Origin of the sequence: Rhodanobacter sp. IGA1.0, from assembly GCF_040208325.1 — a bacterium.
In the GTDB taxonomy this organism is placed as follows: domain Bacteria; phylum Pseudomonadota; class Gammaproteobacteria; order Xanthomonadales; family Rhodanobacteraceae; genus Rhodanobacter; species Rhodanobacter spathiphylli.
Window position 1 is genome coordinate 1,811,040 of sequence record NZ_CP157948.1, and the last position, 459,028, is coordinate 2,270,067.

Consider the following 459,028-nt stretch of genomic DNA (forward strand, 5'->3'; position numbering starts at 1 on the left):
AGCCGGTGACGATCACCAGCAAGGCCAGCAGCAGGCTGCGCAGCAGGGCTTTCAGTTTCATCGGGCGGTTCTCCTCTCAGAGTTTGTGAAGAAAACCACGGTCCTGTGGTTTTCTTCTATCGCAAGTCCGGTACACGCCCGGACTCCCTCACGCGAATCAGTCACTTGCGTGACCGATCCGCGCCCGCCCCTCCGTGGCCGGGCTTCGAGGTTGAAAAGCACAACCTCTCAGCGGTGAAAGGTGAAACGCCGTGAACGGGGAAACGGGGTCAAACCGGTTGCGGCGCGGTAGCATGGCGCCCCTGCGCGACATCCACCGGACCGACATGATCAACAACGACGTACTGCGTTCCATCCGCTACATGCTCGACCTCAGCGACGGCAAGGTGGTCGAGCTGATCCACCTGGCCGATGCCGATGCCCCGGTCACGAAGGAAGATGTGCAGGGCTTCCTGAAGAAGGACAACGAGCCGGGTTACCTGGAGTGCAGCAACCAGACCCTGGCACTGTTCCTGGACGGCCTGGTGTTCCATCGCCGCGGCAAGGACGACAGCCGCCCGGCTCGTCCGCCGGAAAAGCGCGTCACCAACAACGTGGTGCTGAAGAAACTGCGCGTGGCCTTCGAGCTGAAGGACGTCGACATGCACGACATCCTTGAGGCCGCCGGCCTGCCGATCTCCAAGCCCGAGCTCAGCGCGCTGTTCCGCCAGAGCGACCACAAGAACTTCAAGCTGTGCGGCGACCAGCTGCTGCGGAACTTCCTGAAGGGGCTGACCATGCGGGTGCGCGGGAACGGCTGAGCGGGAAATCAGCCGGTGTCGACCTCGCCGTTACAGCGACACCGCCGGATAGTGTTCGACATAGGACTCGCCGTTGCAGCCGTAATAGGTCACCTGACGTTCGAGCAGGTCGACCTCATAGCGCACCACGCCGGCGTTCCAACTGGCCAGCAGGAAGTCCGCAAAGCTGCTTTCCCCGGCCTGGTCGGTGCGCAGCGCGCGGATCAGCGCGGGCTGATCGAAGCCAGGCACATCAGCCATGCCGGACACCAGCGGTGTGCCTTGCTGCAGCACCGCGCCGCGCTCGGTCAGGTACAGACTCTGGCAGGCGGGCAGTTGCCACACATTCCGTGTCACGCCCGCGCGCCTCAGCGTTTCGGCGAGGTACGGAAAACCGCCCACGCGGGGACGAACGGCCATGGCTTGCGCTTGCGCGGCTTGAAGGTGGGCCATCGCCTCACTCATGGGGTTTCTCCTGGTTCGTGCATGGAAGGTTGAGGTCAGGGTGTCGACGCGTGCTGCCTAATCGACAGGTGCCGCGCTGAAGGGGTGGGCATCGGCAAGTTTCTGCAGAAGTCTGCGCAGCTCGCTCCGCTCGCTGGCGGCCAGGACGGAGAAGAAGCGGTTGTCGTTGCCGTTGGCGATGTCGGTGAGCGCGGGCAGCAGGCGCTTTCCTGATCGGGTCAGTGCCAGCAACTGCGCGCGGCTGTCCTGCGGGCTCGGGGTGCGCAGCAACAGGTTCTTGGTCAGCAGCTTGTCCAGCACCTTGGAAACGGCGCCGCGGGTCATGCCCATCGCGTCGGCGAGCGATGCGGCGGTGATGTCGGGATGCATTTCGACATGGTTGAGTGCGACCCATTCGGCGACGGAGAGCTGCCGTTCCTGCAGGGCGCTGGCGAAAGAGCCGGACACCTGGTTGGAGACCAGCCGCAGCCAGTAACCCAGGTGTGCATGCAGCGGATTGGGCGGGACTTTTTCCTTCGATGCGTTCGGCACGTCCGGTTCACCAGAAAGGTTCCATGGAACGCATATTGTTTCCATGGAACCTGTATGTCAAGTGCCGCGCACGAGCGCCGGTTGCCTCAGGACGCCATCGTCTCGTCGGTTGTCACCGTGGCCTTGCGCTCCTGCTTGCCCCAGCCCACCGACGGGCCCTTGATGGCCGTCCAGACGGAACGCACCACCACGTAGTACATCAGCTGGCGATAGCCGAACCGTTGCAGCACCAGCCACCACAGCAGGCTCCACTTCTCCTTCCTTTCCATCGCGAAGGCCAGCGCGCAGGCGGCCAGGTCGATGGCCATGAAGGCCGCGTAGAACACCAGCATGCGGATCAGGTTGGTGTCGTCGAACTGGCCGCGGTGCTGCAGGTAATCCAGCGCGGTGCTGACGATCTGCCAGACCAACACCAGGTCGACCAGCGGCGAGACCACCGAGAACAGGATCTGGAACAGCCACACCTGCGGCAGCGCGATGGTGCCCAGTGAACCGTAGCGGGGATTGAAGGTGGCGTTGCGGTGCTTCCACAGGCATTGCAAGGTGCCGTAGGCCCAGCGGAAACGCTGGCGAGCGAGGCCGCGGGCGCTGTCGGGCGCCTCGGTCCAGGCAACCGCCTCGGCATCGAACAGGGTCTTGAAGCCGGCCTTCTGCACGGCGATGGTCAGGTCCTGGTCTTCGGCCAGCGTATCGGCGGGGAAGCCGCCGAGCTGTTCCAGGGCTTCGCGGCGCCATGCGCCCACCGCGCCGGGCACCACGGTGATCGCGCCCAGCGCGGCCAGCGCGCGGCGCTCGAGATTTTGCGCGGTGATGTATTCCAGCGCCTGCCACAAGGTGATCAGGTTGATCCGGTTGCCGACCTTGGCGTTGCCGGCGACGGCGCCGACCTTGGGGTCGGCGAACCAGCGCACCAGTCGCGGGATGGTGTCCGGCTCGAACTGGGTGTCGGCGTCCAGCGCCACCACCACCGCGCCACGGGCTTCGTGCAAGGCGGTGTTGACGGCATGCGCCTTGCCGCCGTTGGGGATGGTGAGCAGGCGTACCCGCGGCTCGTCGGCGTAGTGCTGGCGCACCACGGCCGAGGTGGCATCGACCGAACCGTCGTCGACCACGATCACTTCGAGGTTCGCGTAGCGGCTCTTGAGGATCTGGCGGATCGAGCTGGCAATCACCTTTTCCTCGTTGTAGGCGGGAATCAGCACCGAGACCAGGGGCGGCTGTTCGCCCAGCGCGGGCGCCACGCGCCGCTTCTCGCGGGCGCGGTTGAGCAGGGCCAGGCCACCCAGCAGGATCAGTCGCGCCACGCCCAGCGCAATCGCCGTGGTCAGCAGCCAGCGGATGAAGTGGCCGAAGAAGCCCAGCGCCAGGAACACCACGCGGTCGGTCCATTGCGACAGCGAGCCGGGCGCGATCGGCGGCATGGTCTGCGCGCGGGTAAGCCCGGCCAGCTCCGACACGGTGACGAACTGGTAGCCCTGCGCGCGCAGGCTGTCGATGATCCGCGGCAACGCGGCGATCGTCTGCGAGCGTTCGCCACCGCCGTCGTGCAGCAGCACCACCTGGCCCTTGCGCTCCACGTTTTTGGTGTTGATGGCGTTCAGCACGTTGGCGACGATGGCGTCGACGCCGGGACGCTGCCAGTCTTCGGCGTCCACGTGCAGGCCGACCGACAGGTAGCCCATCTTCTGCGCGATCTCGATCGGCACCAGCTCGTCGGCGGTGGTCGGTTCGGCGTCGCCGAAATAGGGGGCGCGGAACAGCCGCATCGAGTGGCCGGTCAGCGCCTCGAACAGTCGCTGGGTCGCGTTGAGTTCCAGCGAGACGATGCCTGGCGGACTGTCGCCCAGGTTGGGATGGGTGAAGGTGTGGTTGCCCACGTCATGGCCTTCGGCGACTTCGCGCTGCACCAGCTTCGGCGACATCTCCGCGTTTTCGCCGATGATGAAGAAGGTGGCCGGCACGTGCCTCGCCTTGAGGATATCGAGGATCTGCGGCGTCCACTCGGGGTCGGGGCCGTCGTCGAAGGTCAGCGCGATCTTGTGCGGCAGGGTGCCCGCGCGCTGGATCACGTAGGAACTGGGCAGGGCGGTGTAGCTTTCGTCATCGATGCTGCCATCGTCCTTGTCCACCTCGATGCTGCGTGCGCCGGCGGAAGGCTGGGAGGCGATTTCCAGCACCTCGCCCTGGCCTTCGATGTCGATGTCCTCGCCGGCGCCGATGGTGCGCAACGGGTCGGGCGCGGACGCGCCGTAGGGACGGCCAAACACCGACCACACCGAGGGATCTTCCGAGCCCAGCCGCCACAGGGCGTAGCCGTACGGCTTGTACTCGTCGGCGGCGTGGATCTGGTTGTACGCGGTGACGCCATCGAGGAACCAGACCTGGTGGGTGCTGCCGTCGTCCTCGTCGTAGGAGAAGTGCGGGTTCTGCGTGTCAGGGTCGAAGGCGATGTCGGCCTGGGCGTCGCTGGCGCGATCCATCGCGTCCTGGAAGGTCAGCGCCTCGGCATTGTTGCCGTGCGACCAGTCGTAGCCGTAGCTGCCGATGGCCACGATGGTCTGGTCCGGGTCCAGCTCCTTCATGCGCTTCTCGAGCGTCTGCTCGAACCATTGCTGGCCGGCGATGCTGCCCGGCGTCTTGCCGGCCCAGTGTTCGTCGTAGGCCATCAGTACCACGAAGTCGACGATGTCGGCGTAGCCGGCATAGTCCCAGCTGGCATCGTCGAACGGCACCGACAGCACGATGCCCCAGCCGTGCGGGTCGAACGCGTCGTTGAGTTCGCCGAGGAAGGTTTTCAGGTCCGGCTGCGCGGATTCGGGCAGGTCCTCGAAATCGATCGTCACGCCCTGGAAGTGGTTGGCCGCCACGAACGCCACGATCTCCCCGATGCGCGCCTGCCGCCGCGACGGATCGGCCAGCAGGCGGGCCAGCCCCGGGCCATCCCAGTTCGCGTCCACCGCGTTCTGCAGCAGTGGCAGGATCGGGGTGGACGGCTTCTGCTTGCGGATCAGGTCGATCGCCTTCGCATCGACGCTGGTGTGCAGCGCCATGTCCTTGCCGCTCAGGCTCATCCACGACGGAATCACCCAGTCCAGCTGGGGCAGGCTGCGCTTCAGCGAGGAATAGCTGCTGTCGTCCCAGTTGACGTAGAAGCCGATCGCCAGCGGCCGGTCGGCGGGCTTGTCCAGCGAAGGCGGCGGCACGTGGCTGGCCGCCGCCTTGCTCGCATGTGTTTTCGGGGCATGCAACAGCTTCTGCCGCGCACGCACTTCGGCGGCCAGCTTCGCGGCGGGCTTCAGCAGTTCCGGGGCAGCCGCCTTCACGGTGGCCAGGGCATGTCGCGTGCGGGCGTGTTCGCCGATGTGCAGGCCGTCCATGGTCGGGCCCACGAACAGGCTGATCGCGCAGGCGACCACGAACAGGGTGCTGACCACCCCGGCCAACAGGGCCAGCCGCGACACATGGCTGGCGCGTCGGCCGGAGGGGTCGAAGAAGATCGGTTTCTTTTGCATGCCAGGGCCGGGTCGACAAATACCGCAAGGCGCCAATCCGGTCGGGCCCCGATACGGATCGGGAGCGCGGATGTCGCGAGTGCGCAGTATCGCCGATCCGTCGTGCGCCGCATCGCACCGTGGCCCGCGTCAGTCAGCCGCTGTTGCCCTCGCGCCGGCGGCCATGGACGCGGTCGTCGCCGTGCGCTCAGGTGATCACGGCGCCGGGCACCGGCCGGCGGAAGTCTTCCGGACGCCGATCCCGGGTCAGCCGGAACACGCCTTCGCGCACCTTGCGCGGCAGCACCACGTCGAGCACGGTGGTCTGGTGCGGCCCGAGGATGGCGAGCAGGTCGTCGCGCCCGTCGCTTTGCGCCAGCGCGTGATGGACCAGGCCGACCAGGTCCACCGGCTGCACGCTGGCGCCGTACGGACGATGGCTGGCCACGGCGGGGCGCAGGGTCTTGCGGCTGTTGCGCGGGTCGGCCACGCGGGCGTCGCCGGCGAGCAGGCTGTAGTCGAGGAACAGCGAGATCGTGGTGCGCTGTTTCGAATTGGCCTGGCGATCGAGCAGGAATCCTTCCGGCAAGAGGTCGGCACTGGCCGGCACCCCGGCGGTGAGCAGGAAGCCGGCGCCGGTCAGCGGTTCGCCGGCCTCGTCGGTGAGCCGCACGATCAGCAGGCTGCGCGGGTCGTGGATGTGCACGCGCGGCGCGAACGGGCCGGCCGGTTCCAGCTCCACCTTGTCGGCGTCGCGGGCGGCGTTCTCGCGATCGAACGCGTCGCACAGCATTTGGTAGTCCTCCGCGCTGCGCACCTGCAGGCAGCGCAGGATCGCCGCCACGGTATCGGGCGCCGCGGCGGCCATGATGCCCAGTCGGTCGCCGGAGTGCGCGGCGCCGGCGATCAGCTTGAACGCGCAGCGCGGGCCGCGGCTGAGGTTGAGCGCCAGCGTGTCGATGTCGCCATCGCGGCCGCCTTGCGGCGACAGCACCGCATGGTGGGCGTTGAGGTTGGCCGCGGCGATGCGTACCACGCCGTCGGAGCCGTCTTCACCGGTGTAGCTGTTGAGGTGGTCGTACAGCGTGCGGTCGGGGCGGTCGCCGGTCAGCACGAACGGGAACTGGCCGCGTTTCACTGGATCGTCGCTGTGGATGTAGTCGAGGTTGAGCGACAGCGACTGCGCGCTGCCCAGCTCGAGCCAGTCGAGTATCCGTTGGCCCGGCTCCACGCCATCGAACCACGACTTGAGCCGGCCCAGCAGACCCTTGCCCAGTTGCGCCAGAGCGGAACCGAAGTTCGCCGGCGCCAGCATCACCAGGTGGCTGAGCCGGATCGTGCTGTGCGTGGCGGGCCGGTCGCGCTGGGCGCGCAGCCACTCGCGCACCACCGGGCCACCGGTCGAGTGGGTGATGCAGGCGAAGCTGGCGTCGCGCAGATGCAGGTCGCGCAAGGCGTGATCGAAGCCGCGCACCAGGTCGGCCACGGTCACCGCGTCGTCGAAACTCACGTACTCGGAAAGCCAGATGTCGGCGAAGGTCAGCGCGACGCCGGCCGCCGCCGCGTGCTGCTGCAACTGCTGCGGCAACTGGCCATAGGTGGAGGTGTCGGTGACGCTCCAGCCGTGCACGAAGACGAGGGTGGTCATGCGCAGACTCCGATGCGTTGATCCATGCCGGGCAGGCTCCCCGTCGCCATGCCTCCGGCATGGCCTGCGATCGCGTTGGCGCGGGGCACCGGCATAATGACATCAGCACCCGTCATCATCCACCGACCTGTCCGGAATCACCGATCCATGACCATGAACGCGTTGCTGATCCTGATCGTGCTGGCCAGCGCACTGGCGTGGCTGCGCTGGCGCCGCAGCAGTCGGGTGCTGTTCGGCCTGGCCGTGCTGCTGTTGCTGGCGACCGGTTGTGGACCGCTGCCGAGCTGGCTGCTGGCGCACCTGCAAGCGGAAGTCGCGACCGACGTGCCGATCGTCTGGGGCCAGCGCAACGCCATCGTCTTGCTGGGCGCCGGCACGGTGCGCGCGGGTGATGCGGGAGCGGTCGAGGCCAGCCTGTTCGCCTATGGACGAATCAGCAAGGCGGCGATGTTGTACCGCGCCTGCCGGCAGGCGCCACGCGATTGCAAGATCGAGGTCAGCGGCGGTGATGCGCGGGGACTGGGCCAGTCGGAGGCGGCGATCTATGCGCTGGACCTGCAACGGCTTGGCGTCGATCCCGCCGACGTGCTGCTGGAGCCGCGCAGCATGAACACCTGGCAGAACGCGCAATTCAGCGGCCCGTTGCTGAAGGCGTATGGCGCCGATCGCGTGCTGCTGGTTTCGTCCGGTTTCCACCTGCGTCGGGGCATGCTGTACTTCAGCCACTTCGGCATCCACGCCACGCCGGTGCGCGCCGACTACGTCAGCGGCGTCGCGTCATGGAAGCCCTTGTCGTACAACTTCGCGATGGCCGACATGGCGCTGCACGAATACGCCGGCATCGCACGTTACCGCTGGTACAACGCGATGGGCTGGAACGTGGAGGCGACCAGGCCCGGCGCGTTGTAGGAGCGCGCTGCTACGCGGACTCGCGCATGACCATCAGGCGGAGCTCGGTCATGTCCTCGATCGCGTAGCGGATGCCTTCGCGGCCCAGGCCGGAAAGCTTGATGCCGCCATACGGCATGTTGTCCACCCGGAAGCTGGGGATGTCGTTGACCACCACGCCGCCTTGCTCCAGCTCGTTCCACGCCCGCATCGCGTGCTCCAGGCTGTCGGTGAAGATGCCGGCCTGCAGGCCGTAGTCGGAGTCGTTGACCATCGCGATCGCCTCGTCGAACTTCCGGTACGGGGCGAGCAGGGCGAACGGGCCGAACGCTTCCTGCCGACTGGCCTTGGCATCTTTCGGAACGCCTTCCATCAGGGTGGCATCGAGCATGTTGCCGTTGCGCTTGCCGCCGCAAAGGACCTTGCCGCCGGCTTTCTTCGCTTCGAGAATCCAGCCGTGCAGGCGCTCGGCGGCGGCCTCGTCGATCATGGGGCCGAGGAAAACGTTCTTGTCCTTCGGGTCGCCGGCCTTGAGTTTCCTGGTGGCAGCGACCAGCTTGCGCTTCAGCGCATCGTAGATGTCGGCGTGGGCGTAGATGCGCTGCACGCCGATGCAGCTCTGGCCGGACTGGTAGAACGCGCCGAACACCAGGCGCTCGACCACCTTGTCCAGCTTCGGGCCCTGGTCGGCGTCGACGATGCACGCGGCATTGCCGCCCAGTTCCAGCACCACCTTCTTGCGCCCGGCGCGGGCCTTGAGGTCCCAGCCGATCTGGCCACCGGTGAACGAGAGCAGCTTGAAGCGTTCGTCCTCGACCAGCGGCGTGGCGTGCGCGCCATCCAGGGTGAGGATCGAGAACGCGCCCTTCGGCAGGTCGGTCTCGGCCAGCACTTCGCCGATGATCAGCGCGCCGATCGGGGTCTTCTCCGCCGGCTTGAGCACGAACGGACAGCCGGCGGCGATCGCCGGCGCCACCTTGTGCGCCACCAGGTTCAGCGGAAAGTTGAACGGCGTGATGAACGACACCGGCCCCAGCGGCACCCGCCTGGTGTAACCGTGATAGCCGTCCAGACGGCTGGCCAGTTCCAGGTTGATGGTCTCGCCATTGATCCGCACGGCTTCCTCGGCGGCGATGCGGAACGTCTCGATCAGCCGGGTGACTTCGCCGGCGGCATCCCTGATCGGCTTGCCCGCCTCGATGCACAAGGCCTCGGCCAGTTCGTCGCGGCGTTCGCTGAAACGCGCGACGCAGTGCTGCAACACCGCCTGCCGCGCCCACGGCTTGAACTCGCGCATCGGCCTGGCCGCCGTCACTGCGGCGGCGATCGCCTTCCCGGTGGCCTTCGCATCCGGCACGGCGACGCGGGTGGCCAGCTTGCCGCTGTACTTGTCGCGCACGTCCAGCATCGTCTTCGATGTCTGCGGCCGGTTGGCGAGGTAGTAGGGGTAGGTCTTGTTCAACATGGCGTTGGCCTGCGCTGGCGATCCGTCAAGCATAGGACGTCGCGGTGTTCAGAGGCTGTGAGGCGGCCTGCGTGGATGCGCCATGTCGCGGCATCGGCAGCATCATGTCCGTGGCCGGATGCTATGCTCCCGCACCACGGGCATGCCGGATTGATGATCGTTGATCATGCGGTTCGTTGAGCGCGTGGTTCGAACGTGGGCACGTGGATGCCTGGTGGATACATGTCATGGAGGACCGATGATTATCTCGTTGAACAAGCGACCGATACGGACGATTGTCCCGTTTCTGATCTTGATGGCAGCGCCGGCCATCGGCATGGCCACGGCGGCGTCATGCACGGATAACGTGCATGTAGTCACGGTGAGCGATGGCGCGCGCTTTTTCACGGTGACGTCCACTCATGCCGGGCTAAGCGTGCAGCAGGCGTTCGACGATTTACGGAAGATCGCCGCCGCCGACGGCTACGTGATCGCCACCGAGCCGGACTACGGCAGCCCAAATCCCAGCATGGGGATCGGCAAGCCGCCGTCTCCCGTTCCGACGCTGATCCAGGTTCAGCAACCCTCCGGGATTTCATTCACCTCGATTGTGTCCCCCGGCAACGAGAGCAAAGGCGTGCCGGAGCGGCTGTGCGCGATGGTCGGCAAGTTCGAGGCCGGTCGGCCCGCCTTGCCGGATCAGGTCGAGCCTGCCGAGACGGCGGCGGAAACTATGGAGCAGTCGCGTACCACGATGCCGGTGACCAGGCCTGTCGTGAATATCCTCAAGCCGAACGTGCCGTTTGATCTGGCTGCCGCCAAGGCCGCGCTGGAGCCGGGGCACTCGATCATCAGGGGACAAGTGTGCGGGAGCTGGCGGGGCAATCTCGTGCTGGGAAGCCAGCCGGTGCTGCTGTATCCAGCGACGCCCTACCTGCAACAGGTCCTGGCGCTCGGCAAGAAGGCAAAGCCCGGCAGGGACCAGGTGCTGACGGACCCGGACCTGGTCGTCGCCCGGATGGAAGCCAAGCCCAACGAGAACGGCGAGTTCCAGTTCTCCCGGATGAAACTTGGCAGGTATTACCTGGTGACCAGCATTTCGGCGGTGCTGGGTGGCTCTCGCGACGTCTATGCCGGACATGTAGACACGGACTACGGTTCGGGAAACGTGTACACCAGCCAGAACTTCAGTTACGGGTCGGATGCCGGAATCGAGCGGATCGTGGATGTGAAAAAGGATGGCGATACCGTCAAGGTCACCATGCAACCGCACATCAGCCCGTTCAATCATTCCGGGTTGGGCGGATCGATTCTCGGCTGCAGCAAGTTCGGCATGAAGGTGTCCCACGGCATGTAGTGGCGCGGTCGCCAGGCGCCATCCCGGCATGGCCGCTGAACAGCGGAGCGGGATTCGAGTGACGGCCGAACGATCCCGTCCTCGCCTGCCTGTCCTCACCTGCCTGTCCTTGCCTGGTCGAGCCAGGTCGTCCCGATCAGGGCATGCGCCGCTGCGCTGCTCAGTCCTCACGCACCCGCAGTGGCAGTTCGCCATCCGCCAGTCGCGCGCGCAGCGGCGTGCCGGGCGCGACGTTCTTCGCCGAGCGCAGCACGTTGCCGTCGGCGTCGAACACGATCGCGTAGCCGCGTTCCAGCGTGGCCAGCGGACTGATCGCGTGCAGGGCGTGGCCGGCGTGGCGCAGGGCGGTTCGCCGCCGTTCGAGGATTTGCGCGATGGCGCGGCGCAGGCGCTGATCCTGTTCGGCGAGTCGGCGTGCCAGCAGCGGCAGGCGGACGCCGGGATGTCGCGCCAGCAGTCGGGCCTGCAATCGTTCCAGCCGGGTGCCGCGTTGCTGGCCCTGTTCGCGCAGCGCCACCAGCAGGCGGTGGCGCAGGTGATGCAGGCGTTCCCGGTCGCGCGCCAGGCGCGCCTGCGGACGCTGGGCCTGCAGTCGCGCGAACAGGTGATCGACGCGTTGCGAGAGTGCCTGCAGCCGGCGTTGCTGCAGGGTCGCCACGCGCTGCCGCAACTGCCGTAGGTGACGGCCAACCGCCACCGCATCGGGCACCAGCAGTTCGGCGGCAGCCGAGGGCGTGGGCGCGCGCAGGTCGGCGACGAAGTCGGCGATGCTGAAATCGATCTCGTGGCCCACGGCGCTCACCACCGGCACCGCGCTGGCGTGGATCGCCCGCGCCACCGCCTCGTCGTTGAACGCCCACAGGTCTTCCAGCGAACCACCGCCGCGGGTCAGCAGGAGTACGTCATGGCGTGCGCTGTCCGATGCCTTGCGCAGCATGTTGACGATTGCCGGCGGCGCCTCGCGACCCTGCACCGGCACCGGCAGGATCTCGACATCGGCCAGTGGCCAGCGCCGCGCCAGCACGCTGAGCACGTCGCGGATCGCCGCTCCGGTAGCCGAGGTGATCACGCCGATGCGGCGGGCGTGGACGGGCAGGGGGCGCTTGCGCGCGGGGTCGAACAGGCCTTCGGCGTCGAGCCGCGCCTTGAGCTGCTCGAACTCGCGCTGCAGGGCGCCTTCGCCAGCCGGCTCCATGTACTCGGCGACCAGCTGGAACTCGCCGCGCGGTTCATACAGGCCGACTTTCGCGCGCAGCAGCACCTGCATGCCGTCGGCCGGACGGAAGCGCAGGGTGGACGCCTTCATCTTGAACATCGCGCAGCGCACCTGGGCGCCGCTGTCCTTCAGGGTGAAGTAGAGATGCCCCGACGCGGGCTTGGCCACGTTGGACAGTTCACCCTCGATCCACACCTGCGGCAGCGCGTCGCCCAGCAGGTCGCGCACCAGCCGGTTGAGTGAGCTGGGGGTGAGGATATGGCGTGTCTCGGTGTGGTCATACGGCGCTGACATAAGGGCGCGAGCCTAGCACGATGCGCCGTACGAAGTTGTTGGAAAACATCTGCTTGACGCGGTAAGCGCAGGAACAGCATCAAGACTGCCGCGGTACCTCAGTCGTCGTCGCCGGCATCGCGCAGTTCGCGCCAGCGGCGCTTGCGCACGCGCCAGCTGCGGATGCCGAGGTTCAGCGCGAACCACGCGGCAATGACCCCGAACGGCCAGCCGATCCACGCCGGCCACAGGAAGGCCACCACCGCCAGCGCAAGCAGCACCCCCGCGCCGATCATCAGCGGGCTGCTGCTGGTGTCGCCCAGCACGCGGCGGTTGGTCAGCGCCGCGCCGACACTGTTGGCGATGCGCAAGGCGCCCGCGGCTGCGCGCCCCGAGCTGCCACCCGCGTGGCGCACCCGTGGTGGCCTTGCCTCGCTGCTGCGCACCTGCTCGCTGCTGCCCTGGCCGTTGCGCCGGCGCCGCGAGGCCAGCACGATCTCGGTGGCGTTGCCCAGGTCCTTTTCGTATTGCGCGGCAAGCTGGCCGGCGAAACCGTCGTCCTCCACCGCCACGTCGATCTCGTGATTGCCCAGCCAGCTGGCGATGTTGAGGTTGGACGAGCCGACCCGGGCCCATTGGCCATCGGCCACCGCGGTCTTGGCATGCAGCATCGAACCGTTCCACTCGAACACCCGGATGCCGGCCTTCAGCAGCGGGCGGTAACCCGAGCGCGACATGCCTGCCACCGCCGGGATGTCGCTGCTGCCAGGCACCAGCAGGCGCACGTCCACGCCATCGCGGGCAGCGGCGATCAGGGCTTGCACGTAGGGCGCGACGCCGACGAAATAGGCGTCCGTCAGCCACAGCGTCTTGCGCGCCATCGAGGCGATCAGCTGGTCCAGCCGATAGGTGCCGGCGGTCGACGGCTGGGTGGCGATCACCCGCAGCGACACCTCGCCGACCGGGCTTTCCGGCACCGGCACCGGCGCCGCCGGCAGCGGGCGCAGCGCGGCGCCGGTCTCGCCCCAGCTTTGCGCGAAGGCGGCCTCCAGCTCGGCCACGGCCGGCCCCTGCAACGCCACGCCGGTGTCGCGCCACGGCGGCACGTTGCGACGTTCGTCGCCCAGCCACTTCGCGCTGATGCACACGCCGGACAGGAAGCCCTGGACGCCGTCCACCACCAGCAACTTGCGATGGTCGCGACTGATCCAGCCCAGTGGCTGGCCCAGCCGGGGCGGATTGAACACGCGCACTTCGCCACCAGCCGCGTGCAGCGGCGCCCAGAACGAACGGCGCGACTGGCCGAGGCAACCGACCCAGTCGGTGACCACGGCGATGAACACGCCGGAGCGGGCGCGCTCGACCAGGGCGTCACGGAACGCGCGACCGACCTCGTCATCGCGCACGATGTAGTTTTCCAGCAGCACCCGATGCTGCGCACCGCGGATCGCCGCCAGCCAGGCCTCGTAATGGGCGGCTGCATCGATCAGCAACTGCACCGCGTTGCCGCTGAGCAGGGGGGCGCCGGCTGCACGACTCAAGGCCTGTTCGGCCAGCAGCCGGCTCGGGGTGGGGGGGATCAGGGGTGTGGGCATGGGCCGAGTGTAGGCGATGGCCTGTCGACGCGGCGCCTTCATCGGCCTTCTGGCATCATCGCGCGCATGCCGATCGAGCAACGCTACGCCGACACCGATGCCTGCGCACGCTACCTGATGGACGTGCTGGGGCCTGATCTGCGCATTGCCGCGCCGCTGGGTCTGGGCAAACCGCACGAACTGCTCAACGCGATCTACCGGGCGATCAGCGCCGACGCCACGCGTTCGATGCGTTTGTATACCGCGTTGTCGCTGACCCGGCCGCAGGCGTCGCCGGGGCTGGAGCAGCGCTTCCTGCAACCGTTCCTGGAACGCCACTTCGGCGCCGACGCGGTCGATCCGCAGTACGCGCTGGACCAGGCGCGCGACGCGCTGCCGGCCAACGTCGAGGTACACGAGTTCTACCTGCAGTCGGGCGCGATGCTGCATTCGGGCAGCGCGCAACGCAGCTACATCAGCCAGAACTACACCCATGTCGCGCGCGACCTGGTGGTGCAGGACATCAACCTGCTGGTGCAACTGGTGGCGCGCCGCGAGGGACCCGACGGCGTGCATTACAGCCTGTCGTGCAACCCGGACCTGACCCTGGATTTCCTGCGGCTGACCCAGCTGGCCGGCAAGCCGCGGCCGATGTGCGTGGCGGTGGTGCATCCGGATCTGCCGTACCTCGGCGGGGACGCCGAAGTGGCCGAAACCTATTTCGACGTGGAGCTGCGGCCGCCGCATTCGCCGCCGCTGTTCGCGCTGCCCCGCGCGCCGGTGGGCTTGGCCGAGTATGCGCTGGGCCTGCATGCCAGCGCGCTGGTGAAGGATGGCGGCTGCCTGCAGATCGGCATCGGCGCACTGTCCGATGCGCTGGTGAAGGCCTTGCTGCTGCGTCAGCAGAACAACATCCAGTGGCGCCGCGCCCTGGTCGCGCTGGACCCGGCCGGCGTCACCCATGCGCTGGCCGGCTGGCTGGGCGGGCTGGCGCCGTTCGAGGCCGGCCTGTACGGCGCCAGCGAGATGGTGATGGACGGCTTCATGCACCTGCAGCGGGGCGGCATTCTCAAGCGGCGCAGCTGGGACAACCTCGCGCTGGAGCGGGCCGCCGCGGCGGGCCGGCTGAACCCGGACACGCCGGGCGGGCACTACCTGCGCGGTGCGTTCTTCCTGGGCTCGCGCGAGTTGTACGCCTGGCTCGACGCCACCGAGGCAGCTGACCCGGACGCGATCGACATGTGCGCGGTGTCCAACGTCAACCAGCTCTACGGCACGCACCAGTCGCTGGCCATGCTGCAGCGGCGCGGCGCCCGTTTCTTCAACACCTGCATGATGGCCACCGCGCTGGGCGCGGTGGTGTCGGACACGCTGGAGGACGGCAGCGTGGTCAGCGGCGTCGGCGGCCAGTACAACTTCGTGGCGATGGCGCACGAACTGCCCGATGCGCGCTCGGTACTGTTGCTGCGCGCCACCCGCAGCAGCAAGGGCGGCATCGAGAGCAACATCCGCTGGAACTACGGCCAGACCACCATCCCGCGCCACCTGCGCGACATCATCATCACCGAGTACGGCATCGCCGACCTGCGCGGCAAGAGCGACAGCGAGTGCGTCGAGGCGATGCTGGCGATCACCGACGCGCGTTTCCTCGACGCGCTGTGCGCCGAGGCCAAGGCACACGGCAAGCTGGCCGCGGATTTCGTGATACCCGAGAGCTGGCGCCTGCATCGCCCGCGCCACCTGCGCAAGATACTGGCGCCGTTCCGGCAGCACGGCGAGCTGCCCGAGTTTCCGTTCGGCAGTGACTTCAGCGAAGTCGAGCAACGCCTGTTGCCGGCGCTGGAGTGGCTGAAACACGCCGGCGCCAGCTGGCGCGGCCGGCTCGGCCTGCTGCTGGCCGCGTGTCGCCCGGGCGAAGTGGCGCCGGGTGAGTCCGAGGCGCTGGCGCGAATGGGCCTGGCCGATCCGCTTACGCTGGCCGATCGCCTGCAGCGCCGCCTGCTGCAGGTGGGGCTGCGTCGACAGGTGCCGACCGATCGGCCGGCGCCTCCGCCAGCGGATCAGCCGGTAAATCAGCCGGCGTCGGGTTCGTAGCGGGCTCGTCCAGCAGTGGCAGGATCGCCGGGCTGTCCAGGTCGTCGAACTGCTGGTGGTTGACCGCCCAGAAGAACAGCCGCACGGCCACGATGACGATCACCAGGGTCACCGGGATCAGCACCAGCAGGATGTTCATGCGGGCAGCTCGCGTGCGCCGGTGGCCGGGCCGGCGCGGTCATCGGCCGCGGCCTCCGGCCGGCCCACGCGCAATGCGTTCAGCACCACCACCAGCGAGCTGAGCGACATGCCGATGCCGGCCAGCCACGGCGGCACCATGCCGAACGCGGCAAACGGTACGGCGCAAAGGTTGTAGCCCAGCGCCCAGCGGCGACTCTGCGCGGTGACTTGCTGCAGCTGACGGGCGATCGAGCATGCGTCGACGAGTCCGTGCAGACGTCCATCCATCAGCAGCAGGTCGGCATGGGCCTGGGCCAGTTCGGTGCCGGAGGCGAGCGCTGCGGAGACGTCGGCACCGGCCAGCAGCGGCGCGTCGTTGCTGCCGTCGCCCACCGCCAGCGTGGTGTGGCCTTCGGCATGGGCTGCCTGCAGGCGTTCGAGCTTGTCGGCCGGCGACTGCCGGGCGTGCCAGTCGGCGATGCCCAGGCGGGCCGCCATCGTGGCCACGCGGCTGCTCGCGTCGCCGCTGGCCATGCTGGTGGTGATGCCGTCCCCGCGCAGCCGTTCGAGCACGCGCTGCGCATCGGCGCGCGGCTGTTCGTCGAGATGGAAAGCTGCGATGGCGCCGTCCGCGTCGGTCAGCAGCAAGGCATCCGCGACACCGGCGGGAGCCGGCTGGCCGCTGCACGCCAGCGCGTAGTCGGCGCGTCCCAGCCACAGTGCGCGACCGGCCACCTCGCCCGAAATGCCGGCGCCGGCAGCCACCTGCACGGACTGCGCCTGCAGCGGCAAGGCGCGCTGGCGAGCGGTATCGGCCAGGGCGCGGGCCAGCGGATGGGAGCTTTCATGCGCCAGCGCAGCAGCCAGCTGCAGCACCTGCTCGACGCTGTCGCCGCGCAGCGGCTCGACTGCGCGGTGCTGCAGCTGCGGCACCGTCAGCGTGCCGGTCTTGTCGAACAGCGCGTAGTCGACCTCGGCCAGCCGGCACAGCGCATCGCCGCGGGTCACCAGCACGCCGCGGCCGGCCAGCACGCCGAGCGCCCGGGTCAGCGTGGCTGGCCGGGTCAACGCGAAGGCGCAGGGGCAGGCGACCACCAGCACCGCCACCGCTGCCTCGAATGCGCGCGCCGGATCGACCAGCAGCCAGCCGATGGCGGTGAGTGCGGTCAGGCCCAGCACCCGCGCCACGAAGCGGCCGACCACGCGATCGCTGGCCGCGATCGTCGAGCGCGCCTGCCGCGCGCGGGCGGCCAGTTCGCCCAGCCGCGCCACGGCGGTGGTGTCGCCGCTGTGCTCCACGAGCAGTTCGGCCGGGCCGGACAACAGCACGCTGCCGGCAATCAGCGGCTCGCCCCGCGCGCGACGCACCGGGCGCGATTCGCCGGACAGCAGTGCCTCGTCCACCTCGACGTGGGCGCTCTGCAGCACGCCGTCGGCCGGCACGCGGGTGCCTTCGGCGATGTGCACGCGGTCGCCGGGCAGCAGGGTCATCGCGGGCACGGTTTCCAGCTCGCCGTCGGCACGGCGGCGCTGCGCCAGCAGGGGCGCGCCGTCGATCACCGCGTCGCCCATCGCGCCGCTGCGATGGCGTGAACGCAGTTCCAGGTAGCGCCCGCCCAGCAGCAGCGAGACGAACATGGTCACCGAGTCGAAATAGATCTCGCCGGTGCCACGCAGCGTGTTGAACATGCTGGCCAGGAACACCAGGGCCACCGCCAGCGCCACCGGCAGGTTGAGGCCGAGCCGGCGCTCGTGCAGTTCCTGCAGCGCGCCGCGGAAGAACGGCAACGCCGAGTAGAACACCACCGGCAGGCTGGTCAGCAGGCCGAGCCAGCGGAACAGGTTGCGCGTGCTGAAGTCGACGAAATCGACCACGCCGATGTAGATGACGAAGGCGTACGTCATCACCTGCATCGAGCACATGCCGGCCACCAGCAGGCGCTTCAGCGCGTCATGCTGTTCCTGCGAGCGGACGTCGTCGATGCTGCCGTGCTGCAGCGGCTGCGCCGGGCAGCCGGCCGCGGCGAAATTCGCCAGCAGGGTGGGCAGCGGCGTGCGCTCGGCATCCAGCACCACGCGTACCCGGCGCGCCGGGCGATCGATGGCGACGCGCTTTACGCCGGGCAGCGAACGCAGCAGCTGTTCCAGCCGCAACACCTGGCGCGCGTCCGCCAGCGACTCGACCAGGAGGGCGGCCTCGCTGTTGCCGTCGCGACGGGGGCGTAGCACCTGTGCGGCGAGTTGCGGATGGGCCCACGCCGCGTAGCTGTTCATCGCGGCGGGTCGGTGGGCGGCGGTGGCTTCGCGGCGCTATGCGCGCTGACCGGCACGCCGAACACGGTGTGCGAGGTGTCCAGCGGCGTGTCGGCGTAGCGATTGCCGACCACGATCAGCCACACGCATCCGGCGATCGATGCCACGAAGACGAGCACGCCCAACCACGCGATCGGCTGTCGATACCAGGCCGAGAGCCGGGCCGATCCGTGCGCCGGCCCGTGCCGGGCGGCGCTGTCATTGCCGTGGTTCATTGGCCGGATGCGACAACTGGTAGACGTAGGCGGCGATCACGTGGATCTGGTCGTCGGACAGACGCGGGCTCCAGGCCGGCATGTGGCCCTGGCGCCCGTCGCCGATGGTCTTCTCGATATCGGCCACGCTGCCGCCATGCAACCAGATCCTGTCGGTTAGATTGGGTGCGCCCAGCGCCGGGTTGCCCTTGCCTTCGGCGCCGTGGCAGGCCGCGCAGGTGGCGAACATCGGCTGGCCGGCGGCAGCCTTTGCCGCATCGTGCGGCGCACCGGACAGGCTCAGCACGTACTGCGCCAGGTTCTTGACGTTGTCCGCGCCCAGGCTCGCCCACGGCGGCATCACGCCGCTGCGGCCGTCGTGGATCGAGGTGGTGATGTCGCTGCCGCTGCCACCGTACAGCCAGTCGTTGTCGGCGAGATCCGGCGCGCCCAGCGCCACGTTGCCCTTGGCGCTGCGCTGATGGCAGGCGGCGCAGTTGTCCTCGAACAGCACCTTGCCCATCGCCAGCGCATCCGGGTCGCCGGCCAGCTTTTCCACCGGATACAGGCGGAAGCGCTCCATCAGCGGTGCCAGTTTCGCGTCGTTGGCAGCCACCTCCTGTTGCAGCTGGCCGTGCGAAGTCCAGCCCAGCGAACCCTTGTGGTTGCCGAAGCCCGGGTACAGGTACAGGTACAGGAAGGCGAGCGCGAACATGCTGCCGGAAAACACGATCCACCAGCGCGGCAGCGCCTTGAGGCCTTCGAGAATCGTGCCGTGCGCCCACACGTGGCCGGTGGTGCCGTCGGGGCGGGTGGGAATCTTCGCCCGCGGCGCCCACAGGAACAGCGCGAAGGTGATGCCCAGGTTGAGCACCACCAGAAACATCACCCATAACGACCAGCCACTGCTCACGGGCGATCCTCCTTGTTGCGGACATCGGTTTCCGGCTCATCTTCCAGCGGCAGGTGCGCCATGCGGTTGAAGGTCGGCTGGTGGTATTTGCGCCACGCCCAGATCCAGATGCCGATGAAGCTGATCATCATCAGCGCGATGAGCACCCCGGTGACGTGACCCCAGATCGGATTGATGGTCACGGCGTGCCTCCATCGCTGGCCGCGGCATTGGCCGCCGCGGTCGATGCGGGTTCGTTGCGGATGCCCAGCCCCTGCAGGTAGGCGATCAGCGCGTCCAGTTCGGTCTTGCCCTCCACGGCGGCGGGGGCGGCGGCGATCTCGGCATCGGAATAAGGGTCACCCAGCCGGCGCAAGGCGTGCATGCGTGCCTGCACGTCGGCAGCATCGATCTTGTTGTGCGCCAGCCACGGATACGCGGGCATGTTCGACTGCGGCACGACCTGGCGCGGATTCATCAGGTGCATGCGCTGCCAGTCGTCGGAATACTTGCCGCCCACGCGCGCGAGATCGGGCCCGGTGCGCTTGGAGCCCCACTGGAACGGGCGGTCGTAGACCGATTCGGCCGCGATGGAGTAGTGGCCGTAACGTTCGGTCTCGAAACGCAGGGCGCGGATCATCTGCGAATGGCACAGGTAGCAGCCCTCGCGCACGTAGACGTCCTTGCCGATCAGCCGCAGCGGGTCGTAAGGCTTCACGCCCGGCGGTGCCTTCACCGAATGCGCCTCCATGAACAGCGGGGTGATCTCGGCCAGGCCGCCCAGCGAGACCATGATCGCGATCAGCACGCCGAGCAGGCCGACGTGTTTTTCAATTGCTTCGAAATGCTTGTAGGCCATGAGATGGGATCTATTTGGAGAGTGCGGCCATGGATGGACGCTTTCGGGCTTGCCGGGCCGGGATGTCTTGCCGAAACAGGAGCTTGACCGAAGCAGCGAGCATGGACGAGCGCATCAGCCCATTCCCTCAGCCCGCGGCCGGAAGTGGCGCGGGCACCTGATGCGGCACCGGCTCGGGAATCGGGACCGGGATCGGCTTGATCAGCCGGGCACGGGCGTCGGCGGCGGTGTACCAGAGGTTCCACGCCATCACCCACATGCCCGACAGGATGCAAACGCCACCCAGCCAGCGGATCACGTACATCGGCTTGATCGCGATCAGGCTGTCCAGGAAACCGTAGGTGAGCGCGCCGTCCGGATTGGTGGCGCGCCACATCAGCGCCTCGGTGACGCCGGCGGTCCACATCGAGCCGACGTAAAGCAGGGTGCCGATCATGTGCAGCCAGAAGTGCAGCTCCATCCCCTTGCGCGAATGCATTTCCGGGCGACCGAGCGCGCGCGGGGCCATCGCGTACAGCGAGCCGATGGTGATCATCGCGACCCAGCCGAGCGAGCCCGAATGCACGTGGGCAATGGTCCAGTCCGTGTAGTGCGACAGCGAATTGACCGACTTGATCGCCATCATCGAGCCTTCGAACGTGGCGGCGCCGTAGAACACCAGCGACATCACCATGAACTTGGCGGCGGGGTCCATCCTCAGCTTGTGCCACGAACCGTTGAAGGTAAGCAGGCCATTGGCGGCGGAGCCCAGGCTGGGCATCAGCAGCACCAGCGAGAACGCCATGCCCACCGACTGCACCCAGTCGGGCAGGGCGGTGTACATCAGGTGGTGCGCGCCGGCCCACATGTAGACCGAGATCAGCGCCCAGAAATTGACGATCGAAAAACGGTAGCTCCACAGCGGCTGCTGCGCCTGCCGCGGCACGAAGTAGTACATCATGCCCAGGAAGCCGGCGGTCAGGAAGAACGCCACCGCATTGTGGCCGTACCACCACTGCACCATCGCGTCGACCACGCCGGAGTAGATCGAGTACGACTTGGTCAGCGAGACCGGGATGGCCAGATTGTTGATGATGTGCAACAGGCCCACCGCGATGATGAAGGCGCCGTAGTACCAGTTCGCCACATAGATGTGCTTGATGCGCCGGCGCGCCAGCGAGCCGAAGAACACCACGCCGAAACTGACCCAGACCACCGCGATCAGGATGTCGATGAACCACTCCGGCTCGGCGTACTCCTTGCTCTGGGTGAGCCCCAGCGGCATCGTGGTCATCGCCAGCACGCAGACCAGTTGCCAGCCCCAGAAGGTGAACCCGGCCAGTCTGGTGAAGGCCAGGCGGGCATGACCGGTGCGCTGCACCACGTAATAGCAGGTGCCCATCAGCGCCGAGCCGCCGAAGGCGAAGATCACGCCGAAGGTGTGGTCGGGGCGGATGCGGCTGAAGGTCAGCCACGAGGTCTCGAAGTTCAGCGCCGGCCACATCAGCTCGGCGGCGGCGTAGACGCCGACGGACATGCCGATGATGCCCCATACGGCGGCGGCCAGCAGGAACTGGCGCACGACCCTGTCGTTGTAATACTCGGTGTTCGGCATGGGGCTTCCCGGCTGGATAACTGCGCAATTTTAGGCGAAGCATGAGGCGCCGTATTGACTCCGATCAAGCCGCTGCGGCAATTCGTCCCTGAGACGCGCACCCAAAAAGTCCCGGAGCCGGTACGCGCGGGTTCAGCCTGCGCCGATTTGCCACGGAAGGGCAACCCCGATCGGGTATTCTTGCCGGCATCGCCGCGAACTATCGCGGCCTGTTATCCGGTTGAATCCATGAGTGAGATGGCTGTACAGAAAGCGCGCCCGGCAGAACCGGCGCAACGCCGGCCCAGCGTGGCCGTGCACGTGGGCAAGGTGAAGGTGGGTGGCGGCGCGCCGATCGTGGTGCAGTCGATGACCAACACCGACACCGAAGATCCGGCCAGCACCGCGAAACAGATCGCCGAGCTGGCCCGCGCCGGCTCCGAGATGGTGCGCATCACGGTCAACACGCCGGCCGCCGCCGCCGCGGTGCCCCGCATCGCCGAGCGGCTGGCGATGATGGGCGTGGAGGTGCCGATCGTGGGCGACTTCCACTACAACGGCCATCTGCTGCTGGAGCGCGAGCCGGCCTGCGCCGAGGTGCTGGCGAAGTACCGGATCAATCCGGGCAACGTGGGCTTCGGCAAGAAGCACGAAAGCCAGTTCGCCTCGATCATCGAGAAGGCGCTGCGCTACGGCAAGCCGGTGCGCATCGGCGCCAACTGGGGCTCGCTGGACCAGAGCATGGTCGCCGCGCTGATGGACGAGAATGCCAGGCGCGCCGATCCGTGGGATGCCTCGCACGTGGCGCGCGAGGCATTGATCCGTTCGGCGCTGGACTCGGCGGCGCTGGCCGAGAAGCTTGGCCTGCCGCGCGACCGCATCATCCTGTCGTGCAAGGTCTCCGGCGTGCAGGAGCTGATCGCGGTGTATCGCGATCTGGCCATTCGCTGCGATTACGCGCTGCACCTCGGCCTCACCGAGGCCGGCATGGGTTCCAAGGGCATCACCGCTTCGGCCGCCGCGCTGGCCGTGCTGCTGCAGGAAGGCATCGGCGACACCATCCGCATCTCGCTGACGCCCGAACCGGGCGCCTCGCGCACCGGCGAGGTGATCGTGGCGCAGGAACTGCTGCAGACCATGGGCCTGCGCTCGTTCACCCCGCTGGTCACGGCCTGTCCGGGTTGCGGCCGTACCACCAGCGAGTTCTTCCAGGAGCTGGCCAAGACCGTGCAGGAACACGTGCGCGAGCAGATGCCGCTGTGGCGGGTGCAGTACGACGGCGTGGAAAACCTCACCCTGGCGGTGATGGGCTGCATCGTCAACGGGCCGGGCGAATCGAAGCATGCCAACATCGGCATCTCGCTGCCCGGCAACGGCGAGGCCCCGGCGGCGCCGGTGTTCATCGATGGCGAGAAGGCGATGACCTTGCGCGGCGACAACATCGCCAACGAATTCGTGGGCATCCTCGACGACTACGTGGCGCGCAAGTACACCGCCCGGGCCGGTTGATCGCGGCTGGAGCGGTTGGCCGGTCAATCGTCCGTGCGGCTTGCCATGCAGGGCTGGAGCAGTTCGGGCGTCAGATCCGCCCAGCTGCCGACCCGTCCGGGCAGTTGTCCCAGCCGCGCCACTTGCTGCAGGTAGTCCGCGCGGGGGATCTCGACCGCGCCCAGCCCCAGCGTGTGCGGGTTGCTGACCTGGGTGTCGAGCAGGGGAAAGCCCATCGCATGCAGCAGTTGGGCGAGGGCGACCAGCGCCAGCTTCGAGCCGCCGCTTTCGGCGCTGAACATCGACTCGCCGCAGAACAGCCGGCCGATCGCCACCCCGTAGATGCCGCCGACCAGGCGCTCGCCGTCCCACACTTCAATGCTGTGCGCATGGCCCAGCCGATGCAGTTGCACATAGGCGTCGATCATCGCCGGCACCAGCCAGGTGCCGGCGTCGTCGCGGCGCGGTTGCGCGCAGGCGCGGATCACCTGTTCGAACGCGTGGTCGACGGTGAGGCGCCAGTGCCGGCCGCGGAGTTGTCGACGCAGGCTGCGGTTGAGGCGGACGCTGGCGGTGTCGAAGGTGCAGCGCGGGTCGGGCGACCACCACAGGATCGGTTCGCCCTCGCTGAACCACGGAAAGATGCCGCGGCTGTACGCGGCCAGCAGGCGTTCGGGAGCCAGGTCGCCGCCGAAGGCGAGCAGGCCGTTGGGTTCGGCCAGCGCCTCGCCGGGATCGGGGAAGCGGTCCCGGTGATCGGCATCCAGCAAGGGCAGGCGGATCACCGGATCACCGCCTCGCGCCGGGCGTAAGGACTGTGCCTGGCGAGGTCCGCTGCATAGTCGTCGACCGCGGTGGCCTCGTCGGCAAGCGCGTTCGCCACGGCGGCGCGAAAGTCCGGGTTGACCAGGTAATGGCGGGAATGCGTTCGCGCGGGCAGGAATCCCCGCGCCAGCTTGTGTTCGCCTTGCGCACCCGGTTCGAAACGCTCCAGTCCCTGCGCGATGGCGTACTCGATGCCGCGGTAGTAGCACAGCTCGAAATGCAGGCCGGGCACGTCGATCGACGCGCCCCAATAGCGGCCGTACAGCACGTTGCCGCTCTGGACGAACAGCGCCATCGCCACGATGAGAGCGCCATCGCGGGCCAGCGCCAGCTGGATGGTCGACCCCAGCCCGCCCAGCCGGCCGAAGAACGCAGGCGTCAGCGCGGCGTGGTTGCCCTTCATGTCGAACGTCGCTTCGTACAGCTGGTGCACGCGCGACCATTCCTCATCGCCCAGGCTGTCGCCGGAGCGCCATTCCACGGCCAGCCCGCTGAGGGCGACCTGGCGGCGTTCGTGCACGATGTTCTTGCGCTTCTTGTGGTTCAGCGCGGCCAGGAAGTCGGCGAAATCGCGATAGCCCCGGTTGTGCCAGTGGAACTGCACGTCCGAGCGCGCCAGCCAGGCCGGCCCGAACGCGGCCAGTTCCTGCGCGGGCAGGAAGTTGGCATGGATCGAAGACAGTCCCAGCCGCTCGACTTCGCGCCGCATCGCCTGGACCAGTTCGCGCCGCAGTGCCGGCGAACGGTCGTCGCGACCGGCGAGCAGGCGCGGGCCGGGCACCGGCGAGTAGGGCACGCCGTTGAGCAGCTTGGGGTAATACTGGCCACCGGCGCGCTCCCACGCGCTGGCCCAGCTCCAGTCGAACACGAACTCGCCGTGCGAGTTGCCCTTCAGGTACAGCGGCGCGGCCGCGACCAGCCGCTCGCCTTCATGCAGGGTCAGGTGATGCGCCTGCCAGCCCCAGTCGGGACGGATGCAGCCGCTGCTTTCCAGCGTCTGCAGGAAAGCGTGCGACACGAACGGGTTCGGTTCCGGAAGCAGTGCATCCCACGCCGCGGCAGGCAGCTCGGCGATCGCGGCGTGGAAGCGGATGTCATGCATGAGGTGGCAGGAATACCGTGTTGCGAGAGATTCGGGAAGCTGAGCGTCGTTTCCACCCTTTCGCCGTCATTCCCGCTTTCGCGGGAATGACGGCTGTTCGAATTCGGCCTCCGCTACCAAAGAATGCCCTGAACGCGATGCTCTTGCGATTCCCGATTCCCGATTCCCGATTCCCGATTCCCGATTCCCGGCCTAGACCACCGGCGTCTGCTGGTCGAGCCAGCGCTCGGCGTCCAGCGCGGCCATGCAGCCGAAGCCGGCCGAAGTCACGGCCTGGCGATACACGTGATCGGCCACGTCGCCGGCGGCGAACACGCCCGGCACCGAGGTCATCGTGGCCATGCCGCCCTGGCCGCTGTGGATCTTGATGTAGCCGTCGTGCATGTCGAGCTGGCCTTCGAAGATGCCGGTGTTCGGCGTGTGGCCGATCGCCACGAAGAAGCCGGTGGCCTCGATGTCGCGGGTGACGCTGGAGTTGACGTCCTTCACGCGCACGCCGGTGACGCCGCTGTCGTCACCCAGCACCTCGTCGATGGTGTGGTTCCAGACCAGCTCGATCTTGCCGGCGGCGGCCTTCTCGAACAGCTTGTCCTGCATGATCTTCTCGGCGCGCAGCTTGTCGCGGCGATGCACCAGGTAGACCTTGCGGCCGATGTTGGCGAGGTACAGCGCTTCCTCGACCGCGGTGTTGCCGCCGCCGATCACCACCACGTCCTGGTCGCGGAAGAAGAAACCGTCGCAGGTGGCGCAGGCGGACACGCCCTTGCCCTTGAACTTCTCCTCGCTGGCGATGCCCAGGTACTTGGCGGTGGCGCCGGTGGTGACGATCAGCGCGTCACAGGTGTATTCGCCCGAGTCACCCTTGAGCCGGAAGGGCTTCTGCTTCAGGTCGACCGTGTGGATGTGGTCGAAGATCATCTCGGTGTGGAAGCGCTCGGCGTGCTCGGCCATGCGCTGCATCAACGCCGGGCCCTGCAGGCCCTCGACGTCACCCGGCCAGTTGTCCACGTCGGTGGTGGTCATCAGCTGGCCACCCTGCTGCAGGCCGGTGATCATGGTCGGCTTCAGGTTGGCGCGCGCCGCATACACCGCTGCGGTGTAGCCGGCGGGACCGGAGCCGAGGATCAGCAGACGGCTGTGCTTGGGGGTGCTCATGGTTATAATCCTTGGGTTTGCTGGTGACTTGAGTGGCTGTTCGCTCCAGCCCACGCGGCGGTTTCATCGCCATGCGCGGGCTGACGACGACAAAGCGCACGAACCCCGGAAGGATGGGGAATACGCAGCACCGATTCAAGGTGCCGGCAGATCAACGACACCACCGCGGCGGTTGCGCGATGGATTCACAACGTGCTCCCACAGGATTCTTCTTCCATGCGTATCGGTATCCCCTCCGAAACCAAGACCCTCGAAGGTCGTGTTGCCCTCGTTCCCGCCGCCGCCGCCGACCTGGTGCGCCGTGGCCACGAAGTGTTCATCCAGTCCGGTGCCGGCCTGAAGAGCGGCTTTGCCGACGAGGCCTATGTCAAGGAAGGCATCAAGATCGTGCCGGACGCCGCGGCGCTGTACGAGGCGGGCGAGCTGATCGTCAAGGTGAAGGAGCCGATCGCCGGCGACCTGGCCCTGCTGAAGAAGCACCACCTGCTGTTCTGCTATCTGCACCTGGCCGCCGAGCCGGCGCTGACCAGGAGCCTGCTCGACATCGGCCTGACCGGCGTGGCGTTCGAGTCGGTGGAGGAACACGGCGGCCTGCCGTTGCTGCTGCCGATGTCGGTGATCGCCGGCCGTATCGCCACGCAGATCGGCACCACGCTGCTGCATCGCCCGCAGGGCGGCAAGGGCAAGCTGCTGGGCGGCATGGCCTCCACGCCGCGCGGCAAGGTCGTCGTGCTGGGCGCGGGTGCCGCCGGTGGCAACGCCGCTGCGCTGGCCGCTGCGGCCGGCGCCAACGTGGTGGTTTTCGACAAGCGCCAGGATCGCCTGGCCGAGATGATGGCGATGGGCCCGAACGTCACTGCGTTGTATGCCTACGAGTCGTCCGTGGCCGAGGAAGTGCGCGATGCCGACATCGTGGTCGGCGCCGTGCTGGTGCCCAGCGCCAAGGCGCCGCGGGTGGTCACCGAAGAAATGGTCAAGACGATGGAGCCAGGCAGCGTGCTGGTGGACATCGCGATCGACCAGGGTGGCTGCTTCGAGACCTCCAGGCCGACCACCTGGAAGGAGCCGACCTACGACGTGCATGGCGTCACCCACTTCTGCGTGACCAACATGCCCGGCGCCGTGCCGCAGACCTCGTCGCTGGCGATCTCCGCCGCGATCCTGCCGTACGTGCAGCGCCTGGCCGCCGGCAACGAATGGCGCGACTTCGAGCCGCTCAAGGTCGGCATCAACGTCGATGGCGGCAAGCTGGTGCATCCGGCGCTGCAAGGTATGCTCTGACCCTTGGCAGCCAGGAAGGGGGCACCCAAGGTGGCGCGCAGCGCAAACGTGAAGCAACAACCGAGGGAAGGCCTCAGCGAGGAGCTGAAGCGCCGGCTGCGTGAAGCCGGCGCCCTGCTGCTGCTGCCGCTGGCGGTGTACCTGCTGGTATGCCTGTTCAGCTACAACCCGCATGACCCCAGCTGGACCAATGCCGGTCAGTTGGAGCATGCGCACAATTTCGGCGGCACCGTCGGCGCGTACATCGCCGACCTGCTGCGCTGGATCTTCGGCCTGGTGGCCTACTGCTTCCCGCTGCTGCTGCTGTTGCTGGGCGTGCAGGTGCTGCGCCAGCGCGGCGACGAACGGGTGGTGCATCCATGGGAACCGGCGCTGCGCCTGATCGGCTTCGTGTTCTTCTTCATCACCGGGCCGGCGCTGCTCTACCTGAATTTCCATGACAAGCCGGTGCTGCCCCAGGGCGTGGGCGGCATCATCGGCGTGTGGGTCGGCGATGCACTGCTCAGCGCGTTCGGCGACAAGGGCGCGCCGCTGCTGTTGCTGGCGCTGTTCCTGATCGCGGTGACGCTGGCCACCGGGCTGTCGTGGTTCCGCGTGATGGACTGGACCGGGCAGGGCGTGCTGAAGCTGGCCGCCTGGTTGCGCGGCAAGTTGCGCGAGGCGCCGCAGGCGATGGCCGCGCGGCAGGCGCGCACCGAACGCGAAGTGGTGAAAAAGGCCGACGCGGTGCGCCAGGCCAGGCGCGAGCCGGTGCGCATCGAGGCGCCCCCCGCGCCGGTGACGCGCAGCGAACGGGCCCGGCTGGAAACGCAGATCCCGCTGTTCGTCGGCGCCGCCACGCCGGGCGAGTTGCCGCCGCTGTCGCTGCTGGACGAAGCGCCGCCGCAGGGTCCCGGTTATACCGAGGAAACCCTCGAGGTGCTCTCGCGCCAGGTCGAGTTCAAGCTGAAAGACTTCAAGATCGACGTGAAGGTGGTCGGCGCCTATCCCGGCCCGGTGATCACCCGCTTCGAGATGGAGCCGGCGCCCGGCATCCGCGGCTCGCAGGTGTCGAGCCTGGACAAGGACATCGCCCGCGGGCTGTCGGTGGTCAGCGTGCGCGTGGTCGACGTGATCCCCGGCAAGAACGTGATCGGGCTGGAGATTCCCAACACGCACAAGCAGATCGTCTATCTCTCCGAGATTTTGCGTTCGGACAAGTACGACCAGCTGAAGTCGCCGCTGGCGCTGGCGCTGGGCAAGGACATCGGCGGGAAACCCATCGTGGTCGACCTGGGCAAGATGCCGCACCTGCTGGTGGCCGGCACGACAGGCTCGGGCAAGTCGGTGGCGGTCAACGCGATGGTGCTGAGCCTGCTTTACAAGGCCAGTCCCAAGGACGTGCGGATGATCATGATCGACCCGAAGATGCTGGAGCTCTCGGTGTACGAGGGCATCCCGCACCTGCTGGCGCCGGTGGTCACCGACATGAAGGAAGCGGCCAACGCGCTGCGCTGGTGCGTGGCCGAGATGGAACGCCGCTACAAGCTGATGGCCGCGGTGGGTGTGCGCAACCTGGCTGGCTTCAACAAGAAGGTGAAGGACGCCGAGAACGCCGGCCAGCCGCTGCTGGACCCCCTGTTCCGGCCCAACCCGGAGATGCCGAACCTGGCGGCCGAGCCGCTGGAGCCGCTGCCGTATATCGTGATCATCATCGACGAGTTCGCCGACATGATGATGATCGTCGGCAAGAAGGTGGAGGAGCTGATCGCCCGCCTGGCGCAGAAGGCGCGCGCCGCCGGCGTGCACCTGATCCTGGCCACCCAGCGCCCCTCGGTGGACGTGATCACCGGCCTGATCAAGGCGAACATCCCCACCCGCATCGCGTTCCAGGTGTCGAGCAAGATCGACTCGCGCACGATTCTCGATCAGTCCGGCGCCGAGGCGCTGCTGGGCCACGGCGACATGCTCTACCTGCCGCCGGGCACCGCCACGCCCGAACGCGTGCATGGCGCCTTCGTCGACGACCACGAGGTGCACGGCGTGGTGAACTGGCTGCGCTCGCAGGGGGCACCGAACTACATCGAGGGTGTGCTGGAAGAAGTGCAGGCCACCGGCGATGGCAAGTTCATCAACGACTCCGGCCTGCCGCAGGAGGGCGAGGAAGGTGGCGACGCCGATACCCAGCTGTACGACAAGGCGGTGGCCGTGGTCACCCAGACGCGGCGTGCCTCGATCTCCGGCGTGCAGCGGCATTTGCGCATCGGTTACAACCGGGCCGCGCGGCTGGTCGAGCAGATGGAGCAGGACGGCGTGGTCAGCGCGCCACAACACAATGGCAACCGCGAAGTGCTGGCGCCGCCACCGCCGAAGAACTGAGGGTGCTGTCGCGACTCCTACGGTTCGGTTAAGCCAGCACTGGCCACAATTCTTCCATCGTCATTCTCGGGGAATCCGATGAAACGCTTCATGCTCGTCCTGTCCGCTGCCGTGCTGTTGCTGAGTGCCGCGGCGCAGGCCGCCACCGGCCCGGCGCGGGCGCGGCTGGATGCCTTTGCCACTGGCCTGCATTCGCTGACCGGCAATTTCAGCCAGACCCTGACCGACATCAACGGCAGCACCAGCAAGAACAGTTCCGGCACGCTGGCCCTGCAGGCGCCGCGGCAGTTCCGCTGGGACACCGTGAAGCCGTACCAGCAGACCATCGTCGCCGACGGCAGCCGGGTGTGGCTGTACGACCCGGAGCTGGAGCAGGTGACGGTGCGCATCCAGAGCAGCGAGGAATCGCACAGCCCGCTCACCGTGCTGACCGACCTCAAGCAGATGGACCGTGACTTCAAGGTCGTCGAGCAGGGCGAGCATGACGGACTGGTCTGGCTGCGGCTCAGTTCCACCGCGAAGGACCCGCAGTTCGACTACGCCGACCTCGGCTTCGACGCCGATGGCCTGGCCCGCATGACGTTCCGCGACCAGCTCGGTTCCACCACCGACATCCGCTTTTCCCACTGGCAGCGCAACGCGCCGATTCCGCCGGCCACCTTCAACTTCGTGCCGCCGAAGGGCGCCGACGTGATCGGCGACCTGCCGGTGATCACCACCCAGCCGCTGAAAGACTGATCCGCCGATGCCCGTCCTGCGTCAGTTGCCGGGTTGGGCCTGGGTGGGCGGCGGCGTGCTGGCCTTCATTGCCGGCATCGTCAATGCGGCCGGCTACCTCGGCTTCCGCCACCAGGCGATCACCAACCTGACCGGATCGACGACCCTGCTGGGCGCGTCGCTGGGCACTGCCGATGGAACCGAAATCGTGCACTGGGGGTTGTCGGTCGCGGCCTTCGTCTTTGGCGCCGTGCTCAGCGGCATCATCGTGCAGCAGCACACGCTCAAGCTCGGCCGCCGCTACGGACTCGCGCTGGTGCTGGAGTCGCTGCTGCTGTTTGCCGCCGTACCACTGATGACCCGCGGCAATCCGGCGGGGATCTACCTGGCATCGATCGCCATCGGCCTGCAGAACGGCATGGCCAGCACATACAGCGGCATGGTGTTCCGCACCACCCACGTGTCGGGCATGTTCACCGACCTGGGCATCTACATCGGGCAACGCCTGCGCGGCCTGCAGGTCGATACCTTGCGCATCCGCGTCTGCGTGCTGGTGGTCACCGCCTTCACCCTCGGCGGCGCGGCCGGCGCGCTGCTGTTCAAGCTGATGCAGGAGCGCACCTTGCTGGTGCCGGCGGCGCTCACCGGCCTGTGCGGCCTTGGCTACAGCATCTACCGCCAGTACCGGATCAGCATGGAACGGCGCGCCGGCGTCGGCTGATCGAGGCCGGCTTCCGCCGGACAGTCGCTGAGCCAAGCCCGCTTTCAGCTGGGTGGTCGCTGATCCTGGCCCGCTTTCAGCTGGCCAGGGCGCAGCAGTTGCGGCCGTTGCGCTTGGCCTGGTACAGCGCCTTGTCGGTGCGCGACAACCACGATTCGAAGGCTTCGTGGGGCTGCCGCTGGGCGATGCCGATGCTGGCCGTCACCATCACCGGCGAGCCGTCGTGGACCAGGGTCATGCCGGCCAGTTCGATGCGGATGCGCTCGATGATCTCGTGCGCCTGCTGCAGGTGGGTATCGGGCAGGCACAGCACGAATTCCTCGCCGCCGTAGCGGCCGATCAGGTCGGTGTGCCGGCAATGCCGCGTGATCACCTCGACTGCCTGGCAGATCACCGTGTCGCCGGCCTGGTGACCATGCGTGTCGTTGATCAGCTTGAAGCGGTCCAGGTCGAACAGGGCCATGCAGGCGACGCCGTCGGGCGACTTCTCGCTGAGCGTGCGCACCAGTTCCAGGAAGCGCCGGCGGTTGAACACGCCGGTCAGTCCGTCGGTGCTGGCCAGTTCGTCGAGTCGTCGATTGGCGGCCAGCAGCGCCCGCGTGTGCTCGTCGATCTCGCGCTGCAGTCGGCGTGCCTGATGCCGCAGGTAGAGCGTGCGCAGGTGCACCAGCAGCACGATCAGCCCCAGCAGCAGGATGGCGGCGGCGATCCGGGTGCGCGTGGTCTCGTACCAGTACGGGCTGACCTGCACCGTCAGCTGCGTCTCGGCCGTGCGCGGCTGCAGGCCCTGGGTGGTCGCCACCAGGCGCAGCCGGTAGCTGCCGTGGGGCAGGTTGGTGTAGTTGGCGCTGGGCGCGCTGCCCTTGGGGATGTCGGTCCAGCTCTGGTCGAAACCTTCCAGGCGATAGCGGTACGTCGTCTCCATCGCGGCCTGGTAGTCGAGCAGGGCGAAGTTCAGGCGCAGGTTGTGGGTGTCGCCGTCGATCCGGATGCTGCCGCCGTCGCCGGGCAGCTTGCCGAACGGCACCAGCACGCCATTGATCTCGGCGCGGGTGATCACCAGCGGGGCCAGCGCGCTGGTCGGCGGCTGCCAGTGCGGGCGGATCACGGTCAGCCCGGCCTGGCCACCGAACAGCAGTTCGCCGCTGGGTGCGCGGGCCGCGGCGATGCTGACGTAGCTGGCGATGTGCAGGCCGTCGCGGGCGCCGAGGTTGGCCACCGCCAGGGTCTGGCTGTCGATCCGCGCCACGCCGTTCGAAAGGCTGGCCCAGATCTGTCCGCCGTCATCGGCCAGCACGGTGTTGATGTTGTCGCTGGACAGGCCGTCGCCGGTGCCGATGGTCCGTGCACTCCAGGCGCCGTCGTCCTGCTTGTGCAGCACGCTGAGCCCGCCCAGCGTGCTGGCCCACACACGCCCGTCCGCGGCGGCCATCAGCGAGCTGATGTAGTCCTGCGGCAGGCTGGTGGGGTCGCCGCGACGGTGCAGCAAGTTGGTGAAGCCGGCGGGCAGGCTGTTGCCGTGGGCAATGCTGATGCCGCGACTGGTGGCGTACCACCATTCGCTGCCCACGCGCACGATCTCGCGCACCGTGTTGCTGGCCAGGCTGGCCGGATCGCCGGCACGGTGGCCGAGGTGTTCCAGCGCATGCGTGGCGGGGTCGTAGCGGTAGATGCCGTCGTAGGTGCCGATCACCACCCGGTCGCCGTCGGGCTTCAGGCCCAGGACGGGCTTGTCGTGCAGCTCAGGCACGATCGAGTTCTCGATCGCCAGCGTGTCCGGGTCAATCCGCGCCAGGCCCTGCGTGCCAACCAGGATCGAGCCGTCGGCGGCTTCGGTGATGCTGTGCACGCCACGCTGGATCTGGCTGCCGGCCAGCAGCAGGTGCTGCATGCGCCCGGCTTTCAGGTCGATGATGTCGATGTGTCCGGCGCCCAGGCCCAGCCAGATCCGGCCACGACTGTCGACGAAGATCGCGCGCACATTGGACGTGCTCAGCGCATTGGGATCCAGCGGCGAGGGCAGCAGCGAGAACGCGGTGTGAACCCCGCGGTGCGTGCGCGCCACGCCGAGATCGGTGGCGGCCCACAGATTGCCGGCACGATCCAGCAGCAGCGAACGCACCGAGTCGCCCGGCAGCGACGAATGCACCGCCGGGTCGTGGGCGATCGCGTGGGTGGCGGGATTGCCGGGCGTGTACTCGATGACGCCGTTGCCATCGGTGGCGATCCACACCTTGTCGTCGGCCACCTCCAGCATGTCGCGCACGGTGGGATGGCGTGCACCGTTGGCGTAGCCGCTGAACCCGGGCACGCCGTGCCAGTGGCCGTCGGCGTCGCGCCAGGCGGCGCCGGCCTGCACGCTGCCCACCCACAGCCGCCCCGCGTGATCCAGCAGGATGCTCCAGATCTGGTCGCCGAGCACCGTGCTGGCGTCCTGGTCGGTGGAGGCTTCGCGCACGAACGTGTCGCTGCCCGCGCGGCGCACGAACAGGCCGCTGTTGTTGCCCAGCCAGACGTTGCCTTCACGATCCTGCAGCACGCTGAAATTGCGCGCGACCGTCGCCTTGCCGGTGTCGACCCGGCGAATGACGCCGCTGGCCAGGTCCAGATGGTCGAGTCCGCCTTCGGTGGCGACCCACACGCCACCGGCGCGATCGCTGCTGATGGCGTAGACCTTGTGATCGGACAGGCCCTGCGGGCCCACCGGATACACCTTGAAGCTGTTGTCGCCCGGGTCGAACCGGACCAGTCCGCCGGCATTGGTGCCGATCAGCAGGCCGCCATCGGGCAGCGCGTACAGCGAACGCACATAGTTGTCAGGCAGGCCGGGGCTGTTGTGGTTGCGGGTGCCCAGCACTTCGACGCGATACCCGTCGTAGCGAACCAGCCCGCCGATGGTGCCGATCCAGATCAGCCCGCTGCGATCCTGCACCACGGCCGTGGTGGTGGAGTGGGGAATGCCCTCGGCGATGTCCAGGGTGCTGAACCACGGCGCATCGAACGGCGACCAGGGATCGGTGCCGCTGGCCCGGGCTGGCGCGAACGCCATCAGCAGGCACAGCAACAACCCGACCAGGGTCGCGCAGCGCAACTGGAGCTTCGACCGCGTCACGGATCAAGCAGGCCGCATGGCAGGCGCGCGCCGCTTGCGCCCGCCCGCAAGGTGGTCCGCTTGAACGATTCCCCTGTAGCCGACTTCATCCCGCCCGCGCCCCCGGCCTGTCCGTGCGGACGTGGGCCGCAAGGTGCCGCCATTCTAGCGGTATTTTGCGAGTTTTCCGGAGCCCGGCCGGTGCCGGGACGATGGCTTATCATGGCCCGATGCCACGCCCGACTTCCCCCGTTTCCCCTGGCCTGTTCGCCGAACCCGAAGCGCTCAAGCCGCTGGCCGAGCGCATGCGCCCCACCAGCATCGACGAAATCGTGGGCCAGCAGCGTCTGGTCGGCCCGGACAAGGCGCTGCGCCGCGCGCTGGAGGCCGGCAAGATCCATTCGATGGTGCTGTGGGGCCCGCCCGGCTGCGGCAAGACCACGCTGGCCCTGCTGGTGGCCCGCTACGCCGACGCGGATTTCCGCGCGATCTCGGCCGTGCTGTCCGGCCTGCCGGACGTGCGCAAGGCGCTGGCCGAGGCTGAGGTGAACTTCGCCCAGGGCCGGCGCACCGTGCTGTTCGTGGACGAGGTGCACCGCTTCAACAAGACCCAGCAGGACGCGTTCCTGCCGCACATCGAACGCGGCGTGATCATCTTCATCGGCGCCACCACCGAGAATCCCTCGTTCGAGCTGAACTCGGCGCTGCTGTCGCGCTGCCGCGTGCATGTGCTGGAGCCGGTCTCCACCGCGGACATCATCGCCGCGCTGAAGCGCGCCCTGGCCGACGCCGAGCGCGGCCTCGGCGAGCTGCAGTTGCAGGTGTCCGACGCATCGCTGGAGTCGATCGCCCAGGCGGCCGACGGTGACGTGCGCCGCGCGCTGACCCTGCTGGAAATCGCCGCCGAGCTGGCCCACGAGCGCACCATCGACGAAGCCACCCTGAGCCAGGTGCTGGCCGACCGCACCCGCCGCTTCGACAAGCAGGGCGAGCAGTTCTACGACCAGATCTCGGCGCTGCACAAGTCGGTGCGCTCGTCCGATCCCGACGCCGCCGTGTACTGGCTGTGCCGCATGCTCGACGGTGGCGTCGACCCGCTGTACCTCGCGCGCCGCATGACCCGCATGGCGGTCGAGGACGTGGGCCTGGCCGAGCCGCGCGCCTGGCGCATGGCGCTGGACGCGTGGGATACCTACGAGCGCCTGGGCAGTCCCGAGGGCGAGCTGGGCCTGGCCCAGCTGGCGATCTGGCTGGCGATCTCGCCCAAGAGCAACGCGGCGTACATGGCCTACAACAAGGCCCGCGACGCGGTGCGCCAGGGCGGCACGCTGGACGTGCCGATGCACCTGCGCAACGCGCCCACCAAGCTGATGAAGGGCCTCGGCTACGGCAAGGGCTACCAGTACGACCACGACGCCGAAGGCGGCATCGCGCTGGACCAGCAGTGCCTGCCCGACGAACTGGTCGGAAGCGTGTTCTACGAACCGGTCGAACGTGGCCTGGAATTGCAATTGCGCGAGAAACTGCTGGCCCTGCGCGCCGCCCGCGAAAAGGCCCGCGGCGGCTGACGGCGCTGTTGCACGCCCCCTTGCCGTCGCCGTGATGCCGGGCATAGATTCGTGCCGTCAACCGGGGAGGGGAGAACCATGCGCATACTCGTGGCGGGTCTGATCGGCGGCATCGTGATCTTCATGTGGGGCGTGCTGGCGCACATGGCGCTGGGGCTGGGCGATGTCGGCATCCAACTGCCGGCCCACGAGGACGTGGTGTTGAACAGCCTGCACGAAGGGCTGGGCAACCAGCCCGGCCTCTACATCCTGCCGTCGCTGGACCCGAAAAGGATGGGCGACGAGGCGGTGATGAAGGCCTACTCGGCCAAGGCTGCGAGCTCGCCGTATGCGTGGGTGGTCTACCTGCCGCAAGGCGACGACATGATGCAGATGGGTCCGCAGATCGGACGGCAATGGGCATCGGACACGCTCGCCGCCCTGGCGCTGGCCTGCATCCTCGGACTGGCCGGAATGGGCTTCCGCCGGCGCATCGGCGTGGCGGCCACCGCCGCCGTGTTCGCCTGGCTGAGCACGGTGCTGCCGTACTGGAACTGGTATCGCTTCCCGCTCGACTTCACCCTGGCCGCCCTGGTCGAACAACTCGTCGGCTGGCTGCTCGCCGGCGCCGCGATGGCCTGGTGGCTGGGCCGCAGCGAACGCAAACTCGCCAGTTGAGCTCCCGGTATCCGCTTCGCGGAGCCGGTTTTTGCTCCCTCCCCTGCGTGCAGCAGGGGAGGGCTGGGGAGGGGTGAAGCCCCCACGAAAACAAGCAGCCACCCAACGCACACTTGCGCCCCCAGACCAAAAGCCGCACTCCGCATCAACATTGCAGCCACCACCACCCCCCAGCGATAATTCCCGGTTCAAGCCTTCACCCGGACTTCGCTCATGCTGGATCCCTCCCTGCTGCGTTCGCGCCTCGCCGAAACCGCCGCACGCCTCGCCGAAACCCGCGGCTACACACTGGACATCGTCGCGGTCGAGGCGCTGGAGAACAGCCGCAAGCAGCTGGCGATGGAAACGCAGGAACTGCAGAACCTGCGCAACACCCGCTCCAAGGCGATCGGCCAGGCCAAGGCCAAGGGCGAGGACGTGGCGCCGCTGATGGCCGAAGTCGCCGGCATCGGCGACAAGCTCAAGGCCAACGAACAGGCGCTGGCCGAGGTGCAGGCGAAGCTCGCCGACATCGCGCTGGGCATCCCGAACATCCCGCACGAGTCGGTGCCGATCGGCAAGGACGAACACGGCAACGTCGAAACCAGCCGCTGGGGCACGCCACGCACGTTCGACTTCGCGGTGAAGGATCACGTCGAGCTGGGCGAAACCCACGGCTGGCTCGACGGCGACGCCGGTGCCAAGCTGTCCGGCGCGCGCTTCACCGTGCTGCGCGGCCAGCTCGCCCACCTGCACCGCGCACTCGGCCAGTTCATGCTCGACCTGCACACCGGCGAACACGGCTACCTCGAATGCAACGTGCCGGTGATCGTCAACGCCGACACCATGCAGGGCACCGGCCAGCTGCCGAAGTTCGAGGAAGACCTGTTCGCCACCGAAGTGGGCGAGACCAGGCGCTACCTGATCCCCACCGCCGAAGTCTCGCTGACCAACCTGGTGCGCGACACCATCCAGGACGCCGACGCGCTGCCGCTGCGCATGACCGCGCACACCCTGTGCTTCCGCGCCGAGGCCGGCAGCTACGGCCGCGACACCCGCGGCATGATCCGCCAGCACCAGTTCGAGAAAGTCGAGATGGTGCACGTCGCCCGCGCCGAGCAGTCCTACGCGCAGCTCGAAGAGATGGTCGGCCACGCCGAAACCGTGCTGCAGAAACTCGGCCTGCCGTACCGCAAGATGCTCCTGTGCACCGGAGACATGGGCTTCGGCGCCACCAAGACCTACGACCTCGAAGTGTGGCTGCCCAGCCAGCAGACCTACCGCGAAATCTCCAGCTGCTCCAACTGCGAAGACTTCCAGGCCCGCCGCCTGCAGGCCCGCGTGCGCAACGCGGAAACCGGCAAGCCCGAACTGGTGCACACCTTGAACGGCTCCGGCCTCGCCATCGGCCGCACCCTGATCGCCGTGATGGAAAACAACCAGAACGCCGACGGCTCGATCACCGTGCCCGAAGTGCTGCGCCCGTACATGGGCGGGCTGGATCGCATCGCGTGAACACCGTGGTCGCATCGACCGGCAAGTGGGACAAGGTCGAGTTCTACACCAGCTACTTCCTGATGCTGGTGCTGCTCTCGGTCCTCGGCATGCGCCTCGGTTTCGATGGCGTATGGCAGATGCCGAAGATCGACCTGGCACTGTCGGTCATCGCACTGCTGCTGGTCATCGGCAGCTTCTGGTTCGCCCGCCACAACCGCCGCCTGCGCCTGTGCATCATCGCCTTCGCCAGCGCCACCCAACTGGTGCCGATGGTCATTCGCGAACCGGTGCTGCTGTTCCCGCTGCTGGGTGCGCTGATTCCGGTGGCGATTCTGGTGGGGTGCCTGATGGCGCTGTCGAAGAAGGGCCGCAGCGGTAGTCCGCCGCTGGGTTCCTGATAAGCTTGCACGCTTGCCGGCAGAGCAACCTGCTGGTGAAAGATTCATGGAGAGATGGCCTAGTGGTTTAAGGCAGCAGTCTTGACGCGGAGGCAGGAAGCCGAAGCGGACAGCGGCGCAGCCGCTGGCCCCGAAGGGGTGAAGGGCAGGATGCCCGGAACAAAACTGCCGTAGTGGCGCGCAGAGCGCGCCCTGCAGCAGGACAACGAGTTTTGGAGAGATGGCCGAGCGGTTTAAGGCACCGGTCTTGAAAACCGGCGAAGGGTCAAACCTTCCGTGGGTTCGAATCCCACTCTCTCCGCCAGAAAAGCAAAACGCCCCGAGTGGGGCGTTTTGCTTTTCTGATGGTGAGGACTGGGTGAGAACCCACCCGGGTTACTCGGCACATCCTGTGCCTCGTCCTGCGGGCCATCGGCTGCACCGATGTTCCGCTACGGCACCCCGCCTGCGTCGTCGACAAATTCGTCTGAAACGAATTCGGACAGCCGCAGGCTGGCCCCAGAGCGCGTAGCGCGGAGGGGTGAGGCTCAGATGAGCGGAACAATCCCACTCTCCCCACCATCCTCAAGGGGAAAGTGAACCGCGTTCTTGGCTCGGGTTCGTGCGGTCACCCTTGCTCAGGCGTATGCTCAAGTCATCACGCAAACAGGGGGCTGGATGTGGTGGCTAGGGCTCTTCTGACTTCCCTGTACTTGCTTCAACGCCTCAGGGGCAGAGATGATCAAGTCGATCCAGCGGCTTCGAAAATTCGGAGTTTTCGAGGACTTTTCCAAGACGGCCGGCCTATCCGATTTTCTTGACAAGAACATCATCTATGGCTGGAACTATTCTGGGAAAACGACGCTGTCGCGGTTGTTCGCGATGCTCGGCTCGAAGGCGCCCAATGTCGACTTTGGCGGGGCGACTTTTTCCATCCTTGACCAGCAAAATCAATCCGTCACAGAAGCCACGCTTGCCACCTGCACCAAAGTTGTTGAGGTGTTCAACTCTGACTTCGTTGCATCAAATCTGAGTTGGAACGGGAGCGACTTTCAACCTATCTTGCTTCTCGGTGAAGACGCCGCCGAAGCTGAAAAGAAGATTGCTCCTCTCAATGATTACTTGGCACGGTGTCGCACCGGCTTTGCCGCCAAACAAAGAGCGGTAGTTGCAGTAGATGCTCAGGTCGCCGAGGCCAAAACGACCGGTGCCAAACGCATCAAGACAAGCCTTCAACTGGTGGATGCATTTACCGCCGTCCACCTGACCAATGAAGTCAACGCACTCGGACAAGACCTGTCTGAAGCATTGCTTACGGAAGTTCAGTACGCCGACGATATTAAGCTGGCTCTGACGGCTGAGAAGGACAAACTCAAGTCCGTTACTTCACTGATCCAGCCTCAGTTGACGTTGCCAACACTGTTGGCGGACGCGTTGAAGGTTCTCGCTGCAAAGCCCGCATTCTCGAAGACCATTGACTACCTTCGCACCAACAAAGCCGTTTCAGACTGGGTTGAGGACGGCTTGGCCTTGCACGTCGGAAAAGAGGCCTGTGAGTTTTGTGGCAACACTCTGACAGCTGACCGCATCAATGAGCTTCATGGCCATTTTTCACAAGATCTCATCAACCACAAGGCTGCGGTGTGAACCGCCCCGGTTTTCCCGGAGGCTGTTTGGTTTGAGTCACGCTGCCTTGGGCAGCGCAATCTGTTGCCGATAGTAAGCCGCCTCGGCTTCCGCCGGCGGGATGTTCCCGATCGGCCCCAGCAAGCGTTTGTGATTGAACCAGTCCACCCAGTCCAAGGTGGCCCATTCCACGGCCTTACGGTTCGGCCAGGAGCGCCGATGAATCACCTCGGCCTTGTACAGGCCATTGATCGTCTCGGCCAAGGCGTTGTCGTACGAGTCGCCGACACTGCCGACCGAGGCGTCGATGCCGGCCTCGGCCAGGCGCTCGGTATAGCGAATGGACACATATTGCGATCCGCGGTCGCTGTGATGAATCAGACGGCCCTCGTCGAACGGCTTGCGTGCATGCAGTGCCTGTTCCAGGGCATCGAGCACGAAATCCGTGCGCATCGTGCTCGACACCTTCCAGCCGACGATGCGACGCGCGTACACATCGATTACGAAGGCCACGTACAGGTGTCCCTGCCAGGTCGACACGTACGTGAAGTCGGCCACCCACAGCGCATTCGGACGAGCGGCCCGGAACTGCCGGTTCACACGGTCCAGCGGACAGGGCGCCGCCGTGTCGCTGACGGTCGTCTTCACGCCCTTGCCGCGGATCACGCCACGCAACCCCTGCCGCTTCATCAGCCGCGCCACCGTGCAGCGTGCCACATCGACCGATTCACGCCGCAGCTGTCGCCAGACTTTACGCACGCCGTAGACCCGGCGGTTCTCATTCCACACCCGCTGGATGTCGGCACACAGTCGCTCGTCTCGCTGGACGCGTAGCGGTGTCTTGGCCGGATCGGCTCGCCGGGCTGCGTGCAGGTAGTACGTCGACGGGGCGATCGGCAATGCCTTGCAGATCGGCTCGACCCCATAGACGCCCCGGTGCTCGTCGATGAACGCCCTCATGGCTTGAACCGGCGGTCGAGCTCCGCCTGGGCAAAATACGCACTGGCCTTGCGCAGGATCTCGTTGGCCTGGCGCAGTTCGCGCACCTCGCGTTCCAGCGCCTTGATCCGGGTCTGCTCCTCGCTCGTGGCTCCGGGCCGCAGCCCTTGGTCACGCTCGGCCTGGCGCACCCAGTTGCACAGCGTCTGCGCCGTGCAGCCGATCTTGCCGGCGATCGACTCGATCGCGGCCCACTGCGACGGGTGCTCCGCCCTGTGTTCGAACACCATCCGGACTGCGCGCTCCCGGACCTCACGTGAGTACGTTGGGGACTTCTTCTTCGGGGTTTCCATCGCTCCATCCTCTCAAGAGTTGGAGCCTCCGAGAATCCCGGGACGGTTCAGTGACAGCGTTGGTGGCTCGTGTGGGTACGGGCACATTGGAGCCGGCGAAACTGGAGAAGAATGATTTCTCTCCCAAGTTTGCTGAAATCTTGAGTGCTCGCAATACTGAGTTGGCAACTGTCACCGAGGCCTACAACCGGGATCTTCAGAGTGTGTTGGCGGCGCTTCACGACAAGCTTTCGAGCCCGTTTGACGAGGTCGATGCTCCACTAATTTTTCCATCGGTCGCGCCCTTGCTAGTGCATGCATACGAACAGGCAAATGCGACCATTAGGGAAAACAATCAGATCAGTGACGACTTCTCACAACAGAAAAAGTCGGCCATCAGCAGATTGAAGAAACACTTTGCTGCACAGTTTTACACCGATGCAAAGCTCAGTGAGGCCGCTCTGACCAAGGCCTTGCTTGAGCGGCACAAGAGCCGTTTCCATTCTATTGGACTTCGACTCAAAGATGACATCGCGGAGCTTTACGCCAGAATCGACCGTTCGCAAAAAGGGCGAGAACGTCTGAATGAACGAATTGCGACGCTTCTGGGCTCAGGAACTATCGAGATAACGGTGGTCAAGGTAGATGAAGCCGACCGCTTTCAATTGACCAGAAGGAGTGTTCCTGCTCGGAATTTAAGTGATGGAGAACGGACGGCCATTGCCTTTGCTTTCTTTCTGACAAAGCTCGAAGAGCACAAGGATCTAGCCCAGGTCATCGTCTACATCGACGACCCTATCTCAAGCCTCGACAGCAACCATGTCTTCCAGGTCTATTCGATGATTGAAAGCGCCTTTTTTAAGAAGGTGGTAGGGCAGGGAAACAACGAGGAATGGGTGACTGCGTGTAAGCAAATTTTCATCGCAACGCACAACTTTGAATTTTTTGAGCTGCTCAAGAAGCTGCCTTGCAACAAGAAAAAAACGGCTTATTTCATGGTTCGGCGCTTGACACCAACGACTTCGACCCTGGAAGACCTGCCGGCGTCGATGATGAAGTACACGTCTGAGTACCACTATCTCTTCAGTGTCATTCATGCTTTTCATGCCAACCCTGACAAGGCAGACGTTGAGCACCTGCTGTCCTTGCCCAATGCCATGCGCAGATTTGTGGAGCTCTATACCTACATGAGATTGCCTTGGCCAGAGAGTACCGTTGACCAGCGAGCCACTGAGCTTTTTGGAAGGGAAAAAGCCCACCGTGTCACGAAGCTTCTTCATCATTTCAGCCATCTAGAAAGTATCGAGCGTCTTGCGACCAACACGAACCTCATCGCGGACATCGAGGCTGTTGTTGAAGAGGTGATGACACTGATTAGGGAGGACAAACCGCATTTCGACGCTTTGCAAAAATCTCTTCCTGCGTGAACAAGGGTAGATCAGAGAGAAAAGGTGCCGGGGACAATCTTGCATCCCGTGCCTCGCCCTTCGGGCCATCGGCTGCGCCGATGTTCGACTACGGCATCCTGCCTGCGTCGTCGACGAATTCGTCTGGAAAAAATCTGGACAACCGAAGGATAGAGAAAAGGTGTCAGGGCCAATCTTGGTTCCGGGGTGCCGCCCGCTACTCCACCCGTGCTGGCCACCACGCTTTCCGTGCCGAGCGCTGGGTCAGAAGAACGTAAGCGTCCGCCAACCTCACCTTGAGTAAGGCTGCGAGCTATGCCAGCGGCAACAGAGAGGCGATGTCGCGATCCTTGGTGGTCGGCAGGCGAGTGAGCGTGTCGGTGAGCCAGGCATGGGGTTCGAGGCCGTTGGCCTTGGCGGTGGCGAGGAGGCTCATGAGGGCGGCGGCGCGCCGGCCGGCGGTTTCCGAGCCGGCGAAGAGCCAGTTCTTGCGGCCGACGGCGATGGGGCGGATGGCGTTTTCGATGGGGTTGTTGTCGATCGGCCAGGCGCCGTCGTCGAGGAGGCGCACGAGGGCGCTCCAGCGTCGGCGTGTGTAGTCGATGGCCCGGCTCAGGCCGCTGTTGCCCAGCGCCTTGGGCTGGAGCTCATCCAGCCAGCGTTTGAAGGCATCGAGCCGTGGCGCGAGATGTTTTCGTCGTTCGCGCAGGCGTGTGGTGTCGTCGAGGTCGCGCAGCTTGGCTTCGATGGCGTAGAGCTCGCCGATGCGTTCGATCGCCTCTTTGGCCAGCGGGCTGCCGCTGGCCTTGTGCGTATCGACGAAGGTACGCCGCGCATGCGCCCAGCAAGCCAGTTCGGTGACGCCGGCGGCAAACAGCGCCTTGTAGCCGCTGTAGTCATCCACCATCAGTGCGCCGCGCCAGGTGTCGAGGAACGCCGCCGCATGCTTGCCGGCACGGCTGGCGCAGTAGTCGAAGACGACGACGGGCTGCGCACCGGTGCTGCGGTAGGCGAATAGGTAGGCGCGCTTGGTTTTGCCGGCGCCCGGGTCGAGCTGGGCCACCGGGGCTTCGTCGGCGTGCAGCACGGGTGACTGCCGCAGTCGCGTGCGCAGCACGTCCACCAGCGGCTGCAGCGCCACGCCCACGGCGCCGATCCACTCGGCCAGGGTCGTGCGCGACAAGGTGATGCCGGCGCGCGCAAAGATCGCCTCCTGCCGATACAGCGGAAGATGGTCGGTGTACTTCTGGATGGCGACCTGGGCCAGCAGGCCCGGTGCGGCGATGCCGCGGTCGAGGATGGCCGGCGCCACTGGCTCGGCGACGACCGTCTCGCAGCGGCGGCAGGCGTACTGCGGGTGGACGTCACGGCGCACGAAGAAGGTCATCGGCTCGACGTCCAGCTTTTCGCTGACGTGCTCGCCGATCTTCACCAGCGCCGCGCCACAGGTGGCGCAATCGCACGAGGCCGGCGCATGGATCGTCTCGATGCGCGGCAACTCCGGCGGCAACGGGCGGCGAGCCGGCTTGGGCGACGGACGAGCCGCCGGCCTGGCCGGTTCGCGCAGTGCCTCCAGCTCGCTCTCCAGCGCGGCGATGTCCGCTGCCATCGCCTCGTCGAACAGCTCGCGCTGGGCCGGATCCATGCGCTCGGACCGGGCCGCGAACTGCACGCGGCGCAGGCGCGCGATCTCGTGCGTGAGCTTGCTGATCTTCGCGTCCTTGAACGCGATGGCGTGGTCACGCTGGGCGATGGTGTGTTCGTGGGCGGCGATCCTCGCCTGCTGCTCCAGCACCATCGAGCGCAGCGTTTGGACGTCCGAAATGTCGTTGAGCGCTGTGCGAGCCATGGCAGCGCAGCGTAACCGGTCACACGCTTTTTTCAAGCGGCATCGGTGCACCCAGGCGCTGCCAGTCCACGCCCGCGCACAGCCAACGGAACTGCCGGCGCGTCAATGAGGCCAACCGCTCATGCGCCGGGACCCCATGGAACCGGCCTTCATGCAGACGGCGCGTCGCCAACCACACGCCTTGCGCATCCACCCGCAGCACCTTGATCCGGTTCGAGCGACGGTTGCGAAACACAAACGCGCTGCCGTCCAGCGGGTTGCGGCCCAACGCCTCGCGCACATGCGTCAGCAGCCGCTCCGCACCGCAGCGGAAATCCACCGCCCCACCGACCAGCCAATAGATATCCCCCTTGACCCCTTCCACACCACCTACCGCATCAACACTCATCACCTTGCCTCCGGGACAAAGAGGCTATGGCAACGCCTCGCCGGAACAGGGGAAAGGTGGCTTCACCGGACGCTTACAGAAGAACCACGCTCGGCACTCTGGGGGCGTGACCACCCCCGCATCTTCTCCGCGTCTCCGGAATTTGACACCCGCCCAAGTATAACTACAATGCGTAACTACACATCAAGAAGCCAACGGATATGGACTTCGAGTGGGACGACGCCAAGGCGGCACTCAATCTGCGCAAGCACGGCATCGCGTTCGAGGACGCTGCGTACGTTTTTCTCGACCCTGGCGAATCGACGTGGTCGATGATCGTGACGACTACGGCGAGGAGCGTTGGCTGAGTATCGGTTGGGTGAGTCCAGTGTTGTTGGTGGTGGCCCATACCGAGCGCGGCGTCCACGGCGAAGTCATCCGCATCATCTCGGCCCGCAAGGCCAATGCCCAGGAACGAGCCTTCTATCATGAAGCACAAACTTGATCCCAAGCGCCCGACACAACCAACCGCCGCGCAGCGCAAGCGTCTGCAGGCCGTGGCGGACAAACCCGATGTCGATATCGATTACCGCGACATTCCCGCCCTGTCGCCGGAATTCTGGGCAACGCATCGCCCCGTGCGCAGCGAGCCCAAGGCGCAGGTGACCTTGCGCATCGACCGGGAAGTGCTGGACTACTTCAAGAGCGGCGGCACGGGTTACCAGACGCGGATCAACGATGTGCTGCGCAGCTTCGTGGCGGCGCACAGTGATGCGCACCGCTGATCCATTTCGAACCTGAAAGCGTTATCGGCGGCATGTTCAGGGGAGCATCCTGCATGACCGTCCGGGAGATCACGAACAAATGGGCGAACGACGTCGCGGGCGTGACGCATGCGCGTGACCCATGCGGGTGAGATCGAGTTTGATCCCGAGAAACGGGACGGAGGAAATCAAGTCGCCCTGACTCTCCCCCGTTCCCCCCGTTCCCTGTTGAGCCCCGCCAGCGTGGCCTTCTTTTGAGAAGTTCATCCTGCACCGGCGTGTACGCACTCGTGGACTGGGCCGAATCACCGCCTGCCACGCAGTCGATCCGGGCCTTCACGGGGACTGGCGATCTGGCCTCATGCTCACCGCGGTGCGGTGACGAGTGCACCCGGCGGCAAGGTTGTCGCCACGAAAGTGATCCCGCGCACGTACTGCCAATGGCGGCCTTTTTCGGCGCCAGGGGGCGGAGTAGTTTGCGTCGAGGGGGAGTGCAGGGGGCCATCCGGAGGGAGACAACATGCATATCCATGCAGGGATCAACGTGGTTCTTTTGCGGGCCATTCGCGCGGCGCTTGCCGCCGCGGCGCTGGTCGCGTGCTCGGTGCAGGCGCAGGACGCAGGCGCGTCGGACAGTGGACAGGCCCAGGCCGGCCAGGCGACCGCGGTACAGGGAAGCAACCATGCGGCGAAGGCCAAGTCGACCACCACCCTGCAGGAAGTGGTGGTGACCGGCACGCACCGGGCCGGCCTGTCGCCGACCTCTTCGATCTCGCCGATCGACGCGTTCAGCGGCAGCCAGATCGCGAAGCAGTCGTCGGCTGACCTTACCGACGCGCTGACCAATGTCGTGCCGTCGCTGACTACCCAGCGCTTTCCCATCGCCGACGGCACGTCGTTCGTGCGGCCGGTATCGCTGCGCAACCTGTCGCCCGACCAGACCCTGGTGCTGGTCGACGGCGTGCGCTTCCATCGTTCGGCGCTGGTCAACCTGCAGATCGATCCGCTCGGTACCTTCAACCAGGGCGCGCAGGCGGTCGATTTCTCGGTGTTCCCGTCCAACGCGATCGAGCGCGTCGAAGTGCTGCGTGATGGCGCCTCGGTGCTGTATGGATCGGACGCGATCGCCGGTGTGGTCAACGTCATCCTCAAGAAGGCGCCCTCGGGCGTGACGGTCAGCGCGCAGACGGGCCAGTACGGCAAGGGCGACGGCAACCTGCGGCGCTACGACGCCGATGCGGGATTCCCGCTCGGCGCCGATGGCTTCGTGCACGTGAGTGCCGAGCGCGAAACCACCGACCCCACCTCGCGCGGGATGCCGCAAGCGGACGCGGCGGCGGTCGCGGCCGTGGTCGGTGCGGACCAGGTGCCGTACGACGGCTTCGGCCAGCGCTGGGGCGACCCGCAGACCAAGACCAACAAGCTGTTCGTCAATGCCGGCCTGCCGCTGGCCGGCGACGCGCAGCTCTACGCCACGGGCAGCTTCATGGGCAAGAAGGTCCTGTCCAGCTTCTTCTATCGCAACCCGGTCTTGCCGGCCCAGGACGGCATCAGCGGCCGCTCCACCCTGGTCAGCTACGCCGATGGCACGCTGACCCCGGCGAACGCGCCCCAGTCGCTGGTGGACAGCATCGTGGCCGGTGGCGGCGACCCGGCGAACTACCTGACGGCCAACGCGGCGAGCCCGAGCGGCTGGGTGCTGCTGAACCCGATCTACACGCAGTTCCCGGGCGGCTACAGCCCGCTGTTCGGTGCGGACATCAGCGATCACCAGCTGGTCGGCGGCGTGCGTGGCGGCGGGCAGGGCAACCTGCAGTGGGACGTGCATTACCGCACCGGCAGCAACGAGGTCGACTACCAGCTGAAAGGTTCGATCAACCCGAGCCTGGGCAACCTGTCGCCCACCAACTTCCACCCCGGCAAGCTGACCCAGCGCGAGCAGGGCGCCGGTGCGGATTTCGTCCGTTCGTTCGACGACTCGCCGCTCACGCTCGCCTTTGGCGCGAACTGGCGCCAGGAGACCTACATCATTCACCAGGGCGACGCCGGTTCGATCGAGGTGGGGCCGACCGCGTCGGTGTTCGGGGTGGGCTCGGATGCCTTCCAGGGCTTCCCGGCCAACGCGGCCGGGCGCTTCACGCAGAACAGCGAGGCCGCCTACGTCGACGCCGAGACGAACTTCACCGACCAGTGGTCGGGCGCGGCGGCCGTGCGCTACGAGCGTGCGGACAACTACGGCTCCAAGATCGTGTACAAGCTTTCCAGCCGTTACGCGTTCACCGACGCGTTCGCGCTGCGCGGTACGTGCAACACCGGCTTCCGTACACCGACCCCGGGCCAGGCGAACACGCTGAATGTCACCACCACGGCGAACGCCCAGGGCGGCCTGATTCCCAGTGGCACCTATCCGGTCGACAACCCGGTGGCGCGCGCGCTCGGTTCCAGGCCGCTGAAGACCGAAACCTCCAGGAGCCTTTCCGTCGGCGCCGTGTGGACGCCGCTCGACAACGTCACGACGACGCTGGACTACTACCGGATCAGGATCGACGACCGCATCGGCCTGGTCAGCAACAGCGTGACCCAGGCCACCGTCGACCAGCTCGCCGCCGGCGGCTATCCAAACGCGCAGCTGCTGCTCGGCAGCGACGCCAGCTATTTCGGCAATGCGTTCGGGTCCGACATCCGTGGCATCGACTTCGTGGTCGATACACGTCATCAGCTGGGCAATGGCGGGCTCAACATCGACTTCCGCTACAACCAGAACAAGCAGAACGTGGTCAAGGTGCAGCCGGACACGCTCAACGACGATTTCGTGTACGACCTCGAACACCAGGTGCCCAGGAGCCGGTCGGTGCTCAGCTTCGACTACAACCTGCACCGGTTCGAAGCCATCGCGCGGGTCAACCGTTACGGCAGCTGGAGCACGACGGTCGGCCTGTTCGGCAGCAACAACCCGCCGGATGACGTGAATCACTACAGCGGCAAGACGCTGCTCGATCTGGAGGCCAGCTACAAGTTCAACGACACCTTCACGGTGGCCATCGGCGGCAACAACGTCTTTAACACCTACCCCGGCAAGGAGCAGAACGCCACGCTGCAGTTCCTTGGCGTCAAGTACGCGCTCACCTCGCCGTTCGGCTTCAACGGCGCATTCTGGTACGCGCGCGTGACGGCCAGCTTCTGACCGGTCGTCGCCATGCCGGCCATCTCCCCGGGTGTGCCCGGGGAGATGGCCGCTTCAGGGCCAGTCATCCACGGCGCGAGTGGGTTGAGAACGAAGGGGAAGAAACCCGTGACAGGACCGCGCCGGACACTGCAGACTTGGCACATCCGAAAGGATCGGACATCCACAATTAACGGCCCGTCCACCACGTCACGCATGGCGGGCGCCACGCCATCGACCCTGTCCCGACACCATGAATCGTCTTGCCGCTGTCTTGCGCTGGTTGCCGGTTTTCATCCTGCTCGATCTCTACGTCAACCTGGTGCCGCGGGTGGCGGGTTTCGCGCTGCCGGTCTGGCTGACCTACGTGGCGGGCTTCTTCCTGCTGGCGTATGGGCTTTGCCGCTTCGGGCTGGGCATCACCAGGATGCAGACGGTGGGGCTGGGCCGTTCACCGGGCTGGCTGTCCTCGCTGGGACTGGGCTTTGCCATCGGCTTTGGAGTCTGGGCGCTGAAGAACCTGCTGTACTTCGGCATGGGCAAGTTCGACGTGGTGGGCTGGCGTGACTGGAGTTTCGTCCTGCCGATGCTGGGCCAGGCGCTGGTCGGGATGTTGCTGGCCTCGGCGATCAACGACCTGATGATCCGTGGCTACGGGCTGGCGTTCTGCCGCCGCTTCAACCTGATGGCTTGGTACCTGCTGATCACCACCGCGGTGTATGCGCTGGACGACAGCTGGAACGAGGGCATCGACCCCTTCAACCTGCTGTTTTCTGCCGTTCTCGGCGTGTCCCTGGCGTATACCGTGCTCAGGACCGGCGCGATCTGGATGAGCATCGGCATCCATTGGGGCGGCAACATGTGTTATCGCTTCATGGCCGGTTTCGACGGACAGGGCGTGCTTCGCCTTGAGCACGTGATCGAAGGTGCGCGCTTCGAATATGCGGGCCTGGCCGTTACCGCCTTGATGTTTCCGCTGGTGGTGCTGGTGTTGCGTTGGTTCGCGGGTCAAAAGAGTCCGGCACCGGATTCCTCAGCCGACTGAAGCGGATTCTTCCGGCAGTCCCATCGGGAACCATCGATCACTTCGAAACGAGGCGCGGACGAATGCAATGTCCGCGCTCGCATCGTCCATCCCGGTCGTCTTGCACTCCCCCCCGACCACACGATAATCTCCAAACCCCTTCCACCAACCGAGCCTGGAGGTCGCTGACCATGATTGTTCATTCCGCGATTTCCGCCGGGTTGGCGCTGCGCTGATACACGCGCCCCGGATCGCCGTTCGTCGGCCGATCCACCGTTCTTCCTGATACGCGTCGAACCCGGCGTTCCGTTCAACCACCTGCATGGGTGGTTGCTGCGTCACGTCTTCATCCGGGGTTCCACGCATGCATTCCCAGACTTTTACGCTGTTCCAGCTTGGCTGGCGGTTGAGCTATTCGCACGATCTGACCCTGCAGGATTTCGAGGCCGGCTATCCGGCCCGGGTCGTGGGGGTGCATCGCAACGCGTTGTCGGTGCTGTCTGCACGTGGCGCGGCCAGCGTCATCCTGTCGGCGGCGGTCGAACCCGCGATCACGGTGGGCGACTGGCTGCTGCTTGAAATGGAGGCGCCGCGAGTGTTGCGGTTGCTCGCGCGGCAATCCCTGATCGCCCGCATCGCCGGTTCGGAGCATCGGTTGCAGCCGATCGCCGCCAACCTCGACACGCTCTTCATCGTCACCTCGTGCAACGACGACTTCAACCTGTCGCGGCTGGAGCGCTACCTGACGCTCGCTTTCGAGGCGGGTGTCGAACCGGTCATCGTGTTGACCAAGGCGGACCTGTGCGGCGACGTCGGAAGCTACCTCGACGCGGTGCGCACGATCGCGCCCGCGGTCGCCTGCGTGCCGATCGACGCGACCTCGACGGCTTGCGCCGAACCGCTGGCGGCGTGGCTGGGTGGCGGACAGACCGTGGCCTTTGTCGGTTCGTCCGGCGTCGGCAAGTCGACGCTGGCCAATACCCTCGTGGGCAGCGCGGCCCGGGTCACCGGAGGGATTCGCGAGGGTGACGCCCGCGGCCGCCACACCACCACGGCGCGCGGGATGTTTGCGTTGCCGTCGGGCGCGTGGGTCATCGACACGCCGGGCATGCGCGAGCTGCGTGTCGGCGCTGTCGAAACGGGCATGAATGCCGCGTTCGATGACATCGAACGGCTCGCTGTGCAGTGCCGCTTTCACGACTGCCGCCACCAGGGCGACCGCGGATGCGCGGTGGAGCAAGCCGTCGCCGCCGGCGCGATGGACGGCCGCCGGCTCGCGAACTACCGCAAGCTGCAGCGCGAGGCCGCCCAGGTGGCGCGTTCGACGAAGGAACGTCGCGAGCACGATCGCCACTACGGCGTGTTGAACCGCCATGCGCAACGACTGCGGCGCGAGAAGAAGGGACGCGACTACTGAGCGTGTGGGGCGGGGCTTTGTCCGAGCCGCCGAGGTGGCCATGGACAAGGCCTGATCGCCGCTCACTCCACCCACTGCACCCTGTTCTTCCCGCTGCGCTTGGCCACGTAGAGGGCTTCGTCCGCCGCGTTCAGCAACTTGTCGCTGTCGGGGTAGCGGGCGGTCGCGGTCGAGGCGAGTCCGGCGCTGATGGTCACCACGTCCAGGGCGCTGCGCGCGTGGCGGATCTGCATCGCTTCCACCCGCTGGCGCAGCCGTTCGAGGATGTCCTCCGACGCGGCGGGCGCGTAGCCGACCATCAGGGCGACGAATTCCTCGCCGCCGTAACGGGCGACCATCACGTCCGGTTGCAGGCTCGCCTCGCGATGCAATGCGTGCGCCACGGCGACCAGGCAGTCGTCGCCGGCGAGATGGCCGTAGGTGTCGTTGAACGCCTTGAAGCTGTCGATGTCGATCATCGCCACGCTGAGCGCGCGACCTGTTTTCAGGGCGCCGTCCCACTCGCGCCTCATCAGCCGGTAGAAACCGCGGCGGTTGGGCAGGGCGGTGAGGTCGTCGCGCACCACGGCCTGCTGCAGGCCGCGCTTGAGCTTGCGCAGGTCGTCCTCGAAGGCCAGGTGTTGCCCGAGCACGATGGCGTTACGTGCCGCGTAGGACAGGATGGCCAGGATCAGGGTGCTCGTGGCAAGCACGGGGTTCTTGCCCAGCTGGGCGAACGCGAGGCAGCACAAGGCCAGGCTCATCACGAACGGGCTGACGCTTTCGGCAAGGTGGCGAATCCGGCGGCTGGGTCGGTAGCTGCGCAACCAGACCTTCCGCCGCCGACCGAGCAGAAAGCCCAGCACCACGAAGGGCAGGCCAAGCAGCAGTTCGGGCAGGTAGGACTCGCTGTGCAGGATGAAACGGTTGTGGATGCCGGGGACGACCAGTTCGAGCCAGGCGAAAACGCTCAGCACGAAGAAGAAGCGCCGCTCGTCGGAGCGCTTGGTGGAAACCAGGCGCAGCGTGGCGAACACCGCCACGAACAGGCCCATCGCATCGAACATCCACATCACGAACGTCGCTGGCGGCGGTGCCGGCGAGGGCGCGTTCAGCACCTGGTGCAGGGTGAAGTAGAACAGTGCCGCGATGGCGCACGCCAGCACCGCATCGACCACGCCCGCCCAGCGATACAGCGTGGCGACCGGGTTGTAGGCCGCGGCGATGGTCAGCAGCAGGCTGCCCAGGCAGAAGTAGAAGGTCGGGTCGAAGGCGACCAGGGTGCCCAGCGGATTGGACAGCGAATCGGTGAACAGCAGGCCGAACGCGCCGAACTGCGCGACCAGCGCCAACAGCAGCAGGCTCCACAGCGGACGGTTGTGCGGGACGCTGAAGCGAAGCCGCCGCCAGCACTGCGCCACCGTCAGCATGAGCATCGCCAGCACGGCGGCATAGCTCCAGGAGAGCAGGTGCACCGGCGCCCATGCGATCACGCCCAGCTGGGCCAGCAGCAGCGGCACATAGACACGGGACATCCCGGCGTACATTTTCATCTCGCGATGTCCCGGCGCTGAGGGAGCGGCACGTCGACGCCGACAGGCGGTTCCGGCGCTCTTGCCAAGCCTGCCATAAAGCGTTGCCTCGCACAGGCGGTGGCGTCTGGACGCGCGCCGCGCAAGTGCCGCACGCAGGGCCGGGTTCGCCCGGGCCATCCGACAGGGCTGACCGATGAGCCATTGGCGTGATCGATCCGCAACCGGCCATCGCCGGACCCTCGGCCAGACGCCTTGCGTGTGCCGACCCGCCCGACATCTTCGTGCTCGGGGTCAGCCGCGGCGGGATGGCGGGCTTTTGGCGGTATCCGCGAATCGTTGAAGCCGTCGGCACACCGGCGAGACGGCGGTCGCCGGCACGCCATCGGCACGCCGGCAACCTCGCTTCGGGTTAGCGGGATGTCGCCGTTGCCGGTGCACTCGCCGGCTGGTCGGTCGTCCACAGCTTTGCCTGCATCGGCCCACCCAGCATCTGCTGCCGCACCAGCGGGATCGGCGGGCCGCCGTAGCTGAGGAACTGGTCATGGAACGCCTTCAGCGCGTTCGGGCCGGGATGGGCGGCGATCCAGTCCTGGCGCAGCTGCATGATCATCAGCTTGCCCAGGGTGTAGTTGAGGTAGGCCGGGTCGTAGGTGCCGCGGGCAGCCTGCTGGCGGGCGTTGCCCGGGTCCTGGAAGGCCTGCTCGCGGAACATCTGCTCGGACTGGGCGATGCTCATGCCGCCGGTGTGCAGGCCGATGGCGGAGAGGAAGCGCACGTCGCGGAGCAGGGCATTGGTGAGCTGGCCGATGTGGGTTTCCGGCGTGCCGCCGGCGACGCCGGCATCGAACATCATCTCCTCGGCGTAATGCGCCCAGCCTTCGGCGAAGGCGTAACCCACGAACAGCTGGCCGAACTTCCAGTGCGCGCGGTTGGCATGCAGGAACTGCAGGAAGTGGCCGGGCCAGACTTCGTGGGCGGAGACGAACAGCAGCGAGGCCTTGCCCGGTACATAGGCGGCCTGGTCGGCCTTGCTCCAGTTCGGGTCCGGCGGGGCGATGTAGTAGACCGAGGGCAGGTTGTTCTCGTACGGGCCGGGGATTTCGATATAGGCGAAGTTCCAGCGGTTGAACGGCGGCGCCTCCTCGGCCCTGGCCTGCTCGGTGCCGGGAATCGTCGCCAGGTCCTTGTCGACGATGAACTGGCGCAGGCTGGCAAGCTGGGCGCGGGCGCCTTCGACCGCGCCGCCAGTGGGTTTGTCGGCGCTTTCCTTCGCCACGCAATCGGTGAGCGACTTGCCCGGTGCGAACTGCGCGCAGGCGCTCTTCAGCGCGGCGAGGTTGCGCGCGAGGTCGGACTCACCGATCGCCTTGAGCTGTTCCAGCGGCAGGTCGACCCGCTCAGTGGCGTGGAGCATCTTGGAGAATTTTTCCGCGCCCAGGGCGAAGTCCTGGGTGGCGTGCGGCTTCTGCGCCTTCAGCCAGTCGGCCAGGTCCTGCGAGGCCTTGATCGCGGCGGCGTTGCTGGCCTTGAAGCGCGCCTGCAGCGCGTCGTCCTTCACCTCGGCGAAGATGCCGGGCACGTCGGTCTTGAAGAAGCTGGCGAAGCCGGCGAAGGAATTGACGCCCACGTCGATGTACGACGCCGGCAGCGGCAGCTTGAGGTTGGCCTTGACCTGGGCCAGCGCCCTGGGCAGCGCCTCCTGGTAGGTGACGAAGGCGGCCATGCGCTGGGCCAGCGGCGCATACGGCCGGGTCAGGTACATGCTGGGCGACAGGTCGCCGGTGTAGAAGGTCGGGTTCCTGTAAGGCGCGCCGGAATCCTCGAGCCAGAACAGCTGACCGTCGATCACCGCCAGCACGTAGTCGCGCTGGAAGCGGCCCTGGGCGTCGAGCTGGTCGTCGGGGAACGCGGCGAACTTGTCGCGTTGCGCGTGCAGCCAGGTGGCGTCGGCCTGCAGTCCTTCCGCGCTGTAGTCGGGCAGCTTGCCGTCGAACTCGTGCTTGCCCGCGCCGGCGGCAAACACCGGGTAGTGCTCGAAATAGCCGTTGAGGAAAGTGTCGACGGCCGAGGCCAGCGCAGTCTTTCCGTCGGGACGGGCAGCGTGCACGCTGGAAGCGGCGGCCGGTGATGCGGCCTGGTCCGTCGACGGCGACGTGCCGGACGAGCAGCCGGCGAGCAGGGTGGCGGCAACGACGGCAGACAGCGTGAGTACGCGCAATGGACGCATGATCGACTTCCCCGGTGTGATCGCAAGCGCCGAGCCTAGGCGCTCCGTTGTCCGGGTGCAATCGTCCGCCGTCACGCGCCAGACGATCAGCCGGCGATGGCCGTCTGCGCCACTGGTGTCACCTCGTCCATCATGGCTGCCGGCCTGCCCAGCAGATAGCCCTGGCCCAGCGGGCATCCCATGTCGGCCAGGGCGTTGCACTGCCCGATGGTCTCGATGCCCTCGGCGATGACCTGGATGTCCATCGAACGGGCCAGCGCGATGACGGCGGCGATGATGCAGGCGCTGCCACGGGCGGCCGGCCTGCCCAGGCCGTCCACGAAGACGCGGTCGACCTTCAGCATGCGCAACGGCAGACGCTGCAGGTATTGCAGCGACGAATAGCCGGTGCCGAAATCATCCAGCGCCGCACCCACGCCCGCGGCGTGCAGCCGCAGCAGCATTGCCTGCACGTGGTCGGGGTTTTCCAGCAGGGCTTCCTCGGTGAGTTCGGCAACCACCCGCGAGGCAGGCAGCTTCACGCTGGCCAGCAGGTCGAGCAGGCGCCGGTCGAAATCGTCCGAGCCCAGATGCGCCGCCGACACGTTGAAGGTGAGGAAGCCGTCGGCGGGCCCGTGCTGGGCGAACGTGCGGAAGCTGCGCTCGAACATCTGCCAGTCGATCGCCTCCAGCAGCCGGCAGTGCCGCGCGGCCTTGAGGAAATCGACCGGCTCGATCACGCCATGGCCGGGCCGGCGCCAGCGGATCAGTGCCTCGTAGCCGGCGATGCCGTTGTCGTGCAGGCGGCGGATCGGCTGGAACCAGGGTTCGAAGCGCCGCTCGCGCAGTGCCTCGCGCAGGTCGGTCTCCAGCGTCAGCTGCTCGACGACCTCGCTGGCCATCACCGGCTCGAACACCGCGATGCGCGGAACGTCGGCGGATGCCGCGCGATGCAGGGCGATGTCGGCATCGCGCAATACCTGCTCCAGCGTGCCGTAACCGGCGTCGCACAGCAGCACGCCAATGCGGGCGGACAGGTGCAGCTCGCGGCCGGCCACGGTGATTGGCTGTCCGATGCAATCGCTCATCCGCCGGGCGATGCGCATGGCCTCCCGTGTGCCGGCGATCTGCGGGATCAGCACGGCGAATTCGTCAGCGGCCAGGCGGGCGACCAGGCCGGGCCGGTTGCCCAGGCATTCGGTGAGGCGCGTGGCGACCTGTTGCAGGACCTCATCGCCGGTGAAATGGCCAAGACCCTCGTTGATGCCGGCAAAGCGATCCAGGTTCAGCTGCAGCAGCACGGCGGGGCTGGCGGGATCGCGGCGCAGCGCGTCGAGCAGGCGTTCGATGTGCTCATGCAGGCAGCGCGGATTGGCCAGGCCGGTGAGGGCGTCGTGGCTCTGTTCGTGGGCAAGCTGCTGCTGCACCCGGGTGCGCTCGCCGACTTCCTTGTGCAGGGCACGGCTGCGCTGCGCCACGCGATCCTGCAGCGTCCGGTTGGCCTCCGCCAGCGCCAGCGTCTGCCGTTGTTCCTCGCGGTTCTGCCCGGCCTCGCGGTGCCGCTCGATCACGCAGCGGATATGGGTGGCCACGAACTCCAGCAGCACCAGGTCCTCGTTGGAGTAGCTGCTGTCCGGCTGCCGGCTGCGCACCACGACGGCGCCGTGGATCTCGCCCTGGTGCAGCATCGGCACGCCCATCCACTGGGTGTCGTCGAGCTCCATCACCAGCGGCCCGGAGACCTGCTTGCCCAGTTGCGCCGGCGTTCCCAGCAGCGCCTTGCCATCGTGGAGCAGATGCCACAGCGGCGAGCCGCCGATCGATGCCAGCGACACTTCGTGGCCGGAGGCCGCCAGCGGCGGCAGGCTGCGCGGGTCGGAGGTGTAGACGAAGCGGAGCAGTTCGCGACGGGGCCGGTAGTCCACCACGCAGAAATGCTCGGTGCGGAGCAGGGAGCCCAGCACCGTGTGGATCTCGCGCAGGATGGCGCGGATGTCGCGGCCGCAACCGGCCAGGTCGGCGATGGTGAACAGGGCGCGGTGCAGCCGCTCGGAATACTCCAGCGGAGGCGGCGCACTGTGCTGCTCGATCCAGCCCAGCAGGATGCCCAGTCGACGCCCCGCCAGTTGCAGCAGTGGCTCCAGTTCGGTGATCAGGGCGGTGGCGTCGACGCCGCCGTGCAGGTCGAGCAGGAGCAGGATCGGTCGTGGTCGCTCGCACAGCCGGAAGGCCAGCGCGCCAATGGCCGGCACGCGTTGCGGAATGCCCGACGCCGCCACGCCGCGCAGCCAGCCCGCGGCACGGCCACGGGCCTGATCGAAGCCGTTGCCGAGTTCCCACAGCACGCGGGCGCTGGCGCATTCGGCATAGGCTTCGGCCAGCTCGACAATCATGGCCGCGATGTCCACCGGTCGCGTGGCGGTGTCCAGCTGGTCCAGCCAGCGTGCCTGCGGCGATTCGTTTGCCAGGGTGCAGTTCATCGGACTTTCCATGGTCTGAGAAACACGCTTGAACTCGATGGCGGTCGCGGCGGCGGGAATGTCGTCGCGGCGTGAAGAAGTGCCGCGTCCCGGCGCGCCATGAGGCCGCCTGCCGCTTCCGGCCGGTCTGGCCCGCGTGCCACGGGCACGCGTCATTTCATCTCGCACTGTCATTTCATGTCGCCGGCAAGGTCAGAAACTGCTCAGTTGCGACAGTTGTCGCGTCACCGGTCAGGTCATCGGGCCGGCCTCGCGCGGAAGCGTTCATTCGCCCTGCGCGTGGAGGTGACACGGTGTTCGGGTGGCGATCCGCTCCTTCGGATGTTTGCCGATGTCGTCTGGACGTCCACACGAAGACGCCACGCGTGAGGTGTCGCAGAGGAGGGCGAACACCCGCCTCGCCATCGGGTTCGCGACGACATGTCGTCACGGATGCGCCGCCGGCCGGATGGACAGAGTCGGTGCACCGCGCACCGCATCCGGCCGGGGACGCAGACTTGAATGACCGGGCTTCCCCCAGTGCGCAGCGCAGGCGCGTCGCCACAGCGGATTCCCACATCTGCATTCTAGGCAGGGCGATGTCGAGGCACGCGACGTTTCATTCGCGCACTCGCGACGTTTCGTCTCCAGCTGGCGGCTTTACCCGTCGCCCTACTGGACACGTTCCGGTGCCGATGGCATCCATGACGACGGTGAGGAGGACTTCGCGGGAAGACCGTCTTGCGTGATGGAAGCCGTCGCTCCGACCTGCATCGCCGCATGGCGGGGCGTCCTGGCGAAGTGCGCTGGCATGGTCTGTGCGTGGCCTCAAGACTTCCCGCAGGGGAGGACTCGACCTCAGGAGGAGTTCGATGGATACGCCCGTTCCAGCGAAGGGCCGGCAAACCGCGTTGCCGTGCAGAACCTTCAGCACTGCACTGATCGAGCCGCGCCTGCGCTCGCGGGCCTACGCGCGCTGGATCGCGCCGCTGGCCGAGGTGCAGCCCGATGACGACGAGCCGATGGATGCCTCGATCGTCGTGTTCGAGCTGGGCTCGCTGCGGGTGGCGCAGTCGAGCGCGAGCCCGGCCCGGTACCGGCGCGACGCCGCGCTGATCGCCCGCAGTCCGCTGAGCCAGTGCGTGCTGCTGCGCCTGCTGCTGAGCGGGTCGGCCCGGGGCAGCTTCGGCAAGCGCGGCACGGTCGAGTTGCGCATGGGCGACATCTACCTGAACGACCTGGCGCAGCCGGCCGAACTGTGGGAAGCCGGTTGCGCGCACCTCAACCTGCTGCTCAGGCACAAGGCGATCGACCAGGCACACTCGCCGCTGCATGGTCGGGTGCTGCGCAAGGATCACCTGCCGTGCCGGATGCTGACCCAGCACCTGCTGCATCTGCTGGGGACGCTGCCCGGGATCGAGGCCAGCCACGCCGGCAAGGCCGCCAGCGCCACGCTGGCGGTGGTGCGCGGCTGCCTGCGTGCCGAATCGCGCCAGCGCGACCGCCCGCAATGGGCGGAGACGCTGCACGTGCGCATCCGCGAACACATCGAGGCCCAGCTGGGCGACCACGAACTGAGCGCGGCCGTGCTGCAGCGCCGGTTCCACGTGTCACGGGCGCAGCTGTACCGGATGTTCGCCGACAGCGGCGGCGTGCAGCATTACATCCGCGACCGGCGGGTGGAGGCGGTGCACCGGGATCTTCGCGAGCAGCCGGAACGGAACATCTCCGATCTCGCCTTCAGCCACGGCTTCTCCAGCGAGCGGCAGTTCCAGCGCGCCTTTCGTGCACGCTACGGCCGCACGGCGAGTGAGGTGCGCGAACGCCTGCAGTTGTTCTGAGCCGTCCGCTGCCCGCCGACGGGCTCGACCTGCTTCAGCGCCGCCCGACCTTGCCCAGCGCCAGCCCGATCGCCGCCAGCAGCTCGGCCGCGCCGAACGGCTTGCGCAGGAACACGCCGCGATCGGGAATGTCGTGCACGTGGACTTCGGTGTCGGCCGTGATCACCACGATGGCCACCTCGTCGTTGTGCCTGATCGCCTCATGGCAGATGTCGATGCCGGAGACGTTGCCGGCCAGGATCACGTCCGCGACGACCACGTCGACATGCGCCTGGCGCAGGTGGCTCATCGCACCGGCAGAGCCCAGCGCGCGGATGCTCTGCAGGCCATCGGCGGCCGAAAGCAGCAAGTCGATGGATTCCAGCACCATGTTGTCGTCGTCGACGATGAGGACGGTCTTGTTCGTATCCACGCGGTGCTACCCCTGTTCGCTGCCGGCAGCGCCCAGCATAGGACGACTCCGCCTGCCGCGGGTGGATTGTCCTGGCGGGCCGAGGGTCACCCGGTTGCCTCGCCGGGGTTGCCGCGGCGGAGCAGCCAGGCCAGCACCGGCGGCGTGACCATCGCGGTGAGCAGGGACATGGCCACGACGACGGCGTAGATGCGATCGCTGAACACGCCCGCGGCCAGGCCCAGGCTGGCGATCACCACACCCACCTCGCCGCGCGGCACCATGCCGAAGCCGATGATGGTGGCGCTGCGCCGGCCCAGCGACAGCGAGCCCAGGAAACCGCCCAGCAACTTCGACACGATCGCGATCGCGGTGGCGACCAGCAGCATCAGCAGCGCATCCACGCTGGCCAGTTCGGCCAGGTTGACCTTGGCGCCGGTGACCACGAAAAAGAACGGCGTGAGGAAGGACAGCAGCGGCAGGGTCTGGTGTTCCAGCTCCTTTCGCTGGCGGGTTTCCGAGGCGATCATGCCGGCCAGGAACGCGCCGATGATCGCGGCCAGGCCGAAGCGCGTGGACAGCCACGCCAGGCCCAGGCAGATCGCCAGCACCACGCTCAATGCCGAGTGCGGACTGATCGGCGCCTCCAGCCAGCCCGAGCGACGGCGCATCACCTGCGAGCCACCCCAGCCGATGATCGCCACGAACCCGATCGCGCCGGCCAGGGTCAGCAGCAGCGATTGCAGGTCCAGCGAGCCGCCGCCCTGCAGCGAGGACACCACGCCGAGCAGCAGCATCGCCAGGATGTCGTCGATCACGGCGGCGCCCAGGATCACCCGGCTCTCGATGCGCTGGAGCACGCCCAGTTGCTGCAGCACCCGCGCCGTGATGCCGGCCGAGGTGGCGACGAAGGCGGCCGCCACGAACATCGACTTGATCCATTCGAAACCTTCGCCGTGCGCCCACAGCGCGCCGGCGACGAAGGGAATGATCACGCCGAGCACGCCGACCAGCAGGGCGCTCTTGCCGACCTTTTTCAGATCGTCCAGCCGCGTTTCCAGGCCCACCGAAAACAGCAGCAGCACCACGCCGATCTCGGCCAGCACGTCCAGCGGCGTGCCGGGCAGGATCTGCTCCGGGCTCAGCCAGCCCAGCAGCGAGGGTCCGATCACGCAGCCGGCGGCGATCTCGCCGACCACCCCGGGCAGCTTTATCCGCTGGGCGATTTCCGCGCCGATCTGGGCCGCGACGAAGATGACGAACAGGGTGAGCAGGATGTCGGCGGCGTGGTGCATGGATCATCGTTCCGTCGGGCAAGCACTCAATGGTACAAGGCCGCCGTCGATGATGTTCTGCGCGACGCGCCCCGCGATCAGCCGAACACGAACCGGGCCAGCCACAGGTGCAGGGCGATGCTGGCGGCGTAGCCCAGCGCGATCGCCCAGCTCCAGCGCAGGTGGCTCATGAAGGTGTACTGGCCCCGCGCGGCGCCCATCAGCGCCACGCCCGCCGCCGAGCCGACCGACAGCAGGCTGCCGCCCACGCCGGCAGTCAGCGTGATCAGCAGCCATTGCGAGGCGTCCATCGGCGGGTTCATCTTGATCACCGCGAACATGATCGGGATGTTGTCGACCACCGAGGAGAGCACGCCCATCGCGGCGTTCGCCGTGGTCGGGCCGAGGTTGCCATAGAGCTTGGTCGAGGCCAGCTCCAGGTAGCCCAGCGCAGCCAGCCCCCCGACGCAGGCGAACACGCCATAGAAGAACAGCAGCGTGTCCCACTCGGCATTGGCGATGATGCGGAAGATCGAATAGCCCTGTTCCTCGGCGCCATGCGCCAGCGCGTAGTGGCGCTGGCGATAGTCGATGCGGCTGGCCAGCAGGTTCAGCAGGGCCAGGCCGGTCAGCATGCCGTAGGCGGCGGGCATGCCCAGCCACTGGCGGCCGATCACGGTGATCGCGATGGTCAAGGCGAAGGTGAGGCAGATGCTGATGCCGCCATGCTTGATCCGGCCGTGACTTTCGGTGCTCGCCGGCCGGCCCTTCGGCAGCGCGACAAACATGATCAGTGCCGGCACCAGCCAGTTCACGACGGCCGGGAAGAACAGCCGGAAGAAGTCGAAGAACTGCGCCTTGTTCGCCTGCCACACCATCAGCGTGGTGATGTCGCCGAACGCGCTCCAGGCGCCGCCGGCGTTCGCCGCCACCACCAGGTTGATCATCGCCAGCGTGATGAAACGCGCATTGCCGGCGCCCACCGCCAGGATCACCGCCGACATCACCAGCGCGGTGGTCAGGTTGTCCAGCACCGGCGAAATCAGGAAGGCCAGCAGGCCGGTGATCCAGAACAGGCTGCGATAGCTGAAGCCGTAGCGGATCAGTTGCGAGCGCAAGGCCTCGAACACGCCGCGCTCGCCCATCGCCGTCACGTAGGTCATCGCCACGACCAGGAAGAAGAAGATCTCCGCGTACTCGAGGAACATCGCCTCGAACGCTTCGCGAGTGAGGTTGGCATCGGTGCCGGTGCCGCCGTTGTGCCAGGAGATCATGCCCCAGATCAGCGCAGCGGCCAGCATCACCGGCTTGGACTTGGCGATGTGGATGCGCTCTTCGAGGATCACCGCCATGTAGGCCAGCACGAACAGCGCCAGCGCCACCCAGCCGATCGGGTGCGCCACCAGCTGGAAGTTCACTCCGGCACCGGTTTCGGTCGCCATCAGCGGCGTGCTGGCGGAGAGGAGCGCCAGGGCGGCAAACCATCGCATGGAAGATCCTTGGGGCAAGAGCGTGACGTCGGTTGGCAGGAAGGGTAGCAGCCGCTGGTCGAGGCCGGCACCAAGTGTCGCGGTCAGTCCGACGGCGCGGCGAGGTCGGGCCGGCGCTCCGGGCGCAGCCGGCTGAACACCCGGCTCGCCCCCGCGGTGACCAGCGCCAGCAGCAGCACCGTCCAGCGGAACGCCATCACGTAGTTTTCGTGCGCGTGCCCGGTGAGCATGAACTCCATCAGCAGCGTGGCCAGCGCAATGCCGAAACTCATCGCCAGGTACTGCACGGTGGAAGCCATCGAGGAGGCCATCGAGGCGTGCCGGATGTCCAGGTCGACATAGATCAGCGTGTTCATCGTGGTGTACTGCAGGCCGGCGAATGCGCCGTAGGCGAAGGTCAGCACGGCGATCAGCCACACCGGCGTGGCGGGGCCGAGCAGCGCGAACGTCGCCAGCAGGGCCGCCACGATCAGCGTGTTGCCGAGCAGCAGGCGGCGATAGCCGTAGTGCACCAGCGCCCGGTTGACCGCCCACTTCGCCATGATCGAACCCAGTGCCTGCGGCACCATCATCAGGCCGGCCGCCAGCGGCGACCAGCCGCAGCCGACCTGCAGGAACAACACCAGCAACAGGAACATGCCCGAAATGCCCAGCCGGGTGAACAGCCCGCCGGCGAGCGCCACCGACACGCTGCGCACGCGCAGCAGGGCCAGGTCGGCCACCGGATGCTCGGTGCGCCGGCTGTGCCACAGATAGATCGCGCCCAGCAGCAGGGCGGCGAGCGCGCACAGGCCCATGCGCGACCACGGCACCGGGGTTGCGCCGGCCAGCTCGGAGGCGGTCAGCAGCAATGCCGAGGCCGCGCCGAACAGCAGGAAGCCGAGCAGGTCGAAGCGGTTGGCGTGATCGAGCCGGTACTCCGGCATGTCGCGCCGGTTCATCCACACGCCGGCGATCGCCACCGGCACGTTGATCAGGAAGATCAGCCGCCACGAGGTGAACTCCACCAGCGCGCCGCCCAGCAGCGGACCGAGCACCGAGCCGAGCAGGCCGAAGGTCGCCACCGTGCTCATCGCCCGCACGAACTCGCCCCGGTCGATGCTGCGCACCAGTACATAACGCCCCACCGGCATCAGCGAGGCGCCACCCACGCCCTGCAGCACGCGGGCCGCCACCAGTTGCGGCAGTGTCTGCGCGATACCGCACAGCAACGAGCCCAGGCCGAACACGATGATCGCCGCACCAAACACGCGGCGGGTGCCGAAGCGGTCGCACAGCCACGGGCTGGCGGGAATCAGGATGGCCAGGGTCAGCACGTAGCTGGTCAGCGCCGTACGCATGCCCAGCGGCGTGACCTTCAGTGCCTCGGCCATCGCCGGCACCGCGGTGTTGACCACGGTGGAATCGAGCGCCTGCATGAAGAAGGCTGCGGCAACCAGCCACAGCAGGCCGCGGTAGCGTTCACGCGAGGTCGGCCCGTCGGCCTCGACGGCGCCGGCCAGCGGGTCGGGCGCGGAAAGCGGGGCGACGTCAGGAACCACGGGGCTTCGAACAGGCATGGCCGGCCATCATAGCGGCCCCGGCGGCTTGATTTCTGCTGCCACTGTCATCACAGTGAACCTTGTTTCATCTGCCGGTCATGCCCATACAGGTATCACGGCCTTATCAACCACACGCGCCGGGGCGGCTTCGTTCCGGCGTGTGCTTTTGCGCGGCAGGAGCCGCGAGCATCAGGAAAAGCCATGAGCAAGCCACCGATCACTGTTTCCCGCATCGACATGGAGCGCATCGAAGCGCTGCTGGAGCGCCTGCCGACGGCGGAGGCCGACAAGCTGGACGCGCTGCGCGCGGAGCTGGATCGTGCCGAGGTGGTCGAGCCGTCGGCGATGCCCGACCACGTCGTGACGATGAACTCGACCGTCACCTTCGAGGACGAAAGCAACGGCGAGCAGCTGACCCTGACCCTGGTCTATCCGGCGTCGGCCGGCACGGCCGGCACCGTGTCGATCCTGGCTCCCGTGGGCAGCGCCCTGCTCGGACTGGCGCGCGACCAGCAGATCGACTGGCCCACCCCGGACGGCCGCAAGCGTCGCCTGAAAGTGCTGGAGATCACCTACCAGCCCGAGGCCGCCGGACACTTCCACCGCTGAGAGGTTGAGATTTTCCAACCTCTCAGGTCGGCCAGGCACGGCCTGACCGCGGATCTGTCACGCACGTGACTGATTCGCGTGAGCACGTCCGGGCGCGTACCGGACGTGCGATAGAAGAAAACCACAGGAAGTGGTTTTCTTCACAAGCGCCCAAGCCGCATCGCGCGCCGGTGTCGTTAAACTGCGGGGTGATCCGAAGGAGACCCGCATGACCGAACGCCCGGTTCCCGCCGACATCGTTGCCCGCAGCGCCGCGCTGCGGGCGCAGATCGAGCAGGCCAACTATCGCTACCACGTGCTCGACGACGCGGACATCACCGACGCCGAGTACGACCGCCGGATGCGCGAGCTGGAAGCGCTGGAGGCGGAATGGCCCGAGCTGGCCACCGCCGATTCGCCGACCCGCAAGGTGGGCGCGCGGGCCAGCGGCGGCTTTGCCGAAGTGCGGCATGCCTTGCCGATGCTTTCGCTGGGCAATGCGTTCGAGCAGGAAGGCGAGAACGAGCGCGAGCGTTTCCGCGAAATCGCCGACTTCGAACGACGGATCGAGCACACGCTCGAGCGCAGGACACCGGTGTTCTCGGTGGAGCCCAAACTCGACGGCCTGGCGATCAGCCTGCGCTACGAGGACGGCGTGTTCGTGCAGGGCGCCACCCGCGGCGACGGCGAGACCGGCGAGGATGTCACCGCGAACCTGCGCACCGTGCGGGCGATCCCGCTGAAGTTGCGCGGTTCCGGCTGGCCTGCCGTGCTGGAAGTGCGCGGCGAAGTGATCATGCTGCGCAAGGATTTCGAGGCGTTCAACGACTACGCCCGCAAGCACGACGAAAAGCCGCTGGCCAATCCGCGCAACGGCGCGGCCGGTTCGCTGCGCCAGCTCGATCCGGCGATCACCGCGAAGCGGCGCCTCAGCTTCTTCGCCTACGCGATCGGCGTGGTCGAGGGCGGCGAACTGCCGCCGACCCATTCGGCCACCCTGCAACAACTGCGCGAGTGGGGCTTTCCGGTCTCGCCGGAAGTGGATGTGGCGCGCGGCTTCGATGGCCTGATCGCCTATTTCCGCCGCATCGGCGCGAAGCGCGACAGCCTGCCTTACGACATCGACGGCGTGGTCTACAAGCTGGACGACTACGCCGGCCAGCGCGAGATGGGCTTCGTCTCGCGCGCGCCGCGCTGGGCCATCGCGCACAAGTTTCCGGCGCAGGAACAGACCACCCGCCTGCTCGACATCGAGATCCAGATCGGCCGCACCGGCGCCGCCACCCCGCGCGCGCGGATGGAGCCGGTGCAGGTCGGCGGCGTCACCGTGACCTACGCCACCTTGCACAACGCCGACCAGGTGGCGCGCCTGGATGCCCGCGTGGGCGACACCGTGATCGTGCGCCGCGCCGGCGATGTGATTCCCGAAGTGGTGCGCGTGGTGGAGGACCTGCGGCCGCAAGGCACGCAGCCGTGGACCATGCCCACGCGGTGCCCGATCTGCGATTCCGCGCTGATCCGCGAGGAGGGCGCGGCGGCCTGGCGCTGTTCCGGCGGACTGATCTGCGCCGCGCAACGCAAGGAGGCGCTGATCCATTTCGCCTCGCGTCGCGCGATGGACATCGAGGGCCTGGGCGAGCGCTTTGCCGAGGCGCTGGTGGAACTCGACCTGGTGCACACGCCGGCCGACCTGTACGGCATGGACGTGGACGCCTTCGTCGACATGAAGCGGCGCATCGACGAGCGCAAGCCTGCCCCAGCGGAAGCTGGGGGCACCACGCCGGAAACGGTGAAGGCCGGCAAGGTGGCGACGAAGTGGGCGGAGAACCTGGTCGCCGGCATCGCGGCCAGCAAGCACACCACGCTGGCCCGCTTCCTCTACGCGCTGGGCATCATGCACATCGGCGAAAGCACGGCGAAGACCCTGGCCGCGTGGCTGGGTCGACTCGAATTCGTGCGCAGCACGCCGGCACCGCTGCTGCGCGTGCTGCCGGACATCGGCGAAGAAGTGGCCGCATCGATCGCCGGTTTCTTCGCCCAGGACGGCAACCAGCAGGTGGTCGACCAGCTGCTGGCCGCCGGCATCAGCTTCAGCGACGAGGCCGCGCCATCGCCGCTGCTGCGCGAGCGGCTGAATCTTGGCGTGCTGCTGGACATGGCGAAGATCAGCAAGCTCGGCCCCAAGAGCAGCAAGCTGCTCGCCGAACACTTTCCCACCTTGCAGAAACTGCAGGCGGGCGGGGCGGCGCACTGGATCACCGCCGGCGTGCCGCAGATGGCGGCGAGCGGGCTGGAAGCCTTCCTGGCCGATCCGGCGGCCCACGCCGAACTGCAGGGCGCCGAGGCGGCGATGCAGCGCCTGCTGGAGGCGATGCCCGCCGCCGCCGAAGTGACCCAGGCGCCGCTGGCCGGGCAGACCTTCGTGCTCACCGGCAGCCTGGCGTCGCTCAGTCGCGATCAGGCGAAGGACCGGCTCGAAGCGCTCGGTGCCAAGGTGTCCGGTTCGGTGTCGAAGAAGACCAGCGTGGTTGTGGCCGGCGAGGAAGCGGGCTCCAAGCTCGACAAGGCGAAGGAGCTGGGCGTGCCGGTGTGGGACGAGGCGCAGTTGCTTGCCCTGCTCGACGAGCACGAGCGCGCCTGATGACGATGTCCCCACGCGCCGCGCTGGAACTGCGCGCACGGCTCTACGCGCTGCTGCGCGCGTTCTTCGCCGAGCGCGGTGTGCTGGAAGTGGAAACCCCGATCCTTTCCGCGGCGGGCAATACCGACGCCAACATCGAGAGCTTCAGCAGCACTTTCAGCGGCCACGTCGATGCGGGCGCGCGCGAGCGCTGGTTGCGCACGTCGCCGGAATATCCCTTGAAGCGCTTGCTGGCCGCGGGCATCGGCGACTGCTACGAGCTGGGCCGGGTGTTCCGCAATGGCGAGGCGGGCGGTCAGCACAATCCCGAGTTCACCATGCTGGAGTGGTATCGGGTCGGCTGGGATCACCGGCGGCTGATGAGCGAGACGATCGCGCTGGTGGAAGCGGCGCTGGCGATGCGCGGTCGGCGTGCCGAGGTGGTGGTGACCAGTTACCGGCAGCTGTTCCTCGACGGCCTGGGCATCGATCCCGTCCACGCGTCGATCGACGAACTGCGCGCGCCGCTGGTGGAATTCGGCATCGGCCCGGAGGGGCTGGGGCATGACGACTGGCTCGACCTGCTGATCACCCACAAGCTGCAGCCGATGTTTCCCCGCGATCGCATCACGGTGATCCACGATTACCCGGCGAGCCAGTGCGCGCTGGCGAAGATCCGCCCGGGCGAGCCGCCGCTGGCCGAGCGCTTCGAGCTCTACCTGGGCCGTTACGAACTGGCCAACGGCTACCACGAGCTGAACGATGCGGCCGAACAGCGCGTGCGTTTCGAGCGCGACAACGTCGTGCGTCGCGGGCGCGGCCAGCGTGAGATCCCGCTGGATGAGAACCTGCTGGGCGTACTGGATGCGATGCCTGACTGCGCCGGCGTGGCGCTGGGCGTGGAGCGCCTGCTGATGTGCCTGGCCGACACGGACGCGATTGCCGACGTGCTGGCGTTTCCGTTTTCCGAGGCCTGAGTCGTCGCGAGCCGGCAACCCCGCCGCGTGGCGGGGTTGCCGGTGTTCGTCGCAGTTCTACGGCTGGCTGAAGCGCATCGCCACGGCGCGCCGTTCGAGCAAGCCGACCGCCGGCTGATCCTGCAGGCGCAGGTCGTGCAGTTCGTACGGTGCGCCGATGCCCTGCAGGCTGTGCGGGTCGTAGTGCAGGGTCAGCTGGCCCTTGCCGGCCGGCAGCCAGTTGGCCGACTGGGCGAACGCCGCCGGCACCATCCGGCCGTCGGCACCGCGTCCGTACAGCACGGCCGAGACGGCGTAGCGGCTGGCCGAGACGGCATCCACGCCGAGGCTGATGTCGAGGCCGCGATCGGTGGCGACCGCGGTGCTGGCCAGGCCGCTGAGCCGGGCATCGGGCTGGGCGGCGGCGAACACCGTGGTGGTGTCGCGACGGATCTCGTGCCCGGCGCTGTCGGTGCCTTGCGTGAAGCTGTGCACCTCCCACAGGCCCGGCGTGGTCGGGATGCTGCGCGGACGGACGTCGACGGTGAAGCTGCCGTCGGCCTGGCGACGGAAGCTGAGCGGCGTGGTGCTGCCGTCGGGTGCGCGCAGCAGGCCGCCCACCGAGCTCAGCGGCAAGGCGCGATCGGCGTCACGCAGGACCACCCGTACCTTGACCGCCTCGCCCAGCAGCAGGTCGTCGCGGTTGCCCTGGGCGGTGACGGCGAACGGGCTCTGCGGCTCGAACACATGCACCAGGTAGCGGCCGCGGGCGGAGGCGACCTGCAAGGTGGCCACGCCGCTCCCCAGCTCGGGCTTCAGCCGCATCACCATCGAGGCGGCCGGAACGTCCATGCCGGCGGCGTGCAGCTGGGCGGTGTCGGCGACCTGGCTGCTGGCCGCCGCAGCGCTCAGCGATTGCCGGCCCAGTTGCAGCCGCACGCTGGCCGGGTCCAGCTTGCCGATCGCCTGGTCGCCCGGACTCAATCGGATGATCGCGCCCGGTGCGGTCAGCGGCAGCTTCAGGCCTTGCTGGAGTTCGGTGGCCGACACGTCGCGCCAGTATTCGCGGCTGCTGCGCGAAAACGCTTGCGGCACCGCCTGCAGCGTCGCGTCCTGCGCCAGCGGCCAACTCACGCTGACTGGCCGGCGCTCGACATGCATGCGCGTTGCGGCGGCGGATGTGGCGGTCAGACGGGTGCCGGCGCTGCGTGCCTGCAGGCTGGGCGGAACCATGTCATCAGCTTGCGCCGGCAACAGCGCGTGGGTGGCGGCCATGGCCGGCGCGGCGGCGAAGATCACCAGCAATGCGCTTGCGAGTATCCCTTTCTTCATGGTGATCATCCCCTGATGTCGTTGGCGAGTATGGACGGTAGGCCGAAGCAGGCACGCCGGCTCTGGTTGTGGTTCAGCACGGAGCCGCCGGTGCGCTGCGTGTCGCGGAACCACACGGTGCCGGCCGCCGACGCGCTGGAACATTCGATGAAGCCGTCCGAGCAGCTGCTCAACCAGTTCTGGGTGATCTCCAGCCCCACGCTCTGGGTGTAGCCACCGCAGTAGGCCTGGCTGCTGAACAGTCCCGACACCACGTCCGTGCCCACCACGTCGCGGAACGGCACCGGCAGGCCCGGACGACCGGACGTGCCCAGCAGGTATTGCTGGTTGTAGGTGGCCATCCAGCCGGTCTGCTGCTGGCGCACGGCGTCGGTCTTGTAGCCGAGCAGCCAGCCCAGTGCCGACTCGAACACGTTGCCGGCCATCACCGCATTGGCCAGCGGCGTGCCGGCGCTGGAGGGCGCGATCGCATCGACCTTGACGATGCGGCTGATGATCGCGGGGTAACGCGCATCCCAGGTCGGGTTCGACAGGATCCAGCGCATCACGTTGCCGCCGTTGGAGTGGGTGATCACCACCAGTCGATCGATGTGGCGGTTCTGGATGAAGCTGGTCAACTGGGTGGCCAGGCAACCCGCGGCGCGGTCGTCCCACATGTATTGGTTGAAGTCGCAATTGACGACCAGCAGGTTGTTGCGGTCGGTCAGGCCGTTGCGCACGCCTTCGACCATGTCCGATTGCCAGTAGTCGTTGTACGCATCGGTCTGGTTGCCGGTGCCGTGGACCAGGGCCACGCCGGTGGTGGCTGCCTGCGCCGCGGCGCAGTTCAGGGCCAGTGCCAACATCAAGGTTGTACGTCGCACGTTGATCTCTCCCCATCAAGGCGGCGGAATGCCGCGGGCGGAGCCAACCGGGGTGCAGCCACAGGTACGCCAAACCCCCTGTGTTGCAGGCAGGTCGACTACAGGTGATGTCCAGGACATCGTCAGGACGTGTCGCCAGATCCCCCCAGACCGTGCGGCACGGTATGGACTCTAGCAGCGCCATACGTGCGCGTCTTGACGCAAGTGCACAACCGCCGCAGCGCCGGTGTGCGCTAAGGTTGCGCGCTTTACGCTTGGGGATGCCTGCGTGGTCGAGATGCCTGCCGTTGCTGCCTTGCCCGATCGCGACCGTCTCGACCGGCGCGACGTGAAGACCCTGCTGCTGGCCGCCCTGGGCGGTGCGCTGGAGTTCTACGACTTCGTGGTGTTCGTGTTCTTCGCGATCCCGCTGAGCCAGTTGTTCTTCCCCCACGATACGGCGCCGTGGCTGGCCCAGTTGCAGGTGTTCGGCATCTTTGCCGCGGGTTATCTGGCGCGGCCGCTGGGCGGCATCGTGATGGCGCATTACGGCGACAAGCTGGGGCGCAAGCGCATGTTCACGCTCAGCGTGTTCCTGATGGCGGTGCCCACGCTGGGCATCGGCCTGCTGCCGACCCATGCGCAGATCGGCATGCTGGCGCCGCTGCTGTTGCTGCTGCTGCGCGTGGTGCAGGGCATCGCGGTGGGCGGCGAAGTGCCGGGAGCCTGGGTGTTCGTGGCCGAGCACGTGCCTGCGCGACGGGTGGGCTTCGCCTGCGCCAGCCTCACCTCGGGCCTGACGGTCGGCATCCTGATCGGCTCGCTGGTGGCGGCGACGATCAACAGCCGACTGGCGCCCGCGGCGGTGCTGGACTGGGGCTGGCGCCTGCCGTTCCTGGTCGGCGGCGTATTCGGCTTCTGCGCGGTGTGGCTGCGCCGCTGGCTCAGCGAGACGCCGGTGTTCCAGGCGATGCATGCGCGCAGGGAACTGACCAGCGGCTTGCCGCTGCGGCTCGTGTTCGAACGGCACCTGCCGGGCGTGGCGCTATCGATGCTGGTGACATGGATGCTCACCGCGGCGATCCTGGTGATCGTCCTGATGACGCCGTCGATCGTGCAGTCGGCTTTTCATGTCGCGCCGGCGCGGGCGTTCCTGGGCAACAACCTGGCTTCGTTCGCGCTGGCGCTGGGCTGCCTCGGATACGGCTGGCTGGCCGACCGGTTCGGTTACGCGCGGACGCTGCTGTTCGGCGCGCTCGGCCTGCTGCTGTGCAGCTATGCGCTCTACTTCGACCTGCAGGCCGGTGCCGGGCATTTCCTCGCGCTCTACGCGTTGACCGGACTGGCGGTTGGCGTGGTGGGTGTCGTTCCCGCGCTGATGGTGGCGGCGTTCCCGCCGGCGGTGCGTTTTTCCGGCCTGTCGTTCTCGTATAACATCGCCTATGCGCTGTTCGGCGGCATCACCCCGCCGCTGATCGGCTGGCTGGTGAAGCAGTTCGGCGTGCTGGCGCCGGCGCACTACGTGGCGTTTGCCGCCGTGATCGGGATGATCGTGGCTGCAGGCAGCCGAGGTGACTCCCGCTAGAACTCCAGTTCCTGTGCCGCACACAGATAGTCGACCAGCGGCGCGACGCGCTTGAACGCGGCCACCGTCCACGGCAGCAGTTCGTCGGAACAGGCGAGCTCTTCGCCGAGCGGCATGGTGGCGACGAAATCCTTGCGCTTGAGATCGTCGATCAACTCGTGCGTGGGGTCGTAACCGCGCGGCGGGCGGACCAGCGATTCGCCGCCCAGCTGCAGGTGTTCGCGGAACGCCTTGCTCTGCGTGGCACGTTTCCATGCCGCCGGGTTGTCGACCAGGAATTCGCGGATGTGCTTCAACGCGTCCGGTTCCGGATGCCACAGGCCGCCGCCCGCGAAACAGTCGCCCGGCTCGATGTGCAGGTAGAAGCCCGGCGCCTGGATCTCGTGGCGACGTTCATGGGTGAAGCGCGAGCCCTGCCATGATTTGTACGGCAGCTTGTTGTTCGAGTAGCGGGTGTCGCGATAGATGCGGTAGAGCGAGCCGCCGCTCTTGCGCGGATCGGCGCGGTAGTGGCTGCTGATCTTCGCCAGCGGTGCCTGCAGGTCGGTGATCAGTTGCAGGAACGGCTCGCGCACATGGCGCTCGTAGTCGTCCTTGTGCGCGTGGAACCATTCGCGGTTGTTGTTGTTTCCAAGCGAGCGCAGGAAACGGAATGTGGCGGGGGTGAAATAGCTTCTGGACATGGGGATTCGTCGAGAGGGGAACAGGGCAGGCACTGCCCGCCATCGTGCTGCGGTCAAGGTGTGCGTCTCAGGTATCGCCGAGGCTGTCGGCCAGCTGTTCGCCCCAGGCCTGCAGCTGGTCGAGCAGCCCCAGCCTGTCCTGCGCCTGCGGATCGCCGCGCAGCTCGGCGATGCGGGCGAAGTAGTCGTCCAGGGTCAGTCCGGTCAGCGGCGTGTGCCGGGTCAGTCGGGCCTGGCGGAAGCGCTCCCAGCGGAGGCGTTCGTCGGCATCCAGCGTTTCCGGCCAGTTGCGTGCGCGGTAGCGAAACAGCAGTTCCGGGTAACGCGCGTCGCGAAACGGGAACGGACGGCTGCCCAGTTCCGCCGGCGGCGTGGCGCGCACCTGGGCGAGCAGGCGCTTGTCCGCATCGGGCAGGAAGCCGCCGCCGTACAGGGCCAGCTCGGGATCTTCGGGCGGCGGCAGTTCGGCGGCGCGCTGGAACACCCGGCGCAGCTTTTCGGGCAGGCCCGCGGCGGCGTGCAGCATGTCGCGGTGGGCCTGGCAGCGGGGAAGGTCGAGCTGCAGCCGCGCCAGGTCCACGCCCTGCAGCACCGACAATGGCGCCAGCGCCGGCGCGTGGTTCGCGCGCACGGTGCGCAGCGGAATCCGCTCGACGCCCTCGGGCAGGTCGGCGCGCGGGGTGAAGATGCGGTCGGCGATCTCGTCCTCGTCCAGCGCCAGCCATGCGGCCGGATCGGTCGCCAGGTCGTACACGATCACCTCGCCGGCACGGCTGGGATGGGCGGCCAGCGGCGCGACCACGGTGAGGCAGTGACGGCTGGCCGGATAGCGCGAGGACACGTGCACCAGCGGCGTCATGTTCACCACGTCGAGCAGTTCGAACACCTTCTGCTTGCGCCGCAGCGCGTAGTGCCAGTCCCACAGCCGCGGCTGGCGCACCCGGATCAGCCGGGCCAGGTCGATCAGCGCGTAGACGTCGGACAGCGCGTCATGGGCACGTTCCTGGTTCAGTCCGTTGGCGCGCGCCAGGTGCTCCAGCTTGAAGCTGGGCGAACCGTCCTCGCGCGTTGGCCACACGATGCCCTCGGGGCGCAGCGCCTGGCACATGCGCACCAGGTCGATCAGGTCCCAGCGCGAATTGCCATTCTCCCACTCGCGGCCGTAGGGCTCGTGGAAGTTGCGGTAGAGCATCTGGCGGGTGAACTCGTCGTCGAAGCGCAGCGAGTTGTAGCCCACGCCACAGGTGCCTGGCCGGGCCAACTCTTCATGCACGCGGGCCGCGAAGTCGGCCTCGTTGACGCCGTCCAGTTCGGCCTGTTGCGGCGTGATGCCGGTGATCATGCAGGCGTCCGGGTGCGGCGGCATCTCCCGTGGCGGCTTGCCGTAGAACATCACCGGTTCGCCGATGATTTCCAGTGCCATGCTGGTGCGGATGCCGGCGAACTGCAGCGGCCGGTCCCGGCGCGGGTCGGCGCCGGAGGTTTCGTAGTCATGCCAGAAGAAGGTCTGCATCCGGCGATGATCGCATGGCGCCGGGTCTTGCCGGCATGGCGGGGTCGGCAAGGCTGATAAACTCCCCCGCACAAGGAGAACCCATGAGCCAAGCCCACGAAGAAAACCTGATCTGGATCGATCTGGAGATGACCGGCCTCGACACCGACAACGACTCGATTCTGGAGATCGCCACGGTGGTTACCGACAAGGAACTGAACGTGCTGGCCGACGGGCCGGTGTTCGCGATCCGCCACGAGATCGATCAGCTGGAATCGATGGACAGCTGGAATACCAACCAGCACCACAAGTCCGGCCTGTGGCGGCAGGTGCTGATCTCGGAAACCGACCATGCGATGGCCGAGCAGGCCACCGTGGAATTCCTGCGCGCCTGGGTGCCGCCGGGCAAGTCGCCGATGTGCGGCAACTCGATCTGCCAGGATCGCCGCTTCATGCACCGGCAGATGCCGCGGCTGGAGCGCTACTTCCACTACCGCAATCTGGACGTGTCCACGCTGAAGGAACTGGCGCGGCGCTGGGCGCCGGAAATTGCCAAAGGCGTGGGCAAAGAGTCGGCGCATACGGCGCTGTCCGACATCCGCGATTCCATCGCCGAGCTGCGCCATTACCGCCGGTTCATGGGCGCGCTGGGCGGCAAGGTCGAGGCCTGACCGGTGCGCCGGTTGCTGCATCTGACGAGGCCATGAGCATGTCGAACGACTTGTTTGCCACGGTGCTGGATTGTGCCGGACGCCCGCTGCGGCTGGATCGTGCCAGGGTGGTCGGCATCCTCAACGTCACCCCTGATTCGTTCTCCGACGGTGGCCTGCATGACAGCGTGGAGGCTGCCGTGGCGCATGGCGTGCGCATGGCGGAGGAGGGCGCCGACATGCTGGACGTCGGCGGCCAGTCGACCCGGCCGGGCGCGGCCGAGGTTTCGCTGGCAGAGGAACTGCAGCGGGTGGTGCCGGTCGTCGAACAACTGAGGGCACACACCTCGCTGCCGATCGCCGTCGACACTTCGCGGGCCGAGGTGATGCGCGCCGCGGTCGCTGCCGGCGCCGGCATGATCAACGACGTCTACGCCTTGCGCCGCGATGGCGCGATGGACGCGGTCGCCGAACTGGGCGTGCCGGTGTGCCTGATGCACATGCAGGGCGAGCCGCGCAGCATGCAGGACGAGCCGCATTACGACGACGTGGTCGGCGAGGTGCATCGGTTCCTCACCGACCGGCTGTTCGCCTGCGAGCTGGCCGGCATCGATCGCCGCAAGGTGCTGGTCGATCCCGGTTTCGGCTTCGGCAAGACGCTGGAACACAACCTCGCCCTGCTGGCCGCGCTGGAACAGTTCGCCAACCTGGGCAGTGGCGTCTACGCCGGCTTGTCGCGCAAGTCGATGATCGGCACGCTGACCGGTCGCAGCGTGCCCGGCGAGCGCCAGGCGGGCTCCGTGGCGGCGGCGCTGATCGCCGTTCAGCGCGGAGCGCGCATGGTTCGCGTACATGACGTGGCGGCGACGGTGGACGCGCTGGCGGTATGGCGGGGCGTGCACGCGGTGGACAACGTGCCCCGGCGCAGTGCGCCGCCGGCGGCGCCGCGCTGGCCCGACGACGATTGAATGACGCGCTGGCCAGCCGGCCGCGTTCCCGCAAGACACCCGAGATCCCCACAACGATGAATCAACGCAAATACTTCGGTACCGATGGCATTCGTGGCCTGGTCGGACAATGGCCGATCAGCGCCGACTTCATGCTGCAGCTGGGCCGTGCCGTCGGCAGCGTGCTGACGCGTGAACGGAAGGATCGTCCCAGAGTGCTGATCGGCAAGGACACCCGCATCTCGGGCTACATGTTCGAATCGGCGCTGGAAGCCGGACTGGTGGCGGCAGGTGCCGACGTGGGCCTGCTGGGTCCGATGCCCACGCCGGCGGTGGCCTACCTGACCCGCTCGATGCGTGCCCAGGCCGGCATCGTGATCAGCGCCTCGCATAACCCGCACCACGACAACGGCATCAAGTTCTTTTCGGCCCATGGCGAGAAGCTGTCCGACGAAGTCGAGCTGGCGATCGAGCAGGAGGTCGACGCGGCGTTCGTCACGGTGGCCTCCGAACGACTCGGCAAGGCCCGCCGCATCGACGACGCGGTGTCCCGCTACGCCGAATACTGCAAGACCACGGTGGCGGAGGACTTCAGCCTGCACGGGCTGAAGCTGGTGCTCGACTGCGCCCATGGCGCGACCTACCAGGTGGCGCCCAAGGTGTTCGCCGAACTGGGCGCCGAGGTGATCGCCATCGGCGACAAGCCGGACGGCTTCAACATCAATCGTGATGTCGGCTCGACCCATCCGCAGGCCTTGCAGCAGGCGGTGCTGGCTCATGGTGCCGATCTCGGCATCGCCTTCGATGGCGACGGCGACCGGGTACAGCTGGTCGACCGCCACGGTGTACTCGCGGACGGCGACGACATCCTCTACGTGCTGGCGCGCAGCTGGCACGCGCATGGTGCGCTGAACGGCCCGGTGGTCGGCACCCTGATGAGCAACTATGGCCTGCAGCTGTCGCTGGCCAGACTCGACGTGCCGCTGATTCGGGCCAACGTCGGCGACCGCTACGTGATGCAGCAGTTGCGTCAGCACGAGGGTGTGCTCGGCGGCGAGACGTCCGGCCACATCCTGTGCCTGGATCGGGCCACCACCGGTGACGGCATCGTCGCCGCGCTGGCCGTGCTGGAGGCGTTGGCGCGTTCGGGCGAGGATTTCGCCACAGCGCGGCAGGGACTGCAGAAGATGCCCCAAGTGATGCTGAACGTGCGCGCCGTGGGCGCCCGTCGTTCGCTCGCCAGCGACGAGGTGAAACAGGCTCTGGCCGAAGTGGAGCAGGTGCTGCAGGGGCGCGGTCGCGTGGTGCTGCGCGCTTCGGGCACCGAGCCGCTGGTGCGGGTCACCGTGGAAGGCGCCGACGCGGTGGAAGTGCAGGAGCTGGCAGAGAAGCTCGCGGCAACGGTAAAATCCGCAGCCGAACGCTCGTGAACCTGTAGCAGCACCGGGTCGCCATGGATTGGCCCGACGTGCCCCGCCCCCTGCGGTGGCGGATCATCCGACCGCACGCCCAACCTGGTGACTGCAGCCATGAAGAATGTTCCAACCCTCGACATCCGCCGTTACGACACCGAGCGCGATGCCTTCGTCGCCGAGCTCGGCGCGGCCTATCGCGAATTCGGTTTCTGCTGCATCAGCGGCCACGGCATTCCCCGCGAACTGATCGATGGGTCGTATGACGTGTTCCAGCGCTTCTTCGCGCTGCCCACCGAAACCAAGATGAAGTACCACCTCGCCGGCAGCGGCGGTGCGCGCGGCTACACGCCGTTCAAGGTGGAGACGGCCAAGGACAGCCAGTACGCTGATCTCAAGGAGTTCTGGCACGTCGGCCGCGAGATTCCGCGCGACTCGAAATTCGCCGACGTGATGCCGCCCAACGTGTGGCCCAGCGAAGTGCCGGACTTCAGGCAGTACGGCTACGGCCTGTACGAGGCGCTGGACCAGCTGGGCACGCGCGTATTGCGCGCGCTGGCCCTGCACATCGGCGAAGCGGAAAACTTCTTCGAGGACAAGACCGACGTCGGCAACTCGATCCTGCGGCCGATCCACTATCCGCCGATCACCCAGGACAACATTCCCAACGTGCGCGCCGGTGCGCACGAGGACATCAACTTCATCACCCTGCTGGTCGGCGCCAGCGCCGAGGGTCTGGAAGTGCTGAGTCATGGCGAGTGGCTGCCGATCACCACCGAGGGCGACGCGATCGTGGTTAACATCGGCGACATGCTGCAGCGCCTGAGCAACCACGTGTATCCGTCGACCTCGCACAGGGTGGTCAACCCGCAGAACGAGAATGCGCGCAAGCCGCGTTATTCGGTGCCGTTCTTCCTGCACCCCAATCCGGACGTGGTGCTGGACCCGCTGGACTCCTGCATCACGCCGGACAACCCGCGCCGCTACGACACCTCCATCACCTCGCACGAATACCTGCTGCAGCGACTGCGCGAAATCAAGCTGATCTGATCAGCCTGTTTTCCTGCCGCGCGGGAAAGTGTCACGGGCTCACAGCTTCCTTCCCCCGCCCGCGGGGGAAGGTGGCCGCATGCCGGATGGGGCAGCGATCCTCACGCCATCCAGAAGAACACCGCCGTCATCCGCTTGGTCGCCAGCTCCTGTCCCCAGTACGCACTGGCGCTATGGATCAGGTTGGCCTTGTAGACCAGCAGCCGGTTGTAGCGATGATCCACCCGCACGTCCTCGACAAAGGCATTCGGTTGCACGAAGCGATTGCCCAGGGCTTCGGCAAGATTCCGATGCGGCGGCATCACGATGTTCCCGCCCAGCTGGCCACCGGGCATGCGCTGGCGAAAGAAGCTGGTGCCGCAATGTGCAGGCACGTCGGGATTCAGATAGAGCACCGCCGCGTAGCGGCACAGATTCGTCGAATCGGTGTGCGGCTTGACGGCACCCTCGACCGAACCGACCACCTGCACGCAGTTGTGGTTGAGCCGCAGGCCGGCCTCGGTCTGCTCGACCCAGAGTTTCTTCGCGCCGGTCAACTCGCATACCCGCGCGTCGAGCGCGGCCAGTTCGTCGTCCAGCAGGGCGGGAATCGCCCGCATCCCCGGCCATACCTCGCCGGTGTACGGATAGCCCATTTCCCAGTCGGTCTTGGCCAGGCAGCGCGCGCGCACTTCGGCGGCATTCGGCAACACGTCGTCGACCACCCAGTAATCGCGGCCTTCGACGGGCTTGCGGTAGGGCAGCGGTCGCATCTGGGTGGGGAACAGTGACATGGTGGGAAGCCGGTGGCGAGCGTGGGTTCAACAACAAGGTACGGCGCGGAGCGTGCCTGCGTAACGCGCTCTACACCTGGGTATTCCGGTAACGCTTCGACTCCCGCGCCGAGAGCCACATGGCCAGTCGATCCGGCATCAGCTGGACGACCCGCTTGATGGTGCGATTCACCCGACCGGGAATGTACACGGCATCACCGCGCTCGACGGCGGCAATGCCCTGGCGCACCACTTCTCCGGCGGTGAGCCACATGAAGCCGGGCAACTTGTCCATCTTGTCGCGAGTGCCGGTGACGTCATGGAATTCGGACCAGGTGAACCCGGGGCACAAGGCGCTGACGTGCACGCCGGCAGCCTGGTTTTCCAGGCATAGCGATTGCGAGAACTTGATGAGATAGGCCTTGCTGGCTGCGTACAAGGTGTGTCCCGCCGGGCCCGGCACATGTCCGGCCAGGGAGGCGACGTTGATGATGCGGCCGTGGCCGCGTTCGCGCATGCCGGGCAGCACCCGCCAGGCCAGTTCGGTGGGCGCGGTCATCAGCACCTGAAGAAAGTCGGCATGGGTATTCCAATCGTTGGCAACGAAGGTGCCCGGCACGCCGTAGCCGGCATTGTTGATCAGCCAGTCCACCTGCAGGCCGCGTTGCTCCAGCGCTTCGAACAGCCGCTGCGGCGCCGCTGGATCGGCAAGGTCGAATGGCAGCACGGTGATGTCGACGGCGTGGGCTGCGCGCAGCTCGACGGCGAGCGCTTCCATCCGTTCGGCCCGGCGCGCGGTGAGCACCAGGTCGTGCCCCAGGGCCGCGAGCTGGCGGGCGAACTCGGCACCAATGCCGGAAGAAGCGCCGGTGATCAGGCTGAGCGGGCGACGGGTCATCGTGCGTGATTCCTGCGGGTGGATCATCATTCTTGACTGCGCGGGTCGGGCGGCGCCAGTGGCAGGCTCGTTTGCCGTTCCTCCGACCCCTCGGTAAGCTTGCGGTTTGATCGCAGCAGAAGCAGACCATGCGCAAGAAATTCGTCGCCGGCAACTGGAAGATGCACGGCAGTCGCTCGATGGCCAAGGCTCTCGTGGCAGACATCGCCGCCGACATGCCGGGCGATATCGATGTCGCGGTGTTTCCGCCGTTCCCCTACGTGGCCGAGCTGGCCGCGCAGCAGGCCGACTCCGGCTTGCGGGTGGGTGCGCAGGACGTCAGCGCACACGAGGGGCAGGGCGCGTATACCGGCGAAGTGTCGGCCGCGATGCTGGCCGACATCGGTGCGCGATGGGTACTGGTCGGCCACTCGGAACGCCGTCAGTACCACCATGAAAGCGACGAGCTGGTGGCGCACAAATTTGCCGCTGCCCGGGCCGGCGGCCTGACCCCGATCCTGTGCGTGGGTGAAACGCTGGAGCAGCGTGAAGCAGGCGAGACCGAGGCGGTCATCGAGCGCCAGCTGCAGGCCGTGCTCGCGCTCAATGGCGTGGCCAGTTTCGACACCGCGGTCATCGCCTATGAACCGGTCTGGGCGATCGGCACCGGCCGGACCGCGAGCCCGGAGCAGGCGCAGCAGGTGCACGCCTTCATCCGTAGCCAACTGGAAAAGGAAGATGTTATGATTGCCCGTCTGACCCGGCTGCTTTACGGCGGCAGTGTCAAGGCGGCCAATGCCGCTGAATTGTTCGCGCAGGCGGACGTGGATGGGGGGCTGATCGGCGGTGCCTCCCTGACTGCATCCGACTTCCTTGGAATCTGCGCCGCGGCGCATCAGGCGTCACAGGCCCAATAGAAACCTTATGTTCGTCATTTTCAGCGTGTTCTACATTCTGATCGCAGCGGCGATGATCGTGCTGATCCTGCTGCAGAACGGAGCGGGTGCGGACGCCGGTTCCGGTTTCGGCGGTGGTGCCTCGGCCACGGTTTTCGGTGCGCGCGGTTCGTCCACGTTCCTGACCCGTGCCACGAGCGTGCTCGCAGCCCTGTTTTTCCTGCTCAGCCTGGCGATGGGCGTGTATCTGAATGACAACGGCGCACCCAAGGCCAAGGCACAGGATCTTGGCGTGATGTCATCGTTGTCCGAGAAGCCGGCAGCCACCAACGCTGCCCCGGCCAAGCCCGCCGCGGGCTCGGAAATTCCGGCAGCCGTGCCTGCTTCAACCAACAACGCCGTACCGGCAGCTCAGCCGGCGGCAACCCCCGCTCCGACCCAAAGTCAGGGCGAGGTACCGGCAGCCACCGAGCCGCCGGTAAAGCACTAGGCAACACACCTGCCCAGGTGGCGGAACTGGTAGACGCACTACCTTGAGGTGGTAGCGACGCAAGTCGTAGGGGTTCGAGTCCCCTCTTGGGCACCATTACACTGTTTCAGGACGTCCGATAGAGTCCGAAACACACAACGAAACCCGCTATTTCGCGGGTTTTTTTGTGCCTGAGCGTCCGGTCATGTCGGTCCCCAAGACATCCGGCTCAATGCGATCATGACGCAACCACTTTGACCATGGCGATGGCCAGCCCTGCCAAGGCACCTGCGATCTGCGTCCAGCAAACGCAGCCGAGCCGGAACGTCCACATGCTCAGAGCAGGCTCTCCAGCGGCAACAGCTTGAGCATCTGCACTTCGACCCGGCGGCTGGTGGTGACACCCGGGTCGTGGTCGTAGGTCACCGGCTTGCCATGTTCGGTGGCCTGCCATTGCATGACGCCTTGCGCCGAGCCGTCAACTTTCAGCGACAGGTGGTAGGCGTATTCGGGCAACGTGGCGGTGTCGAAGAACTCGGTCACCGCGGCGGCCAGCGGCGGGCAGTCGACGATGATCCCCATTTCGGTATTGAGCAGTTTCGAGCGCGCGTCCATGTTCATCGAGCCGATGAACACCTTCTGTCGATCCACCACGATGGCCTTGGCGTGCAGGCTGACGCCGGACGAGGTGCCACCGGAGGTCGCCGGCTGCGGTGCGCCCGCGGCCGGTTGCAGTTCGAACAGTTGCACGCCGCTTTCCAGCAGCGGGCGGCGATAGCGCGAGTAGCCCGAATACACGATCGGCTCGTCGTTGGAGGCGAGCGAATTGGTCAGCACCTTGACCTTCACGCCGCGCCTGGCCAGCGCTTCCAGGTACGCCGTGCCGCGTTCGCCGGGAATGAAGTAGGGCGAGATCAGCAGCAGTTCGTGCTGCGCGGCATCGGTCATCGCCTCGATGTCCGGACCGATGCGCAATTGCGGCTGGTCGGGACCGGCCTCGATCTTGGACGGCTGGTCAGCCACCAGCGTGGCCGGGCCCCAGAACCAGTTGCCCGGGCGATCGGCGGATGCGCCGTGGGGCAGGTTGTCCAGCGTCGCCTGTGCATAATCCGATTGCGCGAACGCCCGTGCATCGTGGGCCAGCTCGATACGCAGTTTCGCCAGGTCGTAGTGGTCGGCGTGCTTGCCGTGGAACGCCTTGACCGGATAGGCCGCGTCGCAGTTCCAGTATTCGTCGAAGGCGTGCGAGGCCTGGTTCACCACCGGGCCGATCGCGACCAGGTCGAGGTCACGGAAGTTGGTATCTTCGCCAGCGTCGAAGTACGCGTCACCGATATTGCGCCCGCCCACGATCGCCACGTTGCCGTCGGCAATGAACGACTTGTTGTGCATGCGGCGGTTGAGCCGGTGCGTGTCGAGCAGGAACTGGGTGGCCTTGGACAGCAGCGACGGGCTCTTCGTCGCAAACGGGTTGAACAGGCGCACTTCGATGTTCGGATGGGTGTCCAGTGCATCGAACAGGTCGATCGCCTGGCTGGCGTTGATGTCGTCCACCAGCAGGCGCACGCGCACGCCGCGATCGGCCGCGGCCAGCAGTCGCTGCGCCATCAGTCGTCCGGTCGCGTCGTTGTCGAAGATGTAGTACTGCAGGTCGAGCGAGCGCTGCGCATGGTCGGCCAGCGCCACCCGGCTCATCAGCGCATTGGTGCTGCGCATCAGCAGGCGGAAGCCGGACTGGTCCCGGTGCCGATCGGCTTCGCCGTGCACGTAGCGCGCAGCGGGCGTGCCCATGGCCGGCGGCAAGGCCGTCGACACCGGCTTGACCACCGGCGCCGGTGGCGAGCAGGCCGCCAGCGCCAGGCCGAGCATCGTCGATCCGACCACCTTGATGAGATGCCGCATGTCCACCTGCCTTTCCGCCGCGGGCCGATGCCGGCTTCCCGGCGATGGTTCGTAACCGGTCTACTGTGCGAAAGGGGCCGTGAATTCCGCGCGACTGGCGCGCTGCGCCGCTGCGGGCCGGCTGCGGGCCATCATGAACAGCGAGCGGAACGACGCGGTTGCCCGCGCCGTTCCGCTCGTTCCGCCGAAGCGCTTACAGGTCGAAGCCGAAGCCTGCACCGGCGCTGGACTCACCGCGACTGAAGCTGGCGCCCAGCGAGAACGAGCCGTGGTCGCCGACGCGCTTGCCATAGCCGATCGATACCGCGCCCTGGCCACCTTGCGCGCCCATGCCGATCGCGAGGCGTCCATTCGGGCCGCTGCCGTTGGATGCATTGACCGCCATCTGGGTCATCGCGGCACCCATCGCACCGACCTGGCTGATGCGCTTGTCGGTCTGCGCAAAGCGCCTGCCGACCTCCTGCTGGTACTGGGTGAAGCTGTCGTTCCAGGTCGCGAACCTGCTGTCGGTGTACGACTTCGAGGAGTTCAGCGTCTGCGCGGCGGTGGTATCGGCATAGGTTTCGGATGTGGCGAGGGTGGCGGCATCGCCGGCATCCATCTGCCGCTTGTTCACCGCGTCCATCGGATCGACACCGTCGGCCATGTTCTTCACCTGGGTGCCATCCGCCCCGGCCAGGGTTGCCGTCGCCTTGGCTGCGTCGTCGTACTCGACTGCCAGCGCACTGCCGCTGCCGGTGCCATCCACGCCCGGTTCCCCCTGCGGACCGGCGGGGCCTTGCGGACCCTGCGGCCCCTGCGGACCGGCCGGACCGGCCGGACCCTGGGAGCCGGAGCCGACTTCGATGTTGTCGATCTGGTCGTGCAGACCGGTGAGTTGCGTGTCCACCGCCGCGAACGCCGAGGCCACATCGCTGAAGCTGCTGCCCTGGACGACGAAGGTCGGCGCGGTGAATACACCGCCGGTGAACGTGGCGCCGCCGCCGAACCAGTCCACGACCGAACGCAACTGCCGCACGTTGACGGCGTCGAAGTCCTCGGCTCCATCGCCCATGTGGGTGATTTGCTGCTCGCTGCCGGCGCTGCCGACGGAGATGGTGTGTTCGCGGTCGGCCACCGCACCAAAGCCGATGGCCGTGCTCTGCGTGGCATTGGCCGTGGCATTGATGCCGAACGCGGCGCTGGCCTCGGCGTTCGCATTGCTGACCAGCCCGAAGGCGACGCTGTTGTCACCGACGGCGTTGTTGAAACGGCCGAAGGCGCTGGCGTAATTGCCGGCCGTGTTCATGTCGCCGAAGGCCATGCCGGACGTGCCGCTGACGGTGTTGTTGATGCCGAAGGCCTGGGCATACATGCCGGTGGCCGTGTTGTTGTTGCCGACGGCCGTACTGAAGTCTGCCGAAGCGGTATTCCTGGTGCCCAGGGCGCTGCTCTGCCTGCCACTTGCGAGATTGTTCACGCCTGCCGCGATGGCATCCGTGCCGGTGGCCCCGTCATTGTTGTAATTGCCGGCGCTGCCATCGGCGGAATTGACGCTGAAGAAGTGCACTGGCGTGCCGCCGCCGCTGACCCCGGCAATGGCCGTGTTCAACTGGCCCAGGTTGACCGCGTCGGTTGCCTCGGTGCCGGCGGCGACATGGATGATCTGGTGTTCCACGCCAATCTGGCCCACGCTGACCGCGTAGTCGCGATCGGCGACGGCCTGGTAGCCGATGGCGGTGCTGCCGATGTTCCGTGCTTCGGACCCGAAGCCGAACGCGCTGGCGTAATCGGCGCCGGCAATATTGCCATTGCCGAACGCGCTGCTGTAGGCGCCATCCGCACGTACGCCGGCACCCACCGCGACGGCACTTTCCCCGACGGCGATCGCGCCCCGGCTGTAGGCGTCGTTGGCGCCATCGCCATCGGTGTCGACGTCGGGCGTGGGCGTGCCTTCGGCGACGAAGAACGTGGACAGCGCCAGGCTACCCCGGCCGGTGGCCGTGCCGTGCGAGCCCAGCACCGTGCTGCTCGCGCCCATGGCGGTATTGGCCTGTCCCATCGCCACGCTCTTGTCGCCGCGCGCCCACACCGCGCCGCCCACGGCGACCGACCAGATTCCGCCGGCGACGGCACCCTCGGTACTGGCCACACAGTCGACGGTCGGACAACCCGGGTTGCCGGCGGCATCCAGATCCAGATCCATTTCGCCATTGCCATTGAAATCGAACCAGCTCGACACCGACAAGCTCCCCATGCCGAAAGCAGAACCGCCGGCACCGAATGCCGTACTGTCGGCTGTCCATGTCGTATTGCGATAGCCGAACACGCTGCTGCGCGGGGCATTGGCCGTGTTGCCGGTGCCGAATGCGCTGCTGGACGCGCCGCCGGCGTGGTTGCCGTTGCCGAACGCGCTGCTGTCGGCGCCGTAGGCCTTGTTGTTGTAACCATAGCCGTTGGCCCTGTCCCCCTGCACTTCGTTGACGATGCCGAAGGCGTTGGCATTCGTGCCCTCGACTTTGCTGTTGAGGCCGAAGACGTTGTTGCCGAGCCCTTCGACATGGTTGCCGCCGCCGAAGGCGTAGTTGCTGGAGCCCAGGACCGCATTGCCGAAGCCGAAGGCGCTGCTGTTCGGCTCAACGCTGTTGCCGACGCCAAAGGCGAGGGCGTCGGCGCCGGCGACGTTGTGGCTGCCGATGGCCATGCTGTTCTGTCCCTCGGCGCTGTTGTCCACGCCGATCGCGACGCTGTAGTTTCCCTTCGCCGCCACGCTGGCGCCCAGCGCGACCGCGCTGCTGCCAGCGGTGTAGGCCGTCTCGCTGGACGACTCATTGATGCCGTCCAGGTCCAGGTCCAGGTCGATGTCTTCGACGCCATTGCCGTTGGCGTCGTACCACCCCGCCAGTGCCGTGCTGCCAGTGCCCGCCGTGGTGGCGCGGAAGCCCAGCGCGCTGCTGGCATTGGCCGTGGCCAGGTTTCGATAGCCCAGGGCGCTGCCATGTTCGCCCTCGACCCGGTTGCTGAAGCCGAACGCGCTGCTCTCCAGCGCGGTGGCCTGGTTGAAGCCGCCGAACGCACTGCTCCATTGCCCCTGGGCGAAATTCCCCACGCCAAAGGCGCTGCCTTCGTATCCGGACGCGATGTTGTAACTGCCGAACGTGCTGCTATCGATCCCGCTGGCCATGTTCGAATGGCCGAAGGCACTCGTGGCGGAGGCGCAGGTTGCGTTGTCGGTGCCGCCCTCGTTTCCCTGGTCGGTCGAGGCTCCGGTCGGATTGCCGGCAGTGTCGACACAAGCCGGATCGGCGGCGAAGGCAGGAGTGGACAGCGCTGCCAACAAGGCCAGCGACAGGATGGAAGCCGCCGGCAGGCGATGGCGACGCGCAATGTGGCGATGCATGGTTTTCCCCTCTGGTGTCCCGGCGGACTGCCGGTCTGATTGATCTATGCGAAACTCCGCCTCGAAAGCGGACACGCTTGGGGAAAAACACCATGCAGGCGACATCACAGCAGCCCGAGGTCACTGTGTTGCTCACCCGTGCCCGCGCGGGAGACAGCGCGGCGCTGGGCCAGGCCTATTCGGCGGTCTACGATGAACTCAAGCGCGCTGCGCGGTCGCAACTTCGGCGCATGCGCGACGACTTCCAGACCACCGCGCTGGTGCACGAGGCCTACCTCAAGCTGGGTGGCGCGCAGATGGCGGCGGCGAACCGCAACCATCTGCTGGCGCTTTCCGCGCGGGCGATGCGGCAGGTGCTGGTGGACAACGCGCGCGCCCGCAAGGCGGACAAGCGCGGCGGCGGACAGGACGCGCTGACCCTGAGCGCCGCGCTGGGCAAGGGCGAACAGGCCGCGGTCGAGGTGCTGGCGCTGGACGAACTGCTGTCGTCCCTGTCCCAGCTCGACGAACGCGCCGCGCAGATCGTCGAATTGCGTTACTTCGGCGGCTATTCCGAGGTCGAGGTCGCCGCGATGCTGGACATCAGCGATCGCACCCTGCGTCGTGACTGGCGCCGGGCGCGCGCCTTCCTGCTGGCGGAAATGCAGGCGTGAGCGAGACGCAGCGGCGCCAGCGTGCGCTGGCCATCTTCGACGAAGTGGCTGACTTGGCCGGGGCAGGGCGCGAGGCCCGCCTGTCCGAATTGTGCGGCGACGACGTCGCCCTCCGCGCCCAGGTGCAGGCATTGCTCGATGCGGACGCCGCGGAAGGCGAACCCTTCGGCGGCGACGCGGCGGCGTGGGGCCATGCGCTTGCCCAGGACGCGGGCGACCCGCCACAGGACCCGGCCATCGGGCGCAGCATCGGCGTCTGGCGCATCGTCGAGGTGATCGGCCACGGCGGCATGGGCGCGGTGTATGCCGTGCAGCGCGACGACGGGGCCTATGCGCAGCAGGCTGCGCTCAAGCTGATCCGCGCCAGCGCCGATTCGACGGTGGCGCGCGAACGCTTCCTGCGCGAGCGCCAGATCCTGGCCGGGCTGCGGCATTCAAACATCGCCACCTTGCTGGACGGTGGGATCAGCGCGGGGGGCGAACCCTACTTCGTGATGGAACGCATCGACGGCGCGCCGATCGACTGCTGGTGCGACGCGGGGAATCTCGGCTTGCGCGAACGCGTGGTGTTGTTCCTGCAAGTCCTCGACGCGGTGGGTTATGCGCACCGCAACCTTGTCGTGCATCGCGACCTGAAGCCATCCAACCTGCTGGTGGACGCGGACGGGCGGGTCAAGTTGCTGGACTTCGGCATCGCCAAGCAGCTCGAAGGCGCCGACGCGACCGCGACCCTCGACCGCGCGCTCACTTTCGAATACGCCTCGCCCGAACAACTGCATGACGCGCCGATCACCACGGCCACCGACCTGTGGCAACTGGGCGTGGTACTGCATCGCCTGCTGGCCGGCACGCACCCGTTCGGGCTGACCCGCGACACTCCGGTGGCCAGCCAGCTGCGCCAGCTGGCACGCGAGCCCGAACCGCTCACGCGCGCGGCAGCGAACGCATCCGCCGAACAGGCTGCATTGCGCGGCGGGCTCACTCCCGCCTTGCTGTCGCGTGCGCTGCGCGGCAGCCTGGCCGATATCGTGCAGGCCTGCCTGCGCCGTGATCCGGAAGCCCGTTACGCGTCCGCCGACGCCATGGGACGCGATCTTCGCGCCTGGCTGGACGACCGCCCGATCGCGGCCATGCGTCTGTCGCGCAGTGAACGTGCAAGATTGTGGCTGCGCCGCAATCGCCTGCTGGCCGTATCGATCGCGGCGATAGCCGTCGCCTTGTTTGCCGGAACCGGCGTGGCGCTGTGGCAGGCGCACGTGGCGCGAGTGCAGGCGAACATCGCGCAACGCGAAAGCGCGAACGCGAACGCGGCAATGCAGTTCCTCACCGAGATATTCGCGGCCGCCTCGCCCGAAAAATCGCTGAAGGCGGACGTGAGCGTGCGGCAACTGCTCGACCATGCGCGCACCGAACTGGACCGGCATGGCGGCGTCGATCCCAAGGTGCGGCAACCGGTGCAGCGCATGCTCGGACGCCTCTACTTCTCGCTTGATGACCCCAAGCGGGCGGCGGAAATGCTGCAAGCCGGAACGAAGGGCGTGCAACCGCGCGATCGCACCGATGCGCTGGTGCTGGCCGACGATCTGGTGATCGAATCCCGGGCGCTCGAATCGCTGGAACGATTCCCGGAAACCCTGGCCGCGGCTGACCAGGCGGTCGCGCTGCGCAGGCAGTTCGCCCCGGAAGACGCCGAGCAGCAATTGCGCTCTCTCGCCAACATCACCATCGCCCACGTGCAGAAATATGGCCTTCCTGCCTGCCGCAGGCAGGCCGACGAAGCGCTGGCCCTGGCCATGCGCATGCCAGACCCGCCGGCTGACGTGGTGCTGCACGTGTATGCGCTGATCGCCGCCGGCGCACGCTTCGCCGATGATCGCGCGCGCCTGCTGCAGGCCAGCGACGAGGGCATCGCGTTCGCCGACCGGCGCGGCATGCCGCCGGAGTCCCCGCTGCGCATCGAGCTCATCCGCAACCGGGCGGAGGCGCTGATCCTGCTGGGGCAATATCCACAGGCCGAGGCCGCCGCCCGTCAGGCCATCGCCATGGCGGAAACGACCGGCAGCAGCGGTGATACGCGTACCGGCATCCTGTATTCCGTGTTGTCCCATGCACTGTCCGGCCAGGGACGCTATCGCGAAGCGCTGGCGATGCAGGGACACGTCCAGCAGCACATGCCGCGCAGCGACACCGGACCGCGCAACAATGCCGCCATCGCGAGCAACCTGGCCTCGTTGCAATACGCGGTCGGCGATTACGTCAACGGCCTGGCTTCCGCGCGGCTGGCCATGGCCGAATTGGGCAGGGGGGCCGAGGAAGCCGGTGACCTGCGCCGCCCGCCTGTGGAAGTGAAGTACGCCCAGCAATTGCTGGCAAACGGCCGAACCGCGGACGCGAATGCGGAGCTGGCGGCACTGCTTCAACGCGTGCGTCGATCCGAGGGTGAGGACTCGGAGAACTATGCGCTGGTGCTGGAAGCCATGGTGGAGGCCGCACTGCGATCGGGCGACGCCGCGAACGGCCAGAAACTGCTGGACGAGACCCGCGCGCGCTACACGAAGCGTGGCCTGCCGCCGACCCACGCCAGGTTCGCGCAGTTCCTGCGTTACGACGCCGCGTTCGCGCGCATGCGCGGCGACCTGGTCTCGGCCGAGGCCAGGCAACGCGAAGCGCTGCAGCGGTTGCAGGTGAACGGCAATCCTTTCGACATCGCCGCCGCCCGCGCCGAGCTGGCGCAGATCCGCTTCGAACGTGGTGACAGGGCGGAACCACGCAACTTGCTGGCGCAGGCGCTGCCGGTGCTGCGTGAATCCGTCCTGCCGCAGGAAACCAGCCGCGCCGCGGCGGAAGCACTCGCCAGGAAACTGGCAATGTGACACTCCGCGACGGCAGCGACTTAGCGCGGCCGCTGGAATACCTGGAACGACAAGTCACGATTCCACGGCAACCACGCCGTGATCCACGGGCTGTTGATGATGAATGCCTGGCCTTCGGCGTAGCTGTCGCCGAGCGGGCCTGTCCAGAGCATGCAGCTGCCGCCGCTCGCCTCGACGGTAAAGGCATAGTCACCGGACAGCAGCAGCCGCGGCCGCTCGAATTCGATCATGCGCATGCCTTGCGTGCCGTTGATCGACGCCCACGAATCCAGCGCATAGCCGGGAACGTCCTGCGACATCAGCGCGTGCCCGGACGGCACGCCGTTGCTCAGGCTCTGGATCGTCACGTGGACCACGATGACCTCCGGCGCCGACGTGCAATTGAGCGGCAGCATCAGGTGGGTGACGACGCCGGTCTCGTGCAGGCTGAAGCCCTGGGCGAATTTCTGTTCCGCGACCCCCAGCCGTCCGACGGGGAAAGCACTGGCATTGAGGTCTTGCGCCACCTGCTCCGCCGCCAGTTCCGGCGGCGTCTGCGACAGAACCGGGCCAACGGCAGTGACAAGCAACAGGGTCGCGAGTGAACGGCAGCATTTGCGCATGGGTTTCTCCGTATCGGGAATGAAGAACAACAAGGTTTCCTGCAGGGCGTTCGCATGACTGATGCCTTGCCGCCGGCACCCACGGCCAAAGCGGTTGTCCATGGTGGATCGCGGCCGGCTTCTTCCTGTCTAGCGGGAAATCCTTTCGAAAGCGGACATGGCGCTGCCATGTCGGCGCGATGCGCACGGACGTGATGCGGCCCATGCGCCGGGCCGATCGGCCGCAAACCTGCGCCAAGACGTGCCTGCTGCCATGCGGAGCGACCGCGATGACCCGCTGGTGATGGGGCCACCGTGCCTGAAGGCGCGGATCCGCGGTCGCGGGAGGGTCCGTGGGGCAGGGGCGGGCGATGCTGCCGCCGGAGCGGCGACGGGAAGTGCCCGCTTCGCAGGCGGGGCGGGTGCGTCAGGCCCGCCGGGCTCCCTCCTCAGCCCCAGCTTGACGCCGGCATGGCACCGGGCGCGAACATGCCCTGCGGCCCGAAGTGGAACATGCGCGAGCGGTCACGTGCGTAGTCGAGGCCCTTGTTCGCCAGCACGGACCGGTTCAGGTCTTCGTACCATCGCTGCACCGTCGTGGCGTCGGTCAGCAGCAGGATTCTCCAGTCGGGGAAAGCGACCGTGATCGGCTCGTCGCCGTGCCAGGCGAATTGCGCCTCCGCGCCATGCTGCACCATGTCGGTGCCGATCAGCTGGTTCAGCGAGACGCGGATGCGTTCGAATTCCATGTTGGTGAGCAGCGGGGTGAAGTTCCTGACGCCGTGGAGCTGGCCTTCGTGGCGCCGGTTGTCGGTCTCGTTGCCGCGGACGATCACGTCCTTGAGGTCGTAGTCACCGTGGATGTAGACCCAGCCCTTGCCGGCATGGTTCAGCTGCAGGCAGCCGTAGTGGCGGGAGGCGGGGTCGACGTCGACACGCCAGCGCCACTCCGCCGAGCAGTGAGCCACGCGACCCACGCCCCAGCTGGCCCAGCTTTCCGGGCGCTGCGGATCACCCGCGGCCGGCATGTTTTCCGCCAGATAATGCATGCCGTCGTGCCAGGCATCCATCGCCTTGTGTAGCTTGGCCGGCTTGTATGCCCCGGGATGCATGCCCGGATGCACCACCAGTCCGGCGATGACGTACTCCTGCCTCACCATGCGGCCACCCACCGAACGCACGACCGCCGGCGGGTTGAGGTCGGCGGTCTTGGCCTTGATCAGGGCCGGCTTGGGATAGTAGCCGGGCACGCAGACGTAGCGCAGCGAATCCTCGTTGGTGTGGCGCACCAGCAGGATGACGTTGCGATCCCGCGCCACCATCAGGAACTTCCGAAGATCAGTGCCCCGCATGCCGATGCCGATACCCATGTCCGCTGCTCCCGTGCCGTATGGATGCCCAAAAGTGTGCTTGCTTCGAGACGCCGTGGCTCCGGCCCGGCCGTTGTCCGGCGTAGAGCCAACAGCGCGCCATGCCGCGCGCGCCAAGGCCCGCAGGGGCCTTTATCCGGAGCCGCCGGGCACTCGCTGCACGCGCTTGCGGTAGGCGTGGACGTTGTCGCCGCGGATGCGCGAGTCACGCGTGCCCTTCACCTCGTCGATCTTCTGTTCCGAGCCGGTCACCGGTTTGGCCACCACGGCCGTCTCGTGTTCGAAGTCGTGTGACTTGTCGGTATTGCGGTAATACCGGTACAGGGTCCAGTACAGGCCCGCTGCCCCGGCCGGCCCCAGTGTCAGCAGCCACAGTCCACTGTCGTCGCTCATGACGAATGCCCCAGGATGAAGAGTGCGATGGCTTCGAGAAAGCCGCCGACGGTGAGCGCAGCCGTGAGCAGCTTCCACTGCTGCACCGGGACGCTGCCCATGGTTTCGCCGGTGCGGCCGTTCACCGCGATGTAGTGCAGCATGCCGCCGTTGGGGCCGGGCTGGTGATAGGAATACAGCCATACCGGCAGGTACATCGACACCCAGCGCGTGCCATGCACGCTGAGCTGTTCCTGCTCCCAGCGCACCCCCCGATCGTAGCGGGCCACCGACTTCTCGACCTGGGCGCGGGCGATCGACAGCAGCTCGTCTTCCAGCTGCGGGCGCAGCTTTTCCACATCCATGTCGCGCTTTTCCGAGGTGATGCCGGTGAGGTAGGACGCGTTCCACTTCACCGCGTTCTTGGTGTCGAACGGAAGGATCGTGTTGATGATGTTGTTGGTATTGGTGCGCGTGTCCAGGTTGCCGCGCCGGGCGGAGGATTCCAGCGGCAGGTCGTCCACAGTGAAATCCACGTGGCGGTCAAGGCTGTAGACATCGGCGTCGTAGTAGGTCTTCTTGTCGCGGGTGTACTCGCGCGTCTTGATCTCGCCCTGGCCGGCGACGCTGGCGCTGACGTTGCCGTCCACGATCATGTAGGGCAGGTAGACGGCGACGACGTTCTCCGGCGTGAACTCTTCCTTGAACGCCTTCAGTGCGAACAACCGCCGCTTGTCGACGAACTGGCGGATGCGTGCGACCGCGTCGTCCTTCCTGATGTGGAAAGGCAGCACTGCATCGGGCACCGCGCCGTTCGGCACCTGCTCGTTGACGCCGAACACGTGGCGGCACCAGTGGCAACGCGCGGTCATCGCGCTGGCGGTATTGACCGTGACCTCGGCGCCGCAGCCGGGGCACTTGAAGGTCATCAGGCTGGCGGTGTCGGCCTTGATGTCGCGCGCGCCGGAAGCGATCACCGTGCCCTGCAACCGGTCGATGCCCTCGCCCAGGCCGAAGGCCTCCTCGACGCCCTCGCCATGCCATTCGTGACGGCAGTACATGCAGATCAGCAGGTCGGTGCCGGGCCGTTGCCGGATCTCGGTCGAGCCGCATTTCGGACAACGGTTGAGGCCGTCCTTGAGCTCGTCGGCGGCCGTGTCGATGGCGGTCGGATCGGGCGCCTGCAACTCGTCGCGGATTGGCGGGGGCAGGGAGGCCGGATCGATCGGAAAGCTGCCGCGTGGCGGCGGCACATCCTGCGGCGAACCGGGGCCGGTAGGCGGCGGCCCCGGTGGCAGCGGGGGAATGGTGGTGTTCATGGTGTGTGCGCCGTTCGCCGCTTAAAGGCCGAGGGCCTTGGCCTTTGCCGCGTCGTAATCGGCCTGGGAGATCAGGCCGAGGTCGAGCATCTCCTTGGCCTTCTTCAGCTTGGCGATCGGGTCGTCGGCCGCCGGTGCGGCTGGCGCCACCGGCTGCTGCAAACCACCGATGCCACCCATCATGCCCGACGCCATGCCGATGCCCATCATGCCCGCCGCGCCGCCGTTCTCGCCGGCCGCCTGCATGCCGGCGGCGACGCTGGCCTGCAAGTTGGAATTGCCGCGGGCGCCGGAAAGCGCATCGGCGCGCTGCACCGTCTTCAGCAGTTCGCGGGTGTTCGCGTCGTACTCGATGGAGACGATGGCGGTCTTGACGATGGCCAGGCCGCGATCGGACTTCCACTGGTAGGCGCTTTCCACCGCATCGGACAGGCTCTTGGCGAAGCCCAGCGAATCCTGCTGCAGCTTGGTGATGCGGTGTTCCTTGTTGCCGTCGTTCGAGTACAGGCTGAAAGCCGGGGCGAGCGAACCCACCACCTCGTTGAACAGCTGGCTGGCCGCGGCGTTGTCAATGTCGGTGAAATCGAACACCTTGCCCGGCTGCAGATACGAGGCCGGCACGAAGTTCTTCACGAACAGGATCGGGTCGACGATCTTCAGCGTGTACGAGCCGCGCGTCACCGCGCCGACCTGGGTGTTGAGGAAGGCGTCGTCCCAGTAGATTTCCGATTGCGTGCCGAAGCGGTTGTCCGGCAGCTCCTTCAGCGAGACGAAGAACGCCGCCTGCTGCGAGCCCGGCTGGCCGCCGAACTTGAAGCGCTCCCAGCTCTGCTTGACCAGCGCATCGACGAAGCCGCCGCCGGTGAAGATCGAGGTCGAGTTGAGGTCGTCCGATTTCCACTCGTAGCCGCCCGGCTCGGCGGCGAAGCCGGTGATCTTGCCGTCCTGGAACAGCAGCAGGCCGTAGCCCTCGGGCACGACGATCTTCGAACCGTTGGTGATGATGTTCGACGAACCGTGCGTGTTCGAACCGCGCCCGGCATTGCTGCCCTGAGGCACCGCCGCGAACAGCGCCGCCGTTGACGGCAGGCCGTCCGGAATCGTGTAGAAATCCTTCCACTGATCGGCCAGCGTGCCGCCGATCGATCCCGCCACTGCCTGAAAAAGACCCATGACTTTCCCCTTGGATTCGTGGCCGGGCAGGACACCCGCCATGCCCGCCGAACTATACCCTGCGAGGCGGGGTGCGCGAACTGTCGCACGCGAGGGCGGATTTGCCGGCCGCGTCGGTACGCCCCGTACTTTTTGCGCTATCCTCGATCGGATTCCGGGGGGAATGGATGTCCATGGAACGCAGACCGACCGTCGCCACCTTCATCTGCACTGCCGCTACGACGGCAGCAAGACAGATGCTGGAGCGACATCACATGCTCGCCGATCGCAACAGGCTTTCCCTGCGAATCCGTTCGTCACCACCGGCTGCTTTTCGCCGGCATCGAAGTCATGAAGCTTGCAGCTTCATGACCTTGCATTTCGATCTCCTCGCACGAGTCGGGAACGAACATGTCGACTACGGGTGACAGGTGACTTCGATTCCACGTTCCCTACCGCGCAGTGCCGCGGGAATGGGGAACTCGACTTGTGCATGTGACAGAAGCATCCGACTTGGGCCCGGTTTTCCGGTGCCTCTTTTGATCGGCCACCAAGGGAGTTGATGGGCATGCCTTCACAACCGGTTATCGACACACTGCTTGCAGCTTATGGCTGGACGGGCAAACCTGCCGCCCACATCGTCAACATGCCTGGCTACCCTCTGGCCGACATTGCCAACAAGACCACCCTTTGGCACAACTTGAACGCCAATCTGTGGCGTTATGCGCGAGCCAACAACTGGGTCTGGATAGATACGGCCGGAAACAACGGCTCGACCTCGCATAGCGGCCCCATCGCTCCGGGCAAGCCCCCGGCGATAGCCGGAGCCGGCACCGGCGGCATACCGTTGCTGGACGGTACCAACCTGGCGAAGTCCTGCAATTGCGGAATCTTCAACACCGTGGCGCGGCAGCTCGCCTGGCACATCCTGGGGTTCAAGGACAACGAGGTGCTGAATGCGTCCACCGACAAGACCTTCGTCACGCTTCCCGGATCATCCACGTTCGACGCGGCCTGGATGGGCAATGTCCGCACAGTGACGCAGGACTTCGCCGCGATCCAGGCGCTGAAATTCACCAATCACTCCTTCAGCAAGGGGCCCGATGGAAACTTTACCGACGCCACCTGCAACGTCCCCAGCTTCGCCAACAAGACCGACATCATGTGGTTCGACCTCAAGCGCGCGAAGAGCACGCTGCTGGTCGAAAACTCGGGCCAGGCCGGCTGGCTGGTGGTTGACACGGTCTATAGCCATCATGGTCAACTGCCGGCCGGAGGCCCGCCTTACTACCTGATTGCCTCCGCGCAGCTGAAGGCAAAGAAGGGATTGTTCCCGCTGGGAGGCCCCGGACTGACACAGGCGGCGATCAACGCCGTGCCGGACCAATGCGCCACCTGCGTCGCATGGCCGAACTGGTGGCTGCTGAGCGCCAACGATCTTCCCGTCGAATTCAAGAACTGGGCGCGCTACTTCCTGCCGATACCGGGATACAGCTCAGGATATTAGGGGCAATATCGGTGACCATGTTGCCGGCCTTGCAGTGGCATTGCATGGTGTGGGCAAGGTGCTGGCGAGGCTGTACGCAAAGCAGGGTCGTGAATTTGATCGAACCCCGTTGTTCACGCGCGGCAGGTCCGTGCCCTGCCGGGTAATCCGGGAAAAATGGGTGACCATGCAGCGTTGGTCGATCACCGCAGCCGTTACCAGCCTTGCAACTACCGGACCCGGCGAAACGCCAGGCAAAAAGTGGCGGCAACCGCATGCCGGGCTGGATAAGGAGTGATGGGATCAGGGAAAGAAATTCATCTGCTTTTGTACGGAACCCGCGCGCTGCCGGATGAGGGGTGTGATTACCAGAGAGCTGACGCAGTAACAAACCTTACAGTGACACAAACAGGGAAAACCAATGCAATTGATACGATGGAGTTTGGCAATGTTGTTGCTGGCTGGCCTGACCGGCTGCCAGTCGTCGTTGATGGTGAAGTCGGGAGGGGCGGATCCCAAGCCCGAGCCGGGCAAGGCTTTGGTAGTGTTCATGCGGCCGTCGTCGCTCGGTGGCGCGATCCAGTCCTCGGTGTACGACACCCGGGATAAGCAGGACAAGTTCATCGGCATCGTCTCCAGCAAGACCAAGATCGCCTATCAGGCCGAACCTGGTGAGCACCTGTTCATGGTGATCGCGGAAAACGCGGACTTCATGGTCGCGCATCTGGACGCCGGGAAGACCTACTACACACTGGTGAGCCCGCGCATTGGAGTGTGGAAGGCGCGTTTCTCACTGCTCCCGATCCACAATCAGGCAGGTGCGAAGTACAGCACGCAGTCGTCCGATTTCCGCGAATGGATGGCCAAGACCGCATGGGTCAGTGTCACGCCCGCCGCCGAAGCGTGGTATCGCGAGCATGCGGCGGACATCACCGAAAAGAAGCTCGACTACATGCGCCGATGGAACACGGCCGATGCCGAGCAGCGGGCTGAATTGACGTTGCCGGCCTCAGACGGCATCTAGCCCCGTCGACGGTCCGCTCGGCGGACTGAGATGAAGAACGGCACCGTATCGCTACGGTGCCGTTCTTTTTTTGGTGTCACGGGACAAGGCGCTTCGCTGTCATGAGGCGACTCCGGCCCCGCCGGAATGACAAACGTCAGAGCGCCTCGAAAATCCCCGCTGCGCCCATGCCGGTACCGATGCACATGGTCACCATGCCGTACTTCTGCTTGCGCCGACGCATGCCGTGCACCAGCGTGGCGATGCGCACTGCACCGGTGGCGCCAAGCGGATGGCCGAGCGCGATGGCGCCGCCCAGTGGGTTGACCTTGCTCGGGTCCAGCTTGAGGTCGCCCATCACCGCCAATGCCTGGGCGGCAAAAGCCTCGTTGAGCTCGATCCAGTCCAGCTGATCCTGGGTGATGCCGGTCTGGGCGAGTGCCTTGGGAATCGCTTCCTTCGGGCCGATGCCCATCACTTCCGGCGGCACGCCGGCGACGGAGAAGCCGACGAAGCGGGCCAGCGGCTGCAGGTTGTATTCCTTGATGGCCTTTTCGCTGGCGAGCATCACGGCGCCGGCACCGTCGGACATCTGGCTGGAGTTGCCGGCGGTGACGGTGCCGCCGAACTGGCCGTTGCGGAACACGGTCTTCAGCTTGGCCAGCACTTCCATCGTGGTGCCGGCGCGCGGGCCTTCGTCGGCGCTGATGGTGCGGCTGTCGGTGACGATCTGGCGGGTGGCGAGGTCGGGGTAGTGATCGTCCAGCGCGAACGGGCTGATCTCGTCGTCGAATTCGCCGGCAGCCTGGGCGGCCAGCGCACGGCGGTGGCTCTCGACGGCGAACGCGTCCTGCTGCTCGCGGCTGACCTTCCACTGCTTGGCCACGTTTTCGGCGGTGATGCCCATGCCGTAGGCGATGCCGATGTTTTCATCCTGGAAGATCGCAGGGTTCATCGCGATCTTGTGGCCCATCATCGGCACCATGCTCATGCTCTCGGTGCCGCCGGCGAGCATCAGGTCGTCCAGGCCCAGGCGGATGCGATCGGCCGCCATCGCCACGGCCTGCAGGCCGGACGAGCAGAAGCGGTTGATGGTGACGCCGGGCACGGTGTGGGGCAGGCCGGCCAGCAGCACGCCGATGCGCGCCACGTTCATGCCTTGCTCGGCCTCGGGCATGGCGCAGCCGATGATGGCGTCGCCGATGCGGTGCGGGTCGATGCCCGGGTATTGCGCCATCACGCTGCGGATCACGTGGGCGAGCATGTCGTCCGGGCGGGTGTTGCGGAATACGCCGCGCGGCGCCTTGCCGACCGGGGTACGGGTGGCGGCGACGATGTAGGCGTCCTGGATTTGTTTGGTCATGACGGAACTCCAAAAGGGTGAGAAAAGAGTGGAGAGGAGTGAGAAGTGAAAGAAAGCCTGGGCTTCGACTCTCACTCCTCACTTCCGCGCGCGCAGCGCGCTCACTAGTTCCTCAAAGGTTTGCCGGTGGTCATGGTGTGGGCGATGCGGGCCTGGGTCTTTTCGGTCTTGGCCAGCTCCACGAAGTGCTTGCGTTCCAGTGCCAGCAACCATTCCTCGTCGACGGTCGAGCCGCGCTCGATCACGCCGCCGCACAAGGTGTCGGCGATGCGCGTGGCGATCTCGATGTCGTGCGGCGAGGCGAAATAGCCGGCCTGCAGGTTCGCCAGCGAGGCCTTGAACGTGGCGGTGCCGACGTCGCCGGCGACCGGGATGGCGTTGGCGGGCAGCGGCGGGCGGTAGCCGCTCTCGGCCAGCGCGTTGGCGACCTGCTTGGCCACGTAGAGCAGCTCGTAGGCGTTGAACACGACCACATCGCCGTCGCGCAGCAGGCCCAGGTTCTTCGCCTCGAACGCGCTGGCGGAGACCTTGGCCATCGCCACCGTCTCGAACACCTTCTTCAGCTCCTCGAACGGATCGGCCGGGTTGGCCTTCGCCGCGCGGATCGCCAGCTCATGCAGGCCGCCACCGGCGGGCAGCAGGCCGACGCCGGCCTCGACCAGGCCGATGTAGCTTTCGAGTGCTGCAACCGTCCTGGCGGAATGCATCTGGAATTCGCAGCCGCCGCCGAAGGCCATGCCGCGCACGGCGGAAACGACCGGCACCAGCGAGTGCTTGATCGCCATGCTGGTGGCCTGGAAGTTGGTGACCATCTTCTCGAAATCGTCGAACCGGCCTTCCTTCAACAGGCCCAGCGCGCCCTTCAGGTCCGCGCCGGCGGAGAACGGCTCGCCGGTCTGCCAGATCACCACCGCCTTGAGCTTTTCCTCGGCCAGCTTGATCGCGTGCTGGACGCCGTCGAGCACGTGGTCATTGACGGTGTTCATCTTGGTCTTGAACGAGATGATGCCGATGCCGTCGTCGCCCAGCGTCCACAGGCGCACGCCGTCGTTCTCCCACACGGTGGTGCCGGTGTCGAACTTTTCGCCGAGGATCGGATCGGGGAACAGCTGGCGCCGGTACACCGGGTGCTGCGAGCGCGGCTTGTCGGCATTGGCGCTGGCCGAGTACGAACCGTCCTTGCCATGCACGCCCTTGCGGCCGTCGGTGACCCAGGCGGGCAGGGGCGCGTTGCTCATCGCCTTGCCGGCCTTGATGTCGTCGTTGATCCATTCGGCGATCTGCTGCCAGCCGGCGGCCTGCCAGGTCTCGAACGGACCGAGCTTCCAGCCGTAGCCCCAGCGGATGGCGAAGTCGACGTCGCGGGCGGTGTCGGCGATGTCGGCCAGGTGGTAGGCGCTGTAGTGGAACAGGTCGCGGAAGCTGGCCCACAGGAATTGCGCCTGCGGATCAGTGCTGGCGCGCAGCTTGCCGAACTTCTCGGCCGGGTCCTTGATGCCCAGGATCGCGGCCACTTCATCGGACGGCTTCTGCTCGGATGGGCGGAAGTCCTGCTTCGCCACATCCAGTACGACAATGTCCTTGCCGACCTTCTTGTAGAAGCCGCCGCCGGTCTTCTGGCCCATCGCGCCCTTGTCGATCAGGCCCTGCAACCACACCGGCGCCTTGAAATACTGGTGCCACGGATCGTCGGGCAGGGTGTCGGCCATGGTCTTGATGACGTGGGCCATGGTGTCCAGGCCGACCACGTCGGCGGTGCGATAGGTGGCGCTCTTCGGGCGACCCAGCGCCGGACCGGTCAGCGCGTCGACGGTGTCGAAGCCGAGCTTGAACTGGTCGGTGTGGTACATCGCCGACAGCATCGAGAACACGCCGATGCGGTTGCCGATGAAGTTGGGGGTGTCCTTGGCGATCACCACGCCCTTGCCGACGGTCGTGACCAGAAAGGCTTCGAGGCCATCCAGCACGTTCTTGTCGGTGAGCCTGGTCGGGATCAGCTCGACCAGGTGCATGTAGCGCGGCGGGTTGAAGAAGTGAACGCCGCAGAAGCGGTGGCGCATTTCCTCGGGCAGCGCCTCGGCCAGCGTGTTGATCGACAGGCCCGAGGTGTTGGAGGCGATGATCGCGGTCTTTGACAGGTGGCCGGCGATCTTCTTGTACAGGTCGAGCTTCCAGTCCATGCGCTCGGCGATCGCCTCGATCACCAGGTCGACGTCCTTCAGATGATCGAGATCGTCGTCGTAGTTGGCCGGGATGATCGAGGCGGCCAGCGCCTTGTCGGCCAGCGGCGCGGGCGACAGCTTGGCCAGGTTGGCGATCGCCTTCAGCGCGATGCCGCTCTTGGGGCCGTCCTTGGCGGGCAGGTCGAACAACACGGTTTCGACGCCGGCATTGGTCAGGTGCGCGGCAATCTGCGCGCCCATGACACCGGCGCCCAGCACGGCGGCCTTGCGGATGCGCAAGCCGGGGGTGGGGGAGGATGCAGCAGTCATTGGCTTCTCCAAACGTGCAAGAGGTGGGACAGGTGAATTCAGGGGTGGCTGAGGCCGGCCACGGCGAAGCGGATCAGGTGCAGGGCGGTCTGTTCGCGATGGGCGTTCTCACTGACATCGCTTTTGCGCTGGATCATGCCGAAGCCGGACATGGCATGAGTCAGCGCGCCGGTCACCAGGTCGATGCGCCAGTACAGCTCCTGCTTGCTCAGCTGCGGCAGCAGGCGGGCGAATTCGGCGGTGAACTGGCGCATGACATGGCCGTAATTGGCGGAAAGGAACTGGCGCAGGGTGTCGTCGTGCTCGGCGAAGGCGCGGGCCAGCACGCGCATGAACAGGGCGCCGCTGTCGTCGTGGGAAAGGTCGAGTGCCGGGCGGATGAAGGCTTCGAGCACGTCTTCCAGGGTGGTCTCGGGCGCGCCGGCGACTTGCGCCAGTGCGGCCAGTCGGCTTTCGTTCAGCGCGTCGAGGCGGCGGCGGAACACCTCCTCGACCAGCTTTTCCTTCGAACCGAAGTGGTAATTGACGGCGGCCAGGTTGACCCCGGCATTGGTGGTCAGCTGGCGCAGCGAGGCGCCTTCGAAGCCGCGCTGGGCAAACAGCAGCTCGGCGGCGCCCAGGATGCGGTCCTTGGTTGAAACGGAGCTGTTCACGGGGAGGATCATCCAGCAGCCAAGGGCCAGTTCAAACGATCGTTTGAGCATACGCGGACAGCTCCGCGGCCGTCAAACGATCGTTTGTTGCAAACGCGCCGCGACTTGCGTATGGGTTAGAATCTGTCACAATTTCGTGAGCTAAATCCTCAATCCCTGACAGATTTGGCCTCAGCCGGCCTCGACTGGCGACCATCCCTTTCCCAATCATCCGTTTTTTCCGGAGCAGACCCGTATGGCGCTGGAGCGCACTCTTTCCATCATCAAGCCCGACGCCGTTGCCAAGAACGTCATCGGCCAGATCTACGCACGCTTCGAACAGGCCGGCCTGAAGATCGTCGCCGCCAAGATGAAGCAGCTGTCGCGCCAGGAAGCCGAAGGCTTCTACGCCGTGCACAGCGAACGCCCGTTCTTCAAGGCGCTGGTCGATTTCATGATCTCCGGCCCGGTGATGATTTCCGCGCTGGAAGGCGAGAACGCCGTGCTGGCCCACCGTGACCTGATGGGCGCGACCAATCCGAAGGAAGCCGCGCCGGGCACGATCCGCGCCGACTTCGCCGAGTCGATCGACGCCAACGCCGTGCACGGTTCCGACGCCGTCGACACCGCCAAGGTGGAGATTGCCTATTTCTTCGCCGCCACCGAAGTTTGCCCGAGGTAAGTCTTGAATCAGGTTGTGACCACTGCTGCGACCCCAAAGGTCAACCTGCTCGATTTCGATCGGCAGGGCCTGCGCGATTTCTTCGTGCAGATCGGCGAGAAGCCGTACCGCGCCGAGCAGGTGATGAAGTGGATCTACCACGACCTGGAAGACAACTTCGAGAACATGACCGACGTGGGCAAGGCGCTGCGCGCCAAGCTCACCGAGGTCTGCTACATCGGTGCACCGAAGACCCTGCTGGACAAGGTCGCCACTGACGGCACGCACAAGTGGCTGCTGGGCATGGACTCGGGCAATGCGATCGAGACGGTCTACATTCCCGAGCCCACCCGCGGCACCTTGTGCGTCTCTTCGCAGATCGGTTGCGCGCTGAACTGCCAGTTCTGCTCGACCGGGGCGCAGGGCTTCAACCGCAACCTGTCGACCGCCGAGATCATCGGCCAGGTCTGGGTCGCGGCGAAATACCTGGGCAACGTGACTCACCAGAACCGTCGCATCACCAACGTGGTGATGATGGGCATGGGCGAGCCGCTGGCCAATTTCGAGAACGTGCTCAAGGCAATGAAGCTGATGCGCGACGACCTGGGCTTCGGCCTGGCCGCCAAGCGCGTCACCTTGTCGACCGCCGGCATGGTGCCGCTGATCGACCAGCTGTCCGACGCCATCGACGTGTCGCTGGCCGTTTCGCTGCATGCGGCCAACGATGATCTGCGCACCGAGCTGATGCCGATCAACAAGCGCTATCCGCTCGCCGAACTGCTGGCTGCCTGCCAGCGCTGGGTCGCGCGCAAGCCGCGCACGTCGATCACCTTCGAATACACCTTGATGAAGGGCATCAACGACCAGCCCGAGCACGTGCGGCAGCTGATCAAGCTGATGCGCAAGCTGCCGACCTGCAAGGTCAATCTGATTCCGTTCAATCCGTTCCCGGGCACCCAGTTCAAGCGTTCGGATGCGAACGACATCCACCAGTTCCAGACCCAGTTGCTCAATGCCGGCGTTTTGACCATGCTGCGGAGGACCCGCGGCGACGACATCGACGCTGCCTGCGGCCAACTGGCCGGGCAGGTCGCCGATCGTACCCGGCGCAGCGCCGACATCAAGAAGCGACAGGAAGAGGGGGCATCGCATGCGGTTTGAGCGGGTAGTGCTGTTCAGCCTTTGGCTGCCACTGGCAGGTTGCGTCACCACGCACAGCGACAGCAGTTCGCTGGGCAAGAGCATGCCGCAGAGCAGCCAGAGTGACCAGGCGACGGAAGCGGCCCGAATCCATACCGAGCTGGCCCAGCGTTACCTCAACTCGGGCGACCTGCAGACGGCCCTGGAAAAAGTGACCAAGGCGCTGCAGTTCGATCCCCGCTACGCGCCGGCCCACACCGTGATCGCGGTGATCTACGAACGCATCAACAGGTTGCCCGAGGCCGAAGAGCATTACCGCAAGGCAGTTGCACTGGAACCGAACAAGGGGGCGCCCAACAACAACCTCGGTGTCTTCCTCTGCCATACCGGCAAGATCGCCGAGGCGGACCAGTATTTCCGCAAGGCGATAGCCGACCCGTTCTACCAGACTCCCGACGTGGCCTTGACCAATGCTGGTGTCTGTCAGCTTCGCGCCCACGACATTGCGGGGGGTGAAGCGAGTTTTCGTGACGCCATCGCAAGAAATCCGGGTAATGCAGAGGCACTCTTCCAGCTTGCAAATACGCTTTACCTGAACAAGGATGCGTTTCGCGCCAGGGCGTTCCTCCAGCGGTTCGATGCGCTGGGCCAGCCGACGGCCGCGTCACTCAAACTGGGGCACGACATCGAAACACGTCTGGGCAATAAGGAAGGCGCCCTCACTTACAGCAAGCGACTGCTGAGCCAGTTCCCGGATTCGGAGCAGGCGCAGGCGCTGAATTCAACGACCCGCCAATGACCTCCATGCAATCCCAGCCGACCGGGCAGAGCTCCGACAAGCCCGAATTGTCCGGTATCAATTTGCCCAACATGGATGTGTCGCCCACAGACCCCCACGCGGTAAGTTTCGGCAGTCGCCTGCATGGGGCGCGTGAAGCCCGCGGGCTCGACCTGGAAACCTGTGCCCATACGCTGAAGTTGCCCGCCCGCGTCCTGCGCCAGCTCGAGCGCGACCAGCACGAGGGCATCGATTCCAAGGTCTATCTGGCCAGCTATATCGGCAAGTATGGTCGCTATCTGGGCATCAATGAGGCATCGATCCAGGTGGAACTGGATCGCATCCGCCACGTCGAGACACCACTGGTAGCCACGGGCGGCATCTCGCATTCGCGCTTCCTGCTGGATCGTTACGCCACGGCAGCCACCTACGTCGTGCTGACCGCCGTCATCGTGGTGCCGATGATCTGGCTGGGCGTGCGCGGCACGCTGGATCGGGATCTCACCCACCTCGCCCCGCTCGACGCAGCACCGGTGGCGCAGCTCGATGCGCCCGCGGTCGAGGCCACCAAGACCGACGGACAGACGGTCAACACCCCACCGCCGGTGCAGCAGGTCGTACCGCTGGCGCAGGATCAGCCGCTGCTCGCTTCCATGGCACCGTTTCCCAGCCTGGAGAACAGCAGCCTGACGCCGGCGCGACCGACGCCACCCGTGGCCGATACCGGCGTGGGTGACCACAGCCTCAGCATGACGCTCACCTCGGCGAGCTGGGTGGAAGTGGTGCAGGCGGACGGCACGCGACTGGAATACGGCTTGCTTCCCGCCGGGACCAGCAAGACCTACCACAGCAGCCAGGCGCTGGACGTGCGCATCGGCAACGCCAACGGTGCGCAGGTGGTGATCGACGGCGCTCAGGTCGGTCTCGATGATTTCCGTCGGGCCAACGTGGCTCGTTTCCGCGTGCGGATGCAGGACGGCAAGGCTTCTGCAGCCAGCCTCTGATCGCCATTCCGGGCCGCTTCGGGCGCGCCATTTCGGTTATGCTTGCCCACTGACGTCCACTCGGTCACGAGTGGACGTGACCGGCTTTTCCCTGGATTTATCGCACTGGCCCCTGCACGCGTCCGCGGGCGCGCGGCCTTTTGAATGGTGATTGCATGGCATTTGAAGAATACGACAAGTACGAACAGAGCGAGCTGGTTCAGAAGTGGCTGCGCGAGAATGGCGTTTCGATCATCGTCGGCATCGCGATCGGCCTGGTCGGCATCTTCGGATGGCAGCAGTGGCGCAAGCACCAGGCTGGCAACGAGGCCGAGGCTGCCCAGCTCTATCAGCAGGCGCAGATCGCGCAGGCCTCGGGCAAGACCGATGTCGCCGCGCAGCTGACCGACCAATTGATGAAGGATTACGCCAAGTCGCCGTTTGCCGTGTTCGCCGTCAGCGATCGTGCCAAGCAGCAGGTCGAAGCCAAGCAGCTGGACAAGGCCGAGGCCTCGCTGGAATGGGCCGAGAGCCATGCCACCGAGCCGGCGTTGAAGTCGCTCACGCAGTTGCGCAAGGCCCAGGTGGAAATGGCCGCCGACAACGGCAAGGCAGCGCTGGCCACCCTCGACAAGATTCCCGTGGACAGCTATCAAGGGCTGGCACAGGAACTCCGCGGTGATGTGCTGGTCAAGCTTGGACGCCCGGACGAAGCCCGCAAGGCCTATCAGGCCGCCATGTCGGCACTGGGCGAGGAAGCGCCGCAACGCGGCGCGCTGCAGATGAAAATCGATGATCTGGCTGTGGCCGGGAAGCAGGGTGCATGAAAAGATTTCTGTTGATCACGCTGGCTTCGCTGGCAACCCTCGCCGGTTGCCATTCCTTCAAGAAGGAAAACGTCCAGCCGCCGACGCCGCTGGCCAAGGATTTCAAGTCGACGGTGCAGATCACCCGGCTGTGGAAGACCACGGTCGGTGACGGTGCCCAGGTGAGCGGCGTGCGTTTGCGCCCGGCGGTGGTCGACGGCGTGCTGTATGCCGACAGCACCGACGGGAAAATCGCCGCCATCGACGCCACCAGTGGCAAGACGCTGTGGACGAAGAGCTCGCGCACGCACGGCTGGTTTGGCTGGGGCGACAAGAAGCGCAAGGATGCCCAGTATGCGGGCGGCCCTGCTGTAAGCGGCGACCTGCTCGCGGTCGGTACGCTGGATGGCCACGTTTACGCCATGAGCGCCAAGGACGGCAACCCGCGCTGGGAAGTCGAGGTCAGTGGCGAAGTGATGGCGTCGCCGGTGATCGTGGGCGACATGGTGATGGTGCGCACCGGTGACGGTCGCGTGTATGCGCTGGACGCCGCGGACGGCCATCGTCGCTGGGTCTACGACCAGAGCACGGTGCCGCTGCTGAGTCTGCGTGGCAACGGCACGATGCTGGTGGCCAACGGCGTGGTGTTCTTCGGCAGCGACGACGGCAAGCTGGTGGCCCTGCGCCAGGACAATGGTTCGAAATTGTGGGAGCAGCGTCTGGCCAGCGGCGAAGGCCGCACCGAGATCGACAAGCTGAATGACGCCGACGGTTCGATCCTGCTGGACGGCAGCACGCTCTACGGCGCCGCCTACCATGGCAACCTGACCGCCATCGACGGCCCCAGCGGCCGCCCCCTGTGGTCGCATCCGTTCTCCACGTTCGACTCGCTGGCCAGCAATGCCAGCGCGATCTTCGGCGTGGATGACCAGTCCCAGGTGTGGGCGTTCGATCGCAGCACCGGCACCGACATGTGGAAGAACGCCTCGCTGAAGTATCGCTGGGTCACCGGACCGGCCGTGCAGGGCAACTACGTTGTCGTGGGCGACCTGGAAGGCTACGTGCACTGGTTGCAGACCGGTGACGGCGCCCTGGCTGCCCGTGAGCGGCTGTCGAAGAAGGCGATCCGTGCCCAGCCGGTGGTGGTGGGCGACATCGTTTACGTCGAGGACGTCGAGGGCCACATCGGCGCCTACCGTCTGTCCTCACCCTGATCGCTGGAACGAAGTACTCATCATGTTGCCCGTCGTCGCACTGGTTGGTCGTCCGAATGTCGGTAAATCGACCCTGTTCAATGTGCTGACGCGCAGCCGTGACGCCCTCGTGGCCGACATGCCGGGCGTCACCCGCGATCGCCATTACGGCGTCTGCCGCAGTGGCGATCGGCCCTTCGTGGTGGTCGATACCGGCGGCCTGTCCGGCGTCGAGGACACCATGGACGTGCTGACCGCCAGGCAGGTGCGCCTGGCGATCGAGGAAGCGAACGTTCTGGTCTTCGTGGTCGATGCGCGCGACGGCCTGCTGCCGCAGGATTACGTGATCCTGGGCGAGCTGCGTCGCAGCGGCAAGCCGATCGTCGCGGTGGTCAACAAGACTGACGGCCTCGACGAACAAGCCGTGCTGGCCGAGTTTTCCGCCTTCGGCATCGGTACCACGCTGCCGTTGTCGGCGGCGCACAATCGCGGCACCGATGACCTGATCCGCATCCTGCTGCCGATCCTTCCAGCCGACGAAGAGAGCACCGTCGAAGCCGACAGCGAGGATGGCACCATCCGCGTCGCCATCGTGGGGCGTCCGAATGCCGGCAAGTCGACCCTGATCAATCGCCTGCTCGGCGAAGAACGGCTGATCGTTTCCAACGTCGCCGGCACCACCCGCGATCCGATCCGGGTGCCGCTGGAGCGCGACGGCAAGCGTTATACGCTGATCGACACGGCCGGTATCCGGCGCAAGGCACGGGTCGAGGAAGCGGTCGAGAAATTCAGCGTGATCAAGACGCTGCAGTCGATCGCCGCGGCCCAGGTCGTGGTGGTGATGATCGATGCCCGGGAAAACCTCGCCGACCAGGACCTCACCCTGATCGGTTACGCGATGGACGAGGGCAGGGCGCTGGTCATCGCGATCAACAAGTGGGACGACATGGATCAGTACCAGCGCGACGAATGCCGCCGCGCGCTGGATCGTCGCCTGGTATTCGCCGACTGGGCCAAGCAGGTCCAGATCTCCGCGTTGCATGGCTCGGGCCTGCGTGAGCTGATGCGTGCCGTGGTGCGCGCGCACGCGTCTGCCACCAAGGTGCTGGTGTCGTCCGACCTGACCAAGACGCTGGAAAAGGCCTACGAAAGCTACCAGCCGCCACTGGTCAACGGGCACGCGCCGAAGCTGCGCTTCGCGCATCCGGGCGGCACCAATCCGCCGACCATCGTGATCCACGGCACCCGTACCAAGCACATCGCACCGGCGTACCAGCGCTACCTCGAGAACTTCTTCCGCAAGCGCTACAAGCTCGAGGGCACGCCGATCCGCATCGCGTTCCGCGAGGGCGAAAATCCGTATGCCGGACGCAAGAAAGTGCTGACCAAGGAACAGCAGCACAAGGCCCGCCGCCGCAAGAGCGAGCTGATCAGCCGCACGCGCTGAACGGGTTTCAGTCGAGATCCCGCGGTATCCATCCGTAGACCGCGGCGTCGCGTGCCCGGCCGTCAACCCATAACTTTTGCCGGGCGACCGCCTCGAATTTCGCGCCAAGACTTCTGGCCACGCCGTGGCTGGCCAGGTTGTCGGGCAGGATCACGATCTCGATGCGGACCAACCCCAGTTGCGAGAAGCCGAAGCGGGCCACCCGCCGCGCCGCCGCAACGGCGACACCGCGCCGCTGGCAGGATTCACGCACCCAGTAACCCAGGTTGGCGCTGCGGTGCAGCCGGTTGTGCTGGCTGAGGCCGGTGGCACCCAGCAAGCGACCGGAGTTGGCTTCGAAGACCGGAAACGCGAAATGATCGCCGCTGGCCCAGCCCGTCTGGCAGTGTGCGATCCAGGCCAGGGCATCGTCCAGGCCGTAGTCCGCGCGACACCACGGCAGCCAGGGCCCGACGCTGGCCACGGACTCGTGGGCAGCTTCCACCAGCGCCGGCGCATCTTCCTCCCGCCATGTCCGCAGGTACAGGCGATCGTCGCTCGATCCGGTGATGTCCATGTGCGGCCCGTGTTTGTGTGCATGTGATCCAGCCCGGATAATGCACGACTCCCCAGCCAGGTGACATCCATGAGCGCACGCATACTCGACGGCAAACGCATCGCGCAGGAATTGCTCGAGCGCGTGGGGAAGCGCGTAGCCGAGCGCGTCAAGCAGGGGCTGGCTGCGCCAGGCCTGGCGGTGGTCCTGGTCGGCGCCGATGCCGCCTCGTCGGTCTACGTGCGCAACAAGCGCAAGGCCTGTCACCAGGTCGGCTTCCGTTCCTTCGACCATGACTTGCCGGCGCACACGACCCAGCAGGAGTTGTTCGCGCTGATCGACAGGCTCAACGCCGATCCTGACGTGCACGGCATCCTGGTGCAGTCGCCGTTGCCCGAACATATTGACGAAGACGCACTGGTCGACCGCATCGATCCGGACAAGGACGTGGACGGTTTCCAGGCGATCAACGTGGGGCGCCTGGCCTTGCGTCGCTTCGGTCTGCGTCCATGCACACCGAAAGGCGTGATGACCCTGCTCGGCCACACCGATCGCCCGGTGCGCGGACAGCACGCGGTGGTGATCGGCGTTTCCAACCATGTTGGCCGACCGCTGGCGCTCGAGCTGATGATCGCCGGTTGCACCACCACCTCGTGCCACCGTTTCACGCGCGACCTGGAAGGCTTTGTGCGCCAGGCCGACATCGTGATCGTCGCGGTCGGCAAGCCCGGGCTGGTCAAGGGCGACTGGATCAAGCCCGGCGCGGTGGTCATCGATGTCGGCATCAACCGGCTGGACGATGGACGGCTGGTCGGCGACGTGGAGTTCGCCCCGGCGGCCGAACGCGCCAGCTGGATCACGCCGGTTCCCGGCGGTGTCGGACCGATGACCGTGGCCACGCTGATGGAGAACACGCTGGAAGCCGCCGAGGCTCGTTCGCAGGCTGCGGCAGCGGGCTGAGCCGGTCCGGCAGGCCGGTATTCAGGCCTGCATCTGGCAGGCAACACGTCGGGGCGCGTATAATTCCCTCTTTGCAGCGGGGCTTTTTCATGCGCATTCTCGCCGAGGCACTGACCTACGACGACGTCTACCTTGTTCCGGGCCACTCCATCGTGCTGCCGCGCGACGTGAACACCTCGACGCGGTTTACCCGCGACCTGCGCCTGAACATCCCCATCGTGTCCGCGGCCATGGACACCGTCACCGAAGCCCGACTCGCCATCACCATGGCCCAGAACGGCGGCATCGGCATCATCCACAAGAACATGACCGCCGAGCAGCAGGCGGCCGAAGTTCGCCTGGTCAAGAAGTTCGAAGCCGGCGTGATCCGCAGCCCGATCACCGTCACCCCGGAAACCTCGATTCGCGAAGTGCTGCGGCTGACCCGCGCGCACAACATCTCCGGCGTGCCGGTGGTGGATGGCACGCAGCTGGTCGGCATCGTCACCAGCCGTGACCTGCGCTTCGAGCGCAAGCTCGACGATCCGGTGCGCAACATCATGACGCGCCAGGACAAGCTGGTCACCGTGCGCGAGGGCGCCGGCCAGGACGACGTGCTGCTGTTGCTGCACAAGCACCGCATCGAGAAGGTGCTGGTGGTCAACGACGCGTTCCAGTTACGCGGCCTGATCACCGTCAAGGACATCCAGAAGGCGCGCGACAATCCGCATTCCGCCAAGGACCGCCAGGAAGCCCTGCTGGTCGGCGCGGCGGTCGGCGTTTCAGGTGACACCGAACAGCGGGTGGCCGCCCTGGTCGATGCCGGCGTTGACGTGCTGGTGGTCGACACGGCACATGGCCATTCGCAGGGCGTGATCGATCGCGTGGCGTGGGTCAAGAAGAACTACCCGCAAGTGCAGGTGATCGCCGGCAACATCGTCACCGGTGAAGCAGCCCGCGCATTGCTCGACGTCGGCGTCGATGCAGTCAAGGTCGGGGTGGGTCCCGGCTCGATCTGCACCACGCGGGTGGTCGCCGGCGTGGGCGTGCCGCAGATCACCGCGATCGACATGGTCGCCACCGCGCTGAAGGACGAGATTCCGCTGATTGCCGATGGCGGCATCCGCTATTCCGGAGACATCCCCAAGGCACTGGCCGCCGGCGCGTCCAGCGTGATGCTGGGCTCGATGTTCGCCGGTACCGAGGAATCGCCTGGCGAGGTCGAACTTTTCCAGGGCCGCTCGTACAAGAGCTACCGCGGCATGGGTTCGATCGGCGCGATGCAGCTGGGTTCGAAGGATCGCTACTTCCAGGACGAGGCGGACGCCGACAAGCTGGTGCCCGAAGGCATCGAGGGGCGCGTGCCGTATCGCGGCCCTCTGCGCAACATCATCCATCAGCTGATCGGCGGCCTGCGTGCCTCGATGGGTTACCTGGGGGCGGCCACCGTCGAGGACGTGCGACAGAAGGCGCAGTTCGTGAAGGTCACCTCGGCCGGCGTCACCGAAGCGCATCCGCACGACATCCAGATCACCAAGGAAGCGCCGAACTACCGGCTGAATTCCTGATTTGAGACCCATCCGGAGGTTGGACTCTGTCCAATTCTCCGACCCCTGGCGGACGTCATTCCCGCGAATGCGGGAAACCATTTTGATCCTTGGCATTCAAAGCAAGATGGATTCCCGCATTCGCGGGAATGACGCCGGCTAATTACGGACGTTTTCAAGGCCCGGGCCGATGCACAACATCCACTCCGACAAGATCCTCATCCTCGACTTCGGCGCGCAATACACGCAGCTGATCGCGCGGCGTGTGCGCGAGCTTGGCGTGTACTGCGAGATCTGGGCCTGGGATCATGATCCGGCCGAAATCGCCGGCTTCGGGGCCAGAGGCATCATCCTTTCCGGCGGGCCGGAATCCACCACGCTCGAAGGCGCGCCCAAGGCGCCGCAACAGGTGTTCGATTCGGGCCTGCCGATCCTCGGCATCTGCTACGGCATGCAGACCCTGGCCGCCCAGCTTGGCGGTGCGACCGAGGCGGCCGATGCCCGCGAATTCGGCCATGCCACGGTGGACGTCACCGACGCCAGCCGTCTGTTCAATGGCCTCAGCGATCATGCGGACAGTCACAAGCTCGACGTATGGATGAGCCACGGCGACCACGTGTCGAAGGCACCGCCGGGTTTCGTCATCACCGGCAGCACCGAGCGCATCCCGGTCGCCGTGATGGAAAACGAGGACAAGCGCTGGTACGGCGTGCAGTTCCACCCCGAGGTGACCCACACGAAGCAGGGCGGGGCGCTGCTGAAGCGCTTCATCACCGAGATCTGCGGCTGCGCCACCTTGTGGACCGCCGCCAACATCATCGACGACCAGATCGCCCGCGTGCGCGAACAGGTCGGCAACGACCACGTGCTGCTGGGCCTGTCCGGCGGCGTCGATTCCTCCGTGGTGGCCGCGCTGTTGCACAAGGCGATCGGTGAACAGCTGACCTGCGTGTTCGTCGACACCGGGCTGTTGCGCTGGCAGGAAGGCGACCAGGTGATGGCCACCATGGCCGAGAACATGGGCGTCAAGGTCATTCGGGTCAACGCCGCCGATCGCTATTTCAAGGCGCTCGAAGGCGTGGCCGATCCGGAAGCCAAGCGCAAGATCATCGGCGGCCTGTTCGTGGAAATCTTCGACGAGGAGTCCACCAGGCTCACCGCCGGCGGCAGCGGCGAGGTGAAGTGGCTGGCCCAGGGCACCATCTATCCCGACGTGATCGAGTCGGCCGGCAGCAAGACCGGCAAGGCCCACGTCATCAAGAGCCACCACAACGTCGGCGGCCTGCCGGCACACATGAAGCTGAAGCTGGTCGAGCCGCTGCGCGAGCTGTTCAAGGACGAGGTGCGCCGGATCGGCGTGGAACTCGGCTTGCCCCGCGCGATGGTCTATCGCCATCCGTTCCCGGGACCGGGCCTGGGCGTGCGCATCCTCGGTGAAGTGAAACGCGAATACGCCGAGCTGCTGGCCCAGGCCGACGCGATCTTCATCGACGAACTGCGCAAGGCCGATCTCTACGACAAAACGAGTCAGGCGTTCGCGGTCTTCCTGCCGGTCAAGTCGGTGGGCGTGGTCGGCGACGCACGCGCCTACGAGTGGGTGATCGCGCTGCGCGCGGTGGAAACCATCGACTTCATGACCGCCCATTGGGCGCACCTGCCGTACGAATTTCTTGGCAAGGTATCAAACAGAATTATCAATGAGTTGCGAGGAGTTTCTCGCGTAGTCTATGACATAAGTGGCAAACCGCCCGCTACGATCGAGTGGGAATAGTAAAATCAGCCACTTGGATGCGAGGAGAACAGCCGGCAACTTGCCAGCTTTCTCATGTAAATCATGCAATAACTTGAAATGACTGACGAAATTTCTCCAAGCTCCAGTGAATTCTCAGCTGCCGACGTGCAGCACATGCGGCGAGCACTGCAGCTGGCAGCGCACGCCCGTGATGCCGAGAATGAGGTGCCCGTCGGAGCCGTGCTGGTGCAGGGAGGGGAGATCGCCGGCCTGGGCTGGAATCGCAACATCACCCTGCACGATCCGACTGCCCATGCCGAAATCATGGCCATGCGGGCGGCAGGCGAGAAACTGGCCAATCACCGTCTTTCCGGTGCCACGCTCTACGTTACGCTGGAACCGTGCTCGATGTGCGCCATGGCCATGATCCACGCGAGGCTGGGAAGGGTGGTCTACGCCGCCGCCGATCCCAAGACCGGCGCGGCGGGCAGTGTGTTCGACACCCTGGTCGACGCGCGGCACAACCATCGGATCGAGGTGGCCGGCGGCCTGCTGGCTGAGGAATCGGCCGGGATGCTGCGGGAGTTCTTCCGCGCCCGCCGCTGAAGTCAGCCGCCGTCGTACTGGATATTGGCCGCAGCCAGGCCGGTGCTGCCGGGATCGGGGACATCCCTGCCTACCAGTTGCATGTGCAACCCCCACGGCGCCGCGAAATCCAGCACCATGTGCCCGGCCAGAGGCCCCGAGACCACGCGATGCGGCGCGCTGCTGATGGCCACGCCCCGGTTCCGCAGCCATTCGTTGGCGCGCGCCACGTCGTCCGTGGCCAGTTGCAGGGTCGCCGACGGCTTGTCCGGTGCCGGGGAAGGGGAGTTGCCCCGATCGACGAAGAGCTCGACCACCGAGCCTTCGTCGCAGGAAAGCAGGAGGGAATCCGCTGCGGGTTCACCGGACGCCGCTTCGGCCCCGATCAGCTGGCAATCGAGCACGTCGCGGAAGAACGTCGCCGCCTGCGCTACATCAGGCACGTCGACCCTGACGTACCCCACGTCATACGACGTGGCGGCACGAGCTCCCGACGGCGCGACCGCGCCGAGCATCAGCAGGACGTACAGCAATGCGAATATTTTCTTGCCCATGATCCGGTGGCCGAAGGTCTGTTCGGCCAGCTATGTGGGTTCGCATGACCGGCGGCAAAACCACGGTTTGCCGACCGCTGTGTTTCCGTTCGCGAACGCCACCGCAACTCCGGCATCGTTTCCGGAGGAGGACGGAATGATCACCCTAACCGGCTTGATGCATGGCGCAGCAAAACCAATCCTGTGTCTCGAACATCCCGGTCGACACGAATCGGCCCGGTCATTGCCGTTTCCAGGAGTCATTCGAATGAAGCGTTATCTCACTCATCTGCTGCAGGGCTCGCGCACCCGCCTTGAAGATCTCCAGCCCGCACGCAAGCGCGCCGCGCCAAGAACGATTGCAGGCAGCGCCATCCTGCGGGCGGAAGACGGCTATGACTGGCTGCGGCAAATCAAGTCGACACAGAAGGGCTGCGCGAACCTGCTTTAGGACAAGGCAGTTGCAGCGCTACCGGGTCGGCGTCATGCATTCTTGATTTTACATAATATACATTATGCGAAATCAAGGAGGCGCCCGATGAGGCCGCGGCAACCGCTGCCGCCCGTCCTCTGGGCCAGTCTGTGGGCCGTCCACGCCTGTTGCACGCACTGATCTATACCCAACTAGCGCGCTAACACTCCGCATTTGCCGCGGACAACTGGCCCCACGTTGCAATGCCCGCACTCAATGGTCCGCAGGGTCAACGATATTCACCCGCCCATACGCAGTATCCGGCTTCCGACGAGTCACGCTGGACGGTGCGGCGAACTCGATCGCGTGAACGCCGTAGAAGGCAATTCTCTCGGCATCGTGTCGCAGCCGCAGCGCTCAGGCTGGTCATTGTGCGAGGCCACAGGTTGATCGCCCTCTTCAGCGTGCGCCACGCACCGGCAAGATGGCCCAGGCTCCAAGTGTGACGAGACACGCTGCCAGGGCGAACAACGCTGTATAACTCCCGCCGCTTGCCAGGAGGATGCCCGGCGCAATAGCTGGCATCAGCGACTGCGGCATGACGCTGGCGATGTTGAAGATGCCAAAGTTCCTCGCTGCATGTGTTTCCCGTTCTGGCAATACATCGGTGACCAGCGCCAGATCCGCGGCCAGGTATCCCCCCTGCGCGAGGCCGGTGATCGCCATCGCCATGAGGAAAAGGGTGTACGAAGTGGCAAAAGCGATGATCAACAAGGCCAGCGCATAGATCAGTGCCGTGCTGCAGACGAAAGCCTTGCGCCGCCCGCGGGCATCCGACAACCCACCCCCCACGACACTGGAGACCGCTACCGCAGCGGATTGCACCAGGGTCGACAGGAATATCCACCGCGGCGCGGCAGCTGGGGGACAGCCCAACTGATGGATCAGATAGAACTCCTGGTAGGTCATCAGCAGCGCGACACCGGCATAGAGCAGGAAACGGCTGCCCCACGCCCAGGCGAAATCCGGGTAGTGCAGCGGGTTGATCCAGAAGCTGCCCAGAAGTCCGCGCCACCCGTAACGCAGCCGCTGCATGGCAACCAGACGACGGTCGGGCAATACCCAGGCCAGGAGGCATGCGCCGATCAGGGCAATCACCGCCGGCACCAGAAAGATGGCCAGCGTGGAATGGGCAAGGAGCTCCACCAGATAGGTGCCTCCCACCATGCCCACCGGCACGCTGACACCCACGATGCCGGATACCATGCCGCGCTGTGATGCTGGAATCTGATCGGCAAGGATCGCAGTCAGTGCGGCCAATTGGGCATTGTAGGCAAGCTGCGTGATGCACCAACCCAGCAACAACTGCGGAACGGACACGGCTGTCGCAATGACCGCCAAGCCGACCGCTCCCCCCGTGGCACCGGCAATCAGCCAGGGCCGTCGCATGCCGAAGCGCGAGGTCGTGCGATCCGAAAGACTGCCGAAGAACGGGTTGCCGAACAGCGCAATAAGCGCCCCCACACCTACCACCAGGGACAGGCTGGCCGTCGCGTGCGCCGGGGCGATCTCGCTCACGCGCATCGCCAGTCCGACCAGAATGGGCGGCAGCAAAGCCATCCACAGGCCCATGTACGCCATGCCGTAGATCGCGATGAACGGCCAGCCGACGCGACACGCCGGTGGCGCCGCATCCGCGCATGCGCCGAAGGGCATGGGCAGCCCGCGCACCGCCACTCCGGCCTCGTCGTCGATCACCGCTCCTCCGCTCCGTCGATCCGTGCGCCAAGTCCCCTGCGCCGGTCCTGGACGAATATTACGGTTTCCGGGGCGCAGCGGTGGATGCTCGCAAGTGCACCTCGTAGGGCACCCGCGCCTGTCGGGGGGCGGAGGCGTCGCGGATCGACTGCAGCACGCTTTGCACGGCAAGGCATCCGAGCTCGCGGCATGGCTGATGCACCGTGGTCAGGCCGGGCGAGATCAGCTGCGACACCGGCGTACCGTCGAAGCCGCATACCGACAGGTCGCCGGGAATCGACAGTCCGCGTTCGTAGGCTTCGCGCATCACGCCGCAAGCCATGTCGTCGTTCGCCGCGAAGATCGCCGTCGGCGGGTGCCGCAGGTCGAGCAGCATCCGCGCACTGGCCACGCCCGAGGCGAAGGTGAAATCCCCGTCCGCCACCAGCGACTCGTCGTGGGCGATGCCGGCCCGGCGCAAGGCGTCGCGATAGCCGCCGAGCCGCCAGGTTCGCGCACCGTGTCCCTGCAGCCCGGCGATGTGGCCGATGCGGCGATGCCCGAGCGAGACCAGGTGCTCGACAATCTCGGCCGCCGCCCTGCGCTCGTCGAAGCCGACGTCGATGCGCGACTGGTGCAGTCTGGAGGAGATCGTCGAATAGGGAATGTCCAGCTCGTCGAGGCGCTGCAGCAGCTTCACGTTGTTCGCATGCGGCGGCACCAGCACCAGCGCGTCCGGCCGGTGCGTCGCCACGAAGCCATCGATCCGCGCAGCGAGGTCGTCCGCTGCGTCGAAGGGATGCAGCACCGCGTTGTACGGCGTGCCCTTGCACGCCTGCAGCACGCCCACGATCAGCTCCATGGTGTAGCTGGAGCCGGCCATCGGGTTGTCGTACAGCAGCGCGACCAGGTACGAGCGATTCCCCGCCAGGCCACGTGCCGACGCGTTGGGCACGTAGTTGAGCGTGTGGATTGAGGCTTCGATCCGCGCGCGCAGCTTGGCGCGCACGGTCGTATGGCCGTTGAGCACGCGGGACACCGTCTTGGTGGATACCCCGGCATGCGCAGCGACGTCTTCGATTCTCGCAGGCATGTGCAGATCCCGCCCGTGTATGGCTTGCAGCGCTCCATCCTACCGCAAGCGGAAGGCCCGCAACCATACGGAATGCGCTCGTTTCACGCGAAAGTACCAGCGCTGGTATTTTTTATTGACAGCGCTGGTACATTTGATTAGCTTGCGGCGAATGCGGGATCCGCTTGCGGGGGGACGCAACGCGGGAGAGAGGAGGCAACGGCCTACGCCACGGCACTCTCTTCCCGCCGACCGCAAAGGCAGGTTTGCACCTGGCCGATGAAGGCGGGCGATGGTCTGGGGTCTGGACGGCTGGCGGAAGAAACCGAGGTCGAGGGCGGAACCGCGAGGGCCGAGCGTTCACTGAAAACCGGGGAGATATCGAAGTGACGAAGCAATCCGTGCACCCGCTTGCAGGAGGCGCCAGTCAACTGCGCCTGTTGCCCCTCGCGATCGCGATGACGCTGTTCGTGGCCAGCCCGTTGCCTGCGCAAGCTGCCCCGCAGGATGCGGACCAGGCCGCGCAGGCTGCACCGGCCGCGAAGAGGGATTCGAAGGTCGCCGAAAGAAAGAAGAACGCTGCCACGACGGCGAACGAGAAGGAGGCGAAGCAGCTCACCGGCATGACCGTCAACGGCTACTCGTCCAGCCTGAACCGTGGACAGAACATCAAGCGCTACGCCGACACCGTGGTCGACGCGATCTCGGCGCAGGACGCCGGCTCCCTGCCCGACCTGTCGGTGACCGAGGCCCTGCAACGCGTGCCGGGCGTGGCTGTCAGCGCCTTCGGCGTCGCCGCCGACCCGGACCACTTCTCGATCCAGGGGTCGGACATCAGCCTGCAGGGCCTGCCCTACACCAGCACGCTGTTCAACGGCCGCGAGGTGTTCTCCGCCGGCGGTGGCCAGGGGCTCAACTTCTCGACGGTGTCGCCCGAGCTGATCGGATCGGTCGTGGTGAGCAAGAACCAGACGGCGGACATGATCGAAGGCGGCATCGCTGGCTCGATCAACCTCAACACGCGCATGCCCTTCGACAGCAACAAGAACACACAGACCTCCGTCACCCTTGGCAGCTACTGGGGCGACCTGGCCAAGAAGGGCACGCCGCAGATCGCCGGGCTTTTCAGCCACAACTGGAATACCGGCATCGGCCGCTTCGGTTTCCTCGCCAACGTGGCCTACGACCGCATCTACCAGACCGACAATGCGATTTCCGTGGTCGATTACCAGCGGCGCTGCAATGGCTGCGACCTGCCGGGCGGCAGAACCGACGCCCTCCCCGGCCTTGCGCCGGGCGAATACCGCTACGTGCCGGTCGGCGGCGACCTTCGCCACCAGGACGAGACAAGCACGCGCTTCGGCCACGCGCTGGCCCTGCAATGGGAGAGCCCGGACAAGGCGTGGCAGGCCGCACTGACGTGGAATCGGACATCGGACTCCGAATCCACCTTCGAGCACACCCTGCAGGCATCCACGGATGGCTGCAGCGGCCAGACGCTGGCCGGTTGTGCCGTGCCACTGGCAGGCACCACGCCTGTGTACGACGCCAACGGCGTATTCCAGTCCGGCACCATCTCGGGCGATCCGGCGGCATCGACCTTCCTGCCATTCACCTATGGCGGCGTGCCGACGCAGCTCGATACCGCCGGCTTCAAGCGGCGCTATGTGACCAACGACTACGCCTTCAACCTGAAGTGGAACGTCAATGACCGGCTGCACCTCAGCCTGGACGCGCAGGACACCCATTCCGACTACTCGGATTCCTACTACTACATTCGCCAGATGACGCAGGCGAACTGGTACATCGCCACGCACGGCGACAACGTGCCCACGATCAACCTGCTGTCGCCCGATCCCAACGAAACGACGGCCCAGTACTTCTCCAACCCCAGCAACACCTATTGGTCCGCGGCACAGGATCACCAGGAGAAGTCCTGGGGCAACCAGCGCGCCTTCCGCCTGGACGGCAGCTTCGACGTTGACAAGGGGCCGCTGGACGATATCCAGTTCGGCTTCCGGCACAGCGACCAGGAAGAAACGCTGTATTCCTCGCCGTACAGCTACTTCTGGGACATCAGCACGCCTTACGCCGGCGGGCCAGGGCTGGCAGTCACTGCCGCCGACACACCGAACGACGTTGCCCCGTACCACGTCAACCTGCCCGCCTTCGGCAACGGTGATTTCGGCGTGGTCGCGCCCTTCTTCAACCTCAACCCGCAGTCGCAATTCTGGCAGTCCGTCGCCGCGATGAAGCAGATCAACCAGCAGTCCCTGGCCATCAATCCGGGCTGGGACTGGTGGAGTCCCTATTACACCAACTACGAACGCGACCAGTACGGCTATGCCTTCGTGCCGGGCACGCACTACTTGCCGCAGGAAATCTCCTCCAACGGCGAAAAAACCAATGCCACCTATCTCCGCCTGGACTTCAGCAACGGCAACATGGATTTCCTGAGCGGCCTGCAGATCAGCGGCAACCTCGGCGTGCGCTACGTGCATACCCAGGACGATGCTTCGGGCTATCTGCTGCTGCCGGACATGAAGCAGGCTCTCGGCAATGCCACCGTTGCGGAGTATTGCCAGGGCGTAACGAAGAATGGCACCCAACCGGCGTCACCAGGCACGTTCTGCGCGCTCACCTCGCCACAACAGCAGCAATACGTGACGTTCGCCAACGGCGGTTATAGCCCGATCAAGGCCAGCAACGGCTACGGCAACTGGCTGCCCAGCTTCAATCTGTCGATTGGCTGGACCGACGACCTCATCACCCGTTTCGCATTCTCCGAGTCGATCTTCCGCCCGGCCCTCAACCAGCTGGAGGCGGGCCAATCGATCAGCGGGCTGCTGCCTTACGGCACCAATGGCAGCACCGAGCCGACGGTGGGCAACGGCTACAACGGCACGAACCCCTACCTCAAGCCCATCACGGCGCACAACTTCGACCTGACCCAGGAGTGGTATTTCGGCAACGCCGGTTCGTTGACCGGCATGCTGTTCTGGAAGCAGTTGAACCACACCATCCAGTACATCACCAACGTGGTGAACACCACGGTGACGAACAACGGCGTGACCTATCCGGAGCAGTACACGGCAGGCCTGGCCAACCTCGACCAGAAGGGCAGCGTGGGTGGGGCAGAACTGGCTTACCAGCAGAAATTCGATTTCCTGCCTGGCTGGCTGTCCGGCTTTGGCGTGCAGACCAACTACACCTACATCAAGCCGCACGGACTGGCCTTCGGCATGGTCGACTACTGCCCCGCCACGTATCTGGCGGCTACACAGTGCGTCAACCAGCTCAAGCTGCCGCCAGGCGAATTGTCCCGCGATACCTTCAACTTCACCACGTATTACGAAAGAGGCCCGCTGTCGGCACGGCTGGCGTGGAACTGGCGCTCGCAGTTCCTGATCACGGGCCAGGAGGCGGATTATCCGTTCCTGCCAGTCATGGCCGCATCCCAGGGCCGGCTGGACGGTTCGCTGATCTACTCGCTCAACGACCACGTCAAGGTGGCCCTGCAGGTGGCCAACCTGTTGAACTCGACGTTCAAGAGCCGCGAGATCATCGACACCAACGGCACCACCGTGCCCAAGGGTTTCTTCCGCAACGACACCCGCTACAACCTCAGCCTGCGCGCGGACTTCTGACCGCTTCCGTGCAACACGCTCCCGCCATGGCGCATGCCGCACCACGTGCCATGGCGAGATGGCAGCACGATATGGCGAGCTCCCCGGTTGCCGTCATTCCCCTGAAGGCGGGAGTGGCGGCCCTGTTCGCCTGCCTGCTGCTCGCCGCATCCACGGCGCGGCCATTTCTGGACGGGCACCGCAGGCGACGGCGTGACGTCGCTGCGCTCGCCATCCGCCCTCGATGTGCAGCTCTGGGCGCAACTCCTGCCGGATGCGCCGAAGGCATGGCGGCGCGCGCTGGGCTGGATCGAACGCGGGCATGCGGTCAAGGGCGGCTACGCGTTCACCGATGCCCGCGACGGCATGTGGACGGAAGGTACTGCGCAGGCCGCGCTCGCCTGGCGATGGGTCGGCGACGAGGCCAGGGCGGACACGCTGCTCGCGAGGGTCGCGACGCAGGCCTCGCCGGGCGGCTTGCTCTACGGCACGCCCGAGCCACGCATCGTGGCGCCATATGCCTGGGACTACCACCGGCCATCCCTTGCCGCGACGGCATGGGCCGTGATCGCCGCATCGAATCGCAATCCGTACCTGCCGAGTCAAGGGCTTGCCACCCGGCACCCGCGATGAGCATGCATCCAATCTGTTCCGGAAAAACGAAGGGGACGTCATGGCATTCCACAAGACCCGCATTGCTTCCTTGATCGGCATCGCCCTATGGGCCTTCGGCGGTGCATGCATCACCGCGAACGCGAGCAGCGACGCGCACCCGTGGATGAACCTCAGGCTGACGCCCGACCAGCGCGCCGACCTCGTGCTGAAGGCGATGACGCAGGACGAGAAGTTCCGCCTGATTCGCGTCGACTTCGGCGACACCGAGAACGGCCACGTGATGGCACCGGGCGCGCTGGGCTCGGCCGGTTACGGCCCGGCGATCGCGCGACTGGGTCTGCCGGCCATCCAGGAAAGCGATGCCGGTCTCGGCGTAGCCAAGCCGCACAAGCTCGGCGCCACCGCCCTGCCCTCGGGCCTCGCCACCGCGGCCAGTTTCGACCCTGCGATCGCCCGCGAAGGCGGCGCGATGATTGGCAGCGAGGCGCACCGCCGCGGCTTCAACGTGATGCTGGCCGGCGGCGTGGATCTGCTGCGCGACCCGCGCAACGGACGCAATTTCGAATACGCGGGCGAAGACCCGCTGTTGGCCGGCGTGATCGCCGGCAACGCCATCGCCGGCATCCAGAGCCAGCACCTCGTCTCCACCATCAAGCACTACGCGCTCAACGACCTGGAAACCGACCGCACCACGCTGAGCGCGAATATCGATCGCGGCGCCGCGCGCGAGTCCGACCTGCTCGCCTTCGAGATCGCCATCGCGACTGGCGACCCGGGCTCGGTGATGTGTTCCTACAACCGCGTCAACGCCGTCTATGCCTGCGAGGACGACTGGCTGCTCAACGACGTGCTGAAGCACGACTGGCACTACCCCGGCTTCGTGATGTCGGACTGGGGCGCGGTGCACAGCGCCGCGAAATCCGCGCTGGCCGGACTGGATCAGGAATCGGCCGGCGAAACCTTCGACAAGGAGGTGTACTTCGACCAGCCGCTGCGCGCCGCGGTCGCTTCCGGCCAGGTGCCGCAGTCGCGTATCGACGACATGGCGCGGCGCATCCTGCGCAGTCTGTTCGCGGCCGGCGTGATGGATCATCCAGCACGACAGGCGCCCATCGATTTCGCCGCGGACCGCAAGGTGGCGCAGCGCGCCGAGGAAGCCGGCGCGGTGCTGCTGCGCAACCAGGGCGCGCTGCTGCCGCTGTCCGCTGGGCAGTCCGTGGCGGTGATCGGCGGCCATGCCGACAAGGGTGTGCTGACCGGCGGCGGCTCCTCCGCGGTGCAGTCGCCGCAAGGCAACGCGGTGCCGGGCCTGACGCCCGCCGAGTGGCCGGGGCCGCGCATCTATCAGCCATCCGCACCACTCGCGGCGATCAGGCAACGCGCGCATGGCACGGTGAGCTACGCCAGCGGCGAGGACATCGCCGCCGCCGCGAAGCTGGCCGCGCAATCCAGGGTGGCCGTGGTGTTCGTCGAGCAGTGGGCGGCGGAAAGTTTCGACGCGTCGCACCTCACCCTGCCGGACAACCAGGATGCATTGGTCGAAGCCGTGGCCAAGGCCAACCCGCACACCATCGTGGTGCTGGAAAACAACGGTCCGGTGGCGATGCCGTGGCTGGACCAGGTCGGCGCCGTGCTGGAAGCGTGGTACCCCGGCGCGGCCGGCGGCGAGGCGATCGCGCGCCTGCTGTACGGCGAGGTCGATCCCTCCGGTCGCCTTCCGGTCACCTGGCCGCGCGACGAATCGCAGCTGCCGCGCCCGACTATCCCCGGCGCAGGCCTCGCCGCCATCGGCCTGCCACCGCAGGGCCAGCCCGCGCAGGACATCGACTACAACCTCGAAGGCGCTGACGTAGGCTACCGCTGGTACCAGCGCCAGCACCTCGAACCGCTGTTCCCGTTCGGCTACGGCCTGAGCTACACGCACTTCGAGTACAGCGACTTCAAGCCGCGGGTGGAAGGCGGCAAGCTCATCGCCTCGTTCACCGTCACCAATCGCGGTGCACGCGCGGGCGCCGATGTGCCACAGCTCTACGTGACTCCGCCCGGTTCGAACCATGCACGGCGACTGGCCGGCTGGTGCCGCGTCAGCCTGAAGCCCGGCCAGTCCGCGTTCCTCACGGTCGCCGCCGACCCGCGCCTGCTGGTGAGTTTCGACAGTCATGGCCAGCGCTGGCTGCGCCCGGCCGGCGCCTATCAATTGCAGCTTGGCCACTCGGCCATGTCGTTTCAGGGCGAAGGCAAGCTGACACTCACGGCAGTTTCCTGGGGTGCCGACGCATCGCCCCCAGGTGCAATTCGACCCTGCGTGACGGGCAAGCACTGAGCCGGCATGCCCTAGCGGGATGTCAAGCGGAAACTTCGCATGTCGTCCACAGACGATCAACCGGCTCGGCCTGCACGCTCCGGCGGGCCGGCCCGGTCGGGAATGCGACATGCGCAAAGGTGGCTGGGCTGCGAACAGGCACGGCGGTACCGCGAGGCGTTCGCGCGCAAGAGCCTCCGAAGCACCCTCCTTCCCGGACATTTTTGCCGCCCGTCCTTGATATGTGCGCTGGAACTGCCATTTCTGTCTGCATCGCGACCACGACAGGAGGCACCGCATGTCCCGTTACACCCGAACTCCCGAAGCCTTGTCGCAACTGAGCCCCGAGCAGTACCGGGTCACCCAGGAAAGTGGCACCGAGCGCCCCGGCACCGGCGAATACCTGCACAACAAGGAGCCCGGCATCTACGTGGATGTCGTTTCGGGCGAACCGCTGTTTGCTTCGTCGGACAAGTTCGAGTCGGGTTGCGGCTGGCCGAGCTTCACCAGGCCGATCGAGCCGGCCCACGTGAACGAGCTGCGTGACAGCAGCCACGGGATGATCCGCACCGAGGTACGCTCGACCCATGGCGACAGCCATCTCGGCCACGTCTTTCCGGACGGACCGAAGGATCGTGGCGGCCTGCGCTATTGCATCAATTCCGCTTCGCTGCGTTTTGTCCCTCGTGGAGAGATGGAAGCGCAGGGTTACGGCGCGTACCTGGATCAGGTGGAGGATGTGCGATGACGACCGAGCGCGCGGTGCTTGCCGGAGGCTGCTTCTGGGGCATGCAGGAGCTGATTCGCCAGCAGGATGGCGTGATCTCCACCCGGGTCGGCTACAGCGGCGGCGACGTGCCCAATGCGACCTACCGCAATCACGGCAGCCACGCCGAGGCCATCGAGATCGTGTTCGATCCGTCGCGAATCAGCTATCGCAGCCTGCTGGAATTCTTCTTCCAGATTCACGACCCGTCAACGCCCAACCGCCAGGGCAATGACCGTGGCACGTCCTATCGTTCGGCGATCTTCTACACCTCGGACGCGCAGAAGGAGGTCGCCGAAGACACCATTGCGGACGTCGATGCCTCCGGCCTGTGGCCGGGCAAGGTGGTGACCGAAGTGGCGCCGGCGGGTGACTTCTGGGAGGCCGAACCGGAGCACCAGGATTACCTGGAACGTTACCCGCAGGGCTATACCTGCCACTTCATCCGCCCCGACTGGAGACTGCCGAGGCGTGACGCGCAGGCCTGAAACGCCTCAGCGGCCGAAGATGATTTCCTTGCCTTCGTGGTCGCGGTCCCAGCCGCGCAGCTGGTCGCGGATGTGCGCGATGCCCTGACGCCCGAGCGCGTTGCGCTCCTCGTCGAGCACGTGGCCGTCCAGCAACTCAGCCAGCCGCTGCGCGGTGGGCAGCATGGCGTCCCATGCGTCCAGCGCCGGCAGCGGCGCCGGCAGGGTCATGAAAAAGCTGACGCCCGGTGTGCGCAGGTCTTCCAGCCGGGCCAGGTCGAAGTTGCCCGGCTTGAGCATGTTGGCGACGCTGAACAGCGGTCCCAGCTCGCGTTTGCCGTCGACCAGGCGGTGATAGATGCCCATGTCGCCGAATTCCAGGCCGGCCTTTTCGGCGGCCACCACGAGATCCGGGCCGTGGAAACGCTCGCCTTCGCGGGCCACCACGAACAGCGTGATGATGCGTTCCACCGGCAACTGCGGCGGCCGCCGCCCCAGATCGGAACGCTGGGGAGCCGCCTGGACCGGCGCCGGTGTCGACGGAGTTTCCACGACCGGCGCTTCCGCCGGCAGGCCAGTGTTCTGTACCACCGGATCGCTGGAGCTGGGGGCACGCAAGGCATCGATGATCGAGGCCACGTGATCCGCCAGCTTCGGTGGCTGCCTGGTCCTGGCGGTCTTCGGCGCAGCTGCCGTGCCGGGTTCCCTGCTCCGTTCGCCCGACAGGGTGGCGCCCAGGCGCTCCAGTTCCTCGCGCAAGCCCACCTCCAGCTCGCCTTGCTGCGGCCTGGCATCGCCGCGGAAGACATCGTCAGCGACCGGCTCGATATCCGATTCGCCGAAGGTCGGTTCGCGTCGTTCGCCGGCATGGGGGCCGGGCACGACGCGGCGTTTGCCCTGTTCCTTCCTGGGCTGGCCGAACAGCCACAGCAGTGCCAGCACGATGAGGCCGACGATCAGCATCGGAATGCCGACGGCGGGATTCCAGGCAAGGGCAAGCACGGGTTGCAACGTCATCATGGGTTCCTCAGGGTCTGTGAAGAAAACCACTTCCTGTGGTTTTCTTCTATCGCGAATCCAGTACACGCCCGGACTCGCTCACATGAAACAGTCACTAGCGTGACTGCTTCATGCCCGGCCATCCTGGCCGGCCTGAGAGGTTGAAAACTCAACCTCTCAGGCAGCGCCTGCCAGTTTAGCCGCTTCGGCCAGATCCACCTGCACCAGTCGCGAAACACCGGGCTCGCGCATGGTCACGCCGCACAGTTGGGTGGCCGCTTCCATGGTCGCCTTGTTGTGGCTGATGAAGATGAACTGCACCTGCTCGCTCATCTCGCGCACCAGGCTGGAGAAGCGGCCCACGTTGGCCTCGTCCAGCGGTGCGTCGACCTCGTCGAGCAGGCAGAACGGTGCCGGGTTGAGACCGAAGATCGCGAACACCAGCGACACCGCGGTCAGCGCCTTTTCGCCGCCGGACAGCAGCGAGATGTTGGATGGGCGCTTGCCCGGCGGGCGCGCCATGATCGTCACGCCGGTGTTGAGCAGATCATCGCCGGTGAGCTCCAGGTAGGCATGGCCGCCACCGAACAGTCGCGGGAACAGCTCCTGCACGCCGGCGTTGACCTTGTCGAAGGTTTCCTTGAAACGCTGACGCGTTTCGCGATCGATCTTCTTGATCGCGCCTTCCAGCGTTTCCATCGCATCGGCCAGGTCGGTGAGCTGGTTGTCCAGGTAGGTCTTGCGCTCGCTCTGCTCGGCGTGTTCCTGGATGGCGGCGAGGTTCACCGGTTCAAGCCGGGCGATCTTCTGGCCGAGGTCACTCAGCTGCGAACGCCACTGATCCGCATCGATGTCGGGCGCGAGTTCGGCCAGCAGCGTCTCCAGTTGCAGACCTGACGCGGCAATCGCCTCGGCCAGCTGGTCGGCGCGCAGCTGCAAGGCCTGCGCCGCAAGCCGCTTCTGCGACAGCCCTTCGCGCAGCGTGGCCAGGCCCTGCTCCGCCAGGTGGCGCTGCTGCTCCAGCTTGCGGAACTCGATGTCGCAGTCCTCCAGCGCGCGGCGCGCCTCGACCAGCTGCTTGTCGACCAGCAGGCGCTGATCCAGATATGCCTGCCGCTCCGATTCGAGTTCGGCGATCGGATCGGAACCCGCGGCGAGCTGTTCGGTGATTTCGTCGCGGCGCATCTCGATCTGGCGCAGTTGCGTGTCCATGCGGGCCAGCGTCTGTTCCAGCGAGCTCAGCGAGGAGCGCTTCGACTCCAGCGCGAGTGCCAGCGAGTGCGACTGCTCGGCGGCCTCGCGCGCGTTCATGCGCGCTTCCTCACGCGCTTCGAGCAGGCCGCGTCGCTCGTTCTCCAGCTCGCGGCGCTGGTCCTCGAGGTCGCCCATCAGACCGACCGACTCGTCCAGTCGGGCGCGTGCCTCGCGGGTCTGGCCCTGCAATTCGTCGATCTGCCGATTCAGGTCCGCCAGTTCGCCCTTGACCTTCTCGGCGCGGGCGCGGGCGGTTTCCAGCTTGCCGCGGTGGCTCTGCAACTGGCCGGCCAGTTCGGACTGCCGGCGATGCGCGTTGTACAGCTCGCGCTGGGCATCGTCACGCGCGCGTTCGGTCTCGAATTTGCTGGTGCGCAGCGTATCGAGCCGCTCGCTGGCTTCTTCCAGCTGCGCTTCCAGCGTGGCGATCTGCTCGGCCAGCGTGCGCAGCTCGCGCTCGCGCGCCAGCACGCCGACCTGGCTGCCCTGCGCCCGGCGCACGCGCGCCCAGCCCGGCCCCAGCCATTCGCCCGCCGGCGTGATCACCGACTGGTACGGCGCCAGCGAGGACAGCGAGACGACCCGTTGATGCGCTTCGTCCAGCGATGCCGCGGTGAGCACGTGACCAAGGATCGCCATCGCCGCCGCCGGTCCCCGCACGTGCGCCGCGAGGGTGCCGGCGGTGTTGACGCCACCTTCGCTGGCGTCGAGCAAGGCCATGTCGGCGTTCTCGATCGAGGAAAATTCGCTGGCCAGCGTGTGAGCCTGGTCAACCAGCACGCTGTCCAGAAAGCCGCTCAACGCCGTTTCCACCGCGGTTTCCCAACCGGCTTCCACCTGCAGCGATTCGCCCAGGCGACGCGAGTGGTCCAGGCCCAGCTTCGCCAGCCATCCACTGGCCGCGCCTTCGTCCTGTCCCAGCGCGGCGTGCTGCAAGGCCTCCAGCGACGCGTGCCGGCCGCGGGCGGCCTGCAACTGCTGGCGCGCTTCGTTGAGGGTCGACTGCACCTGGCGTTCGTCCTCCAGCACCTTTTCGTGGCCGGACTTGTGCTGGTCGAGCAGGCTGCCGAGCGTCTCCACGCGTTCGCGCTGGGTCTCGTGCTCATGGGTCAACTGCTCGCCGGCGGCGTCCAGCGCCTCCACGTCGGTGGCCTTCTGCTCGGTTTCCAGCACTTCGCGACGGCGCGCCAGGTCGACCGCTTGGCGATCCAGGTAGCTGAGCCTGGTTCGTTCCACTTCCGCTGCGCGGTTCGACTCACCCGCGTTGCGCGTGTGGCTGTCCCAGCGCTGTTGCCAGTCGGCCAGCCTGGCTTCGGTGTTGCGCTGGGCCTCGCCGGTGTCGTCCTGCAGCTGCTGCAGCGCTTCGAGTTTCGGTTCGCCTTCGGCCAGCGCCAGCCGCAGCGCCTCGACCTGTTCGCGATCGGTGGCGATGTGTGCGGCCAGTTCGGCATGTTCGCGCTCGGCGTCGCCATGGGCGCGCTGCAGGCGTTCGGCGGTTTCCTTGTTGTAGCGCACCTGCTGTTCGACCCGGGCAATCTCGGCGCCGACCTTGTAGACGTCGGCCTGCACCGCATTCAGATGCTCGCTGGCGTCGGTGTGGCGTTCGCGCACGCTTTCCAGCTGGGCCTCGATCTGGCGCTGGCCGGCGAGCTGCTTTTCGATCTCGATCTCGGCGGCGGACAGCCCCTGCCCTTCGCCGTCGTGCTGGCTTTTCAGCGCGCGATATTCCAGTGCGCGCAGCTCGGCTTCCTTGCGCGTCTGCTCTTCCTTCAGCGCCTTCCAGCGCTCGGCGGCACGGGCCTGGCGGTTGAGGTGCTCGAGCTGCTTGTCCACCTCGTCGCGCACGTCGCGCACGCGGTCGAGGTTCTCGCGGGTGGCCTTGATCCGGCTTTCGGTTTCCTTGCGGCGCTCCTTGTACTTGGAGATGCCGGCGGCCTCTTCCAGGTGCGTGCGCAGTTCTTCCGGATGCGCCTCGATGATCTGGCTGATCATGCCCTGCTCGATGATCGAGTAGCTGCGCGGGCCCAGGCCGGTGCCAAGGAACAGGTCGGTGATGTCGCGGCGGCGGCAACGCGCGCCGTTGAGGTAGTACGAGGACTGGCCGTCGCGGGTGACCTGGCGCTTCACCGAGATCTCGGCGTACTGGCCGTACTCGCCCTGCACCGAGCCGTCGGCGTTGTCGAAGATCAGCTCGACCGTGGCCTGCCCCACCGGCTTGCGCGTGTTGGAGCCGGAGAAGATCACGTCGGTCAGCGAGTCGCCGCGCAGGCGGCTGGCCGCGCTCTCGCCCATCACCCAGCGGATCGCGTCGATGATGTTCGATTTGCCGCAACCGTTGGGGCCAACCACGCCGATCATGTTGCTGGGCAGGTGCAGGGTGGTCGGGTCCACGAAGGACTTGAAACCGGCGAGTTTGATGGTGCTCAGGCGCATGCGGTCTTCAACGGGTCAGCGGTAAGGCCCGTGCAGCCGGGCGACAGGACACTGTGCCAAACGCAGGGCGACGCTGCAATGCGTTCCTGCATGAAGCATCAGTTGAACAATTCACTGTAACTGACTGTTCCTGAATTATTTGTTCTTTGCATCAATCGACAGGGCATGGATGCCGTTGTCCATCAGGCCGTCCAGCGCCGCATAAACCATGCGATGCCGCCGAATCGGCAGCAGCCCGGCGAAGGCGGGACTGACGATGCGCACATGGAAGTGACCCTTGCCCTCGCCCGCGTGGCCGGCATGAAGGTGGCCTTCGTCGACGACTTCCAGCTCGGTCGGCGCCAGCGCCACGGTCAGGCGCTGGCGGATCTGCTCGAGCATCGCTTCGCTCACGCCGGCAACGCCTTGCGGAACGGCTTGATCTGCACGTCGGCGTAGACGCCGGCCGCCACGTACGGGTCGGCATCGGCCCAGGCGCGGGCCTCGGCCATCGAGGGGAACTGGGCCAGGATCATGCTGCCGGTGAAGCCGGCCGGGCCCGGATCTTCGGACTCGATCGCCGGGAACGCACCGGCCACGAACAGGCGACCGGCTTCCTGCAGTTCGAGCAGGCGCGCCATGTGTGCCGGTCGCGCAAGCTGACGCCTGGCCAGGGTATCGGGGTGGTCTTTGGCGATGATGGCGTACCACATGGGAGGGCTCGTGGAATCAGAAGAATTGCCCTATTTTAATCGAAACCAGCGCCTTCACCGAACCGACATCTGCATCGTCTGGGTGACGGCCATCAGCGGGAGAATCGAACGATGACACAGACAAGGAAAATTCCCGCGTCGAGCCATCCGTATCGAAAATGCGGACATGATGGGATTCCGGGGCCGTTCGCCGGTTCGACGGCCTTTGCCGGGACATCGGCTTGAACGCGACCGGCCAGCCTGGCGAACGGCTGGACGAATGCGAGTCGTTGCGTGGCATCGCCATTGTGCTGGTGTTCTTCTACCACTTCCTCGGCTCCTTGCGCGGCTACATGCCGAACCCCCAGGCCAGCTATGCCTCGGCACTGTTTTTCGGGGGAAGCATCGGGGTGGATCTGTTTTTTGTCTTGAGTGGCTTCCTGCTGTCGCTGCCCTACATTCGTGGCAGCCCGATGGTGCTCAGGCAGTTCTTCGGCAATCGTGCGTTGCGCATTCTCCCCATGTATTACCTCATGGTGCTGGCAGGCGCCGCCTGGAAGGGAGATTGGCGCGCCGCGATGCACGCAGCCCTGTTCCAGAACATCAGCCTGGATACCCTGCTGCCGTTCGGACTGGTCTGGTGGAGTCTTGCGATCGAAGTCCAGTTCTATCTCGCGCTGCCGCTCGCGGTCTGGCTGGCTCGACGGAAACAGGGGAGGTACCTGCTCGCAACCGTGTTGCTCGGCCTTTGCTTCTGCTACTGGAAACTCGCGACGCCTGCAGCGTCAGAATTCTGGGCTGCCCTGCGCAGCACCCTGCTGGGCCGTTGGCCGCAATTTGCCATCGGCATCGCGGCCGCCTGGACACATCACCACTACGGTCCCGTCTTGCGAAGCCTGAGCGTGCGGCAGCGTCGATGGCTGGGCACGTCTGTCGCGCTTGCCGCCATCGCCATGATCGATGTTCTGGCGACTCACAGCCTGCGCCAGTTCGGCATGTTGCAGTTCGGGTACTGGTATGCGAACTACCTGTACGTGTCGATTCTGTGGGCCGTGTTCATGGTGGCCCTGACCGATCTGCTTCCCCTATTCCGCAAGGTCGTGGTCAACCCCGTGCTGCACCGGATCGGCCTGTGGTCGTACTCCATCTACCTCGTGCACGCCGTATGCATCGTCTTCGCAGTCGTAAGGCTGGACATCCGGCCGTCCGACGAGCTGCTGACCCACCACTTTTCCAACCTGATGCTGTTCATCTACATGGCCGGCGCTACGTTGCTCGTCTCCGCGACGACCTATCAACTGATCGAAAGGCCATTTTTGCGGCTGAAGCACAGCCGCTTCCTGTTGATCGGAAAGGTTCGCGAAGACGTCATGTAATCCGACGCACGCACAGCCACGAAACCATCCGACACCACCGCGCCGACGGTGCCAGTTCGGCCTCAACCTGCTTGAACTTCGGGACGCATGTAGGGGAACAGCAGCACGTCGCGGATCGAGGACGAACCGGTCAGCAGCATCACCAGCCGGTCGATGCCGATGCCGAGGCCGCCGGTGGGCGGCAGGCCCACTTCGAGCGCGCGGATGTAGTCGGCGTCGAAGTGCATCGCCTCATCGTCGCCAGCGTCCTTGGCGTCGACCTGGGCCTGGAAGCGCGCGGCCTGGTCTTCCGGGTCGTTCAACTCGGAAAAGCCATTCGCGATTTCCTTGCCGTTGATGAACAGCTCGAAGCGGTCGGTGATGCCCTTGTCGGTGTCGCTTTCGCGCGCCAGCGGCGACACCTCGACCGGGTGGTCGGTGATGAAAGTGGGCTGGATCAGGGTGTGTTCGACGGTGTGCTCGAAGATCTCCAGCAGCAGCTTGCCCCAGCCGTAACCGGGCTTGACCTGTGCACCCAGGCGCTTCGCATGCGTCGCCATCGCCTCGCGATCGCGCAGCTCTTCGCGCCTGATCTCCGGGTTGTGTTCCAGCACCGCGTCTTCCATGCGCCAGCGGCGGAACGCCGGGCCGACATCGATTTCAGCGCCATCCCAGGTCAGCTGCGTGGTGCCCAGCACGGCCTGGGCGGTGTCGCGGATCACGCTCTCGGTGAGATCCATGATCTCGTGATAGGTGGCGTAGGCCTGGTACAGCTCCAGCATGGTGAATTCGGGGTTATGCCGGGTCGACACGCCCTCGTTGCGGAAGTTGCGGTTGATCTCGTAGACGCGGTCGAAGCCGCCGACGACCAGACGCTTCAGGTACAGCTCGGGCGCCACGCGCAGGTACAGCTCCAGATCCAGCGCGTTGTGATGCGTGGTGAACGGCTTGGCCGTGGCGCCGCCGGGGATCATGTGCATCATCGGCGTCTCCACTTCCATGAAGCGGCGCGTGGGCGCCTCCAGCCACTGGCGCATGTAGCCGATGATCCGCGAGCGCAGCATGAAGGTGCGCCGGGCCTCCTCGGTGACGATCAGGTCGACGTAGCGCTGGCGGTAGCGCTGTTCCACGTCGGCCATGCCGTGGTGCTTGTCCGGCAGCGGGCGCAGGCTCTTGGTCAACAGGCGCAGCTGGTCCACCCGCACCGAAAGCTCGCCGGTCCTGGTGCGCATCAGCACGCCTTCGGCGCCCACGATGTCACCCATGTCCCAGCTCTTGAACGCCTCGTAGGTGTCGCCCAGAGTGCCCTGGTGGATGAACAGCTGGATGCGCCCGCTGAAATCCTGCAACTGCACGAAACTGACCTTGCCCTGCACGCGCTTGAGCACGATGCGCCCGGCCATCTTCACCCGGCGTGCGGCGGCCTCGACCGCTTCGGCCGTGTGCACGTCCCTGTCGGCGAACTCGGCCTGCAGGTCGCCGGCGAAGCTGTCGACCTTGAAGTCGTTCGGAAACGCGATGCCCTGCTCGCGCAGCGCGTGCAACTTCTCGCGGCGCTCGGCAATCAGCCGGTTCTCGTCGATGATCGGGGTGTCGGTCGTTTCGCTCATGGGGAACTCTGTTGCTCCAGGTGTCCGCAACGAGGGGCGCACACCAGATGGTCTGGGGTTGGGTGCAAGATGGCGCGTCGAGGTTTCCCTCGGGAGCCTGGCTCGTCAATCGTTTTTGCCGAATACTTCCTTGGCCGCATGCCTGGTTGCATCCCAGCCTTCGCGCGCGCCGTGGCCGATGGCGATTCCCGCCTTCTTCGCACCATGGCCGATGCCGACACCGGCGTCCTTCGCACCATGCCCGATCTTCTTGGCGACGTGTTTGGTCGCATGACCGACATCGCGGGCGCCATCGGCGACGCCGTGGCCGACGGCTTTGGCGTCCTGCTTGATGCCCTGGCCGGCGCCGCCTTGCTGCGATTGCGCGGCCGCGCCGAACGCAGCCAGTGCGGCACAGGCGATCACGATGCTGCAGATCCTCTTGCTGTTCATGCGGCTACCTCGTCAGTAAGCGGAAGGCGTCAGGTCTCACGCATCGATGCGCTTGGAGCCGGCTTCGAGACCGGACTTCAGGCTGGCCTCGATGAACTCGTCGAGGTCGCCGTCCAGCACCTTCTGCGTATCGGTGCGCTCGATGCCGGTGCGCAGGTCCTTGATGCGGCTCTGGTCAAGTACGTAGTTGCGGATCTGGCTGCCCCAGCCGATGTCGGACTTGGTCGCCTCCAGCGCGTCCTTCTCGGCATTGCGCTTCTGGATCTCCAGCTCATAGAGCTTTGCGGCCAGCATCTTCATCGCGGTGTCGCGGTTCTGGTGCTGGCTGCGGCCGGTCTGGCAGGCCACCACGGTATTGGTCGGAATGTGGGTGATGCGCACCGCCGACTCGGTCTTGTTGACGTGCTGGCCACCGGCGCCCGATGAACGGTACACGTCGGTCTTGAGGTCGGCCGGGTTGATGTCGATCTCGATGTCGTCGTCCACTTCCGGCGACACGAACACCGAGGTGAAACTGGTGTGCCGGCGATTGTCGGAGTCGAACGGGCTCTTGCGCACGAGCCGGTGCACGCCGATCTCGGTCTTCAGCCAGCCGTAGGCGTAGTCACCTTCCACCCGGAACGTGGCGGACTTGATCCCGGCCACGTCGCCGCCGCTGACTTCCATCAGCTCGGTCTTCCAGCCGCGGTTCTCGCACCAGCGCAGGTACATGCGCAGCAGCATCTCGGCCCAGTCCTGCGCCTCGGTGCCGCCGGCGCCTGCCTGGATGTCGACGAAGGCATTGGTCGAGTCCATCTTGCCCGAGAACATGCGCTGGAATTCCAGCTTGTTGACCTCGGCGTCGACCTTGGCCAGGTCGTCGATCACCGACTGCGCGGTGTCGTCGTCGCTGTCGGCGATGGCCATCTCCAGCAGCTCGCCGGCATCGGTGAGGCTGGCCGTCATGCGGTCGATGCCGTTGACGATGGTATCCAGCCGGGCGCGCTCGCGGCCCAGTTCCTGCGCACGCGCCGGGTCGTCCCAGACGGTGGGACTTTCCAGTTCGCGGGTTACTTCTTCCAGGCGTTCGCTCTTGGTGGCGTAGTCAAAGATACCCCCGAAGCGACTCGACACGGTCGCGAAGGTCGGCAATCTGGGCCTGGATGGGATTGGTCTCGATCATGGTCGGAAATCGCAGGAAAACAGCCCCCGATATTAGCAGAGCGTGCGCCGTTGCACGCGGTTGCTGGCTACACTTGAAGGCTCCCCGACATGAAGGAAGATGGGCAATGAAGAAATGGACTTTTCTATCCGCGGTCGCCTGCGGCCTGGCCGGCCTCGGCTGCCTGCCGGCCACGCACGCATCGGGCCCGGGAACGCCCTCTTCCCCATCGGGTTCGGATGCTGCCACGCTGGCCATCGTGGAAAAGGCGCTGAACCAGGCCGACGTGCCGGCCCTGGCCCGCATGTACCAGGCCTCGAACGATCCCGTCAGTCGCGTCCTTGCCGCCATGACCCTGGAACGCATCACTTCAATCTGGAAAAGTCCAGCGAGGATGCACGTGTCTGCGAACGCAGCCTGATCGACAGCAAACCCGAGGTCGCCTTCTTCTGCGCGAAATTTGCCAACGGCAACCTGCGGCTGTCCCAAGGCTCGGCCAAGGCCGATGCGGCCGAGCTGGACATCATCCGCCGGTTCCAGGACAAGGTGGCTCCGGCCAGGCTCGAGCAGATGCGGAGCTACCTGGCCAGCCAGGCCGGCACGCCACAACTTGAGCTGGTCATGCCGTCGCACAGCTTCAGCATTCCGCTTCATCGCAGCCTGGCGCAAGCCAACCTGCCGGCCGTGGAAGTGGAAAGCGGCGGCAAGAAGACATGGCTGCTGGTCGACACGGGCAGTTCGGCGCTGACACTGGACGAAGACAGCGCACGCAAGCTCGGCGTCGCCATGGTTGATCGCACCGGCAAGGTCGGCGGGTTTCTGTCGCACGACATCCCCGTCCGCTACGGCACCCTGGCCAGGCTCCGCATCGGCGAGCTCACCCTGCTGAACGTTCCGGTGACCGTAGTGCCGGCGGATCATCGGCTGCTCGGCATGGACATCCTGCGGCGACTGGGCGCGTTTCGCCTCACCGAGAGCTCGCTGGTGGTTGGCGACAGCAGCGATGGCGACGGCGCCTGCAGGGAGCCGATGCTGGTATCCAGCGATGTCTGGGGCAACCAGTTGCGCGTGGTCACCGCCCTGTCGATCGACGGTCAATTGCGCACGGCACTGATCGACAGCGGCACCAGCCACTACCTCGCCGCCGACCAGCATGCCCTCGACGAGCTGCACAGCAGCCCGGGGCGGCGGCTCAGGGTCCGCGACATGGGCGCGCACCAACACGCCGCGCGCATCAGCCGGGCCACCGCCGATATCGACATCTCCGGGCAGCCATTCACCGTCACCTTCAATGTATTCAAGCAGGCCAGCCTGCCATGGCATTACCTCCTCGGCGGCGGCGCCCTGCGCTACATGGACTTCCTTTTCGACTTCAACAACCGGCATACCTGCCTGCTGATCCATCCCGACCGGCATTGACCGTTCAGCTCGCCAGCGCCTGCTGATGCACTCCCCTGACCGCCCGGCCCGACGGATCGGCTGTGCTGGCGAAGGCCGGGTCCCAGGCCAGCGCCGCGGGTGACGAACAGGCGATCGACTTGCCGCCGGGCACGGTCGCCGCGCAAGCTTCGCCGGGAAAATGCTGCTCGAAGATGCGGCGGTAGAAGTACGCCTCCTTGGTCGCCGGCGTGTTGAACGGATAGCGCGCCGCGGCGGCTGCGAATTCGCGGTCGCTGACCGCCTGCTCGGCGTGCGCCTTCAGCCCGTCGATCCAGCCGTAACCCACGCCGTCGCTGAACTGTTCCTTCTGCCGCCACAGGATTGAATCCGGCAGCGCGCCATCGAATGCTTCGCGCAGCACCGCCTTTTCGATCCGCCCCTGCCCGGCCATCTTGTGCGCGGCATCGAGCCCCATCGCCACGTCGATGAACTCCAGATCGAGGAACGGCACGCGTGCCTCCACGCCCCAGGCCATCATCGCCTTGTTCGCGCGCAGGCAGTCATAGCTGTGCAACGCATCGAGCTTGCGCACGGTTTCCTCGTGGAACGCTTCGGCCGAGGGCGCCTTATGGAAGTACAGGTAACCGCCGAAGATCTCGTCCGAGCCTTCACCCGACAACACCATCTTCACCCCCATCGCCTTGATCCGCCGCGCCAGCAGGTACATCGGCGTGGCGGCGCGGATGGTGGTGACGTCGTAGGTTTCGATGTGGCGGATCACTTCCGGCAGGGCATCCAGGCCCTCCCAGAACGTGTAGACGAAGCCGTGATGGACGGTGCCCAGCGCGTCGGCGGCGACCTGCGCCGCGGCCAGGTCGGGCGATCCGTCCAGCCCGATCGCGAACGAATGCAGGCGCGGCCACCAGGCTTCGCTGCGGTCGTCGTCCTCGACGCGTTCGCGGGCGAACCGGGCGGCGCAGGCGGCCACCAGCGAGGAATCCAGCCCGCCGGAAAGCAGCACGCCGTACGGCACGTCGGTCATCAGCTGGCGATGCACGGCCTGCTCGAACGCCTTGCGCAAGACCGGTGCCGCCACGTCATGGCCGCGCGTGGCGGCGTAGTCGCGCCATGGCCTGGCGTAGTAGCTGCGCAGTTCGCCGCTGGCGCTGTCGTAGACATGACCCGGCGGGAACGGCGCCACGTCGGCGCACACGCCGACCAGTGCCTTCATCTCCGAGGCCACGCACAGGCGGCCCTGCGCATCGTGGCCCCAATACAGCGGACAGACGCCGATCGGGTCGCGCGCGATCAGGTAACGCTGCGCCGTGCCGTCCCACAGGGCGAACGCGAAGATGCCGTTGAGCCTGCCCACGAAGTCGCCGCCCTGCTCGCGGTACAGCGTGTTGATCACCTCGCAGTCCGAGCCGGTAGTGAAGTCGTAACCGCTGGCCGCACGCAGTTCGCGGTGGTTGTAGATCTCGCCATTCACCGCCAGAGCCAGCGCGCCGTCGCGCGAACGCAACGGCTGCGCGCCCGAGGCCGGGTCGACGATGGCCAACCGCTCGTGCACCAGGATCACCCCGGCGTCGACGAACACCCCGCTCCAGTCCGGCCCGCGATGGCGCTGCCGCTGCGACAGCTCCAGCGCCTGCCGGCGCAACGAAGCGAGGTCGTCGCCCGGCTGCAGGTCGAACATTCCGAAAATCGAGCACATGGTGGAAGTTTCCTCGTTGCTGTCTGTGGATACCGCTCTTCTGAAAAGTCGGCCATGGATGGCCGGGTTTGCTCTGCGCGGAAGGAGCCGCACGAAAATCAAGCGCACAAAACGAAAGAGGCCCGCACTGGGCGGGCCTCTTTCGCGTATTCGATGAAACTTGCAGCTACGCGCGGGCCCGCCAATGGTTGGCGTTATTGTTCGCGCGATTATTGGTGTTGCCGGCCAGCACGAAGCCGCACGCGGAAAGCGCGGTGGAGTTCAGGCTGCTGATGGCGAAGGAAGGCATGGCTCAACTTGAACAGATCATCCGGCGCTTGGCAAGTGCTGGCACAACAGTGTCGTCAGCCGCCGCTTGCCGCTACATTGCCGCCAATGAGCCCTGACGCAACACGGATGTCTGCCCGCTCCCGCACCGACCCGGCACCGATGCCCGCGGGAGGGCGGCCACTGCGCCGGTGGATTCCGCTGCTGGCCTGGTTGCTGCGCGGCTTCTATTTCGGCCGCATCCGCATCGTCGGTGCCCATCGGCATCCCGTGCCGCGACGCGGCGGTCGCCTGATCGTCAGCAGCCACCGCAACGGAGCGATCGACGGCTACACCGTGCTGCGGGTGTTTCCCGGTGCGCAGGGGCTGGTCTCCATCCAGCTGCTCCGGCACCCGCTGCTGCGCTGGATGTTCGACGGCATCGCGGTGGTACGCGACAAGGATCGCGAGCGTTACGGCACCCGGCGTGCCGCGTTCGCCCATCCCGTCGACGCCGGCTGCGCCCAGTTGCGTGCGGGCGGCGACCTGGTGATCTTTCCCGAAGGCAGCAGCGATTGGGGCTGGCAACCATTGCCCTACCAGCGCGGCGCGGCGCGCATCGCACGTACCCTGCTGGACGAGGGCGTGTCGCTGGAGGTGGTTCCGCTGGGACTGCACTACCAGGCGCCGGACCGCTTCCGTTCGCGCGTCGAGGCGCTGGTCGGCATGCCGGTGGCCTTGCCTGCACGCGACACCTGCGAGTCCGATCGCGATTGGGAGCGGCGCATCCATCAGGCGATCGCCACTGCGCTCGACGCGGTTTCGGTGAACTGTCCGGATGCGGAGACCTTTGCGGCCGCGGAAGCGCAGGCGACGGTGCAGGCCGCGACAGGCGAGTCCTATGCGCTGGCGTTCATCGATGCCCAGCAGCACCCGCAGCTGCCGCCGCCACAACCAAGCACTCGCTCCTGGCCGTGGGACTGGCTGGCGGTGGCGGCCTTCATGCTGCTGGCGGCGCCGGTGCTGCTGGCCGGCCGGTTCGCCGGTGGCAAGGCGGATGCGCGCAATACGGTGAGCTTCTTCCGCATCGTGGGTGGGCTACTGGTGGCGATCGTCTGGCTGCCCTGTCTGCTGTTGATGACAGGGTCCTGGCCATGGCCGCTGCTGGTGCTGTGGCCATTGGCTGCACTCGGCTGGTGGCGCTGGCCGCGGGTGATGCATCGGGGAAAGCCGTGAACATGCCACGCAACGCGCGCTGGATCGGCCATGCCTTCGCCGCCGAGCTGTTGCTGATCCTGGTGCTCGGCAGCGTCGGCGCCTGGCGGCTGGATGACGGCGACCTGCACGCCGCCAGCGTGCTTGGCGGCATCGCCTGGCTGCTGTTGCTGGCCGCAACGCTGGCCGCGCCCGGCAGTGGCTGGGCGAACTGGAAAGGCACGCTGCAGTTCGTCGCCTGCTGGCTGATCTTTCCGCTGTTCAAGGCGATCCGCGAGGTGTTCATCCAGCACACCGCCGACGCGGCGCTGCTCGCCCTGGATCGTGATCTGTGGGGTGGCCGCAGCCTGCCGGAACACCTGCTGGGCTGGGAACGGCCATGGCTGTCGGAGCTGCTCAGCAGCGGCTACTTCCTGTTCTATTTCGTGGTGTTGCTGCCGGCGATCATGTTCAGCGTGCGGCGCCGCAGCCCCGAGGCGAAGACGTTCTTCCTCGGCCTGACCCTGATGTATCTGGTCGGCTTTGCCGGCTACCTGCTGGTGCCGGCCGGCGGACCGTACATGGCGTTTCCCGAAGTGTTTCCCTATCCGGTGCGCGGCGGCGCGATGACCGCCCTGCTGGCCGGCGTGGTCAAGGCCGGCATCACCGGCATGGACGTATTTCCCAGCCTGCATAGCGGCATCGGCGTGTACGTGCTGGGTTTCTTCGCGCTGAGAGGTTGGGGTTTTTTCAACCTCGAAGCCCGGCCAGGGATGGCCGGGCGCGGATCGGGCACGCAAGCGCCTGATCCGCGTGAGCGAGCCCGGGCCTGTACCGGGCTCGCGATAGAGGAAAACCACGGGAAGTGGTTTTTCTCCCAGACGCTTAGTGGCTATCGGCGCATCGCGCTCCTGCTGGCGCCGATCATCCTGGCGCTGGTGGTGGCCACGCTGTACCTGCGCTATCACTACGGCATAGACGTGCTGTGCGGGATCGCGCTCGCCGCCGCGGTGCTCGCCTTCATCCAGCGTTACCGCAAGGAAACCCGCGCATGACCCAGCTCTTCGCGTTCACCGATCCGCAGGCCGCCGAGCATGCCGTCAGCGGCGGCAAGGGCGCCAACCTGGCGCGCGCCGCGCAACACCTGCCGGTGCCGCCCGGCATCGTGGTCGGCAGCGAGGTCTATCGCGAGTTCGTGGCGCCGTTGCACGAGGCGATCCGCCACGTGCTGGACGATGCCGCGCTCGACCACGCCGCGCGCAGCGAGCGCATCCAGGCCCTGCTGCTGGCGCAGTCGCTGCCATCGTCGCTGCGCGGCGAGCTGGCCGCGAAACTCGAAGCACTCGATCTGGCCGATGCGCCGGTGGCGGTGCGTTCCTCCGGCACGCTGGAAGACCTGCCCGGCGCCGCGTTCGCCGGCCAGCACGACACCTTGCTGGGCATCCGCGGCGTCGATGTCGTGCTCGACGCGATCCGCCGCTGCTACGCCTCGCTGTGGAATGCCCACGTGCTGCCGTATCGCGAACGGATGGGGCTAAACCACCTGGATGCGGCGATGGCCGTGGTGGTGCAGAAGATGGTGCAGGTGGGTGAAGACGAGGCCGCCGGCGTGGCGTTCTCGATCGACCCGGTGCGCGGGGCGCTGGACCAGGTGCTGATCAACGCCGCGTTCGGCCTCGGCGAAACCGTGGTCGGCGGCGAGGAACCGGTCGACGAATACAGACTCAAGCGCAGCGACATGAGCGAGGTCGAGGCGGTGATCGCCGAGAAGCCGCAGGCGCTGGTCACCGATGCCGCGGGCGGTACCCGCCACACGCCGTTGTCGGCCGAACAGGCGCACGCCCCTGCCCTCGCCGAGGCACAACGCCGCGCCGTGGCGCAGCTGGCGCTGGCCGCCGAGCAGCACTTCGGCTTCCCGCAGGACATCGAATGGGCGTGGCAGGACGGCACGCTGTACCTGCTGCAATCGCGCGCGGTGACGCGCATCCCGCCGCGCTGGACCCGCGACGAATCGGCCGAGCGCTTTCCCAACCCGGTCACCCCGCTGACCTGGGACCTGTGCGAAGCCGGCTTCCATGCCTCGCTCAACCACAGTTTCAGGCTGATGGGCCTGCCGCCGTTCGGCGACAAGTGGTTCGCGATGCGCGACTACTACATCTACGGCAACCAGAACGCGGTCGAGCTCTACAGCGGCCGCACGCCGGCGAAGATGCTCAAGGACGTGGAGAGCATCCGCGCCGCGCTGCCGCAGATCGCGGCGCAGTACGCCTGGGTGCAGGAGCTGCCGGTGCGCTGGATGCGCGACCTGGACACCTACCTGCTCGGCATCGGCGCCCTGATGCGCGAGTCGCTGGACGGTCGTCCGCTGAATGAGTTGTGGGACTACGTGCTGCGCATCAATGCGCTGGGCGCCAGCTACTTCCTGCCCAACATCGCGATCTCGCTGACCCAGCGCACGCTGTACGTGGCCCTGCAGCAGATGCTGCGACTGGCGCTGCCGGCCGACCAGGCGCAGCAGGTGTTCGACCAGTTGCTGGCGGTCACCGACACCAAGACCGGCCAGGTCAACGCCGAACTGTGGTCGCTGTCGCGACTGGTGCGGATGGACGCCGCCCTGCACGCGCGGCTGCGCGGCGAACCCAGCATCGAACTGCTGGAAGCACTGCCGCAGCACCCTGCCTTCCACGCCGAGTTCCAGCGCTTCCTGGCCCGCCACGGCCATCGCGAACTGGATTTCGATGCCTACCACCCGACCTGGGTCGAGGCGCCGCAGATCGTGCTGGACCAGCTGAAGATGCTGGTCAACCGGCCCGACGAGGACCGCGCCGCCGCCGAGCTGGCGCAGAAAGCCGCCCAGGCGGCGATGGAGCACAACGTGCTCAGCCATGCGCCGGAAGAACTGCGCTACCTGGTGCACGAGGTGATCCGGCTGGCCCGCACGTATACCGCACTGGACGACCTGGAGCATTACCAGACCACCCGCCTGCACCTGCCGTTCCGCCGCGGCCTGAAAGCGATCGGCGCACAGCTGGTGGAACGCGGCGTGCTGGCCGATCCGATGGACGTCTATTTCGTGCCGCTGGCCGTGCTCGACGGCGCGCTGCACAGCGGCGAGCTGGCCCCGATCACGGAAGCCGCCGCCCGCCACAAGACCGGTTACCTGGCGGCCTGCGCACGCATGCCGGACTGGATCTTCGGCGAGGCGGAACCGGTCGAGGTCGACGGCAGCCACGTGCTCAAGGGCCTGGGCGGCAGCCCCGGCATCGTCGAGGGCCGGGTATTCGTGGTGCGCAGCCCGGAGGATTTCCCGCACTTCCCCAAGGACGCGATCCTGGTGGCGCGCACCACCAACCCGGCGTGGACGCCGCTGTTCTACCAGGCCAGCGGGGTGATCACCGAAAGCGGCGGCCCGCTGTCGCACGGCGCGGTGACCGCCCGTGAGCTGGGCCTGCCGGCGGTGATGAGCGTGCGCCACGTGATGCGCCTGCTGGGCAATGGCCAGCGCGTGCGCATCGACGGCCGCCACGGCACCGTCGAGCTGCTCAGTCCGCCGTGATCCAGCGCGTGGCTTCCTCGATCTCGGCACCGTGGAACAGACGGAACTGGGCCGGGATCGCGAAGCTGAAAGCCGTGGCGGTACCGCGCAGCCACGCCACATCGGTGACCAGCGCCACGCGATCCCAGCCGCTGAAATGACGTGCGCCCAGCTTCGCGTCGTTCCACATCGCGCCAGGATCGAAGCCGGTGAAGTCGTCGGCGGTGACGTACAGCAGGCGCAGCTTGCGGTTCAGCGCAAACGCCGCCTCGACATCCGGCACGATGATGTTCTCGTAGTCTTCCGCGGTGACCTGGGCGTGGGCGCGAAAGCCCAGCGTGCCGGCGGGCAATCCTTCAATCTGTGCGATCACGGGGCATTCTCCATGCAGGGCGTCGTGTCCAGCATGACCTGAACCACGTGAAAAACATGCAAGAAAATTTCAGACCGCTTCGATATGCCGCAGCAGCAGGCGCGGGCTTTCGCGCCCCTGCCAGTCGTTGATGACCAGCTCGTAGGCGGCGCGCAGACGCGTGGGCGGTGGCTGGCCGTGGTAGGCGTTGAACATCACCGCGTCGTGCACGGCGCCATCGCGCGGGTCGCGCAACTGCAGGCGCAGATGGCATTCGCCCATCACCTTCCAGCCGGCGCAATCGAACAGGTTGTCGAACAGCGGCTCGGGGAATGCCTGGCCCCACGGTCCCGCCCGGCGCAACTGCCGCGCCAGCTCCAGCGTGGCGGCGCCGGGCGGCAGCTCGCCGTCGGTGTGCAGCACCGCCTGCAGGCGTTCGGGTTCGATCAGTTCGCGCGCGACGGCGTCGAAGGCGGCGGCGAAGCGCGGATAGTCCGCCGCCTTCAGGCTGAGCCCGGCGGCCATCGCATGGCCACCGAAGCGCTCGATCAGGCCGGGCTGGCGCGCATCGATGATGGCCAGCGCGTCGCGGACATGGAAGCCGGGGATTGAGCGCGCGGAGCCCCGCAAGTGCTCGACGTCGTCCTCGCTGGCCGGGGCGAAGGCGATCACCGGGCGGTGCAGCCGCTCCTTCAGCTTCGAGGCGACCAGCCCCACCACGCCCGCGTGCCAGGACGGCTCGAACAGGGCCACGCCGATCGCGTCGATGTCGGAAAGACCCGCCACCATCTGCTCCGCCTCGGCCACCATCGACGCCTGCAGGTCGCGGCGTTCGCGATTGATCGCATCGAGTTGCGCGGCGCAGTGGCGCGCGCGCACTACGTCATCGGTGAGCAGGCATTCCACGCCCAGCCGCATGTCTTCCAGCCGCCCCGCGGCGTTCAGGCGCGGCCCCACGGCGAAGCCCAGATCGCTGGCGCACAGCGTCGCCAGGCTGCGCTTGCCGACCTCGACCAGGGCGCCGATGCCGGCGCAGGCGCGACCGCTGCGCATCCGCTGCAGGCCGGCTTCGACCAGCACGCGGTTGTTGAAATCCAGCGGCACCAGATCGGCCACCGTGCCCAGCGCGACCAGGTCGAGCAGGCTGGACAGATCCGGCTCGGCACTCGTGAAGGCGCCCTGCTCCCGCAGCACCGCGCGCAGGCTCAGCAGCAGGTAGAACACCACGCCGACGCCGGCCAGCATCTTGCTGGGGAACGGGTCGCCGGCAAGATTCGGATTGACCATCGCATCGCAGTCCGGCAACTGCTCGCCGGGCAGGTGATGGTCGGTGACGATGACGCGGATGCCGCGCGCCTTCGCCGCGGCCACGCCGGCCACGCTGGCGACGCCGTTGTCGACGGTGACGATCAGCTGCGGCGTCGGCTGCAGCGAGGCCACGAAGGCGGCGCTCAAGCCATAGCCATGGGTGAAGCGATTCGGAATCGCGTAGTCGACCCGCTGCGCGCCGAGCAGGCGCAAACCGCGCACGGCCACGGCGGTGCCGGTGGCGCCGTCGCAGTCGTAGTCGCCAGCGACCAGGATCGACCAGTCGTCGCGGATCGCCTCGGCCAGCAAGGCCACCGCCTGATCCATCCCGCCCAGCAACTGTGGCGCCAGCATGCGCGCCAGCCGGTGCTCGACCTGGGCCGGCTGCAGCACGCCGCGCGCGGCGTAGACCTGCTGCAACACCGGATGCACCGACTCCGGCCAGCCGGCGGGAACGCCGCGACTTTCGCGGCGACGCAGCTGCAGGACGCTCAACGTCCGCCCCGGCGCCACACGCGCAGGCGATGCCATGGCTTGCGTTGCCAGCGCTCGCCGCTGGCGAACTGCAACAGCACCGGCTGCCGGGCCAGCAAGGGCTGCACGGCCGGCCACCAGCGTGTGGCGATCTCGTGGGCCGGCAGGTCCTGCAGGTCGACCAGCCAGCCCTCGCGGGCGGTGGCGATGGCGTCGACGCTGCGTGCCTGCTGCGCGATGCCGGCGTGCGCGGCCAGCGCGCGCAGCAACACGTCGTCGCTGACCACACCGGCAAGCTCACTGCCAATCCCGACCGGCAGGCGGCCACCGCCCCACAGCCACAGGCTGTTCACCGGCGACAGCCCGCGCGCCTGCCGTTGCGCATTCAGCGGATGCTGGTGCAACTGCACCTGGATGTCGTTGAGCAGGATGCGCCAGCGACGCCCTGCCGGCCCTTGCGGCAGATGCTGGGCGAGGTCTTCGCCCAGCGCCTGGGCGGGCGCGGCGAACTCGGGCAACGCCATGTCCGCGGGCAGGCGCAGATGCCAGTGGTCCGGCGAGGAAACTTCCAGTTGCATGCCGGCCTCGTCGAACAACGGCCGCAGGCTTTCAGCCAGCGTCCGGGCTGCGTCGATATCCAGCTGCAGGCGACCGCAGGCCAGCAGGCGCACGCCGTTCATGTCCGGCTGTACCCAGGCCGGATCGGCCGACAGCCACAGGTCGTCGCCCGCATCGCCGGCCAGGAACTGCCGGGTGATCGCCGCGGCGGGAAGGTTCGCGCCGATGCTCGTGAAGTGGTCGGCCAGCCCGCCCAGATAACCATCGCCGCCGGCGGCAAGACGGTCGGCCCGGGCCAGCCATTCGCGCAGCGGGTGGCCCGGTGCGAAGTGCGCCAGCGCGGGCAGCCACCATTGCAGCGAAGGGATGGCGGTCGACATCGGCTACGCCTCCAATTGTTCCATCAGCGTCAGCCACTCGCCTTCCAGCGCTTCCTTCTCGCTGCGCAACTCGGCCTGGCGCTGGCCCAGTCGCATCATCTCCCGGGTCGGGCCGTTGTAGGTGGCCGGATCGGCGAGCTGCGCCTCCAGTGCGGCCAGCTCGGTATCGATGGCGGAGGTGCGCGTCTCGATCTTCTTCACCCGCTGGCGCGCGGCCTTTTCGTCGTCGCGCTGGGCAGCGGCCTGGCGACGGCGTTCCTCCGGCGAAACCTCGACCACCTCGACCACCACCGGCTTGGCCGCGCCGGCCTTCGCCGCCTTCTTGCTGGCCGAGCCACGATTCTTCAGCCAGCGGGCGTAGTCGTCGAGGTCGCCATCGAACGGTTCCACCACGCTGTCGGCCACGCGCCAGAAGCTGTCGCAGACCAGGCCCAGCAGGTGGCGGTCGTGCGAGACCAGCACCAGCGCGCCGTCGAAATCGGCCAGCGCGTCCGCCAGCGCCTCGCGCATGTCCAGGTCGAGATGGTTGGTCGGTTCGTCCAGCAGCAGCAGGTTCGGCTTGTCCCAGGCGATCAGCGCCAGCGCCAGCCGCGCCCGTTCGCCACCGGAGAAACCGTCGACGGATTCGAAGGCGCGATCGCCGGCAAAATTCCAGTTGCCGAGGAAGTCGCGCATCACCTGCGTCGCCACGCCCGGCGCCTTGTCCATCAGGTGATCGAGCGCGCTGGCGCCTTCGCGCAGGCTTTCCACCGTGTGCTGGGCGAAGTAGCCGATGTTGAGGTCCTTGTGCACCTTGCGCTCGCCGCCGAACGGTTCCAGCTCGCCCACCAGGGTTTTCACCAGGGTGGATTTGCCGGCGCCGTTGGGACCGAGCAGGCCGATCCGCTCACCCGCTTCGATAGAAAAACGCACGTCGGCAAGCACGATATTGGCCACTTCATCGTTGCCTTCGCGGCTGGACGGATCGGCTGCGTAGCCCGCGCTGACATCTTCCAGTTGCAGCATCGAGTCCGGCAGGCGGCCGGGCACCGGGAAGCTGAAGCTGAAGGGTCGCTCGGCGCGCACCGCCTCGGTGCCGGCCAGCTTCTCCAGCCGCTTCATCCGCGACTGCGCCTGCTTGGCCTTGCTGGCCTTGGCCTTGAAGCGGTCGACGAAGGACTGCAGGTGCGCCCGCTCGGCCTGCTCGCGTTCGTGCGAGATCTGCTGCTGGCGCAACTGCTCGGCGCGCAGGCGCTCGAACGCGCTGTAGTTGCCGGTGTACAGCTTGGCCTTGCCGTCATTGAGGTGCAGCGTGTGGGTGATCACGCCGTCGAGGAACTCGCGGTCATGCGAGATGATCAGCAAGGTGCCCTGGTAGCGGCGCAGCCATTCCTCCAGCCACAGCACGGCGTCGAGGTCGAGATGGTTGGTCGGCTCGTCCAGCAGCAACAGGTCGGACGGGCACATCAGCGCCCGCGCCAGGTTCAGACGCCCACGCCAGCCACCGGAGAATTCCTGCACTGCGCGCTCGTGGGTTTCCGGTGGAAAGCCCAGCCCGTGCAGCAGTCGTCCGGCGCGAGCGCGGCCGTCGTAGCCGTTCAGCTCCTCGATGCGGTGGTGCGCCTTGGCCATCGCGTCCATGTCGCCACGTTCGCCGGCCTCCGCCTCGGCATTGATCGCCGCGGCCAGTTCCTCGTCGCCGCCCAGCACGTAGTCGATCGCCGCATCCGGCAGCGCCGGGGTTTCCTGTGCCACCGAGGCCAGCCGCAGCTTGCCCGACATCTCCAGCTCGCCGGCGTCGCCTTCCAGCTTGCCCTGCAGGGCCGCGAACAGGCTGGACTTGCCGCAACCGTTGCGGCCGATCACGCCCAGGCGCCAGCCGCTCTGGATCACCAGGTCGATGTCGGAAAGCAGCAGGCGGCTGCCGCGGCGCAAGGCGAAATGTCGAAAGGAAATCATGAAAAACCCGGGCTGAAACGGACGGGTCGTCGCCCGCAGCCGCCCATGATAGCGGCGATCAGGCTATTCTCGACCACTCGCCGGGCCTGGCCGAATGCCGAACCCATCGCAATCGCCCGTGTCCGGCATGGCGTAGCATGGGCGCTTCTGCTACAACGACGCCGCATACAGCCTTGCAGGGAGAGGGGGAGCCAATGATCAAGTTCACCAGTATTTTGCCGATCGTCGTCTTGGCGGCGGGCGCCGCCTTCGCCGCACCGCAGACGGCGGCTGCCGCGCAGCACAAGCATGGCGACAGCCTGCTGGTTCATCGCGTGCAGCAGGAAAAGGGCATGAACCTGCCCCGTCGCGGCCTCAGCATGAGCCAGGTCGAGAAGACCTGGGGCGCACCGCAGCGCAAGCTGTCCCCGCGCGGCGGCGACACCGCCAAGCACCCGCAGATCAATCGCTGGGAATACGCGAATTTCATCGTGTACTTCGAACACAGCCACGTGATCCATTCGGTGCTGAACACGCCGGCGGGCAACAACACCAATCCCTCCGCGGTCAACTGATCCGGTTTCACGAAGGCGCGGCCCGCAGCGATGCGGGCCGCGTTTTTGTGTGCGCGTGCCCGCCGCGTCGTACACTTCGCGGTCGCGCGCCAGACCGGCGCAACCAGCCTGCAAAGAGATCGCCCGCATGACCGACCACAGCCTGCGCCTGCCCGCGGAATGGGAACCACAATCCGCCGTCCTGATCGCCTGGCCGCACGCGGACACCGACTGGGCCGAACGACTGGCCTCGGTGGAAACCACCTACGTGGCGCTGGCTGCCGCGGTGACGCGCTTCCAGTCGCTGATCATCGTGGTCGCCGATGAGGTCTTGCGCGTCCACGTGGAAGGCCTGCTCGCCGGCGCCGGCGTGGACCTGTCGAAGTTGCGCTGCATCACCCTGCCCTACGACGACACCTGGCTGCGCGACTCCGGCCCGATCACGCTGAAGGGCGGTGCCCGGGGCTTCCAGCTCACCGATTTCCGCTTCACCGGCTGGGGCGGCAAGTTCGGCGCCGAACAGGACGATGCCCTGGTCGCCGGCCTGGTCGAGGCGGGCGTGTTCGGCCACGCCGCGCACAAGCGCATCGACTGGGCGCTGGAAGGCGGCGGCATCGAGAGCGACGGCAGCGGCAGCATCCTCACCACTTGGCGCTGCCTGGTGCAGCGCCACCCGGAACAGTCGCGCGAGGAAATGAGCGCCATCCTCCGCGACGGCCTGCACGCCGATCGCGTGCTGTGGCTGGACTACGGCTACCTCGAAGGCGACGACACCGACGCCCACATCGACACCCTGGCCCGCTTCGCGCCGGACGACCGCATCGTGTTCCAGGCCTGCGACGACGCCGGCGATCCGCACCACGAGGAGCTGCAGCGCATGGCCGGCGAATTGGCCGCGCTGCGCACCGTCGATGGCCGTCCATATCGACTGCACCCGCTGCCGTGGCCGCGGCCGATCATCGATGAGGGACGCCGCCTCGCCGCGTCCTATGCGAACTACCTGATCGTCAACGGCGCCGTGCTGGTGCCGGCCTACGACGACCCGGCCGACGCCGAGGCCGCCCGCATCATCGGCGCGGCGCATCCGGGCCGCGAGATCGTGCAGGTGCCGTGCCGGCCGCTGATCTGGCAGAACGGCAGCCTGCACTGCATCACCATGCAGTTGCCGGCCGGCCTGGCCTGAGCCGCATCGGCTAAACTGCAGGGTCTGTTTCGCCTGGCGCCACGCCGAGGATAGCCCCGATGACCCGCAAGACCCTGAAGGTCGCCCTGCTGCAGGAAACCGACCGCGGCAGCCGCGACGCCAATCTCGATGCGATCGAAGCCGGCCTGCGCGAAGCCGCGGCCGCCGGCGCCGAACTGGTGCTGCTGCAGGAACTGCACAACGGGCCGTACTTCTGCCAGCACGAGTCGGTCGAGGTGTTCGACCAGGCCGAGACGATTCCCGGCCCCGGCACCGAGCGCATCGGCAAGCTGGCCGCAGAACTGCAACTGGTGGTGGTCGCCTCGCTGTTCGAGAAACGGGCGACCGGGCTGTACCACAACACCGCCGTCGTCTTCGATCGCTCGGCGGCGATCGCCGGCAAGTATCGCAAGATGCACATCCCCGACGACCCCGCCTTTTACGAGAAGTTCTACTTCACTCCGGGCGACCTCGGCTTCGAGCCGATCGACACCTCGGTCGGCCGGCTCGGCGTGCTGGTGTGCTGGGACCAGTGGTATCCGGAAGCGGCGCGCCTGATGGCGCTGGCCGGTGCCGAACTGCTGCTCTACCCCACCGCGATCGGCTGGGACCCGAACGACGAACAGGCCGAGAAGGATCGCCAGCGCGACGCCTGGATCACCGTGCAGCGCGGTCACGCGGTGGCCAACGGCTTGCCCCTGCTGTCATGCAACCGCACCGGCTACGAAGCGGACCCGACGGCAAACGGCGCGGGCATCCGGTTCTGGGGATCGAGCTTTGTCGCCGGTCCGCAGGGCGAATACCTGGCGCAGGCCGGCACGGAAGGTCGTGAACTGCTGCTGGCCGAGGTGGATCTGGCGCGCAGCGAACACGTGCGGCGGATCTGGCCGTTCCTGCGCGATCGCCGCATCGATGCCTACGCCGACCTGCTCAGGCGCTACCGCGACTGAAACCGGGCGGACACACTGCCTGCTTGTTCCGCATGGCGTTCGTCCCCATGCTTGGACTTTCCCTTCAGACCGGCCCGCTGATCGCATGAGTGTCCCCGAAACCGAAGTCACCACGTTGCCCGCCGCGCTCGACGGCCAGCCGATCGAACGGGTGCAACGCGATGGCGTGGAGTACGTGGTGCTCGGCACCGCCCATGTGTCGCGCAGCAGCATGGAGGCGGTCGAGGCCCTGCTCGATCACGAGCACTTCGATGCGGTGGCAGTGGAACTCTGCGACAGCCGCGCGCAAAGCATGCGCGATCCCGAGGCGTTCAAGCAGATGGACCTGTTCAAGGTGATCCGCCAGGGCAAGGCAGGCATGGTCGCCGCCAGCCTGGTGCTGTCGACATTCCAGAAGCGCCTCGCCGACCAGTCCGGCATCCAGCCCGGCGCCGAAATGAAGGCGGCGATGGACGGCGCCGAACGACGCAACCTGCCGCTGTGGACGATCGACCGCGAGGTCGGCACCACGCTGAAGCGGGCCTGGCGCAGCGTGGGTTTCTGGCAGCGCTTCGGCCTGCTCGGCGGCCTGCTGGCCAGCGTGTTCGATCGCGAGGAAATCGCCCAGGGCGACATCGAGAAACTGAAGCAGGAAGACCTGCTCGAAAGTGCGTTCAGCGAGTTCGCCAGCGGCTCCAGGCCGCTCTACGACAGCCTGATCGGCGAGCGCGATGCCTTCATGGCCGCCCGCCTGCGCCAGCAAGCGGCACGCTCGTCCGGCACCGAGGACCGTCGCGTGCTGGTGGTGATCGGCGCAGGGCACCTGAAGGGCATGTGCACGCTGTTGCGCGAACAGCAGGACGATCCCGCGACCAGGGTTGCCGAGCTGGCCACCTTGCCCCCCAAGGCGCGCTGGCCGAAATGGCTTGCGGTGGGCCTGGTGCTGCTGGTGTTCGCCGCCATCGCCTGGGCCTTCCATCAGAACGCGGCACTGGGCGCCCAGGCACTGCGTGACTGGGTGCTGTTCACCGGCGGCTTCGCCGCGCTGGGCGCGGTGGCAGCCGGCGGTCATCCGGTCAGCATCGTGGCCGCCTTCATCGCCGCACCGATCAAGCCGTTCCGCCCCGGCATCCCGGCCGGCGGCATCAGTGCGACAGCGGAAGCCTGGGTGCGGCGACCGCGGGTGATCGACTTCGACACCTTGCGCGACGACATCGTGCACTGGAGCGGCTGGTGGAAGAACCGCGTGGCACGCACACTGCTGAACTTCTTCCTGGTCAGCGTGGGCACGATCATTGGCGAGTACAGCGCCGGCATCCACATCTTCAAGAGCCTGTTCTGAGAGGTGGAGAGTTTCCACCCTCCCAGGCCGGCCACGGCGAGGGCATGGTTGCCCGAGTTGAGGCAACGCAGAAGAAAACCACGGGATGTGGTTTTCTGCACAGGCTCTGACGCGCCGCGCGTGACAGGCCTGCGCCAGGCGCATGCTACGATGCGCGCCGCCTGCAGCCTCGCTGCAGCACGCTGCGACATCCCGCCCGGATGGCGAAACTGGTAGACGCAAGGGACTTAAAATCCCTCACCCTCACGGGTATCCCGGTTCGATCCCGGGTCCGGGCACCACACACTCCCTCCACGCCCGATCTTTTCCGCGGCTGCCACGCGCACAAAAAAAGTGCGGCGGGCAAAGCCGCCGCACTTTCATGACAGACGCTGGGTAACCCGGGGCTATCAGGCCGCGGCATCCTTCAGCTTCTTGAGCGGACGGATCTTGACCTTGACCGATGCCGGCTTGGCCGCGAACCACTGCTCTTCCTTGGTGAACGGGTTGATGCCCTTGCGCTTCGGCTTGGCCGGCACGCTCACAGCGGTGATCTTCAGCAGGCCCGGCAGCTGGAACGAGCCGGCGCCCTTCTTGTGCACGGAACCGGCAACCGCGCCTTCCAGCGCTGCGAGCACGGCACGGACGTCCTTGGCGACCACGCCACTGGCTTCCACGATGTGCGCCACCAGGCTGGACTTGTTCAGCGCTTCCTTGATCGGCTTCGGAGCGGCCGGTGCGGCTTTCGCCTTCGGTGCCGGCTTGCTCTTGGCTGCTGCTTTCTGTGCCTTTGCCATGGATTTCCCCTCGTCTTGGATGTGATGGATGAATGCCTTGCCTCACGGCACGCTGAATGTAGGGGAATTTAAGGGTTCCGCCAACGGGTCTCGCACGAAAATCATCGATTCCTGCAGGAAAAATGCATGCATTCGGCCGCGCAGGTCTTTTTCCGTCCGTCATGGCGTACGCTACGCGCCATGAATCCGCCGACCGAGGCGGATCGGGGGAATCGGATGGCGGTGGTGGATCACCCCGGCTTTGGCTATTTCACTGCCGCACTACTGGCCATGGCCGCTTTGGCTTACGGCGCTGCCGTGCAGTTTCTGGTGATCGGTGCGCGCCAGCGACACGACCTCACCCACCTGGCGTTCGCCGTGCTGGCGACCTGCCTTGCCACCCTGGCACTGGGCAACGCGCTGATGAACGCGGCCGACTCGCTGGCGCCGGCCATTCGGGGCCTGCGCATGGTGACTGGCGCAGCGATCCTCGCGATGCCGGCGCTGATGGTCTTCGTCGGCTGCTACACCGGCAGGCCGGCGAGGCGCCCTGTCTTGGCCGCCGTCTGTTTCGCTGCGCTGGGCATGTTCGTGATCAACCTGATCCAGCCGTACACGGCGTTCGACACGACGCTGCGCGAAGGCACGCCGCTGGTGCTGCCATGGGGAGAGTCGCTGTTCACCCTGGACGGCACGCGTTCGTTCGGCGGCGATGCCTTTCGCTGGATCAGCTACGTCATCTTCCTGTGGGCGATGTACCGTGCATGGCGACAGTACCGGGAAGGCCAGCGCCTGCGCGGTGCCTTGCTGGGCCTGTGCCTGCTGATCCAGTTTGTCGCGCTGTTGTGGGGCGCGATCGTGGTCAGCACGCTGGGCAAGCCCTACCCTTCGCTGGACGCGTTCGCCTTTCTTTCCTTCGTGCTGCTGATGGGCGTTTCCCTGGCCGGCCAGATGCACGCGCATACCCTGCAGCTCGAGCGCACGGCCAGTGAGTTGCGTGCCGAGGCGGACATCCGTCGCGAAACCGAACTCGACCTGCGCCACGCCGCCTACCACGACGCGTTGACCGGGCTGCCCAACCGGCTGCGCGCGTTGTACACCCTGGCTGACCTGATCGCCGATGCCATGCAGTCGCACCAGCACGGCGCCGTGCTGATGATCGATCTGGACAACTTCAAGACCATCAACGACTCGCTGGGGCATCACGTCGGTGATCGCGTGCTGGAGAGCATTGCCGACAGCCTGCTCTCCGTGGCGCCTGCCGCTTCCACCGTGGCCCGCCTTGGTGGCGACGAGTTCGTGGTGCTGCTGGGGCCCGCCAGCACCAGCGCCGACGATGCCGCAACCCGGGCGATGGATGTCGCCGCAGGGATGCTGCAGCGCCTCGCCGCGCCGCTGGCAATCGACAATCGCGTGCTCGGCGTGGGCGCCAGCATCGGCGTGGCGTTGTTCCCCGAGCACGGCCAGCGCGCAGCTGATGTGGTTCGCTGCGCGGACATTGCCCTGTATCGCGCCAAGTCCACCGGACGCAACGCTGCGCGTCTGTTCCTGCCGCACATGCAACGCGATGCCGATGCACGACTGGAGCTGGAACGCGGCCTGCGCACGGCACTGGAACAGCAGGACTTCTCGCTGTACTTCCAGCCCCAGGTGGACATGCATGGCATGCTGGTCGGCGCCGAGGCATTGCTGCGCTGGAACCACGCCCGACTGGGCCAGGTTTCGCCAGCCGTCTTCATTCCGATCGCCGAGGAAACCGGCCTGATCCACGCCATCGGTGCGTGGGTGATCGAATGCGCCTGCCGGCACATTCGCCAGTGGCGCGAGCAGGACATCGATTTCGGTGGGCGCATCTCGATCAACATCAGCCCATGGCAGATTGCCCATCCGCAATTCGCGTCGAACCTCGCCGAGCAGGTGGCCGCGGCGGGCATCGAGCCTTCCACGCTTACCCTGGAGCTGACCGAGAGCGCCCTGCTCGGTGACTTCGACGCGGCCTTGCGCACCCTGCAGCAGCTTTCCGCGATCGGCTTCCGCCTGGCGCTCGACGATTTCGGCACCGGCTATTCCTCGCTCGCCTATCTGCAGCAGCTGCCCCTGGACGAGTTGAAGATCGACCGCACCTTCATCGGCGCGCTGCAGGCGACCATCGCCGATCCGCTGGCCAGCTTCGTCATCGACGTGGGCCGTCGCCTCGGCATGGCCACGATTGCCGAAGGCGTGGAAACGGCCGAACAGGAAGCCGTGTTGCGTGAACTGGGCTGCGACCTGATGCAGGGCTACTTCATCTGCAGGCCACTGGCCGCGGACGACTTCCGGCAGTGGGTCGGCCAACGCGCGTCCGCCCTTGCTGTCGACGCCGCCGTCGGCGCCTGACTCCGGCTGCAACGCGAGCGCGCAGGACCAGCGGCGTGGCCAACAAAAAACCCGCCGGCGGCGGGTTTCAGGGCTGCATGGCAGCCAATCGGGCAATGGAGGCCTAGGTCGGAATCGAACCGGCGTACGCGGATTTGCAGTCCGCTGCATGACCACTCTGCCACCAGGCCATTGCTTCGATAAACGCGACCGGAATGATCGCAGTTGTCCTGAAAAAACAAAACCCCGGAAAGCCGAGGTTCTGCGTTGAAACTGGAGCGGGAAACGAGACTCGAACTCGCGACCCCGACCTTGGCAAGGTCGTGCTCTACCAACTGAGCTATTCCCGCATCGGAGCCGTGAATCATACCAGAATGAACTCGCTTGTGAATAGCCTTGAGGGCAAATTCGGCAAGGGATTTCATCCGGCCCGAAAACGACGAGGCCCCGAACACGTCGGGGCCTCGTCTTCGAACTGGAGCGGGAAACGAGACTCGAACTCGCGACCCCGACCTTGGCAAGGTCGTGCTCTACCAACTGAGCTATTCCCGCATTGGAGCCGCGCATTCTAATACGTGATGGCGGATCGTCAAGCCCGGATTTGCAACAACGCGAACCGCCTGCTCAGGACCCGGCCTTGTCGACCGGCGACGGCTCCTGCATGTCGCTGCTGAGCAGCGGCCACGCGGCGCGCAGATAGGTCAGTCCGGACCAGATCGTCAGCACGCCGGCAATCACCAGCAGCGCTTCGCCGATGTGATAGAGCCGCAACGCCTCGGCGGCCTTCTCGTGCTGCACGATCAGCACCACCAGCGCGACCATCTGCATCACCGTTTTCAACTTGCCGATGAAGGCGACCTTCACCGTGGCGCGCATGCCGATGCCGGCCATCCATTCGCGCAGCGCCGAAACGCTGATTTCGCGCCCCACGATCACCGCTGCCGTCACCGCCATCACGATGCCCGGCCAGCCGCCGCGGTGTGCTTCCACCAGCAGGAACAGGGTCACCGCCACCATCAGCTTGTCGGCCACCGGGTCGAGGAACGCGCCGAAGGCCGAGGTGAGCTTCATGCGCCTGGCCAGGTAGCCGTCCAGCCAGTCGGTGATCGCGGCCAGCACGAACACGATCGCCGCGGTGATGTTGTGCCCGGGGAACGGCAGGTAGAACACCGCCACCATCACCGGCAGCAAGGCAACACGGAACAGGGTCAGCCAGGTCGGCAGGTTGATGCGCATGATTCTTTCCGGTGATTTGCGCCAGTTTCGCACGCCGGTGCGCTACTGCCGAGTGAAAAGGTTCGCCGACGTTCAGCCATGCAGGCTGGCGTAGATCCGCTCGGCCAGGCCGCGGTCGATGCCCTTCACCTGCATCAGCTCCTCGACGCCCGCACCCTCGACCCCCTGCATGCCGCCGAACGCCTTCAGCAGCGCCGAGCGGCGGCGTGCGCCCACGCCCGGCACGTCTTCGAGCACGCTGCGCTCGCGGGCCTTCTCGCGGCGCTTGCGGTGGCCGCTGATGGCGAAGCGGTGAGCTTCGTCGCGCACCGCGGCGACCAGGTGCAGCGCGGGCGACGAGGAGCCCGGGTGCAGCTCGCGTCCCGGACTTCCCGCCTCGATCCGTGCCAGCACCAGGGTTTCCTCGCCGGCGCGCCGGCCCGGCCCCTTGGCCACGCCGACCACCTCGATGCCGGTGACGCCGAGCTCCTTCAGCACGTCCAGCGCCTGCGCCACCTGCCCGCCTCCGCCGTCGATCAGCAACACGTCGGGGCTTGCGCCCTCGCCGTCGGCCACCTTGCGGAAGCGCCGGGTCAATGCCTGATGCATCGCCGCGTAGTCGTCGCCGGGCGTGATGCCGGCGATGTTGAAACGGCGGTAATGTGATTTCTCCGGACCTTCGGGGCCGAACACCACGCACGAAGCGACGGTGAGTTCGCCCATCGTGTGGCTGATGTCGAAACATTCGATGCGGCGTGGCGGCGCCGCCAGCCCGAGCAGCTTCTGCAGGTCGTCGAAGCGCGTGCCCAGGGTCTGCCGGCTGGCCAGGCGCGCGGTCAGCGAAGCCTGCGCATTGCGCTCGGCCATCTGCAGGAACTGCGCGCGGTCGCCCCGCACGCTGGACTTCAGTTCCACCGCACGACCGGCGTGCTGGCTCAGCAATTCGGCCAGGATCGCGCGATCCGCCAGCGCCTCGCCGAGGATCAGTTCCCGCGGCACCGGGCGGTCGAGGTAGTACTGCGCGATGAACTGCGTCAGCACGTCGGCCGGCTCGGCATCCAGCGGCAGTCGCGGGAAGAATTCGCGCGTGCCCAGACTGATGCCGTTGCGGAAGAACAGCACGCTGACGCAGGCCATGCCCGCCTCGATGCGGCAGGCAATCACGTCCATGTCGGCACTGGCGCCCTGCACATGGTGCTGCGCCTGCAACTGGCGCAGCGCGGCCACCTGGTCGCGCAGCTTCGCCGCGCGCTCGAACTGCAGGGCCTTGCTGGCCTGCTCCATCGCTTCGGCCAGTTCGTCGATCACCGCGTTGCTGCGCCCCTCCAGGAACATCTCGGCGTGGCGCACGTCGTTGCGGTAGTCCTCCACGCTGATCAGCCCCACGCAGGGCGCGCTGCAGCGGCCGATCTGGTACTGCAGGCAGGGGCGCGTGCGGTTGCGGAAATAGCTGTCCTCGCACTGGCGCACCTTGAACAGCTTCTGCATCAGGCTGAGGCTCTCGCGCACCGCGTAAGTGCTGGGATACGGCCCGAAGTAGCGTCCCGGCAGGTTTTTCGCACCACGATGGAAGGCCAGCCGCGGGTAGTCCTCGCCGCTGGACAGGTAGATGTACGGATAGCTCTTGTCGTCGCGCAGCAGGATGTTGTAACGCGGCTTCAGCGACTTGATCAGCTGCGATTCCAGCAGCAGCGCCTCGCCTTCGGTGCGCGTCACGGTGATCTCGACGCGGGCGATCTGCGCCACCATCGCCGCGATGCGCGGCTCCATCCGTGGTTTCAGGAAGTAGCTGCTGACGCGTTTCCTGAGGTTGCCGGCCTTGCCCACGTAAAGCAGCTCGCCCGCTGCATCGAAGTGGCGATAGACGCCGGGGGCGGAAGTGAGCGTACGGACGAAGGCCTTGCCGTCGAAGGGGGGCGGTTGCGCGGGCTGCATGGGACGATTCTAACGGGCGGCCCGATCGATATGGGGCTCAGTGCTGCGTGCGCAACCACTGCTCGGCGCGCTCCAGGTCGGCCTGGGTATCGATGCCGGGCGGGAATGGTTCGGGGGTCAGCCGCACCGCGATCGCGTGGCCGTGTTCCAGCACGCGCAATTGTTCCAGCGATTCGGCCTGTTCCAGCGGCGTACGCGACAGGCGCGTGTAGCGGTCCAGGAAACCGGCGCGATAGGCGTAGATGCCGATGTGCCGCAGAAACGGCAGGCCCGACGGCAAGCTGTGTCGATCACCGGCGAACGCATCGCGGGCCCACGGCATCGGCGCACGACTGAAGTACAGCGCGTGTCCGTTCGCCGCACGAACCAGCTTCACCACGTTCGGATCGAACAGTTCCTCGGCATCGATGATCGGCGTGGCCAGCGTGGCCATCGGCGCGTCGTCGCCGGCCAGCGCCTGCGCCACCGCGCGAATGCCGGCAGCCGGCGCGAACGGCTCGTCACCCTGCAGGTTCACCACGATGCTGTCCGCGCTCCAGCCGTAATGCAGCGCGCATTCGGCCAGCCGGTCACTGCCCGAGGCGTGGTCCGCGCGGGTCATGCAGATATCGATGCCGGCCTGCCCGGCCAGCGCATCAGCGATCCGCACATCGTCCACCGCCACCACGACCTGGGCGGCGCCGGCCTGCAAGGCGCGTTGCGCCACCCGCACAACCATCGGAGTGCCGTCGATCTCGCGCAGCGGCTTGCCCGGCAGGCGGGTCGAGCCGTAACGGGCGGGGATCGCCACGATGAAGGGAGGGACGACGTTCGACATGGACAAAACCTTCAGCAACCCGGACCAGTGCCATCAAGATACAGCCTGCGCGACGGCTCAGTCCGCATCGCGCAGGTCGAAACCGCAACCGTTGGACAGCGTCACGAAGCCCGGGAACGAAGTGGCGACATGGCTGCAATCGTTGATCCGCACCGCTGCGTCGGCGACCAGCCCGGCCACCGCGAAGCTCATCGCGATGCGGTGGTCGAGATGGCTGTCCACCGCGCCACCGGCCAGCCGGCCGCCGTGGATGATCGCGCCATCGGGCGTTTCCTCGATGCGCGCGCCGAGCGCACGCAGGCCTGCGGCCATGGTCGCGATGCGATCGGATTCCTTCACCCGCAGCTCGGCGGCGCCCCGGATCACGGTACGGCCGGAGGCCACCGCCGCCGCGATGAACAGGGCGGGGAACTCGTCGATCATGTCCGGCACGATCGACTCCGGCAGCTCGACCCCGTGCAGCGCGGCGTGGCGCACCACCAGGTCGCCGACGGGCTCGCCGCCGGCTTCGCGCTCGTGTTCGACGGTGATGTCCGCCCCCATCAGCCGCAACGCCTGCAGCAGGCCGGTGCGACGCGGGTTGAGCCCCACGCCGGGCAGGCGCAACGCCGACCCGGGCACGATGCTGGCAGCGACCAGGAAGAACGCGGCCGAGGAAAAGTCCGCCGGCACGTCGACATCCCGGGCGCGCAGCAGGTGTCCGCCTTCGAGTTTCGCGTGGCCCGGCGCAAACACGATCGGCCAGCCGAACGCGGCCAGCATGCGTTCGGTGTAGTCGCGGGTCGGGTGCGGCTCGATGATCTCGGTTTCGCCCGTGGCGTACAGCCCGGCCAGCAGCAGGGCCGACTTCACCTGGGCGCTGGCCACCGGCAGCTCGTAGCGGATGCCGCGCAGCGGCTGCCCACCATGCACGTCCAGCGGCGGCAGGCCATCGCGGGAATCGATCCGCGCACCCATCCGGGCCAGTGGATCGGTCACCCGGCGCATCGGTCGCTTCGACAGGGACGCGTCGCCGATCAGCCTGCTGTCGAACGCCTGCCCCACCAGCAGGCCGGCGAGCAGGCGCATGCCGGTGCCGGCGTTGCCGCAATCCAGCGGCAGCGTGGTGCCGCGCAGACCGTGCAGGCCCACGCCGTGCACCACGCGCTCGCCGGCCGACGGCGTCTCGATGCGCACGCCCAGTTGCGCCAGCACGGCGGCGGTGGCCCGGGTGTCCTCGCCTTCAAGGAAGCCACGGATATGCGAGGTGCCCTCGGCGATGGCCGCCAGCATCAGCGCACGATGGGACACCGACTTGTCGCCGGGCACGGTGACGCTGCCTTGCAACGCGCCGCCCGGTCGGCTGCTCCAGTCGAGCCGGCCGCTCAAGGCAGCGCCACCGGATACGAGCCCAGCACGCGCACGGTGGCCGCCGAGGCGCCGATGTCCTGCACCGCGGCCTGCAGCGAGCCTTCGTCGATATGCCCTGAAACGTCGATGAAGAATGCGTACTGCCACTTGCCGGTATGCGCCGGCCGCGACTCGATCCGGTTCAGGCTGACGCCGTGTTTCGCGAACGGGCTGAGCACGTCGTACAGCGCGCCGGGCTTGTCGTTGACCGTGATCAGCAGCGAGGTGCGGTCATTGCCCGAGGGCGGGAACAGCGAGCGGCCGATCACCAGGAAGCGCGTGGTGTTGTCGGCGCGATCCTCGATGCCCTTCGCCACGGTCTTGAGCCCGTAGACCTTGCCCGCGGTCTCGCCCGCGATCGCCGCCGCATCGTCGGCATGGCGAGCCAGCCGCGCCGCCTCGGCATTGCTGCCCACCGCGATGCACTCCACCTCGGGCAGGTTGAGGCGCAGCCAGGTCTTGCACTGCTGCAGCGACTGGGCATGGGCGTAGACGCGCCGGACGTCCTCCGGCTTACCGGTAAGCGAATGCAGGCACTGGTGCACGCGCAGCTCGACCTCGCCGCAGATCGTGGCCTCGGAGGTGAGGAACATGTCCAGCGTCACCTGGATCATGCCCTGCCCCGAATTCTCCACCGGCACCACGCCGAAATCGGCATGCCCGGCGGCCACCTCCTGGAACACTTCCTCGATGCTGCCCAGCGGCAGGCCGTAGGCCGCGTGACCGAAATGCTTGCGCACCGCCTGCTCGCTGAAGGTGCCTTCCGGCCCCAGGAAGCCGATCTTCAGCGGGTCTTCCTGGGCCAGGCAGGACGACATGATCTCGCGGAACAGGCGCACCATCTCGGTATCGGAGAGCGGTCCGTCGTTGCGGTCCACCACCATGCGCAGGACATGCGCCTCGCGCTCGGGTCGGTAATAGTCGATCGCGGAAAGACCTTCGCCCTTCACCTTGGCCACCGTGCGCGCATGGTTGGCGCGTTCGGAGATCAGCTGCTGGATCTGCCGGTCGATGCTGTCGATGCGCTCGCGCATCTCGCCCAGCGGGGTTTTTGAATCGGTCATGATGCGATCACTGTCTGGATGAATGGACGTCCGGATGATGGACGTCCAAATGGAGAAGCTGCATCCTGCCTGAAAAACGCCGTCTGCGCCTGCTCAACCGTGCCGGCGGGCAAAATCGCCCATGAATTCGACCAGCGCCTCGACGGCTGCCAGCGGCACCGCGTTGTACAGCGAGGCGCGCATGCCGCCCAGCGCCTTGTGTCCCTTCAGCGCCAGCAGGCCGGCAGCCTCCGACTCCTGCAGGAACGCGGCATCCAGCGCCGTGTCATGCAGGTCGAAGCGGACGTTCATGCGCGAACGGGCGGCGGGATCGACCGGGTTGCGGTAATAGCCGTCCGAACCGTCGATCGCGCCGTACAGCAAACCGGCCTTGGCCCGATTTAGGTCGGCCATCGCGGCGACACCGCCCTGCTCCAGCAGCCACTGGAAGGTCAGTCCGGCCAGGTACCAGCCCCAGGTGTTCGGCGTGTTGAGCATGGAGTCGGCGGCGGCGTGCTCGGCGTAGCGGAAGATCCGCGCCATCGGCCGACCGGCACGCTGCAGCAGGTCACGGCGGATGATCATCACCACCAGGCCGGACGGCCCGATGTTCTTCTGCGCGCCGGCATAGATCAGCCCGAAGCGGCTGACGTCGAGCGGTCCGGACAGGATGTTCGAGGACAGGTCGGCCACCAGCGGCACCGCGTCGCCGACATCGGGAACGTCATGGAACTCGACGCCGTGGATCGTCTCGTTCGGCGTGTAATGCACGTAGGCGGCGCGCGGATCGAGCCGCCAGCTGTCGCGCGGCGGCAGCTTGAGATAGTCGTCCGCGGCGCTGCTGGCCGCCACATTCACCCGCACGTACGCACCGGCTTCGCTGGCGGCCTTGGCGCTCCAGTGTCCGCTGACGATGTAGTCGGCGCTGTCGTCCGGGCCGGCCAGGTTCATCGGGATCTGCGCGAAGTGCTGGGTCGCCCCGCCCTGCAGGAACAGCACGGCGTAATCGGCCGGAATCTGCATCAAGGTGCGCAGGTCGGCTTCCGCCTGGGCGGCCATGGCGATGAAGCGCTTGCCGCGGTGCGACTGCTCCATCACCGAGGCGCCGCTGCCGTTCCAGTCCAGCAATTCGCGCTGTGCGCGTTCGAGTACCGCCGGCGGCAAGGCCGCCGGACCGGCGCTGAAGTTCCAGACTCTGCTCACGTGCGCCTGCATCCTGTCGGAGGGGTGTTCCGCATTATGCCGCGGCGCAGCATGGAGCGGTCAACTGCCACCACGCAGGCAGGTTCAGAACCGGATCAGCAGGACCAGGGCGATGCCGAGAGCCAGCACGGCGGCAGTGACGATCAGCCACCAGACTTCGCTGGTCGGACCCGCCGACTCCTCCGGCAGCGGCTGCGGCCAGGGCCCGGCCATCACGATCTCCGGTTCCGGCTGCATGCCCGGCCCGTCGATCACGAAGCGGTGCATCGCCACGCCGATCTGATCGCCGGGCAGCAGGGCCAGTTTCTGCACGGCCGTGCCATTGACCCGCAGTGGATGGCGCTCGCAGGCACGCAGGGTTTCCAGCCACAACTGGCCGCGTTCCCAGAAAATCCGCAGCACCACCACGTCACCTTGCGGCAACTCCAGCGGGCAATGGCCTGGCGAGCCGAGCTCCAGCCCGTCTTCCAGCGACAACACCCGGCCCGACAGCGGCCCCGCGACGGCGCGCAGAGCCACCGTGCAGCGACCTTGCCCGGAAACCTGTGGCGAGGGTCGCCCGGCCGGGTCCTCGTCGGAACGCAGCAGCATGCGGCAATCGCCGACGCTGATCACGTCGCCGGCGCGCAACAGGGCCTGCTCGCGCACCGGACGCGCGTTGACATGGATGCGATCCGCCGACGGCAGTACCTGCAGCACCCAGCCGCGGCGATCCTGATGAATCCGCAGATGTTCGGGCGCCGCCTGGCCGGAGGCCAGCACGAGGTCGTTGTGGGCAGCGCTGCCGATCCGCAACAGCGCCTGCGTCCAGTGAAAGTCTTCACGGGCCGCATTGGGAAATTCGATACGCATGGATGAACCGGTCAAAGGACCGCGAAACTCTATCATGTGACCCCGTGCCTTAAGATGCGCCTGCCGACGCCACGCCATCCCGGAATCCCCATGCCCAAGATCGACATCCGCCGTCCCCACCAGCTCTCGATCGCCGAAGCCCGTTCCGTGGTCGAACAGGTGGCCGCGCGCATGCACGAGAAGTTCGGCATGGAAGGGCGCTGGCAGGACGACACCCTGCTGTTCTCGCGCTCCGGCGTCAGCGGCTCCATCGCGGTAGCCAGCGATGCGATCCAAGTCAAGGCGGAGCTGGGCCTGATGCTGGCTCCGCTCAAGGGCATGGTCGAGCAGGAAATCCGGCGCAAGCTGGACGAGCATTTCGGCTGAGCCGCCCCGGCGCCGCTTCCTGCTTGATGATTCTTTAACCAGGCGCCCTTTCGTGGCATAATCGTCGGCTTACGCGGCCATGACGGCTGCGCGTGAACCCCGGAACACATGGCCAAAGACGACGTCATCGAAATGGAAGGCACGGTCCAGGAGACCCTGCCCAACACCATGTTTCGCGTACAACTCGAGAATGGGCACGTCATCATCGCCCACATCTCCGGTCGCATGCGCAAGCACTACATCCGCATTCTCACGGGCGACAAGGTCAAGATCGAGATGACCCCGTACGACCTGAGCAAGGGACGCATCACCTACCGCATGAAGTAAGGCGATGGTGCCGCCGCCTCGCTGCAGCGGACAGGTGATGAGGTGCCATGCATGACAAAGGCGGCGCAATGCGCCGCCTTTGCTTTGCCTTGCATCCGGGCTTGCAGCCCGGTTTACTCGACCACCACCGGCACCTGCTCGGCCGCTTGGCAATCGACCTTCAGCTCGCCGTCGGCCACGCTCAGCCGCACCACGCCGCCTTCGGCCAGCTTGCCGAACAGCAGCTCGTCGGCCAGCGCACGCTTCACCTTCTCCTGGATCACCCGCGCCATCGGGCGTGCGCCCATCTGCGGATCGAAACCGTGCTCGGCCAGCCAGCGGCGGGCGTCGGCGTCCACGTCCAGGCTCACCCGCTTCTCGGTCAGCTGGGTTTCCAGTTCGATCAGGAACTTGTCCACCACGCGCAGGATGTGCTCGAAATCCAGCGCGCCGAACTGGATGATCGCGTCCAGCCGGTTGCGGAACTCCGGGGTGAAGATGCGGCGGATCACTTCCATCGCGTCCGATTCGTGCTTCTGCTCGACGAAGCCCATGCTGCGCCGTGCCGCGATCGCCGCGCCGGCGTTGGTGGTCATCACCACCACCACGTTCTTGAAGTTCGCCTCGCGTCCGTTGGTGTCGGTCAGCACGCCACGGTCCATCACCTGCAACAGGATGTTGAACACGTCCGGATGCGCCTTCTCGATCTCGTCCAGCAGCAGCACCGCGTGCGGATGCTTGGTCACCGCCTCGGTCAGCAGGCCGCCCTGGTCGAAACCGACGTAGCCCGGAGGCGCGCCCACCAGGCGCGACACCGAATGGCCTTCCATGTATTCGGACATGTCGAAGCGGATCATCTCGATGCCCAACTGCATCGCCAGCTGCCTGGTCACCTCGGTCTTGCCCACCCCGGTGGGACCGGCCAGCAGGAAGCAGCCGATCGGCTTGGACGGGTCGGCCAGCCCCGAACGGGCCATCTTGATCGATGCGGACAGCGCCTCGATCGCCTGGTCCTGGCCGAACACGACCATCTTCAGGTTGCGCTCGAGGTTGCGCAGCACGTCGCGGTCGGAGGCGGACACCTGCTTGGCCGGAATGCGCGCCATCTTGGCCACGATGTACTCGACCTCGCTGACGTCCACCGTGCCGGTGCGCTGTTCCTCCGGCAGCAGCCGCTGGCGCGCGCCGGCCTCGTCGATCACGTCGATCGCCTTGTCCGGCAGCAGCCGGTCGGGAATGTGCTTGACCGACAGGTCCACTGCGGCCTTCAGCGCCTCGTTGGTATAGGCCACGTGGTGATGTTCCTCGAAGCGCGAGCGCAGGCCCTTGAGGATCTCGATGCTGTCGGCCACGGTGGGCTCGACCACGTCGATCTTCTGGAAGCGGCGGGCCAGCGCGCGATCCTTCTCGAACACGCCCCGGTATTCCTGGAACGTGGTCGAACCGATGCAGCGCAGTTCGCCCGAAGCCAGCATCGGCTTGATCAGGTTCGACGCGTCCATGGTGCCACCCGACGCCGAACCGGCACCGATAATGGTGTGGATCTCGTCGATGAACAGGATCGCGCCCGGCTGCTTCTTCAGCTGCGCGATCACACCCTTCAGGCGTTTCTCGAAATCACCGCGGTACTTGGTGCCGGCCACCAGCGCGCCCAGGTCCAGCGACCAGATGGTGGCGTCTTCCAGCACCTCGGGCACTTCGCCGTCGACGATGCGCTTGGCCAGGCCCTCGGCCAGCGCGGTCTTGCCCACGCCGGCCTCGCCCACGTACAGCGGGTTGTTCTTGCGCCGGCGGCACAGCACCTGGATGGTGCGCTCGATCTCGTCGGTGCGGCCGATCAGCGGGTCGATCTTGCCTTCCAGCGCCAGCTCGTTGAGGTTGCTGGCGAATTCCTGCAGCGGGTTGCCCTTCGGCTCGCCGCCCTCCTCGCCCTCGCGCTCGCCGCCGGCCACGCCGGCAGCCGGCTCGTCGCCGATCTTGGCGATGCCGTGCGAGATGTAGTTGACCACGTCGAGCCGGGTGATCTCCTGCTGGTGCATGAAATACACCGCGTGCGAATCCTTTTCGCCGAAGATCGCCACCAGCACGTTCGCGCCGGTGACCTCCTTCCGCCCGGAGGATTGCACGTGATAGACCGCCCGTTGCAGCACGCGCTGGAAGCCCAGCGTGGGTTGCGTGTCGCGCTCGTCGCCCGCCGGCAGCACCGGCACCGTTTCGCCGATGATGCGCTCCAGGTCGGCCGACAGGCGCGGCAGGTCCACGCCGCAGGCGCGCAGGGCGCCGAGCGCGGACTGGTTTTCGGTGAGAGCGAGCAACAGGTGCTCGACCGTCATGAACTCGTGGCGTTGTTCGCGGGCCTGCTTGTAGCAATGGCCGATGGTGACTTCCAGATCCTTGCTGAACATTCGGATCGTCTCCGCTTTGCAGTGGGAGCGGCCTTCAACGCCGCAATGAGCACGAAATGGGGTCGCTCAGAGCTTTTCCATAGTGCACAACAACGGGTGCTGATGGGAGCGTGAATATTCGTTGACGTGGGTAACCTTGGTTTCCGCCACCTCGCGGGTGAAGACGCCGCAGACGCCACGCCCGCGGGTATGCACGTGCAGCATCACCTGCACCGCCTGTTCCTGGTCGAGGTTGAAGAAGCTGCGCAGCACCTCGACCACGAAATCCATCGGAGTGAAGTCGTCGTTCAGCAGCAGCACCTGGAACAGCGGAGGCCGCGCCACCTCGGGTTTCGCGGTTTCCAGCGCCAGGCCGCGGCCGCTGTCGTGCTCATGTTCGGGTTCGTGGGCCATGTTGGTCAGGGTCGTTTCTCTGGTTCGAAGTATACGCCGCGGCGGATGCGTCCCTGCCGCAACGGTGCGTCAGCAGAGGTGATGGCACAATGGGCACTTTTCCACCCCGGTATTGCCTGTCCATGGCCGATTCCTCCCCCAGCTCCGACATCTGGCGTCCGCACGTCACCGTGGCCTGTGTGGTGGCCAGGGGCGAACGCTATCTGATGGTGGAGGAAGAAGTGGCCGGGCGACTGGTCTACAACCAGCCGGCCGGCCACCTGGACGACCACGAAAGCCTCGCCGCGGCGGCCCTGCGCGAAACCCTGGAGGAAACCGGCTGGACGGTGGAACTGCAGCACCTGATCGGCGTGCATCAGTGGCGCAGCACCGAGCATGGCGACGCGGTGATCCGCTTCAGCTTCGCCGCGCGCGCGGTCAGCCATGATCCCGACCGCCCGCTGGACACCGACATCCGCCGCGCGCTGTGGCTGACCCGCGACGAGATCGCCGCGCTGGGCGAGTGCCTGCGCAGCCCGATGATCCTGCACAGCATCGACCTGTGGCTGGGCGGCCAGCGGTTGCCGCTGGAAGCCCTGAGCCACCTGCCCGAGGGCGAGCCGTCGTGAAGGTGATGCTGGGCATTTCCGGCGGCGTCGACTCGTCGGTGGCCGCCTTGCTGCTGCAGCAGGCCGGCTACGAGGTCGAGGGCCTGTTCATGCAGAACTGGGAAGAGGACGAGCGCTCCGGCCCCTGCACCACCGATGCCGACCGCAAGGACGCCGTGGCGGTGTGCGGGCGGCTGGGCATTCCGTTCCACGCGCGCAACTTCGCCGGCGAATACTGGGATGGCGTGTTCGAGCATTTCCTGGCCGAGTATCGTGCCGGGCGCACGCCGAACCCCGACGTGCTGTGCAATCGCGAGATCAAGTTCAAGACCTTTCTCGACGAAGCGCATGCGCTGGGCGCCGCAAAGATCGCCACCGGACACTACGCCCGGGTCGACTGCGTGGACGGTCGTTACCGCCTGCTGCGTGCGGTGGACGCGGCCAAGGACCAGAGCTATTTCCTGCATGCGCTGGGCCAGCAGCAACTGGCTGCCACGCTGTTCCCGCTGGGCGACCTGGAAAAGCCCCGCGTGCGTGAGCTGGCCCGCGAGGCCGGCCTGCCCACCCACGCCAAGAAGGACTCCACCGGCATCTGCTTCATCGGCGAGCGCGACTTCCGCGGGTTCCTGTCGCAATACATACCGGCCCGCCCCGGCGAGATACGCAGCCCGGACGGCGAGTTGATCGGCGAACACGACGGGGTGATGTATTACACCCTGGGTCAGCGCAACGGGCTGGGCATCGGCGGACGCCATGGCGCCGGCAGCGAGCCCTGGTACGTGGTCGGCAAGGACGTGGCGGCGAACGTGCTGTATGTCGCCCAGGGCGGCGAGAACCGCTGGCTGCATTCGCGGCGTTTGCGCTCGGAAGCCGCGACCTGGGTCGATGGGCATGCGCCTGCGCACGAGTTTCGTTGCACCGCACGCACCCGTTATCGACAGACCGACCAGGCCTGCACGGTCAGCGTGACCACGGGCGGCCTGGACATCAGCTTCGACGAAGCCCAGCGCGCCGTCACCCCCGGACAATCGGTCGTCCTCTACGATGGCGAGGTCTGCCTCGGCGGCGCGGTGATCGCCGCCACCGACGCAGCCTACGGCGGCCTGCTGCCGGCGTTCGCCTCCCCTCCCCCCGCAAGAGTGGCTCCAACCCGTGCTTGAAACTTTTTCCATGACCGAAGAGCGCGTGCTTGCCTTGGCCGGCTTGTTCCAGGCCTGCGCGCTGGCCCAGCAACTGGCCAATGACGGGCGTTGCGACGAGGGCGCGATGGAAGCCAGCGTGGCCAGCGTGTTCCGCATCGATGCGCCTTCCGTGGTCGCCGTTTACGGCGACGCCGCGAACGTGCGGCTCGGCCTGCGCACGCTGATCGCCCAGCTCGACGAAACCGGCCGCGACATGGCGGTCACCCGCATGACCGTCACCGTGATGCGGCTGGAGCGCAGCCTGGCCGCACGTCCGGACCTGCTGGAGAAACTGCAGCAGGGCATCATTGCCGCGCAGCGGCAGGTCGAGCACTTCGGCCAGGATTCCAGCCAGGTCAACAGCCGGCTGGCCGAGCTGTACGCCTCCACCCTGTCGATCCTCAACCCGAGGGTGATGGTCAGCGGCAACCCGCAACAGCTGCAGTTGCCAAGCGTGGTGGAAAAGGTTCGCACCAACCTGCTCGCCGCGGTGCGTTCGGCGGTGCTGTGGCGGCAACTGGGCGGACGCCAGTGGCAACTGCTGCTGTACCGGCGCCAGTGCAGCATGCTGGCGCGCGGCCTGCTGACCGGCTCCACGCTGGATCGCCGCTGACCGCGGGTCTTCGCTCGACGGAAAAGCAAACGGCGGGCAAAGCCCGCCGTTTTCCTTCCCTGGGTGGAACTCCCTTGCGATAACCCTTGCGTTGTCCCCGGCGCTCGTCGCCGTCCGCAGGGCCGCAGCATGCCACGGCCCTGTGACAGTTTTAGAAGCGCACCTCGCCGAACACGCCGATCTCGTTGGTCTTCACGTTCTGCACGTGCAGCGGGGCCGGCGTACCGACCGACTTGTCCGCCTTTTCGTGCTTCCACACGCCGGCGAGCTTGAAGCCCTTGGTCACCTGGAATTCGACGCCGGCGTTGTAGTAGACGTCCTTGTTGGCGCTGTCCAAGGTCTTGCTGAGCTTGGCATTGTCGTAGCGGGCAAACAGGTTGACGCCATCGGCGATCGCTACGCTGCCCCACACCGAGTAGCCGTCGGCCTTGTCCGTCGACGTGGTCAGCACGTTGTTCCAGTTCTTGGCGGTGAAGTACTCGGCGCCCAGACGGAACGCGTCGCTGGCGTACGCCACCAGCAGATCGCCGCGCTGGGCGGTGTTCTGCGCATCGGTCAACTGGGTTTCCTGACCACGGTGGCCACTGTAGCCACCGACGGCCACGACCATGTTCTCGAACGGCACGAAGCCCACACGTCCCTCGACATCCACACCCTTGCTGCGGCCCGGGTTCTTGTAGCCGTTGCCGTTGACCACGGACACCGCGTAGTTGAGCGACTTGCCGGCACCGATGTCGCCGCCCACGTGCAGACCCCAGTCCGCCGAGTTGGCGTACTTCAGGCGGTCGGTCGTGGTGGGTTCCACGTAGCGGAGTCCGTAATAGTTCTCGACGAACGGAATCCACGGCATGTCGGCCGAACCGATGCGGAACACCGCAGCCTGGTCGAACTTGCCCTGCACATACGCCTTCTTGACGAAAAGGTTGGTTTCGCCGTCGTTGCTGACGTAGTTGAAGTCGGTGGTCAGGTTCATCGACCAGATGTCGTTGAACTTGTGGTCGACGCCGAGGTAGAAGCGCTTCACGTCGATGCCGAGGCCGGACGCATTGGTCTTGCCGGTATCGCTGTTCTTCTGATCGATGCTGGTGACATCGAAGTACATTCTGCCGGACAGCGTGGTGTTGTTGACCGCCTTTTCCAGCGCCGCGAACTTCTTGTCGCTGGCGGCCGTCACGCTGGTGGCCTTCTCCACCGCCTGGCCCGTGCTGACATTGATCTCGGATTGCGCGTCGGTGCGCTGTTCCAGTTCGTCCACCTTGGCCTGCAACGCGCTCAACTGGGCCTTGAGGAGTTCGATTTCGCTGCTGCTGGCGGCCGGGGTCGTCCGCTGCGGCGCCGCGGCGGCCGTGAAGCTGCTGACGCCCAGGCCAGCTGCGATCGCTACCGCAATCAATTTGGAACGCATGTCATTACTCCGAAAGTTGATGGGAAAATCTCGATCGCCCCCTCGATCCCGATGGCCGGCCAGCGATTCGTTAACAAGTTTGCCCAGCGATTTTTACTGTTGAATGCCGCTTTCATGACAGCACCATGACAGCCAGGCCTTGCTCCGCTGCCTCATGCCGCGCGGCACGACTGATATGCTTCGCCGATGGAAATTCCCAACAACAGCGCCACGCCACGCATGGCCGACCGGTTCCGCGGCTTTCTGCCGGTGGTGGTCGACGTGGAAACCGGCGGCTTTGACGCCGAACATGATGCACTGCTGGAAATCGCCGCCGTGCCCCTGTGCATGGATGCGGACGGCTTCCTGCAGCGGCAGCCTACGGTATCCACGCACGTCGAGCCCTTCCCCGGCGCCAACCTCGACCCGCGTTCGCTGGAGATCACCGGCATCGATCCGACCAATCCGCTGCGCGGCGCACTGGCCGAGCGGCAGGCGCTGGATCACATCTTTCATGTGGTGCGCGAAGCGGTGCGCGAGGCCGGCTGCCAGCGGGCGATCCTGGTGGGCCACAACGCCGCGTTCGACCTGGGTTTCCTCAATCAGGCGGTGAAACGCTGCGGACACAAGCGCAACCCGTTCCACCCGTTCAGCTGCTTCGACACGGTCAGCCTGGGCGGACTTGCCTACGGCCAGACCGTGCTGAGCAAGGCGGTGCTCGCCGCCGGTCATGCGTTCGACAGCCGCGAAGCCCATTCCGCCGTCTACGACACCGAACGCACCGCCGAGCTGTTCTGCAGCGTGGTCAACCGCTGGCGCCAGCTGGAGCTGTTCGAGCAGGCGCATGTCGGGCTTGGCGTGGGCTGAGGCGAGAGCGGGGAACGGGGAACGGCAGCGCATCGCCGCTTTCGCTCTCGTTACCCGTTCCGCGTTCCAAATGACAGCATGTCATCTTCCTGAAACATTCATTTCATCCAATGGCAACACGAAGAGCCTGAAATGGCGGGGTCGCATCCGACCTCACTCGATAGGAGCTACCGTGTTGACCATCCGCAACTTACCTGTCCGATTCGCTGCCGTCGCCACGCTGGCCGTGGCCTCGACTTTCGGCGCAGCCGCCGCGCAGGCCACCGACATCACCGGCGCCGGCTCCAGCTTCGTCTACCCGGTCATGTCCAAGTGGTCGGCCGCCTATGCCGGGAAGACCGGCAACCGCCTCAACTACCAGTCGGTGGGCTCCGGTGCCGGCATTGCGCAGATCAAGGAAGGCACCATCGACTTCGGCGCGTCCGACGCCCCGATGAAGGCGGAAGACCTGCAGAAGTACGGCCTGGGCCAGTTCCCGATCGTGGTCGGCGGCATCGTGCCGGTGGTCAACATTGCCGGCGTGCAGGCGGACCAGGTCAAGCTGGACGGCGCCACCCTGGCCGACATCTTCCTGGGCAAGATCACCAACTGGAACGATCCGAAGATCGCCGCGCTGAACGCGGGCCTGGCCCTGCCGGCCGGCAAGATCACCGTGGTGCATCGTTCGGACGGTTCGGGCACCTCGTTCAACTTCACCAACTACCTGTCCAAGGTCAGCCCGGAGTGGGCCAGCAAGGTCAAGTTCGGCACCGCCGTTGAATGGCCGACCGGCGTGGGCGGCAAGGGCAATGAAGGTGTCTCTCAGTACGTGCGCCAGATCAAGGGCTCGATCGGCTACGTCGAGTACGCGTATGCGGTGAAGAACAAGCTCGCCTGGGTCGACCTGAAGAACGCCAGCGGCAACTTCATGAAGCCGAGCGCCGATGCCTTCGCTGCCGCTGCCGCCACGGCCGACTGGGCCTCTGCCCGCGACTTCAACCTGATCATGACCAATGCACCGGGCGAACAGGCGTGGCCGATCACTGCCACCACCTGGATGATCATGTACAAGTCGCCGAAGAATGCCGGCAACACCAAGGTCGCCTTTGACTTCTTCAAGTACGCGCTGGAGCATGGCCAGCCGGCGGCCAGCGAACTCGACTACGTGCCGCTGCCGGCCGCGCTGGTCAGCAGGATCGAGGCATACTGGGCTTCCGAGTTCAAGCATTGATGGCTTGATCGAAGCCGCCACCCCTCCCGCTCACCCCGAGCAGCGAAGTCGAAGGGCAGCCTTCGACTTCGATCCTCGGGGTCTACGCTCAGGGTGAGCGGGAGGGGCGAGGTTCACGAGTTCATTCGCAGAGTCCCGCATGACCATTGCCTCCACCCCCGACATCCTGGAACAGCGCAGCCGTCGCGACGCCCGTCACGAGCGGCTGTTTCGCTGGCTGCTGAAGGGCTGCGCGCTGATCGTGCTGGCGGCCCTGCTCGGTGCCGCCGGCGCCACGCTGTGGGGTGGCCGCGAGGCATTCGCCACGTTTGGCTGGCACTTCCTGGTCAGCTCGGAATGGGACCCGGGCAATGACGTCTACGGTGCGCTGGTGCCCGTCTACGGCACCCTCGCCACCTCCTTCATCGCGTTGCTGATCGCCGTACCGGTCAGCTTCGGCATCGCCGTCTATCTGTCCGAAGTCGCGCCGACCTGGCTGCGCACGCCGATCGCCTCGGCGATCGAGCTGCTGGCCGGCATTCCCTCGATCATCTACGGCATGTGGGGGCTTTTCATCTTCGCCCCCTTCTTCGCCGAACACATCAAGCCGTGGCTGACCAACAACCTCGGCAACAAGCCCGACGACGGCAAGCTGTCGTGGGTGGCCGAACACGTGCCCTTCGTGGGCAAGCTGTTCGGCAGCGACTACCCGTTCGGCGCCAGCATCCTGGTCGCCGGCATCGTGCTGGCGATCATGATCATCCCGTTCATCTCCTCGGTGATGCGCGAAGTGTTCCAGACCGTACCGACCCGGCTGAAGGAGTCGGCCTATGCGCTGGGCTCCAGCACCTGGGAGGTGTCGTGGGACATCGTGCTGCCGTACACCCGCTCGGCGGTGATTGGCGGCATCTTCCTCGGCCTCGGCCGCGCGCTGGGCGAGACGATGGCGGTGACCTTCGTGCTGGGCAACGCGATGCAGCTGTCGGCGTCGCTGCTCGACCCGGGCACCTCGATCGCCTCGACCATCGCCAACCAGTTCAGCGAAGCGGCGGGCCTGCAGAAGTCCTCGCTGATGGCGCTGGCCTTCCTGCTGTTCGTGGTCACCTTCATCGTGCTGCTGATCGCGCGCCTGATGTTGCGACGCCTGGCCAGCAAGGAGGGGCGCTGATGAACACCCTGTACCTGCGCCGCCGCATCGCCAACGCGCTGGCGATGGCGCTGAGCCTGCTGGCCACCCTGGTCGGCCTGGCCTTCCTGGCATGGATATTGTGGGAAACCCTGCGCCAGGGCGTCGGCGCCCTGGACCTGAAACTGTTCACGAAAATCACGGCCTATGGCGAGGACGGCGGCCTGCTGAACTCAATGGTCGGCAGCCTGGTGATCAACTTCATCGGCATCGGCATCGCCACGCCGATCGGCGTGCTGGCCGGAACCTGGCTGGCCGAATACGCGAACCGCACCAAGCTGGGCGAGTCGATCCGCTTCCTCAATGACATCCTGCTGTCGGCACCGTCGATCGTGATGGGCCTGTTCGTCTACACCATCATCGTGCTGCCCAGCACCGCCCTCACCCACGGCTCGACCAGTTTCTCGGGTTTCGCCGGCGGCGTGGCGCTGGCGCTGATCGCGCTGCCGGTGATCGTGCGCACCACCGACGAGATGCTGCGGCTGGTGCCATCCACCCTGCGCGAAGCGGCGCTGTCGCTGGGCGTGCCGCAGTGGAAGCTGACCTTGCAGATCCTGATCCGCGCCGCCCGCTCGGGCATCATCACCGGCGTGCTGCTGGCGCTGGCCCGCATCAGCGGCGAGACCGCCCCGCTGCTGTTCACCGCGTTCGGCAACAACTACATGGCAGTCAACCCGCTGGAGAAGATGTCCAGCCTGCCGCAGATCATCTACCAGTACGCCAATGACCCGGGCGACGCGATGCATGCCCTGGCCTGGGCCGGCGCGTTCGTGATCACCATGTTCGTGCTGCTGCTGAGCCTGGCCTCGCGCCTGATCCTTTCCCGCACCAAGGTGTCCCATGACTGATTCCGCCCTCGCCACGAACCCGGTGCCGGTGGCGCCCGCAGCGACGGTGGCGCCCAAGATCACCGTGCGCGACCTGCACTTCTACTACAACGGCTTCCATGCGCTGAAAGGCATCAACATGGACATCCCGGAAAAGCAGGTCACCGCGATCATCGGCCCGTCCGGCTGCGGCAAATCCACCCTGCTGCGCATCTTCAACCGCATCTACGCGATCTATCCGAAGCTGGAGGCGAAGGGCGAGATCCTGCTGGACGGCGACAACATCCTCGATCCGCGCTATTCGATGAACCGCCTGCGCAGCAAGGTCGGCATGGTGTTCCAGAAGCCGGTGCCGTTCCCGATGACGATCTTCGAGAACGTGGCCTACGGCATCCGCCACCACGAGAAGCTGTCGCGCAAGGACATGGAAGGCCGGGTCGAACAGGCACTGCGCAACGCTGCGCTGTGGGACGAGGTGAAGGACAAGCTCAAGCAGAACGCGCTCGGCCTCTCCGGCGGCCAGCAGCAGCGCCTGTGCATCGCCCGCGCGATCGCCCTGAAGCCCGAAGTGCTGTTGCTGGACGAACCCACCTCGGCGCTGGATCCGATCGCCACCGGCCGCATCGAACAACTGGTGGAGGAACTGAAAAGCCAGTTCACCATCGTCATCGTCACCCACAACATGCAGCAGGCCGCGCGCGTTTCCGACCAGACCGCCTTCATGTACCTGGGCGAGCTGATCGAGTACGACCGCACCGAGAAGATCTTCACCAAGCCGGGCAAGAAGCAGACCGAGGATTACATCACCGGGCGGTTTGGCTGATCCAGGCCCCTCTCGCTCGGGGAGAGGTTGGGGTGAGCGTACGGGCGAAGCCGCGGCGCCACGCCCCGCCCGAACCCTCATCCGCCCTTCGGGCACCTTCTCCCGAGGGGAGAAGGGAACAAGACAACGAGGCAACCATGAACACCGGCACCGACCACATCATCAAGAGTTACGACAGCGAGCTGGCCCGGCTGACCGGCGAGATCGTGCGCATGGGCGAGCTGTCGGTGACCCAGCTTGAAGCGGCCATCGACGTGCTGGAGCGCCGCGACGAGCGCGCCGCCCAGCGGGTGGTCGGCAACGACGAGGCCATCGACCAGCTGGAGCAGGAGATCGGCCACGACGTGGTGCGCCTGCTGGCGTTGCGGGCACCGATGGCCGGCGACCTGCGCAACGTATATGCCGCGCTGCGGATTGCGTCGGACATCGAGCGCATCGGCGATTACGCCGCCAACGTGGCGAAGCGCTCGATTCCGCTGTCGATGGTGGCGCCGGTCGCCCCGGTCCACGGCCTGAACCACCTGGCCAGGCTGGCCGCCGAGGAAGTGCGCGAAGTGCTGGCGGCCTACAGCGACCGCGACGTCGAACGCGCCTACCAGGTGTGGAAGAACGACGTGGTGCTCGACGAAGCCTATACCGGCTACTTCCGCCAGCTGCTGACCTACATGATGGAAGACCCGCGCAACATCACGCCGTGCACCCACCTGTTGTTCATGGCCAAGAACATCGAGCGCATCGGCGACCACGCCACCAACATCGCCGAGAACATCTGGTTCCAGGTCACCGGCGAACCGCTGGACAAGCAGCGCAGCAAGCGCGACCTGACCTCGAACCCCGAGATCACCAAGCTGGGCGAGTGAGTCGGCGGCGAGCGCGCTCCTGACTCAGGGCACCCGCGCATCCTTCCCGCGACGCAGCCGCAGGCCGCGCAACACGCCGAAGATGCCGATGGCGGCCCAGGCCACTTCCATCACGAACGCGGACAGGTTGAAGCTGCCGAACAGCAGCGACAGCAACACGCCCAGCGCGCCGACGATGTTCATTACCTGGTAGGTCAGGCCGTTGCCGTGCAGCTTGTGTGCCTGCAGCAACAGGAATGCCAGCAGCACCAGCACCACGCCGATGTAACCGGCCCAGTCATGCCACATCAGGTTCATCGTTTCACGCTCCGCTGGCGCAACGCCTCGAACAGCACCACGCCGGTGGCGACGGAAACGTTGAGGCTTTCCATCGTGCCCGGCATCGGGATCTTCGCCACGAAATCGCACAGCTCGCGGGTCAGCCGGCGGATGCCCTCGCCTTCGCTGCCCAGCACCAGCGCCACCGGCCCCCTGAAGTCGACACCGTAGATGGTGGTGTCGGTGTCGCCGGCCAGGCCGGTGATCCACACCCCGGCGTCCTTCAGTTCGCGCAGCGTGCGAGCCAGGTTGGTCACTGCGATCAGCGGCACCCGATCGGCGCCACCGGCCGAGGCACGTCGCACCACCGGAGTGAGGCCGACCGCGCGGTCCTTCGGCACGATCACCGCGGTGGCCTTCGCCGCCGCTGCGCTGCGCAGGCAGGCGCCAAGGTTGTGCGGGTCGGTGACGCCATCCAGCACCAGCACCAGAGCGTCGCTGCCGTCGCGTTCCAGCAGGCCGGCCAGGTCATTCTCGTGTGCCGCGGGCGCCGCTTCATAGCGTGCCGCCACGCCCTGGTGGCGAGCTTCGCCGGCATGCCGGTCCAGCTCGTCGCGCGGCCGGTGCAACACCGGGATGTTCAACTTCTTTGCCCGCTCGGCCAGCTCCAGCACGCGGGCGTTGCGCTGGCCATTCTCGACCAGCACCTCGCGCACGCGTTCGGCGTCGTTGCTCAACGCGCCTTCGACCGGGTTGATCCCGACGATCCAGCTCTCACTCATGACTTGCCTTTCGGTTTGGGTCGACGCCGGGGCTGCTTCTTCGTCGCGGGCGCGGCGGCCGGGGCCTGGCCAGGTTTCGAGGAAGCCCCCTTGCGCGAACCACGGGAGGACGATGCATCGGCCTTGCGGGCCGGACGCTGCGCGCCGCGCGCCGTCGACGACGAACGCGGCGGCGGATTATCGCCTGTCGCCGCCTTGCGTGGGGCCGGGGCCGGGGCCGGTGCTGGCGCCGGTGCGGGCGCCGCGACTGCTGCGTCCTTGCGCCCGAACGCACGACCGATCGCCTTGGCCGCGCGACCGAACATGCCCGGCGCCTTGGCGGCCGCCGCCTTCTTCGGCAGCGAATAGCGCTCGCCGCTGGCCGCATAGTCGTACGCCCTGGCGCTGCCGACCGGCGGCGTGGCCGGCGTGCGCGGCGAGACCAGCCGGAAGTCGATCTTGCGATCCTCCAGGCTGGCGCGCAGCACCTGGATGCGCACATGGTCGCCCAGGCGGAACTGTGCGCCGGTGCGCTCGCCCTTGAGCAACTTGCGGGTGGCGTCGAAGTGGTAATAGTCGTTGGCGAGCTGGCTGATGTGCACCAGGCCGGACACCTTCGACTCGTCCAGCTCCACGAACAGGCCGAACGAGGTGACGCCGGTGACCACGCCATCGAACTCGCTGCCGATGTGCTTTTCCATCCAGGCACACTTGAAGCGCTCGTCGACGTCGCGCTCGGCCTCTTCGGCGCGTCGCTCGCGCTGCGAGCAATGGATCGCCATCGCCGCCATGTCGCTGGGGCTGTAGGTGTAATCGGCCGGCTTGCGGCCGGTCAGCGCGTAGCGGATCGCCCGATGCACCAGCAGATCCGGATAGCGGCGGATCGGCGAAGTGAAGTGCGCGTACGCCTGCAGCGACAGGCCGAAGTGGCCGCGGTTGTCGGGCTGGTACGCCGCCATGCTCTGCGAGCGCAACAGCACGTTCTGGATCAGTTCGCGCTCGGGGCGGTCGTGCACCAGCGCCAGGATCTCGGCGAAATCCGCCGGGGTCACTTCGTCCACCGGCGGCATGCGCAGCTTGAACTCGCGCAGGAACTGCTGCAGGTCTTCGTACTTCTCCGCCGGCGGCGGCTCGTGCGCGCGGAACAGCGCGGGGATCTTCTTCTTCTCCAGGAACAGCGCCGCCTGCACGTTGGCGGCGATCATGCACTCCTCGATCAGCTTGTGCGCGTCGTTGCGCTCGGTGGCGCCCATCGACTCGACGCTGCCCCTCTGGTCGAGGCGGAACTTCACTTCCGGCGTCTCGAAGTCGATCGCGCCGCGCCGCTTGCGCTGGCCGGCCATCGCCTTGTACAGCGCGTGCAGGTTTTCCAGCTGCGGCAGCACGTCGGCCACTTCGTGGCGGGCGTCCTTGTCGCGCAGGCCGACCGCCTGCCATACCTTGTCGTAGGTGAGCCGCGCGTGCGACAGCATCACCGCGTCGTAGAACTTCGATCTGGTGACGTTGCCTTCGGCATCGACCAGCATGTCGCAGACCATGCACAGCCGTTCGACGTTCGGGTTCAGCGAGCAGATGCCGTTGGACAGGGTCTCCGGCAGCATCGGCACCACGAAGCCGGGGAAGTAGGTCGAGGTGCTGCGTTCGTAGGCCTCGCGATCCAGCGCATTGCCGACCTGCACGTAGTGCGACACGTCGGCGATCGCCACGATCAGCCGCCAGCCGCCGCCACGCTTCGGCTCCGCGTAAACGGCGTCGTCGAAGTCGCGCGCGTCGGCGCCGTCGATGGTCACCAGCGGCAGCTTGCGGATGTCGGTGCGGCCTTCGCGCTCGGCGGCGGTCACCACCGCCTCCACCTGGGCCGCGTCGCGCAGCACGTCGGCCGGCCATTCATGCGGCAGGTCGTGGCTGGCGATCGCCATTTCCACCACCAGCGACGGTTGCAGGCGTTCGCCCAGCACGGCGCGGATCTCGCCCACCGGGCCGCGCTGGGCCGTTGGCGGAGCGGTGATCTCGACCACCACGATCTGGCCCGACTTCGCACCCTGTTCCGTGCCCGGCTTGATCATCACGTCCTGGGTCAGACGGCGGTCATCGGGCGATACGAGGGTCACGCCGTCTTCGATCAGCACCCGGCCGACCAGTCGCGGCGAACGCCGCTCCAGCACTTCGGCGATCGCGCCCTGCTTGCGGCCGCGGCGATCGATGCCGACCACGCTGGCCAGCACGCGGTCGCCATGCATCACCGCACGCATCTGCTGCGGCGACAGATAGAGGTCCTCGCCACCCTCGTCCGGGCGCAGGAAGCCGTAGCCCTCGGCGTTGGCCAGCACGCGGCCGGCGATCAGGTCGAGTTTCTGAGTCGGCGCGTAGCCGCCGCGACGGCCAAGCAGCATCTGGCCATCGCGCACCATCGCCCCCAGGCGCTTGCGCAAGGCTTCGAGATCGACTTCTTCCTGGATGCCGAGCGCCTCGGCGATGCGCGCTTCGGTCAGCAGCTCGCCGCGCTCTTCGAGCAGGGCGAGGATCGCCTCGCGGCTGGGGATCGGGCGCGCATAACGCTGCGCCTCGCGATCGGCATGGGGATCACGCACGGCGCCTGCGGCGGCCCGGGTGCGCTTGTCCGGCGTGGATGCAGCGCGAGGCGTCCGCTTGGCGGTTTTTTTCGCGGGATGCGAGTCCTGGGGATGGCCGGACTTGGGGGGAGTTTTTCTGGTCACTCAGTATCCTTGTGATGTTTGCGCCGCGGAGAATGCCACGTCGCGAGAGATGGTTGTGAAAAAGTGTTGACAAGCCGTCGGCAGATGCCTAAATTACGCGGCTCACGCAGCTCGCTGAGCAACGTGACACCTGCCCAGGTGGCGGAATTGGTAGACGCACTAGCTTCAGGTGCTAGCGGGGGCAACTCCGTGGAGGTTCGAGTCCTCTCCTGGGCACCAATTGTAAACGAAGGCCCGCAGTGATGCGGGCCTTCGTCTTTTCCGGGTTTGGTTGAAGTCAGGAAGGCCGCCCAGCCAGGACGGCCTTTGCTCTTCTCCGGGTTCGATCGAAAGTCGGGACGCGCGCTCTTCAGCCTGCTGCCGGCCCCTTCAACTCGACCATGTTTCCCTGCGGGTCGTACAAATAGATCGACGGCCCCTCGCCCTGCGCGCCGTAACGCGAGCCCAGCTCGCCGATGCTCACGCCGTGCGACTTCAGGTGGGCCAGGATCGCCGCCTCGTCGTAATCCTCCACCCGCAGGCACAGGTGATCCATGTTGTGGCCTTGCGCGCCCGGCGCGGCGCCGCCGTGACGACCCAGCTTGCCGTCGATGGCGACCAGGTCGATCAGCGAACGGCCGGCGCGCAGTTGCACCAGGCCGATCTCGTCCTGCCGACGTTCCTCGCGGCAGCCAAGCACGTCGCAGTAGAAACGCTGCATGGCGTCGCTGTCGATGACACGCAACACCACATGGTCGATGTCGGCGATCCGAATCATGCGCACTCCCGGTTGATGAGGCAGCCGAGCATAACCCGTGGCGCTCCGGCGGCTCCCTGAACCGGGCGCCGACCGGCCGCGACAGCCCCCGTTCCCCCTGTATAATCGCCGCGGTAAACGCATGGTGGGAGAAGCGGCCCGTCCCTCGCAGGACACGGCCGCTGCCGAAGACGCAACGCCCGTAATCGCTCAGGCCCCCATACCACCATGCGTGAACACTCTGGAGAGAGCGGCTGCAGCCGCCGCCGAAGGGGCACGAAACGCCGCCGCGTTTCCAAACTCTCAGGCAAAAGGACAGAGGGGCGCCCCGCGTGCGGCACGACACGCCAGTCTTCGGATGCCCAGCCATGAGCCACAACCCCACTTCCCTGCGTGACCTCGAAAACCACGGCGCCTTCATCGAACGCCACATCGGCCCGGATGACACCGAGATCGCGCAGATGCTGCGCGTGGTCGGCCACGATTCGCTGGAGTCGATGACCGACGCCATCGTGCCCGCCTCGATCAAGTCCGCAGCGCCGCTGGCCTTGCCCACGGCGATCACCGAAGAAGAAGCGCTGGCCAAGATCCGGGCGATCGCCGGCCGCAACCAGGTGTTCCGCAGCTTCATCGGCCAGGGCTACTACGGCACGCTGACGCCCAACGTCATCCTGCGCAACATCCTGGAAAACCCGGCCTGGTACACCGCCTACACGCCTTACCAGGCGGAGATCTCGCAGGGTCGCATGGAGGCGCTGATCAACTTCCAGACGATGTGCGCCGACCTCACCGGCATGGAGATCGCCAACGCCTCGCTGCTGGACGAAGCCACCGCCGCGGCCGAGGCGATGACCCTGGCCAAGCGCTCGAGCAAGAACAAGGGCAACGCCATCGTGGTGTTCGGCGATGCCCACCCGCAGACCATCGAGGTGATGCGCACCCGCGCCGAGCCGCTGGGCCTGACGATCACCCTGGCCGATTCCGCCGAGGCCTGGGATGCCGCGATCGCCGCGGACGACTACTTCGCGGCGCTGATCCAGTACCCGGCCAGCAGCGGCTGGCTGCTGGACTGGAGCGAGGAAGTGGCGAAGATCCACGCCAAGGGCGCGCTGGCGATCTTCGCCACCGACCTGCTGGCGCTGACCCTGCTGAAGTCGCCGGGCGAGATGGGCGCCGACATCGTGATCGGCAACACCCAGCGCTTCGGCGTGCCGTTCGGTTTCGGCGGCCCGCATGCCGCCTTCATGGCCTGCCGCGACGCGTACAAGCGCTCGATGCCGGGCCGCCTGATCGGCGTCTCCATCGATGCCGAGGGCAACAAGGCCTATCGCCTCACCTTGCAGACGCGCGAACAGCACATCCGCCGCGAGAAGGCCACCAGCAACATCTGCACCGCCCAGGTGCTGCTTGCGGTGATGGCCTCGATGTACGCCGTCTACCACGGCCCCAAGGGCCTCACCCGTATCGCTTCCCGCGTGGCGCGCCTCACCGCGATCCTCAAGGCCGGCCTGGCGCAGCTCGGCTTCACCGCCAGCCACCACGACAGCGCGTTCGACACGATCAGCCTGAAGACCGGCGATCGCACCGACGCCATCGCCGCCCGCGCGGTGGCGCTGGGCGCCAACCTGCGCAAGGCCTGGGGCGAGTACCTGTGCATCTCGCTGGACGAAACCACCACCCGCGCCGACATCGAACTGCTGTGGCGGATCTTCGGCGGCGATGACGCGAAACTGCCCAGCATCGACGCGCTGGACGCCAGCGCGCCGTCGCTGATCCCGCAGGCGCTGCAGCGCACCTCGCCGTTCCTCACCCACCCGGTGTTCAACACGCATCACAGCGAGCACGAACTGCTGCGCTACCTGCGCGCGCTGGCCGACAAGGACCTGGCGATGGATCGCACGATGATCCCGCTGGGCTCGTGCACGATGAAGCTCAACGCCACCGCCGAGATGATCCCGGTCACCTGGCCGGAATTCGCCAACATCCATCCGTTCGCGCCCGCCGCGCAGACCCGGGGCTACCAGGAGCTGATCGCCGGGCTGGAAGCACAACTGGTGGAGATCACCGGCTACGACGCGGTGAGCCTGCAGCCGAACTCCGGCGCCCAGGGCGAATACGCGGGCCTGCTGGCGATTCGTGCGTATCACCAGTCGCGCAGCGAAGGCCATCGCGACATCTGCCTGATCCCCGAATCCGCCCACGGCACCAACCCGGCATCCGCCCACCTGTGCGGCATGAAGGTGGTGGTCACCAAGTGCGACGCGAACGGCAACGTGGACCTGGAAGACATCCGCGCGCAGGCCGCGAAGCACTCGGCCAACCTCGCCGCGATCATGCTGACCTACCCGTCCACCCACGGCGTGTTCGAGGAGGACGTGGTCGCCATCTGCGACATCGTCCACCAGCACGGCGGGCAGGTGTACACCGACGGCGCCAACATGAACGCGCTGGTCGGCGTGGCCAAGCCCGGCAAGTGGGGCTCGGACGTCAGCCACCTCAACCTGCACAAGACCTTCTGCATCCCGCACGGCGGCGGCGGCCCGGGCGTGGGCCCGTGCGCGGTGCGTTCGCACCTGGCGCCGTTCCTGCCGGGCGCGCTGGGCAACGACGGCGCGCGCACCCAGGGCACCGGCAACGGCGCGATGGTTTCTGCCGCCACCTTCGGCAGCGCCTCGATCCTGCCGATCAGCTGGATGTACATCACCCTGATGGGCCAGCAGGGCCTGCGCAAGGCGACCCAGGTGGCCCTGCTCAATGCCAACTACGTGGCGAAGCGGCTGGCGCCGCACTACCCCACCCTGTACACCGGCCGCAACGGCCTGGTGGCGCATGAGTGCATCCTCGACCTGCGCCCGCTGAAGGACGCCACCGGCATCGGCGCCGAGGACGTGGCCAAGCGGCTGATCGACTTCGGCTTCCACGCGCCCACGCTGAGCTTCCCGGTGTCCGGCACGCTGATGGTGGAACCGACCGAAAGCGAATCGCGGGTCGAGCTGGACCGCTTCATCGACGCGATGATCCAGATCCGCGACGAGATCCGCGCCGTCGAGGAAGGCAAGCTCGACCGCGAGGACAACCCGTTGACCAACGCGCCGCACACCGCCACCATGGTCAGCGCCAGCGAGTGGACCCACGCCTACCCGCGCGAACTGGCCGCCTTCCCGCTGGCCAGCCTGAAGCTGCAGAAATACTGGCCGCCGGTGGCCCGCGTCGACAACGTCTACGGCGACAAGAACATCATGTGTTCGTGCATCCCGGTGGATGCATACCGGGAAGACGTCGAAGCGTAACCATCGGTCGATCGTCCGATGCGAAGGCCCCGCCACGGCGGGGCCTTTTTTCATGGGTGGAAAAACTCCGGCTAGAACCCGCGCAGGTCGTCCACCGGCAACGCGAGCTTCGCACCGGTGATGCGTTCCAGGGTGCGGCCCAGCACCTCGACGTTGTTGTCGAAGCTGCCATGCCCCGCGTCGATGGCGACTTCGGGGTGCAGGCAGGTGGGCACCTTGTCGACATCGATGACTTCGGTGCGCTTGCCCAGCCCGGTCTGCTTCGCCACCTGGCGCCAGTTGCCCAGCGCCTCGGCCGTGCTGGACGAACCGTCCCAGCCCTTGTACCCGGCGTCCATCACGTTCGCCAGGCCGAGGATCGGCGTGCGCACATCCAGCTCCAGGGCGTTGGACACCAGGTACAGCAGCGACTTGCGATAGATCGCCGCGGTGTTGTCGTCACGCTCGTTGCGGTCGGACAGGATGCCCAGGTAGAGCCGCCGCATCAGGGCATCGTGTGGCGCGTAGTGGCGGTTGGCGAACTGCACCGTGCAGGCCGGCGCATAGAGATGGATGGACGCGGTCTGCGCCTCCAGCCCGCGCGCGGCCAGCAGGTCGACCAGGTAGCCATGGAAGATCGAACCGGCCGAGTGGCCGACCAGGTGGATCTCCAGCTGGTCACCCCAGGTCTTGGCCAGGTTCTGCAGCGCCGTCACCAGCAGGTCGCCGCCCCGCGTGGGCAGGCTGGCGGCTTCGGCGTTCTCCTTCATCTCGCTCCAGATCGGCCGCGCCAGCGGACGGCCGACGGTGCGCTCGACCAGGATGTCGGTGGCGTCGCTGATCTTCTCGCGGATGCCGCCGGCCCGCGGCGGCTCGTGCCGGAACTTGTCGGCGAAGATGTCGCCGATCGATTCGAGCATGCCGGTCTTCCAGATCACGAACAGCGGATAGCAGCCGTTGCCGATGAAGTAGCGCCCCATCGCGCGCGCCCGTTCGATCGCCGCGGCCTCGCTGTTGAGTCCGCCGTGGGCATAGATCACCAGCCGCCTGGTCGTCGCCTTCTGCTGGCGGAACCACTGGTCCGGCAGCGTGCAGGCCTGGAACAGCAGCGAGCGGCTCATCTCGTCCTGGGTGAGGTAGCGCGTCACCCGGCCGTCGTTCCCCAGCACCACGCTGTGCTCGTAGGCGGTGGCCTCGTCCCACCACAGGCTGCGATTGGTGCCGACACGGCGGCGGCCACCCTTGCTGCCCGCCGCGAGCTGGCCCAGCACCACGCCCGACACGCCCATCGCGGCCACCCATGCGTCCATGCCGTTGGCCAGCCAGTCGGCGTAGGTCAGCACGGCGAAACCGCCGCAGCCCCAGCTCTTGCCCCAGGAGTTCTGCACCACGAAGCCGTCGGTGTTGAAACCGACCAGGGCAAAGGCGTGGCCGTCGTCGTGCGAGGGTTTGCCGTCGAACGCGATCACCGGCAGGCTGTCGTGCCCGGCCAGCTTCCGGCGCACGGTCGGCACGTCCTGCCAGCCCTGGTGCGTGTTGGCCGACACGTAGATCGCGCCCACTTCGTGGATCGCCGCCTGCAGGTCGCTGATCGCCTTCAACTCGATGCGGTAATACACGCCCAGCGTGTTGGCGGTGGCGCGGGTGGCGTAACCGAACTTCGGCGGCTGCGTGTCCTCCTGCCGATACGGCCAGTCGACCTCCATGCAGACGCCGTGGTGATACCAGCCCTTCAGTGCGCCACGGCAGCTCGAACCGTCGTAGTTCTCGCCCGCGTATTCGTCGTAGCGGCGGGCGAAGTTGTAGAACATGCGCGGGCTGACCGAAGCCAGCCGACCCGGCATCCCGCTCTTGCGCCAGCGCAGGTAGTTGACCACGCAGGCCAGGCCGAAACCGGTGCACGCACCTTCCTGGCCCTGGTCGAGGATCAGGCCGGCCCCGGTATAGGCCGGCAGGAACTCGCTGACCTGCGCATCGGTGGGGTAACGATCGGGCAGGCTGGCCGGCGGCGGCTGGTAGGCGCGATCACGCAGGTCGACCGGGTCCTTGCTGGCATCGAGTTTCCCCGCGCCCGTCGCTGCCGCTGCGACGGCCTTGCGAGCCGCGCCGGACTTGCGAGTCGCACCGGCGCCGCGGACGGCCGCCGGCCAGACCGTGTCGGCCAGCTGGAACACGTTGCGGAAACTGGCCAGCCCGTAGCTGCCGCCGTTGACCAGCTTGCGTGCCGCCGCGTAGTTGTTCGCCGCCAGCGCCGTGCGCATCCTGTCCGCCGCGTGCGCCAGGAACCGCGCCAGCAGCACGGCCGCCACCTCGGGTGCGTTGGCCAGGTCCGGAAAGGCTTCGATGTCGACGCCGACCAGGGCCGCATAGGTGTGGTAGTTCGCCCGCCCCGTCAGCTGCACGAAGCCGCGGCCCCGGTAGCGCGCGCCGTCGCCGGGCTGGTCGTTGCCCAGCGACTTGCGTCCGTCGTAGGCACTGAACGCGGGCAGCCCCGGCGTGGTGTTGAAGTGCGAGGGAAACTCGGCGATCGGCACGAAGCCTTCGCTCTCGGCGCGGATGGTGCCCAGCGCAGCGCAGATCATCATGCGGTCGCGCAGCCCCGCCGCGCCCAGCGCCGCGGCCACGTAAGGCAGGTAGCGCACGATGTTGGACTTCCTGGTGGCCGGGAACAGCCGCTGCACCGCATCCACCGTCAGCGGCACCGCCATCGGTTGCGATTGCATCATGCCGAGCAGGATCTGGCAGCAGGGCCCGATCACCGCATCGGCCACGATCCCGATGCCGGCCTGCCATCGCCGCGCCGCCGCGTCGACCTGCTCGTCGAAAACGTTGCCCGTCGATAGTCCCGGGAACTCGCGCGCGTCGTCGCCGAGCACCCCGGCCAGACGCTTGCGCAGCGTGGCGACATCGTTCCCGGCATTCCCCTTGACCAGCAGCAGTGTTGCCATGACGTATCTCCCCTCGTCCGTGGTGAAGGCTACGAAACACGGCGGCAGCATACGCCCGGTTCGGGGGTCGCACATGGCCCGCGGCGCGGGGAAAAACCGGCCACGGCAACGCGCACGAAGCGTGCCAGCGAACGCGATCTGCCGGCGTCGATCGCCGGCTCAACAGGCCCTGGCGCCGCTCAGCTGGCCGCCACGATGCAGTCCCGGCCCTGCTGCTTGGCGCGGTACAGCCGCTTGTCGACGCCATCGAGGAAGCCGCGCAGCTCGTCGGCGTGCGCGGGAATGCAGGTGGCCGCGCCGACGCTGATGGTCAGCACCGGGCCGACCGCGGATTGCGCGTGGGGAATCTGCTCGGCCAGGATCAGGTCGCGGCAGCGCGCGGCCAGCTTCAGCGACGCCGACTCGTCGGTTTCCGGCAGCAGCAGCACGAATTCCTCGCCGCCGAAACGGGCCAGCAGGTCGCGGGCGCGGGTCGCGGCGGAAGCCAGCAGCCAGGCCACGCGCTTCAGGCAGGCATCACCTTCGAGGTGGCCGTAGCAGTCGTTGTACTGCTTGAAGTAGTCGATATCGATCATCAGCAGCGACAGCGGCTGGCGGTTGCGCCGCGCGTTGCTCCATTCCAGTTCCATCAGCGCATCGAAGCGGCGCCGGTTGGCCACGCCGGTGAGGCCGTCGCGGAAGGACAGCTCCTCCAGCTCCTTCTGCAGGCTCGCCAGTTTCTGTTCGGTCTGCTTGCGTTCGCTGATGTCGAACATGAAGCCGATCAGCGAATCGACCGAACCGTCCGCCCGGCGCACCACGTGCACCACGTCGCGAATCCACACGTAGTGGCCGTCGCGGGTCAGCGCCCGGTAGTCGGCTTCGTGATCGACACCGGCCTGCGATTGCGCCACGCAGAAATTCAGCACCCACTCGCGATCCTGCGGATGCATGCGACTGGCCCAGTCGCCCACCGTCTGCCAGCTCGCCGGCGCCCAGCCCAGCAGCGCCTCGATCTGCGGTCCGATATAGGCGAACTGCTTGCTGTCCCAGTCGATCTTCCAGGGAATGGCCTTGGTGGACTCCAGCAGCGTGCGGTACACGGTGCTGTCGGGTTCCAGTTTTTCGAAATCGGCCATCGCTCTCGGGCTCAAGCATGAAGACGGGTCGCCGCAGCCGCGGCGATCGCGCCAGCCGGCGCGCAGACGCAAGGTACATCGTCCCCCGGGCGTATCGCCATTCACGCCTGCCGGCGCCCGCTGGTGAAAGCGGGCGCCGGTCTGAGAGGTTGTGAGTTCTCAACCTCTCAGGTCGGCCAGGCACGGCCGACCGCGGATCGGTCACGCCGGTGACTGATCCGCGTGAGCACGTCCGGGCATGTACCGGACGTGCGACGGAAGAAAACCACAGGAAGTGGTTTTCTTCACAGGCTCTGCGCGAGCGGATCAGCCGCCGTTCTTCGCCAGCCAGGCGTCGATCGCGGGCAACCGTTCCTTGCGCACCATCTGCCGGTACTGGATGTTCGCGATCACCGTCTCCGCCGCGCGGCGCGAGCCCTTGGCGATGTGCGCGTCGGCGTAGGCGTTGATCTTGTCGATCATCGCCGGATCATTGGAGCTGGCGCCGATGCCCGGGTAGTAGCGGCTGCTGGAGGTGGAGTCGACCAGCTTGTCGATCTGCGCCCGGTGCGCCATCGCGAATTCCCAGGCCATGTCGGGGTGCTCGTAGCCCACCGCAGCGATCATGCCGGCACTGTTGGTGGCGCCCGGTTCGTCGGTCAGCGCCAGCTCCAGCGCGCGTTTGGCCAGCGCCTTGTCCTTGCTGATCGAAAGCAGCGCGTACAGGCGGTCCTTGATCAGCGGCGTGGTCTCGGCCTTGGCCTTCGCATGCAGCTGGTCCCAGGTCGCCGCGTCGGCATTGCGCGCCACCACCGCGTAGATGGTCTTGCGCAGGGCCGCCGGCACGGCCTTCGGATCGGTGTCCTGCGCGGCGTAGCGACGCTGCACTTCGCTGATCACGTCAGCATCGCCGAGGTCGGCCAGCACGCCGATCAGCTGGGTGCGCAGGATCGTGGTGGGGTCGCCCTCGTCGGCCTTCGCCTCCCAGCCCACGCGGGCAAACACCGGCTTCAGCTGCTTGACCGCGAACGCATCAAGACGCGCCTGACGGGCGTCGTCGCCACGGTAATAGCCGTGCAGGCCGGCGAAGCTGCCCGCGATGTCGCCCCAGATCTGCGGGTCGGCATCGGCCGGGGTGACCTGGGCCAGGTCGAGGTAGCTGGACGCCGGCTGCAGGCCGGCCATGCCCAGCGCCCAGCTGTCGCCCATCAGGCCCATCTGGTCGATCGGCGCCAGCTTGGCGAACTGGCCCTTGATCGCGGCGAATTCCGCCGGCGTGTACAGCGTGCGGTAGTAGCCGCTCTGCCCCGCGTTCACCAGCACCGGGCCGCAACCGGCCACCTCCAGCGTGGCCTTGCCGTCCACCACGGTGCGGGCGACCTCGCTGCCGCCGATGCTCTGCGCGATCACCGGCACGTGCCACTTCAGCGGCGTCTTGTTCGGGCGATCCTTGGTGAACTCGCCCTGGCTCAGGGTCAGCGTGGTCTTGCCGTTGCTGCACGCGGAGGACGCCACGCGGATCAGCGGAATGCCCGGCTGCAGGGTGAAATCGTGCGCAATCTGGGTGACCGGCTTGCCGGCCGCGCCCTGCACTGCCTTCCACAGGTCGTCCGACACCGTGTTGCCGTAGGCGTGGGCCTTGATGTAGTTGCGCACGCCGGCGCGCCAGGCATCGGGGCCGACATAGGCTTCCAGCATGTTGATCACCGCCTCGCCCTTGGCGTAGGTGATCGCGTCGAACGCCTGGCTGGCCTGCTCCACCGTCTCCACGTGCTGCACCACCGGGTGCGTGGTGGCGACCGCGTCGCGCGACATCGCGCCCTCGCGCGTGCCCACCGCATCCAGGTGGGTATGCCATTCCGGGTGCAGCTTCTCGGTGGTGCGCGCGGCCATCCACGAGGCGAAGCCTTCGTTGAGCCACAGGTCGTCCCACCAGCGCATCGTCACCAGGTCGCCAAACCACTGGTGCGCCATTTCGTGGGCGGCGGTGTTGAACACGTTCTGCTTGTCCGACTGGGTCGAGAAATTCGGGTCCAGCAGCAAGGCGTATTCGAAGGTGTAGATCGCGCCCCAGTTCTCCATCGCGGAGAAGAACTGGCTGCTGCCCGGCGAGGCAATGTTGTCCAGCTTGGGCAGCGGATACGGCACGCCGAAGTAGTCGTTGTATTCCTTCAGCACGGCCGCGCCGGACTGCAGGGTGAAGCCGGCCTGCGCCTTCTTGCCCTTCTGCGTGATCACGCCGATCTCGGTGCCGTCGGCCATGGTGGTGGCGCGCTCGAACTCGCCCAGGCCGAAGAACAGCAGGTAGGTCGACATCTTCGGCGACGGCTGGAACGTCACCCGGCTCATGCCGTTGCCCAGGTCCTTCGTCGAGGCGACCGGCATGTTGCTCACCGCCATCTCGTCGCTGGGCACGGTCACGGCGAGGTTGAAGGTGGCCTTGTACGCCGGCTCGTCCCAAGACGGGATGAAGCGGCGGGCGTCGGAGTTCTCGAACTGGGTGTACAGCGCGCGCTTCTTGCCCGCGGTGGTGTCGTAGTCGATCGCGAACAGGCCGTTGGCCTGGGTGCCGATCTTGCCGGTGTAGCTCATCGCCAGCTGGTAGGTGCCGGCGGGCAGCGGCTGGGCAAAGGTGAACGTCGCCGTCTGCGCTTTCGCATCCACCGTCACCTTGGGCGCGGCGATGGCGATCTTCAGTTTCGTCGGGGTCAGGCGCACCGACGAGAACGTCATGTCGATCGCGTTGAGCGTGATGCTGCGGGTCGGCTGCAGCACGTCGACGGTCACCGTCACCTGGCCGTCGAAGCTCAGCTTGTCCGCATGCGGCGTCACCGCCACGTCGTAATGGCTGGGCCGCACCGTGCGCGGCAGCTGGGTGGTGGCCAGGTCGGTCGCGGACGTCGCCGCCGGCGTGGCCGCCATGGCCGTCATCGAAACGCCGGCGAGCGCCAGGGCGATCGCGGAAACCAGCAAGGTGCTGCGCATGAGTATCTTCCGTGTCAGGGTGGGCGAAGTGCGGAATGCCGCGGGCCGACGAAAAACCGGCGCCGAGGCGGTCATTCCGGCGATGGTGGCGCGCATGCCCCGGCGCCGGAAAGCGCCGGAAGTCATGGACGAGCCCGGTCGCCCTTCGCCCGGCAGCGTCCGGCTCAGCGCGCCCGGGCCAACGCCCGGCCCAGGTGCAGGCTGCGGTTGCGGCAGATGTCGAAGCCCTGCACCGTCATCTGCCGCCCGTCGACGAAGTCCACGCGGAAGTCGCGGCGGCAGCCGCCTTCGCGCTGCACCGCCAGCGTGATCACGCTGTTCGCCTGCAAGGAGCGGTAGCCGACGGCCAGCGGCTCCCAGCGCAGGCCGTCCCTCGTGGCGGACACCGCCGTCACGTTGCTGGCCGAATCGTTGACCACGTCGACGTAATGGACCGAGGCCGCCTGCGCCATCGACAACACGCCACCAGACAACAGCAGAACCAGAAGTGCACGCATCAGTCATACCTCGCGGAGTCATTCGGGGGAACCGGCCGGCGTCTTCGCGGCGCCGCCGGGCGATCGGTCAGGTCCTTCGTGAGGCGCGCGAAACCCCTGCAAGCCGCGCCACCCATGGATCATGGATGCGACCGGCGCGCGCGGGGTTGCGCGTGACTGATGGCACGGGTTCGTCGCGGGCGCCGCCAGAACCGGCCTGTCGCGGTGCTGAACCGCAGCGCTTGCGGTGACCCGTCACGCCGTCAACGCGCGGCGCGGAGCGGCGTTCTCCTTCCGGCATGCCGCCGTTCGTCCGGCACGACATGGCAGTACCCCAACGCCGGCCTCACACACTGAAGGACACCGTCATGAACCACGCTTCGATGATCCGCCTCGGTCTGCTCAGCCTGATCGCCTGCACCGCGTTCGCCAGCGCCAGCGCGATGGCCACCGACACCACCGTCCCCGGTCACCCCCGCGTCAACGAGGTCAACCAGCGCATCGACAACCAGCAGGCGCGCACTGCCAAAGGCGTCGCCAACGGCACCATCACGCCGCAGCAGGCGGCCAACGACGAACGCCGCGCCGCCAACATCGCCCAGCGCGAAAGCGCCGCCGAAGCGAAGCACAACGGCCACCTGACCAAGGGCGAAACCCGCCGCCTCAACCGCGCGGAAAACCGCAACAGCCGCGCAATTCACCGCCAGCGCCACTGATCGCCGGCACAAATGAAGAAGGCCCCGTCGACGGGGCCTTCCTGCGCTGCAACCCGGGCCGGCCGGTCCTCAGGCGTCGGCCGCCGGCTCGGGCTTCAGTTTTTCCTGCAGCTCTTCCAGCCCGGCGATCGCCTGCTCCAGCGCCTCATGCAGCTGTGCCTGCCGGTCCATCAGGTCGGCGATCCTCTGCGCCTGCTTCAGCTTCGACAACTCGCCGTCGTACAGCAGCCACGCCGTGGTCAGCGTCTCCACGTTGTTCTTCGCGTAGTGCCGCATCTCCTTGAGCTGCACCAGCGTGTCGCCGATGTGGTCGGCCGGTGTCTTGACGTGTTCGTCGGACATGGTGCTCTCCCGCTGCGGTTGATCCAGTCGCGGGCACCGTAGATCGGCGGATGCGAAGTTCAGGTCAACATCGGCGACCGATGGCGCGCATCGCATGGGCAAAGCCGAAAAGGATCTCCGATCCGGTCAGGGCGCAGCACTTCCGCCCTGCGACCTGGCGCGCAGCGCCTCATACAACTGGGCCGGCCCGAGCAGGATGTCCTTCAACCCGGCACGCACGCGCTCGGATTCCAGCGCCTGGGTGCTCATCGTCGAATGCGCTTCCAGGGCATCCATGATCGCGTGCATCAGGGCGTCTTTCAGGTCGGGCGAATTGGCGAACTGTTCCTTGCTGTTGTTGCCGGCCTGCTGCACCAGGGTCTCGTTTTCCAGCAGCTTGCCCTTGAGCACGCCGTTGACGTAGACCAGCTGGTCGTCGTCGGTCAGCTGCCCCTCGAACAGACCGTTGACCTTCTCGATGATATCGGCCAGATAGGCCTGCTGCTTTTCCTGCACCGAGCCGCTGCCCACCGCATCCATCGGCGCGAGTTTGTAATTGCCGTCAGCGCCAAGGCTGAGCGGCTGACGGCCGGCACTACGCAAGGTGTGGTGGGTCAGCACCACCCTGGACAGGTCCACCGTGTCGCGTTCGCGGCCGAACTCCAGCAGCGGGATCAGCCGCTTGTAGAAGATGAAGCGCTTTTCGATATCCGTGTTGGCGTAGTCGAACACCTGCGACAGGAACGCATACAGGCGCACGTAGGCACCCATGTCGTTCTTGAACAGCAGCAGGGCATCCAGCAGGTCCTTGCTGGTTTCGGCCAGCTTGTCGTCGCCATCGACCAGCGCGGTTGCCCGCGCCTGCTGTGCCGCCTTGTAGCGTTTGAGCAGACGATCGGCGACCGGAGCGATGGCGCTGCTCAACTGCGCCTGCGTGCCGCGCGGATCGGTCTCCACCCTGGCCACGCGATCCACCTCGAAGTCGTCGTAGTGGCCGCTGGCATCGAGCTTGGCGCGCAGGTCGAATACCAGGTGTGGATCAGTCCTGGCCTCCAGTTCGGCGGTCGCGTAGTAGGTCTTGAAGGCCTTGAGGATATCCGCCGCCTCGTTGACGAAATCGAGGATGTAGGTGGTGTCCTTGCCGGGGTACGCGCGGTTCAGGCGCGACAGCGTCTGCACCGCCTGGATGCCGCCCAGCATCTTGTCCACGTACATGCCGCACAGCAACGGCTGGTCGAAGCCGGTCTGGAACTTGTTGGCGACCAGCAGCAACTGGTATTCCGGCTGGGCAAACGCATCGCGGATGTCGCGCCCCTTCAGGCCAGGATTCAGATCCGAGCTGGTCTCGCTTACCGGCGCGGGGAAGCTCTCCGGGTCGCTCACCTCGCCGGAGAACGCCACCAGCACGCCGAGCGCGTAGTTCTGCCGCTGGATGTAGCCGCGGATCGCCTTCTGCCAGCGCACCGCTTCCTTGCGGCTGCCGACCACCACCATCGCCTTGGCCTTGCCGCCCAGCAGCGGCTGCACGTTCTCGCGGTAATGCTCCACCACGATCTGCACCTTCTGCGCGATGTTGTACGGATGCAGGCGCACCCACTGCATGATGCCCTTCATCGCCGCGCTGCGTTCCACCTGCGACTGGTCGTATTCCCTGCCCTCATGGGCCAGCTTGAAGGCCAGCTTGTACGGGGTGTAGTTCTTCAGCACGTCGAGGATGAAACCCTCATCGATCGCCTGGCGCATCGAATACACATGGAACGGCTGCGGCAGGCCATCCTCGCCGGGGCGACCGAACAGCTCCAGCGTCTTCTGCTTCGGCGTGGCGGTGAACGCCACGTAGGTCAGGCCCTTGCTGCCGCCGGCGCGCGCGGCCATGCCGGCGGCCAGCAGTGTCTCGGTATCGATCCCGCCACCGTCCTCCAGCTCGGCCCGTTCCTCGGCGCTCAACAGCTGCTTGAGCTTGGCCGCCGCCTCGCCGGTCTGCGAGCTGTGCGCCTCGTCGGCGATCACCGCAAAGCACTTGCCCTCGGTCGCCGCCAGTTCCTGCACCGCATCCAGCGCAAACGGAAAAGTCTGGATGGTGCACACGATGATCTTCTTGCCGTCCTTCAGCGCCTGGCCCAGCTGCGCGCTTTTGCTGCCGTGCTCGCTGGTGATGGTTTCCACCACGCCGGTGGTGCGCTCGAAGTCGAAGATGGCCTCCTGCAGCTGCGCGTCCAGCACGTTTCGATCGGACACCACCAGCACGCTGTCGAACAGCTTCCGGTTTTCCGCGTCGTGCAGGTCGGCCAGGAAATGCGCGCTCCAGGCAATCGAATTGGTCTTGCCCTAACCGGCCGAATGCTGGATCAGATAACGCTGGCCCGCGCCCTGCGCCAGCACGTCGGCGACCAGCTTGCGGGTGGCGTCGAGCTGGTGGTAACGCGGGAAGATCACGCCCGCCAGTTTCTTCTTGTCGTCGCGCCTGCCGATCAGGTAGCGCCCCAGGATCTCCAGCCAGCTGTCGCGCGCCCATACCTCTTCCCACAGATACGCCGTCGCAAAACCGTCCGGGTTCGGCACATTGCCCGCCGCGCCGTGGTTGCCCCGGTTGAACGGCAGGAAGCGCGTCGCCGGCCCGGCCAGGCGCGTGGTCATCATCACCTCGGCCTGGCTCACCGCGAAATGCACCAGGGCGCCGCCGGGAAAACCGAGTATCGGTTCGGCCAGGCCGCCCTTCGGCTGCGGCTGCCGATCGAAGCGGTACTGGTCCACCGCATCGCCCACGCTCTGGGTGAAGTCGGATTTCAGCTCCGCCGTGGCCACCGCGATGCCGTTGACGAACAGCACCAGGTCCAGCGCATCGTTCGGCTGGTTCGGCGAATGCCGCACCTGTCGCACCACGCGCAAGCGGTTCGCCGCGTAGCGTTGCTGGATCGCCGGATTGATCGCCAGCGCCGGCTTGAACTGCACCAGCGACAGCGGCTCCTTCAAGCCCAGCATCTCCACGCCCCGGCGCAACACCTCCAGCGTGCCGCGTTCATCGAGGTTCTTGCGCACGCGTTCGGCAATGCGCCCGGCCATCTCGGGGCCGTGGGTCTTGCCCAGTCGCTGCCAGCTGTCCGGCTGGGTCGCCTCGATCCACGCCAGCAGGTCGGGCAGATACAAGGCGTACTTGCGATCGTAATTCGCGGCATCGCCTTCGGCGTACAGCCAGCCGTGGGCGGCGAGGTGTTCGCAGATCTCGCGCTCGAAGTGATGTTCCTGGTGAAGATTCATCCGCCCCTGTCCCTGCCCCTGGAAAAGTCACGAGAACGTGACCAGCATTCAATCCTGCGGTGCCCGCTCCTCGCGGTGGTGCCATATCCGCAGTACCACCAAGGCTTCGTCATGCACGGAGTAGCGCACCACGTAACGACCAAAGGCAAAATCGCGCACGACCTCGCCCTCGGGCGCCTCCGGCACACCATGCCCCATCGCGGGAAATGCACACAAGCCATCGATCCGCGAAACCAGCTCCGATGCGATGCGACCGGCTGCCGCCGGATCATGCTCCGCGATGAAAGCCCGCAGACGTGTCAGGTCGGCAACCGCCGCGGTCGAATACAGCAACCTCACTGACCTGCCTTGGGCGGCGCCAGCTCATCGGCCTTGCCCCACGACCCCAACCACTCATGCACGGCCTGACCCGACACCGCCTCACCCCGGGCAACCGATTCCATTGCAGCCAGTGTGTCCTGCCAACGCGCTTGCCCCAGTTCCTGGCGCGCAACGAATTCGCGCACCGCCTGGTTGATCAACCAGTTGCGGCTGCGGTGCAGCTTGGTGGTCAAGCTATCGAGGCCGCTCTCGACCTCGGGTTGCAGGCGAATGGTGGTGACGGTCATGGCTCAGCTCCGCGGCGTGAATGCAATGTAATACATTGTAGCCCACCGTAACCGCACGGGCATTTGACACGTCGGAATCCTCCGAGACCTGACTACATGCAGCGAGGGCGGCAAGCCAATTAGATCGCCGCGTTAGGCACCACCGGCCCAAGAACAAACCGCGCTCGCTCGGCACGCAACATCTGATACGGCGTCATGAAGCGGATGCCCAGCCCCACGCAGGCATTCGGTATCTTGATCTTCTTCGGTGAATTGGCCGGCACTTCGTGCGTGACCACCGTATGCCCGTGTGCTGCGGCGAATGCCACCAGCCAGTAATCGGCAACCTGCAGGAAGGTGCTCACCGCCGCCGGCGCATAATCCTGTCCCGTCGCCCAGGCACTTACCCGCGGCGCGGCGGCCAGCACCTGATTGTCCGGCGGCAGAAAGAAACCCTCACCTCGAGCTTCGCCCCATTCGGCCAGTTCGTCCTCGCCCGCATGCAACTCACCGCCCACCTGCTGAATGCTGAAAACATCTCCCCGTGCATTCGCATGCTCCAGCCAGTCCCAGAAAGCGGGACAGAAATCAAAACCGTACTGCAGGTTCTTGGCCTGAATGAACACGTTGGCATCGAGCAGATAGGCCATCAGACCGGGTATCCCAGCGAGCGTCCGAACTCGTTGAAAGTCGAGGTCTTGGCGATACCCAGCATGTGGAACGCATCGCGAAACAACGTCCTGCCCTCCAGCGTGCTTTCCACCAGTGCTCGCGCGAATCGCTTGCTCACACGCGAAGCCGTTGTCCGGTAAAAATCGCCGCCACCAGTTCCGCTGGCCTCGATCTCCCGCAACCGCGCCAGTTCCGCGCGATACGCCGCAAAAAAAGCCGCACGATCGATGTTCCCCGCGTCCAGCAACCGACGCAGGATGACCAGAGAGCTGACCTTGAAATGACGTGCCAGCCGCTTGAGGGTTGCCCCGATCGGCTCGTCCGCCACCAGTTCGGCGCGAAACGACCCCATCGGCACAAGCAACTCGGCGGCCACCTGGTTGCACCAGACCTCCGTCGCGTTGCTCGGCACCACATCGGCGCTGACATCCGACAAAGCGGTCTGCCCCAGCCACAGATGCGCCAATTCATGCGCCAGCGTAAACATCTGTGCCGCCTTGCTGTCCGCACCATTGATGAACACCAGCGGCGCCAGCGCGTCGGACAAGGCGAAGCCACGAAACTCCTGCGGGTCCAGCGGGCGCGTGTTGTTGTTCAGCACCACACCGCTCACCATCACCATCACGCCGATCCGGTCGGCCTGCTCGATGAACCTGCGCAATGCCTCTGTCCACGTGGCGCAGGCGCGCCGTTCCTCCACACTGAAATCCAACGCTTCCCGCAACTGAGCGGCCGCTTCAACCGGCGATGTCGCCAGGGTGAGGCTGCCCACAAACGCCAGCGGCGATTGACCCGTCACTTGCGCATGATCGCGATACCAGTCCTGGCGCTGCTGGCAGGCGTAGACCATGTCCAGCAGATTCGGGCTGGGTCGCGCGATGACGCGGTCGGCAACCGTGCGGAAATCGGGGATCGGCAGCGGCTCGGCCGGGGGCTCCGGCAGGAAGAAATATCCCACTGGCGCATGCGTGGCCCGTGCGTAGTCCTCCAGTTGGCGCAACGTGGGTTGCGTTTCGCCCGCTTCCCACGCCGCCAGACGCGGAAAACGTGCCATCAGCGCGAGGTTGTCCAACCGGGCGCGATCACGTGCCCAGCGGAACATTTCGGGTTGAATGGCGACTCGGGTCATGGGGGCATCTTAGCCAAATAGCACCAAGCCGGCTTGATCGAAGGCATTAATTTTCGGCGTAACTGCGATCGATCAAGGGCATGGCTCGTCCCATGTCTGCGGGGGTGCGCAGGCACAGCTCCAGATCACCCGTGCCCCACGTGCCGATGTTGCGCACATCGCGGCTGAATCCGTCTTCCAATACGACGGTGTCCGGGTCTAGCTTCAGCATCACCAGCAGCTTGTCCTTGTACGGGATCACACAGGCGAAGTTCTTCAGCCGGCGAAAGGCGACATACAGCTTCAGATGCTTTTCCTGCACATCATCACCCAGCGCCAGCAGGTAGCCAGCCAGGGTCGCGTAAAGCTCCTTGATGACGGGTTGCGCCTGGCTGAGCTGTTCTTCTGCCGTCTTGTCCTTGCCGACGGGCTTGGCCTTCACCAGCGTCGTCGGGCTGCCGGTATCGGCCTTGGCCGCGGTCGCATCGTCCACGCTGACGCTGTTAACCAGATCGAGCAGCAACAGGTCGTCGCCGAACAGCTTGTAGCGGATCAGCTCGATATTGCGCGGGATCTGCTGCACCGCGTGCTGGTCGTAGCGGGTGAAGTCGGCGGCGATGCACAACAGGCGCGTGCCGGACCAGTCGACCTGCTCGGCCACGTCCTTGCCCAGCTTTTCCATCACCAGCCACTGGAACTCGGCGCGGTGATCCATCAGCCAGTCCAGGTAGAACAGCCCCTGGTTGATCACGTTCTCGTGGGTGTGCCGCTTGTACTCGATGATCACCGGGCAACCGTTCTCGTCCAGACCCAGCGAGTCGATGCGACCCTTGTGGGTCTTGCCGGTGGCGTACTCGCTGGCGAGGAAGCGCACGCCGAGGAAGGTCGGCATCTGCGCTTCGATCATGGACTGCAGATGCTTTTCTATTGCGGCGGCGCGGCCGGATAGTTCGACTGCGCCGGTGCCGCTCAGGCGGAATAGCTGGATGTCGCTCACTTCCTTCCCCTTCATTGCACGAGTCACGATTGCTCGTGACACATGTGTATCTCCCTACCCGGCTTCTCCGGCCGAGCTTATCCGCTGAAAGTGCCGACCAGTGCACTGATGGCAGCCAGCACCACCGTCGCAGCAGTCCAACGCGCCGCGATCTTGTTCAGTCGAGCAGATTCCAGCGCCGCCTCAAGCATGCCGCTAATCCATCCGTCCTGGGAAAGCGAATGGACACCGGGTTCAACGCCACCCTGCTTGCTCCAAATCGGATCGATCGGTACCACGCTGGCTTTGAGCCAATATCCGGCGGATACGAGGCCGGCAACGCAACCGCCTATCGCTAACAGAACTTCAACAAGCCTCATGAGCATGAGTCCTCCATCGCAAGCGGTTGCCCACGCACGTCAATCTTGCCGGTGACGGCGGCGGCGATCAGGGCGCTGCGGCGCTCTTTGAGGAGCAGCAAAGCTTGATTGACCTCAGATTCAAGACGATTAAACCGCTCTGCCTCAAATTGAATCCAATCAAGAATGTCGGCCTGCTCGTCGTCCGGCGGCAACACCACCGGTAACTCCATGACGTTGGTCGAGGAGATCGAAGCCAAGTTGGTGCTTTGCTTCGAACGCCCAATGAAATAGAACTGCGCGTACTCGGAACTGGTGACCTGATTCAGCCAAGCAGGGCGCACGTTGTGGGGCCGCACTGCAAAGACGTGGTTTTGATGGATGCAGTCCTCGATTTCTCCGTGCCAGATCGCTCCGCGGCCCAACTTGTCGAAGTCGCCACCCTCGTTCATCAGCACATCGCCGGGAAGTAGCCGGTAGCGTTCAACCTGCGTCGGCTCAACTTCGATCAACGCAACTTCGTCCAGCTTCAAGAAGCCATCTTGGACATTGGCGACCCGAAGATAGGGAACAGTGACAGTGTCCCTCCCAGTCACATCTTTCCCCTTTGCTATCCCGGTCTGAACAGACGCAATGAACTTGAGTCGGACGACCTTCCAATGCGCCGGCACTTCGCCCAGCCACGGCAAGCCGGAGTCTTTCATCGGGGCGTTGGGGTTGAGACCGCGGGTGACGGCGTGGGAGATGGTGGCCTGGCGCTTTTCGGCCAGTAGGGTCAGCAGCTTTTCCTGCTCGCCAATCAGCGCATCGATCTTGCCGGTTTCGCGGTCGAGGAAGGCGGCGATGGCGGATTGCTCCGCAAGCGGCGGCAGCGGAACGGTGGTCTCGGCGAGATAGGTATGCTCAATACTTTCGACAGTTGCTCCTTGCTTCGCCCATGCGAGCAAGAGGACGTCATTGAGCCCTTGCACCCAGCGTAGAAAGAAATCGCTTGTTACCAGTTGCTCCGAGAAGCGAAGCGCCTTCATATCCTGATTCATAGCGACTGGCACGACGTTGATGGCAACCGGGATGGTGTGCTTGAGGATGCCCGAACGAACGACCATGAGAAGTCGCCCGGCATCCACCATCGAAGACGAGCTGCTCGAAAGACCCTCAGGGGTGATGCACTCCTCGGCTCCTGTAATTCGTTCGGACTTCATGTCCTTCGGCGATACCCAAGGGATGTCACCGTTCCAGAAGGCCAAGTTGTCGCGGCTCGGTGTGCCGCCGCCACAAAAATCGGCGAAAGCTTTAACTTTCAGCGGCAACCAATGAGCGGGAACGTTACCAATCCAAGGCACACCGCTGTCTTTGTACTCCGGATATCTCGGCAGGCTCATGGCACGCACCGCGAAGAGCAAAGCCCATGGATTCCCGCTTTCGCGGGAATGACGACGCGGTGGAATGCTGCCACGCAGAGGGAGCATTGGCCAGGGCAGCGTGCACGCAGGGTTCGCAAACTCATTCCGCCAACTCCCCCAGCATCGCCATGATCCGCCCCGACACGGCCTTCAACTCCTCGTCGATCTCGTGCAGCTCACGCGGCGGCTCGAACACGTAGAAGTGGCGGTTGAACGGAATCTCGTAGCCGATCTTGCTCTTCGCCTCGTCGATCCACGCATCCGGCGCATGCGGCAGCACTTCGCGTTCGAAGTAGGCCTGGATGTCTTCGCCCAGCGGCACGTTCTCGGTGTCGCGCAGCTGCTATCGGCTTGCGGCAGGCCTTTCTGCTTGCCTTTCTGGCCGAGCACGATCTGGCCCTGCTCGTCGCGCAGTGGGCGCTCGACGGTGATGGTGGTGTAGCCGAAGTCTTCGTTCCTGAACACGCGCGCCAGCGGCGCGACTTTCACCTTGCCGCCGGCGGGTGGCTCGGGAGCGAACTCGGCGGCGGCGATGACCTGGCGGCCGGTTTCCTTGCCGTCGGTGTCGAATACGGTGGCCAGTTCGGCTTCCGCGAATTCGCCGAACAGGCGGGTGACGGTGGCGATGTGTTCGTCGCTCATTTCCTTGCGCTTGCTGCCCAGGCTCTTGCGCATCTTTTGCCAGAAGCTGCCGGCGTCGATCAGCTGCACGTAGCCCTTCCGGTCGTCAGGCTTCTTGTTGGAGATGATCCACACGTAGGTGGCGATGCCGGTGTTGTAGAACATGTCGGTGGGCAGGCCGATGATGGCTTCCACCAAATCGTTCTCCAGCACGTAGCGGCGGATCTCGCTCTCGCCGCTGCCTGCCCCGCCGGTGAACAGCGGCGAGCCGTTGAGCACGATGCCGAAGCGGCTGCCGCCGTCGACGGCCGGACGCATCTTGGACACCAGGTGCAGCAGGAACAGCATGGAGCCGTCGGACACGCGCGGCAGGCCGGGGCCGAAGCGGCCGTCGAAGCCTTTCTGTTCGTGTTCGCTGCGCACGATTTTCTCGACCTTCTTCCACTCCACCCCGAACGGCGGGTTGGACAGCATGTAGTCGAACTTGCGCCCGCCGTGGCCATCTTCGCTGAGCGTGTTGCCGGCGACGACGTTGCTGACGTCCTGGCCGCGGATCAGCATGTCGGCCTTGCAGATGGCGTAGGACTCGTCGTTCAACTCCTGACCGAACAGGGTGAGCCGCGCGTCGGGGTTGTGTTGCAGCAAGTGCTCGGCGGCCACCGAAAGCATGCCGCCGGTGCCTGCCGTCGGATCGTAGATGGTGCGCACGGCATGGCCAGCGCCGAGTGCTTCGTCATCCTCGATGAAGATCAGGTTGACCATCAGGCGGATCACCTCGCGCGGGGTGAAGTGCTCGCCGGCAGTTTCGTTGGACAGTTCGGCGAACTTGCGGATCAGTTCCTCGAACACCAGGCCCATCTGCGCGTTGTCGACTTCATCCGGATGCAGGTTGAAGTTGGCGAACTTCTCGGTGACCAGGTACAGCAGGTCCGCCTTGGCCAGCCGCTCGACCTGCGCATGGAAATCGAAACGCTCGAAGATGTCGCGCGCCGCCGGCGAAAAGCCCTGGATGTAGCTGTAGAGGTTCTGGCGGATGTGGTCCTGGTCGCCCAGCAGCGTGGGCAGATCCAGCGGCGAGGTGTTGTAGAAAGACTGTTTCGCCTTGCGCAACAGGAACGGATCGGGATTGAGGCCAGCCTTGGTCTTGGCTTCGTACTCGGCCAGCACGGCCTTCTTGGTCGGCTCCAGCACGCAGTCCAGACGGCGCAACACGGTGAACGGCAGGATCACCCGCCCGTATTCGGATTGCTTGTAGTCGCCACGCAGCAGGTCGGCGACGGACCAGATGAGGGCGGAGAGCGAGGTTTGGTTCATGCGTGGACGAAGCTCAGGTTGTGCAGAGAAGTGCCGGCTAAACTAACACCGCCCGAGCCATCAGCGCTTGCCATGCGCCGCGCGGCAACACGGTCGGCGCCAGCCTCCACTGAAGTCGAAATGAAAAAGGCCCTCACGGGCCTTTTTCAACAAATCGCTGCATGACCTGCCTCAGGCGAACGGATCATCCAGGCTGATCGTGTCATCACGATCGGCACCAGTAGCGACCAGGGCCAGCTTGCAGCCCGACAGCTCCTCGACGGCGCGCAGGTACGCACGCGCTGCCGGCGGCAGCTTGTTCCATTCGCGGATGCCGGCGGTGGATTCCTGCCAGCCGGGGAATTCCAGGTAGACCGGCTTGCACTCGTCCCAGCCGTCGGCGTCGAGCGGGGCCAGTTCGCGGCGCTTGCCCCGGTATTCGTAGGCAATGCAGACCTTGATGGTTTCCAGGCCGTCGAGCACGTCGAGCTTGGTGATGGCCAGGCCGTTGATGCCGTTGATCTGGGTGGCGCGCTTCAGCGCGACCAGGTCGATCCAGCCGCAGCGGCGCGGGCGGCCGGTGCTGGCGCCGAATTCGTTGCCGACCTTGCGCAGGCGCTCGCCCATCTCGTCGTGCAGTTCGGTGGGGAACGGGCCGCTGCCGACGCGGGTGGCGTAGGCCTTGCAGATGCCCAGCACGTAGTCGATGTCGCGTGCGCCCACGCCGGTGCCGGCCAGCGCGCCGCCGATGGTGGTGTTGGACGAGGTGACGTAGGGATAGGTGCCGTGGTCGATGTCGAGCAGCGCGCCCTGGGCGCCCTCGTACAGGATGTTGCCGCCTTCGGCGCGCACGTCATGCAGGATGGTGGCGACGTCGTCGACCAGCGGGCGGATGTATTCGCCCCAGGCCAGCGCGTCGTCGAGAACCTTCTGGTAGTCGACCGGCTCGACCTTCAGCCACTGGGTGAGGATGAAGTTGTGGTAGTCGACCGCGGTCTTGATCAGCGCCGGCAGCTCGTGCGGGTACATCAGATCGGCCACGCGCACGCTGCGGCGGGCGACCTTGTCCTCGTAGGCCGGGCCGATGCCGCGGCCGGTGGTGCCGATGGCCTTGCCGCCGGCGGCGATCTCGCGCGCTTTGTCCACCGCGATGTGGTACGGCATGATCAGCGGCGTGGCCGGGCTGATCTTGAGGCGCGAGCGCACTTCGACGCCGTTGGCCTCGAGCTCGGCGATTTCCTGGATCAGCGCCTCGGGGGACAGCACCACGCCGTTGCCGATCAGGCACAGCGCGTCGTCGCGCAGGATGCCCGAGGGGATCAGGTGCAGCACGGTCTTCTTGCCCTTGATCACCAGCGTGTGACCGGCGTTGTGGCCGCCCTGGAAGCGCGCCACCGCACTGACCCGCTCGGTCAGCAGGTCGACGATCTTGCCCTTGCCTTCGTCGCCCCACTGGGCTCCGAGGATGACTACTGACTTGCCCATTGCATTACTCCGGGAGGTTTCGATCAGGTTTTGCGCCGCCGGGATGGGCCGCGCGTATCAATGAAAAATCTGCAGCAGCACCGGTGCGGTCACTTGCATGACCGATCCGCGACCGGCCGTCCCTGGCCGGGCTCAGAGGCTGAAAAACTCAGCGCTTGGAGCTGGACTGTTCGAAGTAGCGCAGGAACTCGTCGTCGGGCTTCAGGATCATCACGCCCTTGCCGTCCTCGAACGAACTGCGGTACGCCGACAGGCTGCGGTAGAAGCTGAAGAACTCCGGGTCCTGGTTGTAGGCCTGCGCGTAGATGGTGGCCGCCTGGGCGTCGCCTTCGCCGCGGACCTTGGCCGCATCGCGCTGGGCATCGGCGCGCAGCACCTGGCCCTGGCGGTCGGCGTCGGCCTGGATCGTCTCGGCCGATTCCTGGCCGGTGAAGCGCAGTTCGTTGGCCAGCTGCAGGCGCTCGGCACGCATGCGCTTGTACACCGATTCGCTGACCTCGTTGGGCAGGTCGATGCGCTTGATGCGCACGTCGACCACGGCGATGCCGAGGTTCTTGCGCGCCGACGCGTCGGTCTGGGCGCGCACGCGCTCGGTGATGTCCTTGCGGCCGCCGGAGATCAGGTCGGGCAAGGTGCGGGCGTTGAACTCGAAGCGCAGCGCGTCCTTCACGATCGGGGTCAGCCGCTGCGCGGCCTGCAGCTGGTCGCCGCCGGTGGCGCGGTAGTAGGCGGCGTTGTCGGCGACGCGCCACTTCACGTAGAAGTCGACGTTGACGCTCTTCTTCTCGGAGGTGAAGTAACGCTCCGGCGGCGCGTCCAGCGACAGGATGCGCTTGTCGAAGTTCATCACCTGCTGGATCACCGGCAGCTTGAAATGCAGGCCGGGCTGGTAGTCGGTGCGCACGATGCGGCCGAACTGCAGCAACAGGGCGCTGTGCCCCTCGCTGACCACGAACATGCTGTTGATGCCGAGCAGGGCGATCAGCACGGCTAGGACGATGGAGCCCATCTTCATCATGGCTGCGCCCCCTTGCTGGCCGCATCGCCGGTGGCGGGTGCGACCACCGTGCCCACCACCGCCGAGTCGGGCGACGTGGTCGTGGCGCCGCCCTGCAGCGTCGGCAGGTTGATGATGTTGCGACCGCCGGAGCCGTCGATCACCTTCGGGTTCTTCGCCATCACCTGTTCCATCGTTTCCAGCCACAGCCGCTTGCGGGTCACTTCCGGCGCGGCCTTGTATTCCTTCAGCAGCAGGTCGAAGCGCGCCGCGTCACCCTGGGCGCGGGCGATGCGCTCGGCCTTGTAGCCGGCCGCTTCGGCCGCGATGCGGGCGGCGTCGCCGCGGGCCACCGGCACCACCTTGCTGGCGTAGGCCAGGGCGCCGTTCTCGATGCTCTGCTTGTCTTCGCGGGCGTTGTTGACGTCGTCGAAGGCGTCCTTCACCTCGTTCGGCGGCGCCACGTTCTGGAAGCTGACCTCGGTGACGCGCAGGCCGGAGTCGTAGCTGTCCAGCGTCTTCTGCAGCGCCTGCTGCGCCTGGGCGACCAGGCTGGCGCCGGCGGCCGACAGGATCTGGTCCATGTCGCTGCCGCCGATCACCGAGCGCACGGCGGCCTCGGCCGCGGCGCTGATGGTGCCGTCGGGATCGTTCAGCGAGAACAGGTATTTGCGCGAGTCGTCCACCTGGTACTGCACGGTGAAGTCGATCGTGATGATGTTCTCGTCGCGGGTCAGCATGGCCACCTTGTCGGTCACCGAGCGGATGCGGGTGGCCTCGACCTTGTTCACCGACTCGATCGGCTGCGGCAGCTTCAGGTGGAAGCCCGGCGCCAGGGTGCGCGAATACTGGCCGAACCGCAGCACCACGCCCTGCTGGCGCGCGCCGATGATGGTGTAGCTGCTGAACAGCAGGCCGACCACCAGCAGCACCACGACGCCGGTGAGGATGCTGCCCGGCCCCTGCCCCATCTTGCCGACGCGGTTCCGGGCCTTGTTCAGCAGGTCATCCACCGGCGACTTGCCGCCCTGGCGATTCCTGTTCCACGGATCTTTTTGCCCGTTGTTGCCGGGTTCATTCCATGCCACGAGTCGGTCTCCTTTGGGGACGTCCGGGGGCCGGCAACCACGGTCGAAACACGTGTTGCACCGGGTTGCATTGAGATTCAGCCGAGGCTGTCGAAAATCCTGTGCGAGCCGCCCTTCGCGGCCGCGCAAACATCGGGGATTCTATCAGAGCGCGCCTGCCGCCGCGCGCCGGGAACGGCGTCATTCCGCCACGGCCAGCAGCTCCTGCAGCAGTTTCGCCTCGACCGGATCGCCGCCGCCAAGCGGGGCGATGACACTGCGCGGGGCGTCGATGTGCAGCTGCCAGCCATGTTCGTCGATCGACTCGCCGCTGATCGCGCCCGCCGCCTTGAGCCGGGCGTGCAGGCGCCCGGCCGACAGCGGCAGGTGCAGCGGCGAGCGCACCCGCTCGCCGCCCAGCAGCTCGCCCAGCGCCTGGCGCAGCAGGTCGAGGCCGACGCCGGTGGCGGCGGACAACCAGACCCGCACCGGCTTGCCGCTGGCATCGCGTTCGATCCGCGGCTCGGCGCCGGCCAGGTCGATCTTGTTCATCACCCGCAGTTGCGGCACGTCACCAGCGTCGATTTCCTCCAGCACGTTGTCGACCACCCGGTGCAGCCGCTCGCGCTCCTCGTCGGCGGCGTCGCTGACGTGCAGCAGCAGGTCGGCGTCGCGAGCCTCGGCCAGGGTGGCGCGGAAGGCGGCCACCAGGTCATGCGGCAACTCGCGGATGAAGCCCACCGTGTCCGCGATCACCGCGGGTCCGCAGCTGAGGTCCTCCAGCTTGCGCACGGTCGGGTCGAGCGTGGCGAACAGCAGGTCGGCGGCGAACACGTCGCCGGTGGTCAGCGCGTTGAACAGGGTCGACTTGCCGGCGTTGGTGTAACCGACCAGGGCCACCCGCGGCACCGTGTTGCGCATGCGCGCACGGCGCTGCTGGCCGCGCTGGACCTGGACCTTTTCCAGGCGTTTGGTGAGCTGCTTGACCCGCTCGCCGAGCAGGCGGCGGTCGGTTTCCAGCTGGGTTTCGCCGGGACCGCGGTTGCCGATGGCGCCGCCGCGCTGGGCGTCCAGATGGGTCCAGCCACGCACCAGGCGGGTGGCCAGGTGCTTCAACTGGGCCAGTTCCACTTCCAGCTTGCCTTCGTGCGAACGGGCGCGCTGGGCGAAGATGTCGAGGATCAGCCCGGCGCGGTCGACCACGCGCACGCCCAGGTGCTTTTCGAGGTTGCGCTCCTGCACCGGGGTCAGCAGGTGGTCGACCAGCACCAGGTCGGCGTCCAGCGCTCGCGCCGCCTCGGCGACCTCGTTGGCCTTGCCGCTGCCGATGTAGTAACGGGGGTTGGGATCTTCGACGCGGGCGCTGATCACGGCGAGCACCTCGGCGCCGGCGGACTTCACCAGTTCGGCGAACTCCTCCGCACGGCGTGCCGTGTCGCCCTCGCCACGCGAATGCGGCAGGACGAGGACGGCACGATCGCCTTTCTTTTGACGGTCAAACACGAGTGGGCGTGATCCTTCGGGAGCAAACCTTCTTCATGCGGGCTGACCGCCGCGGTATCAAGCGTCAGCGTCGGCGCCGCCCGAGGCATCTGCCGGATGGTCGTGGCCATCGTGGCCGTCATGACCATTGCCGATGCGCACGTTGCGACTGGGCACCACGGTGGAGATGGCGTGCTTGTAGACCATCTGGCTGACCTGGTTGCGCAGCAGCACCACGAACTGGTCGAACGACTCGACGGTCCCCTGCAGCTTGATGCCGTTGACCAGATAGATGGCCACCGGCACCCGTTCGCGCCGCAGCGCATTCAAAAATGGATCCTGCAACGATTGCCCCTTGGACATTTCTTGTTCTCCCCTTGCACCAAACAGACCGGAGAAAAAACGCCAGTGGCGCCCCGGCCCAACATGACTCGATGTTAACTGCTTTCAAATGCTTGATGAAAGAAGATTTTTGCGCCCCGCAAGTGCGTGCCGTCACATTGGCGGCACGGATTCTCCCGGGCTGTCGACAAACAGCTGCACCGCGCCGGCAACGCGCGTCGCCATGCCGGCCTGATCGGGCTCGAACAGGCGTGCGCCGTAGTCGCTGCGCAGCCAGGTGATCTGGCGCTTGGCCAGCTGGCGGGTGGCGAAGATGGCCCGGTCGCGGAACTCTGCGGCATTGCTGAGGCCATCCAGGTGTTCCCACGCCTGCCGATAGCCGACGGCGCGGATCGCCGGCAGGTCGGCATCGAGATCGCCCCGGGCACGCAACGCGCGCACCTCGTCGAGAAAGCCGTCGGCCAGCATGTCGTCGAAACGGTGCGCAATGCGCTGGTGCAGCCGCTGCCGATCGACCGGCAGCAGGGCGATCTTCAGCACCCGCCACGGGAACACCGCGCCCGCCCCGCCCTGCTGCAACTCGGACAATGGACGGCCGGTCAGCTCGAACACTTCCAGCGCACGCTGCAGGCGCTGCGTGTCGTTGCTGTCGATGCGGCTTGCCGCGACCGGATCGACCTGGGCCAGCCGCGCATGCAGCGCCGGCCAGCCGGACTGCGCCGCCTCGGCACCCAGCCGCGCCCGCGTGGCCGGGTCGGCCTCGGGCAGGTCGGACAGGCCCGACTGCAACGCGCGGAAATACAGCCCGGTGCCGCCGACCAGCAGGGGCACCCGGCCCTGCGCGCTGATCCGCTCCATCACCGGCACCGCATCGGCGCGAAAATCCGCGGCCGAGTACGGCTGGGCGGGATCACGGATGTCGACCAGTGCGTGGGGGTGGCGCGCCAGCGTCGCCGGGTCGGGTTTGGCCGTGCCGATATCCATGCCGCGGTAGACCAGGGCCGAATCCACGCTGACCAGATCCAGCGGGAAACGCTCGCTCAGTTCGCACGCCAGCGCAGTCTTGCCGGAGGCGGTGGGGCCCATCAGGAAGATGGCGAGGGGGCGGTGATCGACGGGCATGGCGCTAGTTTAGAGGTTGCCGCAACGCAAAGGCCCGCGTCGATGACGCGGGCCCGGTACTTGCGCAAACCAGCGGGTTACTTCGCCGGCACGCCCATTTCCTTCAGCAGGTTGTCGGCGTGGTCGAGGTGATGCATCACCCACAGCATGTAGCGCACGTCGACCTGGATCGAGCGGTTGAGCTCGGGATTGAACAGCCAGTCACCGCTCACCGATTCCCAGTTGCCGTCGAACGCCAGGCCGACCAGCTGGCCGTTCGCGTCCATCGCCGGCGAACCGGAGTTGCCGCCGGTGATGTCCAGGTCGGCCAGGAAGTTCACCGGCAGCGTGCCCAGCTTCGGCGAGGCATAGCTGTCGAACGCCTTGGCCTTGATCGCATCGAGTTCGGCCTTCGGCGCGTCGAACGGTTCGGCGCCGGTGTACTTCTCGACGATGCCCTGGGCGGTGGTGAACGGCGCGTAGCTGACGCCATCACGGGGCGCCACGCCCTGCACGTTGCCGAAGGTGACCCGCAGCGAGCTGTTCGCATCAGGGTAGACCGGCAGCTTCTGCGAATCCTTCCACGCGATCATCGCCTGCATGTAGCGCGGGCGCAGCTTGCTCATCTCGCCGTCGCGGGCATCACCTTCGTCTTCCAGTGCCTTCAGCTGCGGCTGCACCGCGCGGGCGAGCTTGAGCATGCTGTCGCTGCTGGCGTCGATCGCCTTGCTGTCGGCAGCGAACCACTTCATGCGCTCGTCGACATTGCCGAGCTTGCTGCCGGCATACAGCGCGGCAACCTTCTGCCTGAGCTGGGCTTCGGTCTTCGCACCACCCAGCCAGGCGTCGAGCGCAGGCAGACGCTGCGCCTGCGGCAAGGCCACGTAGCGCGTGAGGCCGTAGACCATGAACTGCTGGTCGACGCCCGGATCGTAGCGGCGATCCATCTGCTTCAGGCCGCCTTCGATGCGCACCCAGTCGCGCTGCTGGTAACCGGCATCGCGTTCGAGGTCGGCCTTCGGCCGTTCCTTCGCCAGATGGGTCAGGCGCACCGCCGTGCTGAACAGCGACGCGCGGGTCACCAGGCCGATGGCCAGGTCGCGATCGCGGGTGGCCTGGTTGGCGGCGATCTGCTGGCGCAGCTTGCCGATGTCCGCCGCCAGCGCGGCGTTTTCCGCGCCGCCCTGCTGCTTCAGCCAGGTTTCCAGCGCCGCCTCCTGGTTGCGCTTGACCTCGACCGCATCGGCACGACGCAGGCCTTCGAGCTGGCCGCCGAAGTTCTTCAGGTAGTTGTTGAGGCCGGCGACCATGCTGGCGTACTTCACCGCCACTTTGGGGTCAGCCTTGCCGGCAGTATTGATGATGTCCAGCGTGTCCTCGTAGACCTTGATCTGCGTCGGGTACATCCAGTCGATCGAGCTCTGCACCTCGTCGGCGAGGCGGTAGCGGTTGGTGCGGCCGGGGTAGCCGGCCACCATCACGTAGTCGCCCGCTTCCACGCCCTGCGGGTTCACCTTGAGCACGTGCCTGGGCTGATACGGCACGTTGTCCTTCGAGAAGGCGGCCGACTTGCCGTCCTTCGAGACGTAGGCGCGCAGGTAACCGAAGTCGCCGGTGTGGCGCGGCCACATCCAGTTGTCGACGTCGCCGCCGAACTTGCCGATGGAATCCGGCGGCGCGTAGACCAGGCGCACGTCCTTGATCTCCAGCTGCCTGATCAACTGGTAGCTGTAGCCGCCGTGGAAGGTGTAGACGTCGCAGCGGTAGCCTTCGCTTTCGCAGGCCTGGACCTGTTCCTTGATCGCCAGCTCGATCGCCTTGTAGCGCTCGGCGCCGCTCATCGCATCGGTGAGATTCGCATTGACCTGCTTCGTGACGTCACGGATTTCCTCGGTGACGAAGATCCTCGAGGTGGGGCCGGCGGAGAGTTCGTCGGCTTGCGTCTTCGCCAGGAAACCCTTCTCGATCAGGTTGTTTTCCGGCGTGGAGTTCAGCTGCAGCGCGCCGTAGACGCAGTGATGGTTGCTCACCACCAGGCCTTGGGGCGAGACGAAGGAAGCGGTGCAGCCGCCCAGGCTCACGATCGCACCCATCGGATAGGCGGTCAGATCGGTCAGGCTGGCCGGGTCCAGCTTCAGTCCATGCTGTTTCAGCGTGGCGGCGATTTTCGGCAACTGGGCGGGCTGCCACATGCCTTCGACGGCACGGGCGGTACCGGCAAGACCGGCGGTCAGCGCGGCAGCAAGCAGGACACGACGCATGGAGCACTCCTCGGAGAAAGGGGGAAAGGGGGCCGAATCGCATTTTCTTGCGATTCGGCCGACCTTTATGCCGCAAACCCGTCGCCCACCGGTAGTGACTTTCGGCAGGGTGGGACCGCCTGTCACAGCCCGTCCCGTCGCGCCGCTGCCTTCGGGGCTGCCTGCGATCGCTCTATAATTGCCGCTTCCCTGCCCGCCGCGCGGGCCAACCGATGGATTCCCCATGTCGCAGACGATGAAAGCCCTGGTCAAGCGCAAGCCCGAACAGGGCATCTGGATGGAAGAGGTGACGATGCCCGTGGTCGGCCCCAACGAAGTGCTGATCAAGATCGAGAAGACCGCGATCTGCGGCACCGACCTGCACATCTACAAGTGGGACGAGTGGAGCCAGCGCACGATCAAGCCCGGCCTCACCATCGGCCATGAATTCGTGGGGTGCATCGCCGAAATCGGCCCGGGCGTGACCGGCTACAAGGTCGGTGATCGCGTCTCCGCCGAAGGCCACATCGTCTGCGGCCACTGCCGCAATTGCCGTGGCGGCCGCCCGCACCTGTGCCCGAACACCATCGGCATCGGCGTGAATCGCAACGGCGCGTTCGCCGAATACATGAGCATGCCGGCGTCCAACCTGTGGCCCATCCCGGACCAGATCCCGTCCGAGCTGGCCGCGTTCTTCGATCCGTACGGCAACGCGGCGCACTGCGCGCTGGAATTCGACATGATCGGCGAGGACGTGCTGATCACCGGCGCCGGCCCGATCGGCATCATCGCCGCCGGCATCGCCAAGCACATCGGCGCGCGCAACGTGGTGGTCACCGACGTCAACGACTACCGCCTGAAGCTGGCCGCCGACATGGGTGCGACCCGCGTGGTCAACGTCACCAACCAGTCGCTCAAGGACGTGATGAAGGACCTGCACATGGAGGGCTTCGACGTGGGCCTGGAAATGAGCGGCAACCCGCGCGCGTTCAACGACATGCTCGACTGCATGTACCACGGCGGCAAGGTCGCCATGCTCGGCATCATGCCGCGCGGCGCCGGCATCGACTGGGACAAGGTGATCTTCAAGGGCCTCACCCTGCAGGGCATCTATGGCCGGAAGATGTACGAGACCTGGTACAAGATGACCCAGATGGTGCTGACCGGCTTCCCGCTGCAGAAGGTGCTGACCCACCAGATCCACATCGACGACTTCCAGAAGGGCTTCGACCTGATGGACGCCGGCAGCTGCGGCAAGGTCGTCTGTTCCTGGCATTGAGCTTCGGGAGGGCAGCCAGTCGGCCGTCCCGAAACTCCGGGGCATGACCGCTCGCGACCAGACTGAAAGTCGCGGGCGGCATCCCCTGCAAATCGCGGTAGCGGTAGATTTCGTCATCGGCCCTCCCGCGTCGAACGCGTCGGGTCGGATCAAGCCATTCAGTGTCTTCGGGGGGTCGGTATGTCCGGGTCGAGCTTGTCGCGGCTGCGTACCTCCCTGCGTGCAGCGTGGGATTCCGCACGAACGCGTGCACGGCAGCTGAGCCACTCGTCCCGCGCTCGCCGCATCGCCGCCATCCTCGCGGCCGTGCTGCTGGTCTACGCCCTGCTCGGCTTTCTTGCCGTTCCGCCGCTACTGCGCAGCTACCTGCAGCACCATTCCGCGGAGGTGCTGGGTCGGCCGCTGAGTCTCGGCCAGGTGCGCTTCAATCCATTCACGCTGAACCTGCGGTTCGGCAAGCTGCACCTTCCCGAGGCAGACGGAGAAACCCCGTTCGTCGACATCGACCAGCTCACGCTCAACGCCTCGTGGAGCTCGCTGTTCCGCCTGGCTCCGGTACTGGACGAACTGCGACTCGATCAGCCACGAATCGCCATCACGCGAGGCAGGAACCAGCGCTTCAACTTCAGCGACCTGGTCGAGCGCTTCACTGCCAAGCCGGCGCCGCCGGACAGCCAGCCGGCGCGTTTCTCGCTCTCCAACATCAGCGTCCATGGCGGCGACGTCCGCTTCGACGACCGCCTGCTGGGCGCGCGGCATCGCGTCGAGAAGCTCGAACTGGGCATCCCGTTCCTGGCCAACCTGCCCAGCTCCACCGACATCTTCGTGCAGCCGCTGCTGGCCATGACGATGGACGGCAGTCCGCTGCGCATCGACGGCCAGACCAAGCCGTTCGCCAGCAGCCGCGAGTCGACCATCGGCTTCCAGCTCGACCGGCTCGACCTGCCGCGCTACCTGGGCTACGTACCGGCGACGATGCCGGTGGCCATTCCCGAGGGCATGCTCAGCGGCAAGCTGTCCCTGCACTTCGTGCAGACGCAGCCGACGCCGCAACTGCAACTCACCGGCAAGCTGCAAGTTGACGACCTCGCGCTCGACAGCAGCAGGGGCGAACCCATCGCCAGGCTGGGACGCAGCAACTTCGAACTGACCGACGTGCAACCGCTGGCCTCGCGCTACCATTTTGGCGCAATGCGGCTGGAACGGGCCGCGTTGTTCTACACCCGGCGTGCCGAGGGCCACGACAACTTCGACACGCTGATGTCGCCTGCGGCCAGCAAGGCTGACAAGGCGCCGCCGACCGACCTGCGCATCAGCGCGCTCACGCTGCAGGACAGCGCGCTCACCTACGCCGACGCCAGCCAGGCCAAGCTGCAGCTGACCCGGCTGCAGGGCAGCCTGCTCGGCCTGGGCACGCTCGCCGGGCCGGCCGCCAAGCTCGAGCTGAGCGGCCGGCTCGCCGGCGGCAGCCTCGGTGCACGCGGCGACGTCGACCTCGCCGCCAGCCACTATGCCGGTGCACTCGAACTGAAACAGGTGTCGCTCGTGCCGCTGCAGGCGCTGGCCGCATCCGCCACGGCGGCGCGCATCGCGAAAGGCAAGCTCGACGCCAGCGGCCAGCTGCGACTGGACTGGGGCAAGGCATTCAATGTGCACATCGAACCGGCCCAACTCGGCATCAGCGACTTCGCGCTGGAGCCGCAGGCCAGCGGGCTGGCGACCCCGGTGGCATGGCGCCAACTGGATGCCGGTATCACCCGGCTCGATCTGGCCACCCGCAACGCGCAACTGGGCAAGGTCACGGCGAACGGCCTGCAGGTCGACGCCGTGCGCGAGCGCGACGACCGGATCAACCTGACCAGCCTGTTTGCCAGCAAGCACTCCGTACCCGCCAGCGGTGACGAAGGTCCGGCCTGGCGCTGGAGCATCGCCCATCTTGGCGTCGAACAGGGCTCGCTGCGCCTCACCGATCGCAGCATCAATGGCGCCAGGCCGACGCCGCTGCTCATCGAGGCGCTCAACGGCAATGTCGAAGCGCTCAGCGACAAGCTCGACCAGCCACGTCGGATCAAGCTGGAGGGTCGCATCGGCAGAGGCAATTTCGCCGCCGCCGGCACGCTGCAACCGCTGCCCGCAGTCGCCGACCTGCAGCTGATCACCAAACGACTGGACATCGCCGGTTTCGTGCCCTACGCCAGCGTGCCGCTGAACGTGGATGTCACCAGCGCCCGTCTCAGCAGCGACGGCAGGCTGCATTACGACGGCCGCCGGTCCGAGCCGCGCTTCGACTACATGGGTGACGCCGCGTTCGAGCGCGTGCGCATGCAGGACAAAGTCACCGGCGACGACTTCATGCGCTGGCGTTCGCTGCGCGGCACGCGCATCGACCTGCGCTACGGCAGCGGCATGCCGCGCGTGCATCTGGGCGCTCTGGTGCTGGATGCGTTCTACGCGCGTGTCATCGTCAACAGCAACGGACGCCTGAATCTGTCCGACGTGATCGCCAACGGCGAGCAGGCGCCGGTGTCGGTGACCCGCGCCGCGAGCAACACGCCGGCGGCGCCGCAACCGGCGTCCAGCGCAGCCTCGGCGCCCGCCGCCGACATCCGCATCGGTGAGGTTACCCTGGCCAATGGCCAGCTCAACTACACCGACAACTTCATCAAGCCGAACTACACCGCCAACCTCACCAGCCTCGGCGGCAGGATCGGCGCGTTTGGCACCACCGCCGGCGAGCCGCCCGCCGAACTCGTGGCGCAGGCGAAACTGGACGATGCCTCGCCGGTCGACATCAGTGGCAGCATCAACCCGCTGCTGCCGGTGGCCTTCCTCGACATCAAGGGCAAGGCGACCGACATCGAACTGACCCGGCTCAGCACCTATTCCGGCAAGTACACCGGCTACCCCATCACCAGGGGCAAGCTGACCGCCGACGTGCACTACCTGCTGGACCAGGGCAGGCTCAACGCGGACAACCACCTCTTCATCACCCAGCTGACCTTCGGCGAGCGCGCGAACAGCCCCGGCGTGTCGCACCTGCCGGTGAAGCTGGCGGTGGCACTGCTGAAGGATTCCCAGGGCAATATCGACGTGAACGTGCCGGTATCCGGTTCGCTGGATGATCCGCAGTTCAGCCTCGGCGGCATGATCATGCGCGCCTTCGGCAACCTCATCGCCAAGGCAGCCACCGCACCGTTCCGCCTGCTCGCCGCCGCGTTCGGTGGTGGCCACGAGGATCTTGGTCATGTCGAGTTCGCCCCCGGCTCGGCGGTGCTGGATGCCCCCGCCAGGGAGCGCCTGGGACAGATCGTGCAGATGCTCAGCCGCAAGCCCGCGCTCACCCTGGACATCAGCGGCCGGGTGGATCCGTCGCTGGACGAAGCCGGTTTGCGCAAGGTGACCGTGGATGACCAGATCCGCCGCGAGAAGCTGGCCAGGGAGTCAGGTGACGATGTCGCCGCAGACGCCTCGGCGGCGGTGCTGGCGGAGGTGACCGTGACGCCGGACGAATACGAACACTATCTGCGGCGCGCCTATCGGCACGTCGACTTCGAAAAGCCCAGGAACATCCTCGGGCTCAGCAAATCGCTGGAACCGGACGAGATGCGCAGCCTGCTGGAAACCCACGTGAACACGGACGCCGCCGCGATGCGCGCGCTGGCCGAGCGCCGCGCCGCCGCCGTGCAGGACTGGCTGCGTGGCAAGCTGGACGACAAGCGGGTCGCGATCAAGCCGGCCCGGCTCGACGCCAAGGGCATCGACGACAAGGGCAAGACCACTCGCGCGGACTTCGGCCTGCATTGATCGCCGCGCAGTACATACGCATGCGCAGCGAACACCTGGCGCCCTACAATGCCGCTTTGTCCAACGGCCGGAATTCCCCATGAGCTACTCAGCCAAGGCGCGCTACGCCAGCGAACTCGAATCCATCCGCGAGCAGGGCCTGTTCAAGGCCGAACGCATCATCACCTCGCCGCAGTCCGCCGAGATCGAGCTGGAAGGCGGCCGCAAGGTGCTGAACTTCTGCGCCAACAACTATCTGGGCCTGGCCGATCACCCCGAAGTGATCGCCGCCGCCAAGGACGCGCTGGATACGCACGGCTTCGGCATGGCCAGCGTGCGCTTCATCTGCGGCACGCAGGACCTGCACAAGCAGCTGGAAGCGAAGATCGCGGCCTTCTTCGGCACCGAGGACACCATCCTCTACGCCGCCTGCTTCGACGCCAACGGCGGCCTGTTCGAACCGCTGCTGGGCGAAGAGGACGCGGTGATCTCCGATGCGCTCAACCACGCCTCGATCATCGATGGCATCCGCCTGTGCAAGGCCAAGCGCTTCCGCTACGCCAATAGTGACATGGCCGACCTGGAGAGGCAGCTGCAGGCCGCCGACGCGGCCGGCGCGCGCACCAAGCTGATCACCACCGACGGCTCGTTCTCGATGGACGGCTTCATCGCCAGGCTCGACGAGATCACCGCGCTGGCCGCGAAATACGATGCGATGGTGCATATCGACGAATGCCATTGCACCGGCTTCCTCGGCGACACCGGTCGCGGTGCGGCCGAGGTCAACGGCGTGATGGACAGGATCGACATCTTCACCGGCACTTTGGGCAAGGCGCTGGGTGGCGCCCTGGGCGGCTTCACCACCGGCCGCAAGGAAGTGATCGAGCTGCTGCGCCAGCGCTCGCGCCCTTACCTGTTCTCCAACTCGCTGCCGCCGCACGTGGTCGCCGCCGCGATCAAGGTGTTCGACATGCTGGCCAGCGCCGGCGACCTGCGCGAGCAGCTCAAGGAGAACACCCGCTACTTCCGCGAGCAGATGACCGCGGCGGGATTCGACATCAAGCCCGGCGTGCATCCGATCGTGCCGGTGATGATCTACGACGCACCGAAGGCCCAGGCGATGGCCACGGCCTTGCTGGAGGAAGGCATCTACGTCACCGGCTTCTTCTACCCGGTGGTGCCGCAGGGCCAGGCGCGCATCCGCACGCAGATGAGCGCGGCGCATACCCGCGAACACCTCGACCGGGCGATAGCCGCGTTCACCAGGGTGGGACGGAAGCTGGGCGTGATCGCGGGCTGATTCCGCGCACAGCCAGGGCATCGCCGCCGGCGGTGCCTTATGACCGGGTGACGAGGGCTCGCACTTCGTCCTGGTCGAGTCGCCGCCACTGGCCTTTCGCCAACTCGCCCAGGGCAAGTGGGCCAATCGCCACCCGGATCAGTCGCAAGACATCGAAACCCAGGGCAGCCAGCAACCGGCGGATATGCCGGTTTCGCCCTTCGTCGAGCACCACTTCCAGCCACGCATTCTTCTCGCCCACGCGCAGCAGCGTGGCCTTGCGCGCCTTCAGCCGATCACCCGCATCCTCGACGCCAGCCAGCATCGCCTGCAGCACCGCGGCATCAGGCTGGCCGGCCACCTGCACGTGGTAGGTCTTCTCCAGGTGCGTCGCCGGATCGGTGATGCCCGCGGCCCAGGTGGTGTCGTTGCTCAGCAACAGCAACCCCTCGCTGGCCTTGTCCAGACGACCGACCGGCCCCAGCCACGGCAGGCCGGCTGCGGCCAGGGCGGTATACACCGTCGCCCTGCCGTGTTCGTCGGCCGCACTGACCACGATGCCGCGCGGCTTGTTGAAAACCACGTAGACGCTTTCACTTCGCTGCACTGGCTGGCCATCGACCGCAAGACGATGCCGGTCGATCAGGGTCGGCTGATGGGGATCGCGAACCACGCGGCCATCCACGCTGACCCGACCGGCGCGAATCCACTGCTCGGCCTGGCTGCGCGAACAGGCACCCAGTTTTGACAGCACACGAGCCAGACCATGCCGCGGCGACTGCGCGGATGGCGTCGCTGCGGCTGCACGACGGAAAGAAGGAGGGCGGGGCATCGCGCTAGGGTATAAGGCCGCGCCGTGATGCGCCAACCCGACTCGTGCCCGTTTGAGGCAGGCAGACAAAAAAAACCCGGCCGAAGCCGGGTTTTTTCCGATTTACCGCGGTTCGATTACTGCTGAACCTGCAGTTCCGTACGACGGTTCTGCGCGCGACCGGCGTCGGTGTCGTTGTCACCGATCGGGTTGCTTTCGCCGTGACCGATCGGGCCTTCCAGGCGGCTGGCATCGATGCCGTGGCTGGTCAGGTAGTTGTAGACGATCGAGGCGCGACGCTCGGACAGGCTCTGGTTGTACTCGTCGGTACCCTTCGAGTCGGTGTAACCGGCAACCGTCACCTTGACCTGCGGGTAACGCTGCAGGGTATCGACGGCCTGGTTCAGCACCGCGATGGAGTCGGCGCTCGGCTCGGCCAGCGACTTCGAGATGTCCGTCTCACCCTTCTTCGGGCGGTCAAACTTGAAGTTCACGCCACGCAGGTCGATCACGACCTTCTGCGCGCAACCATCAGGTCCGACGATCGTGCCAGCGGCGGTGGCCGGGCACTTGTCTTCGCAGTCGTTCACGCCATCGCTGTCGCTGTCCATCGTCGAGCAGTCAGCCGGCGGCGGGGTGGCGGCGACCGGAGCAGCCGGAGCAGCCGCCGGGGCGCCGAAGCGCGAAACGATGCTGAGGCCCAGGAACCAGTCACCGTAGCCATCCATGGTCGGCTGGCTGTCGTTGTCCCAGTCGTAACGGTAGCCGGCTTCCACGCGGAAGTCGGAGCTGTCGTCGATGGTCTTGGACAGACCGCCACCCAGCTCGGCCGCCGGAGCCCAGCCGCTGCCATGCACGCCATGATGATTGCTGCCCATCACGCCAGCCAGCAGGTACGGACGCCAGGCGTTCCAGTCACCCGCGTAGAAGCGCACCGCGGCGCCGACGCTGTTGTTGGACCAGCTGCCGATACCGTCAGCATCACGCTTGGTGCGATCGATGAAGATGTCCAGCGAGGTGTTGGAGGAAATGAAACGGCCAACGCCCAGACCGTAATAGACCTGACGGCTGTTGGTGTTGCGGTCGGTATCGTTGTAGTAACCGCCGACCGTGGGGGCGATGTACCAGCGGCCGTCGTAGGACGGCGAGGTCATCGAGCTGGAGGTGTCGGCCGGAGCGGCTGCGTCCTGCGCATGAACGGCACCTACGCCGCCCAGGGCCAGCGCGATCAGAAAATACAAGCCCTTACGTTTCATCAGGTGTCTCCTCAATTATTAGAATTTCGCGTCCGTTCAACCCTGACCGGAACTCCCGCATCAGACTGAACTACGTCACTCAGAGCTTTTAAAGCCCCTGCTTGGCGTTTATGCGACAAGCGGTGGGGATTGTAGCAAAAGCGTTAAGCCGTGATCGAATTAACACTATTCAAAACAACTACCGGTGAGGTTTCATTCAGGAAAGTCGGTTTTGCAAGGAATACGGCCCTGCTTGAAACACGGAAACGCAGGGACGAAGTAATGCCCTTTTCGGCGCCCGACCCTGTGTTAATTTTCCACTCACGTCGTCTTTACAACGTGAAGAGCCCCAGGAAGTGATGCAGCGGCATCGCATCCAGCCCTGCGGGGTCCCGGGTGGCCGCCATGATGGCCTTGACCTTGTGGGCGGGCATGTGGCCCCGCATGGCGGCCTCGAATTTCTGCAGCAGTACCGGAATGCCCTCGGCGCGACGCTTGCGATGGCCGATGGGGTAATCGATCGAAACCTTTTCCGTGCTGCTGCCGTCCTTGAAGAACACCTGAACCGAATTGCCGATATAGCGCTTGGCCGGGTCGAAGTAGTCCCGGGTGAATTGCGGGTTTTCGACGACCGTCATCTTCTCGCGCAACGCATCGATGCGCGGATCGGCGGCGATGTCGTCGTTGTAGTCGCTGGCCAACAGTCGACCGTGGATCAACGGCACGGCCACCATGTACTGGATGCAGTGATCGCGATCGGCGTAATTCGCCAGCGGACCGGTCTTGTCGATGATGCGGCAGCCGGCTTCCTGTGTCTCGATGGCGATCCTTTCGATCTGCTCGATCCGGCCAGCGGCCTGTGAATGCAGTTGCATGGCGCACTCCACCGCGGTCTGCGCATGGAATTCGGCCGGATAGCTGATCTTGAACAGCACGTTCTCCATCACGTAGCTGCCGAACGGGCGCTCGAACTCGAACGGCTTGCCGCCGAACGCCACGTCGTAGTAACCCCAGGTCTTCGCCGACAGTGCCGACGGGTAGCCCACCACGCCGCGGTAGACCGCATTGATGGCGTGGGTCACCGCGCGGCGGCACGCATCACCGGCGGCCCAGCTCTTGCGCGGCCCGGTGTTCGGCGCATGGCGATAGGTACGCAGCGCGCCGTTGTCGATCCAGCTGTGCGACAAGGCCGTTGTGACTTGTTCCCTGCTCCCGCCAAGCATCGCGGTGGCCACGGCGGTCGACGCCAGCCGCACCAGGATCACGTGGTCCTGACCCACCTGGTTGAAACTGTTCAGCAGTGCGTAGCAGCCCTGGATTTCATGGGCCTTGATCGCGTAACCCAAGACATCGCGTACGGTCAGTGACTGTCCACCTTCACGCTCGGCCTTGCGGCTCAGGTAGTCCGCCACGGCGAGGATCGCGCCGAGATTGTCCGAAGGATGCCCCCACTCCGCGGCCAGCCAGGTGTCGTTGAAATCCAGCCAGCGGATTTGCGTGCCGATCGCAAACGCCGCCTGCGCCGGGTCAAGCTCATGACTGGTCCCCGGGACGCGCGCACCACCCGGCAAGATGGCGCCAGGCACCAACGGCCCGAGATGCTTCACGCACTCGGGGAACTTCATCGCCATCATCGCCGTGGCCAGCGAGTCCAGCAGCATGTAGCGTGCGGTGTCGTACGCTTCGTGAGAGTCGATCTTGTAGTCGACGACATAGTTGGCGACCTCGACCATCGGCTGGTCGGGATCTGGACGCTTGGCGGAGCGGATGTCGTGCGTACTCATGAGTGCTGGTCTCCATGACGGCAGGAGTGCTGCCATTGTTCGAAATGAACCATCCGTGTCGCTTGACGCTTATCCTGTCAGAGGCCACCTGAGCATGTGGTGGCCCGAAGGGGAAACTTCCCCGCCCTGCGGAATCACGCTGCGGGCGCGCGCACCCAGCCTTCCATCAGCACGCGCGCGCTTCGGCTCATGATCGCCTTGGTGACGGTCCATGCACCATCAACCTGCGTTGCCTCCGCACCCACGCGCAAGGTGCCCGACGGATGACCGAAGCGCACGGCCTGTCGCTCACCACCACCTGCCGCAATGTTCACCAGCGTGCCCGGAATGGCCGCGGCGGTACCGATAGCCACCGCCGCCGTGCCCATCATGGCGTGGTGCAGCTTGCCCATCGACATCGCGCGCACGAGCAGATCGATGTCATCCGCCTTGACGGCCTTGCCGCTCGATGCGACGTAGTCGGCCGGCCTGGCGACAAATGCGACCTTGGGCGTGTGCTGCCGCGTGGCGATCTCGTCGGGTGACTTGATCAGACCCATGCGGAGCGCGCCATGGGCGCGAATGGCCTCGAACATCGCCAGAGCCGTGGCGTCGCCATTGATGGCCTCCTGCAGCTCCGTGCCGGTGTAGCCGATCGCGTCGGCTTGCACAAAAATCGTGGGGATGCCGGCGTTGATCATGGTCGCCTTGAGCGTACCGACACCCGGCACTTCCAGATCGTCCACCAGATGCCCGGTGGGAAACATGGCCCCGCCAGCGCCGTCTTCCTCGGCTGCCGGGTCCAGAAATTCCAACTGCACTTCGGCGGCAGGGAACGTCACGCCATCCAGCTCGAAGTCGCCGGTTTCCTGCACCGCGCCGTCGGTCATCGGCACATGGGCGATGATGGTCTTGCCGATGTTGGCCTGCCAGATGCGCACGGTGGCGATGCCGTCGCGCGGAACGCGCGCGTGATCCACCAGGCCGCCCGCGATGGCGAACGGACCGACCGCCGCCGAGAGGTTGCCACAGTTGCCGCTCCAGTCGACGAAGGCCTTGTCGATCGCCACCTGGCCGAACAGGTAGTCCACGTCGTGATACGGCCGGGTGCTGCTGGAGACGATCACCGCTTTGCTGGTGCTGGAGGTGGCGCCCCCCATGCCGTCGATCTGCTTGCCGTAGGGATCGGGGCTGCCGATCACGCGCTGCAGCAGCGCATCGCGCGCGGCGCCAGGCACCTGCGCGGTCTCGGGCAGGTCCTGCAGGCGGAAGAACACGCCCTTGCTGGTGCCGCCGCGCAGGTAGGTGGCGGGAATGCGGAGCTGGGGGAGCTGTGCCATGTATCCGTGATCCTGTGGTGACTGTGCCGCGCCGGCAATTCATGCAGGCGCAACTGCCAACCGCATGGTGATGCCTTGCGGCATCACCCGCGGAACAACGCGCGGTCAGGCCGCCTGCGAAGCCTCGATGAAGTCCTGTGCGAAGCGTTGCAGCACACCGCCCGCTTCGTAGATCAGCACTTCCTCGGCGGTGTCCAGGCGGCAGATCACCGGCACTTCGATGCGTTCACCATGCTTGCGGTGGATGACCAGAACCAGCTCCGCCAGGGGGCTGCGTACGCCGACGACGTCAAAGGTTTCGGTGCCATCGATGCCCAGCGTCTTGCGGCTGGTGCCCGGCCTGAATTCCAGTGGCAGCACTCCCATGCCGATCAGGTTGGTGCGATGGATCCGCTCGAAGCCTTCAGCCGCGATCGCCTCCACGCCCGCCAGGCGCACGCCCTTCGCCGCCCAGTCACGCGACGAGCCCTGGCCGTAGTCCGCACCGGCGATGATGATCAGCGGCTGCTTGCGCTCCATGTAGGTTTCGATCGCCTCCCACATGCGCATGACCTTGCCTTCCGGCTCCACGCGGGCCAGCGAACCCTTCTTCAGTTCGCCATCGACCACCGCCATTTCATTCATCAGCGTGGGATTGGCGAAAGTGGCGCGCTGCGCGGTCAGGTGGTCGCCGCGATGGGTCGCGTACGAATTGAAGTCCTCTTCCGGCAGGCCCATCCTTGCGAGGTATTCGCCGGCGGCGCTGTTACGCATGATCGCGTTCGACGGCGACAGGTGGTCGGTGGTGATGTTGTCGCCAAGCACCGCCAGCGGACGCATGCCAGTGAGCGTGCGCTCACCCGCAAGGGCGCCCTCCCAATACGGCGGACAACGGATGTAGGTGCTCTGCGGGCGCCAGTCGTACAACGGCGCGGCGCGGGTGCCGGCGTGGCCGGTGCGCGCGAACATCGGCTCGTAGACCTTGCGGAACTGCTCCGGCTTCACGCTGGAGGAGACGATCGCGTCGATCTCTTCATCCGTGGGCCAGATGTCTTTCAGCGTCACCGGCTGGCCGTTGGCATCCAGACCGAGCACGTCCTTTTCTATGTCGAAACGGATGGTGCCGGCGATGGCATACGCGACCACCAGCGGCGGCGAAGCCAGGAAGGCCTGCTTGGCATACGGGTGGATGCGACCATCGAAGTTGCGGTTGCCCGACAGCACGGCGGTCGCGTAGAGATCGCGATCGATGATCTCCTGCTGGATCGCCGGATCGAGCGCGCCGGACATGCCGTTGCAGGTGGTGCACGCGAACGCGACGATACCGAAGCCGAGCTTGTCCAGCTCGGGCAGCAGGTTCGCTTCTTCAAGGTACAACTGCACCGCCTTGGAACCCGGTGCCAGCGAGCTCTTCACCCAGGGCTTGCGCGTGAGTCCGCGCGCATTGGCGTTGCGCGCCAGCAGCGCAGCCGCGATCACGTTGCGCGGGTTGCTGGTGTTGGTGCAGCTGGTGATGGCGGCAATGATCACCGCGCCATCGGGCATCTGGCCCGGTTGTTCTTCCCACTCGGCAGCGATGCCGCGCGCGGCGAGATCCGATGTCGGCAGGCGCTTGTGCGGGTTGGACGGGCCAGCCATGTTGCGCACCACGGAGGACAGGTCGAACGTCAGCGTGCGCTCGTACTGCGCATGCAACAGCGTGTCGGCCCACAGGCCCGCAGCCCTGGCGTAGGTTTCCACCAGCCGGACCTGCTCGTCGCTGCGACCGGTAAGGCGCAGGTAGTCGAGGGTCTGCCCGTCGATGAAGAACATCGCGGCGGTGGCACCGTATTCGGGCGCCATGTTGGAGATCGTCGCGCGATCGCCCAGGGTAAGGCTGGCGGCGCCTTCACCGCGGAATTCCAGATACGCGCCGACCACCTTCTGCTTGCGCAGGAATTCGGTGAGCTCAAGCACGATGTCGGTGGCGGTAATCCCGGGCCGGCGCTTGCCGGTGAGCTCCACGCCCACGATGTCGGGCAGGCGCATCCACGAGGCGCGCCCAAGCATCACGCTCTCGGCTTCCAGACCGCCGACGCCGACGGCGATCACGCCCAGCGCGTCCACGTGCGGCGTGTGGCTGTCGGTGCCCACGCAGGTATCCGGATAAGCCACACCGTCCTGTACCTGCACCACCGGCGACATCTTTTCCAGGTTGATCTGGTGCATGATGCCGTTGCCTGGCGGAATCACGTCGACGTTTTCGAACGCCTGCTTGGTCCAGTCGATGAAGTGGAAGCGGTCTTCGTTGCGGCGATCCTCGATCGCGCGGTTCTTCGTGAACGCGTCCGGGTCGAAGCCGCCGCATTCCACCGCCAGCGAGTGATCGACGATCAACTGCACCGGCACCACCGGGTTCACCTTGGCCGGGTCGCCGCCGCGTTCGGCAATCGCGTCGCGCAGACCGGCCAGGTCCACCAGCGCCGTCTGGCCCAGGATGTCATGGCACACCACACGCGCCGGGAACCACGGAAAATCACGCTCGCGCTTGCGCTCGATGATCTGCTTCAGCGACTCGACGAGAATCGCCGGATCGCAACGACGCACCAGGTTCTCGGCGAACACGCGCGAGGTATAGGGCAGCCCGTCATAGGCGCCCGGCTGGATCGCCTCCACGGCGGCGCGCGCATCGAAATAGTCCAGCGACGTGCCGGAAAGGGATTGGCGATAGACAGTATTCATGAATGCTGGGGAACCCTGGAGATAAATACCCGGTTGAACGCAGGTCGATGCGTTGTCTGCGCTGCCGCCCGACAACGGCTGTTCATGGCAAACCGGTCATGGGGGCGAAGCGGGAGAACTAGATCATTGGACGACTGATTGTAGCGGGAGCAGGCGTTTTCCTTAAGGGCTTGGCTTGACTGGTGTGCGCGACGGCATCGACAATGCTCGGACACCTTCCCAAAAGGGAGTAGTTCCCGCGGCAGGCTTTGTCCCGCCCCGGTGCGACGATCGTCAACACGAGCGAGGTCTCGCTCCGGTCGTCCAGCAGTTGCCTGCGAACGAGACTTTTGCGGTGGTCACGGGCCGCGCGCGTCCGTGCCCACTGCATTGTCCGACGCGCAAGGAAACCTCGATGGATTTCGCTGCTCCCGACTTTCTCTCCGGCCTGCTGGCCATCATCCTGCTCGACCTGGTGCTGGCCGGCGACAACGCCATCGTCATTGCGATGGCCGCCAGCCGGTTGCCGAAGGAGCTGCAGAAGAAGGCGATTTTCTGGGGCACGTTCGGCGCCATCGCGATCCGCTTCGCACTGACTGCGGTGGTCGTCTATCTGCTGAAGCTTCCCGGGCTGATGCTGGTCGGCGGTCTGCTGCTTTTTCCGATCGCCTGGAAACTGCTGAACCACGGTGACGACCAGGGCCCGGACATCAAGTCGGGCAACACCTTCTGGGCCGCGCTGCGCACGATCATCGTCGCCGACGCGCTGATGGGCCTGGACAACGTGCTGGCCATTGCCGGCGCCTCCAAGGGCCATTTGCTGCTGGTCATCCTGGGACTCCTGATCAGCGTGCCGCTGGTGGTCTGGGGCTCGACGATGATCCTGAAACTGATCGATCGCTACCCGATCATCATGTACATCGGCGCCGCGGCCATCGCGATCACCGCCGGCCGCATGATCACCCACGACCACCTGCTGAGCAGCTGGTTCGAGGCGCACGCATGGGTGAAGTACGGCGTCGATGCGCTGGCCGTGATCGGCATCTGCGGTGGAGGCTGGCTGGTGCACCGGCGCAGGGAACAGGCCAGGCTGGCCGGCCACTGAACCGGGATACCAACCGCAGCAAACCGAACCGATCCCGTTGCGGCGATGCCCGTCGACCAGCCAGGGAATCCGGGACCCCTGCCCCGGATTCGCCGTCATTGCTTCAGCGCTTGTCGATCGCCACGTAGGCCTGGTCTTCCGGGCCGGTGTAGTTCGCGCTGGGGCGGATGATCTTGCCGTCCTGGCGCTGCTCGATCACGTGGGCGCTCCAGCCGGAAGTACGCGAGATCACGAACAGCGGGGTGAACATCGCGGTGGGCACGCCCATCATGTGGTACGCGCTGGCCGAGAACCAGTCGAGGTTGGGGAACATCTTCTTGACCTCGCCCATCACCTTCTCGATCCGCTCGGACACCTCGAACAGGGTCGGGTTGCCGCCGTCGGTGCACAGCTTGCGCGAGACTTCCTTGATGATCTCGTTGCGCGGATCGGACACGGTGTAGACCGGGTGACCGAAGCCGATGATGATTTCCTTCTTCTCGACGCGGGCGCGGATGTCGGCCTCGGCATCGTTCGCGTTGCGATAGCGCGCGATGATCTCCATCGCCACTTCATTGGCGCCGCCGTGCTTCGGACCGCGCAGCGCGCCGATCGCGCCGGTGATCGCCGAATACATGTCCGAACCGGTGCCGGCGATGACGCGGGCGGCAAAGGTGGACGCGTTGAATTCGTGCTCGGCGTACAGCACCAGTGACTTGTCCAGCGCCTGCGCATGCAGGTCGCTGGGCTTCCTGCCGTGCAGCACATGCAGGAAGTGCGCGGCGATCGAGTCGTCGTCGGTCTCGGTCTCGACGCGCTTGCCGTTGTGGCTGAAGTGGTACCAGTACAGCAGCATCGAACCGAAGCTGGCCATCAGGCGGTCGGCGATGTCGCGTGCGCCGGTGACGTTGTGGTCGTCCTTCTCCGGCAGCACGGTGCCCAGCACCGAACAACCGGTGCGCAGCACGTCCATCGGATGGGTCGAGGCCGGCAGCAGCTCCATCGCGGCCTTCACCGGCGCAGGCAAGCCGCGCAGGCGCTTCAGCTTGGCCTTGTAGTTCTGCAGTTCGGTCCAGGTCGGCAGCACGCCGTGCACCAGCAGGTAGGCCACCTCCTCGAAGCAGCCCTTGGCCGCCAGGTCATGGATGTCGTAACCGCGGTAATGCAGGTCATTGCCGCTGCGGCCGACCGTGCACAGCGCGGTGTTGCCGGCGGCGACGCCGGACAGGGCGACGGATTTCTTGGCCTTGGGCAGGACTTGTTCGCTCATCGGGTTCTCCAGGGTGCGGTTTTTTTGCTTGGCGTATGCGTTTGCGCAGGGATCAGCCCTGCTTTGAAAACAGCGCGTCGAGCTTGTCCTCATAGGCGTGGTAACCGAGGAAGTCGTACAGCTCCTCGCGCGTCTGCAAGGTATCGATGATGTTCTTCTGGGTGCCTTCGCGGCGCACGGTTTCGTAGAAGTTGAGCGCCGCCTTGTTCATCGCGCGATAGGCACCACAGCAGTACAGGGCGATGTCCACGCCGGCCTCGCGCAGTTCGTCGGTGGTGAAGAACGGGGTGGAGCCGAATTCGGTGAGGTTGGCCAGGATCGGCACCTTCACCGCGGCCTTGAACTTGCGGTAATCCGCCAGCGTCTTCATCGCCTCGGGAAAGATCATGTCGGCACCCGCCTCGACGTAGGCCACCGCGCGCTCGATCGCCGCGTCGATGCCTTCCGCGGCCGCCGCGTCGGTGCGCGCCATGATCACGAAGCCCGGATCGGTGCGCGCATCCACCGCCGCCTTCACCCGGTCGACCATCTCGTCCTTCGGCACCACTTCCTTGCCGGGACGATGGCCACACCGCTTCTGGCCGACCTGGTCCTCCATGTGCACGGCGGCCACGCCCACGCGCTCGAACGAGCGGACCGTGCGGGCGATGTTGAACGCCCCGCCCCAGCCGGTATCGATGTCGACCAGCAGCGGCAGGCCGGTGGCGTCGACGATGCGGCGCGCGTCGGTGAGCACGTCTTCCATGGTGCTGATGCCCAGGTCGGGCATGCCCAGCGAATTGGCGGCCACGCCGCCGCCGGACAGGTACAGCGCCTTGTAGCCCACGCGCCTGGCCATCAGGCCGGCGTAAGCGGTGATCGCACCCATTACCTGAAGTGGCTGTTCGGCGGCAACGGCCGTACGGAAACGTGTACCGGGGGATGCGGGCTGAGTCATGTCGCCTCCGTCAAAACGGGCATTTTAGCCCACCGGGGCATCCCGCCGGGATTGGACCTTCCGACACCCCTGCCATCGCCTCGAACACCGTCTGGCGCCGGGCTGGCGGCAAACCGCAATTTCTTGCGTGACGAATCCGTCGCCGCCCCGTACATTCGAGCCATGAGCACATCGACTCCTCTCGCGAAGCGCATCCTGTGGGGCCTGGTGATCGGCGTGGTCGCTGCCGTGGCCACCCTGGGCATCGGCCAGTTGCATCCACCCACGCTGACCTTCATGCAGAAGATATCCTCGGCAGTGTTCGACCCGTTCGGGCAGATCTTCCTGCGCATGCTGTTCTTCGTGGTGATCCCGCTGGTGTTCAGCTCGCTGGCCTCCGGCGTGGCCCAGCTGGGCCGACTGGACCGGCTGGGGCCGCTGGCCGGACGTACTTTTGCGCTGTTCTCCGCCAACATGCTGATCGCCGTGGCGATCGGCCTGGTGATGATGAACACCGTGCAGCCCGGCCATCACCTGGACGAGCAGGCGCGTACCCAGCTGATGCAGGAATACGGCAGCAGCGCGCAGAAGACGATCGACACCAGGGCCGCCCAGCCCAGCATGAGTTTTGCCACACTGGTGGAGATGTTCATGCCGCGCAACCTGGTCGGCGCGGTGGCCGGCCCCAGCCGCAATGCGCTGGGCGACGTGCTGCCGCTGATCCTGTTCGCGATCCTGGTCGGCGCCGCCGCCACCCAGTTGCGCGAGAGGGAGCGCAAACGGGTGCAGGTGGCGCTGGACACCATCACCGACCTGATGACGAAGATCGTGGGCTTCGCCCTGCAACTGGCGCCGTATGCGGTGCCGGCGATGATCTACAGCGTGATCGTCAAGGTCGGCGTGGACGTGCTGCTGGCGCTGTCGGTGTTCGTGGTCGGCTGCAGCGTGGCGCTGGCGCTGCACCTGTTCGGCACGATGTCGCTGTGGTTGCGTTTCCTGGCCAGGCGTTCGCCGCTGGCGTACTTCCGGCAGATCCGCGCCCTGCTGATCACCGCGTTTTCCACCAGTTCCAGCAACGCCTGCCTGCCCGCCTCGCTGGCGCTGGCCCGTGACGAATTGAAGCTCAACCCGAGCACCGCAGGCTTCGTGCTGCCATTGGGCGCGACCATGAACATGAGCGGCACCGCCCTGTTCGAGGGCTGCGTGGTGCTGTTCGTGGCGCAGGCGTTCGGCGTGGAGCTCAGCCTGAGCCACCAGGCCATCCTGATGCTGCTGTCGGTGCTGAGCGCGGTGGCAGTGGCCGGGATTCCCGGGGGCTCGCTGCCGATGATCGCCGGTCTGCTGGCTACCTTCGGCATTCCGCCCGAAGGTATCGGCATCATCATAGGCGTGGATCGCATCCTGGACATGATGCGCACTACGGTGAACGTGGGCAGCGACATCGTCACCGCCACCGTGGTGGATCAGCAGCTGCGCGGGCGACTGGCCGCGCCATGAAGCTGCAGGCACGGCCGAAATGCGGGCTTGAAGCAGGCCGGTTCGGCCACAGATCGGGACAGGACACCTGATAGCCCAGGCCAATCGTTGCGATGCCGATAATCAATTAGATTTATCGTGTCCACCCTCGTAGCATCGTCCCCACTGTTCAACCACCACGGGAAAACCAAGATGTCCCTGATCAATACCGAAGTGAAACCGTTCAAGGCCCAGGCCCTCAAGGCCGGCAAGTTCATCGAAGTCAGCGAAGCGGATCTGAAGGGCAAGTGGTCGGTGGTGTTCTTCTACCCGGCCGACTTCACCTTCGTCTGCCCGACCGAGCTCGAGGACTTGGCTGACAACTACGCCGAGTTCCAGAAGCTGGGCGTGGAGATCTACTCGGTCTCGACCGATACCCATTTCGCGCACAAGGCCTGGCACGACACCTCGGATGCGGTGAAGAAGATCAACTACACCATGGTCGGCGATCCGACCGGCACGATCAGCCGCAACTTCGAAGTGATGATCGAGGAAGCCGGCCTGGCCGACCGCGGCACGTTCGTGATCGATCCGGCGGGCAAGATCCAGATCGTCGAGATCAATGCCGGTGGCATCGGCCGTGATGCGTCCGAACTGCTGCGCAAGGTCAAGGCTGCCCAGTACGTCGCCGCCCACCCGAACGAGGTCTGCCCGGCCAAGTGGAAGGAAGGCGAGAAGACCCTGGCGCCGTCGCTGGACCTGGTCGGCAAGATCTGATTCACCGCTGCATCGGAACCGGGCGCCGCGGCGCCCGGTTCCAACCCGCCCGGATGCTTGTGTCAGCGGCTTGCGCCCGGCACCGCTCCCCGCCCTGCCGCCTCCCCTCCGGCGCAGGCTGCTGTCACAAGCCTCTTCTCTCCCCACGATTCCCACGCATCCATCACTGGAGTGGTAGCCATGCTCGACGAAACCCTCAAGACCCAGTTGCAGGCCTACCTGGAAAAGCTGGTGCAGCCGATCGAGCTGGTCGCTTCGCTGGACGACAGTGCCAAGTCGCAGGAACTGGACGAGCTGCTGCAGCAGATTGCCGCGCTGTCCGACAAGATCAGCCTGCGCCGTGACGACAGCGACGCGCGCAAGCCGTCTTTCGCGATCAATCGCGTCGGCACCGACATCGGCGTGCGTTTCGCCGGCCTGCCGATGGGTCATGAATTCACCTCCCTGGTGCTGGCCCTGCTGCAAGTGGGCGGTCACCCATCCAAGGCGGCCGCCGATACGATCGAGCAGATTCGCAATCTCGATGGCGACTTCAAGTTCGAGACGTATTTCTCGCTGTCCTGCCAGAACTGCCCCGACGTGGTGCAGGCGTTGAACCTGATGAGCGTGCTCAACCCGCGCATCCGGCACGTGGCGATCGACGGCGCGCTGTACCAGGACGAGGTGGAAAAGCGCCAGGTCATGTCGGTGCCCACCGTGTTCCTCAACGGCGAAGTGTTCGACCAGGGCCGCATGAGCCTGGAGCAGATCGTGGCCAAGCTCGACACCAGTGCCAGCGCCCGCGAGGCGGAAAAGATCAAGGCCAGGGCCGCGTTCGACGTGCTCGTGGTCGGCGGCGGCCCCGCCGGCGCGGCAGCGGCGATCTATGCGGCGCGCAAGGGCATCCGCACCGGCGTGGCGGCCGAGCGTTTCGGCGGCCAGGTGCTGGACACCATGGGCATCGAGAACTTCATCTCGGTGACCTATACCGAAGGCCCGAAGCTGGCCGCCGCGCTCGAACAGCACGTGCACGAATACGACATCGATGTGATGAACCTGCAGCGCGCCGAGAAGCTGGTGCCGGCCAGCGACGCCACCGGTGGTCTGGTGCAGATCGAGCTGGCCAACGGCGCCACGCTGAAGTCGAAGACGGTGATCCTCTCCACCGGCGCCCGCTGGCGGCAGATGGGCGTGCCCGGCGAAGACGAATACCGCAACAAGGGCGTGGCCTACTGTCCGCACTGCGACGGCCCGCTGTTCAAGGGCAAGCGCGTGGCGGTGATCGGCGGTGGCAACTCCGGCGTCGAGGCGGCGATCGACCTGGCCGGCATCGTGTCCCACGTCACCCTGATCGAATTCGACGGCAAGCTGCGCGCCGACGAAGTCCTGCAGCGCAAGCTGCGCAGCCTGCCCAACGTCGACATCATCGTCAGCGCGCTGAGCACCGAAGTGCTGGGCGATGGCCAGCGGGTCAGCGCACTGGTCTATCGCGACCGCACCAGCGAGCAGATGCACACGCTGGAGCTGGAAGGCATCTTCGTGCAGATCGGTCTGCTGCCGAACACCGAATGGCTGAAGGGCACGCTGGAACTGTCGCCGCGCGGCGAGATCATGATCGACGAACGCGGCCAGACCTCCCTGCCCGGCGTGTTCGCCGCCGGCGACGCCACCACGGTGCCGTACAAGCAGATCGTGATCGCGATGGGTGCCGGCTCCACGGCAGCGCTGAGCGCGTTCGATCACCTGATCCGCAGCCCGCTGGTGGTCACGGAAGACCGGAAGGAAGCCGTCGCCGCCTGATCGAAATGCACGGGGCCTGCGGTCCCGTTCACCGCTCCGCCGGGCGGCGGTGCCCGTCCGGCGTCAGCTGCCCTGATCGGGCCCGTGGTCCAGCGCCTGGCGAATGCCTTCCAGCGCCCCGGGATCATCCAGCGTGGACAGATCGCCCGGATCGCGATGCTCCGCCAACGCCTGCAACGAGCGACGCAACAGCTTGCCGGAGCGGGTCTTCGGCAAGGCATTCACCACATAGATGCGTGAGGGCCTTGCCACGCCACCAAGCTGGTCGACCACGCGCTGCTGCATGGCTTTGGCCACGTCGGCGGCTCCGTCACCGGCATCGCGCTTCAAGGTGGCGAACACGATCGGCACCTGCCCTTTCAGCTCGTCCTTCACGCCGACCACGGCCGCCTCGGCCACCGCCGGATGGCTGGCCACCGACTCCTCGATCTCGCGCGTGCCCAGGCGATGGCCGGCCACGTTGATCACGTCGTCGGTGCGCCCAAGCACGAAGGTATAGCCGTCCCCATCGCGCACCGCCCAGTCCAGCGAGCTGTACAGCAGCTCCCTGAAGTGGCTGAAATAGCTGTACACGTAACGATCGTCGTCACGCCAGATGGTACTGAGGCAGCCTGGCGGCAACGGCGGCTGCAGCACCAGCACGCCCTTGCTGCCGTCGGGCACTTCCACGCCGGTGTTCTCGTCGATCACCTTCATCCGGTAGCCCGGCGCCGGCAGGCCGGGCGAGCCGAACTTCACCGTCTTCAGGTCCAGCCCCGGCATCAGCGTGATCGCCGGCCAGCCGGTTTCGGTCTGCCAGTAGTTGTCGATCACCGGCACGCCCAGCGCGCCGGTGATCCATCGGGCGGTCGGCTCGTCCAGCGGTTCGCCGGCGAGGAACAGCCACTTCAGCGTCGACAGGTCGTATTTCTTCAGCCAGCTTTCATCCTGCTTCTTCAGCACGCGGATCGCGGTGGGCGAGGAGAACATGGTGCGCACCTTGTAACGCTCGCACAGCTGCCACCAGATGCCCGCATCGGGCCGCGTCGGCAGGCCCTCGTACAACAAGCTGGTGGCGCCGCCGATCAACGGCCCGTAGACGTTGTAGGAATGCCCCACCGCCCAGCCCACGTCGGAGGTGGAGAACATCACCTGTCCCGGTGCGATGTCGAACACGCGGCGGATCGACAAGGCCATCGCCACGGCATAGCCGCCCACGTCACGCTGCACGCCCTTGGGCTTGCCGGTAGTGCCCGAGGTGTACAACAGGTAGCTCGGCTCATTCGATTCCAGCCAGGCCACCGGCACCTCGGCATCCGCGTGCTGCGCGCGCAGGCTGGCGTAGTCCAGGTCGCGCCCGGCCACCCGGGTCATCTGCCGATCCAGCCCGCGATCGATGATCAGCACACGCGGCGGCGGTGCCGACGCCTCGTTCAGCGCCGCATCGACCAGCGGCTTGTACGGGATCACCTTGCCCGCGCGCATGCCGGCATCGGCGGCAATCAGCAGCTTCGGCTGGGCGTCGTCGATGCGCAGCGCCAGGTTGTGCGCCGCAAAGCCGCCGAACACCACCGAGTGGATCGCGCCGATCCGCGCGCAGGCCAGCATTGCGAACACCGCCTCGGCCATGTTCGGCAGGTAGATCACCACCCGGTCGCCCTTGCCCACGTCCAGCGACTGCAGCACCGCGGCGAACGTGTTCACCTCGCGATGCAGCTGGCGATAGGTGAACTCGCGGGTGGCATGGGTCTCGCTGGAAATCGCCACCAGCGCCAGTTGCTCCGCGCGCTCGGCCAGGTGGCGGTCGACCGCGTTGTAGCAAAGGTTGGTCGTGCCGCCTACGAACCAGCGCCGGAACGGCGGATTCGACTGATCGAGGATCTGCCGCGGCGGCGTCTCCCAGTGAATCAGCCGCGCCTGCTCGGCCCAGAATCGCTCCGGCTCCTCGACGGATTGCCGGTAGAACTCCTCGTAGCGCATGGGCGGACTCCAGGGTTTCGTTGCCACCAGCCTAGACCAGGCCGGCGGCCGCATCATCGCGACAATGGTCGTAGCCAAGCATGACCTTTCGCCACGCTTGACCCTCACGTAACGTGAGGCCCCAGTGTGCACGGCGCACACCGGAGGAGAAGGCTGACCATGTTGTTGACCGTGGGCGAACTCGCCAGGCGCTGCGGACTGACCGTCCGCACGCTGCATCATTACGACACCATCGGATTGCTGACACCCTCGGTGCGCTCCGCTGCCGGCTACCGACACTACGATGGGGCGAACATCGAACGCCTGCACCGTATCCAGGCCCTGCGTCAGCTGGGCCTGTCGCTGGCCGACATCGGCAAAGCCCTGTCCGGGCCGCTGCAGCCACTGGCCGAGGTGGTCGACCGGCAGATCACGCAGATCGACCTCGAACTCGCCGAAGGCACCCGCCTGCGCGAGCGCCTGGTGCATCTGCGCGGGCAGCTGGCGAACGGACAGTCCCCCGACCTGGCCGACTGGCTGGACACGCTGGAGCTGATGACGATGTACGAGAAGTATTTTTCACCCGAGGAACTGAAGACCCTGCCGCTGCACACCAACCCGGACGTGCTGACTGACTGGAGCGCCCTGGTCAGCGCCGTGCAATCGGCGATGGATCGCGGCGCCACGCCGGACGATCCCGACGCGCAGATCCTGGCGCAACAGTGGATGACGATGGTCGGCCGCGGCACCGGCGGCAACCCCGCCTTCCTGATGCGCCTGCATGCGATGAATGAAAACGAACCCGGCCTGCGCGAACGCAGCGGCATCACCCGCGAGCTGGAGCAGTTCGTGGAGCAGTCGCTGGTCGCGGGGCGACTGGCGATCTTCGAGCGCTACCTCACGCCGCACGACATGCAGCGCATGCGCGAGCATTACGGCAGGCAGATGTATGCCTGGCCGCCACTGATCGCCGAGCTGCGCCAGGCGATCGCCGACCACGTGCCCGCCGACGATCCGCATGCGCAACGGTTGGCAAGCCGCTGGATGGAATTGTTCCGTGCCTACGCCGGCGATGATCCGGCGACACATGCGCGCATCCGCCAGGCCTATGCCAGGGAGCCGGACCTGCGCAGCGGCAGCGCGGTGGACGACACGCTGCTGGATTACGTGCGGCAGGCAGTTGAGGGCCTGGCGCACACTCCGCACTGACCGGCGCGCACAAAAAAGGGTGGCCGATCGGCCACCCTTTCAGGGCTCCCTGCGGGAGCCGGCCTGTTACTTCGCGAACAGATGCTCGACGCCGGCGCGCTCCTCGCGCAGTTCCTTGTCGGTGGCATCCATGCGGGCGCGCGAGAAATCACTGACCGGCAGATCCTGCACGATCGTGTACTTGCCGTCCCTCACCGTCACCGGGTAGCCGTAGATCACGCCCGGGGCGATGCCGTAGGAACCGTCGGACGGAATGCCCATCGAAACCCAGTCGCCCTCGGCCGTGCCCAGTGCCCACGAACGCATGTGGTCGATCGCGGCCGACGCGGCGGAGGCCGCGGACGAGGCGCCGCGCGCCTTGATGATCGCCGCGCCGCGCTGCTGCACGGTGGGGATGAAGTCGCTCTCGTACCAGGCCTGGTCGACCAGGCTCAGCGCCGGCTTGCCGTCGACGGTGGTCTGCGAGAGGTCCGGATACTGGGTGGAGCTGTGGTTGCCCCAGATCGTCATCTTCTTGACGTCGGTGTTGTGCTTGCCGGTCTTCTCGGCCAGCTGCGCCTTGGCGCGGTTGTGGTCGAGGCGGACCATCGCGGTGAAGCACTTCGGGTCCAGGTCCGGCGCGTTCTGCTGGGCGATCAGCGCATTGGTGTTGGCCGGGTTGCCGACCACCAGCACCTTGACGTCGCGCTTGGCGTGGTCGTTGATCGCCTTGCCCTGCGGGCCGAAGATCGCACCGTTCGCTTCCAGCAGGTCCTTGCGCTCCATGCCCGGGCCACGCGGACGGGCGCCGACCAGCAGCGCGTAATCCACGTCCTTGAACGCGACGTTGGCATCGTCGGTGGCAACCACGCCGGCCAGGGTCGGGAAGGCGCAATCGTTCAATTCCATCACCACGCCCTGCAGCGACGGCAAGGCCGGGGTGATTTCCAGCAGGTGCAGGATCACCGGCTGATCCAGGCCCAGCATGTCGCCGGCGGCGATACGGAACAGCAAGGCATAACCGATCTGGCCGGCAGCGCCGGTAACGGCAACGCGAACGGGGGCTTTCATCATTTGTTCTCCGGGAAGGGGGAATCGGCAAAGGAAAATCGGAAGAGCGGAGCGGGCCGATGCCCGACTCCCCATGACCGATTCACGGGTTCAATTCAGTTCGGCGAAAAATTCGGCAATGCGTTGCAGACCCGGCTGCAACTGCGCGGCCGGACAGGTGTACGAGATGCGCATCGCACGCGGTTCGCCGAAGGCGGAACCGGGGACGCAGGCGACGCCCTTGGCCTCCAGCAGCGCGGCGCAGAATTCCACGTCGTTGCCGATCGCCACGCCGCGGTGGCTCCTGCCGAAGGCCACCGAAACGTCTGGGAAGGCGTAGAACGCACCCTGCGGCCGCGGGCAGACCACGCCGGGAATCGCGCTGAGCGCGGCAAACACGGCATCGCGACGGCCGGCGAATTCCTCGCACTTGGCCTGCGGGATGTCCTGCGGTCCGCTCAGCGCCGCCACGGCCGCGGCGGTGATCACCTCCGGCAGGCTGGTGATGTGGTTGGAGTTCAGCGTGGTGACGGCCTTCGCTACCGCTTCCGGCGCCGCGATCAGGCCTACGCGCCAACCCGGCATGCCATAGGTCTTGGAAACCGAATCGACGAAGATCACCCGCTCCTTCAGCTCGGGCCTGGCGAACACGAAGTTGTGGTAACCAAGGCCGTCGAACACCATCGAGTTGTAGATGTCGTCGGTGATCACCCAGGTGTCCGGGTGCCTCACCAGCACTTCGGCCAACGCCGCGATCTCCTCGCCCGTGTAGACCATGCCGGTCGGGTTGGAGGGGTTGTTGAACAGGAACACCTTCGGCTTGCGCGCCAGCGCGGCATCGAGTTGGGCCGGGGTGAGCTTGTAGTTCTGCTCCGGCCCGCAATGCATCACGTTGATCTTCGCGCCCACGATGTCGGCGATGTCGCGGTAGGTGGTCCAATACGGCGCGGCAAAGCAGATCTCGTCGCCCTCATCCAGCAGCGCCTCGGCCAGGTTGTACAACACCTGCTTGGCGCCGATGCCGATGGACAGGTTGATGCGCCCGTAGCCGGAAAAACCCAGTGCCTCGATGTGCTTGAGGAACGCGTCCAGCAGCGCGTCGGCGCCGCGGTTGCTGCCGTACTGGCCGGAGTCATGCGACAGCGACTCGCGCGCCGCGGCGTACACGTGCTCGCCCGGCAGGAAATTCGGTACGCCGATGGAGAAGCTGATGATGTCGCGGCCGGCAGCCTTGAGCTGTTTCGCCTTCTCGGCAATCACCATGATCGCGCTGGGTTTGGCGCGGCCGACACGCTGGGCGAGCTGGGGCATGGGTATCTCACGCTGAGGGGAGGAAGCAAAGGCGGTGATTTTATCACGCCATCCGGACCCGGCGCTGGTCGTGCACCCCGCGTCCACGCGAACCGGGCATGATGGCCACGCCCGCACGACGGGCGGCTCACTCAACACGGAGGAGATCCACATGCACTGGCTTTGGGTATTCGTGATCGGATTGATCGTCGGCATCGTGGCCAAGCTGCTGATGCCGGGCAAGGACCCGGGCGGCTTCATCATCACCGCCATCATCGGCATCGCCGGCTCGCTGCTGGCCACCTGGGTCGGCCAGAACGTGTTTGGCTGGTATCAGGAAGGGCAGTCGGCCGGATTCATCGCTTCGGTGATCGGTGCGATCGTGTTGCTGCTGGTCTACCACCTGCTCAGGCGCAAGTCCGCCTGAGCAGCGATCCCGGCGGAGCGCTGCTCTGCCGGGATGTTTCCGCCCAGGCTCACCTGATCGTGCCGGGCTTCATCAAGCCTGCTCATCAGGCCTGCGCCAGCCCGCCCAGCAGCTTGCCGGCCAGACCTTCAAGCATGCTGGGATCGAAGCCGCCGCCCTGCCCTGCATCCGGCACCTGGCCATCCGGCGTCATGTGATCGACCGCGTGCGGCAGCACGTGCGACAGCCCGCTGAGCACCACGCCCGGATCGACACCGAGCCTGCCGGCAGCCTCCTGCACCAGCGAACCCATGCCACCGTTCTGCAGCGCCTGACCGAGCTGCTCCCCCGAGACCGGCTGGTTCGCGCCGGTGCCCACCCATGACTGCACCGCACCGCCAAGCCCGTGCTGCTGCAGCATGCTGATCAGGCCCTGCACGCCGCCGGCGCGCTGCAGCAGATCACCCGCCACCGAGATCATCGAGCCGGCACCGCCGGCCTGCTGCTGTCCCTGGCCGCCAAGCAAATCGTCGAGGAATGACATGGTCGTTCTCCCTGATGAATGAACAAGCGTGAAGCCAGTCGATCATAGGCTGATGAAACCGGCGCGACCATGGCCTTCGACCCAAAAAAATCGCCGGCTGACGCCGGCGATTTCCTGCGAATCCCGAGAATGGAATCAGCCGCGCTGGTCGAGCACCGCGTTCCATTCCTTGACTCGATCCGACTGCGCCGCCAGCAGGGCATCGACGTCGCCGTCCACGGTGACCTTCTCGATCGTGTCGCCCTGGTTGATCGCGTTGACCACGTCCATGTCGGCGGCATCGACCACTTCGCCGAACACGCTGTGCTTGCCGTCCAGCCACGGGGTCGGGCCATGGGTGATGAAGAACTGGCTGCCGTTGGTGCGCGGACCGGCGTTGGCCATCGACAGCACACCCGGCTTGTCGTGCTTCAGCGAGGCGTTGAACTCGTCCTCGAACTTGTAGCCCGGACCGCCGCGACCGCTGCCTTCCGGGCAACCGCCCTGGATCATGAAATCGGCGATCACGCGATGGAACGACAGGCCGTCGTAGTAGCCACGCTTTGCCAGGTTGACGAAGTTGGCCACCGTGACCGGGGCCTTGTCTTCATGCAGGCGCAGATGGATCGGGCCGCGGTTGGTGGTGAAGGTGACATTGATGGTCATGGCAAATCCTTGGGTTCAAGAGCTGCACCGTGCCACGGCACGGATGTCGGGGTCGTGAAGGATAACCCAGCCCGGCCGGTCGATCAGCCACCTCCGATCGCCGATGCTCAAGGCAGGCCCAGCATGCCGCGATCGAGCGCAGCGGCGCCACGCGGCCGGGCCGCGGGCGTCGGCACGTCGACCGGCCATGCTTCGCCCTCGTACAGGTGTCCCCACAACCGCTCCAGCGCTGCGTAACCGTAGGGCAACAGCGGCAGGTGGCGCTCGCCGAAACCTGGCAGCGCCAGGAACGCATCGAAGTGCTGCGCATGCGGCACCTTCCAGTAGATCGGCCGGCGCCCTTCGTCGCGCAGCCATTCGACGTACGGCTCGGAACTGAAGGCCGTGGGCAGCAAGCCATCGCTGGCGCCGTGCAGCACCCACAGCGGGAGATCCGCCCGCGGCAGGCGGGCGGCGGTTTCGGCCACCGCGGCATGCAGCGCCTGCGCCTCGTGGTCTTCGCCGGTCCACAACGCGCGCAGGCATTCGCTGCCGATCAGGGTCGGATCGGTCGATACATTGACGCCGCCGTAGAGCCCGATGCCATTGCCCGGGGGAATGCCCGAACCATCGGCCCACCACGCCGCCCGCGTCGTGGCGTCCGCCACGCCCGGCGCGCCACCGGCGCCGATCGCCGCGTAATGAAATCCGCAAGGCATGTCGCCCGCGCCGCGCCGCAGGTAGGACGAGGCGTAGCCCGCCGCGACCACCCGCCACAGGTCGAACGCCGTGGTGGTCGCGGCCGTGCTCATTGCCTCGTCGGTCCAGCCCCGCGCGCGCAGATAATCGCGCGCCTGCTCCGACTGCTGGGCCAGCGTGTTGCCACTGAGCTTGCCCTGCGCGCGCAGGCTGGCGCAGCGGATCGGCCATGCCGGCAACGCCGCGCCGCGTGGCCCGCGCGCCATCGGCACGCCGGCAAACTGTTCCGCGCTCAGGGCGCAGGGCAACCAGATCGCTGCCTCGGTGGCGTAGTCATACAAGGCGCGGCCGCGATCCTTCACGTGCACATTCGGTTCCAGCGCGACCACGCCGGCGAAGAATCCGTCGTGATCCAGCCCGGCCGCCTGCAACACCGCGCCGCCGCCGTTGGAGATGCCGGTGGCGATGATCTTCGTGTTCTGCGGCGTGAACGGGGCCTCTTCCGGATACGCCCGATCGAGCATGGCCAGGCCGAACTGCGCGGCCTGGATCACGTGCCTGCCCCAGGCTGCCTCCGGGTTGTCGCCCGAATGCATGTGCTTGATCGCGATGCCGGAGACCGGCGGCCCCGGCATCGGCTGGAATTCCAGCGCCGCCTCGCCCTTCCTCGCCCGACGCCCGTCCAGCGCCACGCCGCTGTTGTCGGCGAAATCGAAGTAGCCCGTGCCGGTGCCCTTGTCGGTATACGCCACCGCGCAACCGTGCGGCAGGCCCCAGGCGCCTGCCAGCGAAATGGCGCCGTACACACCGCGCGATCCCGAAGAAGCCGTCACTACCAGACAGCGCTTCTGCCTGTCGAAGTTGTCCGGCAACTGCAGCAATACGCGATGCGGGGCGCGTGCGCCGGGAATCCGGGCAAACGCCGAATACTCGCGCCCGGGCACGTCCGGCACCGCGCCGTACACCGTGCCGTAGCCACCCAGCGGACCCAGGTCGGCGATGCCCTTCCAGCTGGCCTGGATCGCGCGGCGCCGCAGTTCTTCCGCGCCGGGGTCGAGTGGATCGGTGAAGGGCAGCGGCGCGCCGGCGAGGCCGGCAAGGCCCAGCCCTGCACTGAGCAGATCATCGTGACCGCGATGCTCGGTCACCCGCACTTCCCCGTAGTCGACCTCTGGCATGGCAGCTCCCTTCCTGTTGGCATGGCTGGCACAAGCGGACAGCATGACGGATATGGCCATGAAGCAGAACAGCCAGGACGGGCGACGGGCGGAATTTTTCATTCCCGCACCATAGCAAGCACGAGGCGCCTCGCCATCGTACGAAAGTCCATCGCCGCCGCCGCGGCAAACTCGACGCGGCCGCGGCGGACAGCTAACTTCAGCGTCATGACCAGCCTGCTGATTGCCGACGACCATCCCCTGTTCCGTGCCGCGCTGCGGCTGGCCGCGAACGACAGCCTGCCTGGCTGCGAGATCAGGGAAGCCGGGGACCTTGCCGAGGCGCTGCAGTTGCTGTCTGCCGCGCCCGATACCGACCTGGTCCTGCTCGACCTGCACATGCCCGGCAGCCAGGGGCTGTCCGGCCTTGCCGCCTTGCGCGGCCAGCACCCGGGCGTGGCCGTGCTGGTGGTTTCCGCCCATGACGAACCACGCATCGTGCGCCGAGTGCTCGATCACGGCGCCGCCGGCTTCATCCCCAAGAGCGCCAGCCCTGCCGAAATCGGCGAGGCGATCCGCAGCGTGCTCGACTGCGGCGGCTGGCTGCCGCCCGTCCTCGCCAACGCCGTCGCCGCCCTGCCTGCCGATCCCGCCGACATCGACCTCGCCAGCCGCCTGGCCCGTCTCACCGAACAGCAGTCGCGCGTGCTGGCGCTGCTGGCCGAAGGCCTGCTCAACAAGCAGATCGCCGACCGGCTGGCGATCCAGGAGCGCACGGTGAAGGCGCACGTGACGGCGATTTTCGAGAAGCTGAAGGTGCGCAACCGGACCCAGGCGGGGATGCTGCTTAAGTCGCTGGAACTGGGCGAACCGGCGCGCTCGGTGTAGGCAGCTCCACCGCCTGCGCCAACCTTCCCGATCGCGCCGCTCGACCAGCGCCAGTGGAAGCGCGGTCACCGCCTGTTACCCGCGGCCCGCTCCGGTCGCCACCCGCTGCAACACCTGCCGCAGCGCCAGCGGCTTCAACGGCTTGTACAGCACGCCGATCCCCGCATCGAGCAGTCGTTGCCGCAGTTCGCCGTCGCGATCCGCGGTGAGCATCACCGTCGGCACGTCGGCATGACGCTCGCACAGGCGCTGCCATACATCCAGGCCGGTCTGCCCGCCATCCAGATGGAAATCGAGGATGTGCAGGTCCGGTCGCCACGGCGCGGCCAGTGCCTGTTCCGCGTTGCGGGCCGGATGAACCTGCCAGCCCCAACTGCTCAGCAGGCTGCCCAGCGCGGCGAGCGCGGCCGGTTCGTTGTCCAGCAGCAGCGCGCGCCCCGTCGGCAACGACTGCGCCACGCCAGCGGCCATCGGCAGGCGTGCAGCTGCCCGCGCCAGTGGCACGGCGAGGTGGAAGACGCTGCCGTGACCCGGCCAGGAACGCAGCCCCAGCGGATGGCCGAGCAGCTCGGCCATGCGTTGCGCGATGGAGAGGCCCAGTCCGAGCCCCTGCCCGCCCGCGGCGCTGCCACGGCGGAACTCCTGGAAGATCAGTTCCTGCTCCGCCACGGCGATGCCCGGGCCGGTGTCCCACACTTCCACGCGCAGGTGGTCACCGGCTCGACGCACGCCGAGCAGCACGCGACCGTGCTCGGCATAGCGCAAGGCATTCGACAGGAAGTTCTGCAACACCCGGCGCAGCAGCTGCGGATCGGAATGCACCCACGCGCGCGTGCCAACCACGTCCAGCCGCACGCCGCGGTCGAGCGCGATGGCGCTGAACTCGGCAGCCAGCGGATCGAGCACCTCGGCCAGCGCAAACGCGCGCGGCTGCGGATGCAGGCGACCGCCCTCCAGCCGGGCCACGTCGAGCAGGCCGGTGAGCAGGCCCTCGGTGGCGCTGAGCGCACCGTTGAGATGCTGCGCGATGGCGGCGTCGCCGCCACGCTCGGCAAGAGAGTGCGCGAACAGCTGCGCGGCGTGCAGGGGCTGCATCAGGTCGTGGGTGACCGCAGCCAGGAAACGGCTCTTCGAGGCATTCGCCGCTTGCGCTTCGGCCGAGGCTGCGGCCAGCTCGCGGGTGCGTTCCTCCACCCGCAGCTCGAGTGTCTCGTTGACCCGCTTCAGCGCCGCCTCGGCCTGGCGGAAGGCAGTGACGTCGGTGAAGGTGGCCACGAAGCCGCCGCCAGGCATCGGGTTGCCGCGGATCTCGACGATGGTGCCGTCGGGAAAACGCCGCTCGGACAAATGCCGCGTGCCGGTGCGCATGTGCGCCAGCCGGCGCTGCACGCGCGCCTCGACCTCACCCGGACCCAGCATGCCGGCGTCGATGTTGTGGCGGGTCAGCTCGGCCACCGGCCGCCCCACCTGCAGCATTCCCGGCGGATAGTCGAACAGGCATGCATAAGGCGTGTTCCACGCGACCAGTTGCAGTTCGGCATCGACCACGCAGATGCCCTGGCTCATGTTTTCCAGCGCCGCCTCCAGCACGCGCTGGTTGAAGCGCAAATCCTGCGCCGCCTCACCCACGATGGCGACCACCGTGTCCAGGTCGTCGCGGCCCTGCCGGTGCACCACTTCCAGCAGCAGCCGCGCGGATGCCGCGCCGATCACCGCCGCCAGTTCGTGCTCGACCTGGGCCACCCGCGCACTGCCGGCGGAACCGGTCGCCGGCGCGCTGGCAAACAGCAGCGCGACCCGCTCCGGCGGCAGGAATCGCGCCGCGAGCGCCCGCAATTCGACCAGACCCACGTCGCCCACGCTGACGGCGTGCGCGGAACGGCCGTATCGGGAGCCGGCCAGCGCCAGCATCACCACGATGTTGACCAGCAGACTGACCACCACCGCGCGCCCCAGCCGGTTCCAGTTGCCCAGCCCCAGCAGGCCATCCGGCGCCAGCCAGTGCAGGCCGAACGGACCGCTGTGCAGCCACGCTGGCGCGGCCGGCAACAGCGTCGGCAACACGGCATACATCCACACCAGGGTGCCTGCGGCCAGCCCGGCCATCACCGCGCGCGGCCCCAGTTGTGGCCGATACACCGCCGCCAGCAGCGCCGGGGTCAGGCCGGCCAGCGCGGAGAACGAAATCGCGCCGATGTCGGCCAGCGCCTCGTTGCGCGCCAGCAAGCGGCTATACGCCCAGGCCAGCAGGATCACCAGCAGGATCGCCACGCGCCGATGGTTCAGCAGCTCACCGCGCAGGTCGCCATGCTCGTCGCGCCCCCAGCCGGAGCGCACGCGCAGCGGCGCGATGAAATGATTGACCACCATCAGGCTCAGCGTCAGCGTGGCGATCACCACCATGCTGGTCGCCGCGCTCAGGCCGCCGAGGAAGGCGATCAGAGCCAGCCCGTGTTCGCCACGGGCCAACGGCAGCGCCAGCACGTACATGTCCGACGACACCCCGCTCGCACCCAGCCACGCATCGCCCAGCCGCGCCAGCGGCAGGATCGGCAGCGAGATCAGCAGCAGGTACAGCGGAAACAGCCAGCGCGCGGTGCGCAGCTGGCCATCTTCGCGGCATTCCACGATGCCCGCGTAGAACTGGTGCGGCATGGTGAACATCGCCAGCGCGCCGAGCAGGATCAGGGCGGGGAACCCGCCACTGTCAGGCGCCTGCGGCACGTTCACCGGCAAGCCGGGCGGCAACGCGGCGAACAGCAGCGTGCCCAGCGCCAGCATCGCGCCGAGCTTGAACAGCGACTCGAACGCCATCGCCAGCACCAGCCCGCGGTTGTGCGCCATGGTCGACGCGCGGCGGGTGCCGAACAGCATCGCGAACAGCGCCATCAGCAGCGCCACGTATAGCGCGCTGTCCTGCCAAGGATCGGATTCGGCCAGTTGTCCCTGGCTGAGGATGCCGTAGCTCATCGCCACCGCCTTCAGCTGCAGCGCGATGTAGGGCACGATGCCGATCACCACCACCGCCGTGACCAGCGCCGCCAGTCCCGAATGCCGCTCCAGCCGCACCGCGATCAGGTCGGCCAGAGAACCGGCGTTGTACTCGCGCACCAGTTGCACCAGCCGGCCCAGGAATTTCAGCGCGAACAGATACATCAGGATCGCGCCGACGAACGTCGGCGGCAGCCACCAGCCGGAGCGACTGGCCTGGGTCACGGTGCCGTAGAACGTCCACGAAGTGCAGTGGATCGCCAGCGACAGCGCATACACGATCGCCCAGCGCTTCTCGAAAATGTGCGGGCGGCGTTCGCCCAGCAGCGCCACGCCGAACAGCAGGCCCAGCCAGCACAAGGCGGCGATGGCGATGACGCTGGCGCTCAGCATGCGAAGCACATCCGTGGGGGCGACTTCCGTCGCGATGTTCCGGGCGCGGCATGCCCCGTCTTCGATGTGAAGAGGTTTCGTCCGCTCGCATCCGCAGGAGCACGCCTCGTGCGCGATGCTCTTGCTGTTGGTGGGTTCAGAGCCAAGAGCTTTCGTCCTCCTTCGGAGGGCGAGTTACTTTTCTCTGGGTGGCCACGCAAAGAGAAAGCAACTCCGCTGCCAAAGGCAGACGAAAGCCTTTCAGCTCTGCTTGATCTTCGCTCTGAATGCACAAGAGCATCGCGCACACGGTGCGTTCCTACGACAACGTCGAGGCCATCGGCGTGCGGGGCCATCAATGGCCGGCGGGCAACCCCAACGCCCGTACCGCGTTCACCACCCAGCGCAACTGCACGCCGTGGCGTGTGTCGTAGTCGGCTCCGGAATAACCCCACCAGTCCCAGCATGCTTGCGGATTCAAGGGCGCGAAACTTGCGCGGGTCTGAGGATATAGCACCGCCACGTCGTAGACGTCGGCCCAGCGGTTGAAGCCGGCGTCCTCGACGAAAGCCTTGCCCACCACGTCGGCGTTCTGCTTGCAGCCGTGGAAGGCCACCACCACGCCGCAGGACTTGCCGGCGAGACAGGCGGGCGGCAGGTAGACATAGCCGGTATCGGCCATGAACGCATCGGCGCCGCCGGGACGCAGCGCGTCCTGGTCGAAGCTGCGCAACTGGCCCTTCGCCGTGGTCACGACCTGCGCCGGCTGGCCGAACATCTGCGCGAAGATTTCGCCGGCCGCGTCGAAGCCGCAGTGGCCGAGATATGGCGTCACCGACTTGTCGCAATCGTCCCCGCTGGCCGCCACCGGCAGATTGTGCGCGAACGCGCGCTGGCCATCGTCATGCACCTGCATGCCCCCGAGGCCCGGCGTGCCATCGCGCAACTGTTCGTAGAAGTGGGCGCCGGCTTCGGCCACGGCCGGCGCCACCAGGGCGTCGTCCCTGCCGTGCAGCAGGTAGACGCGGGCATGCGCCAGATCCTTCAGTGCGCCGATTTCGCCGGCGGCCGAACGCTTGCCGGCGCTGGCCACCAGCGCGGCGACGTCCGGTGCGGGCACGCCCTTCATGCAGCTGCCCAGTGCCACGTCCAGCTTGCCGCCAGCGCAGCCGTAAGGTCCGCCGGCGACCATCGTCGCGTTCGGGAACAGCTCCGGATAGGCCAGTTGCATCTGGGTGGCCATGTAGGCACCGGAGGAAAGACCGACCACCGCGGTGCGTGCCGGGTCGATCTTCAACTTCGGCAAACTGGCGTCGGGGCCCTTAGCGCAGGCACTGCCGGCGCTGGCCAGCAAGGCCAGCCACAGCACGCGGGTTGTCCAGCGGGTAGTCATCGGTCGCTCCATGGGCTCGATTCGAGGTGGGCTGCGAGGCGGGTACCACCCGCCCCGCCGGACGGCCTCGTCAGAAGTTATAGCGCACGTTGGCGTACCAGTTGCGCGGCATGCCGTAGTAAGCGGTGCGGATGTTGCCCACGCTGGAGAACTCCTGTCCGTCGGTCTTGTAGACCTTGTCGCCCAGGTTGCGCACGCCGGTGCGGAACTGCCAGTGACCATCGGCCGAGTCATAGATGCCGAACAGGCCGGTGACCGAGTACGCCTTCTGGCTCAGGGCGTCGTAGTTGTCCACGCTGAGCCAGGTCTCGCTGCGGTACGACCAGTCCGCACCGACCGTGATGGCGCTGCCGCTGCCCAGGTTGAACACATGGGTGGCCGCGACGCGCGAAGTCCAGCTCGGCGAGAACGGCACGTGGTCATGCAGGCGGGGGTTGTACAGCGGATCGCTGGGGTCCAGGCGATGGTCGACGAACTTGGCGTAGCGGGCATCCAGATAGCCGACCTGGGCCGACAGCCGGGTGCCGTCGTCGAACACGGCGGCGCCCTCGAACTCCACACCGTCCATCTTCAGCTTGGCCGCGTTGATCACCGGAAAGGCGAATGTCGGGGTGATCGAGCCGGGGTTCTGCACTTCGGACACGCGGGCCTGGAAGTCGGTGTAGTCACTGTGGAAGGCGGCCAGGTTGGCCTGCAGCTTGTTGTCGGCCGAGCGCCACTTCAGGCCCAGTTCGTAGGTCCACACGTACTCGGGGTTGTATTCGGCGGTGCGCGTCTCCGCGGTGGAGTTGGCGCGGCCGTTGAAGCCGCCGGACTTGAAGCCGCGGCTGGCTGAAACATAACCCATGGTCTGCGGATTGAACTGCTTCTGCAGGCTGATCGTGGGCGTCCACGCGTTCCAGCGCTTGTCGCCGGTGAAGGCGACGGTCTCGTTGATCGCGGTGAACGGCTGGCCCCAGAACGTGCTGGTGGTGCGGTCGTAGTCCTTGTGGTCGCTGCTGTAGCGCACGCCGGCAGCCAGCGTCCAGCTCGGCACGAACTGCCAGTTCATGTGGGCGAAGCCGGCGTACGTCGTGGTGGTGAGGTCGTCGTCGATGGTGCGCAGGAAGGTGATCGGGGTGCCGGCGAGCGCGAACAGGTCATCGGCGTAAGCCTCCTGGTGCGACGGCACCGTTTCACGCAGGTAGTACAGGCCGTAGACCGCCTGCAGGTTGCTGCCGTTGTCGTACTGCAGCTGCAATTCCTGGCTGGCCTGCTTCTGGTGGAAGTCGACCAGCACGTCGCCCAGCTCGAATTGCGAGGCGTCGATGTCGATGTAGGAGTCGCTGTCGAGCTTGCGGAATGCGCTGATGGTCTTGAGGTTCCACTGCTCGGACAGCTTCCAGTCCAGGCTGAGCGCAGCGCCCTTGTGTTCAAGCTGCTGGCCCTTGTCCGGGCTGAACGAGGTGCGCGTCTTGAAGTCGTACTTCTGGTCCGGAGTCGGGGTGTACAACGCCACCGAACCGAACACCAGGTCGGTGCGTTTCAACGTGGAGACCGGCTGGCCCAGGGTGAGACCGGTGTCCTGCTTGGTGTAGTCGAGGCTCAACACCGCATCGAAGTTCTCCGACGGGTGATAGCGCAGCTTGCCGCGCACCGACTTGCTGTCCTCGTCGTTGTACTTGTGGCCGGTGGAGGGGTCGGTGACGTAGCCGTCGGTCTGCGTGATGCCGCCGGCGATGGACGCCGACCACGCGCCGCCCAGCGGGCCGCCGAGGTAGAACTTGCCTTCGCGCCGGCCGTAGTTGCCAAAGCCGGCCTCGACCGAACCTTCGGTGGTGTCGCCCGGGTTCTTCGTCACCACCTTGACCGCGCCACCGGTGGAGTTCTTGCCGTACAGCGTGCCCTGGGGACCGCGCAGCACCTCGACGCGCTCGACGTCGAACAGGTTGATCAGACCGCCCTGGATGCGCGAGTAGTAGACGTCGTCGACGTACATGCCCACGCCCGGGTCGAAGGTCTGCAGCGCGTCGGGCTGTCCGATGCCGCGGATGAAGATGTTCACCGCCGAGGACGAACCGCGGCCCTGCACGATGTTCATGTTCGGCACCGCGCCCTGCAGGCCGTCGATGCTGTTCGCCTGCAGGTCCTTCATGTCCTCGCCGCTGAACGCGGTGATCGCCACCGGCACCTTCTCCAGCGACTCGTCGCGGCGCCGCGCGCTGACCGTCACTTCCTGCAGCTGCTTGGCGTCGGCCTGCTTCGCTGCCGTGGTCTTCGCGCCGGCATCCCCGTTCGCCTGCTGCGCCTGCAGTGGCGCCACCAGGACCAGGCCCAGAACCAGACCGATCGCCGAACTCAGATGCGTGCGTTTCATGACGTCCCCTTGCTGGTGAATGCATCGCTCGCGCGAATGCTGATGAGGGGAGCTTAGGTGGGCCTTGCCGCAGCAACACTTGTACCTTCGTACAGTGCCCGCATGGCCGGTGCTTCGGGATACTCGGCGCCTGTCGTTAGGGCTGAAACGGGGAGATTCACGGATGGCGTTCCTGATCGTGCTGGCCGCGCTGTGCTTCCTGATGTTCGCGGCGTACCGCGGCTACAGCGTGATCCTGTTCGCGCCGATCGCTGCGCTGGGCGCGGTGCTGCTGACCGATCCGTCGCTGGTCGCGCCGATGTTCACCGGCCTGTTCATGGACAAGATGGTCGGCTTCCTCAAGCTGTATTTCCCGGTGTTCATGCTGGGCGCGGTGTTCGGCAAGCTGATCGAGCTGTCCGGCTTTTCCAAATCGATCGTGGCCGCGACCATCGGCCTGGTCGGGCGCAGCCGCGCGGTGCTCTCGATCGTGCTGGTCTGCGCGCTGCTGACCTACGGTGGCGTGTCGCTGTTCGTGGTGGTGTTCGCGGTGTACCCGTTCGCCGCAGAACTCTTTCGCCAGTCGGACATTCCCAAGCGGCTGATCCCCGGCACCATCGCGCTGGGCGCGTTCACCTTCACCATGGATTCTCTGCCGGGCACGCCGCAGATCCAGAACATCATTCCCACCTCGTTTTTCGGCACCAACACCTGGGCCGCACCGTGGCTGGGAACGATCGGCGGCGTGTTCATCCTGATCGTGGGCCTGAGCTATCTGGACTGGCGTCGGCGCAAGGCCGCCGCGGCCGGCGAAGGCTACGGCGACAACCTGCTCAACGAGCCGGAACCCTTCGAAGCCGCGCGGTTGCCGCATCCGCTGCTCGCCCTGCTGCCGCTGGTGCTGGTCGGCGCGTGCAACAAGCTGTTCACCGACCTGATCCCGCGCGTCTATGGCGAAACCCAGTCGTTCCTGCCCGGCGTGGTCGGCGACGCGAAACCGGTGGTGCAGGAAGTGTCGAAAGTGGCCGCGATCTGGGCGGTCGAGGGCGCCCTGCTGGTCGGCATTGTGTGCGTGCTGGTGTTCGCCTGGCGCGCGGTGACGGGGCGGCTGGCCGCAGGCAGCCAGGCGGCAGTCGGCGGCGCCTTGCTGGCCTCGATGAACACGGCATCCGAATACGGCTTCGGTGCGGTGATCGCCGCCCTGCCCGGCTTCAAGCTGGTGGCCGACGCTCTGCACACGATCCCGAATCCGCTGGTCAATGAAGCGGTCACCGTCACCGCGCTGGCCGGCATCACCGGCTCGGCCTCCGGCGGCATGAGCATCGCGCTGGGGGCGATGGCCGATACCTTCATCGCCAACGCGAACGCCGCCGGCATCCCGATGGAAGTGCTGCACCGGATCGCCGCGATGGCCTCCGGCGGCATGGACACCCTGCCCCACAACGGCGCGGTGATCACCCTGCTGGCGGTGACCGGACTGACCCATCGGCAGGCCTACAAGGACATCTTCGCGATCACCTTGATCAAGACTCTGGCGGTGCTGGTGGTGATCGCGGCGCACTACTTCCTCGGCGTGGTCTAGACCACCACCCGAACGACGTCGCCTCCCCCGACCGGTGTTGCCGGTTGCCGACGCCGACCGATCCGGGGCCGCCTGCATGCGGGCGGCTCCTTCCGTTCCGCGCGAGCGGGACTGTCGTGAAGCAAAGGGAGACATGAGCGATGTCGATCAAGACGTATGGACTGGGCCTGCTGGCCGTCCTGCTGTTCCTGCCCGCGCTGTCTGCGCGGGCCACCTGCCATGACACCGTGGTGCTGGTGCACGGCAATACCGGCAGCCCCGCCGATTTCCAGAACACCTACGACCGGCTGCGCCAGCAGGGCTGGAGCGACGCGCAGATCGTTGCGCCAGCCTGGGGCAACGCCTACTGCGCCGCCTGCAACGACCACAGCGGCAGCGAGGAGACCCCGGTAAGGAACGCGATCAGCAGCGCCATCGCCGGCTCCTGCAGCGGGCATATCGACGTGATCGGCCATTCGATGGGCGTGACCCTGGCGATGCGCGAGATCGACAGGCTCGGCGTGGCCGGCAAGGTCGACGTGTTCATCGGCATCGCCGGCGCGGTGCACGGGCTGTGGTCGTGCGGCATGTATCCATGGAACGTGGCCACCGCCACCTGCGGCGCGCAGGGCCTGTCCGTGGGCAGCCCGCTGCTGCAGGGCATGGCCGGGCACCGGTTCGGAACGCATATGTACTCGCTGAAATCGTGGGGCGACGAGATCAACTGCTACGGCAGCTGCCTCGTCTATGGCGTGCATACCTCGACGATCCCCGGCGAGGATTACAGCTTCGACTATCCCTACGGCCACTATCAGCTGCTGTGGCTGACCGCCGCCGACCAGGTGAGTCTGCTGGAGTGAGGTGCTGGCGGGTGGCCGACCACGGCCACCCGCCCCAGCGGCGGGCATCGCGCCCCTGAATGCCCTGTTCAACGAAAACGGGCAAGTTGCCGCATAAATCCGTATAATCGACGGGTTAACCCTCTGATAACCCACGTGGTGGCTCCAAGCGCCACCCGAGTCGATCCCATGTCCATCGAAAATCTGCGCAACATCGCCATCGTCGCCCACGTCGATCACGGCAAGACCACCCTCGTCGATTGCCTGCTCAAACAGTCCGGCACGCTCAACGAGCGCACCGTGCTGGCCGAGCGCGTGATGGACTCGAACGACCAGGAGAAGGAGCGCGGCATCACCATCCTGGCGAAGAACACCGCCATCACCTGGCAGGGCAACCGCATCAACATCGTCGACACGCCGGGACATGCGGACTTCGGCGGCGAGGTGGAGCGCGTGCTGTCGATGGTCGACTCGGTGCTGATCCTGGTCGACGCGATGGACGGCCCGATGCCGCAGACCCGCTTCGTGACGCAGAAGGCGTTCGCGATGGGCTTCAAGCCGATCGTGGTGATCAACAAGGTCGACCGTCCCGGCTCGCGCCCCGAGTGGGTGGTGGAACAGGTCTGGGACCTGTTTGATCGCCTGGGCGCCACGCCGGAGCAGATGGATTTCCCGATCGTCTACGCCTCGGCCCTGAACGGCTACGCCAGCCTCGACGAGAACGTGCGCGAAGGCGACATGACCCCGCTGTACGAAGCGATCATGCAGCACGTCAGCAAGCCGGACGTGGACCCGGAAGGCGCGTTCCAGATGCGCATCAGCCAGCTCGACTACAGCAGCTTCGTCGGCGTGATCGGCATCGGCCGCATCCAGCGCGGCACCCTGAAGAAGGGCATGCCGGTCAGCGTGGTCGACCGCCACGGCAAGAAGCGCCAGGGCAAGGTGATGCAGGTGCTGGGCTTCCTCGGCCTGGAGCGGATCGAGCAGGACAGCGCCGAGGCCGGTGACATCGTGGCCATCTCGGGCATCGCCGAACTGACCATCTCCGACACCGTCTGCGCGCTGGACACCCCCGAGGCGCTGCCCGCGCTGACCGTCGACGAGCCGACGATCTCGATGACCTTCCAGGTCAACAATTCGCCTTTCGCCGGCAACAAGGACCTCTCCGGCGGCAAGTTCCTGACCAGCCGCCAGCTGCGCGACCGCCTGGAGCGCGAGCAGGTGCACAACGTGGCGCTGAAGGTCGAGGAAGGCTCGGACGCCGACAAGTTCCTGGTCTCCGGCCGCGGCGAACTGCACCTGTCGGTGCTGATCGAGAACATGCGTCGCGAAGGCTACGAGCTGGCCGTGTCGCGCCCGGAAGTCATCATCAAGGAAATCGACGGCCAGAAGATGGAGCCGATCGAACAGCTGGTGGTCGACGTGGAGGAGATCCACCAGGGTGCCGTGATGGAGCGCCTTGGCGTGCGCAAGGGCCAGCTGAAGAACATGGAGCCGGACGGCAAGGGTCGCGTGCGCCTGGATTACGAGATCCCGGCGCGCGGCCTGATCGGCTTCCAGAACCAGTTCAAGACCCTGACCCAGGGTTCGGGTCTGCTGTTCCACGTGTTCGACCATTACGGTCCGAAGGAAGACGGCCAGATCGCCAAGCGCCTCAACGGCGTGATGATCGCCAACGCCGGCGGCACCACCCCCGCCTACTCGCTGGGGCCGCTGCAGGATCGCGGCAAGCTGTTCGCGGCCGAAGGCGACAACGTGTATGAAGGCCAGCTGGTCGGCATCCACGCCAAGGACAACGACCTCACCGTCAACGTGATCAAGCCCAAGCCGCTGACCAACATGCGCGCCTCCGGCAAGGACGACGCGATCCAGCTGACCCCGGCGATCAAGTTCACCCTGGAACAGGCACTGGACTTCATCGACGACGACGAGCTGGTCGAGATCACCCCGAAGGAAATCCGCCTGCGCAAGAAGCACCTCACCGAGAACGACCGCAAGCGCGCTTCGCGCGGTTGAGTTGCCGGGTGAATGAGTGAACAGAAGGCCGCCGCAAGGCGGCCTTCTGCGTTCGTGCCTCGCCTGAACCGGTATCTCAGGCCTTGCTGCCGCGCACCCGCAAACCCGGCCGTTGCCGCGCCAGCTTGCGCAGCAATTCGGCGAATGCCTGCAGGTCGTCGTGCCAGGGCGAGGCGTCGCGCCAGTACAGGGCGATCTCGCGGCCGCTCGCGGGGCCTTTCAAGGTCGCCAGCGCGATGTTCGGCATCGAGGCCAATCGTTCGCGAGCCAGCGCCGGCACCAGCGCGTAGCCACCACGCAGGCTGACCAGGGCGGCCAGGCTTTCCAGGCTGACGTCCTGCACATGACCGTGTTCGCTGCCTTCGCAATGCAGGCCGTCGGCGTGGCTCTCGGCCATCAGCGTGGCCTCGGCCGGGTCGAGCTGGGTCATCGCGATGTCCCGCTGCCCGGCCAGCGGGTGGTCGGCGCGCAGCATCAGTTCCCACGGCTCGAAGAACAGCGGGCGTGATGCGATGCCGCTGACCGTCGCGGTCGGCGGCGCCAGCACCGCATCGAGCTCACCTTCGCTGAGGCGACGCAGCAGGCCGCGCGGCTTGCCTTCGGAGATGCCCAGCCGCGCACCGGGAAAATGCTGCGGGAACGGCGCGATCAGGTGCGGCAGAAGATACGGTCCCAGCGAGGCGGGCACGCCGAGGCGCAGCTCGCCGCCGAAGGCGACTTCGCCGGCGCGGGCGACCTGCTGCAGGTGTTCGGCCGCAGCCAGCACCGCGTCGATCTGCTGCAGCAGCCGCTGGCCGCCCGCGGTAGGCACGATCTTTCGCCCGCCGCGCTCGAACAGCGGCGCACCCAGCGCCTGTTCCACCTTCTGCACCTGGTGCGACAGGCCGGACGGACTGATGTGCATCGCCCGCGCCGCGCTGTTGAAACTGCCGTGGCGATGCACCGCCTGCACCAGCGCGAGGTCGCGCAGCGAGACAGCCGCCAGGCCCATCGAAATCATCGAATGCTGCATGTGATCAAAGGCGTTTGCTTGCGGTGATCATCGGGGCCATCCTGTGCGGTGAAGTGCGGCCACGCGCCGTTCGCGCAGTGTACTTGGCGGCATGAGCCAAAAGGCGTCAGACCGGCCATGTCATCCCGTCCAGGTCGCTTGTCCGGTTCGCGGAGATGCGGGGTTTGCGCGATAATTGCGTTTTTTACCGGACTGGTGGACCCCACGCGCCGTCCGGCGTCGTTCAGTCGTCCCAGCCGCAGGATTCAGCCAGGAGCTTCCCCATGAAAGATACCTTTTCCGCACGCGACACCCTCGAGGTCAATGGCAAGCAGTACGCCTTTGCCAGCCTGGCCAAGCTCGGTCAGCGCTTCGACCTGAAGCGGCTGCCGTACTCGATGAAGATCCTGCTGGAAAACCTGCTGCGCCACGAGGATGGCGTGGACGTGACCTCGAAGGAAATCGAAGCGGTCGCCAACTGGGACGCGAAGAAGGAGCCGGATACCGAAATCTCCTTCATGCCGGCGCGCGTGCTGCTGCAGGACTTCACCGGCGTGCCGTGCGTGGTCGACCTGGCGGCGATGCGCGACGCGATGAAGGCGCTGGGTGGTGACCCGACCCTGATCAACCCGCTGTCGCCGGCCGAGCTGGTCATCGACCACTCGGTGCAGGTCGACGTGTTCGGCAGCGAGGACGCGCTGGAAAAGAACGTCGCGATCGAATTCGAGCGCAACCAGGCCCGCTACAGCTTCCTGCGCTGGGGCCAGAAAGCGCTGGCCGACTTCAAGGTGGTGCCGCCGCGCACCGGCATCGTGCACCAGGTGAACCTGGAGCACCTGGCCCGCGTGGTGATGGCCAATGAAGTCGACGGCCAGCAGTGGGCCTATCCGGACACCGTGTTCGGCACCGACTCGCACACCACCATGGTCAACGGCCTGGGCGTGCTGGGCTGGGGCGTGGGCGGCATCGAGGCCGAGGCCGCGATGCTGGGCCAGCCCTCTTCCATGCTGATTCCGCAGGTGGTTGGCTTCAAGCTGTCCGGTCGCCTGCCCGAAGGCGCCACCGCCACCGACCTGGTGCTGACCGTGACGCAGATGCTGCGCAAGCAGGGCGTGGTCGGCAAGTTCGTCGAGTTCTTCGGCCCGGGCCTGCAGCACCTGGCGCTGGCTGATCGCGCCACCATCGGCAACATGGCGCCGGAGTACGGCGCCACCTGCGGCATCTTTCCGGTCGACGCGGAATCGCTGCGCTACCTGCGCCTGTCCGGCCGCAGCGACGAGCAGGTCGCCCTGGTCGAGGCGTACGCCAAGGCCCAGGGCCTGTGGCACGACGAGAACAGTGTGCACGCCGATTTCAGCGCCACGCTGGAACTGGACCTGGCCGACGTCAAGCCGTCGATGGCCGGTCCGAAGCGTCCGCAGGACCGCGTGCTGCTGACCGACGTCAAGCAGAGCTACAACGACAATCTCGGCGCCACCACCATCAAGCGCAACGGTGCCGAAGCCCGCTTCGCCAATGAAGGCGGCGACACCGCCGTCGGTCACGACCAGAGCGAGAGCGCACCGGGTCAGCACGTGTCGATGAACGGCCAGGACTTCCGCGTCGGCGACGGCTCGGTGGTGATCGCCGCGATCACCTCGTGCACCAACACCTCCAACCCCGCCGTGATGCTGGCCGCGGGCCTGGTCGCGAAGAAGGCCGCCGCGCGGGGCCTGAAGGCCAAGCCGTGGGTGAAGACCTCGCTGGCCCCCGGCTCCAAGGTCGTCACCGACTATCTGGAAAAGACCGGCCTGCTGACCGAGCTCGAGAAGACCGGCTTCTACCTGGTCGGCTACGGCTGCACCACCTGCATCGGCAACTCGGGTCCCTTGCCGCAGGAAATCAGCCAGGCGATCAGTGCCGGCGACCTCACCGTCGGTGCGGTGATTTCCGGCAACCGCAACTTCGAAGGCCGCGTGCACGCCGAAGTGAAGATGAACTACCTGGCCTCGCCGCCGCTGGTGGTCGCCTACGCGCTGGCGGGCTCGCTCGACATCAACCTCACCACCGAGCCGCTGGGCCAGGGCTCGGACGGCAAGGACGTGTTCCTCAAGGACGTCTGGCCGACCAATCAGGAAATCAGTGACCTGCTGGCCAGCGCGGTCACCTCGGACATGTTCAAGAAGAACTACGCCGACGTGTTCAAGGGTGACGAGCGCTGGAACGCGATCGCCTCGCCGGACGGTGCGCTGTACGCGTGGGACGAAGCGTCCACCTACATCAAGAACCCGCCCTACTTCGACGGCATGACCATGGAAGTGGGCAAGGTCGAAGACATCCACGCTGCGCGCTGCCTGGGCCTGTTCGGCGACTCGATCACCACCGACCACATCTCGCCGGCCGGTTCGATCAAGAAGGATTCGCCCGCCGGCCGTTTCCTGATCTCGCGGGGCGTGCAGCCGATCGACTTCAACTCCTATGGCTCGCGTCGCGGCAACGACGACGTGATGGTCCGCGGCACCTTCGCCAACATCCGCATCAAGAACCAGATGCTGGATGGCGTCGAGGGCGGCCTCACCCGTCATGTGCCCAGCGGCGAACAGCTGGCGATCTACGACGCGGCGATGAAGTACAAGGAAGCAGGCACCCCGCTGGTGGTCATCGCCGGCAAGGAATACGGCACGGGTTCCTCGCGTGACTGGGCGGCCAAGGGCACCTTGCTGCTGGGCGTGAAGGCCGTGATCACCGAGAGCTTCGAGCGCATCCACCGCTCCAACCTGGTCGGCATGGGCGTGCTGCCGCTGCAGTTCAAGGATGGCGAAAGCGCCAAGTCGCTGGGCCTGACCGGCAACGAAAGTTTCGACATCACCGGTCTGGACAACGGCAATGCCCGCGAGGCCACGGTAGTGGCTACCGCCGCCGACGGCAGCAGGAAGCAGTTCAGCGTGCACGTGATGCTGCTGACCCCGAAGGAGCGCGACTTCTTCCGTCACGGCGGCATCCTGCAGTACGTGCTGCGTCAGCTGGCGGGCAAGAAGGCCGCCTGAGTCCAGGCGTGACTCCCTGCAACGGCAAGACCGCCCCGGATTCCGGGGCGGTCTTGCATCAGCTCATCGGAAGATCGTCAGAGCGCATGCTTCCAGCTTGCCGTGTAGCAGCGCCATTCGCCGTCTTCCTGGCGCCATGCGGATTCGACCTGGTACAGACCCATCCGGTCCGGCAGCAACTTGCCGCCACTGGTCAGGGTGACGGTGAACGTGGCCACCATGCGCTCGCCACGCTGCTCGATCGAGACCGGCCCCATGGTCACCCCGACGTGCTCCCCTCGCAGCGCCAGCAGGCGGACCATCGATGTCAGGCTGCGCCGGTCCAGCTCGCCACCGTTGCCGTCGAAGTCCTCGCTGATCGGCTTGCCGAGATCACCGGCCGAGCCCGCCTCCGCCGCCGCGGCGACGGCAGCAATCGCAGCCCTCACCCGCGCCTCGTCGGAGTCGTGTCGACAGGCCACCAGAGCCAGCGCGAACACCACGCAGGCAAGCCCGCGGCAAAGCATCTTTCTCGTCATCATCATCGGGCTACTCGTTGCAGTGCGGCTTGCCGCTGTACGCGGGCGTATGCTCAAATCACCCGACGCATGATCCATGATGGATGCAAGCCGATCCCGATTCCATCATCTGATCCATCGTCCTCGACCAACAGGGAATCCCAAGCATGAGCAATGAGCGTCCGTGGCTGGAGCAGTATCCGGCCGGCGTGTCCGGGCAGATCGACGTCAGTCAGTACGCTTCGGTTCCTGCGGTGCTGGAAGAGGCCTTCGCCGCCTTCAGTGATCGCCCGGCGTTCGCCAGCTTCGGCCGCCAGCTCAGCTATGGCCAGATCGATGCGATGAGCCGCCAGTTCGCCGGTTACCTCACCGGCGTGCTCAAGCTGGGCAAGGGCGATCGCATCGCCATCATGATGCCCAACGTGCTGCAGTATCCGATTGCCCTGTTCGGCGCCTTGCGCGCGGGCCTGATCGTGGTCAACACCAACCCGATGTACACCGCGCGGGAACTGAAGCACCAGCTGGAGGACTCCGGCGCCAAGGCCATCCTGGTGCTGGACAACTTCGCCCACACCCTGCAACAGGTGGTGGCGGAAACCGGGGTGCAGCATGTCATCACCACCGGCATCGGCGACCTGCTCGGCTTTCCCAAGGGTGCGCTGATCAACTTCGTGCTGAAGCACGTGAAGAAGATGGTGCCGGCCTACGACCTGCCGCAGGCCGTGCGCTTCCGCGATGCCCTGGCTCGCGGCGCGGCGCATCCGCTGCAGGCCGTCGCGCTGGGGCACGGCGACATCGCGTTCCTGCAATACACCGGCGGCACCACCGGCGTGGCCAAGGGTGCCATGCTGACCCACGGCAACATGATCGCCAACATGCTGCAGGCCAGCGAATGGATCGGCGGCAGCGCCAAGCCCGGCGAAGAGGTGATCATCACCGCCTTGCCGCTGTATCACATCTTCTCGCTGACCGCGAACGGCCTGGTCTTCATGCGCCTTGGCGGATTGAACTGGCTGATCACCAATCCGCGCGACATGCCGGGGTTCGTGAAGGAACTTCGCAAGTCCGGTTTTACCGCGTTGACCGGCGTCAACACGCTGTTCAACGGCCTGCTCAACACGCCCGGTTTCGCCGAGCTGGATTTCTCGAAGCTGCACCTCACCCTCGGCGGCGGCATGGCCGTGCAACGCGCCGTGGCCGAACGCTGGAAGAAGACCACCGGCTGCACGCTGGCCGAGGCTTATGGTCTGACCGAGACTTCGCCGGCGGTCTGCATCAACCCGCTGGACCTGAAGGAATACAACGGCTCGATCGGCCTGCCGGTGCCGTCCACCGATGTCGCCATCTGGTCGGACGAGGGACAGCCACTGCCCGTCGGCGAAGTGGGCGAACTGATGGTGCGCGGCCCGCAGGTGATGAAGGGCTACTGGCAGCGCCCGGAAGAGACCGACAAGGTGCTTGGCGCGGACGGCTGGCTGCACACCGGCGACATCGCCAGGATGGACGAGCACGGCTACTTCTACATTGTCGATCGCAAGAAGGACATGATCCTGGTGTCCGGCTTCAACGTCTACCCGAACGAGGTTGAAGACGTGGTGATGGAGCATCCGGGCGTGCTCGAGGTCGCCGCAGTCGGCGTTGCCGACGAACATTCGGGCGAGGTGGTGAAACTGTTCGTGGTGCGCAAGGACCCGCAACTGACCGAGGAAGCGCTCAGGCAGTTCTGCCACGACCGCCTCACCGGCTACAAGCGGCCGCGCCAGATCGAATTCCGCACCGAATTGCCCAAGAGCAACGTGGGCAAGATTCTCCGCCGCGAATTGCGCGACGAGAAGAAACCCGCCGCCTGATTCCTGCTTCGCGAACAGAAACGCCCGCCTGGATCAGGCGGGCGTTGTCGTTTGCATGATGCGCGGGGACGCCGTGCGCGTCAGCCGTCCTTCCAGTATTCGAGGATGTCGGCGTAGCCGCCCAGCAGGTTCCACAGCGGGACCTGCTTGTCCTCGGGAATCCGGCTGTACGAAAAACCGATGTGATGGTCGGAGATGCGGACGACCGCGGCCTCCAGGTGAATGTGCAGGTTGTGACCGAAGATCATGTCGAGCACCCAGCTCTGACCCACCTCTCCCGACCACCCCAGCGGGCGGCGCAGCAAGGCGCCGGTCGCCGATATGTCCACCAGCTCCGTCGGGTGCGACTCGCCATGACGACTCATCAGCACCGTCGTCTCGATCTGCATGCGCGCCGGACGCAATTGCTCCGGTCCGCCTTGTCCATTCTTGTCGGTCGCCATCAGTTCCACCATCCGTTTGTGCTTGCGCCTGCTGTTGCTCTTGTTTTCCGCAAACGCCGTTTCGCGTTCATCCTGAATTCGTCGTGCCGCTTCCTGTGGGACGACGCAACCACGCAACGATTGCACCAGTCGAACTGTTCGAAAGCAACCACCGTGCCAGCCCAATCCCGATCGATCCCTCCGCCGCCACCAGCCCCGATGCACGGGAAAAACAGCAGGAAACAGCGAGCCGGCGCCACGATGTGGCGTTCTTCCAACTCGCCACGCCCGGGCAACCGCCGTTGAACCTTTCGCGTCATGTCGGCGAGCGCATCAGGCCTGACGCAGGCTGACCGCTAGCCGACGCATTAGGTCACATGGCGCCCTCGCCTTTCCAGGCAACCCGCTGCGCAGGCACAATCAGGATATTGTGCCTGCCTGCAGCCATGCTGTGAAAGCGGCCACTTGCCCGTCAGGTCCTGCCCGTTCCAACAGTCATGCCTGCCTGCGCTGGACTTGACGCTGGCCAGCCGCTACTCTTGCACCACGCATGGCACCACGGAACCTGCTCGCGCGAGCGACAGCGGCGCGCCTTGGCTTCCATTCGAAGGCTTTCGACCCGACCGGTGAAATGGCGCGATCTGATCCGCCGTCATCGGTCAGGCGCAGCTGATGTGGCTGACAACCCTCAGTTGGCGCGATTGGTCGCTGGCGACCTGCCTGACCGAACCACCAACGCGTGGCTTCATCATGCCCGTCGCGACGAGTGCGTACGCCACGCCTCGATTTGTGTGATTGACGAACGCAGCACCGGGAATGCCGCCTAACCGCCGTGTTCCGAGTACGGACATCCGCATGTCGCGACGGCATGTGAATGACTCCGATCCCGTAGAACGTACTGCCAGCCGCCGAAAGCGGCCCCATGACATGCATTGATGAGCACTGAGCCCGTCGTCGAGCCGCAGAGTCCGGTACCTGCAACGCAGGACGCCTTCGCGTCGGTGCCGCAGCAGCAGGAAATGCCGCTGGCCATCGTGCGCGGCGAGCCGATGCTGCAGATGCCACAGGATCTGTACATCCCGCCGGATGCGCTGGAAGTCATCCTGGAGTCGTTCGAGGGTCCGCTGGATCTGCTGCTGTACCTGATCCGCCGGCAGAACCTGGACATCCTTGACATCCCGGTTGCCGAGATCACCCGGCAGTACATGAGTTACATCGAGCTGATGCGCGATGTCATGCGGCTGGAGCTGGCCGCCGAATACCTGCTGATGGCCGCGATCCTGGCCGAGATCAAGTCGCGGCTGCTGCTGCCGCGACCGCCGACCGAGGAAGGCCTGGAAGAGGATCCCCGCGCCGAACTGGTACGGCGATTGCAGGAGTACGAACGATTCAAGCGGGCCGCCGAGGACATCGAGGCGCTGCCGCGGCAGGAACGCGACAGCGTGGTGGTCCACGCCGACGTGGGTGAGCGCAACGTCATCAAGTTGCCGCCGCCCCTGGAGCTGACCGAGCTGTTGCTGGCACTGAAGGACGTGATGCACCGGGCCGAACTGTTCGGGCACCACGCGATCAAGCGCGAGGCGCTCAGCGTGCGCCAGCGCATGGGCGAACTGCTGAGCCGGCTCGACGACAGCAGCTTCCACCGCTTCGAGAGCCTGTTCGACATCAGCGAGGGACGGCTCGGCATCGTGGTGACCTTCCTGGCGATGCTGGAGCTGGCCAAGGAGATGCTGGTCGAGATCGTGCAGGAAGAACCGCTGGCGCCGATCTACGTGAAGGCGAAGACGAGCCACATCGAGGAAGCCGCCGAATTGCCGCTGGATGCAGCACAAGACGGCGAGCCGGCCGTGATCGAGGCATCCGGCGAATGAACGACACCCTTTGAACGACAGCGACCGAAACGGCATCCGACCCAAGGTTATGCAGATCGAGCAACTCAAATCCATCATCGAGGCCGCCCTGCTGGCCTCCACCCAGCCGATGACCGTGCAGCAGCTGGGCGACCTGTTCGTCGAGGCCGACGAGGTCACGCGCGAGCTGATCGCCCGGGCGCTGGAGTCGCTGGCCGGGGACTGTGACGGCCGCGGGGTCGAGCTGAAGGAAGTGGCATCGGGGTTCCGCTACCAGGTGCGCCAGGACGTGCATCCGTGGATCTCGCGGATGTGGACCGAGCGGCCGAGCCGCTACTCGCGTGCGCTGCTGGAAACGCTGGCGCTGATCGCCTACCGCCAGCCGATCACCCGGCCCGAGATCGAGCAGATCCGTGGCGTGGTGGTGTCCTCCAACATCATCAAGACGATGGAGGAGCGCGAGTGGATTCGCGTGGTGGGCTACCGCGACGTGCCCGGCAAGCCGGCGCTGTTCGGCACCACCCGCGCCTTTCTCGACTACTTCAACCTGAAATCGCTGGACCAGTTGCCGCCGCTGTCGGAAATCCGCGACATGGAAGACCCGCAGATGCGCTTCGAGCCTGAACCGCTGCCCGCCCGCGTCGCACGCGATCTGCCGATCGACCCGGACGAAGAAGCTCCGGAAAACAGCAGCCCGGACAACGACGGCGCGATCGACGACGAACACGAACACCCGGTATCCGCCGACGTCGCGGATACCGGCCACAGCGACACCACGGCCGACGCCGATGCGCCGACCACGACACCCGAGGCCGTCGAGCCTGGCCCCGAATCGGGCCCACTTGCCGACCAACCGATTGCCACTGCCGACGAGGCAGCGAACCCCGCCGCGGATGCCGACACCGGCTCCGCCAGCCAAGATACCGAGGAGTACCGCGCATGACTGCGCCGCAAAAATCCGTTTTGTCCCTGAAGCGCGAACCGCGCATCGACACCGACGCACCCGCACTGGAAGAGCGCCTGCACAAGGTGCTGGCGAACGCCGGCCTGGGCTCGCGCCGCATGCTGGAGCAACGCATCCAGTCCGGCGAAGTCGAGCTCAACGGCGCCCCCGCCGAGATCGGCATGAGCGTGAAGGCCGGTGACCGCGTGGTCATGGACGGCAAGCAGTTCGTCGTGGCCACCGACAGCCGCGACGACGCCGAGGTGCTGATCTACCACAAGCCCGAAGGCGTGCTGACCACCCGCGACGATCCCGAAGGCCGCCCCAACGTGTTCGAACAGCTGCCGCGCCTGAAGGGTGCGCGCTGGGTCGCGGTGGGTCGTCTCGACATCAACACCACCGGCCTGCTGCTGCTGACCACCGACGGCGAACTGGCCAACGGACTGATGCATCCCAAGAGCGGCCTCGAGCGCGAATACCTCTGCCGCGTGCATGGTGAAGTGCCTGACGAGATCATCGAGCGGCTGAAGGCCGGCGTGGAGCTGGAAGACGGTCCCGCCCGCTTCGACGAGATCGCGGTGATCAGTCGCGGCGGCAGCCACAGCTGGTTCCGCGTGGTGATCCGCGAAGGCCGCAACCGCGAAGTGCGCCGGCTGTGGGACTCGCAGGGCTTCCTGGTCAGCCGCCTGAAGCGCATCCGCTACGGCAAGATCGAACTGCCGCGCAACCTGCGTCGTGGCGAATGCGAAGCGCTGGACGCCGAAAGCGTCAAGCAGCTGCGCCAGACCACCGGCCTGGGTGCGGCGCAGCCGGTGCTCACGCTGAGTCCGGTGCTGCACCAGCGTCGCGCCAGCCGCAGCGTCACCGAATATCGTCCCGAACGCGGCGCCGGCACGGCCTGGACCGGCGGCCAGGACGAAGCACGCGAACTGCGCGCCTACGACCGCATCCGCGAGGAACCGGTCCGCGGCCGCAAGCCGCCGCGGCGTGACGGCCGGGAAGTGAACGGCAATGTGGCGCGCCCCGAGCGTGGCGCGGGCGGTGGCGCCCGAGGCGGCAAGAGTCGCCGTGTGGCGCCGGGGCAGGAACTGCCCTCGGTGCGCACCTGGTTCGCCGGCGAAAGTCGCGACGGCGGTGCCGGTCGCCCCGGTGCACCGCGCGGCAATGCCGGCGCCCCGGGCAATCGTCGCCCGGCCGGTGGCAAGCCGTTCGGCGCACGTTCCGCGGGTGAAGGCCGCAGCGCAGGCGCTGCCGGTCCGTACAGCGGTTTCGGCGGCGAATCACGGGGCAACAGTGCAGGAGGCAATCGCGCTCCGGGCAATCGTGGTCCGCGTCCGCAGGGACAGGGACAGGCCCAGGGCAACCGTTCGCATGGCAACCAGGCACGCCCGCAAGGACAGGGCGGCAATCGCCCCCAGGGTTCCGGTCGACCGCAGGGTCAGGGCGGCAACCGTCCGCACGGCGGCGCGCGGCCCGCGGGCTCCGGCGGTGGACGTCCGCCAGGCCGCGGCGGCAACCGCTCGGGCAATCGCTGAGGCCTGACCGATGGTGCGGATCTATCACAACAGCCGCTGTTCGAAATCGCGCGCCACGCTGGCGCTGCTGCAGGAACGCGGCGCCGACGTCGAGGTGGTCAACTACCTCGACACGCCGCCGACCGCCGCCGAGCTTTCGACCCTGCTGCAGCAACTGGGGATGACCCCACGCCAGTTGCTGCGCCAGGGCGAGGACGATTACCAGGCGCTGGGTCTGGACCATCCCTCGCTTGACGACCAGGCCCTGATCGCCGCGATGGTCGCGCACCCGAAACTGATCGAGCGACCGATCGTGGTCGCCAACGGCAAGGCGGCGCTCGGCCGTCCGCCCGAGGCCGTGCTGGCGATACTCTGAGCCGTCGCCGACCCATCGAGAAAAGCCGCCTTCGAGGCGGCTTTTTGTTGTCCGGCGAACGACGATGCGGCGCGTCGGTCAACCCGGGTCGAGCGAGAACGCGTCGGCATCCATCCATGCCGGGAAGCGTTCGCGATGGGCCAGCAGCGGTGCCGGGTCCAGCGTGATCATCACCACCTGCTCCTGCGCACCCAGTTCCACCAGCGGTTCGCCGACCGGATCGAGTACCGCGCTGTCGCCGGCATACGGGATCTCGTTGCCGTCCACGCCGACCCGGTTCACCCCGACCACGTAGCTGAGGTTCTCGATCGCGCGGGCGCGCAGCAAGGTGCGCCACGGCTGCCGGCGCGGTGACGGCCAGTTCGCCACGAACACGGCCAGATCGTAGTCCATGCCGCCGGTAGCGGTCGCCAGCCGGCGGTTGCGCAACCACACCGGGAAACGCAGGTCGTAGCAGACCTGCGGCAGGACGCGCCAACCCTTCAGCTCCACGATCAGCCGCTGGTTGCCGCCGCCGTAGCGGGTATGCTCGCCGGCCATGCGGAACAGGTGGCGCTTGTCGTACTGCTGGAAGCTGCCGTCCGGCTGCATCCACAACAGGCGGTTGTAGACCACGCCATCCTCGCGGATCGCCAGGCTGCCGCAGACCACCGCGCCGACCTCGATCGCCAGCGCGCGCAGCCAGGCCACGCCCTCGCCATCCATGCTGTCGGCACTGGCCTGGATGTCGTTGCTGAAACCGGACAGGAACGTCTCCGGCAGCACGATCAGGTCGCTGCCCCTGGCCTGGCGCACCAGCGTGCCGTAGTAGTCGCGATTGGCCGGCGCGTCGTGCCAGCGGGTGGCGCCCTGCACCAGCGAAACCTGCAGTGGCTGCATGCTCATAGCTTGCACAGGCGCTCCGCCGCCGCTTCCATGGTGGCGTCGCTCTTGGCAAAACACAGGCGCAGCAATCGCGTTCCCGGCGCCTGTTCGTAGAACGGCGTCAGCGGGATCGCCGCCACCCCGCCCTGCTCGACCAGCCAGCGGCTGACGCTGAGGTCGTCCCCGTCGCGGATCGCCGAGTAGTCGACCAGCTGGAAATAGCCGCCCGGCACGTCGAGCAGCTTGAACCGCGACGGCGCCAGCAGTGCACGGAAACGGTCGCGCTTGGCCTGGTAGAACGCCGGCAATTCCAGGTAGTGCTGCGGCGTGCTGGCCATGAATTCGGCGAACGCCACCTGCGCCGGATGGAAGGTGCAGAAGGTGAGGTATTGATGCACCTTGCGGAACTCGGCGGTCAGCGCCGCCGGTGCCACCGCGTAGCCGACCTTCCAGCCGGTGCAGTGATAGGTCTTGCCGAAGGAGGACACCACGAAGCTGCGCTCGGCCAGTTCCGGATGGCGCAGCACGCTTTCGTGCTGGGCGCCGTCGTAGACGATGTGCTCGTAGACCTCGTCGGACAGCACCACGATCGCCGTGTCGCGCACGATCGCGGCCAGCTCGTCCAGGTCCGCGGCCGACAACACCGCACCGGACGGATTGTGCGGGGTGTTGATCAAGATCATGCGGGTCTTCGGCGTCACCGCATCGCGCACGCGCTGCCAGTCGATCGAGAATGCCGGCACGGTCAGCGGGATGTGCACCGCGCACGCGCCCTGCAGGTCGATCGCCGGCTCGTAGCAGTCGTAGGCCGGATCGAACACGATCACTTCCTCGCCCGCGCGCACCGTGGCGGCGATCGCCGCGAAGATCGCCTCGGTGGCGCCGGAGGTCACCGTGATGTCGGTATCGACGTTGAGCTTGCGGCCGTACAGGCGCTCGGTCTTCAGCGCGATCTGCTCGCGCAGCGCCGCGGTGCCGTGCATCGGCGCGTACTGGTTGCGGCCGTCGTTCATCGCGTGGTTCAGCGCGTCGCGCAATGCCTGCGGCGGCTCGAAGTCGGGAAAACCCTGGCCCAGGTTCACCGCCTTGTGCTCCAGCGCGAGCTGGCTCATCACGCTGAAGATGGTGGTGCCGACTTTCGGAAGCTTGGTTTCGATCATTGTCATTCGGCCGTATGGATGTCCATAAAGGTTCAAGCGTAGCGCATCAGGACTTCGGCAGTGCATCCAGCGGGCGCTGCTTGCACTGCTCGTGCTTGAGCAGCGTGGTGACCGGCAGGCGCTCGGCCAGGAAATCCACCAGCGCCCGCACGCCGGGCAGCATGCCGCGCCGGCTGGGGTAGACGAAATGCATGGTGCCCTCGGGCATGCTCCAGTCCGGCAGCACCACTTCGAGGTCGCCCGCCGTGATCGCCGGCGCGCAGACGAACTCCGGCAGCAACGCCACGCCCATGCCGCGGCGGGCGGCTTCCAGCAACACGGCGAAATCGCCGGTGATCAGGCGTGCATGCACCTCCACGTTGACCTGGGCGCCGCCCGCGTCGATCAGCTCCCACGTCTGCGCGCCTTCGTGCTCGCGCATCGACAACGCCGGCAGCCGGGCCAGCTCGTCCGGCGAGGTCGGCCGCCCCTGCGCCTTCAGCAATGCCGGACTGGCGACCAGCTTGGTGCGGGAGTTGCCAAAACTGCGCACCACCAGGTTCGCATCCGTATCCAGCTTGTTGCGCACGCGGATCGCCAGGTCGTAGCCCTCGCCGATCACGTCGACCCGCCGATCGCTGGAAAGCAGGCGCACCTGCATCTTCGGATACTGCGCCAGGAATTCGGGCAGCAGGTAGGCCAGCACCGTCTGGGTCAGGGACACCGGGCAACTCAGGCGCACCACGCCACGCGGCTCGGCACGCAACTCGTCCACCGCATCCTGGGCGGCCTGCGCCTCTTCCAGCACGGCGCGGCAGTGCGCGTAGAAGCGCTCGCCCACCTCGGTCACCACGAAGCGCCGGGTGGTCCGCTGGAGCAGACGCACGCCGAGCCGTTCCTCCAGCTGGGCGACCCGCTTGCTGAGACGCGATTTCGGCACACCCAGGGCGCGGCCGGCGGCGGAGAAACCGGCGTGCTCCACCACGGCGGCAAAGAAGTAAAGGTCGTTGAGGTCCTGCAGGGCGCCGCTCAATACGGTCATCGTCGTTTCCATTTGGGGACGATTGATCAGAAAGGTCACATCCACCGTCAGATTGTTCCGAATATAGCCGCTTTGCATCGACGGTCAATCGAGTCGCAGCGGTTTGCTCGCGGTGGAAAAAACGGGCCGGGGCAGACACACTGGGCCTCGCCCATCCGTCATCGGACCCCGCCCATGATCCGTTCGCTCCGCTTCTCCCTGCTGGCCCTGCTGGTGCTGGCACCGGCGGCTTCGGCCGCCGATCTGCTGGTCAGCAACGTCAACGGCTACACCCTCGACAGCCATGGCAGGCTGCAGCACTTCCAGGCCTTGCTGGTGGACCAGGGCAAGGTCGTCGCCACCGGCACCAGCGCCGACCTGATCAAGCGCGCCGGTGGCGCGAAGGTCGTCGACGGCCACGGCAAGACCCTGCTGCCGGGGCTGATCGACGCTCACGGTCACGTGCTCGAACTCGGCTACGCCCGCAACAGCGTGGATCTCAGCACCACGAAATCGCTGGACGAAGCGCTGGCGAAAGTGAAGGCGTACGCGGCGGCCCATCCCGACGCGACCTGGATACGCGGTGGTGGCTGGAACCAGGAAATCTGGAAGCTGGGGCGTTTCCCCACCGCGCAGGAGCTCGACGCCGTGGTGTCCGACCGACCGGTATGGCTGAGCCGCATCGATGGTCACGCTGCATGGGCGAACTCGGCGGCGATCAAGCTGGCCGGCGTCGGCAAGACCACCCGGGAACCCAGTGGCGGACGCATTGAGCGCGACGCCCACGGCAACCCGTCCGGCGTCTTCGTCGATGGCGCCGTGGACCTGGTCAACGCCGTGGTGCCGGCATTGACCCAGCAGGACCGGATCGAGGCGCTGGACACCGCGCTGGCCGAGATGGCCAGCGTCGGGCTTACCGGGATCAGCGATGCAGGCATCGATCTGGAGAACTACCAGCTGTATCGGCAGTACGCCGACGCGCACAAGCTCACCGCGCGCATCTACGCGATGATCCGCGACACCGGCGAGGCCTTCGACGCGATCAGCAAGGACGGCCCGCTGATCAGCTACGGCAACGACTTCCTCACCGTGCGCGCGGTCAAGCTGTTCGCCGACGGCGCGCTGGGCAGCCGCGGCGCGGCGATGCTGAAGCCCTACTCCGACGATCCGCACAACAACGGCCTGCTGTTCCTGCCGCCGGCGGTGATGACTTCGAAAATCGAGAAGGCCTTCGGCAAGGGCTACCAGGTCGGCATCCATGCCATCGGCGACCACGCCAACCGCGAGGTGCTGGACAGCTTCGCCGCCGCCTACAAGACCCATCCGGAGGCGGTCGCCCTGCGCAACCGCGTCGAACATGCGCAGATCGTTTCGATGCAGGACATCCCGCGCTTCGTGAGCCTGCACCTGATCGCCTCGATGCAGCCCACCCATGCCACCTCGGACATGAACATGGCCGAGGACCGGATCGGCCACGAGCGCATCAAGGGTGCCTATGCCTGGCAGAGTTTCCTCAAGCAGGGCACCGTGATCGCCGCCGGCTCGGACTTCCCAGTGGAATCGCCCGATCCGTTCTACGGGTTGTATTCGGCGGTGACCCGCGAAGACCATCAGGGTCAGCCCCCGGGTGGCTGGTACCCGCAGCAGGACCTGAGCCTGACCGAGGCCTTGCGTGCATTCACCCTGGACGCGGCCTACGCCGAGCATGCCGAGAAAACCCTGGGCACGCTGGAACCGGGCAAGTGGGCCGACTTCATCCTGATCGATCACGACGTGATGAAGGATCCTTCCAGCAAGATCTGGAACACGAAAGTGTTGCAGACCTGGGTCGGCGGCAAGCAGGTCTACGTCGCCAGGGACTGACCACCGGCCCGCAAGGGCCGGCATCCGTGTCGGCCCTTGCCGTGGTGGCGCTCAGATCGTCGAGGTCTTGCCGCCATCCATCGGGATGATGGCGCCGGTGACATAACTGGCCCGCACCGAGGCGAGGAAAACCGCGACGTCGGCAATCTCGGCGGGCTCGGCCATGCGCCCCAGTGGAATGCCGGCCAGCTGACTGGCCAGCACCGCCTCGCGCGCTTGCCCGCTGGCCCGCACCGCAGCCGCCAGTCCTTCGTCAACGCGACCGGTACGGGTTATGCCCGGGTTGATGGCATTCACCCGCACGCCCTTGGCCGCGTAGGCATTGGCATAGCCCACTGTGGCCAGCATCAGGGCGGCATTCGCCGAACCGCCACCGATGTGCTGCGGATTGGCCTGGCGGCCACCCTGCCCGATCACGTTGACGATGCTTCCCGTGCCGCGCGCCGCCATCGCACGAATCACCGGATCGATCGCGTGCATGTAGCTGAGGTACTTCGCCTGCATCGCCGCGAGCACGGCGGTCGCGTCCAGTTCGTCCGGCGGCGTGCGCCGGGCGGCGCCCGCGCAATTGACCAGTACGTCGATGGGCCCGTGGTCGTTGACGATGCGTTCCATCACCAGTTGCGCCGCCACGCTGTCCTTGAGATCCGCCGGGTCGACATCCATGGCCAGGCCCAGCGACGCCAGTTGCTCCTGCGCGACACGCAGGTTGGCCGGATCGCGGGAAACGCCGATCACGCTGGCGCCTTCGCGGGCGAAGGCGATCGCACAGGCCAGCCCGATGCCCTTGCTCGCGCCGGTGACGACGACGATGCGACCAGCCAGTTCAAGCTCCACGTCCACCTCCGGATTGAAGCCAGGTATTGAAGCACGAAGCCGGCGCAGCGCGGGCCAACGGCGCAACCGCCTCCGCCGGATGGACGTGACGTCCCGCCCGGACGCCAAGGGGGACCCCTGCCATCAGTCATGTTGCCAATTCGGCTTCAGCCTATTGACCGTCCGAAAGTCGGTGTTATAGTTCACTACAACACCACCCAACGAGGTCACCAAGGAGGCCCGTCATGAAAGCGCACAACCTGATCGCCAGCGCCGCCGCCGTCCTGCTCACCGTCGCGAGCCTGAGCGTCGTCAACTACAACGTCGACAGCCAGCCGGCCGCAGCTGCCCAGCAGGGCGCCGCCCGCGTCACCAACCTGGCACCGGTCCAGGTTCGCCCCAGCGCGGCGGAAATGCGCAGCGCGGCCCTGCTGCCCGGCAACGACACCGCCGCCATCGGCACGATGTCGGTACTGGGCAACCTGGGCGAGTCTGGCACCTCGGGGCAGTTCAGCCTGCTCGGGTCGCAACTGGCCATGCCCTACTATTCGTTCGGCAACAAATTCGGTCGCATCAGCAAGGAATAAGACATGACCATTACCTGGAACGACAGCGTCCCGATCTATCGCCAACTGCACCAGCGTGTCGTGGCGATGATCCTGGACGGCGCCTTGAACGAGGGCGACCCGCTGCCGTCGGTACGCCAGGTGGCAGCGGAGTATCAGATCAATCCGCTGACGGTATCCAAGGCATACCAGGAACTGGTCGACGAACAACTGGTTGAGAAACGGAGGGGCTTGGGCATGTTCGTCATTGAAGGCGCTCGCGAGGCGCTGCTGAAATCGGAACGCGAGCGCTTCCTGCGCGAAGAGTGGCCGGCGCTGTTTGCCCGGCTGCAGCGGATGGGGCTGGATCTCAAGACACTGCTGCGCGAAGCCGCCACGGACAAGGAGGAAGGATCATGAGCGCGGTAATCACGGCCAACGGCCTGACCAAGCGTTACAAGTCGGCGCTGGCGCTGGACAACACCAGCTTCCAGATCGAGCCCGGCCGCATCGTGGGCCTGATCGGTCCCAACGGTGCCGGCAAGACCACCGCGCTGAAGGCGATCCTGGGATTGACCGATTTCAGCGGCGAGCTGAACGTGCTGGGTTTCGACCCGCGCAAGCAACGCGACAAGCTGATGGGCGAGGTCTGCTTCATCGCCGACGTGGCCGTGCTGCCGCGCTGGATCAAGGTGAGCCAGGCGATCGACTTCGTCGCCAACGTGCATCCGCGCTTCGACCGCAAGAAGTGCGAGGCCTTTCTGGCCCGCACCAAGCTGCAGCCCGACCAGCGCGTGCGGCAGATGTCCAAGGGCATGATCGTGCAGCTGCACCTGGCCCTGGTGATGGCGATCGACGCCCGCCTGCTGATCCTGGACGAACCGACCCTGGGCCTGGACATCCTCTATCGCAAGCAGTTCTACCAGAACCTGCTGGAAGACTACTTCGACGAGAACAAGACGATCATCGTCACCACCCACCAGGTCGAGGAAGTCGAACACATCCTCACCGACCTGATGTTCATCCGCGACGGCAGGATCGTGCTGGATGCGGACATGGACGCAGTGGGCGAACGCTTCATCGAGGTGATGGTGGGCGCCGACAAGGCCGACGCGGCCCGGGCATTGAAGCCCATCGACGAACGCCAGGTCTTCGGCAAGAGCATTTTTCTGTTTGACGGCGCGAACCGCGCGGTGCTGGAACAGCTGGGCGAAACCCGCCGGCCGTCCATCAGCGACCTGTTCGTCGCCACCATGAAGGGAACCTACGCATGAAAACCTTCTACTGGCTGGTAAAGCGCGAATTCTGGGAACACCGGGGCGGCTTCTTCTGGGCGCCGGTCATCACCGGCGGCATCTTCCTGCTGCTGAACATCATGGGCATCATCACCGCCGAGGTGCTCGGCGCCCGCCAGGGCATCAGCTTCGGCGCCAGCGGCGGACTGCGCAAGGTCATCGAGGGCATGGACGCCGGCGACATGAGCAAGGTCGGATTCGCCCTGGACATCGCGATGTACTCGGCCATGGGATTGCTGATCGTGGTGCTCGGCTTCGTGGTGTTCTTCTACTGCCTCGGCGCGCTGTACGACGACCGCCGCGACCGCAGCATCCTGTTCTGGAAATCGCTGCCGATCTCCGACGCGAGCACCGTGTTGTCCAAGGTCGTCAGCGCCACCGTCGTCGCGCCCATCGTGGCCGTGATCGTGGGCATCATCGTGGGCATGCTGCAACTGCTGATCGTGGCGATCACGCTGTCCTTCCACGGCGTCAACGTGTGGCAGCTGCTGGTACTGGCGCACCCGTTCAAGGTCATGTTCAACCTGATCGGCTACATCCCGCTGTATGTGTTGTGGGCCGCCCCGGCGGTGGGCTGGTTGCTGATCTGTTCGGCCTGGGCACGCAGCAAGCCGTTCCTGTGGGCGGTGGCACTGCCGGTCGGCGCCGGTCTGCTGGTGAGCTGGTTCGGCATCATGGGCCTGTTCAACCTGCCGGCCACCTGGTTCTGGAAGAACATCGTGCAGCGCGCCCTGTTCAGCGTGTTCCCCGGCAGCGGCAGCATCTTCAGCGCGGACAGCGACAACATGGTCAGCCACGTCACCGGCAGCGACGCCCTGGACCTGGTCAACACCTGGCACATGGCAGCCTCGCCGAACCTGTGGATCGGTGTGGTGATCGGCGCCGCCCTGCTGGCCGGTGCGACCTGGTTCCGCCGCTGGCGCGACGACAGCTGAACATCCGAACGAATCACAAGGGAGAACACACGATGAAAAGCCATCTCTTCGCCAGCGGCATCCTCGCATCGGCCCTGCTGCTGCCACTGGCCGCCTGCAGCCACTCGGACCAGGATGCCCCGGCAGCAAGGCAGGCCAGCACCCAGACCTCGTCCTCGTCGATCGCCGCCAAGGTCCGTGAGGGCATCGAGCAGGCCAAGCAGGAACTGGCCACCAAGGACATCAGCATCGGCGACGTCCACTTCAACACGGAACCGGGCGTCCACCGCGACTCCTCCCTGCCCAAGGCGGCGATCACCCCGCAAGGCAACCTGGTGATCGCGGGCAAGCCGATCGATGCCACGCCGGAGCAGCACGTCATGCTGGTCGACTACCGACAGCAGGTCCTCGGCATCGCCGAGGCCGGCATGGACATCGGTGCACAGGGCGCGGACATCGGCGTCACGGCGGCGAAGCAGGCCATCTGGGGTGCGCTCAGCGGCAAGGACGACAAGGAGATCGAGGCGAGCATCAAGCCGCAGACCGACAAGATCCAGGCCGCCGCCATGGCCCTGTGCAAGCGGCTACCGGACCTGCTGGCCTCGCAGCAGAAACTCGCCGCGGCCATGCCGGCGTTCAGGCCGTACGCCACGATGACGCAAAAGGACATCGACGACTGCGGCAAGGAGATGACCGACAAGGATGGCAAGAAGGGCTTTGCCGTGTTCTCCGACTGAGCGGCCCAGGCTCCGCCAGCCGCCCCGGCGACTGGCGGAGCTGCCATCGGACGATCACAAGTCTTCTCTTGAACCGAACAACGGACCTGTCATGAAAGCTCTCGCCCGCCCACTGCTTCTCGCCGTACTGGCATGCACGCTTGCTGCCTGCAACACGCCCGATACCGTCATGGCCAATGGTGCGATCACTCTGGATGGAAACCAGGTGACCCTGCGCGTCATCGGCACGTCGAAGGCCACGATCGATGCTGACGGCACGTTCGCCGTCGACGGCAAGGCTGTCGTCACCACGCCCGCCGAACGCAGCCTGCTGGCCCAGTACAACCAGAGCGTGCGCTCGGTGCATGAAACCGGCCTGGCCATGGGCAAGGCCGGCGTCCGCATGGCGGCCAAAGCGGTCGTGGCCAGCACGTCCTCCGCGCCGGGCAATGCTGGCGAGACAGCCGAGGCTGGAGCCGGGCAAATGCAGCAGCTGAGCCTCGACATCTGCAAGGCGCAGGCTTCGATCAAGACCGTGCAGGACCAGCTGGCCACGCAACTGGCGTCCTTCAAGCCCTACGCTTCGATCGTCAGCTCATCCGACGTGGCGGACTGCGAGAGCGACGCCAAGGACTGACGAGGGACCATCCGGCACGCGTGCCGGACGAGCCCCTTCCCGCGCGGATACCGCCTGTATCCACCCTTCCGCTCCACCGTTCATTCCACGAAGTCGTCCCGACTGCGTCGGCCTCCCGCACCCCGAGGAATCACCATGCGCCTCCTGCCCTGCCTGCTGCTTGCACTGACTCTCGCCACGCCACTGGCGCAAGCCTCGCCATCCCCCGCCAGCCATGCCACGGCACCGACCGGGACCGTTCTGCTGGTTGGTGACAGCCTGAGCTCGGCGCACCGCATCCCGGCCGAAGCGGGCTGGGTGAACCTGCTGCAGCAGCGCGTCGACCACGCCACGACGACTCCGCCTTCGATCGTCAACGCCAGCCGCGGCGGCAAGACCATGGAGGACGCACTGAAGGAATTGCCCGCATTGATCACCGCTCACCATCCGCGGCTGATCATCCTCGAGCTGGGCGCCAACGACGCCATCCTCGGCGCCAATCGGCAAGCGCTGGAGCAGCACATGACCCAGCTGATCGACCTGGCCCAGGCCTCCGGAGCAAAGGTCGCCGTACTGGGTTTCGAGATCCCGGCCAAACTCGACAAGGATCACTGCGCAGACACCCTGCGGCAGGTCTATGCCAGGGTGGCGAAGGATCAGCACGTCACGCTGTTGCCGTCCCTGATGGCCGGCATTTCGGACAAGCCCGCCCTGCTGCTGGATGACGGCGTGCATCCGACGGCGGTCGCCCAGCTGCGCGTGCTCGACAACGCATGGCCCACGCTGCGTCCCTTGCTGATCAACTGAAGACCGCGACAAGTCGACGGAAGTGGCCGGCATGATGCGGGCCACTTCCTTTCCAGGCTGCAGACAGGCTATTTGCCTTCGCCGTGGATGCCGCCACGGGTCAGTGTCAGCGGATCAAGCAGCTTCTTCAATTCGCTCTTCGACAAGCCGGTGGTTTCCAGCGCCACGTCCATGATCGGCCGGTGCTGCTTGTAGGCGAGCTTGGCGGTGGCCGCACCTTTCTCGTAGCCGATCACCGGATTCAACGCGGTGACCAGGATCGGATTCATCGCCAGCGCCTGGTCGACCCGCGCCCTGTTGACCTTGAACCCGGCGATCGCCTTGTCGGCCAGCAACACGCTGACGTTGGCCAGTATCCCGATCGACTGCAGCAGGTTGTGCGCGATCAGCGGCAGCATCACGTTGAGCTGGAAGTTGCCGGACTGGCCGGCGATGGTGATCGAGGCGTCGTTGCCGATCACCTGGGCGGCGACCATCGCCACCGCCTCCGGGATCACCGGGTTGACCTTGCCCGGCATGATCGACGACCCCGGTTGCAGCGCCGGCAGCTCGATCTCGCCCAGGCCAGCGAGCGGACCCGAGTTCATCCAGCGCAGGTCGTTGGCGATCTTCATCAGCGCCACCGCCAGCGTCTTCAGCGCGCCGGACAACTCGACGGCGGCGTCTTGTGCTGCCATGCCCTCGAAATAATTTTCCGCCGACTCGAACCTCACCCCGGTCAGCTTCTTCAGCTGCAGCGCCATCGCCGGGCCGAACTTCGGGTCGGCATTGATGCCGGTGCCCACCGCCGTGCCACCCTGCGGCAAGCGGCGCATGCGCTTCAGGGCATCCTCGATCCGTTCGATCGCCGAGCCGATCTGTGCGGACCAGCCCGACAGCTCCTGGCCGAAGGTGATCGGCATCGCGTCCATCAGGTGGGTGCGGCCGGTCTTGGGCGTGTTCTTCAGCTCGCGGGCACGCTGGTCGATCGCCTTCTTCAGATGCTTCAGCGCGGGCAGCAACTGCTCGGTGGTGGTCAGCGTGGCGCTGACATGGATGGCGGTGGGGATCACGTCGTTCGAGCTCTGCCCATAATTGACATGGTCGTTCGGATGCACCTTCGCGCCCGCCGCCACCGCCAGGTGCGCGATCACCTCGTTCGCGTTCATGTTGGTGCTGGTGCCCGAGCCGGTCTGGAAGATGTCGATCGGGAACTGTGCGTCATGCTGGCCTTCCGCCACCGCCATCGACGCCTTGCGGATCGCCGCGGCCTGGTTCTTCTTCAAATGCCCCATCGCGACGTTGACCTCGGCCGCGGCCGCCTTGATCAGGCCCAGGGCGCGGATGAACGGGCGCGGCAAATGCAGGCCGGAAATCGGGAAGTTGTCGATCGCGCGCTGGGTCTGCGCGCCGTACAGCGCGTCGGCGGGGACTTTCAGCTCGCCCATGCTGTCGTGTTCGATGCGGAAATTGCTCATGGGGAAGATCCTTGGGAAATGGATGGATCGGGGCGGCGCCACGTTCGGGATACAGGGAGAACGGATGCGTCCGCCCACTATAAGCCGCCGGGCACGGACGCGCGGTCAATGTAAAATGGCGGTTTCCCCTCGCCGGAACGCCCCGATGTCCAAGCACGCCCTCACCGCCCTGTCGCCGCTGGATGGCCGCTATGCCAGCAAGGTCGAAGCGCTGCGCCCGATCTTCAGCGAATTCGGCCTGATGCACCGCCGCGTGCAGGTGGAAATCGAATGGCTGCTGGCGCTGGCCGCCGAACCGAAGATCGTCGAGCTGCCGTCTTTCGACGCAGCCCAGGTCGCCATCCTGAAGGCCATCGCGGAAAACTTCAGCGAAGCCGACGGCGAGCGGATCAAGGCGATCGAGGCGACCACCAACCACGACGTCAAGGCGGTCGAGTACTTCATCAAGGAAAAGATCGGCGCCGACGCCAGCCTGGCGCAGGCAAAGGAGTTCGTGCACTTCGCCTGCACCAGCGAGGACATCAACAACCTGTCCTACGCACTGATGCTGCGCGACGCCCGCAGCGGCGTGCTGCTGCCGCAGCTCGACGCCGTGATCGGCAAGCTGCGCGACATGGCCCACGACAACGCGAACCTGCCATTGCTCTCGCGCACCCACGGCCAGACCGCCTCGCCCAGCACCCTGGGCAAGGAAATCGCCAACGTGGTGGCGCGGCTGGAGCGCCAGCGTCAGCAGCTGGTAGCGGTCGAAGTCTCCGGCAAGATCAACGGCGCCGTGGGCAACTACAACGCCCACGTCATCACCTACCCGGACGTGGACTGGCGCGCGTTCTCGCAGCGCTTCGTCGAAAGCCTGGGCCTCGACTACAACGCCTACACCACCCAGATCGAGCCGCACGACAACGTGGCCGAATACTGCGACGCGGTGCGCCGCGCCAACATCATCCTGATCGACCTGGCCCGGGACATCTGGGGCTACATCTCGCTGGGTTACTTCAAGCAGACGCTGAAGGCCGGCGAAGTCGGCTCCTCGACCATGCCGCACAAGGTCAACCCGATCGACTTCGAAAACGCCGAAGGCAACTTCGGCCTCGCCAACGCGCTGCTCGGCCACTTCGCCGAAAAGCTGCCGATCAGCCGCTGGCAGCGCGACCTCACCGACTCCACCGTGCTGCGTGCGCTGGGCACCGCGTTCGGCCACGGCCTGGTGGCGCTGGAGTCATTGAAGAAGGGTCTTGGCAAGCTCAACGTCAACGCCGAGCGCATCGGCGCCGACCTCGACGCCAGCTGGGAAGTGCTGGCCGAGGCCGTGCAGACGGTGATGCGCCGCTATGGCCTGCCGCAGCCTTACGAACAGCTCAAGGCGCTGACCCGCGGCCACGGCATCACCAGGGACTCGATGCGCGAGTTCATCGCCAGCCTGGATCTTCCGGCCGAGGCGAAACAGCGGTTGCTGGAACTGACGCCCGGCAGTTACATCGGCGTGGCCGACGGACTGGCAAAGACCATCTGAGGGCGGGGCCACAACGTCGGCCGTAGCGGTCGGGGCGAACCTTCGGATTCGCCCTGCACCGCCAGCCTGGTGACTTCATCAGGGTCGCGCGTTTCGGATTCCGCAAAGAGAACAGCCACCCGAGTTTCCCTGGGTGGCTGTTTTATTGGTGGGCCGTCACAGATTCGAACTGTGGACCAATTGATTAAGAGTCAACTGCTCTACCAACTGAGCTAACGGCCCATGAACTGATTGTATCCGCATGGACGGATTTGAAACTGGGGTGGATGATGGGATTCGAACCCACGACAACCGGAATCACAATCCGGGACTCTAACCAGCTGAGCTACATCCACCATCGTTTGATACTGGTGCGCCAGACAGGACTCGAACCTGCAACCGTCGGCTTAGAAGGCCGATGCTCTATCCGGTTGAGCTACAGGCGCCGTCCTGTCGGCAGAACGTGTCGCTGGTCGGGGCAGAGGGATTCGAACCCCCGACTTTTGCGTCCCAAACGCAACGCTCTACCAGACTGAGCTATACCCCGCTTTCGAATCCCCGGTCATGTCGCACCGAAGCCTTGAAATGTTACGGGTGACGCCTCGCCCAGTCAATCGTATCGAAGCACACCTTGGTATTTCCTCACCACCGTTTTCAACGCGGACCGTGCAGGCTCCTGGTTGAAAACAGGACGGATGCAGACACCCTGTCCCGGAATAAAAATGGTGCGCCCGGAGAGATTCGAACTCCCGACCACCTAGTTCGTAGCCAGGTACTCTATCCAACTGAGCTACGGGCGCACTGTGAAACTTTTCAGCCGAACCGGCGGTTGTCTGGGGAACAAGCCGGCGAAGCCAGAAGCGGAATTATTCAGACTCCGACCTCTTGCGTCAACCCTTTTCGCAAAATTTCTTCACCAAATTTGTCGCCGATGGTCCGACCATGAAAAAGGCGACCATCGGTCGCGCTTTCCCGGTTGCTCGAATAGCCGTCCAAACGACGATCAGCCATTCCACCTGTCGCGGCTCTGCGGCGCCGGATCACCGACCTTGCCCACGGCCGAGCCGGTGTCGCCCTTCGGCGGCGGCGGTGGCGGCGTGCTGCCGGTGGAGGCGCTCTTCGTCCAGTCCGCCGGCGGTCCGGGAACACGCCCGGCCATGATGTCGTCGATCTGGTGTGCGTCGATCGTCTCGTACTGCAGCAGGGCGTCGGCCATCATGTGCAGCTTGTCCAGGTTCGCCGTCAGCAGTTCCGTGCTGCGCGCATAGGCGCGATCCAGGATGCCCCGCACCACGCCATCGATCTTGCTCGCGGTTTCGTTGGAGATGCTCTTGTGCTGGGTCACCGAGCGGCCGAGGAAGACCTCGTCCTCGTCCTCGCCGTAGGTGATCGGACCAAGCTCGTCCGACAGGCCCCACTTGGTGGCCATGTTGCGCGCCATCTTGGTGGCCCGCTCGATGTCATTCGATGCACCGGTGGTGACCTTGTCGGCGCCGAAGATCAGCTCCTCGGCCACGCGACCGCCATACAGCGAACACAACTGAGACTGGATGGCTACGCGGTTGATGCTGTACTTGTCGCCTTCGGGCAGGTACATGGTGACGCCGAGCGCGCGCCCGCGCGGAATGATGGTGACCTTGTAGACCGGATCGTGCTCGGGCACGAGGCGCCCGACGATGGCATGGCCCGCCTCGTGATAGGCGGTGAGTTTCTTCTCGTCCTCGCTCATCGCCATCGAGCGACGCTCGGCGCCCATCAGGATCTTGTCGCGTGCCTTGTCGAGGTGGCTCATGCGCACTTCACGCGCGTTCTCGCGCGCGGCGAACAGGGCGGCCTCATTGACCAGGTTGGCCAGGTCGGCACCGGAGAAGCCGGGGGTGCCGCGGGCGATCGTCATGGCGTTGACGTCGCTGGCGGTCGGCACCTTGCGCATGTGTACCTTGAGGATCTGCTCGCGACCGCGAACGTCGGGCAGCCCCACCACGACCTGCCGGTCGAAGCGGCCCGGACGCAATAGGGCCGGGTCGAGCACGTCGGGACGGTTGGTCGCCGCGATCACGATGATGCCTTCACTGCCCTCGAAGCCGTCCATCTCGACCAGCAAGGCGTTCAGGGTCTGCTCGCGCTCGTCGTGCCCGCCACCGAGGCCGGCGCCGCGATGACGGCCGACCGCGTCGATTTCATCGATGAAGATGATGCAGGGCGCATGCTTCTTGGCCTGCTCGAACATGTCGCGCACGCGGCTGGCACCGACGCCGACGAACATCTCGACGAAGTCCGAACCGGAAATCGAGAAGAACGGCACCTTGGCCTCGCCCGCGATGGCCTTCGCCAGCAGGGTCTTGCCGGTGCCGGGAGGACCGACCATCAGCACGCCGCGGGGAATCTTGCCGCCGAGCTTCTGGAACTTGGACGGATCGCGCAGGAACTCGACCAGTTCGCCGACCTCCTCCTTGGCTTCGTCACAACCGGCCACGTCGCTGAAGTTGACCTTGATCTGGTCCTCGCCCTGCAGCTTCGCGCGCGAACGGCCGAAGCTCATCGCGCCGCGGCCGCCACCACCGGACTGCATCTGGCGCATGAACCAGATGAACACGCCCACGATCAGCAGCACCGGCAGCCAGCTCACCAGCAGGCCGATCAGCGAGAAACCTTCGGACGGGTCCTGCCGGACTTCGACGCCCTTGTCCTGCATCTGCTTGACCACCTGGCTGGTGGAAAAGCCCAGGATCGGGGCGATGGTGCGGAACGCGCTGCCATCCTTCAGCTTGCCGCTGATCGTGGCGGGCTGGTCGGCACCGATCGTGGCGTTGGCCACGTTGCCGTTGTCCACGCTCTGCACGAACGCGCTGTAGGCCATGTCCGTGGAAGCGGCGCCACGCGGATTGAAGTTCTGGAACACGGTGAACAGCACCACCGCGATGATTACCCAGAGCAACACATTTTTCGCTGTTTCATTCATGCACGGTTCTCGCCCGGTGACGCCGCGGCGGGCTTGCGGCCCGTCGCCAGCGCATATACCTCACGCGAACGCGCGCGGGAGGCCTTAGGTTTACGCATCGTCACGCGGCTGAAGTCCGCGCGCAAGCTGCGCAAGTAATCGTCAAAGCCGACACCCTGGAACAACTTGATCAGGAACGATCCGCCCGGCTTCAGCCAGTCCCGGCTGAAGTCGAGCGCCAGTTCGCACAAAGCCATCGCGCGGATCTGGTCGGCCAGGGCCACTCCACTCATATTGGGGGCCATGTCGCACAGTACAAGATCGACCTTGAGGCCATCCAGGCGCGACTCCAGCTCCTTCAACACGCTTTCCTCGCGGAAGTCGCCCTGCAGGAAGTCCACCCCGGCAATGCTTTGCATCGGCAGGATGTCCAAGGCGAAGACCTTGCCGCTGTCGCCCAACCGGTTGCGCACCAGCTGGGACCAGCTGCCCGGCGCCGCACCGAGGTCGACCACGTTGATGCCCGGCTTGAGCAGCCGGTCGCGTTCGAGCAGCTCCTCCAGCTTGTAGACGGCACGCGAGCGCAGGCCTTCGGCCTGGGCCTTTTTCACGTATTCGTCGTTGAAATGTTCGCGCAGCCATACTGCACTGCTTTTGCTGCGGGCCATGTCGTGCAATCGTCGATTGGGGAACGGGATACCCGCATGATACCCTTTGCCGTTCATCAACCGTGAATCGAGTCCCACCGCATGGCCCTCACCTCCTCGCAGATCCGTTACCTGCGCAGCCTCGCCCATGACCTGAGCGCGGTCGTCCTGCTGGGCAACAAGGGCGCCACGGAGGCCGTGGTGAAGGAACTGAACCAGGCGCTGGACATCCACGAACTGGTCAAGATCAAGCTGTCCGGCGGCGACAAGGAAGAGCGCCAGGCGCAGATCGACGTGCTCACCGGCGGCACCGGCGCCGAGCAGATCCAGCAGATCGGCCATGTCGTGGTGCTGTTCCGCCGCAATGTCGACGAACCGAAGATCGCCCTGCCACGCTGATGGATCTGTCGCTGGAACGCCCCGAAGGCTATCTGTATGTGCGCCGAGTGGCCGCGCACGGCATCACCCTGATTGATCGCGAACTCACCTCCAGCTTCCTGCTGGCACCGGACAGGGCGATCGAGAACTGGCCCGTCACGGCTGCCGAGACGCTCGATGCCGGCCATGTCGAAGCCTTGCTGGCACTGAACCCCGAACTGGTCGTGCTGGGCACCGGCGCGCGCCAGACTTTCCCGGCGGCCGCGTTCATGGCGGGTTTCCTGCGCAGGAACATCGGTATCGAGGTGATGGACAACGCCGCCGCGGCGCGCACCTATAACCTGCTGGCCGACGAAGGCCGCCGGGTGGTCGCCGCCTTCATCCTGCCGCCCGGCTGATTGCCCCTGCGCGCAGGCCGCGGCCGCCTGCCCGACCGCATCAACGTTGCGGCAGATAGCCCATCGGATCGACCGGGTTGCCGTCCTTGCGGATCTGGAATTCCAGCTCGTTGCGGGTGGTGCCGGTCGAGCCCATCTCGGCGATCTGCTGCCCCCTGCTCACCTGCTGTCCTTCCTTGACCAGCCGCTTGCGGTTGTGGCCATACGCCGACAGGAAGCTGTCGCTGTGCTTGATGATCACCAGTTCGCCATAGCCGACCAGGCCGTTGCCGCTGTAGACCACCACGCCATCGGCGGCCGCCCGGATCGGATCGCCGGACTTGCCCGCGATCTCGATGCCGGGAATCGCATCGGCGCTGTTGAAGCGACCCACCAGGTTGCCCTCGGCTGGCCAGTGCCACTGCACGCCGCTGACCACCCGCGAAACGCCCGCCGCCGGCGTGGCCGGGGGCGGCATCGCGGCCGCTGGCACCGGCGCAACGCCGGCGACCGGCACGACACTGGGGGCGGCGGCGGCAACCGCAGGCCTGACCGGCTTTGCCATCGTGGTCACCGGCGGAGCTGCCTGCCCGGCGGCCGGATGCGCGGCGGCCGGAACCCCCGCGACCGCCGCCGTGGCGGGTGATGCCGGCGTTGGCACGGACTCGAACACCGGCGCGGCGGCGACGCTCGACCCAGCTGCCCGGATCGGCGCAGCCGCGTTCGACGGTGCCACCACACGCCTGCCCGGCGGCGCCAGCGTCAGGCGCTGCCCCGGCCAGATCGTGTACGGCTCGGCGATCCCGTTCCACTGGGCCAGATCGCGAAAATCCACGCCCTTGCGGAATGCGATCGAATAAAGCGTGTCGCCATGCAATACCTGGTAGCTGCCACCGGGTATCGGCGTACGCGCGGGAACGGGCGGCGGAGTGACCACGGCGGCGTGGCGATAGGTCGTTCCGGCCGCCGGTTCCACCACCACCGAGCTGCGCATGGTGCCGCAAGCGGCAAGCAGCGAGGCTGCGACCAGCAACGCCGGCCATTGAAGATATCGATCCATGGGCATCAGCATACCGAGGCAGACAGTGATTTTCATGCGACGTCACCGTGGCGGGAGGCCGCCAGGCTCGCCCGACTTGAAAAATTCACCACTTCAGCGCAGGACGAACCACCACACCAGCAGCAGCGCCAGCGCCAGCAAGGCCGTCCAGCCGATCCACTCGACGTATTTGTGCAGGATGCGCTCGGCGCGTTCGCCGAACAGGCGGATCAACAGGGCAAGCAGCCACACGCGCTTGCCACGGCCGAGCCCGATGCAGGCCAGGAACGGCAGGATCGGCACGCCGATGATGCCGCAGGCCCAGGTGACGAACTTCATCGGCACCACCGGCTGCAGCGCGGCCAGGATCAGCACGCCGAACATGCCCCAGTGATGCTCGACCATCTGCTTGCTCAGCACCGCCACGCCCTGTTCGATCGGCGTCAGCAGATGCAGCGCATCCAGCGCGGGCCGCAGCGCATGGAAGGCCCAGTGGCCCAGCACGTAGCCGACCAGGGCGCCCAGCAGCGAAAACAGCAGGCTGATGTTGGCGAAAAAGAACGCCTTGTGCCGCTTGCCCAGCATCATCGGCGCCAGCATCACTTCCGGCGGAATCGGAAAGATGAACGCCTCGACGAAACTGAGCCCGGACAGGTAGTACAACGCTCTGCGATCGCGCGCCCAGCTCAGTGCACGCGCGTACAGCCCGGCAAACAGGCGCATCAGCCGATACCGCCAAGCAGGGGCACGAAGCTGACCGGGCCGAGTTCTTCCTGGATGAAGTCGCCCTGCCCGTCGCCACGCATGCGGATCAGCGTTTGCCGGCTGGGTGAACCCACCGGCGCCACCAGCACGCCGGTCGGGCTGAGCTGATCGAGGATGCGGGTGGGAATGGTGTCGCCGGCGGCGGTGAGGATGATCGCGTCGAACGGCGCCTCGTCGGGCCAGCCCAGCTTGCCGTCGTCGTGGCGCGAACGCAGGTTGGTCAGGCCCAGTTGGCGGAAGCGGCGGCGGGCCTGGCGCAACAGCGCCTCGATCCGCTCCACCGTGAACAGCTGCGGCACCAGCGCGGCCAGCACGGCGGCCTGGTAGCCCGAGCCGGTGCCGATTTCCAGCACCTTCTGCGGCATGCCCTGCTTCGCGTCGAAATGCTCGAGCAGCGCCTCGGTCATGCGCGCCACCACCCACGGTTGCGAGATGGTCTGGCCATGGCCGATCGGCAGCGCGTCGTTCTCGTAGGCGCGCGAATGCAGCGCCTGATCGATGAAGTGATGGCGCGGCAGGTTGCGGATCACTTCGATCACCCGCGCATCGCGAATGCCGCTGTCCTTGAGCATCGCGGCCAGCCGGTCGCGGGCGCGCTGCGACGTCATGCCCTCGCCCTTCAGCTCTGCCGCCGGCAGTGGATAGACCGTCATGGCTCAGGCCACCTCGTTCGTGGGTTTGCGGCCGTCGGCCACCGCGTCGCTCATCTCGTCGCTGAGCGGCTGCATCCAGCTGCTGACTTTCTCCAGTGCCTGGAACCGGGTCAGATCGACATGGATCGGCGTCACCGAGACGAAACCTCGCCGCACGGCGTTGAAGTCGGTGCCGGGGCCGGCGTCATCGGCCTCGCCGGCCGGGCCGATCCACCAGATCGGCCGCCCCCGCGGATCGGTCTGCGCGATGCAGGGGGCCGCGCGATGGCGACGTCCGAGCCGGGTGACCTCGAAGCCCTGGATGTCGGCCCAGGGAAGGTCGGGCACGTTGACGTTGAGAATGGTGTCGGCGGGCAGCGGATCGACCAGCAGGCGGTTCATCAGCAGCAGCACCGCTTTCGCGGCCGAGTCGTAGTGCACGCCCTTGTGGTCGTGGCTGACCAGCGACACGGCGATCGCCGGCAGCCCCAGGAAGCGTCCTTCCATTGCCGCCGAGACGGTGCCGGAATAGATCACGTCGTCGCCGAGGTTGGCGGAGTTGTTGATGCCCGACACGACCATGTCCGGCTCTTCATCGAGCAGGCCGGCCAGCGCCAGATGCACGCAATCGGTGGGCGTGCCCGCCACCCGGTAATAGCCGTTGGCCATCGGCAACACCCGCAAGGGTGCGTCCAGGGTCAGCGAATTGCTTGCGCCGGAGCGATCCCGGTCGGGCGCGACCACGGTCACGTCCGCCACTTCGCCCAGACGCTCGGCCAGCACGCGGATGCCCGGGGCATCCACGCCATCGTCGTTACTTACCAGAACTCGCATGATGCTCCGTGGAAAGCGACACGCAGGCGCGCATTCCATCCTGCGGCAGCGCACTGCTGAAGCCTCGAAGTCTACCGGAGCGCGTCCCCGGTTTCACGCCGTTCTTCGGCGCTTCTGCCATTCGCCCGGCCGCGCCGCATTGGGTAGCATGGCCCGATGAAGCGCCGTCCGCCCGCTCCGATCACCGATGCCGACAGCCAGCTGTTTCGCGAGGCGATCGGCGAGGTGCGCGTGCTCGATCCGGTGGCCGCACCGCCGGCCGCGGCGCGACCGGCGCCGCACCCGCACATGCTGGAGGCCGACGAAGCGGCCGTGCCGGGCGAGCTGCTGGACATGGCGTTCGACCCGGCCGTGCTCGAAGTCGGCGAAGAGCTGGGCTACCTGCGCGACGGCTATCCGCCGAAGCTGCTGCGCCAGCTCAAGCGCGGCCAGTTCAGCGTGCAGGACGACCTCGACCTGCACCAGATGAACGCCGCCGCCGCACAAGCCAGCATCGTGGCCTTCCTCGCCGAAGCGAAGCAACACGGGCTGCGCTGCGTGCGCATCGTGCATGGCAAGGGCTTGCGCTCGAAGTCCGCCGGGCCGGTACTGAAGGGACTCACCGATCGCATGCTGCGCCGGCGCGACGACGTGATCGCGTTCGCCTCGGCGCGGCCGGCGTTGGGCGGCACCGGCGCGGTCGTGGTATTGCTCAGGGGCTGACCCCGGCAACACAACCCGCTACACGATCGTGGCCAGCTCGCGCACGACGACGGTGGCATAAGCGCCCGCAGGCAATTCGAACGACAGCTCCAGCGCATCGTCGGCAAGCCAGTGCCAGCGCAAGTCCTTCGGCAGCAGACGCAACGGCCGGCGCTCCTGGTCCATCCGCGCCGCCACCAGGCCCGCCACGAGGTCACTGTCATGCGCGGCGATCCCACGTTCCAGCTCACCCACGTCATCTTCGGAGGGTGGCTCGCCCTGCCCCCACAACGGGCCGGAGGGATGGATATCGGCGCGGGCCAGGCGCTCGGCCAGCACCGGCGTGAACGGCTCGGGCCCGAACCAGGAACGCGAGCCGGCCAGCGACCAGATCTCGCCCTGCAGCGGCGTATCCCACGCGTTGAGCTCGACCCGCGCCGCCAGCACGTTGTTGAAGATGTGCGAGCGGGCCGCCGACAGCAGCATCGAGCGCTTGTCGCGGTCGACGCGGCGCCCGCCGAACATCGCGCGGGCTTGGGCGACGTTGCCGCCTTCCCGGCCGAAGCGCTGTTCGCCGAAGTAGTTCGGCACGCCCCGGGCAGCGACCTGCGCAAGCACCGCCTCGGTCGCGGCGCGGTCGCCCGCGGCTTCGCGCAACACCAGCACGAAGCGGTTGCCGCGCAGCGCACCGCGCTTGAGTTTGCGCGAATGGCGGGTGGCGGCCAGCACCTTTACCTCGGCATGGGGAAAGGCCGACCAGTCCGGATCGGGCTTGCCGGCCAGTTGCACCGAAAAGGTCTGGCGGGTCACCGCGTGGCGATCCTTCATGCCGGCAAAGCCCACCGCCAGCGGGGGCACGCCGGCGAACTTCGCCAGTTCGCGGGCGACCCAGTCGGTGTTCGCGCCGCGCTTTTCCACCCACAGCAGGGCGTGCTCGCCGGTGCCGTCGGCGTCATGGCCCAGCACTTCCTCGACCTGGAAATCCTCGGCGCTGACGCGCATCCGGGCAGTCAGCGGAGGATGGCCGAAGGCTTGGGGAAGTTCAGACATGGGGGTTCCCGGCAACGATGATTCGGAATGGCGTGCAGCGGCGGGCGCGCCCGGCCCGCACTAGACCAGAAAGATCGTGGCCAGTCCGAGGAAGATGAAAAAGCCGCCGCTGTCGGTCATCGCGGTGATCAGCACGCTGGAACCCAGCGCCGGATCGCGCCCGAATTTCGTCATCAGCACGGGAATGCCGACACCGGCAAACGCCGCCAGCAGCAGGTTCAGCGTCATCGCCGCCGTCATCACCAGGCCCAGCGAGAGGCTGTCGTACAGCAACCACGCCACCAGGCCGATCACCCCGCCCCAGATCAGGCCGTTGACCAGCGACACGGTCAGTTCCTTGCGCCACAGGCGCTTGGCGCTCTCGGCGGTGATCTGGTTCAGCGCCAGCGCGCGCACGATCATGGTGATGGTCTGGTTGCCGGAATTGCCGCCGATGCCGGCCACGATCGGCATCAGCGCAGCCAGCGCCACCAGCCGCTCGATCGAGCCCTCGAACAGGCCGATCACCCGCGAGGCAATGAAGGCGGTGACCAGGTTGATCGCCAGCCACGACCAGCGGTTCTTCAGCGAAGCCCACACCGAGGCGAAGATGTCTTCCTCCTCGCGCAGGCCGCCGCGGCTGAGTGCCTCGCTTTCGCTCTCCTCGCGGATCACGTCGACCATCGCGTCGATGGTGATGCGACCGATCAGGTGACCGCGGTCGTCGACCACCGGCGCGGTCACCAGGTCGTAGCGCTCGAACGCCTGGGCCACGTCGTAGGCGTCGTCGGCGGGATGGAAGGTGTTGACGTCCGGCGCCATCACCTCGCTGACCATCTTCTCCGGCGAATTCACCAGCAACCAGTGCAGCGGCAGCACGCCGGTCAGCAGGTTGTCCTGGTTGATCACGAACAGCTTGTCGGTCTGCGCCGGCAGTTCGTCCCAGCGGCGCAGGTAGCGCAGCACCACCTCCAGGCTGACGTCCTCGCGGATGGTGACCATCTCGAAGTCCATCAGCGCGCCGAGCTGGTCGTCCCCCCAGGACAGCGCCGACTGCACCTGCTCGCGCTGCTGCGCATCGAGGCCGGCCATCAGTTCCGGCAGCATCGCCGTGGGCAGGTCCTCGACCAGGTCGGCCAGTTCGTCGGCGTCCAGCGTTTCGGCCGCGGCGAGGATCTCGTGCCGGTCCATGTCCGCGATCAGCGACTCGCGCACCGCGTCGGACACTTCCAGCAGGATCTCGCCGTCGCGATCGGCCTTGACCAGTTGCCAGACCGCGAGACGGTCGTCCAGCGGCAGCGATTCGAGGATGAAGGCGATATCGGCCGGATGCAGCGCATCCAGTTGCAGGCGCAACTCGGCCTGCAGCTCTTCGGTCAGCGGAACATCGTCGTCCTGCCGGTGCAGCACGCCCTGAATGGCTTCAAGCTGGTCATGCAGTCGACCGACCGCACTGCGGGTCTCGATCTCGCTCACGCGCGCTCCAGCAGGACGCAGGCCTGGGCCGCGATCCCTTCGCCACGGCCGCAAAAGCCGAGTTTCTCGGTGGTGGTTGCCTTCACGCTGATGCAGCCGACCCCGCAGTCCAGGTCGACCGCCAGGTTCTCGCGCATCGCCTGCGCGTGCGGGGTGACCTTGGGCGCCTCGCCGATCACCGTGATGTCGGCGTTGCCCAGCCGGTAGCCGTGCTGGGCCATCAGCATCGCCGCATGCCGCAGGAACTGGCGACTGTCGGCGTCGCGCCAGCGTTCGTCGGTGGGCGGAAAATGCCGGCCGATGTCGCCCAGCGCCAGCGCGCCGAAGATCGCGTCGCACAGCGCGTGGATCACCACGTCGCCATCGGAATGCGCCACCACGCCCCGTCGATGCGCGATGCGCACGCCGCCGAGGACGACATGGTCGCCTTCGCCAAAGGCGTGGACATCGAAACCTGTACCGATGCGCATCATGCAGTCCTTGAAAGCAGGAATTCGGCCAGCGCGAAATCCGCTGCCGTGGTTACCTTGATGTTGTCCTCGGCGCCCTCGACCAGCAGCGGTGCGAAGCCGGCCTGCTCCATCGCCATCGCCTCGTCGCTGACATTCACCCCGCGCCGCGCCGCGTCACCCAGCGCCGCCGACAGTTGAGCACGACGGAACATCTGTGGCGTGAAGGCGCGCCAGCGCAGGTCGCGTGCTTCGGTGGATTCGCTGCACCCGCCCGCGTTGGCCCGCTTCAGCGTGTCGCGCAGCGGCGCGCCCAGCAGGCCACCGTCCCTGGTACTGGCCAGTTCGATCAGTCTGGCGATATCCGCCGTGCGCACACACGGCCGCGCGGCGTCGTGCACCAAGACGAAATCATCGGGGGCCACCGATGCCGGCAAGGCCTGCAGCCCTGCGAGCACCGAATCGCTGCGCTCCGCTCCGCCGACCGCGGCCAGCACCGGCTTGCCGTGCAGCGTCTGCACGCCCGACCAGTGCGCATCCGTGGCGGCCAGCGTCACCAGCAGGCCGGCAATCCGCGGATGCGCGGCGAGCCGTTCCAGGGTGTGCTCGATCAACGGACGCCCGGCCAGCGGCAGGTACTGTTTCGGGCAGTCACCGCCGACCCGGGTACCGCGCCCTGCGGCCGGCACCACGCACCACAGCCGAGCCGCGCTCATGGTGATCCGGCGGGTTGGGCGACCGGCGGTGGCGTGCTGCTGCCTGCGCCGGCAGGCGGTTCGACCACCTGGTAGAACACTTCGCCCGGCTTGATCAGGCCCAGTTCGGTGCGCGCCCGCGCCTCGACTGCCTGGTCGCCGTGCTTGAGATCCTGCACGTCGGCACCGACCGCCTGGTTGCGCTGCAGCAGCTTTGCGTTGTCGTCCGTCTGCTTCTTCACCGCCACGCGCAAGGTGTCCACCTCGCGCATGCTGCCGTTGCCGGTCCACAGCTTCAGCTGCAGACCGATCAGCAGCAGGATCAGGATGACGGCGATCCAGCGCAGCATGGGAGCGGGCTGCCCGCTCAGCCCGGCAGGCGGCTGAGGTTGGGGAAGGCGTCGCGCCCGGCGTAGCGTGCCGCCGAACCCAGCGCCTCCTCGATGCGCAGCAACTGGTTGTACTTGGCCACGCGGTCGCTGCGGCACAGCGAGCCGGTCTTGATCTGGGTGGCCGTGGTGGCGACCGCGATGTCGGCGATGGTGGTGTCCTCGGTCTCGCCGGAGCGGTGCGAGATCACCGCCGAATACTTCGCCGCGTCGGCCATCGCGATCGCTTCCAGCGTTTCGGACAGCGTGCCGATCTGGTTCACCTTGATCAGGATCGAGTTGGCGATCTTCTTCTCGATGCCCTCGCGGAAGATCGTGGGGTTGGTCACGAACAGGTCGTCGCCGACCACCTGCACGCGATCGCCGATGGTGTCGGTGAGCAGCTTCCAGCCGTCCCAGTCGCCTTCGGCCATGCCGTCCTCGATGGTGACGATCGGGTACTGCTTCGCCCAGCCAGCCAGCAGGTCGACGAACTGGGCCGAGCTGTACTGCTTGCCTTCGCCGGCCAGGTCGTACTTGCCGTCCTTGTAGAACTCCGAGCTGGCGGCGTCCAGGCCGAGCAGGATCTCGCCGCCGACCTTGTAGCCGGTCTGGTGGATGGCTTCGAGGATGGTGTCGAGCGCCTCGATGTTCGAGCGCAGGTTGGGCGCGAAACCGCCTTCGTCGCCCACCGCCGTGCTGAGCCCGCGGCCTTTCAGCACGCTCTTCAGTGCATGGAAGATCTCGGCGCCGGCACGCAACGCCTCGGCGAATGTGGGCATGCCGACCGGCAGCACCATGAACTCCTGCACGTCGATGTTGTTGTCCGCATGCTCGCCGCCGTTGATGATGTTCATCATCGGCACCGGCAGCGCGCCGGGCTTGCCGCCAGCCTGATTGAAGCTGGACAGGTACTTCCACAGCGGCTCGCCGCGCGAGGCGGCCACCGCGTGCGCCGCTGCCATCGAAACGCCGAGCAGCGCGTTCGCGCCGAGCCTGCCCTTGTTCGACGTGCCGTCCAGCGCGATCAGCTTGCCGTCCAGGCCTTTCTGGTCGGCCGCATCGAAGCCTTTCAGCGTATCGGCAATCGTGCCGTTGACGTTGGCCACCGCGTTCTTCACGCCCTTGCCGCCGTAGCGCGACTTGTCGCCGTCGCGCAGCTCGACCGCCTCGCGCGAACCGGTGGAGGCTCCGCTGGGCACGGCCGCACGACCGAAGCTGCCATCGGCCAGGGTGACTTCGGCTTCCAGCGTGGGGTTGCCGCGCGAGTCGAGGATTTCACGGGCGTGGATGCGGGTGATCTGGGTGCTCATGCGGTTTCCGTAAGCTGTTGGTGAAAGAGTTGGAACGGGCGCATCGCTGCGCCCGGTGTTTCAGGAAACATCCTGCTCCAGGAAGCGATGCCGCTTGGTCACGGCGTCCAGCTCCAGCAGCGTTTCCAGCAGCGCTTCCATCTTGCCCAGTGGCCAGGCGTTGGGGCCGTCGGACAGCGCCTTGCTGGGATCGGGATGGGTCTCGGCAAACAGGCCGGCCACGCCCACGGCCACCGCCGCGCGCGCCAGCACCGGCACGAACTCGCGCTGGCCGCCCGAACTGGTGCCCTGCCCGCCCGGCAACTGCACCGAATGGGTCGCGTCGAACACCACCGGGCAGCCGGTCTCGCGCATCACGCTGAGCGAGCGCATGTCCGACACCAGGTTGTTGTAGCCGAAGCTGGCGCCGCGCTCGCACACCATGATGTCGTCGTTGCCCACGGTCTTGGCCTTGGCCACCACGTGTTTCATGTCCCACGGCGCCAGGAACTGGCCCTTCTTGATGTTCACCGGCTTGCCGGCGCGCGCCACCTTCTGGATGAAGTCGGTCTGCCGGCACAGGAACGCCGGCGTCTGCAGCACGTCGACCACCGAGGCCACCTCGTCCATCGGCGTGTATTCGTGCACGTCGGTGAGCAGCGGCACGCCGATCTGGCGCTTCACCTCGGCCAGGATGCGCAAGCCTTCTTCCAGGCCCGGGCCACGGAAGCTGTCACCGGACGACCGGTTCGCCTTGTCGAAGCTGGACTTGAAGATGAAGTGGACGCCCAGCCGGCCGGTGATCTCCTTCAGCGTGCCGGCGGTGTCCAGCTGCAACTGTTCGGACTCGACCACGCAGGGGCCGGCGATCAGGAACAGCCGCTGATCCAGGCCTACCTCGACGCCACAAAGCTTCATGCCACGGACTCCTGCGCCAGTTTGTCGCCTGCATGGACAGCCTTGAACTCGCGCGCGGCGTGCACGAAGCCGCTGAACAGCGGATGGCCGTCGCGCGGGGTCGAGGTGAACTCCGGATGCGCCTGGCAGCCGAGGAACCACGGGTGCTGCTGTTGCGGCAGCTCGACGATCTCCACCAGCAGGTCATCCATCGACTTGCCGGAGATCACCAGGCCCAGGTCCTCGAACGACTGGCGATAGCGATTGTTGAATTCGTAGCGATGGCGATGCCGCTCGCGCACCACGTCCTGGCCATACATCTCGCGCGCCAGCGTGCCCGCCTTCAGGCGGCATTCCTGCGCGCCCAGGCGCATGGTGCCGCCAAGGTCGGAACGGTCGCTGCGCTGCTCCACCTCGCCGGTGGCGGTGGTCCATTCGGTGATCAGCGCAATCACCGGATTGGCGGTGTTGCGGTCGTTCTCGCTGGAATCGGCGTCGGCCAGGCCGGCGACATGCCGGGCAAAGTCCACCACCGCCGCATGCATGCCGTAGCAGATGCCGAAATACGGCACGCCATGCTCGCGGGCGTACTTCGCGGCCAGCACCTTGCCCTCGAAGCCGCGCTTGCCGAAGCCGCCGGGCACCAGGATCGCATCGACCTTGCCCAGCACGCTGGCGGCGCCATCGGCCTCGATCTGCTCGGAGTCGATCCAGTCCAGGTTCACCCGGGTCTGCTGCTTGATGCCGCCATGCCGCAGCGCCTCGCCCAGCGACTTGTAGGCATCCTTGTGCTCGACGTACTTGCCCACGATGGCGACGGTGATCTCGTCCTTCGGATGCTCCACCGCGTCCACCGTGCGCTGCCATTCGGACAGGTCGGCCGGCTTGGCGTCCAGGTTCAGGCGCTTGACCACGATGTCGTCCAGCCCCTGCTCATGCAGGTACAGCGGCTGCTTGTAGATGATGTCCACGTCGGCGGCGCTGATCACCGCCTGCTCCGGCACGTTGGTGAACAGCGCGATCTTGCGCCGCTCGCCTTCGGGCAGCGGCTGTTCGCAGCGGCACAGCAGGATGTCCGGCTGGATGCCGATCGAGCGCAGTTCCTTCACCGAATGCTGGGTGGGCTTGGTCTTGATCTCGCCGGCAGCCTTGATGAACGGCACCAGGGTCAGGTGCATGAACACCACCTTCTCCGGGCCGTGCTCGATGCGCAGCTGGCGGATCGCCTCCAGGAACGGCAGCGACTCGATGTCGCCCACGGTGCCGCCGATCTCCACCAGCGCCACGTCGAAGCCGCGGGTGGCCTCGTGGATGCAGTGCTTGATCTCGTCGGTGATGTGCGGAATCACCTGCACGGTGGCGCCCAGATAGTCGCCGCGGCGCTCCTTGCGGATCACGCTTTCGTAGATCTTGCCGGTGGTGATCGAGTTCTTGCCGGTAAGGCGCGTGCGCAGGAAGCGCTCGTAGTGGCCAAGGTCGAGGTCGGTCTCGGCGCCGTCGTCGGTGACATATACCTCACCGTGCTGGAACGGACTCATCGTGCCCGGATCCACATTGATGTAGGGATCGAGCTTCATCATGGTGACCGAGAGGCCGCGGGCTTCGAGGATGGAAGCGAGCGAAGCCGCAGCAATGCCCTTGCCAAGCGAGGACACCACACCGCCGGTGACGAAAATCAGGGGGGTCATGGAAAGCAGCCGTGCGGAAATTAGGCATTTTAGCTGCAGAAGCGTTTCACTGCGAGATGGCAGATGAACTTTCCTCGCGATCAGTTCATTTACCTGCCCCCGGGGAGCGTGAAACAGCCGCGGGCAGCCTGCTAGCATGACCGGATGAACAGCCCCGTCCCCGCCCGTCTTGCCGCCTTGCGCGCGGCCATGCAGCAGCATGGCGTTGCCGCCGTGCTGGTTCCCAGCGCCGATCCCCACCTGTCCGAATACCTGCCCGCGCACTGGGCCGCCCGGGAATGGCTGTCCGGCTTCACCGGCTCGGCCGGCACCCTGATCGTGAGCCGCGACGAGGCCGGGCTGTGGACCGACTCGCGCTATTTCTCCCAGGCCGAGCAGCAGCTGGCAGGCAGCGGCATCCGCCTGATGAAACTGCGCGTGCCGCATACCCCCGAACACCTGGCGTGGTTGCAGCAGCACCTGCACCAGGGTGACGTGCTGGCCGTGGCCGGCGACAGCGTGTCCGTCACCACGCGCCAGCAGATCGAACGGCATCTGGCCGGCACCGGCGCCAGCCTGCGCACCGATCTGGACCTGCCCGGTGCGATCTGGCCGGATCGCCCCCCGCTGCCGCAGGCGGCGGTGGTCGAACATGACCTTACCCATGCGTGCATTGCGCGCGCGGACAAGTTCAGCCGACTGCGCAAGGCGATGCACAAGCTCGGCGCCACCCATCACCTGCTGTCCAGCCTCGACGACATCGCCTGGCTGACCAATCTGCGTGGCAGCGACGTCGAGTGCAATCCGGTGTTCCTGGCCCACCTGCTGGTCCAGGCCGATCAGCGCGCCACCCTGTTCGTCGGGCGCGCCAAGCTCACCGATGCCCTGGTCGCGCGGCTGGCTGCCGACGGCATCGCCATCGCCGACTACGCCTCGGTCACCTCCGTGCTGAACGAGCTGGGCGCAAACGAACGCCTGCTGCTGGACAGCAGTCGCGTGGTCGACACCATCGCGGCGGCGATCGCGCCAGCGGTGACCCGGATCGAGGCGGCCAACCCCAGCACCGCCTTCAAGGCCGTGAAGAGCGCCGCCGAACTCGAACATGTCCGTGACGTGATGCGCCGCGACGGCGCCGCCCTGGTGCGCGGGTTCCGCCGACTGGAGCAACGCCTGGCCGCGGGCATGACGGTCACCGAACTGGACGTGGACACGGTGCTGCGGGAGGAGCGCTCGGCCCAGCCGGGCTGGGTGGGCGAGAGTTTTGCGACCATCGCGGGCTACCAGGCCAACGGCGCGCTGCCGCATTACCGCGCCACGCCCGAAGCGCACAGCACGCTGCAGGCGAAGGGCCTGCTGCTGATCGATTCGGGCGGCCAGTATCTCGGCGGCACCACCGACATCACCCGCGTGCTGGCCTTGGGCGAGACCACCGCCGAGCAGCGCCGCGATGCGACCCTGGTGATGAAGGGCATGATCAACCTGTCGCGGGCGCGCTTCCCGAAAGGCGCCAGCGGCCCGCAACTGGATGCCCTGGCGCGGGCGCCGCTGTGGGCGGCCGGGATGGATTACGGCCACGGCACCGGTCACGGCGTGGGCTACTTCCTCAACGTGCACGAAGGCCCGCACGGCATCCGCGCGCCGGTACCCGGCGGGGCGCTGGTGGCACTGGAGCCGGGCATGATCAGCTCGATCGAGCCGGGCCTGTACAAGCCCGGCCGGCACGGCATCCGCCACGAGAACCTGGCGGTGGTGGTCGAGGCCGAGCAGACCGAGTTCGGCGAATTCCTCGCCTTCGAGACGCTGACCATGTGTCCGTTCGACCGCCGCGCACTGGAACCGGGCCTGCTCAATCCGGAAGAACGCGCCTGGCTGGACGACTATCACGCCAGCGTGCGCGCCGCGCTCAGCCCGCTGCTGGAAGCAGCGGACTTGGAGTGGCTGAACCGCCACTGCGCAGCGCTGTAGGTCCTGCTCGAAACGCCGGTGGGCGGTGCCTGCGGGAGTGCCGCGGGCACCACTCAGCGAAAGTGCGTCGCGTCGACCTCGGCCGCGGCGGGCTGCATGAAGTATTCGTGCAGGTACTTCTCGCCCTCGTCGCAGAACGCCGTCACCACGGTCTTCAGTTCGGGGAAGTTCTGCCGGATCCGCTTGGCGGCCAGCAGGTGCGCTCCCGAACTCGGCCCGCAGAACAGGCCGTGGGTTCGTGCCAGCCGCTTCATCTCGGCCACGGCGTCGGCGCTGGACACGCTGAGCACCTCGTTCACCAGGCTGGCGTGGCGCTGGAAGATGCCCGGCACGAAGCCGTCGGAGATGCCCTCGATGGTATGCGTGGCGATCTCGCCGCACAGGATCGTGCACGACTCGGACGGTTCCATCGCGAACAGCCGCACGTCCGGATTGACCGCGCGGAACGCCTGGCCCACGCCGATCAGGGTGCCGCCGGTGCCGACGCCCAGCACCAGCGCGTCGGGCAACCGGCCGGCCGGCAGCTGGGCGAGGATCTCCGGTCCCAGCACCACGCGATTCTCCTCGACATTCCATTCGGACTCGAACTGGGCCGGAGCGAAGTAGCCGGGCTGCTGGCCGAGTTCGCGCGCCCGCTTCAGCGCCTCGTTGACATGGAAGTTGCCGCAGAACAGCACCTCGGCCCCGAATGCCCGCGAAATCGCTACCCGTTCGCTGGACAGCCCCTCGGGCATCACCACCAGCATGCGATAGCCTTTCACCGCCGCCACCATCGACAGCGCATTGCCGGTGTTGCCGCTGGTCGCCTCGACGATGGTGTCGCCAGGCTTGAGCAGGCCTTCCTGTTCGGCGCGCTCGATCATGTATTTCGCGATGCGCGCCTTGATCGAGCCGGAAGGATTGAGGAATTCGAGCTTGGCGTAGACGCCCTCGATTTCCAGCAGCGGCGTGTCGCCCACCCCGTCGAGAATGCTGGCAGATACTCCGGCGTAACGCGTGGCCATCTCAGGCGACTCCATGCTGGTGAGACATCACGTCCAGCGCCAGCGTGGAGTGCGCGTATGCGCCGCCGGCACGCATTTCCGCAGCCACCCAGATCGCCTCCATGATCTGCGCTTCGCTGGCGCCCTGCTTCAACGCCTCGGCGGTGTGCCCCTTGATGCAATAAGGACACTGGGTGACATGCGCCACCGCCACCGCGATCAGCTGCTTGGTGACATTCGGCAAGGCGCCGTCGGCGAAGACTGCCGCACTGAAAACCTTGAAGGCCTGCAGCGGCACGGGTGCCAGTTCGCGCCGTTTGCGCGCGGTTTCCGCCGTGGCAGGCGGGTACATTGATGCGTCCATTTCATCCTCCTCGATGATCCGGAATGGGGTGGCTCGGCCTCGTCGCCGACGGGTATCAGTGCGGCAGGAGCGCGGCGCCCTGCACCCAGCCCGGCGGGTCGCTGGCGGGGAAGCTCTGCGCCAGTTCCTCATCGATGCGTCGCTCGCGGGCTCGCACTTCAGCATCGCGATCACGGCCAAACCGCGCCGCAATCAGGGGAGCGCCAGCCTGGCGCGGAGTCGGCTGGTGGCGAAGTGGCATGCAATCGTGGCTGACCATGTCTGTCCACCTCCCGATGGTTTTCATGCACTGTCGCGCACACGGTGCACGGGCGCACTGATACAGATCAACCGGTTCGGAGCGCTGCCTGCGCGCGGAATCGCGCGCAGGCGCGACGGATCAGCTGCGCTTGGGCGGCACCAGCTTCAGTCGCGCGGGCACGGGCGGCTGGTTCGGGCACAACAGATGGCGCACCTCGTCCGGTTGCAGCGGACGGGAATACAGGTAGCCCTGCCCCTCGACGCAGCCACTGCGCAACAGGAAGTCGTGTTGCGCCTCGGTCTCGATGCCCTCGGCGATGGTCACCAGGCCAAGACTCTTGGACATCACCAGCATCGCTTCGGTGATCGCCGCGTCGTTGGCATCGCCGGGCAGTCCGGTGACGAAGGAGCGGTCGATCTTCAGATAGGCCACCGCCGGCAGCTTCAGGTAAGCCATCGACGAATAACCGGTGCCGAAATCGTCGATCGCCACCTCGATCCCCAGCGCATGCAGGGTTTGCATGGTGCGTTCGATGTCGTCGCCCAGGCGCAACATCGCGCTCTCGGTGATCTCCAGCAGCAGGCGACTTGCCGACAGCTGCCTCGACTGCAGCGCTCGGCTGACCCCGTCGACAAAGGCGGGGTGGCCGAACCAGCGGGCCGAGATGTTCACCGCCACCCGGATCGGCGGCACGCCGGCCAGGTCCCATGCCTGGATCTGGGCGCAGGTGGTCTGCATCACCCACTCGTCGATGCGCCGGATCAGGCCCAGGCCTTCGGCGACCGGAATGAATTCGCCCGGCAGTATTTCGCCGCGTTCCGGATGCTGCCAGCGCAGCAGGGCCTCCACCGCCACGATGCGTCCGCTGCGCAGTTCCACGCTGGGCTGGAACACCAGGTGAAATTCGTTGCGGGCCAGCGCCTGGCGCAACTCGGTGGCCAGTTGCAGGCGCCGGCGCGTGTCGGCGTGCATCATCGGGGTATAGAAGCGGCAGGCGTTGCGCTCTTCCGCCTTGGCCGCATACATCGCCGCATCGGCGTTGGTGATCAGCGCCGCCGCGTTGGCGCCGTCCAGCGGATAGCCGGCCACGCCGATGCTGGCGCTGAGCACGATCTCGTAATCGTCGATCAGCAGCGGTTCGGACAGGCTGACCAGCAGGCGATTGACGATGGCGCGGGCGTCTTCGCGCAGGATCAGTCGCGGGATCAGCACGGTGAACTCGTCGCCACCGATGCGACCGGCCACGTCGCCATCGGAAAGCTGCCGGCGAATCCGCTCGGCTACCTTGACCAGCAGCCGGTCACCGATCGCATGGCTGTAGCTGTCGTTGACGATCTTGAATGCATCCAGGTCGATGAACAGCACCACCACTGCCAGCCGCTCGCGTTCGGCCACCGCGATCGCCTCGCTGCAATGACGCTCGAACTCGGCCCGGTTCACCAGGCCGGTCAACGGGTCGTGCCGCGCCATGTGCTCCAGCCGCTGCTGGCTGGCCTTGGCTTCGTGGATATCGGTGCACACGGCAACGTAATACTGCGGTTGCCCTTCCCCGTCGCGGATGGCGCTGATGCTGAGATGTTCGGGATAGCTGCTGCCGTCGTTGCGGGTGCTGAGCACCTCGCCGCTCCAGTTCCGTCCGGCCGCCACGCTGTCCCAGATCGACTGCGGCAACGGCTTGCCGTCGGGCAGGCGGCGGTGCTCGTCCAGGTGATGGCTGATCAGCGCCTGGCTGGAAAATCCGGTCAGCCCCACATGGGCTTCGTTGGTGGAAAGTACCCGTCGTTCCGCGTCGGCGATGATCACGCCTTCGGCGATGCCCGCCAGCGCCTCCGCCGCGATGCGTCGCTCCTGCTCCATCTTCAGACGCTCGGAGATGTCGCGAATGATCGCCTGGCGCACCGGCTGGCTGCCCCAGTTGGCCAGGCTGGTCTGCAATTCCACCGGACGCGTGCTGCCCTGCTCGCCCAGCAGCAGGTTGCTGGCTGCCCGTCCGGCCTGCTGCCCGGCCATCGACTGCACGAACAGGTGCACGAAGCGGTCGCCGACCAGTTCGCCGGCGCTGCGTCCGGTCCAGCTGGAGGTGGTGCGGTTCACATCCAGGATCCGCCCGCTGGATTCGTCGATCATCACGATCGCATCGGCGGCGCTGTCGAACAGCAGACGGTAGCGCTCCTCGCTGCCACGCACGCTGGCGAGAATGCGCCGTGCCATGTCCAGCCAGAGCAGCGCGGCGATGAGTCCGGCGCCGAACACGCCCCAGAACAGCACCTGGCCCATCCACACCGCGCCATCGGCGATCTTGCGGGAGAACAGGGTGCTGCGCGGCTCGATATAACTGTTGATCGCGTGGATGCGTGCGCGCTGGCGGGTGATCTCCGCCTGTCCCGGCACGCCGTTCGCGTAGCCGGCGGCCAGGGCATCGGCGATCGTGTTCAGATCCTGAATCGAGGTATCGGTGGAACGCCAGGCATCCAGCGCATCGCGCATGTAGGGCGCGCCGGAAAAATGGTGCAGCATGAAGACGACGCCGGGGATCGCGATGGTGACGGTGTTGCTGCGACGCAGGGCGCCGGCCACCTCCTCGTAGTCATAGCTGCCGGACAGGATCTGGTCGCGGGCCGAACGATCGGCCATCAGCACAGCGTAATTCTCGCGATAGTTGGCCAGGTCGGCCGGATCGCCCGAGATCGCGTAGCTCTCCAGCGCAATCACGCTCTGCTTCTGCGCCTTCGACCAGATGCTCTCGCCGTTGAGAAAACCGGCGAGAGCCACTTGCAGCTGCAGTGCGCCCCAGGTCAGTGCCAGGATCAGCACCAGCATGCCCACGAGCCCGTACACCAACGGCATCAAGCGTCGTGACAACGGTCGTTGCAAGCTGAGTCGCGAGCTTCGCATGGCGTCCCTTGGTTCGTGATCCACACGTCACGTTCTGGCAAGACACTGCCCGGAGCCTGGTTCCCTCAGGCTGCGGCTTCGTTCATCACATCCAGAACACGATGCGGCTTGACGCAGCGATCAGCAAGAATCCGCATGCTGGTGTAGCTGCGCTTGATGCATTCGCCGACGTGGGTCACCTCATCGGCGGAAGGTTCCGTCCCCAGCAGTGTACAGACTATCTCCAGCGCCTCCCATGGATGGGTGTCGTCATAGGCCGCATGCAGTTGCAACCAGCGCAACGACCCGGCCCGGCTCTTCTCCGGAAACCGTTCCACATAACGACGGCTGTCGAAGAGCAGTTGCGACCATTCTCCGGTGGCTCCTTCCACCGCATAGTTGGTGGCGGCAATGCCTGCGGCCAGTGTATCCCTGCGGCTGACGTCCTCGCACCAGTTGGCCAGCGTCTCGGTACCGTGCGGTGCCACCCCGTGCAGCACTTCCTCGCGGGCAATCCCCGCACCCTCGGCCCAGTTGAGCCAGTATTCGGCGTGGTTCTGCTCGACGCGGATGTTGCGTACCAGCCAGCGTCGCGCCAGGTTGTCGCCGGCACTGCGGCCGAACTGGGTCTTCAGCAGGCTTTGCGCCATGTAGGCCGGGAACCGTTCGATGACCGGCCAGATGCCGACCATGAAGTTGGTGGTTCCGGCCTTGCCCAGGCTGCCATTGATCATGGACTCCCACAGCGGGTGCTCGATCACGCTGCGCTTGGTGCCTTCGCAATCGGCCACCATGTCCTGGGCCCACTGGGGGTAGCTCGTCAGCTCGGTCTGCGGGCCGGTCAGTTTGAATTCGTTGTGCATTGCGTTCTCCTCGGTTTGGGCGGTTCAGTGAGTCACTGTCATTCGACCGACCCGGAATCCCCGACGCCGGCCGCTTCCCCGGCATGCCGCTGGCACGACCGGAAAATCTGCATCCGCCACTCGCCGAAGGCACTGCCAGCTTCGGCAGAGGATTTCCTGCACCGCTGGATCACGGCGGGAAAACTGCCCTCGCGAAGGCAGGCCAGAGGCCTACGATGCCGCAATCCTGCGGGACTTGTACTTTCGACCGTCACGCCATGCGACTGAACCGGTCGTGAGACGCGCACACGACAGCGCCGGCAGCCGCGGCGCGGCACCGCGAAAAGCGGATGACAGCGTGGATCGGAAGATCGCCGATGGGCGCAGCATCGCGCTCCGGAATGACCGGGGACCGGCACCGCGGGCGCAGGCAGGCCAGGCCCGCCCATCATCAGGCGGTGGCAGGCACCAGGGAACGCGAAAGAGTCGAATGGAAGACGCCGGCGCTCAGGGCACGCGCATCTCTGCCTCGACCTGGGCGATGAAATGGCTCATCCGGATGGAGGCCGTGCTGGTCAGGAAGATGCCTTCGTAATACGCCAGCAACACGTCCAGCCGCTCCTGGTTCAATTCACTGGAGGCCCGGTACTCGGGCCCGGGCGGGCGGGTGATCGTCTCCACCATGTCGCCGAGCAACTCGCGCATGTCCTCGCGGAACAGATCCAGCCCCTCCGCCCAGCCTGTGTCCGGCTGGTTCAGCACCAGGCTGGCCGCCCGGACAAACGCCTGTCGGCCCGCGATCTCGTCGACGATGCTGTCGATGTTGTTGACGCTGCGGGGCAGCGAGACGCAGTCGGCAAACTCCAGCACCAGATGCCGGCGCAAGCCCTTGTTGCCCGTGATCATCGTCGGCAGCTTGCCATCGAGCTGCAGATGGCATGGGCAGGTGTGACAGGCATTGTCCACACCGCCGCTGCGGTCCACGTAGGCCTGCCACACCGCGCCCTTGCTTTCGACCAGCACCGGGACACTCAGCCGCTCGGTCTTCCTGACGATCTCGAACAAGGCGAGGATGCGCGCCACCGAGTGATAGCGGCGCTCGCCGTAATTCCTGAGCTTCTCTTCCATCGACCGCGAAGGCTGGCGTCGGGTGTGGTTGCCGCCCGAATCGATATGGATGCGGCTCTTGCCGACCCGGGTGCGCGAGGCAATCGTGTTCAGGCGGCTGCGAAAAAAGCTCGCGCTCTGCCGGTGATCGCTGGAATTGGGCATGTTCGTATCCTCGGCCGGAAGAACGTGGCGACATCGCATCGAAACGAACGCCGCCACGATCAGGCGGACTATAACCACGACGCAAGGCGCCGGAACGTCCATTTGCAGGGCGGGCGCAAGGCCTGGGCGAAATGCAGCCGTACCCTGCGCCGGCGCCGGCCTCGCGCCTACATGATGGTCTGGACAAACCCCACAGTCGCCCGCGGCCGCTGTCCGGACCGACCGGGCGCCCAACGGTGATGGCTGCCTCGGCGATGGCCAGCGGCATCTGCTCGGCAAGGCTGTGCCGCCGGAACGGGGCGCGGCTGACGCGCCCCGCCCTGATCAACCGGCGTAATCGACCACCAGGGCCACGCGGCGGTTGCTTGTGCCCGCGTCGCGCGATGCACCCTTTTCCACCTGGCGGTTGCCCGCCTCGCCATAACTGACCGCGCGCACCTGGCTGGCGGCCATGCCTTCACTGGAAACCAGATAGTCACGCACGGCGTCCGCGCGCTTCTGGCCCAGCCGCTGGTTGTAGGCCCGCGAACCGGCCGGATCGGTGAAGCCTTCCACCGTCACCACCGCGCCGGAGTGGTGCGCCTGCATCACCTGGGCGAAGTCTTTCAGCATGGCCTGGTCCTGTTCGTTCAAGTCGGCCTTGTTGAAATCGAAATGGGCCACCGTGTCCACGCGCAGGCGCCCCTGCATTTCCGTCAGGGTGGCATCGTATTTGGAGAAGCGCTGCTGCATGTCGGCGGTCAGCGCGTCCAGTTGCTGCTGCATGCGGGCGTCGGTGTCTTGCAGCTTGCTGATGGCGGCATCGAAGTCGGTGCGCTTGACATAGCCGCTGCAGCCGGCAAGGGATGTGACTGCCGCCAGGGCAAGAGCGAGACAGGCGCCTCGGGAAGATCGATTCAACATGGGGAGTTCTCCTCTTCATATCGGAATGCTGCGGCGGTGATGCGCGAAGCCCCGCCACAACCTGTCCGATGCTGCCGCAGCAAAGCTGCACAGTCTGCGAACCCGGCGGCGAATTCCGGTCGCGCGAATTAATGCCGAGTTCAGTTGCAGGACGATCGGCAGCGGGGGCTGGCCAGCTTTGCGAGCGCGGCGATCCGACCATGCGCATTCCCCGGAGCCGGCGACGCCGTGGCCCCAGGCTTTGCACGGACAGCCCGGTAGTGGTCAACTCCACGTGGTACGGCAGCGCCAACGAACCGGGGATAACAAGCAGATGCATGCAATCATCTTGAACAAGGTGCGCCGATCGGCGCCATCCGCCCTGCTGCCGCGATGCCTGCTGGCAGCCACGTTGATGCTGACGGCCCTGCTGGCCACCGCCCGCAGCACACCGCCCTCGCTGGCCGACTGGCAACACCAGGCACAGGCGATCACGATCACCCGCGACGACTGGGGCATCGCCCACGTGCATGGCCGCACCGATGCCGACGCGGTCTTCGGCATGGCCTACGCCCAGGCCGAGGACGACTTCAACCGGGTCGAGACGAATTACCTGAACTCGCTGGGCTGGCTCGCCGAAGCCGAGGGCGAGTCGGCGATCTGGAGCGACCTGCGCCAGCAGTTGTTCATCGATCCCGTCGAACTCAAGGCGCAGTACGCGAAGAGTCCGGCCTGGCTGCAGGCCCTGATGGACAGCTGGGCGGATGGCCTCAACTACTACCTGGCCACCCATCCCGAGGTGCATCCGCGGGTGATCCGGCAGTTCGAGCCGTGGATGGCGCTGAGCTTCAGCGAAGGCAGCATCGGCGGCGACATCGAGCGCGTCTCGCTCGACCGGCTCGCCGCGTTCTACGGCAAGGCCGGAACGAAACTGGCCAGCGTGCAGACGCCGTCGAGCTGGGTCGAGCCGACCGGCTCGAACGGCTTCGCGATCGCGCCCAAGCTCACCGTGGACGGCCACGCGCTGTTGTGGATCAACCCGCACACCTCGTTCTTCTTCCGCTCCGAACTGCAGATGTCCAGCGACGAAGGGCTGGACGCCTACGGCGCGGTGACGTGGGGGCAGTTCTTCATCTACCAGGGTTTCAATCCGCACATCGGCTGGATGCACACCTCCACCGGCGCCGACGTGGTCGACGAATTCGCCGAGACCATCGTGCACAAGGGCGACCAGCTGTTCTATCGCTACGGTAGGGAACTGCGTCCGGTCACCTCGCGCACGATCAGGCTGCGCTATCGGGCGAAGGACGGCTCGCTGGCCAGCCGCAGCTTCACCGCCCGCTTCACCCACCACGGCCCGATCGTGCGCGCAGCCGACGGCAAGTGGATCGCCATCGCGCTGATGAACAAGCCGATGGAGGCGCTCGAACAGAGCTGGCTGCGCACCAAGGCCAGCGACTACGCCAGCTACCGCAAGGTGGCCGAGCTCAAGGCGAACTCCTCGAACAACACGATCTTCGCCGACGACAAGGGCGAGATCGCGTACATGCATCCACAATTCATCCCCAGGCGCGACAACCGCTTCGACTACACCCGGCCGGTCGACGGCAGCGACCCGGCCACCGACTGGCAGGGCCTGCACACGCTGGACGAGGCGCCGCACCTGCTCGATCCGCCGAACGGCTGGATCATGAACACCAACAACTGGCCCTACTCCGCCGCGGGCAAGTTCAGCCCGCAGCAGAAGGATTACCCGCGCTACATGGATACCTTCGGCGAGAACCCGCGCGGCATCCACGCCACCCGCGTGCTCGATCGGGTACGCGACTTCAGCAAGGCCTCGCTGATCACTGCCGCGTTCGACTCCTATCTGCCCGCCTTCGCGCAACTGATCCCGGTGCTGGTGTCCGACTACGACAGGCTGCCCGACGACGATCCGCTGAAGCCCCGCCTGGCCGGCCAGATCGCCTTGCTGCGGGGCTGGGACTATCGCTGGGGCATCGCCTCGATGCCGACCTCGCTGGCGGTGTTCTGGGGCGACACGCTGTGGGATCGCGTGCATGCCCAGGCCGAGTCGGAAGACCAGTCGGTGTATGACTTCATGGCCGGCGACGCGGGCCCGAAGGCGCGCCTCGACGCGCTGGTCGCCGCCTCCGACCGGCTGGAGCACGACTTCGGCAGCTGGGGCGTGCCGTGGGGCGAGATCAACCGCTTCCAGCGCAACGACGGCGCCATCGTGCAGAGCTTCGACGACGGCAAGCCGAGCATCCCGGTGCCGTTCGTCTCCTCGCGCTGGGGTTCGCTGGCCTCGTTCGGCGCGCATCGCTGGCCCGGCACCAAGCGTTACTACGGCACCAGCGGCAACAGTTTCGTGGCCATGGTCGAATTCGGCCCGAAGGTCAGCGCGCGCGCGATCACCGCTGGCGGCGAAAGCGGCCATCCCGGTTCGAAACATTTCAACGACGAAGCCGAGCGCTACACCACAGGCAATCTGCGCACCGTGTACTTCTGGCCCGAACAACTGCAGGGGCATACCGAGCGGGTCTATCACCCGGGAGAATGACGAGGCGCGAACGGGCCGCCGTCACGGCAGCCCGAATGGCCTTCTTTTACAGGCTGGCCGCGATGCGGCCCACCTCGGCCAGCACGCGGGCACCCACGTCGGCATCCGGCGATGTGGGTGCGTAATAAGCGGTGACCAGCACGGGCGCGCGCTGCGGTGGCCACAGGATCGCCACGTCGTTGCTCTCCCCCTGCGCGCCGCTGCCGGTCTTGTCGCCCGCCTGCCAGCCCGATGGCAGGCCGCCGCGCAATTTGTGCAAACCCGTGGTGCACGCACGCAGCCAGCCGGTCAGGCGTGCGCGTGACGCGGCAGAAAGCGCATCACCCAGCAGCAGGGCGCGCAGGTCGCCCAGCATCGCCTGCGGCGTGGTGGTGTCGCGCAGCTCGCCCGGGCCGCCGACGTTGAGCTCGGGCTCGGTGCGATCCAGCCGGGTCAGCGGATCACCCAGCGTGCGCACGAACGCGGTCACCGCCGCGGGACCGCCGAGGCTGGCCAGCAGCAGGTTGGCGGCAGTGTTGTCGCTCACCGTGATCGCGGCCTGGCAGAGCTCGCCGACCGTCATGCCAGGCGCGCCCACGTGGCGCGACGTTTCCGGCGCCCACGCCAGCAGCACGTCCTTGCCGAAGATGATGCGTCGATCCAGCTGCTCGCGCCCCTGATCCACCCGCGCCAGCACCGCAGCCGCTGCCAGCAGCTTGAAGGTGCTGCACATCAGGAAACGCTCGTCGATGCGGCGCCCGGCGTGGTGCCCGCTGCCGGTATCCAGCATCGCCACGCCCAGTCGCCCGCCGTGCTTGCGCTCCAGCGCCGCCAGACGTGCCGCGATGGCATCCACGGCAGGTGACGCCGCCGGCATCGCGAATGCCACGCGATGCAGCGGCAGCGCCGCCGCACCCAGCAGGATGCCCTGCAACAGGTTTCGACGATTCATCGGATCTCCTCGTGATGGGACGCCAGCGGTCCGGTACGCCAGAGGCTAGTCAGCCAGGCAGGCACCCGGCGGCCTTCGGGGAGGCGAAATCCTGACAGGCCTCAAGCCCGCCCCGGAATCGTCAGGCCACGCTGCACGGCCGGCCGCGCCAGGCCGCGATCGAGCCAGGCCGAGACATTCCCGAAGCTGTCGAACGCCACCAGTTCGCGCGCCTCGTAGAAGGTCACCAGGTTGTTCACCCAGCCCAGCGTGGCGATGTCGGCGATGGTGTAGTCCTCGCCCATGATCCAGTCGCGACCCTCCAGCCGCGCGTCGAGCACGCCGAGCAGCCGCTTCGATTCGTCGACGTAACGCTGCAGCGGGCGCTTGTCCTCGTAGCTCTTGCCGGCGAACTTGTTGAAGAAGCCGACCTGGCCGAACATCGGTCCGATCGACGCCATCTGGAAGAACACCCACTGGATCGTCTCCCAGCGCCGCGCCGCATCGGCCGGGATGAACTGGCCGGTCTTGTCCGCCAGGTACAGCAGGATCGCGCCCGACTCGAACAGCGCCAGCGGTTCGCCGCCGGGGCCGTCCGGATCGATGATCGCGGGAATCTTGCCGTTCGGATTCAGCGCGAGGAATTCCGCCGTGTGGCTCTCGTTGTTGATGATGTCGACCAGGTGCGGCTCGTACGGCAAGCCGGTTTCCTCCAGCATGATCGACGCCTTGACTCCGTTCGGCGTGTTGAGCGAATACAGCTGGATGCGCTCGGGATGGGCGGCCGGCCACCGCGCCGTCACCGGAAAGTCGACAAGCTTGCTCACGTGACACTCCTGCATGCTGGGGGAACGCATGAACGTGGGTACGTCGGGCGAATGCTTCAAGCCGCGCAAAGGCTTCGCCCGACACTGCCCTGTGTTATCCGGGTGACTTCCCGGCGCGCCGCATGCAGCGCTGCCAGCGCTGGTCGACACGCCTGGCGAACCAGGCGGTGGTGAGCTTGCGGGTGATCTTCGGGCTCTTCAAGGTGATGCCCGGCAGCTGCGCGCGCGGCAGCGGCTGGTGTTCGATGCCCTCGGCCAGCGCATACACGCGGGCGTAGAGCTTGCTGTCCGCGAAGTCATCCTGCTCGCCCTGCGCCAGTGCACGATGGATCGCCGAGTCGCTCATGTCCAACCGTGCGGACAGGGTCCGCACCGCCAGTTCCGTCGCTCCGGGGCGATCGCCGAAACCGGCATCCGGCGACAGCAGGTCGCCGTCCAGCGCCAGCGGGATGCCGGAGGCGACGCTCACTGCATGCTGGAACGCGGCGTTGCGGCTGGCGTACCAGCCGGCGTTGAAATCGGCGAAGCGGTAGAGCGGCGCGGGATAGTCCGCCGGATATCCCAGCAGGTGCGTGATGCCGAAATACAGGCCGCCGCGCCGGCTGAACACCTCGTCGCGGATCGAGCCCTTGATCGGATACGGATAGTCCCGGGCATGCGCCTCGGCGAACGCGATGCTCACCTGCATCGGGCCGGCCGTATGCACGGGATTGAGCTCGCCGAACAGCCGCCTGCCCAGCGGCACCATGGCGATGAAGTCCTGGAAGATCCCGCTCAATTGCTTCTCGGTGCGCGCCGCCGACAGCCGCTCGCCGTAACGCCGGCCGTCGGGCGACTTCAGCCACAGCGCCGCATCCACCAGGAACCCGGGGACGTGCTTCGCCGCGGCGCGGCGGTCGATTTCCTGGCGCGCGATCCGGCCCAGTCCGGGCACCACCGGGTCCACCTTGAACCCCGACTCCTGTTCGGTCACCGCCAGCACCGCGCACAGGTTGGCCGTGCTCGGCGCGATCTGCCGGGCGGAAAACGCCACCTGGATGTCGGTGGCCCAGCCGGCGCGATCGTCGGCACTGGCCGGGATCAGCCGCAACAGTTCGCTGCGCACCTGCGCGGCGCTGCGCGCGTTCTGCACGGGCTGCGAGGCACAGCCGACCAGCAGCAATGCCAACAGCCAGGCCGGCACTCGCCACGGCGAGGAGAACGCGGAGTCGATCGCGATGAGCTTCATCCGGCCATGCTAACGCGCCGATGCCTCGGGTCGACCACCGCCCTGGCGTCGCTCACTGGCTTCCGGTTCAGATCAGCGGAAAGATCCAGTGCAGGGTTCCGTAGACCAGCACTTCGGCCAGCACGAACACGGAAAAGCCCAGCACAAATTTCCCCGCGGGCTTTTCGTGCCACATCCTGTACGCATCATCGTCAAGCTTCGTCGCCCGGGCGGCGGTGACTTCATCCGTTCCAGCGTGATCCATGTGCCTGCTCCCCGTGTCGGTGACCCTGCCCGCCGCAAGGCGGACGCGCTACAGTCCATCGCCATCATCGTCGGCGCTTCCCGGCACGGCAAGCCCACCCTGCAGGCCGCCTGTTTTTCCGTACCGCCAGCACCCATATCTGCGCCATGACTCCGCTCCAGCAATTCATCGACGACCACCCGCGCCTGTTCGTGCTGACCGGCGCGGGCTGCAGCACGGATTCGGGCATCCCCGACTATCGCGATCGCGACGGCCAGTGGAAACGGCCGCCGCCGGTGAACTACGCCGCCTTCATGCATGAGCCGGCCACTCGCCAGCGCTACTGGGCGCGCAGCCTGGTCGGCTGGCGGCGTTTCGGGCGGGCGCTGCCCAATGCCACCCACCGTGCGCTGGTCGCGCTGGAGCGGCGCGGCCAGGTCGAGCTGCTGGTGACGCAGAACGTGGATCGCCTGCACCAGCACGCCGGCAGCGAGCGCGTGCTGGACCTGCACGGACGCCTCGACGAAGTGCGCTGCATGGGTTGCGAGGCACGGCTGGGCCGCCACGCGTTCCAGCAGATGCTGGAGGAGCGCAATCCGGCATGGATGTCGCTGGATGCCGGCGATGCACCGGACGGCGACGCCGACCTGGAAGGCCATGACTTCACCCGGTTCGAGGTTCCGCCCTGCCCGCACTGCAGCGGCATCCTGAAACCCGACGTGGTGTTCTTCGGCGAGGCAGTGCCCCGCGAACGGGTGGAGGCCGCCGCGCGCGCCTGGCAGGCGGCGGACGCCGTGCTGGTGGTGGGATCGTCGCTGATGGTCTATTCGGGCTACCGCTTCGTCGATGCCGCCGCCCGCGCCGGCAAGCCGATCGCCGCCGTCACGCTCGGCCGCACCCGCGCCGATTCGCTGCTGAGCCTGAAGGTCGACGCGCCCTGCGACACCTCACTGGCCTTCCTGCATCAGCCCTGACGTCAGCTGGTGTGGTCGAGAATGATCTTCCAGCCGTCCGCGGTCTTTTCCCACAGCAGCGAGAACACGCCATCGTCCTGGGCAACCTCGCCATGGGCAGCGCGATCGAGGTGGAAGCGACCGGTGACCACGGCATAACGCACCTCGCCATCGCGTCCGGGCAGCAGGCGCACGTCGAGATCGGAGAAGGTGAGCTCGCCCATCTGGGCCTTGCCGGCGTAATGCTTGCGGTAGCTTTCCAGGATCGCGCGGTAGCCCTTGCGCACGCTGCTGCCCACGAAGGTGGTGTCGGGCGCGTCCTTGTAGCCGTGCATGAAACCGTCGACGTCGCCGCGGTTCCAGGCCACCTGCTGCCGGTTCATGACTTGCCGGATCGCGGTGGCGTCCGCGTCGGGGGTGGCTGCACGAAGCGGACTGGCGACGCACAGCGCCACCACCATCTGCAGCGCGATCAGAAGCCTTCCTGCGTTCATGATGACGCCCCCCCGATGGACGGCTGAAAGGTGTGCGGGCTCAATGGGCAACCAGCTTCTCGATGCGCCGATCCGGCACCAGCCAGAGCAGCGCCGCCAGGGCATAGAGGAGCTGCGCCGCCCAGGGCCGCCAGAACGTCAGCGCAACACCGCCGAGATAGAGCAGCGGCGAGATCTTGCCCTTCCAGTCGTAGCCGATGGCTCCGCGCAATGCCGAATCCGGACCCGCCACCGCGATCAGCGCCTGCTCCAGTATCCAGTAGGCCACCGCGGCCATCAGCAGGACGAAGCCGTAGACGGCGGTCGGCGCCTGGGCCAGGTGGTTTTCGCCCATCCATGCCGTGGTGAACGGGAACAGCGACAGCCAGAACAGCAGGTGCAGGTTCGCCCACAGCACCGTGCCCGATACCCGGTGGGTGATCGCCAGCATGTGATGGTGGTTGTTCCAGTAGATGCCGACATAGACGAAGCTCAGCACGTAGCTGAGCAACACCGGCGCCAGCGGACCAAGCCCCGCCAGCGTGGTTTCATGCGGCACCTTCAGCTCCAGCACCATGATGGTGATGATGATGGCGATGACGCCGTCACTGAATGCCTCCAGCCTGCCCTTGCCCACCTGTTGTCTCCCGATCAGGCCCCATCGCCGGCCGACGCGCAGTGTGCCTCAGCCGGCGTCCGGATACATCCGGCACGCGCCGGTTCCGTGGCCTAGGCGCCCGGTCCGCAGTCGATGCAGTGCAGCGGCGGCGCGGCGCCCATGCCCAGCGCGGTGAGCAGCTCGCGCAACGCGGTGCGCAGGCCTTCCTCGATCGTGGGATGGTAGAACGGCATCTGCAGCACGTCGGCCACCGTCATGCGCGCCTGGATCGCCCAGGCCAGCAGGTGGGCGATGTGCTCGTTTTGCGGGCCGATCATCTCGGCGCCCAGCAGCAGGCCGCTGCCCTGCTCGCCATACACGCGCAGCAGGCCGTGGTTGACCAGCATCACCCGCGAACGCCCCTGGCCCTCGAAGGACACCTCGCCCACCGCGAACGCGACGCCGTCGGCAAGCAGTTGCGCATGCCGTCGCCCGGCGTAGCCGATCTGCGGATCGGAAAACACCACGCCCAGCGGCGTGCGCCGGGTATGCCGGTAGACCGCCGGATACCGCGCGGCCTGCTCGCCGGCCAGGTGGCCCTCGTCGGCCGCTTCGTGCAACAACACCCGGTCGGCATCGGCATCACCGGCGATGAAGACATGGCTGTCGCCGGCCCGGGTGGTCTGCGGATCGAACACCGGCAGCCCCCTGGCATCGAGTTCGAGACCGGAACGTTCCAGCGCCAGCATCTCGACATTGGGCGTGCGCCCGGTGGCGGCCAGCAGGTAGTCGAAGCGCTCGCTGCTCGCCGCGCCGCCCGGGTCGGTGAAGTGCACGACCACCGCCTCGCCGTCCCGCTCGACGCGCACGTCGGCGGCGTCCAGGCTGAGTGGCAGTTCCGCCGCGATCAGCCGCGTCGCCTCGGCGCGTACCACCGGATCGCTGATCGCGCCAATCCGTCCGTCGCGACCGAACAGGTGCACGCGGACGCCCAGCCGATGCAGGGCCTGGCCCAGCTCCAGGCCGATCACGCCGGCACCAAACACGGCCACCGAGCCGGGCAAGTCCTGCCAGTCGAACACGTCGTCGCTGATGATCAGCCGGTCGCCCGCCGCCCGCAGCGCCGCGGGAATTGCCGGTCGCGAACCGGTGGCGATGATGATGCGCCCGGCACGGACCCGCTCGACCGGCGGCGCGCTGCCGTCCATCGCTGGCGACATCTTCAGCGTATGCGGGTCCTCGAATTCGGCGTGCGCGCGCAGCACGTGGGCAGGGTCGAAACCCGCCACCGCATCGAGCACGAAGCCCACGAAGCGATCGCGTTCGTCACGCACCCGCTTCATCACCGCGCGACCATCGACCGCGCCGGCGTCGCTGGCGATACCGAACGCGGACAACGCTGCCAGGCGATGCCGCGCCTCGGCCGCGGCGATCAGCAGCTTCGAGGGCATGCAGCCGACCCGGGCGCAGGTGGTGCCGAACGGGCCGCCTTCGATCAGCGCGATGCGGTCGGTGCGCTTGCGTGCCTGGCGATAGGCCGACATGCCCGCGGTGCCGGAGCCGATGATGGCGATGTCGACCTCGCGCATGCTCATGCCGTCACCGCCGGCCGTGCACCGGCAGGTTCCGGCCACCGTCGGCCATGCTGAGGGGTTGCCACGGTAGTGTCGATCATGGGATCACCTTTCATCGCTGCGCGGGAATGTGCCGGCCATCGCCGGTGTCCCGGCGACCGCTTTTCAGGCTACTGCAAAAAGGCCGGTGTCAGGCCAGCCGGCGACGCGATGTCGAATCACCGGAACGATGAACCCATCGGACACCGGCTGTCGATTTCCACCCAGCCCGTTCGTTGCAGCCATGAGGGCTACTCCTCCAGCCAGGAAAACCGCCATGTCCAACACTGTCCGCCTGCATCGGGTACTGCGCGCCCCGGCCGAGCGCGTGTATCGCGCCTTCCTCGATGCCGAGGCCAAGGTCAAATGGTTGCCGCCGAACGGCTTCACCGCCAGGGTGCATCATCTGGATGCCCGCGTCGGCGGCAGCTACAAGATGTCGTTCACCAACTTCTCGACCGGCCACAGCCACGTCTTCGGCGGCACCTATGTCGAACTCACGCCGTTCGAACGCATCCGCTACACCGACCAGTTCGACGATCCCCACCTGCCCGGTGAAATCACGGTGACCATCACCCTGAAGACCGTGTCCTGCGGCACCGAACTGCACGTGGTGCAGGAAGGCCTGCCCGAAGTGATTCCGCTGGAGCAGTGCTACGTCGGCTGGCAGGAATCGCTGGCGCAACTCGGCCGGCTGGTCGAGGTGGACACTCCGGACTGATTGCCCACACCTGCCTGGCTAGTCCCACGGCACCGATTCGGCCAGCAGCTCACGCAGCTGTGCCTCGTCCATGTCCAGCAACTGCTGCTCGGCCAGGCGAAGGTTCTCCGCAGCCATGACGGTCTTGCGAACGGTCAGGTCGCCGGCGTGGGAGAACACCAGCAGCATGTTGCCGTAGGACGCGTCCAGCACCGCGACTTGCCATGGATTGCCGCTGGTATCGTCGAAACTGCGCATGAAGCCCGTTCCCGGCAAAGGTCGGGCCAGTATATCGACGCTGCAACGAAAGCCGCGCAGTGTCGATAGTCCGAGCACCGGTTCGTCGCTGAAGTGAAGGCGGCCTTGTCGGCCCCCATTCCCGCAAGGAGACAACCATGTCCTGGATCGATGGTTTCGTGATCGCCGTTCCCCACGCCAACCGCGCGCAATTCATCGAGCACGCCCGCACGTTCGACAGCATCTTCCTGGAATTCGGCGCCACCCGGGTGATGGAGTGCTGGGGCGAGGACGTGCCCGATGGCAAGCTCACCGATTTCCGCCGCGCCGTGCAGGCGCAGGCCGATGAAGCAGTGGTGTTTTCGTGGGTCGAGTGGCCCGACAAGGCCACCCATGATGCCGGCATGGAAAAGTTCATGCAGGACCCGCGCATGGAAGCGGCCAGCGCCTGCCCCTTCGATGGCAAGCGCATGATCTTCGGCGGCTTCGTGCCGGTGGTCAGCCTGCCGGGCTGACCACCGGCGGGAACCGTCCGCGTTTGCCGGATGAGGTCGGGAGCCATCGTGCCGACCGTGGCTACCGACCCCATGCGCGTGGCCCCTGCGCCCTGCCTTCACCCACAGGGACGATGATTCTGATAGCTTGCGACGGGACGCACGATGGTGATGACGCCCTTCTGCGCACACCACCGTACCCGACGACCACCGCAGGCAGATGATTCCGACGCTTCCTCCACTCGCCGACGTGCTCGACCTGATGCCCGATGCCGTCTGCGTGGTCGATACCGAGGGACATCTGCTGTTCGTCAACGCGAGCTTCAAGCGCATCTTCGGCTACACCCCGGAGGAAGTGCTGGGCCGGCGCATCTTCGAGCTGGTTCACCCCGACGATCGCGCCGCCACCGCGGCGCAGGCCGAGCAGGTCATGGCGGGCCAGCTGCAGCTGCATTTCCGCAACCGCTACCTGCACAAGGACGGCCACAGCGTCGACATCCAGTGGTCGGCGCGCTGGCTGCCCCAGCATGGCGTGCGCATCGGCGTCGGCCGCGAGGTGACCGAGCTGCGCCGCCTGGAGCGTGAACTGGAGCACCGCGCCAACCACGATTCGCTGACCGGACTGGCCAACCGCGACCGCCTGCGCATCGAATTGCAGTCCGCGATCGATCACGCCAGGCAGACCGGTCACGGAGTGGCGGTGCTGTACCTGGATCTCGACGGCTTCAAGGACGTCAACGATCGCGGCGGCCACGATGCGGGCGACCATCTGTTGCGCGAGGTGGCCGCACGCCTGCAACAGGGTGTTCGCCAGGGTGACCTGGTGGCCCGGGTCGGTGGCGACGAGTTTGTCGCCCTGCTGCCCGGCTGTCGCGACGCACGAACCGCCCGGGCGGTAGCCGAAAGCCTGCGCGCACGCCTCACCGTTCCCTTCAGCCTGCCCGACGGCCTGTTCCGGCTGGACGCCAGCATCGGCATCGCCTGCTTTCCCGACGATGGAGCCAACGCGAAAGCCCTGCTGGCCCGGGCCGACCGCGCCATGTACGCGGTCAAGCACCAGCAGTCATCACGCGAAAACGGCCTCCGCGAGAGTGATGAAAGCAGCGCGGACGGCGACTGACCATCCATCCCGCTGAACCGGTGACAGCCCCTGTCGGCGACGTCGAGCCGCGGATTACCCGGCGAGCCGCAAGGGGATTAGCATGATGGACCAGCCGCAGCCCGCGGCAAGGGGAAAATCATGAAGATCCAGCTTTCGCTCGCCCGGGTACTTTCCTGCATGGCGCTGGTGGCGATGTCGCTGCCGGCGCAGGCTGCGGAGCCAGCCGCGGCTGCCGCCAGGACCTCGCCCACCACGACCTGGGTGTATCCGCTGATCCCGAAATTCGGTGGCGTGCATCCGCGCCCGGATGCCGACGCCCAGCCCGACCCCGCGGCCGACTACAAGATCCTCGTCGACGTGATTTCCACCGGCGCCGACAAGGGCAAGCCCTATGCCTCGCTGGAGCGCCTGGCGCGACTGGTGAACCTGCTGGCCTACTCCGGGGTACCGCCGGAACGCATGCACATCGTGGCGGTGCTCGATCAACGCGCGGGCGCCGCGGGCCTGACCGACGCCGCCTCGCGCAAATATCTGAAGCAGGGCAATCCGAATCTGGAAATCCTGCACGCGCTGAAGAAGGCCGGCGTCAAGCTGCTCGTCTGCGGCCAGGCCCTGGCCGAACACGGCGTCCAGGACAACGAGCTCGATCCAGCCGTCACCGTCACCCTGTCGGCGCTCACCGCGCCCGTCGTGTATGAGCAACAGGGCTACCACTACATGCAGTTGTAGCCAGCGTCGGCAGGGGCATGGCGGGCGCGGCGTGCCTGCCCTTCAATCCAGTGGCCACGGCAACTGGCCGCGCACCCGTTCGGCGAGAGCCGGTTCGGGCTCCGCCTCGGCGGCGGGTCGCTGCCCGACGGGTTCGCCGTGTCGCCACCACGACTCCACCTCGCGATGTTCGGCAGGCTCGGCGGGTTGTCCCAGACGTGGCAGGAACAGGCCGACGCCAAGCGGGTCGGCCAGTTTCAGCAGATCCTCGACGGGTTCGTCCCAGGCGTGCGTGGCCAGCGCAAACGTACCCCAGTGCACCGGCATCAGCACGCCGCCGCCAAGCAGGCGGTGAGCCGCCAGCGCGTTGGCGGGGCCCAGGTGGATATCGCCCCAGGACGGATGGAACGCGCCCACTTCGAGCATCACCAGGTCGAACGGGCCGAGCCGGTCGCGGATGGCTTCGTACTCGGTGGTGAGCCCGGTGTCGCCGCTGAAGAACACCCGATGCCGGTCGCCGGCCATGACCATCGACGACCACAATGTCTGGTTGCGATCCTTCAGGCCACGGCCGGAAAAATGCTGCGATGGCGCCGCGGTGACGGTGAGCCCGGTGCCAGGCACGCGATGGCTTTGCCACCAGACCAGCTCGGTGATGCGCGACGGCGCGATGCCCCAGCTCTCGAGATGGGCGCCGACCCCGAGCGAGGTGACGAACGGAACCTTCGACTTCGCCAGCGCGCGTATCGTCGGATAGTCCAGATGGTCGTAGTGGTCGTGCGAAATCACCACGGCGTCGATCGGCGGCAGCTCGCGCAAGCCGATCGGCACCGGCTGGAAGCGCCTGGGCCCCAGCAGGGTGAAGGGCGAGGCCCGCTGTCCCCACACCGGATCGGTGAGCACCCGAAAACCGTCGATCTCCAGCAATACGGTGGAGTGGCCCAGCCAGGTAGCCCGCAAGCCGCTGGCCGGCTTTCTCGCCCAGCCGCTGCGCGGGTCCCGCGCAGGCAGCGGCGCGGGTGGCGTGCGGTTCTCGTCGCCACAGAAGAAATCCCGCAGCGTGGGCCGCGGCGCAGCCGGATCGCGCAGTCCCGGCAGGACCGGATGGATGTTGCGCAGGCGTTCGCCGTCCCACATCGGCAGCTCATGCAGCCGTTCCAGCCGTTCGCCCTGCGGCGGCTTGCCAAAGGACTTCACGCGGCGTGCTCCGTCATCGCTGCCCTCCACGGCGGGTCGTCAACGAGCCGTCGATGACGGGCACGATCCTGCCGCCGAACCGCTCAGAACGCCGGGTGCGCCGGCCCGCTTTCCATGTGGAAGACCTGCCAGGTCTGCCGGCCCCAGTCGGTGGCGATCTTCTTTGCCTTGATGTAGCAGCCCTGCTTCCTGACCCAGGTCGCCGGATCGGTGCCGGCCTGGGCCTGGACCACGGCGCCGACGCGGGCAACGCCGAAATCCCATTTCAGCACCGCTTCGTCATTGACCGCCTTGGCCAGCGGATCGCCACGCTTCCAGCCGCTCGGCTTCTCGTGCGCCTGGATCGATTGCACGACGACACTCTCGAAGTCGGCCTTCGGCACCCAGTTGAGCACGATGAAGGTGGTGCGGGCCGTCTTCATGCCGGCCAGCGGATCCTCCACCGGCTTGCCCTGGACGATGCGGCTGGCCGCAAACGTGGTGACGAATCGCGGGCAGCCGCAACCGGCCTGGGTGCAGGCGCCGGCGCCGGGGTGCCTGTTGAAGCGATGGCCGCAGCGGCAGAGGTCGGCGACGTTGCGGTTGTCCGCCGTCGTCCTCATCTTCTGGTTCATCAGGCCATGCTCGGCCCGCTGCCAGTTCTCGCCGGCCTCACGGGTCTTGCCCGAGTTCAGCCATTCGAAATACGCCTCGCGCTCGGTGCGCTCGCGGTCCTTGGAGAACGTGGCCAGGTGCTTCTTGGAGAAGTTCTTGTCGAAGCGGATCGTGTAGCGCTCGCCATCCCAGTCGCTGAGCACCCACTCCTCGTCCGCCGTGGCCACGCGGCTCAATCGCTCCAGGCCGGTGGTCGATTCGATGTATTTCTCATAGGACAGCAGGTCCGCCGCCGTCCAGGTATCCGAATGCTCGTGCACCTTGCGCTCCCCGGTTCACTCCGAACCACGCTGTAAGATGCGCAAGCATCGCGCGCGGCGGAACCGGCTGCAATGGGCGTTCGGCGGAAGCTTGCGTGAGCCGGGGCCGCCTGCATCAGTGCGGCGGCCTGGTTGCCCGCGCCTTCAGTGCCCGCTGGTCGCCGCAGGCGCGGGTGCAGGCGCGGTCGCTGCCGGTGCGGCTTCCGTCTGCCCGGTGCCGGCGCACGCGCCCGGCGCCGCCGACTGATTGCCGACCACCATGGTGCAGGTCCAGCTGATGGTCCTGTTGGCGTTGTCGGCGGCGGGTTCCACCGGCAGCAGGACCAGCACCGGGTCGGGCTTGATGCCGGTGTTTCGCGTGGTCAGCGTGATCCGGCCGCCATCCGCCAGTTCGAGCTTGTCGACGTATTCGCCGGGTGGGCCGGCGTTGTAGGCGAGGTCGCTCCGCGTGACATGGGCCAGGCCGCCCTTTGTCGTGGCGGCCTCCATGACGACCAGCTTGGGTGCATCGGCGGCCTTCATGGCCTCCTCGATATGGCCACGGGCGACCCGGTCGTGCCACGCGGGAATGGCGAACGCCGCCACCACGGCCAGGATCGCCAGGACGACCAGGATGGTGACCAGTGAAATGCCTCGCTTCGTCTGCATGGGGTTGCTCCGTCCATCTCCTCACTGCCGGCATGCGCCAGCGCCGGCGCCAACGATGCTGGCAAGGGTGTGTGCGCGCCATGAAGACGGTGTTGCGGCGCCCGGTCCCCGGGCCGGAGGCCGGCGGGACGCGACACGGCCCCGTGTCGGCGCGTACTTTCACCGTGGACATGCCGCGGCCCGGAGCTGTCGATCCGCCTGCACTTCGTTCGTCGCAGCAAGGAAGCATTCCCGCCACCTTCAGCCAGGAGAACCCCATGCTCGCCAAGAACACCATTTGCGTCTGGTACGACGGCGCTGCCCTCGAGGCCGCCACGTTCTATGCCAGCACTTTCCCGGACAGCTCCGTGGGGGCGGTCCATCACGCGCCAGGCGATTATCCCGCCGGCAGGCAGGGCGATGTGCTGATGGTCGATTTCACGGTCATGGGCATCCCCTGCTTGGGCCTGAATGGCGGGCCGGGCATGCTGCACAACGAATCCTTCTCGTTCCAGGTGGCCACCGACGACCAGGCCGAGACCGATCGCCTGTGGAACGCGATCATCGACAACGGCGGCCAGGCCAGCGCCTGTGGCTGGTGCAAGGACAAGTGGGGAGTTTCCTGGCAGATCAGCCCCCGCATGCTGATCGCCGCGGTCACCCACCCCGACCCCGCCGTCGCGCGGCGCGCGTTCGAGGCGATGATGGAGATGGGCAAGATCGACATCGCCGCGATCGAAGCCGCCGTGCGCGGCTGACCATGGCGACGACCACCACGATGCACAACCGGGGCCGGGCGGGCTCCGACCATCCTTCCGGCCGGTTCCGCATCGAATCGGTCGACCTGCTGCGCGGCGTCATCATCGTGATCATGGCGCTGGACCACGTGCACGATTTCTTCGGCGCGCCCGGCGCCAATCCCACCGACCTGGCCACCACCACGGCGCCGCTCTTCCTGACCCGCTGGATCACCCATTTCTGCGCACCGGTGTTCTTCCTGCTCACCGGTACCGGCGCCCGTCTTGCGCTGCAACGGCTGTCGAGGAACGAGCTGTCGCGCTTCCTGCTCACGCGCGGCTTGTGGCTGCTGTTCCTCGAAGTGGTCGTGATGCGTTTCGCGCTGCAGTTCAATCTCGACTATCAGGTAACCATCATCACCGTGTTGTGGGCACTGGGATGGTCGATGATCGTGCTGGCCGGGCTGATCCATCTGCCGGACCGGGCGATCGTGGCGTTCGGCGTGATCCTGGTGGCTGGCCACAACCTGCTCGACGGCATTCCGGCAACGGCCTTCGGCGATTTCGCCCCCTTGTGGTCGGTGCTGCATGCGCCGGGCTTTCTGATCAACACTCCGCGACATGGGGTGTTCATCGCCTATCCGCTGATTCCCTGGCTGGGTGTGACCGCGCTGGGTTACACGCTGGGACAGGCGTATCGCTGGAGCGACGAGCGCCGCCGCGCACTGCTGCTTCGGCTCGGCGCCGGACTCGTCGCGGGCTTCGTGCTGCTGCGGCTGCTGAACGTGTACGGCGACCCGTTCCCCTGGTCGGTGCAGAAGTCGCCGCTGTGGACGCTGCTGTCCTTCCTCGATACCAACAAGTACCCGCCGTCGCTGCTGTTCCTGCTGATGACACTGGGCCCTGCCCTGCTGCTATTGCGCGTGTTCGACGTCGGCACTCCCCGCTGGCTGCGCCCCGCATTGACCATCGGCAAGGTGCCGCTGTTCTTCTACGTCCTGCATTTCTACCTGATCCACCTGCTGGCGGTGGCCGCCTGTTACCTGCGTTTCGGCCACGTCGACGGCATGTTCCGGTCGCCGGACCTGGGGCACTTCCCGTTTACCGCGCCGGCGGGCTGGGCCGCTGGCCTGCCCGTGATCTACCTGCTGTGGGGCGTCGTGGTGCTTGCCCTGTATCCGCTGTGTCGCTGGTATGCCGACATCAAGCGGCGACGCAAGGACTGGTGGCTCAGCTATCTCTGAGCATCACGACGATTTCCCGCCATCCACTCATGACACATGTGGCGTCATGCCATGACCAGGAGCCCCACCATGATTCCCACCATCACTGCCTTTGCAGCGTCGCCCGATCGCGGCCGGGGACTGGCCCGCGACCTGCGCGTCCGCTGGGCGCTGGAAGAAGTCGGCCAGGCCTATGCAGTGCGGCTGGTGTCGTTCGCGGAGATGAAGCAGCCCGCGCATCTGGCGCTGCACCCATTCGGGCAGATTCCCACTTATGAAGAAGGCGAACTCGCCCTGTTCGAGTCGGGCGCCATCGTGTTCCACATCGCGCAGACACGTGCAGGCCTGCTGCCCGAAGGAACGAATGCCCGCGCCCGCGCGATCACCTGGATGTTCGCCGCGCTGAACACGGTGGAGCCGCCGCTGGTCGAGTTCAGCATGGCCAGGGTATTCGAACGCGACAAGCCCTGGTACGAGCAACGCCAGCCGATGCTCGAGGAGCGGGCGCGCAAGACGCTGGGCCTGCTGTCCAGCCGCCTGGGCGACGCCGACTGGCTCGACGGCGCATTCAGCGCAGGCGACCTGATGATGGCGGGCGTGCTGTTCCGGGCGAAGCCCACGGGAATACTGGACGGCTATCCGAACCTCGCCGCCTACGTCGCCCGCGCCGAAGCACGGCCCGCGTTCAAGCAGGCATTTGCCGCACAGCTGGCCGTGTTCGAGAACGGCGTCGCAGCGGGCTGACCATCGTTCGTTCCGGGGCCCGCGCAACAGACGGCGGAGCCCGGGATGAACCAGCCAGCGCAAGCGCACCGGTTCCTGCAACCGTCAGACACGGGCCGGCTCAATTCGCCGGTCCCGCTTCGGCGACGACATGGCGAATTTTTTCCCGACCGCCAGGCAGGCCTCGGCGAGCCGTGTCCCGGCCCGCTTGAGGGCCGCCTCGGACACCCCCGCATAGCTCAGCACCAGGGTCACGTGATCGGGTGGCGTGCGATGGAAGCACTCGGCGGAACGGATGCGCACGCCGCGCGCCAGCGCCTCGGCCAGCACTGCCGCGGTGGCATGGCGTGGCAACCGGGGCAAGTGCACGAAAAGCGATCCCCCCGCCACCGCGTCGGTCACCGTCATGGCGTCGCCGAGACGCGCATGCAGGGCTGCGTGCAGCGCCCGATGGCGAGGCGCCAGGCGGTGGGCGATGCGCCGCAGATCGCGCAGATACTGGCCGCTGTTGATGCACGCCGCAAGCACGTGCTGCTGCATCGATACGCTGCCGCGATCAGCCAGCCACTTGACCGCCAGGAACCGCTCGCGCAGCTGGCGCGGCACCAGCATGTAGCCCAACTGCAAGGCTGGAAACATCGAACGGGCGAAGCTGCTGACATGGATGACCCGGCCATGCCGATCCAGCGACCACAAGGACGGAGCCGTGCGCACACCGAAGCGGTGTTCGCAATCGAAATCGTCCTCGACCAGGACCGCATCGTGGGCACAGGCCCAATGCAGCAGTGCCCGGCGCCGATCCTCGGGCATGACCACCCCGGTCGGGAACTGGAATGACGGCGACACGTTGAGCAATCGCACGCCATCGAGCGCCGCGGCATGGCGGTCGATGTCCATGCCGCGCGAGTCGACCGGACACGGCACGATCCGCGCGCCGATCGCCTCGAAAGTGTGGCGCACGCTCCAGTGACAGGGCTCCTCCACGCCGACACCATCGTCTTCGTCGAGCAGGACGCGGGCGATCAGATCGCGTGCCTGCTGGGCGCCGCTGACGATCAGGATGTCGTCCGGATCGACCTCGATCGCCCGCTCGACCCCCAGGTAGCCGGCGACCGCCTTGCGCAGCTCGATGGCGCCCTGCAGTTCCGGGAAGTCGGGCGTGTCGCGACGACGCAGCAAGGCCACCAGGTTCTGCTTCCACGCCTTGAGACTGCGCGGATCGGACTTCACGCGCGGCTGCGCCAGATCGACCAGCCCTCCTTCGATCACGCCCGTGTCGAGCGCCGGCAGATTCCTCTCCGGCATGGCGGGCAGCACGGCCCGCCGGGCCAGGCGGGAAAGCCGGGGTTCTCCCGGCGCCACCACCGGTTCGTCGACCGATGTGCCGCCTGCGGATGCATCGATGCGACGCGCACTCACGTAGGTGCCGCTGCCCGAACGCGACTCCAGGTAGCCCTCGCTTTCCAGCTGGTCGTAAGCCATCAGGACCACCGTGCGGGAAACACCGAGGGCGACGGTCATCGAGCGGGTGCCCGGCAGGCGCGCGCCTGCCTGGAAGCGACCGGTATCGATGTCGCGCCGGATCGACTCGGCGATCCGGACATACATCGGCTTGTCGTCTTGCCGCCTGTTCGCCATCCATGCTCCCCGAGGCGGCTTGAAGTGGTTACATGGAAAAAGCGGGCGACTGGTCATTTACGCCCCCGCCAGCCCTGCAGATGATCATGCCATGGCCACTGAACAGGGAAGCATCACGATGAAGTTGCTCAAGTTGTCCGCGCGTCGGCTGGCGGTGTTGATCGGTTGTGCGGCGTGCGCAGGGCTGGCGAATGCCCGGACTGCGGACGATCACTCGACCGATCCGGCCTACGCCAGGTACTACCAGCAGGCGGTGGACTGGGGCGGCTGTCCGCCCTCGTTGTTCACCGATGGAAGCACGATCCAGTGTGCCCTGATCACCGTGCCGATCGACTGGGCCGATCCGAGCCACGGCGACATCACCATCGGCATTTCCCGGCCGCTGCATTCACCGCCCGGCGCACGCCTGCTGCTGGTCAACGCGGGTGGCCCGGACAACTCCAGCGCTTCGCAGGCGGAGATGCTTGAGCAGTTGCAGCCGCAAGTCCAGGCCAATCACCTGGTGGTCGGCGTCGACCTGCGCGGCATCACCGATGGCCTGGGTACCCAGGTGAGCTGCGACTATGCGCCGCGCAGCGGTGCCGAGAATTTCATGGACGGCGACAGCCGCAATCCCACGGCCGCCAGCGTGCAGGCACAGCAGGACTGGTGGAATCGCTCGATCAGCACTTGCCTGCAGCAGCACGCCGCCTTCCTCGAGAGCATCAACACGCCCAACCACACCCGTGACCTGAACCTGGTGCGTGCGGTGCTGGGTTTTTCCCGCGCCGACCTGTTCGGTGTATCCAGCGGCAGCAGCCTGATGGCGTACGCGAGCCGCCTGTTTCCGGACCGGTTCGAGCGCCTGGTGCTCGACAGCAACATGAACTGGTTGCACCTGGACTGGCAGCAGCAGGACTTGAAGCGGATGTCGATGGATCAGCTGAACGTGCAGCAGGCTTTCATTCCATTCATCGCGCGGCATGATGACCAGTTCCACATGGGCACGACGCCACAGCAGGTGATGACGACCTTCCAGCGGATCTACCAGGCCGCCTCGCAGCACCGCATGGGCAGCGTGACGCCGGACCAGGCGCTGGCTTCGCTCGATGGCACCGGCATGTGGGTGTTCTGGGATCTGCTGGTGTCACCGTCACTCGGCGCGATGTCGCAGGCGCTGGATGGCGACCCGGCACACATCGCCGCTGCCGAACAGATGGGCGCGATGACCTCGGTCGACCTGCGCAGCCAGCCCGGCTTCAACCCGATGGCCGACGTCCTGCAGTGCAACGACTCGGGCTCCACCGATACGCGCAGCATCGCCCGCAAGATCGCGGATGTCCGCACGAACTGGGCGATCGGCACCTCCACCCTGATCGACAAGTGCCAGCACTGGCCGTGGCGACCGGTGCTCGACCGCCTGCTGGAGTCGCGCACCAGGGTGCATGCGCTGATGGTGCAGAACGAGTTCGATCCGTCCACGCCCTACTCGGAGGCGCTCAAGGATCGCCTCCTCGACGGCCCCGCCGCGCGGATGGTGCTGGTCAACAACGCCACCACCCACGGCGTGATGTTCGACGACAACAGCTGCACCACCGACGCGGAGTTCGCCTATCTGAACTCAGGCGACATGCCTGCCCGCGACGTGGTCTGCCAGGCCAAGCCGATGCACTCCTTCGCCATGCAGGACGCCATGACCCACGAATACGGCTACCCCGCCGCGGGCTGGTGGCTGCCGCCCCCGCCGAACACGCATCAGGCGAACTGGCTGCTGGTGCCCTGAGAGGTTGCGACTTCACAGCCTCGAAGCCCGGAGACGGCAGGACAGTGGATGGAGAGGGCACGGACGCCCGGGGCGAGACAACGCAGGAGCCGTTGCCCACCCCGAATCGGGGCGAGGCGGGCACCGTTGTTCATCGCCCACCGGAAACTGTCTCGGTGATCCGCCGACTGCCCGCGTTCCCCGGCCTCAGAAGTCCGACCTGGCGAAACGCGCGACACCCTGGTTCATGCCCGGCGGATCGAGCGTGCTCAGGTCGAGTTCGATCGGCGTGCCGATCCAGTGCGCCAGCGTCGTGTGGTCGGCCAGGTCGTCATCGGTGAGCGGATGGACCAGCGCGGTGAGGCCGGAGGCTTCGATCAGCTTGAGGATGGCCGGCAGCGCTTCTCCGGTGTAGTGAATCTCGAACTGCGGGATCGGATGCGGGCCGGCCTTGCCGTCCTTGAGCTGGCCTACGAAGAGCAGCCGGGGGATCGCACCCGAGTCCATGCGATCGATCAGGTCACGCCGCACGGCCTCGGCCGCGGCACGCGTTCCGGGCGTGCAGTAGATGTGCGCGTGCCAGGGCGCTTCGTGTTCGCTCATGTCGATCCTCCGCTCGCCGGGCTCACGCATCCGCCATCAACTTGCCGGCCTTGGCCCAGCCGTCGCGCGGCACTTCGCTGATCAGAATATCCACGCTTTCCGGCGGACAGGCCAGCGTCTCGGCGGTGGCGCGGGTCACTTCGCGCACGAAGGCGCGCTTTTGTTCCACGGTGCGGCCGGGCAGCATTTCGAGGTGCAGGGTGGGCATGGTGTTCTCCGATGAAAGGCCCCGGATCGAGGCGGCGGCCATGGTGCGCCCTGCCTGCAACTTGATAAACATGCCATGATTTGACCCATTTTAAACCCATAGGTTGTCAATCATGAACAAGCTGGCCGGCATGGAGATGTTCGTCCGGGTGGTGGAAAGCGGCAGCTTCACTGCCGCCGCCGAGCTCAGCCGGGTCTCGCCCACCATGGTCGCCAAGCACGTGCGCGCCATCGAGGATCGACTGGGCGCGCGCCTGCTCCACCGCACCACCCGCCGGCAACAGCTCTCCGACGTGGGCCGGCTTTACTACGAGCGCTGCAAGCAGGCGCTGGCCGACGTGGAACTGGCCGAGGCCAGCGCGTCGGAATTGCAATCCAGCCCGCGCGGCCGCCTGCGGCTGGTGTCGCCGGTGAGTTTCGGCAGCCACAGCCTGGTGCCGGCGCTGAGCGAGTACATGGCGCGCCACCCCGAGGTCGGCGTCGAACTGACGCTGGACAACGGTCGTCCCAGCCTCGTCGACGAAGGCTTCGAACTGGGCATCCACATCGGCGACATCAACGAGCCCGGCCTGGTCGCCCGCCCGCTGCAACCCTACCGTCGACGCCTGGCCGCGGCACCGGCCTACCTGGAGCGACATGGCCAGCTCGATCATCCGCAGCAACTGGTTGCACACGAATGCCTGGGCTTGTCGTACTGGCGGCGGCACGACCTCTGGCGACTGGTCGGGCCCGGCGGAGCCACCTGCAACGTCGCCGTGCAGGGCCGCTTCACGGCGAACCAGGGCGATGCCCTGCGCATCGCCGCGCTGAACGGCATCGGCATCGTGCTCCAGCCCGAGGCGGTGCTCGCCGATGACCTGGCCTCCGGCCGCCTGTTGCCGGTGTTGCCCGAGTGGTCGCTGGCGCCCTCGCCGATGTACCTGATCTATCCGCAGAACCTGCATCCCACCGCCAAGCTGCGCACTGTCATCGACTTCCTGGTCGAGCGGTTCGGCCCGTCGCCGAAGCAATGACGGCATGCCTGCGCAGTCTGCCGCATCCGCTCCCTCGCATCGCGTGCAGCTCCGTTCGCCTGCTCCCCTGAACCGCCGAACACGTTTGTTCGCCGGCATCTTCAACGCTTCGCGTACGGCGCCACCTGGCTGCGCAGGATTTTCCATTCCGCCGCGGTCAGCGGCAGCTCCGGGTATCGACGGCTGTAGTAGTCGGCAAGGTCGCCGCTGAACGGCCAGTCCGAAGCAGGCAGGAAATGGCGCAGCCCGATGCGCCGGATCAGCGCCACCAGCGCCTGCTTGTCGGCGGGACGGCTGTCGTCCCTCCACACGTCGGCAAGATCGAACCAGACGTGCCTGAATTTTCCGGGATGCCGGTCGAATGCGTCGGCAAACGCGCCCAGCGCGGACAGCGTGGCCTGGTCCAGTCCGCCCCAGCCTCCCGCGTGGGCGATCTGCACCGGGGTGTCGCCGGCTGCAGGGAGTACGTCCGCCAGGAATCGCTGCACGTCGCGTGCGCCGTAATCCATGCTTGCGGGGCGCAGATGGATCATGATCGCCAGGCGGGCGTCGGCCGCCGCGTGGAACACCGCCTTCAGCGCCGCCACGTCGCGGTCGCGTCGAAGGTTCACCCCGGACGCCGTGAGGTGGAGTTTGATGCCGGTCACGGCGGGGTTGCCGCGCCAGCGCATGATTTCCGGCAGCGCGTCGGGCCTGAGTGGATCGATGGCCACGAACGCGCCCAGGCGACCACCGGATTCGCGCGCGAGATTCACGGTCCAGTCGTTGGCGGCGCGCAGCAGCGCCGCGGCGTCGGCGCGTTGCGGCACCATCATCGGGCTCTCGGCCAGGTAACCCGTCGACATCACCAGCGCGCGCCGGACACCGGCACGATCCATCGCCCGCAGCAAGTCGTCAGGCGTCAACGGCGCGGTGATCGCCGGATCGCAGCCGCCATAACGCTCGACGCTCTTGCAGTAGACAGGCAGAAAGTCGCGGATCGCCGGCGAGTTCACGTGCACATGGTGATCGACGCGCACCGGTACCAGGCGATCTCGCGCCGGCAGCGCGCTGCATGCGGCCAGCGCCAGGACCAACGCCGCCACGCAAGGCCGCATCGGCACCCGCGTGACTGCAGACCTTCCGACAGGAAAATGCACGTCGCCTCCCGACCTTCGCCGTACGTTTGACCATGTCGCCCGCGCGACATGCGTTGCGTTCGATGCTGCCCATCATCAAACGCCGTTTCCGTGTGTGCAATCGCGACCCGCTCGGCGCCGGCCGATCCGCCGGGCTGCAGCCGCTGGTCGATGCGAACGCCTTCACCGCTGCTGCGGCGTGGGCGCGGCATCGGGCTCCCAGCGCAGCAGGTCGCCCGGCTGGCAGTCCAGCGCCTGGCACAGCGCGTCCAGCGTGGCCAGGCGGACAGCCTTGGCCCGTCCGTTCTTCAGCACCGCCAGGTTCGCGGGGGTGATGCCGATGCGTTCGGCCAGCGTGCCGACGGCCATCTTGCGCCGGGCCAGCATGACGTCGATGTCCACCACGATGGCCATCAGATCACCTCGTCCAGTTCGGACTGCAGATGCCTGGCCCGGGAATCCAGCGCCACCGCCTGCTTGAGCAGCATCCGCAGCACCAGCACGATCAGCGCCACGCCGCCGATCACCAGCGAGGCGCCGCAGACCATTGCCACCAGGCCGGGAGCGATTTCGTCGCCCGGCGTGGTCCGGTTGCTGTGCGCGGCCACCACCGCGATGCCGAAGGTCAGCACCGAGGCCGCCGCGATTGCGCCGATCACGATGTCGACGTAACGGAATGCCGCCAGCGAAAACACCGTGCCGCGCCGGACCATGGTCAGCAGCCGCCAGATGCACACCGCGGTCACCTGCATCGTCAACACGCCCAGGATCACGATCACCACCAGCGGAATCCGCACGTCCGCCCGCGCCGATTCCAGGTCCTGCCACAACAGCGGTGCGATCACCCCCTGCACCACCAGCGAACCCGCCAAGGCGATCGCGATCACCACCCGCAACGCCAGCACCGCAAGATTCCCCATTGCCGCTCTCCCCATATCGTATGGAGATCGCAATATATCGTAAAACGATAGATTTACAATGACGAACGATGTAACCGACGTATCGATCGGAGCCGCGCTCCGACCCGCCTCAAAGCTGTGCACCCCCAAGCTCCGCTGCATTCGCCTCTGCCGGAACCAGCTTCGCCAGCGCCCGGGCGATATCCGCTTGCCGGAAGGGTTTGGCCAGACGGGCGAGCCCCACGGTGTCGCCGGCCGGTCCGCTGTAGCCGGTGATCAGCAGCACCGGCAGCTGGGGTTGCCAGCCGTGCAGGCGGCGCGCCATTTCGGCGCCATCCATGCGCGGCATCTTGTAGTCGGTCACCACCACATCCACCTGCAGCCCGTTCTGGATCTTGTCCAGCGCCTCGGCGGCGCCGCCCGCTTCCACCACCCGATGCCCCAGCTCGCGCAGGAGCATGGCGATGCCGTCGCGCACGAGCTGCTCGTCATCGACCAGCAGGATGTCGAGCGACCGGGTGGCGGGCCGGGGCCGATCCATCCGGGCGTCAAGCTGCGAAGCCGTTGCCGCCGCGGCGGATGCCACGGGCAACCACAGTTCGACACGCGTGCCCGCGCCCGGCGTGCTGGTGATCGCGAAGTGGCCGCCAAGCTGGGCGGCCAGGCCATGCACCATCGACAGGCCCAGCCCGGTGCCGCGACCGGTTTCCTTGGTCGAGAAGAACGGCTCCACCGCACGCGCCAGCGTTTCGCGGTCCATGCCGGTGCCGCTGTCGATCACGCTCACCCGCACGTACTCGCGCGCGGCGAGCTTGGCCATGTCGGCACCACCCGCCACCACGTCGGCGACAATGCTCAGCACGCCACCGGCAGGCATCGCGTCGCGCGCGTTGACGCACAGGTTCAGCAGCGCCAGCTCCAGCTGGTTGGGGTCGGCCAGCGCCTTCGGCAGGCCGGGCACGCTGTCGATGCGCAGCTCGATGGCGACGCCGATCGAACTCCTGATCAGGTCGCGCATGCCGGCCAGCAGCGCCACCATGTCCACCGCCTGGGTCTGCAGGCTCTGGCGCCGGGCGAAGCCCAGCAGCCGCTGCACCAGCGTCTTGGCGCGCTCGGCCGATTGCAGGGCGCCATCGATCAGGCGCGCGGCACGAGCGTCGGCATCGCCGTACCGTCGCTGCAGCAGGTCCAGCGCGCCGGTGATCGGCATCAGCAGGTTGTTGAAGTCGTGGGCCACGCCGCCGGTGAGCTGGCCGATCGTCTCCAGCTTCTGCGCCTCGTGCAGCTTGGCCAACGCTTCCTGGCGAGCCGCGGTTTCTTCGCGCACGCGCTGTTCCAGCGTACCTGTCAGATCGCGCAGCGATTGCTCGGTGGCGCGCTGTTCGGTGACGTCGATGTGCACGCCCACCCATTCGACGATGCTGCCGTCGCGATGAAAAGTGGGAATGGCGCGCGTGCCGAATATCCGCCACTGGCCGTTCGCCACGCGCAGGCGATGCTCGAACTGGAACACGCGTCGTTCCTCCACCGCGGCCTGCCACGCCGCGAGCGTGGGATCGATGTCACGCGGGTCCAGCACACCGGTCCAGCCGTGTCCCTGGTACTCCTCCCGGCGCTGCCCGGTCAGCGCCGCCCAGGCCGGTTGCTCACCCTCCATCTGGCCGTGCGCGTTGCTGGTCCACAGCACGCCCTGCACGGCCTCCACCGCCGCACGGAACCGCTGCTCGCTGTCGTAAAGGGCATCCAGCCGGACGCGTGCGTCGTATTGCCGGCGCCGTCCGCGCAAGGCGGACTGGGCCAGGCTGACCAGGGTGGTGGGATGGAACGGACGCTCCAGGAAGGTCACGTTGCCCAGCACGGTCAGCCACCGGTGGGCGGCGGGGTTGCGTTCGATGCCGCCGCGGCTGGTCAACAGGATGAACGGGAAGTCCGACCACTGCGGCTGTGCCGCCAGCCAGTTCGCCATCGCGTGCAGGTCGGCCTGCAACAGGTGTTCCTCGGTCACGATCGCCAGGCCGGCGCCCGCTTCCATCCCGCGCACGAGTTCATCCAGCGACGGGCACACGTGCGAACCCAGCCGTGCTTCGGCGAGGATCGCCGCCGCCACGTGGGCGTCGCGCCCCCGTGGTGCGAGGATCAGGGCGCGTTCGGAGAAGGCCGGAATCACGGCCGATCCGGGAACAGTCGGCTTTCCGCATCGACGCTGGATATCGTCGGCACGCCGCGCAACACGCCCTGGAACTGGGTCAGCGGCTGGCCCAGCTGGAAGCCGTGGGTGCCGATGCGGTACTCGCGAATGGTGTCCTCGTGGGCGCTGGCGCGCTTCTTCACCACCGAAATCGCCCGGCGCACCCTTCCGGCCGCTTCGAAGTAGCGCAGCAGCACCACGGTGTCGGCCAGATACGTCACGTCCACGGGGGCCTTCATGTCGCCCACCAGACCGTGCTGGGCGACGGTGAGGAAGGTCGTCACCGCGCGCCGGTTGAGGAACTGCAGCAACTCGTGGATGTGCAGCACCAGCGCCTGTTCTTCGGGCATGGCAGCCTGGTAGCCGTTGAGGCTGTCGATCACCACCGTGCGCACGCCCGCCTCCACATGCTGGCGCACGCGCGCGGAGAATTCGCCGGGTGTCATCTGCGCCGCGTCCACCTGTTCGATGATCAGCTGACCGTCATCGACCATGCGCCGCAGGTCGATGCCGACACCGAGCGCACGCTGATACAGCAGCCCCAGTTCCTCGTCGAACACGAACAGACCCGCGCGCTCGCCGCGCTCGATCGCGCCGGAGATGAAGGTCAGCGTCAGCAGCGACTTGCCGGTGCCGGCCGGGCCCAGCACCAGCACGCTGGAACCGCGCTCGATGCCGCCACCAAGCAAGGCATCGAGTTCGGGCGACGCACTGGCCAGCCTGTCCCGCGCATACGTATCGCTGTCGCGGTGACCGGCGACCAGACGGGGGAACACCGTCACGCCGCCCTTGCGGATCACGAAGTCGTGGTAGCCGCCCCGGAATTGCCGGGCGCGATACTTCAGCACGCGAAGACGACGGCGCTCGGCGCCGTAGTCCGGCGACAGCTCCTCCAGCCGGATCACTCCGTGCGCGATGCTGTGCACCGTCCGGTCGGTCAGTTCGCTGCTGAGATCGTCCAGCATCAACACGGTCGCGTCGTTGCGGGCGAAGTAATGCTTCAGGGTCAGGATCTGGCGCCGGTAGCGCAAAGAGCTCTGTGCCAGCAGGCGGATCTCGGACAGGCTGTCGAGCACCATGCGATCCGGCACCACACGTTCATAGGCCTCGAAAATCCGGCCGGTGGTTTCACCCAGCTCCAGGTCGGACGAATACAGCAGGCTCTGCTGCTGCGCTTCGTCCAGCAGGTTTTCCGGCGGCACCAGTTCGAAAATCTCCACGCCGTCCAGCGACCAGCCGTGCGACGCCGCGGTGGCGCGCAACTCGGCCTCGGTCTCGGACATCGTCACGTACAGCACGCGCTCCCCGGCATCGCGTCCTGCCAGCAGGAACTGCAGGCCGATGGTGGTCTTGCCCGTACCCGGGCTGCCTTCGAGCAGGAACAGCCGGCCCTTCGCAAAGCCGCCTTCCAGCACATCGTCGAGCCCGGCGATCCCCAGCAGGGCGTGGTCAGTCAGATGTTCGTCCAAGCTGTGCCTCCTCCGGGATGAAAATACAGGGCCACCTCTTAGCACAGCCCTCATCGCGATGACGCGAACGCGGGCGATGCGCGCGCACCGGCAGGTGCGGTCAAACAGTTGAGGTTCATCTCGGGCCGTGCGGCGTGAAGTTCCTTTCACGTCGTGGCCATGGCCGTGAAGGTTGCGGCGAGCGGCCGGTCGGCACCGCATCGAACAGCTGCTTCACCGGGCAAGCAATCGAAGCAGCTCAGCCGCCACTCCGGACTTGACGAGCCAGACACAGCCGCCCAGGTTCACCGCAACGGTCACCCGGAAAGCAAACTTGAATGTGTGCTTCACCGTCTTGTGACGAAACTGTTGCCGGGCAATCAATGCGCCCGGCCAGCCACCGAGCAGGTCGACCAGATGCAGATGGCTTTCCGGGGTGCGACTGCGGCTGCGCCCCTCTTGCGCCGCGGACTTGTCCGCCCAGTACATCAGGTAGGACACCAGACTCATGCCGAAGTAGACCGCCAGCAGCGCGAGCGGAAGGAAGCCGGTCGCCCATGCGACCACGCCGATCACCAGCGAGCCGGCCCCAAGCGCGGCGCGCGGCATGCGGGGTTGCCGCGACGACGGTCGAGCCACGGCTGCCCTTGCTCCGGCATGACGGATCTGTTGCGCGTTGCTGCGTCCGCGCTCATCGACGACGGGCAGGTACGAAATGAGATCACCCGCCTTGGGTCGACGCGCGCCGGGCGGAAACTGACTGATGTGCACAAACGTGCGCGTGCCGCCGCCATTCGGCACCACGAAGCCGAACCCCTTGTCGTCGTTCCATTCGGTGATCCGACCCGCAAAGCGCATGGCTGCCTCCGTCAGCGAAGAATGGTGTCAGGCGGCCGGCGGCAGGGCAATCTCGACGAAGCGAGGGCGCTGGCAGACGTTGCCGGTGGCCGTTGCCGCCCCTCGCGCACGGACTGATCTACGCGACGACCCGCGCCCTCGCGATCACGCTTGCAGTGGCATGCCGCGGAAGCGGCGGCAATCCGCTGCCTGCAGGCGAACCTCGCCGCAGAGACAGCGGCCGATGCATGTCGTCATGGCCGGCCTCCCCAGACATGCGATCGCGGCACCGATCCAGGCGACCAACGGCGGCACGGCAAAACGGGCGCCCCGAGACGCCCGTTTCGCTGTTGCGTCATGGCTCACGCGGCCCTGGGAAAATCCAGCGTGGTGTCGTTGATGCGGTTGACCATGTTGGTCAACAGGATCGCGCTCACCACCAGCGGGATCTCGACCAGTTGGCGATCGTCGAACCCGGCCGCCTTCAGCGCATCGACGGCGGCGGCGTCCAGCGTGCCACGCTGCTGCACCAGTTGCAGCGCGAACTTCACCAGCGCATCGATGCGCGCGTCTTCGGCATAGGCACCGCTGCGCAATTCACGTGTCTGCTCCGCCGTATAGCCGGCCATCTTGCCGGTCATGGTGTGGGCGGCCACGCAATAGTCACAGCCGGTGGCTTCGCTCACGGCAAGGTTGATCGCTTCCTGCTCGCGCCGGGAGAGCGAGCTCTTCGCCAGCGTGGCGCCGGTGTCGAGCATGTGGGCCAGCACGGCCGGCGCGTTGCTGCCGATGGTGGCGTAGACATTCGGCACCTTGCCGATGTTGCGCTTGACGATGCCGAACAGCTCGGCAGCTTCCTGGCCGGCCTGGTCCGGGGCGACTGTGTGCAAACGGGTCATGGGGTAACTCCTGTGGAAGAAAGAGGCGGCGTTGCCTTGGGCATCTGCCGGTGGAGACAATGATGGGCGTCGCGCTGGCGCCATCGTGTTGCGCGCGTCTCGATCCTGGTTTCATTCGTCTTGAGGTACCGATGGACAGTTTGAGCACCCTGGTGACTTCGATGGGCCTGCACGGACGGGTGGACCTGCTGTGCCGTTTCGCCGGCGCATGGTCGGTGCCGCACCCGGAGTCGCCCCCGGGCCAGGTGCCCTACCACGTGGTGCTGGCCGGCGAAGCCCTGCTGGAAGTGGGCCGCGAGAGACGGCCGTTCGTGGCTGGCGATCTGGTGCTGTTTCCGCGCGGCTCCGCCCACACCATGCGCCACGCGGACGGCGCCACCCTGGCGTTTGCCGAAGTACGCCGCCCGCTGGGCCGCCTGGTCGAACTGGCCAGCGATGCGCCGCGCAGCGACTTCGACATGCTGTGCGGCACCTTCGAGCTGGGTCGCCACCACGCCCTGCTGCTGCGGGCGCTGCCCGAGGTGGTTCATCTGCGCACCAGGGGCCGTGACGACTACGCCGGCCTGCACGCACTGCTGCATACCATGCGCCATGAAAGCCAGCAGGCCTCGCCGGGCGGCGACGCCGTGATCGCGCACCTGTCCGCCGCGCTGTTCACCCTGGTGGTGCGCACGCTGATGGACCAGGGCGACTTGCAACAAGGCCTGCTCGCCCTGTTGATGGATGCCCGCGTGGGTCCGGCGCTGGCCGCCGTGATCGCCGCCCCTGCCGAGCCGTGGACGCTGGAGCGGCTCGCCGAGGTCAGCCGCATGTCGCGGGCCAGCTTCGCGCGGCACTTCGCCGAACTGTCACCGGCCACGCCGATGGACGTGGTCACCGCCTTGCGCATGGACCTCGCCGCGCGCCTGCTGCGCGAAACCCCGCGCTCCATCGAGCAGATCGGCGAAGCCTGCGGCTACACTTCGCGCGCCGCCTTCGGCCAGGCTTTCAAGCGCGTGCACGGCACCAGCCCCGCCGCGTTCCGTCGCCAGGCCGGGTAACCAGAGAAGGAAGCCGGGGACGGTTCGCCCCGGCACGGTCCGTATCCACCACCGCGCGCGACGAACATCAGTCGCGCGATCGCAGGACCATCCACGCCATCAACAGCAAGGCAATCAGCACGCCCAGCGAGGCCAGTCCCAGCACCGGTCCGATGACCGCCTCGGGAACCTTGCCGCCGTAAAGCAGCACCAGGCCGACAGCCATCGCCAGCGCCGCAAGCTGATGCAGGTAGAACTGGAAGCCGGCGACCCGCCCGGCCGCGCCGGGCAGCCACAGCTTGTGGATCAGGGCGTAGACGAATGACACCACGAAACCCACCAGCAGGATGTGCGCGTGCGCGGCGAACAGCGAGTGGTCGTGCGAAGCCGCCATGTACATGCCCAGCCCCATGCCCGCAACGGCATAGGCGAAACCGCAGAGCAGAAACTTCCGGTCGAGTGTCATTTCAGTTTTCCCCTGGTCGCCAGTGACCGGCCACGATGTCGAACGATGCGCTGCCGGCCTCGCATCGCCGTCGGACGATGATGATACGGGTTCCAGTCGGCCCCGCGCACCGCGCTCGCGCAGCACATTCATACAGGTATACTGTATATTTCGACGACCGGACAATCAGGAGCGCGCGATGTCGTTGGAGGCCATCAAGGCCGTGGTACGACGGTTCAATGACGAAGTCATCGCCAGGGGAGACCGTGCCTCTTTCGATGCACTGATGCAGCCGGACTTCGTCAACCGCTCGGCACCAGCGGGTGCACCGAACGGGCCGGAAAGCATGTGGAACACGTTCGCGAACGTCCTGCGCCCCGCGCTGGACAACCTGGTCGTGACCATCCACGACCAGGTCGCCGAAGGCGACAAGGTCACCACCCGCAAGACCATCACCGGCATCCACGTTGGCACGCTGCTGGGCGTCGAAGCGACGGGGCGGACGGTCACCATCGAGGTGATCGACATCGTTCGCATCGCCAACGGGCGCTATGCGGAGCATTGGGGGCTGAACACCCTGGCCGCCACGCTGGCACAGCTGAAGAACTGAACCATTTCAGTCCACCGCAGCCGCGCTGAGCCGCTCCAGCAGTCCGATCGCCGTTCGCAGTTGCTTCCGTTCCGCCATGGACAACGTGGTGCCGATGAGCGTGCCGATCCGTGCTGCGCGTGTGCCCCGATCGCGCAACACCTGCGCACGGCCAGCGCGCGACAGCGACAGCTGCCAGCTGCGTCGATCGGCGGAGTCCGCACTCCGCTCGACCAATCCATCCGCCACCAGTTGCGCCACCACCACCCGCATCGTCTGGTGCGTCACCCGGCGCCGTTGCGCCAGCGCCGCCACGTTCATCGCGCCCTCGCGGGCCAGCAGGCCAAGCGTTTCGGACTGCGCCGATCTTTCGGTCGCCGTCTCCTCGCGGATCACCCGCACGAACGTGCCAATGGCCTGACGCAGCTCCTCGGCCAAGGCAAGGGCATCGGAAACCGGATCGTCTTGAAGCTTGCGTGTCGTCATCTCGCCAGTGTGCCGTATTCCTTGACCGGGTGGCTCCGGCGCCGTGGCAGGCAGCCGTGGCAGGGACGATCCGCGGGACGACGACCTGGTTCCCGCCAACCTGCCGGCGCCAGACCGTCATGCGAAGTCACCTACATCGGCGGCATCGTGGCGGGCGTTCCGTCCGACCAGGTGGCGACGCCGACCAGCAGGACCGACAGCGGCGGCAGTTTGGCGGCCCCGGCCTGATGCTCCGGCGCGTAGAACCAGTAGTTGCCGCCGAAAACGGGGGAGCCGGAGGCGTTGGCGCCCCAGTCGGTGCCATCCCTGGCGGGGATGTAGAACATCACGTGCGCCATGTCGTGGCCGCCGTCGTCGGAAAGATAGGACGACTTCGACATCATGTAGCACATGGCGCCCGCGCCCAGCGGCGGGATCTTGCCGGTGCGAAGCTCTGCCTGGATGCGGTCGGCGACCTCGGCATCGGAGCGACCGGCAAGTGTCATCGCCGTGCGAAGCCTGGCGATCGGCGTCACGCTGCGCGCAGCCTGCGGGTTGTCACAACCGGCGGCGCGGATCTTCGGGTTCCATCGCTCGGGCCAGTCCGTGGCGCCGCTGAAACCCCGGGCGACCCAGCAGACGAACCCGTTGGTGCCGGTGACGGCGGTTTCATATCCCCTGGGAGTCAGGACCAGCACCGTCGCGTTCCCGGAAATGGCAGCGGGTGCGGCACTCCTGGCCAGCGCGATCTCCTGCTCGCGGTCCATCAGATAGGCCTTGACGGGAGCCATGCGCGGATAGGACTCGGCCGCCTGCGCCGCGGCGCCGAGCAGGGCGAGACCGACCAGGGCGGCGCAAGCCATTACCCTGGCGGCAAGCCTGCCGATGACGCCGGAATTCGACGGCCTCCGGACGATCCGGAGAAAGCCGCTCTCATTGCTGCCAGACATCCCCGCGATCGTCGTGATGAACATGATGTTGTCCTCTATTGGGCGCCCGCTGCGCGGCTCGATTCAAGGCTGCTGCGCGGCCTTCCCTTCCAGCCGCACATGGCAACGACGAAGCGGCTCAACCGAAATCGACATCGACATCGAGCCGGAGCTGCGGATATCCGGATTCCTTTGGGTGCGCGTCCGCCGACCTGCTAGATTGAAAACCCGCGTTGGCTGTGGGGAGGCCGTTGAACGATCCGCCTGATGCGGGCGCTGGGGGTTGCTTGCCGATTCGTGCGAGCCGTATGGACGCCTCCGGTGAATCGTTCATGCTGCGTCGGTAGCGCCGGTTCACAAGTGCGGCAGTGCTGCGGGTGGGCCTTGCTCGGTGACCTGATGCAAGTCTGAAATCCGCCTTTCACGGGGGACGATATGCGTAGACAACCAGGGAAATGGGCCATCGGCTGCGCAGCGACGCTGCTCGGATCGTTGATGCTCGGCGGCGTGATTGCACACGCGCAAGATACAAAGGCCGCGTCGAATGCGGAAATCACGGCGGCGGAAGCCTGGGCCTTCCCGGTGTACCCGCCGCTTTCCGAGTTGCAGGCGCCGCTGCCGCATCCGCAGGAGCGGGTTCACGTCACGGGCAGTGCGCGTGGCTATATGCAATCGCAGATTGACCAGAGCTTGCCCGACTGGTTTCCGCAGGACCATCCGCCCGCGCCCACGATCGTGGCTGAAGGCCGCAAGCAGATGGAGTCGTGCAAGGGATGCCACGGGTTCAATGGAACGGGCACGCCGGCCACGGCATCGCCGGCGGGCTTGCCGAAGGCGTACATCCTCGAACAATTCGCGGCATTTCGCGCCGGCCAACGCGGCGCGAACACGCCGCGCTCTTCGCAGGACATGCGCAAGGAAGCGCGCGCAGTGGGCGATGACGACCTGCGACTTGCGGCCGACTATTTTTCGAAAATGAAATACCAATCGCACGTCCAGGTGATCGAGACAGCGACGACGCCGAAGATGCACTGGAAGTTTCTGATGCAGGTGCCTGACAAGGGCAGCGCGCGCGAACCGATCGGCCAGCGCATCATCGAGACGCCCGTCAGTTTCGCGGACTACAGGTACGGCAGCGATCGCACGACATACATCGCTTACGTGCCGCCCGGCAGCATCGCGCGCGGCGCGGCGATCTCGGCGAAAGGAACCGGCGCCGCGGCGGCCTGTGAATCCTGCCACGGTGCGACCCTGCACGGTGTCGGCGTCATCCCGCCGCTGGCCGGGCGCTCGCCGACCTACATCATGCGCGAGCTGATCCTGTTCCGCACTGGCAAGCGCAGCAATCCGCAAGCCGCGCCGATGCGCACGGAAGCTTCGCAACTCGGCATCAACGACATGATCGACGTGGCGGCCTATGCCGCTTCGCGCAAACCCTGATGAACAGGCAGAGAAAGGCGGAAGTGGTCAATCAGGCCTGAGGGGCGGCACGCTCTGCAAGACAGCGACCGAATCCAATTGGCCACGTCCCCTTCAATTCCATGCAACCGCCAACGAAAACGCCTGCCCTGCTGCAGGGCAGGTTCCATTGCCACCAACGTGATACGGCATCGAATCAATCTCCCGTGTTGCAGCGGGTTTGCAACTTCCTCGAACATGGTGCGCGGTGACCGGACAGCGGAGCGGCCCACGTAGTCGACGAGGTCGGACGAACGGACCGCCTTGCCAGACAACAGTCACATTCGATGGCCGCGTTCCAGTCGATGTCCGGTCGCGGCACAGGTCAAACCTCGGGAGTCGATCGGCAACGCCGTGAAATTTTCTCGGGCACCGGACTTGCCATGACCTCTCTTCACTGATCCCGCTCCCGCTCGCGAGCTACTGCGTCGGAGGCGACGTTGCACTCGCCGGGCTGCCCGTGTGGCGGTGCTTCTTCTGCGTGTAGAGCCTGGCGTCGGCCGCTTCCAGCAGGGATGCGGCCAGGTCGCCATCTTCCGGCGCGGTGGCGACGCCGATGGTGACCTCCGGGTACGCCGCTTCGCGCGCCGCTCCCTCACGCACGAGCTGGCCGATGCGCGCGGCGATTTCCGATGCAGCGGCATGGCTCGTGTTCGGCAGGACCGCGATGAATTCATCGCCGCCGTGCCGTCCCAGATGGTCGTGCTCGCGCAACAGACCGCGCATGGTGGTGGCCACCCAGGTCAGCGCGCGGTCGCCCGTGCTGTGCCCGTAGTGATCGTTGATGAACTTGAAGCGATCAAGGTCCATCGCCAGCACGCTCAGCGGTTGCTGTCGAAGCCGATGCAGGTCGAGCTCGGCGTCCAGCTGCGAAAGAATGCCGCGACGGTTCAGCACGCCGGTGAGGGGGTCCTTGATCGCCTCGGTCTGCAGGTGACCCTGGGTGGTCTCCCAACTCGCCGTCATCCGGTTGAAGCACTCGGCCAGCACGGCCAGCTCGTCGCGGCCGTCGACGTCCACGCGCACACCGGCCTGGCCCTCCTCGATATGCCGGGCGGCCTGGGTCAACGCCTGCAGGGGTCGCAGCAGAGAGCGCAGGAAGATCACGATCAGCACCGCGGCCACGGCCAGGGTGATCAGCCAGCTCCACATCAGCCAGTGCAACTGACGGCTGCGCTGGGCCGCGGCATGCTCGTAGCGCGCCTTGAGCACGCCGGCCAGGCTTGCCCGCGCACTCGACACGTCCTGTATGGCGCGCTCCAGCTCGATGCGCGTGTTCGCGCTGGCCGGCGCCCCGCTCACATGCCGGGCGTGCACCTGTTCAACCAGGCGGCGAATCGACGGGCGTGCCTGCACCCAGGCCTTCTGCGCGTCGTCGATGACCTGCTTCGGCACATCCTTCGCGTTCGCACCCAGCTGGATGCTCGAAAAGCTGTTGTCCACGTTCTGGGTCAGTCCGGCAAAGTCGGGCACCGAATCGTGCGACTCGGCCAGCAACTCATCCACCAGCGCCTGTTGCAGGTAATGCTCCAGCGTGGTCAACGGCAGCAGCCCGTGTACCGATTCCTCCACCGAATCGCGGAAGGCCATCTCCTGTTCGTTCAACACCATCATGCTGACGGCACTGAGCACGGCAAGTGGCAGCAACAGCAGCGCGATGATGGCCGTCATCCGCTGGCGCACCGACAGCCTGCGCAACAGCGCCTCGGGGCTTCGTCCCATCGAGATTCACCTCCTTCGTTGCCTGGCATGCACGCTGCGCACCGGGCGCGACCTGCGATGCACGGGCCATCGTACAGCAGGCGAACGGAAGGCCAGCAGGATGGAAATGGCTCATCCAACGGAATCGAGCCCAATGAAGCGGGGACCACTTCCGCCCTCGGCCAGTCACGTCCCCTTGGCTGTCTGATTCCGATCGGGCCGCGGATTCCTCACCAGCCCATCGCCACGCCTTCGGTTGCACCGTGTCGCGTGCGCCTGTCCAGTTCGGCATTCGCCGCTTCGGCTCTGCGCATGATCACCCTTCCCTGCGCCTGCAGGGATGCATCGAGGCCACCGCAGGTAACGTCGCGGCGATGCCTTCGCATCAAGGCAACCAGCTCGCGGGCCTCGTCGCGGGCTATCCGCGCGTGCTCTCCCTCGTGGTGGCGTATTGCCCGATCGAACGCATGCCACTTGGCCGTCATGGCGGCCGACGTGCCGGCAGGCGGCGTCCATGCCGGCAAGGTGGTGGTGATGGTCAGCACCACCTTTGGATCGACCAGATTGCAGTGGCCTTCGGCGGGCTGCGTGTCGAAACTCCATTTCAGCTGCGGCGAGGTGTAGCCCCAGTAACGGCCATGCTGATCCCGGTAACCCTTCGCGTTCATCTGCGCAACCAGTTCGGGTTCGCCTCGACCCTCGATTGCGTAATAGCGGACATCCTCGCGGATGACCGGGGCCGGGATGGCTGGTGGCGGCGGTGGTGGCATGACGAACATGGGCGTGCTTCCGGCATCGAGGTTCCGTGCTCCAAGCACGTAACGTTCCAGACGCATGCGGCCGCGCCCCGCGATCGCTCAGGCACTGTCCGCGGACAAAGACTCCGTCCATGCGGACAGCGCGTCGAGGCCGGCGGGAGCCGGAGCGACCGTTCACCACCGGTCCTGGGCGAAAAGCCTCGGGAACAAGCCATACGCTCGATGGCCGATCGGGAAGGTCCCGAGCACTGTCGCCGTCGGCGCCCATTGCGTGATCCGTACCTGGCGATCGTCATCGGCATGGCGGACCCGCTCGCGGCGTATCGGGCCGCTGCGCGCTTGCACGCGCAGCCGCGCCGTCTCATTCCCGGGCGACCGCCAGTGCGGCAGCACGCTTTCCCCCACTCACTTCCCTGCGCCTTCAGCGGCAAGCAAGTCGGCGATCTGTTCGGCCAGCAACCAGTGCTGGGAGGGTCCTTCGTTGCTGGTCAGGGCCACGGCTGCGCCGGTTTCCCACACCATCTCCAGGTTTGCCGTGGTGCCTTCGATGCCCCCCTGATGGCCGCGGATGTGGCGGCCGTGCGAAAGACGCTCATCGATGCCGGCGCCCACGGCACCGGGACCGGCCGGCAGGGCGTCGTCGAACATCTTCGCCAGGGTCACCGACTTGAGCAGCTTGCCGCCGTGCAGGGCCGCAGCGAACCGCAGCAGGTCGGCATTGGTGGAATAGCCGCCGCCTGCAGGACTGCCCTTGTAGATGCCCTGCACCCAGTTGGCCTTCCATGTCCGGGAGAACACCCCATCGTCGTGGTAGTAGCCCACCGCCAGTCCGGGCACGATCTGGTCGACACTCTCGAAGCCGCTCGCGGTCATCCGGGCAGGCTCGAAGACATGCTGCCGGATGTAGTCGAAGTAACTTTCGCCCGAGACGTTCTCGATGATGCGACCGAGCAGGACGTAGCCGGCGTTGCTGTAGCTCAACCCCTTGCCCGGCTCGCCCATCCTGGGCTGGCGGGCGATCAGTCCCAGGTAGTCCCCCGGGTTGGCGTAGCGCTTGGCGTGTTCGAAATATTCCGGCACCAGGAAATCGCCGAGGCCCGAGGTGTGGTGCAGGAGCTCCCACACGGTGATCCTCTTCGCCGTCGCCTGGTCGGGATATTCCGGAACCCGCTTCGCCAGCGTGTCGTCCCACGACAGCTTGCCGGCCTCGACCAGTTGCGCAATGGCGACCGCGGTGAACATCTTGCCGACCGAGCCGATGCGAAACTTCGTCTGCTGGTCGACCGGCACATGGAAGCTGCGTTCGGCCAGGCCGCGGCACTCGTCGAACACGGTCTCGCCGCCATCGAGCACGGTCACGCAACCGGAGAAATCGGACACGCTTGCCAGCTTGTCCAGTACGGCGTGTATCTGTTTTCCCAGCTCCGCATGCGAGACCGGCCCCTTCGGCCAGTCCGCGTAAAGCGGATTGTCCATCGGCACCAGGTTCGCCTGCCCAAGCCGGTCCGGATGCGCCGGATCGGCGGTCAGCCAGAACAGCGCGGCCTGCCCGTTGCGCCGTCCCTTGACGGCCACTTCGAGCAGCCCGGGCTGGCGTGGATCGGTGCGCACATCGAACACGTCCAGACCGCCGCTGTCGCGTGCCGCCGAAGCCAGGTCCGTGACAAACGCCGCCTTGTCGTCCGCGGCCATGGATGCCGACAGGACACCGGGCACCCATTGCCTGATCCGTACCGGGCCGTCGTCATTGGCATGGCGGATCAGTTCGCCGGCGAGGTGGCCCACCGGCGTATCGGGCAGCGGCGTGTTTGCGGGTGCTGCAGCCATGCACGGAGTCGCCGCGCAGAACAGCGAAAGCGATGCCCACAAGGGGGCGAACCTGAGCATGCGAACTCGGGAGGCGCGGTCGATCATCGGGAAGCTCTCTGGGTCACCGTCCGACTTGGCGGCGTTGATTCACCAGATGCAGCGAGCTGCCGATCAGTTGCAGTTGCGAAAGCGGGGGCTGCGAAACCGGCGTCAGCGTCGACCATTCAATAGGAAATGGACGCGAGCGCACGCCCCCTGAATTCGCCACTACCGGTCAGAAACGGTCCTGATCCTTTTGGGATTGCGGACGCCCGCAAGTGAAGCGCCCCCCGGTTTCCGCTCGGCCGCGCGCCGGGTCACGGCCATGTGATCAGGGACTTGAGGTCTTCCTTGATCCTGGTCACAGCCGCGGTTTCGGGCCGGCGTCCCCGGGCAGCCCAGTAGTATTGAAGGAAGGGATTGCTGATGGAAAGCTGTCCATCCACGTTGCAATCGTCTCGACCACTGATGCGCTTCCCGGGCTTCGGGCTGACGATCGAGACCTTCGCCAGATCGTTGTTGGTGTATATCGCGTACGGCTGGTCCGGCAGCAGGATGGGCTCGATCACGACGATGGTGAAATCGGTGATGACGGGCTCCTTCTTCGCCTTGATCTGGTCAGTCATCAACTTGACCATGGCCGGAAGTTCGGTCGTGGTCAGGATGGAATCATTGCGAAGTCCACACCGGCAAACCGCGGTGACATGCCCTCGTGCCGCGTGCCCGAGCTTGCCGGACACGCTCGTGAAGTAGTTGGCGAACGCACCGCCCGGCTCCCACACGAATTGCTTGTTCACATAGCGGGCAGCCGTGGTCGCCTCCAGCTGGCCGAAGATCTCCCCACTGCTGTTCCACTTGTCGATCTTCTTCATCAGGGCAAGTTCGTTGATGCCGTTCCAGAACACGCTCCCGTTGACGGGAGTCGTGGCGTCGAACTGCTCCAGCAACTGCGCGTAGGCTTCCTTGGCATACTCCGACGGTTGCTTGCCGGATTTCTGGACCTCGCGCGCCATATCCTCCTGATAACGCGCAGCGGGAGACCACGCCTTCCAGTCCTTTCCCTGTCGCGTCGCCCCGGCGGCGGCCATCTTTGCAATCGCCGCCCGACGCTGCACCGCCTGGATCAACTCCAGCTTGAACTGCGGTGTCCCGAACATCTTCTGGTACAGCGACGGGTCCTTCTTTATCCGTCGCAGCCACGCCAGATCGGACTCCAGCTCGTCCTGCGGGAACTTGTTCTGCAGTTCGACGTACAACTCCAGGGGAATCTTGCCCCGGTATGAATTGGGTTGATTGAACAGCATGGGAGCTCCTGTCTGGATGGGATTGCGGAATGCCTGCATCGCGATCAAACCGATCGACAACGGAAAGTGGCTAATCAGGACGGCACGGCCGAGCCCGACCCGGAAGACGGTTCGTGAATCTGATGAGCCATGTCCCCCATGTTTCGCAGCCGAGCAGCAAAGCGGTTCAATGAACCTGCCCAGCTTCCCCTGCCCCCTTCCCTTGACCGATCCCCGACTATCGTCCGCTGCATCTTGCCGTGATGCGGTGGTCTTGCCTAGGTGGGGTGGCGAGAACCGGCGCAGTGGCGGTCGGTTCCCTGGGGCTCACTGCCGCCCCTCACCGGGGCGCCTTCGACCGTTCTCCAGCCGATCACAGGGAGAAAACACCCAAGCGCGAAGGCCGCAGGCTTGCACGCAAGCCAACAACCCTGAGGCGCAAGGTCCGAAGCATTGGACCGCGAGGGTCATCCACCTCGCACGCAAGGTTCAAACCGTCGTGCGCAACCGTTCAAACCTTCGCGCGCAAGCCTGCTGACGTCGCGCGCAAGGCTGTGGAGCTTATCACCGCAACGTCGCGAACCTCGTGCGCGAGGGATTGGCCGTTGCATGCAAGAGGTGGCGGGTTGCGTGCAACGTTTCCGGCGTTGCGCGCAAGGGTGAAAGGCTCGCGCTCGGGAGTTTGACCGCTAAACAAAAACAGGCAAAACAGGGGGCAGAGTCAACTTCCTCTCGAGCAAGCTCCGAGAAAGTGCACTCTGACCCCCGTTTGCTGGAGAGAACCTGACTAACATTCTGGCCGTCCAAACGTGCTTCGGCCGATCCCCGAGCACCGACGACACCGCTGAACGAATGAGGTCTCCGGGCGCGGTTATACCCTGGTCCGAGCCGGCAACATCGACTCAACAAGACCGTCCAAGGAAATGCAGTCTGGCAACGTTCGACGCCGCATCAAACTGACGAAGCAGCACGCAACACGAAGCACAACACGATCGACAGCAGTGGCCCGAAAGCTCAGGGCAAAAGCATCATGCACCCGAGGTTGACCGAAGTCTCCTAAGGATTTGTTAGGGCGCTCTGTATAGACGCAAAGCAACTGCTTGACAGATTTTGGCTTGTGCTTCGTTTACAGGCGCAGATGTGAAATCTTTAGCGTTAAGGCTACGACCTAGCCGCGCTTCTGCGCAGGCCAGACAAAGTTTTCCTGTGTTCTGGGGGTTTATGTGTAACCACAAATCATCAAGAAGCATGTAGTACTCGTCGTAAGTGTCAGTGTCACAGTCCATGCATGGCCAAATGTCTCGTTTCATAGCGCCAGTTCCGATTCGAGCCCTAACGCAAAGGTAAGCGGCGGCGGTACGCCGTCCGCTTGACCGCCGTGTTAGACGGCGGTGCCACCACGGCAACGCCCGATGTTGAACGAAGCGACAAAGCCCATGCCGCGAACGCAACGGATGCGTTGAACCTGGCACTGGCGGCGATGCTCGCCAAAAGCAAAAAAGGGGACGTGGCTAATTAAGCCACGCAGACGACTGGCCCCGCCAGACGACGACCGAATTTAATTAGCCACGTCCCCTTTTATCGGTTATTGCCGCGCGTGGTTAGCCCCAGTCAATAAGAAGAGCTTCTAACTTAGAAAAATACAGCCTTAGCTGAGCAAAGTCATCCTGCGAAAGCGACTTAGCATGCGCGTCTGGCCGACCTTTTTCATTGATTTCCTCGAGCATCACAACCAGCTTAGTCTTATCAATCTCCAGGACATTTTTCAAAACCTCCCATTCGCGGCGAATTACGCCAACCAGCTCAAGAAAGAAAAGCGGCGATTTGTCCTTGTCGAGCAGTTCCTGGAGATTTAAAGACTTCAACTTTTCCTTACGATTGTCAGGCACCGATGCAATTACTCTTGCCGCGCCATCTGCAGCCCCAAAGTTCGCGTGCAATGAGTTTTTAATCGATGTCCTCAACTTCTTCTCTATGGCTATCCGACGGCCTGACACTTCGGCAAGCTTCTCTTCAGCAGTCAAATTTAGCCTTTCCATTGCATGCTTGGCACGCAGCACATCGGCAAGACTCTCAAGATTGAACGAGTAACCTCCCGCTCCTTTCTGGATCAATCCGTAGCCGATTAGATGACGCGTATAGCTTGGGTGATCGCGAGCAAAGGATTCAAAGCTCTCCATATCACCCTGTGCTAGATATCTAAGCATTTCATACTCGTCTGGGTACCACTCACTCAGGACATAGACCATCATTTCCAAATATTCGAGCGACCCAAGCTGGAACTCAACCTTCGCTTTTTGATATAGAGCCTTATCAATCGTTACCGGTCGAATTTGGCTCGCTTGTTGATTCACCGCACTGCACATTTGCCTAATTAGGAAGGGGTGTCCGCCAAAGTCTTCAGTCAGTTTTGAGTAGAGCATCGAATCAAATCTCAAACCCATATAGTCACCGAGTCTCGATACCATTTGTCCAACCTGCTCGACCGTAAAGGGCGGAACATACTGACTAGGGATTGATGCATAAATTGGATTTTCGTGCCCGGCCAACATTGGACTCTCAATGCAACTTGGATTCGTGCCTACAACCATGTATGAGAACACCTCCGGATGACGCTGGTAAAATCCGCGCAGGGTCTGCCAGAAATAAATAAAATCACTACCATCTTTCCAATGCAGAGATGAAGCGGTACCGGGGGTCAACCGCTCGATTTCGTCGAAAATAAAGAGCGTGCTTGCCGCTTTCTTTGAGGCATGAATTCTGAGCATGTCTGCCTCAAAGCTGTCCGCCGCCATTTTTTCTTCATAACGATCCCTGGTAACGACCTTTACCTTAGAATCTCGTACCTGCTGATACATGTTCACAACTTTTTCGAGTAGCTCGTACCAGCGCAGCAAGTGAATCGATGGGCTTTCGCAGTCGATCGAAAGGACTGAGTCGCCCGTTGACTCTAATCTCCGCTCAATTGCATACACGATTGATGTTTTTCCGCTCTTTCGAAGTCCAAATAAGCTTGTGTGTTCACCAGAGTGAAATCGGTTGACTATTTCGTTGATGAGGTTTGATCGACCGAAGAAATAGGTGTCTTTCTTTAGTGGCGAGAGAAATGAAAACAGATCTCTAGTGTAAAAATGTTTACGAAAACGATTTTCCACGGTAGAACCTACATCCCCATGCAGAAGCTCTTCGTAGGTGAAGGGAATTACGATAGGATGCTCAGGGTCCGACTTAAGCATTTTGTCGACTTTCTCCTCGACCTGCGGAGCCCGGCTGATAAGAATTTCGCAGACAGATTCAGTCCGCATCTTTGGAAGCCGCGAGATGACTTTGTCGAAGATATCGAGGGAGCGCGACTCAAAGTTCGAGTAATCACTAAACACGCAGATAATCTCGCGTTCGATGTTAAACATTTCCGAAGTACGCGGCGTTGGTTTCATCAGGAAATAATCATACTTGGACTGCGCTGCGTAGACGGACTCTCCGGAATTGGTGAGATACCAAGACTTCTCAAGACCTCTTAGGATCCGTTGCTCCTCGTCATTAAAGCGATTCATCAAGAACTGCTTGTGGTGGCCAGGATTGGTGATATTTTTGTCGATCATGTCGTTCCTTTGGTGACAAAAAAGGTTCGCAAAGCCGCATCACACAACAGTGTCTAATGAATTATGTCTTTTAGGGTTTTGGTTCATATTCCGGCTTTGGCGCTCACCCCATCGGCAACTTCAACCCCTGCTCCCCCGCGCACTCCACAGCCACCTCATACCCCGCATCCGCGTGCCGCATCACGCCACTCGCCGGATCATTCCACAACACCCGCGCAATCCGCTTGTCCGCCTCAGCCGTGCCATCACACACGATCACGATGCCTGAGTGCTGCGAATACCCCATCCCCACCCCGCCGCCATGATGCAGCGACACCCAGGTCGCCCCCCCAGCCACGTTCAACATCGCGTTGAGCAACGGCCAGTCGGAAACGGCATCGCTGCCGTCCTTCATCGCCTCGGTTTCGCGGTTGGGTGACGCCACCGAGCCCGAATCGAGATGGTCGCGCCCAATCACCACCGGCGCCTTCAACTCCCCATTGCGCACCATCTCGTTGAACGCCAGCCCGAGTTTGTCGCGCAACCCCAGCCCCACCCAGCAGATCCGCGCCGGCAATCCCTGGAAGCTGATGCGCTCCTTCGCCATGTCCAGCCAGTTGTGCAGGTGCTCGTCGTCGGGGATCAGCTCCTTCACTTTCTGGTCGGTCTTGTAGATGTCCTCCGGGTCGCCCGAGAGTGCCACCCAGCGGAACGGCCCGACGCCACGACAGAACAACGGCCGCACATAGGCGGGCACGAAGCCCGGAAACGCGAACGCGTTTTCGCAGCCGACGTCCTGCGCCATCTGGCGGATGTTGTTGCCGTAGTCGAAGGTGGGGATGCCTTGCGCGTGGAACGCGAGCATCGCCTCGACGTGGGTGCGCATGGAGTGCTTGGCGGCGTCGCGGGTGCCTTCCGGATCGCTCTTGCGGCGCTCGAACCACTGCTCCACCGTCCAGCCTTGCGGCAGGTAGCCGTTGACCGGGTCGTGCGCGCTGGTCTGGTCGGTGACGGCGTCGGGGCGCACGCCGCGCTTCACCAGTTCGGGCAGGATGTCGGCGGCGTTGCCGAGCAGCGCGATGGATTTCGCTTCGCCGGCCTTGGTGTATTTGTCGATGCGGGCCAGCGCGTCGTCGAGGTCGGTGGCCTGCTCGTCGACGTAGCGGGTCTTCAGGCGAAAATCGATGCGGCTCTGCTGGCATTCGATGTTGAGGCTGCACGCGCCAGCGAGTGACGCGGCCAGCGGCTGCGCCGCACCCATGCCGCCGAGGCCGGCGGTGAGTATCCAGCGCCCCTTCAAGTTCCCGCCGTAATGCTGGCGGCCCATCTCGACGAAGGTTTCGTAGGTGCCCTGGATGATGCCCTGCGAGCCGATGTAGATCCACGAGCCGGCGGTCATCTGGCCGTACATCATCAGGCCCTTTCTATCGAGCTCGTTGAAGTGCTCCCAGGTGGCCCAGTGCGGCACCAGGTTGGAGTTGGCGATCAGCACGCGCGGCGCGTCGGCATGCGTGCGGAACACGCCGACCGGCTTGCCTGATTGCACCAGCAGGGTCTCGTCGTCTTCCAGTTCGCGCAGTGATTTCAGGATCGCGTCGAAGCACTCCCAGTTGCGCGCGGCGCGTCCGATACCGCCATACACCACCAGCTCGGCCGGGTTCTCCGCCACCTCCGGATCGAGGTTGTTCTGCAGCATGCGGAACGGCGCTTCGCTGAGCCAGCTCTTGCAGGAAAGCTCGCTGCCGCGGGGGGCGCGGATGGTGCGGGTGGTGTCGATGCGGGTGGGTGCGTTCATCAAGAAGGGCTCCGGTGAGTCAGACCACCGAGTATAGGTCAGCACCCGCGCGCGTCGAGCCGGCCGCCGGCGCTATTCCGGCGTCGGCAACTGCAGGCGCGGGAACGCCATCGTGATGGTGGTGCCGGCGCCCGGCGCGGATTCCACCTCGACGAAACCGCCGACCAGGCGCACTACCCCGTAGACCTGGGCCAGGCCCAGGCCGGTGCCGGCACCTTCGGCCTTGGTGGTGAAGTACGGCTCGAACAGGCGCTCGCGCACGGCTTCGTCCATGCCGCTGCCGTTGTCGACGACGGCCAGGGTGACGTAATCGCCGGCCGGCCGCGGCGTGCTGTCCTCGGCCTCGCTGATGGTCCGCTCGCCGAAGCGAACGCGGATCGTGCCCTGCCCGCGGCAGGCATCGCGCGCGTTGATGCACAGGTTGATGAAGGCCTGCTCGATGGAATGGCGGTCGCCCAGGGTCGGCAACTCGGCGCTGGCGGACTCGAGCTGGAAGTCCATGCCCGCACCGAGGCTGTGCCGCGCAAAGCCCTCGATGTCGCGGATGATCGTGATCAGCTCCACCGGCTCGGGGGTGTAGCGATGCACGCGGGCAAAGGCCAGCAGCCGCTTGGCCAGCACCGCGGCATGCTGCACACCGTCCATGCTGTAGCCCAGCAGCCGGCGCTGGCCGGGGCTGAGGTTGGCCGGATCGTCCTGGATGCTGCTGAGCGCCACGATGGCGATCTGCAGCATGTTGGCGAAGTCATGCGAGAGGCCGGCCACCAGCTGGCCGATCGCCTCGTTCTTCTGCGCCTGCCGCGACGCATGCTCGGCCACCGCCTGCGCGGCGCTGGCCAGGCCAAGTTGCAGCCGCAGGGATTCTTCGCGATCAACCACCTGCTTCTGGAATACCTGTGCCTGGGCCAGCTTGCGACCCAGCGCCTCGTTGCGGGCGACGCCGTTTTCGCCCGCCAGCTCGCTGACGCTGAGCCGGCTGTGCAAGCCGTGGATCACCGTGTCCAGCGCCAGCCTCGCCCGTACCGGCTCGGTGATGTCGTGGCTGATCACGGCAATGCCGTTGACCTGCTCCTGCGCGTCCAGATACGGATGCACGCTGACCAGCCACCAGCAATCGTCGCCGCGGGCCGAGGGCAGCACCTGGGTGAACTGCACCGAGCGTCCCTGCCGCGCGGTGGCCAGCGCCGACTCGATCGTGCCCCGCGCCGAGACCGGCCAGAGCGAAGCCAGCGGCTGGCCGATCGCGGCGGCCGGCCCGGCCAGGCACAGCACGGCACATCCGCGTTCATTCATCTGCACAACGTGGCCCTGCAGATCAAGGTCATGCACCCCGTCAGGGGAGAAGCCGATCAACTGCCGGTGACGCTCGAGCTCGTTCATGTGTCGCCGCCAGCCGTGGAGACACAGCATAGACACAATCCGTCCTCACCGGGGGTGCACACCCCGCAGGCCATGGTCAGGTACCGTCTGCCGAGATCAATCATGACCCACGTGCAGAACCAGACCATCCTGCTGGCCGAAGATGACCGCAGTGCCCGCGAAGTCACCGCCCTGGTGCTGGAAGCCGAGGGCTACCGTGTGCTCACCAGCAGCAACGGCACCGGGGCGCTGGATATCCTGTTGCACGATGGCAGCATCGACCTGTTGCTGAGCGATATCCACATGCGCGGCGGCATCGACGGGATCGAGCTGGCGCACCGCGCACAGATGAACCGGGCGATGCCGATCATGCTGATCTCGGCCGACCCGCGCGACAGCTTCGAACACTTCCCCGACGACGTGATCTTCCTGGCCAAGCCGTTCGACCGGCGCGGCCTGCTGGGCGCGGTCGGTCAGGCACTGGGCAGAACGGCGACCTGAGGCCCCGCTTCAGGGTGCGCTGCGTCGCGCGTCGATGCCGGTGTGCTTGCGCAGCGCCACCGCGGCGCGCATGCGCACGAGGATCTTCGCCATGTTCGGATCCTTGCCGAATCGCGTCTGCAGCTGATCGACGGTGACATTCAACCCGCCACGCGGCTGCTGTTCCTGGATGCCGGCGCGCAGCAGCAGGCCGTACGGATTCTGCGGCTGCTCGCGGATCAGCTGGTCGGCCACGGCCCAGCCCTTGTCCCAGTTCTTTTCCCAGTTGACGAACATGTCGCCGAGCTTGCCCAGCGCGCGCATGTCGCCCGGGTTCAGCGCCAGCATGGCGCGGAAGTCCTGCTCGGCACGCCGATAGTCGCCCTGCATCTCGTACGCGTTCGCGCGCGCGTCGAGCGCCCTCGTATTGCCGGGCGAGTGGTCCAGCAGCTGGCTGAGGTCCGCCGCAGCCCAGGCCGACTCGTCGTAGTCGACCAGGGCGAACGCGCGGTTCACGCGGGCATCCTCGTCGCCGGGCGTGAAACGCAGCGCTTCGGACTGGTAGATCAGGGCCATGGTCTGGTCGCGGTACTTGCTGGCCATCCGGCCGATGCCGAGCAGGTTGCTGCTGCTGGTCAGTTCGTCGACCGCATGCGGATACGCCGCCATCTCGTCCGCGCGGCTGCAGTCGCAACGCCAGACTTGCTGGAACGGCCGCTCCGTCGACAGCACCTTCATCAGCGGATTGTTCGGCGCCCGGGCCCGCGCCTGCGCGGCCAGCTGGTCCATCGCTGCGTATGAACCGCCCCAGTTCGGCTGGCGCGCCCATAACGCCATGCTGTAGGAGGAATAGTCGTCCGGCACCGCCGCCAGCGCGTCGCGGATCGCCGCGTCGACATAGTCGCGTCCGTAGCCCATGCCGCCGGCGTGGATCAGCGCGGCGTAGCTGGGAGTGACCTTCGGGTCCAGCGCGATCGCCCGGCGCAGGTCGCTGTCGGCCTGGGCCAGCAGCTTGTCCATCGCCTGCACCTGGCTGTCCGGCGTGTCGCTCAGGTAGTTCTCGCCGCGCGCTTCGGCGGCCATCGCCACGTAGGCCGTGCCGCTGGCGGCGAACGCGAACGCGCTGTCCGGCGCATCACGCTTCCACGCGTCCAGGGTGGGCCGCACCTCGAACGAGCCGTTCAGGAATGCGTCCTGGTAGATGCGATCGAGCAGACCGCGTGAGTCCGGGTCGGTCTGCTGCGCATGCAGGGCGGCGGCGAGGCGGTGATCGAGCTCGGCCGCCTTGCCGTGCTGGATCAGCGACTGCGCTTCGGCGAACGTGAGCCGCGGTTGCAGGCGGTAATGGCAATACGCGACCACCGCATCGCGCGACCAGTGGCTGTCCGGCGGATCGGGATAGGCCAGGCACCGCTGCAGCGGATCGACGATTGCCTCGGCCTTCTTCAGCGCGGCGATGAACGCATAGCCCTGCTCGCGAGTGAACTTGTGCGCGGGCAGCGACGACGGGCGGTCGTGCGGCTTCGCCGCCTGCGCCTGCACCATCTGGCGGACCTGCGATTGCACCAGGTGCATGTTCCAGATCCACTCGCCGAGGCCCAGCAGGACCAGGGCCGCGATCAGCAAACCGCGTTGCAGTGCAGTCATGCGGGCCTCCCCCAGCCCTGGCGACACCGACGATCATACTGCGCCGGCCGCGCCTGTCGCGGCCTGCAGCGTCTACCCCTGCCGTCCTGCACTGGTCGTGTGCCGGGACAAGGAGAATCCTGCGGCGGCGGACGGTCCGCGGGGAGCAGGCTGATGACGTTGCGTGGAAGCAGGCGGGTGTTGCTGGCGTGCGCGATCGCGCCGGCCATGGCACAGGCGGCGACGCCGGAGTGCGCGGTATGGCAGCGCGAGTTGTCGTTCGCGCAGAGCGTGCAGAAGCACGATGCGGCGGCGTTTGCCGGGCACGTGATGGCCGACGCGGTGTTCGATGCGAATACGCCGCAGCCGACGCGCGGTCGCGCCGCGATCCTGCAGCACTGGGCGCCGATGATCGAGGGCAGGACGGTGCACCTGGACTGGTATCCGCAACAGGTCGTGGTGAGCGGCGATGGCACGCTCGCGTATTCCAGCGGTGCGTACCTGTTCGAGAACCTGGCACCGGGCGCGAAGCGGCGCTACACGATCGGCCGGTTCGCGACGACATGGCGGCGCGCGGCGGACGGCGTGTGGCGCGCCGCGTTCGATGGCGGTGATGAAGGCAGGCCGGCGAGCGCGGCGGATGCGGACGCATTTCGCGCCGGCCGCATGACATCGTGTCCACGCAGCGACATTGCCGCGCTTCCCGTCATCCGGCATTGATGCTTGCGGCATGGATGCATGCGGCGTTGATGCATGCGGTCTTGATGCTTGCGGCCTTGATGCCTGCACGTCGAGGCGCGTGGCATTGATGTCCGAAAACGGCGAGTCTGCACGACGCGGCGGTGCTAGCCTCAAGGCCATGAATCCCTCCCCTACCCTGCCCGCGCCATCCATCTGCGAACAAGCCCGACGCAGCCGCGACGCGCGCTTCGACGGGCTGTTCTTCGTCGCGGTGAGCAGCACCGGCATCTACTGCCGCCCGGTCTGCCCGGCACGGACCGCGAAGCGCGAGAACGTGCGCTATTTCGCGAACGCGGCGGCCGCCGAGGTGGCCGGCTACCGGCCTTGCCTGCGCTGTCGTCCGGAGCTGGCGCCGGGCAGCGACGAGGGGCAACGCGGCAACCGGGCGGTCGCCCGCACGCTGAAGCTGATCGAAGCCGGCGCGCTGGCGGAGCAATCGCTGGACGCGCTGGCCACCCAGGTCGGCGTGGGCGCGCGGCAATTGCGCCGGCTGTTCGTCGAGCATGTCGGCGCGCCGCCGATCAGCGTGCACACGACGCGCCGACTGCTGTTCGCGAAGCAGCTGCTGACGGAGACGGCGTTGCCGGTGACGGAAGTGGCGCTCGCATCCGGTTTCCGCAGCCTGCGCCGGTTCAACGCCGCGTTCGCCCAGGCGAACCGGATCGCGCCGCGCGAACTGCGCCGGCATCCACGCGCGATGGCGGGCGCGCCGCTGCGGTTGCGGCTGGGCTACCGGCCGCCGTATGCGTTCGATGCGCTGCTCGCGTTCCTGCGCACCCGCGCGTTGCCCGGCGTGGAACTGGTCGACGGGCACAGTTATGCACGCGTGTTCGGCCCCGCGAACACGCCGGGCTGGTTGCGCCTGTGCGCGTGGCCGGGTGGCGAACACGCGCTGCAACTGGAACTGCATTGCCCGCAGCCGACGCAGATCCTCGGCGTGGTGACGACGTTGCGCCGGATGTTCGACCTGGATGCGAACCCGCAGGCGATCACCGACACGTTCCGCGCCGACCCGATCCTGGGCCCGCTGCGCCGCCGCGAGCCGGGCTTGCGCCTGCCCGGCGGCTGGGACGGTTTCGAGATCGCGGTGCGGGCGATCCTGGGCCAGCAGATCAGCGTGGCGGCCGCGCGTACGCTGGCGAGCCGGATCGTGCAGCGCTGGGGCGAGCCGTTGCCGACGGCGCCGTGGCCCGGCCTGACCCGACTGTTTCCGACGCCGGCCGCGCTGGCCGCGGCGGATCTGCGCGAGGTCGGGCTGACCACGGCGCGCGCCGCGACGATCAGCGGCGTGGCGCAGGCCTTGCTGGATGGCCGCGTGGATTTTCGGGCGGGCCAGTCGCTGGACGAGTTCGTGGCGCGCTGGGTCGCGCTGCCGGGCATCGGCCCGTGGACCGCACACTACATCGCGATGCGCGCGCTCGGCGATCCGGACGCGTTCCCCGCGGCCGACCTGATCCTGCGCCGCGAGGCGACGACATCCGCCACGCCGCTGGGCACGAAGGCGCTGACCGAACTGGCGAACCGCTGGCGCCCGTGGCGCGCGTACGCCGTGATCCACCTTTGGCGCGGTGCCGCGGATACGCCACCACGCCCACGCAGGACGGAGACGATGGCATGACCGCTGGCCCCGACACGATCTGGTACGACGAGATGGACAGCCCGGTCGGCACGCTGCGCCTGGTGGCGGACCGGCATGGCCTGCGCCAGGTCTGGTTCGAGCGCGAACGACACCCGAAGCAGGCGCACCCGGGCTGGCTACGCGCGGCGGCGCCGCTGCAGTTCGCCCGGATGCAACTGGAGGAATATTTCGCCGGCCAGCGTCAGCACTTCGAGCTGCCGCTGCATCCGGTGGGCACGCCATTCCAGCTGGAGGTGTGGCAGGAGCTGGGGCGGATTCCGTATGGCATCACGATCAGCTACGGCGAACTGGCCCGGCGCATCGACAAGCCGCTGGCGGTGCGGGCGGTGGGTGCCGCGAACGGACGCAACCCGTTGCCGATCGTGCTGCCCTGCCATCGGGTGATCGGCGCGGACGGCAGCCTCACCGGTTTCGGCGGTGGCCTGCCGACGAAGCGCTACCTGCTGAAGCTGGAGCAGCGCATCGCGCACGGCGACCTGTTCGGCTGAGAGGTTGTGAGTTCTTTCAACCTCTCAGGTCGGCCATGAGGACCGAGCCTGAAGCAGTCATGCAAGTGACTGTTTCATGTGAGCGAGTCCGGGCGTGTACCGGGCTCGCGATAGAAGAAAACCACAGGACGTGGCTTTCTTCACAGGCTCCAGGAGGAGCCGCGCGGCTTAACCGCCCTGCGCGGAGGTCGGCAGCGCCTTCGGCACGACGCGGGGCAAGGGCTGCACGTTCTGCTGGTCGCGCTGGCGGTCGAGCAGATCCTGTTGCGCGGCGCGGTCACGGTCGCGCTGCGCCTGCTGGGCCTTGTCCAGCTGCTCGAGCGCACGCGGGTCATTCGCGGACGGTCGCTTCGCGGTGTCCTGCACGGCATTGTGCAACTGCTGCTGCAGCTGGCTCTGCTGCAGGTCGTCGCGGGTCTTCTGCTGTTGTGCAGCCTGCTGGAACCGCACACTGGGCGACACCGGCCGGATCACCGGCTGCACGGTGGACTGCCATGCCGCCGCCGTGCCCGGCGGAACGAGCGCCACGAGGCCGGCCATCAGCAGGCGTGTCGTCCGGGAATAACGATCGAGACGTGTATTGGTCATGAGGGTGCGCGATCATGTGCAGTTGGTTTCAATGCATCTTAAGGTTGTCCGTATGAAAATCCTGTTTCGCCTGCTGCTCTGCTCCCTGGCAGCATTCAGCTTCGGTTGCGCCACGCAGCGCCCCGCAACGACCACCACGCCGGCCGTCGTCGCCGCGACGGGCAAGCCCGCCCCGCTGCTGCTGATCTCCATCGACGGCTACCGCCACGACTACATGCAGCGCGGGCTCAGCCCGACCCTGGCGATGCTGGCCCGCGGCGGCGTGCAGGCCGCCTCGATGCAGCCCGCGTTTCCGTCGCTGACGTTCCCGAACCACTACACCCTGGTCACCGGCCTGACCCCGGACCACCACGGCGTGGTCAACAACACCATGTTCGACCCGCAGCTGGGCAAGTTCTCGCTGAGCAGCCGCAAGGCCATCAGCGACGGTCGCTGGTGGGCCGAGGGCACGCCGATCTGGGAAACCGCCGACCAGCACGGACTGCGCACGGCCACGATGTTCTGGCCTGGTTCGGAAGCGGACATCCACGGCCATCGTCCGGATCACTGGCTGGCCTACGACGGTGCGGTCACCCCGGCCCAGCGGGTCGACCAGGTGCTGGCGTGGCTGGACCTGCCCGTCGCCGAGCGGCCCAGCTTCCTCACGCTGTACTTCGACGGGGTCGATCACGCCGGCCACACCTACGGCCCCGATACGCCCCAGGTGAACGAGGCGCTGCGCGAAACCGACGCGGCGCTGGCGCAGCTGGTGGGCGGACTGAAGCAGCGCGGCCTGTTCGACCGGATCAACCTGGTCGTGGTGTCCGACCACGGCATGGCCACCGTGCCGGAAGCGAACAACGTGATGATCGACACGCTGATTCCGCTGGACCAGGTCCACGCGGTGAGCCTGGGCATCCTGGCCGGGTTCAATCCGAAGTCGGACAGCGTCGAAGACCGCGCCGCGTTCCACCAGGTCGAACAGACCCTGGAACGGCCGCAGGCGCACATGCAGTGCTGGGACAAGAGCCGCGTGCCGGCACGCCTGGCCTACGGCCACAACGCACGGGTGCCGCAACTGCTGTGCCTGGCGGACGTGCACTGGCGCATCACCACCACCGACTACGCGGCGAAGCGCAAGGGCCGGGTGAGCCTGGGCGAACACGGCTTCGACAACGCCGAACCGCTGATGCAGGCGATCTTCGTGGCCCACGGCCCCGCGTTCCGCGTCGGCGCGAAGGTGCCGGCGTTCCCGAACCTGGACGTCTATCCGCTGATGACCCATCTGCTGGGCATTCCCGCTGCGGCGAACGACGGCAGCTACGACGCGGTGAAGAACCTGCTGAAACCCGCGTCGCGCTGAACGTTTACTCCCTGGCCTTTCTCCCTCCCCTGCACGCAGGGGAGGGTTGGGGTGGGGTTCGCTCTTCCCGCCAGTCCTGCAAGATCAAAAGCACCCCCTCCCGACCTCCCCCTGCCAGCAGGGGGAGGAGGAGTGCAGGCGCTACGGCATCGCGCCCTTGCTCATCGGCGTGGGCGGCGTCGCCACGTTGACCAGCGGGGCCAGGCGGAACAGCCACAGCGCGATCAGCAGCCCGGCCAGCACCAGCGCGCCGACGAACAGCGCCACGCCGTTCCAGCCGTGCGATGCGTAGAACAGCCCGCCGCTGGCCCCGGCGATGCTGGAGCCCATGTAGTAGCAGAACAGGTAGACCGACGCGGCCTGCGCCTTCGCCGCGCCGGCGCGACGGCCGACCCAGCTGCTGACGATGGAGTGGCCGCCGAAGAAGCCGAACGTGATCGCCACGATGCCCAGCATCACCAGCAGCAGCGGCGTGGTCATGGTCAGCGCCACGCCCAGCAGCATCAGCGCGAACGCGGTCCACAACACCTTGCGCCGGCCCAGCTTGCCGGCCAGGTGTCCCATCCACGCCGAGCTGAAAGTGCCGATCAGGTAGATGCCGAAGATCAGCCCGACCACGGTCTGGCTGAGCTTGTACGGTGGCGCCAGCAGGCGGTAGCCGAGATAGTTGTAGACGGTGACGAACGCGCCGAGCAGCAGGAAGCCCTCGACGAACAGCCATGGCAGGCCGCGGTCCCGGAACATGCCGCCGAAGCGGGCCAGCAGGCTGCGCCAGCGCAGCGGCTGCCGCACGAAGTGCCGCGACGGCGGCAACACGCGCCAGAAGACCAGCGCGGCCAGCAGGCCGATCATGCCGACCGTTGCCACGCCGATGCGCCAGCCGAAGAAGTCCGCCAGCACGCCGGAGATCAGCCGCCCGCCCATGCCGCCCACCGCGCTGCCGCTGATGTACAGGCCCATGCCCAGGCCGACCGATTCCGGGTGCATCTCCTCGCTGACGTAGGTCATCGCCACGGCCGGCAAACCGCTCAGGGTCAGGCCGAGCAGGCTGCGCACGAGCAGCAGCGCGTTCCAGTCCGGCATCAGCGCGGTGACCAGCACCAGCACGGCCGAGGCCAGCAGCGAGGCCACCATGATCGACTTGCGTCCCCATACATCGGACAAGCCGCCGGCGAACAGCATGGCGAACGCCAGCACGCCGGTGGTCAACGACAGCGACATCGCCGCGCCGGCCTCGCTGACCCCGTAGTGGCGGCTGAACTCGGGCATCAGCGGCTGCACGCAGTACAGCAGTCCGAACGTGGCGAAGCCGGCGGCGAACAGGGCAAGGTTGGTGTGACGGAACGCGGGCGTGCCGTGGCGGATGTACGGAGCCGGCTCCGCCTGCTGGTTCATGGTGTCGGTCTTGCCTGGGGACGTGGGCATCGCGCAAGCATAAGCCGCTCAGGCGCTGCGATCACCGCGCAGCACACGCACGGCCTCGTCGTCACCCGCCGCACCGCGGCCGCTGACCCAGCCGAACAGCGCGATGCCCACGATGATCGCCAGCGCGCCGAACAGCGCGTAGCCACGCGGCCACGCCTCGCCGAGGAACAGCACGCCGAGCAAGCTGGCGAACAGCAGCTCCGCGGCCTGCATCGCCTCCACCGCGGCCAGCGCGGTCGGTGCGCTGCGCACCATGTCGGTGGCGCGGAAGAACAGGATGGTGGCGATGGTGCCCGAGGACAGCGCCACGCCGCCGGCCAGCAGCGCCTCGCGCAGGCTCGGCGGGCCGACGGTGAACCAGGCGATCACCGCGAACAGCAGCCACAGTGGCCAGCTGCACAGCGTCATGCCGAACACGCGCTGCACCGCGTTCAGCTGCGTCGGCCCCTGCTCCAGATGCAACAGCAGTTGCCGATTGCCCAGCGGATAGGCGAATGCGGAAAGCACCACCGCGCCGATCGCCAGCCAGTCGCCGGCGTGCAGCTGGCCCTGGGCGTGACCCCATTGCAGCGCGAACACGCCGGCCACGATCAGCGCGCCGATCGCCAGCGTGCGCCAGGCCAGCCGTGCCCGTTCGTCGCGATAGATCAGCGGCGCCAGCAAGGGGCCGGCCAGCACGGTGGTCTGGAAGCTGCCGGCGATCAGCCACGACGGACCGCTGCTCGCCGCCCAGGTCAACGGCACGCCGAACAGCACGAAGCCCACGCCGCTCCACAGCAACCACGGCCGCGCATGCCGGCGCAATTCCCCCGGCAGTTCACCGAGCCCGCCCTGGAACGGCAGCACCACGGCCAGCATCGGCAAGGTCAGCAGGTAGCGCAGGATCACCGCCCATGCCCAATGCCCGCCACCGGCGACCAGGCTGCGATTGAGCACGTAGGTGAGCGTGAAGAACAGCGCCGAGCACAGCGCCAGTCCCACCGCGAGCAAGGCATTCGAACGCATGCAGGCACGCCGACAGAAAAACGGAGTGTGGCAAATCGCATCGGGCGTGCGTAGGGGCCAGCGCCGCCGATGCCGGCGGCGCGGACTTCGGAGGCGTCAGCGCCAGTAGCCGCCGACCCAGACGCGGCGGGGGCCCCAATGACCGGGCACCCAGACCCGGGCGTGGACAGGCTCCACCACCCTCACGCGGGCGACCGGGCGCGGCGCAGCCACGATGCAGCCGGTGAGCGAGGCACTGCCGGCCAGCAGCACGCCGAGGGCAAGGCAGGAAGTGATTCGACGCATGGGACACTCCATTCGTGGCAGGTGTCCGTCAGAACGCCGCTGTCGTCCACGCCGATGACGCCGGGGCGGGCAGTCGATGGCCGGCGTTCATTTTCCGCCGTGCTGCCTCAACGCGCCGCCAGCGCGCCCACCGCGGCGCGGTAACGTGCCGCGATGGCGGCCTCGTCGCGATGCCTGAAGTCGCGCACCTGCCAGCGGCCGCCGACCATCACGTCGCGCACCAGCGGCGTGTTGCCGGAGAACAGGAAGCTGTCGATCAGCGAACGCGTGTCGCGGGCGGCCAGCAGCGGCGAGGCGTCATCCAGCACGATCAGGTCGGCGCGGGCGCCGGCGCGCAATTCGCCGACCGGCGCGCCGCTGGCCCGGGCACCGCCGGCAAGAGCAGCCCGCCACAGCGTCTCGCCCACGCTGTCGCCCTGCTGTCGCGCCGCGATGTTGCGGTGGCGGGTGGCCAGGCGCTGGCCGTATTCCAGCCAGCGCAGCTCTTCCACCGGCGAGATCGAGATGTGCGAATCCGAACCGACGCCGAGCGTGCCGCCGGCGTCGAGGAAGTCGGCCAGCGGAAACAGGCCGTCGCCCAGGTTCGCCTCGGTGGTGGGACACAGGCCGGCGACGGCGCCGCTGCGCGCCAGCTGCGCGGTTTCCGCCTCGGTCAGATGGGTGGCGTGCACCAGGCACCAGCGCTCGTCGACATCGGCATGCTCGAACAGCCACTCGACCGGACGGGCGCCACGGGTGGCCAGGCAATCCTGCACTTCGCCGATCTGCTCGGCGATGTGGATGTGGATCGGACCGGTGCGGGCCAGCGGGCTGGCCAGCACCTCGGCCAGCGCCTGTTCCGGCACCGCGCGCAGCGAATGCAGCGCGATGCCCACGCGCACCGCGTCGTCTTCATGCGCGCGCAGGCTTTCCAGCAGGCGCAGATAGCCGTCCACCGAATGGCCGAAACGGCGCTGCCGCGCGCTGAGCGCCCGGCCGTCGAAGCCGCCGCTCATGTACAGCACCGGCAGCAGGGTCAGCCCGATGCCGGCCTCGCGCGCCGCCTCGATCAGCGCCAGCGACATCGCCGCTGGCTGCGCGTACGGCGTGCCGTCGGGCTGGTGGTGCAGGTAGTGGAATTCGCAGACCCGGGTGTAACCGGACTTCAGCATCTCGACGTAGAGCTGGCTGGCGATCGCCTTCAGCTGCTCCGGCGTGATCGCCGCGGCGAACGCGTACATCGTCTCGCGCCAGCTCCAGAAGCTGTCGTCGGCCTTGCTGCGACGCTCGGCCAGGCCCGCCATCGCACGCTGGAACGCGTGCGAATGGAGGTTCGGCATGCCCGGCAGCACCCACGAGCCGATCGGGGCCTGCGGCCCGGCGCAGTCGAGCAGCGCACCGGCGGACGACAGCCCGAACCGGCCATCGGCCAGCCAGCCGTGGCCGCGCCAAAGCTGCCCGGCTTCGAAACCCGAAGGACTCGCCCACTCGCTCATCACGTTCGCTCCGCATCGAATGGTGCAGTGTAACCGGCGCCCCGCTCCGTCTTCACCCGAGCGCAAACCGACCGTGCACAGGCCCATGAGCAAGAAAACCAGCGAAAACACCCCGAAACTGCTGTTGCGCCAGGCCCGCCTGGACGACGTGCCGCAACTGGCCGAGCTGACCGCGCGCATCTACACCGCCGAGTGGGGCCACTCGCCGGAGATGCTGCGCTCCCAGCAGACGCATTTCCCCGAAGGCCAGTTCGTGGTCGAGTACGAAGGCAAGGTGGTGGGCTACTGCGCCACCTTCCGCATCGACGAGGAAACCGCGCTGGCCCCGCACACCTGGTCGCAGATCACCGGCGGCGGCATGGGTTCGCGCCACAAGCCCGACGGCAACTGGCTGTACGGCATGGAAGTGGTGGTGCACCCGGACTATCGCGGCATGCGCATCGGCCAGCGGCTGTACCACGCGCGCAAGCGCCTGTGCACCGACCTGAAGCTGCGCGGCATCGTGTTCGGCGGGCGCATCCCCGGGCTGGCGAAGAACATCCAGCGCTACGGCAGCGCCGAGGCCTACGTGCAGGCGGTGGCGGAAGGCAAGCGCCGCGACCTCACCCTGAGCTTCCAGCTCAACAACGATTTCGAGGTGATCGGGCTGCTGCGGGCATACGTGCCGTCGGACCACGATTCGCTGGGCTACGCGGTGCACCTGGTCTGGCGCAACCCGCGCCTGCTCGACCAGCCGGACATGCCGCCGATTCCCTCGCCCCGGCACCTGCCCGATTCGGTGCGGGTGGCCTCGGTGCAGTACCAGCAGCGCAAGATCACCTCGTTCGAGGAGTTCGCCACCCAGGTCGAATACTTCACCGACATCGCCGCCGACTACAACGCGGACTTCGTCACCTTTCCCGAGCTGATCACCCTGCAGCTGCTGTCGATCGAGAACACCGAGCTGTCGCCGTTCGAGTCGATCCGCAAGCTGAGCCAGTACACGCCGCAGGTGAAGGAGCTGTTCAGCCGTCTGGCCGTCCATTACAACATCAACATCATCGCCGGCACGCATCCGACCGAGCAGGCCAACGGCGACATCCACAACGTCTGCTACGTGTGCCTGCGCGACGGCTCGCTGCACGAGCGCGAGAAGCTGCATCCCACGCCCAGCGAACGCAACGTGTGGAACATCTCCGGCGGCGACAGCGCCGCGACGATCCTCACCGACTGCGGCCCGATCGGCGTGATGATCTGCTACGACTCCGAATTCCCCGAGGTGGCCCGCCACCTGACCGACCAGGGCGCGCTGATCCTGTTCGTGCCGTTCTGCACCGACGTGCGCGAGGGCTACCTGCGCGTGCGTTACTGCTCGCAGGCGCGGGCGATCGAGAACCAGTGCTACGTGGTGCTGTCCGGCAACGTGGGCAACCTGCCCGGCGTCAACAACTTCGACATCCAGTATGGCCAGAGCTGCATCCTCACGCCCAGCGACTTCCCGTTCGCCCGCGACGGCATCGCGGCCGACTCCACGCCGAACATCGAGACCGTGCTGTTCGCCGACCTGCGCCTGGAAAGCCTGGCCCGCGCCCGCAACGCCGGCGCGGTGACCAACCTCAAGGATCGCCGCTTCGACCTGTACGAGACGCGGTGGCGGCCGCGCTGAGGGAAGGCCGGGAGCGGGACGCCCCCCATCGCCAGCCACGGCTCTGCGATAATCACGGCCATGCCCAAGTCTTCCGAACCTGTTTCAACCTCATCGAACCCGCGCCTGCGGGCACTGCTCGGACACGAGTTCTTCGCGCCGCATCACTGGAAGCGCCGGCTGGTGCTGTGGTTCGGCGCGATACTCGTGGCGCTGGCGGCGATCCTGTTTGCCAAGGCCAGCGTGTGGTCGTACCAGCTGTTCCTGCGCATCCTCGACCACGGCGTCTGGATTCCGCTGATCCTCACCCCGATCGTGTTCGCCCTGCTCGCCCGGGTCACCGAGGGCCGGTTCCGCGCAACGCGGGGCAGCGGCATTCCCCAGGTGATCGGCACGTTGCACATCGAGGACGAAGGCTTTCGTGCGCGGATGCTGGCGCTGCCGATTGCCGCGGGCAAGATGGCGCTGACCCTGATCGCGCTGGCGGTGGGCGCGTCGATCGGCCGCGAAGGACCGACCGTGCACGTGGGTGCGGGCCTGTTCTACTCGCTGGGCCGGCGCTTCGGCTTCGACGATCCCAGGGCCGCTTCGCGTTTCATCCTGGCCGGTGGCGCGGCCGGCATCGCGGCGGCGTTCAACACGCCGCTGGCCGGCGTGGTGTTCGCGATCGAGGAACTGGCCGGCACCTTCGAGCACCGCTTCAGCGGCCTGCTGCTGACCGCGGTGATCATCGGCGGCGTGGTGTCGCTCGGCATCATGGGCAACTACTCGTACTTCGGCGAGGTCGAGGCCAGCCTGCCGCTGGGCCACGCCTGGCTGGCGGTGTTGCTGACCGGGGTGATCGGCGGCTTGCTGGGCGGCCTGTTCGCGCGCCTGATCCTGCTGAGTCAGCGCGGCCCGCTGGCCCGTATCGGTCGGCTGCGCGCGCGCTGGCCGGTGGCGTTCGCGGCAGGCTGCGGGCTCACCCTCGCCGTGCTCGGCGTGTGCACCCACAACAGCATCTACGGCACCGGCTACGACCAGGCGCGGGCGATCGTGCAGGGCGCCGCGAACATGCCCGACCAGGGCTTCGGCATCGCCAAGCTGCTGGCCAACGTGGTCTCGTACTGGGCCGGCATCCCCGGCGGCATCTTCTCGCCGGCACTGGCGGTCGGCGCGGGCCTTGGCCAGAACATCGCGCACCTGTTGCCCGGCGTGCCCGCCGCCGCGGTGGTGCTGCTGGGCATGAGCGCCTACCTGGCCGGCGTCACCGGCGCACCACTGACCTCGGCGGTGATCGCGATGGAGCTGACCGACAACCAGGACATGGTGATCCCGATCATGGCGGCCTGCCTGCTGGCCCGCGCCGCCGCCTCGCTGTTCTGCCCCACGCCGGTGTACCGCGATTTTGCCGAGCGCATGGTGCAGGACTTCGAGCGGCAGCAGGCCAGCCAGCGCCCGAGCCAGGACGTGGTCTACGAACTGGCCGACGATACTCTGGACGAGACCGGCGACGTCGCGCCGACCTCAGTGCGCACCACCGCGTTCGACGAGCCGGCCACACCGGCCGACCCGCCACCACCCGCACAACCCTGATCCCTCCGCGCCGCCCCTTGCGCCGACCTTCGCCGGAACCCGATCGACATGAGCCACCCTCGCTGGGACACCTTGCTGATCAACGCGACGCTGGCCACGTTCGCGGGTGAGGCGCCGTACGGACTGATCGAACACGGGGCGATCGCGATGCACCACGGCCGCATCGCCTGGCTCGGCCGGATGGACGAGCTGCCCGGCGAACCCGCATCGCTGGCCGACGCGATCCGCTCGCTGGACGGCGCGCTGGTCACGCCGGGACTGATCGACTGCCATACCCACCTGGTCTTCGGCGGCGACCGCGCCCACGAGTTCGACCTGCGTCTGAACGGCGCCAGCTACGAGGAGATCGCCCGCGCCGGCGGCGGCATCGCCTCCAGCGTCACCGCCACCCGCGCCGCCAGCGAGGAACAGTTGCTGGCGCAATCGCTGCCACGCGCCCGCGCGCTGCTGGCCGATGGCGTGACCACGCTGGAGATCAAGTCCGGCTACGGGCTGGACCTGGACAGCGAGCGGCGCATGCTGCGCGTGGCGCGCCGGATCGGGCGCGAACTGGGCATCGGCGTGCGCACCAGCTTCCTGGGCCTGCACGCGCTGCCGCCGGAATACAAGGATCGACGCGACGATTACGTGGCCCTGGCCTGCGACGAGATGCTGCCCGCGCTGGCCGCCGAGGGCCTGGTCGATGCGGTGGACGCGTTCTGCGAAGGCATCGGCTTCAGTCGCGAGGAGACGCGCCGCGTGTTCGAACGGGCGAAGCAGCTCGGCCTGCCGGTGAAGCTGCACGCCGAACAGCTTTCCGACCTGGATGGCGCCGCCCTGGTCGCCGAGTACGGCGGCCTGTCGGCCGATCACCTGGAACACCTCGGCGACGGCGGCACCCGCGCGATGGCCGCGACCGGCACCGTGGCAGTGCTGCTGCCGGGCGCGTTCTACGCGTTGCGCGAAACGAAACTGCCGCCGATCGAACGCCTGCGCGAGCACGCCGTGCCAATCGCGATCGCCACCGACTGCAACCCCGGCACCTCGCCGCTGCTGTCGCTGCGCCTGGCCGCCGGCATGGCCTGCACGCTGTTCCGCCTGACGCCGGAAGAGGCATTGCGCGGCGTCACGGTGCATGCGGCACGTGCGCTGGGCCTGCGCGATCGCGGCACGCTGGAGGTCGGCCAGCGCGCCGACCTGGCGGTGTGGCAGGCGAAGCAGCCGGCGGAACTGTGCTACTGGATCGGCGGACAGCTGCTGCGCGGGCTGTGGATCGGGGGCGAATCAGTGCCGGCGTAGCGCCGCCTCGACGCGGGCGGTCAGCGCATCGAAGAACGCCAGCGGCAACTGCGCCCGCACCGGCACCCGGAACCAGTCCGGGCGGGCGAAGCCGGCGCACTTCACCGCGTCCTTGTCGGTCATCAGCAGCGGCAGCTGGTCACCGAAGGCGAGATCGCCCGGGACAAACGCATGGTGGTCGGCAAACGGGTGTCCGATCACCTCGATGCCCGCGTCGCGCAGACTGTCGAAGAATCGCTGCGGGTTGCCGATCGCGGCGACGGCATGCACGCGCTGGCCACGGAAGGTCGCCAGCGACTGCCGCCGCCCGTCGGCCAGGGCGACGACGTCGCCGCCGTGCAACTGCATCGGATACTCGCCGGGCTCGGCGACGCCACCATTGCATACGCGCAGGTCGACGCGCTGCAGCCGGGTGAGCGGTTCGCGCAAGGGACCGGCGGGCAGCAGGCGGCGATTGCCGAACCGGCGCACGCCGTCGATCACGCAGATCTCCACGTCGCGCGCCAGCCGGTAGTGCTGCAAGCCGTCATCGGCGAGCACCACGTCGCAGCCGGCGTTCAGCAGCAACTGCGCCGCGGCGGGACGATCGCGACCGATCGCCACCGGCACGCCGCTGGCGTGGATCAGGCAGGGCTCGTCGCCGACCCGCGCCGGGTCGGGCCCAGCGCCGAGCAGCAGCGGTTCGCGCTGGGTTCCGCCATGGCCGCGGCTGACCACGCCGGGACGATGACCGCGTTCGCGCAGGGCTTCGACCACGGCGATCGTCAACGGCGTCTTGCCGGTGCCGCCCACGCTGAGGTTGCCGATCACCACCACTGGCGCGGCCAGTCGCACGCTGCGCAGCACGCCGCGCCGGAACAGCAGGCCGCGGGTGCGGGTGACGGCGCCGTACAGCAGCGCCAGCGGCGCCGTCCACCACGGCGCCGGGGCGCCGCGATACCAGGCTGATTCGAGCGTGTCGATCAGCGCCACGGCCGCTCCTCAGTCGCCGGCCTGGTCGGCCGCATGGTCATGGAACTGCATGCGATGCAGCGCGGCGTACTGGCCGTCCAGCGCGATCAGTTCGGCATGCCTGCCCCGCTCGATGATGCGGCCCTGATCCATCACCGCGATCTGGTCGGCGCCTTCGACGGTGGACAGGCGGTGGGCGATCACCAGGGTGGTGCGGTCGCGCATCAGCCGTTGCAGGGCCTGCTGGATCAGCTGTTCGGATTCGGTGTCGAGCGCGCTGGTGGCTTCGTCCAGCACCAGGATCGGCGCGTTCTTGAGGATGGCGCGGGCGATCGCGATGCGCTGGCGCTGGCCGCCGGACAGCGTGTTGCCGCTCTGCCCGATGCGGGTGTGGATGCCGTCGGGCAGGCGCGCGATGAACTCCATCGCGTTGGCCGCCTCGGCCGCCGCGACGATGTCGGCCTCGCTGGCGCCGGCCAGCTCGCCGTAGGCGATGTTGTTGGCCACGGTGTCGTCGAACAGCACCACGCTCTGGCCGACCCAGGCGATCTGCCGGCGCAGCGACGGCAGCGTGTATTCCTGGTAGTCCGCGTCATCGAGCACGATGCGCCCCGCACCCGGCTCGTAGAAGCGCGGCAGCAGGCTGACCAGGCTGCTCTTGCCGCTGCCCGAACGGCCGACCAGGGCGGTGACCGTGCCCGGCGCGCAGGCCAGGTCGACGCCACGCAACGCTTCGTAGTCGCTGTTCGGATAAGTCAGCCGCACGCCCTCGAAACGCAGGTCGCCACGGGTACGCGCCAGCTCGCGCGTGCCGTGGTCGACTTCGGGCGGCAGGTCGATGACCTCGAACAGATCCTCCGCCGCCGACAGGCCGCGCTGGATGTTCGCCTGCACCTGGGTCAGCCGCTTCAGCGACGGCATCATCGCGCCCATCGCGGTCAGCACCGCAATGAACACGCCCGAGGAAATATGGTCGATCACGCCCGGCCGGGTACCCAGAAAGACCAGTGCCGCGAGCGCAAATGCGGCGACGGTCTGGATCGCCGTGCTGGACGTCGCGCTGGTCGCGGCGATCTTCAGGTTCAAACGGCGGGCCTGGTGGGTGACCTGGTCGAAGCGCGCGGCCTCGTGCTGCTGGCCGCCGTAGATGCGCACTTCACGATGCGCACCAACCGATTCCTCCACCGTGCCGGTCACCGAACCCATCATGCCCTGGATGCGCCGGCTGATCAGCCGGTAGCGGCGGCTGACCACGGTGGCGATCAGCACGATCGGCGGAATCATCACCAACAGGGTCAGCGTGAGGTAGGCGCTGTTGTGCAGCATCACGTAGAACATGCCGATCACGGTGACGCCTTCGGTCACCGCCACCTTCACCGCATCGGTCGAGGCCGAGGCCACCTGTTCGCTGGTGTAGGTGATGCGCGAGATCTGCTGGCCCGATGGTTCGCGGCCGAAGAAGGTCGCCGGCAGGCGCAGGTAGGAAGCGAACACGTCGTGCTGCATCGCCTGCACGATGTTGCGTCCGATGTAGGCAATGCCGTAATTGCTGACGAAGGTGCCCAGGCCACGGATACCGAAGATCGCGATGATCCAGATCGGCATCCAGAAGATCAGGTACGGGTCCTTGTCGAGGAACAGGTCGTCGAACATCGGCCTGAGCAGGTTGGTGAACATCGCCAACCCGCCACCATCCACCGCCATGCCGAGGATCGCCACCAGGCCCACCGCCCAGTAGCGCCGGGTATAGCCGAGCAGCCGCCCATAGACGCGCCGGCTGTCGGCATCCCACGCCCCGCCCTTGCGCTTGCTCACTGCGCCGCGCCCGGCTTGGTCGGCGTGGTGGCGATCGACAGCCGGGTGAAGCCGAGCTGGCCCAGCGCGTCCATCGCGGTGACCACGTTCTGGTTCGGCGTCATCGCATCGGCCCGGATCGTCACCGGGCGGTCGCGGTCGTCACCGGCGTTGCGCGCGATGGTCTGCTTCAGCGCCTCGATGCCCTCGCCCATCACCTCGTCGCTGCCCACGAAGAAACGGCCGTCGCGGTCGATCATGATGGTCAGCACCTGGGTGTTCAGGTCGCGATCCTGGGTGCTGGCCTGCGGCAGGGTCACCTGCATGCGCGAGTGCTGGATGAAGGTGCTGGTGAGCACGAAGAACATCAGCAGGGTCAGCAGCACGTCGATCAACGGAATCACGTTGATCTCGAAGTCGTCGCCCCGGCGGTCGTTGCTGATACGCATCGGTGTGCGCTCAGCCTGCGCCTGGCGCGGTCGGCGCCGGCGTCCGGCGCGGTCGTGCCGCCGCGCTGGCCGCGGCCGTGGCGGCCGCCGGCGACAGGGTCAGCTCGTCGAGCAGTGCGGTGGCCTGCTTTTCCATCTCCACGCAGTAACCGGCCACGCGCGAACGGAAGTAGCGATGCAGCACATAGGCGGGAATCGCCACGGTCAGGCCCGACGCTGTACAGATCAGCGCTTCGCCGATGCCGCCGGCCATCTTCGCCGGATCGCCGATGCCGCCGGCCATCACCTCCATGAACATGCGGATCAGGCCGATCACCGTGCCGAACAGGCCCAGCAGCGGGCCGATCAGGGCGATCGTGCCCAGCGTGTTGAGGTAGCGCTCCATCCGGTGGATGACGTGCCGGCCGGTGTCCTCGATGCGCTCCTTGATGATCTCGCGGGGCTGCCGGCGCACGGTCAGCGCGGCCGCCAGCAATTCGCCCAGCGGCGAGCCGCTGGCCAGCGTGTCCAGGTGCTTGGGATCGAGTTGACCCGAGCGTGCCCACTGGCGCACTTCGTCGCCCAGGCCGGGCGGCAACACGGATTGCCGGCGCAGCGTCCAGCAACGTTCCAGCACGATCGTCAGGGCGATCGCCGAACAGATCAGGATGGGCACCATCGCCCAGCCGCCAGCCATCAGAATTTCCAGCACTTTTCGACCCCAACATGCGACCCGACTTGGAAGCGCGCATGATAGCAGTCTGGCCCGGCCGTACTGCGGCGGGTGTGGCATTCCTCACTCGCGCCAGTAACGCGGTTGCCGCTGGCGCCAGCCGGCTTCGCGCCGTGGCGGGGCATCGACCGGGAAATCCAGCGCGATGGCGCCCTGCACCGCGGTATTGAACACCGGCACCCCGGCTGCCGCGTAGCGCGCCAGCACCTCGGGCTTCGGATGACCGAAGCGGTTGCGCCAGCCGGCCGACACGATCGCCACCGACGGCTGCACCGCGGCGATGAAGCCCGCGCCGGACGAGGTCTTGCTGCCATGGTGGGGCACCAGCAGCACGACGGGCGGCCCCGCTCCGAGACTCGCCGCCACCGGCGGCTCCACCGCGGAACTGATGTCGCCGCTGAGCAGCAACCGGCCGGAACGGTTCTCCACCAGCAGCACGCAGGAACTGTCGTTGTCGCGATCAGCCGCACCCGCCGGCGGATTCAGCACGCGGAAGCGCACGCCATCCCAGGTCCACGCCTGGCCGGCCACGCATTGGCGCATCGGCAGGTGCATCCGCGCCGGTTCGCCTGCGTAGCGCGGCGCCTCCGGAAACGCCTCGGCAACGACCCGGGCGCCGCCGGCGTGATCGTTGTCGCCGTGGCTGATCATCAGCAGGTCGAGCCGGCCCACGCCCAGCGCATGCAAGGCGGGCAACACCACCGCTTCGCCGAGGTCGAAGCCCGATGGATAGCGTGCGCCGGCGTCGTAGACCAGCACGTGGTCGTGCGTGCGCAGCAACACCGACAGGCCCTGCCCCACGTCGAGCACCCACGCCTGGAACGCGCCTTCCGGCGGCGTGGACAGCGGTGGCCGCAGCAGGGGCAGGAACAGCAGCAGGCCCAGCCAGCGCAGCGGCATCCCGCGCGGCATGAACAGCCACAGCGCGCCCAGCACCGCGAGCAGCAGCGCCCAGGGCTGCACGGTGGGCAGATACCAGTGCGCACCCGGCCAGGTCGCCATCTGCTCCAGCAACCACCATTGCGCGTGGGCCATCCGTGCGGCCAGCCACAACACCGGCCCGGCCAGCGGCGGGCACAGGCCCAGCATCAGCATGCCGCCCAGCGCGCATGGCACGATCACGAAGCTGACCAGCGGCACCGCGATCAGGTTCGACAAGGCGCCGACCAGCGAAGCCTGGCCGAAGAACCACATCGTCAGCGGCAGCAGGGCCACCGTCATCACCAGCTGCCCTGCGGTCAGCTCGTGCAGGAACGCGCGCAGGCCGCGCCCGCGCGATTGCAGGCACAGCATGAGGAAGCCCACGCCGACGAAGGACAGCCAGAATCCCGCCGCCAGCACCGCCAGCGGGTCGAACAGCAGGATCGCGATCATCGCCAGCGCCAGCGACTGGGCGCCGCCGCTGCCACGCCGGCTGCAACGCGCCAGCGTCACCACGGCGATCATCAGCAGGGTGCGCACCGTCGGCAGGCCGAAGCCGGCCAGCGCGCTGTACATCGTCGCCACCAGCAAGGCCGCGGCCGCCTGGGCTTGCGGCCGCGGCAGGCGCAGACCCAGCCCCGGCCACAACGCATACGACAGCCACGCCAGCCACACGCCGAACACCGCGGCCACGCCGACATGGAAGCCGGAAATCGCGATCAGGTGCGAGACCCCGTTGGCGCGCGCCACCGCCCAGTCCTGCGGCTGCAGGCCGCGGGTGTCGCCCACGGTGAATGCCTGCAGCAAGGCGGCGTCATGGTGGTCGCCGACCCGTGCGGCGATGCCGCGGGCGACCGCATCGCGGATCGCGTTGACGCACCAGCGTCGCTCGCCGAGCGAGCGGTTGTCCGGGTCATCCCGCACGTAGCCGGTGGCGACGATGCCGCGCTCCAGCGCGGAACGTTCGCTGTCGGCCGCACCCGGGTCCAGCAGGCCGCGGGGCCGCTTCAGGCGCAGCAGCAGATGCCAGCGCGAACATGGCTGCAGCGGTGGTGCATCCTCGTACCACGACACGGTGACCCGCCCATGCAGCGCGACGGGCTTTCCGTCGGCGGTGGCCTGCTCCACGCGCAGACTGAAACGACTCGCGTCGGGATGGATCAGCGGCAGATCGGCGATGCTGCCGACCACGGCCAGGTCGACGCCTTCCAGCGCGCGCGGCAGCCTTGCATCCATTGCCGCTGCGCCATGCCACGCCGCCCACGCCGCGCCGAACAGCAGGCAGGCCAGCCAGTGACAACGCGGCCAGCGCCAGGCGAGCAGGACGATCACCGGCACCAGGCACGGCAGCCACGCATGCGGCGGCAGCCGCGGCAACCATTGCACCAGCAGGACCCCGAGCAGCAAGGCCAGCGCCGCGGTGATCGCCGTCAGTCGCCCCATGCCGCGCGCCCCGTTCCATCCTGGAAGAAGCCGAGACTAGCGCGGCTCGAGCCGGGGCGCAGATGAAATGCGTGTAGGTCTTCGCCGGGACGTCAGTCCCGTGGAGCTTCCTGCAGCCTGCCGTTGTGCAGCACCAGGGTGCGATCCATCTTCGCGGCCAGATGCGGATCGTGGGTGACCAGCACGAAGCTGGTGCCGATCTCGCGGTTGAGCTCCAGCATCAATTCGTAGACCTGCGCCGCATTGGCCTCGTCGAGGTTGCCGGTGGGTTCGTCGCCCAGCACGCAGGCCGGCCGGGTCACCAGCGCCCGGGCCACGGCGCAGCGCTGGCGCTCGCCACCGGACAACTCGGACGGCTTGTGATGCGTGCGTCCGCCGAGGCCGACCCGCTCCAGCAGCACCATCGCCTGCTTTTCCGCTTCGGCGATCGCGGTGCCGCGGATCAGCAGCGGCATGCACACGTTCTCCAGCGCGGTGAACTCGGGCAGCAGGTGGTGGAACTGGTAGATGAAACCCAGCGAGCGGTTGCGCACGCGGCCGCGCTCGGCGTCGGACAGTTTCGACAGCACGCGGCCGTCCACCTCCACCTCGCCGGTGGTCAGCGTGTCGAGCCCGCCGATGATGTGCAGCAGCGTGCTCTTGCCCGAGCCAGACGCGCCGACGATCGCCATGGTCTGCCCGCGCTTCAGGGTGAAGCTGACGTCGCTCAGCACGTCGGTGCGCAGGCCGCCTTCGGCATAGGTCTTGGCCACGCCGGTGGCGCGCAGCACGTTTTCGGTCTTCTCGGTCATGACGGTCTTATTCATAGCGCAGCGCCTGCGCCGGCTGCGTGCGCGAGGCACGCCACGCGGGATAGAGGGTGGCCAGCAACGAGAACGCGAAGGTCAGCAGCGCGGTCCAGCCCACGTCGTGCCAGTCGAGCCGGCTCGGCACCTCGCTGATGTAGTAGACGTCCGGCGACAGGAAGGTCACGTGGAAGGTGTGCTCGATCCACTTGATGATGCCGGGCAGCTTCCACGACAGCAGCGAACCGAGGCCCACGCCGAAGCCGATGCCCACGAAACCCACCAGCACGCCCTGCACCATGAACATGCCCATGATGCTGCGCGGGGTGGCGCCCAGCGTGCGCAGGATCGCGATGTCGGCCTGCTTGTCGGTGACCAGCATCATCAGCATCGAGATCAGGTTGATCACCGCCACCAGGATGATCAGCGACAGGATGATGAACATCACCATCTTTTCCATCGACAGCGCGGCGAACAGGTTCGCGTTGGTATCCATCCAGGTCTGCACCCGGTAGACCTGGCCCAGCTGGTCGGCCAGTTCGCGCGCGACCGGGCGGGCGTTGAACAGGTCGTCGAGCTTCAGCCGGATGCCGGTCGGACCGGCGAGGTCGCCGAGCTTCTCGGCATCGCTCATGTTGACCAGGGCCAGGCCGGAATCGAACTGCTCCATGCCCAGTTCGAACGTGCCGACCACGTGGAAACTGCGCATCCGCGGCACGCTGCCCATCGGCGTGGCACGCAGTTGCTGCACCACCATGGTTACCCGGTCGCCGACGCCCACGCCCAGTGTCATCGCCAGCTCGCGACCCAGCACGATGTTCCAGCTGCCCGGGGTCAGCTGGTCAAGCTTGCCCTCGAGCATGTGCTTGTCGATGTCGACCACCTTCGGTTCCTGCGCCGGCTCGACGCCACGCACCAGCGCCCCGCTGGAACGGCGGGCGTTGAGATACGCCTCCATCTCCACATAGGGTGCGGCGCCCAGCACGTGCGGGTTGGCCTCGGCCACCTTCAGCGCGCGCGGCCATTCCTGCACGCTCTCGCCCACGCCGGAAACCGTGGCGTGCGAAATCGCCCCGAGGATGCGCGAGCGCATCTGGTAGTCGAAGCCGTTCATCACCGACATCACCGTGATCAGCGCGATCACGCTGATCGCGATGCACACGATCGACACGGTGGAGATGAAGGAGATGAACTGGTTGCGCCGCTTGGCGCGGGTGTAGCGCAGGCCGATGAAAAGTTCGAGCGGTCGGAACATGGGCGGGTCGCTTGTGGGGAGTTGCAGGGCGGGCCGCCCGGTCATCCATTATCAGGTATTCGCTGAGACCCTGCCGCGCGCCGGAAGTTGCGGTTCAGTCACAGGCGGGGCAAGGCGTCGGCAGCCTGGATCGTGGCCAGCCGCATGCGCAGCCGGCGACGGGTGTCTGCGTCACTGTTGTCCGTGGCGATCAGCAGCATCTGCGTCCCGTGCGCGTCGGTGCGCAGGCGCAGCAGGATCATTTCGCCAAGCACACGGAACGAACTCAGCGTGGCCGGCACGTCCTCGTGGTCGTGCAGGCGCAAGGTCCATGCCTGGTCGGCACTCCAGCCCGCCGCCGCCACGGGGCCGCTGGCCAGTCGTCGCAGCACGAGAGCCGCCGACAGCAGCACGATCGCCGCCAGCAGCAGCTTCGACCACCACGGAATCATGCACAGCAGCGTGGCCAGCAGCGCGGCCCCGGCGATCAGCAGCAGCGCCGCCCGCAGCAGCCGCGAAGGTCGGTATTCAAAGCCGATGGCGGGCGCGGATGTCATCGATGATCGCCTGCCAGTCCGCGCGCTCGGGGCGGGCATGGCCCATCACCCAGTCCCACAGGTCGGGGTCCTGCACGTCGAGCAGCTGGTCGAACGCCTGCCGCTGCGCTTCGTCCGCACCGGCGAAGCGCTCGTCCAGCCAGCCGCCGAACAGCGCGTCCAGCTCGCGCGTGCCGCGGCGGGCGCGCCAGCGCAGGCGCTTGATGCGGGCTTCATCCATCACGGGGCTCGGTCGTATCCATGAATGCGCAGTGTAACCGTTGCGCTAGAACGCGACAGGCCGCACGCGGCGGCCTGTCGTCGTGAATGACGCGCGGCGCGATCAGGCTGAACGCCGCTCCACCATCAGCTTCTTGATCTCGGCAATCGCCTTGGCCGGGTTGAGACCCTTGGGGCACGTCCGCGTGCAGTTCATGATGGTGTGGCAGCGGTACAGCTTGAACGGGTCTTCCAGGTCGTCCAGGCGCTCGCCGGTGGCTTCGTCACGGCTGTCGACGATCCAGCGGTACGCCTGCAGCAGGATCGCCGGACCAAGGTACTTGTCGCCGTTCCACCAGTAGCTCGGGCAGCTGGTCGAGCAGCAGGCGCACAGGATGCATTCGTACAGGCCGTCAAGCTTCTTGCGCTCTTCCGGCGACTGCAGGCGCTCGCGATCCGGCGCCGGGCTCTGCGTGCGCAGCCACGGCTTGATCGAGGCGAACTGGGCGTAGAAGTGGGTCAGGTCCGGGATCAGGTCCTTCACCACCGGCATGTGCGGCAGCGGGTAGATCTTCACGTCGCCCGCATCGCATTCGCCGATCGCCTTGGTGCAGGCCAGCGTGTTGGTGCCGTCGATGTTCATCGCGCACGAACCGCAGATGCCTTCGCGACAGGAGCGACGCAGGGTCAGCGTGGGATCGATCTCGTTCTTGATCTTCAGCAGCGCGTCCAGAACCATCGGACCGCAGGCGGCCAGGTCGACCTCGTAGGTATCGATGCGCGGGTTCTGCCCGTCATCCGGCGACCAGCGATAGATGCGGAAAGTACGCGGCTTCTTCGCATCCTTGGCCGGGTAATGCTTGCCCGGCTGGATTTTCGAATTCTTCGGTAGCGAAAACTCTGCCATGTGCTGAACCCTTCGACTTTCTGCAGGAGGGCTTGCGCCCCGACCGTACAACCAATGATGTCCATGCCACGAGGCGGCCGCAGCCGCCTGGCGGCATCAGTAAACGCGTTTCGCCGGCGGCACGGCCTTGACCTCGTCGGTCATCGGATTCATGTGCACGGGGCGGGAATCGAACCGCGGCTTGCCGGTCTCGTCGACCCACGCCAGGGTGTGCTTCATCCAGTTGACGTCGTCGCGCTCGGGGAAGTCCTCGCGCGCATGGCCACCGCGGCTTTCCTCGCGCTGCGCGGCGCCGTACATCGTGGCGACCGCCTGATCCAGCAGATTGGCCAGCTCCAGCGTCTCGATCAGGTCGGAGTTCCACACCAGCGACCGATCGCTGACGCGCACGTCCTTGAACGACTCGCGCACGGCGGAGATCTTTTCGCAGCCTTCCTTCAACGTCTTGCCGGTGCGGAACACCGCCGCGTCGCTCTGCATGGTGCGCTGCATCTCCAGCCGGATCTGCGCAGTCGGCTTGCTGCCGTTCGCGTTGCGCAGGCCGTCGAAACGCTCCAGCGCCTTGTCCAGCACGTTGGCCGGAAGATCCTTGTGCGCGGTTTCCGGCTTGATCAGCTCGGCGCAGCGATGCGCCACGGCGCGACCGAACACCACCAGGTCGAGCAGCGAATTGGAGCCCAGGCGGTTCGCGCCATGCACCGACACGCAGGCCGCTTCGCCGATCGCGAACAGGCCGGGCACCACCGCGTCGACATCGTCGCCGCGCTTCTGCACGACTTCGCCGTGATAGTTGGTCGGGATGCCGCCCATGTTGTAGTGCACGGTCGGGATGACCGGGATCGGCTCCTTGGTCACGTCGACGCCCGCGAAGATGCGCGCCGATTCGGCAATGCCCGGCAGGCGCTCGTGGATGACCTCGGGGCCGAGGTGCATCAGGTTGATGAAGATGTGGTCCTTGTGCTCGCCGACGCCGCGACCCTCGCGGATCTCCAGCGTCATCGCGCGGCTGACCACGTCGCGCGAGGCGAGGTCCTTCGCGCTGGGCGCATAGCGCTCCATGAAGCGCTCGCCCTCGGAGTTGGTGAGGTAACCGCCTTCGCCACGCACGCCTTCGGTGATCAGGCAGCCGGCGCCGTAGATGCCGGTGGGATGGAACTGCACGAACTCCATGTCCTGCAGGGCAAGGCCCGCACGCAGCACCATGCCGCCGCCGTCGCCGGTGCAGGTATGGGCCGAAGTGGCGCTGAAGTAGGCGCGACCATAACCGCCGGTGGCCATCACCACGGCATGGCCGCGGAAGAAATGCAGGGTGCCCTCGTTCATGTCGAGCGCGAGCACGCCGCGGCAGACGCCTTCCGCGTCGAAGATCAGGTCGATCGCGAAGTATTCGATGAAGAACGTGGCGTCATGCGCCAGCGCCTGCTGGTACAGGGTGTGCAGGATCGCGTGGCCGGTGCGGTCGGCCGCGGCACAGGTACGCTGCGCGGTGCCCTTGCCGTAATGCGTGGTCATGCCGCCGAACGGGCGCTGGTAGATCTTGCCCTCGTCGGTGCGCGAGAACGGCACGCCGTAGTGTTCCAGCTCGATGATCGAGGGGATCGCCTCGCGGCACATGTACTCGATCGCGTCCTGGTCGCCGAGCCAGTCGGAACCCTTGACTGTGTCGTAGAAATGGAAGCGCCAGTCGTCCTCGCCCATGTTGCCCAGCGCGGCGGAGATGCCGCCCTGCGCCGCCACGGTGTGCGAGCGGGTCGGGAAGACCTTGGTGATGCAGGCGGCCTTGAGCCCCTTCTCGGCCAGGCCGAAGGTGGCGCGCAGACCCGCGCCGCCGGCGCCGACCACGATCACGTCATACAGGTGCTGCTGGATCTTGTAGCTTTCCATGAAACCTTTTCCTCGCGTCTTATGGGGTCAGCGCAATGCGCAGCACGGCCAGCACGCCAGCCAGCGCGCCCAGCACCGCGAGGAACCTGATCGCCACCATCAGGACCACTTCCTTCCAGCGGGTATGCACGTAATCCTCGATCACCACCTGCAGACCGAGCACGGCATGCCAGAACATGGTGAGCACGAACGCGATCAGCAGCAGTGCATTCCACGGCTTGGCCACGGTGGCGCGGGCGGTGGCGTAATCGGCGTGCAGCAGGCACAGCACGGTGACCACGAACCACAGGCCCAGCAGCACCAGCGCCACCGCGGTCACCCGTTGGGTCCACCAGTGCTCCACGCCCGACTGGGCGGAACCCAGGCCACGGGCCGTCTTCAACGGGTTGCGCCGATCCTTCACGGCGACATCCTTTGCACTCATGCCGCACCCCCGGCCATCAACACGTAAGCCCACACCACGACCGTCAGCACGATGCTGCCGATGACCGACAGCCAGCTGGAACGCACGAACTGGGGAATCGAATAACCGAGGCCGGCGTCCTGCAGCAGGTGCCGGATGCCGTTGCAAAGATGATAGAAAAGCGACCAGCTCCAGCCCAGCATCAGGATCATGCCGAGCGGGCTGCCCAGCACGCCCCTGAAGTGGTTGAAGCTTTCCTCACCGGTGGCCAGGTGGATCAGGCCGCAGACGACGAGCAGGCTGCCGACGGCCAGTGCGATGCCGGTGGCGCGGTGCGTGATGGAGGTCATCATCTGCACCTGCTTCCGGTAGATCTGCAGGTGCGGTGAGAGCGGTCGTTGCGTATCTGCCATGGCGGCTATCCTGTGTGGAATCGCTGATGTCCATGCCGCCTCTGTCCTGCCCCTTGCACGACGGCGACGAGCGCCGGCGCGAACGTTCAGAAGTCGATGCAGCGTCCGTTCTTTTCCCAGTCACCATAACGCGTGGGATCGGGAACCGCGCGCTCCGTGGAATCCTTTTCCGATGGCTTGCCCGCAGGCACGGCAGTCGTTTCCGCAGGAACGGAAGCAGGATGGGATTCGGCGGGAGTCGTGGTATTGGACATGGTTTTTGTAAGCCGACAAAGGTTAATACTTGCGGCAGTGCAGTACAACCATGCAGGCTCGCGCCGTGACGTCCGCTCCCTTGTGTCTGCAGCCCTCCGTCCCCAACTCCACCACTTCCATGAACCTGCCCCTGTTCGCCGAAACATTGCTGATCGAAGGTGCCGACGCACCCGCATTCGCGCACGCCCAGTTCAGCAGCGCCGTGAAATCGCTGGCGGTCGATCGATGGCAATTCAGCGCCTGGCTCGATCCTCGGGGACGCGTGCTGGCCCTCTTTCATCTGGCCCGTCTCGCCGATGATCGCCACCTGCTGCTGTTGCGTGGCGGCAGCGCCGCGGTGATGGCCGAGGCGCTGCGCCGTTTCGTGTTCCGTTCGAAAGTGCGCATCACTGCACTGCCACCGCGACATCTCGCCTGCGGACCTGCGCTGGCGCAGGGATCACTGGCGAGCGAACCGGCCGGCGATGACGATCTTTCGCTCGGTTGTGACTCGCACAGTCTGCGCATCGGCAGCGTCGGCGACGACGCCTGGCGACTGCAGCAATTGCGCGCCGGCTGGCCATGGTTGCCGGACTCCTGTCTGGGTGAACTGCTGCCGCCGGCAATCTCGCTGCAACGCCTGCAGGCCGTGGTGGTCGACAAGGGTTGCTATCCCGGCCAGGAAATCGTGGCACGCCTGCATTTTCGTGGCGGCCACAAGCGGCACCTGCATCGCGTCACATTGTCGCAAGCGGCAAATGCGGGCGACGTGCTGCGACAGGAAGGCCGTGATATCGGGCGCGTGCTTGACGTGATCGCAAACGGCACGGAGTTCGAGGCACTGGCGACATTGAATGACGAACTCGTCGCCGAGGCGGATGCCGGCAACACCTTGATCCTCGACGACGACGTCGCAATCACCCTGCTTTCTTCATGGCCGGCCTGAACAAAAGTTCGTGATAACAACGAGATTCGCAATGGCACTTGTCAACCCATCGTGAGTGCCGGTTAAACTTCGGCACCCCGGCACTTGCCAGCGGCGAATTCCGCCACTAGGCTCCGCCGATCGAATATCGCGGCACCCGTAACACGGGGTGTCGATTGACGCGACGAACCGGATGAATTCCGAATCGGCGCGACCCGGCAGCCACATCGCCGGATGGAACAACGCCTCGCAGCCAACGAGTGCGTACAAGTCGCAGGCAATACGGCCCCATAGCGCCGCGCAACGCCCGACCGAAACCAGTCCCCCGAATGGCCTGACCGTCGTTCGACCGCCACAATCCCGTGGCAAAGCGTCATGGCCACAAGTTTCGGCCATGACGACAGATCCAGGTGGAACGGCCTGCCCGCCCGTCCACCGCAACGGCACGCGAAGCTGCTTCTGCTTCGCGCGTACAGCACGCTGGAGGCAGAACATGAAACTTTCCATGCTGTTGTGGCTGACCACGTTGATGCCGCAACCCGTCGCCGATCAGGCCTGTCTGGCCACCACGGTGTATCTCGAAGCACGCAGCGAGCCGGTCAATGGCCAGCTTGCGGTCGCCGAAGTGGCATTGCGTCGTCGCGATCGCGGTCGCTGGGGCGACACGGTATGCAAGGTGGTGACGGCACCGCACCAGTTCGCCACGACGACCACGCCCGGTTCGTTCGAGATCACCAACCTCGAAGCGTTCAACAAGGCATGGCAGATCGCCGGCATGTCCCTGCACAACTGGCAACTGCCCGTGGCGGAACGTCGCATGGTGGTTCCGCGCGCCGATCATTTCGCCACCACCGCCATCTCGCCCGCGTGGTCGCACAACCGGCCCAGCGTGACGATCGGCGAACACGCCTTCTATGCGGTGAATTGAACCGGGCGGCGACCTTGCAGCAACACATGCCCGCAACAGTCAGTCGGAAAACGAGAAAAGGCCCTCTTTCGAGGGCCTTTTCATTTGGACGTCCAGACGTCCAGACGTCCAATTACGCAACTTGTATCAGCGCGCGTAGACGTGGTCGCCACGCACCTCGACATAGTCGCCATTGCGGACACCTGGGTTCTCGCGCTGGGTGACGGTGGCGTACTGGCCATTGTCCAGTCGAACCACGACGCGCCAGGCGACATCGCTGCCGCTGTTGCGCTTGCCTACCTGGTTGCCGACCACGCCACCGGCGACCGCGCCAGCAACGGTGGCGGCCTTGCGACCGTCACCCTTGCCCACCTGGTTGCCCAGGACGCCACCGGCAACCGCACCGATGATTGCTCCCAGCGTGCCGCCGTTGCCGCTGCCGCCATCCGTATAGACCTGCTGCACTTCCTGCACCACGCCGCAAGTCTGGCAACGGACGTTGCGGTTGCCGTAGCTGCCTTGCTGCGACTGGTACCCGCCGTTATACCCGCCGTTGTTGCCGTAGGGCGTCGTGGCGCAGCCGGCCAGGGCCAGCCCGCCGGTCATTGCCGCGACGAGTGCCAACTTGCTGGTGAGTGCATTCATGAGTCAGTTCCTTGTAACGGGGAGGGAGAGGGGTTTCAGCGGGCGTCCGACACGGCAGTGACACCTTCCTGCACCTGCACGCGGTCGCCCGGATCGTGATCCATGCGCACGGTACGGGTCACGCCGTTGTACTCGTAGCGCACGTCGTAGCCGACGATCTTGGTGGTGCTGTCGTTCACGGTCTCGCACTTGCGCTCGACCGTCGAGGTCACCTGCCCGTGCTGCTTGCTCGCCTGGATGCGGTTGCCGGCATAGCCGCCACCGACGGCGCCGGCCACGGTTGCCAGGGTCTTGCCCTTGCCGCCGCCCACCTGGTTGCCGACCAGCCCGCCCACCACCGCGCCGATCGCGGTGCCGGCGATGCGGTGCTCATCCTTCGGGGGAGCGGTATGCGTTACGGTTTCGTCGTGGCAGACCTGCTTGGGGTTGTTCACCGTGGAGCGCACCGGATCGACGCTGACGACCTTGGCATACTTCACGGCCGCGCCGCCGGCATCCGTGCTGCCGGCGTCGGCCGCACCGTTGGAGACGCCCGCGTCCGCGTTGCGGTTGCAGGCGGAAATGCCGGTCGCCAGCACCGCAGCGATCGCGATATTGAGCACGTTGATCGTCAATCTGTTCATAACAACCTCTCCTCTGTTTTGTTTTTGTGGCTGGCTGCATTGCCGGATGCAAGCGCAATAACATGCGAGTTCATTGAACCTTGCTCCAACTGAATCGGAGTTAGCTCGGTCCGGCTACATTATCTTCACGCCATCACGACATTTCCCTCGGCCACGACACGAAAATCAACCATGCGCAAGATCGCCGACAGCCACGTGCATCTCAATGACTCCGCTTTCCGGGCCGACGGCGACCAGGTGATTGCACGGGCACTCGAGGCTGGCGTGGACACCATGGTCGTGCCGTCCGTGGATGCCGCCAGCTGGCCGGTCATCGGCGAGCTTTGCGGTCGTCATCCTGCATTGCATCCGGCGTGGGGTCTCCACCCGGTGTTCCTGGCGAATCATGTTCCCGCGAATGTGCAGGCGCTGTCTTCGCTGCTGAACGACAGCAGACCGGTGGCGGTCGGCGAGATCGGGCTCGACTTCCATCGCGACGACCTCGACGCGGACAGGCAGCGCGAGTACTTCCTGCGCCAGCTCGAACTGGCACGCGAACACGAACTCCCGGTGATCGTGCACGCCCGCAACGCACTGGAGGAGGTCATCCTCACCCTGCGGCGCCAGGGCGGGTTGCGTGGCGTGGTGCACAGCTTCTCCGGCAGCGAGCAGCAGGCCCGCCAGTTGTGGGACCTGGGTTTCCACCTGGGCATCGGCGGCCCGGTGACCTACGAGCGCGCGCAGCGACTGCGCCGCATCGTGGCCGGCATGCCGCTCGAATTCCTGCTGCTGGAAAGCGATGCGCCGGACCAGCCGGATGCCCTCCACCGCGGCGAGCGCAACGAGCCGGCCCGGGTGGTCGAGGTATTGCGCTGCGTGGCCGGCCTGCGCGGGGAAACGGAACGGCATGTCGCCGACGTGACGCGCTCCAATACCCGGCGCCTGTTCGGCATCCACTGACGACCACTTGCATGCGCCGGCCGCGTGCTGATATTTTAATTCACTGGTGAAATATGAATCAGTGAAATGGATCGGCTGAAGCAGTGCATCGCGATGATGGACGAGGGCATCGGGCGGGTGAGCGGGATCATCCCGCAGATGCCGGCGGACGAGGCGCGCCTGTGCCGCCTGATGCTGATGCTCGGGCAGGACATCGAGGAGGAGCTCGAGTCCGAGCTGAAGCCGAACAAGCTCAACCACAGCGAATTCCTCACCCTGATGATCCTGTACAGCCGCCCCGACGGGATCTCCACGCCCGGCGAGCTGTGCGAGTACACCAATCAGGGCGCGACCAACATGACCCGCATCGGCAACGCGCTGGTCAAGCGCGGCCTGATCAGCCGCGGCAGCGGTGCCAGCGACCGGCGCAAGGTGGTGATACGCATCAGCGCGGCAGGCCGGCGCATGGTGCAGAAGATGCTGCCACCGATGTTTCCCCGCCTTGCCAACATGTTTGGCGGCTTCAGCGCCACCGACAAGCGTCAACTCGACCGTCTCCTGCGCAAACTGGCGGGCAACCTCGACCAACTGGGCGAAAGCCGCCACCCATGAAGGAAACCCCGATGAAGCATGCTCCGCATCGCGGTCGCACCGTGCTTGTCGCCGCCATCGTGCTGATGCTGGCCGGCTGTGCCCGCGCCCCGGCCAAGCTGGATACCCCCGCACTGCGCGACGAGGCCCCTCTGGCCGGCCTGCAGACGGCCGTTCGCCCCGGCTGGCCCGGCACCGAATGGTGGCGGCAGTACAACGACCCGCAACTGGACGACCTGATGGGCCGCGCGATGCTGCAGTCGCCCGATCTGGCGCTGGCTCGCAGCCGCGTCGAGAACGCCGAGCAGTCGGCGAAACTGGCCGCTGCCCAGCTCGGCCTGTCGATCAACGGCAGCGCGCAGGCGTCGCGCACGCGGATGAGCGACCACGGCCTGATCCCCAGCAAGTTCCTGGGCTTCAGCTGGTACAACCAGGCCGATCTCGGCGTGCAACTGGAATACGATTTCGACTGGTGGGGCAAGAAGCGCGCCACCATGGAGGCCGCTCTGGATCAGGCGCGCGCCGCCCAGGCCCAGCGCAGCGCTGCGGCGCTGGCGATCCAGTACGCCGTGGCCGACACCTATTTTGGCTGGCAGGCCGACCAGGCACGGTTGCAATTGGCCGATCGCCTGCTGGCCACGCAACAGCAGTTCGCCCGCATCGCGGACCTGCGCGTGAAACAGGGCGTGGACCTGCCTGACGAGGCGCAGAAGGCGCGCGCGCAACTGGCTGCGGTGCGCGAAATGCGCGCGGCGCTCGATGGCTCGGGGAAGATTCGCCGCGCGGCGCTGGCCTCCCTGCTCGGCGTGGCGCCGGCCGAACTGCCGGAGCTGCACGCCAGCCCGCTGCCCGTGATCAACGGCGGCGTACCGGCGGATGCCAGCCTGGACCTGCTGGCCCGGCGTCCCGACATCGCGGCCAGCCGCTGGCAGGTCGAGGCGGCACTGAAGCAGACCGATGCGGCCCGTGCCCAGTTCTTTCCCGACTTCAGCATCAAGGCGCTGGCCGGCCTGTCCAGCATCGACATGGGCAAGCTGCTCACCGCGGGCAGCCGCACCTTCGCGGTGACGCCCGCGCTGCATCTGCCGATCTTCAACGGCGGCACGCTCGAGGCCAACTACGGCGTCAGCAAGGCCCAGCTCGATGCCGCCGTCGCCCAGTACGACAGCACGGTACTCACCGCCGCCCGCGAAGTGGCCACCCAGTCGCTGAGCGCCGAACAGGTCGCGGCCCGCCTGCGTGAACAACAGGCCCAACTGGATGCCGACAAGGCGCTGCTGGCCAGTGCGCAGGCACGTGCCCGCCAGGGCGTGCGCGACCTGCGCGAAAGCCTCGGCGCGCAGGCGACGCTGCTGCAACAGCGCGATGCCGCCACCCAGTTGCAGGCCCAGGCGCTGAGCACGGATCTCGCCCTGATCAAGGCTCTCGGCGGCGGCTATCGCAGCGCCGACGCCACCACCTCCCCCTCCTCTTCCTCTTCCGTCAACGCCGGAGCTTCCGACCATGAGCGCCACTGAATCCGAAACTGCTGTCGACAGCAACGACAGCGGCATGGCCGCGAAGAATCCGGCCAAGCGCCGTCGCGCCCTGCTGATCGTCGCCGCGGTGTTCATCCTTGCCGGACTGATCTGGTTCCTGCTGTGGATGTTCGTGTTCTCCACCCGCGTGAAAACCGACAACGCCTATGTCGGCGGCAACCAGGTGGCGATTTCCGCCCAGGTGCCGGGCACCGTGGTGGCGATCCTCGCCGACGACACGCAGCGCGTGGAAGCCGGCCAGGTGCTGGTGAAGCTGGACGCCACCGACGCCGAGACGCGACTGGAGCAGGCCCGCAGCGCGCTGGCCCAGGCCGTGCGCGGCGTGCGCCAGCAGACCAGTTCGGCCACCGGCGCGGACGCCCAGGTCGTCACGGCCCGGCTCGCTCTGAAGAAGGCCCAGGCCGACCTGCAGCGCCGCCTGCCGCTGATCGCCGCCCAGGCCGAATCGCCGGAGATCGTGCAGCACCTGCGCGACGGCGTGGAGCAGGCGCGCGCCGCGGTGAACGCCGCCGAGGCGCAGGCCGCCGCCGCGCATGCCGCGATCGAAGGGACCGACGTGGCGCAGAACCCGGCAGTGCTGCAGGCCCGCGCCAACTTCCGCGCTGCCTGGGTCGCCGCGCAACGCAACGCGATCTATGCGCCGGTGTCCGGCTACGTGGCCGAACGCAGCGTGCAACTGGGCAACAGCGTGCAGCCGGGCCAGCAGCTGATGACCGTGGTACCGCTGCACGACCTGTGGATCGACGCGAATTTCAAGGAGAGCCAGCTGCGCCATATCCGCATCGGCCAGCCGGTGAAGATCGTCTCCGATGTCTACGGCGACGACGCCGAGTTCCACGGCAAGGTGATCGGCCTGGGCGCCGGCACCGGCAGCGTGTTCTCGCTGCTGCCGGCGCAGAACGCCACCGGCAACTGGATCAAGGTGGTGCAGCGCGTGCCGGTGCGCATCGCGCTGGACAACAGGGAACTGGACAAGCACCCGCTGCGCATCGGCCTGTCCACCGACGTCACCGTCGACATCCGCCATGACCAGGGCAGCGTGCTGGCCAACACGCCGACGCAGCAGCCGGTGGCGCAGACCGACGTCTACGACCAGATGGCCAGCAAGGCCGATGCGGAAGCCGAGCGGATCATCCGCGCCAACCTGCCCCACGCCACCGCCGCGAACTGAGCCGGACATCCATGGCCGCCACGCCGAACGACGCCGCACCCGACGCCCCGCTGAAGCCTCTGCACGGCGGTCCGCTGGCGCTGCTCACCATCGCCGTCGCGTTCAGCACCTTCATGGAGGTGCTGGACATGACGATCGTCAACGTCGCGGTGCCGCACATCGCCGGCAGCCTCGGCGTGAGCCCCAGCGAAGGCACCTGGACGATCAGCTCGTACGCACTGGCCAGCGCGATCATGCAGCCGCTGACCGGCTGGCTCGCGCGCCGCTTCGGCGAGGTGAAGACCTTCGTCGGCTCGGTGCTGATGTTCGTGGTGTTCTCGATGCTGTGCGGCCTGGCCACCAGCATGCCGATGCTGGTGATCGGCCGCCTGCTGCAGGGCGCCGGCTCCGGCCCGATGGTGGCGCTGTCGCTGACCCTGCTGCTGTCGAACTATCCGAAGGAGAAACAGGGCATCGCGCTGGCGCTGTGGGCGATGACCGTGGTGGTGGCGCCGATCTTCGGGCCGATCCTGGGCGGCTGGCTGACCGACAACTTCTCCTGGCCATGGATCTTCTACATCAACCTGCCGGTCGGATTGGCGGCGGCGGTGATCACCTGGGGCCTGCTGCGCAAGCGCGAGACGAAAACCTACAAGGCGCCGATCGACATGATCGGGCTGGTGTTGCTGGTGGTTGGGGTGGGCGCGCTGCAGTTCATGCTGGACAACGGCAACGACAACGACTGGTTCTCCTCGCCGATGATCCTGGTGCTGGGGCTCACCGCACTGATCTGCCTAACCTTCCTGATCGTGTGGGAACTGCATGCGAAGCATCCGGTGGTCGACCTGTCGCTGTTCAGGCAACGCAACTTCACGGTGGGCGTGATCAGCCTGTCGCTGGGCATGTTCGCGTTCTTCGGCATCAACGTGGTGTTCCCGCTGTGGCTGCAGATCACCTTGGGCTACACCGCGACCTGGGCCGGCCTGGCCACCGCGCCGGTCGGCGTGCTGGCGTTCCTGATCGCGCCGGTCCTGGGCAAGAACATGCACAAGCTGGACCTGCGCGCGGTGGTGACGTTCGCGTTCCTGGTCTTCGCCGGCACCGCGTACTGGTTTTCCACCTTCGACAGCTCCGCCTCGTTCTCCACCCTGGTGATCCCGCGTTTCGTGATGGGCCTGGCGATCCCCTGCTTCTTCATCCCGCTGAACCAGGTCTACCTGTCCGGCCTGCCGGTGGACCAGATCGCCAGCGCCTCGGGCCTGTCCAATTTCTGCCGCACGATCGGTTCGAGCGTGTCCACCGCGATCATGGTGACGATGTGGCAACACCGCGGCGAAACCCACCATGCCACGCTGACCGAGTACGTCAGCCCCGGCCACCCGGCCGCTACCCAGTTCATCGGCCAGCTGTCGCATGCCGGGCTGTCGCATACGCAAAGCCTGGGCCTGATCGACCAGTTGCTGACGCGCGAGGCACTCACGCTGGCGGTGAACGACGTTTTCTGGGCCTGTGCGATCCTGTTCGTGCTGCTGATTCCGGTGCTGTGGTTCGCCAGGCCGCCGTTCGGCAGCGCAGGCGGCGCGGTCGGCCACTGAAATGCTGCGGCCGCCGGCCGCAGCATGAAAACTCCCGGTCGACTGGTGCGGCGCAATATCTTCTGCTAGCGTTCGCCGCATGGCACAAACAAAGCGCACCATCAAGAAATATCCGAACCGGCGTCTCTACGACACGGAAATCTCCAGCTACATCACGCTGGAGGAAGTCCGCCAGCTGGTGCTGGACAACGAGGATTTCGAGGTCCGCGACGCCAAGAGCGGCGAGGACCTGACCCGTTCGGTACTGCTGCAGATCATCTCCGAGCACGAGGACAAGGGGCAGCCGATGCTGTCGCCGCAGTTGCTCAGCCAGATCATCCGCTTCTATGGCGATTCGCTGCAGGGCTTCATGGGCCCTTACCTGGAGCGCAGCCTGCAGGTCTTCCTCGACCAGCAGACCCAGTTCCGCAGCCAGCTCAACAGCCTGATGGGACAGACTCCCTGGAATACGCTGAACGACCTGACCGAGCGCAACATGGCCGCGTTCCAGGCGATGCAGCGCGGGCTGATGGACACCGCCGCCCAGGTCATGCCGACGCCGCCCGGCGGCGCCCGCGGCGGCAAGAAGTCCGGCTGATCCGGACCCCATGGACGGCGCGCATCGACGCGCCGTTCGCTTGTCACCACCCTGCCAATCCGATCCGGCCGCTGCAGCACAGCACGTGCTGCCCCGCGGCATGATCCTCCCATGGACGCACTGCAATGAGCCCTGCCCTCCTTCCCGAACGCGTTGCACTGGTCACCGGCGGCATCGGCGGCCTGGGTACGGAAATCTGTCGCCAGCTGGCCAGCGCGGGACGTCGGGTGGTCGCGCTGGACCTCGCTTCGCGCGAAGAGCGCGTGGCTGCATTCCACGACGAAGTGGCCGCGTTCGGTGGAGCGATCAGCTTCGCGCCGGCTGACGTCAGCGACTTCGACAACTGCCGCGCCGTGGTCGAGCGCATCGAGCAAGAGCATGGCAGCGTGGACATCGTGGTCAACGCCGCCGGCATCACCCGCGATGCCAGCCTGCGCAAGATGACGCCGCAGCAATGGCACGAACTGATGCACGTGAACCTCGACGGCGTGTTCAACCTGTGCCGCAACGTGATCGACGGGATGACCGCCCGCGGCTTCGGCCGCATCGTCAACATCAGCTCGGTCAACGGCCAGACCGGGCAGTTCGGCCAGACCAACTACTCTGCCGCCAAGGCCGGCGTGCACGGCTTCACCATGGCGCTGGCGCGCGAGACCGCACGCAAGGGCGTCACCGTCAACACCGTTTCGCCGGGCTATTGCGACACGCCGATGGTGGCCGCGGTATCCGAAGAGATCCGCGCGCAGATCATTGCCGGCATTCCGGTCGGCCGGCTTGGTTCGCCCGCCGACATCGCCCGTGCCGTGGCCTTCCTCGCCGCCGACGAAGCCGGCTACATCACCGGCGCCAACCTGCCCGTCAACGGCGGGTATTTCATGAGCTTCTGAAGACGCCTCTGTCGGCAGCGCAGCTGCCCGGATTGCCGGCAGGTCAACGCGTGTGCCGATCCGCTGCTTTTATGTATGATCGAAACACCACTTTGACATGGATTTCGGAGCACGGACGGATGTCGAATATCGAGCTGGATCTCTATCGGAGCTGCAAAAGTCGTGACTGGGGGTGCCCGCAAGGCCAGTAACGACCAGCGCGTCAATACGGTGCAGGAACCAGATGACGCAAGAAGCTTTCCACGGCGCATTGGATACGCTTGCCAGGAACGCCGTTGCCAAGGCGGTCGAGCTCAACGTGCCTGTCCGCTCCTTCTCTTGAGCCGGCACGAGGAAATCGCATGCGTTCCACAAGCGAAAACGACCTATCCGTCATCATCCCCTTGTTGGCTGAAAAGATAAGTGCTCTAAAGCAAGAACTTGCCCATGGCGACGGCAGGGAAGACGACATCACGGACGCAGAATTCGACGCACATACGGATACCTCCGACCTGCTGTCCTCATATATGGGGACGATGGACAACCTAGCCGAAGAATATGAGTCGGCACGCGCTGAAGGAATCATCCTCCCAAGCCTTGAAACCTTGACCCAGCGATTCTGCCAGCCCACGAATTGAGCCAGGGGTTAACGCTTGATCCTGCTGCGGCCGTGCATTCAGGCTGTTCCTTCACAACCGGGCGGACTCTGATTTACTTCGCTCCACACCTGAAAGCCTCCTGTTCAGGTCAGTTCAAAAATGCACGCCCATTGACGACACCTGACATGACGCAATCTCCTCGCATCACCCTCATCGGCGGCGGCCTGGTCGGCGCGTTGCTGGCGCAGCAGCTGGCGCAACGCGGTTTCGCGGTCGAGGTGTTCGAGAAGCGGCCCGATCCGCGGCTGGCCGGCTTCCTCGGTGGCCGCTCGATCAACCTGGCGCTGGCCGAGCGCGGCCTGCAGGCCTTGCGCAGCGCCGGGCTGGCCGACGACGTGCTGCAACGGGCGGTGATGATGCGCGGCCGCATGGTGCACGATCGCGACGGCCACAGCGCCCTGCAGCGCTACGGCGTGGACGACAGTGAGGTGATCTGGTCGGTCTCGCGCGGCGCCCTGAACATGCTGCTGCTGGATGCGGCCGAGGCGGCGGGTGTCACCTTTCATTTCGGCCAGAGCCTGGTCGCCACCGATTTCGAGCGGCAGCGCATCCGGCTGGCGGACGCCGCGGGCGTGGAACGCGAGCAGACGGTGGGCCTGCTGATCGGTGCCGATGGCGCCGGCTCGGCCTTGCGCGCGGCGATGAACGCCCATGCGCCGCTGGGCGAGCGAATCGAAGCATTGGGCCACGGCTACAAGGAGCTGGAAATTCCGCCCGCCGACGAGCTCGCGGCCACGCTGCAGCAACTCGGCGGTGGTCGCGACCAGTACGCGCTGGAGCCGCATGCGCTGCACATCTGGCCGCGCGGCGGCTACATGTGCATCGCGCTGCCGAACACGGAAGGCAGTTTCACGGTCACCCTGTTCCTGCCCGCGCAAGGCGCGGCGCCGAGCTTCGCCAGCTTGCCCGGCTCGACCGCGGCGGCAGCGTTCTTCAGCGAACAATTCCCCGGGCTGCTGTCGCTGATCCCGCGCTTCGCCGAAGACTTCGACCACAACCCGGTCGGCACGCTGTCCACCCTGTACCTCGACCGCTGGCATCTGGACGGCCGCGCGCTGCTGGTCGGCGATGCGGCGCACGCCATCGTGCCGTTCCACGGCCAGGGCATGAACTGCGGCTTCGAGGACACCGTGGTGCTGGCGAACCTGCTGGCCGCGGCGCCCGGCGACAGCGCCGAGGTGTTCGCCGAGTTCCAGCGCGTGCGCCAGCCGAATGCCGACGCGATCGCCGCGATGGCGCTGGAAAACTACGTGGAAATGCGCGACTCGGTGGCCGACCCGCACTACCTCGCCAAGCGCGAACTGGGCGCGCTGCTGGCCGCCCGCATCCCCGCCCACTACATGGCGCGCTACCGCATGGTCACCTTCACCCACCTGCCCTATGCCTATGCGCTGGAACGCGGCCGCGCCCAGGATCGATTGCTGGAGCAACTGCTGCGCGAGAATCCGGACGTGGCGACGATCGATATCGACGCGGCGGCACAACTGCTTGTTTCCGCCCTGCCCCCGCTGCCGGCGCTGCGTCATGGATGAGGCCCTGCTCGAAGCGTTCCGCTCCACCGCGTACCACGTGTGCATCGACACGGTGAACTGGGCCACGATCCGGGTCGACCTGCCCTTGCCCGCCGCACTGGCCGAGGTGGTCGGCGGCCGCTCGTGGGCCTTCATCACCGCCTGGAATCCGCAGGCACGCCGCCGCGCACCGGCCGAGAATCTGGCCGCCCAGCACGAATTGCTGGGCGCCCTGCAGGCGCAGCCCGGCGCCATCGTGCTGCCGGCCATCGGGGTGGGCAGCAGCGGCTGGAGCGAACCCAGCCTGTTCGCCATCGGTCCGGAGCTGGCCATCCTCGATGCACTGGCGAAGGCACACGGGCAACTGGCCTATGTGCATGGCGAGGCCGCCGGCGCCGCCCTGCTGCGCACCGTGGGCTGAAGCTTCAGCGGCAGTGCGCCGCATGGACAGCACCGGCGCCATTGCGGACAATCGCGGGAATGACTGCCGCCAGCACCACCGTGCCCCTGCTCCAAGCACGGGCCCTGAGTTTCCATCGCCAGGACGAACCGGTGTTCGCGCCGCTGGACTTTCAGCTGCACGCGGGCGAACTGGCCCTGGTCGAGGGCGACAACGGCAGCGGCAAGACCACCTTGCTGCGCATGCTGGCCGGGCTGCTCCATCGCGGCGGAGGCGAACTGCTCTGGCGCGGTGAGGCGCTGCAGCGCGACCAGTGCGCAGGCCAGATCCTGTTCCTCGGTCACCAGCTCGGCCTCAAGGCAGACCTGAGTCCCCGCGAAAACCTGCGCATCGCCGCGGGCCTGCATGGCACGCGCGAAGGCCTGGGCATGGCTTCCGTGCTGGCCGACGTCGGCCTGCGCGGTTACGAAGACGAGCCGGTGCGGCGCCTGTCGGCCGGCCAGAAGAAGCGCGCGGCGCTCGCCCGGCTGGTTCTGCTGCCGGCCACGCTGTGGCTGCTCGACGAGCCGTACGCGAACCTGGACCGCATCGGCATCGCCCTGGTGAACCATTTGCTGGAAAAGCACACCGCCGCCGGCGGCGCCGCGATGGTCACCAGCCACGGCACGGTGAGCTTCCACGGCGGCGAGCCGCGACGGATCCGCATGCATGGCTGAGCATCCCGGCGTTGCCACCGCCTGCGCCGCGATGCTGCGGCGCGACCTCACCCTGGCCTGGCGCCGGCGCGGCGACATCGCGATGCCGGTGCTGTACGCGCTGATCGTGACCATGCTGTTCCCGTTCGCGCTGGGGCCGGAAGACACCTTGCTGCAACGGATCGCCGGCGGCGTGATCCTGGTGACCGTGCTGCTGGCGATGCTGCTGGCGCTGGATGCGATGTTCTCCAGCGACATCGAGGACGGCTCGCTGGAACAGCTGGTGCTGGCGCCGCAGCCGCTGGCGCTGCTGCTGGGCATGAAAATCCTTGCGCACTGGATCACCACCGCACTGCCGCTGATCGTGATTGCGCCGCTGATGGCCGCGATGCTGCACCTGCCCGGCGCGGTGATTCCCGTGCTGTTGCTGGCCCTGCTGCTGGCCACGCCGCTGCTGAGTCTGCTGGGTGCGGTGCTGGTGGCGCTGACGGCCGGCACCCGGCGCTCTGGTATGCTGCTGGCCCTGATGTTGCTGCCTTTGTGCGTACCGGCCGTGATCTTCGCCGCCGGTGCCGTGGCGGCGGCCCAACAGGGTTTGCCGTGGCTTGCACCGATCGCCTGGCTCGCTGCCTCGCTGGCGCTGGCCGTGGTGCTGGCGCCGCTGGCCTGCGCCGCCGCCCTCCGTATTGCCCTGGACGCATGACGATTCACCATGTCTAACTGGATTCCGCTCTGGTTGCACCGGCTGAGCTCGCCGCCAACCTTCTACCGCTTCGCCGGAACGCTGCAGCCATGGGCGATGACGCTGGCCCTGCTGCTGGGCGCGGTGGCCCTGTACGGCGGCCTGGTGCTGGCCCCGGCCGACTACCAGCAGGGCGATGCCTACCGGATCATCTTCATCCACGTGCCCAGCGCGTGGATGGGCATGTTCATCTATGCGGTGATGGGCGTGGCCGGGTTCATCGCGCTGGTCTGGCGGATCAAGCTGGCCGAGGTCGTGGCGATGCAGTCGGCGCCGATCGGCGCGGCGTTCACCTTCATCACCCTGGTCACCGGTTCGCTGTGGGGCAAGCCGATGTGGGGCACCTGGTGGACCTGGGATGCGCGGCTCACCTCCGAACTGGTGCTGCTGTTCCTGTTCCTGGGCGTGATCGGCCTGTACCACGCATTCGAGGATCGCCGCCAGGGCGCCCGCGCCGCCGCCTTCCTCGCCATCGTCGGCGTCATCAACGTGCCGATCGTGCATTTCTCGGTGAACTGGTGGAACACCTTGCACCAGGGCAGCACGGTCAACGTGTTCGGCAAGTCCACCATGTCCTGGGACATGCTGTGGCCGCTGCTGACGATGACCCTGGCCACCAAGTGCTACTACGCCGCCAGCCTGTTCCGCCGCGTGCGCACCGACCTGCTCGACCTGGAAGGCGGCAAGGACTGGGTGCGCCAGATCGCCGAAAGCGAGGCCGACCGATGAACGCCCTGCAGCATTTCCTGGCAATGGGCGGTTACGCGGCCTACGTGTGGCCGGCCTATGCGCTGTTCTTCGTCGTGCTGATCGCCGACACCGTCGCGCCGCGCCTGCGCCGCCACCAGGTGCTGCGGGAACTTCGCGCACGGCTGGCGCGTCAGAGCGTGCGCCAGGAACGCAAACCCCCTTCCACTCCAGCATCCCCCTGACCGGGGCGGTTTTCGACCATGCCCATGAACCCCACCCGCAAGCGCCGGCTCACCATCGTGCTGTCGATCCTCGCCGCGGCCGTCGTCGCCGCCGTGCTGGTGGTGCTGGCGTTGCAGAACAACATGAACTACCTGCTGACCCCGAGCCAGGTGCAGTCGGGCGAAGCGGCCAGCTACAAGACCTTCCGCCTCGGCGGCATGGTCAAGGCCGGTTCGATCCAGCGCTCCAGCGACTCGCTCAAGGTCACTTTCACCGTGGTCGATGCCGGCGGCGCGATGCCGGTGGAGTACACCGGCATCCTGCCCGACCTGTTCCGCGACAACCAGTCGGTGATCGCCACCGGCCACATGGACAACGCCCGCTTCGTCGCCACCGAAGTGCTGGCCAAGCATGACGAGACGTACATGCCCAAGGAGTTGAAGGACGCCATGGCCAAGGCGCATGCCGACAAGCCGGGAATCGAGAAAGCCGGGAATCGGGAATCGGGAATAGAGAATAGGGAATAGGAAAAGCCATGTATGCCAACTCTTGTTGCCACTTCCTGCACCGAAGTACGCCGAAGCGGCGGGGTGCCTTGCTCTTGACCATTCCCCATTCCCCATTTCCCATTCCCGGCACAAACCCATGACCCCCGAACTCGGCCAACTCGCGCTGATCCTCGCCCTGTTGCTGGCGCTGGCGCAGAGCATCCTGCCGCTGGTCGGCGCGTGGCGCGGCAATCGCGCGCTGATGGCGGTGGCGCGCCCGGCTGCCGCCGGCCAGGCGGTGTTCGTGGCGATGGCGTTCGGCATCCTGGCCTGGGCGTTCCTGCGCTTCGACTTCTCGGTGCAGTACGTGGCCGACAACTCGAACCTGGCGCTGCCGTGGTATTACCGCATCGCCGCGGTGTGGGGCGCACACGAGGGTTCGCTGCTGCTGTGGATCCTGATCCTCAACGTGTGGACGATCGCCCTGGCGGCGCTGAGCCAGAAGCTGCCCGAGGTGTTCGCCTCGCGGGTGATCGCGGTGATGGGACTGATCGCGGTGGGCTTCCTCGCCTTCATCATCTTCACGTCGAATCCGTTTGGACGTCTGTTGCCGATGCCGGGTGACGGCGCGGACCTGAACCCGGTGCTGCAGGACCCGGGCATGACCTTCCATCCACCGATGCTGTACATGGGCTATGTCGGCTTCTCGGTGGCGTTCGCGTTCTCGATCGCCGCCCTGCTCGGCGGCGAGCTGGAACAGGCCTGGGTGCGCTGGGCGCGGCCGTGGACCAACATGGCCTGGGCCTTCCTCACCTGCGGCATCGTCGCCGGCAGCTGGTGGGCGTACGCCGAACTGGGCTGGGGCGGCTGGTGGTTCTGGGACCCGGTGGAGAACGCCAGCTTCATGCCGTGGCTGGTCGGCGCCGCGCTGATCCATGCGCAGGCCGTCACCGAGAAGCGCGGCTCGCTGCGCGCGTGGACCATCCTGCTGTCGATCTTCGCGTTCTCGCTGTCGCTGCTCGGCACCTTCCTGGTCCGCTCGGGCGTGCTCACCTCGGTGCATGCATTTGCTTCGGACCCGCGCCGCGGCGTGTTCATCCTGGCCTTCCTCACCATCGTGGTCGGCGGCTCGCTGCTGCTGTACGCGCTGCGTGCACCGAAGGTGCTGGGCGGCAAGGCGTTCAACGTGGTGTCGCGCGAAACGGTGTTGCTGATCGGCAACCTGATGTTCGCGGTGGCGGCGGCGATGGTGCTGCTGGGCACGCTGTTCCCGCTGATCGGCGATGCGCTGAACCTGGGCCGGATCTCGGTGGGCCCGCCCTACTTCGGCTTCCTGTTTCCGCTGCTGATGGCGCCGGTGGTGCTGCTGATGCCGTTCGGCCCGTTCCTGCGCTGGGGCAAGGGCGACGCGCCGGTGCTGAAGGGACTGCTGCTGCGGGTGGTCGTCGCCGCGCTGGCCTGCGCGATCGTCGCGGCCTTCCTGGTCGACGGCAACCTCAAGGCGATCGTCGGCGTCGCCGCCGGCGTGTGGGTGGTCGTCGGCGTGCTGCTGTATGCGCTCAAGCGCTGGCGTGAGGCACCGCGTGGCCGGCGCTATCCGGGCGAGATGGCCGGCATGCTGCTGGCGCATCTGGGCGTGGGCATCTTCGTGATCGGCGTGCTGCTGTCCGAATCGCTCAGCGTGACCCGCGACGTGCGCATGGCGCCCGGCGAGACCCAGCACATCGGCAGCTACGATTTCCGCTTCGACGGCGTGCACCACACCACCGGCCCGAACTGGACCGCCGACCAGGGCACGGTCACGGTCACCCGTGGCGAGAAGCAGATCGCGGTGATGCACCCGCAGAAGCGCACCTACCCGCGTGGCCAGGTGCAGACCGAATCGGCCGTCGACGCCGGCATCACCCGCGACCTCTACGTGGCGCTGGGCGAGCCGATGGACGCGAACAACCTCGAAGGCGCGTGGGCGCTGCGGCTCTACACCAAGCCGTTCATCCGCTGGATCTGGGGCGGCGGCCTGCTGATGATGCTGGGCGGCGTGGTCTGCGCCACCGACAAGCGCTTCCGCCTCAAGCGGGCGGCGAAGGCTGAAGGCGTCGTCGACGCCGGCGCCACGCTGCAGGTCGGGGAAAGCCGCGCATGAACCGCCTGCTCCCCTTCATCGGCTTCATGTTGCTGGTCGGCCTGTTCGGCTTCGGCATCTGGTGGAACACCCAGCACGATCCGAATGCGATCCCCACGCCGCTGCTGAACAAGCCGGCACCGGAATTCAACCTGCCCAAGCTGTACGAGCCGGCGCAGAAGGTCAGCAAGGCCGACCTGCTGGGCAAGCCCTACCTGCTCAACGTGTTCGCCAGCTGGTGCATCGAATGCGGCGTGGAGCACCCGGTGCTGAGCGCCGCGGCGCCGACCCTGGGCGTCCAGCTGGTCGGCTACAACTACAAGGACCCGCCGGCGGATGCGAAGAACTGGCTGGCCAAGCACGGCAATCCGTACGCCCTGCTGATCGCCGACGAACCGGGCAACACCGCGATCGACTTCGGCGTGTACGGCGCGCCGGAAAGCTTCCTGATCGATGCGAAGGGCGTGATCCGCTACAAGCACATCGGCCCGATCACGCCCGAGGTGATGGCGAAGGAACTGAAGCCGGCGATCGCGGCGATGCTGAAGGAGGCACAGTGATGCGCCGGTTGCTGCGGGTATTCCTCGTCGCTTCGCTGCTGCTGGGCGGCTTCGCCTGCGCGCAGGCGATCGAGCCGATGCCGTTCAAGGATCACGCGCAGGAACTGCGCTTCCAGCACCTCACCCACCAGCTGCGCTGTCCGATGTGCCAGAACGAGACACTGGCCGACTCCAACGCGCCGATCGCCCGCGACCTGCGCAACCAGATTTTCAGGATGATGCAGGAAGGCCGCAGCGACGACGAGATCAGGCAATACCTGGTCGCCCGCTACTCCGAGTTCGTGCTGTACGACCCGCCGCTGACCGTCGGCACTTCGTTGCTGTGGTTCGGCCCGCTGCTGATCCTGCTGGGTGGTGCCGGCGTGGTGCTGGTGATGATCCGCCAGCGCAGTCGTGCCGCCCGCACCATGGATGAGACACCTACCGATTCCGGGGACGACTGGTGAAGATCGCTTTTGTCGTGATTGCCGCGGCGATGGTCGCGGCGGCACTGGCCTTGTTGCTGTTGCCTTTGCTGCGCCAGGGCCGTGAAGCCGGCCGCCCGCGCAGCGTGTTCGCGCTGGCCCTGCTGATCGCCCTGGTGCTGCCGCTGGGCACCGGCACGCTGTACCTGCTGGTCGGCACGCCCAACGCGTTGAACCCCGCCAGCACGCAGGCACTGCCCTCGCTCACCATGGACCAGGCGCTGACCGAACTGCGTGCCCACCTGAAACAGCAGCCGGACGACCTGCAGGGCTGGATGCTGCTGGCCCAGACCAGCAGCATGCTGCATCAGCCGGCGGATGCGCGCGATGCCTTCGAGCATGCCCTGACACTGTCGCCGAACAACGCCGAGGCGATGATCGGCTGGGCCGAGAACGACTCGATGACGAGGGCCGACCACCGCATCGACGGTCGCGCACGCGAGCTGCTCCAGCGCGCCGTGAAACTGCAGCCGGACAGCCAGCGCGGCCTGTGGCTGCTCGGCATCAGCGATTTCCAGAATGGCGACTACCGCGACGCCGCCGCCACCTGGCGCCTGCTGCAACCGCAGCTGGAGCCGGGCTCGACCGTGGCCAAATCCGTTGCCGAACAGATCGCCGTCGCCGATGCCCGCGCCGGCGGCGCACCGGCCGGCGCGTCGTCGAGCACTCCCGCTGACGCCCCCCCAGGCGCCACGCTGCAGGTGCAAGTGGCGCTGGCGCCGGCGCTGAAGGACAAGCTGGCTGCAGGCGACGTGCTGTTCGTCTATGCCCGCTCGCCGGACGGCCCGCCGATGCCGCTGGCGGTGGCCAAACTCGATCCCGCCAGCCTGCCCGCCACGGTCACGCTGACCGACGCGATGGCGATGACGCCGGCGTTCAAGCTGTCCTCGGTCACCCAGGTCTTCGTCGGTGCGCGGATCAGCCACGGCGGCCAGCCCGAGGCCCGGCCCGGCGACCTGGAAGGCGACGCTGGCGTGGTCGCGGTGGACAGCAAGACGCCGATCAAGATCAGCATCGACAAGGTGCATTGACGATGGGCGACGCGCGCCGTTACCTCGACCTGCCCTCGCCCTTCGCGATGAAGCGCGGCGGCGAGCTGCACGGTGCGCACGTCGCCTACGAAACCTGGGGCCACTTGAACGCGGCCCGCGACAACGCCGTGCTGGTGCTGACCGGGCTGTCGCCCAGCGCACACATGACCTCATGCGACGAGGACCCCTCGCCCGGCTGGTGGCAGGAGATGGCCGGCCCCGCCAAGGCGATCGACACCGGGCGCTGGTTCGTGATCTGCGTGAACTCGCTGGGCAGCGACAAGGGCTCCACCTGCCCCGCCTCGAACGATCCGGCCACCGGTGACGCCTATCGGCTGAGCTTCCCCGAACTGGCGCTGGAAGACGTGGCCAACGCGGCGCACGCCGTGGTCGACAGCCTGGGCATCACGCAACTGGCCTGCCTGATCGGCTGCTCGATGGGCGGCATGAGCGCGCTGGCCTACATGCTGCTGCACCCGGGCAGCGTGCGCACCCACATCAGCGTGGACACCGCGCCCCAGGCGCAACCGTTCGCGATCGCGATCCGCTCGCTGCAGCGCGAGGCGATCCGGCTCGACCCGCAGTTCAACGACGGCCGCTACGACATCCATGCCACGGAAGGCGGCAGTTATCCCGACCTCGGCATGAGCATCGCGCGCAAGCTCGGCGTGATCACCTATCGCTCGGCGATGGAGTGGAACGGCCGCTTCGCCCGCATCCGGCTCGATCCGGAGCAGCGCGAGGACGAACCGTTCGGCCGCGAGTTCCAGGTGGAGTCCTACCTCGAAGGTCACGCCCGGCGCTTCGTGCGCAACTTCGACCCGAACTGCTACCTGTACCTGTCGCGTGCCAGCGACTGGTTCGACATCGCCGAATACGGCCACGGCAGCGTGCACGAAGGACTAAAGCGCATCCACATCGAACAGGCCATGGTGATCGGCGTCAGCACCGACATCCTGTTTCCGCTGCAGCAGCAGGAACAGATCGCCGAAGGCCTGCAAGCGGCCGGTGCACAGGTGGAATTCGTGGCGCTGGATTCGCCGCAAGGCCACGACGCGTTCCTGGTCGACATCGAAAACTACAGCCGCGCCATCGGCGGCTTCCTGAACCGGCTGGCGGCCGGCTGATCGCCGCGCTGCTAAGCTAGACAGCTCCCGCTTTCCCCCGAGAACGCCATGCTTACCCTGGATTTCCCCGGCAGCCGCACCCTGATCGACGCCATCGACGCCGCCGTGGCCAAGTCGACCACCCACGAGCTCACCGACAGCCTGCGCAACAGCCTGTGCAGGATGATCCGCGACAAGTCGGTGACCCTGCCGGAATGCGTGTTCGAAGCGAATGCCGAGCACTACGCGCGGCGCGAGCTGTACCGCAGCGAGGAGCACGGCTACTGCGTGGTGGCGATGACCTGGGGCCCGGGCCAGGGCACGCCGATCCACGACCACGACGGCATGTGGTGCGTCGAGGGCGTGTGGAACGGCGCGCTGGAGATCGTGCAGTACGAACTGCTGGAGCACGACGACAAGCGCTACTGCTTCCAGCCGGTCGGTTCGATCCAGGCCGGCGCCGGCTCGGCCGGCAGCCTGATCCCGCCACACGAATACCACAGCATCCGCAACCCCAGCGACGACGCGGTCACCGTCAGCCTGCACATCTATTCCGGCCCGATGCTCCGCTGTTCGGTGTTCCAGCCCCTGCCCGAAGACCGCTGGTACGGACGCGACGTGCGCCAGCTGGGACTCGACCGCGTGCACTGAACCCGGCATAATCCCCCGCTCACACGTGCCGGTGTGGCGGAATGGTAGACGCGGCGGACTCAAAATCCGCTTGTGGTGACACAGTGGAGGTTCGAGTCCTCTCACCGGTACCAGTTTTCGAAACACCCCGCCTCGCGCGGGGTTTTTCATGCCTACAGCTCGCGCAGCACGCGGAAGCCCACGCGGGCGCTGCGGGCGTCGCCGTTGGCGCCCTGGCGGTAGGCCGATTCGACCTGTTCGGGCGAACTGCCCCAGGAACCGCCACGCAGCACGTGGGCGCGGCAGCCGGGGTTGACCCAGGCGCTGCCATCGGTCGGTGCACGCAGGTAGCTGTCGTGCCAGCAGTCGACCACCCATTCGGAGACGTTGCCGTCGATGTCGAACAGGCCGAACGGGTTGGCGGCGAAGCTCATCACCGGCGCCGGTCCCCAGTGGCCGTCGCGATAGCCGCGGAAGGCGTTGCTCCAGCGTCGGCCACTGCGTGAGCGGTCGGCCGAGCCGGTCAGGTTCTCCACCGGATGCGACGGCACGCCGTCGCCCCACCAGTAGCGTGTCGTGGTGCCACCGCGCAGCGCGTACTCGAACTCCGCTTCGCTGGGCAGTCGATAGGTCTTGCCGGTGCGCTGCTGCAGCCAGGCCGCGTAAGCCGTGGCATCGGCCCAGGACACGTTCACCACCGGCAGGTTGTCTTCGGCCTTGCGACCGGCGTAGTCGTCTTCCCAGGTGGCGGTGCTGTCGTCGCGCAGGACGCCGCTGCGCTCGTCGTACACGCTGGCGCCACCCAGCCGGATCGAATCGGGCACGTAGCCGCTGGCACGCACGAACTCGCGGAACTGGGCCACCGTCACCGCGCTGCGCGCCATCGCGAAACCCTTGGCGATGGTCACCGCGTGTTGCGGCTGCGACGAGGCGAGCCGCTCGCTGTCGCTGGCCGGTGCACCCATCATGAAGCTGCCGGTGGGAATCACCACCATGGTGGGCGCCTTGCCCGGCAGGTCGACATAATGGTCGGTAAAGGCCTGGCCCGGCCTGTAGCTGGCGTAGAGGCGCGCGTTGACCAGTTGCTCGTCGAGCGCCGGCAGCGCCGCCAGATCCGGATCGATCGCGCGGACCTGCCCCGCCAGCCTGGTCGCCAGGGTCACGTTGCCCGCATCCAGCGCGGTATGCGCCTGGGCAAGTAATCCGCGGGCACGCTGCTCGCGCATGTCATCCACGCGCTGGTGCACGTCGCGCATCTGCTGGGTGCCGGGACGGATCTGCTGCGCCCTGGCCAGCTCGCGGTCGGCACCGGCGAAGTCGTTCTGCGCCACCGCCGCCAGCGCCCGGTCCAGCACCGCACGCTGCACCTGCAGGATGCCCTGCTCGGCCACGGCGTTCTGCGGGTCCAGCTTCTGTACGTCGCGATACAGCTCCAGCGCGCTGCCACCGTCGGGTTGGTCGGCCTTGCCCTGCTGCAGCAGGCCGGCCGCCCGGGCCAGCATCGGGCGCACCTTTTCCAGCGTCTGCAGGCCGGTTTCCAGTTGCGCCACCTCGGCCTCGGCGTTGGGCAGCGTGCGCAAGGCGTCGAGCAGGTCGTGCGCAGCGTCCACGTCACCCACCGCGATGTCCTGGTCGATCTCCGCCACCAGTCGTGCGCGCACGTCGAACAGGCCCTGCACGGCGCGGCGGCTGTCGGGCTTCTGCTTCAACGCCTGCTCGAACAGGGCCGCAGCGCTGTCCTCACCGCCGGCCAGTGCGCCCGCATGCAGCGCCCTGGTGGCCTTGTCCAGCAGCGCCACCACTTCGGGCGGATCGGCGCTGAGCTGTTTGGGCAGGTCGGCCTTGGCGCTGTTGCGCGCGGCGATCACCGCGGCCGGCGCCAGGGTCAGCGGAGGCCCGGCGTTGAGTTCGCTGATCGCCGTTGCGCGCTCCGGCTGCAGGCCGCTGCCCGGCGCCGCGGCGCCCAGCGACATCGAACGCCGCGGTGCCTGGGTCGGATCGACATGGAACAGGCGCGGAAAAAAGTGATAGGTCAGTGCAAACCCCAGCACGATCACCCCCAGCGCACCACCGAGAAAACGCTGACGCTGCAGGTTGGCGTTGTTCGGCATGAATGGGCGTCCTTGGGCGCGGCCTGTTATCGTGCGCTGCTCACCATAGGCACAAACCGCCGACAGGGCAATCCGCGCGAGTCACTGCGCCGTCTTCCAAGGAGTACCGATGTCATTGCCTGAAACCCCTGCCGCCGACTGGATCGACACGCTCGACGCGCTGCAGGCATGGCTGGCCGCGATACCGGCACACGCCGCCGTGGGCCTGGACACCGAATTCATGCGGCGCAATACGTTCTACCCGCAGCTGGCCCTGCTGCAGCTGGGCTGGAATGGCCGCTACGCCCTGGTCGACCCGCTGGCCTTCGACATCGGCGCGGCCTTGCAGCCGCTGCTGGGCGCCGATCCGGCCGTCACCATCATGCACAGTGCCAGCGAGGATCTGGAAACCCTCTCGCCGTTGCTGCCCGATGGCCCGCGCACCCTGTTCGACACGCAGATCGCCGCCGCCTTTGTCGGCATGGGCCTGGGCATCAGCTATCGGGCGCTGGTGGCCGAACTGGCCGGCGACGAACTGGACAAGGGCGAGACGCGCTCGGACTGGCTGCAGCGTCCGCTGACCGCGTCGCAGCGCAGCTATGCCGCGCTGGACGTGGTCTACCTGAAAACCATCCACGAACAATTGAACGAACGCCTGCGCCAGCGTGACCGCAGCGCGTGGCACGCCGAGGACTGCGCCCGCCTGAAGCAGCGCGCCAGCCATCGTGACGGTGACCCGCAGCCGCAGCGCGCGCTGCGTGGCGCCGCCGAATGGTCGCCCGAGCGGCAGGCCCTGCTGCGCCGCCTGCTGCTGTGGCGCGACCGCAGCGCGCGTCGACTCGACGTGCCGCGCCCCTGGCTGCTCGACGACAACCTCGCGCTGAACCTGGCCGAGTTGCCGCCGACCCATCTGGCGGACCTGGAACAGCGCAGCCGCGGCCAGCGCGCCCTGCGCTCGGCGCAACGCAGCGAACTGTTCGAACTGATTGCGCCCACCGTCAGCGCCGAGGAAATCGCCGCGACCGCAAAAATCCCGGCCCACCCGCAGGGCGCGGCGAAGAAGGCGCTGGGCGAGATGAAGCAGCTGGTCGACACCCGCGCCGGCGAACTCGACCTGCCGCCCGGCCTGCTGTGTCCACGCAAGGTGCTGGAGGAATACGTGGTCACCGCCGAATGGCCGGACTTCCTCGAAGGCTGGCGCCGCGAGGTACTGCACGACGACCTGCCAGGACTGCTGCCGGGCTGAGCACCACGTGCCCTTGTTGCCGTTGGCCCTGGGCGCCGGCGCACAGCGCCGAAGTCGAAGGTGCCCACCCGCCTGCGCAAAACCCGCCTGGCACGGCTCGATGGATCGCCCCGCCTGGCCGCCCATCAACCGGGGTCTTGGCGAACCCCACCCACGCTGCTAATATTCGCGGCTTCCGTGGGGCGGTAGCTCAGCTGGGAGAGCGCCACGTTCGCATCGTGGAGGTCGTGGGTTCGATCCCCATCCGCTCCACCACGGATTCGCCAAAAAGCCCGCGGTTTCCGCGGGCTTTTTCTTGTGCGTCCACTTCACAGGCTGACGAACCGCGGAATCGCGATCAGCGCCACGCCGACCGCGATAAGCCAAGCGGTGCCGCTGACGAGATACGGAAACACCATCAGGGCGATGCCGCAGAGCAGCGGCACGATGGCCCGCTGCTTTCTGCCGTAGACGAAGAAGCCCAGCCCGATCGAGCCGAACAGCAAACCCCACCACAGTGTCGATGCGTTCAAGGCAGCCCCGGTGTTTTCATCGCGTGCCGATGCATCGTACTCCGGCGTCCCGGGCACTCAGCGGATGATCACCGGCAACGCGGCGACGCGTGCGGCGCGGTCGTCCAGCAAACGAGCGACCGCGGGGTCGAGCGTGGCCATGAAGCTCTCGACGGCCAGCGTGTAGTCCGAAGGCAGGCCCAGTTCGCGGTTGATCTCGCCATGGGACAAGTCTTCTTCCAGCACGCTGGCGTGGCTGCCGAACGAACGCGCCTTGTAGACGAAGGCGTGCGACTGCGCGCACGAATCGGCCCGCCGGCTGGAGCACACGGCAAGGAACGGCGCGATGCGGCCGTGCAGGCGCTGCAGGGGCGACGCGGCGCGCCACTCGGCGGGATCGGCGCCGAACGCCTGGTCGAACAATGGAAGATGGCGCGACTGCATGGTCTGCACCACGTCCAGGCTGCCGCCATCCAGGGATATCGTGCCCAGCCAGGGTTGCGCCCCCTGCGCCCTTGCCAGCCCGGGTTCGGCGCCGACCAGGGCGACCAGGTGGGCACCGGCGGAATGGCCCATCAGGATGAAGCGCTGCGCATCGCCGCCCCACCGGGGTGCCTGTCGTTGCGCGCTGGCCAGTGCACGGGCCACGTCCGCGGCCTGCTCAAGCGGTGCGGTATCCGGGCGCATGCGGTAATTCACCGAGATGACGATGAAGCCGCGCGGCAACCAGCGCGCGAGCTTGTTCGCCACCACGTTCGCCATCGCCTTGTCGCCCCACCGCCAGCCGCCGCCGTGCACCAGCACGATCACCGGCGCGTGCCGCGCATGTTCCGGCGCGTAGACGTCGAAGCGCTGGCGCGGGTCGCTGCCGTAGGCCACGTCGCGGATCACGCGGGTGCCTGCCGGCAGCGCGATCGGGACGGACGCCCCGGCCGTCGCGTGTCGTTGCATCAGCGCATCACGCAGGTTGCCGGCCGTGGCCGACGGGCTGATCAGCAGGGCCAGCACCAAGGTGGCGACGGCGGGCATCCATCGGGAAGGCAGTAGGTACATCACGTACTCCGCGGCAGGTCGAGGGCGAAACACCTGCTGCAACGCGCTGCAACGGAAACGGTGGACAGCCGGGTGGCGGCATCAATGGCCGGTGGTGGCGCCGCAGATCCGCTCCAGCAGCTCGGCCTGCATGTCGTGCACCGGCTCGCCCGCGGCCGGCGGCGGGCGCAGGTATTCACCGTCGGCCTGCAACAGGGAGGCGCCCACGTTGTCGGCCAGGCACAGCTGCAGTGCCTCGTGGATGCGTTGCTGCATCCGCTTGCCCTCGATCGGGAACGCCGTCTCCACGCGGCGATCGAGGTTGCGCTCCATCAGGTCCGCGCTGGAGAGATACAGACGCGGCTCGCCGTCGTTGGCAAACCAGTACACGCGGCTGTGTTCGAGGAAGCGGCCGATGATCGAACGCACCCGGATATTCTCCGACACGCCCTCGATGCCCGGCCGCAGGCTGCAGATGCCGCGCACGATCAGGTCGACCTGCACGCCGGCGATGCTGGCCTGGTACAGCGCCCGGATGACGTTCGGCTCGGTCAGCGCATTGAGCTTGAGGATGATCCGCGCCGGCCGGCCCGCCGCGGCGTGCGCCGCTTCGCCGGCGATCATTTCCAGCAACCGGGGCTTCAGCGTGAAAGGCGCATGCAGCAGCTTCTTCATGTGCAGCACGGTACCCATGCCGGTCAGCTCGCTGAACAGCTTGTGCACGTCCTCGCACAGGGCCTCATCGGAAGTGAGCAGGCTGTAGTCGGTGTACAGGCGCGCGTTGCCGCTGTGGTAGTTGCCGGTGCCCAGGTGGGCATAGCGCACCAGTTCGCTGCCTTCGCGGCGCTGGATCAGCATCATCTTCGCATGCGTCTTGATGCCGACCACGCCGTAGATCACCATCGCGCCGGCCTGCTGCAGGCGCGAGGCCAGGCTCAGGTTCGACTCCTCATCGAAGCGCGCGCGCAGCTCGACCACGGCGGTGACTTCCTTGCCCGCGCGCGCCGCGTCGACCAGCGCGTCGACGATCTCGGAATTCGCGTTGGTGCGGTACAGCGTCTGCTTGATCGTCAGCACCTGCGGGTCGGTCGAGGCCTGGCGCAGCAGGTCCACCACCGGCGCGAACGACTCGTACGGGTGCAGCAACAGCACGTCCTGGCGACCGATCACCTGGAACAGGTCCTCGGTGTGGCGCAATTCCTTCGGCAGTGCCGGCGTGAATGGCGGGTACTGCAGGCGCGGGTAGTTCACGTGGCTGGCGATGCGGAACAGGCGGGCCAGGTTCACCGGGCCATTCACTTCGTAGAGCTCCGACTCGGCCAGGCCGAATTGCCTGAGCAGGTGCTCGGCCAGGTCCCTGGGACAGTTGTCGGCCACCTCCAGCCGCACCGCGTCGCCGAAGCGGCGCGAATAGAGTTCGCCGCGCAAGGCCAGCGCCAGGTCCTCGACGTCTTCCGGGTCCAGCGTGAGGTCGGCGTTGCGGGTCAGCCGGAACTGGTAGCAGCCGAGCACGTCCATGCCCGGGAACAGCTCGTCCACGTGGGCATGGATGATCGAGGACAGCAGCACGTAGTTGTCGCCGCCCTCGCAGATGTCGGCCGGCATCTGGATCAGCCGTGGCAACACGCGCGGCGCCGGCACCACGGCCAGGCCGGAGTCGCGGCCGAACGCATCGACACCGTCCAGCCGCACGATGAAGTTGAGGCTCTTGTTGACCAGCAGCGGGAATGGATGGGTCGGGTCCAGCCCGATCGGCGTCACCAGCGGCGCCACCTCCGCCCGGAAATGGCGGCGCACCCACAGCTTCTGCTTCTGCGTCCACTGCTGGCGCCGCACGATGCGGATGCCCTGCGCAGCCAGCTCCGGCAGGATGCGCTCGTTGAGGATCGCGTACTGCCGCTCGATCTGCCGGTGCGCAATCTCGCTGATCAGCGCCAGCGCACGCTTCGGTGGAATGCCGTCCGGACCGATCAGCTCGTGGTCCAGCGCCACCTGACCCTTCAGGCCGGCCACCCGGATCTCGAAGAACTCGTCCATGTTGCGCGAGAAGATCAGCAGGAATTTCAGCCGTTCGAGCAGCGGCGTGCGCTCGTCCAGCGCCTGGTCCAGCACGCGGATGTTGAACTGCAGCTGCGACAACTCGCGGTGGATGAACAGCCGCGGATCGCCGAGGTCCACCGCCGGCGCGATCGCCGTCGAGGCATCGTTGGCGGCCGGCGTCGCGGTGCCGGGCGGCGAGCTCTCGTGGATCAGGCGGCTGTTCATGGTGACACCGGCTTGGCTCATGCAGGAATACGTCGGGACATCGTAGCGCGGCGGGGGCGAGTCCCGGGTGACGACGGCCGCGACGGGTCATCCCCGGCTCAGTCTGCCGCGCACGCCTGACGGGAAGATGACAGCCACGCGGCACGGTACCCCCCGGCACATGCGGGTTCGCCGCCGCTGTCCTAAGGTAGGCCTCCCCGCGTCGTACCCCACCCAGTCAAACACCGCCCATGCAGACCCGCGTCGAAAGCGCCCCGCTCTCCCCTTCCGCGATCCCCGCATCCCCGACTTCCATCCCCGCCAGCGAACCCACCCAGTTCGCCGTGCTGGGCGGGATCAGCTTCGCGCACATGCTCAACGACATGATCCAGTCGCTGATCCTGGCGATCTATCCGTTGTTGAAGGGCAGCTTCCATCTCAGCTTCGCCCAGGTCGGCCTGATCACCCTGACCTTCCAGCTCACCGCCTCGCTGCTGCAGCCGCTGGTCGGCATGGTCACCGACAGGCGACCGATGCCGTATTCGCTGCCGGCCGGCATGGGCTTCACCCTGTGCGGCCTGCTGTTGCTGGCGGTCGCGCCGAATTTCCCCGTGCTGCTGCTGGCCGTGGCCCTGGTCGGCACCGGCTCGTCGGTATTCCATCCGGAATCGTCGCGGGTGGCCCGAATGGCCTCGGGCGGCCGGCACGGACTGGCGCAGTCGTTGTTCCAGGTCGGCGGCAACACCGGCTCGTCGCTGGGTCCGCTGCTGGCGGCGTGGATCATCGTGCCGCACGGGCGTGGCAGCGTGGCGTGGTTCTCGCTGGCCGCCCTGCTGGCCATCGTGGTACTGCTGCAGGTGGGGCGCTGGTATGGCCGCCATCACGTGGCACGCAGCAAGTCGCCCTCGCGGCATCTGGACGTGGTCGCCCTGTCGCGCAACCAGGTCATCGGCGCGCTGGCCATCCTGGGACTGCTGATCTTCTCCAAGTATTTCTACCTGGCCAGCCTCAGCAGCTATTACACCTTCTACCTGATCCACAAGTTCGGCGTGTCGGTGCAGAGCGCCCAGGTGCATCTGTTCGTGTTCCTGTTCGCCGTCGCCGCCGGCTCGCTGATCGGCGGACCGGTGGGTGATCGGGTGGGGCGCAAGTGGGTGATCTGGGTGTCGATCCTTGGCGTGGCACCGTTCACCCTGCTGCTGCCCCATGCGAACCTGATGTGGACGGGCGTGCTCACCGTGGTGATCGGCCTGATCCTGGCTTCGGCGTTCTCGGCGATCCTGGTCTACGCGCAGGAACTGATCCCCGGGCGCGTCGGCATGATCTCGGGACTGTTCTTCGGCTTCGCCTTCGGCATGGGCGGCATCGGCGCCGCGGTGCTCGGCGGCCTGGCCGACGCGCACGGCATCGAATACGTCTATGGCCTGTGCGCGTATCTGCCGCTGATGGGGCTGATCACGGTGTTTCTGCCGAATATCGAGAAGCGGGTTCGCGATTGATGCGCGCGGGGCGCTTTGGCTCAAAGCGGAAGAACTGAATTCAATTGCAGAGCGGTCGATCGCCTTCGGCGACCGAGTCACTTTCTCTTTGAGTGGCCAAAGAGAAAGTGACCCAAGAGAAAGGCCACCCCGATGGCGCGCCTTCCGGGCATCCTGCCCTCCAGATGCGCGGGCGGGCTCCGGGGGTTCGCCGACAGTCCATCCATGGACTGACGTCGAACTGGCTCGCATCCCTGCGAGCCACCCCTGCGGGGCCTTTCCTCCGCCCGCCCGCCGCGCCATAGGGGCCCCGGTAGAGCAGCGCGCTCCCAGCGCGCACTCGGTGATGAAGCTGAAAAGCAAAAACAAAAAGCCAGAGCCGAAGCAAAAGCTCCGGGTCGCCGCAGCTCTGCTCTTGATCCGGCTCTTCTGAAAAGTGCGGGCCACGATGGCCCGCTGCTCTACCCGGGGCCCCTCTGCAGCGGCGAGGTGGGGGCGACAGGCCGCGTAGCGGGAGCCGACAGGGATGTCGGCTCCTTTTCGCCAGGGCAGGATGCCCTGTCGAAAAGCCCGGCACCGACTCGCGAACCTTGCGGACAGGATGTCCGCAAGGCGCGGAAGCGGGGTGGCCTCTCTTTGGGCCACGTTTCTCTGGCCAAACAGAGAAAGGTGGCTCGGCTGCCGCAGGCAGACGAAAGCTTTTCGCTCTGATGCCACAGGCAAAGCAAGAACATCGCGCACAGGGTGCGCTTCCATGAGAACAGCTACGCGACGTAGGACCGCGGGAACACCGGCGGACGTTGCCGCCCTACGAAAGGTAGCTCGGCCGCCGGAAGCAGGCGAAAGTTCAGCTCTGCATGCACCAGGGAGCATCAGGCGCTCCGCGCCAATATAGAAGCTCAGCGCGTGCCGATCACCACCGGCTCGGGTTCCAGTTGCACGCCGAACCTGGCGTGCACGCCGTGCATCACCTGCTGCGCCAGCGCCCACAGTTGGGGTCCGGTGGCGTGGCCGTGGTTGACCAGCACCAGCGCGTGCCGGTTCGAGACGCCGGCATCGCCTTCGCGGAAACCCTTGAAGCCGGCGGCTTCGATCAGCCACGCGGCGGAGAGCTTGCAGCGGCCGTCGGCCTGCGGCCAGGCGGCCAGTTCGGGATGCTCGCGCTTCAGCGCATCGGCCAGCGCGGCGTCGACGATGGGGTTCTTGAAGAAGCTGCCGGCGTTGCCGATCACCGCCGGATCGGGCAGCTTCTTCGTGCGCAGGTGCACGACGGCTTCGGCCACGTGGAAGGGCGCGGGCTTGTCGACACCCATCCGCGCCAGCTGCTCGTCGATGCCGGCGTAGTCGGTGCGCAGCGGTCGACTGCGCGGCAGCACGAAGCGCACGGCAGTGACGATGTAGCGGCCGGGCTCGTGCTTGAACAGCGAGTCGCGGTAGGCGAATGCGCAGGTGGCGTGGTCCAGCGTCACCACGCGGTGCTCGCGGGTATCCCACGCCTCCACACTTTCGACGAATTCGGCCACTTCGCAGCCGTAGGCGCCGATGTTCTGGATCGGCGCAGCGCCCACGGTGCCGGGGATCAGGATCAGGTTTTCCAGGCCGGCGTAGCCCTGGCCCAGCGTCCAGCGCACGAAGTCGTCCCAGCGTTCGCCCGCGGCCACCGCGATGCGTGCGCTGTCGCCGTCGCTTTCCACCTGCACGCCGCGGGTTTCCATCGCCAGCACGGTGCCGTCGAAGTCGCCGGTGAACAGCAGGTTGCTGCCCTCGCCCAGCACCAGCAGGCGGCCGTTGCGCACGGCGGGAAAGTCGAGCAGTTCGGGCAGCTTGCTGGCGTCGTGGATTTCCGCCAGCAACGTGGCGCGCGCATCGACGCGCAGCGTGTTGCGGGTCGCCAGCGAGGCGTTTTCGATCAGCGTGTAACCACCCATGTCAGTGCGCTCAGACGGCATGGGTGGCCTCGCGCTGGCGACGGATTTCGTTGACGCATTCGCCGACCAGGTGCGGGCCACGATAGACCAGGCCCGAGTAGACCTGCACCAGCGAGGCACCGGCGTCGAGTTTCTCGGCCGCGTCGCTGCCTTCGAGGATGCCGCCCACGCCAATCAGCGGAACGCGACCCTGCAGGCGCTTGTGCATGCCGGCCAGCACCGCGGTGGAACGCGCGAACAGCGGCTTGCCGGACAGGCCGCCCGCCTCGCCGCCGCGCGGGTCGTCCGCCACCGACTCGTGATCGATCGTGGTGTTGCTGCAGATCACCCCGTCGATGCCGGTGCGCAGCAGCACCTCGGCGATGGCGTCCAGCTCGGCTTCGGAAAGATCCGGCGCGATCTTCAGCAGCATCGGCTTGCGCTTGCCGGCCTGCGAGCCCAGCCGCTCCTGCGCGGCCCGCAGCACGGAAATGAACTTGTACAGCGTGGCTTCCTGCTGCAGGTCGCGCAGTCCGGCCGTGTTCGGCGAGGAGATGTTCACCGTGACGTAGCTGGCGTGCTCGTGGACCTTGTGCAGGCAGGTCAGGTAATCGTTGACCGCCTTCTCGTTCGGCGTGTCCTTGTTCTTGCCGATGTTGATGCCGAGCACGCCGTGGTAGCTGGACTGCCGCACGTTGCGTACCAGCGCATCGACGCCGCCATTGTTGAAGCCGAGCCGGTTGATGATCGCCTCGTGCCGCGGCAGGCGGAACATGCGGGGCTTGTCGTTGCCCGGCTGGGGCAGCGGCGTGACCGTGCCGACTTCGATGAAGCCGAATCCCAGCGCATCGAGTGCGTCCAGGTATTCGGCGTTCTTGTCCAGGCCGGCCGCCAGGCCGACCGGGTTCGGAAAGGTGATGCCGAACACCGTGGTAGGCAGGTCCGCCGGCGGCCTGGCGATCCAGCGGGCGAAGCCGCTGCGCTGGGCCACGCCCAACCCGTACAGCGTGAGGTGATGTGCCTTCTCGGCGTCGAGCTGGAACAGCAGCGGGCGCAGGATGTCGTACATGGATCAGACCGGTTGGCCCGCGAAGATGCGGGTGTCGTAATCGAAGCTTACCGTGCCGTCTTCGGCGCAGTTGTCGAACAGTTCGCGCAGCGCCTGCAGCATCGGTTCATGCTGCGGATGTCCCGCCTGCGGCGCATACGAGGACGACATCAAACGCCCGCGCAGCGCGTCGAAATCCAGCCGCTGGCCGTGCCCGAAACTGGCGCTGCCGCGGTAGCCGGCGCCGAACCAGACGCGCATGTGTGCATCGTCGGCGTAACGCTCGGCCACGCTGGTGTAGTCGGTGCCGAAGCGCAGCAGCAAGGCCTCGTAGCCCTCGAGGAAGCGCGTGCCGGTGAGCCGGCGCGAATTCCACCAGATCGCCACCAGCCCTTGCGGCCGCAGGATGCGCGCGAATTCGCGCCGTGCCGCCACCTCGTCGAACCAGTGGAATGCCTGCGCCACGGTGACCAGATCCACGCTGGCATCGGCCAGCTTGGTGGCGTCGGCGCGGCCGTCGACGGCATCGAAGCGGTCGTACCTGCGCAGCCATTGTTCGGCGGCACCGCGCATCGGCGCATTCGGCTCCACCGCCGTCACACGGTAACCCGCATCGAGGAACATCTTCGAGGAGATGCCGGTGCCCGCACCCACGTCGGCCACGTGCCAGTGGCGGTCCACGCCCTGCTCGCGCTGCAGCCAGTCGAGCAGCGCCACGGGATAGTCGGGGCGATAGCGCACGTAGTCGTCGACGCGATCGCTGAAGCGAGTGGTGGACTGGAAGTCAGCCACTGAGCATCTGCCCGCCGTCGACGACCAGGGTCTGGCCGGTGATCCAGCCCGCGAACGGCGAAGCGAGGAACAGCGCGGCGTGGGCGATTTCCTCCGGCGTGCCGAAGCGGCCGAACGGAATCTTCGCCAGCGTGGCGCGGTACAACTCCGGCTGCTCCACCCGGCGCCGCTCCCACAGGCCATCGGCGAACGCGATCGACCCCGGCGCGATCGCGTTGACGCGGATGCGCTCGCCGGCCAGCGCCAGCGCCTGCGAGGTGGTGTACTGGCTCAGCGCCGCCTTCATCGCGGCATAAGCTGCGCCGTTCGCACGCGGGCGGAAGGCCGCGATCGAGCTGGTGTGCAGGATGCAGCCGTGGGCCGACGCCTTGAGATGCGGCAACGCCGCGCGCGAGGCGCGCACCGCGGCCATCAGGTCGACGTTGAAACCGGCCAGCCAGCTCTCGTCGCCTTCGTCGAAGCCGTAACCGCTGGCGTTGTTGACCAGCACGTCGATGCCGCCGAGCGCGTCGGCGGCATTCGCCACATAAGCTTCGATCGCCGAGGCGTCGGCCAGGTCGCAACCTTGCGCGTGGGCGACCACGCCGTGGGCCGCCATCGCCTGGCGAGTTTCTTCGAGAGCTGTTGCGCCACGGGCGCAGATGGAGACCCCGGCGCCAGCGGCGGCAAAACCCAGCGCGATGCTGCGCCCGATGCCACGGCTGCCACCAGCCACGACGACGCGATAGCCGCGGAAATCGAACGGAGCCGGCAGCGCCTTGTGCATGCGCCGTCAGTGCCAGCCGGCAAACGCGAAACCGAAGATCAGCACCGCCATCAGCAGGAAGATGCCCAGCACGCACAAGGCCAGCTGGACGTAGCCGAGCACCAGCCCGGCCACCGCCATGCCGTCACCGTCCATGCGGTTGTCGATCGGGCTGCGGCGGATCTCGCCGCGCGCCAGGTGACCGCAGACGATCGCCACCAGCGCACCGATGAACGGCAGCAAGATCCACGTCAGGATGCCGAACACCAGGCTCACCACCGCCAGAGAACTGGTCGTGTTGCCCGGGCGATAAGACGGTTGATAGCTCATCGTTCGCTCACTCGTGAGGGAGGTGGCACAACGCCTTCATGCATCGGACGGCCACGGGCGGCGAACGCCCGTGGCCGACTTTCGTCACACCGTGAACTTGATGCCCTGCGCCAGCGGCAGCGCGTCGGAGTAGTTGATGGTGTTGGTCTGGCGGCGCATGTAGACCTTCCACGCATCCGAACCGGACTCGCGGCCGCCGCCGGTTTCCTTCTCGCCGCCGAACGCGCCGCCGATCTCCGCACCCGAGGTGCCGATGTTGACGTTGGCGATGCCGCAATCCGAACCGGCCGCCGACAGGAACTGCTCGCCCGCGCGCAGGCTGTTGGTGAAGATCGACGAGGACAGGCCCTGCGGCACGTCGTTCTGCATGTCGATCGCTTCGTCCAGCGTCTTGAACGGCATCACGTAGAGGATCGGCGCGAACGTCTCGGTCTGCACCACGTCGTCGGAATTCTTCACGCCGGTGACGATGGTCGGCAGCACGAAGTTGCCCTTGCGATCGGTCAGCGCCTTGCCGCCGGTACGCACGGTGCCGCCGGCGGCCTTGGCGTTCTCCACGGCCTTCAGGTAACCCTGCACCGCTTCCTGGCTGTTCAGCGGGCCCATCAGCGTGGTGGCCAGGGTCGGGTCGCCGATCTTGCCCTCGACCTGCTGGTAGGCCTTGACCAGGGTGTCGACCACGCCGTCGAAGATCGACTCGTGCACGAACAGGCGGCGCGTGGTGGTGCAGCGCTGGCCGGCGGTGCCGACGGCGCCGAACACGATGCCCGGGATCGCCAGCTTCAGGTCGGCGGTTTCATCGAGGATGATCGCGTTGTTGCCGCCCAGCTCCAGCAGCGAGCGGCCCATGCGCTGCGCCACGCGCTCGCCGACCATGCGGCCGACCTTGGTCGAGCCGGTGAAGCTGATCAGCGGGATGCGCTTGTCGTCGACGAAGGCCTGCGCCAAGTCGCTGCCGGCATCGTTGAACAGGAAGAACAGGTCGGGGAAGCCGGCGTCCTTCAGTGCCTCGTTGCAGATCTTCATCGTGGCGATCGCCGACAGCGGCGTCTTCGGCGACGGCTTCCAGATGCAGATGTCGCCGGCGATGGTGGCCAGCATGGCGTTCCACGCCCACACCGCGACCGGGAAGTTGAACGCGCTGATGATGCCGACCAGGCCCAGCGGATGGTACTGGTCGTACATGCGGTGGCCGGGGCGCTCCGAATGCATGGTCGAGCCGTACATCATGCGGCTCTGGCCCACCGCGAAGTCGGCGATATCGATCATCTCCTGCACTTCGCCGTCGCCCTCGGGCTTGATCTTGCCCATCTCCAGCGCCACCAGCGAACCGAGCGCGTCCTTGTGCTTGCGCAGCGCTTCGCCGCACAGGCGCACCGCTTCGCCACGCTGCGGCGCAGGCGTGGTGCGCCACACCTTGAACGCGGCCTGGGCGCGCTGGACGATCACTTCATAATCGGCGGCGCTGGACGCATGCACGGTGCCGAGCACTTCGCCGGTGGCCGGATTCACCGGCTGCAGCGCGCCGGCGTCGGTGGTCTTCGACCACTCGCCCTGGCCGAGGTAGCTGCCGGACTGCTCGCCGTCGAGGCCGAGCGCGCTGAGGATTGCATGGGACATGGATGTCTCCTGGACATGCGGCGCCTGCCGGCACCGTGAATGAAATCGGTAATTCGCCATTCTAGCAGGGGCAACCGCCTTGCTCCCTCCCCTGCACGCAGGGGGAGCAGCAGAACCGCGCAATCCATGCGAAAATCCCGGCGCTGCCCTCGTAGCTCAGTTGGATAGAGCGGCCCCCTCCTAAGGGGCAGGTCGGACGTTCGAATCGTCTCGAGGGCACCATTTTCCCAGCACGAAGGCCGGCATCGCCGGCCTTCGTGCTTTCCGGATCAGGAGCTGCACGACAGCATCGAGCAGCCGGCCTTGTGCCGCGCCCAGTCCGGACGCCTCTGCGCGAACGCCTCGCGGCCGGGCTGGTCGTCGTACGGGTGGCGCAACACGTCGAGCAGCTCGGTGATGCCGTCGAGGTCGCCCTGCCCGGCCCGGTCGATCGCCTGCTGCGCCAGGTAATTGCGCAACACGTAACGGGGGTTGGCCCGGCGCATCTGCTTTCGACGCTGTCCCGCCGGCAACGGATCGTCGGCCAGCCGCGCCGCGTAGCGGCGCAGCCAGTCGTCGAGCGCCGGCGCGGCCGCGCGACGTTTCGCCTCGTCGTAGAAAGCCGCGGCGAATGGCGCCAGCGTGGGTGACGACACATCGACGTCGGCGAGTGCGCGAAACCACAGCGTCATGTCGATCTCGGCCTGCTGCAGCAGGGACTGCAACGACTGCATCAGGGCCACGTCGTCATCGCGGCATTCGGCGAACCCGAGTTTTGCGGCGACATTCGCCCGATCGGCAGCGGCATGGGCGGCCGCGTAGCGATCCAGCCCCGCCTGCAGCGGCGCCACGTCGGCGAACAGCGGCGCCAGCGCGCCGGCCAGCCGGCTCAGGTTCCACCAGGCCACGTCCGGCTGCTGGCCGAAGCGGTAGCGGCGACGCTGTGCGTCGGTGGTGTTCGGCGTCCAGTCCGGATCGTAGTTGTCGATCCAGCCGTACGGACCGTAGTCGATGGTGAGGCCGAGGATCGACATGTTGTCGGTGTTCATCACGCCGTGCACGAAACCCACGCGCATCCAGTGCGCCACCATCGCGGCGGTGCGCTCGCAGACCTGGGCAAACCACTCCGCGTACAGCGCCTCGCCCTGCCCCTGCAGTTGGGGGAAATCACGGCGGATGGTGAACTCGACCAACTGCCGCAGCAACCCGATGTCGCCGCGCGATGCCGGCAGTTCGAAGTTGCCGAAGCGGAGGAACGAAGGCGCCGCGCGGCAGACGATGGCGCCCGGCTCGGTGGCCGCGTTGCCGTCGTAGAACATGTCGCGCAGCACCGGCTCGCCGGTGCCGACCAGGCTCAGCGCCCGCGTGGTGGGCACGCCCAGGTGGTGCATCGCCTCGCTGCACAGGAATTCGCGCACCGACGAGCGCAGCACCGCGCGGCCATCCGCGCCGCGCGAGTACGGCGTCAGTCCGGCGCCTTTCAGCTGCAGTTCCCAACGCTCGCCGGCCGCGTTGATCACTTCGCCCAGCGAGATCGCCCGGCCATCGCCCAGCTGCCCGGCCCAGTGGCCGAACTGGTGGCCGCCGTAGTTCGCCGCATACGGCTGCATGCCGTCGAGCAGCGCGTTGCCACCGAACAGTTGCGCGAACTCCGGCGCGCCGACTTCGGCTTCACTGAAGCCCAGCGTGGCGGCCATCTCCGCCGAATGCGCCAGCAGCCGCGGCGCAGCCACCGGCGTGGGATCGACCCGCGAATACAGCGCGCCTTCGACCTGGCGCAGCCCTGCACCCTGCTGCGGATCACCCGGCAGGTCGCGGACGAAGGCGTTGTCGAAGTGCAGCTGGAACATGCGTGAGGTGACCGCGGGAGGTGCTGCCTATATCCGGGCGACCGCCCCGCGATGCAAGGCGCTCGTCTGCGACCGGAGGAACCTAGCGCGCCACCGGCCCCTGCCTGGCCGACTTGCGATGCTGCGCCTTCAGCCGGTCGTAGACGGTCAGCACGGCCGTGCCGTAACCCCTGGCCAGGCTGGGCGTGCGGCTGTGGTAATAGCCCACACCCATCACCCGATCGCGGGTGCGGCGCATGCCGTCGCGCAGGATCTTTGCCCCGACGGTGATGTTGGTGCGCGGATCGAGCAGGGTCAGCGGGTCGCGCACCGCGTCGCGGTGCATCGGGTAATAGACCTGCATGATGCCCACGTCCTGCACCGCCGAACCGAACTGGCTGGCTGCGGCCATCTGCAGTTGCACGTGCTGGCGATCGCCCCGCACCAGATGGTCGTCGACGCGGAACAGCCACGGCGTCGGCGCCACCCGGCCGTCCGGATACAGCGACTTCGACTCCACCAGCGCCACGCTGTACAGCAGCAGCGGGTCGATGCCGTAGGTCTTGCCCACCTGGGCCCACAGGCTGTGGCGCGAGCGGATGTCCAGGTCGGGCTCGGCGATCGGCATCATCAGGTCCATCGTGCTGACTTCGCTGAGCAGGCGATCGGCGGACGGCGCGGGAGGCGTCCGCTGTTCCGCGGCATACGGCGGGATCGCCGGAGCCGCCGCCGGAGCGGTCACCACCCTGGGCGGCACGGCCGTGACCAGGGTCGGTGCTGCGGGCGCCGGTGGCGCCGTCGCGGGAGCCGTCGCATGCCCGGGATAGCGCACGCCGGCAAAGCCGATCACTGCCGCAAGACACGCCGCGGCCAGCAGTGCCGGCGCAAGGTGGCGTGGCGCCGGTGGCAGGGAGGCGGAGGCGAAAGCCCACCCGCGCGCCGCAAAGTGACGCCAGGCGGCGAACGCTGCCGTCCATCGTCCACGACGGTCCGGCACTTCGCGTGGCGTCGATTCGCGGCGCCGACGCACCAGCGCATGCCGCGCCGGAACGGGCGGGGCCGGCCTGGCCCGGGGATCGGGCCGGCGCTGCGGTCCGCGGAAACGACTCGCCGGCGGCGCGCACGCGGTCGCCGCCGCGGCGCGCGCCACGGCGGGGCGAGGAGCTTCCGGCTTTTCGCCGGGCACCAGGTGGGTCGCACCTGTCATCCGGCCGCTCGAACCATCCACGAATCCATCCTAACCATGCGACCGGGCAACGCCGCGTTCAGCGGTGGCCGGCGAAGGGAAACCTTCACCCAAGCAAGCCGCGTGCCCGGAATGCGTCGGACATCATCGCACGTCATCTGCGCGCCGCAGCCAGTCCGTGCCGGTGGCCCGCCCGCAACGGCTATAGTCGGGCTCGTCCCCGAACCGGAAATCGCATGATCCCGTCCCCCGCCAACGAGCTGAACGCCGACGCCCTGCCCGGGGACGCGCCCTACCTGGCGGCCACCACGCGCTGGCTGGAACGGGCGGTGATCGGGCTGAACCTGTGTCCGTTCGCCCGCGCGCCCCACGTCCAGGGCAAGCTGCGCATGCGGGTGAGCCAGGCGCGCGACACCGACGCGCTGCTGGACGACCTCTGCGGCGAGCTGCAGTCGCTCAACGCGCTGACGCCGGAGGAATGCGAGACCGGCCTGCTGATCCATCCGTTCGTGCTGGGCGATTTCCTCGACTACAACGACTTCCTCGACGTGGCCGACGCAGCCGTGCAGACGCTGGGACTGGAAGGCGAATGGCAGGTGGCCAGCTTCCATCCGCAGTACCAGTTCGCCGACAGCGACGCGGACGACGTGGAGAACTTCAGCAACCGATCCCCCTTCCCCACCCTGCACCTGTTGCGCGAAGCCAGCGTCGAACGCGCGATGGAACAGATGAGCGACACCGACGCGATCTACCGGCGCAACCTGGAAACCCTGCGCCGGCTGGGTGCGGATGGCTGGCAGGCGCTGTGGAAGGACAAGGCGGGCTGATCGCCGCCTCAACATCCTGTTCATCGCGGCAGTGCCAAGCTGGCGCATGAATCCCTCCCGCGCACAGCCCCTCGACCGTTACGCCGAAAGCATCGACCCCGGCGTCCACTGCAACACCTGCGAAGCCGTGTGCTGCCGCCTCACCGTGGTGCTGATGCCCGACGACCGCGTGCCCACCTGGCTGATCGATCGCGACGAACACGGCATGGAAACCCTGGCCAAGGGCGAGGACGGCTGGTGCGCGGCGGTCGACCCGAACACGTCGGGCTGCACCATCTACGACGAACGCCCGGGCATCTGCCGCAAGTTCGCGATGGGCAGCCCCAGCTGCCGCGACGAGCGGCACAAGTGGTTCGGCGCCACGATCCCCACCGCGGTGCACATGCTGTAGGCGCTAGGGCGCGAAGATCAGCGCGACCTCGTCGGCATCCAGCGCACGCCATTCGCCCAGCGGCAGCTCGCCCAACGCGAGCCTGCCCACCGAGATCCGTTGCAGGGTCTCGACATGGTTGCCGGTGGCGGCAAACATCCGCCGCACCTGGTGGTAGCGGCCCTCGGTGACGCTGAGCCGGGCATGGCGCGGGCCCAGCACTTCAAGGTTCGCCGGCGCCAGCGGCTCCTTCTCCGATTCCAGCATCAGGCTGCCGCTGGCGAACAGCGCGCCTTCGTCGCCGCGCAGATCCTGCGCCAGCGTCGCCTCGTAGACCTTGGTCACCTGCGCCTTCGGCGAAATGATCCGGTGCAGCAGCGCACCGTCGTCGGTGAACAGCAGCAGGCCGGAGGTGTCCCGATCGAGCCGGCCCACGCTGGACAGCGCCGGCGAGCGCACGCTGTAGCGCGGCGGCAACAGGTCGTAGACCACCCGTCCCGGGTCCTTGCGCGAGCAGGTGACGCCCAGCGGCTTGTTCAGCATCAGCACCAGGCCGGGCGGCGGATCGAGCGGTTCGTCGTCGACGCGGATGGTCTCGTACGGCACCACGTCGTCGGCGTACAGCACTTCGCCATCGGCATCGGTGATGCGGCCGGAACGGAACAGCGCCGTGACATCCTTGCGGCTGCCATAACCCAGGTTGGCGATCAGCTTGACCAGTTTCATCCCCGCACCCCCACCGCTTCGATCACCTTGAATCCTTCCTGCACGACCAGCGTGCGCGCTTCATGAAAACGCGAGGCCAGCACGGCCTCGTAGGGCAGATGCCGATTGGCCACCAGCAACAGGCGCCCGTCCGGCTGCAGCGCCTCGGCCGCGCTGACGATAAAGGCGCGGCCCAGTTCGGGCAGGTCGGCGCGGCCCTGGTGGAACGGCGGATTGCTGACGATCGCGTCGTAGCGCTGCGCCAGTCCCCGGGTGACGTCATGCCAGTACACCGCCACCGCGAGTTCCCTGCCGGCTTCGCGTTTCGCCCGGGTCAGGTTGAGCCGCGCCGGCTCCAGCGCGCGCGCCTCGGCCTCGTACAGGTCGATCGCCTGCACTCGCGGGCAGCGCGCGATGACCTGGGTGGAAAGATAACCGTAGCCGCCGCCGAGATCGGCCACGCTGCCGCGCAAATCCACCGGCAGATGCGCGGCCAGCAGCGCCGAGGCGCGATCGATGCGATCCCAGGCGAACAGGCCGGGGCGGCTGATGTAGCCGTCCATGATTTCGCGCGGTGCATCCAGCGCCAGCCACTCGGCCAGCACGGCCCGGTCCACGGTGTCGGCAGACAGCGTGCTCCAGAACACCCGGCACTTGTGCTTGGACTGGTGCTGCACGGGCCCGGCCAGTTTCGCCAGGTCCGCCTCGCCCGACTTCGCGCCCTCGGCATTCGGCATCGCCGCCAGCAGCACGCCGCCGGCCGCCACGTGCTGCAACGCGCGGGCGAACAGCGCACGGGCTTCGTCGCGCTGGCGCGGTGGCAGCAGCAGCACCAGCGAAAATTTCTCGTCGGCCGCCGGCTCGCCCACGCGCAGGCCGTTGCGCGCCAGCTCGTCGGCAAACGGCAAAAAGCCCTGCTCGAACAGCCAGCCCGGCTGCGCCATCTCGCGCAGCCGCACGCCGGCGCGGGCGCGCAGGAACAGCACGCGACCGTCCGCCGGCAAGGACAACTCGCCGGACTCGAACGGCACGAACAGGGCCGCCAGCGCCGCATCCGGCGCGGCAGCGGAAACTCCGGCAGCCGTCACGTCAACCCTCGACCATCAAAAACGATGGCGGCATTGTACGGGGCGGCACCCGGGTGCCGCCCCGCGCTCCACAGCCCCCTCAACCGGCCGTCGGCGCACGGCCCAGTCGGGCGACCCAGCGATACAACGCCACGTTGACCGCGATGAAGGCGATGCCGCCGATCCAGATCGCCGCATTGGCGAAGCCGCTGCCGACCAGGGCCAGCGGCGCCTCCTTGCCGGAGAACACCACGATCGCGGCGATCACCACGCCGATGATGCTCTCGCCCACGATCATGCCCGAGGCCAGCAGCACGCCCAGTTGCTTGGTCGCCTCCGGGTCACGCGCACGGTCGGCGCGCTTGTCGAAGTACCAGCCGACGATCGCGCCGACCACCACCATCAACGTGGTCGAGGTCGGCAGGTAGATGCCCAGGCCCACCGCCAGCGGCGGCAGCGAGGCGGACTTGCTGCTGCGCCCCAGCACCGCGTCGATGATGATCAGCGCCACGCCGATCGCGCCGCCCAGGATGATCAGGCTCCAGTCGATGTTGCCCTGGATCACGCCCTGCGCCAGCGCGGAGATCAGTCCGGCCTGGGGAGCGGCCAGCGCCCGCGCGGGGTCGACGCCCGGCATGCCGGCGAAACCGTAAGCCTGGTTGACCAGATCCAGCACCGGCGGGATCACCGCCGCGCCCACCAGCACGCCGGCGACCAGCGCCACCTGCTGCTTCCACGGCGTGGCGTCGACCAGCTGGCCGGTCTTCAGGTCCTGCAGGTTGTTGTTGGCGATGGTCGCCACCGAAAACACGATCGAGGTGGCGAACAGCGCGAACGCCACCAGCCCCTTGCCCGCGCTGACCGGCAGCTGCGACTGCACGCCGGCGACCAGCAACAGCGCCGCCACGATCACCACCAGGATGCCCACGCCCGACAGCGGGCTGTTCGACGAACCGATCAGGCCGGCCATGTAGCCGCACACCGCCGAGACCAGGAAACCCATCACCACCACGAACACCAGGCCGCCGGCCAGCAGCAGGCCCAGATGGTCGCCCAGGCCGGTATCGCCGGCGAAATCACCCAGCAGCCAGGCGATCGGCAGCAGGCACAGCAGGCTGACCAGGCCGACGATGCCGATCGGCATGTCCAGCTCGGTACGGGGCAGGCTGGCGCCCTGGCCGGACTTGCGCGCCCGTGACGAGGCCATCGCCGCGGCGAGTCCGCCGATCACCGGCTTGACCAGCTTGGCCAGCGTCCAGATCGCCGCCACGCCGATCGTGCCGGCGCCGATGAAGCGCACCTTGCTGCTCCACGCCGCCTGCGCCACGTCCGCCGCGGCACCGGTGGCACCGAGCAGCCCGGTGTAATGCGGCACCGCCCAGCCCCATGCGATCACCGCGCCGAACAACATGGCAAGGCCGACCCACAGCCCGACCAGATGCCCGACTGCCAGCAGCGCGAAGGAAAGATTGAAGTCGTAGCCGGTCGCCGAGCCGCGATCGTCGAGGCGGAAATACTGCGCCACGTTGCTGCCGAACACGCGGGTGGCCACCACGATGGCGAACAGTGCCGAGACCACCGAACCGCCCATCACGGCGAGCAGGCCGGCCTTGCTGCCCTCCTCCGCGGTGGATTCCGCATCGTCGCCGCCGCCCACCTTCAGCACCTCGGCGCAGGCCACGCCCTCGGGATACGGCAGGTTGGAATCGGTGACCAGCGCGCGGCGCAGCGGGATCGTGTACATCACGCCAAGGATGCCGCCGGTGGCGCAGATGCCGAAGGTGATCCAGAACGGAAAGCCGGTCCACCAGCCGACCATGACCAGGCCGGGCAGCACGAAGATGATCGCCGACAAGGTGCCTGCTGACGAGGCGATCGTCTGCACGATGTTGTTTTCCTGGATCGTCGAGTTCCTGAAGTTGCGCAGGATCGCCATCGAGATCACCGCCGCCGGAATCGAGGTGGCGAAGGTCAGGCCGGCCTTGAGGCCGAAGAACACATTGGCCGCGGTGAACACCAGGGTGATCACGATGCCGATGATCAGGCCACGCACGGTCAACTCGGTGCGTGGCGCGCTGATGGAAGCTGGTTTTGCACTCACTGACGACTCTCCCCCGGATGGATGCTGCGGTGGAAGATAACGTGGAATGACCACGGGTGGTTACCGATGGCGCCAAACCGCGGGCCCGCAGGCGCCGCCCGCCTGTAGCGCCAGCGCGCTCGCGAAGTGCCGCGGCTGCCCGGACAACGGATCGACGAAGGCCAGCTCCTTCGCCAACAGTTGCAGCGGTCGAAGGTGCTCGTCGGCGGCCGGCCCGGCCAGCGCCGGATACAGGGGATCGCCGCTGATCGGCGCCCCCAGCGCGGCCATGTGCAGGCGCAACTGGTGCTTCCTTCCGGTCCGCGGAAACAGTGCATAGCGCCAGTCACCGGCGCCCCGTTCGATCACCTCGATGCGCGTCTCGCTGTTCGCCTCGCCCGCCGCCTCGCGCATCCGGAAGAACGGCTCGCCGGCAACGATGCGCGAGCGCCGCAGGTGCGGAAACGCCAGCTCGGGCAAGGCCGGCGCCAGCGCCTCGTAGCGCTTGTCGATGCGCCGCTCGCGGAACAGCGCCTGATACGCGGCGCGGCTGGCCGGGTTGGCCGAGAACAGCACCAGCCCCGCGGTGAGCCGGTCGATCCGGTGCAGCGGCACCAGCGCGGGGTTGTCCAGGCGCCGGATCAGCCGCCGCAGCAGGGTCTGTTCGACGAAGCCGCCGGCCGGCGTCACCGGCAGGAAGTGCGGCTTGTCGGCCACCACCAGGTGCTCGTCCACATGCAGCACGGTTTCGCCGAACGGGATCACCGGCTCATCCGCCACCTCGCGGTAGTAGTGGATGCGCAGCCCCACCCGGTACGGCGTCTGCGCCGTGATCGCGCCGCCCTGCACATCCAGCACGCGTCCGCGTTCGATGCGGTCCAGCCATTGCGCGCGGCTGATCGTGGCGAAGTGCGCACACAGCGCGTCGAGCACGGTCGCCCAGTGCCCCTGCGGCAGGTGCACCGTGCTGGCGCGGGCGTCACGGGTGAAGCTGGGCGTGGGCGACTTCATGCCCGCACAGTGTAGGTGCTGCACGGCGCGTACAATGGTCGGCTTGTTGTCTCCAGGTACGCCCATGGCACTGAACTCCACCATCTACAAAGTCGAACTGCAGGTCAGCGACATGGACCGGCATTACTACGCCACCCACGCGCTGACCCTGGCGCGGCATCCGTCGGAAACCGAGGAGCGCCTGATGGTGCGCCTGCTCGCGTTCGCGCTGTATGCCGAGGATCGCCTGGAATTCGGCAAGGGCATCAGCGACGAGGACGAACCGGCGCTGTGGCGCAAGGCGTATACCGACGAGATCGAGCAGTGGATCGAGGTCGGCCAGCCCGACGAGACGCGCATCCGCAAGGCCTGCGGCCGTTCGCGCCAGGTGGTGGTGATCAACTACGGCGGCAATGCGGCGGAGATCTGGTGGAACAAGAACGCCAGCGCGCTGGCCCGCAACAAGAACCTCACCGTGCTCGACATTCCCGTCGCCACGGTGGCCGAACTGGTGGCGCTGCTGCAGCGTGGCATGCGCCTGCAGGCGCTGATCCAGGACGGCCAGTTGCAGTTGATGAACGACGCCGATGCGGTGGCCGTCGAGCCGTTCAAGCGCATGGCCGCCGCCGAACTGGTGAGCTGAGCGTCTGCCACAAAGCCGAAAAACGCCGGAATTCCCTCCCCTGCTCGGCAGGGGAGGGCTGGGGTGGGGTCCACGCCGCCACAAAGCTTGCGGACACGTAATACCCTATCCCTTTCCATCCATCTTCCCGGAGTCACCCATGCGCTGGTTGCTGCCCCTGCTCACCGTGTTCGCCCTCGTCGCCTGCAGCACGCCGCCTCCGGCGCACGCCAGCGGCAAGGTCGACAAGCTCACCATCATCGACACCCGGGTCGGCACCGGCGCCGAGGCCAAGCCCGGCATGGACGTGCTGGTGCAGTACACCGGCTGGCTCTACGACGCCAGCGCCAAGGACAAGCACGGTGCGAAGTTCGACAGCTCGTACGACCACGGCGCGCCGTTCAACTTCCCGCTGGGCGCCGGCCGCGTGATCGATGGCTGGGACCAGGGCGTGGCCGGGATGAAGGTGGGTGGCAAGCGCACCCTGCTGATTCCCGCCGAGCTCGGCTACGGCGCGCGCGGCGCCGGCAGCGACATCCCGCCGAACGCCTCGCTGGTGTTCGACGTGGAACTGGTCGACGTCAGCACGCATTGACGCGCCCCACAGGCGTAGGGCGGGCTCTGCCCGCCAGCTTTTTGCTTGCGTCATGCGCGGAATGAAGCGCGGCGGGCAGTGCCCGCCCTACGCCGCGAAGCTCAGTCTTCCTGCGCCGCGGCCTCGCGCCCCTGCTGGCGGATGATCGCTTCCTCGCGCGCGTCGATGATCGACTGCATCACGCTGTCCACGTCGGCGATGGTCTCGTCGAATTCGAAGTGGCCGGTGAGTTCGCTGTCCGGGTGCAGTTCACCCAGTTCGTACAGCGCCCACATCTCCTCGCCGTAATGGGTGTCCAGCAGCTCCGGCGCGAAGCGCGACAGGCTGATGCTGATGTTGCCCACGTCACGCCGCAGCATGGTGCGGGCGTTGTTGTTGCCCGAGGCGCTGACCGCCTGCGGCAGGTCGATGATCACCGGGCCGTCCGGTCCCACCAGCACGTTGTATTCGGAAAGGTCGCCGTGGATCAGGCCCACGCACAGCATCCGCGCCACCTGCTGCATCAGGAAGCGGTGGTACTCGCGGGCGGTGTCGGCCGACAGTTCCACCTCGCCCAGCCGCGGCGCCGAGTAGCCCTCCGCGTCGGTGACCAGTTCCATCACCAGCACGCCGCTGAAATAACCGTAGGGTTTGGGCACGCGCACGCCGGCGGCGGTGAGCTGGTAGAGCGCGTCGACCTCGGCGTTCTTCCAGGCGGCCTCGGCCTCCTTGCGGCCGAACTTGGTGGCCTTGCCCATCGCGCGCATCTGCCGGCTGCCGCGCACCTTGCGGCCTTCCTGGTATTGCACGCGCGCCTGGAAACTGCGCTGGGCCATGTCCTTGTAGACCTTGGCGCAACGGATGTCCTCGCCCGAGCGGACGACGTAGACGGAGGCTTCCTTGCCGCTCTTCAGCGGTCGCAGCACCTGATCGATCACGCCTTCGTCGATCAGGTCCTGCAGGCCCTTGGGGGTTTTCATGCGTGGGAGAGCTTCGCGGTGGGAGAACAACGCCCATTATGGCCGATTGGCGCGCCGGGACTCATGCGGCCTTCAGACGATCGCGCGCCGCGGCCGCCAGCTCGAACGAACGCCGCCGCGCCCCGTGCTCGAACACGTTGGTAGTGAGCAGCAGTTCGTCCGGCCGGTGCCGCCCGATGAAGGCGGCGATGCCCTGCCCCACCGTGGCCGGATCGCCGACCACGGCACAGGCCAGCGCGCGCTCCACCATCAGCTTTTCCGGCGGCGTCCAGTACGCCTCGATGTCGTCGATCGGCGGCGGGATCAGCCCCGGCCGGCCACGACGCAGGTTGATGAAGCTCTGCTGCTGGGTGGTGAACAACCGGCGCGCCTCGGCATCGCTGTCGGCGGCGACCACGTTGATGCCCAGCATCGCGTACGGCTGCTGCAGGCGGGCGGATGGCTGGAAATGGCGCCGGTACAGCGCCAGCGCCTCGTCCATTGCGTCCGGCGCGAAGTGCGAGGCAAACGCGAACGGCAGGCCGAGCTGCGCCGACAGCTTCGCGCTGAACAGGCTGGAGCCGAGCAGCCACACCGGCACCTCGACGCCGGCGCCGGGCACCGCGCGTACCTGCTGTCCGGCCACGGCGGGCTCGAAATAGGCGAGCAGTTCCAGCACATCCTGCGGAAAGTTGTCCGCGCCATCGAAGTAGCGGCGCAAGGCGCGTGCGGTGGCCTGGTCCGTGCCCGGCGCGCGGCCCAGCCCCAGATCGATCCGGCCCGGATGCAGCGAAGCCAGCGTGCCGAACGCCTCGGCCACCTGCAGCGGCGAATGGTTGGGCAGCATGATGCCGCCGGCGCCGACGCGGATGGTCGAGGTGCCTGCGGCCACGTGGCCGATCAGCACCGCCGTCGCGGCGCTGGCGATGCCGGGCATGTTGTGGTGCTCGGCCAGCCAGTAGCGGCGATAGCCCAGCTGTTCACCCAGGCGGGCCAGGTCCAGCGTGTTGCGGAACGCCTGGCTGGCGTCGCTGCCTTCGGTCACCGGGGCCAAGTCGAGAATGGAAAACGGGATCATGTCGTGACTCGTGCCAAAACGGATGACTTCGATGTGGGGACATCCGGCGCCGATTGCCAGCCACCGATTTCCCGCGCCGAAGCCGGCCTACAATGGCCCACCCTCACCCGCTGGCATGCCCGATGACCGAATCCCTCCGCCTGGCCAAGCGCGTCGTCGCGCTGGCGCAATGTTCGCGCCGCGAGGCCGAGCAGTACATCGAGGGCGGCTGGGTGCGGGTCGACGGCATCGTGGTGGAAGAGCCGCAGTTCATGGTCGACACGCAGACCGTCGAGATCGACCCGGCCGCCAGACTGGCGCCGCTGGAGGCAGTCACCCTGGTGCTGCACAAGCCGGCCGGCTACGACGCGGGCGACGGGCCGAACCCGGCCCGCGCGCTGGTCACGCCGGCCACGCGATGGACCGACGACGCTTCCGGCGTGCGGCCGCTGCAGCGGCACATGCACGGCCTCGGCGCGCCGCTGGCCTTGCCCACCGCGGCCAGCGGCCTGCTGGTGTTCACCCAGGACTGGCGGGTCAGCCGCAAGCTCACCGAGGACATCGACCGGATCGAGCAGGAGTTCGTGGTCGAGGTCAGCGGCACGCTGAAGGAAAACGGCCTGGCCCTGCTCAACCACGGCCTCAGCTTCAACAACTACGCGATGCCGCCGATCAAGGTCAGCTGGCAGAGCGAGCACCGCCTGCGCTTCGCCTTCAAGCGGATGTCGGCGAGCCGGATCGAGCCGATGTGCCACGCGGTCGGCCTCGAGGTGCTGGCGATGAAGTGCCTGCGGGTGGGGCGCATTCCGCTGTCGAAACTGCCGCCGGGGCAATGGCGCTACCTGGCCCCCGACGATCGCATCTGAGCACCCTGCCCGGAACCGGCGGAACGGCTTAGACTTCCCATGCGTCACTGCCAACCATCCACATCGCGGAGAGCAACATGAGCAAGGGCATGGATTCAAAGAAGGACGAGAAGAAGAAACCGGCCAAGACCATGAAGGAAAAGAAGGCGGCCAAGCAGGAAAAGAAGAAGAACAGCAAGTAAGCGCCCGCTGCCCCGGCGAACCGCGGGTCACCGCGGTTGCGCCGGGACACCTCGCCCGGCGCACCTGTCGCTGTCGCTACTCGCCCTTGCGCAACAGGGTCAGTCCGATCAGTCGCGACACCACCAGCGCCATGTACATCACCCCCACGAACATCTCCAGGCTGGCCACCGCACGGGCGTGCACGGTGACCGGAATGACGTCGCCGATGCCGGTGCTGGACATCAGGGCAAAGCTCAGGAACAGCAGCTCGGTCCAGCTGCGCGGCGCATCCGGATTCACCGCCGCCGCGAAACAGCCCGGCTGCAGGGTCTGGCACAGCACGAACAGATAGGTGAACGCCCAAGCCAGCAGGGTGAACGTGGCACCGGCCGCGAACAGTTCGTCGCTGGTGGCGCGCCGGTCCGCCAGCATGTAGCGGATCAGGCAGATCGCCGCGTAGAAATGGAACAGCGACTCCAGCGCCGCCCACCAGGGTTTCAGCCCCGGCAGGCCGAGTGTCAGGTCGAGCACGTTGAACAGCACCGCCGGCACCGCGATGGCGGCACTGATCCATGCCCGCCCCGGCGTACGCTGCACCATCGCGATCGCCAGGCACAGCACCAGCACGCCGAACGCGCCGAACAGCGCGCGGGCCGGACGGGTGTGTTCGATGAACGGGTACAGCAGCAGCCCGATCAGCTGCACCAGCAAGAGCACCGCCGAAGGGTGCCGCAGGATGCGCACCAGCCAGCGCAGGTGCGCGTAGCGGATAAGCTTCCCGGTGGTCCCGGTCGCGTCGATGTCACTCATCCCTCGTTCCCTGCACGGCGTCGAACCGACGCAGTGTAGCCGCAGCCGCGAGCATGGCGGGAAGCTTGCGCTTCCCGCCATGTGCACACTCACTGCGCCTCGACGCCCACGTCATCCAGCACGAACGAAGTTGCCAGGCTGGCGTCTTCCTTGCCGTAGAAATTGATCTGCACGGTCTGCCCCTTGTACGCATCCAGGTTGATCGTGTGTTGCTGGTAGCCGCTGGCGGCGTTGGTGTTGGAGAAGCTGGCCAGGTTGATGTACTTGCCGGTCGAGGTGATCAGCTGCACCTGCAGCGTGTCGTACGCGGTGCTGCCCGACTCGGCCGTGTCCACGTGCAGGAAGAACTTCAGCGTGGCATGGGCAACGGTGACGGGAATGCTGACCTGCTGTCGCACGTAGTCGGTGTGGCTGCTGCCGTAGCCGTCCAGCCACGCCTTCCAGCTGCCGGCATGGGCAGGCTCGCTGCTGTCACTGGTGATCACGCCGCTGGTTTGCGTCCATCCCGTGGTGCCGCTTTCAAAGCCGCCGTTGGCGATCAGTTGCGTGGGCGTGCCGGTGGCATTGGAGACGCTGAAGGCCACCGCCGTGCTGCTGCCGATGTTGCCGGCGGCGTCGTACGCCCTGGCGATCAGCGCATGCGCGCCGTCGCTCAGCGTGGTCGAGTCCAGCGTGGCGCTGTACGGCGAGCTGGCGTCGGTGGCCTTGAGCGTGCCATCGACGTAGAACTCCACCCGCGCCACGCCGACGTTGTCGCTGGCGGTGGCGTTGAAGGTGATGCTGCCGCTGCTGCCGCTTTCGGAGGCGCTCACCGTGGGGGCAGTGTTGTCGCCAGAGCTGCCGTTGGCCACGCTGAAGCTGACCGGGCTGCTGCTGCCGACGTTGCCGGCCGCGTCATACGCCTTGGCGATCAGTGCATGCGTGCCGTCGCCCAGCGTGGTCGAGTCGAGCGTGGCGCTGTACGGCGAGCTGGCATCGGTGGCCTTGAGCGCGCCGTCCACGTAGAACTCCACCCGCGTCACGCCGACGTTGTCGCTGGCGGTGGCATTGAGGGTGATGCTGCCGCTTCTGCCGTTCTCGCTGGCGGTCGCGGTCGGCGCCGTGGTGTCGCCGCCACCACCGGAACCCTCGGTCACCCATACCGGCGCGGACCACAGCCGCAGGCCATTGGCCTGGGTGATCTTGGCGTAGTAGAAGTGCTCGCCCGCCGTCGGCGTGACCGTGGTGGTGGCCGTCCCGGACAGGCTGGTGACGCTGCCATTGCTGCCGGGCACGCCCTCGAACAGCTCCACGTGCTGCGCCGTCTGGCCGGAAGTGCTGGCGTAGTTCACGTCGAGCGTCAGCGGACCGCTGTTGGCGAAGCGCTCGCCCATCACGTGGCCGTTCGCGGTCAGCACGATCTGCGCGGTCTTGTCCTCGGTGGCGAACACGCGCCGGGCGCGCAGCGCTTCGAGGAAGCTGTCCAGGCTCAGCGCGGTGCCGGTCGGGATCAGCACGCCGGTGCGGTTGCTGAAGCTGGCGCCCCAGTTGGCGCAGTGGTTGTCCTGGTCCGAACTCGGCGCCACGTGGTAGCCGCGTTCGAGGATCGTGTTGAAGGCGATCTCGTAGTTGGGCCGCACGGTTTCCGATTCGGTGGTGTTCACCGAGAACGCCGAGCTGTTCAGCACCTCGGCCAGCACCATCACCTGGTCGCCGTCGGCGGTATAGCCGAAGTCGGTGCCGCCGACCTTGAACTGGCCGCTCTGCGCGGGGTGATTGAACTGGCCGATCCAGCCCTTGCTGCGCATCAGCGTGTACAGCGAGCCGTAATCGCCCTTGGCGATCTCGTAGTCGCCGATCAACTGGCCGGCGCTGTTCTTCTCCCACTCGATCAGGCCGTCGGCGTTGAAGATGTTCATGTGGCCGCCGTTGCTGATCACGCCCCATTCCTGGCCGTAGATCGCCAGGAAGTTCGGGTGCGCGGCACGGAACGCGGCGGCGGCCTGCAGGCCCGAGGCGAACAGGTTGTGCGCGGTGGCCGGGTTGGCCGACGTGTTGGTGCCGGTGGAGCCGTCGTACATGTGGTTGTGCTCGGACGTCATCAGCATGTCCAGGCCGCGACCCATCGCGTACTGGTAGGCATCGGTCGGGCCGTAGGCACTGCTCTGCGGATTCTGCTCGCCGTGGCAGGTGGCGAGATCGCCGCCGCCGTCGCTGTGATTGGTCTGGCTGTGCAGGTCGCCGTACCAGACCGTGTAGGGCAGCCCGCCGGTGCTGGCCGCGAAGGTCTGCGGGGCAGCATGCTGCGCCAGCGCGGTGAAGCGGGGCATGACCGCCGCCGGCACATGGCCGATCTGGATTTCCTGGCGCTGCTCGGTGATCGCCTCGGGCGCGAGGCGTTCGGCCAGCGTCAGCGCACGGCTGGCCAGGCCGCTGCCGATGCGGTGCGCGTTGTCATCGTCCAGCGCGATCGCCCGCAGACGCAGGCTGTAGTAGCCGGCGGCCAGCGGCTGGTGGCGCGCATCGAGGCCGTCCCAGTGGATGCTGGCCTGCGCCTGGCGCGTGTGCAGCACGGAGCCGCCATTCCATTCGCGCAGCGTCTGGCCATCGCGATCGAGCAGCGCGACCTGCCACGCCACCGGCGTGCCCGGGTTGGCCCCGGGGTATTCGAAGTGCATCACGATGTCCCGCCCTGCCGTCGCCTGGAACGGCACCTGCAGTGCGGCGTCGAATTCCTGGTGATCCGGCAGCAGCGGAGCGGCCAGCGTCGGCCAACAGGCCACGCATCCCGCGAGCATCAGGCTGCGGACGATCTTGTTGTTCCACGACATTGATAAATCCCTACGCGTTGGCAAGGATTCCCCCGGCGCGTTTTATATGCGACCGGCGCTTGCCGCGGTATGACCAAAATTCGTAGTTGCGGTGACAGCCGGCGCAAGAACTCGCGGATCGGCGCGGGTCAGGAGGCCCGCTTCATGGCCGATCCAGATGCATCGGCTGGGTCACCAGGCCGTTGTCGCTGATCTTCAGCGGCCCGCTGCAGACGAAACCCAGGTGCCGGTAGACCGGCACCGCCATCGCCGAGGAATTCAGCGTGAAGTGGCGCGTGCCGGCGCGGCGAACTGCATCGTCCATCGCGCGTTGCCACAGTCGGCGGGCAATGCCGTGGCCGTGCAGGCGCGTGCCGACGAAGAACTGGAACAGGTGCGATTCGTCGCGCATCGCCGCCACGCCCACCAGGCGCCCGCCATCCTGCCAGGCCAGCTGGAAGCGTTGGCCGGCCAGGATCTTGCGCCGGATCACCCGGGCGCCCATGCCGTAGAGCAGCGACGCTGCCGCGCTGGCCGGTTGCTCCGGCAGGATCCAGCGCCGGGTCACCCGGCGCGCCAGCACGCCGATCGCGCGGGCGTCCTGCGGGCGGGCCAGGCGGTAACGGATGAGCACGGTTCAGTCCGTGGCGCGAAAGATCAGGCTGCAGCAGGTCACCGCGCCTTCGGCCTTCTGCAATTCGGAGACGTCGACGGCGGTCACGGCGAAACCTGCGTCCAGCAGGCGTTGCCGCGTGCGCGGAAAGCTGGCCGGCATCAGCAGGGCATCGCCGACGCGCACCACGTTCGCCGCATGCGGTTCGGCCGGGTCGACTTCGATCACCCGGAAACCGGCGAAGCGTGCGCGGTCCACCCAGGCCGGCTGCAACAGCACGGTGTGGTCATCGAGCTGGGTCACCGCCGATTTCAGGTGCAGGCAGCCGTGCGTGGGTACGCCTTCGACGGCGTAACCGTGTCCGGCCAGCAGTTCGCGCAGCTGCGCGATGCCTGCGGCATTGCTGCGCGCCGACTCGCCGACGTGCAGCGTGCGACCCAGTCGCAGCACGTCGCCGCCGTCGATGGTGCCCGGTGCCTCGATCGCCAGCAGCGGTCGCCACTCACCCAGCGCCGCGGCGATGCTGGCCACCTCGTCGCGCCTGGACGCGGCGCCGGGTCGGGTCAGCACGGCCACCTCCTCCAGCACGATCGCGGTGTCCTCGACGAACACCGAGTCGGGCATATCGGCTTCGGCCGGCAGCGCGATCACCCGGCAGCCCAGCGTTTCCAGCGCGCGCTGGTAGGCGTGATGCTGCGCGCTGGCCAGCGCCACGTCGATCGCGGCGCGTTCGACGAACGACAGCTCGCAATCGCCGAGTGCCGGGCTGACCTCACGCGTCATGGCGATCCACATGGTTCGATTCCCCTTGCTTGTCCCGGATGGCGCGCATGCCACGCCGCCAGCGCGCGCTCGTAACGCTCCAGCGCCTCGTCGTGCACGTCGTACACGCAGCGCACGCAACCTTCGCCGCAGCAATCGGCCGCATCGGGCTCGGGCGGACGCACCGGTGGCGGATCGTGCGGATCGGCCACCGGTGCGACGGGTTCATCGGAATTCACGGCGCTCCTGCGGGCATCGGCGAATGGGCGTGCCGCCCCGATGGTGCCGCCAGAGGCCGCCGCAACTCAAGCGGATCGCGTTGCGCCGATCACTTGGCGGGCTTGCGGAAGCGGAATATGAACTGGTCGGTGTGGCCACGTATCGCCTTGTCGAACACCTTGATGTCGTGCGGATCGGCCGCGTTGTGCAGCGCCTTGCTTTCGCCGTCGAAGACGAAGCCGGCGGCCTCCACTTCCTGCTTCACCGAGGCCGGGTCGATCCGATGCAAGGTGTTCGTATCGGCGAGTCCCGACCCGGCCGGAGCGACGTGGTCGATGATCACGAACAGGCCGCCGGGCTTGAGCGCATCGAACACCTGACGATTGAAGGCCGCGATGTCCATCGGCCCCATGAACGGATCATGGAAGTCGTGGTAGTTCTGCGCGGTGAACACCAGGTCCACCGGCGCCGGTGCCTGCAACTTCGCCGCCGGCTGCTGCAGGATGCCCACGTTGGCGTAGTGCGGCGTGGCCGTCAGCTTCTGCCAGTTGGCCAGGCTTTCGGTGTCGAACTTGCCCATCTCGTTCGGCCACACCGTGTAGACGTGACCCTGCGGCCCCACCACGGCGCTGAACACGCGGGTCCAGTAACCGCTGCCCGGGACCAGTTCCAGCACGCTCTGGCCCGGCCTGACCTGGGCGAACAGCATCACCTGTTCGATCTTGCGGCGGGTGTCGTCGCCCTTGTCGGCGGCGCGGGCGGGGTCGTTCAGGGCCTCCTCCACAGCGGCCTTCTCGACACCGGTCTTCCCGGCCTTTTGCGAGGCCGCGTGCGGGTTCGGCGCGTGGGCCGAAACGGCGACGGGAACTGCGAGGCAAAACAGGGCTGCAAGCACGGTCGGTCGCATGACGCTGCTCCATGGCAAGGGGTCTGCCGATTGTGCACCCGAATCGCGCGGCGAACCCGTGCCGACCGGCACGGTGCATGCGGGCCGAATCCCTACCTGACTGATGGCCTATCCGCAGTCCGGCGCGCTCTGGCAAAGTGGGGAAATCGGCCGGCCACGGCCACGGGGGAAGCTGATCATGCATACGACCATCCGGTTCTCATGCGGCGTGCTGTTCTCGCTCGGCGTGTTCGCCGCCCAGGCCGCCAGCACCGTCGTGGCCAATGACTACGCCCGCGCGCCGGATCAGCCGGTCGACCAGGCCTATACCGACCAGATCCTGAAATTCACCACCGACCCGTCGTTCAACACGCCGCTGACCAGTTACCTGCCCGCCTCCGCCAGCGTCCCCACGCCGGAGAAGGTGCTGGGCCATGTCGCCGGCGCGCCGAACTACCTGCCGTACAGCGCCGACGTCCATCGCTATTTCCGGGCGCTGGCCGCCGCCAGTCCGCGGGTCAAGGTGTTCACCATCGGCAAGAGCGAGGAAGGCCGCGAGATGATCGCGGTGGCGATCGCCGACGAGAGCCTGCTGGCCGGGCTGGACGCGAACCGGGCGCGGCTGGCCCAGCTGGCCGACCCGCGCACGATAGCCATGGACGATGCGAAGGCCGACCAGCTGGTCGCCCAGTCCACCCCGGTCTACTACATCACCGGCGCCATCCACTCCACCGAGACCGGCTCGCCCACCGCGCTGATGGAACTGGCCTACCGCCTGGCAGTGGACGAGGCGCCGTACATCCGCCACATCCGCTCGCACGTGATCACTCTGATCACGCCGGTGGTCGAGGTGGATGGCCGCGACCGCATGGTCGACCTGTACAACTGGCACCTGGCCCACCCCGGCCAGAACTACCCGCGGCTGATGTACTGGGGCCACTACGTGGCGCACGACAACAACCGCGATGCGATGGGCATGTCGCTGGCGCTCACCCGCAACGTGGCCGACACCTTCGTGGGCTGGCATGCCCAGGTGCTGCACGACCTGCATGAATCCGTGCCGTTCCTGTACGACAACACGGTGGGCGACGGCCCGTACAACGCGTGGATCGACCCGATCCTCACCGGCGAATGGCAGCAGCTGGGCTGGGACAACGTGCAGCAGATGACCCGGCTGGGCATGCCCGGCGTGTTCACCCACGGCGACTTCGACACCTGGAGCCCGGGCTACCTGATGTTCATCGCGGCCATGCACAACGGCATCAGCCGGCTCTACGAAACCTTCGGCAACGGCGGCGCCGACACCGTGCAGCGCATCCTCGAACCGTCCGAGTACGAGCGCACCTGGTACCGGCCCAACCCGCCGCTGCCCACCGTGCTGTGGTCGCAGCGCAACAACAACAATTACCAGCAGACCGGCCTGCTCACCGCGCTGAACTATTTCGCCGGCAATGGCCAGCAGTTCCTGAAGAACTTCTACCTGAAGGCCAAACGCTCGATCGAGAAGCCGCAGCAGGCCGGGCCCGCCGCCTACGTGTTCAGCGCCGGCGATCCGCGCGCCGGCTCGCGCGCCCAGTTGCTGCGCGTGCTGCAGCGCCAGCATGTGGAGATCAGCCGCACCAGCGCGCCGGTCACCGTGAGCCTGCCCGCCCCCGCCGACAAGCAGAAGAAGCCGGCCACGCAGACGTTCCCCGCCGGCAGCTACGTGGTGCGCATGGACCAGCCCTACTCGCGCATCGCCGACACCTTGCTGGATCGCCAGTACTGGTCGCCGAAAGATCCGCAGCAGCATCCCTACGACGACACCGGCTGGTCGATGGGCGATTTGTTCGACGTGCAGGTGGCGCGGATCACCGATCCGGCGATCCTGCAGGCGCCGATGAGCCTGGTCGGCCAGCCGGTCGACGTACCGGCGGGCCTGGCCGCGATCGACCTGCCCAACGGAAAGCTGCCCCGCATCGCGCTGATGCACACCTGGCTGGGCACCCAGACCGAAGGCTGGTGGCGCATCGCGCTGGACAACCTGCAGGTGCCGTACGACTACATCAGCACCCAGGATGTGGCGAGGATCGGCGACCTGCACGCGAAGTACGACGTGATCCTGTTCGCCCCGATCGGCGACACCAGCACGCGGGAAATCGTCGACGGCATGCCGATGTGGGGCAACCCGCTGCCGTGGAAGACCACGGCGCTGACGCCGAACCTGGGTCGCATCGATGCCACCGACGACATGCGGCCCGGCCTGAGCAGCAGCGGGCTGGCCAGGCTCCAGCAGTTCGTGCGCGACGGCGGGCTGCTGGTCACCGCCGAGGACACTGCGAAGTTCGCCATCGACACCGGCATGGCGCCGGGCGTGTCGATCGTTCCCACCAGCCGGCTGAAGGTCGTCGGCAGCGTGCTGCAGGCGAAGTTCGTCGACCGGCGCAGTCCGATCGCCGCCAGCTACACGCGCGAAGAACTGGCCCTGTACAGCGCGGCCGGGCAGTCGTTCAGCGTATCCAGCCTGCTCAGCGGCGACCGCGGCCTGCCCAGCGCGAAGAACTTCCAGCGCCCGACCGGACGGGGCGGCCCACACGACACCGACACGCCGGAAGGCCGCGCCGCGACCGCCGCGCCGGCGCTGCCCGACGTCAAGCCATGGCAGCCGATGCCGCTGAACGCCGAGCAGATGCGCAACAACCCGTGGGTGATCCCGCCCGATCAGCGACCGCAGGTGATCCTGCGCTACGCCGCGGCGAAGGACCTCTTGATCGCCGGCCTGCTCGATGGTGGCGACGAGATCGCCGAACGCGCCGCCGTGGTCGACGCCCGCTACGGCAAGGGCCATGTACTGCTGTTCGCCAGCAACCCGATCTGGCGCGGCGAAACCATCGGCAGCTACCCGCTGGTGTTCAACGCCATCCTCAACCATGACCGGCTGGATGCGCCGGCGGGCAAGACGGCGGAGCGCGCTTCGCGATAAACCTTTCCCGCAGGAAAGGGCTCAGGCCTGCTCGACCGCCACGCCGGCGACACGCTCGCGTGGCTGCGCGTCATCGCAGACGCGGACCCGGTTGCGGCCCTCGCGCTTGGCGCGGTACAGGCCGTCGTCCGCATCGATCAGCAGCTTCCTGAGGTCGTAACCCGAACGCTCGATGGTGGCCACGCCGAAGCTGGCCGACACCGCCACCGCCAGCGAATCGTCGCTGCCGGCCGCGTCGGCGATCGCCGCGCGGATCTGTTCGGCGCGGCCCAAAGCCTGTTCCAGCGTGCATTCGGGCAACACGATGCCGAACTCCTCGCCACCGAGCCGGCCGAAGATGTCGGTGGAGCGCAGGTGTTTCTGGCAGGCCGCCACGGCGCGTTTCAGCACGCGATCGCCCACCGCATGCCCGTGCGTGTCGTTGACCACCTTGAAGTGGTCAAGATCGATCAGCACCAGGCAGGCCTGCCGCGACGACTTGCGGCAATACTGCAACTGCAGTTCGGCCGAACTGACGAAATGCTGCCGGTTGAAGATCCCGGTAAGCCCGTCGCGCCGCGCCAGCTTCATGAAGCGCAGTTGCGAGCGCTTGATGCGGTAGGTCCAGAACGCGATGAAGCCGAGCACGGTCAGCAGCAGGATGATGTACAGCCGGTTGGTTTCCGACGCGCTGCGATCGAGCGACTGCTGCAGCTGGAGTATCCGGTTCTGCTTGTTCAGCGTGTCGATCTGCAGCTTCTTCGCCGCCACCTGCTGCTGCACGGTCTGGAACGCCAGCGCCTTCGCGCTGAGCTCGTCCAGATAGCCCTTGTCGGCAGTCATGTACTTTTCGTGGTACGCCAGCGCCGAAGCGACGTCACCCTGCTGCTTGGCACCCAGATACAGGATCCGGTAGGCCGTGCTGATGGATTCGGCGTAATGGTTGTGCGTGCCGTGCGTGACCGCCGCCAGCGCCGACTCCCGCGCCAGCTGCAGTTGCCCGGTTTCGTAGTAAGCGGCAGCCAGCAAGGCGTTGAACTGGGCCAGCTGGGGTGCGTAGCCATCGCGTTCCGCCGCCGGGTAGTTCTTCCGCAGCAGGGCGATCGCCTGCTCCGGATGCCCGCGACTGACATCCAGCTTGGCGACGAAATAACGAATGCCATTGGCGTAGAGGCTGTTGCGTTCCTTGATGCAGACCTCGATGCCCTGCGCCATCAACGATTCGATGCCCTGCCACTGGCCACTGCCGAACAGAGCCGCGATGCGGGCATGGTCGTCCACGCAGGTATACCCGTCGCTGGCCAGGCCCTGCTTGAATATCTCGTTGGCGTAATAGGACGCCAGCTCATACTGGCCAGCGTCCGCATACAGGGAAGACGCCACTACAAAGCCCTGTTCGCGGTAGCTTGAAAGAATGCCGCTTCCTTCCTGCAATAGAACCACCAACTGGCTCAGCTGGCTGAACGCCTCCACGAAGCGGGATTGTTCTGACAATGAGTTCACACGCAGCGTCGCGGCCCCTATGCGTGTATTGACATCCTTTGATTCGTCAAGGATGGCAGCAATCAATTTATCCGATTTCTTGTAGTCACCATCGATTGCTGCTCGCCAGGCTTGCAGATAATGCAAACGTTGGCGCTGTTCGGTGGACAGCTTGCTATCTTCCTGCTCGATCAAACGTAGCAAGCGCAGGCATTGTTCGGTAAGCGAAGACGTGCAAGTTTGCGATTCGGCCTGCTGCAATAGCAGTGCCCCTACATCGCTCCCCTTCGAATCAGCGGCATTGGCCACACCGATGAACAGCGCGAGAGTGGTAATTGCGCTCGTCAGCAGCCGTCGACACAAAGTGCCTGAGACAGACATGGATCAGGGCCGTAGCAGTTCGCGCTGATGGCCCGGATTTCCTGCAAGGCCCGTAGATATTGAACTATCCCGAGTTTCGTCCTGCTCACCTTCCTCTGGAGGTGGCGGCGGCACAGCCGGCTGCATGGGGCTAGGCCCGGGCCCTGGAGGATGAGGCGGTGCTATTAAGACGCAAGCAGGATTTGTTCCCAGCAACGTGTTCAGCTGCCGTGCGTTCCTGGAAATTACCGCCGACTGCACCTCGGGTGAAAAACCGGTGGCGGAAAGAACTTCACCCAACTCCTCCGGCGACGCCTGCGACAGCTGCGCGTCGCCACCCATCCTTTCCATGAAATCGATAACGTCCAACATGGTTTGTTCCCCCTGAAAACCCCAACAGCATGCATGCGCGCTCGGCACTGTTCCGACGCATCATATTCCGTTTGAAGCAACCCCGATTCCGCATCTTAACGCGCTACTCAACCGGGACGCGAGTGCGGACCAGGCCCGCTGTCAGGATGGCGTGGCAACGGCACGATCCAGCGCATCCAGCCGCGCCAGAATCTCGGGGTTGGCTTGCATCGGGCGGGCCGGCGGAAGCACCACCGTCTCGGCCATGCCGATGACGGCCCGGGGCAAGGCGCCCAGCGTGGTCCGCTCCATCCGGGGCCGGTCGATCGGCAGGGTCGCCGCGCGGTAGATGATCACCTCGTGGGTCAGCGGGTAATCACGCGCCAGCACGTCCACCAATACCTGGCGATAGGCGGCGTTGGTCGAGAAGCGCGCCATCGACTGGTCGCCCACCACGCCGACCTGCCACAGGATCAGGTAGGCGGTGGGGTCGATGCGGCGCCGGTAGAACAGCAGCTGGCTGGCTTCGTAGTGCTGGCAGCCATACGCACCCGGGTCGATGCCCAGATCGGCGTACAGGCAGTCCTCGGCCGACACGCCCGGCTCCATGTGTGCGCGATAGCCTTCCTCCCGAGCCAGTTCGATCGCCTTGTGCGGCACCCAGGCGAACACGCCGGGATGACCGTAGAACACCCCGCAGACCCGCTTGCCCGCGCGCACTTCGACCAGCATGGCCTCGACCATCTGCCAGTAGGTGTTCATGCGCGAGCTGCCTTCCTGGTAGAACGTCTGCAGGCTGCGCACGTCGGCATGCATGCGCCGCAGCCACAACTCCACGATGCCATCGGACAGCGCGAAGAACACCACGTCGGCCTGTTCGATATGGCTACGCGCCAGCGGCCCCAGGTGCGAACCCAGGGTCATGCCCAGACCGACGCAGACCAGGCTTCCGGTCGAAGGCGTTGCTTGCATCTTGTTGCTCGCTTGAGATGGATCGGTCCGTTGTACCCGAATCCCGCGTCGACGGAAACGCCCTCCTCGCCGCCCCGCCAAGGTGCGACGGCTACACTGCGCGGTGATCGGGAACCCGCCTTTGTCGCCCGCCTCTTCAAGCCCGACGTCCCTGGTTTCCACGTTGGCGATGTGGACGCTCCACGCGTCGAGAGCCGTCCGCACGACATAGTGGAGGGGCGCGTCACGACGGGATTTCTACTGGTTCAGCACCTGGCGCCGTCCGGTCTATTCCAACCGGAGGGCGGCTGGAAGTACGCCCTGGAGCCATTGTCGGTATCGCCACCTGTGTGGACGGCCCGTTTGCGTTGATCGCGCACGTTGGCGCATCTGCCATGCAGCGAATCGGGACGTGGCTCGCGAAAGCCGAAAGGTGAAATTGCGGCATCTGCGCTCACCCCGCCCAGTATCCGGACGGGGTGTTGATCACTGCTTACACCAAGGCGGAACGTCCCGCAGTTGATGCCATCTTCATCAACCGCCGGAACCCTTCGGGGGACGCACGGCAGGCGATTCACCCGAATACTGCCGCCGGGCATCTCCCGCGTAGGGTGAAACCTGGCACTTCGCCTCGGTATGTTGGTCATCCCGACAGGCTGTCGAACCAATGCTGCCCAGGTAGCTCACGTACTCTCCCTCGGAAAGCCGGTGATCGCGATTCAAATCATATTGATCGAAGTGCGCCCGCAATCCGGGAAGGTCTTTTGGAACCTCCGAACGGCTGATCACTCCGTCGCCATTCTTGTCGACATTGGCGAAATAGAGCGGCGAACTGCTTGCGCTATCCGAGGTGACATTCTGTGCCGAAGCAAACGAGGGCAACGAAATCCCCGCCACTGCCAAAGCCAAGCCAAGCGTTGTGATGCCGAACTTCTTCATGAGTCATTCCCTCGATCGACGTGATGATGCAAACGATTGTTCTGGACATGCTTGCCTGGCGAATCGACTGAATAATCGCCCTCGTCAATGCCAAAGCTTTGCCCATCGATTGTTGGTCGGGTCCAACATCTCTTCATACACGTATAACGCACGCAACAATCACTTGCAAACAGGCGCGGATTCAATCGCGAAGCTTTCCCTGGTCGAGGCAGGCGTCGAATGAATCTGGTGCGATTGCACGGGAATGCCAGCGCCTTGCGGGATCACGATTGAACATTCAAATGGACGTGGTGATGCGTACGGGCCAGGTCAGTCGTTGCGCCCGCCATGTGGATCTTTCGCCACAAGTTGCATCCGGATCGCCCGCAGCTTCGCCTTGATCCTGGCCTCGTTGGCGGAGCCGACGCGCAGCAGCAGCTTCTGTCCGGTCGACAGCGACTCCAGTACGGGGTCGGCATGGACGTAGAACGTCTTCGAGCGCACCACCACGGGCGGTTGGGCCGGTTCCGGCGCCGCCAGCAGGTCGTCGATCACCACGATCAGGCGATCGTTGAAATAGCCCTTCGGGTAGCCCAGTTGCCGGTAGGCCTGCTGGAACAGCGGATAGGCACGTGCGTACCAGGCCACCAGTGCCTGCGGGTCGGTGGCGTCCACGACCTGCATGTAAGGGGCGTAGCGGGCGCTGTTGCCGGCGCCGATCACCGTCGCGCCGTCGACCTCGTCGACCGCAAAAGCGCCCTTGGGCACATGCGCCGGCAGCGTGAACGTACCCAGCCCGTCGTGCCGGGGCAGCGCGTCGATGGTGGTCACGATGCGGGTGATCAGTTGCTGGCTCACCAGCAGCGACGACAGGTCGCTGCCGCCGGCCAGTGCGGCCAGCGCCGAAGCGACGCCGTCGTCGCTGTCATCCAGTGCGGGCAGCGCGGCGGTCGAGGCGGTTGCGGGCCCGGCCTGGGCCTGCTCTATAGGATGCTGGACCGGCGTGCTGGCCGGCGCCGTTTCGGTCGATGTCGGCAAGACCCGCGTGGTCGGCGCCGGCGCGCCTGCGTGCATGGCCTTGCGTGCCAGGTAGACGCCTCCTGCCACGATGGCGATGACCACGACCACCGCCGCGATCCAGCTGACTGCCGATGCCTGTTGCTTGGCCACGATCTCTCCCGTTGTGCCGTCGAATGTCTGGTTGGACTTGCCCGCGCACCATTCGTTCATGGCGCCGGCGGTTTTCGCCCGGACGGAACGTAGCCGCGTTTCGGATCGGCGACCGCGCACCCGTTCCATTTCGGCGCGTGTGCAAGGCATGCGCCGCGACCATGGCGCGGCGAACCTGCCGTCCCGGCCGGGCTCAGGCTTTCAGCCGATACCCGCTGCGGAAGATCCACCACACCGCGGCGAGGCAGCTGGCGAGAAATACCAGGGTCATACCCACGCTGACGCCCACGCTCACATCGGCAACGCCGTAGAAGCTCCAGCGGAAGCCGCTGATCAGGTAGACCACCGGATTGACCAAAGTGACCTTCTGCCAGAACGGCGGAAGCATGTGGATCGAGTAGAAACTGCCGCCGAGGAAGGTCAGCGGCGTCACGATCAGCAGCGGCACCAGCTGCAGCTTCTCGAAGTTGTCCGCCCAGATGCCGATGATGAAGCCGAACAGGCTGAAGGTCAGCGCGGTCAGCAGCAGGAATGCCAGCATCCACAGCGGGTGCTCGATCTGGAACGACACGAACAGCCGTGCGGTGGCCAGGATGATCAGGCCCAGGATGATCGACTTGCTTGCCGCCGCGCCCACGTAGCCGGCCACGATCTCGAGCGGGGACACCGGCGCCGACAGGATCTCGTAGATCGTGCCCACGAACTTCGGAAAGTAGATGCCGAACGAGGCGTTCGAGATGCTCTGCGTCAGCAGCGACAGCATGATCAGCCCCGGCACGATGAAGGCGCCGTAGCTGACCCCGTCGATCCCGTTCATGTGCGAGCCGATCGCCGCGCCGAACACCACGAAGTACAGCGAGGTGGAGATCACCGGCGAAACGATGCTCTGCAACAGCGTGCGCCAGGTGCGCGCCATTTCGAACAGGTAGATCGCCCGAATCGCATAGATGTTCATGCGCGCTCCCTCACCAGGTTCACGAAAATGTCCTCCAGCGAACTCTGGCTGGTCCTGAGGTCCTTGAAGTCGATGCCCGCCTCGGCGAGCCGGCGCAGCAGCACGTCGATGCCGGTGTGCTCGCCTTGCGCGTCGAAGGTGTAGACCAGCTGGCTGCCGTCGGCCGACAGCTCCAGCGCATAGCCGGACAGCGAGGCCGGCACGCTTTCCAGCGGACTCTGCAACTGCAGGGTCAGCTGCCTGCGGCCGAGCTTGTTCATCAGCTCGGCCTTTTCCTCGACCAGGATCAGCTCACCCTTGTTGATCACCCCGATGCGGTCGGCCATCTCCTCGGCCTCATCGATGTAGTGCGTGGTCAGGATGATGGTGACGCCGGTGTCGCGCAGCGCGCGCACCATCGCCCACATGTCGCGGCGCAGCTCCACGTCGACGCCGGCGGTGGGTTCGTCCAGGAACAGGATCTGCGGCTCGTGCGACAGCGCCTTGGCGATCATCACGCGGCGCTTCATGCCGCCGGACAGCGTCATCAGCTTGCTGTCCTTCTTGTTCCACAGCGAGAGGTCCTTCAGCACCTTCTCGATGTACGCCGGGTTTGCGCTCCTGCCGAACAGGCCGCGGCTGAAGCTGACCGTGTTCCACACCGTCTCGAAGGCGTCGGTGGTCAGCTCCTGCGGCACCAGGCCGATCTTCGAGCGCGCCGCGCGATAGTCGCGCACCACGTCGTGGCCGTCGGCCAGCACCGTGCCCTCGCCGGGATTGACGATGCCGCAGATGATGCTGATCAGGGTGGTCTTGCCGGCACCGTTGGGTCCGAGCAGGGCGAAGATCTCGCCCTGGCGGATTTCCAGGTTGATGTCGTTCAGTGCCTTGAAACCGGAGGCGTAGGTCTTGCTGAGTCGTTGTACGGCGATGATCGGCGGCACGCACATGTCCTGGCAACGATCGGGGAAAGCGCATGGTATGCCGGTGGCGGCGGCCAAGGCCAGCCCGCCAGTCCGCCGGTGCCGCTCACGAGGCGACGACATGGGACACCCGACGCTGCGCCATCCACTCGAAGCCACAGGTCAACCGGCATGGATCTCAAAAGCGGCTATCCGTTCTGGGCGATCAGCAACGGCCTGATGCATGCTTTCCCGGCATTGCAGCAGGACACGCGCTGCGACGTGGTGGTGATCGGCGGCGGCATCACCGGCGCCCTGATCGCCCATGAACTGGTCGAGGCGGGCCACGACGTTGTGGTGGTGGAACAGCGCGACATCGGCTGGGGCAGTTCCGCGGCAAGCACGGCGCTGCTGCAGTACGAGATCGACACGCCAATGAGCGAACTGGCACGACGTTACGGCGAGGCCGACGCGGCGCTTGCCTACACCGCCTGCGCCGAGGCGATCCCGCGCCTGGGCACGCTGGCCCGTGAGGTGCGCGACGTCGGCTTCGCGAAGATGCACAGCCTCTACTACGCCAGCCGCCGCCGTGATGTCCCGGCGATGCGGGACGAACTCGCGCTGCGTCGCAGGCATGGCCTGGCGGTGGCATGGTTGTCCGCCGACGCGCTCCGTGGCGACTACGGCATCGAGGCGCCAGGCGCGATCCTCAGCCGGCTGGCCGCCCGCATGGACCCGTACCGGATGGCCAACCGGCTGTTCGCCCGTCTCGAACGCCGCGGCACGGCCGTGTTCGATCGCAGCACGATCCATTCCATCGAAGCGGGGAGCCGGGGCGTCACCCTGCGCAGCAGCGACGGCATCCGCCTGCGCGCGGAACATGTGGTGGTCGCCGCCGGCTACGCCAGCCAGCAATGGCTGAAGGAACCGGTGGCGCGAAACCGCAGCAGCTACGCGTTCGTCACCGATCCGCTCGACCCGGACGCGTTGCAGGGCCTCGCCGACACCATGGTCTGGGAAACCGCCCGCCCCTACCTGTATCTGCGCAGCACCGCCGACCACCGCCTGCTGGTCGGTGGCGAAGACGACGCCAGCGACGTGCCGGCCCTGCGTGATGCCCGGGTGGACCGCAAGGCGCGCAAGCTGGTGACCAAGGTGGCCAGGGTCATTCCCGGGCTCCGACTGACCCCCACCTTCGCCTGGGGCGGCACCTTCGCCGAAACCGATGACGGCCTGCCGTTCTTCGGGCCGCATGCGCAATACGGGCCGCGCGTGCATTTCGCGATGGCTTATGGCGGCAACGGGATCACTTACAGCATGCTGGGCGCGGACCTGATCCGCGCGCTGATCGAGCGGCGCAGGCATCGTTTGGCATCGCTGTTCTCGTTTGCCCGGCTGGAGCGCAAGCCATGAGCCGCCAGCCGGCCGATGACACCATCCCGGCATCCGGTGCCATGCCCGCATCCACTCGCGTTCGCGGCACGTAGCATGATCAATTGCACCTCACAGGCGTCCGCCATGCCCCTCCTGCTCCTGTTGCTCGCGTCGCTCGCCTTCGCTGCACCCGCGGCGGCGGCCACGCTGCCGAACGAACCGGTGCGGTCACTCGACCTCGACCACTACGCTGGCCAATGGCACGAGATCGCCCGGTTGCCGATGTATTTCGAACGCAAGTGCCTGGACGGGGTGACCGCCAGGTACACGCCGAACGCCAACGGCACCGTGCGCGTGGACAACAGCTGTCGCACCCGCGAGGGCCGGATGTCGGTCACCGGCGTGGCCCGGATCAAGGACGGCCAGCCCGGCGCGCTGGAGGTACGCTTCGCCCCGGGCTGGCTGAGCTGGCTGCCGGTGACCTGGGCCGACTACTGGGTCATCGAGGTGGACCCGGACTATCGATGGGCGGTGATCGGCAGTCCCGGCCGCAAGCACCTGTGGATCCTCGCCCGCAAGGCATCGATGGACCATGCACTGTTCCGGACGCTGAAGGAACACTCGCGCCAGCGCGGCTACGACGTCGACCAGCTGATGATCACCGCGCCGCTGGAATGACCGGGGCGCCCTGCTGCGGGTGCACGGCACCCAGCGGGCTCGGCGCGCAAGCGACCTTCTGCACCGTGTAGCTGATGCCGGCGATGCGCCAGCCATCGGCGGTGCGGGCCAGGCTGAAACTGTCGATGCCGCAATGGGACAGCTTGCCGTCCAGGTGGAAATCGTACGGCGCCCAGACCTGGGCAAGATTCCCCTGCACGGTGACCTGCGCATCCCAGATGCGCTCGAGGAAGGCTTCCTTGCGCTTGGCCAGCGTGTCGAGATAACCGGTGTCGGCCTCGATCCGCAGCTTGCCGTCCGGCAGCAGCACCACGAAGTTGGCCCCAGGCAGGATCAGCCGGCGCGACGTTTCCACATCATGCCGGGTCATGGCCGCAAACAGCGCATCCACCGCGCCCAGGGCTTCGCGCTGGGCCGCGCTGTAGGTTTCCCCGGCGTGGACACTGGCCCCGCCCAGTATCAAGGAGGCGGCAACGGTGATTGCTGCGAAGCTGCTGATCCGGAAACCCATGCGTATTCCCTCGGGCTGCTGCGTCGATGCCGGGGCCTCTGGCGTCGCCGGCGAGGCGACCACTCTACTCCGGCTGCTCGATGCCGCTGCAACTTCCGCAAATAAATCGCTTGCCAATGAATAGCGCGCTATGTAATATGCGCAGCCATGAAGACTGCCCGCGCCGCCACGAAGCCTGCCGCCAACGCCGTACCCCGGCTGGATGCGCAATTGTGCTTTGCGCTCTATTCGGCGGGGCTGGCCATGAACAAGGTGTATCGCAAGCTGCTCAAGGCGCTCGACATCACCTACCCGCAGTACCTGGTGATGATGGTGCTGTGGGAGGACGAAAGCCTCAGCGTGTCGGAAATCGGTGAACGCCTGTTCCTCGACTCCGCCACCCTGACCCCGCTGCTGAAGCGGCTCGAGTCCGCAGGTCTGGTGACGCGGCTGCGCTCGCGCGACGACGAACGCCACGTGGTGATTTCGCTGACCGCCCGGGGCAAGGCGCTGCAGGGCAAGGCCGGCAAGGTGCAGGAATCGATCTTCTGCGCCACCCGCTGCGCACCGGAGCAGTTGATCCATCTCAAGCAGGAGTTGCAGGACCTGCGCCGCAAGCTGTCCACCGAGGACTGATCGCCAGTCATTTTCCATCATTCAAATAGCGCGCTATTTGATAGCACACTAAACTCACCAACCCCCACCCAAGGAATCCGCCATGTCCATCGAAAAAGTCCTGTATCGCTCCAAGGCCACCGCCACCGGCGGCCGCGACGGCCGCGCCACCTCCTCCGACAACGTGCTCGACGTCAAGCTGACCACCCCGAAGGAACTGGGCGGCGCCGGCGGTGACGGTACCAATCCGGAACAGTTGTTCGCCGCCGGCTACTCGGCCTGCTTTCTGGGCGCGATGAAGTTCGTGGCTGGCCAGCAGAAGCTGCAGCTGCCAGCCGACACCCGGGTCACCGGCCAGGTCGGCATCGGCCCGATTCCCACCGGCTTCGGCATCGAGGTCGAGCTGACCATCACCATCCCCGGCATGCCCCGCGCCGACGCCGAGGCATTGGTGCAGAAGGCGCACATCGTGTGCCCCTACTCGAACGCCACCCGCAACAACATCGACGTGACGCTGACCATCGCCTGAGTCATCGGCCGCGGCAGGCCGCAGTCCGGCCTGCCGCGCCGAGGGCTCAGAACAACAGCAGCAACAACGGCACCATGACTCCGGCGCCGAGCACCACGCCGAACACCGCGGGGCGACGGGTAAAGCGCCACGCCATGTACAGGCCGCTCGACACCGACACCAGCAGGCCCAGGGCGACCAGCGCAAAGAACGTCTTCATCGGCCACAGATTCCTCTTCGCCGGCCTAGCCGCCTCGTCGCGCACGCGCGGTTGCACGGCCGGCGTCGGTTGCGCCGTGTTGCCGGACGCGGTGGCCGGTGGACGCCGCCGCTGTGGCATCTCCAGGGTCTGTTTCTTGTGCAGTTGCGCCGCACTGGCCAGCCAGGCCGGCGGCGCGTAGCCGCTGTCGCGCGAGCTTTCGTGCAGGCCGAACACCTGCAGCCCGCCCGTGATGGCAAGAAACAGCAGCATCGGCGCGGTGAACACGCCCAGATGCAGATGGATCGAACGGAAGGTACGCAGGAGTCGGTGAGCAGGCGACATAAGGGCAGGAGGCTTCTGGACAAGGTGATGCACTGTAGTGGCGACACTACGCCGGGCCAATGGTCGGCCGACGCACGCATGACCATTCCCCACCCACGCGTCCCGCGCGACACGCTTCATTGGCATCCGCACGCAATCCCCTGCTAGGCTGCCGGGTGTTGCAGGAGGCGGGAAGTCTGCCGCCGGGCCACTCGGCCAGACCATCGGCTCGCCCCATTCCAGCCAGCCCATCGGGACCATGCGTGGCCTTTGAAATCGAAGAACAGCGCATGGACGTCCACGCCCTCCGGCTTGGCATGTACGTGTGCCGGCTCGATCGGCCATGGGAGGAAACCTCTTTCCCCCTGCAGGGGGTCGGGCTGGCAAGCCCCGAGGATCTCGCCGCCGTCCGCGCGGTTTGCGAGTACGTGTACGTCGACCTTCGCCGCCAGGTGCCGATAGCGCCGCGACCGGCACTGACCCGCACCAGTCTCTCGGGAACCCGCTTCAAGGACACCGTCCAGTACGCCGACAGGATTCCCGTCGAAGAGGAAGCGCCGCGGGCCCACGCCGCGCTGGACAACGCCGGCGAGATGGTCGACCGGATCTACGAAGACATCGCCAGTGGCCGCGAGCTCTCGGTGGAACGCGTCGAGCAGGCCGTGCGACCGCTGGTGGCCAGCGTGCTGCGCAGCGCCGATGCATTTTTCCTGGTCGAGGGATTGCGCCGGCACGACAACTATTCCTACAGCCATTCGATCGGTTGCAGCGCGCTTGCCGCCGCCTTCGGGCGGCACATGGGCTTCGCCGAGGAAACCATTCTCAGCCTGGCCGCCGGCGGCCTGCTGATGGACGTGGGCAAGACCCGCGTCCCGGAAAACCTGTTGCGCTATCCCGGCTCGCTGTCACCCGCCGAAGTGGACGTGGTGCGCTCGCACGTCGCCGCCGGGCTGGCGATCGTCTCCGAGTCGGACATCACCGACCAGGACGTGCTGGACATCCTGCGCAGCCACCACGAGCGCCATGATGGCAGCGGCTATCCCGACGGCCTGGCCGGCAACATGATCCCGATCACCGGGCGCATGCTCGGCATCATCGACACCTACGACGCGATGATCAGCCCGCGCCCCTATCGTCCGGCGATTTCCCGCCATCACGCGCTGCGGCAGATCTACGCTACCCGCAACACGCTGTTCCAGGCCGAGATGATCGAACGCTTCCAGGTCTGCCTTGGCGTCTACCCGACCGGATCGCTGGTGGAGCTGAGCACCGGCGAGGTCGCCGTGGTGATGGCGCAGAACCAGGTTCGCCGGCTGCGCCCCAAGGTCGTCGTGCTGACCCGGCCGAACAAGCAGCCGCTGGAGGATTTCCGCCAGGTCGACCTGATGCTGCAGGACCAGGGCGCCGCCGTGGACATCGTGCGCAGCCTGGTTGCCGGCGACTATGGCATCGACGCCGCCGACCTGTTCCTGAAATGACACAGCTGCGATGATTCGCCCGTGCCACGGGTTTGCGCTCCGCCCGTCCTCAAGTCTCCAGGCCACGTTGCCATCAACATGCTGAATCGGGATTCCCTGTTTGCCGCGATCGAGGCACAGATCGCCGCCTGCGTCGAAACGGGCGGACGTTTCGCCGTGCTGATGCTGCGTGCCCGCGGCCTGCGCCAGATCGCGCTGCGCTTCGGTTACGCCCAGGGCGAGCAGGCCGGCGAGGTTGCCCATGAACTGATCGTGCAGTCGCTGCGTCCCGCCGACCGGGTCTTCCGCGCCGGCGACGACAGTTACGCCGTGGTACTGCCCGACATGCTGAGCCGCAACCACGTGCTGCTGGCCAGTGCGCGACTCAGCCAGGCCTTCGAGCAGCCACTGCACGGGATGGAGTCGCCCTGGCAATTGCGCGCGGTGATGGGCGTCGCGCTCTACCCCGAACACGGGCAGGACGCGGACCTGCTGTGCCGCCGCGCCGCGATGGCGCTGGACGAAGCGCAGCGTCGGCGCGAGTCCTGCCAGATCTACCAGCCGCACGACACCCAGGTGGAGATCTTCTACGAGGAGCTGCGCGACGCGATCGAGGCGAACCGGCTGCAGGTGTACTTCCAGCCGGTTCGCGAGCTGCAGGCCGGGCGCCTGGTGGCCGTCGAATCGCTGGCGCGCTGGACCAGCCCCCGCCACGGCGTGGTGTCGCCAGCCAGTTTCGTGCCGTTCTCCGAACAGAGCGACCTGATTTCGGCGCTGACCCGCTGGAGCATCAACGCCACCTTGCGCCATGCCGCGCCGCTGTGCGCGACAGGTGGACTGGACTTCGCCATCAACCTCTCGCCGCAGGCCTTCTCGCGGCCCGGCATGGTCGAGCAGTTCCGGGGCGCACTGGACATCTGGGGCGTGGCACCCACCTCGGTGATCGCGGAAGTCACCGAGACCGCGCTGGCCGCGGACCTGGAGTCCAGCGTGCAGGTTTTGCGCCGGTTGCGCGACATGGGCGTGCGCATCGCCATCGATGACTTCGGCACCGGCTATGCGTCGATCTCCTACCTGCGCCGCTTCCCCGCCACCGAACTGAAGATCGACCAGTCACTGGTCGGCTCCATGCAGGATGATCCGCATACGACCCGACTGGTCAGCGCGATCATCAACATGGCCCACCATCTCGACCTCGCCACGATTGCCGAAGGCATCGAGAACCAGGCCACCGAGGACCTGCTGGCCGGCATGGGCTGCGATTTCGGCCAGGGCTACCATCTCGGCATGCCCGAAGCGGCGGCCGATTTCGTGCAGCGCTTCCAGGCCTTGTCCCCGGGCTGACGGCGGGCAGCGATCTCAGGCCTTCTTCAGGAAGCACACCTTCAGCACCAGTCCCTTGATCTTGTCCGAGCTGCCTTCGATGTGCTCTTCGTCGCCATCGACCAGGCGGATGTTGCGGATCACCGTGCCCTGCTTCAGCGGGATCGATGAACCCTTCACCTTGAGGTCCTTGATCACCGTCACGGTGTCGCCGCTGTTGAGCACGTTGCCGTTGACGTCGCGCACCACCAGCGCCTCGCCACCCTCCCCGTTACCCGACGCGATCGGCCACTCGTGGCCGCAATCGGCGCAGATGTAGTTGTCGCCGTCGGGATAGGTGTTCTCCATCGCGCAGGACGGACAGGCGGGAATGTCGGACACGGGACGTACCTGGTTCATGCCATCGGATCGCGATTATAGGCGCATCGGTCGGGCCTTCACGCTGCCGACATGGACGAGGAGCTAAATCTTGCGCCAACGCCCGCGGAGAAACATCATGACTGCCCACCAGGTTCTCGCCACAGTTGCCGTGAGCGATTTTGCTGCATCCAGCGCCTGGTATGCCCGCCTGTTCGGACGGGGCCCGGACGACACGCCCAATGCATCCTGCGCCGAGTGGCAGATCGCCAGGCGCACGCGCATCCAGCTGCTGTCGAGGAACGAGCTGACCGAAGCGCCATGCCACGCCGGCGCAACGTCGGTCGGCATCATGGTCGAGGATCTGGACGAGATCCTGCACGACCTGCAGGATCGCCACATCGACGTCCCCGCCCCGCAACTGGCCACGCACTTCGTGCGCTTCGCGCCGGTGTGCGATCCGGACGGCAATACGGTGACCTTCGTCGAATCGGCGACGTCCTGAAAGCTGGCGGGCCGACATCCGGCCCGCCAGCGCCTGTTGCTACTTGCCCAGGTCCTGCAGGAACCGCTTGCTGTATTGCAGCGGCGTGGTGCCGCTCACCGAATTGCAGATCGGCGATGCCGTGCCGCCACCGCCTGCGCACGGCGTGTCGCGATCCAGCGACCAGAAGTGCACGCCGGCCATGCCCTGGTTCACCGCGTAATTGACCACGGTGTCGACGTCGGAAACCCGGAACACTTCGCTGCTGACGTCATTCACGCCGATCATCGGGGTCAGCTCGATGCGGCTGGCGGGAATGCCGTAGGTGTACTGCAGGTTCGTCGCCGCCTGGATCGCCGACTGGCCCATGTCGCACTGCCCGTTCGACACCACGCACACGCCGGGACTGGCCGAACCGAAGTCCATCACCATCAGGTTGATCGTGTAGTTCGGCAGGTTGGCCGCCTTCACCGCACGCACCACCATGTCGCCCACGCCATTCAATCCGCCATGACTGCCATCGGACGCCGCCAGCGTGGCCAGGGTGAAGGAGAAGCGCAGGTTCGGATACAAGGTGTGCGCGTACGCGGCGTTGGCGATCAGGTTGTTGATCTGCGCCTGTGACTGGGCACCTTCGATGTCGAAGTCCACGCCGACCATGTACGGCGAGGCGTAGCGCGAAAGGAACTGCGCCATGCCCGCCGCCGAACCACAGGTGAAGCTGCCGGCCTGGCCACCGGTGGAAACCACATAACTGATCCCCGCGTCGACCAGCGGCTGGATGTTCGCGCTGGCGAAACTCGCCGCCGGGATGCCGCCCCAGCTTTCGCTGCCGCATTCGCCCGACGCGAAAGCGAGCGTGACCGCGCCCAGATTCGGCAACGCGGTGGACACCAGGCTGCCGCTGCCCACCAGCGGAATCGCCGTGCCGGTGACCGCGGTGCGCATCACGTTGGTATTCCAGTTGAGGTTGATGGTGACGTCCTTGTACGGACTGAACAGGAAGCCTTCGGCGGGCGGGTTCGGCGTACCCGGATCGCCAGGGTCCCCCGGATCGCCGGGATCGCCCGGGTCCGTGGAGCCATCGCAACTGCCCTGGGCCGTCCACGGCTGTCCGGTACCCGTCGGTCCGCTGTGCGTGGCCGGATCATCGCCCTGGGTCCACCAGTTGGCCTTGTAGTTCACCCCGTTCTCGCTGGCCAGGCTGCCGCCGCCATAGGCCGTCGCCGCACTCCATGCCGCGTCGCAACCGCCCGACCCGGGCGGGTCGGTGGGCGGCGGGTCGGTCGGCGGAGTGCTGCCGCCGCAAGAGCCCTGCGATGTCCATGGCTGACCCGAACCGCCGGGCCCGCTGCTGGTCGCCGGGTCGTTGCCCTGGGTCCACCAGTTGGCCAGGTAATTGTTGCCGTTCTCGCTGACCACGCTGCCGCCGCCGTAGGCGGTCGCCGCATTCCACGCCGCCGCACAGGCGGGCGCGGATTGCGCGTGTACCGCCTGCAGCGGCACTGCCGCCAGCAGGGCCACCGAAAAGCAGGTGCCCATGGCACTGCCCAATGCACTCAAAGCCAAGCCGGACCACACAGCCGATCGTTTCGCAAACATGAGATGTCTCCTGTCGGGACTACATCGCTACGGGTGGGTTGTCAGGACAGGCCTGGCGACGCTCCGGTCAGCCACGGGTGGGGAACCCGATGTCCTGCTGCCTCCTTGCTCGCTACCGCTTCTTATGGACGTGCTGTCCCGTCATAGACCCGGATGACAACGTTGTCTATCAGACTTTTTCCAAACTGTGACGGGGACCCGCCGGCTGTGTCAAAGCGCTCGAATCCAGTCCACGCCCGGCCGGTGGCCGGCCTCATGTCGCGACCAGGTGACGAAACTTCAGGTGGATTGACAACGTTGTCTACCAAGCACTGAAGAATCATGGGACGCCGCCGGGACGCCTGGCGCCGCGGCCGCGTGGCCATTGCATCCTTCACGGCGATCACGCGGCGGGCGGGCGATGCCCAGGTCGATGCAGGGTCGATCGCGCCCCGGTTCACGCCATGACTGGCGATCGTCCGGAAATGCGCCTCAAACGGCGACCGCGGAGCGAAGGCGGGACGAAACTTGCAGTACCATGCGCGCCACTCTTCGCTTCCTGCAGCAAGCTCCTGGAAACGACACCCACCCCGTCGCACCCCGTCGCGCCGCTGCCATTGCGCGCCGTGATGCTGATGCTGGGCAGCGCCAGCCTGTTTGCGCTGATGGCGGTCTGCATCCGGCTGGCCTCGGCCCAGCTGCATCCGTTCCAGATCACCTTCTTCCGCAGCGGCTTCGGCGCCCTGTTCGCGCTGCCCCTGCTGCACGGCCACGGCTGGCAATTGCTGCGCACCCCACGACTGGGTTTCTACATCGTGCGCTGCGTGCTGGGCATGGGCGGGATGCTGGCCGGGTTCTGGGCGATCGTGAACCTGCCGCTGGCCGAGGCGGTGGCGCTGTCCTATTCGTCGCCGCTGTTCGTCACGATCGGCGCCGTGCTCTTTCTGGGCGAAGTGGTGCGCATGCGGCGCTGGAGCGCGGTGGTTGCCGGTTTCATCGGCGTGCTGGTGATCGTGCGGCCGGGCAGCGATGCGTTCACCGGCGGCAGCCTGGTCGCCCTGCTGGCAGCCGCGCTGACCGGGGCGGTGACGATCAGCATCAAGTCGCTGACCGGCAGTGAACCGGCCGACCGCATCGTGTTGCTGACCACCCTCCTCTGGATTCCGCTGTCACTGCCCGCCGCACTGTCGGTGTGGCAATGGCCACACGCCGGGACCTGGCCATGGCTGGTGCTGTCCGGCGCGCTGGGCACCGGCGGCCACTTCTGCTGGACGCGTGCGCTGCGCCTGGCCGACGCCTCGCTGCTGGCCCCGTTCAGTTACCTGCAACTTCTGATCGTGGCGCTGCTGGCCTGGTGGATCTTCGGCGAGCCGTTGGATCGCCATACCGCCGCGGGCGCCGCCATC

399 protein-coding genes, 15 tRNA genes, 3 pseudogenes, 1 riboswitch and 1 other annotated feature (2 of these 419 only partly in view) are annotated in these 459,028 nt (G+C 66.7%); of the genes and pseudogenes, 178 read left to right on the forward strand and 239 right to left on the reverse strand.

Features of this window, described 5'->3' with window-relative positions; genetic code table 11:
- On the reverse strand, positions 1-61 hold the 5' portion of the coding sequence (locus tag ABNK63_RS08185) for a VWA domain-containing protein (RefSeq protein WP_350017135.1). It extends 1,763 nt beyond the left edge of the window; 61 of the gene's 1,824 nt are visible here — the first part of the coding sequence; its start codon is at positions 59-61; its stop codon lies off the left edge, out of view.
- Between the two features lie 265 nt (positions 62-326).
- Between ABNK63_RS08185 and ABNK63_RS08190 the strand changes: the two genes are divergently transcribed.
- Positions 327-800, forward strand: a complete 474-nt coding sequence (locus ABNK63_RS08190; protein ID WP_350017197.1) for a DUF1456 family protein — start codon at positions 327-329, stop codon at positions 798-800.
- A 30-nt stretch (positions 801-830) separates the two neighbouring features.
- Here the strand turns inward: ABNK63_RS08190 and ABNK63_RS08195 are convergent, their stop codons facing one another.
- The 4 genes from ABNK63_RS08195 to ABNK63_RS08210 form a co-directional block, all read right to left on the reverse strand.
- Positions 831-1,244 (reverse strand): DUF1398 family protein, encoded by a 414-nt coding sequence (locus tag ABNK63_RS08195; protein WP_350017136.1) that lies wholly within the window; start codon positions 1,242-1,244, stop codon positions 831-833.
- A 57-nt stretch (positions 1,245-1,301) separates the two neighbouring features.
- Positions 1,302-1,775, reverse strand: a complete 474-nt coding sequence (locus tag ABNK63_RS08200) for a MarR family winged helix-turn-helix transcriptional regulator (RefSeq protein WP_007805512.1) — start codon at positions 1,773-1,775, stop codon at positions 1,302-1,304.
- Positions 1,776-1,861: 86 nt separating this feature from the next.
- Positions 1,862-5,287, reverse strand: a complete 3,426-nt coding sequence (locus ABNK63_RS08205) for a glycosyltransferase (RefSeq protein ID WP_350017137.1) — start codon at positions 5,285-5,287, stop codon at positions 1,862-1,864.
- Between the two features lie 187 nt (positions 5,288-5,474).
- Complete coding sequence (locus tag ABNK63_RS08210) at positions 5,475-6,914, reverse strand: phospholipase (RefSeq protein WP_350017138.1); 1,440 nt, start codon at positions 6,912-6,914, stop codon at positions 5,475-5,477.
- Positions 6,915-7,067: 153 nt separating this feature from the next.
- Between ABNK63_RS08210 and ABNK63_RS08215 the strand changes: the two genes are divergently transcribed.
- Positions 7,068-7,823 carry a YdcF family protein gene (locus tag ABNK63_RS08215; RefSeq protein WP_350017198.1) on the forward strand — a complete coding sequence of 252 codons (756 nt, stop codon included), beginning with the start codon at positions 7,068-7,070 and terminating at the stop codon, positions 7,821-7,823.
- A gap of 10 nt (positions 7,824-7,833) precedes the next feature.
- Here ABNK63_RS08215 and ABNK63_RS08220 read toward each other — a convergent pair whose 3' ends face one another.
- Complete coding sequence (locus tag ABNK63_RS08220) at positions 7,834-9,267, reverse strand: aldehyde dehydrogenase family protein (protein WP_350017139.1); 1,434 nt, start codon at positions 9,265-9,267, stop codon at positions 7,834-7,836.
- Between the two features lie 238 nt (positions 9,268-9,505).
- On the opposite strand from ABNK63_RS08220, the gene ABNK63_RS08225 reads away from it, so the two are divergent.
- On the forward strand, positions 9,506-10,603 hold the full coding sequence (locus ABNK63_RS08225; RefSeq protein WP_350017140.1) for a hypothetical protein: 1,098 nt from the start codon (positions 9,506-9,508) through the stop codon (positions 10,601-10,603).
- A 160-nt stretch (positions 10,604-10,763) separates the two neighbouring features.
- On the opposite strand, the gene xseA is transcribed toward ABNK63_RS08225, so the two are convergent.
- Together xseA and ABNK63_RS08235 are read right to left on the reverse strand one after the other, a co-directional pair.
- Positions 10,764-12,113, reverse strand: a complete 1,350-nt coding sequence (xseA, locus tag ABNK63_RS08230; protein ID WP_350017141.1) for an exodeoxyribonuclease VII large subunit — start codon at positions 12,111-12,113, stop codon at positions 10,764-10,766.
- Between the two features lie 98 nt (positions 12,114-12,211).
- Positions 12,212-13,687 carry a phospholipase D-like domain-containing protein gene (locus ABNK63_RS08235; RefSeq protein WP_040672809.1) on the reverse strand — a complete coding sequence of 492 codons (1,476 nt, stop codon included), beginning with the start codon at positions 13,685-13,687 and terminating at the stop codon, positions 12,212-12,214.
- Between the two features lie 66 nt (positions 13,688-13,753).
- On the opposite strand from ABNK63_RS08235, the gene ABNK63_RS08240 reads away from it, so the two are divergent.
- Positions 13,754-15,760 (forward strand): acetyl-CoA hydrolase/transferase C-terminal domain-containing protein, encoded by a 2,007-nt coding sequence (locus tag ABNK63_RS08240; protein ID WP_350017142.1) that lies wholly within the window; start codon positions 13,754-13,756, stop codon positions 15,758-15,760.
- Position 15,761: 1 nt separating this feature from the next.
- Here ABNK63_RS08240 and ccoS read toward each other — a convergent pair.
- From ccoS to ccoN, 7 genes and pseudogenes are all read right to left on the reverse strand, one after another.
- Positions 15,762-15,899 (reverse strand): annotated as a pseudogene (gene ccoS / locus ABNK63_RS08245) (cbb3-type cytochrome oxidase assembly protein CcoS); the annotation flags it as partial.
- Complete coding sequence (locus tag ABNK63_RS08250; protein WP_350017143.1) at positions 15,896-18,154, reverse strand: cation-translocating P-type ATPase; 2,259 nt, start codon at positions 18,152-18,154, stop codon at positions 15,896-15,898. The pseudogene ccoS and the gene ABNK63_RS08250, both read right to left, overlap by 4 nt.
- On the reverse strand, positions 18,151-18,408 hold the full coding sequence (locus ABNK63_RS08255) for a hypothetical protein (RefSeq protein WP_350017144.1): 258 nt from the start codon (positions 18,406-18,408) through the stop codon (positions 18,151-18,153). The genes ABNK63_RS08250 and ABNK63_RS08255 overlap by 4 nt, the downstream gene beginning before the upstream one ends.
- A complete protein-coding gene (ccoP, locus tag ABNK63_RS08260; protein WP_350017145.1) occupies positions 18,392-19,300 on the reverse strand; it encodes a cytochrome-c oxidase, cbb3-type subunit III in 909 nt (302 codons plus the stop codon). The genes ABNK63_RS08255 and ccoP overlap by 17 nt, the downstream gene beginning before the upstream one ends.
- Positions 19,297-19,482 (reverse strand): cbb3-type cytochrome c oxidase subunit 3, encoded by a 186-nt coding sequence (locus ABNK63_RS08265; RefSeq protein WP_007805540.1) that lies wholly within the window; start codon positions 19,480-19,482, stop codon positions 19,297-19,299. The genes ccoP and ABNK63_RS08265 overlap by 4 nt, the downstream gene beginning before the upstream one ends.
- Positions 19,479-20,138: a cytochrome-c oxidase, cbb3-type subunit II gene (gene ccoO / locus ABNK63_RS08270; RefSeq protein WP_007805542.1), complete on the reverse strand. Its 660-nt coding sequence runs from the start codon at positions 20,136-20,138 to the stop codon at positions 19,479-19,481. The genes ABNK63_RS08265 and ccoO overlap by 4 nt, the downstream gene beginning before the upstream one ends.
- Before the next feature lie 127 nt (positions 20,139-20,265).
- A complete protein-coding gene (ccoN, locus tag ABNK63_RS08275) occupies positions 20,266-21,732 on the reverse strand; it encodes a cytochrome-c oxidase, cbb3-type subunit I (RefSeq protein ID WP_007805544.1) in 1,467 nt (488 codons plus the stop codon).
- A gap of 228 nt (positions 21,733-21,960) precedes the next feature.
- Here ccoN and ispG point away from each other — a divergent pair, with 228 nt between their 5' ends.
- Positions 21,961-23,220 (forward strand): flavodoxin-dependent (E)-4-hydroxy-3-methylbut-2-enyl-diphosphate synthase, encoded by a 1,260-nt coding sequence (ispG, locus tag ABNK63_RS08280; RefSeq protein ID WP_040672706.1) that lies wholly within the window; start codon positions 21,961-21,963, stop codon positions 23,218-23,220.
- Between the two features lie 23 nt (positions 23,221-23,243).
- Here ispG and aat read toward each other — a convergent pair whose 3' ends face one another.
- From aat to trxB, 3 genes are all read right to left on the reverse strand, one after another.
- Positions 23,244-23,984 carry a leucyl/phenylalanyl-tRNA--protein transferase gene (gene aat, locus ABNK63_RS08285; protein WP_007805548.1) on the reverse strand — a complete coding sequence of 247 codons (741 nt, stop codon included), beginning with the start codon at positions 23,982-23,984 and terminating at the stop codon, positions 23,244-23,246.
- Entirely contained in the window at positions 23,981-25,126 is a 1,146-nt protein-coding gene (locus tag ABNK63_RS08290; protein ID WP_350017146.1) for a GNAT family N-acetyltransferase, read from the reverse strand. Before ABNK63_RS08290 ends, aat begins: the two co-directional genes overlap by 4 nt.
- Before the next feature lie 192 nt (positions 25,127-25,318).
- Complete coding sequence (trxB, locus tag ABNK63_RS08295; RefSeq protein ID WP_350017147.1) at positions 25,319-26,281, reverse strand: thioredoxin-disulfide reductase; 963 nt, start codon at positions 26,279-26,281, stop codon at positions 25,319-25,321.
- Positions 26,282-26,497: 216 nt separating this feature from the next.
- On the opposite strand from trxB, the gene ald reads away from it, so the two are divergent.
- From ald to ABNK63_RS08315, 4 genes are all read left to right on the forward strand, one after another.
- Positions 26,498-27,562, forward strand: coding sequence for an alanine dehydrogenase (gene ald, locus ABNK63_RS08300; protein ID WP_007805551.1), 1,065 nt, complete (start codon positions 26,498-26,500; stop codon positions 27,560-27,562).
- An 84-nt stretch (positions 27,563-27,646) separates the two neighbouring features.
- Positions 27,647-29,920, forward strand: coding sequence for a DNA translocase FtsK (locus tag ABNK63_RS08305; RefSeq protein WP_238530880.1), 2,274 nt, complete (start codon positions 27,647-27,649; stop codon positions 29,918-29,920).
- Positions 29,921-29,998: 78 nt separating this feature from the next.
- Entirely contained in the window at positions 29,999-30,658 is a 660-nt protein-coding gene (gene lolA / locus ABNK63_RS08310; RefSeq protein WP_007805553.1) for an outer membrane lipoprotein chaperone LolA, read from the forward strand.
- Between the two features lie 7 nt (positions 30,659-30,665).
- Entirely contained in the window at positions 30,666-31,358 is a 693-nt protein-coding gene (locus ABNK63_RS08315; RefSeq protein WP_350017148.1) for a YoaK family protein, read from the forward strand.
- Between the two features lie 76 nt (positions 31,359-31,434).
- Here ABNK63_RS08315 and ABNK63_RS08320 read toward each other — a convergent pair whose 3' ends face one another.
- Positions 31,435-34,449, reverse strand: a complete 3,015-nt coding sequence (locus tag ABNK63_RS08320; RefSeq protein WP_350017149.1) for a diguanylate cyclase — start codon at positions 34,447-34,449, stop codon at positions 31,435-31,437.
- A 212-nt stretch (positions 34,450-34,661) separates the two neighbouring features.
- Between ABNK63_RS08320 and ABNK63_RS08325 the strand changes: the two genes are divergently transcribed.
- The 6 genes from ABNK63_RS08325 to ABNK63_RS08350 all read left to right on the forward strand — a co-directional run bounded on the left by ABNK63_RS08325 (position 34,662) and on the right by ABNK63_RS08350 (position 40,174).
- Positions 34,662-36,017 (forward strand): replication-associated recombination protein A, encoded by a 1,356-nt coding sequence (locus ABNK63_RS08325; protein WP_350017150.1) that lies wholly within the window; start codon positions 34,662-34,664, stop codon positions 36,015-36,017.
- A 78-nt stretch (positions 36,018-36,095) separates the two neighbouring features.
- A complete protein-coding gene (locus tag ABNK63_RS08330; protein ID WP_350017151.1) occupies positions 36,096-36,674 on the forward strand; it encodes a hypothetical protein in 579 nt (192 codons plus the stop codon).
- A gap of 213 nt (positions 36,675-36,887) precedes the next feature.
- Positions 36,888-38,168: a serine--tRNA ligase gene (serS, locus tag ABNK63_RS08335; protein ID WP_350017152.1), complete on the forward strand. Its 1,281-nt coding sequence runs from the start codon at positions 36,888-36,890 to the stop codon at positions 38,166-38,168.
- The gene (locus ABNK63_RS08340) at positions 38,165-38,548 is read left to right on the forward strand and encodes a hypothetical protein (protein WP_007805565.1); all 384 of its coding nucleotides are present in this window, start codon (positions 38,165-38,167) and stop codon (positions 38,546-38,548) included. The genes serS and ABNK63_RS08340 overlap by 4 nt, the downstream gene beginning before the upstream one ends.
- A gap of 214 nt (positions 38,549-38,762) precedes the next feature.
- Positions 38,763-38,852: transfer RNA gene (locus tag ABNK63_RS08345), tRNA-Ser, on the forward strand.
- A gap of 413 nt (positions 38,853-39,265) precedes the next feature.
- On the forward strand, positions 39,266-40,174 hold the full coding sequence (locus ABNK63_RS08350) for an AAA family ATPase (protein ID WP_350017153.1): 909 nt from the start codon (positions 39,266-39,268) through the stop codon (positions 40,172-40,174).
- A 36-nt stretch (positions 40,175-40,210) separates the two neighbouring features.
- On the opposite strand, the gene ABNK63_RS08355 is transcribed toward ABNK63_RS08350, so the two are convergent.
- A protein-coding gene (locus ABNK63_RS08355; RefSeq protein ID WP_350015806.1) for an IS3 family transposase occupies positions 40,211-41,445 on the reverse strand; the annotation gives its coding sequence in 2 pieces (ribosomal slippage) (positions 40,211-41,148 and positions 41,148-41,445; 1,236 coding nt in all).
- Positions 41,039-41,155: a sequence feature (AL1L pseudoknot), on the reverse strand. (Overlaps the previous gene by 117 nt.)
- Positions 41,446-41,495: 50 nt before the next feature.
- Between ABNK63_RS08355 and ABNK63_RS08360 the strand changes: the two genes are divergently transcribed.
- A complete protein-coding gene (locus tag ABNK63_RS08360) occupies positions 41,496-42,851 on the forward strand; it encodes an AAA family ATPase (RefSeq protein ID WP_350017154.1) in 1,356 nt (451 codons plus the stop codon).
- A 292-nt stretch (positions 42,852-43,143) separates the two neighbouring features.
- On the opposite strand, the gene ABNK63_RS08365 is transcribed toward ABNK63_RS08360, so the two are convergent.
- Both ABNK63_RS08365 and tnpB read right to left on the reverse strand, forming a co-directional pair.
- On the reverse strand, positions 43,144-44,679 hold the full coding sequence (locus ABNK63_RS08365; protein WP_350017155.1) for an IS66 family transposase: 1,536 nt from the start codon (positions 44,677-44,679) through the stop codon (positions 43,144-43,146).
- Between the two features lie 19 nt (positions 44,680-44,698).
- Positions 44,699-45,067: an IS66 family insertion sequence element accessory protein TnpB gene (tnpB, locus tag ABNK63_RS08370; RefSeq protein ID WP_350017156.1), complete on the reverse strand. Its 369-nt coding sequence runs from the start codon at positions 45,065-45,067 to the stop codon at positions 44,699-44,701.
- A gap of 200 nt (positions 45,068-45,267) precedes the next feature.
- Between tnpB and ABNK63_RS08375 the strand changes: the two genes are divergently transcribed.
- The 6 genes from ABNK63_RS08375 to rsgA all read left to right on the forward strand — a co-directional run bounded on the left by ABNK63_RS08375 (position 45,268) and on the right by rsgA (position 51,414).
- Entirely contained in the window at positions 45,268-45,414 is a 147-nt protein-coding gene (locus ABNK63_RS08375) for a BrnT family toxin (protein ID WP_007808775.1), read from the forward strand.
- A complete protein-coding gene (locus ABNK63_RS08380) occupies positions 45,366-45,551 on the forward strand; it encodes a BrnT family toxin (RefSeq protein ID WP_343122152.1) in 186 nt (61 codons plus the stop codon). Before ABNK63_RS08375 ends, ABNK63_RS08380 begins: the two co-directional genes overlap by 49 nt.
- Complete coding sequence (locus ABNK63_RS08385; protein ID WP_350017157.1) at positions 45,535-45,831, forward strand: BrnA antitoxin family protein; 297 nt, start codon at positions 45,535-45,537, stop codon at positions 45,829-45,831. Before ABNK63_RS08380 ends, ABNK63_RS08385 begins: the two co-directional genes overlap by 17 nt.
- A 499-nt stretch (positions 45,832-46,330) precedes the next feature.
- Positions 46,331-48,994 (forward strand): TonB-dependent receptor, encoded by a 2,664-nt coding sequence (locus tag ABNK63_RS08390; protein ID WP_350017158.1) that lies wholly within the window; start codon positions 46,331-46,333, stop codon positions 48,992-48,994.
- Between the two features lie 232 nt (positions 48,995-49,226).
- Positions 49,227-50,018, forward strand: coding sequence for a CPBP family intramembrane glutamic endopeptidase (locus ABNK63_RS08395; protein WP_350017159.1), 792 nt, complete (start codon positions 49,227-49,229; stop codon positions 50,016-50,018).
- Positions 50,019-50,361: 343 nt separating this feature from the next.
- Positions 50,362-51,414, forward strand: coding sequence for a ribosome small subunit-dependent GTPase A (gene rsgA, locus ABNK63_RS08400; RefSeq protein WP_350017160.1), 1,053 nt, complete (start codon positions 50,362-50,364; stop codon positions 51,412-51,414).
- 62 nt (positions 51,415-51,476) lie between these two features.
- Here rsgA and ABNK63_RS08405 read toward each other — a convergent pair whose 3' ends face one another.
- The 3 genes from ABNK63_RS08405 to ABNK63_RS08415 form a co-directional block, all read right to left on the reverse strand.
- On the reverse strand, positions 51,477-52,928 hold the full coding sequence (locus ABNK63_RS08405; protein ID WP_350017161.1) for a GGDEF domain-containing protein: 1,452 nt from the start codon (positions 52,926-52,928) through the stop codon (positions 51,477-51,479).
- A 409-nt stretch (positions 52,929-53,337) separates the two neighbouring features.
- Positions 53,338-55,155: a DUF885 domain-containing protein gene (locus tag ABNK63_RS08410; RefSeq protein WP_350017162.1), complete on the reverse strand. Its 1,818-nt coding sequence runs from the start codon at positions 55,153-55,155 to the stop codon at positions 53,338-53,340.
- A gap of 86 nt (positions 55,156-55,241) precedes the next feature.
- On the reverse strand, positions 55,242-57,614 hold the full coding sequence (locus ABNK63_RS08415) for a GGDEF domain-containing protein (protein ID WP_350017163.1): 2,373 nt from the start codon (positions 57,612-57,614) through the stop codon (positions 55,242-55,244).
- A gap of 851 nt (positions 57,615-58,465) precedes the next feature.
- On the opposite strand from ABNK63_RS08415, the gene ABNK63_RS08420 reads away from it, so the two are divergent.
- A complete protein-coding gene (locus ABNK63_RS08420; protein ID WP_007808790.1) occupies positions 58,466-59,434 on the forward strand; it encodes a helix-turn-helix domain-containing protein in 969 nt (322 codons plus the stop codon).
- Positions 59,435-59,468: 34 nt separating this feature from the next.
- Here the strand turns inward: ABNK63_RS08420 and ABNK63_RS08425 are convergent, their stop codons facing one another.
- The 4 genes from ABNK63_RS08425 to ABNK63_RS08440 all read right to left on the reverse strand — a co-directional run bounded on the left by ABNK63_RS08425 (position 59,469) and on the right by ABNK63_RS08440 (position 64,091).
- Positions 59,469-59,846, reverse strand: coding sequence for a response regulator (locus ABNK63_RS08425; RefSeq protein ID WP_007808791.1), 378 nt, complete (start codon positions 59,844-59,846; stop codon positions 59,469-59,471).
- Between the two features lie 86 nt (positions 59,847-59,932).
- Positions 59,933-61,120 carry a cation:proton antiporter gene (locus tag ABNK63_RS08430; protein ID WP_007808793.1) on the reverse strand — a complete coding sequence of 396 codons (1,188 nt, stop codon included), beginning with the start codon at positions 61,118-61,120 and terminating at the stop codon, positions 59,933-59,935.
- Positions 61,121-61,197: 77 nt separating this feature from the next.
- On the reverse strand, positions 61,198-62,589 hold the full coding sequence (gene nhaD, locus ABNK63_RS08435; protein ID WP_007808794.1) for a sodium:proton antiporter NhaD: 1,392 nt from the start codon (positions 62,587-62,589) through the stop codon (positions 61,198-61,200).
- 83 nt (positions 62,590-62,672) lie between these two features.
- Complete coding sequence (locus ABNK63_RS08440; RefSeq protein ID WP_238530945.1) at positions 62,673-64,091, reverse strand: MFS transporter; 1,419 nt, start codon at positions 64,089-64,091, stop codon at positions 62,673-62,675.
- 240 nt (positions 64,092-64,331) lie between these two features.
- On the opposite strand from ABNK63_RS08440, the gene rnk reads away from it, so the two are divergent.
- The 3 genes from rnk (at position 64,332) to epmA (ending at position 68,315) form a co-directional block, all read left to right on the forward strand.
- Positions 64,332-64,739, forward strand: coding sequence for a nucleoside diphosphate kinase regulator (gene rnk / locus ABNK63_RS08445; RefSeq protein WP_007808798.1), 408 nt, complete (start codon positions 64,332-64,334; stop codon positions 64,737-64,739).
- A 208-nt stretch (positions 64,740-64,947) separates the two neighbouring features.
- A complete protein-coding gene (ligA, locus tag ABNK63_RS08450) occupies positions 64,948-67,359 on the forward strand; it encodes an NAD-dependent DNA ligase LigA (protein WP_350017164.1) in 2,412 nt (803 codons plus the stop codon).
- Entirely contained in the window at positions 67,359-68,315 is a 957-nt protein-coding gene (gene epmA / locus ABNK63_RS08455; protein WP_350017165.1) for an EF-P lysine aminoacylase EpmA, read from the forward strand. Before ligA ends, epmA begins: the two co-directional genes overlap by 1 nt.
- A 57-nt stretch (positions 68,316-68,372) precedes the next feature.
- On the opposite strand, the gene ABNK63_RS08460 is transcribed toward epmA, so the two are convergent.
- Positions 68,373-69,626, reverse strand: coding sequence for a DUF4785 domain-containing protein (locus tag ABNK63_RS08460; protein ID WP_238530946.1), 1,254 nt, complete (start codon positions 69,624-69,626; stop codon positions 68,373-68,375).
- A gap of 5 nt (positions 69,627-69,631) precedes the next feature.
- Positions 69,632-70,471, reverse strand: a complete 840-nt coding sequence (locus ABNK63_RS08465; RefSeq protein ID WP_007808812.1) for a hypothetical protein — start codon at positions 70,469-70,471, stop codon at positions 69,632-69,634.
- Positions 70,472-70,766: 295 nt separating this feature from the next.
- Here ABNK63_RS08465 and ABNK63_RS08470 point away from each other — a divergent pair, with 295 nt between their 5' ends.
- Positions 70,767-72,053, forward strand: a complete 1,287-nt coding sequence (locus ABNK63_RS08470; RefSeq protein ID WP_350017199.1) for an MFS transporter — start codon at positions 70,767-70,769, stop codon at positions 72,051-72,053.
- Here the strand turns inward: ABNK63_RS08470 and ABNK63_RS08475 are convergent.
- Together ABNK63_RS08475 and sbcB are read right to left on the reverse strand one after the other, a co-directional pair.
- Positions 72,050-72,736 (reverse strand): DUF2461 domain-containing protein, encoded by a 687-nt coding sequence (locus ABNK63_RS08475; RefSeq protein ID WP_204111263.1) that lies wholly within the window; start codon positions 72,734-72,736, stop codon positions 72,050-72,052. The two genes, ABNK63_RS08470 and ABNK63_RS08475, sit on opposite strands and share 4 nt — an antisense overlap.
- 67 nt (positions 72,737-72,803) lie before the next feature.
- On the reverse strand, positions 72,804-74,249 hold the full coding sequence (sbcB, locus tag ABNK63_RS08480) for an exodeoxyribonuclease I (RefSeq protein WP_350017166.1): 1,446 nt from the start codon (positions 74,247-74,249) through the stop codon (positions 72,804-72,806).
- An 83-nt stretch (positions 74,250-74,332) separates the two neighbouring features.
- Here sbcB and orn point away from each other — a divergent pair, with 83 nt between their 5' ends.
- From orn to ABNK63_RS08500, 4 genes are all read left to right on the forward strand, one after another.
- A complete protein-coding gene (orn, locus tag ABNK63_RS08485) occupies positions 74,333-74,899 on the forward strand; it encodes an oligoribonuclease (protein WP_007808821.1) in 567 nt (188 codons plus the stop codon).
- A 32-nt stretch (positions 74,900-74,931) separates the two neighbouring features.
- Entirely contained in the window at positions 74,932-75,846 is a 915-nt protein-coding gene (gene folP, locus ABNK63_RS08490; protein ID WP_350017167.1) for a dihydropteroate synthase, read from the forward strand.
- A 56-nt stretch (positions 75,847-75,902) separates the two neighbouring features.
- Positions 75,903-77,255, forward strand: coding sequence for a phosphoglucosamine mutase (gene glmM, locus ABNK63_RS08495; protein WP_350017168.1), 1,353 nt, complete (start codon positions 75,903-75,905; stop codon positions 77,253-77,255).
- Between the two features lie 99 nt (positions 77,256-77,354).
- Positions 77,355-78,287, forward strand: a complete 933-nt coding sequence (locus ABNK63_RS08500; RefSeq protein ID WP_007808828.1) for a 2-oxoglutarate and iron-dependent oxygenase domain-containing protein — start codon at positions 77,355-77,357, stop codon at positions 78,285-78,287.
- Positions 78,288-78,388: 101 nt separating this feature from the next.
- On the opposite strand, the gene ABNK63_RS08505 is transcribed toward ABNK63_RS08500, so the two are convergent.
- Positions 78,389-79,060: a DUF6445 family protein gene (locus ABNK63_RS08505; RefSeq protein WP_007808829.1), complete on the reverse strand. Its 672-nt coding sequence runs from the start codon at positions 79,058-79,060 to the stop codon at positions 78,389-78,391.
- Positions 79,061-79,130: 70 nt separating this feature from the next.
- Positions 79,131-79,937, reverse strand: coding sequence for an SDR family oxidoreductase (locus ABNK63_RS08510; protein WP_007808831.1), 807 nt, complete (start codon positions 79,935-79,937; stop codon positions 79,131-79,133).
- A 128-nt stretch (positions 79,938-80,065) separates the two neighbouring features.
- Between ABNK63_RS08510 and tpiA the strand changes: the two genes are divergently transcribed.
- From tpiA to ABNK63_RS08525, 3 genes are all read left to right on the forward strand, one after another.
- The gene (tpiA, locus tag ABNK63_RS08515; protein ID WP_007808832.1) at positions 80,066-80,833 is read left to right on the forward strand and encodes a triose-phosphate isomerase; all 768 of its coding nucleotides are present in this window, start codon (positions 80,066-80,068) and stop codon (positions 80,831-80,833) included.
- Positions 80,834-80,840: 7 nt separating this feature from the next.
- Positions 80,841-81,302, forward strand: a complete 462-nt coding sequence (secG, locus tag ABNK63_RS08520; protein WP_007808833.1) for a preprotein translocase subunit SecG — start codon at positions 80,841-80,843, stop codon at positions 81,300-81,302.
- Positions 81,303-81,313: 11 nt separating this feature from the next.
- A tRNA-Leu gene (locus ABNK63_RS08525) sits at positions 81,314-81,398 on the forward strand.
- 219 nt (positions 81,399-81,617) lie between these two features.
- Here ABNK63_RS08525 and ABNK63_RS08530 read toward each other — a convergent pair.
- Together ABNK63_RS08530 and ABNK63_RS08535 are read right to left on the reverse strand one after the other, a co-directional pair.
- Positions 81,618-83,183: a phospholipase D family protein gene (locus tag ABNK63_RS08530; RefSeq protein ID WP_040673409.1), complete on the reverse strand. Its 1,566-nt coding sequence runs from the start codon at positions 83,181-83,183 to the stop codon at positions 81,618-81,620.
- A gap of 193 nt (positions 83,184-83,376) precedes the next feature.
- A complete protein-coding gene (locus ABNK63_RS08535; protein ID WP_350017169.1) occupies positions 83,377-86,637 on the reverse strand; it encodes a YadA-like family protein in 3,261 nt (1,086 codons plus the stop codon).
- A 17-nt stretch (positions 86,638-86,654) separates the two neighbouring features.
- On the opposite strand from ABNK63_RS08535, the gene ABNK63_RS08540 reads away from it, so the two are divergent.
- Both ABNK63_RS08540 and ABNK63_RS08545 read left to right on the forward strand, forming a co-directional pair.
- Complete coding sequence (locus ABNK63_RS08540; protein ID WP_007808836.1) at positions 86,655-87,215, forward strand: ECF-type sigma factor; 561 nt, start codon at positions 86,655-86,657, stop codon at positions 87,213-87,215.
- On the forward strand, positions 87,212-90,088 hold the full coding sequence (locus ABNK63_RS08545; protein WP_350015396.1) for a serine/threonine-protein kinase: 2,877 nt from the start codon (positions 87,212-87,214) through the stop codon (positions 90,086-90,088). The genes ABNK63_RS08540 and ABNK63_RS08545 overlap by 4 nt, the downstream gene beginning before the upstream one ends.
- A gap of 20 nt (positions 90,089-90,108) precedes the next feature.
- Here the strand turns inward: ABNK63_RS08545 and ABNK63_RS08550 are convergent, their stop codons facing one another.
- The 5 genes from ABNK63_RS08550 to ABNK63_RS08570 form a co-directional block, all read right to left on the reverse strand.
- Entirely contained in the window at positions 90,109-90,792 is a 684-nt protein-coding gene (locus ABNK63_RS08550) for a hypothetical protein (protein WP_007808838.1), read from the reverse strand.
- A 326-nt stretch (positions 90,793-91,118) separates the two neighbouring features.
- The gene (locus tag ABNK63_RS08555; RefSeq protein WP_007808839.1) at positions 91,119-92,039 is read right to left on the reverse strand and encodes a hypothetical protein; all 921 of its coding nucleotides are present in this window, start codon (positions 92,037-92,039) and stop codon (positions 91,119-91,121) included.
- 132 nt (positions 92,040-92,171) lie between these two features.
- Positions 92,172-92,432: a hypothetical protein gene (locus ABNK63_RS08560; RefSeq protein WP_007808840.1), complete on the reverse strand. Its 261-nt coding sequence runs from the start codon at positions 92,430-92,432 to the stop codon at positions 92,172-92,174.
- Complete coding sequence (locus ABNK63_RS08565; protein WP_007808842.1) at positions 92,429-93,730, reverse strand: hypothetical protein; 1,302 nt, start codon at positions 93,728-93,730, stop codon at positions 92,429-92,431. Before ABNK63_RS08565 ends, ABNK63_RS08560 begins: the two co-directional genes overlap by 4 nt.
- A 21-nt stretch (positions 93,731-93,751) precedes the next feature.
- The gene (locus ABNK63_RS08570; RefSeq protein WP_007808844.1) at positions 93,752-94,903 is read right to left on the reverse strand and encodes an SPFH domain-containing protein; all 1,152 of its coding nucleotides are present in this window, start codon (positions 94,901-94,903) and stop codon (positions 93,752-93,754) included.
- A gap of 547 nt (positions 94,904-95,450) precedes the next feature.
- Between ABNK63_RS08570 and ABNK63_RS08575 the strand changes: the two genes are divergently transcribed.
- Together ABNK63_RS08575 and ABNK63_RS08580 are read left to right on the forward strand one after the other, a co-directional pair.
- Entirely contained in the window at positions 95,451-96,389 is a 939-nt protein-coding gene (locus ABNK63_RS08575; RefSeq protein ID WP_157582233.1) for a hypothetical protein, read from the forward strand.
- A 427-nt stretch (positions 96,390-96,816) separates the two neighbouring features.
- Positions 96,817-97,392, forward strand: coding sequence for a hypothetical protein (locus ABNK63_RS08580; RefSeq protein WP_007808850.1), 576 nt, complete (start codon positions 96,817-96,819; stop codon positions 97,390-97,392).
- A 136-nt stretch (positions 97,393-97,528) separates the two neighbouring features.
- On the opposite strand, the gene ABNK63_RS08585 is transcribed toward ABNK63_RS08580, so the two are convergent.
- The 3 genes from ABNK63_RS08585 to ABNK63_RS08595 form a co-directional block, all read right to left on the reverse strand.
- Positions 97,529-98,734, reverse strand: coding sequence for an acetyl-CoA C-acyltransferase (locus ABNK63_RS08585; RefSeq protein ID WP_007808852.1), 1,206 nt, complete (start codon positions 98,732-98,734; stop codon positions 97,529-97,531).
- Between the two features lie 104 nt (positions 98,735-98,838).
- Positions 98,839-101,226 carry a 3-hydroxyacyl-CoA dehydrogenase/enoyl-CoA hydratase family protein gene (locus ABNK63_RS08590; protein ID WP_350015397.1) on the reverse strand — a complete coding sequence of 796 codons (2,388 nt, stop codon included), beginning with the start codon at positions 101,224-101,226 and terminating at the stop codon, positions 98,839-98,841.
- A gap of 38 nt (positions 101,227-101,264) precedes the next feature.
- Positions 101,265-101,930: a TetR/AcrR family transcriptional regulator gene (locus tag ABNK63_RS08595; RefSeq protein ID WP_350015398.1), complete on the reverse strand. Its 666-nt coding sequence runs from the start codon at positions 101,928-101,930 to the stop codon at positions 101,265-101,267.
- A 184-nt stretch (positions 101,931-102,114) separates the two neighbouring features.
- On the opposite strand from ABNK63_RS08595, the gene ndk reads away from it, so the two are divergent.
- From ndk to der, 7 genes are all read left to right on the forward strand, one after another.
- Complete coding sequence (gene ndk / locus ABNK63_RS08600) at positions 102,115-102,540, forward strand: nucleoside-diphosphate kinase (protein WP_007808857.1); 426 nt, start codon at positions 102,115-102,117, stop codon at positions 102,538-102,540.
- 3 nt (positions 102,541-102,543) lie between these two features.
- Complete coding sequence (rlmN, locus tag ABNK63_RS08605; protein ID WP_040673416.1) at positions 102,544-103,680, forward strand: 23S rRNA (adenine(2503)-C(2))-methyltransferase RlmN; 1,137 nt, start codon at positions 102,544-102,546, stop codon at positions 103,678-103,680.
- Between the two features lie 7 nt (positions 103,681-103,687).
- Positions 103,688-104,458: a type IV pilus biogenesis/stability protein PilW gene (pilW, locus tag ABNK63_RS08610; protein WP_238530948.1), complete on the forward strand. Its 771-nt coding sequence runs from the start codon at positions 103,688-103,690 to the stop codon at positions 104,456-104,458.
- Positions 104,455-105,441: a RodZ domain-containing protein gene (locus ABNK63_RS08615; RefSeq protein ID WP_350015399.1), complete on the forward strand. Its 987-nt coding sequence runs from the start codon at positions 104,455-104,457 to the stop codon at positions 105,439-105,441. Before pilW ends, ABNK63_RS08615 begins: the two co-directional genes overlap by 4 nt.
- A 155-nt stretch (positions 105,442-105,596) precedes the next feature.
- Positions 105,597-106,247, forward strand: coding sequence for a tetratricopeptide repeat protein (locus ABNK63_RS08620; RefSeq protein WP_007808863.1), 651 nt, complete (start codon positions 105,597-105,599; stop codon positions 106,245-106,247).
- A complete protein-coding gene (gene bamB, locus ABNK63_RS08625; protein ID WP_040673418.1) occupies positions 106,244-107,440 on the forward strand; it encodes an outer membrane protein assembly factor BamB in 1,197 nt (398 codons plus the stop codon). Before ABNK63_RS08620 ends, bamB begins: the two co-directional genes overlap by 4 nt.
- Positions 107,441-107,462: 22 nt before the next feature.
- Positions 107,463-108,866 (forward strand): ribosome biogenesis GTPase Der, encoded by a 1,404-nt coding sequence (gene der, locus ABNK63_RS08630; protein WP_007808865.1) that lies wholly within the window; start codon positions 107,463-107,465, stop codon positions 108,864-108,866.
- 7 nt (positions 108,867-108,873) lie between these two features.
- On the opposite strand, the gene ABNK63_RS08635 is transcribed toward der, so the two are convergent.
- Positions 108,874-109,422, reverse strand: a complete 549-nt coding sequence (locus ABNK63_RS08635; protein ID WP_007808866.1) for a GNAT family protein — start codon at positions 109,420-109,422, stop codon at positions 108,874-108,876.
- Positions 109,423-109,491: 69 nt separating this feature from the next.
- Between ABNK63_RS08635 and folD the strand changes: the two genes are divergently transcribed.
- From folD to tadA, 4 genes are all read left to right on the forward strand, one after another.
- Entirely contained in the window at positions 109,492-110,361 is an 870-nt protein-coding gene (gene folD / locus ABNK63_RS08640) for a bifunctional methylenetetrahydrofolate dehydrogenase/methenyltetrahydrofolate cyclohydrolase FolD (protein WP_007808867.1), read from the forward strand.
- 89 nt (positions 110,362-110,450) lie between these two features.
- Positions 110,451-111,908, forward strand: coding sequence for an IMP dehydrogenase (gene guaB, locus ABNK63_RS08645; RefSeq protein ID WP_007808868.1), 1,458 nt, complete (start codon positions 110,451-110,453; stop codon positions 111,906-111,908).
- Between the two features lie 169 nt (positions 111,909-112,077).
- Complete coding sequence (gene guaA / locus ABNK63_RS08650) at positions 112,078-113,658, forward strand: glutamine-hydrolyzing GMP synthase (RefSeq protein ID WP_007808878.1); 1,581 nt, start codon at positions 112,078-112,080, stop codon at positions 113,656-113,658.
- A 78-nt stretch (positions 113,659-113,736) separates the two neighbouring features.
- Complete coding sequence (gene tadA / locus ABNK63_RS08655; protein WP_040673423.1) at positions 113,737-114,225, forward strand: tRNA adenosine(34) deaminase TadA; 489 nt, start codon at positions 113,737-113,739, stop codon at positions 114,223-114,225.
- A 2-nt stretch (positions 114,226-114,227) separates the two neighbouring features.
- Here tadA and ABNK63_RS08660 read toward each other — a convergent pair whose 3' ends face one another.
- Positions 114,228-114,737 (reverse strand): VOC family protein, encoded by a 510-nt coding sequence (locus ABNK63_RS08660; protein WP_350015400.1) that lies wholly within the window; start codon positions 114,735-114,737, stop codon positions 114,228-114,230.
- A gap of 157 nt (positions 114,738-114,894) precedes the next feature.
- On the opposite strand from ABNK63_RS08660, the gene ABNK63_RS08665 reads away from it, so the two are divergent.
- A complete protein-coding gene (locus ABNK63_RS08665; protein WP_350015401.1) occupies positions 114,895-115,188 on the forward strand; it encodes a hypothetical protein in 294 nt (97 codons plus the stop codon).
- Between the two features lie 420 nt (positions 115,189-115,608).
- Here ABNK63_RS08665 and ABNK63_RS08670 read toward each other — a convergent pair whose 3' ends face one another.
- Positions 115,609-116,907, reverse strand: coding sequence for an MFS transporter (locus tag ABNK63_RS08670; RefSeq protein WP_350015402.1), 1,299 nt, complete (start codon positions 116,905-116,907; stop codon positions 115,609-115,611).
- Positions 116,908-116,965: 58 nt separating this feature from the next.
- Positions 116,966-117,979 (reverse strand): LacI family DNA-binding transcriptional regulator, encoded by a 1,014-nt coding sequence (locus ABNK63_RS08675; RefSeq protein ID WP_350015403.1) that lies wholly within the window; start codon positions 117,977-117,979, stop codon positions 116,966-116,968.
- A 365-nt stretch (positions 117,980-118,344) separates the two neighbouring features.
- Between ABNK63_RS08675 and ABNK63_RS08680 the strand changes: the two genes are divergently transcribed.
- The 5 genes from ABNK63_RS08680 to msrA all read left to right on the forward strand — a co-directional run bounded on the left by ABNK63_RS08680 (position 118,345) and on the right by msrA (position 125,755).
- Complete coding sequence (locus ABNK63_RS08680) at positions 118,345-121,605, forward strand: TonB-dependent receptor (RefSeq protein ID WP_350015404.1); 3,261 nt, start codon at positions 118,345-118,347, stop codon at positions 121,603-121,605.
- A 192-nt stretch (positions 121,606-121,797) separates the two neighbouring features.
- Positions 121,798-122,217, forward strand: coding sequence for a hypothetical protein (locus ABNK63_RS08685; protein WP_007808890.1), 420 nt, complete (start codon positions 121,798-121,800; stop codon positions 122,215-122,217).
- A 40-nt stretch (positions 122,218-122,257) separates the two neighbouring features.
- Positions 122,258-124,522, forward strand: a complete 2,265-nt coding sequence (locus tag ABNK63_RS08690) for a glycoside hydrolase family 3 C-terminal domain-containing protein (RefSeq protein ID WP_350015405.1) — start codon at positions 122,258-122,260, stop codon at positions 124,520-124,522.
- Between the two features lie 277 nt (positions 124,523-124,799).
- On the forward strand, positions 124,800-125,249 hold the full coding sequence (gene msrB, locus ABNK63_RS08695) for a peptide-methionine (R)-S-oxide reductase MsrB (RefSeq protein ID WP_007808894.1): 450 nt from the start codon (positions 124,800-124,802) through the stop codon (positions 125,247-125,249).
- The gene (gene msrA / locus ABNK63_RS08700) at positions 125,246-125,755 is read left to right on the forward strand and encodes a peptide-methionine (S)-S-oxide reductase MsrA (protein WP_007808896.1); all 510 of its coding nucleotides are present in this window, start codon (positions 125,246-125,248) and stop codon (positions 125,753-125,755) included. Before msrB ends, msrA begins: the two co-directional genes overlap by 4 nt.
- Before the next feature lie 6 nt (positions 125,756-125,761).
- On the opposite strand, the gene zipA is transcribed toward msrA, so the two are convergent.
- From zipA to ABNK63_RS08720, 4 genes are all read right to left on the reverse strand, one after another.
- A complete protein-coding gene (gene zipA / locus ABNK63_RS08705) occupies positions 125,762-126,751 on the reverse strand; it encodes a cell division protein ZipA (protein WP_350017200.1) in 990 nt (329 codons plus the stop codon).
- A gap of 159 nt (positions 126,752-126,910) precedes the next feature.
- Positions 126,911-130,420 (reverse strand): chromosome segregation protein SMC, encoded by a 3,510-nt coding sequence (smc, locus tag ABNK63_RS08710; protein WP_350015406.1) that lies wholly within the window; start codon positions 130,418-130,420, stop codon positions 126,911-126,913.
- A gap of 135 nt (positions 130,421-130,555) precedes the next feature.
- On the reverse strand, positions 130,556-130,801 hold the full coding sequence (locus ABNK63_RS08715; RefSeq protein ID WP_193385076.1) for a BolA family protein: 246 nt from the start codon (positions 130,799-130,801) through the stop codon (positions 130,556-130,558).
- Positions 130,802-130,809: 8 nt separating this feature from the next.
- Positions 130,810-131,112 carry a YciI family protein gene (locus tag ABNK63_RS08720; RefSeq protein ID WP_007808903.1) on the reverse strand — a complete coding sequence of 101 codons (303 nt, stop codon included), beginning with the start codon at positions 131,110-131,112 and terminating at the stop codon, positions 130,810-130,812.
- A 221-nt stretch (positions 131,113-131,333) separates the two neighbouring features.
- Here ABNK63_RS08720 and ABNK63_RS08725 point away from each other — a divergent pair, with 221 nt between their 5' ends.
- Positions 131,334-132,467, forward strand: a complete 1,134-nt coding sequence (locus ABNK63_RS08725) for an acyltransferase (RefSeq protein ID WP_350015407.1) — start codon at positions 131,334-131,336, stop codon at positions 132,465-132,467.
- Between the two features lie 62 nt (positions 132,468-132,529).
- Here the strand turns inward: ABNK63_RS08725 and lysS are convergent, their stop codons facing one another.
- The 3 genes from lysS to prfB all read right to left on the reverse strand — a co-directional run bounded on the left by lysS (position 132,530) and on the right by prfB (position 135,650).
- Positions 132,530-134,056, reverse strand: coding sequence for a lysine--tRNA ligase (gene lysS, locus ABNK63_RS08730; RefSeq protein WP_007808906.1), 1,527 nt, complete (start codon positions 134,054-134,056; stop codon positions 132,530-132,532).
- Positions 134,057-134,161: 105 nt separating this feature from the next.
- Positions 134,162-134,461, reverse strand: a complete 300-nt coding sequence (locus tag ABNK63_RS08735) for a hypothetical protein (protein ID WP_350015408.1) — start codon at positions 134,459-134,461, stop codon at positions 134,162-134,164.
- A 63-nt stretch (positions 134,462-134,524) separates the two neighbouring features.
- Positions 134,525-135,650 (reverse strand): peptide chain release factor 2 gene (prfB, locus tag ABNK63_RS08740; protein ID WP_157582245.1). Its coding sequence is split into 2 segments (ribosomal slippage): positions 134,525-135,574 and positions 135,576-135,650, totalling 1,125 coding nucleotides; the frame shifts between segments, so codons are not numbered across the junction.
- 99 nt (positions 135,651-135,749) lie between these two features.
- Here prfB and ABNK63_RS08745 point away from each other — a divergent pair.
- On the forward strand, positions 135,750-137,048 hold the full coding sequence (locus ABNK63_RS08745; protein WP_350015409.1) for an aspartyl protease family protein: 1,299 nt from the start codon (positions 135,750-135,752) through the stop codon (positions 137,046-137,048).
- A 4-nt stretch (positions 137,049-137,052) separates the two neighbouring features.
- Here the strand turns inward: ABNK63_RS08745 and asnB are convergent, their stop codons facing one another.
- Together asnB and ABNK63_RS08755 are read right to left on the reverse strand one after the other, a co-directional pair.
- Positions 137,053-138,723 carry an asparagine synthase B gene (gene asnB / locus ABNK63_RS08750; protein WP_350015410.1) on the reverse strand — a complete coding sequence of 557 codons (1,671 nt, stop codon included), beginning with the start codon at positions 138,721-138,723 and terminating at the stop codon, positions 137,053-137,055.
- A 166-nt stretch (positions 138,724-138,889) separates the two neighbouring features.
- Positions 138,890-139,012: a hypothetical protein gene (locus tag ABNK63_RS08755; RefSeq protein WP_350015411.1), complete on the reverse strand. Its 123-nt coding sequence runs from the start codon at positions 139,010-139,012 to the stop codon at positions 138,890-138,892.
- A gap of 107 nt (positions 139,013-139,119) precedes the next feature.
- Between ABNK63_RS08755 and ABNK63_RS08760 the strand changes: the two genes are divergently transcribed.
- Genes ABNK63_RS08760 through ABNK63_RS08770 form a run of 3 tightly spaced genes read left to right on the forward strand, consistent with a single transcriptional unit; the run spans position 139,120 to position 143,719 of the window.
- The gene (locus tag ABNK63_RS08760) at positions 139,120-140,205 is read left to right on the forward strand and encodes a 1-acyl-sn-glycerol-3-phosphate acyltransferase (RefSeq protein WP_350015412.1); all 1,086 of its coding nucleotides are present in this window, start codon (positions 139,120-139,122) and stop codon (positions 140,203-140,205) included.
- A 2-nt stretch (positions 140,206-140,207) separates the two neighbouring features.
- Complete coding sequence (locus tag ABNK63_RS08765) at positions 140,208-141,218, forward strand: phosphatase PAP2 family protein (RefSeq protein WP_350017201.1); 1,011 nt, start codon at positions 140,208-140,210, stop codon at positions 141,216-141,218.
- Positions 141,215-143,719 (forward strand): PEP/pyruvate-binding domain-containing protein, encoded by a 2,505-nt coding sequence (locus ABNK63_RS08770; protein WP_350015413.1) that lies wholly within the window; start codon positions 141,215-141,217, stop codon positions 143,717-143,719. The genes ABNK63_RS08765 and ABNK63_RS08770 overlap by 4 nt, the downstream gene beginning before the upstream one ends.
- Here ABNK63_RS08770 and ABNK63_RS08775 read toward each other — a convergent pair.
- From ABNK63_RS08775 to ABNK63_RS08790, 4 genes are all read right to left on the reverse strand, one after another.
- Positions 143,706-144,071 (reverse strand): STAS/SEC14 domain-containing protein, encoded by a 366-nt coding sequence (locus tag ABNK63_RS08775; RefSeq protein WP_007808923.1) that lies wholly within the window; start codon positions 144,069-144,071, stop codon positions 143,706-143,708. The genes ABNK63_RS08770 and ABNK63_RS08775 overlap by 14 nt on opposite strands.
- 69 nt (positions 144,072-144,140) lie before the next feature.
- Positions 144,141-145,889 carry a single-stranded-DNA-specific exonuclease RecJ gene (gene recJ / locus ABNK63_RS08780; protein ID WP_350015414.1) on the reverse strand — a complete coding sequence of 583 codons (1,749 nt, stop codon included), beginning with the start codon at positions 145,887-145,889 and terminating at the stop codon, positions 144,141-144,143.
- Positions 145,850-146,770: a phosphoglycerate mutase gene (locus ABNK63_RS08785; protein ID WP_350015415.1), complete on the reverse strand. Its 921-nt coding sequence runs from the start codon at positions 146,768-146,770 to the stop codon at positions 145,850-145,852. The genes recJ and ABNK63_RS08785 overlap by 40 nt, the downstream gene beginning before the upstream one ends.
- Positions 146,771-146,773: 3 nt before the next feature.
- Positions 146,774-148,708 (reverse strand): ATP-binding cassette domain-containing protein, encoded by a 1,935-nt coding sequence (locus tag ABNK63_RS08790; RefSeq protein ID WP_007808929.1) that lies wholly within the window; start codon positions 148,706-148,708, stop codon positions 146,774-146,776.
- Between the two features lie 194 nt (positions 148,709-148,902).
- On the opposite strand from ABNK63_RS08790, the gene ABNK63_RS08795 reads away from it, so the two are divergent.
- From ABNK63_RS08795 to ABNK63_RS08815, 5 genes are all read left to right on the forward strand, one after another.
- Positions 148,903-149,262, forward strand: coding sequence for a hypothetical protein (locus ABNK63_RS08795; protein ID WP_007808930.1), 360 nt, complete (start codon positions 148,903-148,905; stop codon positions 149,260-149,262).
- Between the two features lie 127 nt (positions 149,263-149,389).
- Positions 149,390-150,424, forward strand: coding sequence for an agmatine deiminase family protein (locus tag ABNK63_RS08800; RefSeq protein WP_007808932.1), 1,035 nt, complete (start codon positions 149,390-149,392; stop codon positions 150,422-150,424).
- 59 nt (positions 150,425-150,483) lie between these two features.
- Entirely contained in the window at positions 150,484-151,374 is an 891-nt protein-coding gene (locus ABNK63_RS08805; RefSeq protein ID WP_007808934.1) for a carbon-nitrogen hydrolase, read from the forward strand.
- An 85-nt stretch (positions 151,375-151,459) separates the two neighbouring features.
- Complete coding sequence (locus ABNK63_RS08810) at positions 151,460-152,695, forward strand: TraB/GumN family protein (protein WP_350015416.1); 1,236 nt, start codon at positions 151,460-151,462, stop codon at positions 152,693-152,695.
- Between the two features lie 194 nt (positions 152,696-152,889).
- Positions 152,890-152,976 (forward strand) — tRNA-Leu (locus ABNK63_RS08815).
- Positions 152,977-153,084: 108 nt separating this feature from the next.
- Here ABNK63_RS08815 and ABNK63_RS08820 read toward each other — a convergent pair.
- Positions 153,085-153,471 carry an HU family DNA-binding protein gene (locus ABNK63_RS08820; protein WP_007808937.1) on the reverse strand — a complete coding sequence of 129 codons (387 nt, stop codon included), beginning with the start codon at positions 153,469-153,471 and terminating at the stop codon, positions 153,085-153,087.
- 180 nt (positions 153,472-153,651) lie between these two features.
- Here ABNK63_RS08820 and ABNK63_RS08825 point away from each other — a divergent pair, with 180 nt between their 5' ends.
- Positions 153,652-155,826, forward strand: coding sequence for an EAL domain-containing protein (locus ABNK63_RS08825; protein ID WP_238530950.1), 2,175 nt, complete (start codon positions 153,652-153,654; stop codon positions 155,824-155,826).
- A gap of 96 nt (positions 155,827-155,922) precedes the next feature.
- On the opposite strand, the gene ABNK63_RS08830 is transcribed toward ABNK63_RS08825, so the two are convergent.
- From ABNK63_RS08830 to ABNK63_RS08875, 10 genes are all read right to left on the reverse strand, one after another.
- Positions 155,923-155,996 (reverse strand) — tRNA-Cys (locus ABNK63_RS08830).
- Positions 155,997-156,079: 83 nt separating this feature from the next.
- Positions 156,080-156,155 (reverse strand) — tRNA-Gly (locus ABNK63_RS08835).
- Positions 156,156-156,281: 126 nt separating this feature from the next.
- Positions 156,282-156,357 (reverse strand) — tRNA-Gly (locus ABNK63_RS08840).
- Between the two features lie 72 nt (positions 156,358-156,429).
- The gene (pgsA, locus tag ABNK63_RS08845) at positions 156,430-157,041 is read right to left on the reverse strand and encodes a CDP-diacylglycerol--glycerol-3-phosphate 3-phosphatidyltransferase (RefSeq protein WP_007808940.1); all 612 of its coding nucleotides are present in this window, start codon (positions 157,039-157,041) and stop codon (positions 156,430-156,432) included.
- Positions 157,042-157,113: 72 nt separating this feature from the next.
- Positions 157,114-158,955 (reverse strand): excinuclease ABC subunit UvrC, encoded by a 1,842-nt coding sequence (gene uvrC / locus ABNK63_RS08850; RefSeq protein ID WP_007808942.1) that lies wholly within the window; start codon positions 158,953-158,955, stop codon positions 157,114-157,116.
- A gap of 37 nt (positions 158,956-158,992) precedes the next feature.
- Positions 158,993-159,772, reverse strand: coding sequence for a 3-deoxy-manno-octulosonate cytidylyltransferase (gene kdsB / locus ABNK63_RS08855; protein ID WP_007808943.1), 780 nt, complete (start codon positions 159,770-159,772; stop codon positions 158,993-158,995).
- Positions 159,773-159,829: 57 nt separating this feature from the next.
- Positions 159,830-161,140: a 3-phosphoshikimate 1-carboxyvinyltransferase gene (gene aroA / locus ABNK63_RS08860; protein ID WP_350015417.1), complete on the reverse strand. Its 1,311-nt coding sequence runs from the start codon at positions 161,138-161,140 to the stop codon at positions 159,830-159,832.
- Positions 161,137-162,225: a prephenate dehydratase gene (pheA, locus tag ABNK63_RS08865; RefSeq protein WP_007808947.1), complete on the reverse strand. Its 1,089-nt coding sequence runs from the start codon at positions 162,223-162,225 to the stop codon at positions 161,137-161,139. Before pheA ends, aroA begins: the two co-directional genes overlap by 4 nt.
- Positions 162,226-162,318: 93 nt before the next feature.
- Positions 162,319-163,407, reverse strand: coding sequence for a 3-phosphoserine/phosphohydroxythreonine transaminase (serC, locus tag ABNK63_RS08870; protein WP_350015418.1), 1,089 nt, complete (start codon positions 163,405-163,407; stop codon positions 162,319-162,321).
- A gap of 84 nt (positions 163,408-163,491) precedes the next feature.
- Positions 163,492-164,259: an FHA domain-containing protein gene (locus tag ABNK63_RS08875; protein WP_350015419.1), complete on the reverse strand. Its 768-nt coding sequence runs from the start codon at positions 164,257-164,259 to the stop codon at positions 163,492-163,494.
- Positions 164,260-164,349: 90 nt separating this feature from the next.
- Here ABNK63_RS08875 and ABNK63_RS08880 point away from each other — a divergent pair, with 90 nt between their 5' ends.
- Positions 164,350-164,625, forward strand: a complete 276-nt coding sequence (locus ABNK63_RS08880; protein WP_007808954.1) for a polyhydroxyalkanoic acid system family protein — start codon at positions 164,350-164,352, stop codon at positions 164,623-164,625.
- 108 nt (positions 164,626-164,733) lie between these two features.
- Positions 164,734-164,952: a translation initiation factor IF-1 gene (gene infA, locus ABNK63_RS08885; RefSeq protein WP_007508585.1), complete on the forward strand. Its 219-nt coding sequence runs from the start codon at positions 164,734-164,736 to the stop codon at positions 164,950-164,952.
- A gap of 113 nt (positions 164,953-165,065) precedes the next feature.
- Here infA and clpA read toward each other — a convergent pair whose 3' ends face one another.
- A complete protein-coding gene (gene clpA, locus ABNK63_RS08890) occupies positions 165,066-167,336 on the reverse strand; it encodes an ATP-dependent Clp protease ATP-binding subunit ClpA (RefSeq protein ID WP_007808957.1) in 2,271 nt (756 codons plus the stop codon).
- 66 nt (positions 167,337-167,402) lie between these two features.
- A complete protein-coding gene (gene clpS / locus ABNK63_RS08895; protein WP_007808959.1) occupies positions 167,403-167,729 on the reverse strand; it encodes an ATP-dependent Clp protease adapter ClpS in 327 nt (108 codons plus the stop codon).
- Between the two features lie 122 nt (positions 167,730-167,851).
- Here clpS and ABNK63_RS08900 point away from each other — a divergent pair, with 122 nt between their 5' ends.
- From ABNK63_RS08900 to hflD, 3 genes are read left to right on the forward strand one after another with little or no spacing between them, the layout of a single operon-like run.
- Complete coding sequence (locus ABNK63_RS08900; RefSeq protein WP_350015420.1) at positions 167,852-168,337, forward strand: NUDIX hydrolase; 486 nt, start codon at positions 167,852-167,854, stop codon at positions 168,335-168,337.
- Entirely contained in the window at positions 168,334-169,476 is a 1,143-nt protein-coding gene (mnmA, locus tag ABNK63_RS08905) for a tRNA 2-thiouridine(34) synthase MnmA (protein ID WP_350015421.1), read from the forward strand. Before ABNK63_RS08900 ends, mnmA begins: the two co-directional genes overlap by 4 nt.
- Before the next feature lie 10 nt (positions 169,477-169,486).
- Positions 169,487-170,110: a high frequency lysogenization protein HflD gene (hflD, locus tag ABNK63_RS08910; protein ID WP_007808964.1), complete on the forward strand. Its 624-nt coding sequence runs from the start codon at positions 169,487-169,489 to the stop codon at positions 170,108-170,110.
- Positions 170,111-170,261: 151 nt separating this feature from the next.
- On the opposite strand, the gene ABNK63_RS08915 is transcribed toward hflD, so the two are convergent.
- Entirely contained in the window at positions 170,262-171,515 is a 1,254-nt protein-coding gene (locus ABNK63_RS08915) for a porin (RefSeq protein ID WP_350015422.1), read from the reverse strand.
- A gap of 186 nt (positions 171,516-171,701) precedes the next feature.
- Between ABNK63_RS08915 and rnt the strand changes: the two genes are divergently transcribed.
- The 6 genes from rnt (at position 171,702) to phoU (ending at position 177,246) form a co-directional block, all read left to right on the forward strand.
- Entirely contained in the window at positions 171,702-172,361 is a 660-nt protein-coding gene (rnt, locus tag ABNK63_RS08920) for a ribonuclease T (protein ID WP_007808968.1), read from the forward strand.
- A 175-nt stretch (positions 172,362-172,536) separates the two neighbouring features.
- A complete protein-coding gene (pstS, locus tag ABNK63_RS08925; protein WP_350017202.1) occupies positions 172,537-173,571 on the forward strand; it encodes a phosphate ABC transporter substrate-binding protein PstS in 1,035 nt (344 codons plus the stop codon).
- Between the two features lie 139 nt (positions 173,572-173,710).
- Positions 173,711-174,718, forward strand: a complete 1,008-nt coding sequence (gene pstC, locus ABNK63_RS08930; protein WP_350015423.1) for a phosphate ABC transporter permease subunit PstC — start codon at positions 173,711-173,713, stop codon at positions 174,716-174,718.
- Positions 174,718-175,584: a phosphate ABC transporter permease PstA gene (gene pstA, locus ABNK63_RS08935; RefSeq protein ID WP_007808974.1), complete on the forward strand. Its 867-nt coding sequence runs from the start codon at positions 174,718-174,720 to the stop codon at positions 175,582-175,584. Before pstC ends, pstA begins: the two co-directional genes overlap by 1 nt.
- Positions 175,577-176,386, forward strand: coding sequence for a phosphate ABC transporter ATP-binding protein PstB (gene pstB / locus ABNK63_RS08940; protein ID WP_007808976.1), 810 nt, complete (start codon positions 175,577-175,579; stop codon positions 176,384-176,386). The genes pstA and pstB overlap by 8 nt, the downstream gene beginning before the upstream one ends.
- 137 nt (positions 176,387-176,523) lie before the next feature.
- Positions 176,524-177,246, forward strand: a complete 723-nt coding sequence (gene phoU, locus ABNK63_RS08945) for a phosphate signaling complex protein PhoU (RefSeq protein WP_007808978.1) — start codon at positions 176,524-176,526, stop codon at positions 177,244-177,246.
- Between the two features lie 24 nt (positions 177,247-177,270).
- Here phoU and ABNK63_RS08950 read toward each other — a convergent pair whose 3' ends face one another.
- From ABNK63_RS08950 to rnr, 3 genes are read right to left on the reverse strand one after another with little or no spacing between them, the layout of a single operon-like run.
- Positions 177,271-177,543 (reverse strand): hypothetical protein, encoded by a 273-nt coding sequence (locus ABNK63_RS08950; RefSeq protein ID WP_007808979.1) that lies wholly within the window; start codon positions 177,541-177,543, stop codon positions 177,271-177,273.
- A complete protein-coding gene (gene rlmB / locus ABNK63_RS08955; RefSeq protein ID WP_350015424.1) occupies positions 177,540-178,286 on the reverse strand; it encodes a 23S rRNA (guanosine(2251)-2'-O)-methyltransferase RlmB in 747 nt (248 codons plus the stop codon). The genes ABNK63_RS08950 and rlmB overlap by 4 nt, the downstream gene beginning before the upstream one ends.
- Positions 178,283-180,856, reverse strand: a complete 2,574-nt coding sequence (rnr, locus tag ABNK63_RS08960; RefSeq protein WP_350015425.1) for a ribonuclease R — start codon at positions 180,854-180,856, stop codon at positions 178,283-178,285. The genes rlmB and rnr overlap by 4 nt, the downstream gene beginning before the upstream one ends.
- A 258-nt stretch (positions 180,857-181,114) precedes the next feature.
- On the opposite strand from rnr, the gene ABNK63_RS08965 reads away from it, so the two are divergent.
- Positions 181,115-181,201, forward strand: a tRNA-Leu gene (locus ABNK63_RS08965).
- Between the two features lie 130 nt (positions 181,202-181,331).
- On the opposite strand, the gene ABNK63_RS08970 is transcribed toward ABNK63_RS08965, so the two are convergent.
- A complete protein-coding gene (locus ABNK63_RS08970; RefSeq protein WP_007808982.1) occupies positions 181,332-181,739 on the reverse strand; it encodes a VOC family protein in 408 nt (135 codons plus the stop codon).
- Between the two features lie 210 nt (positions 181,740-181,949).
- Positions 181,950-182,047, forward strand: a riboswitch (glycine riboswitch).
- 39 nt (positions 182,048-182,086) lie between these two features.
- Between ABNK63_RS08970 and gcvP the strand changes: the two genes are divergently transcribed.
- On the forward strand, positions 182,087-185,008 hold the full coding sequence (gene gcvP, locus ABNK63_RS08975) for an aminomethyl-transferring glycine dehydrogenase (RefSeq protein WP_350015426.1): 2,922 nt from the start codon (positions 182,087-182,089) through the stop codon (positions 185,006-185,008).
- Between the two features lie 71 nt (positions 185,009-185,079).
- Here the strand turns inward: gcvP and ABNK63_RS08980 are convergent, their stop codons facing one another.
- The 4 genes from ABNK63_RS08980 to ABNK63_RS08995 all read right to left on the reverse strand — a co-directional run bounded on the left by ABNK63_RS08980 (position 185,080) and on the right by ABNK63_RS08995 (position 192,514).
- Positions 185,080-187,935 carry a C1 family peptidase gene (locus ABNK63_RS08980; protein ID WP_350015427.1) on the reverse strand — a complete coding sequence of 952 codons (2,856 nt, stop codon included), beginning with the start codon at positions 187,933-187,935 and terminating at the stop codon, positions 185,080-185,082.
- A gap of 179 nt (positions 187,936-188,114) precedes the next feature.
- Positions 188,115-189,053, reverse strand: a complete 939-nt coding sequence (locus ABNK63_RS08985; RefSeq protein WP_007808985.1) for a sensor domain-containing diguanylate cyclase — start codon at positions 189,051-189,053, stop codon at positions 188,115-188,117.
- Between the two features lie 306 nt (positions 189,054-189,359).
- Complete coding sequence (locus ABNK63_RS08990) at positions 189,360-192,017, reverse strand: M1 family metallopeptidase (protein ID WP_350015428.1); 2,658 nt, start codon at positions 192,015-192,017, stop codon at positions 189,360-189,362.
- 164 nt (positions 192,018-192,181) lie between these two features.
- Positions 192,182-192,514 carry a hypothetical protein gene (locus ABNK63_RS08995; protein ID WP_007808994.1) on the reverse strand — a complete coding sequence of 111 codons (333 nt, stop codon included), beginning with the start codon at positions 192,512-192,514 and terminating at the stop codon, positions 192,182-192,184.
- A 347-nt stretch (positions 192,515-192,861) separates the two neighbouring features.
- Between ABNK63_RS08995 and ABNK63_RS09000 the strand changes: the two genes are divergently transcribed.
- Positions 192,862-193,209 carry a hypothetical protein gene (locus ABNK63_RS09000; RefSeq protein WP_350015429.1) on the forward strand — a complete coding sequence of 116 codons (348 nt, stop codon included), beginning with the start codon at positions 192,862-192,864 and terminating at the stop codon, positions 193,207-193,209.
- A 69-nt stretch (positions 193,210-193,278) separates the two neighbouring features.
- On the opposite strand, the gene ABNK63_RS09005 is transcribed toward ABNK63_RS09000, so the two are convergent.
- From ABNK63_RS09005 to ABNK63_RS09090, 18 genes and pseudogenes are all read right to left on the reverse strand, one after another.
- Positions 193,279-193,551 (reverse strand): hypothetical protein, encoded by a 273-nt coding sequence (locus ABNK63_RS09005; RefSeq protein ID WP_350015430.1) that lies wholly within the window; start codon positions 193,549-193,551, stop codon positions 193,279-193,281.
- Positions 193,552-193,677: 126 nt separating this feature from the next.
- On the reverse strand, positions 193,678-195,843 hold the full coding sequence (locus ABNK63_RS09010) for a DEAD/DEAH box helicase family protein (RefSeq protein ID WP_350017203.1): 2,166 nt from the start codon (positions 195,841-195,843) through the stop codon (positions 193,678-193,680).
- A 15-nt stretch (positions 195,844-195,858) separates the two neighbouring features.
- On the reverse strand, positions 195,859-196,788 hold the full coding sequence (locus ABNK63_RS09015; protein WP_350015431.1) for a type I restriction endonuclease: 930 nt from the start codon (positions 196,786-196,788) through the stop codon (positions 195,859-195,861).
- Between the two features lie 48 nt (positions 196,789-196,836).
- Positions 196,837-197,127 (reverse strand): type II toxin-antitoxin system RelE/ParE family toxin, encoded by a 291-nt coding sequence (locus ABNK63_RS09020; RefSeq protein ID WP_350015432.1) that lies wholly within the window; start codon positions 197,125-197,127, stop codon positions 196,837-196,839.
- The gene (locus ABNK63_RS09025; RefSeq protein WP_350015433.1) at positions 197,124-197,396 is read right to left on the reverse strand and encodes a ribbon-helix-helix protein, CopG family; all 273 of its coding nucleotides are present in this window, start codon (positions 197,394-197,396) and stop codon (positions 197,124-197,126) included. Before ABNK63_RS09025 ends, ABNK63_RS09020 begins: the two co-directional genes overlap by 4 nt.
- A 119-nt stretch (positions 197,397-197,515) precedes the next feature.
- Positions 197,516-198,025, reverse strand: coding sequence for a DUF4411 family protein (locus tag ABNK63_RS09030; protein ID WP_350015434.1), 510 nt, complete (start codon positions 198,023-198,025; stop codon positions 197,516-197,518).
- Positions 198,025-199,176, reverse strand: a complete 1,152-nt coding sequence (locus tag ABNK63_RS09035) for an ImmA/IrrE family metallo-endopeptidase (RefSeq protein WP_350015435.1) — start codon at positions 199,174-199,176, stop codon at positions 198,025-198,027. Before ABNK63_RS09035 ends, ABNK63_RS09030 begins: the two co-directional genes overlap by 1 nt.
- Positions 199,177-199,222: 46 nt before the next feature.
- Positions 199,223-200,179: a DUF5655 domain-containing protein gene (locus ABNK63_RS09040; protein ID WP_350015436.1), complete on the reverse strand. Its 957-nt coding sequence runs from the start codon at positions 200,177-200,179 to the stop codon at positions 199,223-199,225.
- Positions 200,180-200,229: 50 nt separating this feature from the next.
- A complete protein-coding gene (locus ABNK63_RS09045; RefSeq protein WP_350015437.1) occupies positions 200,230-200,511 on the reverse strand; it encodes a hypothetical protein in 282 nt (93 codons plus the stop codon).
- The gene (locus ABNK63_RS09050; RefSeq protein ID WP_350015438.1) at positions 200,508-201,872 is read right to left on the reverse strand and encodes a restriction endonuclease subunit S; all 1,365 of its coding nucleotides are present in this window, start codon (positions 201,870-201,872) and stop codon (positions 200,508-200,510) included. Before ABNK63_RS09050 ends, ABNK63_RS09045 begins: the two co-directional genes overlap by 4 nt.
- A gap of 121 nt (positions 201,873-201,993) precedes the next feature.
- A pseudogene (locus ABNK63_RS09055) lies at positions 201,994-203,828 on the reverse strand (class I SAM-dependent DNA methyltransferase).
- A gap of 171 nt (positions 203,829-203,999) precedes the next feature.
- Positions 204,000-205,292 carry an adenylosuccinate synthase gene (locus ABNK63_RS09060; protein ID WP_007808999.1) on the reverse strand — a complete coding sequence of 431 codons (1,293 nt, stop codon included), beginning with the start codon at positions 205,290-205,292 and terminating at the stop codon, positions 204,000-204,002.
- Positions 205,293-205,440: 148 nt separating this feature from the next.
- Positions 205,441-206,310 carry a protease modulator HflC gene (hflC, locus tag ABNK63_RS09065; protein WP_157582257.1) on the reverse strand — a complete coding sequence of 290 codons (870 nt, stop codon included), beginning with the start codon at positions 206,308-206,310 and terminating at the stop codon, positions 205,441-205,443.
- Complete coding sequence (hflK, locus tag ABNK63_RS09070; RefSeq protein WP_007809003.1) at positions 206,307-207,377, reverse strand: FtsH protease activity modulator HflK; 1,071 nt, start codon at positions 207,375-207,377, stop codon at positions 206,307-206,309. The genes hflC and hflK overlap by 4 nt, the downstream gene beginning before the upstream one ends.
- 180 nt (positions 207,378-207,557) lie before the next feature.
- On the reverse strand, positions 207,558-208,859 hold the full coding sequence (hflX, locus tag ABNK63_RS09075) for a ribosome rescue GTPase HflX (protein ID WP_007809005.1): 1,302 nt from the start codon (positions 208,857-208,859) through the stop codon (positions 207,558-207,560).
- A gap of 57 nt (positions 208,860-208,916) precedes the next feature.
- Positions 208,917-209,201: an RNA chaperone Hfq gene (hfq, locus tag ABNK63_RS09080; RefSeq protein WP_007809007.1), complete on the reverse strand. Its 285-nt coding sequence runs from the start codon at positions 209,199-209,201 to the stop codon at positions 208,917-208,919.
- A 132-nt stretch (positions 209,202-209,333) separates the two neighbouring features.
- Positions 209,334-210,302 carry a tRNA (adenosine(37)-N6)-dimethylallyltransferase MiaA gene (gene miaA, locus ABNK63_RS09085; RefSeq protein WP_350015439.1) on the reverse strand — a complete coding sequence of 323 codons (969 nt, stop codon included), beginning with the start codon at positions 210,300-210,302 and terminating at the stop codon, positions 209,334-209,336.
- Between the two features lie 77 nt (positions 210,303-210,379).
- Positions 210,380-212,542, reverse strand: a complete 2,163-nt coding sequence (locus tag ABNK63_RS09090; RefSeq protein WP_007809010.1) for a S46 family peptidase — start codon at positions 212,540-212,542, stop codon at positions 210,380-210,382.
- A gap of 223 nt (positions 212,543-212,765) precedes the next feature.
- Here ABNK63_RS09090 and tdh point away from each other — a divergent pair, with 223 nt between their 5' ends.
- The 3 genes from tdh (at position 212,766) to kbl (ending at position 218,883) form a co-directional block, all read left to right on the forward strand.
- On the forward strand, positions 212,766-213,800 hold the full coding sequence (gene tdh / locus ABNK63_RS09095; RefSeq protein WP_350015440.1) for an L-threonine 3-dehydrogenase: 1,035 nt from the start codon (positions 212,766-212,768) through the stop codon (positions 213,798-213,800).
- A 180-nt stretch (positions 213,801-213,980) separates the two neighbouring features.
- Entirely contained in the window at positions 213,981-217,604 is a 3,624-nt protein-coding gene (locus tag ABNK63_RS09100; RefSeq protein WP_350015441.1) for a DUF748 domain-containing protein, read from the forward strand.
- A gap of 79 nt (positions 217,605-217,683) precedes the next feature.
- Entirely contained in the window at positions 217,684-218,883 is a 1,200-nt protein-coding gene (kbl, locus tag ABNK63_RS09105; RefSeq protein WP_007809016.1) for a glycine C-acetyltransferase, read from the forward strand.
- Between the two features lie 37 nt (positions 218,884-218,920).
- Here kbl and ABNK63_RS09110 read toward each other — a convergent pair whose 3' ends face one another.
- The 5 genes from ABNK63_RS09110 to acnD form a co-directional block, all read right to left on the reverse strand.
- On the reverse strand, positions 218,921-219,694 hold the full coding sequence (locus ABNK63_RS09110) for a pseudouridine synthase (RefSeq protein WP_350015442.1): 774 nt from the start codon (positions 219,692-219,694) through the stop codon (positions 218,921-218,923).
- A gap of 116 nt (positions 219,695-219,810) precedes the next feature.
- The gene (locus ABNK63_RS09115; protein WP_040673439.1) at positions 219,811-220,929 is read right to left on the reverse strand and encodes an OmpA family protein; all 1,119 of its coding nucleotides are present in this window, start codon (positions 220,927-220,929) and stop codon (positions 219,811-219,813) included.
- Between the two features lie 311 nt (positions 220,930-221,240).
- On the reverse strand, positions 221,241-222,692 hold the full coding sequence (locus tag ABNK63_RS09120) for a bifunctional 2-methylcitrate dehydratase/aconitate hydratase (RefSeq protein ID WP_007809019.1): 1,452 nt from the start codon (positions 222,690-222,692) through the stop codon (positions 221,241-221,243).
- A gap of 134 nt (positions 222,693-222,826) precedes the next feature.
- A complete protein-coding gene (gene prpF / locus ABNK63_RS09125; RefSeq protein ID WP_007809020.1) occupies positions 222,827-224,011 on the reverse strand; it encodes a 2-methylaconitate cis-trans isomerase PrpF in 1,185 nt (394 codons plus the stop codon).
- Positions 224,012-224,116: 105 nt separating this feature from the next.
- The gene (acnD, locus tag ABNK63_RS09130; protein ID WP_350015443.1) at positions 224,117-226,711 is read right to left on the reverse strand and encodes a Fe/S-dependent 2-methylisocitrate dehydratase AcnD; all 2,595 of its coding nucleotides are present in this window, start codon (positions 226,709-226,711) and stop codon (positions 224,117-224,119) included.
- Positions 226,712-227,105: 394 nt separating this feature from the next.
- Here acnD and ABNK63_RS09135 point away from each other — a divergent pair, with 394 nt between their 5' ends.
- Positions 227,106-227,795 (forward strand): TerC family protein, encoded by a 690-nt coding sequence (locus ABNK63_RS09135; RefSeq protein ID WP_007809022.1) that lies wholly within the window; start codon positions 227,106-227,108, stop codon positions 227,793-227,795.
- Between the two features lie 103 nt (positions 227,796-227,898).
- Here ABNK63_RS09135 and prpC read toward each other — a convergent pair whose 3' ends face one another.
- Both prpC and prpB read right to left on the reverse strand, forming a co-directional pair.
- Positions 227,899-229,044 (reverse strand): 2-methylcitrate synthase, encoded by a 1,146-nt coding sequence (gene prpC / locus ABNK63_RS09140; protein WP_007809023.1) that lies wholly within the window; start codon positions 229,042-229,044, stop codon positions 227,899-227,901.
- Between the two features lie 52 nt (positions 229,045-229,096).
- A complete protein-coding gene (prpB, locus tag ABNK63_RS09145) occupies positions 229,097-229,981 on the reverse strand; it encodes a methylisocitrate lyase (protein WP_007809024.1) in 885 nt (294 codons plus the stop codon).
- Positions 229,982-230,143: 162 nt separating this feature from the next.
- On the opposite strand from prpB, the gene ABNK63_RS09150 reads away from it, so the two are divergent.
- The 3 genes from ABNK63_RS09150 to ahpF all read left to right on the forward strand — a co-directional run bounded on the left by ABNK63_RS09150 (position 230,144) and on the right by ahpF (position 233,971).
- Positions 230,144-231,457 (forward strand): dicarboxylate/amino acid:cation symporter, encoded by a 1,314-nt coding sequence (locus ABNK63_RS09150; protein ID WP_350015444.1) that lies wholly within the window; start codon positions 230,144-230,146, stop codon positions 231,455-231,457.
- Positions 231,458-231,628: 171 nt separating this feature from the next.
- Positions 231,629-232,192: an alkyl hydroperoxide reductase subunit C gene (gene ahpC / locus ABNK63_RS09155; protein WP_007809026.1), complete on the forward strand. Its 564-nt coding sequence runs from the start codon at positions 231,629-231,631 to the stop codon at positions 232,190-232,192.
- 180 nt (positions 232,193-232,372) lie between these two features.
- Positions 232,373-233,971 (forward strand): alkyl hydroperoxide reductase subunit F, encoded by a 1,599-nt coding sequence (gene ahpF, locus ABNK63_RS09160; protein ID WP_350015445.1) that lies wholly within the window; start codon positions 232,373-232,375, stop codon positions 233,969-233,971.
- A 63-nt stretch (positions 233,972-234,034) separates the two neighbouring features.
- On the opposite strand, the gene prpE is transcribed toward ahpF, so the two are convergent.
- Positions 234,035-235,930: a propionate--CoA ligase gene (gene prpE / locus ABNK63_RS09165; RefSeq protein WP_350015446.1), complete on the reverse strand. Its 1,896-nt coding sequence runs from the start codon at positions 235,928-235,930 to the stop codon at positions 234,035-234,037.
- Positions 235,931-236,089: 159 nt separating this feature from the next.
- Between prpE and ABNK63_RS09170 the strand changes: the two genes are divergently transcribed.
- Positions 236,090-237,118, forward strand: a complete 1,029-nt coding sequence (locus ABNK63_RS09170) for a MerR family transcriptional regulator (RefSeq protein ID WP_350015447.1) — start codon at positions 236,090-236,092, stop codon at positions 237,116-237,118.
- Positions 237,119-237,184: 66 nt separating this feature from the next.
- Here the strand turns inward: ABNK63_RS09170 and ABNK63_RS09175 are convergent, their stop codons facing one another.
- Both ABNK63_RS09175 and ABNK63_RS09180 read right to left on the reverse strand, forming a co-directional pair.
- On the reverse strand, positions 237,185-238,168 hold the full coding sequence (locus ABNK63_RS09175) for a malate dehydrogenase (protein WP_007809030.1): 984 nt from the start codon (positions 238,166-238,168) through the stop codon (positions 237,185-237,187).
- A 90-nt stretch (positions 238,169-238,258) separates the two neighbouring features.
- Complete coding sequence (locus ABNK63_RS09180) at positions 238,259-239,458, reverse strand: aminotransferase class I/II-fold pyridoxal phosphate-dependent enzyme (protein WP_007809032.1); 1,200 nt, start codon at positions 239,456-239,458, stop codon at positions 238,259-238,261.
- Positions 239,459-239,609: 151 nt separating this feature from the next.
- Between ABNK63_RS09180 and ABNK63_RS09185 the strand changes: the two genes are divergently transcribed.
- Positions 239,610-239,864 (forward strand): GlsB/YeaQ/YmgE family stress response membrane protein, encoded by a 255-nt coding sequence (locus ABNK63_RS09185; RefSeq protein ID WP_007809034.1) that lies wholly within the window; start codon positions 239,610-239,612, stop codon positions 239,862-239,864.
- A gap of 85 nt (positions 239,865-239,949) precedes the next feature.
- On the opposite strand, the gene ABNK63_RS09190 is transcribed toward ABNK63_RS09185, so the two are convergent.
- The 3 genes from ABNK63_RS09190 to ABNK63_RS09200 all read right to left on the reverse strand — a co-directional run bounded on the left by ABNK63_RS09190 (position 239,950) and on the right by ABNK63_RS09200 (position 242,888).
- The gene (locus ABNK63_RS09190; RefSeq protein ID WP_007809035.1) at positions 239,950-240,387 is read right to left on the reverse strand and encodes a YidB family protein; all 438 of its coding nucleotides are present in this window, start codon (positions 240,385-240,387) and stop codon (positions 239,950-239,952) included.
- A 135-nt stretch (positions 240,388-240,522) separates the two neighbouring features.
- Entirely contained in the window at positions 240,523-241,032 is a 510-nt protein-coding gene (locus ABNK63_RS09195; RefSeq protein WP_007809037.1) for a peptidylprolyl isomerase, read from the reverse strand.
- Between the two features lie 107 nt (positions 241,033-241,139).
- Complete coding sequence (locus tag ABNK63_RS09200; RefSeq protein WP_350015448.1) at positions 241,140-242,888, reverse strand: 3-hydroxybutyrate oligomer hydrolase family protein; 1,749 nt, start codon at positions 242,886-242,888, stop codon at positions 241,140-241,142.
- 207 nt (positions 242,889-243,095) lie between these two features.
- On the opposite strand from ABNK63_RS09200, the gene ABNK63_RS09205 reads away from it, so the two are divergent.
- Positions 243,096-243,755 (forward strand): response regulator transcription factor, encoded by a 660-nt coding sequence (locus ABNK63_RS09205; RefSeq protein ID WP_007809040.1) that lies wholly within the window; start codon positions 243,096-243,098, stop codon positions 243,753-243,755.
- 75 nt (positions 243,756-243,830) lie between these two features.
- Here ABNK63_RS09205 and ABNK63_RS09210 read toward each other — a convergent pair whose 3' ends face one another.
- From ABNK63_RS09210 to ABNK63_RS09220, 3 genes are all read right to left on the reverse strand, one after another.
- On the reverse strand, positions 243,831-247,139 hold the full coding sequence (locus tag ABNK63_RS09210; protein WP_007809042.1) for a PAS-domain containing protein: 3,309 nt from the start codon (positions 247,137-247,139) through the stop codon (positions 243,831-243,833).
- A gap of 334 nt (positions 247,140-247,473) precedes the next feature.
- Positions 247,474-248,511: a PHB depolymerase family esterase gene (locus tag ABNK63_RS09215; protein ID WP_350015449.1), complete on the reverse strand. Its 1,038-nt coding sequence runs from the start codon at positions 248,509-248,511 to the stop codon at positions 247,474-247,476.
- A gap of 70 nt (positions 248,512-248,581) precedes the next feature.
- A complete protein-coding gene (locus ABNK63_RS09220) occupies positions 248,582-250,867 on the reverse strand; it encodes a TonB-dependent receptor (RefSeq protein ID WP_350015450.1) in 2,286 nt (761 codons plus the stop codon).
- Positions 250,868-251,030: 163 nt separating this feature from the next.
- Between ABNK63_RS09220 and ABNK63_RS09225 the strand changes: the two genes are divergently transcribed.
- The 3 genes from ABNK63_RS09225 (at position 251,031) to typA (ending at position 255,262) form a co-directional block, all read left to right on the forward strand.
- Positions 251,031-252,428, forward strand: a complete 1,398-nt coding sequence (locus ABNK63_RS09225) for a GntP family permease (RefSeq protein WP_350015451.1) — start codon at positions 251,031-251,033, stop codon at positions 252,426-252,428.
- 140 nt (positions 252,429-252,568) lie between these two features.
- A complete protein-coding gene (locus tag ABNK63_RS09230) occupies positions 252,569-253,267 on the forward strand; it encodes a lipase (protein WP_007809049.1) in 699 nt (232 codons plus the stop codon).
- Positions 253,268-253,435: 168 nt separating this feature from the next.
- A complete protein-coding gene (gene typA, locus ABNK63_RS09235) occupies positions 253,436-255,262 on the forward strand; it encodes a translational GTPase TypA (protein WP_007809051.1) in 1,827 nt (608 codons plus the stop codon).
- A 76-nt stretch (positions 255,263-255,338) separates the two neighbouring features.
- Here the strand turns inward: typA and ABNK63_RS09240 are convergent, their stop codons facing one another.
- Positions 255,339-256,274, reverse strand: coding sequence for a LysR family transcriptional regulator (locus ABNK63_RS09240; protein WP_007809053.1), 936 nt, complete (start codon positions 256,272-256,274; stop codon positions 255,339-255,341).
- A 263-nt stretch (positions 256,275-256,537) separates the two neighbouring features.
- On the opposite strand from ABNK63_RS09240, the gene acnA reads away from it, so the two are divergent.
- Positions 256,538-259,279 (forward strand): aconitate hydratase AcnA, encoded by a 2,742-nt coding sequence (gene acnA / locus ABNK63_RS09245; protein ID WP_007809055.1) that lies wholly within the window; start codon positions 256,538-256,540, stop codon positions 259,277-259,279.
- 77 nt (positions 259,280-259,356) lie between these two features.
- Here the strand turns inward: acnA and ABNK63_RS09250 are convergent, their stop codons facing one another.
- Positions 259,357-259,803, reverse strand: coding sequence for a hypothetical protein (locus tag ABNK63_RS09250; RefSeq protein WP_350015452.1), 447 nt, complete (start codon positions 259,801-259,803; stop codon positions 259,357-259,359).
- A 140-nt stretch (positions 259,804-259,943) separates the two neighbouring features.
- Here ABNK63_RS09250 and ABNK63_RS09255 point away from each other — a divergent pair, with 140 nt between their 5' ends.
- Positions 259,944-261,626 carry a long-chain-fatty-acid--CoA ligase gene (locus tag ABNK63_RS09255; RefSeq protein WP_350015453.1) on the forward strand — a complete coding sequence of 561 codons (1,683 nt, stop codon included), beginning with the start codon at positions 259,944-259,946 and terminating at the stop codon, positions 261,624-261,626.
- 80 nt (positions 261,627-261,706) lie between these two features.
- Here the strand turns inward: ABNK63_RS09255 and ABNK63_RS09260 are convergent, their stop codons facing one another.
- A complete protein-coding gene (locus tag ABNK63_RS09260) occupies positions 261,707-262,069 on the reverse strand; it encodes a PilZ domain-containing protein (protein WP_040673455.1) in 363 nt (120 codons plus the stop codon).
- Between the two features lie 998 nt (positions 262,070-263,067).
- Between ABNK63_RS09260 and ABNK63_RS09265 the strand changes: the two genes are divergently transcribed.
- From ABNK63_RS09265 to arsC, 4 genes are read left to right on the forward strand one after another with little or no spacing between them, the layout of a single operon-like run.
- Positions 263,068-263,919 (forward strand): ScpA family protein, encoded by an 852-nt coding sequence (locus tag ABNK63_RS09265; protein ID WP_350017204.1) that lies wholly within the window; start codon positions 263,068-263,070, stop codon positions 263,917-263,919.
- A gap of 49 nt (positions 263,920-263,968) precedes the next feature.
- Positions 263,969-264,841: an SMC-Scp complex subunit ScpB gene (scpB, locus tag ABNK63_RS09270; RefSeq protein WP_007809065.1), complete on the forward strand. Its 873-nt coding sequence runs from the start codon at positions 263,969-263,971 to the stop codon at positions 264,839-264,841.
- Positions 264,838-266,376 carry a pseudouridine synthase gene (locus ABNK63_RS09275; RefSeq protein ID WP_007809066.1) on the forward strand — a complete coding sequence of 513 codons (1,539 nt, stop codon included), beginning with the start codon at positions 264,838-264,840 and terminating at the stop codon, positions 266,374-266,376. The genes scpB and ABNK63_RS09275 overlap by 4 nt, the downstream gene beginning before the upstream one ends.
- A 10-nt stretch (positions 266,377-266,386) precedes the next feature.
- Positions 266,387-266,731, forward strand: coding sequence for an arsenate reductase (glutaredoxin) (gene arsC / locus ABNK63_RS09280; RefSeq protein ID WP_007809068.1), 345 nt, complete (start codon positions 266,387-266,389; stop codon positions 266,729-266,731).
- 78 nt (positions 266,732-266,809) lie between these two features.
- Here the strand turns inward: arsC and ABNK63_RS09285 are convergent, their stop codons facing one another.
- From ABNK63_RS09285 to ABNK63_RS09295, 3 genes are read right to left on the reverse strand one after another with little or no spacing between them, the layout of a single operon-like run.
- The gene (locus ABNK63_RS09285) at positions 266,810-267,616 is read right to left on the reverse strand and encodes an amidohydrolase (RefSeq protein ID WP_350015454.1); all 807 of its coding nucleotides are present in this window, start codon (positions 267,614-267,616) and stop codon (positions 266,810-266,812) included.
- Positions 267,613-268,755, reverse strand: a complete 1,143-nt coding sequence (locus ABNK63_RS09290; protein ID WP_350015455.1) for a pyridoxal phosphate-dependent aminotransferase — start codon at positions 268,753-268,755, stop codon at positions 267,613-267,615. The genes ABNK63_RS09285 and ABNK63_RS09290 overlap by 4 nt, the downstream gene beginning before the upstream one ends.
- Before the next feature lie 46 nt (positions 268,756-268,801).
- Entirely contained in the window at positions 268,802-269,776 is a 975-nt protein-coding gene (locus tag ABNK63_RS09295; RefSeq protein ID WP_040673457.1) for a LysR substrate-binding domain-containing protein, read from the reverse strand.
- 174 nt (positions 269,777-269,950) lie between these two features.
- On the opposite strand from ABNK63_RS09295, the gene ABNK63_RS09300 reads away from it, so the two are divergent.
- Positions 269,951-271,618 (forward strand): amidohydrolase, encoded by a 1,668-nt coding sequence (locus ABNK63_RS09300; protein WP_350015456.1) that lies wholly within the window; start codon positions 269,951-269,953, stop codon positions 271,616-271,618.
- A 51-nt stretch (positions 271,619-271,669) separates the two neighbouring features.
- On the opposite strand, the gene ABNK63_RS09305 is transcribed toward ABNK63_RS09300, so the two are convergent.
- Positions 271,670-272,455 carry an SDR family oxidoreductase gene (locus ABNK63_RS09305; RefSeq protein WP_040673459.1) on the reverse strand — a complete coding sequence of 262 codons (786 nt, stop codon included), beginning with the start codon at positions 272,453-272,455 and terminating at the stop codon, positions 271,670-271,672.
- 224 nt (positions 272,456-272,679) lie between these two features.
- On the opposite strand from ABNK63_RS09305, the gene ABNK63_RS09310 reads away from it, so the two are divergent.
- The 7 genes from ABNK63_RS09310 (at position 272,680) to ABNK63_RS09340 (ending at position 277,327) form a co-directional block, all read left to right on the forward strand.
- The gene (locus tag ABNK63_RS09310; RefSeq protein WP_007809079.1) at positions 272,680-273,021 is read left to right on the forward strand and encodes a hypothetical protein; all 342 of its coding nucleotides are present in this window, start codon (positions 272,680-272,682) and stop codon (positions 273,019-273,021) included.
- Between the two features lie 3 nt (positions 273,022-273,024).
- Positions 273,025-273,399: a GntR family transcriptional regulator gene (locus tag ABNK63_RS09315; RefSeq protein ID WP_007809080.1), complete on the forward strand. Its 375-nt coding sequence runs from the start codon at positions 273,025-273,027 to the stop codon at positions 273,397-273,399.
- Positions 273,396-274,253 carry an ABC transporter ATP-binding protein gene (locus tag ABNK63_RS09320; RefSeq protein ID WP_007809082.1) on the forward strand — a complete coding sequence of 286 codons (858 nt, stop codon included), beginning with the start codon at positions 273,396-273,398 and terminating at the stop codon, positions 274,251-274,253. Before ABNK63_RS09315 ends, ABNK63_RS09320 begins: the two co-directional genes overlap by 4 nt.
- On the forward strand, positions 274,250-275,209 hold the full coding sequence (locus tag ABNK63_RS09325; RefSeq protein ID WP_350015457.1) for a hypothetical protein: 960 nt from the start codon (positions 274,250-274,252) through the stop codon (positions 275,207-275,209). Before ABNK63_RS09320 ends, ABNK63_RS09325 begins: the two co-directional genes overlap by 4 nt.
- Positions 275,210-275,241: 32 nt before the next feature.
- A complete protein-coding gene (locus ABNK63_RS09330) occupies positions 275,242-275,925 on the forward strand; it encodes a hypothetical protein (RefSeq protein WP_007809086.1) in 684 nt (227 codons plus the stop codon).
- A 91-nt stretch (positions 275,926-276,016) separates the two neighbouring features.
- Entirely contained in the window at positions 276,017-276,541 is a 525-nt protein-coding gene (locus tag ABNK63_RS09335) for a hypothetical protein (RefSeq protein WP_350015458.1), read from the forward strand.
- 135 nt (positions 276,542-276,676) lie between these two features.
- Positions 276,677-277,327, forward strand: coding sequence for a GDSL-type esterase/lipase family protein (locus ABNK63_RS09340; RefSeq protein ID WP_350015459.1), 651 nt, complete (start codon positions 276,677-276,679; stop codon positions 277,325-277,327).
- Positions 277,328-277,395: 68 nt separating this feature from the next.
- Here ABNK63_RS09340 and ABNK63_RS09345 read toward each other — a convergent pair whose 3' ends face one another.
- Positions 277,396-278,784 carry a class II fumarate hydratase gene (locus ABNK63_RS09345; RefSeq protein WP_007809091.1) on the reverse strand — a complete coding sequence of 463 codons (1,389 nt, stop codon included), beginning with the start codon at positions 278,782-278,784 and terminating at the stop codon, positions 277,396-277,398.
- A 145-nt stretch (positions 278,785-278,929) separates the two neighbouring features.
- Between ABNK63_RS09345 and purB the strand changes: the two genes are divergently transcribed.
- Positions 278,930-280,297, forward strand: coding sequence for an adenylosuccinate lyase (gene purB, locus ABNK63_RS09350; RefSeq protein ID WP_007809092.1), 1,368 nt, complete (start codon positions 278,930-278,932; stop codon positions 280,295-280,297).
- Positions 280,298-280,443: 146 nt separating this feature from the next.
- Here the strand turns inward: purB and ABNK63_RS09355 are convergent.
- The 7 genes from ABNK63_RS09355 to rlmE form a co-directional block, all read right to left on the reverse strand.
- Positions 280,444-280,519, reverse strand: a tRNA-Lys gene (locus ABNK63_RS09355).
- A 36-nt stretch (positions 280,520-280,555) separates the two neighbouring features.
- Positions 280,556-280,632 (reverse strand) — tRNA-His (locus ABNK63_RS09360).
- Between the two features lie 13 nt (positions 280,633-280,645).
- Positions 280,646-280,722, reverse strand: a tRNA-Arg gene (locus ABNK63_RS09365).
- A 24-nt stretch (positions 280,723-280,746) separates the two neighbouring features.
- Positions 280,747-280,823 (reverse strand) — tRNA-Pro (locus tag ABNK63_RS09370).
- Between the two features lie 176 nt (positions 280,824-280,999).
- Positions 281,000-281,076 (reverse strand) — tRNA-Arg (locus ABNK63_RS09375).
- 203 nt (positions 281,077-281,279) lie between these two features.
- Entirely contained in the window at positions 281,280-283,238 is a 1,959-nt protein-coding gene (gene ftsH, locus ABNK63_RS09380) for an ATP-dependent zinc metalloprotease FtsH (protein WP_350015460.1), read from the reverse strand.
- The gene (gene rlmE / locus ABNK63_RS09385; RefSeq protein ID WP_350017205.1) at positions 283,235-283,885 is read right to left on the reverse strand and encodes a 23S rRNA (uridine(2552)-2'-O)-methyltransferase RlmE; all 651 of its coding nucleotides are present in this window, start codon (positions 283,883-283,885) and stop codon (positions 283,235-283,237) included. The genes ftsH and rlmE overlap by 4 nt, the downstream gene beginning before the upstream one ends.
- A gap of 81 nt (positions 283,886-283,966) precedes the next feature.
- Between rlmE and yhbY the strand changes: the two genes are divergently transcribed.
- Complete coding sequence (yhbY, locus tag ABNK63_RS09390) at positions 283,967-284,263, forward strand: ribosome assembly RNA-binding protein YhbY (protein WP_007809095.1); 297 nt, start codon at positions 283,967-283,969, stop codon at positions 284,261-284,263.
- The gene (locus tag ABNK63_RS09395; RefSeq protein ID WP_350015461.1) at positions 284,263-284,640 is read left to right on the forward strand and encodes an Mth938-like domain-containing protein; all 378 of its coding nucleotides are present in this window, start codon (positions 284,263-284,265) and stop codon (positions 284,638-284,640) included. The genes yhbY and ABNK63_RS09395 overlap by 1 nt, the downstream gene beginning before the upstream one ends.
- Before the next feature lie 40 nt (positions 284,641-284,680).
- Here ABNK63_RS09395 and ABNK63_RS09400 read toward each other — a convergent pair whose 3' ends face one another.
- From ABNK63_RS09400 to surE, 4 genes are all read right to left on the reverse strand, one after another.
- A complete protein-coding gene (locus tag ABNK63_RS09400) occupies positions 284,681-285,691 on the reverse strand; it encodes a peptidoglycan DD-metalloendopeptidase family protein (RefSeq protein ID WP_350017206.1) in 1,011 nt (336 codons plus the stop codon).
- 81 nt (positions 285,692-285,772) lie between these two features.
- Positions 285,773-286,381, reverse strand: coding sequence for a VTT domain-containing protein (locus ABNK63_RS09405; RefSeq protein WP_007809099.1), 609 nt, complete (start codon positions 286,379-286,381; stop codon positions 285,773-285,775).
- The gene (locus ABNK63_RS09410; protein WP_056764729.1) at positions 286,381-287,076 is read right to left on the reverse strand and encodes a protein-L-isoaspartate(D-aspartate) O-methyltransferase; all 696 of its coding nucleotides are present in this window, start codon (positions 287,074-287,076) and stop codon (positions 286,381-286,383) included. The genes ABNK63_RS09405 and ABNK63_RS09410 overlap by 1 nt, the downstream gene beginning before the upstream one ends.
- A 3-nt stretch (positions 287,077-287,079) precedes the next feature.
- Positions 287,080-287,889 carry a 5'/3'-nucleotidase SurE gene (gene surE / locus ABNK63_RS09415; protein WP_350015462.1) on the reverse strand — a complete coding sequence of 270 codons (810 nt, stop codon included), beginning with the start codon at positions 287,887-287,889 and terminating at the stop codon, positions 287,080-287,082.
- 156 nt (positions 287,890-288,045) lie between these two features.
- Between surE and ABNK63_RS09420 the strand changes: the two genes are divergently transcribed.
- Positions 288,046-288,591, forward strand: coding sequence for a Smr/MutS family protein (locus ABNK63_RS09420; RefSeq protein WP_350015463.1), 546 nt, complete (start codon positions 288,046-288,048; stop codon positions 288,589-288,591).
- Between the two features lie 18 nt (positions 288,592-288,609).
- Here ABNK63_RS09420 and truD read toward each other — a convergent pair whose 3' ends face one another.
- From truD to ABNK63_RS09460, 8 genes are read right to left on the reverse strand one after another with little or no spacing between them, the layout of a single operon-like run.
- Entirely contained in the window at positions 288,610-289,620 is a 1,011-nt protein-coding gene (gene truD, locus ABNK63_RS09425; RefSeq protein WP_350015464.1) for a tRNA pseudouridine(13) synthase TruD, read from the reverse strand.
- Positions 289,621-289,680: 60 nt separating this feature from the next.
- Positions 289,681-291,075 carry a magnesium transporter gene (gene mgtE, locus ABNK63_RS09430; RefSeq protein ID WP_007809110.1) on the reverse strand — a complete coding sequence of 465 codons (1,395 nt, stop codon included), beginning with the start codon at positions 291,073-291,075 and terminating at the stop codon, positions 289,681-289,683.
- Positions 291,072-291,545 carry a 2-C-methyl-D-erythritol 2,4-cyclodiphosphate synthase gene (ispF, locus tag ABNK63_RS09435; protein WP_056718403.1) on the reverse strand — a complete coding sequence of 158 codons (474 nt, stop codon included), beginning with the start codon at positions 291,543-291,545 and terminating at the stop codon, positions 291,072-291,074. The genes mgtE and ispF overlap by 4 nt, the downstream gene beginning before the upstream one ends.
- The gene (ispD, locus tag ABNK63_RS09440) at positions 291,545-292,240 is read right to left on the reverse strand and encodes a 2-C-methyl-D-erythritol 4-phosphate cytidylyltransferase (protein ID WP_007809114.1); all 696 of its coding nucleotides are present in this window, start codon (positions 292,238-292,240) and stop codon (positions 291,545-291,547) included. Before ispD ends, ispF begins: the two co-directional genes overlap by 1 nt.
- Positions 292,237-292,569: a cell division protein FtsB gene (gene ftsB, locus ABNK63_RS09445; protein WP_007809116.1), complete on the reverse strand. Its 333-nt coding sequence runs from the start codon at positions 292,567-292,569 to the stop codon at positions 292,237-292,239. The genes ispD and ftsB overlap by 4 nt, the downstream gene beginning before the upstream one ends.
- A gap of 17 nt (positions 292,570-292,586) precedes the next feature.
- A complete protein-coding gene (eno, locus tag ABNK63_RS09450; protein ID WP_350015465.1) occupies positions 292,587-293,900 on the reverse strand; it encodes a phosphopyruvate hydratase in 1,314 nt (437 codons plus the stop codon).
- Between the two features lie 60 nt (positions 293,901-293,960).
- A complete protein-coding gene (gene kdsA / locus ABNK63_RS09455; protein WP_350015466.1) occupies positions 293,961-294,797 on the reverse strand; it encodes a 3-deoxy-8-phosphooctulonate synthase in 837 nt (278 codons plus the stop codon).
- Positions 294,794-296,464, reverse strand: coding sequence for a CTP synthase (locus ABNK63_RS09460; protein ID WP_056718366.1), 1,671 nt, complete (start codon positions 296,462-296,464; stop codon positions 294,794-294,796). The genes kdsA and ABNK63_RS09460 overlap by 4 nt, the downstream gene beginning before the upstream one ends.
- 144 nt (positions 296,465-296,608) lie before the next feature.
- Here ABNK63_RS09460 and ABNK63_RS09465 point away from each other — a divergent pair, with 144 nt between their 5' ends.
- Positions 296,609-298,408, forward strand: a complete 1,800-nt coding sequence (locus ABNK63_RS09465) for an aminopeptidase P family protein (protein WP_350015467.1) — start codon at positions 296,609-296,611, stop codon at positions 298,406-298,408.
- Positions 298,409-298,461: 53 nt separating this feature from the next.
- Here ABNK63_RS09465 and ABNK63_RS09470 read toward each other — a convergent pair whose 3' ends face one another.
- The 7 genes from ABNK63_RS09470 to ABNK63_RS09500 all read right to left on the reverse strand — a co-directional run bounded on the left by ABNK63_RS09470 (position 298,462) and on the right by ABNK63_RS09500 (position 305,887).
- Positions 298,462-299,412, reverse strand: a complete 951-nt coding sequence (locus tag ABNK63_RS09470) for a cysteine synthase family protein (RefSeq protein ID WP_350015468.1) — start codon at positions 299,410-299,412, stop codon at positions 298,462-298,464.
- A gap of 1 nt (position 299,413) precedes the next feature.
- Positions 299,414-299,755: a carboxymuconolactone decarboxylase family protein gene (locus ABNK63_RS09475; protein WP_040673448.1), complete on the reverse strand. Its 342-nt coding sequence runs from the start codon at positions 299,753-299,755 to the stop codon at positions 299,414-299,416.
- A 55-nt stretch (positions 299,756-299,810) separates the two neighbouring features.
- Entirely contained in the window at positions 299,811-299,996 is a 186-nt protein-coding gene (locus ABNK63_RS09480) for a hypothetical protein (RefSeq protein WP_157582266.1), read from the reverse strand.
- 138 nt (positions 299,997-300,134) lie between these two features.
- Complete coding sequence (locus tag ABNK63_RS09485; RefSeq protein WP_350015469.1) at positions 300,135-302,843, reverse strand: EAL domain-containing protein; 2,709 nt, start codon at positions 302,841-302,843, stop codon at positions 300,135-300,137.
- Positions 302,844-302,956: 113 nt separating this feature from the next.
- Positions 302,957-303,733, reverse strand: a complete 777-nt coding sequence (locus ABNK63_RS09490; RefSeq protein ID WP_007809133.1) for an iron-containing redox enzyme family protein — start codon at positions 303,731-303,733, stop codon at positions 302,957-302,959.
- 486 nt (positions 303,734-304,219) lie between these two features.
- Positions 304,220-304,984, reverse strand: a complete 765-nt coding sequence (locus ABNK63_RS09495; RefSeq protein WP_350015470.1) for a hypothetical protein — start codon at positions 304,982-304,984, stop codon at positions 304,220-304,222.
- 324 nt (positions 304,985-305,308) lie between these two features.
- Positions 305,309-305,887, reverse strand: a complete 579-nt coding sequence (locus tag ABNK63_RS09500) for an OmpA family protein (RefSeq protein WP_350015471.1) — start codon at positions 305,885-305,887, stop codon at positions 305,309-305,311.
- A gap of 313 nt (positions 305,888-306,200) precedes the next feature.
- On the opposite strand from ABNK63_RS09500, the gene ABNK63_RS09505 reads away from it, so the two are divergent.
- Positions 306,201-308,429, forward strand: coding sequence for a penicillin acylase family protein (locus ABNK63_RS09505; RefSeq protein ID WP_350015472.1), 2,229 nt, complete (start codon positions 306,201-306,203; stop codon positions 308,427-308,429).
- 46 nt (positions 308,430-308,475) lie between these two features.
- On the opposite strand, the gene bla is transcribed toward ABNK63_RS09505, so the two are convergent.
- The 4 genes from bla to ABNK63_RS09525 form a co-directional block, all read right to left on the reverse strand.
- Complete coding sequence (bla, locus tag ABNK63_RS09510) at positions 308,476-309,360, reverse strand: class A beta-lactamase (protein ID WP_350015473.1); 885 nt, start codon at positions 309,358-309,360, stop codon at positions 308,476-308,478.
- A 101-nt stretch (positions 309,361-309,461) separates the two neighbouring features.
- A complete protein-coding gene (locus ABNK63_RS09515) occupies positions 309,462-310,166 on the reverse strand; it encodes a glutathione S-transferase N-terminal domain-containing protein (protein WP_350015474.1) in 705 nt (234 codons plus the stop codon).
- A gap of 94 nt (positions 310,167-310,260) precedes the next feature.
- Positions 310,261-311,394, reverse strand: coding sequence for a DUF1615 domain-containing protein (locus ABNK63_RS09520; RefSeq protein WP_350015475.1), 1,134 nt, complete (start codon positions 311,392-311,394; stop codon positions 310,261-310,263).
- A 67-nt stretch (positions 311,395-311,461) separates the two neighbouring features.
- The gene (locus ABNK63_RS09525) at positions 311,462-311,638 is read right to left on the reverse strand and encodes a hypothetical protein (protein ID WP_157582271.1); all 177 of its coding nucleotides are present in this window, start codon (positions 311,636-311,638) and stop codon (positions 311,462-311,464) included.
- 146 nt (positions 311,639-311,784) lie between these two features.
- Between ABNK63_RS09525 and ABNK63_RS09530 the strand changes: the two genes are divergently transcribed.
- Positions 311,785-312,591: an NAD-dependent protein deacetylase gene (locus tag ABNK63_RS09530; protein WP_350015476.1), complete on the forward strand. Its 807-nt coding sequence runs from the start codon at positions 311,785-311,787 to the stop codon at positions 312,589-312,591.
- A gap of 2 nt (positions 312,592-312,593) precedes the next feature.
- Here ABNK63_RS09530 and ABNK63_RS09535 read toward each other — a convergent pair whose 3' ends face one another.
- From ABNK63_RS09535 to ABNK63_RS09545, 3 genes are all read right to left on the reverse strand, one after another.
- On the reverse strand, positions 312,594-313,064 hold the full coding sequence (locus ABNK63_RS09535; RefSeq protein WP_350015477.1) for a nuclear transport factor 2 family protein: 471 nt from the start codon (positions 313,062-313,064) through the stop codon (positions 312,594-312,596).
- A gap of 40 nt (positions 313,065-313,104) precedes the next feature.
- Entirely contained in the window at positions 313,105-313,680 is a 576-nt protein-coding gene (locus ABNK63_RS09540; RefSeq protein WP_350015478.1) for a TMEM175 family protein, read from the reverse strand.
- Between the two features lie 92 nt (positions 313,681-313,772).
- The gene (locus ABNK63_RS09545) at positions 313,773-315,236 is read right to left on the reverse strand and encodes a dihydrolipoyl dehydrogenase (RefSeq protein WP_350015479.1); all 1,464 of its coding nucleotides are present in this window, start codon (positions 315,234-315,236) and stop codon (positions 313,773-313,775) included.
- A 295-nt stretch (positions 315,237-315,531) separates the two neighbouring features.
- Between ABNK63_RS09545 and ABNK63_RS09550 the strand changes: the two genes are divergently transcribed.
- Positions 315,532-315,975 carry an SRPBCC family protein gene (locus tag ABNK63_RS09550; RefSeq protein WP_350015480.1) on the forward strand — a complete coding sequence of 148 codons (444 nt, stop codon included), beginning with the start codon at positions 315,532-315,534 and terminating at the stop codon, positions 315,973-315,975.
- An 18-nt stretch (positions 315,976-315,993) separates the two neighbouring features.
- Here ABNK63_RS09550 and ABNK63_RS09555 read toward each other — a convergent pair whose 3' ends face one another.
- Positions 315,994-316,212 carry a hypothetical protein gene (locus ABNK63_RS09555; RefSeq protein WP_350015481.1) on the reverse strand — a complete coding sequence of 73 codons (219 nt, stop codon included), beginning with the start codon at positions 316,210-316,212 and terminating at the stop codon, positions 315,994-315,996.
- Between the two features lie 137 nt (positions 316,213-316,349).
- Between ABNK63_RS09555 and ABNK63_RS09560 the strand changes: the two genes are divergently transcribed.
- From ABNK63_RS09560 to ABNK63_RS09570, 3 genes are all read left to right on the forward strand, one after another.
- Positions 316,350-316,706, forward strand: coding sequence for a DUF1428 domain-containing protein (locus ABNK63_RS09560; RefSeq protein ID WP_056764695.1), 357 nt, complete (start codon positions 316,350-316,352; stop codon positions 316,704-316,706).
- Positions 316,707-316,905: 199 nt separating this feature from the next.
- Entirely contained in the window at positions 316,906-317,805 is a 900-nt protein-coding gene (locus ABNK63_RS09565; protein ID WP_007809166.1) for a sensor domain-containing diguanylate cyclase, read from the forward strand.
- Between the two features lie 120 nt (positions 317,806-317,925).
- Positions 317,926-318,516 (forward strand): DsrE family protein, encoded by a 591-nt coding sequence (locus ABNK63_RS09570; protein ID WP_007809168.1) that lies wholly within the window; start codon positions 317,926-317,928, stop codon positions 318,514-318,516.
- Between the two features lie 42 nt (positions 318,517-318,558).
- Here ABNK63_RS09570 and ABNK63_RS09575 read toward each other — a convergent pair whose 3' ends face one another.
- The 3 genes from ABNK63_RS09575 to ABNK63_RS09585 form a co-directional block, all read right to left on the reverse strand.
- Positions 318,559-319,692 carry an MBL fold metallo-hydrolase gene (locus tag ABNK63_RS09575; protein ID WP_007809169.1) on the reverse strand — a complete coding sequence of 378 codons (1,134 nt, stop codon included), beginning with the start codon at positions 319,690-319,692 and terminating at the stop codon, positions 318,559-318,561.
- Between the two features lie 83 nt (positions 319,693-319,775).
- Complete coding sequence (locus ABNK63_RS09580) at positions 319,776-320,606, reverse strand: hypothetical protein (protein WP_350015482.1); 831 nt, start codon at positions 320,604-320,606, stop codon at positions 319,776-319,778.
- A gap of 144 nt (positions 320,607-320,750) precedes the next feature.
- On the reverse strand, positions 320,751-321,254 hold the full coding sequence (locus tag ABNK63_RS09585) for a type II secretion system protein (RefSeq protein ID WP_007809173.1): 504 nt from the start codon (positions 321,252-321,254) through the stop codon (positions 320,751-320,753).
- Positions 321,255-321,511: 257 nt separating this feature from the next.
- Between ABNK63_RS09585 and ABNK63_RS09590 the strand changes: the two genes are divergently transcribed.
- The 3 genes from ABNK63_RS09590 to ABNK63_RS09600 all read left to right on the forward strand — a co-directional run bounded on the left by ABNK63_RS09590 (position 321,512) and on the right by ABNK63_RS09600 (position 323,937).
- Positions 321,512-321,991 carry a VOC family protein gene (locus tag ABNK63_RS09590; RefSeq protein ID WP_007809175.1) on the forward strand — a complete coding sequence of 160 codons (480 nt, stop codon included), beginning with the start codon at positions 321,512-321,514 and terminating at the stop codon, positions 321,989-321,991.
- 2 nt (positions 321,992-321,993) lie between these two features.
- Entirely contained in the window at positions 321,994-323,214 is a 1,221-nt protein-coding gene (locus ABNK63_RS09595) for a heparan-alpha-glucosaminide N-acetyltransferase domain-containing protein (protein ID WP_007809177.1), read from the forward strand.
- 69 nt (positions 323,215-323,283) lie between these two features.
- On the forward strand, positions 323,284-323,937 hold the full coding sequence (locus ABNK63_RS09600) for a glutathione S-transferase family protein (RefSeq protein ID WP_007809178.1): 654 nt from the start codon (positions 323,284-323,286) through the stop codon (positions 323,935-323,937).
- Positions 323,938-324,021: 84 nt separating this feature from the next.
- Here the strand turns inward: ABNK63_RS09600 and ABNK63_RS09605 are convergent, their stop codons facing one another.
- Positions 324,022-325,554, reverse strand: coding sequence for a PLP-dependent aminotransferase family protein (locus tag ABNK63_RS09605; protein ID WP_350015483.1), 1,533 nt, complete (start codon positions 325,552-325,554; stop codon positions 324,022-324,024).
- Between the two features lie 118 nt (positions 325,555-325,672).
- On the opposite strand from ABNK63_RS09605, the gene ABNK63_RS09610 reads away from it, so the two are divergent.
- Positions 325,673-327,316, forward strand: a complete 1,644-nt coding sequence (locus ABNK63_RS09610; RefSeq protein ID WP_350015484.1) for an alpha/beta fold hydrolase — start codon at positions 325,673-325,675, stop codon at positions 327,314-327,316.
- Between the two features lie 186 nt (positions 327,317-327,502).
- Here ABNK63_RS09610 and ABNK63_RS09615 read toward each other — a convergent pair whose 3' ends face one another.
- On the reverse strand, positions 327,503-327,898 hold the full coding sequence (locus ABNK63_RS09615; protein WP_350015485.1) for a DOPA 4,5-dioxygenase family protein: 396 nt from the start codon (positions 327,896-327,898) through the stop codon (positions 327,503-327,505).
- Positions 327,899-327,920: 22 nt separating this feature from the next.
- Positions 327,921-328,178, reverse strand: a complete 258-nt coding sequence (locus ABNK63_RS09620) for a 4-oxalocrotonate tautomerase (RefSeq protein ID WP_350015486.1) — start codon at positions 328,176-328,178, stop codon at positions 327,921-327,923.
- Positions 328,179-328,218: 40 nt separating this feature from the next.
- Here ABNK63_RS09620 and ABNK63_RS09625 point away from each other — a divergent pair, with 40 nt between their 5' ends.
- Positions 328,219-329,118, forward strand: coding sequence for a LysR family transcriptional regulator (locus tag ABNK63_RS09625; protein ID WP_350015487.1), 900 nt, complete (start codon positions 328,219-328,221; stop codon positions 329,116-329,118).
- A 101-nt stretch (positions 329,119-329,219) separates the two neighbouring features.
- Here the strand turns inward: ABNK63_RS09625 and ABNK63_RS09630 are convergent, their stop codons facing one another.
- The 7 genes from ABNK63_RS09630 to ABNK63_RS09660 all read right to left on the reverse strand — a co-directional run bounded on the left by ABNK63_RS09630 (position 329,220) and on the right by ABNK63_RS09660 (position 336,507).
- Positions 329,220-330,203 carry an amidohydrolase family protein gene (locus ABNK63_RS09630; RefSeq protein WP_350015488.1) on the reverse strand — a complete coding sequence of 328 codons (984 nt, stop codon included), beginning with the start codon at positions 330,201-330,203 and terminating at the stop codon, positions 329,220-329,222.
- Positions 330,204-330,419: 216 nt separating this feature from the next.
- Positions 330,420-330,650, reverse strand: a complete 231-nt coding sequence (locus ABNK63_RS09635; RefSeq protein WP_007809185.1) for a helix-turn-helix domain-containing protein — start codon at positions 330,648-330,650, stop codon at positions 330,420-330,422.
- Positions 330,650-331,156: a DUF2975 domain-containing protein gene (locus ABNK63_RS09640; protein WP_350015489.1), complete on the reverse strand. Its 507-nt coding sequence runs from the start codon at positions 331,154-331,156 to the stop codon at positions 330,650-330,652. Before ABNK63_RS09640 ends, ABNK63_RS09635 begins: the two co-directional genes overlap by 1 nt.
- 109 nt (positions 331,157-331,265) lie before the next feature.
- Entirely contained in the window at positions 331,266-333,302 is a 2,037-nt protein-coding gene (locus ABNK63_RS09645) for an ATP-binding protein (protein WP_350015490.1), read from the reverse strand.
- The gene (locus tag ABNK63_RS09650; RefSeq protein ID WP_007809188.1) at positions 333,299-334,792 is read right to left on the reverse strand and encodes an ATPase domain-containing protein; all 1,494 of its coding nucleotides are present in this window, start codon (positions 334,790-334,792) and stop codon (positions 333,299-333,301) included. Before ABNK63_RS09650 ends, ABNK63_RS09645 begins: the two co-directional genes overlap by 4 nt.
- Positions 334,793-335,005: 213 nt before the next feature.
- Positions 335,006-335,629: a cold shock and DUF1294 domain-containing protein gene (locus ABNK63_RS09655; RefSeq protein ID WP_350015491.1), complete on the reverse strand. Its 624-nt coding sequence runs from the start codon at positions 335,627-335,629 to the stop codon at positions 335,006-335,008.
- A gap of 341 nt (positions 335,630-335,970) precedes the next feature.
- Positions 335,971-336,507 carry a carboxymuconolactone decarboxylase family protein gene (locus ABNK63_RS09660; protein ID WP_350015492.1) on the reverse strand — a complete coding sequence of 179 codons (537 nt, stop codon included), beginning with the start codon at positions 336,505-336,507 and terminating at the stop codon, positions 335,971-335,973.
- 131 nt (positions 336,508-336,638) lie between these two features.
- Between ABNK63_RS09660 and ABNK63_RS09665 the strand changes: the two genes are divergently transcribed.
- Positions 336,639-337,547, forward strand: a complete 909-nt coding sequence (locus ABNK63_RS09665) for an AraC family transcriptional regulator (protein WP_350015493.1) — start codon at positions 336,639-336,641, stop codon at positions 337,545-337,547.
- 67 nt (positions 337,548-337,614) lie between these two features.
- Here ABNK63_RS09665 and ABNK63_RS09670 read toward each other — a convergent pair whose 3' ends face one another.
- Positions 337,615-337,992 (reverse strand): TonB-dependent receptor, encoded by a 378-nt coding sequence (locus tag ABNK63_RS09670; protein WP_350015494.1) that lies wholly within the window; start codon positions 337,990-337,992, stop codon positions 337,615-337,617.
- Between the two features lie 178 nt (positions 337,993-338,170).
- Between ABNK63_RS09670 and ABNK63_RS09675 the strand changes: the two genes are divergently transcribed.
- A complete protein-coding gene (locus tag ABNK63_RS09675; protein ID WP_350015495.1) occupies positions 338,171-338,581 on the forward strand; it encodes an ester cyclase in 411 nt (136 codons plus the stop codon).
- A 6-nt stretch (positions 338,582-338,587) separates the two neighbouring features.
- On the opposite strand, the gene ABNK63_RS09680 is transcribed toward ABNK63_RS09675, so the two are convergent.
- Together ABNK63_RS09680 and ABNK63_RS09685 are read right to left on the reverse strand one after the other, a co-directional pair.
- Positions 338,588-338,998, reverse strand: a complete 411-nt coding sequence (locus tag ABNK63_RS09680) for a MarR family transcriptional regulator (RefSeq protein WP_350015496.1) — start codon at positions 338,996-338,998, stop codon at positions 338,588-338,590.
- A 179-nt stretch (positions 338,999-339,177) separates the two neighbouring features.
- On the reverse strand, positions 339,178-339,999 hold the full coding sequence (locus tag ABNK63_RS09685; protein ID WP_350015497.1) for a hypothetical protein: 822 nt from the start codon (positions 339,997-339,999) through the stop codon (positions 339,178-339,180).
- A gap of 390 nt (positions 340,000-340,389) precedes the next feature.
- Here ABNK63_RS09685 and ABNK63_RS09690 point away from each other — a divergent pair, with 390 nt between their 5' ends.
- On the forward strand, positions 340,390-341,394 hold the full coding sequence (locus ABNK63_RS09690; protein ID WP_157582279.1) for a c-type cytochrome: 1,005 nt from the start codon (positions 340,390-340,392) through the stop codon (positions 341,392-341,394).
- A 438-nt stretch (positions 341,395-341,832) separates the two neighbouring features.
- Here the strand turns inward: ABNK63_RS09690 and ABNK63_RS09695 are convergent, their stop codons facing one another.
- From ABNK63_RS09695 to ABNK63_RS09710, 4 genes are all read right to left on the reverse strand, one after another.
- Positions 341,833-343,134, reverse strand: a complete 1,302-nt coding sequence (locus ABNK63_RS09695; RefSeq protein ID WP_350015498.1) for a diguanylate cyclase — start codon at positions 343,132-343,134, stop codon at positions 341,833-341,835.
- A gap of 209 nt (positions 343,135-343,343) precedes the next feature.
- A complete protein-coding gene (locus ABNK63_RS09700) occupies positions 343,344-343,892 on the reverse strand; it encodes a DUF922 domain-containing protein (RefSeq protein ID WP_007809201.1) in 549 nt (182 codons plus the stop codon).
- A gap of 384 nt (positions 343,893-344,276) precedes the next feature.
- Entirely contained in the window at positions 344,277-345,698 is a 1,422-nt protein-coding gene (locus tag ABNK63_RS09705) for a serine hydrolase domain-containing protein (protein WP_350015499.1), read from the reverse strand.
- 338 nt (positions 345,699-346,036) lie between these two features.
- A complete protein-coding gene (locus ABNK63_RS09710; protein ID WP_350015500.1) occupies positions 346,037-347,023 on the reverse strand; it encodes a hypothetical protein in 987 nt (328 codons plus the stop codon).
- A gap of 1,348 nt (positions 347,024-348,371) precedes the next feature.
- Here ABNK63_RS09710 and ABNK63_RS09715 point away from each other — a divergent pair.
- Entirely contained in the window at positions 348,372-348,521 is a 150-nt protein-coding gene (locus ABNK63_RS09715; protein WP_350015501.1) for a hypothetical protein, read from the forward strand.
- Between the two features lie 82 nt (positions 348,522-348,603).
- Here ABNK63_RS09715 and ABNK63_RS09720 read toward each other — a convergent pair whose 3' ends face one another.
- The 3 genes from ABNK63_RS09720 to ABNK63_RS09730 form a co-directional block, all read right to left on the reverse strand.
- Positions 348,604-350,604, reverse strand: a complete 2,001-nt coding sequence (locus ABNK63_RS09720; RefSeq protein ID WP_350015502.1) for an ATP-binding protein — start codon at positions 350,602-350,604, stop codon at positions 348,604-348,606.
- Between the two features lie 103 nt (positions 350,605-350,707).
- Positions 350,708-352,378 carry a urocanate hydratase gene (hutU, locus tag ABNK63_RS09725; RefSeq protein WP_350015503.1) on the reverse strand — a complete coding sequence of 557 codons (1,671 nt, stop codon included), beginning with the start codon at positions 352,376-352,378 and terminating at the stop codon, positions 350,708-350,710.
- A 72-nt stretch (positions 352,379-352,450) separates the two neighbouring features.
- Complete coding sequence (locus tag ABNK63_RS09730) at positions 352,451-353,758, reverse strand: ATP-binding protein (protein ID WP_350015504.1); 1,308 nt, start codon at positions 353,756-353,758, stop codon at positions 352,451-352,453.
- Between the two features lie 102 nt (positions 353,759-353,860).
- Here ABNK63_RS09730 and ABNK63_RS09735 point away from each other — a divergent pair, with 102 nt between their 5' ends.
- Positions 353,861-354,238 (forward strand): response regulator, encoded by a 378-nt coding sequence (locus ABNK63_RS09735; protein WP_350015505.1) that lies wholly within the window; start codon positions 353,861-353,863, stop codon positions 354,236-354,238.
- A gap of 9 nt (positions 354,239-354,247) precedes the next feature.
- Here ABNK63_RS09735 and ABNK63_RS09740 read toward each other — a convergent pair whose 3' ends face one another.
- Positions 354,248-355,864, reverse strand: coding sequence for a tetratricopeptide repeat protein (locus tag ABNK63_RS09740; protein WP_350015506.1), 1,617 nt, complete (start codon positions 355,862-355,864; stop codon positions 354,248-354,250).
- 153 nt (positions 355,865-356,017) lie between these two features.
- Between ABNK63_RS09740 and ABNK63_RS09745 the strand changes: the two genes are divergently transcribed.
- The 3 genes from ABNK63_RS09745 (at position 356,018) to ABNK63_RS09755 (ending at position 358,711) form a co-directional block, all read left to right on the forward strand.
- A complete protein-coding gene (locus ABNK63_RS09745; RefSeq protein WP_350015507.1) occupies positions 356,018-356,563 on the forward strand; it encodes a nuclear transport factor 2 family protein in 546 nt (181 codons plus the stop codon).
- A gap of 139 nt (positions 356,564-356,702) precedes the next feature.
- Positions 356,703-358,202 carry an AlkA N-terminal domain-containing protein gene (locus ABNK63_RS09750; protein ID WP_350015508.1) on the forward strand — a complete coding sequence of 500 codons (1,500 nt, stop codon included), beginning with the start codon at positions 356,703-356,705 and terminating at the stop codon, positions 358,200-358,202.
- Entirely contained in the window at positions 358,199-358,711 is a 513-nt protein-coding gene (locus ABNK63_RS09755) for a methylated-DNA--[protein]-cysteine S-methyltransferase (RefSeq protein WP_350015509.1), read from the forward strand. The genes ABNK63_RS09750 and ABNK63_RS09755 overlap by 4 nt, the downstream gene beginning before the upstream one ends.
- Positions 358,712-358,879: 168 nt before the next feature.
- On the opposite strand, the gene ABNK63_RS09760 is transcribed toward ABNK63_RS09755, so the two are convergent.
- Positions 358,880-359,299: a hypothetical protein gene (locus ABNK63_RS09760; RefSeq protein ID WP_040673271.1), complete on the reverse strand. Its 420-nt coding sequence runs from the start codon at positions 359,297-359,299 to the stop codon at positions 358,880-358,882.
- Positions 359,300-359,351: 52 nt separating this feature from the next.
- On the opposite strand from ABNK63_RS09760, the gene ABNK63_RS09765 reads away from it, so the two are divergent.
- Positions 359,352-360,641: an ectonucleotide pyrophosphatase/phosphodiesterase gene (locus ABNK63_RS09765; protein WP_350015510.1), complete on the forward strand. Its 1,290-nt coding sequence runs from the start codon at positions 359,352-359,354 to the stop codon at positions 360,639-360,641.
- A 141-nt stretch (positions 360,642-360,782) separates the two neighbouring features.
- On the opposite strand, the gene ABNK63_RS09770 is transcribed toward ABNK63_RS09765, so the two are convergent.
- The 4 genes from ABNK63_RS09770 to ABNK63_RS09785 all read right to left on the reverse strand — a co-directional run bounded on the left by ABNK63_RS09770 (position 360,783) and on the right by ABNK63_RS09785 (position 364,831).
- Positions 360,783-362,036, reverse strand: coding sequence for an MFS transporter (locus ABNK63_RS09770; protein WP_350017207.1), 1,254 nt, complete (start codon positions 362,034-362,036; stop codon positions 360,783-360,785).
- Positions 362,037-362,084: 48 nt separating this feature from the next.
- The gene (locus ABNK63_RS09775) at positions 362,085-363,071 is read right to left on the reverse strand and encodes a multidrug resistance efflux transporter family protein (protein ID WP_350015511.1); all 987 of its coding nucleotides are present in this window, start codon (positions 363,069-363,071) and stop codon (positions 362,085-362,087) included.
- A 96-nt stretch (positions 363,072-363,167) separates the two neighbouring features.
- Positions 363,168-363,356, reverse strand: a complete 189-nt coding sequence (locus tag ABNK63_RS09780) for a hypothetical protein (RefSeq protein WP_007808018.1) — start codon at positions 363,354-363,356, stop codon at positions 363,168-363,170.
- A gap of 107 nt (positions 363,357-363,463) precedes the next feature.
- A complete protein-coding gene (locus ABNK63_RS09785; RefSeq protein WP_350015512.1) occupies positions 363,464-364,831 on the reverse strand; it encodes a formimidoylglutamate deiminase in 1,368 nt (455 codons plus the stop codon).
- A gap of 85 nt (positions 364,832-364,916) precedes the next feature.
- Here ABNK63_RS09785 and ABNK63_RS09790 point away from each other — a divergent pair, with 85 nt between their 5' ends.
- From ABNK63_RS09790 to hutI, 3 genes are read left to right on the forward strand one after another with little or no spacing between them, the layout of a single operon-like run.
- Complete coding sequence (locus tag ABNK63_RS09790) at positions 364,917-366,476, forward strand: bifunctional GNAT family N-acetyltransferase/carbon-nitrogen hydrolase family protein (protein WP_007808021.1); 1,560 nt, start codon at positions 364,917-364,919, stop codon at positions 366,474-366,476.
- A 60-nt stretch (positions 366,477-366,536) separates the two neighbouring features.
- Entirely contained in the window at positions 366,537-368,030 is a 1,494-nt protein-coding gene (locus ABNK63_RS09795; protein ID WP_007808023.1) for a chloride channel protein, read from the forward strand.
- Positions 368,031-368,078: 48 nt separating this feature from the next.
- A complete protein-coding gene (hutI, locus tag ABNK63_RS09800) occupies positions 368,079-369,308 on the forward strand; it encodes an imidazolonepropionase (protein ID WP_350015513.1) in 1,230 nt (409 codons plus the stop codon).
- Here hutI and lpxK read toward each other — a convergent pair.
- From lpxK to ABNK63_RS09870, 14 genes are all read right to left on the reverse strand, one after another.
- On the reverse strand, positions 369,294-370,280 hold the full coding sequence (gene lpxK / locus ABNK63_RS09805; protein WP_350015514.1) for a tetraacyldisaccharide 4'-kinase: 987 nt from the start codon (positions 370,278-370,280) through the stop codon (positions 369,294-369,296). The genes hutI and lpxK overlap by 15 nt on opposite strands.
- 9 nt (positions 370,281-370,289) lie before the next feature.
- Entirely contained in the window at positions 370,290-372,074 is a 1,785-nt protein-coding gene (gene msbA, locus ABNK63_RS09810) for a lipid A export permease/ATP-binding protein MsbA (RefSeq protein ID WP_350015515.1), read from the reverse strand.
- A complete protein-coding gene (locus tag ABNK63_RS09815; protein ID WP_350015516.1) occupies positions 372,071-372,502 on the reverse strand; it encodes a biopolymer transporter ExbD in 432 nt (143 codons plus the stop codon). The genes msbA and ABNK63_RS09815 overlap by 4 nt, the downstream gene beginning before the upstream one ends.
- Positions 372,503-372,512: 10 nt before the next feature.
- Positions 372,513-373,178 carry a MotA/TolQ/ExbB proton channel family protein gene (locus ABNK63_RS09820; RefSeq protein ID WP_350015517.1) on the reverse strand — a complete coding sequence of 222 codons (666 nt, stop codon included), beginning with the start codon at positions 373,176-373,178 and terminating at the stop codon, positions 372,513-372,515.
- Between the two features lie 99 nt (positions 373,179-373,277).
- On the reverse strand, positions 373,278-375,578 hold the full coding sequence (locus ABNK63_RS09825) for a DNA internalization-related competence protein ComEC/Rec2 (protein ID WP_350015518.1): 2,301 nt from the start codon (positions 375,576-375,578) through the stop codon (positions 373,278-373,280).
- Between the two features lie 92 nt (positions 375,579-375,670).
- The gene (gene lolD, locus ABNK63_RS09830) at positions 375,671-376,369 is read right to left on the reverse strand and encodes a lipoprotein-releasing ABC transporter ATP-binding protein LolD (RefSeq protein ID WP_040673272.1); all 699 of its coding nucleotides are present in this window, start codon (positions 376,367-376,369) and stop codon (positions 375,671-375,673) included.
- A 7-nt stretch (positions 376,370-376,376) separates the two neighbouring features.
- Positions 376,377-377,618: a lipoprotein-releasing ABC transporter permease subunit gene (locus tag ABNK63_RS09835; protein WP_007808039.1), complete on the reverse strand. Its 1,242-nt coding sequence runs from the start codon at positions 377,616-377,618 to the stop codon at positions 376,377-376,379.
- A 98-nt stretch (positions 377,619-377,716) separates the two neighbouring features.
- On the reverse strand, positions 377,717-378,154 hold the full coding sequence (locus ABNK63_RS09840) for a protein YgfX (RefSeq protein ID WP_007808041.1): 438 nt from the start codon (positions 378,152-378,154) through the stop codon (positions 377,717-377,719).
- Positions 378,126-378,374, reverse strand: a complete 249-nt coding sequence (locus ABNK63_RS09845; protein WP_007808043.1) for a succinate dehydrogenase assembly factor 2 — start codon at positions 378,372-378,374, stop codon at positions 378,126-378,128. Before ABNK63_RS09845 ends, ABNK63_RS09840 begins: the two co-directional genes overlap by 29 nt.
- Before the next feature lie 102 nt (positions 378,375-378,476).
- Positions 378,477-379,259 carry a succinate dehydrogenase iron-sulfur subunit gene (locus ABNK63_RS09850; protein WP_007808046.1) on the reverse strand — a complete coding sequence of 261 codons (783 nt, stop codon included), beginning with the start codon at positions 379,257-379,259 and terminating at the stop codon, positions 378,477-378,479.
- 96 nt (positions 379,260-379,355) lie between these two features.
- The gene (gene sdhA, locus ABNK63_RS09855) at positions 379,356-381,143 is read right to left on the reverse strand and encodes a succinate dehydrogenase flavoprotein subunit (protein ID WP_007808048.1); all 1,788 of its coding nucleotides are present in this window, start codon (positions 381,141-381,143) and stop codon (positions 379,356-379,358) included.
- Positions 381,144-381,162: 19 nt separating this feature from the next.
- Positions 381,163-381,567 (reverse strand): succinate dehydrogenase, hydrophobic membrane anchor protein, encoded by a 405-nt coding sequence (gene sdhD, locus ABNK63_RS09860; protein WP_040673274.1) that lies wholly within the window; start codon positions 381,565-381,567, stop codon positions 381,163-381,165.
- Positions 381,564-381,959, reverse strand: coding sequence for a succinate dehydrogenase, cytochrome b556 subunit (gene sdhC, locus ABNK63_RS09865; RefSeq protein WP_007808050.1), 396 nt, complete (start codon positions 381,957-381,959; stop codon positions 381,564-381,566). The genes sdhD and sdhC overlap by 4 nt, the downstream gene beginning before the upstream one ends.
- 86 nt (positions 381,960-382,045) lie before the next feature.
- The gene (locus tag ABNK63_RS09870) at positions 382,046-382,390 is read right to left on the reverse strand and encodes a DUF1674 domain-containing protein (protein ID WP_350015519.1); all 345 of its coding nucleotides are present in this window, start codon (positions 382,388-382,390) and stop codon (positions 382,046-382,048) included.
- On the opposite strand from ABNK63_RS09870, the gene ABNK63_RS09875 reads away from it, so the two are divergent.
- The gene (locus tag ABNK63_RS09875) at positions 382,333-383,139 is read left to right on the forward strand and encodes a folate-binding protein (RefSeq protein WP_350015520.1); all 807 of its coding nucleotides are present in this window, start codon (positions 382,333-382,335) and stop codon (positions 383,137-383,139) included. The two genes, ABNK63_RS09870 and ABNK63_RS09875, sit on opposite strands and share 58 nt — an antisense overlap.
- Positions 383,140-383,611: 472 nt before the next feature.
- On the forward strand, positions 383,612-384,046 hold the full coding sequence (locus ABNK63_RS09880; protein WP_040673275.1) for a cell wall hydrolase: 435 nt from the start codon (positions 383,612-383,614) through the stop codon (positions 384,044-384,046).
- A 126-nt stretch (positions 384,047-384,172) separates the two neighbouring features.
- Here ABNK63_RS09880 and ABNK63_RS09885 read toward each other — a convergent pair whose 3' ends face one another.
- Both ABNK63_RS09885 and ABNK63_RS09890 read right to left on the reverse strand, forming a co-directional pair.
- Entirely contained in the window at positions 384,173-384,670 is a 498-nt protein-coding gene (locus ABNK63_RS09885) for a glycine zipper 2TM domain-containing protein (protein WP_007808055.1), read from the reverse strand.
- 35 nt (positions 384,671-384,705) lie between these two features.
- Positions 384,706-385,293 carry a glycine zipper 2TM domain-containing protein gene (locus tag ABNK63_RS09890; protein WP_007808056.1) on the reverse strand — a complete coding sequence of 196 codons (588 nt, stop codon included), beginning with the start codon at positions 385,291-385,293 and terminating at the stop codon, positions 384,706-384,708.
- A 171-nt stretch (positions 385,294-385,464) separates the two neighbouring features.
- Between ABNK63_RS09890 and ABNK63_RS09895 the strand changes: the two genes are divergently transcribed.
- The 23 genes from ABNK63_RS09895 to ABNK63_RS10005 all read left to right on the forward strand — a co-directional run bounded on the left by ABNK63_RS09895 (position 385,465) and on the right by ABNK63_RS10005 (position 403,982).
- Entirely contained in the window at positions 385,465-386,232 is a 768-nt protein-coding gene (locus ABNK63_RS09895; protein WP_350015521.1) for a TatD family hydrolase, read from the forward strand.
- Between the two features lie 66 nt (positions 386,233-386,298).
- A complete protein-coding gene (locus tag ABNK63_RS09900; protein WP_007808058.1) occupies positions 386,299-386,823 on the forward strand; it encodes a MarR family transcriptional regulator in 525 nt (174 codons plus the stop codon).
- 11 nt (positions 386,824-386,834) lie between these two features.
- Positions 386,835-388,319 carry an efflux transporter outer membrane subunit gene (locus ABNK63_RS09905; RefSeq protein WP_007808059.1) on the forward strand — a complete coding sequence of 495 codons (1,485 nt, stop codon included), beginning with the start codon at positions 386,835-386,837 and terminating at the stop codon, positions 388,317-388,319.
- A complete protein-coding gene (locus ABNK63_RS09910; protein WP_350015522.1) occupies positions 388,306-389,511 on the forward strand; it encodes an efflux RND transporter periplasmic adaptor subunit in 1,206 nt (401 codons plus the stop codon). Before ABNK63_RS09905 ends, ABNK63_RS09910 begins: the two co-directional genes overlap by 14 nt.
- Positions 389,512-389,522: 11 nt before the next feature.
- Positions 389,523-391,085 (forward strand): DHA2 family efflux MFS transporter permease subunit, encoded by a 1,563-nt coding sequence (locus tag ABNK63_RS09915; RefSeq protein ID WP_007808061.1) that lies wholly within the window; start codon positions 389,523-389,525, stop codon positions 391,083-391,085.
- A gap of 79 nt (positions 391,086-391,164) precedes the next feature.
- Positions 391,165-391,662, forward strand: coding sequence for a polyhydroxyalkanoate synthesis repressor PhaR (gene phaR, locus ABNK63_RS09920; protein WP_007808062.1), 498 nt, complete (start codon positions 391,165-391,167; stop codon positions 391,660-391,662).
- Positions 391,663-391,787: 125 nt separating this feature from the next.
- Positions 391,788-392,549 (forward strand): acetoacetyl-CoA reductase, encoded by a 762-nt coding sequence (phbB, locus tag ABNK63_RS09925; protein ID WP_350015523.1) that lies wholly within the window; start codon positions 391,788-391,790, stop codon positions 392,547-392,549.
- A 223-nt stretch (positions 392,550-392,772) separates the two neighbouring features.
- A complete protein-coding gene (locus tag ABNK63_RS09930) occupies positions 392,773-392,871 on the forward strand; it encodes a hypothetical protein (protein WP_350015524.1) in 99 nt (32 codons plus the stop codon).
- A 19-nt stretch (positions 392,872-392,890) separates the two neighbouring features.
- Positions 392,891-393,166, forward strand: a complete 276-nt coding sequence (locus tag ABNK63_RS09935) for a hypothetical protein (protein ID WP_007808064.1) — start codon at positions 392,891-392,893, stop codon at positions 393,164-393,166.
- 146 nt (positions 393,167-393,312) lie between these two features.
- Positions 393,313-394,719: an NAD(P)/FAD-dependent oxidoreductase gene (locus ABNK63_RS09940; RefSeq protein ID WP_350015525.1), complete on the forward strand. Its 1,407-nt coding sequence runs from the start codon at positions 393,313-393,315 to the stop codon at positions 394,717-394,719.
- Complete coding sequence (locus ABNK63_RS09945; RefSeq protein ID WP_350015526.1) at positions 394,712-395,119, forward strand: DUF3293 domain-containing protein; 408 nt, start codon at positions 394,712-394,714, stop codon at positions 395,117-395,119. The genes ABNK63_RS09940 and ABNK63_RS09945 overlap by 8 nt, the downstream gene beginning before the upstream one ends.
- A gap of 59 nt (positions 395,120-395,178) precedes the next feature.
- Entirely contained in the window at positions 395,179-395,814 is a 636-nt protein-coding gene (ccmA, locus tag ABNK63_RS09950; protein ID WP_007808073.1) for a cytochrome c biogenesis heme-transporting ATPase CcmA, read from the forward strand.
- Positions 395,807-396,496 carry a heme exporter protein CcmB gene (gene ccmB / locus ABNK63_RS09955; RefSeq protein ID WP_007808075.1) on the forward strand — a complete coding sequence of 230 codons (690 nt, stop codon included), beginning with the start codon at positions 395,807-395,809 and terminating at the stop codon, positions 396,494-396,496. The genes ccmA and ccmB overlap by 8 nt, the downstream gene beginning before the upstream one ends.
- 9 nt (positions 396,497-396,505) lie before the next feature.
- On the forward strand, positions 396,506-397,264 hold the full coding sequence (locus ABNK63_RS09960) for a heme ABC transporter permease (RefSeq protein WP_007808077.1): 759 nt from the start codon (positions 396,506-396,508) through the stop codon (positions 397,262-397,264).
- Positions 397,265-397,269: 5 nt separating this feature from the next.
- Positions 397,270-397,467: a heme exporter protein CcmD gene (gene ccmD / locus ABNK63_RS09965; protein WP_193385067.1), complete on the forward strand. Its 198-nt coding sequence runs from the start codon at positions 397,270-397,272 to the stop codon at positions 397,465-397,467.
- Between the two features lie 24 nt (positions 397,468-397,491).
- Complete coding sequence (gene ccmE, locus ABNK63_RS09970) at positions 397,492-397,974, forward strand: cytochrome c maturation protein CcmE (protein WP_350017208.1); 483 nt, start codon at positions 397,492-397,494, stop codon at positions 397,972-397,974.
- Positions 397,975-398,092: 118 nt separating this feature from the next.
- The gene (locus tag ABNK63_RS09975) at positions 398,093-400,078 is read left to right on the forward strand and encodes a heme lyase CcmF/NrfE family subunit (RefSeq protein ID WP_350015527.1); all 1,986 of its coding nucleotides are present in this window, start codon (positions 398,093-398,095) and stop codon (positions 400,076-400,078) included.
- Positions 400,075-400,617, forward strand: a complete 543-nt coding sequence (locus ABNK63_RS09980; protein ID WP_007808085.1) for a DsbE family thiol:disulfide interchange protein — start codon at positions 400,075-400,077, stop codon at positions 400,615-400,617. The genes ABNK63_RS09975 and ABNK63_RS09980 overlap by 4 nt, the downstream gene beginning before the upstream one ends.
- Positions 400,617-401,063 carry a cytochrome c-type biogenesis protein gene (locus ABNK63_RS09985; protein WP_007808087.1) on the forward strand — a complete coding sequence of 149 codons (447 nt, stop codon included), beginning with the start codon at positions 400,617-400,619 and terminating at the stop codon, positions 401,061-401,063. Before ABNK63_RS09980 ends, ABNK63_RS09985 begins: the two co-directional genes overlap by 1 nt.
- Positions 401,060-402,112: a tetratricopeptide repeat protein gene (locus ABNK63_RS09990; RefSeq protein ID WP_007808089.1), complete on the forward strand. Its 1,053-nt coding sequence runs from the start codon at positions 401,060-401,062 to the stop codon at positions 402,110-402,112. The genes ABNK63_RS09985 and ABNK63_RS09990 overlap by 4 nt, the downstream gene beginning before the upstream one ends.
- Before the next feature lie 2 nt (positions 402,113-402,114).
- Positions 402,115-403,239: a homoserine O-acetyltransferase gene (locus tag ABNK63_RS09995; protein WP_007808092.1), complete on the forward strand. Its 1,125-nt coding sequence runs from the start codon at positions 402,115-402,117 to the stop codon at positions 403,237-403,239.
- A gap of 48 nt (positions 403,240-403,287) precedes the next feature.
- Positions 403,288-403,869: a cysteine dioxygenase family protein gene (locus tag ABNK63_RS10000; protein ID WP_007808094.1), complete on the forward strand. Its 582-nt coding sequence runs from the start codon at positions 403,288-403,290 to the stop codon at positions 403,867-403,869.
- Positions 403,870-403,896: 27 nt separating this feature from the next.
- Positions 403,897-403,982 (forward strand) — tRNA-Leu (locus tag ABNK63_RS10005).
- 39 nt (positions 403,983-404,021) lie between these two features.
- On the opposite strand, the gene ABNK63_RS10010 is transcribed toward ABNK63_RS10005, so the two are convergent.
- Positions 404,022-405,959: an SUMF1/EgtB/PvdO family nonheme iron enzyme gene (locus ABNK63_RS10010; RefSeq protein WP_350015528.1), complete on the reverse strand. Its 1,938-nt coding sequence runs from the start codon at positions 405,957-405,959 to the stop codon at positions 404,022-404,024.
- Positions 405,960-406,068: 109 nt separating this feature from the next.
- Here ABNK63_RS10010 and rnd point away from each other — a divergent pair, with 109 nt between their 5' ends.
- Together rnd and ABNK63_RS10020 are read left to right on the forward strand one after the other, a co-directional pair.
- A complete protein-coding gene (gene rnd, locus ABNK63_RS10015; RefSeq protein WP_007808098.1) occupies positions 406,069-407,184 on the forward strand; it encodes a ribonuclease D in 1,116 nt (371 codons plus the stop codon).
- Between the two features lie 179 nt (positions 407,185-407,363).
- Positions 407,364-407,439, forward strand: a tRNA-Ala gene (locus ABNK63_RS10020).
- 53 nt (positions 407,440-407,492) lie between these two features.
- Here the strand turns inward: ABNK63_RS10020 and ABNK63_RS10025 are convergent.
- From ABNK63_RS10025 to ppk1, 3 genes are all read right to left on the reverse strand, one after another.
- Positions 407,493-407,696 carry a hypothetical protein gene (locus ABNK63_RS10025; protein ID WP_350015529.1) on the reverse strand — a complete coding sequence of 68 codons (204 nt, stop codon included), beginning with the start codon at positions 407,694-407,696 and terminating at the stop codon, positions 407,493-407,495.
- A 57-nt stretch (positions 407,697-407,753) separates the two neighbouring features.
- Complete coding sequence (locus tag ABNK63_RS10030; RefSeq protein WP_350015530.1) at positions 407,754-408,728, reverse strand: alpha/beta hydrolase; 975 nt, start codon at positions 408,726-408,728, stop codon at positions 407,754-407,756.
- An 81-nt stretch (positions 408,729-408,809) separates the two neighbouring features.
- Positions 408,810-410,972, reverse strand: coding sequence for a polyphosphate kinase 1 (gene ppk1 / locus ABNK63_RS10035; protein ID WP_350017209.1), 2,163 nt, complete (start codon positions 410,970-410,972; stop codon positions 408,810-408,812).
- Positions 410,973-411,202: 230 nt separating this feature from the next.
- Between ppk1 and ABNK63_RS10040 the strand changes: the two genes are divergently transcribed.
- Complete coding sequence (locus ABNK63_RS10040) at positions 411,203-412,450, forward strand: MFS transporter (RefSeq protein ID WP_350015531.1); 1,248 nt, start codon at positions 411,203-411,205, stop codon at positions 412,448-412,450.
- 878 nt (positions 412,451-413,328) lie between these two features.
- Here ABNK63_RS10040 and murB read toward each other — a convergent pair.
- The 6 genes from murB to ABNK63_RS10070 all read right to left on the reverse strand — a co-directional run bounded on the left by murB (position 413,329) and on the right by ABNK63_RS10070 (position 418,871).
- Entirely contained in the window at positions 413,329-414,357 is a 1,029-nt protein-coding gene (gene murB, locus ABNK63_RS10045) for a UDP-N-acetylmuramate dehydrogenase (protein WP_350017210.1), read from the reverse strand.
- A 10-nt stretch (positions 414,358-414,367) separates the two neighbouring features.
- A complete protein-coding gene (locus tag ABNK63_RS10050) occupies positions 414,368-415,405 on the reverse strand; it encodes a quinone-dependent dihydroorotate dehydrogenase (RefSeq protein WP_007805838.1) in 1,038 nt (345 codons plus the stop codon).
- Between the two features lie 3 nt (positions 415,406-415,408).
- Positions 415,409-416,176: a class I SAM-dependent methyltransferase gene (locus ABNK63_RS10055; protein ID WP_350015532.1), complete on the reverse strand. Its 768-nt coding sequence runs from the start codon at positions 416,174-416,176 to the stop codon at positions 415,409-415,411.
- Positions 416,169-416,942, reverse strand: a complete 774-nt coding sequence (locus ABNK63_RS10060; protein WP_350015533.1) for an SDR family oxidoreductase — start codon at positions 416,940-416,942, stop codon at positions 416,169-416,171. Before ABNK63_RS10060 ends, ABNK63_RS10055 begins: the two co-directional genes overlap by 8 nt.
- Before the next feature lie 6 nt (positions 416,943-416,948).
- Positions 416,949-417,251 (reverse strand): DUF4190 domain-containing protein, encoded by a 303-nt coding sequence (locus ABNK63_RS10065; RefSeq protein ID WP_007805844.1) that lies wholly within the window; start codon positions 417,249-417,251, stop codon positions 416,949-416,951.
- An 84-nt stretch (positions 417,252-417,335) separates the two neighbouring features.
- Entirely contained in the window at positions 417,336-418,871 is a 1,536-nt protein-coding gene (locus ABNK63_RS10070) for an aldehyde dehydrogenase family protein (RefSeq protein WP_007805846.1), read from the reverse strand.
- Between the two features lie 145 nt (positions 418,872-419,016).
- Here ABNK63_RS10070 and ABNK63_RS10075 point away from each other — a divergent pair.
- Positions 419,017-419,093: transfer RNA gene (locus ABNK63_RS10075), tRNA-Arg, on the forward strand.
- Positions 419,094-419,140: 47 nt separating this feature from the next.
- On the opposite strand, the gene ABNK63_RS10080 is transcribed toward ABNK63_RS10075, so the two are convergent.
- Together ABNK63_RS10080 and ABNK63_RS10085 are read right to left on the reverse strand one after the other, a co-directional pair.
- On the reverse strand, positions 419,141-420,700 hold the full coding sequence (locus ABNK63_RS10080) for a protein adenylyltransferase SelO (RefSeq protein ID WP_350015534.1): 1,560 nt from the start codon (positions 420,698-420,700) through the stop codon (positions 419,141-419,143).
- A gap of 82 nt (positions 420,701-420,782) precedes the next feature.
- Positions 420,783-421,529 carry a lytic transglycosylase domain-containing protein gene (locus ABNK63_RS10085; protein WP_350015535.1) on the reverse strand — a complete coding sequence of 249 codons (747 nt, stop codon included), beginning with the start codon at positions 421,527-421,529 and terminating at the stop codon, positions 420,783-420,785.
- 572 nt (positions 421,530-422,101) lie between these two features.
- Between ABNK63_RS10085 and ABNK63_RS10090 the strand changes: the two genes are divergently transcribed.
- Complete coding sequence (locus tag ABNK63_RS10090; protein ID WP_350015536.1) at positions 422,102-422,692, forward strand: DUF1415 domain-containing protein; 591 nt, start codon at positions 422,102-422,104, stop codon at positions 422,690-422,692.
- A gap of 46 nt (positions 422,693-422,738) precedes the next feature.
- Positions 422,739-423,083, forward strand: coding sequence for a YkgJ family cysteine cluster protein (locus tag ABNK63_RS10095; protein ID WP_007805856.1), 345 nt, complete (start codon positions 422,739-422,741; stop codon positions 423,081-423,083).
- 3 nt (positions 423,084-423,086) lie between these two features.
- Here ABNK63_RS10095 and ABNK63_RS10100 read toward each other — a convergent pair whose 3' ends face one another.
- The 4 genes from ABNK63_RS10100 to ABNK63_RS10115 form a co-directional block, all read right to left on the reverse strand.
- Positions 423,087-423,788, reverse strand: a complete 702-nt coding sequence (locus ABNK63_RS10100; RefSeq protein ID WP_007805859.1) for a pseudouridine synthase — start codon at positions 423,786-423,788, stop codon at positions 423,087-423,089.
- Positions 423,785-424,855, reverse strand: coding sequence for a methyltransferase (locus ABNK63_RS10105; protein WP_350015537.1), 1,071 nt, complete (start codon positions 424,853-424,855; stop codon positions 423,785-423,787). The genes ABNK63_RS10100 and ABNK63_RS10105 overlap by 4 nt, the downstream gene beginning before the upstream one ends.
- 79 nt (positions 424,856-424,934) lie before the next feature.
- The gene (locus ABNK63_RS10110) at positions 424,935-426,935 is read right to left on the reverse strand and encodes an oligopeptide transporter, OPT family (protein WP_007805863.1); all 2,001 of its coding nucleotides are present in this window, start codon (positions 426,933-426,935) and stop codon (positions 424,935-424,937) included.
- Positions 426,936-426,995: 60 nt separating this feature from the next.
- On the reverse strand, positions 426,996-427,925 hold the full coding sequence (locus ABNK63_RS10115) for a pseudouridine synthase (RefSeq protein WP_007805865.1): 930 nt from the start codon (positions 427,923-427,925) through the stop codon (positions 426,996-426,998).
- A gap of 64 nt (positions 427,926-427,989) precedes the next feature.
- Here ABNK63_RS10115 and ABNK63_RS10120 point away from each other — a divergent pair, with 64 nt between their 5' ends.
- Both ABNK63_RS10120 and ABNK63_RS10125 read left to right on the forward strand, forming a co-directional pair.
- Positions 427,990-428,547, forward strand: coding sequence for a YaeQ family protein (locus ABNK63_RS10120; protein ID WP_007805867.1), 558 nt, complete (start codon positions 427,990-427,992; stop codon positions 428,545-428,547).
- 139 nt (positions 428,548-428,686) lie between these two features.
- Positions 428,687-429,121: an FKBP-type peptidyl-prolyl cis-trans isomerase gene (locus tag ABNK63_RS10125; RefSeq protein ID WP_350015538.1), complete on the forward strand. Its 435-nt coding sequence runs from the start codon at positions 428,687-428,689 to the stop codon at positions 429,119-429,121.
- A gap of 101 nt (positions 429,122-429,222) precedes the next feature.
- Here ABNK63_RS10125 and ABNK63_RS10130 read toward each other — a convergent pair whose 3' ends face one another.
- Both ABNK63_RS10130 and ABNK63_RS10135 read right to left on the reverse strand, forming a co-directional pair.
- Entirely contained in the window at positions 429,223-430,080 is an 858-nt protein-coding gene (locus tag ABNK63_RS10130) for a PA4780 family RIO1-like protein kinase (RefSeq protein ID WP_056718193.1), read from the reverse strand.
- Between the two features lie 61 nt (positions 430,081-430,141).
- Positions 430,142-431,137, reverse strand: a complete 996-nt coding sequence (locus ABNK63_RS10135) for an LLM class flavin-dependent oxidoreductase (RefSeq protein WP_350015539.1) — start codon at positions 431,135-431,137, stop codon at positions 430,142-430,144.
- Positions 431,138-431,259: 122 nt separating this feature from the next.
- On the opposite strand from ABNK63_RS10135, the gene ABNK63_RS10140 reads away from it, so the two are divergent.
- Positions 431,260-431,982, forward strand: a complete 723-nt coding sequence (locus ABNK63_RS10140) for an rRNA pseudouridine synthase (protein ID WP_350015540.1) — start codon at positions 431,260-431,262, stop codon at positions 431,980-431,982.
- Positions 431,983-432,240: 258 nt separating this feature from the next.
- On the opposite strand, the gene ABNK63_RS10145 is transcribed toward ABNK63_RS10140, so the two are convergent.
- The 6 genes from ABNK63_RS10145 to ABNK63_RS10170 all read right to left on the reverse strand — a co-directional run bounded on the left by ABNK63_RS10145 (position 432,241) and on the right by ABNK63_RS10170 (position 438,121).
- Entirely contained in the window at positions 432,241-432,954 is a 714-nt protein-coding gene (locus tag ABNK63_RS10145; protein WP_007805876.1) for an ion channel, read from the reverse strand.
- A gap of 89 nt (positions 432,955-433,043) precedes the next feature.
- Positions 433,044-435,764: an Ig-like domain-containing protein gene (locus ABNK63_RS10150; RefSeq protein ID WP_350015541.1), complete on the reverse strand. Its 2,721-nt coding sequence runs from the start codon at positions 435,762-435,764 to the stop codon at positions 433,044-433,046.
- A gap of 142 nt (positions 435,765-435,906) precedes the next feature.
- Positions 435,907-436,377, reverse strand: a complete 471-nt coding sequence (locus ABNK63_RS10155) for a GNAT family N-acetyltransferase (protein WP_007805880.1) — start codon at positions 436,375-436,377, stop codon at positions 435,907-435,909.
- Between the two features lie 3 nt (positions 436,378-436,380).
- Positions 436,381-437,139: an arginine deiminase family protein gene (locus ABNK63_RS10160; protein WP_238530887.1), complete on the reverse strand. Its 759-nt coding sequence runs from the start codon at positions 437,137-437,139 to the stop codon at positions 436,381-436,383.
- Positions 437,136-437,330: an oxidoreductase-like domain-containing protein gene (locus ABNK63_RS10165; RefSeq protein ID WP_202946792.1), complete on the reverse strand. Its 195-nt coding sequence runs from the start codon at positions 437,328-437,330 to the stop codon at positions 437,136-437,138. The genes ABNK63_RS10160 and ABNK63_RS10165 overlap by 4 nt, the downstream gene beginning before the upstream one ends.
- Positions 437,331-437,446: 116 nt before the next feature.
- Positions 437,447-438,121 (reverse strand): methyltransferase, encoded by a 675-nt coding sequence (locus ABNK63_RS10170; RefSeq protein ID WP_350015542.1) that lies wholly within the window; start codon positions 438,119-438,121, stop codon positions 437,447-437,449.
- Positions 438,122-438,422: 301 nt separating this feature from the next.
- On the opposite strand from ABNK63_RS10170, the gene ABNK63_RS10175 reads away from it, so the two are divergent.
- Positions 438,423-441,185 (forward strand): M14 family zinc carboxypeptidase, encoded by a 2,763-nt coding sequence (locus ABNK63_RS10175; protein WP_007805889.1) that lies wholly within the window; start codon positions 438,423-438,425, stop codon positions 441,183-441,185.
- A gap of 21 nt (positions 441,186-441,206) precedes the next feature.
- Here the strand turns inward: ABNK63_RS10175 and ABNK63_RS10180 are convergent, their stop codons facing one another.
- The 6 genes and pseudogenes from ABNK63_RS10180 to ABNK63_RS10205 form a co-directional block, all read right to left on the reverse strand.
- On the reverse strand, positions 441,207-442,667 hold the full coding sequence (locus ABNK63_RS10180; RefSeq protein WP_238530888.1) for a GGDEF domain-containing protein: 1,461 nt from the start codon (positions 442,665-442,667) through the stop codon (positions 441,207-441,209).
- A gap of 852 nt (positions 442,668-443,519) precedes the next feature.
- Entirely contained in the window at positions 443,520-444,329 is an 810-nt protein-coding gene (locus ABNK63_RS10185) for an SAM-dependent methyltransferase (protein WP_350015543.1), read from the reverse strand.
- A 678-nt stretch (positions 444,330-445,007) separates the two neighbouring features.
- Positions 445,008-445,124 (reverse strand): annotated as a pseudogene (locus ABNK63_RS10190) (calcium-binding protein); the annotation flags it as partial.
- A 432-nt stretch (positions 445,125-445,556) separates the two neighbouring features.
- The gene (locus ABNK63_RS10195) at positions 445,557-446,456 is read right to left on the reverse strand and encodes a DUF3014 domain-containing protein (protein ID WP_350015544.1); all 900 of its coding nucleotides are present in this window, start codon (positions 446,454-446,456) and stop codon (positions 445,557-445,559) included.
- A 133-nt stretch (positions 446,457-446,589) separates the two neighbouring features.
- A complete protein-coding gene (locus ABNK63_RS10200) occupies positions 446,590-447,351 on the reverse strand; it encodes an ABC transporter permease (RefSeq protein WP_007805897.1) in 762 nt (253 codons plus the stop codon).
- Positions 447,348-448,274, reverse strand: a complete 927-nt coding sequence (locus ABNK63_RS10205) for an ABC transporter ATP-binding protein (RefSeq protein WP_007805898.1) — start codon at positions 448,272-448,274, stop codon at positions 447,348-447,350. The genes ABNK63_RS10200 and ABNK63_RS10205 overlap by 4 nt, the downstream gene beginning before the upstream one ends.
- A gap of 150 nt (positions 448,275-448,424) precedes the next feature.
- On the opposite strand from ABNK63_RS10205, the gene ABNK63_RS10210 reads away from it, so the two are divergent.
- Both ABNK63_RS10210 and ABNK63_RS10215 read left to right on the forward strand, forming a co-directional pair.
- On the forward strand, positions 448,425-449,645 hold the full coding sequence (locus ABNK63_RS10210; protein WP_007805899.1) for an FAD-dependent oxidoreductase: 1,221 nt from the start codon (positions 448,425-448,427) through the stop codon (positions 449,643-449,645).
- Positions 449,646-449,750: 105 nt separating this feature from the next.
- Positions 449,751-450,284, forward strand: a complete 534-nt coding sequence (locus ABNK63_RS10215; RefSeq protein WP_350015545.1) for a lipocalin family protein — start codon at positions 449,751-449,753, stop codon at positions 450,282-450,284.
- Here the strand turns inward: ABNK63_RS10215 and ABNK63_RS10220 are convergent.
- Positions 450,265-450,795, reverse strand: a complete 531-nt coding sequence (locus ABNK63_RS10220) for a hypothetical protein (RefSeq protein WP_007805901.1) — start codon at positions 450,793-450,795, stop codon at positions 450,265-450,267. The two genes, ABNK63_RS10215 and ABNK63_RS10220, sit on opposite strands and share 20 nt — an antisense overlap.
- A 147-nt stretch (positions 450,796-450,942) precedes the next feature.
- On the opposite strand from ABNK63_RS10220, the gene ABNK63_RS10225 reads away from it, so the two are divergent.
- Positions 450,943-451,410 carry a MarR family transcriptional regulator gene (locus ABNK63_RS10225; RefSeq protein ID WP_007805902.1) on the forward strand — a complete coding sequence of 156 codons (468 nt, stop codon included), beginning with the start codon at positions 450,943-450,945 and terminating at the stop codon, positions 451,408-451,410.
- A gap of 82 nt (positions 451,411-451,492) precedes the next feature.
- The gene (locus ABNK63_RS10230; RefSeq protein WP_007805903.1) at positions 451,493-451,918 is read left to right on the forward strand and encodes an organic hydroperoxide resistance protein; all 426 of its coding nucleotides are present in this window, start codon (positions 451,493-451,495) and stop codon (positions 451,916-451,918) included.
- A 46-nt stretch (positions 451,919-451,964) separates the two neighbouring features.
- Here ABNK63_RS10230 and ABNK63_RS10235 read toward each other — a convergent pair whose 3' ends face one another.
- Entirely contained in the window at positions 451,965-452,441 is a 477-nt protein-coding gene (locus ABNK63_RS10235; protein ID WP_350015546.1) for a PepSY domain-containing protein, read from the reverse strand.
- Between the two features lie 269 nt (positions 452,442-452,710).
- Here ABNK63_RS10235 and ABNK63_RS10240 point away from each other — a divergent pair, with 269 nt between their 5' ends.
- Together ABNK63_RS10240 and ABNK63_RS10245 are read left to right on the forward strand one after the other, a co-directional pair.
- Positions 452,711-453,898: an HD-GYP domain-containing protein gene (locus ABNK63_RS10240; RefSeq protein WP_350015547.1), complete on the forward strand. Its 1,188-nt coding sequence runs from the start codon at positions 452,711-452,713 to the stop codon at positions 453,896-453,898.
- A 78-nt stretch (positions 453,899-453,976) separates the two neighbouring features.
- Complete coding sequence (locus ABNK63_RS10245; protein WP_350015548.1) at positions 453,977-455,221, forward strand: bifunctional diguanylate cyclase/phosphodiesterase; 1,245 nt, start codon at positions 453,977-453,979, stop codon at positions 455,219-455,221.
- Between the two features lie 15 nt (positions 455,222-455,236).
- On the opposite strand, the gene ABNK63_RS10250 is transcribed toward ABNK63_RS10245, so the two are convergent.
- Complete coding sequence (locus ABNK63_RS10250; RefSeq protein WP_007805907.1) at positions 455,237-455,581, reverse strand: zinc ribbon domain-containing protein YjdM; 345 nt, start codon at positions 455,579-455,581, stop codon at positions 455,237-455,239.
- A gap of 115 nt (positions 455,582-455,696) precedes the next feature.
- On the opposite strand from ABNK63_RS10250, the gene ABNK63_RS10255 reads away from it, so the two are divergent.
- Complete coding sequence (locus ABNK63_RS10255) at positions 455,697-456,062, forward strand: VOC family protein (RefSeq protein ID WP_007805909.1); 366 nt, start codon at positions 455,697-455,699, stop codon at positions 456,060-456,062.
- Positions 456,063-456,101: 39 nt separating this feature from the next.
- Here ABNK63_RS10255 and ABNK63_RS10260 read toward each other — a convergent pair whose 3' ends face one another.
- Positions 456,102-457,583 (reverse strand): carbohydrate-binding protein, encoded by a 1,482-nt coding sequence (locus tag ABNK63_RS10260; RefSeq protein WP_350015549.1) that lies wholly within the window; start codon positions 457,581-457,583, stop codon positions 456,102-456,104.
- A gap of 668 nt (positions 457,584-458,251) precedes the next feature.
- Here ABNK63_RS10260 and ABNK63_RS10265 point away from each other — a divergent pair.
- Positions 458,252-459,028, forward strand: the 5' portion of a protein-coding gene (locus tag ABNK63_RS10265; RefSeq protein ID WP_350017211.1) for an EamA family transporter. It continues 123 nt past the right edge of the window; only the first 777 of its 900 coding nucleotides appear in the window; its start codon is at positions 458,252-458,254; its stop codon lies off the right edge, out of view.

Coding starts and splice junctions, on each gene's coding strand:
- ABNK63_RS08190 (WP_350017197.1), top strand. CDS start 327: ATGATCAACAACGACGTACTGCGTTCCATCCGCTACATGCTCGACCTC.
- ABNK63_RS08195 (WP_350017136.1), bottom strand. CDS start 1,244: ATGAGTGAGGCGATGGCCCACCTTCAAGCCGCGCAAGCGCAAGCCATG.
- ABNK63_RS08205 (WP_350017137.1), bottom strand. CDS start 5,287: ATGCAAAAGAAACCGATCTTCTTCGACCCCTCCGGCCGACGCGCCAGC.
- ABNK63_RS08210 (WP_350017138.1), bottom strand. CDS start 6,914: ATGACCACCCTCGTCTTCGTGCACGGCTGGAGCGTCACCGACACCTCC.
- ABNK63_RS08215 (WP_350017198.1), top strand. CDS start 7,068: ATGAACGCGTTGCTGATCCTGATCGTGCTGGCCAGCGCACTGGCGTGG.
- ABNK63_RS08220 (WP_350017139.1), bottom strand. CDS start 9,267: ATGTTGAACAAGACCTACCCCTACTACCTCGCCAACCGGCCGCAGACA.
- ABNK63_RS08225 (WP_350017140.1), top strand. CDS start 9,506: ATGATTATCTCGTTGAACAAGCGACCGATACGGACGATTGTCCCGTTT.
- xseA (WP_350017141.1), bottom strand. CDS start 12,113: ATGTCAGCGCCGTATGACCACACCGAGACACGCCATATCCTCACCCCC.
- ABNK63_RS08235 (WP_040672809.1), bottom strand. CDS start 13,687: ATGCCCACACCCCTGATCCCCCCCACCCCGAGCCGGCTGCTGGCCGAA.
- ABNK63_RS08240 (WP_350017142.1), top strand. CDS start 13,754: ATGCCGATCGAGCAACGCTACGCCGACACCGATGCCTGCGCACGCTAC.
- ABNK63_RS08250 (WP_350017143.1), bottom strand. CDS start 18,154: ATGAACAGCTACGCGGCGTGGGCCCATCCGCAACTCGCCGCACAGGTG.
- ABNK63_RS08255 (WP_350017144.1), bottom strand. CDS start 18,408: ATGAACCACGGCAATGACAGCGCCGCCCGGCACGGGCCGGCGCACGGA.
- ccoO (WP_007805542.1), bottom strand. CDS start 20,138: ATGGCCTACAAGCATTTCGAAGCAATTGAAAAACACGTCGGCCTGCTC.
- ccoN (WP_007805544.1), bottom strand. CDS start 21,732: ATGCCGAACACCGAGTATTACAACGACAGGGTCGTGCGCCAGTTCCTG.
- ispG (WP_040672706.1), top strand. CDS start 21,961: ATGAGTGAGATGGCTGTACAGAAAGCGCGCCCGGCAGAACCGGCGCAA.
- ABNK63_RS08290 (WP_350017146.1), bottom strand. CDS start 25,126: ATGCATGACATCCGCTTCCACGCCGCGATCGCCGAGCTGCCTGCCGCG.
- trxB (WP_350017147.1), bottom strand. CDS start 26,281: ATGAGCACCCCCAAGCACAGCCGTCTGCTGATCCTCGGCTCCGGTCCC.
- ald (WP_007805551.1), top strand. CDS start 26,498: ATGCGTATCGGTATCCCCTCCGAAACCAAGACCCTCGAAGGTCGTGTT.
- lolA (WP_007805553.1), top strand. CDS start 29,999: ATGAAACGCTTCATGCTCGTCCTGTCCGCTGCCGTGCTGTTGCTGAGT.
- ABNK63_RS08315 (WP_350017148.1), top strand. CDS start 30,666: ATGCCCGTCCTGCGTCAGTTGCCGGGTTGGGCCTGGGTGGGCGGCGGC.
- ABNK63_RS08325 (WP_350017150.1), top strand. CDS start 34,662: ATGGCTTATCATGGCCCGATGCCACGCCCGACTTCCCCCGTTTCCCCT.
- ABNK63_RS08330 (WP_350017151.1), top strand. CDS start 36,096: ATGCGCATACTCGTGGCGGGTCTGATCGGCGGCATCGTGATCTTCATG.
- serS (WP_350017152.1), top strand. CDS start 36,888: ATGCTGGATCCCTCCCTGCTGCGTTCGCGCCTCGCCGAAACCGCCGCA.
- ABNK63_RS08350 (WP_350017153.1), top strand. CDS start 39,266: ATGATCAAGTCGATCCAGCGGCTTCGAAAATTCGGAGTTTTCGAGGAC.
- ABNK63_RS08365 (WP_350017155.1), bottom strand. CDS start 44,679: ATGGCTCGCACAGCGCTCAACGACATTTCGGACGTCCAAACGCTGCGC.
- tnpB (WP_350017156.1), bottom strand. CDS start 45,067: ATGAGTGTTGATGCGGTAGGTGGTGTGGAAGGGGTCAAGGGGGATATC.
- ABNK63_RS08375 (WP_007808775.1), top strand. CDS start 45,268: ATGGACTTCGAGTGGGACGACGCCAAGGCGGCACTCAATCTGCGCAAG.
- ABNK63_RS08385 (WP_350017157.1), top strand. CDS start 45,535: ATGAAGCACAAACTTGATCCCAAGCGCCCGACACAACCAACCGCCGCG.
- ABNK63_RS08390 (WP_350017158.1), top strand. CDS start 46,331: ATGCATATCCATGCAGGGATCAACGTGGTTCTTTTGCGGGCCATTCGC.
- ABNK63_RS08395 (WP_350017159.1), top strand. CDS start 49,227: ATGAATCGTCTTGCCGCTGTCTTGCGCTGGTTGCCGGTTTTCATCCTG.
- rsgA (WP_350017160.1), top strand. CDS start 50,362: ATGCATTCCCAGACTTTTACGCTGTTCCAGCTTGGCTGGCGGTTGAGC.
- ABNK63_RS08405 (WP_350017161.1), bottom strand. CDS start 52,928: ATGTCCCGTGTCTATGTGCCGCTGCTGCTGGCCCAGCTGGGCGTGATC.
- ABNK63_RS08410 (WP_350017162.1), bottom strand. CDS start 55,155: ATGCGTCCATTGCGCGTACTCACGCTGTCTGCCGTCGTTGCCGCCACC.
- ABNK63_RS08415 (WP_350017163.1), bottom strand. CDS start 57,614: ATGAACTGCACCCTGGCAAACGAATCGCCGCAGGCACGCTGGCTGGAC.
- ABNK63_RS08420 (WP_007808790.1), top strand. CDS start 58,466: ATGGATACGCCCGTTCCAGCGAAGGGCCGGCAAACCGCGTTGCCGTGC.
- ABNK63_RS08430 (WP_007808793.1), bottom strand. CDS start 61,120: ATGCACCACGCCGCCGACATCCTGCTCACCCTGTTCGTCATCTTCGTC.
- nhaD (WP_007808794.1), bottom strand. CDS start 62,589: ATGCGATGGTTTGCCGCCCTGGCGCTCCTCTCCGCCAGCACGCCGCTG.
- rnk (WP_007808798.1), top strand. CDS start 64,332: ATGAGCAAGCCACCGATCACTGTTTCCCGCATCGACATGGAGCGCATC.
- ligA (WP_350017164.1), top strand. CDS start 64,948: ATGACCGAACGCCCGGTTCCCGCCGACATCGTTGCCCGCAGCGCCGCG.
- epmA (WP_350017165.1), top strand. CDS start 67,359: ATGACGATGTCCCCACGCGCCGCGCTGGAACTGCGCGCACGGCTCTAC.
- ABNK63_RS08460 (WP_238530946.1), bottom strand. CDS start 69,626: ATGAAGAAAGGGATACTCGCAAGCGCATTGCTGGTGATCTTCGCCGCC.
- ABNK63_RS08465 (WP_007808812.1), bottom strand. CDS start 70,471: ATGTTGGCACTGGCCCTGAACTGCGCCGCGGCGCAGGCAGCCACCACC.
- ABNK63_RS08470 (WP_350017199.1), top strand. CDS start 70,767: ATGCCTGCCGTTGCTGCCTTGCCCGATCGCGACCGTCTCGACCGGCGC.
- ABNK63_RS08475 (WP_204111263.1), bottom strand. CDS start 72,736: ATGTCCAGAAGCTATTTCACCCCCGCCACATTCCGTTTCCTGCGCTCG.
- sbcB (WP_350017166.1), bottom strand. CDS start 74,249: ATGCAGACCTTCTTCTGGCATGACTACGAAACCTCCGGCGCCGACCCG.
- orn (WP_007808821.1), top strand. CDS start 74,333: ATGAGCCAAGCCCACGAAGAAAACCTGATCTGGATCGATCTGGAGATG.
- folP (WP_350017167.1), top strand. CDS start 74,932: ATGAGCATGTCGAACGACTTGTTTGCCACGGTGCTGGATTGTGCCGGA.
- glmM (WP_350017168.1), top strand. CDS start 75,903: ATGAATCAACGCAAATACTTCGGTACCGATGGCATTCGTGGCCTGGTC.
- ABNK63_RS08500 (WP_007808828.1), top strand. CDS start 77,355: ATGAAGAATGTTCCAACCCTCGACATCCGCCGTTACGACACCGAGCGC.
- ABNK63_RS08505 (WP_007808829.1), bottom strand. CDS start 79,060: ATGTCACTGTTCCCCACCCAGATGCGACCGCTGCCCTACCGCAAGCCC.
- ABNK63_RS08510 (WP_007808831.1), bottom strand. CDS start 79,937: ATGACCCGTCGCCCGCTCAGCCTGATCACCGGCGCTTCTTCCGGCATT.
- tpiA (WP_007808832.1), top strand. CDS start 80,066: ATGCGCAAGAAATTCGTCGCCGGCAACTGGAAGATGCACGGCAGTCGC.
- secG (WP_007808833.1), top strand. CDS start 80,841: ATGTTCGTCATTTTCAGCGTGTTCTACATTCTGATCGCAGCGGCGATG.
- ABNK63_RS08530 (WP_040673409.1), bottom strand. CDS start 83,183: ATGCGGCATCTCATCAAGGTGGTCGGATCGACGATGCTCGGCCTGGCG.
- ABNK63_RS08540 (WP_007808836.1), top strand. CDS start 86,655: ATGCAGGCGACATCACAGCAGCCCGAGGTCACTGTGTTGCTCACCCGT.
- ABNK63_RS08550 (WP_007808838.1), bottom strand. CDS start 90,792: ATGGACAACCGCTTTGGCCGTGGGTGCCGGCGGCAAGGCATCAGTCAT.
- ABNK63_RS08555 (WP_007808839.1), bottom strand. CDS start 92,039: ATGGGTATCGGCATCGGCATGCGGGGCACTGATCTTCGGAAGTTCCTG.
- ABNK63_RS08560 (WP_007808840.1), bottom strand. CDS start 92,432: ATGAGCGACGACAGTGGACTGTGGCTGCTGACACTGGGGCCGGCCGGG.
- ABNK63_RS08565 (WP_007808842.1), bottom strand. CDS start 93,730: ATGAACACCACCATTCCCCCGCTGCCACCGGGGCCGCCGCCTACCGGC.
- ABNK63_RS08570 (WP_007808844.1), bottom strand. CDS start 94,903: ATGGGTCTTTTTCAGGCAGTGGCGGGATCGATCGGCGGCACGCTGGCC.
- ABNK63_RS08575 (WP_157582233.1), top strand. CDS start 95,451: ATGCCTTCACAACCGGTTATCGACACACTGCTTGCAGCTTATGGCTGG.
- ABNK63_RS08580 (WP_007808850.1), top strand. CDS start 96,817: ATGTTGTTGCTGGCTGGCCTGACCGGCTGCCAGTCGTCGTTGATGGTG.
- ABNK63_RS08585 (WP_007808852.1), bottom strand. CDS start 98,734: ATGACCAAACAAATCCAGGACGCCTACATCGTCGCCGCCACCCGTACC.
- ABNK63_RS08590 (WP_350015397.1), bottom strand. CDS start 101,226: ATGACTGCTGCATCCTCCCCCACCCCCGGCTTGCGCATCCGCAAGGCC.
- ABNK63_RS08595 (WP_350015398.1), bottom strand. CDS start 101,930: ATGCTCAAACGATCGTTTGAACTGGCCCTTGGCTGCTGGATGATCCTC.
- ndk (WP_007808857.1), top strand. CDS start 102,115: ATGGCGCTGGAGCGCACTCTTTCCATCATCAAGCCCGACGCCGTTGCC.
- ABNK63_RS08615 (WP_350015399.1), top strand. CDS start 104,455: ATGACCTCCATGCAATCCCAGCCGACCGGGCAGAGCTCCGACAAGCCC.
- ABNK63_RS08620 (WP_007808863.1), top strand. CDS start 105,597: ATGGCATTTGAAGAATACGACAAGTACGAACAGAGCGAGCTGGTTCAG.
- bamB (WP_040673418.1), top strand. CDS start 106,244: ATGAAAAGATTTCTGTTGATCACGCTGGCTTCGCTGGCAACCCTCGCC.
- der (WP_007808865.1), top strand. CDS start 107,463: ATGTTGCCCGTCGTCGCACTGGTTGGTCGTCCGAATGTCGGTAAATCG.
- ABNK63_RS08635 (WP_007808866.1), bottom strand. CDS start 109,422: ATGGACATCACCGGATCGAGCGACGATCGCCTGTACCTGCGGACATGG.
- folD (WP_007808867.1), top strand. CDS start 109,492: ATGAGCGCACGCATACTCGACGGCAAACGCATCGCGCAGGAATTGCTC.
- guaB (WP_007808868.1), top strand. CDS start 110,451: ATGCGCATTCTCGCCGAGGCACTGACCTACGACGACGTCTACCTTGTT.
- guaA (WP_007808878.1), top strand. CDS start 112,078: ATGCACAACATCCACTCCGACAAGATCCTCATCCTCGACTTCGGCGCG.
- tadA (WP_040673423.1), top strand. CDS start 113,737: ATGACTGACGAAATTTCTCCAAGCTCCAGTGAATTCTCAGCTGCCGAC.
- ABNK63_RS08665 (WP_350015401.1), top strand. CDS start 114,895: ATGATCACCCTAACCGGCTTGATGCATGGCGCAGCAAAACCAATCCTG.
- ABNK63_RS08675 (WP_350015403.1), bottom strand. CDS start 117,979: ATGCCTGCGAGAATCGAAGACGTCGCTGCGCATGCCGGGGTATCCACC.
- ABNK63_RS08690 (WP_350015405.1), top strand. CDS start 122,258: ATGGCATTCCACAAGACCCGCATTGCTTCCTTGATCGGCATCGCCCTA.
- msrB (WP_007808894.1), top strand. CDS start 124,800: ATGTCCCGTTACACCCGAACTCCCGAAGCCTTGTCGCAACTGAGCCCC.
- msrA (WP_007808896.1), top strand. CDS start 125,246: ATGACGACCGAGCGCGCGGTGCTTGCCGGAGGCTGCTTCTGGGGCATG.
- zipA (WP_350017200.1), bottom strand. CDS start 126,751: ATGACGTTGCAACCCGTGCTTGCCCTTGCCTGGAATCCCGCCGTCGGC.
- smc (WP_350015406.1), bottom strand. CDS start 130,420: ATGCGCCTGAGCACCATCAAACTCGCCGGTTTCAAGTCCTTCGTGGAC.
- ABNK63_RS08715 (WP_193385076.1), bottom strand. CDS start 130,801: ATGCTCGAGCAGATCCGCCAGCGCCTGACCGTGGCGCTGGCGCCGACC.
- ABNK63_RS08720 (WP_007808903.1), bottom strand. CDS start 131,112: ATGTGGTACGCCATCATCGCCAAAGACCACCCCGATACCCTGGCCAGG.
- lysS (WP_007808906.1), bottom strand. CDS start 134,056: ATGAGCGAAACGACCGACACCCCGATCATCGACGAGAACCGGCTGATT.
- ABNK63_RS08745 (WP_350015409.1), top strand. CDS start 135,750: ATGGGCAATGAAGAAATGGACTTTTCTATCCGCGGTCGCCTGCGGCCT.
- asnB (WP_350015410.1), bottom strand. CDS start 138,723: ATGTGCTCGATTTTCGGAATGTTCGACCTGCAGCCGGGCGACGACCTC.
- ABNK63_RS08755 (WP_350015411.1), bottom strand. CDS start 139,012: ATGCCTTCCTTCGCCATCAGCAGCCTGAACTCCACCGCGCTTTCCGCG.
- ABNK63_RS08760 (WP_350015412.1), top strand. CDS start 139,120: ATGTCTGCCCGCTCCCGCACCGACCCGGCACCGATGCCCGCGGGAGGG.
- ABNK63_RS08765 (WP_350017201.1), top strand. CDS start 140,208: ATGCCACGCAACGCGCGCTGGATCGGCCATGCCTTCGCCGCCGAGCTG.
- ABNK63_RS08770 (WP_350015413.1), top strand. CDS start 141,215: ATGACCCAGCTCTTCGCGTTCACCGATCCGCAGGCCGCCGAGCATGCC.
- recJ (WP_350015414.1), bottom strand. CDS start 145,889: ATGGCATCGCCTGCGCGTGTGGCGCCGGGGCGGACGTTGAGCGTCCTG.
- ABNK63_RS08785 (WP_350015415.1), bottom strand. CDS start 146,770: ATGTCGACCGCCATCCCTTCGCTGCAATGGTGGCTGCCCGCGCTGGCG.
- ABNK63_RS08790 (WP_007808929.1), bottom strand. CDS start 148,708: ATGATTTCCTTTCGACATTTCGCCTTGCGCCGCGGCAGCCGCCTGCTG.
- ABNK63_RS08795 (WP_007808930.1), top strand. CDS start 148,903: ATGATCAAGTTCACCAGTATTTTGCCGATCGTCGTCTTGGCGGCGGGC.
- ABNK63_RS08800 (WP_007808932.1), top strand. CDS start 149,390: ATGACCGACCACAGCCTGCGCCTGCCCGCGGAATGGGAACCACAATCC.
- ABNK63_RS08805 (WP_007808934.1), top strand. CDS start 150,484: ATGACCCGCAAGACCCTGAAGGTCGCCCTGCTGCAGGAAACCGACCGC.
- ABNK63_RS08810 (WP_350015416.1), top strand. CDS start 151,460: ATGAGTGTCCCCGAAACCGAAGTCACCACGTTGCCCGCCGCGCTCGAC.
- ABNK63_RS08820 (WP_007808937.1), bottom strand. CDS start 153,471: ATGGCAAAGGCACAGAAAGCAGCAGCCAAGAGCAAGCCGGCACCGAAG.
- ABNK63_RS08825 (WP_238530950.1), top strand. CDS start 153,652: ATGAATCCGCCGACCGAGGCGGATCGGGGGAATCGGATGGCGGTGGTG.
- pgsA (WP_007808940.1), bottom strand. CDS start 157,041: ATGCGCATCAACCTGCCGACCTGGCTGACCCTGTTCCGTGTTGCCTTG.
- uvrC (WP_007808942.1), bottom strand. CDS start 158,955: ATGCAGCCCGCGCAACCGCCCCCCTTCGACGGCAAGGCCTTCGTCCGT.
- kdsB (WP_007808943.1), bottom strand. CDS start 159,772: ATGTCGAACGTCGTCCCTCCCTTCATCGTGGCGATCCCCGCCCGTTAC.
- pheA (WP_007808947.1), bottom strand. CDS start 162,225: ATGACCGATTCAAAAACCCCGCTGGGCGAGATGCGCGAGCGCATCGAC.
- ABNK63_RS08875 (WP_350015419.1), bottom strand. CDS start 164,259: ATGCGTATCGAATTTCCCAATGCGGCCCGTGAAGACTTTCACTGGACG.
- ABNK63_RS08880 (WP_007808954.1), top strand. CDS start 164,350: ATGCCCAAGATCGACATCCGCCGTCCCCACCAGCTCTCGATCGCCGAA.
- infA (WP_007508585.1), top strand. CDS start 164,734: ATGGCCAAAGACGACGTCATCGAAATGGAAGGCACGGTCCAGGAGACC.
- clpA (WP_007808957.1), bottom strand. CDS start 167,336: ATGTTCAGCAAGGATCTGGAAGTCACCATCGGCCATTGCTACAAGCAG.
- clpS (WP_007808959.1), bottom strand. CDS start 167,729: ATGGCCCACGAACCCGAACATGAGCACGACAGCGGCCGCGGCCTGGCG.
- ABNK63_RS08900 (WP_350015420.1), top strand. CDS start 167,852: ATGGCCGATTCCTCCCCCAGCTCCGACATCTGGCGTCCGCACGTCACC.
- hflD (WP_007808964.1), top strand. CDS start 169,487: ATGACCGAAGAGCGCGTGCTTGCCTTGGCCGGCTTGTTCCAGGCCTGC.
- ABNK63_RS08915 (WP_350015422.1), bottom strand. CDS start 171,515: ATGCGTTCCAAATTGATTGCGGTAGCGATCGCAGCTGGCCTGGGCGTC.
- rnt (WP_007808968.1), top strand. CDS start 171,702: ATGGAAATTCCCAACAACAGCGCCACGCCACGCATGGCCGACCGGTTC.
- pstC (WP_350015423.1), top strand. CDS start 173,711: ATGACCATTGCCTCCACCCCCGACATCCTGGAACAGCGCAGCCGTCGC.
- pstA (WP_007808974.1), top strand. CDS start 174,718: ATGAACACCCTGTACCTGCGCCGCCGCATCGCCAACGCGCTGGCGATG.
- pstB (WP_007808976.1), top strand. CDS start 175,577: ATGACTGATTCCGCCCTCGCCACGAACCCGGTGCCGGTGGCGCCCGCA.
- phoU (WP_007808978.1), top strand. CDS start 176,524: ATGAACACCGGCACCGACCACATCATCAAGAGTTACGACAGCGAGCTG.
- ABNK63_RS08950 (WP_007808979.1), bottom strand. CDS start 177,543: ATGAACCTGATGTGGCATGACTGGGCCGGTTACATCGGCGTGGTGCTG.
- rlmB (WP_350015424.1), bottom strand. CDS start 178,286: ATGAGTGAGAGCTGGATCGTCGGGATCAACCCGGTCGAAGGCGCGTTG.
- ABNK63_RS08970 (WP_007808982.1), bottom strand. CDS start 181,739: ATGATTCGGATCGCCGACATCGACCATGTGGTGTTGCGTGTCATCGAC.
- gcvP (WP_350015426.1), top strand. CDS start 182,087: ATGAGCCACAACCCCACTTCCCTGCGTGACCTCGAAAACCACGGCGCC.
- ABNK63_RS08980 (WP_350015427.1), bottom strand. CDS start 187,935: ATGGCAACACTGCTGCTGGTCAAGGGGAATGCCGGGAACGATGTCGCC.
- ABNK63_RS08985 (WP_007808985.1), bottom strand. CDS start 189,053: ATGGCCGATTTCGAAAAACTGGAACCCGACAGCACCGTGTACCGCACG.
- ABNK63_RS08990 (WP_350015428.1), bottom strand. CDS start 192,017: ATGCGCAGCACCTTGCTGGTTTCCGCGATCGCCCTGGCGCTCGCCGGC.
- ABNK63_RS08995 (WP_007808994.1), bottom strand. CDS start 192,514: ATGCGTGCACTTCTGGTTCTGCTGTTGTCTGGTGGCGTGTTGTCGATG.
- ABNK63_RS09000 (WP_350015429.1), top strand. CDS start 192,862: ATGAACCACGCTTCGATGATCCGCCTCGGTCTGCTCAGCCTGATCGCC.
- ABNK63_RS09005 (WP_350015430.1), bottom strand. CDS start 193,551: ATGTCCGACGAACACGTCAAGACACCGGCCGACCACATCGGCGACACG.
- ABNK63_RS09015 (WP_350015431.1), bottom strand. CDS start 196,788: ATGAATCTTCACCAGGAACATCACTTCGAGCGCGAGATCTGCGAACAC.
- ABNK63_RS09025 (WP_350015433.1), bottom strand. CDS start 197,396: ATGACCGTCACCACCATTCGCCTGCAACCCGAGGTCGAGAGCGGCCTC.
- ABNK63_RS09030 (WP_350015434.1), bottom strand. CDS start 198,025: ATGGCCTATCTGCTCGATGCCAACGTGTTCATTCAGGCCAAGAACCTG.
- ABNK63_RS09035 (WP_350015435.1), bottom strand. CDS start 199,176: ATGACCCGAGTCGCCATTCAACCCGAAATGTTCCGCTGGGCACGTGAT.
- ABNK63_RS09045 (WP_350015437.1), bottom strand. CDS start 200,511: ATGAGGCTTGTTGAAGTTCTGTTAGCGATAGGCGGTTGCGTTGCCGGC.
- ABNK63_RS09050 (WP_350015438.1), bottom strand. CDS start 201,872: ATGAGCCTGCCGAGATATCCGGAGTACAAAGACAGCGGTGTGCCTTGG.
- ABNK63_RS09060 (WP_007808999.1), bottom strand. CDS start 205,292: ATGGGCAAGTCAGTAGTCATCCTCGGAGCCCAGTGGGGCGACGAAGGC.
- hflC (WP_157582257.1), bottom strand. CDS start 206,310: ATGATGAAGATGGGCTCCATCGTCCTAGCCGTGCTGATCGCCCTGCTC.
- hfq (WP_007809007.1), bottom strand. CDS start 209,201: ATGTCCAAGGGGCAATCGTTGCAGGATCCATTTTTGAATGCGCTGCGG.
- miaA (WP_350015439.1), bottom strand. CDS start 210,302: ATGCCCGTCGATCACCGCCCCCTCGCCATCTTCCTGATGGGCCCCACC.
- ABNK63_RS09090 (WP_007809010.1), bottom strand. CDS start 212,542: ATGCGTCGTGTCCTGCTTGCTGCCGCGCTGACCGCCGGTCTTGCCGGT.
- tdh (WP_350015440.1), top strand. CDS start 212,766: ATGTCGCAGACGATGAAAGCCCTGGTCAAGCGCAAGCCCGAACAGGGC.
- ABNK63_RS09100 (WP_350015441.1), top strand. CDS start 213,981: ATGTCCGGGTCGAGCTTGTCGCGGCTGCGTACCTCCCTGCGTGCAGCG.
- kbl (WP_007809016.1), top strand. CDS start 217,684: ATGAGCTACTCAGCCAAGGCGCGCTACGCCAGCGAACTCGAATCCATC.
- ABNK63_RS09110 (WP_350015442.1), bottom strand. CDS start 219,694: ATGCCCCGCCCTCCTTCTTTCCGTCGTGCAGCCGCAGCGACGCCATCC.
- ABNK63_RS09115 (WP_040673439.1), bottom strand. CDS start 220,929: ATGAAACGTAAGGGCTTGTATTTTCTGATCGCGCTGGCCCTGGGCGGC.
- ABNK63_RS09120 (WP_007809019.1), bottom strand. CDS start 222,692: ATGAGTACGCACGACATCCGCTCCGCCAAGCGTCCAGATCCCGACCAG.
- prpF (WP_007809020.1), bottom strand. CDS start 224,011: ATGGCACAGCTCCCCCAGCTCCGCATTCCCGCCACCTACCTGCGCGGC.
- acnD (WP_350015443.1), bottom strand. CDS start 226,711: ATGAATACTGTCTATCGCCAATCCCTTTCCGGCACGTCGCTGGACTAT.
- ABNK63_RS09135 (WP_007809022.1), top strand. CDS start 227,106: ATGGATTTCGCTGCTCCCGACTTTCTCTCCGGCCTGCTGGCCATCATC.
- prpC (WP_007809023.1), bottom strand. CDS start 229,044: ATGAGCGAACAAGTCCTGCCCAAGGCCAAGAAATCCGTCGCCCTGTCC.
- prpB (WP_007809024.1), bottom strand. CDS start 229,981: ATGACTCAGCCCGCATCCCCCGGTACACGTTTCCGTACGGCCGTTGCC.
- ABNK63_RS09150 (WP_350015444.1), top strand. CDS start 230,144: ATGAGCACATCGACTCCTCTCGCGAAGCGCATCCTGTGGGGCCTGGTG.
- ahpC (WP_007809026.1), top strand. CDS start 231,629: ATGTCCCTGATCAATACCGAAGTGAAACCGTTCAAGGCCCAGGCCCTC.
- ahpF (WP_350015445.1), top strand. CDS start 232,373: ATGCTCGACGAAACCCTCAAGACCCAGTTGCAGGCCTACCTGGAAAAG.
- prpE (WP_350015446.1), bottom strand. CDS start 235,930: ATGCGCTACGAGGAGTTCTACCGGCAATCCGTCGAGGAGCCGGAGCGA.
- ABNK63_RS09170 (WP_350015447.1), top strand. CDS start 236,090: ATGTTGTTGACCGTGGGCGAACTCGCCAGGCGCTGCGGACTGACCGTC.
- ABNK63_RS09175 (WP_007809030.1), bottom strand. CDS start 238,168: ATGAAAGCCCCCGTTCGCGTTGCCGTTACCGGCGCTGCCGGCCAGATC.
- ABNK63_RS09180 (WP_007809032.1), bottom strand. CDS start 239,458: ATGCCCCAGCTCGCCCAGCGTGTCGGCCGCGCCAAACCCAGCGCGATC.
- ABNK63_RS09185 (WP_007809034.1), top strand. CDS start 239,610: ATGCACTGGCTTTGGGTATTCGTGATCGGATTGATCGTCGGCATCGTG.
- ABNK63_RS09190 (WP_007809035.1), bottom strand. CDS start 240,387: ATGTCATTCCTCGACGATTTGCTTGGCGGCCAGGGACAGCAGCAGGCC.
- ABNK63_RS09195 (WP_007809037.1), bottom strand. CDS start 241,032: ATGACCATCAATGTCACCTTCACCACCAACCGCGGCCCGATCCATCTG.
- ABNK63_RS09200 (WP_350015448.1), bottom strand. CDS start 242,888: ATGCCAGAGGTCGACTACGGGGAAGTGCGGGTGACCGAGCATCGCGGT.
- ABNK63_RS09205 (WP_007809040.1), top strand. CDS start 243,096: ATGACCAGCCTGCTGATTGCCGACGACCATCCCCTGTTCCGTGCCGCG.
- ABNK63_RS09210 (WP_007809042.1), bottom strand. CDS start 247,139: ATGCTGAGCGCCAGCGTCATCGCCATCGCCGCCTTGTGCTGGCTGGGC.
- ABNK63_RS09215 (WP_350015449.1), bottom strand. CDS start 248,511: ATGACTACCCGCTGGACAACCCGCGTGCTGTGGCTGGCCTTGCTGGCC.
- ABNK63_RS09220 (WP_350015450.1), bottom strand. CDS start 250,867: ATGAAACGCACGCATCTGAGTTCGGCGATCGGTCTGGTTCTGGGCCTG.
- ABNK63_RS09225 (WP_350015451.1), top strand. CDS start 251,031: ATGGCGTTCCTGATCGTGCTGGCCGCGCTGTGCTTCCTGATGTTCGCG.
- ABNK63_RS09230 (WP_007809049.1), top strand. CDS start 252,569: ATGTCGATCAAGACGTATGGACTGGGCCTGCTGGCCGTCCTGCTGTTC.
- typA (WP_007809051.1), top strand. CDS start 253,436: ATGTCCATCGAAAATCTGCGCAACATCGCCATCGTCGCCCACGTCGAT.
- ABNK63_RS09240 (WP_007809053.1), bottom strand. CDS start 256,274: ATGCAGCATTCGATGATTTCGATGGGCCTGGCGGCTGTCTCGCTGCGC.
- acnA (WP_007809055.1), top strand. CDS start 256,538: ATGAAAGATACCTTTTCCGCACGCGACACCCTCGAGGTCAATGGCAAG.
- ABNK63_RS09250 (WP_350015452.1), bottom strand. CDS start 259,803: ATGATGATGACGAGAAAGATGCTTTGCCGCGGGCTTGCCTGCGTGGTG.
- ABNK63_RS09255 (WP_350015453.1), top strand. CDS start 259,944: ATGAGCAATGAGCGTCCGTGGCTGGAGCAGTATCCGGCCGGCGTGTCC.
- ABNK63_RS09260 (WP_040673455.1), bottom strand. CDS start 262,069: ATGGCGACCGACAAGAATGGACAAGGCGGACCGGAGCAATTGCGTCCG.
- ABNK63_RS09265 (WP_350017204.1), top strand. CDS start 263,068: ATGCCGCTGGCCATCGTGCGCGGCGAGCCGATGCTGCAGATGCCACAG.
- scpB (WP_007809065.1), top strand. CDS start 263,969: ATGCAGATCGAGCAACTCAAATCCATCATCGAGGCCGCCCTGCTGGCC.
- ABNK63_RS09275 (WP_007809066.1), top strand. CDS start 264,838: ATGACTGCGCCGCAAAAATCCGTTTTGTCCCTGAAGCGCGAACCGCGC.
- arsC (WP_007809068.1), top strand. CDS start 266,387: ATGGTGCGGATCTATCACAACAGCCGCTGTTCGAAATCGCGCGCCACG.
- ABNK63_RS09285 (WP_350015454.1), bottom strand. CDS start 267,616: ATGAGCATGCAGCCACTGCAGGTTTCGCTGGTGCAGGGCGCCACCCGC.
- ABNK63_RS09290 (WP_350015455.1), bottom strand. CDS start 268,755: ATGATCGAAACCAAGCTTCCGAAAGTCGGCACCACCATCTTCAGCGTG.
- ABNK63_RS09295 (WP_040673457.1), bottom strand. CDS start 269,776: ATGACCGTATTGAGCGGCGCCCTGCAGGACCTCAACGACCTTTACTTC.
- ABNK63_RS09300 (WP_350015456.1), top strand. CDS start 269,951: ATGATCCGTTCGCTCCGCTTCTCCCTGCTGGCCCTGCTGGTGCTGGCA.
- ABNK63_RS09310 (WP_007809079.1), top strand. CDS start 272,680: ATGAAAGCGCACAACCTGATCGCCAGCGCCGCCGCCGTCCTGCTCACC.
- ABNK63_RS09315 (WP_007809080.1), top strand. CDS start 273,025: ATGACCATTACCTGGAACGACAGCGTCCCGATCTATCGCCAACTGCAC.
- ABNK63_RS09320 (WP_007809082.1), top strand. CDS start 273,396: ATGAGCGCGGTAATCACGGCCAACGGCCTGACCAAGCGTTACAAGTCG.
- ABNK63_RS09325 (WP_350015457.1), top strand. CDS start 274,250: ATGAAAACCTTCTACTGGCTGGTAAAGCGCGAATTCTGGGAACACCGG.
- ABNK63_RS09330 (WP_007809086.1), top strand. CDS start 275,242: ATGAAAAGCCATCTCTTCGCCAGCGGCATCCTCGCATCGGCCCTGCTG.
- ABNK63_RS09335 (WP_350015458.1), top strand. CDS start 276,017: ATGAAAGCTCTCGCCCGCCCACTGCTTCTCGCCGTACTGGCATGCACG.
- ABNK63_RS09340 (WP_350015459.1), top strand. CDS start 276,677: ATGCGCCTCCTGCCCTGCCTGCTGCTTGCACTGACTCTCGCCACGCCA.
- ABNK63_RS09345 (WP_007809091.1), bottom strand. CDS start 278,784: ATGAGCAATTTCCGCATCGAACACGACAGCATGGGCGAGCTGAAAGTC.
- purB (WP_007809092.1), top strand. CDS start 278,930: ATGTCCAAGCACGCCCTCACCGCCCTGTCGCCGCTGGATGGCCGCTAT.
- ftsH (WP_350015460.1), bottom strand. CDS start 283,238: ATGAATGAAACAGCGAAAAATGTGTTGCTCTGGGTAATCATCGCGGTG.
- rlmE (WP_350017205.1), bottom strand. CDS start 283,885: ATGGCCCGCAGCAAAAGCAGTGCAGTATGGCTGCGCGAACATTTCAAC.
- yhbY (WP_007809095.1), top strand. CDS start 283,967: ATGGCCCTCACCTCCTCGCAGATCCGTTACCTGCGCAGCCTCGCCCAT.
- ABNK63_RS09395 (WP_350015461.1), top strand. CDS start 284,263: ATGGATCTGTCGCTGGAACGCCCCGAAGGCTATCTGTATGTGCGCCGA.
- ABNK63_RS09400 (WP_350017206.1), bottom strand. CDS start 285,691: ATGCTGATGCCCATGGATCGATATCTTCAATGGCCGGCGTTGCTGGTC.
- ABNK63_RS09405 (WP_007809099.1), bottom strand. CDS start 286,381: ATGCGCCTGTTTGCCGGGCTGTACGCGCGTGCACTGAGCTGGGCGCGC.
- ABNK63_RS09410 (WP_056764729.1), bottom strand. CDS start 287,076: ATGACGGTCTATCCACTGCCGGCGGCAGAGCTGAAGGGCGAGGGCATG.
- surE (WP_350015462.1), bottom strand. CDS start 287,889: ATGCGAGTTCTGGTAAGTAACGACGATGGCGTGGATGCCCCGGGCATC.
- ABNK63_RS09420 (WP_350015463.1), top strand. CDS start 288,046: ATGAAGCGCCGTCCGCCCGCTCCGATCACCGATGCCGACAGCCAGCTG.
- truD (WP_350015464.1), bottom strand. CDS start 289,620: ATGTCTGAACTTCCCCAAGCCTTCGGCCATCCTCCGCTGACTGCCCGG.
- ispF (WP_056718403.1), bottom strand. CDS start 291,545: ATGCGCATCGGTACAGGTTTCGATGTCCACGCCTTTGGCGAAGGCGAC.
- ispD (WP_007809114.1), bottom strand. CDS start 292,240: ATGAGCGCGGCTCGGCTGTGGTGCGTGGTGCCGGCCGCAGGGCGCGGT.
- ftsB (WP_007809116.1), bottom strand. CDS start 292,569: ATGCTGCGCTGGATCGCCGTCATCCTGATCCTGCTGCTGATCGGTCTG.
- eno (WP_350015465.1), bottom strand. CDS start 293,900: ATGAGCACCCAGATCACCCGCATCCACGCCCGTGAAATCCTCGACTCG.
- kdsA (WP_350015466.1), bottom strand. CDS start 294,797: ATGAAGCTTTGTGGCGTCGAGGTAGGCCTGGATCAGCGGCTGTTCCTG.
- ABNK63_RS09460 (WP_056718366.1), bottom strand. CDS start 296,464: ATGACCCCCCTGATTTTCGTCACCGGCGGTGTGGTGTCCTCGCTTGGC.
- ABNK63_RS09465 (WP_350015467.1), top strand. CDS start 296,609: ATGAACAGCCCCGTCCCCGCCCGTCTTGCCGCCTTGCGCGCGGCCATG.
- ABNK63_RS09470 (WP_350015468.1), bottom strand. CDS start 299,412: ATGGCCACGCGTTACGCCGGAGTATCTGCCAGCATTCTCGACGGGGTG.
- ABNK63_RS09475 (WP_040673448.1), bottom strand. CDS start 299,755: ATGGACGCATCAATGTACCCGCCTGCCACGGCGGAAACCGCGCGCAAA.
- ABNK63_RS09480 (WP_157582266.1), bottom strand. CDS start 299,996: ATGCCACTTCGCCACCAGCCGACTCCGCGCCAGGCTGGCGCTCCCCTG.
- ABNK63_RS09485 (WP_350015469.1), bottom strand. CDS start 302,843: ATGCCGTTGGTGTACGGGCTCGTGGGCATGCTGGTGCTGATCCTGGCA.
- ABNK63_RS09490 (WP_007809133.1), bottom strand. CDS start 303,733: ATGCACAACGAATTCAAACTGACCGGCCCGCAGACCGAGCTGACGAGC.
- ABNK63_RS09495 (WP_350015470.1), bottom strand. CDS start 304,984: ATGCCCAATTCCAGCGATCACCGGCAGAGCGCGAGCTTTTTTCGCAGC.
- ABNK63_RS09500 (WP_350015471.1), bottom strand. CDS start 305,887: ATGTTGAATCGATCTTCCCGAGGCGCCTGTCTCGCTCTTGCCCTGGCG.
- ABNK63_RS09505 (WP_350015472.1), top strand. CDS start 306,201: ATGCATGCAATCATCTTGAACAAGGTGCGCCGATCGGCGCCATCCGCC.
- bla (WP_350015473.1), bottom strand. CDS start 309,360: ATGAATCGTCGAAACCTGTTGCAGGGCATCCTGCTGGGTGCGGCGGCG.
- ABNK63_RS09520 (WP_350015475.1), bottom strand. CDS start 311,394: ATGAAGCTCATCGCGATCGACTCCGCGTTCTCCTCGCCGTGGCGAGTG.
- ABNK63_RS09525 (WP_157582271.1), bottom strand. CDS start 311,638: ATGGATCACGCTGGAACGGATGAAGTCACCGCCGCCCGGGCGACGAAG.
- ABNK63_RS09530 (WP_350015476.1), top strand. CDS start 311,785: ATGACTCCGCTCCAGCAATTCATCGACGACCACCCGCGCCTGTTCGTG.
- ABNK63_RS09535 (WP_350015477.1), bottom strand. CDS start 313,064: ATGAACGCAGGAAGGCTTCTGATCGCGCTGCAGATGGTGGTGGCGCTG.
- ABNK63_RS09545 (WP_350015479.1), bottom strand. CDS start 315,236: ATGAGCATGCGCGAGGTCGACATCGCCATCATCGGCTCCGGCACCGCG.
- ABNK63_RS09550 (WP_350015480.1), top strand. CDS start 315,532: ATGTCCAACACTGTCCGCCTGCATCGGGTACTGCGCGCCCCGGCCGAG.
- ABNK63_RS09555 (WP_350015481.1), bottom strand. CDS start 316,212: ATGCGCAGTTTCGACGATACCAGCGGCAATCCATGGCAAGTCGCGGTG.
- ABNK63_RS09560 (WP_056764695.1), top strand. CDS start 316,350: ATGTCCTGGATCGATGGTTTCGTGATCGCCGTTCCCCACGCCAACCGC.
- ABNK63_RS09565 (WP_007809166.1), top strand. CDS start 316,906: ATGATTCCGACGCTTCCTCCACTCGCCGACGTGCTCGACCTGATGCCC.
- ABNK63_RS09570 (WP_007809168.1), top strand. CDS start 317,926: ATGAAGATCCAGCTTTCGCTCGCCCGGGTACTTTCCTGCATGGCGCTG.
- ABNK63_RS09585 (WP_007809173.1), bottom strand. CDS start 321,254: ATGCAGACGAAGCGAGGCATTTCACTGGTCACCATCCTGGTCGTCCTG.
- ABNK63_RS09590 (WP_007809175.1), top strand. CDS start 321,512: ATGCTCGCCAAGAACACCATTTGCGTCTGGTACGACGGCGCTGCCCTC.
- ABNK63_RS09595 (WP_007809177.1), top strand. CDS start 321,994: ATGGCGACGACCACCACGATGCACAACCGGGGCCGGGCGGGCTCCGAC.
- ABNK63_RS09600 (WP_007809178.1), top strand. CDS start 323,284: ATGATTCCCACCATCACTGCCTTTGCAGCGTCGCCCGATCGCGGCCGG.
- ABNK63_RS09605 (WP_350015483.1), bottom strand. CDS start 325,554: ATGGCGAACAGGCGGCAAGACGACAAGCCGATGTATGTCCGGATCGCC.
- ABNK63_RS09610 (WP_350015484.1), top strand. CDS start 325,673: ATGAAGTTGCTCAAGTTGTCCGCGCGTCGGCTGGCGGTGTTGATCGGT.
- ABNK63_RS09615 (WP_350015485.1), bottom strand. CDS start 327,898: ATGAGCGAACACGAAGCGCCCTGGCACGCGCACATCTACTGCACGCCC.
- ABNK63_RS09620 (WP_350015486.1), bottom strand. CDS start 328,178: ATGTTTATCAAGTTGCAGGCAGGGCGCACCATGGCCGCCGCCTCGATC.
- ABNK63_RS09625 (WP_350015487.1), top strand. CDS start 328,219: ATGAACAAGCTGGCCGGCATGGAGATGTTCGTCCGGGTGGTGGAAAGC.
- ABNK63_RS09635 (WP_007809185.1), bottom strand. CDS start 330,650: ATGGCCATCGTGGTGGACATCGACGTCATGCTGGCCCGGCGCAAGATG.
- ABNK63_RS09640 (WP_350015489.1), bottom strand. CDS start 331,156: ATGGGGAATCTTGCGGTGCTGGCGTTGCGGGTGGTGATCGCGATCGCC.
- ABNK63_RS09655 (WP_350015491.1), bottom strand. CDS start 335,629: ATGCGCTTTGCGGGTCGGATCACCGAATGGAACGACGACAAGGGGTTC.
- ABNK63_RS09660 (WP_350015492.1), bottom strand. CDS start 336,507: ATGACCCGTTTGCACACAGTCGCCCCGGACCAGGCCGGCCAGGAAGCT.
- ABNK63_RS09665 (WP_350015493.1), top strand. CDS start 336,639: ATGGACAGTTTGAGCACCCTGGTGACTTCGATGGGCCTGCACGGACGG.
- ABNK63_RS09670 (WP_350015494.1), bottom strand. CDS start 337,992: ATGACACTCGACCGGAAGTTTCTGCTCTGCGGTTTCGCCTATGCCGTT.
- ABNK63_RS09675 (WP_350015495.1), top strand. CDS start 338,171: ATGTCGTTGGAGGCCATCAAGGCCGTGGTACGACGGTTCAATGACGAA.
- ABNK63_RS09685 (WP_350015497.1), bottom strand. CDS start 339,999: ATGTTCATCACGACGATCGCGGGGATGTCTGGCAGCAATGAGAGCGGC.
- ABNK63_RS09690 (WP_157582279.1), top strand. CDS start 340,390: ATGCGTAGACAACCAGGGAAATGGGCCATCGGCTGCGCAGCGACGCTG.
- ABNK63_RS09695 (WP_350015498.1), bottom strand. CDS start 343,134: ATGGGACGAAGCCCCGAGGCGCTGTTGCGCAGGCTGTCGGTGCGCCAG.
- ABNK63_RS09700 (WP_007809201.1), bottom strand. CDS start 343,892: ATGTTCGTCATGCCACCACCGCCGCCACCAGCCATCCCGGCCCCGGTC.
- ABNK63_RS09705 (WP_350015499.1), bottom strand. CDS start 345,698: ATGGCTGCAGCACCCGCAAACACGCCGCTGCCCGATACGCCGGTGGGC.
- ABNK63_RS09710 (WP_350015500.1), bottom strand. CDS start 347,023: ATGCTGTTCAATCAACCCAATTCATACCGGGGCAAGATTCCCCTGGAG.
- ABNK63_RS09720 (WP_350015502.1), bottom strand. CDS start 350,604: ATGATCGACAAAAATATCACCAATCCTGGCCACCACAAGCAGTTCTTG.
- hutU (WP_350015503.1), bottom strand. CDS start 352,378: ATGAACGCACCCACCCGCATCGACACCACCCGCACCATCCGCGCCCCC.
- ABNK63_RS09730 (WP_350015504.1), bottom strand. CDS start 353,758: ATGAACGAGCTCGAGCGTCACCGGCAGTTGATCGGCTTCTCCCCTGAC.
- ABNK63_RS09735 (WP_350015505.1), top strand. CDS start 353,861: ATGACCCACGTGCAGAACCAGACCATCCTGCTGGCCGAAGATGACCGC.
- ABNK63_RS09740 (WP_350015506.1), bottom strand. CDS start 355,864: ATGACTGCACTGCAACGCGGTTTGCTGATCGCGGCCCTGGTCCTGCTG.
- ABNK63_RS09745 (WP_350015507.1), top strand. CDS start 356,018: ATGACGTTGCGTGGAAGCAGGCGGGTGTTGCTGGCGTGCGCGATCGCG.
- ABNK63_RS09750 (WP_350015508.1), top strand. CDS start 356,703: ATGAATCCCTCCCCTACCCTGCCCGCGCCATCCATCTGCGAACAAGCC.
- ABNK63_RS09755 (WP_350015509.1), top strand. CDS start 358,199: ATGACCGCTGGCCCCGACACGATCTGGTACGACGAGATGGACAGCCCG.
- ABNK63_RS09760 (WP_040673271.1), bottom strand. CDS start 359,299: ATGACCAATACACGTCTCGATCGTTATTCCCGGACGACACGCCTGCTG.
- ABNK63_RS09765 (WP_350015510.1), top strand. CDS start 359,352: ATGAAAATCCTGTTTCGCCTGCTGCTCTGCTCCCTGGCAGCATTCAGC.
- ABNK63_RS09770 (WP_350017207.1), bottom strand. CDS start 362,036: ATGAACCAGCAGGCGGAGCCGGCTCCGTACATCCGCCACGGCACGCCC.
- ABNK63_RS09775 (WP_350015511.1), bottom strand. CDS start 363,071: ATGCGTTCGAATGCCTTGCTCGCGGTGGGACTGGCGCTGTGCTCGGCG.
- ABNK63_RS09780 (WP_007808018.1), bottom strand. CDS start 363,356: ATGCGTCGAATCACTTCCTGCCTTGCCCTCGGCGTGCTGCTGGCCGGC.
- ABNK63_RS09785 (WP_350015512.1), bottom strand. CDS start 364,831: ATGAGCGAGTGGGCGAGTCCTTCGGGTTTCGAAGCCGGGCAGCTTTGG.
- ABNK63_RS09790 (WP_007808021.1), top strand. CDS start 364,917: ATGAGCAAGAAAACCAGCGAAAACACCCCGAAACTGCTGTTGCGCCAG.
- ABNK63_RS09795 (WP_007808023.1), top strand. CDS start 366,537: ATGCCCAAGTCTTCCGAACCTGTTTCAACCTCATCGAACCCGCGCCTG.
- hutI (WP_350015513.1), top strand. CDS start 368,079: ATGAGCCACCCTCGCTGGGACACCTTGCTGATCAACGCGACGCTGGCC.
- ABNK63_RS09815 (WP_350015516.1), bottom strand. CDS start 372,502: ATGCGTATCAGCAACGACCGCCGGGGCGACGACTTCGAGATCAACGTG.
- ABNK63_RS09820 (WP_350015517.1), bottom strand. CDS start 373,178: ATGGCTGGCGGCTGGGCGATGGTGCCCATCCTGATCTGTTCGGCGATC.
- ABNK63_RS09825 (WP_350015518.1), bottom strand. CDS start 375,578: ATGGGGCGACTGACGGCGATCACCGCGGCGCTGGCCTTGCTGCTCGGG.
- lolD (WP_040673272.1), bottom strand. CDS start 376,369: ATGACCGAGAAGACCGAAAACGTGCTGCGCGCCACCGGCGTGGCCAAG.
- ABNK63_RS09835 (WP_007808039.1), bottom strand. CDS start 377,618: ATGTTCCGACCGCTCGAACTTTTCATCGGCCTGCGCTACACCCGCGCC.
- ABNK63_RS09840 (WP_007808041.1), bottom strand. CDS start 378,154: ATGACATCCGCGCCCGCCATCGGCTTTGAATACCGACCTTCGCGGCTG.
- ABNK63_RS09845 (WP_007808043.1), bottom strand. CDS start 378,374: ATGGATGAAGCCCGCATCAAGCGCCTGCGCTGGCGCGCCCGCCGCGGC.
- ABNK63_RS09850 (WP_007808046.1), bottom strand. CDS start 379,259: ATGGCAGAGTTTTCGCTACCGAAGAATTCGAAAATCCAGCCGGGCAAG.
- sdhA (WP_007808048.1), bottom strand. CDS start 381,143: ATGGAAAGCTACAAGATCCAGCAGCACCTGTATGACGTGATCGTGGTC.
- sdhD (WP_040673274.1), bottom strand. CDS start 381,567: ATGAGTGCAAAGGATGTCGCCGTGAAGGATCGGCGCAACCCGTTGAAG.
- sdhC (WP_007808050.1), bottom strand. CDS start 381,959: ATGGCAGATACGCAACGACCGCTCTCACCGCACCTGCAGATCTACCGG.
- ABNK63_RS09875 (WP_350015520.1), top strand. CDS start 382,333: ATGAACCTGCCCCTGTTCGCCGAAACATTGCTGATCGAAGGTGCCGAC.
- ABNK63_RS09870 (WP_350015519.1), bottom strand. CDS start 382,390: ATGCGGGTGCGTCGGCACCTTCGATCAGCAATGTTTCGGCGAACAGGG.
- ABNK63_RS09880 (WP_040673275.1), top strand. CDS start 383,612: ATGAAACTTTCCATGCTGTTGTGGCTGACCACGTTGATGCCGCAACCC.
- ABNK63_RS09885 (WP_007808055.1), bottom strand. CDS start 384,670: ATGAATGCACTCACCAGCAAGTTGGCACTCGTCGCGGCAATGACCGGC.
- ABNK63_RS09890 (WP_007808056.1), bottom strand. CDS start 385,293: ATGAACAGATTGACGATCAACGTGCTCAATATCGCGATCGCTGCGGTG.
- ABNK63_RS09895 (WP_350015521.1), top strand. CDS start 385,465: ATGCGCAAGATCGCCGACAGCCACGTGCATCTCAATGACTCCGCTTTC.
- ABNK63_RS09900 (WP_007808058.1), top strand. CDS start 386,299: ATGGATCGGCTGAAGCAGTGCATCGCGATGATGGACGAGGGCATCGGG.
- ABNK63_RS09905 (WP_007808059.1), top strand. CDS start 386,835: ATGAAGCATGCTCCGCATCGCGGTCGCACCGTGCTTGTCGCCGCCATC.
- ABNK63_RS09910 (WP_350015522.1), top strand. CDS start 388,306: ATGAGCGCCACTGAATCCGAAACTGCTGTCGACAGCAACGACAGCGGC.
- ABNK63_RS09915 (WP_007808061.1), top strand. CDS start 389,523: ATGGCCGCCACGCCGAACGACGCCGCACCCGACGCCCCGCTGAAGCCT.
- phaR (WP_007808062.1), top strand. CDS start 391,165: ATGGCACAAACAAAGCGCACCATCAAGAAATATCCGAACCGGCGTCTC.
- phbB (WP_350015523.1), top strand. CDS start 391,788: ATGAGCCCTGCCCTCCTTCCCGAACGCGTTGCACTGGTCACCGGCGGC.
- ABNK63_RS09930 (WP_350015524.1), top strand. CDS start 392,773: ATGACGCAAGAAGCTTTCCACGGCGCATTGGATACGCTTGCCAGGAAC.
- ABNK63_RS09935 (WP_007808064.1), top strand. CDS start 392,891: ATGCGTTCCACAAGCGAAAACGACCTATCCGTCATCATCCCCTTGTTG.
- ABNK63_RS09940 (WP_350015525.1), top strand. CDS start 393,313: ATGACGCAATCTCCTCGCATCACCCTCATCGGCGGCGGCCTGGTCGGC.
- ABNK63_RS09945 (WP_350015526.1), top strand. CDS start 394,712: ATGGATGAGGCCCTGCTCGAAGCGTTCCGCTCCACCGCGTACCACGTG.
- ccmA (WP_007808073.1), top strand. CDS start 395,179: ATGACTGCCGCCAGCACCACCGTGCCCCTGCTCCAAGCACGGGCCCTG.
- ccmB (WP_007808075.1), top strand. CDS start 395,807: ATGGCTGAGCATCCCGGCGTTGCCACCGCCTGCGCCGCGATGCTGCGG.
- ABNK63_RS09960 (WP_007808077.1), top strand. CDS start 396,506: ATGTCTAACTGGATTCCGCTCTGGTTGCACCGGCTGAGCTCGCCGCCA.
- ccmE (WP_350017208.1), top strand. CDS start 397,492: ATGAACCCCACCCGCAAGCGCCGGCTCACCATCGTGCTGTCGATCCTC.
- ABNK63_RS09975 (WP_350015527.1), top strand. CDS start 398,093: ATGACCCCCGAACTCGGCCAACTCGCGCTGATCCTCGCCCTGTTGCTG.
- ABNK63_RS09980 (WP_007808085.1), top strand. CDS start 400,075: ATGAACCGCCTGCTCCCCTTCATCGGCTTCATGTTGCTGGTCGGCCTG.
- ABNK63_RS09985 (WP_007808087.1), top strand. CDS start 400,617: ATGCGCCGGTTGCTGCGGGTATTCCTCGTCGCTTCGCTGCTGCTGGGC.
- ABNK63_RS09995 (WP_007808092.1), top strand. CDS start 402,115: ATGGGCGACGCGCGCCGTTACCTCGACCTGCCCTCGCCCTTCGCGATG.
- ABNK63_RS10000 (WP_007808094.1), top strand. CDS start 403,288: ATGCTTACCCTGGATTTCCCCGGCAGCCGCACCCTGATCGACGCCATC.
- ABNK63_RS10010 (WP_350015528.1), bottom strand. CDS start 405,959: ATGCCGAACAACGCCAACCTGCAGCGTCAGCGTTTTCTCGGTGGTGCG.
- rnd (WP_007808098.1), top strand. CDS start 406,069: ATGTCATTGCCTGAAACCCCTGCCGCCGACTGGATCGACACGCTCGAC.
- ABNK63_RS10030 (WP_350015530.1), bottom strand. CDS start 408,728: ATGTACCTACTGCCTTCCCGATGGATGCCCGCCGTCGCCACCTTGGTG.
- ppk1 (WP_350017209.1), bottom strand. CDS start 410,972: ATGAACAGCCGCCTGATCCACGAGAGCTCGCCGCCCGGCACCGCGACG.
- ABNK63_RS10040 (WP_350015531.1), top strand. CDS start 411,203: ATGCAGACCCGCGTCGAAAGCGCCCCGCTCTCCCCTTCCGCGATCCCC.
- murB (WP_350017210.1), bottom strand. CDS start 414,357: ATGGGTGGTTACACGCTGATCGAAAACGCCTCGCTGGCGACCCGCAAC.
- ABNK63_RS10050 (WP_007805838.1), bottom strand. CDS start 415,405: ATGTACGACATCCTGCGCCCGCTGCTGTTCCAGCTCGACGCCGAGAAG.
- ABNK63_RS10060 (WP_350015533.1), bottom strand. CDS start 416,942: ATGCACAAGGCGCTGCCGGCTCCGTTCGATTTCCGCGGCTATCGCGTC.
- ABNK63_RS10065 (WP_007805844.1), bottom strand. CDS start 417,251: ATGAGCTATCAACCGTCTTATCGCCCGGGCAACACGACCAGTTCTCTG.
- ABNK63_RS10070 (WP_007805846.1), bottom strand. CDS start 418,871: ATGTCCCATGCAATCCTCAGCGCGCTCGGCCTCGACGGCGAGCAGTCC.
- ABNK63_RS10080 (WP_350015534.1), bottom strand. CDS start 420,700: ATGTTCCAGCTGCACTTCGACAACGCCTTCGTCCGCGACCTGCCGGGT.
- ABNK63_RS10090 (WP_350015536.1), top strand. CDS start 422,102: ATGATCCCGTCCCCCGCCAACGAGCTGAACGCCGACGCCCTGCCCGGG.
- ABNK63_RS10095 (WP_007805856.1), top strand. CDS start 422,739: ATGAATCCCTCCCGCGCACAGCCCCTCGACCGTTACGCCGAAAGCATC.
- ABNK63_RS10100 (WP_007805859.1), bottom strand. CDS start 423,788: ATGAAACTGGTCAAGCTGATCGCCAACCTGGGTTATGGCAGCCGCAAG.
- ABNK63_RS10115 (WP_007805865.1), bottom strand. CDS start 427,925: ATGAAGTCGCCCACGCCCAGCTTCACCCGTGACGCCCGCGCCAGCACG.
- ABNK63_RS10120 (WP_007805867.1), top strand. CDS start 427,990: ATGGCACTGAACTCCACCATCTACAAAGTCGAACTGCAGGTCAGCGAC.
- ABNK63_RS10125 (WP_350015538.1), top strand. CDS start 428,687: ATGCGCTGGTTGCTGCCCCTGCTCACCGTGTTCGCCCTCGTCGCCTGC.
- ABNK63_RS10130 (WP_056718193.1), bottom strand. CDS start 430,080: ATGAAAACCCCCAAGGGCCTGCAGGACCTGATCGACGAAGGCGTGATC.
- ABNK63_RS10135 (WP_350015539.1), bottom strand. CDS start 431,137: ATGATCCCGTTTTCCATTCTCGACTTGGCCCCGGTGACCGAAGGCAGC.
- ABNK63_RS10140 (WP_350015540.1), top strand. CDS start 431,260: ATGACCGAATCCCTCCGCCTGGCCAAGCGCGTCGTCGCGCTGGCGCAA.
- ABNK63_RS10145 (WP_007805876.1), bottom strand. CDS start 432,954: ATGAGTGACATCGACGCGACCGGGACCACCGGGAAGCTTATCCGCTAC.
- ABNK63_RS10150 (WP_350015541.1), bottom strand. CDS start 435,764: ATGTCGTGGAACAACAAGATCGTCCGCAGCCTGATGCTCGCGGGATGC.
- ABNK63_RS10160 (WP_238530887.1), bottom strand. CDS start 437,139: ATGACGCGTGAGGTCAGCCCGGCACTCGGCGATTGCGAGCTGTCGTTC.
- ABNK63_RS10175 (WP_007805889.1), top strand. CDS start 438,423: ATGCATACGACCATCCGGTTCTCATGCGGCGTGCTGTTCTCGCTCGGC.
- ABNK63_RS10185 (WP_350015543.1), bottom strand. CDS start 444,329: ATGCAAGCAACGCCTTCGACCGGAAGCCTGGTCTGCGTCGGTCTGGGC.
- ABNK63_RS10195 (WP_350015544.1), bottom strand. CDS start 446,456: ATGAACGAATGGTGCGCGGGCAAGTCCAACCAGACATTCGACGGCACA.
- ABNK63_RS10200 (WP_007805897.1), bottom strand. CDS start 447,351: ATGAACATCTATGCGATTCGGGCGATCTACCTGTTCGAAATGGCGCGC.
- ABNK63_RS10210 (WP_007805899.1), top strand. CDS start 448,425: ATGGATCTCAAAAGCGGCTATCCGTTCTGGGCGATCAGCAACGGCCTG.
- ABNK63_RS10215 (WP_350015545.1), top strand. CDS start 449,751: ATGCCCCTCCTGCTCCTGTTGCTCGCGTCGCTCGCCTTCGCTGCACCC.
- ABNK63_RS10220 (WP_007805901.1), bottom strand. CDS start 450,795: ATGGGTTTCCGGATCAGCAGCTTCGCAGCAATCACCGTTGCCGCCTCC.
- ABNK63_RS10225 (WP_007805902.1), top strand. CDS start 450,943: ATGAAGACTGCCCGCGCCGCCACGAAGCCTGCCGCCAACGCCGTACCC.
- ABNK63_RS10230 (WP_007805903.1), top strand. CDS start 451,493: ATGTCCATCGAAAAAGTCCTGTATCGCTCCAAGGCCACCGCCACCGGC.
- ABNK63_RS10235 (WP_350015546.1), bottom strand. CDS start 452,441: ATGTCGCCTGCTCACCGACTCCTGCGTACCTTCCGTTCGATCCATCTG.
- ABNK63_RS10240 (WP_350015547.1), top strand. CDS start 452,711: ATGGACGTCCACGCCCTCCGGCTTGGCATGTACGTGTGCCGGCTCGAT.
- ABNK63_RS10245 (WP_350015548.1), top strand. CDS start 453,977: ATGCTGAATCGGGATTCCCTGTTTGCCGCGATCGAGGCACAGATCGCC.
- ABNK63_RS10255 (WP_007805909.1), top strand. CDS start 455,697: ATGACTGCCCACCAGGTTCTCGCCACAGTTGCCGTGAGCGATTTTGCT.
- ABNK63_RS10260 (WP_350015549.1), bottom strand. CDS start 457,583: ATGGGCACCTGCTTTTCGGTGGCCCTGCTGGCGGCAGTGCCGCTGCAG.